This is a genomic window from Desulfocurvus thunnarius (genome assembly GCF_055390965.1).
Genome location: NZ_AP042411.1, coordinates 1,012,164 through 1,469,297, shown reverse-complemented (window position 1 = coordinate 1,469,297; position 457,134 = coordinate 1,012,164). Strand labels below are relative to the sequence as shown.

At 68.9% G+C, this 457,134-nt stretch carries 377 protein-coding genes, 2 tRNA genes, 1 other RNA gene, 2 pseudogenes, 2 CRISPR repeat arrays and 1 riboswitch (1 of these 385 cut by a window edge); of the genes and pseudogenes, 175 read left to right on the top strand and 207 right to left on the bottom strand.

The features are described 5' to 3' along the window. Positions 1–109 precede the first annotated feature (109 nt). Both ACZ5KV_RS06325 and ACZ5KV_RS06320 read left to right on the top strand, forming a co-directional pair. Positions 110–1,801, top strand: coding sequence for a methyl-accepting chemotaxis protein (locus ACZ5KV_RS06325; protein ID WP_464241499.1), 1,692 nt, complete (start codon positions 110–112; stop codon positions 1,799–1,801). A 12-nt stretch (positions 1,802–1,813) separates the two neighbouring features. After that, the gene (locus ACZ5KV_RS06320; RefSeq protein ID WP_464241498.1) at positions 1,814–2,344 is read left to right on the top strand and encodes a chemotaxis protein CheW; all 531 of its coding nucleotides are present in this window, start codon (positions 1,814–1,816) and stop codon (positions 2,342–2,344) included. 83 nt (positions 2,345–2,427) lie between these two features. On the opposite strand, the gene ACZ5KV_RS06315 is transcribed toward ACZ5KV_RS06320, so the two are convergent. Continuing rightward, positions 2,428–4,332: a sensor domain-containing diguanylate cyclase gene (locus ACZ5KV_RS06315; protein ID WP_464241497.1), complete on the bottom strand. Its 1,905-nt coding sequence runs from the start codon at positions 4,330–4,332 to the stop codon at positions 2,428–2,430. A 174-nt stretch (positions 4,333–4,506) separates the two neighbouring features. Here ACZ5KV_RS06315 and ACZ5KV_RS06310 point away from each other — a divergent pair. The 4 genes and pseudogenes from ACZ5KV_RS06310 to ACZ5KV_RS06295 all read left to right on the top strand — a co-directional run. Beyond that, a pseudogene (locus tag ACZ5KV_RS06310) lies at positions 4,507–4,566 on the top strand (hypothetical protein); the annotation flags it as partial. A gap of 205 nt (positions 4,567–4,771) precedes the next feature. After that, positions 4,772–5,266, top strand: a complete 495-nt coding sequence (locus tag ACZ5KV_RS06305; RefSeq protein WP_464241496.1) for a hypothetical protein — start codon at positions 4,772–4,774, stop codon at positions 5,264–5,266. 56 nt (positions 5,267–5,322) lie between these two features. Next, on the top strand, positions 5,323–5,952 hold the full coding sequence (locus ACZ5KV_RS06300) for a nitroreductase family protein (protein WP_464241495.1): 630 nt from the start codon (positions 5,323–5,325) through the stop codon (positions 5,950–5,952). Between the two features lie 595 nt (positions 5,953–6,547). Continuing rightward, on the top strand, positions 6,548–6,988 hold the full coding sequence (locus tag ACZ5KV_RS06295) for a flavodoxin (protein ID WP_464241494.1): 441 nt from the start codon (positions 6,548–6,550) through the stop codon (positions 6,986–6,988). A 517-nt stretch (positions 6,989–7,505) separates the two neighbouring features. On the opposite strand, the gene ACZ5KV_RS06290 is transcribed toward ACZ5KV_RS06295, so the two are convergent. Then, entirely contained in the window at positions 7,506–8,093 is a 588-nt protein-coding gene (locus tag ACZ5KV_RS06290) for a hypothetical protein (RefSeq protein ID WP_464241493.1), read from the bottom strand. 467 nt (positions 8,094–8,560) lie between these two features. Here ACZ5KV_RS06290 and ACZ5KV_RS06285 point away from each other — a divergent pair, with 467 nt between their 5' ends. From ACZ5KV_RS06285 to ACZ5KV_RS06255, 7 genes are all read left to right on the top strand, one after another. Continuing rightward, positions 8,561–9,298: a CerR family C-terminal domain-containing protein gene (locus tag ACZ5KV_RS06285; protein ID WP_464241492.1), complete on the top strand. Its 738-nt coding sequence runs from the start codon at positions 8,561–8,563 to the stop codon at positions 9,296–9,298. Continuing rightward, on the top strand, positions 9,295–10,332 hold the full coding sequence (hlyD, locus tag ACZ5KV_RS06280; protein ID WP_464241491.1) for a secretion protein HlyD: 1,038 nt from the start codon (positions 9,295–9,297) through the stop codon (positions 10,330–10,332). Before ACZ5KV_RS06285 ends, hlyD begins: the two co-directional genes overlap by 4 nt. Continuing rightward, positions 10,329–12,080, top strand: a complete 1,752-nt coding sequence (locus ACZ5KV_RS06275) for an ATP-binding cassette domain-containing protein (protein WP_464241490.1) — start codon at positions 10,329–10,331, stop codon at positions 12,078–12,080. Before hlyD ends, ACZ5KV_RS06275 begins: the two co-directional genes overlap by 4 nt. Next, a complete protein-coding gene (locus ACZ5KV_RS06270; RefSeq protein WP_464241489.1) occupies positions 12,077–13,201 on the top strand; it encodes an ABC transporter permease in 1,125 nt (374 codons plus the stop codon). Before ACZ5KV_RS06275 ends, ACZ5KV_RS06270 begins: the two co-directional genes overlap by 4 nt. After that, positions 13,201–14,310, top strand: a complete 1,110-nt coding sequence (locus ACZ5KV_RS06265; protein ID WP_464241488.1) for an ABC transporter permease — start codon at positions 13,201–13,203, stop codon at positions 14,308–14,310. The genes ACZ5KV_RS06270 and ACZ5KV_RS06265 overlap by 1 nt, the downstream gene beginning before the upstream one ends. Positions 14,311–14,572: 262 nt before the next feature. Beyond that, complete coding sequence (locus tag ACZ5KV_RS06260) at positions 14,573–15,304, top strand: YkgJ family cysteine cluster protein (RefSeq protein WP_464241487.1); 732 nt, start codon at positions 14,573–14,575, stop codon at positions 15,302–15,304. 81 nt (positions 15,305–15,385) lie between these two features. Beyond that, positions 15,386–16,228 (top strand): nitroreductase family protein, encoded by an 843-nt coding sequence (locus tag ACZ5KV_RS06255; RefSeq protein WP_464241486.1) that lies wholly within the window; start codon positions 15,386–15,388, stop codon positions 16,226–16,228. A gap of 126 nt (positions 16,229–16,354) precedes the next feature. Here the strand turns inward: ACZ5KV_RS06255 and ACZ5KV_RS06250 are convergent, their stop codons facing one another. Continuing rightward, positions 16,355–17,365, bottom strand: coding sequence for an alpha-hydroxy-acid oxidizing protein (locus ACZ5KV_RS06250; RefSeq protein WP_464241485.1), 1,011 nt, complete (start codon positions 17,363–17,365; stop codon positions 16,355–16,357). 65 nt (positions 17,366–17,430) lie between these two features. Then, positions 17,431–18,021: a DNA-3-methyladenine glycosylase I gene (locus ACZ5KV_RS06245; RefSeq protein WP_464241484.1), complete on the bottom strand. Its 591-nt coding sequence runs from the start codon at positions 18,019–18,021 to the stop codon at positions 17,431–17,433. Between the two features lie 159 nt (positions 18,022–18,180). Between ACZ5KV_RS06245 and ACZ5KV_RS06240 the strand changes: the two genes are divergently transcribed. Further along, positions 18,181–20,658 carry a PAS domain S-box protein gene (locus ACZ5KV_RS06240; RefSeq protein WP_464241483.1) on the top strand — a complete coding sequence of 826 codons (2,478 nt, stop codon included), beginning with the start codon at positions 18,181–18,183 and terminating at the stop codon, positions 20,656–20,658. On the opposite strand, the gene ACZ5KV_RS06235 is transcribed toward ACZ5KV_RS06240, so the two are convergent. Beyond that, positions 20,649–22,109 (bottom strand): aminotransferase-like domain-containing protein, encoded by a 1,461-nt coding sequence (locus tag ACZ5KV_RS06235; RefSeq protein ID WP_464241482.1) that lies wholly within the window; start codon positions 22,107–22,109, stop codon positions 20,649–20,651. The two genes, ACZ5KV_RS06240 and ACZ5KV_RS06235, sit on opposite strands and share 10 nt — an antisense overlap. A gap of 160 nt (positions 22,110–22,269) precedes the next feature. Here ACZ5KV_RS06235 and ACZ5KV_RS06230 point away from each other — a divergent pair, with 160 nt between their 5' ends. The 16 genes from ACZ5KV_RS06230 (at position 22,270) to ACZ5KV_RS06155 (ending at position 43,143) form a co-directional block, all read left to right on the top strand. Further along, the gene (locus tag ACZ5KV_RS06230; RefSeq protein ID WP_464241481.1) at positions 22,270–22,989 is read left to right on the top strand and encodes an AzlC family ABC transporter permease; all 720 of its coding nucleotides are present in this window, start codon (positions 22,270–22,272) and stop codon (positions 22,987–22,989) included. Beyond that, the gene (locus tag ACZ5KV_RS06225; RefSeq protein ID WP_464241480.1) at positions 22,974–23,300 is read left to right on the top strand and encodes an AzlD domain-containing protein; all 327 of its coding nucleotides are present in this window, start codon (positions 22,974–22,976) and stop codon (positions 23,298–23,300) included. The genes ACZ5KV_RS06230 and ACZ5KV_RS06225 overlap by 16 nt, the downstream gene beginning before the upstream one ends. A gap of 329 nt (positions 23,301–23,629) precedes the next feature. Next, positions 23,630–25,660, top strand: a complete 2,031-nt coding sequence (locus ACZ5KV_RS06220; RefSeq protein ID WP_464241479.1) for a methyl-accepting chemotaxis protein — start codon at positions 23,630–23,632, stop codon at positions 25,658–25,660. Positions 25,661–25,834: 174 nt separating this feature from the next. Further along, positions 25,835–26,728: an alpha-1,2-fucosyltransferase gene (locus ACZ5KV_RS06215; RefSeq protein WP_464241478.1), complete on the top strand. Its 894-nt coding sequence runs from the start codon at positions 25,835–25,837 to the stop codon at positions 26,726–26,728. Beyond that, the gene (locus ACZ5KV_RS06210; RefSeq protein WP_464241477.1) at positions 26,725–27,807 is read left to right on the top strand and encodes a glycosyltransferase family 2 protein; all 1,083 of its coding nucleotides are present in this window, start codon (positions 26,725–26,727) and stop codon (positions 27,805–27,807) included. Before ACZ5KV_RS06215 ends, ACZ5KV_RS06210 begins: the two co-directional genes overlap by 4 nt. After that, positions 27,804–29,009: a glycosyltransferase family 4 protein gene (locus ACZ5KV_RS06205; RefSeq protein ID WP_464241476.1), complete on the top strand. Its 1,206-nt coding sequence runs from the start codon at positions 27,804–27,806 to the stop codon at positions 29,007–29,009. Before ACZ5KV_RS06210 ends, ACZ5KV_RS06205 begins: the two co-directional genes overlap by 4 nt. A 76-nt stretch (positions 29,010–29,085) precedes the next feature. Then, a complete protein-coding gene (locus ACZ5KV_RS06200) occupies positions 29,086–30,291 on the top strand; it encodes a glycosyltransferase family 4 protein (RefSeq protein ID WP_464241475.1) in 1,206 nt (401 codons plus the stop codon). Next, positions 30,288–32,609, top strand: a complete 2,322-nt coding sequence (locus ACZ5KV_RS06195; RefSeq protein ID WP_464241474.1) for a glycosyltransferase — start codon at positions 30,288–30,290, stop codon at positions 32,607–32,609. Before ACZ5KV_RS06200 ends, ACZ5KV_RS06195 begins: the two co-directional genes overlap by 4 nt. Further along, positions 32,599–33,636, top strand: a complete 1,038-nt coding sequence (locus tag ACZ5KV_RS06190; protein WP_464241473.1) for a glycosyltransferase family 9 protein — start codon at positions 32,599–32,601, stop codon at positions 33,634–33,636. Before ACZ5KV_RS06195 ends, ACZ5KV_RS06190 begins: the two co-directional genes overlap by 11 nt. Before the next feature lie 67 nt (positions 33,637–33,703). Next, positions 33,704–34,855 carry a glycosyltransferase family 4 protein gene (locus ACZ5KV_RS06185; protein ID WP_464241472.1) on the top strand — a complete coding sequence of 384 codons (1,152 nt, stop codon included), beginning with the start codon at positions 33,704–33,706 and terminating at the stop codon, positions 34,853–34,855. Further along, entirely contained in the window at positions 34,852–36,120 is a 1,269-nt protein-coding gene (locus ACZ5KV_RS06180) for an MraY family glycosyltransferase (protein ID WP_464241471.1), read from the top strand. The genes ACZ5KV_RS06185 and ACZ5KV_RS06180 overlap by 4 nt, the downstream gene beginning before the upstream one ends. 188 nt (positions 36,121–36,308) lie before the next feature. Further along, the gene (locus ACZ5KV_RS06175) at positions 36,309–37,205 is read left to right on the top strand and encodes an ExeA family protein (protein ID WP_464241470.1); all 897 of its coding nucleotides are present in this window, start codon (positions 36,309–36,311) and stop codon (positions 37,203–37,205) included. Between the two features lie 56 nt (positions 37,206–37,261). Beyond that, positions 37,262–38,305, top strand: coding sequence for an HD-GYP domain-containing protein (locus ACZ5KV_RS06170; RefSeq protein ID WP_464241469.1), 1,044 nt, complete (start codon positions 37,262–37,264; stop codon positions 38,303–38,305). Then, entirely contained in the window at positions 38,302–39,435 is a 1,134-nt protein-coding gene (locus tag ACZ5KV_RS06165; protein ID WP_464241468.1) for a polysaccharide biosynthesis/export family protein, read from the top strand. The genes ACZ5KV_RS06170 and ACZ5KV_RS06165 overlap by 4 nt, the downstream gene beginning before the upstream one ends. 6 nt (positions 39,436–39,441) lie before the next feature. Next, complete coding sequence (locus ACZ5KV_RS06160) at positions 39,442–41,583, top strand: GumC family protein (protein ID WP_464241467.1); 2,142 nt, start codon at positions 39,442–39,444, stop codon at positions 41,581–41,583. Positions 41,584–41,637: 54 nt separating this feature from the next. After that, a complete protein-coding gene (locus ACZ5KV_RS06155) occupies positions 41,638–43,143 on the top strand; it encodes an O-antigen ligase family protein (RefSeq protein ID WP_464241466.1) in 1,506 nt (501 codons plus the stop codon). Between the two features lie 69 nt (positions 43,144–43,212). Here ACZ5KV_RS06155 and ACZ5KV_RS06150 read toward each other — a convergent pair whose 3' ends face one another. Next, on the bottom strand, positions 43,213–43,959 hold the full coding sequence (locus tag ACZ5KV_RS06150; protein WP_464241465.1) for a lipid-binding SYLF domain-containing protein: 747 nt from the start codon (positions 43,957–43,959) through the stop codon (positions 43,213–43,215). Positions 43,960–43,997: 38 nt separating this feature from the next. After that, the gene (locus tag ACZ5KV_RS06145) at positions 43,998–44,918 is read right to left on the bottom strand and encodes a YceI family protein (RefSeq protein ID WP_464241464.1); all 921 of its coding nucleotides are present in this window, start codon (positions 44,916–44,918) and stop codon (positions 43,998–44,000) included. A 127-nt stretch (positions 44,919–45,045) separates the two neighbouring features. On the opposite strand from ACZ5KV_RS06145, the gene ACZ5KV_RS06140 reads away from it, so the two are divergent. Beyond that, positions 45,046–45,876 carry an MBL fold metallo-hydrolase gene (locus ACZ5KV_RS06140; RefSeq protein WP_464241463.1) on the top strand — a complete coding sequence of 277 codons (831 nt, stop codon included), beginning with the start codon at positions 45,046–45,048 and terminating at the stop codon, positions 45,874–45,876. Positions 45,877–45,930: 54 nt separating this feature from the next. Here the strand turns inward: ACZ5KV_RS06140 and ACZ5KV_RS06135 are convergent, their stop codons facing one another. Beyond that, positions 45,931–46,365 carry a hypothetical protein gene (locus ACZ5KV_RS06135; protein ID WP_464241462.1) on the bottom strand — a complete coding sequence of 145 codons (435 nt, stop codon included), beginning with the start codon at positions 46,363–46,365 and terminating at the stop codon, positions 45,931–45,933. A gap of 166 nt (positions 46,366–46,531) precedes the next feature. On the opposite strand from ACZ5KV_RS06135, the gene ACZ5KV_RS06130 reads away from it, so the two are divergent. Beyond that, positions 46,532–47,209 (top strand): YkgJ family cysteine cluster protein, encoded by a 678-nt coding sequence (locus tag ACZ5KV_RS06130; protein ID WP_464241461.1) that lies wholly within the window; start codon positions 46,532–46,534, stop codon positions 47,207–47,209. Between the two features lie 100 nt (positions 47,210–47,309). Here ACZ5KV_RS06130 and ACZ5KV_RS06125 read toward each other — a convergent pair whose 3' ends face one another. Next, positions 47,310–48,425: an AI-2E family transporter gene (locus ACZ5KV_RS06125; RefSeq protein ID WP_464241460.1), complete on the bottom strand. Its 1,116-nt coding sequence runs from the start codon at positions 48,423–48,425 to the stop codon at positions 47,310–47,312. Between the two features lie 21 nt (positions 48,426–48,446). Further along, a complete protein-coding gene (locus tag ACZ5KV_RS06120; protein ID WP_464241459.1) occupies positions 48,447–49,709 on the bottom strand; it encodes a BPL-N domain-containing protein in 1,263 nt (420 codons plus the stop codon). A gap of 109 nt (positions 49,710–49,818) precedes the next feature. On the opposite strand from ACZ5KV_RS06120, the gene ACZ5KV_RS06115 reads away from it, so the two are divergent. The 5 genes from ACZ5KV_RS06115 to ACZ5KV_RS06095 all read left to right on the top strand — a co-directional run bounded on the left by ACZ5KV_RS06115 (position 49,819) and on the right by ACZ5KV_RS06095 (position 57,030). After that, a complete protein-coding gene (locus tag ACZ5KV_RS06115; RefSeq protein ID WP_464241458.1) occupies positions 49,819–52,485 on the top strand; it encodes a valine--tRNA ligase in 2,667 nt (888 codons plus the stop codon). A 397-nt stretch (positions 52,486–52,882) separates the two neighbouring features. Continuing rightward, positions 52,883–54,391 carry a uroporphyrinogen-III C-methyltransferase gene (gene cobA, locus ACZ5KV_RS06110; RefSeq protein WP_464241457.1) on the top strand — a complete coding sequence of 503 codons (1,509 nt, stop codon included), beginning with the start codon at positions 52,883–52,885 and terminating at the stop codon, positions 54,389–54,391. Between the two features lie 18 nt (positions 54,392–54,409). Further along, a complete protein-coding gene (gene purN / locus ACZ5KV_RS06105; protein ID WP_464241456.1) occupies positions 54,410–55,084 on the top strand; it encodes a phosphoribosylglycinamide formyltransferase in 675 nt (224 codons plus the stop codon). Between the two features lie 361 nt (positions 55,085–55,445). Continuing rightward, complete coding sequence (gene amrA / locus ACZ5KV_RS06100; protein ID WP_464241455.1) at positions 55,446–56,042, top strand: AmmeMemoRadiSam system protein A; 597 nt, start codon at positions 55,446–55,448, stop codon at positions 56,040–56,042. Positions 56,043–56,748: 706 nt separating this feature from the next. Further along, a complete protein-coding gene (locus ACZ5KV_RS06095; protein ID WP_464241454.1) occupies positions 56,749–57,030 on the top strand; it encodes an HU family DNA-binding protein in 282 nt (93 codons plus the stop codon). Positions 57,031–57,090: 60 nt separating this feature from the next. Here the strand turns inward: ACZ5KV_RS06095 and ACZ5KV_RS06090 are convergent, their stop codons facing one another. Both ACZ5KV_RS06090 and ACZ5KV_RS06085 read right to left on the bottom strand, forming a co-directional pair. Further along, positions 57,091–57,882 (bottom strand): RNA methyltransferase, encoded by a 792-nt coding sequence (locus ACZ5KV_RS06090; protein WP_464241453.1) that lies wholly within the window; start codon positions 57,880–57,882, stop codon positions 57,091–57,093. Positions 57,883–57,897: 15 nt separating this feature from the next. Continuing rightward, positions 57,898–58,863, bottom strand: coding sequence for a DUF933 domain-containing protein (locus ACZ5KV_RS06085; protein ID WP_464241452.1), 966 nt, complete (start codon positions 58,861–58,863; stop codon positions 57,898–57,900). A gap of 386 nt (positions 58,864–59,249) precedes the next feature. On the opposite strand from ACZ5KV_RS06085, the gene aroC reads away from it, so the two are divergent. After that, positions 59,250–60,302 carry a chorismate synthase gene (gene aroC / locus ACZ5KV_RS06080; protein ID WP_464241451.1) on the top strand — a complete coding sequence of 351 codons (1,053 nt, stop codon included), beginning with the start codon at positions 59,250–59,252 and terminating at the stop codon, positions 60,300–60,302. Positions 60,303–60,443: 141 nt separating this feature from the next. Here the strand turns inward: aroC and jag are convergent, their stop codons facing one another. From jag to ACZ5KV_RS06050, 6 genes are all read right to left on the bottom strand, one after another. Beyond that, positions 60,444–61,457 (bottom strand): RNA-binding cell elongation regulator Jag/EloR, encoded by a 1,014-nt coding sequence (gene jag / locus ACZ5KV_RS06075; RefSeq protein ID WP_464241450.1) that lies wholly within the window; start codon positions 61,455–61,457, stop codon positions 60,444–60,446. 59 nt (positions 61,458–61,516) lie between these two features. Then, a complete protein-coding gene (gene yidC / locus ACZ5KV_RS06070; RefSeq protein ID WP_464241449.1) occupies positions 61,517–63,145 on the bottom strand; it encodes a membrane protein insertase YidC in 1,629 nt (542 codons plus the stop codon). Beyond that, entirely contained in the window at positions 63,138–63,413 is a 276-nt protein-coding gene (yidD, locus tag ACZ5KV_RS06065; protein ID WP_464241448.1) for a membrane protein insertion efficiency factor YidD, read from the bottom strand. Before yidD ends, yidC begins: the two co-directional genes overlap by 8 nt. A gap of 10 nt (positions 63,414–63,423) precedes the next feature. Continuing rightward, complete coding sequence (rnpA, locus tag ACZ5KV_RS06060) at positions 63,424–63,789, bottom strand: ribonuclease P protein component (protein ID WP_464241815.1); 366 nt, start codon at positions 63,787–63,789, stop codon at positions 63,424–63,426. A gap of 23 nt (positions 63,790–63,812) precedes the next feature. Further along, entirely contained in the window at positions 63,813–63,950 is a 138-nt protein-coding gene (gene rpmH / locus ACZ5KV_RS06055) for a 50S ribosomal protein L34 (RefSeq protein ID WP_084458196.1), read from the bottom strand. Positions 63,951–64,159: 209 nt separating this feature from the next. Then, the gene (locus ACZ5KV_RS06050) at positions 64,160–64,666 is read right to left on the bottom strand and encodes a hypothetical protein (protein WP_464241447.1); all 507 of its coding nucleotides are present in this window, start codon (positions 64,664–64,666) and stop codon (positions 64,160–64,162) included. Between the two features lie 309 nt (positions 64,667–64,975). Between ACZ5KV_RS06050 and ACZ5KV_RS06045 the strand changes: the two genes are divergently transcribed. Continuing rightward, on the top strand, positions 64,976–65,641 hold the full coding sequence (locus ACZ5KV_RS06045; protein WP_464241446.1) for a lactate utilization protein: 666 nt from the start codon (positions 64,976–64,978) through the stop codon (positions 65,639–65,641). A 28-nt stretch (positions 65,642–65,669) separates the two neighbouring features. Here ACZ5KV_RS06045 and ACZ5KV_RS06040 read toward each other — a convergent pair whose 3' ends face one another. The 6 genes from ACZ5KV_RS06040 to ACZ5KV_RS06015 are packed head-to-tail and all read right to left on the bottom strand — an operon-like array spanning position 65,670 to position 73,104. Further along, entirely contained in the window at positions 65,670–66,077 is a 408-nt protein-coding gene (locus tag ACZ5KV_RS06040; protein WP_464241445.1) for a hypothetical protein, read from the bottom strand. 16 nt (positions 66,078–66,093) lie between these two features. Beyond that, positions 66,094–67,191, bottom strand: coding sequence for a protein-tyrosine phosphatase family protein (locus tag ACZ5KV_RS06035; RefSeq protein ID WP_464241444.1), 1,098 nt, complete (start codon positions 67,189–67,191; stop codon positions 66,094–66,096). A 6-nt stretch (positions 67,192–67,197) separates the two neighbouring features. Further along, complete coding sequence (locus ACZ5KV_RS06030; protein ID WP_464241443.1) at positions 67,198–69,684, bottom strand: PEP/pyruvate-binding domain-containing protein; 2,487 nt, start codon at positions 69,682–69,684, stop codon at positions 67,198–67,200. A gap of 27 nt (positions 69,685–69,711) precedes the next feature. After that, on the bottom strand, positions 69,712–70,071 hold the full coding sequence (locus tag ACZ5KV_RS06025) for a response regulator (protein WP_464241442.1): 360 nt from the start codon (positions 70,069–70,071) through the stop codon (positions 69,712–69,714). A gap of 1 nt (position 70,072) precedes the next feature. After that, positions 70,073–72,232: an ATP-binding protein gene (locus ACZ5KV_RS06020; RefSeq protein ID WP_464241441.1), complete on the bottom strand. Its 2,160-nt coding sequence runs from the start codon at positions 72,230–72,232 to the stop codon at positions 70,073–70,075. Then, on the bottom strand, positions 72,229–73,104 hold the full coding sequence (locus ACZ5KV_RS06015; protein ID WP_464241814.1) for a phosphate/phosphite/phosphonate ABC transporter substrate-binding protein: 876 nt from the start codon (positions 73,102–73,104) through the stop codon (positions 72,229–72,231). Before ACZ5KV_RS06015 ends, ACZ5KV_RS06020 begins: the two co-directional genes overlap by 4 nt. Positions 73,105–73,511: 407 nt before the next feature. On the opposite strand from ACZ5KV_RS06015, the gene groES reads away from it, so the two are divergent. From groES to ACZ5KV_RS05980, 7 genes are all read left to right on the top strand, one after another. After that, positions 73,512–73,802, top strand: a complete 291-nt coding sequence (groES, locus tag ACZ5KV_RS06010; RefSeq protein WP_464241440.1) for a co-chaperone GroES — start codon at positions 73,512–73,514, stop codon at positions 73,800–73,802. 43 nt (positions 73,803–73,845) lie between these two features. Next, a complete protein-coding gene (gene groL, locus ACZ5KV_RS06005; protein ID WP_464241439.1) occupies positions 73,846–75,483 on the top strand; it encodes a chaperonin GroEL in 1,638 nt (545 codons plus the stop codon). Positions 75,484–75,820: 337 nt separating this feature from the next. Further along, a complete protein-coding gene (locus tag ACZ5KV_RS06000) occupies positions 75,821–78,421 on the top strand; it encodes a cobyric acid synthase (protein ID WP_464241438.1) in 2,601 nt (866 codons plus the stop codon). A 778-nt stretch (positions 78,422–79,199) separates the two neighbouring features. Beyond that, a complete protein-coding gene (locus ACZ5KV_RS05995) occupies positions 79,200–79,592 on the top strand; it encodes a Ros/MucR family transcriptional regulator (RefSeq protein ID WP_464241437.1) in 393 nt (130 codons plus the stop codon). A gap of 248 nt (positions 79,593–79,840) precedes the next feature. Then, positions 79,841–80,299, top strand: a complete 459-nt coding sequence (locus ACZ5KV_RS05990) for a MarR family winged helix-turn-helix transcriptional regulator (protein ID WP_464241436.1) — start codon at positions 79,841–79,843, stop codon at positions 80,297–80,299. A 40-nt stretch (positions 80,300–80,339) separates the two neighbouring features. Next, positions 80,340–81,407, top strand: coding sequence for an efflux RND transporter periplasmic adaptor subunit (locus tag ACZ5KV_RS05985; protein WP_464241435.1), 1,068 nt, complete (start codon positions 80,340–80,342; stop codon positions 81,405–81,407). Between the two features lie 50 nt (positions 81,408–81,457). After that, complete coding sequence (locus ACZ5KV_RS05980) at positions 81,458–84,640, top strand: efflux RND transporter permease subunit (protein ID WP_464241434.1); 3,183 nt, start codon at positions 81,458–81,460, stop codon at positions 84,638–84,640. A 7-nt stretch (positions 84,641–84,647) separates the two neighbouring features. Here ACZ5KV_RS05980 and ACZ5KV_RS05975 read toward each other — a convergent pair whose 3' ends face one another. Next, positions 84,648–85,223 (bottom strand): chemotaxis protein CheD, encoded by a 576-nt coding sequence (locus ACZ5KV_RS05975; protein WP_464241433.1) that lies wholly within the window; start codon positions 85,221–85,223, stop codon positions 84,648–84,650. A 120-nt stretch (positions 85,224–85,343) separates the two neighbouring features. On the opposite strand from ACZ5KV_RS05975, the gene fcl reads away from it, so the two are divergent. Next, on the top strand, positions 85,344–86,273 hold the full coding sequence (gene fcl, locus ACZ5KV_RS05970; protein WP_464241432.1) for a GDP-L-fucose synthase: 930 nt from the start codon (positions 85,344–85,346) through the stop codon (positions 86,271–86,273). 44 nt (positions 86,274–86,317) lie between these two features. On the opposite strand, the gene ACZ5KV_RS05965 is transcribed toward fcl, so the two are convergent. Beyond that, a complete protein-coding gene (locus ACZ5KV_RS05965) occupies positions 86,318–86,719 on the bottom strand; it encodes a Ros/MucR family transcriptional regulator (protein ID WP_464241431.1) in 402 nt (133 codons plus the stop codon). Positions 86,720–87,190: 471 nt separating this feature from the next. Here ACZ5KV_RS05965 and ACZ5KV_RS05960 point away from each other — a divergent pair, with 471 nt between their 5' ends. Further along, positions 87,191–87,430, top strand: coding sequence for a hypothetical protein (locus ACZ5KV_RS05960; protein WP_464241430.1), 240 nt, complete (start codon positions 87,191–87,193; stop codon positions 87,428–87,430). A 169-nt stretch (positions 87,431–87,599) separates the two neighbouring features. Here ACZ5KV_RS05960 and ACZ5KV_RS05955 read toward each other — a convergent pair whose 3' ends face one another. The 10 genes from ACZ5KV_RS05955 to ACZ5KV_RS05910 form a co-directional block, all read right to left on the bottom strand. Next, positions 87,600–89,768: an STT3 domain-containing protein gene (locus tag ACZ5KV_RS05955; protein ID WP_464241429.1), complete on the bottom strand. Its 2,169-nt coding sequence runs from the start codon at positions 89,766–89,768 to the stop codon at positions 87,600–87,602. 12 nt (positions 89,769–89,780) lie between these two features. After that, the gene (locus ACZ5KV_RS05950) at positions 89,781–90,941 is read right to left on the bottom strand and encodes a DegT/DnrJ/EryC1/StrS family aminotransferase (protein ID WP_464241428.1); all 1,161 of its coding nucleotides are present in this window, start codon (positions 90,939–90,941) and stop codon (positions 89,781–89,783) included. 68 nt (positions 90,942–91,009) lie between these two features. After that, on the bottom strand, positions 91,010–91,900 hold the full coding sequence (locus ACZ5KV_RS05945; RefSeq protein WP_464241427.1) for an NAD-dependent epimerase/dehydratase family protein: 891 nt from the start codon (positions 91,898–91,900) through the stop codon (positions 91,010–91,012). Between the two features lie 13 nt (positions 91,901–91,913). Further along, entirely contained in the window at positions 91,914–92,693 is a 780-nt protein-coding gene (kdsB, locus tag ACZ5KV_RS05940; RefSeq protein ID WP_464241426.1) for a 3-deoxy-manno-octulosonate cytidylyltransferase, read from the bottom strand. A 6-nt stretch (positions 92,694–92,699) separates the two neighbouring features. Then, positions 92,700–93,461: an HpcH/HpaI aldolase family protein gene (locus ACZ5KV_RS05935; RefSeq protein WP_464241425.1), complete on the bottom strand. Its 762-nt coding sequence runs from the start codon at positions 93,459–93,461 to the stop codon at positions 92,700–92,702. A 104-nt stretch (positions 93,462–93,565) separates the two neighbouring features. Then, positions 93,566–99,427 (bottom strand): FecR domain-containing protein, encoded by a 5,862-nt coding sequence (locus ACZ5KV_RS05930; protein ID WP_464241424.1) that lies wholly within the window; start codon positions 99,425–99,427, stop codon positions 93,566–93,568. 199 nt (positions 99,428–99,626) lie between these two features. Next, complete coding sequence (locus ACZ5KV_RS05925; protein WP_464241423.1) at positions 99,627–99,998, bottom strand: Rid family detoxifying hydrolase; 372 nt, start codon at positions 99,996–99,998, stop codon at positions 99,627–99,629. Positions 99,999–100,132: 134 nt separating this feature from the next. After that, entirely contained in the window at positions 100,133–103,399 is a 3,267-nt protein-coding gene (locus tag ACZ5KV_RS05920) for an efflux RND transporter permease subunit (protein WP_464241422.1), read from the bottom strand. Next, positions 103,396–104,538 carry an efflux RND transporter periplasmic adaptor subunit gene (locus tag ACZ5KV_RS05915; RefSeq protein WP_464241421.1) on the bottom strand — a complete coding sequence of 381 codons (1,143 nt, stop codon included), beginning with the start codon at positions 104,536–104,538 and terminating at the stop codon, positions 103,396–103,398. The genes ACZ5KV_RS05920 and ACZ5KV_RS05915 overlap by 4 nt, the downstream gene beginning before the upstream one ends. Positions 104,539–104,572: 34 nt before the next feature. Next, positions 104,573–104,758 carry a YgaP family membrane protein gene (locus ACZ5KV_RS05910; protein ID WP_464241420.1) on the bottom strand — a complete coding sequence of 62 codons (186 nt, stop codon included), beginning with the start codon at positions 104,756–104,758 and terminating at the stop codon, positions 104,573–104,575. 389 nt (positions 104,759–105,147) lie between these two features. On the opposite strand from ACZ5KV_RS05910, the gene ACZ5KV_RS05905 reads away from it, so the two are divergent. Continuing rightward, positions 105,148–105,612: a hypothetical protein gene (locus tag ACZ5KV_RS05905; RefSeq protein ID WP_464241419.1), complete on the top strand. Its 465-nt coding sequence runs from the start codon at positions 105,148–105,150 to the stop codon at positions 105,610–105,612. Positions 105,613–106,071: 459 nt separating this feature from the next. On the opposite strand, the gene ACZ5KV_RS05900 is transcribed toward ACZ5KV_RS05905, so the two are convergent. The 4 genes from ACZ5KV_RS05900 to ACZ5KV_RS05885 form a co-directional block, all read right to left on the bottom strand. Continuing rightward, positions 106,072–107,415 (bottom strand): TolC family protein, encoded by a 1,344-nt coding sequence (locus ACZ5KV_RS05900; RefSeq protein ID WP_464241418.1) that lies wholly within the window; start codon positions 107,413–107,415, stop codon positions 106,072–106,074. A 134-nt stretch (positions 107,416–107,549) separates the two neighbouring features. Further along, positions 107,550–109,073 carry a 4-alpha-glucanotransferase gene (malQ, locus tag ACZ5KV_RS05895; protein WP_464241417.1) on the bottom strand — a complete coding sequence of 508 codons (1,524 nt, stop codon included), beginning with the start codon at positions 109,071–109,073 and terminating at the stop codon, positions 107,550–107,552. Between the two features lies 1 nt (position 109,074). Then, complete coding sequence (glgB, locus tag ACZ5KV_RS05890) at positions 109,075–111,000, bottom strand: 1,4-alpha-glucan branching protein GlgB (RefSeq protein ID WP_464241416.1); 1,926 nt, start codon at positions 110,998–111,000, stop codon at positions 109,075–109,077. Between the two features lie 82 nt (positions 111,001–111,082). Beyond that, positions 111,083–112,429, bottom strand: a complete 1,347-nt coding sequence (locus ACZ5KV_RS05885) for a tetratricopeptide repeat protein (RefSeq protein WP_464241415.1) — start codon at positions 112,427–112,429, stop codon at positions 111,083–111,085. Between the two features lie 286 nt (positions 112,430–112,715). Between ACZ5KV_RS05885 and thiL the strand changes: the two genes are divergently transcribed. The 4 genes from thiL to ACZ5KV_RS05865 all read left to right on the top strand — a co-directional run bounded on the left by thiL (position 112,716) and on the right by ACZ5KV_RS05865 (position 116,678). Beyond that, the gene (gene thiL / locus ACZ5KV_RS05880) at positions 112,716–113,720 is read left to right on the top strand and encodes a thiamine-phosphate kinase (protein WP_464241414.1); all 1,005 of its coding nucleotides are present in this window, start codon (positions 112,716–112,718) and stop codon (positions 113,718–113,720) included. 18 nt (positions 113,721–113,738) lie between these two features. Beyond that, entirely contained in the window at positions 113,739–114,719 is a 981-nt protein-coding gene (gene tsaA, locus ACZ5KV_RS05875) for a tRNA (N6-threonylcarbamoyladenosine(37)-N6)-methyltransferase TrmO (protein ID WP_464241413.1), read from the top strand. A gap of 388 nt (positions 114,720–115,107) precedes the next feature. After that, positions 115,108–116,097, top strand: coding sequence for a lipid II-degrading bacteriocin (locus tag ACZ5KV_RS05870; protein ID WP_464241412.1), 990 nt, complete (start codon positions 115,108–115,110; stop codon positions 116,095–116,097). Further along, positions 116,091–116,678 carry a hypothetical protein gene (locus ACZ5KV_RS05865; RefSeq protein WP_464241411.1) on the top strand — a complete coding sequence of 196 codons (588 nt, stop codon included), beginning with the start codon at positions 116,091–116,093 and terminating at the stop codon, positions 116,676–116,678. Before ACZ5KV_RS05870 ends, ACZ5KV_RS05865 begins: the two co-directional genes overlap by 7 nt. A gap of 223 nt (positions 116,679–116,901) precedes the next feature. Here ACZ5KV_RS05865 and greA read toward each other — a convergent pair whose 3' ends face one another. Then, positions 116,902–117,381 carry a transcription elongation factor GreA gene (greA, locus tag ACZ5KV_RS05860; protein WP_464241410.1) on the bottom strand — a complete coding sequence of 160 codons (480 nt, stop codon included), beginning with the start codon at positions 117,379–117,381 and terminating at the stop codon, positions 116,902–116,904. Between the two features lie 199 nt (positions 117,382–117,580). Continuing rightward, complete coding sequence (cobT, locus tag ACZ5KV_RS05855; RefSeq protein WP_464241409.1) at positions 117,581–118,648, bottom strand: nicotinate-nucleotide--dimethylbenzimidazole phosphoribosyltransferase; 1,068 nt, start codon at positions 118,646–118,648, stop codon at positions 117,581–117,583. Positions 118,649–118,852: 204 nt separating this feature from the next. Here cobT and ACZ5KV_RS05850 point away from each other — a divergent pair, with 204 nt between their 5' ends. The 16 genes from ACZ5KV_RS05850 (at position 118,853) to ACZ5KV_RS05775 (ending at position 133,488) form a co-directional block, all read left to right on the top strand. Continuing rightward, complete coding sequence (locus ACZ5KV_RS05850; RefSeq protein ID WP_464241408.1) at positions 118,853–119,281, top strand: Hsp20/alpha crystallin family protein; 429 nt, start codon at positions 118,853–118,855, stop codon at positions 119,279–119,281. A 64-nt stretch (positions 119,282–119,345) separates the two neighbouring features. After that, positions 119,346–120,203, top strand: coding sequence for a zinc metalloprotease HtpX (gene htpX, locus ACZ5KV_RS05845; protein WP_464241407.1), 858 nt, complete (start codon positions 119,346–119,348; stop codon positions 120,201–120,203). 2 nt (positions 120,204–120,205) lie between these two features. Further along, positions 120,206–121,591, top strand: coding sequence for a S1C family serine protease (locus tag ACZ5KV_RS05840; RefSeq protein WP_464241406.1), 1,386 nt, complete (start codon positions 120,206–120,208; stop codon positions 121,589–121,591). A gap of 411 nt (positions 121,592–122,002) precedes the next feature. Beyond that, positions 122,003–122,191, top strand: a complete 189-nt coding sequence (locus tag ACZ5KV_RS05835; protein WP_291495408.1) for a ferredoxin — start codon at positions 122,003–122,005, stop codon at positions 122,189–122,191. Positions 122,192–122,461: 270 nt separating this feature from the next. After that, positions 122,462–123,349, top strand: coding sequence for a YkgJ family cysteine cluster protein (locus ACZ5KV_RS05830; protein WP_464241405.1), 888 nt, complete (start codon positions 122,462–122,464; stop codon positions 123,347–123,349). Beyond that, entirely contained in the window at positions 123,346–123,732 is a 387-nt protein-coding gene (locus ACZ5KV_RS05825) for a hypothetical protein (protein ID WP_464241404.1), read from the top strand. Before ACZ5KV_RS05830 ends, ACZ5KV_RS05825 begins: the two co-directional genes overlap by 4 nt. Before the next feature lie 48 nt (positions 123,733–123,780). After that, the gene (locus ACZ5KV_RS05820) at positions 123,781–124,395 is read left to right on the top strand and encodes a tetratricopeptide repeat protein (RefSeq protein WP_464241403.1); all 615 of its coding nucleotides are present in this window, start codon (positions 123,781–123,783) and stop codon (positions 124,393–124,395) included. A 16-nt stretch (positions 124,396–124,411) separates the two neighbouring features. After that, complete coding sequence (locus tag ACZ5KV_RS05815) at positions 124,412–125,128, top strand: DVU0298 family protein (protein WP_464241402.1); 717 nt, start codon at positions 124,412–124,414, stop codon at positions 125,126–125,128. Then, on the top strand, positions 125,125–125,388 hold the full coding sequence (locus ACZ5KV_RS05810) for a hypothetical protein (RefSeq protein ID WP_464241401.1): 264 nt from the start codon (positions 125,125–125,127) through the stop codon (positions 125,386–125,388). The genes ACZ5KV_RS05815 and ACZ5KV_RS05810 overlap by 4 nt, the downstream gene beginning before the upstream one ends. Positions 125,389–126,129: 741 nt before the next feature. Further along, positions 126,130–126,477 (top strand): DVU0772 family protein, encoded by a 348-nt coding sequence (locus ACZ5KV_RS05805; RefSeq protein ID WP_464241400.1) that lies wholly within the window; start codon positions 126,130–126,132, stop codon positions 126,475–126,477. A 580-nt stretch (positions 126,478–127,057) separates the two neighbouring features. Then, positions 127,058–128,371, top strand: coding sequence for a dissimilatory-type sulfite reductase subunit alpha (dsrA, locus tag ACZ5KV_RS05800; RefSeq protein WP_464241399.1), 1,314 nt, complete (start codon positions 127,058–127,060; stop codon positions 128,369–128,371). A 13-nt stretch (positions 128,372–128,384) separates the two neighbouring features. Next, positions 128,385–129,530 (top strand): dissimilatory-type sulfite reductase subunit beta, encoded by a 1,146-nt coding sequence (dsrB, locus tag ACZ5KV_RS05795; protein ID WP_464241398.1) that lies wholly within the window; start codon positions 128,385–128,387, stop codon positions 129,528–129,530. 77 nt (positions 129,531–129,607) lie between these two features. Beyond that, positions 129,608–129,838 (top strand): dissimilatory sulfite reductase D family protein, encoded by a 231-nt coding sequence (locus tag ACZ5KV_RS05790; protein WP_464241813.1) that lies wholly within the window; start codon positions 129,608–129,610, stop codon positions 129,836–129,838. Between the two features lie 156 nt (positions 129,839–129,994). Continuing rightward, positions 129,995–131,404 (top strand): cobyrinate a,c-diamide synthase, encoded by a 1,410-nt coding sequence (locus ACZ5KV_RS05785; RefSeq protein ID WP_464241397.1) that lies wholly within the window; start codon positions 129,995–129,997, stop codon positions 131,402–131,404. Positions 131,405–131,407: 3 nt separating this feature from the next. Beyond that, complete coding sequence (locus ACZ5KV_RS05780; protein WP_464241396.1) at positions 131,408–132,145, top strand: metallophosphoesterase family protein; 738 nt, start codon at positions 131,408–131,410, stop codon at positions 132,143–132,145. Positions 132,146–132,150: 5 nt separating this feature from the next. Beyond that, positions 132,151–133,488 (top strand): protein kinase domain-containing protein, encoded by a 1,338-nt coding sequence (locus ACZ5KV_RS05775; protein WP_464241395.1) that lies wholly within the window; start codon positions 132,151–132,153, stop codon positions 133,486–133,488. A 38-nt stretch (positions 133,489–133,526) separates the two neighbouring features. Here the strand turns inward: ACZ5KV_RS05775 and ACZ5KV_RS05770 are convergent, their stop codons facing one another. From ACZ5KV_RS05770 to ACZ5KV_RS05760, 3 genes are all read right to left on the bottom strand, one after another. Further along, a complete protein-coding gene (locus tag ACZ5KV_RS05770) occupies positions 133,527–135,746 on the bottom strand; it encodes an ATP-dependent helicase (protein ID WP_464241394.1) in 2,220 nt (739 codons plus the stop codon). Positions 135,747–135,819: 73 nt separating this feature from the next. After that, positions 135,820–137,127: an alkaline phosphatase family protein gene (locus ACZ5KV_RS05765; protein WP_464241393.1), complete on the bottom strand. Its 1,308-nt coding sequence runs from the start codon at positions 137,125–137,127 to the stop codon at positions 135,820–135,822. Positions 137,128–137,396: 269 nt separating this feature from the next. Next, entirely contained in the window at positions 137,397–138,572 is a 1,176-nt protein-coding gene (locus ACZ5KV_RS05760) for an FUSC family protein (protein ID WP_464241392.1), read from the bottom strand. A 380-nt stretch (positions 138,573–138,952) separates the two neighbouring features. Between ACZ5KV_RS05760 and ACZ5KV_RS05755 the strand changes: the two genes are divergently transcribed. Further along, positions 138,953–139,039 (top strand) — tRNA-Leu (locus ACZ5KV_RS05755). A 110-nt stretch (positions 139,040–139,149) separates the two neighbouring features. Further along, positions 139,150–140,154, top strand: a complete 1,005-nt coding sequence (locus ACZ5KV_RS05750) for a tyrosine-type recombinase/integrase (protein ID WP_464241391.1) — start codon at positions 139,150–139,152, stop codon at positions 140,152–140,154. A gap of 82 nt (positions 140,155–140,236) precedes the next feature. Here ACZ5KV_RS05750 and ACZ5KV_RS05745 read toward each other — a convergent pair whose 3' ends face one another. The 13 genes and pseudogenes from ACZ5KV_RS05745 to ACZ5KV_RS05685 all read right to left on the bottom strand — a co-directional run bounded on the left by ACZ5KV_RS05745 (position 140,237) and on the right by ACZ5KV_RS05685 (position 152,497). After that, a complete protein-coding gene (locus tag ACZ5KV_RS05745) occupies positions 140,237–141,736 on the bottom strand; it encodes a hypothetical protein (RefSeq protein WP_464241390.1) in 1,500 nt (499 codons plus the stop codon). A gap of 1 nt (position 141,737) precedes the next feature. After that, positions 141,738–142,772 (bottom strand): radical SAM protein, encoded by a 1,035-nt coding sequence (locus ACZ5KV_RS05740; RefSeq protein WP_464241389.1) that lies wholly within the window; start codon positions 142,770–142,772, stop codon positions 141,738–141,740. Continuing rightward, positions 142,756–143,799, bottom strand: a complete 1,044-nt coding sequence (locus tag ACZ5KV_RS05735) for a nucleotide kinase domain-containing protein (RefSeq protein ID WP_464241388.1) — start codon at positions 143,797–143,799, stop codon at positions 142,756–142,758. Before ACZ5KV_RS05735 ends, ACZ5KV_RS05740 begins: the two co-directional genes overlap by 17 nt. Then, positions 143,789–144,520 carry a thymidylate synthase family protein gene (locus tag ACZ5KV_RS05730; protein WP_464241387.1) on the bottom strand — a complete coding sequence of 244 codons (732 nt, stop codon included), beginning with the start codon at positions 144,518–144,520 and terminating at the stop codon, positions 143,789–143,791. The genes ACZ5KV_RS05735 and ACZ5KV_RS05730 overlap by 11 nt, the downstream gene beginning before the upstream one ends. 2 nt (positions 144,521–144,522) lie before the next feature. Then, the gene (locus ACZ5KV_RS05725) at positions 144,523–145,362 is read right to left on the bottom strand and encodes an ImmA/IrrE family metallo-endopeptidase (RefSeq protein WP_464241386.1); all 840 of its coding nucleotides are present in this window, start codon (positions 145,360–145,362) and stop codon (positions 144,523–144,525) included. Beyond that, complete coding sequence (locus ACZ5KV_RS05720) at positions 145,362–145,700, bottom strand: helix-turn-helix domain-containing protein (RefSeq protein ID WP_464241385.1); 339 nt, start codon at positions 145,698–145,700, stop codon at positions 145,362–145,364. The genes ACZ5KV_RS05725 and ACZ5KV_RS05720 overlap by 1 nt, the downstream gene beginning before the upstream one ends. Beyond that, complete coding sequence (locus tag ACZ5KV_RS05715; protein ID WP_464241384.1) at positions 145,700–146,023, bottom strand: hypothetical protein; 324 nt, start codon at positions 146,021–146,023, stop codon at positions 145,700–145,702. The genes ACZ5KV_RS05720 and ACZ5KV_RS05715 overlap by 1 nt, the downstream gene beginning before the upstream one ends. Before the next feature lie 290 nt (positions 146,024–146,313). Then, positions 146,314–147,548, bottom strand: a pseudogene (locus ACZ5KV_RS05710) (ISL3 family transposase). A gap of 234 nt (positions 147,549–147,782) precedes the next feature. Continuing rightward, positions 147,783–148,226 carry a hypothetical protein gene (locus ACZ5KV_RS05705; protein WP_464241383.1) on the bottom strand — a complete coding sequence of 148 codons (444 nt, stop codon included), beginning with the start codon at positions 148,224–148,226 and terminating at the stop codon, positions 147,783–147,785. Positions 148,227–148,361: 135 nt separating this feature from the next. Continuing rightward, positions 148,362–151,019 (bottom strand): MobF family relaxase, encoded by a 2,658-nt coding sequence (gene mobF / locus ACZ5KV_RS05700; protein WP_464241382.1) that lies wholly within the window; start codon positions 151,017–151,019, stop codon positions 148,362–148,364. Between the two features lie 2 nt (positions 151,020–151,021). After that, positions 151,022–151,744 carry a hypothetical protein gene (locus ACZ5KV_RS05695; protein WP_464241381.1) on the bottom strand — a complete coding sequence of 241 codons (723 nt, stop codon included), beginning with the start codon at positions 151,742–151,744 and terminating at the stop codon, positions 151,022–151,024. Further along, positions 151,741–152,103 carry a hypothetical protein gene (locus ACZ5KV_RS05690; protein ID WP_464241380.1) on the bottom strand — a complete coding sequence of 121 codons (363 nt, stop codon included), beginning with the start codon at positions 152,101–152,103 and terminating at the stop codon, positions 151,741–151,743. The genes ACZ5KV_RS05695 and ACZ5KV_RS05690 overlap by 4 nt, the downstream gene beginning before the upstream one ends. A gap of 193 nt (positions 152,104–152,296) precedes the next feature. Further along, positions 152,297–152,497 carry a helix-turn-helix transcriptional regulator gene (locus ACZ5KV_RS05685; RefSeq protein ID WP_464241379.1) on the bottom strand — a complete coding sequence of 67 codons (201 nt, stop codon included), beginning with the start codon at positions 152,495–152,497 and terminating at the stop codon, positions 152,297–152,299. A gap of 210 nt (positions 152,498–152,707) precedes the next feature. On the opposite strand from ACZ5KV_RS05685, the gene ACZ5KV_RS05680 reads away from it, so the two are divergent. Further along, positions 152,708–153,622 carry a hypothetical protein gene (locus ACZ5KV_RS05680; RefSeq protein ID WP_464241378.1) on the top strand — a complete coding sequence of 305 codons (915 nt, stop codon included), beginning with the start codon at positions 152,708–152,710 and terminating at the stop codon, positions 153,620–153,622. A 239-nt stretch (positions 153,623–153,861) separates the two neighbouring features. Here the strand turns inward: ACZ5KV_RS05680 and ACZ5KV_RS05675 are convergent, their stop codons facing one another. Continuing rightward, positions 153,862–155,112: an ATP-binding protein gene (locus ACZ5KV_RS05675; protein ID WP_464241377.1), complete on the bottom strand. Its 1,251-nt coding sequence runs from the start codon at positions 155,110–155,112 to the stop codon at positions 153,862–153,864. A gap of 238 nt (positions 155,113–155,350) precedes the next feature. Further along, positions 155,351–155,531: riboswitch (cobalamin riboswitch) on the top strand. Positions 155,532–155,673: 142 nt separating this feature from the next. Here ACZ5KV_RS05675 and ACZ5KV_RS05670 point away from each other — a divergent pair. The 3 genes from ACZ5KV_RS05670 (at position 155,674) to cysC (ending at position 158,842) form a co-directional block, all read left to right on the top strand. Beyond that, a complete protein-coding gene (locus ACZ5KV_RS05670) occupies positions 155,674–157,737 on the top strand; it encodes a ribonucleoside triphosphate reductase (RefSeq protein WP_464241376.1) in 2,064 nt (687 codons plus the stop codon). A 15-nt stretch (positions 157,738–157,752) separates the two neighbouring features. After that, positions 157,753–157,989, top strand: a complete 237-nt coding sequence (locus tag ACZ5KV_RS05665; RefSeq protein WP_464241375.1) for a hypothetical protein — start codon at positions 157,753–157,755, stop codon at positions 157,987–157,989. A gap of 238 nt (positions 157,990–158,227) precedes the next feature. Further along, the gene (gene cysC, locus ACZ5KV_RS05660) at positions 158,228–158,842 is read left to right on the top strand and encodes an adenylyl-sulfate kinase (RefSeq protein WP_464241374.1); all 615 of its coding nucleotides are present in this window, start codon (positions 158,228–158,230) and stop codon (positions 158,840–158,842) included. Positions 158,843–158,967: 125 nt separating this feature from the next. Here cysC and ACZ5KV_RS05655 read toward each other — a convergent pair whose 3' ends face one another. The 5 genes from ACZ5KV_RS05655 to ACZ5KV_RS05635 form a co-directional block, all read right to left on the bottom strand. Then, the gene (locus ACZ5KV_RS05655) at positions 158,968–160,578 is read right to left on the bottom strand and encodes an N-acyl-D-amino-acid deacylase family protein (RefSeq protein WP_464241373.1); all 1,611 of its coding nucleotides are present in this window, start codon (positions 160,576–160,578) and stop codon (positions 158,968–158,970) included. 19 nt (positions 160,579–160,597) lie between these two features. Beyond that, positions 160,598–161,932, bottom strand: a complete 1,335-nt coding sequence (locus ACZ5KV_RS05650; protein WP_464241372.1) for a TRAP transporter large permease — start codon at positions 161,930–161,932, stop codon at positions 160,598–160,600. Then, positions 161,929–162,459, bottom strand: a complete 531-nt coding sequence (locus tag ACZ5KV_RS05645; protein WP_464241371.1) for a TRAP transporter small permease — start codon at positions 162,457–162,459, stop codon at positions 161,929–161,931. The genes ACZ5KV_RS05650 and ACZ5KV_RS05645 overlap by 4 nt, the downstream gene beginning before the upstream one ends. A gap of 69 nt (positions 162,460–162,528) precedes the next feature. After that, the gene (locus ACZ5KV_RS05640) at positions 162,529–163,599 is read right to left on the bottom strand and encodes a TRAP transporter substrate-binding protein (RefSeq protein ID WP_464241370.1); all 1,071 of its coding nucleotides are present in this window, start codon (positions 163,597–163,599) and stop codon (positions 162,529–162,531) included. Positions 163,600–163,654: 55 nt separating this feature from the next. After that, on the bottom strand, positions 163,655–165,052 hold the full coding sequence (locus tag ACZ5KV_RS05635; protein WP_464241369.1) for a D-serine ammonia-lyase: 1,398 nt from the start codon (positions 165,050–165,052) through the stop codon (positions 163,655–163,657). 121 nt (positions 165,053–165,173) lie between these two features. Here ACZ5KV_RS05635 and ACZ5KV_RS05630 point away from each other — a divergent pair, with 121 nt between their 5' ends. Next, complete coding sequence (locus ACZ5KV_RS05630; RefSeq protein WP_464241368.1) at positions 165,174–166,172, top strand: LysR substrate-binding domain-containing protein; 999 nt, start codon at positions 165,174–165,176, stop codon at positions 166,170–166,172. Positions 166,173–166,286: 114 nt separating this feature from the next. On the opposite strand, the gene ACZ5KV_RS05625 is transcribed toward ACZ5KV_RS05630, so the two are convergent. Beyond that, the gene (locus ACZ5KV_RS05625) at positions 166,287–167,393 is read right to left on the bottom strand and encodes an alanine dehydrogenase (RefSeq protein WP_464241367.1); all 1,107 of its coding nucleotides are present in this window, start codon (positions 167,391–167,393) and stop codon (positions 166,287–166,289) included. A gap of 83 nt (positions 167,394–167,476) precedes the next feature. On the opposite strand from ACZ5KV_RS05625, the gene ACZ5KV_RS05620 reads away from it, so the two are divergent. Then, a complete protein-coding gene (locus ACZ5KV_RS05620) occupies positions 167,477–168,361 on the top strand; it encodes a DMT family transporter (RefSeq protein WP_464241366.1) in 885 nt (294 codons plus the stop codon). Positions 168,362–168,433: 72 nt separating this feature from the next. On the opposite strand, the gene ACZ5KV_RS05615 is transcribed toward ACZ5KV_RS05620, so the two are convergent. From ACZ5KV_RS05615 to ACZ5KV_RS05565, 11 genes are all read right to left on the bottom strand, one after another. Continuing rightward, positions 168,434–169,219 carry an amino acid ABC transporter ATP-binding protein gene (locus tag ACZ5KV_RS05615; RefSeq protein WP_464241365.1) on the bottom strand — a complete coding sequence of 262 codons (786 nt, stop codon included), beginning with the start codon at positions 169,217–169,219 and terminating at the stop codon, positions 168,434–168,436. A gap of 18 nt (positions 169,220–169,237) precedes the next feature. Further along, entirely contained in the window at positions 169,238–170,635 is a 1,398-nt protein-coding gene (locus ACZ5KV_RS05610; protein WP_464241364.1) for an amino acid ABC transporter permease, read from the bottom strand. A 1-nt stretch (position 170,636) separates the two neighbouring features. Beyond that, entirely contained in the window at positions 170,637–171,824 is a 1,188-nt protein-coding gene (locus tag ACZ5KV_RS05605) for an amino acid ABC transporter permease (RefSeq protein WP_464241363.1), read from the bottom strand. A gap of 86 nt (positions 171,825–171,910) precedes the next feature. Then, complete coding sequence (locus tag ACZ5KV_RS05600) at positions 171,911–172,924, bottom strand: amino acid ABC transporter substrate-binding protein (protein ID WP_464241362.1); 1,014 nt, start codon at positions 172,922–172,924, stop codon at positions 171,911–171,913. 278 nt (positions 172,925–173,202) lie between these two features. After that, entirely contained in the window at positions 173,203–174,291 is a 1,089-nt protein-coding gene (locus tag ACZ5KV_RS05595; RefSeq protein ID WP_464241361.1) for an HD domain-containing phosphohydrolase, read from the bottom strand. Between the two features lie 167 nt (positions 174,292–174,458). Next, positions 174,459–174,986, bottom strand: coding sequence for a GNAT family N-acetyltransferase (locus ACZ5KV_RS05590; protein WP_464241360.1), 528 nt, complete (start codon positions 174,984–174,986; stop codon positions 174,459–174,461). Between the two features lie 3 nt (positions 174,987–174,989). Continuing rightward, positions 174,990–176,021: a D-alanine--D-alanine ligase family protein gene (locus ACZ5KV_RS05585; protein WP_464241359.1), complete on the bottom strand. Its 1,032-nt coding sequence runs from the start codon at positions 176,019–176,021 to the stop codon at positions 174,990–174,992. Continuing rightward, on the bottom strand, positions 176,018–177,010 hold the full coding sequence (locus ACZ5KV_RS05580) for a D-alanine--D-alanine ligase family protein (RefSeq protein WP_464241358.1): 993 nt from the start codon (positions 177,008–177,010) through the stop codon (positions 176,018–176,020). Before ACZ5KV_RS05580 ends, ACZ5KV_RS05585 begins: the two co-directional genes overlap by 4 nt. Then, positions 177,007–178,293 (bottom strand): KamA family radical SAM protein, encoded by a 1,287-nt coding sequence (locus ACZ5KV_RS05575; RefSeq protein WP_464241357.1) that lies wholly within the window; start codon positions 178,291–178,293, stop codon positions 177,007–177,009. The genes ACZ5KV_RS05580 and ACZ5KV_RS05575 overlap by 4 nt, the downstream gene beginning before the upstream one ends. A gap of 68 nt (positions 178,294–178,361) precedes the next feature. Then, a complete protein-coding gene (locus ACZ5KV_RS05570) occupies positions 178,362–178,709 on the bottom strand; it encodes a hypothetical protein (RefSeq protein ID WP_464241356.1) in 348 nt (115 codons plus the stop codon). 21 nt (positions 178,710–178,730) lie between these two features. Beyond that, positions 178,731–179,021, bottom strand: a complete 291-nt coding sequence (locus ACZ5KV_RS05565) for a hypothetical protein (protein ID WP_464241355.1) — start codon at positions 179,019–179,021, stop codon at positions 178,731–178,733. A 416-nt stretch (positions 179,022–179,437) separates the two neighbouring features. Here ACZ5KV_RS05565 and ACZ5KV_RS05560 point away from each other — a divergent pair, with 416 nt between their 5' ends. The 3 genes from ACZ5KV_RS05560 to ACZ5KV_RS05550 all read left to right on the top strand — a co-directional run bounded on the left by ACZ5KV_RS05560 (position 179,438) and on the right by ACZ5KV_RS05550 (position 181,783). Beyond that, positions 179,438–180,841: a sigma 54-interacting transcriptional regulator gene (locus tag ACZ5KV_RS05560; RefSeq protein ID WP_464241354.1), complete on the top strand. Its 1,404-nt coding sequence runs from the start codon at positions 179,438–179,440 to the stop codon at positions 180,839–180,841. Positions 180,842–181,076: 235 nt separating this feature from the next. Next, complete coding sequence (locus ACZ5KV_RS05555) at positions 181,077–181,376, top strand: hypothetical protein (protein ID WP_464241353.1); 300 nt, start codon at positions 181,077–181,079, stop codon at positions 181,374–181,376. Then, positions 181,376–181,783, top strand: a complete 408-nt coding sequence (locus ACZ5KV_RS05550; RefSeq protein ID WP_464241352.1) for a TraR/DksA family transcriptional regulator — start codon at positions 181,376–181,378, stop codon at positions 181,781–181,783. Before ACZ5KV_RS05555 ends, ACZ5KV_RS05550 begins: the two co-directional genes overlap by 1 nt. A 383-nt stretch (positions 181,784–182,166) precedes the next feature. Here the strand turns inward: ACZ5KV_RS05550 and ACZ5KV_RS05545 are convergent, their stop codons facing one another. The 4 genes from ACZ5KV_RS05545 to ACZ5KV_RS05530 are packed head-to-tail and all read right to left on the bottom strand — an operon-like array spanning position 182,167 to position 186,272. Further along, entirely contained in the window at positions 182,167–183,606 is a 1,440-nt protein-coding gene (locus tag ACZ5KV_RS05545) for a Ni/Fe hydrogenase subunit alpha (RefSeq protein WP_464241351.1), read from the bottom strand. Between the two features lie 17 nt (positions 183,607–183,623). Then, positions 183,624–184,370 carry an NADH-quinone oxidoreductase subunit B family protein gene (locus ACZ5KV_RS05540; protein WP_464241350.1) on the bottom strand — a complete coding sequence of 249 codons (747 nt, stop codon included), beginning with the start codon at positions 184,368–184,370 and terminating at the stop codon, positions 183,624–183,626. 25 nt (positions 184,371–184,395) lie between these two features. Further along, positions 184,396–185,238, bottom strand: a complete 843-nt coding sequence (locus ACZ5KV_RS05535; RefSeq protein WP_464241349.1) for an FAD/NAD(P)-binding protein — start codon at positions 185,236–185,238, stop codon at positions 184,396–184,398. Then, the gene (locus ACZ5KV_RS05530; protein WP_464241348.1) at positions 185,235–186,272 is read right to left on the bottom strand and encodes a 4Fe-4S dicluster domain-containing protein; all 1,038 of its coding nucleotides are present in this window, start codon (positions 186,270–186,272) and stop codon (positions 185,235–185,237) included. The genes ACZ5KV_RS05535 and ACZ5KV_RS05530 overlap by 4 nt, the downstream gene beginning before the upstream one ends. 387 nt (positions 186,273–186,659) lie before the next feature. Between ACZ5KV_RS05530 and ACZ5KV_RS05525 the strand changes: the two genes are divergently transcribed. Continuing rightward, positions 186,660–187,535 (top strand): universal stress protein, encoded by an 876-nt coding sequence (locus ACZ5KV_RS05525; RefSeq protein ID WP_464241347.1) that lies wholly within the window; start codon positions 186,660–186,662, stop codon positions 187,533–187,535. A gap of 204 nt (positions 187,536–187,739) precedes the next feature. Here ACZ5KV_RS05525 and ACZ5KV_RS05520 read toward each other — a convergent pair whose 3' ends face one another. Both ACZ5KV_RS05520 and ACZ5KV_RS05515 read right to left on the bottom strand, forming a co-directional pair. After that, a complete protein-coding gene (locus ACZ5KV_RS05520) occupies positions 187,740–187,979 on the bottom strand; it encodes a hypothetical protein (protein WP_464241346.1) in 240 nt (79 codons plus the stop codon). 139 nt (positions 187,980–188,118) lie between these two features. Next, a complete protein-coding gene (locus ACZ5KV_RS05515) occupies positions 188,119–188,295 on the bottom strand; it encodes a hypothetical protein (protein WP_464241345.1) in 177 nt (58 codons plus the stop codon). A 566-nt stretch (positions 188,296–188,861) separates the two neighbouring features. Between ACZ5KV_RS05515 and cobM the strand changes: the two genes are divergently transcribed. The 13 genes from cobM (at position 188,862) to ACZ5KV_RS05450 (ending at position 210,410) form a co-directional block, all read left to right on the top strand. Continuing rightward, the gene (cobM, locus tag ACZ5KV_RS05510; RefSeq protein ID WP_464241344.1) at positions 188,862–189,653 is read left to right on the top strand and encodes a precorrin-4 C(11)-methyltransferase; all 792 of its coding nucleotides are present in this window, start codon (positions 188,862–188,864) and stop codon (positions 189,651–189,653) included. A gap of 219 nt (positions 189,654–189,872) precedes the next feature. Further along, the gene (locus tag ACZ5KV_RS05505; RefSeq protein WP_464241343.1) at positions 189,873–192,623 is read left to right on the top strand and encodes a hybrid sensor histidine kinase/response regulator; all 2,751 of its coding nucleotides are present in this window, start codon (positions 189,873–189,875) and stop codon (positions 192,621–192,623) included. After that, positions 192,613–194,154: a sigma-54-dependent transcriptional regulator gene (locus ACZ5KV_RS05500; protein WP_464241342.1), complete on the top strand. Its 1,542-nt coding sequence runs from the start codon at positions 192,613–192,615 to the stop codon at positions 194,152–194,154. Before ACZ5KV_RS05505 ends, ACZ5KV_RS05500 begins: the two co-directional genes overlap by 11 nt. Positions 194,155–194,519: 365 nt before the next feature. Then, on the top strand, positions 194,520–198,164 hold the full coding sequence (gene nifJ, locus ACZ5KV_RS05495; RefSeq protein ID WP_464241341.1) for a pyruvate:ferredoxin (flavodoxin) oxidoreductase: 3,645 nt from the start codon (positions 194,520–194,522) through the stop codon (positions 198,162–198,164). A gap of 427 nt (positions 198,165–198,591) precedes the next feature. After that, positions 198,592–200,301 (top strand): L-lactate permease, encoded by a 1,710-nt coding sequence (locus ACZ5KV_RS05490; RefSeq protein ID WP_464241340.1) that lies wholly within the window; start codon positions 198,592–198,594, stop codon positions 200,299–200,301. A gap of 112 nt (positions 200,302–200,413) precedes the next feature. Then, complete coding sequence (locus ACZ5KV_RS05485; RefSeq protein WP_464241339.1) at positions 200,414–201,796, top strand: FAD-binding oxidoreductase; 1,383 nt, start codon at positions 200,414–200,416, stop codon at positions 201,794–201,796. 4 nt (positions 201,797–201,800) lie between these two features. Continuing rightward, entirely contained in the window at positions 201,801–203,093 is a 1,293-nt protein-coding gene (locus ACZ5KV_RS05480; RefSeq protein ID WP_464241338.1) for a (Fe-S)-binding protein, read from the top strand. A 64-nt stretch (positions 203,094–203,157) separates the two neighbouring features. After that, on the top strand, positions 203,158–205,272 hold the full coding sequence (pta, locus tag ACZ5KV_RS05475) for a phosphate acetyltransferase (protein ID WP_464241337.1): 2,115 nt from the start codon (positions 203,158–203,160) through the stop codon (positions 205,270–205,272). Positions 205,273–205,274: 2 nt separating this feature from the next. After that, the gene (locus ACZ5KV_RS05470; RefSeq protein WP_464241336.1) at positions 205,275–206,486 is read left to right on the top strand and encodes an acetate kinase; all 1,212 of its coding nucleotides are present in this window, start codon (positions 205,275–205,277) and stop codon (positions 206,484–206,486) included. Positions 206,487–206,586: 100 nt separating this feature from the next. After that, on the top strand, positions 206,587–207,216 hold the full coding sequence (locus ACZ5KV_RS05465; RefSeq protein WP_464241335.1) for a LutC/YkgG family protein: 630 nt from the start codon (positions 206,587–206,589) through the stop codon (positions 207,214–207,216). Positions 207,217–207,218: 2 nt separating this feature from the next. Continuing rightward, positions 207,219–209,384 carry an L-lactate dehydrogenase (quinone) large subunit LdhH gene (gene ldhH, locus ACZ5KV_RS05460; RefSeq protein WP_464241334.1) on the top strand — a complete coding sequence of 722 codons (2,166 nt, stop codon included), beginning with the start codon at positions 207,219–207,221 and terminating at the stop codon, positions 209,382–209,384. Between the two features lie 178 nt (positions 209,385–209,562). Then, positions 209,563–210,057: an acyl-CoA thioesterase gene (locus tag ACZ5KV_RS05455; protein WP_464241333.1), complete on the top strand. Its 495-nt coding sequence runs from the start codon at positions 209,563–209,565 to the stop codon at positions 210,055–210,057. A gap of 50 nt (positions 210,058–210,107) precedes the next feature. After that, entirely contained in the window at positions 210,108–210,410 is a 303-nt protein-coding gene (locus ACZ5KV_RS05450; protein WP_464241332.1) for a Dabb family protein, read from the top strand. A gap of 93 nt (positions 210,411–210,503) precedes the next feature. Here the strand turns inward: ACZ5KV_RS05450 and ACZ5KV_RS05445 are convergent, their stop codons facing one another. The 8 genes from ACZ5KV_RS05445 to ACZ5KV_RS05410 all read right to left on the bottom strand — a co-directional run bounded on the left by ACZ5KV_RS05445 (position 210,504) and on the right by ACZ5KV_RS05410 (position 222,235). Beyond that, positions 210,504–213,209: a PAS domain S-box protein gene (locus tag ACZ5KV_RS05445; RefSeq protein ID WP_464241331.1), complete on the bottom strand. Its 2,706-nt coding sequence runs from the start codon at positions 213,207–213,209 to the stop codon at positions 210,504–210,506. 63 nt (positions 213,210–213,272) lie between these two features. Then, entirely contained in the window at positions 213,273–213,644 is a 372-nt protein-coding gene (locus ACZ5KV_RS05440) for a response regulator (protein WP_464241330.1), read from the bottom strand. 12 nt (positions 213,645–213,656) lie between these two features. Next, complete coding sequence (locus ACZ5KV_RS05435; RefSeq protein WP_464241329.1) at positions 213,657–214,175, bottom strand: chemotaxis protein CheW; 519 nt, start codon at positions 214,173–214,175, stop codon at positions 213,657–213,659. A 57-nt stretch (positions 214,176–214,232) separates the two neighbouring features. After that, complete coding sequence (locus ACZ5KV_RS05430) at positions 214,233–216,251, bottom strand: methyl-accepting chemotaxis protein (protein WP_464241328.1); 2,019 nt, start codon at positions 216,249–216,251, stop codon at positions 214,233–214,235. 297 nt (positions 216,252–216,548) lie between these two features. Continuing rightward, complete coding sequence (locus ACZ5KV_RS05425; protein ID WP_464241327.1) at positions 216,549–218,531, bottom strand: methyl-accepting chemotaxis protein; 1,983 nt, start codon at positions 218,529–218,531, stop codon at positions 216,549–216,551. Between the two features lie 226 nt (positions 218,532–218,757). Next, complete coding sequence (locus tag ACZ5KV_RS05420) at positions 218,758–220,161, bottom strand: sigma-54-dependent transcriptional regulator (RefSeq protein ID WP_464241326.1); 1,404 nt, start codon at positions 220,159–220,161, stop codon at positions 218,758–218,760. Positions 220,162–220,284: 123 nt separating this feature from the next. Then, the gene (locus tag ACZ5KV_RS05415; protein ID WP_464241325.1) at positions 220,285–221,832 is read right to left on the bottom strand and encodes a DUF4139 domain-containing protein; all 1,548 of its coding nucleotides are present in this window, start codon (positions 221,830–221,832) and stop codon (positions 220,285–220,287) included. A gap of 67 nt (positions 221,833–221,899) precedes the next feature. Then, entirely contained in the window at positions 221,900–222,235 is a 336-nt protein-coding gene (locus tag ACZ5KV_RS05410) for a hypothetical protein (protein WP_464241324.1), read from the bottom strand. Between the two features lie 206 nt (positions 222,236–222,441). On the opposite strand from ACZ5KV_RS05410, the gene ACZ5KV_RS05405 reads away from it, so the two are divergent. From ACZ5KV_RS05405 to budA, 4 genes are all read left to right on the top strand, one after another. Next, positions 222,442–223,575, top strand: a complete 1,134-nt coding sequence (locus tag ACZ5KV_RS05405) for a sensor histidine kinase (RefSeq protein ID WP_464241323.1) — start codon at positions 222,442–222,444, stop codon at positions 223,573–223,575. Between the two features lie 21 nt (positions 223,576–223,596). Further along, complete coding sequence (locus ACZ5KV_RS05400) at positions 223,597–225,057, top strand: sigma-54-dependent transcriptional regulator (RefSeq protein WP_464241322.1); 1,461 nt, start codon at positions 223,597–223,599, stop codon at positions 225,055–225,057. A 286-nt stretch (positions 225,058–225,343) separates the two neighbouring features. Then, complete coding sequence (locus tag ACZ5KV_RS05395) at positions 225,344–225,574, top strand: hypothetical protein (RefSeq protein ID WP_464241321.1); 231 nt, start codon at positions 225,344–225,346, stop codon at positions 225,572–225,574. A 219-nt stretch (positions 225,575–225,793) separates the two neighbouring features. Then, the gene (gene budA / locus ACZ5KV_RS05390) at positions 225,794–226,609 is read left to right on the top strand and encodes an acetolactate decarboxylase (RefSeq protein WP_464241320.1); all 816 of its coding nucleotides are present in this window, start codon (positions 225,794–225,796) and stop codon (positions 226,607–226,609) included. A gap of 104 nt (positions 226,610–226,713) precedes the next feature. Here the strand turns inward: budA and ACZ5KV_RS05385 are convergent, their stop codons facing one another. The 12 genes from ACZ5KV_RS05385 to ACZ5KV_RS05330 all read right to left on the bottom strand — a co-directional run bounded on the left by ACZ5KV_RS05385 (position 226,714) and on the right by ACZ5KV_RS05330 (position 238,685). After that, positions 226,714–228,015: a phenylacetate--CoA ligase family protein gene (locus ACZ5KV_RS05385; RefSeq protein WP_464241319.1), complete on the bottom strand. Its 1,302-nt coding sequence runs from the start codon at positions 228,013–228,015 to the stop codon at positions 226,714–226,716. Between the two features lie 359 nt (positions 228,016–228,374). Next, positions 228,375–229,106: an ABC transporter ATP-binding protein gene (locus ACZ5KV_RS05380; RefSeq protein ID WP_464241318.1), complete on the bottom strand. Its 732-nt coding sequence runs from the start codon at positions 229,104–229,106 to the stop codon at positions 228,375–228,377. Between the two features lie 12 nt (positions 229,107–229,118). Then, positions 229,119–229,895, bottom strand: coding sequence for an ABC transporter ATP-binding protein (locus tag ACZ5KV_RS05375; RefSeq protein ID WP_464241317.1), 777 nt, complete (start codon positions 229,893–229,895; stop codon positions 229,119–229,121). Beyond that, positions 229,885–230,862 carry a branched-chain amino acid ABC transporter permease gene (locus ACZ5KV_RS05370; RefSeq protein WP_464241316.1) on the bottom strand — a complete coding sequence of 326 codons (978 nt, stop codon included), beginning with the start codon at positions 230,860–230,862 and terminating at the stop codon, positions 229,885–229,887. Before ACZ5KV_RS05370 ends, ACZ5KV_RS05375 begins: the two co-directional genes overlap by 11 nt. A gap of 4 nt (positions 230,863–230,866) precedes the next feature. Continuing rightward, entirely contained in the window at positions 230,867–231,748 is an 882-nt protein-coding gene (locus tag ACZ5KV_RS05365; protein WP_464241315.1) for a branched-chain amino acid ABC transporter permease, read from the bottom strand. Between the two features lie 4 nt (positions 231,749–231,752). Then, complete coding sequence (locus ACZ5KV_RS05360; protein ID WP_464241812.1) at positions 231,753–232,892, bottom strand: ABC transporter substrate-binding protein; 1,140 nt, start codon at positions 232,890–232,892, stop codon at positions 231,753–231,755. A 101-nt stretch (positions 232,893–232,993) separates the two neighbouring features. Beyond that, complete coding sequence (locus ACZ5KV_RS05355; RefSeq protein ID WP_464241314.1) at positions 232,994–233,179, bottom strand: hypothetical protein; 186 nt, start codon at positions 233,177–233,179, stop codon at positions 232,994–232,996. Positions 233,180–233,363: 184 nt separating this feature from the next. Then, positions 233,364–235,013 (bottom strand): glucose-6-phosphate isomerase, encoded by a 1,650-nt coding sequence (gene pgi / locus ACZ5KV_RS05350; protein WP_464241811.1) that lies wholly within the window; start codon positions 235,011–235,013, stop codon positions 233,364–233,366. Between the two features lie 161 nt (positions 235,014–235,174). Then, on the bottom strand, positions 235,175–236,488 hold the full coding sequence (locus ACZ5KV_RS05345; protein ID WP_464241810.1) for a TRAP transporter large permease: 1,314 nt from the start codon (positions 236,486–236,488) through the stop codon (positions 235,175–235,177). After that, entirely contained in the window at positions 236,488–236,976 is a 489-nt protein-coding gene (locus ACZ5KV_RS05340; RefSeq protein ID WP_464241313.1) for a TRAP transporter small permease, read from the bottom strand. The genes ACZ5KV_RS05345 and ACZ5KV_RS05340 overlap by 1 nt, the downstream gene beginning before the upstream one ends. 78 nt (positions 236,977–237,054) lie before the next feature. Next, positions 237,055–238,065 carry a TRAP transporter substrate-binding protein gene (locus ACZ5KV_RS05335; RefSeq protein WP_464241312.1) on the bottom strand — a complete coding sequence of 337 codons (1,011 nt, stop codon included), beginning with the start codon at positions 238,063–238,065 and terminating at the stop codon, positions 237,055–237,057. Then, a complete protein-coding gene (locus ACZ5KV_RS05330; RefSeq protein ID WP_464241311.1) occupies positions 238,062–238,685 on the bottom strand; it encodes a TetR/AcrR family transcriptional regulator in 624 nt (207 codons plus the stop codon). The genes ACZ5KV_RS05335 and ACZ5KV_RS05330 overlap by 4 nt, the downstream gene beginning before the upstream one ends. 517 nt (positions 238,686–239,202) lie before the next feature. On the opposite strand from ACZ5KV_RS05330, the gene ACZ5KV_RS05325 reads away from it, so the two are divergent. The 3 genes from ACZ5KV_RS05325 (at position 239,203) to ACZ5KV_RS05315 (ending at position 243,896) form a co-directional block, all read left to right on the top strand. Continuing rightward, complete coding sequence (locus ACZ5KV_RS05325) at positions 239,203–240,171, top strand: UDP-glucuronic acid decarboxylase family protein (protein ID WP_464241310.1); 969 nt, start codon at positions 239,203–239,205, stop codon at positions 240,169–240,171. 225 nt (positions 240,172–240,396) lie between these two features. After that, on the top strand, positions 240,397–241,824 hold the full coding sequence (gene pyk / locus ACZ5KV_RS05320; protein ID WP_464241309.1) for a pyruvate kinase: 1,428 nt from the start codon (positions 240,397–240,399) through the stop codon (positions 241,822–241,824). An 830-nt stretch (positions 241,825–242,654) separates the two neighbouring features. Continuing rightward, positions 242,655–243,896 (top strand): OmpP1/FadL family transporter, encoded by a 1,242-nt coding sequence (locus tag ACZ5KV_RS05315; protein ID WP_464241308.1) that lies wholly within the window; start codon positions 242,655–242,657, stop codon positions 243,894–243,896. Between the two features lie 172 nt (positions 243,897–244,068). Here ACZ5KV_RS05315 and ACZ5KV_RS05310 read toward each other — a convergent pair whose 3' ends face one another. After that, positions 244,069–245,790 (bottom strand): MinD/ParA family protein, encoded by a 1,722-nt coding sequence (locus ACZ5KV_RS05310; protein ID WP_464241307.1) that lies wholly within the window; start codon positions 245,788–245,790, stop codon positions 244,069–244,071. Then, positions 245,787–248,477, bottom strand: coding sequence for an HDOD domain-containing protein (locus ACZ5KV_RS05305; protein ID WP_464241306.1), 2,691 nt, complete (start codon positions 248,475–248,477; stop codon positions 245,787–245,789). The genes ACZ5KV_RS05310 and ACZ5KV_RS05305 overlap by 4 nt, the downstream gene beginning before the upstream one ends. A 209-nt stretch (positions 248,478–248,686) precedes the next feature. On the opposite strand from ACZ5KV_RS05305, the gene ACZ5KV_RS05300 reads away from it, so the two are divergent. After that, positions 248,687–250,195 carry an HD-GYP domain-containing protein gene (locus tag ACZ5KV_RS05300; RefSeq protein WP_464241305.1) on the top strand — a complete coding sequence of 503 codons (1,509 nt, stop codon included), beginning with the start codon at positions 248,687–248,689 and terminating at the stop codon, positions 250,193–250,195. 105 nt (positions 250,196–250,300) lie between these two features. On the opposite strand, the gene ACZ5KV_RS05295 is transcribed toward ACZ5KV_RS05300, so the two are convergent. The 4 genes from ACZ5KV_RS05295 to ACZ5KV_RS05280 form a co-directional block, all read right to left on the bottom strand. After that, on the bottom strand, positions 250,301–251,398 hold the full coding sequence (locus tag ACZ5KV_RS05295; RefSeq protein ID WP_464241304.1) for a hypothetical protein: 1,098 nt from the start codon (positions 251,396–251,398) through the stop codon (positions 250,301–250,303). A gap of 66 nt (positions 251,399–251,464) precedes the next feature. Continuing rightward, positions 251,465–251,800 (bottom strand): cysteine-rich small domain-containing protein, encoded by a 336-nt coding sequence (locus tag ACZ5KV_RS05290; RefSeq protein ID WP_464241303.1) that lies wholly within the window; start codon positions 251,798–251,800, stop codon positions 251,465–251,467. Further along, positions 251,793–253,184 carry a YhjD/YihY/BrkB family envelope integrity protein gene (locus tag ACZ5KV_RS05285; RefSeq protein ID WP_464241809.1) on the bottom strand — a complete coding sequence of 464 codons (1,392 nt, stop codon included), beginning with the start codon at positions 253,182–253,184 and terminating at the stop codon, positions 251,793–251,795. Before ACZ5KV_RS05285 ends, ACZ5KV_RS05290 begins: the two co-directional genes overlap by 8 nt. 26 nt (positions 253,185–253,210) lie before the next feature. Then, positions 253,211–253,765, bottom strand: coding sequence for an HD domain-containing protein (locus tag ACZ5KV_RS05280; RefSeq protein WP_464241302.1), 555 nt, complete (start codon positions 253,763–253,765; stop codon positions 253,211–253,213). 202 nt (positions 253,766–253,967) lie between these two features. Here ACZ5KV_RS05280 and ACZ5KV_RS05275 point away from each other — a divergent pair, with 202 nt between their 5' ends. Further along, positions 253,968–255,296 carry a VgrG-related protein gene (locus ACZ5KV_RS05275; RefSeq protein ID WP_464241301.1) on the top strand — a complete coding sequence of 443 codons (1,329 nt, stop codon included), beginning with the start codon at positions 253,968–253,970 and terminating at the stop codon, positions 255,294–255,296. Between the two features lie 71 nt (positions 255,297–255,367). On the opposite strand, the gene ACZ5KV_RS05270 is transcribed toward ACZ5KV_RS05275, so the two are convergent. Next, the gene (locus ACZ5KV_RS05270) at positions 255,368–257,377 is read right to left on the bottom strand and encodes an ATP-binding protein (RefSeq protein ID WP_464241300.1); all 2,010 of its coding nucleotides are present in this window, start codon (positions 257,375–257,377) and stop codon (positions 255,368–255,370) included. Beyond that, entirely contained in the window at positions 257,374–258,441 is a 1,068-nt protein-coding gene (locus ACZ5KV_RS05265) for an ABC transporter substrate-binding protein (protein ID WP_464241299.1), read from the bottom strand. Before ACZ5KV_RS05265 ends, ACZ5KV_RS05270 begins: the two co-directional genes overlap by 4 nt. 224 nt (positions 258,442–258,665) lie before the next feature. Here ACZ5KV_RS05265 and ACZ5KV_RS05260 point away from each other — a divergent pair, with 224 nt between their 5' ends. Then, positions 258,666–261,560 carry an insulinase family protein gene (locus ACZ5KV_RS05260; protein ID WP_464241298.1) on the top strand — a complete coding sequence of 965 codons (2,895 nt, stop codon included), beginning with the start codon at positions 258,666–258,668 and terminating at the stop codon, positions 261,558–261,560. Positions 261,561–261,649: 89 nt separating this feature from the next. Here ACZ5KV_RS05260 and ACZ5KV_RS05255 read toward each other — a convergent pair whose 3' ends face one another. Further along, positions 261,650–262,141, bottom strand: coding sequence for a hypothetical protein (locus ACZ5KV_RS05255; RefSeq protein ID WP_464241297.1), 492 nt, complete (start codon positions 262,139–262,141; stop codon positions 261,650–261,652). Between the two features lie 85 nt (positions 262,142–262,226). Continuing rightward, the gene (locus ACZ5KV_RS05250) at positions 262,227–262,877 is read right to left on the bottom strand and encodes a cyclase family protein (protein WP_464241296.1); all 651 of its coding nucleotides are present in this window, start codon (positions 262,875–262,877) and stop codon (positions 262,227–262,229) included. Between the two features lie 89 nt (positions 262,878–262,966). Between ACZ5KV_RS05250 and ACZ5KV_RS05245 the strand changes: the two genes are divergently transcribed. Then, entirely contained in the window at positions 262,967–263,404 is a 438-nt protein-coding gene (locus tag ACZ5KV_RS05245; RefSeq protein WP_464241295.1) for a Fur family transcriptional regulator, read from the top strand. 100 nt (positions 263,405–263,504) lie between these two features. On the opposite strand, the gene ACZ5KV_RS05240 is transcribed toward ACZ5KV_RS05245, so the two are convergent. From ACZ5KV_RS05240 to ACZ5KV_RS05165, 16 genes are all read right to left on the bottom strand, one after another. Further along, on the bottom strand, positions 263,505–265,448 hold the full coding sequence (locus ACZ5KV_RS05240; protein WP_464241294.1) for an ATP-binding response regulator: 1,944 nt from the start codon (positions 265,446–265,448) through the stop codon (positions 263,505–263,507). Between the two features lie 67 nt (positions 265,449–265,515). Further along, positions 265,516–265,869: a DVU0259 family response regulator domain-containing protein gene (divK, locus tag ACZ5KV_RS05235; protein ID WP_464241293.1), complete on the bottom strand. Its 354-nt coding sequence runs from the start codon at positions 265,867–265,869 to the stop codon at positions 265,516–265,518. A gap of 84 nt (positions 265,870–265,953) precedes the next feature. After that, positions 265,954–266,307, bottom strand: a complete 354-nt coding sequence (divK, locus tag ACZ5KV_RS05230; protein WP_464241292.1) for a DVU0259 family response regulator domain-containing protein — start codon at positions 266,305–266,307, stop codon at positions 265,954–265,956. Between the two features lie 81 nt (positions 266,308–266,388). Further along, positions 266,389–267,306 (bottom strand): universal stress protein, encoded by a 918-nt coding sequence (locus ACZ5KV_RS05225; RefSeq protein WP_464241291.1) that lies wholly within the window; start codon positions 267,304–267,306, stop codon positions 266,389–266,391. Positions 267,307–267,380: 74 nt separating this feature from the next. Further along, positions 267,381–268,778 (bottom strand): sulfate respiration complex iron-sulfur protein HmcF, encoded by a 1,398-nt coding sequence (hmcF, locus tag ACZ5KV_RS05220; protein WP_464241290.1) that lies wholly within the window; start codon positions 268,776–268,778, stop codon positions 267,381–267,383. Between the two features lie 36 nt (positions 268,779–268,814). Next, positions 268,815–269,492 carry a sulfate respiration complex protein HmcE gene (hmcE, locus tag ACZ5KV_RS05215; protein WP_464241289.1) on the bottom strand — a complete coding sequence of 226 codons (678 nt, stop codon included), beginning with the start codon at positions 269,490–269,492 and terminating at the stop codon, positions 268,815–268,817. Between the two features lie 43 nt (positions 269,493–269,535). Further along, positions 269,536–269,679 carry a sulfate respiration complex protein HmcD gene (gene hmcD, locus ACZ5KV_RS05210; RefSeq protein ID WP_464241288.1) on the bottom strand — a complete coding sequence of 48 codons (144 nt, stop codon included), beginning with the start codon at positions 269,677–269,679 and terminating at the stop codon, positions 269,536–269,538. Between the two features lie 12 nt (positions 269,680–269,691). After that, entirely contained in the window at positions 269,692–270,864 is a 1,173-nt protein-coding gene (hmcC, locus tag ACZ5KV_RS05205) for a sulfate respiration complex protein HmcC (protein ID WP_464241287.1), read from the bottom strand. Further along, entirely contained in the window at positions 270,864–271,922 is a 1,059-nt protein-coding gene (hmcB, locus tag ACZ5KV_RS05200) for a sulfate respiration complex iron-sulfur protein HmcB (RefSeq protein WP_464241808.1), read from the bottom strand. Before hmcB ends, hmcC begins: the two co-directional genes overlap by 1 nt. A gap of 35 nt (positions 271,923–271,957) precedes the next feature. Beyond that, positions 271,958–273,595 carry a sulfate respiration complex hexadecaheme cytochrome HmcA gene (gene hmcA, locus ACZ5KV_RS05195; RefSeq protein WP_464241286.1) on the bottom strand — a complete coding sequence of 546 codons (1,638 nt, stop codon included), beginning with the start codon at positions 273,593–273,595 and terminating at the stop codon, positions 271,958–271,960. A gap of 415 nt (positions 273,596–274,010) precedes the next feature. After that, positions 274,011–274,469 carry an RrF2 family transcriptional regulator gene (locus tag ACZ5KV_RS05190; RefSeq protein WP_464241285.1) on the bottom strand — a complete coding sequence of 153 codons (459 nt, stop codon included), beginning with the start codon at positions 274,467–274,469 and terminating at the stop codon, positions 274,011–274,013. A 618-nt stretch (positions 274,470–275,087) separates the two neighbouring features. Then, positions 275,088–275,558 carry an RrF2 family transcriptional regulator gene (locus tag ACZ5KV_RS05185; protein ID WP_464241283.1) on the bottom strand — a complete coding sequence of 157 codons (471 nt, stop codon included), beginning with the start codon at positions 275,556–275,558 and terminating at the stop codon, positions 275,088–275,090. 222 nt (positions 275,559–275,780) lie between these two features. Further along, the gene (locus ACZ5KV_RS05180) at positions 275,781–278,213 is read right to left on the bottom strand and encodes a PAS domain S-box protein (RefSeq protein ID WP_464241282.1); all 2,433 of its coding nucleotides are present in this window, start codon (positions 278,211–278,213) and stop codon (positions 275,781–275,783) included. A gap of 154 nt (positions 278,214–278,367) precedes the next feature. Next, complete coding sequence (gene feoB / locus ACZ5KV_RS05175) at positions 278,368–280,554, bottom strand: ferrous iron transport protein B (protein WP_464241281.1); 2,187 nt, start codon at positions 280,552–280,554, stop codon at positions 278,368–278,370. A gap of 2 nt (positions 280,555–280,556) precedes the next feature. Beyond that, a complete protein-coding gene (locus ACZ5KV_RS05170; RefSeq protein ID WP_464241280.1) occupies positions 280,557–280,814 on the bottom strand; it encodes a FeoA family protein in 258 nt (85 codons plus the stop codon). Between the two features lie 259 nt (positions 280,815–281,073). Continuing rightward, positions 281,074–281,346 (bottom strand): FeoA family protein, encoded by a 273-nt coding sequence (locus tag ACZ5KV_RS05165; protein WP_464241279.1) that lies wholly within the window; start codon positions 281,344–281,346, stop codon positions 281,074–281,076. Between the two features lie 468 nt (positions 281,347–281,814). Here ACZ5KV_RS05165 and ACZ5KV_RS05160 point away from each other — a divergent pair, with 468 nt between their 5' ends. Further along, entirely contained in the window at positions 281,815–284,244 is a 2,430-nt protein-coding gene (locus ACZ5KV_RS05160; RefSeq protein WP_464241278.1) for a methyl-accepting chemotaxis protein, read from the top strand. Positions 284,245–284,380: 136 nt separating this feature from the next. Here the strand turns inward: ACZ5KV_RS05160 and ACZ5KV_RS05155 are convergent, their stop codons facing one another. The 3 genes from ACZ5KV_RS05155 to ACZ5KV_RS05145 form a co-directional block, all read right to left on the bottom strand. Continuing rightward, positions 284,381–284,983, bottom strand: coding sequence for a hypothetical protein (locus ACZ5KV_RS05155; RefSeq protein ID WP_464241277.1), 603 nt, complete (start codon positions 284,981–284,983; stop codon positions 284,381–284,383). A 38-nt stretch (positions 284,984–285,021) separates the two neighbouring features. Beyond that, positions 285,022–285,546 (bottom strand): PH domain-containing protein, encoded by a 525-nt coding sequence (locus ACZ5KV_RS05150; RefSeq protein ID WP_464241276.1) that lies wholly within the window; start codon positions 285,544–285,546, stop codon positions 285,022–285,024. Positions 285,547–285,694: 148 nt separating this feature from the next. Beyond that, positions 285,695–286,381: a Crp/Fnr family transcriptional regulator gene (locus ACZ5KV_RS05145; RefSeq protein WP_464241275.1), complete on the bottom strand. Its 687-nt coding sequence runs from the start codon at positions 286,379–286,381 to the stop codon at positions 285,695–285,697. A gap of 177 nt (positions 286,382–286,558) precedes the next feature. Here ACZ5KV_RS05145 and ACZ5KV_RS05140 point away from each other — a divergent pair, with 177 nt between their 5' ends. The 4 genes from ACZ5KV_RS05140 (at position 286,559) to ACZ5KV_RS05125 (ending at position 291,965) form a co-directional block, all read left to right on the top strand. Beyond that, positions 286,559–287,410, top strand: a complete 852-nt coding sequence (locus tag ACZ5KV_RS05140; RefSeq protein WP_464241274.1) for an ATP-binding protein — start codon at positions 286,559–286,561, stop codon at positions 287,408–287,410. A gap of 182 nt (positions 287,411–287,592) precedes the next feature. Then, the gene (locus ACZ5KV_RS05135) at positions 287,593–288,273 is read left to right on the top strand and encodes a flagellar brake protein (RefSeq protein ID WP_464241273.1); all 681 of its coding nucleotides are present in this window, start codon (positions 287,593–287,595) and stop codon (positions 288,271–288,273) included. A 1,006-nt stretch (positions 288,274–289,279) separates the two neighbouring features. Continuing rightward, positions 289,280–290,044 carry an anaerobic ribonucleoside-triphosphate reductase activating protein gene (locus ACZ5KV_RS05130; RefSeq protein ID WP_464241272.1) on the top strand — a complete coding sequence of 255 codons (765 nt, stop codon included), beginning with the start codon at positions 289,280–289,282 and terminating at the stop codon, positions 290,042–290,044. Further along, positions 289,944–291,965 (top strand): ribonucleoside triphosphate reductase, encoded by a 2,022-nt coding sequence (locus tag ACZ5KV_RS05125; RefSeq protein WP_464241807.1) that lies wholly within the window; start codon positions 289,944–289,946, stop codon positions 291,963–291,965. Before ACZ5KV_RS05130 ends, ACZ5KV_RS05125 begins: the two co-directional genes overlap by 101 nt. Positions 291,966–292,180: 215 nt before the next feature. Here the strand turns inward: ACZ5KV_RS05125 and ACZ5KV_RS05120 are convergent, their stop codons facing one another. The 3 genes from ACZ5KV_RS05120 to ACZ5KV_RS05110 form a co-directional block, all read right to left on the bottom strand. Continuing rightward, positions 292,181–293,584 (bottom strand): aminopeptidase, encoded by a 1,404-nt coding sequence (locus ACZ5KV_RS05120; RefSeq protein WP_464241271.1) that lies wholly within the window; start codon positions 293,582–293,584, stop codon positions 292,181–292,183. A gap of 23 nt (positions 293,585–293,607) precedes the next feature. Further along, complete coding sequence (gene selA / locus ACZ5KV_RS05115; protein WP_464241270.1) at positions 293,608–295,005, bottom strand: L-seryl-tRNA(Sec) selenium transferase; 1,398 nt, start codon at positions 295,003–295,005, stop codon at positions 293,608–293,610. Positions 295,006–295,377: 372 nt separating this feature from the next. Further along, positions 295,378–296,658, bottom strand: coding sequence for a bifunctional folylpolyglutamate synthase/dihydrofolate synthase (locus ACZ5KV_RS05110; RefSeq protein ID WP_464241269.1), 1,281 nt, complete (start codon positions 296,656–296,658; stop codon positions 295,378–295,380). Positions 296,659–297,294: 636 nt separating this feature from the next. Between ACZ5KV_RS05110 and ACZ5KV_RS05105 the strand changes: the two genes are divergently transcribed. Beyond that, positions 297,295–297,371: transfer RNA gene (locus ACZ5KV_RS05105), tRNA-Arg, on the top strand. Between the two features lie 43 nt (positions 297,372–297,414). Here ACZ5KV_RS05105 and ACZ5KV_RS05100 read toward each other — a convergent pair. The 11 genes from ACZ5KV_RS05100 to ACZ5KV_RS05050 form a co-directional block, all read right to left on the bottom strand. After that, positions 297,415–298,248, bottom strand: coding sequence for a hypothetical protein (locus tag ACZ5KV_RS05100; RefSeq protein ID WP_464241806.1), 834 nt, complete (start codon positions 298,246–298,248; stop codon positions 297,415–297,417). Positions 298,249–298,593: 345 nt separating this feature from the next. After that, the gene (locus ACZ5KV_RS05095; RefSeq protein ID WP_464241268.1) at positions 298,594–299,439 is read right to left on the bottom strand and encodes a hypothetical protein; all 846 of its coding nucleotides are present in this window, start codon (positions 299,437–299,439) and stop codon (positions 298,594–298,596) included. Continuing rightward, a complete protein-coding gene (locus ACZ5KV_RS05090; protein ID WP_464241267.1) occupies positions 299,429–299,650 on the bottom strand; it encodes a hypothetical protein in 222 nt (73 codons plus the stop codon). Before ACZ5KV_RS05090 ends, ACZ5KV_RS05095 begins: the two co-directional genes overlap by 11 nt. A 10-nt stretch (positions 299,651–299,660) precedes the next feature. Further along, positions 299,661–299,930 (bottom strand): hypothetical protein, encoded by a 270-nt coding sequence (locus tag ACZ5KV_RS05085; RefSeq protein ID WP_464241266.1) that lies wholly within the window; start codon positions 299,928–299,930, stop codon positions 299,661–299,663. 10 nt (positions 299,931–299,940) lie between these two features. Beyond that, positions 299,941–300,144: a hypothetical protein gene (locus ACZ5KV_RS05080; RefSeq protein ID WP_464241265.1), complete on the bottom strand. Its 204-nt coding sequence runs from the start codon at positions 300,142–300,144 to the stop codon at positions 299,941–299,943. A 342-nt stretch (positions 300,145–300,486) separates the two neighbouring features. Beyond that, positions 300,487–300,966 (bottom strand): hypothetical protein, encoded by a 480-nt coding sequence (locus ACZ5KV_RS05075; protein ID WP_464241264.1) that lies wholly within the window; start codon positions 300,964–300,966, stop codon positions 300,487–300,489. A 115-nt stretch (positions 300,967–301,081) separates the two neighbouring features. Further along, the gene (locus ACZ5KV_RS05070; RefSeq protein WP_464241263.1) at positions 301,082–301,213 is read right to left on the bottom strand and encodes a hypothetical protein; all 132 of its coding nucleotides are present in this window, start codon (positions 301,211–301,213) and stop codon (positions 301,082–301,084) included. Positions 301,214–301,535: 322 nt separating this feature from the next. Continuing rightward, positions 301,536–301,916 carry a DUF6508 domain-containing protein gene (locus tag ACZ5KV_RS05065; protein ID WP_464241262.1) on the bottom strand — a complete coding sequence of 127 codons (381 nt, stop codon included), beginning with the start codon at positions 301,914–301,916 and terminating at the stop codon, positions 301,536–301,538. Continuing rightward, complete coding sequence (locus tag ACZ5KV_RS05060; protein WP_464241261.1) at positions 301,916–302,605, bottom strand: recombinase family protein; 690 nt, start codon at positions 302,603–302,605, stop codon at positions 301,916–301,918. The genes ACZ5KV_RS05065 and ACZ5KV_RS05060 overlap by 1 nt, the downstream gene beginning before the upstream one ends. Positions 302,606–302,772: 167 nt before the next feature. Beyond that, on the bottom strand, positions 302,773–303,072 hold the full coding sequence (locus ACZ5KV_RS05055; protein WP_464241260.1) for a hypothetical protein: 300 nt from the start codon (positions 303,070–303,072) through the stop codon (positions 302,773–302,775). A gap of 64 nt (positions 303,073–303,136) precedes the next feature. Beyond that, the gene (locus ACZ5KV_RS05050; protein ID WP_464241259.1) at positions 303,137–304,363 is read right to left on the bottom strand and encodes a tyrosine-type recombinase/integrase; all 1,227 of its coding nucleotides are present in this window, start codon (positions 304,361–304,363) and stop codon (positions 303,137–303,139) included. 429 nt (positions 304,364–304,792) lie between these two features. On the opposite strand from ACZ5KV_RS05050, the gene ACZ5KV_RS05045 reads away from it, so the two are divergent. Beyond that, positions 304,793–305,332, top strand: coding sequence for a hypothetical protein (locus ACZ5KV_RS05045; RefSeq protein ID WP_464241258.1), 540 nt, complete (start codon positions 304,793–304,795; stop codon positions 305,330–305,332). Positions 305,333–305,855: 523 nt separating this feature from the next. On the opposite strand, the gene ACZ5KV_RS05040 is transcribed toward ACZ5KV_RS05045, so the two are convergent. From ACZ5KV_RS05040 to ACZ5KV_RS05015, 6 genes are all read right to left on the bottom strand, one after another. Further along, a complete protein-coding gene (locus ACZ5KV_RS05040; RefSeq protein ID WP_464241257.1) occupies positions 305,856–306,287 on the bottom strand; it encodes an RrF2 family transcriptional regulator in 432 nt (143 codons plus the stop codon). A 276-nt stretch (positions 306,288–306,563) separates the two neighbouring features. Then, the gene (locus ACZ5KV_RS05035) at positions 306,564–307,220 is read right to left on the bottom strand and encodes a precorrin-8X methylmutase (protein ID WP_464241256.1); all 657 of its coding nucleotides are present in this window, start codon (positions 307,218–307,220) and stop codon (positions 306,564–306,566) included. A 135-nt stretch (positions 307,221–307,355) separates the two neighbouring features. After that, a complete protein-coding gene (locus ACZ5KV_RS05030; RefSeq protein WP_464241255.1) occupies positions 307,356–308,642 on the bottom strand; it encodes a TRAP transporter large permease in 1,287 nt (428 codons plus the stop codon). Beyond that, the gene (locus ACZ5KV_RS05025) at positions 308,639–309,202 is read right to left on the bottom strand and encodes a TRAP transporter small permease (RefSeq protein ID WP_464241254.1); all 564 of its coding nucleotides are present in this window, start codon (positions 309,200–309,202) and stop codon (positions 308,639–308,641) included. The genes ACZ5KV_RS05030 and ACZ5KV_RS05025 overlap by 4 nt, the downstream gene beginning before the upstream one ends. Positions 309,203–309,205: 3 nt before the next feature. Then, positions 309,206–309,781, bottom strand: a complete 576-nt coding sequence (locus ACZ5KV_RS05020) for a flavin reductase family protein (protein WP_464241253.1) — start codon at positions 309,779–309,781, stop codon at positions 309,206–309,208. Then, complete coding sequence (locus ACZ5KV_RS05015) at positions 309,778–310,788, bottom strand: TRAP transporter substrate-binding protein (protein ID WP_464241252.1); 1,011 nt, start codon at positions 310,786–310,788, stop codon at positions 309,778–309,780. Before ACZ5KV_RS05015 ends, ACZ5KV_RS05020 begins: the two co-directional genes overlap by 4 nt. A gap of 375 nt (positions 310,789–311,163) precedes the next feature. On the opposite strand from ACZ5KV_RS05015, the gene ACZ5KV_RS05010 reads away from it, so the two are divergent. Then, positions 311,164–311,562: a hypothetical protein gene (locus tag ACZ5KV_RS05010; RefSeq protein ID WP_464241251.1), complete on the top strand. Its 399-nt coding sequence runs from the start codon at positions 311,164–311,166 to the stop codon at positions 311,560–311,562. A 171-nt stretch (positions 311,563–311,733) separates the two neighbouring features. Here ACZ5KV_RS05010 and ACZ5KV_RS05005 read toward each other — a convergent pair whose 3' ends face one another. The 3 genes from ACZ5KV_RS05005 to ACZ5KV_RS04995 are packed head-to-tail and all read right to left on the bottom strand — an operon-like array spanning position 311,734 to position 313,697. Continuing rightward, a complete protein-coding gene (locus ACZ5KV_RS05005; protein ID WP_464241250.1) occupies positions 311,734–312,048 on the bottom strand; it encodes an MTH1187 family thiamine-binding protein in 315 nt (104 codons plus the stop codon). Between the two features lie 18 nt (positions 312,049–312,066). Further along, positions 312,067–312,615: a 4Fe-4S dicluster domain-containing protein gene (locus ACZ5KV_RS05000; protein ID WP_464241249.1), complete on the bottom strand. Its 549-nt coding sequence runs from the start codon at positions 312,613–312,615 to the stop codon at positions 312,067–312,069. Positions 312,616–312,635: 20 nt separating this feature from the next. Next, positions 312,636–313,697: an FAD-dependent oxidoreductase gene (locus ACZ5KV_RS04995; protein ID WP_464241248.1), complete on the bottom strand. Its 1,062-nt coding sequence runs from the start codon at positions 313,695–313,697 to the stop codon at positions 312,636–312,638. Between the two features lie 175 nt (positions 313,698–313,872). On the opposite strand from ACZ5KV_RS04995, the gene ACZ5KV_RS04990 reads away from it, so the two are divergent. Both ACZ5KV_RS04990 and ACZ5KV_RS04985 read left to right on the top strand, forming a co-directional pair. Next, a complete protein-coding gene (locus ACZ5KV_RS04990) occupies positions 313,873–314,637 on the top strand; it encodes an MBL fold metallo-hydrolase (protein ID WP_464241247.1) in 765 nt (254 codons plus the stop codon). A gap of 73 nt (positions 314,638–314,710) precedes the next feature. Continuing rightward, the gene (locus ACZ5KV_RS04985) at positions 314,711–315,925 is read left to right on the top strand and encodes an MFS transporter (RefSeq protein ID WP_464241246.1); all 1,215 of its coding nucleotides are present in this window, start codon (positions 314,711–314,713) and stop codon (positions 315,923–315,925) included. A 107-nt stretch (positions 315,926–316,032) separates the two neighbouring features. Here the strand turns inward: ACZ5KV_RS04985 and ACZ5KV_RS04980 are convergent, their stop codons facing one another. Then, entirely contained in the window at positions 316,033–316,866 is an 834-nt protein-coding gene (locus tag ACZ5KV_RS04980) for a hypothetical protein (protein WP_464241245.1), read from the bottom strand. 117 nt (positions 316,867–316,983) lie between these two features. Between ACZ5KV_RS04980 and ACZ5KV_RS04975 the strand changes: the two genes are divergently transcribed. Next, on the top strand, positions 316,984–317,166 hold the full coding sequence (locus ACZ5KV_RS04975) for a hypothetical protein (RefSeq protein ID WP_464241244.1): 183 nt from the start codon (positions 316,984–316,986) through the stop codon (positions 317,164–317,166). 156 nt (positions 317,167–317,322) lie between these two features. Here the strand turns inward: ACZ5KV_RS04975 and ACZ5KV_RS04970 are convergent, their stop codons facing one another. Next, positions 317,323–317,814, bottom strand: a complete 492-nt coding sequence (locus tag ACZ5KV_RS04970; protein WP_464241243.1) for a hypothetical protein — start codon at positions 317,812–317,814, stop codon at positions 317,323–317,325. Between the two features lie 927 nt (positions 317,815–318,741). Beyond that, positions 318,742–319,761: a TerC family protein gene (locus ACZ5KV_RS04965; protein ID WP_464241242.1), complete on the bottom strand. Its 1,020-nt coding sequence runs from the start codon at positions 319,759–319,761 to the stop codon at positions 318,742–318,744. 514 nt (positions 319,762–320,275) lie between these two features. Between ACZ5KV_RS04965 and ercA the strand changes: the two genes are divergently transcribed. The 5 genes from ercA (at position 320,276) to ACZ5KV_RS04940 (ending at position 326,424) form a co-directional block, all read left to right on the top strand. Then, on the top strand, positions 320,276–321,451 hold the full coding sequence (gene ercA / locus ACZ5KV_RS04960; protein WP_464241241.1) for an alcohol dehydrogenase-like regulatory protein ErcA: 1,176 nt from the start codon (positions 320,276–320,278) through the stop codon (positions 321,449–321,451). Next, positions 321,435–323,615 (top strand): putative bifunctional diguanylate cyclase/phosphodiesterase, encoded by a 2,181-nt coding sequence (locus tag ACZ5KV_RS04955; RefSeq protein WP_464241240.1) that lies wholly within the window; start codon positions 321,435–321,437, stop codon positions 323,613–323,615. The genes ercA and ACZ5KV_RS04955 overlap by 17 nt, the downstream gene beginning before the upstream one ends. 77 nt (positions 323,616–323,692) lie before the next feature. Beyond that, positions 323,693–324,409, top strand: a complete 717-nt coding sequence (locus ACZ5KV_RS04950) for a hypothetical protein (RefSeq protein WP_464241239.1) — start codon at positions 323,693–323,695, stop codon at positions 324,407–324,409. Between the two features lie 141 nt (positions 324,410–324,550). Then, on the top strand, positions 324,551–325,726 hold the full coding sequence (gene argJ, locus ACZ5KV_RS04945) for a bifunctional glutamate N-acetyltransferase/amino-acid acetyltransferase ArgJ (protein WP_464241238.1): 1,176 nt from the start codon (positions 324,551–324,553) through the stop codon (positions 325,724–325,726). Between the two features lie 8 nt (positions 325,727–325,734). Continuing rightward, complete coding sequence (locus ACZ5KV_RS04940) at positions 325,735–326,424, top strand: HD domain-containing protein (protein ID WP_464241237.1); 690 nt, start codon at positions 325,735–325,737, stop codon at positions 326,422–326,424. A gap of 95 nt (positions 326,425–326,519) precedes the next feature. Here ACZ5KV_RS04940 and ACZ5KV_RS04935 read toward each other — a convergent pair whose 3' ends face one another. After that, the gene (locus ACZ5KV_RS04935; protein WP_464241236.1) at positions 326,520–327,779 is read right to left on the bottom strand and encodes an HD domain-containing phosphohydrolase; all 1,260 of its coding nucleotides are present in this window, start codon (positions 327,777–327,779) and stop codon (positions 326,520–326,522) included. Between the two features lie 247 nt (positions 327,780–328,026). Here ACZ5KV_RS04935 and ACZ5KV_RS04930 point away from each other — a divergent pair, with 247 nt between their 5' ends. From ACZ5KV_RS04930 to ACZ5KV_RS04915, 4 genes are read left to right on the top strand one after another with little or no spacing between them, the layout of a single operon-like run. Then, on the top strand, positions 328,027–328,797 hold the full coding sequence (locus ACZ5KV_RS04930; protein ID WP_464241235.1) for an MlaE family ABC transporter permease: 771 nt from the start codon (positions 328,027–328,029) through the stop codon (positions 328,795–328,797). A 10-nt stretch (positions 328,798–328,807) separates the two neighbouring features. Continuing rightward, positions 328,808–329,563 (top strand): ABC transporter ATP-binding protein, encoded by a 756-nt coding sequence (locus ACZ5KV_RS04925; protein WP_464241234.1) that lies wholly within the window; start codon positions 328,808–328,810, stop codon positions 329,561–329,563. A 45-nt stretch (positions 329,564–329,608) separates the two neighbouring features. Next, on the top strand, positions 329,609–331,111 hold the full coding sequence (locus ACZ5KV_RS04920) for an MlaD family protein (RefSeq protein WP_464241233.1): 1,503 nt from the start codon (positions 329,609–329,611) through the stop codon (positions 331,109–331,111). Positions 331,112–331,118: 7 nt separating this feature from the next. Then, on the top strand, positions 331,119–331,637 hold the full coding sequence (locus ACZ5KV_RS04915; protein ID WP_464241232.1) for a metallophosphoesterase family protein: 519 nt from the start codon (positions 331,119–331,121) through the stop codon (positions 331,635–331,637). A 125-nt stretch (positions 331,638–331,762) separates the two neighbouring features. On the opposite strand, the gene ACZ5KV_RS04910 is transcribed toward ACZ5KV_RS04915, so the two are convergent. The 6 genes from ACZ5KV_RS04910 to ACZ5KV_RS04885 all read right to left on the bottom strand — a co-directional run bounded on the left by ACZ5KV_RS04910 (position 331,763) and on the right by ACZ5KV_RS04885 (position 337,747). Next, entirely contained in the window at positions 331,763–332,656 is an 894-nt protein-coding gene (locus tag ACZ5KV_RS04910) for a flagellin N-terminal helical domain-containing protein (protein WP_464241231.1), read from the bottom strand. A gap of 297 nt (positions 332,657–332,953) precedes the next feature. Continuing rightward, on the bottom strand, positions 332,954–334,099 hold the full coding sequence (gene hemW, locus ACZ5KV_RS04905) for a radical SAM family heme chaperone HemW (protein WP_464241230.1): 1,146 nt from the start codon (positions 334,097–334,099) through the stop codon (positions 332,954–332,956). 11 nt (positions 334,100–334,110) lie between these two features. Further along, complete coding sequence (locus tag ACZ5KV_RS04900) at positions 334,111–334,494, bottom strand: hypothetical protein (RefSeq protein WP_464241229.1); 384 nt, start codon at positions 334,492–334,494, stop codon at positions 334,111–334,113. Beyond that, complete coding sequence (locus ACZ5KV_RS04895; protein WP_464241228.1) at positions 334,491–335,111, bottom strand: epoxyqueuosine reductase QueH; 621 nt, start codon at positions 335,109–335,111, stop codon at positions 334,491–334,493. The genes ACZ5KV_RS04900 and ACZ5KV_RS04895 overlap by 4 nt, the downstream gene beginning before the upstream one ends. Before the next feature lie 80 nt (positions 335,112–335,191). Further along, positions 335,192–336,646 (bottom strand): Rne/Rng family ribonuclease, encoded by a 1,455-nt coding sequence (locus ACZ5KV_RS04890; protein ID WP_464241227.1) that lies wholly within the window; start codon positions 336,644–336,646, stop codon positions 335,192–335,194. Positions 336,647–336,739: 93 nt separating this feature from the next. Then, the gene (locus ACZ5KV_RS04885; protein WP_464241226.1) at positions 336,740–337,747 is read right to left on the bottom strand and encodes a radical SAM protein; all 1,008 of its coding nucleotides are present in this window, start codon (positions 337,745–337,747) and stop codon (positions 336,740–336,742) included. A 97-nt stretch (positions 337,748–337,844) separates the two neighbouring features. Between ACZ5KV_RS04885 and ACZ5KV_RS04880 the strand changes: the two genes are divergently transcribed. Next, entirely contained in the window at positions 337,845–338,765 is a 921-nt protein-coding gene (locus tag ACZ5KV_RS04880) for a tRNA (adenine-N1)-methyltransferase (RefSeq protein WP_464241225.1), read from the top strand. Between the two features lie 22 nt (positions 338,766–338,787). Here ACZ5KV_RS04880 and ACZ5KV_RS04875 read toward each other — a convergent pair whose 3' ends face one another. The 5 genes from ACZ5KV_RS04875 to rimO all read right to left on the bottom strand — a co-directional run bounded on the left by ACZ5KV_RS04875 (position 338,788) and on the right by rimO (position 345,204). Continuing rightward, positions 338,788–339,474, bottom strand: coding sequence for a tRNA1(Val) (adenine(37)-N6)-methyltransferase (locus ACZ5KV_RS04875; RefSeq protein WP_464241224.1), 687 nt, complete (start codon positions 339,472–339,474; stop codon positions 338,788–338,790). 5 nt (positions 339,475–339,479) lie between these two features. Continuing rightward, the gene (gene serB, locus ACZ5KV_RS04870; protein ID WP_464241223.1) at positions 339,480–340,694 is read right to left on the bottom strand and encodes a phosphoserine phosphatase SerB; all 1,215 of its coding nucleotides are present in this window, start codon (positions 340,692–340,694) and stop codon (positions 339,480–339,482) included. Positions 340,695–341,076: 382 nt separating this feature from the next. Continuing rightward, complete coding sequence (sppA, locus tag ACZ5KV_RS04865; RefSeq protein ID WP_464241222.1) at positions 341,077–341,973, bottom strand: signal peptide peptidase SppA; 897 nt, start codon at positions 341,971–341,973, stop codon at positions 341,077–341,079. Then, positions 341,957–343,675, bottom strand: coding sequence for a 30S ribosomal protein S1 (locus ACZ5KV_RS04860; RefSeq protein ID WP_464241221.1), 1,719 nt, complete (start codon positions 343,673–343,675; stop codon positions 341,957–341,959). Before ACZ5KV_RS04860 ends, sppA begins: the two co-directional genes overlap by 17 nt. A 227-nt stretch (positions 343,676–343,902) precedes the next feature. Next, positions 343,903–345,204 carry a 30S ribosomal protein S12 methylthiotransferase RimO gene (gene rimO / locus ACZ5KV_RS04855; protein ID WP_464241220.1) on the bottom strand — a complete coding sequence of 434 codons (1,302 nt, stop codon included), beginning with the start codon at positions 345,202–345,204 and terminating at the stop codon, positions 343,903–343,905. Positions 345,205–345,411: 207 nt separating this feature from the next. On the opposite strand from rimO, the gene ACZ5KV_RS04850 reads away from it, so the two are divergent. From ACZ5KV_RS04850 to cas2, 20 genes are all read left to right on the top strand, one after another. Continuing rightward, complete coding sequence (locus ACZ5KV_RS04850; RefSeq protein ID WP_464241219.1) at positions 345,412–346,503, top strand: two-component system sensor histidine kinase NtrB; 1,092 nt, start codon at positions 345,412–345,414, stop codon at positions 346,501–346,503. A 117-nt stretch (positions 346,504–346,620) separates the two neighbouring features. Continuing rightward, on the top strand, positions 346,621–347,175 hold the full coding sequence (rdgB, locus tag ACZ5KV_RS04845; protein ID WP_464241805.1) for an RdgB/HAM1 family non-canonical purine NTP pyrophosphatase: 555 nt from the start codon (positions 346,621–346,623) through the stop codon (positions 347,173–347,175). Between the two features lie 70 nt (positions 347,176–347,245). Then, positions 347,246–349,069 carry a glutamine--fructose-6-phosphate transaminase (isomerizing) gene (gene glmS / locus ACZ5KV_RS04840; RefSeq protein WP_464241218.1) on the top strand — a complete coding sequence of 608 codons (1,824 nt, stop codon included), beginning with the start codon at positions 347,246–347,248 and terminating at the stop codon, positions 349,067–349,069. A 260-nt stretch (positions 349,070–349,329) separates the two neighbouring features. Next, positions 349,330–349,986 (top strand): hypothetical protein, encoded by a 657-nt coding sequence (locus tag ACZ5KV_RS04835; protein ID WP_464241217.1) that lies wholly within the window; start codon positions 349,330–349,332, stop codon positions 349,984–349,986. Positions 349,987–350,023: 37 nt separating this feature from the next. Continuing rightward, complete coding sequence (locus ACZ5KV_RS04830; RefSeq protein WP_464241216.1) at positions 350,024–351,343, top strand: sigma-54-dependent transcriptional regulator; 1,320 nt, start codon at positions 350,024–350,026, stop codon at positions 351,341–351,343. A 182-nt stretch (positions 351,344–351,525) separates the two neighbouring features. Then, positions 351,526–352,107: a hypothetical protein gene (locus ACZ5KV_RS04825; RefSeq protein WP_464241215.1), complete on the top strand. Its 582-nt coding sequence runs from the start codon at positions 351,526–351,528 to the stop codon at positions 352,105–352,107. After that, complete coding sequence (locus ACZ5KV_RS04820) at positions 352,104–353,957, top strand: sensor histidine kinase (RefSeq protein WP_464241214.1); 1,854 nt, start codon at positions 352,104–352,106, stop codon at positions 353,955–353,957. The genes ACZ5KV_RS04825 and ACZ5KV_RS04820 overlap by 4 nt, the downstream gene beginning before the upstream one ends. A gap of 18 nt (positions 353,958–353,975) precedes the next feature. Next, positions 353,976–354,665 carry a tetratricopeptide repeat protein gene (locus ACZ5KV_RS04815; protein ID WP_464241213.1) on the top strand — a complete coding sequence of 230 codons (690 nt, stop codon included), beginning with the start codon at positions 353,976–353,978 and terminating at the stop codon, positions 354,663–354,665. Between the two features lie 3 nt (positions 354,666–354,668). Next, a complete protein-coding gene (locus ACZ5KV_RS04810; protein ID WP_464241212.1) occupies positions 354,669–355,115 on the top strand; it encodes a potassium channel family protein in 447 nt (148 codons plus the stop codon). After that, a complete protein-coding gene (locus ACZ5KV_RS04805) occupies positions 355,115–355,795 on the top strand; it encodes a potassium channel family protein (RefSeq protein ID WP_464241211.1) in 681 nt (226 codons plus the stop codon). The genes ACZ5KV_RS04810 and ACZ5KV_RS04805 overlap by 1 nt, the downstream gene beginning before the upstream one ends. Then, positions 355,792–357,291 carry a TrkH family potassium uptake protein gene (locus tag ACZ5KV_RS04800; protein WP_464241210.1) on the top strand — a complete coding sequence of 500 codons (1,500 nt, stop codon included), beginning with the start codon at positions 355,792–355,794 and terminating at the stop codon, positions 357,289–357,291. Before ACZ5KV_RS04805 ends, ACZ5KV_RS04800 begins: the two co-directional genes overlap by 4 nt. 2 nt (positions 357,292–357,293) lie before the next feature. Continuing rightward, positions 357,294–358,649 (top strand): TrkH family potassium uptake protein, encoded by a 1,356-nt coding sequence (locus tag ACZ5KV_RS04795; protein WP_464241209.1) that lies wholly within the window; start codon positions 357,294–357,296, stop codon positions 358,647–358,649. Between the two features lie 9 nt (positions 358,650–358,658). Further along, the gene (locus ACZ5KV_RS04790) at positions 358,659–359,306 is read left to right on the top strand and encodes a potassium channel family protein (protein WP_464241208.1); all 648 of its coding nucleotides are present in this window, start codon (positions 358,659–358,661) and stop codon (positions 359,304–359,306) included. Positions 359,307–360,094: 788 nt separating this feature from the next. Further along, entirely contained in the window at positions 360,095–362,341 is a 2,247-nt protein-coding gene (locus tag ACZ5KV_RS04785) for a CRISPR-associated endonuclease Cas3'' (RefSeq protein WP_464241207.1), read from the top strand. A gap of 19 nt (positions 362,342–362,360) precedes the next feature. Then, complete coding sequence (cas5c, locus tag ACZ5KV_RS04780) at positions 362,361–363,026, top strand: type I-C CRISPR-associated protein Cas5c (RefSeq protein ID WP_464241206.1); 666 nt, start codon at positions 362,361–362,363, stop codon at positions 363,024–363,026. Continuing rightward, on the top strand, positions 363,023–364,810 hold the full coding sequence (gene cas8c, locus ACZ5KV_RS04775) for a type I-C CRISPR-associated protein Cas8c/Csd1 (protein WP_464241205.1): 1,788 nt from the start codon (positions 363,023–363,025) through the stop codon (positions 364,808–364,810). Before cas5c ends, cas8c begins: the two co-directional genes overlap by 4 nt. A 17-nt stretch (positions 364,811–364,827) precedes the next feature. Then, positions 364,828–365,694, top strand: coding sequence for a type I-C CRISPR-associated protein Cas7/Csd2 (cas7c, locus tag ACZ5KV_RS04770; RefSeq protein WP_464241204.1), 867 nt, complete (start codon positions 364,828–364,830; stop codon positions 365,692–365,694). A 12-nt stretch (positions 365,695–365,706) separates the two neighbouring features. Continuing rightward, entirely contained in the window at positions 365,707–366,423 is a 717-nt protein-coding gene (gene cas4 / locus ACZ5KV_RS04765; RefSeq protein ID WP_464241203.1) for a CRISPR-associated protein Cas4, read from the top strand. Next, the gene (gene cas1c / locus ACZ5KV_RS04760) at positions 366,423–367,454 is read left to right on the top strand and encodes a type I-C CRISPR-associated endonuclease Cas1c (RefSeq protein ID WP_464241202.1); all 1,032 of its coding nucleotides are present in this window, start codon (positions 366,423–366,425) and stop codon (positions 367,452–367,454) included. The genes cas4 and cas1c overlap by 1 nt, the downstream gene beginning before the upstream one ends. 2 nt (positions 367,455–367,456) lie before the next feature. Further along, the gene (cas2, locus tag ACZ5KV_RS04755) at positions 367,457–367,747 is read left to right on the top strand and encodes a CRISPR-associated endonuclease Cas2 (RefSeq protein WP_464241201.1); all 291 of its coding nucleotides are present in this window, start codon (positions 367,457–367,459) and stop codon (positions 367,745–367,747) included. Positions 367,748–368,007: 260 nt separating this feature from the next. Continuing rightward, positions 368,008–381,299: a CRISPR direct-repeat array (repeat unit 31 nt; unit sequence GTCGCCCCCTCGCGGGGGCGTGGATTGAAAC). A 646-nt stretch (positions 381,300–381,945) separates the two neighbouring features. On the opposite strand, the gene ACZ5KV_RS04750 is transcribed toward cas2, so the two are convergent. Then, an RNA gene (locus ACZ5KV_RS04750) (hammerhead ribozyme type II) lies at positions 381,946–382,007 on the bottom strand. Positions 382,008–382,828: 821 nt separating this feature from the next. Then, a CRISPR array of direct repeats spans positions 382,829–383,706; the repeat unit is 31 nt; unit sequence GTCGCCCCCTCGCGGGGGCGTGGATTGAAAC. 371 nt (positions 383,707–384,077) lie between these two features. Between ACZ5KV_RS04750 and ACZ5KV_RS04745 the strand changes: the two genes are divergently transcribed. The 5 genes from ACZ5KV_RS04745 to ACZ5KV_RS04725 all read left to right on the top strand — a co-directional run bounded on the left by ACZ5KV_RS04745 (position 384,078) and on the right by ACZ5KV_RS04725 (position 390,040). Next, positions 384,078–384,425, top strand: coding sequence for a helix-turn-helix domain-containing protein (locus tag ACZ5KV_RS04745; protein WP_464241200.1), 348 nt, complete (start codon positions 384,078–384,080; stop codon positions 384,423–384,425). A gap of 9 nt (positions 384,426–384,434) precedes the next feature. Beyond that, positions 384,435–385,670 carry a type II toxin-antitoxin system HipA family toxin gene (locus ACZ5KV_RS04740; protein ID WP_464241199.1) on the top strand — a complete coding sequence of 412 codons (1,236 nt, stop codon included), beginning with the start codon at positions 384,435–384,437 and terminating at the stop codon, positions 385,668–385,670. 625 nt (positions 385,671–386,295) lie between these two features. After that, entirely contained in the window at positions 386,296–387,210 is a 915-nt protein-coding gene (locus ACZ5KV_RS04735) for an AAA family ATPase (RefSeq protein WP_464241198.1), read from the top strand. A gap of 3 nt (positions 387,211–387,213) precedes the next feature. Beyond that, entirely contained in the window at positions 387,214–388,104 is an 891-nt protein-coding gene (locus ACZ5KV_RS04730; protein WP_464241197.1) for a DUF58 domain-containing protein, read from the top strand. Then, positions 388,097–390,040 carry a transglutaminase TgpA family protein gene (locus ACZ5KV_RS04725; protein ID WP_464241196.1) on the top strand — a complete coding sequence of 648 codons (1,944 nt, stop codon included), beginning with the start codon at positions 388,097–388,099 and terminating at the stop codon, positions 390,038–390,040. The genes ACZ5KV_RS04730 and ACZ5KV_RS04725 overlap by 8 nt, the downstream gene beginning before the upstream one ends. A gap of 167 nt (positions 390,041–390,207) precedes the next feature. On the opposite strand, the gene larB is transcribed toward ACZ5KV_RS04725, so the two are convergent. The 7 genes from larB to ACZ5KV_RS04690 form a co-directional block, all read right to left on the bottom strand. Continuing rightward, the gene (gene larB, locus ACZ5KV_RS04720; RefSeq protein ID WP_464241195.1) at positions 390,208–390,957 is read right to left on the bottom strand and encodes a nickel pincer cofactor biosynthesis protein LarB; all 750 of its coding nucleotides are present in this window, start codon (positions 390,955–390,957) and stop codon (positions 390,208–390,210) included. 25 nt (positions 390,958–390,982) lie between these two features. After that, complete coding sequence (gene larE / locus ACZ5KV_RS04715; RefSeq protein WP_464241194.1) at positions 390,983–391,795, bottom strand: ATP-dependent sacrificial sulfur transferase LarE; 813 nt, start codon at positions 391,793–391,795, stop codon at positions 390,983–390,985. Then, the gene (larC, locus tag ACZ5KV_RS04710) at positions 391,788–393,050 is read right to left on the bottom strand and encodes a nickel pincer cofactor biosynthesis protein LarC (protein ID WP_464241193.1); all 1,263 of its coding nucleotides are present in this window, start codon (positions 393,048–393,050) and stop codon (positions 391,788–391,790) included. Before larC ends, larE begins: the two co-directional genes overlap by 8 nt. 201 nt (positions 393,051–393,251) lie before the next feature. Then, positions 393,252–394,397 (bottom strand): aldo/keto reductase, encoded by a 1,146-nt coding sequence (locus ACZ5KV_RS04705; protein WP_464241192.1) that lies wholly within the window; start codon positions 394,395–394,397, stop codon positions 393,252–393,254. A gap of 516 nt (positions 394,398–394,913) precedes the next feature. Beyond that, positions 394,914–396,089, bottom strand: coding sequence for an MBL fold metallo-hydrolase (locus ACZ5KV_RS04700; RefSeq protein ID WP_464241191.1), 1,176 nt, complete (start codon positions 396,087–396,089; stop codon positions 394,914–394,916). A 211-nt stretch (positions 396,090–396,300) separates the two neighbouring features. Next, positions 396,301–396,840, bottom strand: coding sequence for a flavodoxin family protein (locus ACZ5KV_RS04695; RefSeq protein ID WP_464241190.1), 540 nt, complete (start codon positions 396,838–396,840; stop codon positions 396,301–396,303). 314 nt (positions 396,841–397,154) lie between these two features. Continuing rightward, a complete protein-coding gene (locus ACZ5KV_RS04690) occupies positions 397,155–397,568 on the bottom strand; it encodes a cupin domain-containing protein (protein ID WP_464241189.1) in 414 nt (137 codons plus the stop codon). A gap of 496 nt (positions 397,569–398,064) precedes the next feature. Between ACZ5KV_RS04690 and ACZ5KV_RS04685 the strand changes: the two genes are divergently transcribed. Next, entirely contained in the window at positions 398,065–399,006 is a 942-nt protein-coding gene (locus ACZ5KV_RS04685; protein WP_464241188.1) for an AraC family transcriptional regulator, read from the top strand. Positions 399,007–399,152: 146 nt separating this feature from the next. On the opposite strand, the gene ACZ5KV_RS04680 is transcribed toward ACZ5KV_RS04685, so the two are convergent. The 5 genes from ACZ5KV_RS04680 to ACZ5KV_RS04660 form a co-directional block, all read right to left on the bottom strand. After that, entirely contained in the window at positions 399,153–401,285 is a 2,133-nt protein-coding gene (locus ACZ5KV_RS04680) for a TonB-dependent receptor (RefSeq protein WP_464241187.1), read from the bottom strand. A gap of 20 nt (positions 401,286–401,305) precedes the next feature. Further along, a complete protein-coding gene (locus ACZ5KV_RS04675) occupies positions 401,306–403,045 on the bottom strand; it encodes an ABC transporter ATP-binding protein (protein WP_464241186.1) in 1,740 nt (579 codons plus the stop codon). Beyond that, complete coding sequence (locus tag ACZ5KV_RS04670) at positions 403,033–404,820, bottom strand: ABC transporter ATP-binding protein (protein WP_464241185.1); 1,788 nt, start codon at positions 404,818–404,820, stop codon at positions 403,033–403,035. The genes ACZ5KV_RS04675 and ACZ5KV_RS04670 overlap by 13 nt, the downstream gene beginning before the upstream one ends. 118 nt (positions 404,821–404,938) lie before the next feature. Then, entirely contained in the window at positions 404,939–405,949 is a 1,011-nt protein-coding gene (locus ACZ5KV_RS04665) for a helix-turn-helix transcriptional regulator (RefSeq protein WP_464241184.1), read from the bottom strand. A 212-nt stretch (positions 405,950–406,161) separates the two neighbouring features. Beyond that, entirely contained in the window at positions 406,162–407,286 is a 1,125-nt protein-coding gene (locus ACZ5KV_RS04660) for a metallophosphoesterase (RefSeq protein WP_464241183.1), read from the bottom strand. Positions 407,287–407,580: 294 nt separating this feature from the next. Between ACZ5KV_RS04660 and nfsB the strand changes: the two genes are divergently transcribed. Then, a complete protein-coding gene (gene nfsB / locus ACZ5KV_RS04655; RefSeq protein ID WP_464241182.1) occupies positions 407,581–408,237 on the top strand; it encodes an oxygen-insensitive NAD(P)H nitroreductase in 657 nt (218 codons plus the stop codon). Between the two features lie 77 nt (positions 408,238–408,314). Continuing rightward, entirely contained in the window at positions 408,315–409,187 is an 873-nt protein-coding gene (locus tag ACZ5KV_RS04650; RefSeq protein WP_464241181.1) for a methylated-DNA--[protein]-cysteine S-methyltransferase, read from the top strand. 8 nt (positions 409,188–409,195) lie between these two features. Here the strand turns inward: ACZ5KV_RS04650 and ACZ5KV_RS04645 are convergent, their stop codons facing one another. Next, positions 409,196–409,825, bottom strand: a complete 630-nt coding sequence (locus tag ACZ5KV_RS04645; protein WP_464241180.1) for a LysE family translocator — start codon at positions 409,823–409,825, stop codon at positions 409,196–409,198. A gap of 117 nt (positions 409,826–409,942) precedes the next feature. On the opposite strand from ACZ5KV_RS04645, the gene ACZ5KV_RS04640 reads away from it, so the two are divergent. From ACZ5KV_RS04640 to murJ, 5 genes are all read left to right on the top strand, one after another. Continuing rightward, positions 409,943–411,382: an aminotransferase-like domain-containing protein gene (locus ACZ5KV_RS04640; protein WP_464241179.1), complete on the top strand. Its 1,440-nt coding sequence runs from the start codon at positions 409,943–409,945 to the stop codon at positions 411,380–411,382. Positions 411,383–411,623: 241 nt separating this feature from the next. Further along, positions 411,624–412,889 carry a phenylacetate--CoA ligase family protein gene (locus ACZ5KV_RS04635; protein WP_464241178.1) on the top strand — a complete coding sequence of 422 codons (1,266 nt, stop codon included), beginning with the start codon at positions 411,624–411,626 and terminating at the stop codon, positions 412,887–412,889. Then, a complete protein-coding gene (locus ACZ5KV_RS04630; RefSeq protein WP_464241177.1) occupies positions 412,880–414,154 on the top strand; it encodes a ChaN family lipoprotein in 1,275 nt (424 codons plus the stop codon). The genes ACZ5KV_RS04635 and ACZ5KV_RS04630 overlap by 10 nt, the downstream gene beginning before the upstream one ends. Position 414,155: 1 nt before the next feature. Then, complete coding sequence (gene mutM, locus ACZ5KV_RS04625; protein ID WP_464241176.1) at positions 414,156–415,055, top strand: bifunctional DNA-formamidopyrimidine glycosylase/DNA-(apurinic or apyrimidinic site) lyase; 900 nt, start codon at positions 414,156–414,158, stop codon at positions 415,053–415,055. Beyond that, entirely contained in the window at positions 415,052–416,584 is a 1,533-nt protein-coding gene (gene murJ / locus ACZ5KV_RS04620) for a murein biosynthesis integral membrane protein MurJ (RefSeq protein ID WP_464241175.1), read from the top strand. Before mutM ends, murJ begins: the two co-directional genes overlap by 4 nt. A gap of 94 nt (positions 416,585–416,678) precedes the next feature. Here the strand turns inward: murJ and ACZ5KV_RS04615 are convergent, their stop codons facing one another. Beyond that, positions 416,679–417,359: a CBS and ACT domain-containing protein gene (locus ACZ5KV_RS04615; RefSeq protein WP_464241174.1), complete on the bottom strand. Its 681-nt coding sequence runs from the start codon at positions 417,357–417,359 to the stop codon at positions 416,679–416,681. Between the two features lie 158 nt (positions 417,360–417,517). Continuing rightward, complete coding sequence (locus ACZ5KV_RS04610; RefSeq protein ID WP_464241173.1) at positions 417,518–418,378, bottom strand: PHP domain-containing protein; 861 nt, start codon at positions 418,376–418,378, stop codon at positions 417,518–417,520. Between the two features lie 205 nt (positions 418,379–418,583). Here ACZ5KV_RS04610 and ACZ5KV_RS04605 point away from each other — a divergent pair, with 205 nt between their 5' ends. After that, entirely contained in the window at positions 418,584–418,775 is a 192-nt protein-coding gene (locus tag ACZ5KV_RS04605) for a Trm112 family protein (protein ID WP_464241172.1), read from the top strand. A 108-nt stretch (positions 418,776–418,883) separates the two neighbouring features. On the opposite strand, the gene ACZ5KV_RS04600 is transcribed toward ACZ5KV_RS04605, so the two are convergent. From ACZ5KV_RS04600 to ACZ5KV_RS04585, 4 genes are all read right to left on the bottom strand, one after another. Next, positions 418,884–419,738 (bottom strand): ABC transporter permease, encoded by an 855-nt coding sequence (locus ACZ5KV_RS04600; RefSeq protein WP_464241171.1) that lies wholly within the window; start codon positions 419,736–419,738, stop codon positions 418,884–418,886. Next, complete coding sequence (locus ACZ5KV_RS04595; protein WP_464241170.1) at positions 419,735–420,586, bottom strand: ABC transporter permease; 852 nt, start codon at positions 420,584–420,586, stop codon at positions 419,735–419,737. The genes ACZ5KV_RS04600 and ACZ5KV_RS04595 overlap by 4 nt, the downstream gene beginning before the upstream one ends. Continuing rightward, positions 420,579–421,670, bottom strand: coding sequence for an ABC transporter ATP-binding protein (locus ACZ5KV_RS04590; protein WP_464241169.1), 1,092 nt, complete (start codon positions 421,668–421,670; stop codon positions 420,579–420,581). The genes ACZ5KV_RS04595 and ACZ5KV_RS04590 overlap by 8 nt, the downstream gene beginning before the upstream one ends. Before the next feature lie 83 nt (positions 421,671–421,753). Next, a complete protein-coding gene (locus ACZ5KV_RS04585; protein ID WP_464241168.1) occupies positions 421,754–422,812 on the bottom strand; it encodes an extracellular solute-binding protein in 1,059 nt (352 codons plus the stop codon). Between the two features lie 373 nt (positions 422,813–423,185). Here ACZ5KV_RS04585 and ACZ5KV_RS04580 point away from each other — a divergent pair, with 373 nt between their 5' ends. The 6 genes from ACZ5KV_RS04580 to ACZ5KV_RS04555 all read left to right on the top strand — a co-directional run bounded on the left by ACZ5KV_RS04580 (position 423,186) and on the right by ACZ5KV_RS04555 (position 428,672). Then, positions 423,186–423,599, top strand: a complete 414-nt coding sequence (locus ACZ5KV_RS04580; RefSeq protein ID WP_464241167.1) for an Hsp20/alpha crystallin family protein — start codon at positions 423,186–423,188, stop codon at positions 423,597–423,599. Positions 423,600–423,609: 10 nt separating this feature from the next. Then, positions 423,610–423,993: an Hsp20/alpha crystallin family protein gene (locus ACZ5KV_RS04575; protein WP_464241166.1), complete on the top strand. Its 384-nt coding sequence runs from the start codon at positions 423,610–423,612 to the stop codon at positions 423,991–423,993. A 188-nt stretch (positions 423,994–424,181) separates the two neighbouring features. Beyond that, complete coding sequence (locus tag ACZ5KV_RS04570; protein ID WP_464241165.1) at positions 424,182–426,245, top strand: sigma 54-interacting transcriptional regulator; 2,064 nt, start codon at positions 424,182–424,184, stop codon at positions 426,243–426,245. Positions 426,246–426,572: 327 nt separating this feature from the next. Further along, on the top strand, positions 426,573–427,043 hold the full coding sequence (locus ACZ5KV_RS04565; RefSeq protein ID WP_464241164.1) for an OsmC family protein: 471 nt from the start codon (positions 426,573–426,575) through the stop codon (positions 427,041–427,043). 18 nt (positions 427,044–427,061) lie between these two features. Continuing rightward, the gene (locus ACZ5KV_RS04560) at positions 427,062–427,295 is read left to right on the top strand and encodes a hypothetical protein (RefSeq protein WP_464241163.1); all 234 of its coding nucleotides are present in this window, start codon (positions 427,062–427,064) and stop codon (positions 427,293–427,295) included. A gap of 12 nt (positions 427,296–427,307) precedes the next feature. Continuing rightward, a complete protein-coding gene (locus ACZ5KV_RS04555; protein WP_464241162.1) occupies positions 427,308–428,672 on the top strand; it encodes a sodium:solute symporter family protein in 1,365 nt (454 codons plus the stop codon). Between the two features lie 87 nt (positions 428,673–428,759). On the opposite strand, the gene ACZ5KV_RS04550 is transcribed toward ACZ5KV_RS04555, so the two are convergent. The 5 genes from ACZ5KV_RS04550 to ACZ5KV_RS04530 all read right to left on the bottom strand — a co-directional run bounded on the left by ACZ5KV_RS04550 (position 428,760) and on the right by ACZ5KV_RS04530 (position 434,464). Then, positions 428,760–429,251 (bottom strand): DinB family protein, encoded by a 492-nt coding sequence (locus tag ACZ5KV_RS04550; protein ID WP_464241161.1) that lies wholly within the window; start codon positions 429,249–429,251, stop codon positions 428,760–428,762. A gap of 78 nt (positions 429,252–429,329) precedes the next feature. Then, positions 429,330–430,895 (bottom strand): ammonia-forming cytochrome c nitrite reductase subunit c552, encoded by a 1,566-nt coding sequence (locus ACZ5KV_RS04545; RefSeq protein ID WP_464241160.1) that lies wholly within the window; start codon positions 430,893–430,895, stop codon positions 429,330–429,332. Further along, positions 430,888–431,364 (bottom strand): cytochrome c3 family protein, encoded by a 477-nt coding sequence (locus ACZ5KV_RS04540; RefSeq protein WP_464241159.1) that lies wholly within the window; start codon positions 431,362–431,364, stop codon positions 430,888–430,890. The genes ACZ5KV_RS04545 and ACZ5KV_RS04540 overlap by 8 nt, the downstream gene beginning before the upstream one ends. A gap of 382 nt (positions 431,365–431,746) precedes the next feature. Then, positions 431,747–433,372, bottom strand: a complete 1,626-nt coding sequence (hcp, locus tag ACZ5KV_RS04535) for a hydroxylamine reductase (RefSeq protein ID WP_464241158.1) — start codon at positions 433,370–433,372, stop codon at positions 431,747–431,749. Positions 433,373–433,588: 216 nt separating this feature from the next. Beyond that, a complete protein-coding gene (locus ACZ5KV_RS04530) occupies positions 433,589–434,464 on the bottom strand; it encodes a hypothetical protein (protein ID WP_464241157.1) in 876 nt (291 codons plus the stop codon). A gap of 171 nt (positions 434,465–434,635) precedes the next feature. Here ACZ5KV_RS04530 and ACZ5KV_RS04525 point away from each other — a divergent pair, with 171 nt between their 5' ends. Beyond that, entirely contained in the window at positions 434,636–435,043 is a 408-nt protein-coding gene (locus tag ACZ5KV_RS04525) for a bacteriohemerythrin (RefSeq protein ID WP_464241156.1), read from the top strand. Positions 435,044–435,069: 26 nt separating this feature from the next. Then, positions 435,070–435,957, top strand: a complete 888-nt coding sequence (locus ACZ5KV_RS04520) for a hypothetical protein (protein ID WP_464241804.1) — start codon at positions 435,070–435,072, stop codon at positions 435,955–435,957. On the opposite strand, the gene ACZ5KV_RS04515 is transcribed toward ACZ5KV_RS04520, so the two are convergent. After that, positions 435,954–436,106: a hypothetical protein gene (locus ACZ5KV_RS04515; RefSeq protein WP_464241155.1), complete on the bottom strand. Its 153-nt coding sequence runs from the start codon at positions 436,104–436,106 to the stop codon at positions 435,954–435,956. The genes ACZ5KV_RS04520 and ACZ5KV_RS04515 overlap by 4 nt on opposite strands. A gap of 479 nt (positions 436,107–436,585) precedes the next feature. Here ACZ5KV_RS04515 and ACZ5KV_RS04510 point away from each other — a divergent pair, with 479 nt between their 5' ends. Continuing rightward, positions 436,586–438,016 (top strand): alkaline phosphatase, encoded by a 1,431-nt coding sequence (locus ACZ5KV_RS04510; RefSeq protein ID WP_464241154.1) that lies wholly within the window; start codon positions 436,586–436,588, stop codon positions 438,014–438,016. A 6-nt stretch (positions 438,017–438,022) separates the two neighbouring features. Here ACZ5KV_RS04510 and ACZ5KV_RS04505 read toward each other — a convergent pair whose 3' ends face one another. Both ACZ5KV_RS04505 and ACZ5KV_RS04500 read right to left on the bottom strand, forming a co-directional pair. Continuing rightward, positions 438,023–438,940: an AEC family transporter gene (locus ACZ5KV_RS04505; protein WP_464241153.1), complete on the bottom strand. Its 918-nt coding sequence runs from the start codon at positions 438,938–438,940 to the stop codon at positions 438,023–438,025. Positions 438,941–439,112: 172 nt separating this feature from the next. Continuing rightward, a complete protein-coding gene (locus tag ACZ5KV_RS04500; RefSeq protein ID WP_464241152.1) occupies positions 439,113–439,721 on the bottom strand; it encodes a flavodoxin family protein in 609 nt (202 codons plus the stop codon). A gap of 123 nt (positions 439,722–439,844) precedes the next feature. Here ACZ5KV_RS04500 and ACZ5KV_RS04495 point away from each other — a divergent pair, with 123 nt between their 5' ends. Next, positions 439,845–440,279 (top strand): winged helix-turn-helix transcriptional regulator, encoded by a 435-nt coding sequence (locus ACZ5KV_RS04495; protein WP_464241151.1) that lies wholly within the window; start codon positions 439,845–439,847, stop codon positions 440,277–440,279. A gap of 111 nt (positions 440,280–440,390) precedes the next feature. Here the strand turns inward: ACZ5KV_RS04495 and ACZ5KV_RS04490 are convergent, their stop codons facing one another. Then, positions 440,391–440,981, bottom strand: coding sequence for a tetratricopeptide repeat protein (locus ACZ5KV_RS04490; RefSeq protein WP_464241150.1), 591 nt, complete (start codon positions 440,979–440,981; stop codon positions 440,391–440,393). A gap of 101 nt (positions 440,982–441,082) precedes the next feature. Continuing rightward, complete coding sequence (locus ACZ5KV_RS04485) at positions 441,083–442,948, bottom strand: diguanylate cyclase domain-containing protein (RefSeq protein WP_464241149.1); 1,866 nt, start codon at positions 442,946–442,948, stop codon at positions 441,083–441,085. Between the two features lie 162 nt (positions 442,949–443,110). Between ACZ5KV_RS04485 and ACZ5KV_RS04480 the strand changes: the two genes are divergently transcribed. The 3 genes from ACZ5KV_RS04480 (at position 443,111) to ACZ5KV_RS04470 (ending at position 446,192) form a co-directional block, all read left to right on the top strand. Further along, on the top strand, positions 443,111–443,326 hold the full coding sequence (locus tag ACZ5KV_RS04480) for a hypothetical protein (protein WP_464241148.1): 216 nt from the start codon (positions 443,111–443,113) through the stop codon (positions 443,324–443,326). A 43-nt stretch (positions 443,327–443,369) separates the two neighbouring features. After that, positions 443,370–444,248, top strand: coding sequence for a hypothetical protein (locus ACZ5KV_RS04475; RefSeq protein WP_464241147.1), 879 nt, complete (start codon positions 443,370–443,372; stop codon positions 444,246–444,248). A gap of 207 nt (positions 444,249–444,455) precedes the next feature. Then, positions 444,456–446,192 (top strand): FAD-dependent oxidoreductase, encoded by a 1,737-nt coding sequence (locus ACZ5KV_RS04470; RefSeq protein WP_464241146.1) that lies wholly within the window; start codon positions 444,456–444,458, stop codon positions 446,190–446,192. A gap of 103 nt (positions 446,193–446,295) precedes the next feature. On the opposite strand, the gene ACZ5KV_RS04465 is transcribed toward ACZ5KV_RS04470, so the two are convergent. After that, complete coding sequence (locus ACZ5KV_RS04465) at positions 446,296–446,733, bottom strand: arsenate reductase ArsC (RefSeq protein WP_464241145.1); 438 nt, start codon at positions 446,731–446,733, stop codon at positions 446,296–446,298. A gap of 118 nt (positions 446,734–446,851) precedes the next feature. Continuing rightward, entirely contained in the window at positions 446,852–447,073 is a 222-nt protein-coding gene (locus ACZ5KV_RS04460) for a hypothetical protein (protein ID WP_464241144.1), read from the bottom strand. 107 nt (positions 447,074–447,180) lie between these two features. Between ACZ5KV_RS04460 and ACZ5KV_RS04455 the strand changes: the two genes are divergently transcribed. Beyond that, entirely contained in the window at positions 447,181–448,995 is a 1,815-nt protein-coding gene (locus ACZ5KV_RS04455; protein WP_464241143.1) for an SLC13 family permease, read from the top strand. Between the two features lie 309 nt (positions 448,996–449,304). On the opposite strand, the gene ACZ5KV_RS04450 is transcribed toward ACZ5KV_RS04455, so the two are convergent. Then, positions 449,305–450,219: a sulfite exporter TauE/SafE family protein gene (locus ACZ5KV_RS04450; RefSeq protein ID WP_464241142.1), complete on the bottom strand. Its 915-nt coding sequence runs from the start codon at positions 450,217–450,219 to the stop codon at positions 449,305–449,307. Positions 450,220–450,455: 236 nt separating this feature from the next. On the opposite strand from ACZ5KV_RS04450, the gene ACZ5KV_RS04445 reads away from it, so the two are divergent. Further along, a complete protein-coding gene (locus tag ACZ5KV_RS04445; protein ID WP_464241141.1) occupies positions 450,456–451,604 on the top strand; it encodes a TOBE domain-containing protein in 1,149 nt (382 codons plus the stop codon). A 106-nt stretch (positions 451,605–451,710) separates the two neighbouring features. Here ACZ5KV_RS04445 and ACZ5KV_RS04440 read toward each other — a convergent pair whose 3' ends face one another. The 5 genes from ACZ5KV_RS04440 to ACZ5KV_RS04420 form a co-directional block, all read right to left on the bottom strand. Further along, a complete protein-coding gene (locus ACZ5KV_RS04440) occupies positions 451,711–454,722 on the bottom strand; it encodes a proline dehydrogenase family protein (protein WP_464241140.1) in 3,012 nt (1,003 codons plus the stop codon). A gap of 30 nt (positions 454,723–454,752) precedes the next feature. Further along, a complete protein-coding gene (locus ACZ5KV_RS04435) occupies positions 454,753–455,229 on the bottom strand; it encodes an Lrp/AsnC family transcriptional regulator (RefSeq protein ID WP_464241139.1) in 477 nt (158 codons plus the stop codon). Between the two features lie 290 nt (positions 455,230–455,519). Then, on the bottom strand, positions 455,520–456,269 hold the full coding sequence (locus ACZ5KV_RS04430; protein ID WP_464241138.1) for an ABC transporter permease: 750 nt from the start codon (positions 456,267–456,269) through the stop codon (positions 455,520–455,522). Beyond that, complete coding sequence (locus ACZ5KV_RS04425; protein ID WP_464241137.1) at positions 456,269–457,006, bottom strand: ABC transporter ATP-binding protein; 738 nt, start codon at positions 457,004–457,006, stop codon at positions 456,269–456,271. The genes ACZ5KV_RS04430 and ACZ5KV_RS04425 overlap by 1 nt, the downstream gene beginning before the upstream one ends. 10 nt (positions 457,007–457,016) lie before the next feature. Continuing rightward, on the bottom strand, positions 457,017–457,134 hold the 3' end of the coding sequence (locus ACZ5KV_RS04420; protein ID WP_464241136.1) for an ABC transporter substrate-binding protein. The gene runs 776 nt beyond the window's last position; 118 of the gene's 894 nt are visible here — the last part of the coding sequence; the start codon falls outside the window, past its right edge; its stop codon occupies positions 457,017–457,019.

The window sequence follows — 457,134 nt, the reverse complement described above, 5'->3', positions numbered from 1 at the left end:
CACAGCGCAAGGGGACGGCAACCCCATGGCCGGACAGACAGCGTTTTGCGGCGTTGTCGCACGGGATGCCTTCGCGAAAAACACCCTCGAAGCCAATGGAGGCGCGTTCATGCAGTGGTTCATCAAAATGCGGGTCATGAGCAAGTTGTTGTTATCGTTTGGTATTGTCTTGCTGATCATGGTCGGGTTGGGCTGGTTCTCCACGTTCCAGCTTGCCGAGGTCAACGACAAATCCACGGAGATTTCCGGCAACTGGCTCCCCAGCACGCGCATAACCTCTCAGCTCAACACGCTCAGTTCGGATTTCCGCATCGTGGAATTCGAGCACATCCTGTCCATCGACACCGTGGCCATGGCCGATTGCGAACAGCGCATGGATGCACTCCTCGCCGAGATGCAAAGCCAGCGCGAGGCCTACGAGAAGTTGATCAGCTCCGACGAGGAGCGGCGGGCCTACCAGGTGTTCGATCAGAGCTGGCAGAAATACATGAAGGAGCACGAGCGTCTTCTGGGCCTGTCGCGCGAGAACAGGACCGAGGAGGCCACCGACCTGATCCGCAGCGATTCGCGCCAGGAGTTCGACACGGCCAGCGCCGCGCTGCTTCATCTCGTGACCATGAACAACGAGGGGGCCGACCGGGCCAGCTCCGAAGGCGACGCCATCTATGACGCGGCGCGGATGATCATCATCGTCTGCAACGTCGTGGCAGTGGTTCTCGGCGCGCTGCTGGCCTTCCTGGTGGCCCGGGTCATCACCCGCCAACTGGGCACCGAGCCCATGATCATCGCCGACATCGCCGGAAAGATCGCCGAGGGCGACCTGACCATGCAGTTCCGTGACGACATCCGCTACATCGGCGTCTACGCCGACATCAAGCGTATGAGCGAACAATTGCGCGACGTTGTGGCCGAGGTCCAGTCGGCGGCGGAAAACGTGGCCTCGGGCAGCGAGGAGCTGTCGGCTTCGTCCGAGAGCCTCTCCCAGGGCGCAACGGAGCAGGCCGCCAGCGTGGAGGAGATCTCCTCGTCCATGGAGCAGATGGCCGCGAACATTCGCCAGAACGCCGAAAACGCCAAGCAGACCCAGATGATCGCCGTCCAGGCCGCCCGTGACGCCCAGGAGGGCGGGCAGGCCGTGTCCCAGGCGGTGAACGCCATGAAGCACATTGCCGAGAAGATTTCCATCATCGAGGAAATCGCGCGGCAGACCAACCTGCTGGCGCTCAACGCCGCCATCGAGGCCGCCCGCGCCGGCGAGCACGGCAAGGGCTTCGCCGTGGTGGCCGCCGAGGTGCGCAAGCTGGCCGAACGCAGCGGCACCGCCGCCGCCGAGATCAGCGAACTGTCCGGCTCCAGCGTCGAGATCGCCGAGAACGCGGGCGTCATGCTGACCAAGATGGTGCCCGACATCCAGAAGACCGCCGACCTGATCCAGGAGATCGCCGCCGCCAGCAACGAGCAGAACGCGGGGGCCGACCAGATCAGCAAGGCCGTGCTGCAACTGGACCAGGTGGTGCAGCAGAACGCCTCGGCCTCGGAGGAGATGGCCTCCACGTCCGAGGAACTGTCCAGCCAGGCCGAGCAACTCATGTCCACCATGGGCTTCTTCCGCATCAACGACACGGCGGGCGCGGGAACCTTGCGCGCCAAGGCGGGCAAGGCCGCCCGGGCCAAGGTCATCGCCGTGACCCACCCGGCGCACCCGACCCCGGCCCGGCCCAAGGCGCTGCCCAAGGCGGGTGGCGTGAATCTGGACATGGCCGCGCACGACGACAGCGATGACGCCTTCGAGCGTTTCTAAACGGGAGGCATCATGGCTGACATTCTCCAGGCGGAACTGGACCAGCACCTGACGTTCACCCTGGGCGACGAACTGTTCGCCCTGGGCATTTCGTCGGTGCGCGAAATCCTGGACGACAAGAACATCACGCGCATCCCGCGCACCCCCGAGTTCATGCGCGGGGTCATCAACCTGCGCGGCCACGCCGTGCCCGTGGTGGACCTGCGCCTCAAGTTCGGCATGAGCAAGACGCAACTCGGCGTGAACACCTGCATCATCATCACCGAGGTCAAAAGCGGCGGGGAAATCGTGGAACTGGGCGCCCTGGCCGATTCGGTGCAGGAGGTGGTGGATCTCGCCCCGGACCAGATCGGGCCGCCCCCGCGCATGGGTGCGGTGGTGGACGTGGCTTTCATCAAGGGCATCGCCCACCTGGGCGAGCAGTTCCTCATCGTGCTCGATGTGGACCGCGTCTTCTCCTCGACGGACCTCGCCGACGTGGTCGCCGTGGGGGTGGAGGCTCCGCCGGTCGCTCAGGCCGGAGCGGTCCGGGCCCACGCCTAGGCTGCGTCGCGTTCCGCAATCCGGGAAACCAGGGGGCCCAGGCTGTCAGCCTGGGCCCCTTTCATTGCTTGCTGACCGGGGCGTTACTCCGGCAAGCCGCCTTCCAGGCGGTTCCTGCCTGCGGCCTTGGCCGCGTAGAGGCTGGCGTCGGCGGCGTCGATCATGTCCGTTGCGCTTCGCAGGTGGGGTGCGTAGCCCGCCAAACCGGCGCTGATGGTGACGACGCCGTGGGGATTGCCGCCATGTTCGATGCCCGCGTCGCGCACGCTGCGCACAATGCGCGCGGCGCACTGGTGGGCCGCGACGGCGTCCGCGCCGTTCAGGATGACCGCGATCTCCTCGCCGCCGTAGCGGTAGGCGCGGTCCTCCCCGCGGATGCCCTGGGCCACGATCCGGGCCACGGTGCGCAGGGCCTCGTCGCCCGCCGTGTGCCCGTGGGTGTCGTTGAAGTCCTTGAACAGGTCGATGTCGATGAGCAGCAGGAAGAAGGACCCGTCGCCGCGCTGGCTCTGGTCGAACACGGCGGCGAGGTCGCGGTCGAAGGAACGGCGGTTGTGGATGCCGGTCAGACCGTCCAGCAGGCTCAGTTCCCGCAGCCGGGCGTTGGCCGCCTCCAGTTCCAGGGTCCGGCTGGCGATCAGCTCCTGCAGGTTCGTCTGCACGTGGTTCACCTTGCGGCACATGTCCAGGAACATTCCGGCAAGCTGGCCGATCTCGTTTCTTTGCTCCAGGGGCAGGGCCCGGGGCGAGGTGATGATCGTTTCGTATTCGCCGTCGGCCACGAGGGCGGTGGCGCGTTGCAGCTTTTCCAGGGGGCCCTTCACGTGCCGGGCGATGACGACATACACCGTGACGGCATAAGCCACGAAGAGCAGGAAACCGAAGAGCAGGACGATACGCGAGGCCTGATGCGCCTCCTGGGCGATCCTGTGCTTGGGGTGCTCCGTCACGAGCCACCACTGCGGCCCGGAGAGGGTCGCGGCGATGAGATAATTGCCGCCCTCGGCGTCTTCGACCACGCTGATGCCGCCCTCGTCGGGTTCGGCCCGGGCCAGCGTGCGGTACATGCGGCTCAGGTCGGGGTTGGCGAGCTTTTCCAGGGAGAGTTGGCCCTGGCGCTTGAGTTCGTTTTTCAGCTCGCCCGGGTGGGCGATGAGGTAGCCGCTGCGGCTCAGGATGAAGGAATACGTTCCGGCCTGGGAGTCGCGTTCCAGACGGTTCACGATGGAATCCAGGTGCACGTCGAGGCTGGGGTTCACCAGGTGGCGGCCCTCGTGATCCACGGGCAGTTCGTAGGTGATGGTCCACAGGTCCACGGTTTCGTCGTAGTAGAGCCCCGTCCAGACCGGGACCCGCCCGGGGTTTTCGGATTGCAGGGTGGCCTTGATGGTGCCCAGTTCGTTCATGGGCAGATCGGGCCGGGCCTGGAGGCCCCAGGGGGCCTCGGGCGAAAAGATGGTGATGGCGTTTTCGGGGTAGCTGGCATGCAGCGCGCCCGTGGCGGCCCAGGCCGGGCCGTAGCGGTTGACCAGGGTGTAGGCGATGAGCAGGCGGCGTTTGAAGTCGTGGTCGTCCACGGGCTGGTTGTTGCCGATGAAGCTTGTGACGCCCCAGGACCGCCCCAGGGGCTTCCCGATGGACTCGTTGAAGAATTTTTCCTTCATGCGCGTGGCGCCGCGGCCATCGACGAAATACATGCTCCAGAAGTCGTCGTCGGAGAAGTCGATGTCCGAGAGGTAGAGCCGCATGAATTCGTCGCGGAAAAGGTCGAGGCTCGCGGCGGCGTCGAGAAACACGCGCTCTTCGAGCTGCTTGCGCTCGAACATGTATTCGCGCAGGGAGGCGAGCGTCTTTTCCTTGCTCTGGCTGTAGACCAGCAGATAGCAGGTCACCGTCGCGGCGGTGATGGCCATGACTCCCAGCAGCAGAACCCGCATGAGGATCTGCCTGCTCAGGCGTTGGGAGGGGGAGGGGGCGGCGATGGTCACGGATGGCTCCTGGCCCCGGTCAGGGGGAGAACGTCCCGGCGTCTCCACGGGCAACGCGGCTGGGTATGGCGTTGGCCTGTGTTGCGTTGATCCGGGCGGGCCCGCGCGGGGTGCCCAGATGAAAAACGGTAAGGGAATTCGCGGAGCGAGGCAAGAAGCAACGAAATCTTCACCTTGTTGTCCCTCCTGACGGCGGAACTCGACAAGGTCCGCCGCCAGGGCTATGCCGTTGATGACCGCGAGTTCAAGGCGCGCATGCCCTGCGTGCCCTCGCCGGTCTTCATCCATAACAAGGCGTGGCGACCATCACCCTGTCGGGGTTGCAGATCGACCCCCAGGCCGTGGTCGGCGTCGCCGAACGGGTCATGCGCACCGCCCGCATCATTTCCGCCGAACTGGCCCGGAGCTGAAACGTGGCGCCGTGCGCGGGAGAACGATCATGAATGACGGGACGAACCGAAACTCCGGCCCGGCCCTGGCGCCTGCCGCCCTGGTGAGCGTCCTGCGCGAGTGCTTCCACGGCGCGGGCGAGGCCGGGGCTTTCCTGGACCCCGGGCAGGGCGGGCTGGTGGCGCTGCTGGCGGGGCTGACCGCCGCCGAGGCCTCCACGCCCGTGGCGGGCACTTCCGTGGCCCGCCACGCCCTGCACGTGGCCTTCAGCCTCGACGTGTTCGCCGAGTGGATCGGCGGGGTGCGCGACGTGGAATACGACTGGGCCCGGAGCTGGGCCCAGGGCGAGGTGGACGAGAACCAGTGGCGCGCGCTGCGGGCACGGCTGGCCCAGGGCTTCGAGGCCCTGGAGGCGGCGGTGGCCCGCCACGCGGCCCGCGACGCCCAGGCCGCCTGGGGCGCCGCCGGGGCCCTGGCCCACACGGCCTATCACCTGGGCATGATCCAAATCAAGGTGGACGAACTGCGCGCCCGGGGCCGCTGAGGTGCGGGCCCCCTGGCGGCAGGCGGAAGCCTTTCGGAAAAGCAAGGAGTCGAAACATGAACACCCCTGAACATCCGGGCGTCATGGACGCCATCGCCAAGCGCCACAGCGTGCGCGCCTTTACCGGCGAGGCGGTGAGCGCGCAGGAACTGGAAGCCCTGTTCCAGGCCGCGCGGCTGGCGCCTTCCAGCCTCAATTCCCAGCCCTGGCGCTACAAGGCCGTGCGGGATTCGGCCCTGCTCCAGTGGTTCGGGAGCAGGGAGGTTTCGCGGACCCAGAGCTGGCTGGCCGGGGCCGGGGCCATCATCGTCTGCTGCGCCGACCTGGCGGGCTACGTGCGCGATTCCCAGGCCAGCGCCTTTTTCTACCGCGACAAGGGCCTGATCCGGGGCGACACCATGGACGGCATCGACGCCTACGTGCGCCGCGAGGCCGAGGCCATGGAGGCGGCCCGCTTCGGCGCGGCGGCCATGAACGTGGGCATCGCCAACGCCTTCATCATGCTGCGCGCCGTGGAACTGGGCCTGGGGACCTGCTGGGTGGGCATGTTCGACGAGGCACGCATCAAGGAACGCCTGGGCCTGGGCGCGGACCTGCGCATCGTCGGCCTGCTGGCCGTGGGCCACCCCGCGCCGGGCGCGCCCGGCGCGCACGTGCGCAAGCCGCTGGAAGACATCGTGCTGTAGTCGGCGGGCTCGCGGGCGGGGCGCAGCGCCCCGCCCGCGAGCCCTGCCGCGTCCGCTTCGGGAGTCCGGCTTTCCTTGCGCCCCGGCCCGCCCCGGGCGGGGGCGCAAGGCCCGGGCGCGCGGGTTCACCGCCCTGGGGGCTTCTTTTCCCGCGTCTGCTCTTCGCCCGGGCTGCCGCACCGGGGCGCAGAGCCCCGCCCGCATCCGGCCGCCGCGCCCCCGGCGTCGTGAATGTGGACGGCCTCCCCCTGGTTCCGTCCGCGGCAGGGCTGCCGCGCCCGTGCCCCTCGCCCGCGTCTTTGGTCCATGCTGGTTTTGCTTTGCCGCCTGTCGCCTCCCGGTGCCGGGGTCTTGTGTTTGCGACTTGCCGTCCGGCATCCTGCGTTCCCTCGGACTATGATTTCGCCCCGGGGAGGGCCGCCCCGCACCTGGGTTTCGCCCGGCAAGCCGCGCCATCCGTGCCTTTGTGAGAAAAATGCGGGGAAAGCGAAAACAGTGCTTGATTTTGAAAATGAAATTCAATATCAAAACAACCAGTGCATGACACACGGGCGCCAGGGGGGCGCCCGCAAACGGATACAGCGAGGAAATGACCATGCCAAGCGCGCTTGTCGTCTACGGTTCCACCACCGGAAACACCGAGATCACGGCGGAATACATCGCCAAGACCCTGGCCGCCAAGGGCTTCGACGCCGAGGTGGTCAACGCCGCCAACACCAAAGCCGAGGCTCTGGGCGGCGCGTACGACATCGTCCTGTTGGGCTCTTCCACCTGGGGCGACGACGACATCGAACTGCAGGACGACTTCATCCCGATCTACGATTCCCTGGAGAAATCCGGCCTGGGCGGCAGGAAGACCGCCGTGTTCGGCTGCGGCGATTCCTCGTACACCCATTTCTGCGGCGCCGTGGACGCAATCGAGGAAAAGCTGCGGGCCATGGGCGCCAACGTCGTGGTCGATTCCCTGAAGATCGACGGCGACCCCGACCGCGACGACATCGCCGCCTGGGCCGAGAAGGTGGCCGGGCGGATTTAGACACACTGTTCCATCCGCCGTTCCGGCGTCGCCCTTCCCTTCGGACTTCCCGCCGTGCCCGGGGGAGGGGCGCGCCGGGCCGCAGCGGGGCCTTCGGGCCCGCAGCGCGGCAGGCGAGTGGTCGGCGCACGGGCCGTGCAACGCGGCTCGGCGCTTCCGGCGCCGCCCCTCCCCACGGGGGCGGCAACCCGGCCCCGGGTGGGTTCCGCCGGGCATAGCCCGCCACCCGGGGCCGGGGCCATCGCCGGATGGCTCTTGTTCACACGTGGCACGGGCGCAGGGCGCGCATCCCTGCGCACGGCGCCGACCGGGCAACGCGCCCGCGCCTGCGGCGACAGGCACGGACCGCACCGCCCGACGCGCGGGGCAGGGGCAGGGGTCGCCCCGGCACCATCGTCCGACCTCCACGATGGCGCCGATCCGACCCCGTTTCCAGGCCTGCGGCTTGCGCCGCGGCCCCGGCCCTCCGCCGTTCTGGGGGCCCGGCATGGTGCCGGGCCCCTTTTCTTTTGCCCCGCTAGGGCATCCACTCCACGATGCCGCTGGCCGGATTGGCCGTACGCCAGCGCGCGAATTCCGCCCAGCCGCGCACCCCGTCGCGCAGCACGGCCTGATAGATCTCGATGCCCATGACCTTCCCGCCTTCGGGCACGGCGGCCTTGATCTCCAGGATGGCCCGGCGCGTTTCCGGCGTCAGCCGTGCGGAGATGCGCTCGGCCACGCGCTCGAAGTAGCCGTCCCAGGGCGAGCCCTTGGGCATGTGGATCATGTCGATCTGCCACTCGTCGCCCACCGCGTCGCGGGCCCAGGCGTGCCATTCCAGGCAGCGGTCTTCGGCGTCCAGCAGGTTGGCGAACTGCACGCGCGACACCCCGGGCGCTGCGGCGATGCGCGCCATGGCCGCATAGCTGTCTTCGATGCGCAACGGGTCGGAATAGATGTGGAAGTCGATGTCGCGGTGTCGCACCAGCAGCCCGGTGCGCAGGGAGCCCACGAGGTTCACTGTGGCGCCGACGCTTTCCCAGGCGGCGACCACGCCCGTTGTGCGCAGCACTTCGCGGGCCCGGGCCTGGTCGGCCTCGGCCCGGGCCAGGATGTCGTCCATGATGCCTCCCTTCGGTTTGGGCCTCGCCCGGAGCGGGCGGGCGCGAGGCCGCAGTAGCAGGGCGGGGGCGCGCAGGCAAGGCACGGCGTGAACGGCGGCACGCGCGTGTCGGGCCTGCCCCGGCGGGATGCCGCGCGGCACTGTTCCCCCCCCCGGGGCGCCGCGTCGCGGTGCGGCACGGTCCCGCCCGGTCCGCCTCCGGGCGGAGAAGGAAACCGAAAAGTGCTTGACAGTGTTCCGTGAATCATTCATTCGTATGAATAAAGAGGCGGGAGTCGGGTGACGGAACGGGGAGGGCGCCCTGGAAACGTCGCCTGGGCGGCAAACGATCAGCGCCGCGCGGCCGGGAAAGCCCGGGAAGGGCCCGGTGCCCGGAGAATCCGGAGAACCCAGGGAATCCAGGGGTTCCCCGGGTGGCCCGGGATGCTCCGGCGCCCCGGCGGACGAAGCGCTGGCAGGACTTCTGCATGGAACAGGACATGGACGAGCACATGGACAAGGATATGACGGCGTCCGGCCCCCGGGGCGCGGCTCCGGCGGCCCGGGCCGGAACGCGCGAGCGGCTCATCGGGGCCGGGGTGCGCCTGTTCGGCCTGCACGGCTTCGAGGCCACCAGCACCCGCGCGCTGGCCACCGAGGCCGGAGCCAACCTCGGGGCCATCCCTTATCATTTCGGCGGCAAGGAGGGCCTCTACCACGCCGTGGCGGGGCATATCGTGGACGTGATGCTGGCCCAGGTCGGGCCCAGCATGGCCGGGGCCCTGGCCGTGTGTCAGGACCCCGCCGCCCGGCGCGAGGACGTGCTCGCGGCCCTGCGGACCACCGTGCGCGGCATGGTGCGCATCATGCTCGCCACCCCCGAGGCGCGCAGCTTCAGCCAGATCGTGCTCCAGGAGCAGATTGCGCCGACCTCGGCCTTTCCGATTTTCTACGAACGGTTTCTCAAGCGGGTCCACGGCATGTGGTGCGTGCTCCTGGCGCGGCTCACGGGGCTGGACCCCGAGTCCACGGAGTTGACCCTGCGCGCCTTCGCCACCATGGGCCAGCTCGTCATCTTTCGCATGGCCATGGCCTCGGCCCTGCGGCGCCTGGACTGCGACCGCCTGGACGACGCGCACCTGGAGTGCATCGCGCGCATCGTCTGCGACCAGGTGGAGGCCATGACCGAATCCTGTTCCCCCGTCTGCACGGAGGCAACGTCATGAAACGGCGGATCATTCTCCCGGTGCTGGTGCTGGCCGCCAGCGCCGCCGCGTGGTGGTTTCTGGCCGGGCGGGAGCCCGGCGGCAACGGAGCCCTGCGGCTGTACGGCAATGTGGACATCCGCGAGGTGGAGCTGGCGCCGCGCGTGCCGGGGCTGCTGGCCGAGGTGCGCGTGGACGAGGGCGACCCCGTGCGCACCGGGGACGTGCTGGCCGTGCTCGACGACACGCCCTACCGCAACGCCCTGGCCCGGGCCGAGGCCGAGCGCGACGCCGCCCGGGCCAACCTGGCCAAGCAGCACGCCGGCTACCGCAGCGAGGAGGTGGCCCAGGCCCGGGCGCGGGTGGCCCAGGTGGAGGCTCAGGCCGACAACGCCGCGCGCGTCGCCCTGCGCCGCCAGGAGCTGTACCGCGACGGCGCCATCGCCGCCCAGGACTACGAGGACGCCGTGGCCGAACGCGACGCCCTGGCCGCCGAGCTGGAGGCCGCGCGCAAGGCGCTGCGCCTCCAGGTCACGGGCTACCGCGCCGAGGACGTGCAGGCCGCCGAAGCCAACCTGCGCGCCGCCGAGGCCGCCGTGGCCGCCGCCGCGACGGATCTTGCCGACACGGTGCTTTCGGCGCCCTCGGCGGGCACGGTGCTCTCGCGGGTGCGCGAGCCCGGGGCGATGATCGCCGCCGGGTCCACGGTGCTGGTCGTTTCGCTGGACCATCCGGTCTGGGTGCGGGCCTATGTGCCCGAGGCCCGGCTCGGGCTGGTTCACCCCGGGCTGGCCGTGGAGGTGACCACCGACTCGCGCCCCGACGCGCCCTACGCGGGCCGGGTGGGTTTCATCTCCCCGGTGGCCGAGTTCACGCCCAAGAGCGTGGAGACCGAGGCCCTGCGCACGGATCTGGTCTATCGTCTGCGCATCGTCGTCGAGGACGCCGACGACGGCCTGCGCCAGGGCATGCCCGTCACCGTGACCCTGCCTTCGGGCGGCGCGGACGCTCCCGCCGCCCCGGCGGCCCCGGACGCCCCGGACGCCCGCCCATGAGCGCGGCCCCGGCTCCCCCGGCCCCCCTGGTGGAGGTCGCCGGGCTGGTCAAGACCTTTGCCCCGGCCGGGCCCCCGGCCCTGGACGGCGTGAGCGCGCACGTGGCTCCGGGCGTGGTCACCGGGCTGGTGGGCCCCGACGGCGCGGGCAAGACCACGCTCATTCGCATCCTGGCCGGGCTGCTGGGTCGCGACGGCGGCGAGGTGCGCGTGCTGGGCCGCGACCCCGGGCGCGAGGCCGAGGCCATCCACGGCCGCCTGGGCTACATGCCTCAGAAATTCGGGCTCTACGAGGACCTCACCGTGGGCGAGAACCTGCGGCTGTACGCCGACGTGCGCGGCCTGCCCGGAGCCGAGCGGGGCGCCGTGTTCGCCCGGCTGCTGGGCTTCACGGGCCTGGAAGCCTTCACCGCGCGCCTCGCCGGGCGTCTGTCGGGCGGCATGAAGCAGAAGCTCGGCCTGGCCTGCGCCATGATCCGCCGCCCGGAACTGCTTCTGCTCGACGAACCCAGCGTGGGCGTGGACCCCATCTCGCGCCGCGAGCTGTGGCGCATGGTCCGCGAGTTGGCCGGGCAGGGCATCGGCGTGGTCTGGAGCACGTCGTACCTCGACGAGGCCGAGGCCTGTGACCGGGTGCTGCTGCTGTCCCAGGGGCGGCAGTTGTTCTTCGGCCCCCCCCGCGAACTGACGGCGCGGGTCGCCGGGCGGTCCTTCGCCCTGCGCGGGATTCAGGAGGGCCGCCGGGCCGTGCTGCGCCGGGCCCTGGGCCAGCCCGGGGTGGCCGACGGGGTCATCCAGGGCCGCGCGGTGCGCCTTGTGCTGGCCGAGGGCGCCGCGCCGCCCGACGTGGACGCCCTGCGCGCCGGGCCCGGGGCGGGCCTGGAGCCAGTGCCTCCGCGCTTCGAGGACGCTTTCGTGGACGTGCTCGGCGGCGGGCCCGGGGGCGTGTCGCCCCTGGCCGAGGCCATGCGCCCCCGCGAGGCCGCCCCGGGCAGCGCCGTGGAGGCCCGCGAACTGACCAAGCGCTTCGGCGCCTTCACCGCCGCCAGCGGAGTGTCCTTCGCCATCCGGCGCGGCGAGGTCTTCGGGCTGCTGGGCCCCAACGGCGCGGGCAAGTCGACCATCTTCAAGATGATGTGCGGGCTGCTGCGGCCCACCTCGGGCCAGGCCCTGGTGGACGGCCTGAGCCTGGAAAAGGCCAGCGGCAAGGCCCGCGCGCGCATCGGCTACATGGCCCAGAAGTTTTCGCTCTACGGCACCCTGTCCGTGCGCCAGAACCTGGAATTCTTCGCCGGGGTCTACGGCCTGGGGCGCGAGGCGCGCCGCCGGGCCGTGGCGGGCATGGTCGAGACCTTCGCCCTGGAGCCGTACCTGGGCGCCTCGGCCGACGCGCTGCCCCTGGGCTTCAAGCAGCGCCTGGCCCTGGCCTGCGCGGTGATGCACGAGCCGCCCGTGCTGTTCCTGGACGAACCGACCTCGGGGGTGGACCCCATCACCCGCCGCGAGTTCTGGACGCACATCAACGGCATGGTCGAGCGCGGGGTCACGGTGATGGTCACCACCCATTTCATGGACGAGGCCGAGTACTGCGACCGCATCGTGCTGGTCTATCGCGGGCGGATCATCGCCTCGGGCTCGCCCGACGACCTCAAGGACGGCGTGCGCGGGCCCGGACTGCCCGACCCGTCCATGGAAGACGCCTTCGTGACCCTGGTCGGACGCGACGAGGCCGGGCGGGAGGCCGCGTGAGGGCCGCCCTGCGCCGGATGTGGGCCATCGCCCGCAAGGAGGGATTGCAGATCGTGCGCGACCCCTCGTCCATCCTCATCGGCTTCATCCTGCCCGTGTTCCTGACGCTTCTGTCCGGCTATGCCACCAATCTGGACCTGGAGGGCGTGCCTCTGGGCGTGGTGCTCGAGGATTCCTCGCCCGAGGCGCGCTCCCTGGCCGGGGCCTTTTCGGCCTCGCGCTCCTTTGCCGTGCGCCTGGGCCGCGACCGCCGCGAGATGCAGGGCGCGCTGACCACCGGCGGGCTGCGCGGGGTGGTGGTCATTCCGCGCACGTTCGCCCGCGATCTGGCCCGGGCCGACACCCAGGCGCCGTTTCAGATCCTGGTGGACGGCGCGGAGCCCAACACGGCCACCTTCGTGCGCAACTACGCCCAGGGCGTGTGGCTGACCTGGATGGCCCTGCGCGCCCGGGAGGCCGGAACGGACTTCGCCCCGCCCGTGGCCCTGGCGCCGCGCACCTGGTTCAACCAGGACCTGCAAAGCCTGAACAGCCTGCTGCCCGGGGGCATCGCCATCAACCTGACCCTCATCGGCGCGTTGCTCACGGCCCTGGTCGTCGCCCGCGAATGGGAGCGCGGGACCATGGAGGCCATGCTGGCCACGCCGGTGACGGGCCTGGAAATGCTCGTGGGCAAACTGGCGCCCTATTTCCTGCTGGGCATGGCCGCCCTGGGCATCTGCCTGGGCCTGACCCTGGGCGTGTTCGGCGTGCCCTTCCGGGGTTCCCTGGGCGCCCTGGCCGCTGTCTCGGCGGTGTTCCTGATTTCGGCCCTGGGCCTGGGGCTGTTCATCTCCACCGTGGCCCGCAGCCAGTTCGTGGCCGCCCAGGTGGCCATCCTCTCGGCCTTTCTGCCCGCCTATTTCCTGTCGGGCTACGTGTTCGAGATCGCCGGGATGCCCTGGCCCATCCGCCTGCTGACCCACGCCATCGCCGCGCGCTACTTCGTTTCGGCCCTGAAGACGCTCTTTTTGGTGGGCGACGCCTGGAGCCAGCTTCTGCCCAACATGGGCGGCATGGCGGCCATCGCCGCCGTGCTCCTGGGCCTGACCCTGTGGCGCTCGGCGCAAAGGATCGACTGATGTCCGGACGCGTGTGGGCCCTGGTCGTCAAGGAGCTGCTGGCCGTATTGCGCGACCGCAAGAGCCGCGCGGTGCTCATCGTGCCGCCGCTCATGCAGTTGGCCCTGTTCTCCTTCGCCGCCACACTGGACGTGAAGGCCGTGGACCTCGCCGTACTGGACCAGGACGGCGGGGCGGCGGCGGTGGAACTGGCCCAGCGCTTCACCGCCGCGCCGTACTTCGCCAGCGTGCGCCATCTGGCGGGCATGGCCCAGGTGGCGCCGGAGCTGGAAAACGAACGGGCCATGGCCGTGCTGGTGCTGGCCCAGGGCTTTTCGCGCGACGTGGCCGCCGGGCGCCCGGCCACGGCCCAGGTCCTGCTCGACGGGCGGCGCTCCAACACCTCGCAGATCGTCCAGGGCTACATCCAGGCCGTGGTGGACGGCTACAACGCCGATCTGGCCGCGCGGCGCGGCCAGGTCGGGCCTCCGGCGCGGCTGGTGGTCCGCGCGTGGTTCAACCCCAACCTCGACTACCTGTGGTTCACCGTGCCCAATCTCATCGGCATGTTGACCATGGTGGTGGGGCTCATCATCACCGCGCTCTCCGTGGCCCGCGAGCGCGAACTGGGCACCTTCGACCAGATTCTGGTCACGCCGCTGTCCCCGCGCGAGATTCTGGCGGGCAAGACCATCCCGGCCATGTTCCTGGGCATGACCGAAGGCCTGCTCATCGTGGCCGCGGCCATCCTGCTGTTCGACATCCCCTTCCGGGGGTCCTTCGCGGTGCTTCTGCTGGCACAGTTCCTGTTCCTGCTCTCGGTGGTCGGCGTGGGGTTGTTCATCTCCTCGTTGTGCATGACCCAGCAGCAGGCCATCCTTGGCACCTTCAGCTTCATGATTCCCGCCATGCTCCTGTCGGGCTTCGCCACGCCCATCGAGACCATGCCCGCGTTCCTGCAACTGGTTTCCCAGGTCAACCCGCTGCGCTATTTCCTGGTGGCCGTGCGCGGGGTGCTGCTCAAGGGCATGTCGCCGGGCATGGTCCTGGAGGTCGTCTGGCCCCTGGTGCCCATCGCCGTGGTCACCCTGAGCCTGGCCTCGTGGTTTTTCCGGCGGCGCCTGGGCTAGGCCGGGGGGCGCGGCGACCCGGAGCCCCCGCCGGGCGGCCCGTCCCGGGTGCGCGAAAATCTGTTGCGCGCGGGGGGCGCGTTGCCCTAAATGCCTTTCTGGAACACTGCCTCCGTGGGTGTGCCCGGCCAGGCTCCGGCTCCGTCCGGACGGCCGATCCTCTCCCGGCAGGGTGCCCATGGGTTCACGGTCCAGGCGGTTCATGCGTGGCGGCAAGGCGGCGGTGCGGCGCCCGGCGGGTGCGCACCCGGGGCAGGGCGTTGTGCCCCCAGTGGTCCCCCCGACCCGGGGCGACGGGCTGACCCCGGCCCAGGAGGCCCTGTCGCGACGCCTGCGCCGGGGCTGCGCCCAGGCCCTGGCCGGGGCCGTGGATTCCGGGCCCGGCGTGCGCGGCCTGTGCGAGGCCGTGCAGCAGGCCTATGCCGCCCTGGACGACGTACTGCTCGGGCTGGACTTCGATCCGCCCGTGGCCTGTGCCCGGGGCTGCCTGCACTGCTGTTTCAACCAGGTGTCCCTGACCCCGCCCGAGGCCCTGTACCTGGGCATCCACGTGCTGGAACGTTTTTCGTCCGAGGAACGCGCGGCCGCCGCCGGGCGCGTGGCCGGGCTGCTGGACGTGATCCGTGGCCGCACCCGCCGCGAGCTGGGCGACATCCGCCACCTGACGCCCTGCGCCTTCCTGCGCGACGGGGCCTGCGCCGTGCATGCGGCACGGCCCCTGGCCTGCCGGGGTTGGAACTCCGTGGACGTTGACGCCTGTCGCCTGAGCGTGGAACTGCGCGACCCCCTGGCGCCCATCCCCAGCTACGCCCTGCAACGCGAATTGGCCGGGGCCGTGCAGGAAGGCCTGCTCGAAGGCTCCGCCGCCCTGGGCCTGGAAGCCGGGTATCTGGTCATGACCCGCGCCGTGGCCCTGATGGACGCGCGCGGCGTGCTGGCCTGCGCCGAGGACTGGCTGGCGAGCCGCCCCTTCCTGGCCGCGGCCCCGCGCTGAGGCCCCGCACGGCCCTTTTGCCCCGGGGCCGGACGTGCTAAGGGCAGAGGCATCCTTCATCCTTCAGCCCGGGAGCCCGCCATGCTCGACCTGCGCGTGGATGCCGACAAATGCATCCGGTGCGGCGAATGCGCCGCCGATTGCCCCTACCTGTGCATCGCGCTGGACGGCGGGACGGGCGACGGCCTGCCCGCCGCCGTGCCCGGGCGCGAGATCCAGTGCATCGACTGCGGGCACTGCCTGGCCGTGTGCCCCACGGGCGCGCTGTCCGTCATGGGGCAGGACCCGGCCCGCAGCCGCCCCCTGGCCGGGGCCCTGCCCGACCCCGAAGCCCTGGAAACCCTGGTCATGGGGCGGCGCAGCGTGCGTCGCTACACCGCCGAGCCCGTGGCCCCCGAGATGCTGGAGCGGCTGCTGCGCGCCGTGGGCCACGCGCCCACGGGCGTGAACAACCGCGCCCTGCAACTGACCGTGGTGGACGGCCCGCAGCAGGTGGCCCTGCTGCGCGGGCACTGCCTGGAGGCCATCGCCCGGGCCGCCCGGAACGGGAGCCTGCCTCCGCGCCTGGAATTTTTCACCGGCTTCGTGGACCTGTGGGAGCGCAAGGGGGTCGACGTGCTGCTGCGCAACGCGCCGCATCTGCTCATCGCCACCAGCCCCGCCGCCGGGCCCACCCCCGAGGTGGACTGCCACATCGCCCTGGCGACCTTCGACCTGCTGGCCACGGGCCTGGGCCTGGGCACGCTGTGGAACGGGCTCGTCCATCTGGCGCTCACGGTCATCGCCCCGGAGCTGCGTCCGGCCCTGGGCATCCCGGCGGACCACGGCCCCGGGTACTGCATGACCTTCGGCCACCCCGCCGTGCGCTACGCGCGCACCGTGCAGCGCAGCGCGCCCCGGGTCCATCGCGCGGTCCTGGGGTAGTGCGGCCCTGAAGGAGCGCTGGCCCGCAGTGGCGCGCCGCGCGCCGCAATGCCATGAACGACAAGGGACGGCCCCCCCGCATGGGGTGGCCGTCCCTCGACGTTGTACGGTGCGGCGCGGGGTCGGCTAGGAGGCCAGGATGTCCGCCCCGGCGTCGGCCACGCTGGCGCAGCCGGTCAGGACCATGGCCGAGGCCAGCTCGGACTTGATCTGGCGGATGTACTGCGCGGCTCCGTCCTTGAGGCCGCCCATGACGGCCACGCTGAACGGGCGGCCGATCATCACGGCGTCGGCGCCCAGGGCCAGCATCTTGAGCACGTCGCCGCCCGAGCGGATGCCGCCGTCGGCCAGCACGGCCATGCGTCCGGCCACGAAGGCCGCGATTTCGGCCAGCACGGCGGCCGAGCCCTGGGCATGCTCCAGCACGCGCCCGCCGTGGTTGGAGACGACGATGGCGTCCACCCCGGCCTCCAGGGCCAGCCGGGCGTCCTCCACGGTCATCACGCCCTTGAGCACGAATCTGCCGGGCACCTTTTCGACGATCTTGGCCAGCTTCTCCGGCGTTTTGGGCGAGACGGGGCGGCCCATCTTGGCCAGGGTCACGAGCCCTGCGGCGTCGATGTCCATGCCGAAGACCGTGGCGCCGGTGGCCGCGGCCTTGGCCAGCTTGGCGTCGAACTCAGCGTCCTCCCAGGGCTTGATGAAGGGGATGCCCCGGCCGTTGACCTTCCTGATGGCCGCGAAGGCGGCCTCGTGGATGAAGTCGGGCACGCCGTCGCCGGTACAGCCCACGATGCCCTCCTGGGCGCAGGCTTCGAGCTTGGCCGCGATGTAGTCGGCCTCCTCGACCTTGCCGCCCATGTTGAAAGACACGCCGCCGATGGGCGCGGCCAGGACGGGGATGTCCAGGTCCAGCCCCAGGACGGTGGTGCGCGTGTCGGGCGCCGTGGCGCCGTGAACCAGGCGCATGCGCAGCTTGTGGGCCGCCAGGGCGGCGATGTTTTCCTTGAAGGCCGCGCCCGACCCCAGGCCGCCCATGCCGGGCACCTCGCCCGCGCAGACCCGCCCGTCGCACACGGGGCAGACCCGGCAGAAGCCTTTCATCAGTTCACGCGCCTTGTCGCGGACTTCCTTCATGATCGTCTCCTTGTCTATTGAAGAGGGTTCAGCCTCATACCAGCCGGAAAGAAGGGGCGCCGGGGTCAGCCCGCGGCGGACCCTGCGGCCAGGGCAGCGCACTGGTCGTGGCGGAAGCAGTCCGTCGTGTGGTCGTTGACCAGCCCGGCGGCCTGCATGTGGGCATAGACCGTGGTCGGCCCCAGGAACTTGAAGCCCCGGGATTTCAGATCCTTCGCCAGGGCCTGGGCGGCCGGGGTCGTGGCCGGAGGCGGGTTGTCCGCGCTCCAGGCGCCCTGCACGGGCCGCCCGTCCACGAAGCGCCAGACGTAGGCGTCGAAGGAGCCGAAGGCGGCCTGGAGGTCCAGGAAGCGGCCCGCGTTGTGCACGGCGGCGTCGATCTTGGCCCGGTTGCGGATGATGCGTTCGTCGGCCAGCAGGGCGGCCCTGCGCGCGGCGTCGAAGCGGGCCACGGCCCGGGGGTCGAAACCCGCGAAGGCCGCGCGGTAGCCCTCGCGGCGGCGCAGGACGGTCAGCCAGGACAGCCCGGCCTGGGCGCTTTCCAGGCACAGGAACTCGAAGTGGCGCTGGTCGTCGTGCAGGGGCACGCCCCACTCGTGGTCGTGGTAGGCCGTCATCTCGGCGGGGCCGTGGGCCCAGGGGCAGCGGGCGGGCATGGAAATCTCCTCGGCGGGGCAGGGGTTCCGCCCCGGCAGCGTACAGGGGGGCTGCGGCGTTGTCCAGACGCCGGTGCGCTTTGGTTGACCAAAGGGCCCGGGCGGTGGAAGATGCGCGCTCCGGTGTCCGGCCCGCCGGGCTGGTCCGGAGGAGGATATGTGAAGCAATTCCTGCGCTCGTCGCTGGGCAGAAGCATCATGCTCATGGCGTTGGGGTCCGTGGCCCTGGCGGTGCTGGTCATGTCGCTGCTGTCCATGCGCGCGCTTTACCGCCTGGGCGATTTTTCCGTGAGCGTCAGCGCGCGCAACGTGGAAGCCCAGGCCCAGCGGGCGCTGTTCGCCCTGGTGCGCGAGCGGGCCCTGCGCCACGAGGCCCTCTTTCGCGGCGCCGCCGCCACGACCAGGACCCTGGCCGAGCGCGGGGCCTACCACCTGGAGCGCGCGGCGCTGTTCGGCGCTCAAGGCGCCTGGGGCCGGGAGCGCTTCACCTTCCGGCCCGACAAGGGCCTTTTCGCCAATCCGCCCGAGGCCCTGGTTTCCTCGGTCTACTGGGGCGCGGACACCCTGGACCCCGAGGTCAGGCTGCGCATCAACGCCCTGTCGCACTTGGACAAATCCCTGGCATCGGCCATGCTGACCACCCCCGGCGCCGCCGCCGCGTGGTTCATGCTCGACGACGCGGTGATCCGCTATTTCCCCAACGTGCATCTGGCGGACCGCATGGCCCCGCGCTGGGAGTACGACTACCGCCAGGACCCCTGCTTCCTGCTGGCCGTGCCGCGCACCAACCCCTCGGGCGCCACGCGCTGGAGCGACGTGTACCAGGACACCGTGGGCCGTGGGCTGGTGGTCACCGTGGCCACGCCTTTCTACACCTCCGACGGCCGCTTCCAGGGCGTCGCGGGCCTGGACTTCTCCCTGGACAGCGTGGTGCGCGAAGTGCTTCAGGACCGCTTCGGCGGCGCGCCCGGGGCCGATGGCGGCGCCTCCGCCGCCACGCGGGGCTTCGGCATCCTGCTGGGCCGCGACGGCGCGGCCATCGCCCTGCCCCTGGAGCGCGCGGCGGACCTGGGCCTTGACCCGCCCGGGCCGGACACGCTCGCGCGCGGCCAGGCCCTGAACTGCCGGCTGGCGGATTCCGGAGAACCCGACGTGCGTGCCCTGGCCCAGGCCATGGTGGCTGGCGACAAGGGCGCGCGCCGGGTGACCCTGGGCGGGCGGGTCCATCTGGCGGCGTTCCATCCCCTGAGCGCGCCCGGCTGGAGCCTTGCGGTCCTGGTGCCCCTGGACGAGGTGCTGGCCCCGGTCAGCGACACCCGCCGGGCCCTGGGCCAGGAGGTGCGCGCCCTGGCCGTGGGGCTGCCGTTCTCCGCCGTGGCTGCGGCCCTGGTGGCCGTTTTACTGATGATGTGGTTTTTGGGCAGCCGGTTGCTGCGCCCGGTGCGCGCCCTGCTGGAGGCCACCCAGGCCGTGTCGCGCGGGGACCTGAGGCACGTGGTGCGCATGCCCTGCGACGACGAATTCGGCGAGCTGGGCCGGGCCTTCAACGCCATGACCGCCGAGTTGCGGCGCAACCAGGAGCACCTGCGCGAGGCTCAGGAGAAGTACCGCAGCATTTTCGAGAGCGCCGTGGAGGGCATCTACCAGAGCACCCCCGAGGGGATATTTCTCAATGTCAACCAGGCCATGGCCCGGCTGCTGGGTTACGACGCGCCCGAGGACCTGATGCGCGCCGTGCGCGACATCCCCACGCGCATCTACGTGGACCCCGAGGACCGCGCGCGGTTCTTCGGGCGCCTGCGGGCCGAGGGCGAGGTGCTCCAGTTCGAGACGCGTCTGCGCCGCAAGGACGGCGGCATCATCTGGGCCCGGCTGGGCGCGCGGGCCGTGTTCGGCCCCGGGGGCGAGTTCGTCCTGGTCAACGGCGTGCTGGAGGATTTCACCGACGTGAAGGACGCCCGCGAGCGCGTCCGCCATCTGTCCCAGGAGCTGATGCGCACCCAGGAGCGCGAGCGCGGGCGCATCGCCCGCGACCTGCACGACGGAGTGGCCCAGACCCTGTCGTCGCTCAAGATCGCGGCGGGCGTGCTCTTCGACGGCCACCCCGACGCCTCGCCCGAGCTGCGCCGCCGGGCCGCCGAGTTCTCGGCGCGGCTTCAGGAGTGCATCACCGCCGTGCGCGACATGGCCTACGACCTGCGGCCCTCGGGCCTGGACGAGTTGGGGCTGGTGCGCACCCTGGAGCAGTACTGCCGCGAGTTCACCGAGCGCACGGGCATCCGGGCCCAGTTCATGGCCGCGGGCATGGACGGTCTGATCCTGGCCCCCGAGGCGGAGATCAACCTCTACCGCCTGGCCCAGGAGGCGTTGCACAACGTGGAGAAGCACTCCGGGGCCGACCGGGCCGAGGTGCGGCTGGTGAGCTCGCACCCCCGGGTCATCCTGAGCGTTACCGACAACGGCCGGGGCTTCGACCCGACGGCCCAGCCCGAGGGCGGGCACCGGCGCATGGGCCTGCGCAGCATGGAGGAGCGCGCCCGGCTGCTGGGCGGCTGGCTGGACGTGGCGGCCCAACCCGGGCGCGGCGTGCGCATCAAGGTCCAGGTGCCCGTGGGCGCCGGGCGGCCTCAGGGCTGAGGGGCCGCCGGGGCGCGGGCGGCCATTTCGGTGGCCATGGCGCCGACCACGGCGATGCCCCGGGCCAGATCCTGGTTCCAGGCCCCGCCGGTGGACAGGCGGATGAAGTTGCGGAAGCGGTCCAGGGTCGAGAAGATGGACCCCGGGGCGATGCCGATGCCGCTTTCCCGCGCGCGGTAGAACAGCTCCACCCCGTCCACCTGGGGCGGCAGTTCCAGCCAGAGCACGGCCCCGCCCTCGGGGCGCGTGGCCCGGGTCTGCTCGGGAAAGTGCATGCCGATGTGGTGCAGCATGGTGTCGCGCTGGGCCTCCATGGCCTTGCGCAGGCCGCGCAGGTGGCGGTCGTACAGCCCGCGCCGCAGGTAGGCCGCCACGGCCATCTGCGTGGGCGCCGGGTTGCAGACGTTGGTGGTGGCCTTGATTTCCAGGGCCTTGGTCAGGGCCCGGCCCGGAATCATCCAGCCCAGGCGGTAGCCGGGGCAGATGGTTTTGGAGAACGACGAGCACAGGATGACCCCGCCCGCGCGGTCGTAATGCTTGAGGGGCGCGGGCCGGGCGGGGCCGAAGTGCAGGTCGCCGGACACGTCGTCCTCGATGAGCGGCACGGCGCGCCGGGCCAGCATGGCCACCACCTCGGCCTTGGCCGCCTCGGGCATGAGCGCGCCGTCGGGGTTGTTGAAATTGGCCGACAGGATGCAGGCCGCGATCTCGAAGCGGTCCAGCGCCGCGCGGATGGCGGCGGGATCGATGCCGCCCTCGGCCCGCGAGGGCACCTCCACCACCCGCAGGCGCAGGTTCTCCAGCAATTGCAGGAAGCAGAAATAGGTCGGCGACTGCACGAGCACCGTGTCCCCCGGGCGGGTCACGGTGCGCAGGGCGATGTACAGCGCCTCCATGGCCCCCTGGGTCACCAGCACCTCGTCGGGCCCGCAGGCCACGCCCGCCTCCAGGCCGAGAACGGCCAGTTGGCGGCGCAGGTCCGGGTGGCCGGGGATGGGGCTGTATTCCAGGGCCGCCTCGGGCTCCTGGCGCACGGCCTCGGCCATGAGCCGGGCCATCTGGCGCGCGGGCAGCAGCTCGCTGGCCGGGCAGATGATGCCCAGTTGCGTGAGCCGCGAGTCGCCCACGGATTCGAGCACCGTGCCGATGAGCGCGCCCCGGGTCACGGCGCGCGGGCCGCTGGGTGCGGGGCCCGCCCCGGGCGGGCGCAGGCGCCGCCGGGCCCGGCGCACATAGAACCCCGAGCGCGGGCGCGACTCCACCAGCCCCTTGGCCTCCAGCTCCAGGTAGGCCTGGCTGATGGTCGAGATGCTGGCGTGCATCCGCGCGGCCAGGGTGCGCAGGGAGGGCAGCCTGCTGCCCGGGGGCAGGGCGCCGGTCTCGATGAGTTCGCGCACGTGGCGCTCCACGGTCTGGTAGCGGAAGCCGTCGCTTCCCGCGCGGGGGGGCATGGGCAGGCTCCAATCTGTTATGGTCGTTTTTTTCGTCAACTGTATCTGTTCTGGTAACAGAACCCGTGCTGGAATCAAGCCCGTTGCGGCGCACTTCGCCCGCCGCCCCCGCCGGGGCGGGGGCAACCCGGAAGGCGGACCGCGCGGGAGGCTGCGGAGGATGAACGTGCGGATGCCGACCATGGACGGGGCGCGCTGGGCGCCCGAGGCCCTGACCGGGGCCCTGCGCCAGGTGGCGCCCATCGTGCTGGGCTACCTGCCCGTGGGCTTCGCCTACGGGGTGCTGGCCCTGAAGACGGGGCTCTCGCCGCTGAACACGGTGCTCATGTCCGTGCTGGTCTTCGCGGGGTCGGCCCAGCTCATCGCCGTGGGCCTGCTGGCCGCCGGGGCCTCGCCGCTGTCCGTGGCGGCCACGACCTTCGTGGTCAACCTGCGCCACCTGCTCATGGCCGCGTCCCTGGCGCCGCACCTGCGCGGCTGGTCCGCGCCCCGGCTGGCCTGGTTCGGCTTCCAGCTTACCGACGAGACCTTCGCCCTGCACAGCCTGCGGTTCATGCAGGGCCCGCCCCGGGTGGGCGAAACGCTGTGGATCAACGCCGTGGCCCAGGGCGCCTGGGTGGCGGGAACGATCCTCGGCGTCGCGGCCAGTACGGCGGTGGCCGACGTGCGGCCCCTGGGGCTCGACTACGCCCTGCCGGCCATGTTCATCGCCCTGGTGGTCGGCCAGGTGCGCGGCGCGATACACGTGCTGGCCGGTCTGGCGGCGGCGGGGCTGGCCCTGTGGCTGCATGCCGCCGGGGCCGGGCCGTGGAGCGTGATCCTGGCCACCCTGGGCGCGGCCGCTCTGGCCACGGGAGTGTCGGCATGGACCAGACGCTGATTTTTCTGACCATCCTGGGCATGGCCGCGGCCACCTATCCGCCCCGGGCCCTGCCCCTGCTGGCCCTGGCCTCGCGCGAGCTGCACCCCGGGCTGCGTCGCTTCCTGGGCTTCGTGCCCACGGCGGTGCTCTCGGCCATGCTGGCCCAGGGCATCCTGCTCGACGACGGCACCCTGCACGTCGGGCCGGACAACATCTTTCTGCTGGCCGCCGTTCCGGCCTTTGCCACGGCCATCCTCACCCGCAGCTTCTTCGGCACCGTCGCCGTGGGCATGGGTGTGGTGGCGGGCTGCCGGTACTTCGGCCTGTAGGAGCCTCCCCGGTTGCGGGATGCGGCGGTGGGACGGGAGGCCCGCCGCCGCTACTTTTTTGCCCCCTGCCGGGCCGCCGCCGTCCGGGCGCGGCCCGGGGGCCCACCCCTGGCTGGTGTTTTTTCTGGTTTCTTTTTTCTTCATAAAAATCAAAGGGGAGAGTCGCGCAGCCGCGCGCGGGTTTCCTTCGTCCGCATTGCGGGGTACCGGGAAATCCCGGGATACCCCTTCAGCGCTATGGTGAATTGACTTTTTTCTCCTGCTTGCGCAATAATGCACATTCCGGCAATGGCCCCCGTCCGGGTGGGGCGGCGGGAATGGAGGCAGAGATGAACTGGCGGGATTTGCGGCTGGGCGGAAAATTCGCCGTGGGCTTCGGCCTGGTGCTGGCGCTCCTGGCCGGGGTGGGGACCTGGGCCATCGTCGGCATCGGCGGTATCGTCGGCAACGCGGGGGAGGTCATCGGCGGCAACCGGCTGCGCGGCGACTTCACCCAGCGCGTGGTGGACCACCTGGTCTGGGCCGAACAGGTGGCGGCCTACCTCACCGACGAAACGGTCACCGAGCTGGCCGTGCAGCTCGACCCCACCCAGTGCGCCTTCGGCAAATGGTATTACGGGGACGGGCGCAAGGACGCCGAGCGGCTCGTGCCGCAGATCGCGCCGCTCATGGCCGAAATCGAGGCGCCGCACCGCGAGCTGCACGAGTCCGCAGGACGCATCCGCGAGAGTTTCGTCAAGGTGGACCAGGGCCTGGGGGCCTTCCTGCGCGAGAAGAAGACCGACCACGTGGCCTGGATGAACGCCGTGCTGCGCGTGTTTTCCGACCCGGCGGCCACCCGTGCCGACGTGCAGGAGGACGCCGCCCTGTGCGACCTGGGCAAGTGGCTGGGCTCCCCGGAACTGGCCCGGGCCATGGCCGCCGATTCCGGGCTGCGCGCCCATGTGGAGCCCATCCTCGAACCCCATCGCGCCCTGCACCAGTCCGTCACGCGCATCAACGCCCTGCTGGCCCAGGGCCAGCGCGCCCAGGCCAGTGCGTTCTTCGCCGCCACCACCACGGCCCACGCCCAGGCCACCCTGGCGGCCCTGGACGAGCTCATCGCCTGGCACGACGGCCTGCTGGCCCGGCGCCAGCAGGCCCTGGGCATCTACGCGGGCCAGACCAAGCCCAGCCTGCACAAGGTCCAGGAACTGCTGGACAAGACCCAGCAGACCGTGCGCGAGCACATCATGACCGACGAGCAGATGCTGAACGCCGCCGACGGCACGCGCCGCGCGGTGATCATCCTCATGGCCGTGGCCTTCCCCCTGGGCGTCGTGCTGGCCGTGGTCATCGCCCGGGGTATCATCGGGCCCGTGGGCAAGGGCATGGCCATGGCCGGGGCCTTTGCCGAAGGCGACCTGACCGCCGACGTGGACGTGCACAGCCGCGACGAGATCGGGCGGCTGGCCCAGTCCATGCGCGACATGGGCCGGAAGCTGCGGGCCATCGTGGCCGAGGTCCAGGGCGCCACGGACAACGTCAGTTCCGGCTCCCAGGAGTTGTCGGCCTCGTCGGAGAGCCTGTCCCAGGGGGCCACGGAGCAGGCCGCGAGCGTGGAGGAGGTCTCCTCGTCCATGGAGCAGATGACGGCCAACATCCGCCAGAACGCCGAGAACGCCAGGCAGACCGGCAAGATGGCCGAGCAGGCCGCCACGGACACCGCCCGGGGCGGCGAAGCCGTGGCCCACACCGTGCGGGCCATGAAGGACATCGCCGACAAGATTTCCATCATCGAGGAGATCGCGCGCCAGACCAACCTGCTGGCGCTGAACGCCGCCATCGAGGCCGCCCGCGCGGGCGAGCACGGCAAGGGCTTCGCCGTGGTCGCCGCCGAGGTCCGCAAGCTGGCCGAGCGCAGCGGGTCCGCCGCCGCCGAAATCAGCGAGCTGTCTTCGGGCAGCGTGCGCGTGGCCGAGGAGGCCGGGCAGATGCTCGAACGCATCGTGCCCGACATCCGCCGCACCGCCGACCTGGTGCAGGAGATCGCCGCCGCCTGCGCCGAGCAGGACTCCGGGGCCGCGCAGATCAACAAGGCCATCCAGCAGCTCGATCAGGTCGTCCAGCAGAACGCCTCGGCCTCCGAGGAGATGGCCTCGACCTCCGAGGAGTTGTCGAGCCAGGCCGAGCAGTTGCGCATGACCATGAGCTTTTTCAATATCGGGACCGGCGGACCCACGGCCCCGGGCCGCAAGGCCGTGGCCGGGCCCGGGCCGCGCAAGGCCCTGCCCGCGTCCGGCTCCGGCAAGGCGCCCCGCGAGGGCGTGCGCATCGCCCTGGATTCCGGCCCGGGCGACGACGGGTTCGAGCGCTTCTAGCCGCGTGCACCGGGGTGGGCGGAGCGCCGGTTTCGTCGCGCGCCCCGGCCCGGCAGGCGTTTCGCGCCGGAACGGGCCCGGGGTTTGCCCCCGGAGGGTGGGTAGGGTAGTATCACCCCCGGTGGGCCCCGGCCGGGATGGTCCCGGCCTCCGGGCCCGCCCTGGCGAGGGGCCATGATCGCAGTCGGGCTCATGGGCGGACTGGGCAACCAGATGTTCCAGTATGCCGCCGGGCGCGCGCTTGCCGCGCGCACCGGGGGCGAACTGGTCTTCGACCTGTCGGCCCTGGAGGCCGACCCCGCCGGGCGCACCTACGCTCTGGGGCCGTACCCCGTGCGCGGGCGCGCGGCCGCCCCGGGGGAGTTGGCCCATTTCCCGCCGCGCGCCCACCGCGCGGGCGGATGGCGCGGGCGGGCCGGAGCGCTGGCGGCGCGGCTGCGCGCGGCCCTGGCCCCGCGCGGGGGCGGCCCCGTGCGCTTTCGTGAGCCGTATTTTCACTATGCTCCCGCGTTTGCGGCCCTGGCGGGCGACGTGTACCTGGACGGCTACTGGCAGTCCGCACGCTATTTCGCGCCCGTGGCCGAGGCCGTGCGCGCCGAGTTGACCCTGCCCGGCCTGGGCCCCCGGGCGGCGGAGCTGGCCGCGCGCATCGCCGCCGGGCCCTCCGTGGGCCTGCACGTTCGCCGGGGCGACTACGTGCGCGACCCGCGCATCGCGCGAACCCACGGCGCCCTGCCGCCGGACTATCACCGCCGCGCCGTCGCCCTGGCCGCCGAGGGCCTGGGCGTCCCCGAGTTTTTCGTTTTCACCGACGACCCCGACTGGGTGGCCGCCGAACTGGACCTGGGCGTGCCCTTCACCCTGGCGCGCGGGCTTTCGGCCCACGAGGATCTGCGCCTGCTCTCCCTGTGCCGCGCGCGGGCCATCGCCAATTCGTCCTTCAGTTGGTGGGCGGCCTGGCTGGGCGGGCCGGGGCGCGTGGTGGCCCCGGCGCGCTGGTTCGGCCCCGAGCGCATGCGCACCCGGCGCCTGGACGACCTCTTCCCCCCGGGCTGGGTGCTGGCATGAGCGGCGCGCCCCGGGCCACGGTGCTCACCGCCGTGTACAACGGCGCGCCCTGGCTGGCGCAGTCTCTGGACAGCGTGCTGACCCAGGAGTTCACGGACTTCGAGCTTGTGGTCGTGGACGACGCCAGCAGCGACGAGAGCCCGGCCATCCTCGCCGCCGTGGCCGACCCGCGCCTGCGCGTGCTGCGCAATCCGCGCAACCTGGGCCTGACCGCGAGCCTGAACCGGGGCCTGGAACTGGCCCGGGGCGATGTGATCCTGCGCCACGATGCCGACGACCTGTCCCTGCCCGGGCGCTTCGCGCGGCAGATGGCCCTGCTGGACGCCCGGCCCGAGGTCGGCGTGTGCGGCGGGTTCGCAACCATGGTGGACGGGCAGGGCCGCCCCCTGGACATCTACCGCGTCCCTGCGGACCACGGACCCATCGCCTGGGCCGTGGGCTTCGGCCATGCCTTCGCCCATCCCGCCGTGGCCGTGCGCACCGGGCTGCTGCGCGCCGCCAGCGGCTACGACCCGCACTGGCCCGTGGCTCAGGACCAGGAGTTGTGGACGCGCCTGGTCTGGACCACACGCATGGTCAACATCCCCGAGCCGCTGGTGGCCTACCGTCAGCATGCGGGCATGGCTTCGCGGGCGCGCGGGGCCGAGCAACGCGACGGCGACCTGCGGGCGCGCGGCCAGTTTCTGGAGCGCCTGCTGGGCCGCGAGGTGCCGCCGGAATTGCTGCGCTGGAACAGCGTGCCGCCCCTGCCCGGAGCCCCGGGGCGTCCGGCGGGAGCCGATGCCCGGGAGCTTGCGGGTTTCGCGCGGGTCGTGCTGGAGGCCCTGGGCGCGGTGCGCCGCCGGTTCTGCGCCACGCGGGCCGAGGCCGGGGCCGTCGGGCGGCTGGCCGGGCGCAAGCTGCACGCCCTGTCCGCCGGGGCCGCCGGAGCGGGCGCGTCGCTGCTGGCCGCGCGGCTGTTGGCCCGGGCCGTGACCCTGGACCCGTCGCTGCTGGCCCCCGCCGAGCTGGCCCGGGCCGGGCGCGCGGCCCTGCGCGCGGTGGGCGCCCGGAGCGCCCGGAGTGGAGGACGGCCGTGAAAATCCTGCACGTGGCGCCGCACCTGTCCGGCGGGGGGCTCGAAGTCTATCTGCACGAGGCCGTCCGCCGTCTGGCGGCCCTGGGCCACGAGGCGGCGGTGCTTCACGGCCGCCCCGGCGACGCCCTGCCCGCCGACGTTGCGGCCCGGACGTACCCGGCCGCCGGGGTGACGGAAGCGGACTGCCCGGACCTGCCCGGGGCCCTGGCCCTGGCCCGCCGGGCCCTGGATGCCGAGGCGCCGGACGTGATCCTGATCCACGGCGCCACGCAGCACCGGCTGGTGCGCCTTTTGGCCGGGGCCGCGCCGCTGGTGCGCTTTGTCCACGACGCCCATTGCGTCTGCCCCGGGGGCGGCAAGACCCTGCGCCGGGGCACGGCCTCGGGCGGGCCCGAGCCCTGCCCGTACCCCCTGGGCTGGGCCTGCCTGGGCCGGGCCTGGACCCGCCGCTGCACGGCGCGCGACCCGCGCGTGGCCCTGCCTCTGCTGGCCCACCTGCGGGCGAATCTGGCCCTGTATCGCCAGCGGGCGGCCATGGCCTGCCCCAGCGCCTTCATCCGCGCGCTGCTCGCGGGCAACGGCTTCGATCCCGCCCGGGTCGCCGTGCTGCCGCACTTCACCACGCCGCCCGCCCAGGCGCCCTCCGCCCCTGGGGCCCACGGGCCCGTGGTGCTCTACGCCGGGCGCGTACACTGGGGCAAGGGGCCGGGGGTGCTGCTGCGGGCCCTGGCCCTGCTGCCGCCCGAGGTCAGCCTGGACCTCGCCGGGGATGGGCCGGACCTGGCCGCAGTCAAGGATTTGGCGCGCGCTTTGGATCTGGAAGGCCGGGTGCGCTTCCACGGCTGGCTGGAACGCCCGGCCCTGGAGGCGCTGTACGCCCGGGCGGCGGTGGTGGCCGTGCCGTCGCTGGTGCCCGAGGCCTTCTGCGTGGCGGGCATCGAGGCCATGGCCCACGGGCGGCCCGTGGTGGGCGCGGCCTCCGGGGCCATCGGCGAATGGCTGGAGCACGGGATCACGGGCTGGCTGGTGCCGCCGGGGGACGCGGCGGCTCTGGCTGCCCGGCTGCGGGAAATTCTTTTCAGCACGGAACTTGCAAAGAAAATGGGCGCAGCGGGGCGTGAGCGTGCGGAGCGCGACTTCACCCCCGGCGCGCACGTTTCCGGGTTGGTCCAGCTATTGGAGCGGACGGCCCGGGGCGGCTGATCCGCCCGCAACCGGCAGCGGGGCCTCCCGCACGGCAACCGGGGCGACCGAAAAGGATTTTTGGACAGCCCGAATCATGCGTATCCTCGTTCTCACGCCCACATTCCTGCCTGCCGTCGGCGGGGCGGAGCTGCTGCTGCTGCACGTCTTCCGGCGGCTGGCCGGGCGGCACGACATCCTGCTGCTGACGCCGCACCTGGCCCCGGCGCTGCTGGCGGCCCACGGCAACGCCGCATACGACGCCCTGGTGAACTTCGAGGTCCGGCGCTACGCCGACCGCGTGAGCCTGATGCGCATCCCCGGGCACCGGGCCTCGCGCGGGCTCATTCCGCCGTTCTCCCTGTCCGCCGTGGGGGCCGTGCGCCGTGCGGCGCGCGAGTTCCGGCCCGACGTGCTCAACGTGCACTACTGCATGCCCACGGGGCTGGCGGCCTGGGCCGCCCAGCGCCTGCTGGGGCTGCCCACGGTGCTGAGCCTCGTGGGCCGCGACGTGCCCGGGCCGGGGGTGCCGCCCCTGTGGGGCGCCTGGCACCGGCTGGTGGGCCGGGCCTGCGCCGGGCGGACCCACGTCACCGAGTTCTGCCGCCGCGCGGTCTATGGGCCTCGGGCCGGGGTCGAGGCCGGGATCGTCATCGCCAACGGCGTGGACGAGGCCCCGCCCAGTCCGCCGGGGGCCGTGGCGGCCCTGCGCGCGGAGCTGGGCATTCCCGAGGGCGGGCTGATGATCTTCGCCCTGCAACGGCTGGACGCCCTCAAGCGCGTGGACGTGCTGCTGCGGGCCATGCCCCGGGTGCTGCGCGAGCACCCCGGGGCGGTGCTCGTCGTCGGCGGTACGGGGCCCGACGCGGGCGCCCTGCGCGCCCTGGCCCGTCAGTCGGGCCTGGAGGCCGCCGTGCGCTTCACGGGTTTCCTGCCCGCCGAGGCCGTGCCCGTGTACATGGACGCCGCCGATCTCTTCGCCTTCCATTCGACCTACGAGACCTTCGGCATCGTGCTGGCCGAGGCCATGATCCGGGGCCGGGCCGTGGTGTCCGTGGCCGACCCGGCCATCGCCGAGGTGGTGGACCACGGGCGCACCGGGCTGCTGGCGCCCATCGGCGACCCCGAGGCCATGGCCCGAGCCCTGTGCGACCTGCTGGCCGACCCCGGGCAGCGCGCGGCCATGGGCGCCGCCGGGCGGGCCAAGGCCGTGGCGCTTTACCGCTGGGACGCCCTGGCCGGGCAGTACGAAACGGCCCTGGCCCGGGCGGCGGGTGGGGCCGCCCCGGTGGGCGCGCGATGAGGCCGGGCCGCGCTCCGGGCCTGCCCCTGGGCGTGGCCTTCCTGTTCGGCCACGATTTTTTCATGGGCGGCGGCGAACGCAGCACCGCCGAGCTTATCCGCAGCCTGGACCCGGAACTGGTGCGGCCCCTGGCGCTGCTGCCCGGGCCCGGGGAACTGTACGACCACTTCCGGGCCGCCGGGGTGGACGCGGAACTGGCGGCCCTGCCCGGGCTGCGTGCGCCGTGGTCCGCCGCACCGTGGCGGGCCGTGGGCGCCCTGGCGCGGCTGCTGCGCCGCCGGGGGGTGGCCGTGGTCCATGCCGGAACGCCCCGGGCCGCGCTGTACGCCGGGCTGGCCGGGCGGCTGGCCGGGGTTCCGGCCATTTGGCACGTGCGCAGCGCACTGCCCGACCTGCCGTGGTACGACGCGCTCCTGGCGCGGCTGGCCTCGCGGGTCCTCTGCGTGTCCACGGCGGTGCGCGAGGCACGGGTGCGGCCCCTGGGCGCCTGGGCCCTGGCGCGGGCAGCGGTCATTCACAACGCCGTGGACACCGGGCTGCTGCGCCCCGACCCTCAGGGCCGCGCGGCCCTGCGCGCGGAGCTCGGCGTGGGGCCCGGCGAGGTGCTTTTCGGGCTGGTGGGCAACCTCGTGGCCGGCAAGGGCCAGGACGTGTGCCTGGCCGCCCTGGGCCGGGCCGTGCGGGCCGCGCCGGAGTTGCCCCTGCGGCTGCTGCTGGCCGGGCGCGAGGGCGCCGAGCCGCGGTTCGCGGCCCGGGTGCATGCCCTGGCCGACGCTCCGGAGCTGGCCGGGCGGGTGCTCTTCCGGCCGTTTCATCCCGAGGTCCGCGCCCTGTATTCCGCCCTGGACGCCCTGGTCCTGCCCACGCATAGCGAAGGCTTCAGCCGCGCGCTCATCGAGGCCATGAGCATGGGCCTGCCCGTGATCGCCTCGGACCTGCCCGCCGTGCGCGAGGCCGTGCCCGGGCCGGAGCATGCCCTGCTGGCCCCTCCGGGGGACGACGCGGCCCTGGCCGCGCACCTGCTGACCCTGGGCCGCGACGCGGGCCTGCGCGCACGCCTGGGCGCGGCGTGTCGCGCCCGGGCCGAAACCTGCTTCGGCCTGGAGGCCCATGCCCGGGCGGTGGAGGGCGAGTATTTTCGCCTGCTGGCCGGGCGCCGGGGCGGGGTGCGCCGGGCGGCCAAGGCGGCCTGGCTGACCGGGCGGGGGCTTCTGCTGCGCGCGGCGCCGCGCGGGCGGCGGCCCCTGGGGCCCGGGCCGGTGCTGCTGCTGGCCCCGCCACGCCTGGGCGACGCGGCCCTGGCCCTGGAGGTTCCCGCGCTGCTGGCGGGCGCCGGGCGGCGGGTGGAGGTTCTTGGCCGGGGCCCGGCCCTGGCCGTGCTGGCCCTGTCGCCCCATGTGGCCGCCGTCCACGAACACGGGCCCGGCGGCGCCGGGCTGCTGCGCGCCGCGCGCGGGCTGCGCGGGGCGGGCTTCGGCGCCGTGCTGGACCTGAACCTGGACTGGCGGCTGGCCACGCCCCTGGCTGCGCGGGCCGTGGGCGCGCCCTGCGTCGGCTGCGACGTGGCCGGGCGGGCGCCGCTCTACGACCTGGCATTGCCCGGGCCGGACGACGAACCCATTGGCGACGTGTACGCGCGGCTGGCCCGCACCCTGGCCGGGCAGCAGGCTCCCGCGCCCGGCGGGCCGCTTCTGGCCGTGCCCGGGGCGGCGCGGGAGGCCGTGACCCGGCGGCTGGCGGCGGCGGGCATCGGCCCGGGCGAACCGCTGGTGGTGCTGCACCCCGGGGCCACGCATTCCACCCAGCGCTGGGGCGCGGCGGCCTTCGCGGCCCTGGCCGCCGGGTTGGCGGCGCGGGGCGCCGCGCGGGTGATCCTGACGGGCGGGCCCGGCGACGCGGCCCTGGTGGCCGCCGTGCTGCGGGGCGTGCATGAGGCCGGAAGCCCGTCGCCCGCCCCGCCGTCCGTTTTGGCGGCTGTGGACCTTGCCTTGCCCGAACTGGCCGCGCTGCTGGCGTGGGCCGCCGTGTTCGTGGGCAACAATTCGGGGCCGCTGCATCTGGCGGCGGCCCTGGGGCGGCCCACGGTGTCGGTCATGGGCCCCACGGTGGCCGCGCGCTGGACGCCCCGGGGCCCCGGGCACGCGGTGCTGCGCGCCCCGGGTCTGGGCTGCCTGGGCTGCGCCCGGGCGGCCTGCCCCCTGGTGCGCCCCCCGGGCCGGGCTCTGTGCATGGAGCGCGTGGCCCCGCAGGCGGTGCAGGATGCGACCCTGGCGGCTCTGGCCGCCGCGCGGGGCGGGGAGGGCGGCCATGGCGCGTAACGCGCGCGCGCCGGGCGCGGCGTTGCCTTCCGGCCCGGTGCTGGCCGTGCTGGTGGCGGGCATCGGCGACTTGGTGCTCGGCCGCGACGCCCTGCGCGCCTTGCGCGCCGGATTCCCCGGGCGGGCTCTGCACCTGCTGGCCAACGCCCAGGCCCTGCCCCTGGCCCGGGCCATGGGCGTGGCCGACGGGCTGCACGGATTTCCCATCCGCGAACTGCGCGGCGGCCCCGGGGCCCTGGGGCTGGCCGTGCGCGTCGTGGCCGGGCTGCGGCGCCTGGGCCCGGCCCTGGCCGTGAATCTTTACCCGCCCGCCTCGCGGGCGGGGGCGCTGCGGATGGGCCTCCTGCTGCGGGCCACGGGCGCGCCCGCGCGCGTGGGTGTCGCGGCGCTGGGCCTGGGCCTGTGGCTGACCCGGGGCGTGGTTCCGGCGGAGCTGGCCGGGCTGCATGCCGCCCGGGTCATGGAGCGCGTGGCCCTGGCCGCCGGGGGCGCACGCCCCGCCGGGCCCGCCGGGCCCATGGACCTGGCCCTGCCCGGCGGCAGCGGTTACGACGCCCTTCTGGCCGGGCCCGGGCCCCTGGTGGGCCTGAACCCCGGCGCGGACCAGCCCGGCAAGCGCTGGGCTCCGCAGGCCCTGGCCGCCGTGGCCGACGCTCTGGCCGGGGCCTGCGGGGCGCGGACGGTCATCCTGGGCGGGCCGGGCGAGGAGGGCGCGGGCCGGGCCGTGGCCGGGGCCATGCGCACGGCGGCCGTGCCGCTGACCGGGCGGCTGACCCTGGCCGAGTTGGGCCACGTCCTTGCGCGGCTGGACCTGCTGGTCACCGCCGATTCCGGGCCGATGCACATGGCTGCTGCGGCGGGAGTGCCGCTGGTGGCCGTGTTTCGTGGGTCGGACCCCGCGCGTTTCGGGCCCCTGGGGCCGCCGGAACGCTGCCGCGTGCTGGCTTGCGGCCCGGGCGGAGACGTGCCCGTTGCGGCCGTCGTCGCCTCCTGCCGGGAGATTCTGCTTGCGGGAAGGGGCGAATGAGGCGAAAATTCGTGCAGTGGCCGTATTTTTGGCACTTTTGTTGCTTAAGTATCACGGGAAGCCGCCGATGAGAAAACGAGTGCTGCACGTCCACACCCTGCCCGTGGTCAGCGGCTCGGGGTTGAACACCTTCCTGTCCATGCGCGGGCTGGACCCGGCGCGCTGGGAGGCCGTGCTGGCCTGCGCCCCGGGCGGGCGCCTGGAAGACCTGGTGCGCGGCGCGGGTCTGGGTTTCGTGCCCGTGCCGGACCTCGTGCAGCCCGTGAACCCCGTGCGCGACGTGCGCGCGGTGCTGGCCCTGGCGGCCCACCTGCGCCGCGAGCGCTACGACGTGGTGCACACCCACAACTCCAAGGCCGGGTTCGTGGGGCGGCTGGCGGCGCGGCTGGCCGGGTTCTCCCCGGTGGTGCACACGGTGCACGGCTTTGCCTTCCACGACAGCGAGCCCGCCCACCGGCGGGCGCTGTTCCGGGCCCTGGAGCGCCGCGCGGCGCGCTGGTGCGCGCGGATGATTTTCATCTCCCGGCCCCTGGTGGACTGGGCCGCGCGCGAGGGCATCGCCTGCCCGGGCGGGTGCGTGGTCATCCCCAGCGGCATCGAGCCGGAGCGCTTCCGGCCCGTGGGTCCGGATGAACGCGCGGCCCTGCGCGCGCGCTGGGGCATCGCCCCCGGGGCGCCCGTGGCGGGCATCGTGGCCAAGCTCTGGGAGGGCAAGGGCCACGACGTGCTGCTGGAAGCCTTTGCCGCCGTGCGCCGCAGCCTGCCCGGGGCGGTGCTGATGATCGTCGGCGAGGGGCACCTGCGGGCCGGGCTGGAAGCCCGGGCCGAGGCTCTGGGCCTGGGCCGGGCGGTGGTGTTCACGGGATTTCTGGACGACGTGGCTTCGGCCGTTGGAGCCATGGACGTATCGGTGCTGCCCTCGCTGTTCGAGGGCTTGGGCCGGGTGCTGCTGGAGGCCATGGCCATGGGCCTGCCGGTGGTGGCTTCGCGGGTCGGGGGCATCCCCGACGCGGTGGCCGACGGCCGGACGGGACTGCTGGTGCCCCCCGGCGACGCGCAGGCCCTGGCCGGGGCCCTGCTGGCCGTGCTGGGCGACCCGGAGCGCGCGGCGCGCATGGGCGAGGCCGGGCGGGCCCGGGTGGGCGAGCGCTTCGAGGCCCGGGCCATGGCCGCATCCATCGAGCGGGAATATTTGGCCCTGCTCGGGGAGGAGCAATGACGAACCTGACGGCGACGACGACCCTGACGTGGAAGAAGGCCTTCCTCATGGCGGCCCTGGCGCTCCAGGCGCTGCCCATGGTCCGCGCGTTCTATTTCGAGGCCGGGATGCGCTGGCAGTACATCCTGCTGTTTTCGTTCCTGGTGGCCTACATGGTTTCGCCGCTGTGCGCGGGGCTGGCCCGGCGGCTCAACGTCATGGACCGGCCCGACCTGCGCAAGATCCACGACCGCGCCACGCCGCTGTTCGGCGGGGTGGCCGTGTTCGTGGCCCTGAACGCGGCCCTGCTCATGAACGGGGTGCTCCTGCCGGGCATGGGCGTGCTCATGGCCGCCGGGGCGGTCATCTTCGTCACCGGGCTGGTGGACGACGTGTGCGGCCTGTCGCCGCGCACGCGGCTGCTCATCCAGCTCGGGGCCTCGCTGCTGGTCATGACCTGGGGCGGGCTGCACCTGACCGTGGCCGTGGGCGAGGCCTGGAGCCTGTGGATCAACGTGCCCCTGACCCTGCTCTGGCTGGTCGGGCTGACCAACGCCATGAACTTTTTCGACGGCATCGACGGCCTGGCCGCCGGGCTGTCGATCATCACCTCCCTGTTCCTGGGCATTCTGGCCTTCAAGACCAACCAGCCCGCCCTGGGCTGGCTGGCCGTGGCCATCGCGGGCTCCTGCCTGGGCTTCATGCCCTACAACTTCCTGCTGGGCCGCTCGGCGGTACTCTTCCTGGGCGACGCGGGCAGCACCTACCTGGGCTTCATGCTCGCGGGGCTGGCCGTGCTCGGCGAATGGTCCACCACCAGCCATTTCGTGTCCCTCACCGCGCCGGTGCTCATCTTCGGGGTGCTGATTTTCGACATGGTCTACATCACCCTGTCGCGGATCAAGAACCGCCGGATGCGCAACGTGTTCGCCCCGCTGGCCACCCCGGGGCGCGACCACCTGCACCACCGGCTGCTGGTCATGGGCTTCGCACGCAAGGAGGCGGCCTTCGCCATCTTCACCATCGCCGTGTGCCTGGGCGTCAGCGCGCTGATCATCATGGACGGCCAGCCCGAGGACGCCCTGCTCGGGCTGCTTCAGGCCGGGCTGCTCCTGGCGGTCATCGTGGCGCTGATGTGGAAGGGCCGCGTGGTCAGCGGCGGAAACCGCCCGCGCCCCGGCGTGCGGAATTCGCCGCAGTACGACCTGTGGCACGCGCCCATGCGCCCGCTGGATGTGGACGCCGCCGTCCAGGGCGCGCGCAGGTCCTGGGAGCGCACCCACTAAGGCCGGGCAGGATTTGCCGCCCTCTGCGGGCGGCGGAATGAAAAAGGCAGCGATGCCGGGAGGCTGGCCCCGGCGGCGCGCCCCCTCGGAGGGCTGGCCTGGACATTGCAACGCCCCCGCGGGCCGGAACCGGGCGCCGCGCCCGGCATGGCCGACCACGCCCGAGCATGCAGACAAGGACGGCACGCATGAACAGCCTGGAATTCTTCGGCCTGCGCAGCAAGCCCTTCGAGGGCAACACCAACGTGCGCTTCTTCTACATGAGCCAGGGCCATGGCGAGGCCCTGGCGCGCCTGCGCTACCTGGTGCGCGACCGCAACATGGGCATCGGCGTGCTGACCGGCGAGATCGGCAGCGGCAAGACCATCACCCGTTGCGTGCTGGAGCGCATGCTGGGCGTGTCGTCCTTCACCACCGTCAGCCTGGAGAGCGCCAACCTGCCCTTCGGGCACCTGCTGGCGGAGTTCGTGCGCCAGCTCTCGGGCGCGCCCCTGGATCTGGCGGGGCTGACCAAGTACGAACTGCTCTTCCGTTTCAAGAAGCTGGTCTGGGACAAGGTGGCCAGCAAGGGCGGGCATCTGGTGGTCTTCCTGGACGAAGCCCAGCAGATGGCCCCGCGGACCCTGGACGAACTCAAGAACCTGACCAACCTGTCCAGCGGCGGCGACAATTACCTGACCCTGATTCTCGTCGGCCAGCCCGAATTCCGCGACATCCTGAACGACCTGCCCCAGCTCGACCAGCGCGTGAGCCTGCGCTTCCACCTCAATTTCCTGGCCCGCGACGAGATGGGCAGCTACATCGCCCATCGCCTGCACATGGCCGGATTGCCCGAGGGCACCACGCTTTTCGACGAGGAGGCCTGCGAGCTCATCTACCGCGAGACCCAGGGCATCCCCCGGCTGGTGAACCGGATCTGCAAGCTGTCCCTGGATCAGGCATATTCGTTGCAAATGAAGACCATCGACGCCGGCCTTGTGGCGGGCATCATCGAGGACGTACACCTGCAAAAGGGCGAGGACGGCACCTCGCGCGGCAGGAAATGGTATTGCGCCGTCGGGACTGACGGCGCGCGACCGGCCTAGGGGCGCGCGGCGCCCGGGGCGGATTCCCTCGCAACAGGACGTGCGAGCAGGGGAACATGGAAAATCATTTCAGCATCTTCGACCTGGAGCGCAGGAAGCAGGAGCTGGCCCGGGAGCGCGGCTCCCGGGGTGGCGTCGCCCCCGTGGGCGAGCCGGACCTGCCGCCCCAGGAACGCAGCCCCCGGGCCGAGGACCATCGGCCCGCATCCCAGCTCCTGGACACCCTGGAACAGGCCCTGGAGGCCGTGCTCCTGGCCCTGCGCGAAGGCCGCGAGCCCGTCGCCGCGCCCCTGGTCGAAGCCATGGCCCGGATCGTGGCGGCGGATCAGCCCGACCGGTTCTATGAGCATGCGGCCCTGCATTGCACCGGCTCCGGCCATGCCGAGCGCGCGGTGTTCACCGCCCTGGCGGCCATGAAGATCGGCGCGGGCCTGGGCTTCGACCGCAGGCGCCTGTTGCATCTGGGCCTGACGGGCCTTTTGCACGACATCGGCCTGGCCCGTCTGCCCGGGCGGCTGGCCCAGGCCCATGGCGGCGCCCTGAGCCCGCAGGACAAGGCCAAGCTGCGCACCCTGCCCCAGGTCAGCGCCCAGATCGTGGAGCGCCTGGGGCCGGAGCTGGCGCCCGTGGCCGAGGCCGTGGCCCAGGTCTGCGAGCGGGTGGACGGCAGCGGGCACCCGATGGGCCTGCGCGACAAGCAGATCGCCGAGCCCGCCGCCATCGTCGGGCTGGTGGCGCACATCGTCGCCCTGCGCGAACCCCTGGCCCAGGCCAACCCCTACATCCAGCCCGGGGCCATCCGCCAGGTGGTCGGCACCGGGAAGGAGCGCTTCCCGCGCCGGGTGCTCAAGGAATTCCTGGACCAGATCTCGCTTTTCCCGGTCAACACCCTGGTGCGGCTGAACAACGACTCCATCGGCCGCGTGGTGGCCACCTACCGCAGCCAGCCCATGCGCCCGGGCATCGAGCTGCTCTACGACGGCCTGGGCAAGCGCAAGGACGCGCCCAAGCGCATCGATCTGCCGAATTTCCCCCTGCTGCATGTGGTCGGCGAGGTGGACGCCGCGCAACTCGCCGGGGCCGGGCAGGAGGCGCCATGAGCCGCGCGCTGCCGCTGGCGCTGCTGCTGGCCCTTGCGGCCCTGCTGGGCGGTTGTGCCGCGACCACGGCCAGCAAGGGCACGCCCGTGGCCGAGGTCGAGAGCCTGCGCGTGGAGCGCCGGGCCCAGGCCGAGCGCTCCCTGGCCGAGCGCGAGGAGCTGGAGCGCATGAGCGCCGCCACCGAGAACAGCGTGTTCAAGATCGTGGACGGCCTGCCGGAATACCGCATCGGCCCTCTGGACGTGCTGGAAATCGCCTCGCGCTTCGGCGAGGAGGTCCGCACGGCCGAGGTGGTGGTCAACAACCGCGGGCTCATTTCCTATTCCTTCGTGGACGACCTGCCCGTGGCCGGGCTGACGGCCAGTGAAACCGACGAACTGCTGACCCACCGCCTGGAGGAATACCTGCGCAACCCGCGCATCGACGTGCTCGTCAAGGAGCACCGCAGCAAGAAGGCCTCGCTGCTCGGCGAGGTCGCCTCCCTGCGCCAGACCAACACCAACGTGGCCCTGCCCAGCGGCAAGGTCGTCCTCTCGGGGCGCACCACGCTGGTGGAGCTCATTTCGCGCGCCAGCGGCTACACCCAGGACGCCGACCTGCGCAACGTGCGCCTCATCCGCCGGGGCCGCTCCTACGACATCAACGTCTTCGACATCATCGAGCAGGGCAAGGACTGGATGAACGTGGTCATCGACGACGGCGACGTGGTGGACATCCCCGAGCTGCCCGAGGGCGGGCGCAAGGTGTTCGTCATGGGCGAGGTCAACTCCCAGGGCGTGTACGACGTGAAGAAGGCCGACACCCTGCTGGCGGCCCTGGCCGCGGCGGGCATGCCCACGCGCTCCGGCCACGAGGAGAGCACCCTGGTGGTGCGGGCCGACCCCGCCGGGGGCTCGCCCCTGGTCATGAGCGTGGACGTGTCGCGCCTGCTCAAGCACGGCGACCTGTCCCAGAACATCGCCCTGCGCGAGGGCGACCTGGTCTACGTCCCGCGCGAGGTCGTCGGCGACATCAACGAGTGGATCGTCAACCACACCCCGCTGCTGGATTTCGTCATCGAGTACCCCCGCGACATGCAGGACGTGTACTTCTATCGCGACTACCTGAAGCTGGACACCAAAAAACCGTAGGCCGCCGTGGAACAATACGATGTGAATCTGCGCGAATACTGGCGCATCTTCCGCAAGCGCAAGATCACCGTGCTGCTGGCCACGGCCCTGCTCGGAGCGGCCAGTGCGGCCTTTGCCGTGTTCCTGGGGCCCGCGCCGCTGTACGAGTCCATTTGCAGCGTGCAGTTCTCACGCGAGCAGCCCGTGGAGGGCGTCTACGAGCAGACCGTCTCCTGGGGCGCGGAAACGAGCCTGCAAGCCCAGATTTCGCTCATGACCAGCTATCAGGTCATGCAGGAGGTCGCCGAGCGCCTGGGGCTCATCCCCGCCGGGCTGACCGAGGCCGACCTCCAGCGCAGCCCCGGCCACGCCCAGGTCATCGACGCCCTGCGCAAGCGCGTGGTGGTCCGCCGCGAGCCGGGCACCAATATCATCAACATCGCCGCAACGGACCCCGACCCCGGCATGGCCCAGCGCACGGCGGACACCGTGGCCCAGGCCTATCAGGACTTCTACCTGCGCGACCAGGGCCAGCGCCAGCAGCGCGCTCTGGCCTATCTGGCCGAGGAACTGGAGCGCACCCGCGCCGAGCTGGCCAGCGCCGAGGACGAGTTCAACACCTTCACCCGCGAGCACCAGCTCGTGTCCATCGACCTGCAGGGCGAGGCGCTGCTCACGCGCATGCGCGAGCTGCAAAACGGATTGCAGGAGGCCGAAACCGCCGGCGCCGAGCTGGGCGAGCTGCTGGTACGCCTGGGGCGCTTCGTGGACTCGCCCACGGGCTACGGCGGCGACCTCTATTCGCCCTACGCCAACACCGAATACGAAGCCGTGCGCGCCCGGCTGGTGGAAGACCTGCTGCGCCGCGACAGCCTGCTGGAGGACTACACCCCGAGCCACCCCACGGTGGTGGCCGTGAACCGGCACATCGTGGAGACGGCGCGCAAGATGGCCGTGGTCGCCCAGGCCCAGCGCGCCAGCCTGGGCAACCAGACCCAGCGCCAGGAGGAGGCCCGCCGCGAGGTCGAGGACAAGATCAACGTGCTCATGGAGCGCCGCCTGACCTACGAGCGCCACAAGCGCCGCGTGGAATCCTACAACGCCAAGGTGGCCATGCTGGAGGAAAAGAACCGCGAGGCCGCCCTGCGTCAGGCCGAGCGGCCCGACGAGGTGCGCGTGGTCAAGCCCGCGTTCCTGCCGTCCTCGCCGGTCAACCCGCCCAAGGTCGAGGCCATCTCGGCCATCGGCGTGTTCGTGGGGCTCGTCCTGGGCATGATCGCCGCCCTGGTGCGCGAGGCCTTCGACACCTCCGTGGGCGCCACGGGCGAGGTGGAGGAGACCGTGGGCGCCAAGGTGGTCGGCGTCATCCCCGACGAGGGCATCCGCGAGATCCGCGAGATGCTGCGCGAGGGGCGCATGCGCGCCGACGGCTCGCCCCTGCGCCAGACCATGCACCTGGTCTCGCACTTCGTGCCCAAGTCCATGGTCGCCGAGAGCTTCCGCGCCCTGCGCATCAACGTGCAGTTCCTGGGCAAGGAGCGCGGCATCAAGACCCTGGCCGTGACCAGCGCCACCCCCCAGGAGGGCAAGACCGTGGTTTCGGCCAACCTGGCCGTGAGCATGGCCCAGGCGGGCAAGCGCGTGCTCCTCGTGGGCGCGGACCTGCGCAAGCCCATGGTCTCCGAGGCCTTCGGGGTGGACCTCAGCCCGGGCCTGACGGACATCCTGCTGGGCAACTATTTCTGGCGCGACGCCATCAAGACCATCACCGACCTCATGCTCGGCGACATGGGCATCGACGACGTGATGGCCAACCCCGGGCTGGACAACCTGCACCTCATCACCGCGGGCACGACCTACGCCAACCCGTCGGAGCTCATCGAGTCCAAGCTGCTGGGCGAGTTCCTGGCCGAGGTGCGCCGCGAGTACGACGTGGTGGTGCTGGACACGGCGCCCATTCTCTCCACGGCGGACCTTTCGGTGCTGGGCACCCTGGTGGACGGCGTGCTGCTGGTCTACCGCGTGGGCGGGGTGTCGCGCGAGCTGCTGCGCCGCGCGGCGGGGGAGCTGGTGCGCGTGCATTCCAATCTGCTGGGCGTGGTGCTCAACGGCATGAAGGCCGGAGCCACGGCGGACTTCGAGGATTTCAAGGCCTTCAAGTACTACTAGGCGCGGCCCCGGGCCATGGCCCGGAACGGACGCGCGCGGGCCGGAGGGCCGGGCATGGCGCAGGAATTCACGGGACCGGGGCGCTTGGGCCCCTCGCCGCTGCGGCTGGCCTTGCCGCTGCTCGTCCTGCTGCCGCTGATCCTGGCCTTCGGCTGGCTGTTGCCGCACCTTTCGCCCACCCGGGCCCTGGCCTTCGGCGGCGGCGTGGCCCTGTTCGCGGTGTGCCTGTTCAGCACGCGCGCGGCCCTGCTGATCATCGTCTTTTCCATGCTCCTGGGGCCGGAGTTCAACGTCGGCGGGCTGTCGGCCCAGGGCACCCTGGGCCGGGGCGTGACCTTGCGGATCAACGATTTCGTCCTGGTGGTGGTCGGCTTCGGCTGGCTGGCGCGCATGGCCATCGACAAGCGCCTGGGCCTGTTCCTCAAAACGCCCCTCAACGTGCCCATCGCCCTGTACACGCTCGTCTGCGTGCTCAGTTCCGCCCTGGGCACGGCCATGGACCGCGTGGCCATCAAGTCCACCTTCTTCTACATTCTCAAATACTTCGAGTACATGTTCGTCTACTTCATGGTCGTGAACCACCTGCGCACCCGGCGCGACCTGGAGCTGTTCCTGTGGGCCATGCTGGTCACCTGCGTCATCGCCTCGCTGACGGGCATCGCCCAGATTCCCGGCGGCGGGCGCATCACCGCGCCCTTCGAGGGCGACCAGGGCGAGCCGAACACCTTCGGCGGCTATCTGGTGTTCATGATCGCCGTGGTTTCGGGGCTCATTGCCCATGCGCGCTCCCGGCGGCGGCGCCTGGGGCTGGGGCTGGTGGTGCTGCTGGCCCTGGTGCCCCTGCTGCACACGGGTTCGCGCGGATCGTACCTCGGGCTGGTGGGCGCGGTGGGCATGCTCGTGCTGCTCACGCGGCACAAGGCCCTGGCCCTGGGCGCGGCGGGGCTGGGGCTCGTGACCGTGCTGCTGCTGGCGCCGGACATCGCGCGCCAGCGCGTGGAGTTCACCTTCGAGCAGGGCCGCTCCCGGGCCGACGTGGAGGAAGTCATGGGCGTGAAGCTCGACACGTCCTCGTCGGAGCGTATCAAGAGCTGGAAGGACGTGGCCGTGGACGTGCTGGAACACCCCATCCTGGGCTACGGGGTCACGGGCTACAAGTTCATCGACGGCCAGTACTTCCGCGTCGTCATCGAAACGGGGCTGGTCGGGCTGGCGCTGTTCGCCTTTCTGATGCTGCGGGCCTGGATCGTGGCCCGGGGGGTGTTCGTCCACGCGCGCGACGAGCTGGAACGCGGGCTGTGCATGGGCTTTCTGGCGGGGTTTGCCGGGCTGCTGGTCCATGCCCTGTCGGCCAACACGTTCATCATCGGCCGGATCATGGAACCCTTCTGGTTCATTCTGGGCATGGTGGTCATGATCCCCCGGCTGGTGGACGACCAGGGCCGCCGCCTGTGGGCCGGGGAGCCGGAGCCGGGGGCCGGGGGACCGGGCCACGGAGCGCCCCCCGGCGGCGGAGTGCCCGCCAGCGGAGCGCCCGGCGCGGCGCCGCCCTGGCCTTGAAAGCAAACGCGCCCCGGGCCGAGGCCCGGGGCGCGTTTGCTTTCGGGCTGGCCGGAGGGCGTGCGCTGCCTACGGCGCGGCGGCTTGCAGCACGCGCAGCAGCCGGGCCGCGCCGGAGGCCGGGGCGTGGCTGCGCTCCAGGGCCAGCCCGCGGGGCGAGGCTCCGGGGCCGTAGAGCGCGGCGTTGGCCTCGGTGTCGGGGAAGATGCCCGTGCCGTCCAGGGCCACCCCGGCGAACAGGCCGTCCACCTGGGAGAAATAGGCCGCCCCGCCGTCGTAGGTCATGGACGAGGCCTGGCGCTCCAGGCCCTGGCCCGGGGCGGCGGCGAGCATTTCGGCGTCCAGGGTGAAGCCGTTGCGCAGCACGCCTTCAAGGCTCGGTTCGTCCAGCAGCACCAGGGCGAAGGCCGTTTCGGACACTCCGGCCTGGAAGCCCGCGCTGCCTCCGGCCAGCCGCACCAGGGCCGGGGCGCTCCAGCCGCCCTGGGCGTCGCGGCCCAGGACCACGGCGTCGCCCCCGGCGCCGCCGAAAATGAACCCCGCCTTGATGAACCGGGGGGCGACCAGCACGCCCCGGCTGTGGGCCAGGGCCTGACGCAGGGCCGGGCCCTGGGGCCCTTGCAGCAGCACGTCCAGGGTGCCCGCCGCCAGGTCCAGGGTCCGCTGGGCGCGCACGGCGGCCCCGGGCGAGGGTGCGTCGGCGGTGTTCGTGTCGCCGGAGCCGCCCAGGGTGGCGCAGGCCGTCAGGGCCAGGGCGGCGAGCAGGCCCGCCAGCAGACGGGCGGGGCGCAGGGCGGGAAAAATGATGCGCGGCATGACGGTGTTCCTCGCGGGTTGCGGTGGGTGCGCCGGTATCAGCGGGCGATCAGGGCCACGTCCAGGCTGACCATGTCGTGGATCAGGTGTTTTCCCAGGCGGCGGAAGAGTTTGCCCGAGCCGTAGTCCAGGCCCCAGCGGGTGCGGTCCAGGTCGAAGTGGGCCTTGAGGCTGACCCCGCCCTCCACCGGCGCGAGGATCAGCGGCAGGGCCAGGGGCTCGATGCGCCCGCGCAGCAGCAGTTCGCCGCGCACGTGGTAGTTGGTTGTCCCGGGGGCGGCTCCGTCCAGGAACTCCGACTGGACCACCGTGAATTCCGCCCGGGGATGGCGCCCGGCGAAGAGGAAATCGTCGGACAGCAGGTGGCGCACCAGCAGCGCCCGCAGGCCGGGGTCCGCCAGGTCGTCGTCGGCCAGGGAGTCCAGCGGCATGCCGAACCCGCCGCCGACCTTGCCGTCGACCACGCGGATGGCGCCCTGGTCCACGGCCAGGGTGCCGGTGTGCCGGGCGGTGGCGCTGCGCCCGGTCCAGACCACGAGGCTTTCGGCGGGCACCACGGTCCACGAGCCGTCGGGCGGCAGGGCGTCGTGGTCGGCGGGCAGCGCTCCGTGGCCCTCCACGGGCAGGCCCAGGCGCAGCCAGTCGGCAATGCCCCCGGCCAGCACGTAGACCCGGGCGCAGCCCAGGCGCACGAGCTTGGCGGCGGCGGCCGCCGCGTCGCGGGTCTGGCCGTCCTCGCCGTAGACCACCACGGGAACGTCCGCCCCCGGGGCGGCTCCGGCGGCGGCGGCCAGATCGGGAAAGTCCACCTGGAAGACGCAGGCCGAACACGCCCCGGGCAGGCGGCGCGCGGCATGAACCTCGGGCGGCAGCACGTCGAGCAGGAGCATGGGCCGCCCCTCGTCCCGCCATTGTTGGAGTTCCTGGGCGGCGATGCGGGTATAATTGGTGTCCTGCATGGGTGACCTCCGGGGGGCGGCTGGCGTGGATTCGCCGTGGGGCGGGCGCTTGGGGCTTGCTTTCGCGCGGGGCCAGTGTAAGCATTCCCCCGGCGTTTGACCAGCGCCGCAGGGGAGGAACGGGCGCATGAAGCTGTGCGTGCTTGTGGACAATCAGGCTGTTATCGACAGCTATCTGCTGGCCGAACCGGCCCTGGCCCTGCTCGTGGAGCACAAGGGCGCGCGGGTGCTTTTCGACGCCGGGTATTCCGACGTGCTCACGCGCAACGCCCGGGCCCTGGGCGAGGATCTGGGCCGCCTGGACTGGGTGGCCCTGTCCCACGGGCACCAGGACCACACCTGGGGCCTGCACGCCCTCATCCGCGCCCAGGGCGACGCCGCCGCGCGCACGGGGCGCGTGCCCCGGCCCCGGCTGGTGGCCCATCCCGGAGTGTTCGACTCGCGCTGGGCCGACGGCCTGCCCGAGATCGGCGCCCTGCTTACCTGGGACAAGGCCGCCCGGCACTTCGAGCCCGTGCCCGAGGCCGGGCCGCGCGAGCTGGCGCCCGGGCTGATTTTCCTGGGCGAGGTGCCCCGGGTGGTGGACTTCGAGCCGCCCGTGGCCCTGGGCCTGCGCGAGGACGGCAGCCCCGACCTCGTGCCCGACGACACGGCCCTGGCCTGCGTCACGCGCCGGGGGCTGGTGGTGCTTACGGGCTGCGCCCACGCCGGGGTCTGCAACACGGTGCTGCACGCCCAGGCGGTCACGGGGCGGCGCAAGGTCCGCGCCGTGGTCGGCGGCATGCACCTGCTGGCCGCGCCCGCCGCGCGCCTGGAGGCCACGGCGCGTTTTCTGGGCGCCCTGGAGCTGGAGGCCCTGTACCCCTGCCACTGTACGGACCTGCCCGCCAAAATGGCCCTGGCCCGGCACTGCCCGGTGCGCGAGGCGGGCGTGGGCACGCGCCTGGAGTTTTCTTGACTGAAATGCTTCGGCCTACGGATTTTCAAAAGGTGACACAAGGCGGGAAACAGGCTAGGGTGGAGCGAACGGATATTCACCATCAATCCTTCCCCGGAAAAGGGGGGCAGGCAGGAGAGCGCCATGTGCCAGAATTGCGGGTGCGGCCCCAAGAAGCCGAGCAAGTACGAGCAGCTCATGCACGAGCACGACCACGAGCATGACCACGAGCACGACCACGAGCACGATCATGCCCACAGCCACGGGCACCCCCACGCCCACGCCCATGCCCACGAGCACACCCACGGCGGCGAGGCGCACAGCCACGAGCACGCGCACGAGCACGACCATGAGCATGAGCACCATCACCACCACGACCACGATTCCGGCCACGACCACGAGCACGGTCATCACCACGGCCACGGCGACGACCACTGCCATGGGCACCACCATGACCACGACCACGATCACGACGCGGACCACGCCCACGAGGGCTCGGACCACGACCACAAGCACTAGCCCGCGCCCGGCGCGGGCCGGAGCCCCCCGAGGCGCGCGGCGCCCCGGGGGGCTTTTGCGTCGGCCCTTGCCCGGGGCGCCGGGTTGATGTAACCCCCTTCGGGGCGCCGCCGCGCGCGGCGCCCGACGCACCAACCCGAGGCCCCCGGAGGGACACGTGGACGAACTGGAACGCATCGAGAAGCGCACCCACTGCGAGCGCTGCGGCCATTGCTGCGACAAGGGCGGCCCCGCCCTGCACCGCGAGGACCTGGCGCTTTTCGAGCGCGGGGTGCTGGATTACGCCCAGGTGTTCACCCTGCGCCGGGGCGAGCTGGTGGAGGAGTCCGTGGAGGGCGGCCTGCTGCCTCTGGACGCCGAGCTGATCAAGATCCGCGGCCAGGGCAACCACTGGACCTGCCTGTTCTACGACGACGACGGCAAGCAGTGCTCCATCTACGCCGACCGGCCCGCCGAGTGCCGGGCCTTCAACTGCTGGGCGCCCGACGAATTGAAGGCCATGTACCGCACCGGGCGCATCGGCAGGGCCGATCTGGTGCCCGCGGGCAGCGCCCTGCGCGAGATCATCGACGAGCACGAGGCGCGCTGCTCCTGCCTGCGCGTGCAGGAGCTGGCCCTGGCCTTTCTGGGCGGCGACGCCGCGGCCGGGCGGGAGCTGGTGGAAACCATCACCTACGACGCGGCTTTCCGCGCGGCCTTTGCCGAGCGCGCCGGGGTCGGCGAGGAGGAGATGAACTTCCTCTTCGGCCGCCCGCTGCATGTGGCCGTGGGCCAGTACGGCCTGGAGGTCGGCCGCGAGAACGACCGCTATTTCGTGCGCAAGGCTGCGGAGTGACGCCCGGAACGTGATGGCCGGGGCGTCGGGCCCGCCATGCGCCAGGGGGCGTCCGCACACCGTGCGGGCGCCCCCTGTGCCTTTCCGGGCCAAAGGATGCTCAGGGCGCGGGTGGCGGGCCGCCTTCGCCGGTCACCAGCCGTTGGTACCACGCCCAGCACAGGCAGGTCATGGGAATGGCGACGAGCAGCCCGAGCATGCCCAGCAGCTTGCCCCACACCGACAGCGACAGCAGGATGAACGCGGGCGAAAGCCCCGTGGCGTCGCCCATGATGCGCGGCACGAGCACCGCGTCCTGGATGAGCTGGACCACGGCGAACACGGCCACGATGAGCAGCATGACCGTCCACAGGTTCGTGCCCGTTTCCAGGGCATGGACCGCGCCCAGGAAGAACGCGGGCACGAAGCCCGCGATTTGCAGGTAGGGCACCATGTTCAGCAGGCCGATGAACAGCCCGAGCAGAATGCCCAGGGGCAGGCCGATGAGGCCGAAGCCCACGGCGAACAGCACGCCCACCAGCGCGGCCACCAGGGCCTGGGCCCGGAAGTAGCGGCCCATGGCGAGGCGGAAATCCCCGGCCAGCTCCGTGACCCAGCCCCGGTGCCGGGGCGGCAGGGCCCGGGTCCAGCCTGCGCGCAGGCGCTCGTAGTCCAGCAGCAGAAAGACCACGTAGAGCAGCACCACCACCAGCCCGGCCAGGGCCCCGGCCACGCCCGCCGCCCCGCGCAGCACGCCCCAGACCCCGGGCAGCACCTTGTCGGCCACGGCCTTGCCCAGGGCCAGGGCGTCGCCCCCGCCGAACAGGGCCTGCACGTCCGGGCGGGCGGCCAGTTCGCGCAGGGTCTGCCACACGTCGGCGGGCAGGCGCTCGGCGGCGCGGGCGGCCAACTCCGAGTTCTGCACCACCTCGCGCAGCAGCGCGCCCATGTGGCGCACCTCGGCGCCCACCAGCGGCGCCACGGCCAGCACCGCCAGCCCGAGGCCGAGGGCCGTCAGCACCAGCGCCGCGAACACCGCCGGGGCTCGGCGCTTGAACATGCGCTCCAGGCGCAGCACCAGCGGATGCATGAGATACGCCGCCAGCAGCGCCGCCGCAAAGGGCGCCAATACATCGGAAAGATAGGCCGCCAGCCACACCAGCGCCGCCAGCACCCCGGCCCCCAGGGCCAGGCGCACCACGCGGTCGAAGGTGTAGGGGGTCTGCTCGTGGATCATGGCGCGGCCCTCCTGCTCCGGTCAGTTGCCCGGAGCCTCGGTGATGGTCGTGGCGAACAGTTCGTCCATGGTGTCCAGCAGCGGGGCGAAGAGTCCGCCGAAGTCCATGTGTGCGCCGAAGAGTGCGAGCCGCTGGCCCGTGAGCACGTCTTCGGGGATGGCGTTGCTGGTGCCCGACATGGTCATGGCCAGCCGCTCGGCCAGCAGGTAGCCCGCCAGCCCATGGCGGAACTGCTCCAGCCGCTCGCGGAATTCAGCCTGGCCCGCCAGCCACAGCCGCGCGGCCCCGGGCCCGGGTTCCAGGTTCTGCACCTGGCTGACCAGCGAATACAGCGCGTTCAGCGCGCCGCCCGGGATGCCCCGGCGCCAGCCGAACAGCCAGGCGTTGCGCCGGAAGAACAGCCATTGGTCCTGCCCCTGGCCGATGCTGGCCTCCAGGCCCGCCTTGGCCGCCGCCAGGGCAGCGCCGCCCGCCTCGTCGGGCCAGCGCCGGGTCAGGGTGCCCAGGTCCCAGGCCGGGGTCGGCCCGCCGTGGGCGGGTTCCAGCCCCGTCAGTTCGCGCACCAGATGCGCCAGCCAGGCGTTGGCCTGGGGCGAGGCCGGGGTTTCCAGGTGCGAGTAGCTGAGCACGTAGCGCCCGGCGCCGAAGCGGCCCTCCACGAGGCAGGGCTGCCCGCTCATGTAATGCGGCCAGATGGCCAGCCCGTATTGGGCCTCCAGGTCTTCCAGCGGCCCCCGGGGGATGCTCGACAGGGGCAGGTCCGCCGTCCAGAAGTCCGGCCCGGGCCCGGCGTAGGCCGCCAGCACGCGCACGTCGTCGCGCGGCTCGTACTCGAAGCGCGCGGGCCACCATACGGGCAGCAGCGGCGCCGGGCCGATGCCCGGCGGCACCAGCGCGTTGCCCTGGGCCGGGCGCACGTGGATGTGCCCGGAGTTGGTGTGCTGGATGCGGTCGGAAAACGCCCGGCGCTTCCAGGGGCACAGGCCCAGGCCGTCGCGGCCCGTGAGCCCCAGGCCCGCGCCGCCGCAAAAGCCCAAGTACACTCCGCCGCCGTGCACGTAGTCCCGCACGGCCCGGGCGCCCTCGGGCCCCAGGGCCGCGAACTTGCGCCGCGCCGTGCCCCCGGGCACGACCAGCGCCGCCGGAGGGTTGCGGGAAAGCGCGCCCTGGGCTATCTCCCTTGCGCGCAACAGGCGGTGCGGCAGGCCCAGCGCGCGCAGCGCGCGCCAGACCAGCAGCCCCCAGATGTGCGACTCGTCCCAGTAGATGTGGATGCTTGACATTGCTCCCGTGCTCATTAGGCTGTTGGTCCGCCCCGCGCCGGGCCCGGCGCGCGTGCATTCATAGTTCCCTAAGGAAATTTCCGCGCAAAGTGAAGGAGAGGAACGCCCCATGGCCGTAAAGACCCTGCCCAAAGGATACGAGCCCGCCGAGGTCGAGGCCAGGTGGCGCGAGCACTGGATCGGGAACAAGACCTTCACTCCCGACCCCGCCGCCCCCGGCGAAGCCTACTCCATCGTCATCCCTCCGCCCAACGTCACCGGGCAGTTGCACATCGGCCACGCCCTGAACCTGACCATCCAGGACATCCTGTGCCGCCATGCCCGCCAGAAGGGCAAAAACGTGCTTTGGGTGCCCGGCATGGACCACGCGGGCATCGCCACCCAGAACGTCGTCGAGCGCCGCCTCGCCACCCAGGGCCTGACCCGCGAGGACCTGGGCCGCGAGGAGTTCGTGCGCCGCGTGTGGGAGTGGAAGGAGGAATACGGCGGCAAGATCCTGAACCAGATCCGCCGCATGGGCGCCTCGGTGGACTGGACCCGCGAGCGTTTCACCATGGACGAGGGCCTGTCGCGCGCCGTGCGCGAGGTCTTCGTCGAGCTTTACGAGCAGGGCCTCATCTACAAGGGCAACTACATCGTCAACTGGTGCAACCGCTGCCACACCGCCCTGGCCGACGACGAGGTCGAGCACGCCCCGCACAAGGGCCACCTCTACCACGTGCGCTACCCCCTGGCCGACGGTTCGGGCGATCTGGTCATCGCCACCACCCGCCCCGAAACCATGCTCGCCGACACCGCCGTGGCCGTGCATCCCGAGGACGAACGCTACACCGCCCACATCGGCAAGTACGCCGTGCTGCCCGTGGTCGGCCGCAAGCTCGTCGTCATCGGCGACAAGTACGTGGAGCGCGAATTCGGCACCGGCTGCCTCAAGGTCACCCCGGCCCACGACATGAACGACTGGGAACTGGGCCGCCGCCACGGGCTGGAAGTCATCTCCGTGTTCGACGACACCGGCCGCGTCTGCGGCGACGTGCCCGAGGGCTACGCGGGGCTGACCATCGCCCAGGCCCGCGAGAAGATCGTCGCCGACCTGCGCGCCAGCGGCCACCTCGTGGAAATCGTCGAGCACGAGCACAACGTGGGCGAGTGCTACCGCTGCAAGAACGTGGTCGAGCCCCACGTCTCCACCCAGTGGTTCGTGGCCGTCAAGCCCCTGGCCGAAAAGGCCCGCGCCGCCGTGGCCGACGGCGCCACGCGCATCTACCCCTCCTCCTGGGACAAGACCTATTTCCACTGGCTGGACAACATCCGCGACTGGTGCATCTCGCGCCAGCTCTGGTGGGGCCACCGCATCCCGGCCTGGACCTGCGACGCCTGCGGCGAACTCATCGTCGCCAAGACCGACCCCACGGCCTGCCCCAAGTGCGGCGCCAGCGCCCTGACCCGCGACGAGGACGTGCTCGACACCTGGTTCTCCTCGGCCCTGTGGCCCTTCTCCACCATGGGCTGGCCCGACAAGACCCCCGAACTCGCGCGCTACTACCCGACCTCCTGTCTGGTCACCGCCTTCGACATTCTCTTCTTCTGGGTCGCGCGGATGATGATGATGGGCCTGCATTTCATGGACAAGGTGCCCTTCACGGACGTGTACATCCACGCCCTGGTGCGCGACGCCGAGGGCAAGAAGATGTCCAAGTCCACGGGCAACGTCATCGACCCGCTGGAAATGTGCGACCGCTACGGCACGGACAGCCTGCGCTTCACCCTGGCCGCCTTCGCCGCCATGGGCCGCGACATCCGCCTGAGCGAGGAGCGCATCGAGGGCTACCGCCACTTCATGAACAAGATGTGGAACGCCGCGCGCTTCGCTCTCATGTACCTGCCCGACGAGGCCCCGGCTGCCGACCCCGCCGCCACCATCGCCGGCGCGGCCCTGCCCCACCGTTGGATCATGGACCGCCTGGAGCGCGTGAAGACCGAAGTGGACACCGCCATCGGCGAATACCGCTTCAACGACGCGGCCCAGGCCGTGTACCGCTTCACCTGGAACGAATTCTGCGACTGGTACCTGGAACTCATCAAGGGCGACCTGAACGGCGAGGACGCCGCCGCGCGCGACACGGCCCACGCCGTGCTGCACACCGTGCTGCGCGAAGTCCTGACCCTGGCCCACCCGATCATTCCCTTCATCACCCAGGAGATCTACCAGACCCTGCCGGGCATGGAGGGCCATGACCTGGCCACCGAGCTGTTCCCGCCCGCGCGGCCCGCCTGCCGCGACGAGGCCGTGGGCCAGCAGATGGACCTGCTCCAGGGCGTCATCACCAGCGTGCGCACCATCCGCGCCGAGCTGAACATCAAGCCCTCGCTGGACCTGGAATGCATCGTGCGCCCCGCCGACGCGGCCGCCGCCGCGGTGCTGACCGAAAACGCCGCCCTGGTGCGCTCCCTGGCGCGCCTGGGCACCCTGACCGTGGACCCCGGCGCAACCCCGCCCAAGGCCTCGGCCTCCGCCGTGGTCGCGGGCTCGGAACTCTTCGTGCCCCTGACCGGCGCCGTGGACTTCGACGCCGAACTCGCGCGCCTGGACAAGGACATCGCCAAGATCGACAAGGTGCTCACCGGCGTGGAGAAGAAGCTCGCCAACCCCGGCTTCGTCAACAACGCCCCCGCCGACGTGGTGGACAAGGAACGCGCCAAGGCCCAGGCCATGCGCGACGACATGACCAAGCTCGCCGACCTGCGCGCCCGCCTGCGCGAGGCGCTGGGCTAGCGGGCTGGCGGGACAAGGCGAGGCGGGGGAGGGGGGAACCCCTTTTCTTGAGGAGAAAAGGGGTTCCCCCCTCCCCCGCGCCCCCTCCCCCTTCCTCAAAAGACCTTTTTCTTTGGGGGAGATGGGGCGGTGTTGGGGCCCGAGGTCCTGCGGCAGGGCGGACGCGGAGCGGTCTTTGGGGCGCCGGGGTGCGGTGCCAGGGTGAACGCCCGGCTTTGGCGGCCCGCCGTGTGATTTTTCCGGGGAGCAGCGCCTCCCCCAGGTTTCATCAACAATCCTGGCCGTCTCCAGAAGCCCCATGAGAAAGGGTTTCGGGAGGGGGGATGGGGTCCGGGGAAGGGAGCGCTCTTCTCCCCAACGGGCTCCCTCCGTTCCGGCCGCCGGAGGCAACACGCATATGGCTGACGTTTACCTCATCGGAGCGGGCCCGGGCGACCCGGGGCTGCTCACCGTCCGGGGCCGGGAGCTGATCGAGACCTGCGACGTGCTGGTCTACGACTATCTGGCCAACGCCGAATTCCTGGACTACGCCAAGCCCGGCGCCGAGATCGTCTACGTGGGCAAGAAGGGCGGCGACCATACCCTGCCCCAGGACAAGATCAACGAACTGCTGGTGGCCAAGGCGCGCGAGGGCAAGACCATCGCGCGGCTCAAGGGCGGCGACCCCTACGTGTTCGGGCGCGGCGGCGAGGAGGCCGAGGAGTTGGTGGCCGCCGGGCTGACCTTCGAGGTCGTGCCCGGGATCACTGCGGGCGTGGCGGCGGCGGCCTATGCGGGCATCCCCGTGACCCACCGCGACCACACCACCAGCGTCTGCTTCATCACCGGTCATGAAGACCCCACCAAGGAGGCCAGCGGCCACAATTGGGAGGTCTACGCCAAAAGCACCTCGACCCTGGTTTTCTACATGGGCGTGGGCAATCTGCCCATGATCGCCGAGCGGCTCATCGCCGGCGGGCGCGACCCCAAGACCCCGGCGGCCCTGGTCCGCTGGGGCACGCGCTGCACCCAGCGCTCCATGGTCGCCACCCTGGACACCGTGGCCGACGAGGCCGCGCGCCAGGGCTTCAAGGCCCCGAGCATCATCATCGTCGGCGGCGTCTGCGCCCTGCACGACACGTTGGGCTGGTTCGAGAAGCGCCCGCTGCTGGGCAAGGGCGTGGTGGTCACCCGCGCGCGCGAGCAGGCCAGCGGCTTTGCCGACCTGCTGCGCGACATGGGCGCCTGCGTGCACCAGTTCCCGACCATCCGCATCGACCCGCTGCCGGACTACGCCCCGGTGCGCGAGGCCGTGGCCGGGCTGGACGCATGGGACTGGCTGGTGTTCACCTCGGTCAACGGGGTGCGCTGGTTCTGGAAGATTCTGGAAGAGGAGGGCCGGGACGCCCGGGCCCTGGGCGGGCGCAAGGTCGCGGCCATCGGCCCGGCCACGGCCGACGCCCTGCGCGAGCGCGGCATCGTGGCCGACTTCGTGCCCGAAAAGTACGTGGCCGAGGGCGTCGTGGCGGGCCTGCGGGCCCTGGGCGTCGGTGCGGGCACGCGCGTGCTCATCCCGCGCGCCGAAGTCGCCCGCGAGGTGCTGCCCGAGGAACTGGCGGCGGCCGGGGCCGAGGTCCGCGTGCTGCCCGTGTATCGCACCGGGCTGAACGAGGACGGCCCCGAGGCCCTGACGGCCCGGCTCGAAGCCGGAGACATCCACTGCGTGACCTTCACCAGCTCCTCCACGGTGGAGAATTTCTTCGCCCTGGTGCCGCCCGAGGTGCTGCGTGCCCACCCCGGGGTCAGGCTGGCCTCCATCGGCCCCGTGACCTCGCGGACCCTGGCCCGGTTCGGCTTCACGGCGGACGTGGAGCCCGCCGACTACACCATCCCGGCGCTGGCGGCGGCGCTGGCCAAGGCCCTGTAGCCGGGGCGGGAGCGCAACGTGGCCCTCAAGCTGGCGGTGCTCGTTTCAGGCGGAGGCTCCAACCTCCAGTCCATCATCGACAAGAGCGAGGCCGGGGTGCTGGACGCCCGGGTGGTCCTGGTACTGTCCAACAAGCCCGGGGCGGGCGGCCTGGAGCGCGCCCGCAGGCACGCCATTCCTCACGCCGTGGTGGACCACACGGAGTTCCCCGAGCGCGAAGCCTTCGACGCGGCCATGGTCGCGCGCATCCGCGAGAGCGGGGCGGACCTCGTGGTCCTGGCGGGCTTCATGCGCATGCTGACCCCCGTGTTCCTGGACGCCTTCGCCGGGCGCATCGTGAACATCCACCCGGCGCTGCTGCCGAGCTTTCCGGGCTGTCACGGCCAGCGCGACGCGGCGGACTACGGCGTGAAGCTCGCGGGCTGCACTGTGCATTTCGTGGACGAAATCATGGACCACGGGCAGGTCATCATCCAGGCGGCGGTGCCCGCCATGCCCGGCGAGGGCGGCGACGCCCTGGGCGCGCGTATCCTGGAAATGGAGCACCGCGTCTACCCCCAGGCCATCCAGTGGCTGGCCGAAGGCCGGGTGCGCGTCGAGGGCCGCCACGTGCTGGTGGCCGACGCGGGCAGGCCCCTGGCCGCCCTGAACCGCCCGGCCCTGGTCAACCCGCCCCTGGAGCAGGGCTTCTAACGGGCCGCCCCGGGGCGGCGGCCCGCTGCGCCAGCGAAAATCCAGGCCCCGAGCCTGCGGAGTACGCTTCCCGGTTCTGCGGAGGCACACCGCGCGATCTGGACTTTTTCGCACCCCGCCTTCCTTCAGGACCGAACGACCAGGGGATTTCGATTTTTCGGCAGACAGGCAAGCGCTGCCGTTTCCCCCGGCTCTCTCCCGGGCCCGCGCCCGTGCGGCCCGGCTTCCCATTGCGCCGCGATTTCGGTATCCCCAAAAGATGCGGGCCTATTGGGGGGCCCGCAGGCGTCCCCGGAGCGCTGGTGAGCGTTCCCGGCATCCCGATTCCGCCCCCGGCGACTGCGCCGCAAGGAGGTTCCCCATGCCCGAGAATCCCTGCACCCCCGGTGCCTTCGGCCCGCACAGCGAGAGCCTGCGCTTCTGCCTCGCCCCGCAGGAGAAGGACGCCCTGCGCACCCTGGCCCGGCTGGCCATCGCCAACCGATTGTTCCCCGAGCAGGCCGTGGACCTGCCCGAGGCCCCGGGCGGAGTGCTCTCCCGACCCTGCGGCGCGTTCGTGACCCTCAAGGCCGGGGGGCACCTGCGCGGCTGCATCGGCAACGTGACCGGCGACGGACCACTGTGGGACACCGTGGCCGCCATGGCCCAGGCCGCCGCCTTCCAGGACCCGCGCTTCCCTCCTGTGGGCCCGGAGGAGTTCGAGGGGCTGGACCTTGAAATCTCCGTGCTCTCGCCCCTGACGCCCTGCCCGGACCCGACGCTGGTGGAGGTGGGCCGCCACGGGCTGCTTATCCACCACGCGGGCCGCTCGGGCCTGCTGCTGCCCCAGGTGCCCGTGGAGTGGGGCTGGGACCGCGAAACCTTCCTGGCCCAGACCTGCCGCAAGGCGGGCCTGCCCGCCGGCGCCTGGCGCGACCCCCAGGCCACGCTGTTCTGGTTCGAGGCCGTGGTCTTCTAGGCTCCGGGCGTCTCGTCCGCCGGGTGGAAGCCCGGGGATGGCGCGTGCTCCCTGGGCTGGATAAGCCTCCGGCGGCTTACGGGCTGTCGCCCTTAAAGCTCCCGTTCGGGGTGGGCGTGGCGGCGCGCCGCGGCGCCCATCCGAAGCGGGCTTCTCAAGGGGTGTGTCTCTTGAGCCGCCAGAGGCTTGAGCAGCCCGCAGGGCACGCGCAGCGCCCCCGGGCTTTTGCCGCTCTTTCCCCTCTCGCGGTCTCGTCTCTCCGCCAGCCGGTATTCCCTTCGCGGGGTTCCCCTCGGTGTTGGAGGGGATTTTATGAACATGTTTAAAAATATTTTCTGATTTTTCTTTTTCCACACATGCTCCTGCCCGTGCCCGGGCGCGCCTTCCGGCCCAGCTAGGCCCGCCCGTGTTTTTGCGGTTTCAACAGGCGGGTTGCGGCGCTGACGGCGCGGAAATGCTGCCCAAAATGAAGCGCCCCGCGCGAGGGCGTTTCATGCGGGGCGCCAGGGCGATGGGGCCGTCTTCGCGGCGGGCGCCCCCGGGGGGCGCGGAAGTCCTGTGAATAAGCGGGAAGGGCCGTGGGCCGGGGTTTGACAAGCCAACTGGTCCTGAGCATAGGGTGGAGCGGATCGCTGGACGTGACGCCTTGCGGGTCCGCGCCCGTGAGTGCCATCAGGCAACTTCAACCGCCCGAGGAGGAAACCCCATGTTCACCAAAGCCCAGTTCATCGAAGCCCTGAAGAACGAGCTGCCCGAGATTTTTGCCACCAAGGCGTCTGCCGAAAAGGCTTTCGACACCTTCTGCGCCATCATCTCCACCAAGCTCAACGACGGCGAGCGGCTGCGCCTGCCCGGCGTCGGCTCCTTCACCGTTTCCGAGCGCGCCGCCCGCACCGGCCGCAACCCCCAGACCGGCGCGGCCATCAAGATCCCGGCGCGCAAGGTCATCAAGTTCTCCGTGTCCAAGGGGCTCAAGGAAGATCTCTAGGACATTCGGGACGCTCCGAGGGCGGCCGCCGGTATTCCGGCGGCCCCTTCGCCCGGGGCGCTAGCCCCGGTTTCCGTCCGCCCCGTCCCCGCCCTCTCCCGGCTCCCCGGGCTCCAGCAGCCCGGCCCGGCCCGCCACCCAGCGCACCTGGCGGCACACGCCCATCAACATGTTGAATTCCGCACGACGCAAGGGCGTGCGCTGCACGAAGCGGCGCACGGGCAGCATCCAGTAGTCGGTGTTCTGGTCCTTGAGCACGCCGATGGCCAGCAGGGCCTCGCGCATGGCCGCGAAGAGCAGCTCCTGCTCGGCGTGGGTGGCCAGGTTGTGGGCGGCGGGCTCGCGCGGGTCGCCCCGGGGGGCGTCCTGGTCCGCCAGCAGGCATTCGTAGAGCAGGAGCAGCACGGCCTGGGCCAGGTTCAGCGAGCTGGCCTCGGCGGTGGGGATGGTCACGAGCTGACCGCAGACTTCGGTTTCCGTGTTGGTCAGGCCCCGGTCCTCGGGGCCGAAGAGCAGGGCCACGCGCGCGCCGCCCCGGCACTGGGCGACCGCGCGCCCCGCCGCCGCGCGCGGCGCCAGCAGCCCCTTGCGCCAGCCGCCCGTGCGCGCCGTGGTGCCGTACACATGGGCAAAGCCCGCCAGAGCCTCGTCCAGGTCCGCAACGACCCGCGCCGCGCGCAGCACCGGCTCGCCCTTGGCCGTGGCCATGGGCAGGGCGCGCTCCAGGTCCCAGTCGCGCGGGGCCACGAGCACCAGTTCGCCGCAGCCCATGTTCGCACAGGCCCGGGCCGCCGCGCCCACGTTCTGGGCGAACTTGGGCTGGAACAGGACAACCGCCAGGCCGTCGATCACCGCGCGCCCCCCGGCCTAGACGTTGAAGCGGAATTCCACGATGTCGCCGTCCTTGACCACGTAGGTCTTGCCCTCCAGGCGGTGCAGGCCCATTTCCTTGGCCCGCTTGAAGTCCCCGGCCTTCAGGAAGTCCTCCCAGCCCAGCACCTCGGCGCGGATGAAGCCCTTCTGGATGTCCGAATGGATGGCCCCGGCGGCCTCGGGCGCCGTGCTGCCGCCCCGGATGGCCCAGGCCCGGACCTCCTTGTCGCCCGCCGTGAGGAAGGTGATCAGCCCCAAAAGACGGTAGGTGCCCGCGATCACGCGGTCCAGCGCCGAGTCCGCGATGCCCAGGTCGTCCAGGAACATGCGCTTCTCCTCGGGGTCGGCGATCTCCGCCAGTTCGGCCTCCAGCCGCGCCGACACCGCCACGTGCACCACCCCCGGCCCGTCGGCGGGCGGCGTGAAGCCCGCAAGCTCCGCCTCGGGCAGGTTCCAGGCATAGACGATGGGCTTGGCCGTCAGGAATTTGTAGCCGCGCAACTCCTGCGCCCCGGCGACCTCGGCGTCTTCGCGCAGGGGCCGCTCGGCCTCCAGCAGCTCCTGGGCCCGCAACAGCAGGGCCTCCTCCTTGGCGTCCACAAGGTCCTTGTTCTTGCGCTTGTCCTGCGCCATGCGCTCCAGGCGCTTCTCGATCACCGCCAGGTCGGACACCAGGAAATCGGCCTCGATGCCCCCCAACTGGTGCCGGGGGTCCGCCAGGCCCGAAAAGGCGTCCAGCACCGCCAGCACGCAGTCGCAGGGCCGAATCTCCGAAAGCACGCGCTCGCCCAGGCCGTCGCCCTTGCCGCCGCCGCCCGGAATGTCCACGTACTCGATTTCGCTCAGGGTCGTCTTGCGCGGGTTGAACAGCTTTACCAGCGGCTCCAGCCGGGGCTCCGGCACCTTGACCATCGCCCGCGCATTGCCCACCGCCCCCGGCCCGGCCAGCGCCCCGAACAAACTCGTCTTCCCCGACCCCGCAAAACCAAATATCGCCGTCTTCATCGCTCGTGCTCCTTGCGCGTTTCGTTGGCGCCCCCATACCCTGTTTCACGCCGCCTGCCAACCAGCCCGGCGGAGGGTGGGAAGCCCGGGGGCGGTGCGTGCTCCCGGGGATGGATAAGCCTCCGGCGGCCCAAGGGCTGTCGCCCTTGGGTATCCCATTCGGGGTGGGCGTGGCGGCGCGCCGCCACGCCCACCCAATGCGGGATTCTCAAGGGCCCGTGGCCCTTGAGCCGCCGGAGGCTGGTCAACCCGCAGGAGACGCGCACCGCCCCCGGGCTTCCCGCCCCACCGGGCTGGCGGGGGTGGGGGGTGGTGTGGTAGGGACGGCGGTGGAGGACGCTATGGCAGGCAGTACGTTTGGGACGGTGTTCCGGTTGACGACGTTCGGGGAGTCGCACGGCGCGGGTTTGGGCGGCGTGGTGGACGGCTGCCCGGCGGGGGTGGCCCTGACGGCGGAGATGATCCAGCGCGAGGTGGATTTGCGGCGGCCCGGCCAGGGCGCGGCGTCCACGGCGCGGCGCGAGGCCGATCGGGTGGAGGTGTTGTCGGGTCTTTTCGAGGGCCGGACCACGGGCACGCCCATCGGTTTCGTGATCCGCAACGAGGACCAACGTTCGCGGGATTATTCGCGGATCAGCCATGTGTACCGGCCGGGGCATGCGGACGTGACGTATGACGCCAAGTACGGCTTCCGGGATTATCGCGGCGGCGGGCGCAGCTCGGCGCGCGAGACGGTGAGCCGGGTCGTGGGCGGCGCGGTGGCCGGGGCGTTGCTGTCCGGGCTGGGCGTGGAGGTCGCGGCGTATACCGTGGAGCTGGGCGGCGTGGCCGCCGAGGTGCGCGATCCGTGGGGCGCGCGGGCGCGCGAGTTCGGCGCGCCGTGCGACGAGGTCGTGCCGCTGTGGGCCGAGCGGGTGCAGGCGGCGCGCGCGGCGGGCGACAGCCTGGGCGGGGTGGTCGAGATTGCGGCCCGGGGGGTGCCCGCGGGCCTGGGCGAACCGGTGTTCGACAAGCTGGACGCGCGTCTGGCCTATGCGCTCATGGGCGTGGGCGCGGTGAAGGCGGTGGAGGTCGGCGCGGGCTGCGCGGCGGCCCGCGCCCAGGGCAGCGCCAACAACGACCCGCTGGTGCCGGGCGGCTTCGCGTCCAACAATGCGGGCGGCATCCTGGGCGGCATCTCCAGCGGGCAGGACATCGTGGTGCGCGCGCATGTGAAGCCCATTCCGTCCATCGCCCGCGAGCAGGACACGCTGACCGACCAGGGGCAGCCCACGCGGCTGCGCGTGGAGGGGCGGCACGACGTGGCGGCCATTGCGCGTATCAACCCGGTGCTGCGGGCCATGGTTCTTTTGACCCTTGCGGATATGTGGCTGCTTCAGAAACGCATGGGCTGAGGCGTTTTACGATATTTCAGTAAAATGCCGAAAAGCGTGCTCCGGGTGGGCCCGGGCCCACAGCGGGGCGCGCAACGCAAACGGGCAGGCACGGTAGACGTGCCTGCCCGTTTGCGTCGGGGCCCTGTCGGCGTGGCCGGGTCAGGGTTGGCGCTGGTTGCCGCCGTTGCGCCGGGGGTGGATGAGCACACGCTTGAGGGGGCCGTCGCCCTTGGAAGAGGTGACGATGCCCTCGTCGTGTTGCAGGGCCAGATGGACCAAGCGCCGGTGATAGGAAGACAGGGGCTTGGTGCTCTGGGTGCGGTTCTGGTTCTTGGCCTTGTCGGCGAGGTAGAGGGCCATGCGCTGGAGGTTGTCGTCCTGGCGCTGGCGGTAGTCCCCGGCGTCGAGGTGCACGCGGGCCGTGGTCGGCAGCTTGCGGGCCACGATGCGGTTGACGATGTATTGCAGGGCGGCGATGGTCTGGCCCTCGCGGCCGATGATCAGCCCGGAGTTCTCCTCGTCGCGGATGAGCACCTTCACCCGGCCCGGTTCGGCCTCGATTTCCAACTCTGTGGGGCCGATGATCGGGGTCAGCACGCTTTGCACCACCTCGCGGACCACGGCGGCCAGGGTTTCGGGGGCGGGCTCGTCGGCCGGGGCCACGCGCGGGGTGCGCCCGGCGGGTTGCTCCGGAAGGTCGTCCTCGTCGTCGAAGGCGTCGTCCAGGTCCGGCTCTTCGGGGCGGGCCGGGGGTGCGGCGGGCCGGGCCTGGGCGTGCGGAGCCTCGGGGCGCTGGGGCCGGGCGGGAGCAGGGCGCTGGACCGGGGCGGGCCGCTCCTCGGCGGGCCTGGATGCGGGCCGGGCCTGGGGCTCTGCGTGGTCGGCCGGGGCGGGTTCCTGCGGCTCGGGGCGCGCCGGTACGGGTGCCCCGGGCCTGGGCCCGCCCGCGGGGCGCGGAGCCTGGGCCCCGGGAGCGGCCGGGGTCGGGTCCGCAGGCCGGGGGCGCAGGCGGGCCTTGACCACGGCCTTTTTGCTCATCAGCCCGAAGATGCCGCTGGAGCCGCCGGAGACGATCTCGATTTCCAGCTTTTCGCGCGGAACGCCGAAGGCGGACAGGGCGTTTTCTATGGCTTCGTCCAGGGTTTTCCCTGTGAAATCCTTGAACCGTGTCATTCCTTCTCCTTTGGGAGGCCGGGCGCGGGGAGGGGCCGCGCGGTCCCGGCTGCGCAGGCCTAGGCCTTGCGCAGCAGCCACCACTGCTGGGCGATGGACAGGACGTTGTTCACCAGCCAGTAGACCACCAGTCCCGAAGGGAAGTTCAGGAACATGAAGGTGAAGATGACGGGCATGAAGAGCATGATCTTGGCCTGGGTCGGATCGCCCGGGGCCGGGGTCATCTTCTGTTGCAGGAACATGGTGGCGCCCATGACCAGCGGGGTGATGTAGAACGGGTCCTTGGCGGAGAGGTCGGCCAGCCAGACCATGTCGGTGAAGGGCAGGTGCGGGATGAAGGCCGCGTGGCGAAGCTCCACGGCGCCGATGAGCGCCTGATACAGCGCCAGGAACACGGGAATCTGCAGCAGCATGGGCAGGCAGCCGCCCGCCGGGTTGACCTTGTAGGTCTTGTACAGCCGCATCATCTCCTCGTTCATCTTCTGGCGGTCGTCCTTGTACTGTTCGCGGACTTTGGCCATCAGCGGCTGGATCTTCTTCATCTTGTTCATGGACTGGTAGCTTTTCTGCGACAGCGGCCAGAACGCGAGCTTGATGATGATGGTCAGGATGATGATGGCCACGCCCCAGTTGCCGACCACGGTGTGGATGTAGAGCAGGCCCTTCATGAGCGGGACGGAGATGATGTCGAAGAAGCCGTAGGTGACCAGGGAGTCCAGCCCGTGGGGCGCCTGGCTCAGGAACTTGGACATGACCGGGCCCAGGTAGTAGCTGACCTTCACGTCGCGGCTGGTGCCCGGGGCGACGCTCAGGCCGTCTTTGTCCACCACCATGCGGAAGAGATCGTCGGTGAACTTGCTCTTGAGGGTCAGGTCGCCGTCTTCGGGGGCCAGGGCCACGGTGAAATAGTTGCTCTGGATGGCGCCCCACTGCACGCCGTCGTCCCGGCGCAGGCCCTTGGCCAGATCCTCGCGGTCGGACTCGTCGTCCACGCCCTTGGCGTCCAGGAAGGAGACGCGGGTGGGGTTGTAGCGGTCGTCCTTGGCGGTGAGCGGCGCAACGCCGATGTTGAAGCCCAGGCGGCCGGAGATGGGCGCCGCCGTGGTGTTGGCCAGGGAGACGGTCTCCTCGATGAGGTAGGTGTCCGGCGCGAAGCGCAGCGTGCGCGTGATGTTCATGCCGCCGAAGGAGCCCTGGAAGGTCAGCTCGGCGCCGCCGTCGCCCACGGTCAGGGCCTCGGTGGCCGGGGCGGCCCACTGGCTGGACTCGGCGCGCCAGGTGCCCTGGTCCTGCCAGAGCAGGCCCAGGGGGCCGACGCCCACGGCGCGGGGGTCGATGAGATTCACGGGGTGCGCGTCGGCGGCGATGGATTCCAGATGCTTTTTCAGCTCGAAGGAGGTCAGGATGCCGCCGGCGGAGTTGAACACCGCGCGGTAGAGCGGGGTGTCGACGACCACGTCGCGCCCGGCGCTGGGGGCGAAGGCCGGGGCCGGGGCCGCCGGGGCGGGCTGGCCGGGGATGGCGGCGTCCACCTGTGCGGCGGCGTCGGGCTGGGCCGTGGCGGCCTGCTCCTGGGCGGGCTGGGGCAGCGGCTGCTGCTTGGGCTGGAAGAAGTAGCCCCAGCCGACGATCACGATGGTGCAGAGGACGACGGCCAGAAGCGTGCGTTTGGTGTTGTCGTTATCCATGGTGGCTTCCTGTCGCAAGGGGCGAGCGGCGTTGTTCGGGCGGGCGGCCCGGTGATTTCGGGGGGACGGGGTCGAGCCCGCCCTGGCACAGGGGGTGGCAGCGCGCAAGGCGCCGCAGGGTCAGCAGGGAGCCCCGCAGAGCGCCGTGCACGGTGATGGCTTCGACGGCGTACTCCGAGCACGTGGGCAGGAACCGGCACGTGGGCGGGAACAGAGGCGAGATGGCGCTGCGGTAGATGCGAATGAGCGCAATGAGTAGGGTGCGCATGCTCTTGGCCTCATCTCTCTGCCCGGGCGGGCCGGGGGGCCGCCCCGGGGGCCGGGGCCTGGCGGGCCTTGGCCACCAGCTCGGCGAGCTCGCGCTCCATGTCGCCCAGGGCCAGGGCTCCGGCGTCCACGTGACGCTTGGGAACGACGACGAAGTCCACGCCTGCGGGCAGGTCCTGCTGGTGCAGGCGGAAGAATTCGCGCAACAGCCGCTTGATGCGGTTGCGCGACACCGCCGGGCCCAGCTTCCGGCTTACGGCCACGCCCATGCGCCAGGGAGCGCCGGGCGTGGCGTCGTGAAGCGCGAAAAGAATGAAGCGCCTGGAGAAAAACTTTCTGCCCCGATCATAGCACGCAAGGAACTGGGAGCGGTGCAGCAGGCGGTGTCGGCGCGGGAAGGCTAGACCGCTAATCTTTTGCGCCCCTTGGCGCGGCGGCGGCGCAGCACGGCCCGGCCGTTCTTGGTGCGGGAGCGGACCAGGAAGCCGTGGGTCCTTTTGCGGCGCAGCTTGCTGGGCTGGTATGTTCTCTTGCTCATGGCGATTCTCCTTGGGGTAGTCGTAAACGCGAGTTCCTAACCCCTCGCCTCGGGCCTGTCAAGGTGTCAGGGCCTGAGGCAAGACGCTTCGGCGGGGTCGCGCGGCCCCGCGAGGCGCCCGCGCTGGCGGAAAAAGCGCGGGGCGCGCCGTGGCGCGCCCCGGACGGCTCCATCGCGGGCGGACTAAGTGCCCCAGGTGGCGGGGGAAGTCAAGCCCCGGGGCGCTGGGACGCGCGGCCGTGCCCGCCGAGCAGGCCCAGCACGCGCTCGCGCACCAGCAGGACCATGGCCCGGGCGGTACCTTCCAGGCCGTTTCCCGCCATGGGCAGAGGCAATTCCTCGAAGGCCGGGGTGGGCAACGCCGCTGCGTCCTCCCGCTCGGAGGGGGCGGGGCGGCGCTCCGCAACGGGCGCGTGGGCCTGGTGTCCCCCGCCGTCCAGGCCCGCGCCGTCGGCCAGGGCCGAGGCGAGGTCGTCGAGGCGGCGGCGCAGGCGCGCCAAGTCGGCGGGCTCCCCGGCGGGGGGGGCGTCGTTCAGGGCCTGCACATCCGGCCCGGGCCGCAGGGCCAGGGCTTCCAGGGCCACGGGTCTGCTGGCGCACGGCCCCAGGCCCTGGGCCAGGCGGCGCGTGGATGCGCCGAGCCGCCACAGGGCGGCCCCGAGGCGGCGGGGAGGGCGCGCCGTGGGCGCTGGCGGGTGCTCGTCGGCCTGGGGCATGGACAACCTCCGGGAGGTGGCGTGAAATCATTGCGGTGCAATGATATTTCCAGAACCTTCCATGGACGTTATCGGCACCTGCCCGGGGAAACTTGAGGGGCCGCCGGGCGGGAAAATGGCCTTGGCGCCCAAAAAGCTCCAGCCCGTGTCCGGCCGGTGCCCCGGCGCCTTTGGCGGCCTTGCCCGGGGCCGCCCGGCTGCGTCCGGCGTCGGCCCCCGTGCCCGTCTGCCGCTTCCGACGTTCTTGACCGGCGCGGCGGCCTTTGGCACTGCTGGAGCCAGGAGCCACCGCAACCCCCGGAGGACCCCATGGACAATCCCCTGGCCGCCTTTCACGAAGGACGCCTGCACCAGGCCAAGAAGGTTCTGGCGCGCAACGGGTTCGACGCCTACCTCGTGCCCGGGGCGGGCGCGGCCCGGGCGCTGGTGGAAAAGGACATTCTGGTCCGGCTCATGGACGAGGAGAACTGCCGATCGGCGGCCTTCGGCGGGTCCATGACCCTGATGGAGACGGGCATCTACGATGCGGTGAAGGCCACGCCGGGGCTGACGGTCCTGGACCCATTCGACCCGGGGCTGGCGCGTTTCGAATCCCTGCGCGTGCGCCGCGAGGCGCTTACCGCCGACATTTTTTTCACCGGCGCCAACGCCATCACCGCCGACGGCAGGCTGGTGAACCTCGACGCCTCGGGCAACCGCGTGGCGGCCCTGGCCTTCGGGCCGCGCTTCGTGGTGGTGGTGGCGGGGCGTAACAAGCTGGGCGGCACCCTGGACGAGGCCATGCGCCGCGTCAAGGAACTGGCCGCCCCGGTGAACGCCATGCGCCTGGAGCGCAAGACGCCCTGCACGCGCACCCTGCGCTGCGAGGATTGCGCGAGCCCCGAGCGCATTTGCAACACCTGGTCCATCACTGAACGCTGCTGGCCCAGGAACCGGATCAAGGTCATCCTCGTGGATCAGGAGCTGGGTTTCTAGACGCGGGCCGCCCCGGCCCCGCGCCGGGTCAACGCCGGGTCCAGACCTCGCCGCCCGGGGCGTCCAGGGCCTCCCCGCGTGAGACCCATGTGCCGCGCAGCGCCCCTCCTTCCACGCGCAGCACCGTCACGCCCAGGCTCCGGGCGTTCTCCCCTTCCAGAAAGGACAGCGCCAGCACCCCGGCCGCGGCGTCGTGCAGGCCCAGGCCCGCATAGCGCATCCCGTCGATTTCGGCCTCGAACAGGTAGGCCGCGCCCCGGCGCGTCAGCACGGCGGTGCCGTGATAGATGTCGCGGGTCACGGGGTCGGTGCCGACGACGTCGTAGCCGCCCGCGAGGTCCGGCCCCTGGGCCCGGGCCGGGACGGCCGCCCCCGCAAGGGCCACGGCCAGCAGCAGGGCCGCCAGGGCGGCGGCACGGTGGCGGTGCGCGGTCATGGGTGGTCCTCCTTCTTCAGTTCGCGCCGGGTGCGGATTCGCCCAGGCGCATCAGCGAATGGAAAAAGCTTTGCACGAACTTGCCCGAGACCACCTCGGGCAGGGTGAAGACCATGGGCGGCCCCTTGGGGAACTGCGAGGTGTAGGCGAAGAACAGGTTGGCGCTGATGCTTTTCATGGCCCCGGGCAGGTGGGTGGTCACCGCCGGGTGGGCCAGGCTTTCCGGGGCCAGGTCCGCCAGGCGGCAGGCCAGGGGGCGGCTGTCGAAGACCAGGCATTCGCCCAGTTCGGACAGCGGGCAGGGCACGTCGGCCTCGCGGTAGGACCGCCACAGGCTGGCCGTGCGCGTGGCGGGCTCCTGGGGGTCGTAGCCCAGGCGGCGCAGCACGCGCACGGCCTCCACCGCGCGCAGGACCATGGCCTCGCGGTCGGTGCGCGACAGGGTCATGGTCACGGCGTGGTTCAGGTACACGGCCTCGATGAGCGGCATGGTCACCAGGCTGCGGCAGCAGCGGTCGTGGTCGCGCCCGCACAGGGCCGAGGGCCGGGCCCCGTCGCCCAGCAGCACGTCCACGTCCTCCACGGCGCGTTCGTAGTCGGCGAAGAACGGGTACAGGTCCACTAGGTTGCGCGACTCCAGGCTGGGCTCGCGCACGGACAGCCGCCCGCTTTGCTTGCCGTAGCGGCGCACGAAGCGCCACTGCGAGAAGTTCTGCGGCTTGGCCCGCAGGGGCCGCAGGGCGCGCCCGGCCAGCTTGTGGCCCAGGCCCTTGCGCAGCAGGTAGGCGTTGAGCACCGTGCCCGTGCGCCCGATGCCGTGGCGGCAGTGGATGAGCACGCGCTTGCCCAGGTAGATGGCTTCGTCCAGCCACTCCAGGGCCTTTTCCAGGCCCTCCAGGTCCGGCGCGTGTTCGTCGGGGATGGGGAAGTAGTAGACCTCGAAGCCCTGGTCGGCTTCGATCCAGTGCAGGTCGCAGAACTCGTCGCACAGGTTCAGGATGCAGTCTATGCCCTGGGCGCGCAGGGCGGCCAGGGCTTCGTAGGACATGGGCGCGCCGCCCACGGCGAGGCTGTCGGTCACCCAGTCGATGGCGTAGCCGGACGCGGAGGCCATGGCGCCCTACAGGGATTCCAGGAACTGTTCCACCAATTCCTGGACCTGTTCGTCGCCGGTCAGCGCCATGTCCATGAGCCGCGTGCGGCCGAGCAGGGTGCCGACCATGGTCAGGGTCATCTCGACCTTGGGCGCCGGGGCGCGGTCCAGCCGGGCGTCGAGCATGTCGCCGGTGACCTTGACGCGGAAACCCGCGCTGGTCAGGACCTTCTTCACGAAGTCCAGGCGCAGCAGGCGCTGGCCCACGCCCGCGCCCCCGCCCTTGAAGCGGAAGTTCACGTAGTTGGCCTCGGGGTGCTCGCCGCACATGGCATCGACCACCGCGAAGTGGTAGCCGAAGCGCATGAGCAGGTGCATGTATTCCCGGGCCACCACTACGTAGCTGGACAGGACCTTGGATTTCAGACTGAACACGCCGCCGGACATCTGGTCGAAGCGTTCCCAGTCGAAGGCCAGCAGGCTGCCGTCCCACTGCACGTCGGGGTGGTTCAGGCCCTCCCACAGGGCGATGAGCGCGCCGCTGGCGAAGTGGCAGGGGTCCACGGTTTTTTCCTCCGCCGCCGCCGGAACCAGGCCTCCGCCCAGGTCGAGCACGTGCAGCACCACGGGCAGCGGCGTTTCCAGCAGCTTGGCCTGGGCCAGGCCGCGCCCGCCCTTGCCCACCAGCGAGAACATCTCGCCCACTCCGCGTTCGTGGCAGAAGCGCACGATGTCGTGGATGGTCCGGCAGCCGCTGGGGGCGAAGCTTTCGTCGCCCGGGTCGGTCAGGTTCAGGGGCGCGATGTGGCCCATGACCTCGGCCATGCGCCTGCGGAACGGCGTGTCGCGCTGGGGCCGGGGTCGCCGGGCGCGCTCGCGCAGGGCGGGCACCACGCCGTCGTAGACCAGCCCGTGGGTGGCGTCGACGGTGACGGTGCCGCCGTCGGGCAGCATGCGGGTGGCGAATTTGGCGTTGACCACCACGGGCAGGCCGAACTCGCGAGCCACGGAGGCGAAATGGCTGGCCTTGGAGCCCGTGTCCGTGACCACGGCGGCCAGGCGCTCCAGCACGCTGACGTAGGCCGGGGAGAGCGTGTCGGCCACCAGCACGCAGCCGTCGGCCACCTCGTCGAGGTCCGTCACGCGCAGGGGCTTGCACACCGGGCCCATGCCCACCCCCGGGCTGGCCGACACGCCGCGCAAAAGCGGCTCGTCGGGCAGCGGACCCTCGGGGGCCTCGGCGGCGGCGGGCGCCTCCAGGCCCAGGGGCCGGGCCTGGAGGATGTACAGCGTGCCGCTGTGGTCCATGCACCATTCGATGTCCTGCGGGGCGCCGAACAGCCGCTCCAGGCGCAGGCCGACCCGCGCCAGGGACAGGGCGTGGGCCTCGGGCAGGCAGGGGTTCTCGTCGGGCGTGTCGCCGCAGACCACCTGGGGCGCGCCGCCGCCGGAGGTGTGCGCCAGGACCTCGGGGTGCTCCGCCCGCGAAATGGTCAGGATCTCCGGCGAGGCGCTGCCGTCCACCAGGGCCCGGCCCATGCCCGGCACGGCGTAGACGGCCAGGGCTTCGCCCTCGGGGGCCGCGGGGTCGCGGGTGTAGACCACGCCGCTGGCCGCCGCGTCGATCATCTCGGTGACCAGCACGGCCATGGGCGTCTGGGAGTCGGGCAGGCCGTAGCGGATGCGGTAGGTCACGGCCTTGGCGCTGTACTTGCTGGCCAGGACCTTCTTGTAGGCCGGGGTGATGTCCGACAGCGACACGCCGAGCACGGACTCGTACTGCCCGGCGAAAGAGGCCTCGGAGTCCTCGCCGCGCGCGCTGGAGCGCAGGGCGAGCCGGACCCGACCGCCGCGCGCCCCGGCCAGGAGCATGGCCCGGTGGCGGTATTCCTGCTCCACCGCCGGGGGCACCTCGCCCGCCAGGATCAGGCGCTGGATCTCCTCGCAGATGTCGCCCACGAATCCCGGGGCGTCGAGGTTGACCTTGGCCAGCAGGGTGTCGATGCGCGGGCGCAGTTCGTTGTATTCCACGAAATAATGGAAGGCCCGGCAGGTGATGACGAAGCCCTCGGGCACGGGCAGTTCGGCCAGGGCCGAGACCTGGGCCAGGTTGTGGGCCTTGCCCCCGGCGCAGGCCGGGCGCCCCAGCGACTCTTCGTAGCTCATGGCGAAGGGCGGGGCGAACTCGAATTCCTGCGGCTCGCTGGCCATGGTCAGGTAGAAGGCGATCTTGTTGCGGTAGTCGGGCAGGTCCAGATAATTGCCCGGGCTCATGGCCAACAGCTCGCGGACCAGGAAGTCGGACTGCGAGAGCAGCTCGCGCACGAGCTGGTTGACGCGGGCCCAGTCCACGGGCGTGCCGCCGTAGTGGATGTCCTCCAACTCGGCGATGCGCTCCAGGCAGGCGCGGTCGATCTCAAGCAGGTTCTTGAACGACTCGTACTTGCGCCGCAGGACGGTGCCGGGCGCGAAGACCTGGTAGGTCCAGTGCTTGAACAGCTCCTTGAAGTCCATGGGACGCCGGGCTCCTTGCCTGGGGTGCTAGCCGCGAAGGACCTTTTCCACCTTGTCTTCCAGCTCGTCCTTGTCGATGGGCTTGACGCAGTAGTCCGCCGCGCCCAGGCGCTGACACTGGCGCGCGGTCTCGATGGTCGGGTAGCCGGTGAGCATGATGACCCGCGTGCCGGGCGAGGCCTTCTTCAGCTCCTCCAGCACCTCCACGCCGGTCATTTTTTTCAGCTTGATGTCCAGGATGGCCAGGTCCGGGGCGTGGGCCTTGGCGTGGGCCAGGGCCTCCTCCTCCTCGGTGAAGGCATCCACGCTGTGGCCCTTGCGCTCCAGGATGCGCTTGATGAGCACGCCTGCGTCCATCACGTCGTCGAGCACTATGATCGTGGCCATGTCATTCTCCTTGGGCTCCTTGAGATCCTTGCAGTCCGTTGGCGCCCTGGGGGGCGGCCGCGGTGGGCAGATCGCCCCGGAGCACGGCGACCTCCGGGCATTCCTCGTCGGGCAGGCCTTCCTTGGTCAGGGGCAGCTCGACGAAAAAGACCGTGCCGGGCCCGGGGGGCTTCGTCTCGTTCTTATCGCCCTCCGTTACCAGATACTCCAGGGGCGCGGGGCTGGTCACCGAAATCTTTCCGCCGTGGTCGGCCACGATGCCGAAGGACACGGACAGCCCGAGCCCCGTGCCCTCGCCCACGGGTTTGGTGGTGAAGAAGGGGTCGAAGACCTGGGGCAGGTCGCCTCCGGCGATGCCCGCGCCGGTGTCGGCCACGGTGACGACCACGCGGCGGCGGTGGCTGCACAGCTTGGTGCCCACCAGGATGTGGCCGTCGGAACCGATGGCGTCGAAGGCGTTGGACAGCAGGTTCATCCAGACCTGCTTGAGGCGCGCGGCGTCGCCCACGATGGGCGGCACCGTGGGGTCGAAGTCCGTTTCCACGACGACGCGCTCCTGGCGGAATATCTGGGACACAAGGTCCACCACGTCCTGGATGGAGGTGTTCAGGTCCATGGACTCCATGGCGCTTTCCGCGCTGCGCGAGAAGCCGAGCAGGTCGGCCACGATGCGGCGGCAGACCTTGGTCTGGCGCTCGATGGTCTTCAGGTCCTTGTGCAGTTGGCTTTCGGGGGCGGCGTCCTCCAGCAGAAGCTGGGCGTAGCCGAGGATGATGCCCAGCGGCGTGTTGATCTCGTGGGCCACGCCGCCGGCCATCTTGCCCAGGTCGTGCATCTTTTGGGAGTGGATGAGCCGCTCCTGGTACTGCTTGATGACGGTGATGTCGCGCGCGGTGAGCAGCAGGCCGATGATCTTCTCGCCGCTGCGCACGGGCACCTTGAGGATGTGGAACCAGCGCTTGTCGCCCTTGCGCCCGGTGAGGATCTGCTTGGACAGCGGCACCCCGCTCATGAGGATCTGGCGGTCCTCGTGGAAGTTCGAGTCGGCCTGGCCCTCGCTGAAGATGTCGAAGTCCGTGCTGCCGAGGATGTCCTTCTCGTTGCGGTGGAAATAGGTGCAGAAGGCCTTGTTCACCGCGATGTAGCGCAACTCCGCGTCCTGCAGGGACACCAGGTCGGGCGTCACGTCGAGGATGGTCTGCATGAGCTGGCGCTGGCGTTCGAGGTCGCTGTGGGTCTGCTTGAGCTCGTCGATGTAGGCGTTGAGCGTCAGGGCCATGATGTCGAAGGTTTCGGCCAGGGCCTGGATCTCGTCGCCCTGGTTCTCCAGGAAGACCTTGCAGGAGCGGCAGGTGCGCAGCTTTTCGGGCAGGGCCACGTCGGCGCAGTGCGGGCACAGGGTGCCCGCCAGATACCAGCAGCGGTGGCGGTCGTCGCGGTAGGCCGGGCAGTCCTGATTGGAGCAGTTCATGACCTCCCAGCAGTCGCGCGACAGGGGCGGGGCGGTCTGCACGTCGAGGTTGCCGCGCACGACCTCCTCGGCGCTTTCGCGCAGGATGTCCAGGCGGCGGGTGATGCCCCGGGCGAACAGGGTGGACAGCAGGATGGCCGCCACGGCCACGGCGGCGGTGATGCCGAAGATGGTGATCATCACCTGGCCCTTGGCGCTTTGCACGCGCACCTGGCTGATGCCCAGGCGCACGGTGCCGAAGCTGTCCGTGCCGATGATCACCGGCGCGGCGAAGTCGTAGATGCGCATGGAGCCCGCGTCCAGAAGCTGGACGTGCACGTCGCGGCCGCTGGCGGCGTTGGCCTCGCGCAGCTCCACGGGAAAATCGGCCTTGAAGGAGTGGACGACCACGTCGCCCTGGCGGTCCTGCACGAAGGCGTAGGCGATGTAGGGCGAGAGTCCGGCCACCTCGTCCACCAGGGTTTTCAGGCGCAGGAAGTCCTGCCCGAGCATGGGGTCCAGGGCGCGCAGGGCCAGGTTTTTGGCCATGCTGGTGCCCCGGTCGCGGTTCTCCTCGATGATGGCGTCCACGCTGACGCGCGAGACGCCGAAGGAGACCAGCACCCCGAAGAAGATGACGATGAGCGCCGTGCCCAGGTTGATCTTGTCCTGGAACTTCAGGCGATCGAGAAAGCGGGGCGCCCGGCTCACCGCACAAGCTCCTCGCCGACCATCTCGGCCAGGCGGCGCACGGGGTTGAAGTCCGTGTCCTGCGAGGGGATGATGGCCGTGAGTCCGGCGTTTTCAAGGATGGGCCGGTGGGTGGGCAGGGTGATGTCCAGGGCGATCATGGCGTCGCGAATCTTGCGCACGATTTCGGGGTCCAGGCCCTTGCGCGCGGCGTAGACCCAGCCCGGATACCAGCGCGACACGTCCAGCACGCGGATCTGCGACACGTCGATGGTGTTGGCCACGATGTCCAGGGTACCCTCGCGGATGGAGCCCACGCCGTATTTGCCGGAGTACACGCCGAGGACGACCTTCTCCTGCTTGCCGCCGGGGCCGGGGGCGAAGGCGATCTCGGCGAAGTCCTCCTTGTGGATGCCGTTTTCGATGAAATGGCCCAGGGGGTAGAGGTAGCCCCCGGCACTGGAGGGGTCCACGGCCAGCCAACGCTCGCCGCGTACGTCCTGAAGGGATTTGATGCGCGGGTTGTCGGCGCGGGTGATGATCTGGCCGCGGAAGTTGCGGCCCTCGGGCTCCACGGCGCGGGCAAAGGCCCAGGCTCCCTGGCGCTCGGCCATTTTGATGTAGATGAACGGGTTGGAGAAGGAGATGTCGATGAGCCCCTGCTCGACCATGTTCATGTGCTCGCCGAAGGTGTCGGGGAAGACCTGGCGCATGCGCAGCCCCGTGACCTCGGCCAGGTACTCCACCAGCAGGTGGTGGCGCTGGTAGGACGTGGCGTGGGAGTACTGCGGGGCGTAGGCGTAGGTGATCTCTTCCTGGCGCTGGTGGAAGGTGATGGGCTCGCGCTTGGTCAGGTCCACATGGCGCACGGGCTCGTTGTCGCCGCAGCTCATGAGCGGGACGGACAGCAAAAGCGCCAGCAGCACCACGGCGAGCAGGCCGGGCAGGTCCCGGGGCAGCTTGCGCAGCAGCGCGTTTTGCAGCGTTTTGCGTGGCGTCCTCGAAGTCATGCGGGAACTCATATCCCGAAAACTGCGCAATTGGTACCCCAAAACCGCGCGGGCCGGAGCGGTTCCGGGCGCGCGCGCGGCCGCCGTCCGCGCGGCCCGGGCGACGGCCGCGAGAAAAATGCGCCCCCGGGTGTTGACACCGGCCCCGGTTGTCTTATCACTCTCCCCGAGCCCGTTGCCGGTCGGCCCGACCCTCCGGCGGCGGGCGCTCGGATGCCATGGGCTGGCACTCCCGGTCCGGGAGTGCCAACGCCGCAACCAGACATTCCTTAACCCTTTGGAGGATAGTCATGAAGCTGAAACCGTTGAACGACCGCGTTCTGGTCAAGCGTCTGGAGAGCGAGGAAGTGACCGCCGGGGGCATCATCATCCCCGACACCGCCAAGGAAAAGCCCATCAAGGGCGAGATCGTCGCCGCCGGTCCCGGCAAGCGCGACGACGCGGGCAAGGCCGTGCCCATGTCCGTCAAGGCGGGCGACTTCGTGCTGTTCAACAAGTATGCCGGCACCGAGGTCAAGATCGACGGCGTGGAGCACCTCGTCATGCGCGAGGACGACATCCTGGCCATCATCGAGAAGTAACGGCCCCCTTTTTTCCCAGTTTGCATGAACAAGGAGCAACGACATGTCCGCTAAAGAGATCCTCTTCGACGCCAAGGCGCGCGAGAAACTGAAGAAGGGCGTTGACAAGCTGGCCAACGCCGTCAAGGTCACCCTGGGCCCCAAGGGCCGCAACGTGGTCATCGAGAAGTCCTTCGGCTCCCCGATCATCACCAAGGACGGCGTGACCGTGGCCAAGGAGATCGAGCTGGCCGACAAGTTCGAGAACATGGGCGCCCAGATGGTCAAGGAAGTCGCCTCCAAGACCTCCGACGTGGCCGGTGACGGCACCACCACGGCCACCATCCTGGCCCAGGCCATCTTCACCGAGGGCGTCAAGCTGGCCGCCGCGGGCCGCAACCCCATGGCCGTCAAGCGCGGCATCGACAAGGCCGTGCAGGGTCTGGTCGAGGAGTTGGGCAAGATCGCCAAGCCCACCCGCGACCAGAAGGAAATCGCCCAGGTCGGCACCATCTCCGCCAACAACGACGCCACCATCGGCAACATCATCGCCGAGGCCATGAACAAGGTCGGCAAGGAAGGCGTCATCACCGTGGAGGAGGCCAAGGGCCTGGAGACGACCCTGGACGTGGTCGAGGGCATGCAGTTCGACCGCGGCTACCTCTCCCCCTATTTCGTGACCGACCCCGAGAAGATGACCTGCGAGATGGAGGAGCCCCTGATTCTCATCCACGAGAAGAAGGTCTCCAACATGAAGGACCTGCTGCCCGTGCTGGAGCAGACCGCCAAGATGTCCCGCCCGCTGGTGATCATCGCCGAGGACGTGGACGGCGAGGCCCTGGCCACCCTGGTGGTCAACAAGCTGCGCGGCACGCTCCAGGTCTCCGCCGTCAAGGCCCCGGGCTTTGGCGAGCGCCGCAAGGAAATGCTCAAGGACATCGCCATCCTCACCGGCGGCCAGGTTGTTTCCGACGACCTGGGCATCAAGCTGGAGAACATGACCGTGGCCGACCTGGGCACCGCCAAGCGCGTGGTCATCGACAAGGAGAACACCACCATCGTTGACGGCGCCGGCAAGAGCGAGGACATCAAGGCCCGCGTGAAGCAGCTCCGCGCCCAGATCGACGAGACCACCTCGGACTACGACCGCGAGAAGCTCCAGGAGCGCCTGGCCAAGATCGTGGGCGGCGTGGCCGTCATCAACGTCGGCGCCGCCACCGAGACCGAGATGAAGGAGAAGAAGGCCCGCGTCGAGGACGCCCTGAACGCCACCCGCGCGGCCGTGGAAGAGGGCATCGTGCCCGGCGGCGGCGTGGCCCTGGTGCGCTGCGCCAAGGTGCTTGCCAAGATCAAGCCCGCCGACGACGACGAGCTGGCCGGCGTGAACATCATCGCCCGCGCCATCGAGGAGCCCCTGCGCATGATCTCCAACAACGCGGGCATGGAAGGCTCCGTGGTGGTGGAGAAGGTTCGCGGCGGCAAGGACGGCTACGGCTTCAACGCCGCCACCGGCGAGTACGAGGACCTGATCAAGGCCGGTGTCATCGACCCCAAGAAGGTCACCCGCACCGCCCTGCAGAACGCGGCCTCCGTGTCCGGCCTGCTGCTGACCACCGAGTGCGCCATCGCCGAGAAGCCCGAAGAGAAGCCCGCCGCCCCGGCCATGCCCGGCGGCATGGGCGGCATGGGCGGCATGTACTAAGCCTCCCGCGCCTCATGAGCATTCAAGGGCCGACCCTCACGGGTCGGCCCTTTTGTTTGCCCGCAGTGCGACGGAGGCCGGAGCGCCGCCCTTTTCCCCCGACCCTTCCCCCTCAGGGAACCAGACCTCAGGCCTTCGGCCCGGGAGTATGCGGCAAGACCCGCGCACTCCCGGGCCGGCGTGCGGGATCCAGGAGCCGTTGGCCCCTGCGGGGGGCGGGGGTGGAGCCTCCTGGCCGGTTCCCCTACAGGGAGGAGGCCGCGCCCGGTGGTTTCCGGCTGCCGCATGCCCGCCCCGGCTGTGGCGGGCCGGGGGCTTCTCGTGTAGGCTGCGCGGCATGCGAAATTCGGGCTTCGGACATGGCGGCGAGGTGCGCGCCCTGGCGGCGCGGGCGGGCTGCGCGGTGGCGGAACTGGCGGATTTTTCGGCCAGCATCAACCCGCTGGGCCCGCCGGACTGGCTGCGCGGTGAGGCCAGCGCGGCGCTCGCGGGGCTGCGGCACTATCCGGACCCGTATGCGGGGCCGCTGTGTGCGGCGGCTGCTGCGCGCTTCGGCTGCGCGCCGGGCGAGGTCGTGGCGGGCAACGGCTCCACGGAGCTGCTGTACGCCCTGCCCCGGGCCCTGGGCCTGACGCGGGCGCTGGTGCCCGCCCCGGCCTACGGCGACTACCGCCGGGCCTGCGAACTGGCCGGGCTGGCGGTGGACGCGCTGCCCCTGGACGCGGCGCGGGCGTTCGCGCCGGACCTGGAGCGCGCGGCGGCGTGGCTGCGCACGGCCGGGCCGGGGGCGGCGCTGTTTCTGGGCCAGCCCAACAACCCCACGGGCCGCACGGTGGACCCCGGCGCGGTGTGCGCCCTGGCGCGGGAGTTCCCGGCGGCCTGGGTGGTGGTGGACGAGGCGTTCGCGGATTTCGTGCCTGGGCTGGAGCGGCTGGCCGGGGCGCGGTCGGACAACGTGGTTGTGCTGTGGTCCATGACCAAATTCTACGGGCTGCCGGGGCTGCGGCTGGGGCTGGGCTTCGCGGCGCCGCAGGTCGCAGGGGCCTGGCGGGCCCGGGTGCCGCCGTGGTCGGTGAACGGATTGGCCCAGGCCGTGGGGCTGCGCGCGCTGGGCGACGCGGAGTACGCGGCGCGCACCGTGGCGGAGACGGCGCGGCTGCGGGCGGCCCTGGCCCAGGCGCTGGGGTCGCTGCCGGGGCTGACGGTGTTTCCGGGCGAGGCGAATTTTCTGCTCTGCCGCCTGGATGGCGCGCGTGCGGACGCGGCGGCCCTGGCCGGGCGGCTTTTGGAGCGCGCGCGGGTGGCCGTGCGCGTGTGCGCCAATTTCGAGGGCCTGGACGGGCGCTTTTTCCGGGTGGCCGTGCGCGGGGAGGAGGAGAACGAACGGCTGGCGCGCGCCCTGGGGCACGAGTTGGGCGCCCCGGCTCCGGCTCCGCTCCGGCGGCGCACGCCCGCGCTGATGGTCCAGGGCTGCTCGTCCAACGCGGGCAAGAGCGTGCTGGCTGCGGCGCTGTGCCGCATCCTGCTGCGCGAAGGCTACGACGTGGCGCCGTTCAAGGCCCAGAACATGTCGCTCAACTCGTTCGTCACGCGCGAGGGCGGCGAGATGGGCCGGGCGCAGGCGACCCAGGCCCAGGCCTGCCGCCTGGAGCCCGACGTGCGCATGAACCCGGTGCTGCTCAAACCCGTGAGCGACATGGGCTCGCAGGTCATCGTGCTGGGCCGCCCGGTGGGCACCATGCGCGTGGGCGAGTACGTGCGCTACAAGCCCGAGGCCTTTGCGCGGGCCAGGGCGGCCTACGACGCCCTGGCGGCGGAGCACGAGGTCATGGTGCTCGAAGGCGCGGGCAGCCCGGCGGAGATCAACCTGCGGGCCCACGACATGGTGAACATGGCCATGGCCGGGCACGCGCGGGCGCGGGTGCTCCTGGCGGGGGACATCGACCGCGGCGGGGTCTTCGCGGCGTTCACGGGCACCATGGACCTGCTGGCCGAGTGGGAGCGGGCCCTGGTGGCGGGCTTCGTCATCAACCGCTTCCGGGGCGACGAAAGCCTGCTGGCCCCGGCTCTGGAGGCCATTACGGCGCGCACGGGGGTGCCCTTCGCGGGGGTGGTGCCGTTCCTGCCCGACCTCGGGCTGCCCGAGGAGGACTCGGTGTCCTTCAAGAGCGGGGCACTGGACGGGCGCCCCGGGCCCGGGCGCGAGGTGGAGGTGGTCTGCGTGGACCTGCCGCACGTGTCCAACTTCACGGACCTGGACGCCCTGGCCGGGGAGCCGGACGTGCTTTTGCGCGTGGCGCGGCGGGCCGGGGAGCTGGGGCGGCCGCACGCTGTGATCCTGCCGGGCAGCCGCAACACCGTGGCCGACCTGGACTGGCTGCGGGCCTCGGGCCTGGGCGCGGAACTGGCGGAGCTGGCCGCCGGGGGGCGCACGGAGATCGTGGGCCTGTGCGGCGGATTGCAGATGCTGGGGCGCACGGTGGCCGACCCGCTGGGCCTGGAGGGCGGCGGCGAGCGCCCGGGGCTGGGCCTGCTCGGGGTGGATACGGAACTGGCGGGCGAGAAGACCCTGGTGCGCGCCCGGGCACGGCACGTGCCCACCGGGCAGGCGCTGGCGGGTTACGAGATCCACCACGGGCGCACGGCGGCGGCGCCGGGGGGCGGGGCCGCGGTCTGCGTGGAGCGCGCCGATGGAGAGGCCATCGGCTTCGCGGCGCCGGGCGGGCTGGTCTGGGGCAGCTACCTGCACGGACTGTTCGATGCCGACGCCTTCCGGCGCGCGTTCGTGGACGGCCTGCGGCGCCGGGCGGGGCTGGCGCCCGTGGGCCGGGTGATGGCGCCCTACGATGTGGAACCGGCCCTGGACCGGCTGGCGGACGTGGTCGCCGGGCGGCTGGGGCTGGCGACCATCCTGCGGGCGGCGGGACTGCGGGGGTAGCCGGAGCGGGCGAACCGCTCCTTCCGGGCGTCCAGGCGCGGGCGCCCGTCTTTGCGGCCTGTGCGTCTGGTCTTCCCTGGTCCGCGCAGGCGCGAAGCCTGCGCGGACCATCCGCGTTCACCTTTGCGGCAGGGTGCCTCGGCCGCGCGGGAACTGCACCCCGGGCGCTGGCGAAGAGAAGTCGCTCGTGGGGATCGTTTTGCCCGCGTGGGCGCCCACACCGGGCGTGGACGCCTGGCGCACGGTCGCCTTGCGGCTTCGGTCGCGCGGGCGTTGCGCATCTCTCCCCGCGATTCCCGGAAATCCGACGGCCTTGTGCCGGTTGTAACAAGAGGAAACCGGCCCCGGGTGGCGTCCGCGTCGTTCCCTGTGCGTCTGTTTTTCGGGGTGGTAACAATTGCGTGCGCAATCCTTTTTGCAGCCCGCGCCAGCGGGGGGTGTTCTGCATTGCGGAGCCAGACTGTTACTTTTTTCTCAAGCCTTCGATGGGCCGTAAAACCGGGTTCCGGGCATTGTAGTATCGTTTTTGAAACGGGCCGGATGCGGCATGATGCACTCGTCGTGCCCCGGAGCGCGGTGACGCATAAGAGGTCGGCACCAAGGGGCGTTACAGGCGGTGTAACCCTTCGCGTCCCGGGCCAGGAGAGGAAACTTGTGCAGGATGTTGCTCAAATACCTTTTCCGCTCTAGGGGATTGTGTCCTGCTGGAAAAAACATATTGCAAGGCGAAGAATCGTCGGCTATGGATTTCGCACACACCCATTATGGAGGAACAATAATGGACGACTACTTGAAAGAAGCACTCGAGATAGTGAAGGCCCAGGCCAGTGTGCGTACGATGACCGAGGAGGAAATCATCTCCATGGTCCAGAAGCTGGCCCACGGCATCGCCAACATCAGCGACGACGTGGTGGACGTGGACTGCGACTCCCCGGCGGTGGACCCCAAGAAGGCCATCCGCGAGAAGAGCATCGTCTGCCTGGAGTGCGGCAAGAGCTTCAAGGTGCTGACCAAGCGCCACCTGGCGACCCACGACCTGTCGCCCGCCGACTACAAGGACAAGTGGGGCTACCCCAAGAAGACCTCCCTGGTCTGCAAGAGCCTGGCCCGCGAGCGCCGCAAGAAGATGGGCGAAATGAAGCTCTGGGAGCGCCGCGGCAAAAAGAACTAGCCGTTTCCTGCGGCCCCGTACGGGGCTGCCCGGCCTGTATTGCGGGGGGGGTCCGATGCGTTCGGGCTCCCCCTCTGCATTTGAATGTCCGGCTGCTTCATGTGGAAGCTGCAAGGGCGCACACGGCCCTGAGGGCCTGCAACGCACGCAATGCGTGATGGTCGGCATGTCCGGATGCGCGATTCCCGTTGACGCCCGCCGTCGTGAAAGATAGCGTCCACAGCAATAATTCGTACACAGGTGCTGCCATGAGCCAACATCCGTTCTCCCTCGACGAGTCCGCGGGCTACGCCATCTACCGCACCGGCAAGGCCATGAAGTTCGAACTGCGGCGCAGCTTCCGCATGGCCGGCATCGACGTGACCTCCGAGCAGTGGGCGCTCTTGTGTCGCCTGTGGGAGCAGGAAGGGCGCTCCCAGAAGGAGCTGGCCGAATGTTCCTTCAAGGACACGGCCAACATCACGCGGATGATCGACGTGCTCGAAGGCAAGGGCATCGTGTTTCGTGAACGCGACGCCAACGACAGGCGGACCTACCGCATCTACCTGACCGACGAGGGGCGCAGGCTCAAGGAAAAGCTCATGCCCATCTTCGCCAAGGAGAGCGAGCAGGCCTTTTCGTGCCTGACGGCCCAGGAGCAGGAGCAGCTTCTGTCCCTGCTCAACCGTCTGTACACCCACGTGTGCTACCTGCGCGACAAACGATAACCCAAGCCGACACTGGCCCCCGCCGGGGGCGGAGGTGTGCATGAAAGGCATCGTTGCGGGGCTGGTGCTGGCCCTTGTGTCTTGTGTTGCGCCCGGAGCCCGGGCCGAAGACGCGCCCGCCCAGGGGCCTCCGGCCACGCTGGTGGTCCTGGGCCGGGCCGAGGACGGCACGGCCGTGCCGCGCGCGGATTTCGTGGGCAGCGTGGAGTTTCCCGAGGTCTCCAGCGTGGCTGGCGAGGTCGGCGGGCGCGTGCTGGCCGTGAACTTCGACGAGGGCGGGCGCGTGCGCGCCGGGCAGGCCCTGGTGACCCTGGACACGGCGCTGCTGGAAAAGAACCTGGCCGCGGCCGAAGCCGGGCTGGCCGGGGCCGAGGCCTCCCTGGAGCTGGCCCGCCTGGAGCTGGCCCGGCGCACCGAACTCATGCGCAGCCGCTCCATCGCCGAGCAGGACTTCGACGAAGCGCGCTTTACCGTGCGCGAACTGGAGGCCCGGGCCGCGGCCCAGCGGGCCGAGGCCGAACGCCTGCGCCTGGAGCTGGTCAAGGCCCGCGTGCCCGCGCCCTTTGCCGGGGTGGTGCTGGAACGGGCGGTGGAGCGCGGACAGTGGCTGGCCGCCGGGGCCACGGTGGCGCTCCTTGGCCGCGACGATGCCGTGGACGTTGTGATCTCCGTGCCGCAGGACATCCTGCCCTTCGTGGCCGCGGGCCAGCCCGTGGAGGTCAGCGTCTCCGGCCGACGGCTGGCGGGCGCGGTGCATGCGGTCATCCCCAAGGGCGACGTGGCCACCAGGACCTTCCCGGTGAAGATTCGCGTGGCCGGGGCCGACGGGCTGGCCGAGGGCATGCAGGCCACGGCGCACCTGCCCTCGGGCCGGGCGGTCCAGGCCGTGCGCGTGCCGCGCGACGCCGTCGCGCTCCTGCGCGGGCAGACCGTGGTCTTCGTGCCCGAGGAAGGCGCGGCGCGGCTGGTGCCGGTGCGCGTGCTGGCCTATGAGGGCCTGGGCGCCTGGGTCGAGGGCCCGGGGCTGGCCGGGGGCATGCCTGTGGTGGTCAAGGGCAAGGAGCGCCTGTACCCCGGCGCGCCCCTGCGCACCGAGGGCGGCAACTAGCCTCAACTGCGAAACGTCCGCTCCGCCGGATCCGGCGGGGGAGAGAGCGCATGGATTTCATTCAGTACTCCATCCGGCGCCCCGTGACGGTCATCGTGGGCATCATCCTGGTGGTGCTCTTCGGGCTCATCGGCCTGTCGAGCATGCCCTACCAGCTTACGCCCACGGTCACCGAGCCTGAAATCACCGTGACCACCACGTGGTCCGGCGCCACGCCCTACGAGATCGAGCGCGACATCGTGGAGGAGCAGGAGGACGTGCTCAAGGGCCTGACCGGGCTCACGCAACTGGAGAGCACCTCCCAGAACGGCCAGGGCGAGATCACCCTGCGCTTCGCCATCGGCACCGACGTGGACGATGCGCTGCTGCGCGTCTCCAACAAGCTGAACGAGGTGCCCTCGTATCCGGCCACGGCGGACAAGCCCGTGATCACCGCCACGGGCTCGGCGGCCTCGCCGGTGATCTGGATCGTGCTCAAGGCCAACGCGGGCAACGACCGGCCCATCGCCAGCTACCGGACGTTTTTCGAGAACGAGGTGCGCCAGTACCTGGAGCGCGTGCCCGGCGTGGCCGATCTGTTCGTCGGCGGCGGCACCGAGCGCGAGATGCACGTGGTGGTGGACCCGGCGCGCCTGGCGGCCCACGGGCTGACCATCCCCGCCGTGGCCGCCGCCCTCCAGGCCGAGAACGTCAACGTCTCGGCGGGCAATATGGACCTGGGCCGCCACGAGTACCGCATCCGCTCCACCGGCGAGTTCCGCGACCCCGAGGACATCGAGGCCGTGGTCCTGCTCTCCGACGGCCAGCGCCGCGTGCGCCTGGGCGACGTGGGCCACGCCGCCTTCGGCTACGAGAAAACCTCCGTGGCCATGATGCACAACGCCGAGCCCGGCCTGGGCGTGGGCATCAACCCCGAGCCCGGGGCCAACGTCCTGGACATGACCAACGCCGTATGGAACGTGGTCCAGGAGCTGAACCAGGGCAAGCTCAAGGAGCAGGGCATCCGCATGGACTGGGCCTACGACCAGCGGCCCTACATCGAAGGCGCCATCGCCCTGGTGCGCCAGAACATCATCATCGGCGGCGTGCTGGCCGTGGCCGTGCTGCTTTTGTTTCTGCGCAGCTTCTCCTCCACGGTCATCGTCGGCGTGGCCATCCCCATCAGCGTCATCGGCTCGTTCATCATGATGAGCGCCATGGGCCGCAACCTGAACGTGGTCTCCCTGGCGGGCATCTCCTTTGCCGTGGGCATGCTGGTGGACAACGCCATCGTCGTGCTGGAAAACATCGACCGCCACCGGCGCCAGTTCGGCAAAAGCCCGGCCCGCGCGGCCTACGACGGCGCGCGCGAGGTCTGGGGCGCGGTGCTGGCCTCGACGCTGACCACCGTGGCCGTGTTCCTGCCCGTGGTCTTCACCCAGGAGGAGGCCGGGCAGCTTTTCAAGGACATCGCCATCGCCGTGACCTGCTCGGTGGCCCTGTCGCTGTTCGTGTCCGTGTCGGTCATTCCCATGCTGGCGGCCAAGCTTTTCGGCCTGAGCCAGCGGCGGCGCGGAGCCGCACCGGCGCAGGACGGCGAGCCCGCCGGATTCGAGCTGCGGGCCCTGCGGCCGCTCAAGGCCGTGGGTCGTTCCATCGCCGGGGTCATCATGGCGCTGGTCGAGGCCTGCCTGCGCTCCTGGGCCACGCGTCTGGCGGTCATCGTGTTGCTCACGGGCTTCGCCGTGGGCGCCACGCTGCTGTTCATGCCCAAGATGGAGTACCTGCCCCAGGGCAACCGCAATTTCATCCTTTCGGTGCTCATCCCTCCGCCGGGCCAGTCGGTACAGGAGCGCGAGCGCGCGGGCGAGCTGGTTTTCCGGGGCGCGGCGCCGTTCCTGGGGCGCGAGGCGGGCCCCGGCGGCCTGCCCGGCATCCGCGATCTGTTCTACGTGGGCGCTCCGGGTTTCAACATCTTCGGCGTGGTGTCCACCGAGGAGCAGCGCGCCAAGGAACTGCTCGGCCCGGCCATGGGCATTTCCAATTCCATCCCCGGGGTCTACGGCTTCGCCTTCCAGGCGGGCATTTTTCAGGACCGCCTGGGCGGCGACCGGACCATCGACGTGGACCTTGCGGGGGCGGACCTGGAAACCCTGGCCGGAGCGGCCCAGGCGGTGTTCCTGGCCATTCCCCAGGCCATCCCGGGCTCGCAGGTGCGGCCCGTGCCGTCCTTCGAGATGACCTTCCCCGAGGTGCGCCTGACCCCGCTGCGCGACCGGCTGCGCGCCGCCGGGCTGACCGCCGACGACCTGGGCGTGTCGGCCGACGTGCTCATGGACGGGCGCAAGATCGGCGACTTCAAGGAAGAGGGCGTGCCGTCCATCGACCTGGTGCTCAAGGCCGCCGAGGAGCGGGTGGACTCGCCCGAGGCGCTGTACGCCACGCTGCTCTCCACGCCCGACGGGCGGCTGTTGCCCGTGTCCTCCCTGGCGGAACTGACGCGCACCACGGGCATCAACGAGATCCGCCACCTGGAGCGCCGCCGGACCTTCACCCTCCAGGTCACCCCGCCCGAGACCGTGCCCCTGGAGCAGGCCATGGAAACCATCCAGGGCGGGCTCATCCCGCAACTGCGCGACCGGGGCGCCCTGCCGGGGGTGGACGTGCGCCTGTCCGGCGCGGCGGACAAGCTTCAGGAGACCCGCCAGACCCTGCAATGGAACTTCATCCTGGCGGTGGTCATCATCTACCTGCTCATGTCCGCCCTGTTCGGCAACTTCATCTATCCGCTGGTGATCCTGTTCACCGTGCCCCTGGCGGGAGCGGGCGGGTTCATCGGGCTGCGCGTGCAGAACCTGTTCGTGCTGCGGCCCCTGGACGTGCTGACCATGCTCGGCTTCGTCATCCTCATCGGCATCGTGGTCAACAACGCCATTCTCATCGTCCACCAGTCGCTGAACAACATCCGCGAAGGCGGCATGGGCCACAAGGAAGCCGTGCTGGACTCCGTGCGCACGCGCCTGCGGCCCATCTACATGAGCGCGCTCACGTCCATCTTCGGCATGCTGCCCCTGGCGGTGATGCCCGGGCCGGGCTCGGAGCTGTATTCGGGCCTGGGCGCGGTGATCCTCTCGGGGCTGGCGTTTTCCACGGTGTTCACCGTGTTCGTCACGCCGTCGCTGCTCATGTTCTTCATCGGCATGGAGAAGGCGGGCGACCCGGCGGGCGCGCGGGACGCGGACGCCGGGGCCTGAGCCCGGCTCAGGGCCTCCGGGAATCCTGCCGGGGCGGGGGCTCGTCCACGAAACGCACCCAGACCTCGCCGCTGCCGGTGTGGAAGAAGAGCTTGCGTCCCCGGTCGCCCAGAACCCGTTCCAGGGCCGGGGTCAGCCCGTGGCGGGCGAGCTCGCGCCGGGCGGCTTCCACGTTCTTGCGGCCCACGTCCACCACGTCGCGTACATGGGCCTTGCGCTCGGGCTGGATGGTGAAGCCGCCGCCGAACAGGGTGGTCGTCAATTCGCGGCGCGGCACGCCCAGGGCGTCCAGGCGCTCGAGGATGGCCGCCACGGCCCGGTCCACGAATTTGCAGGGCCCGGAGCGGGCCGCCGTTTGCGGACCGCCGTCCGGGAGCATGGCGTGGCAGATGGCCCCGGTGGCCGAGGGCGGGTGGTGGAAGGTCACGGCCACGCACGAGCCGAGCACCGTGGTCACCAGCACCGGGCGGCGCGAGAGGATGCACTCGCCGATCTGGAGGTGCTCCACGGGCTCCCCGGCGCGCACGCGGGCCTCAAGGTCGGTCTGCTGCACGGGGCGGGACTGGTCCGAAGGGGTGGGCATCGAAGAATACTACCCGTAACCCGGGGTATGGGAAAGCCCTGAAGAAGCCCGTCGGCCGGAGGTTTCCTCCGGCACCGAAAGGGGCTAGAATGGCGCGGCAACCCAACCTGCGAGGGAAGAATGGACAAGGATTCCAGGATATTCGTGGCCGGACACCGGGGGCTGGTGGGCTCGGCCCTGGTGCGCGCCCTGCACGGCGCCGGGTATACCGGGGTCATGACCCGCACCCGCGCCGAGTGCGACCTGACGGACCAAGCCGCCGTGGCCGCCCTGTTCGAGGCCGAGCGGCCGGAATACGTCCTGCTGGCGGCCGCCCGGGTCGGCGGCATCCACGCCAACGACGTGGCGCCCGCCGAGTTCATCCGCGACAATCTGGCCATCCAGACCAACGTCATCCACAGCGCCTGGCGGGCCGGGGTCGGGAAGCTGCTGTTCCTGGGCTCGTCGTGCATCTACCCCAAGTTCGCGCCCCAGCCCCTGCGCGAGGAGTATCTGCTCTCCGGCGCCCTGGAGCCCACCAATCAGTGGTACGCCGTGGCCAAGATCGCGGGCATCAAGATGTGCCAGGCCTACCGCAGGCAGTACGGCTTCGCGGCCATCAGCCTCATGCCCACCAACCTCTACGGCCCCGGGGACAATTTCGACGCCGAGTCCTCCCATGTGCTGCCCGCGCTGATAAGCCGCTTCCACGCGGCCAGGGCCGCCGGGCGGGATGAGGTCACCGTCTGGGGCACGGGCACGCCCCGGCGCGAGTTCCTGCATGTGGACGACCTGGCCTCGGCCTGCCTGCACCTCATGGGCTGCTACGACGCCGAGGAGATCGTCAACGTGGGCACCGGGCAGGACGTGACCATCGCCGAACTGGCCGGAATGGTGGCCGAGGTCGTCGGTTTCGAGGGGCGCATCGTCTTCGACCCGTCGCGGCCCGACGGCACCCCGCGCAAGCTGCTGGACGTGTCGCGGCTTACGGCACTGGGCTGGCGGGCGCGCATCGGCCTGCGCGAAGGCATCGCCGCGACGTACGACTGGTTCCTGACGCGGGGGGCGTGAAGTGCGCCCCGGGCCCGCCGGCCGGGCCCGGGGCACCGCGCGGCCTACTTCTTCTTGCGGGCCTTGGAGCGCTTGGTCCACAGCTCCATTTCCTTCATCTTCTTGCGCCGTTCGCGCTGCAGGCTCTTGCAGATGAGCGGGGTGCCCTTCTTGTAGCCCCACTTCTCGCGGTATTCGTCGGGCGTCAGGCCGAACTTGGCCAGGTTTTTCTTGGTCAGGATCTTGTAGGCCTTGCCGTCCTCAAGGTTGATGATGGACTTCTCGCGGATGGCCTTTTTGGGATCGGTGGCGGCTTCCGGGGTTTCGGCGGAGAATTCGCCCTCGCCGATGTCGCGGATGCCCGCCGCGAGTTTGCGGACCATGGAGGTGATCTCCTCTTCGGTCATGGTCCGGACGCTGGCCTGGGCCTTGACGATTTCAAGGGCCTCCTTCAGATAATCTTCCATGTGTCGCACTCCTTGATGCATTGTTTTCGCGTGATGCGACAAGCGCATCATGTCTGTCCCGGTTGTTGTGTGCCATATTGGAAAAAGCGAGAATAATTTGAACCAGTCTATACACAGGATGGCTGGCGGAAGCAAGGCATTTCTACTTGCAGCACGTTTTTGTCGGCTTTCGGATACGGACGGGAGGGGAATTCTGTGGCTCCTGGCGCCGATGAAGACACACCCGCGGTCTTGGTGTCGGATATCTTGTTTTGTACGTTACTGAAACAGCCATCTTTTTATGCGTGGCATTGGCCGGTTTTCTGGATTGCGGCGCAGCAACAGCGAGGCTGCATGCCGGGGCCAGCGTCGCGGCCCGGGGCACAGGCGCGCCGCGCCGGGCGCGGCGTTTACATCGCACCGCGAAGCCGTTATGGGTTGGAGGTTCGCCCTCGGCGGGCGGAACACCAGGACCGGACGCGAGGTGCCGCGATGAAGTACATCATTTTCGAGGATTTTTCCGGGCGGGCCATCCCCGTGCTGTTCCCCGACCGCATCGAGCACGGCGAGTTGCGCGAGCAGTTGCCCTATTCCACGGTGCTTTCGGCGGGCTACGTCAACCACTCGGGCGGCGGGTTCGTCTGTCACGGCGAGGCCAAGTCCCTGGGCGCGGCGGCGGGCCAGGGCGACGCCGCCGTCATCGAGCGTCACTTCCAGCAGGGCGAGCCCTAGCCGGTCGCGGAGAGGTCCCTTTTTTCAGGCCGTTCTCCGGCCATTCCAAAGTGGCGCGCCGCATGGCGCGCAAAAAATCCAAACGCGCCGCGCGGCGAGACAGCCGCGGGGGGATGGATTTTTCGAGCAGCGCGGCAGATCGCTCTTTCGGGTCGGTCTGTCACCCCGGTCACCCTTCCGGCGTTCCCTCCGGCTCGGGCCGGGGCGCCTCCTCCCGCTTGGCGCGCCAGACGCGCACCAGGGGGAACCCCTCGTATACCAGGCTGAAATGTTCGGCGATTTCCGGATCGTCGGGCGCGCACAGCAGCAGCCGGACCAGCATTCCGTTGTAGGTCAGGTCGTCGAGCAGCACGGCCTGCCCGGCCGGACGGTTGACCAGCAGGTGCGGCCCGTGGCCGCGTTCGTAGGTGCGCAGGCTGCGGCCCGTGGCGCCCAGTTCCTCGGCGCTGCGCAGGGCCAGCGGCGCCTCGCCCTCGGGGGTCAGCACTCCGGCCTCGCCGTCCAGGGCATAGCGCCCCAGTCGGATGTGGCTGCCGTGCACGCCCTTGCCGGTGGTCACGTCCCAGGTGCCGTAGTAGGTGATCCAGTGGGCCAGGCGCACGGCCTCCCAGGTCGTCAGCAGATACTGGGGCGGGGCGGCGCGCAGGTCGTAGCGCGCGGCGCCCAGGGAGGCGATGAACTCGCGGACCTCGGCGGCGGAGCGGCGGTCGAAGGTTTCCCAGGGCCGCATGTCGCGCAGGGCGGCGTACTGCATCATCTGGCGCGCCTGACGCGGCAGGGGCGTGGTCATGACCAGGGCCAGGGGATAGAGCGTCTGCCCGCCGTGGCGCGCGCCGTCGGCGAAGGTCGGCAGGCCCGCATAGTACTGGGCGGCGTAGCCCCAGTCCCACCACGTCCACAGGCTGGCCCCGGGCTCGGCCAGGGTGCCCAGGGCCTTGAGGGCCCGGGCTTGTTGCGCCGTGAGCGCCGGGGAGGGGCGCAGGGCCGAGGCCGCCTGATGCACGGGCACGAGCAGGACCCCGGCCAGCAGCGCCTGGGCGCCCAGCAGGGCCGCGCTGCGCCAGGGCCGTCCGCGTGTCAGCCGCCCCAGGCCCCAGGCCAGGGGCACGGCCAGGCCCAGGGCCACGGCGGGTCCGCCGAACATGGTCACCCGTGTGCCCAGGGCGGGGCCGAAGAAGACCGCCAGGGCCAAGGGCGCCAGCAGCAGGGCCACCGGGCGCAGGGCCGCCACCACGGCGAAGCCCGCCAGCCCGACCCAGGCGATCCAGGCCCGGGGGGCGATCCTGGCCATGGCTTCCGCCAGCGGCGCGCTGCGGGCCTCGATGACGCTCTGGGTCACCCCCGGGTACAGGGCGGTTGCGGCCGGGGTGCCCTGCGGGGCGCGCTGTTCCACCTGGGGCCGGGAATAGGCGGTGGCCAGGGTGTTCGCGCGTTGGGCCAGGGTGGGCAGTTGCGGGGTCCAGGCCAGGGCCGCGGCCAGCAGGGCCGCCGCCGCCCAGGGCCGCCAGGGCGCGGGCAGGGTGCGGTCGGTCCCGGCCAGGAGCAGCCCGGCCAGGGCCAGGGCCGCCGCCAGCCCGGGCAGCCCGCCGAAGGCCGTCAGCCCGCAGACGGCCAGCCCGGCCAGCAGCCGGGCCCGGGCCCCGGGTCGCGCGGCCGCGAGGGCCAGACCCGCCGCCAGCCACAGGGCTCCGGCGGCGTAGTCGGCAATGCGCGGGTGCCACTGCCCGCCGCCCAGGGCCATGGCCAGCCCGGCCAGCAGGGGCGGCAGTACTCCCGGTTGGCCTTCGGGCGCGGCGCTCTCGCGCCGCCCCGGGCGGCGCAGCCAGGGGTCCAGCCAATGGGCCAGCAGCCAGCACTGGGCCAGGGGGAAGAGCAGGGTGGCGATGTCGGTGTCGCAGAAGCCCAGGCGCGTGCGTTGCAGGAAGCCCGGGGCCGAGGCGGCCAGCATGCCCGCGCCCAGGGCGGCGGCGGGCCCGGCCAGGGTCCAGGCCCACAGGGCTGCGGCCACGCCCACCAGCGGCGCGGCCAGGGCCGGAATCCAGAAGGCCGCCTGCCCCGGGCTCACGCCGAACAGCCCGGCCGCCCAGGCGATGCACCCGGACATGGCCGAGCCCGCGCCGATGCCCACGCCGCGCGCCCCGGCCAGCCAGGCGTAGGCGTCGTGGGTGGCCATGAGCGGTTCGCCGTCCACGGCCAGCAGCGGGTTGGCCCACAGGGGCAGCTCCACCACCCGGGGGTACAGCCCCGCCAGCCAGGCCGCCGCCAGCACGGCCAAAAGAACAAGCCGGTCCCGCGGAACGTGGCGCGCGGGGGCGCCCGCTGCGGGACCGGCGTTCATGCCCGGAGTTCCCTAGGCGGCCGCTTCGGCCACGACGGCGCAGATCTCCTCGATGAGCGCGTCGTCCAGGTAGGGGTGCATGGGCACGCTCAGGATGCGCCGCGACAGGTCCATGGACACGGGCATGTCCTCGGGGCGGTAGCCCAGGTGGGCGAAGGCCTTCTGCATGTGCAGCGGCTTGGGGTAGTAGATGGCCGTGGGGAAACCCGCCGCGTGCAGGGCCTCCTGGATGGCGTCGCGCCGCTCGTGCAGGAAGGAGAACTGGGCCCAGGCGCTGCGGCAACCCTCGGGGATCGCTTGCAGGGTCAGCCCCGGCACGGGGGCGAGCAGCTCGGTGTAGCGCTCGGCCACGCGCTGGCGGGCGTCCAGCTCGCCGGGGAAGATGGTCAGCTTGGGCAGCAGCACGGCGGCCTGAAGGGTATCCAGGCGGCCGTTGATGCCGATGCGGTCGTTGTCGTAGCGATGGCCGCCCTTGCCGTGGAAGAGCAGCGAGCGCATCAGCGCGGCCAGTTCGTCGTCGTCGGTGAACACCGCGCCGCCGTCGCCGTAGCAGCCCAGGGGCTTGGCCGGGAAGAAGCTCGTGGCGCCCACGTGGCCCATGGCCCCGCAGCGTTTGCCGTGGTAGAGCCCGCCGAAGCTCTGGGCCGCGTCCTCGAGCACGAACAGTCCGTGCTTGTCGGCCAGGCTCTGGATGGGCGCGTAATCGGCGGGCAGGCCGAAGATGTCCACGGGGATGACGCCCCTGGGCGTCAGTTTGCCGGGGGTGGCGGGCAGGGGATACTTGGAGGTGTCGCCGGTGTCCATGGCGCGCAGGGCCAGGCGCAGGGCCTCGGGGTCCATGTTGAAGGTCTCGGGGTCCGAGTCCACGAATACGGGGGTCGCGCCCAGCAGGGCCACCACCTCGGCGGTGGCCACGAAGGTGAAGGGCGGCAGGAAGATGGCGTCGCCGGGGCCCACGCCGTGGGCCATGAGCGCCAGGATGAGCGCGTCGGTGCCGCTGGAGCAGCCGATGGCGTGGCGTACGCCCGTGAAGGCGGCCAGCTCGCGCTCCAGCTCGGCCACCTCGGGCCCGAGGATGAACTGGCCGTGGGCCAGCACGTCGTCCATGCGGCGGCGGATTTCCGGTTCCAGGATGGCGAATTGCTTTTTGAGATCGATGAACGGGATGCGCATTGCGGTCTGGCTCCATGTGCGCCGGGCGGCCCGGCGGCGGGGGTGCGTTTCGGCCGGGGCCGGGGGGCCTAGCCGGTGGTGTCGTCGGTCAGGGTGTCGTGCATCTCGGCCAGGCAGTCCAGCAGGCCCTGGCCCATGTCGGTGTACGACTCGCCCACGAGCTTGGTGCCCAGGCGGGGCAGAAAGGCGTAGGGCGTGATCTTGTAGTGCCCGCCCAGGGGTTTGTTCAGGAAGCGGATGTCCGGCGCGTTGCCCATGATTTCGCGGACCATCTCCATCAGGTCGCGGACCTTGTAGGGGTACGGCCCGGTGAGGATGACGTGCTGGTTGGCGTACTGCGCGTCCAGGATGCGCACGGACAGGCGCGCGGCGTCGCGCACGTGGATGTACTCGCGCTGTTCGTCGCCGGTGCCGGAGTAGGTCACGTGGCCCTGGGTCATGGCCGAGTGCAGGATGCGGTAGATGCCGTTGCGCATGTCGGCCCGGCGCCCGTAGAGCGAGCCGTAGCGCAGGATGGTGTACTGCACGCCGTAGCGCTCGTGGTAGGCCTCGATGACGCGCTCGGAGGCCTGCTTGCTGGCGCGGTAGAACGAGCCCTTTTCGGAGTAGACGTACACCGTGCTGGCGAAGACGTAGCGGCCCACCCCGGCGGTCTTGCAGGCCTCCAGGATGTGGGCGTTGCCCATGACGTTGAGTTCCAGGGTCCGGATGGGGTTGTCGCGGGCCTCGTCGATGTCGGCCAGCCCGGCGAAGTTGTAGACGTGGTCCGCGCCGTCCACGGCCCGGGCCACGGCCTCGCGGTCCAGGATGTCGCAGAGGGCCATCTCCTGCCCGGGTTGCAGGAACGGCGAGGGCGCGAGGTCGCATACGCGCACGCGGTATCCGGCCCGGGTCAGCTCGTCGCAGACGTGGCTGCCCAGGAAGCCCGAGCCTCCGAAAACAACGGCCAGTTCGCTCATGGGTGACGGTCCTCTAGCGCCGCAGGGCCTGGGCATAACCGGGGAAGATGGGATCCTCGGCCATGAGCGCCTCGGCCACGGCCAGATCGCGGGCGGTGTCCACTCCGATGTTGCGGCCCGGGGTGTGGATCATGCGCACCTTGTGTCCGTGCTCCAGCAGGCGCAGCATGTCCACGGATTCGACCTCCTCCAGGGGCGTGGGCGCCAACTGGTTGAAGGTCAGCAGGAAATCGCGTCGGAAGGGGATGATGCAGACCTGCTTGTACATGGGCACATGCCTGGCGCCCTTTTTCCACGAGGGGATGGGCTCGCGCGAGAAGTACAGGGCGTTGCCCGCCAGGTCCACCACCACCTTGACCTCGTTGGGGTCGTCGTGCGCCTCGCGGCTTTCCAGGTCGCCCATGAGGTTGACCACCTGCACGGCGGGGTCGGTCGCGAAGGGTTCCACGGCCTGGCGGATCATCTCCGGGGTCACCAGGGGTTCGTCGCCCTGGACCATGACCACCACGTCGGCGCGCCCGGTGTGGGCCTCGATCTTGAGCATGGCCTCGGCGGTGCGGTCGGTGCAGCGTTCATGGGTGTCGGCGGTCATCACCGCGCGTCCGCCCACGGACTCGATGTAGTCGAAAATCTCGCGGTCGCAGGTGGCGACCCAGGTCTTGTCCTGACCCAGGGCCAGGGCCGTGCGCTTCCAGACGTGGCCGATCATGGGGATGCCCGCGATGGGCGCCAGGGGTTTGCCGGGAAAGCGCGAGGAGCCCATGCGGGCGGGGATGACGGCGATGACGTTCATGCGGGGTTATCCTTTGCGGGCGGCGGCCAGCCCGGCGCGGCTGGACACGTCGAGCATGCGCACGTCCAGGCTGTAGGCCACGAAGGTGTAGCCCTGGCCCAGGCGCATGGCCAGTTCCTCGGGGTTGGGCTCGATGACGTGGATGCCCGAGCGCGCGCCCACGGCGGCGGCCACCTCGCGGATGCGGGCCATGGCGGCGAGCATGTCGGGGTGGTCGAAGGCGCCGGGCAGGCCCAGGGAGCCCGACAGGTCGTAGGGGCCGACGATGAAGCCGTCCACCCCGTCCACGGCCAGGATTTCCTCCAGGTTGCGCACGGCTTCGATGTGCTCGACCTGGACGATGACCGTGGCGTTGTCCTCCAGCCAGTCCTTGTAGGCGGCAAAGCGCGTGCCGTAGCCCTGGGCGCGGGCCAGGCCCACCCCGCGCGAGCCCCGGGCGGGGTAGCGCACGGCGGCCACAGCGGCCCGGGCCTGTTCGGCGGTGTTGACCATGGGCACGATGACCCCGTGGGCCCCGGCGTCCATGACGCGCTTGATCTGCACCGGGTCGTTCCACGACAGGCGCACCAGGGGCGCCGCGCCGCACAGCTCGGCCACGCGGATCAACTCCTCGGCCTCGCGGATGGTGATGACGCTGTGCTCCAGGTCCACGGCCAGCCAGTCGAACCCGGCGCGGGCCATGATTTCGGCGATGGCCGGGTGGGCCAGGGTGATCCACGAGCCCAGGACGGGCTCGCCTCGGGCGATACGCTTTTTCAGGCTTTGCATCGGGCTTTCTTCATCCCGCGCCGGGTTCTTGTCAACCTGTTTGGGCCGAGCGAAGGCCCCCGGGGCCGGAGCCGCCGGGGGCCTCAAGGGCGCGCGGCCCCCGGCTACGGGTACAGATCCACGATCTGGATGCTCTCGTGGGTCGGCTCGCTGTGGGCGTCGGAGTCGAAGTCCACGTCCCCGGCCAGGATGATCTTGTCGGTGGACGCCGTGGTGTCGCTGCCGTCGCTGTCGTAGTACAGGGCGTCGGTGGCCAGGTCGTAGACGAAGACCCCGCCCGACACGCCCATGTCGGGGCTGGCGGCGTAGTCGTCCACGCGGAAGAAGCGCCCGGCGCTCAGGGTGCCCGGGGCCAGGCCGGGGAAACCGTCGGTTTCGAACTGGAACACGTCGAACCCCCAGCGGAACGAAACCACGGTGTCGCCCATTTCGCCGCTGTCGGCGTAGTAGAAGGTATCGAAGCCGTCGCCGCCCGACAGGGTGTCCGCTCCCGCCCCGCCCCACAGGATGTCGTTGCCCGCGCCGCCGACCAGGGAATCGTTGCCCGCCAGGGCCTGCAGGGAGTCGTTGCCCGCCAGGCCCGTGAGGGTGTCGTTGCCGCCGGAGCCGGTGATGGCGTCGGCGTAGCCCGAGCCCTCGACCTGGGTGAAGTTCGTCAGGGTGTCGTCGCCCTGGCCGCTGGCCGTTTCGGCGATCAGGTCCACGGTGACGCCCGTGGTCGCGTCGGCGAAGCTGACCATGTTGGTGCCGCCGCCGCCGTCCAGCAGGTCGTCGCCCGCGCCGCCGGTGAGGGTGTCGTTGCCCGCGCCGCCGGTGAGGGTGTCGTTGCCGCCGAAGCCCTTGAAGGACATGCCGCCGGCCGCGGCCTGCATGACATCGCCGCCGGAGGTGCCCCAGACGGCCTCGATGCCCGAGAGGGTGTCGGTGCCCCCGGCGTGGGCCACCGTGCCGGTGGTCATGTCCACGGAGATGGACGTGGTGGAGCCGGTCACGGCGTCGGTGTAGTCGGCCACGTCGGTGTTCGAGCCGCCGGTGAGCACGTTGCTGCCGCCCTGCCCGGCCAGGGTGTCGTTGCCCGCGCCGCCGGTGAGGCTGTCGTCGCCCGCGCCGCCGAAGAGCTTGTCCGCGCCGCTGCCGCCGGTGAGCGCGTTGGCCTGGGCGCTGCCGGTGAGGGTCGAATCCGTTCCGCCGGACAGCGAGACGTTCTCGATGCCCGAGAGGGTGTCGACGTAGCCGCCGCCGTAGCTGGCGCGGCCCGTGGCCAGGTTCGCGTCCACCGCGTAGGAGCTCGCGCTGTAGCGGGCCAGGTCGGTGCCCGCGCCGCCGGTGAGCACGTTGCTGCCCGAGTAGCCGTAGAGGGTGTCGTCGCCGTCGCCGCCCGACAGGGTGTCCGCCGCGGCGTCGTAGCCGCCGGTCAGGGAGTCGTTGCCCGCGCCGCCGTCCAGCAGGTCGCTGCCGTAGCCGCCGTCCAGGGTGTCGTTGCCGTCTTCGCCGTAGAGCGAGTCGTTGTCCGAGTCGCCGACGAGGTAATCGTTGTCGGTGCCGCCGTAGACCTGGTCGCTGCCGTAGCCGCCGTAGACGGTGTCGTTGCCTGCCTCGCCGCGCAGGGTGTCGGCCCCGTCGCCGCCGCTGACGGAGTCGGCCCCGCCGCCCGCCTGCACGGAATCGTTGCCGCCGCTCGCCTGGAAGGTTTCGTTGGCGGCGGACCCGACGAGGGTGTCGGCATGGGACGAGCCATAGAAGTATTCGATGTTCGAGAAATTGAATGATCCGGAGGTGTTGGTGGCCGTTCCCGCGTCGGCGTCCAGTTGCGTGCTCTGGTTGAGGTAGCCGAAATACAGGGTGTCCGTGCCGTCGCCGCCGTTCACGGTGTCCGCGCCGTCGCTGGCGTAGAGGAAGTCGTTGCCCAGGCCGCCGTCGAGGAGGTCGTCGCCGTCGCCGCCGTCGAGGGTGTCCGCGCCGTCGCCGCCGTGGAGTTCGTCGTGGTCCGCGCCGCCGTCCAGGAAATCGTTGCCGCTGTCGCCGTTCAGGGTGTCGTTGCCGTCCTCGCCGTAGAGGTCGTCGCCGTCGTCGCCACCCTCCAGGATGTCGTGGCCGTCGCCGCCCTCCAGGGTGTCGTAGCCGTCGTCGCCGGACAGCGAATCGTCGCCGCCCAGGCCGCGCAGGGCGTTGTCGCCCGTGTCGCCGCCGAAGGTGTCGGCCAGCTCGGTGCCCTGCATGTGCTCGATGCCCGCGAGAGTGGTGGTCACGCCGTTGGCCACCACATGGGTCATGTCGCCGGATTGGATGCCGTACTCGATCTGGGTGTCGAAGAAGGCCCAGTCGTCGCCGTTGCCGCCTTCCAGGGAATCCCCGGCGGTGATGTATTCCCAGGGCACCAGGGTGTCGTTGCCGTCGCCGCCCGCGAGGGTGTTGGCCGCGTTGTTGCCCACGATGCTGTCGTCGTAGGCGCTGCCCTCGGCGTGGTTGATGTCCACCAGGGTGTCGCTTCCGTCCTGGCCGTCGGCGAAGCCCTGGAAGAGGTCGATTTCCACGGCCCCTTCGCCGGAGTAGGACACGGTGGCGTCGCCGCCGTTGCCCACGATGCTGTCGTCGCCCGCCTCGCCCTGGAGCAGGTCGGCTCCGGTTCCGGCCACGAGGGTGTCGTCGCCCTCGCCGCCGAGCAGGGTGTTGTCGTCCGCGTCGGCGGTCAGGGAGTCGTCGCCGTCGCCGCCCAGCAGTTCGTCGTTGCCGCTGCCGCCGGAGATGGTGTCGTTGCCGCCCGAGCCGTCGAGGATGTTGTCCTGGGCGTCGCCCTCCAGGGTGTCGTCGTGCTCCGAGCCCATGACGTTCTGGATGTCCTTCAGGGTGTCGTTGCCGTCGCCGCCGAAGACGGCCGTGCCCGCCCCGGCCAGGGTGCCGGTGATGCCCGTTTCGCTTTCTGAGAAGTCGGCCCAGTCGTCGCCGTTGCCGTGCAGGTAGTCGTCGCCCTCGCCGCCGAACAGGCTGTCGGAGTAAGCGCCGCTGGCCACCAGGGAGTCGTCTCCGCCGCCGCCGAAGAGCGAACTGCCCAGGTCGCCGCGCGCGGTGAGGGTGTCGTTGCCGCTGCCGCCGCGCAGGTGCTCGAAGCCCGTGAGGGTCACGGTGTCCGCGCCGAGGGTCAGGGTCGGGGTGGCTCCGGCGGTGCCCAGGCCGAGGTCGAGGTTCCCGGTGTAGTGCTCGAAGGACACCAGGTCGTTGCCGCCGCTGCCGTCGTCTTCGCCGCCGTCCAGAAACTGGTTGCCCGAGCTGCCGACCACGAGGGTGTCGTCGCCGTCGTCGCCGACGAGGGTGTCGTCGCCTGCAAGGCCGAACAGGAAGTCGTTGCCGCTGCCGCCCGTCAGGCTGTTGGCCTGGGAGTCGCCCGCCAGGGTGTCGTCGTACGAACTGCCGGTGACGTGTTCGATGCCCGCCAGGGTCTGGGTGTAGTAGCCCGCAAGGGTGGCCCGGCCCGCGGCGAGGTCCACCGACACGTCGTCGGTGTAGGACACGGTGTCCGCGCCCGCGCCGCCCGCGAGGTTCTGGTTGCCGTAGCTGGCGCGGATGAAGTCGTCGCCGTTTCCGGCGTCCGCGGTGGCGTTGCCGTAGCCGAGGAGGATGGTGTCGTTGCCGTCGTCGCCGTGGATGAGGTCGTCGCCGCCTCCGCCCTGGATGGAGTCGCCGTCCTGGCCGCCGTGGATGGTGTCGTTGCCGCTGCCGCCGGAGATGGTGTCGTCGCCGTCGCCGCCGTCCAGCAGGTTGTTGCCGTACTGGTCGTCGAGGGAGTCGTTGCCCGCGCCGCCCAGCAGGGTGTCGTTGCCGTAGCCGCCGTGGAGTTCGTCGTCGTTCGCCTCGCCGGCCAGGGAGTCGTTGCCGTAGCCGCCGTGGATGGTGTCGTCGCCGCCGCCGCCAAGAACGGTGTCGTTGCCCGCGTACAGGGTCGCGCCGCCGACGACGGTCGAGGAGGAGTCGCTTTCGTCGTCGCCGTGGAGCGCCTCGCCCAGGTCGCCGCCGACGATGGAATCCGCGCCCATCTGGCCGCTCAGGTGCGTGGTGGCGTCGTCGCCGGTGATGGTGTCGTTGTAGTGCGAGCCGTGCAGGGCCTCGATGCCCGTGAAGGTCACGCCGTGCCCGGTCCTGACGGCGCTGCCGCCGCCGGCGCCCGTGAACTGGACGTTCAGGGCGCCGCCCATGCCGCGCAGGTCCAGGGTGTCGCTGCCCGCGCCGCCGCCCACGGTGTCCTGGCCGCTGTCGGCGATGAAGGAGTCGTCGCCCGTGCCGCCGGTCATGGAGTCGTTGCCGCCCCGGCCGTCGAAGGTCACGCCGGAGTCGTCGCCGGTCATGGTGTCGTTGTATGCGCTGCCGATGACTTTCTGGATGCCGGAAAGAACGTCGTTGCCGTCGCCGTGGAAGATTTCGGCGGCCATGGTCCAGTCGAAGCTGATGGCCGTGGCGTTGTCCGCGTAGGTGGCCCAGTCGGAGGAGTCGCCGGTGAGGGTGTCGTTGCCTGCGCCGCCGTTCAGGGTGTCGGCCGCGCCGTCGGCCGGGCTGGCCGCGGAGTTGCCGCTCAACACGTCGTTCCCCGCCCCGCCGGACAGGGAGTCCGCCCCCGTGCCGCCGGACAGGCTGTCGGCCCCGTCGCCGCCCAGCAGGGTATCGGTGCCCGCACCGCCCTCCAGGGTATCGTTGCCCGCTTCGCCGTAAAGAGTGTCGTTGCCGCTGCCGCCCGAAACGGAGTCGTCGCCCGTGCCGCCGTAGGCCAGGTCGTTGGAGCTGGACAGCGAGATGGTGTCGTTGCCCGCCTCGCCGTACACGGTGTCGCCGTCCCCTCCGGAGGTGGCGCGGATGAAGTCGTTGCCGTCGCCGCCGTAGGCCTTGTCGCCGCCTCCGGAGCCCAGGTCGATGTAGTCGTTGCCCGTGCCGCCGTTGATGGTGTCAGAGACGCTGCTGCCCCACAGGGTGTCCGGCCCGGCGAGGCCGGACACGGTCTCCGGCCCGGAGTCGGCCTGCAGCCAGTCGGCGTAGGCCGTGCCGGTCAATCCTTCCGAAGGCGTGGGCGGATTGGGCGGGTTCGGCGGGTTCGGCGGATTGGGCGTCGTCCCCGTGGTGTCGTCCTGAGGCGGGTTGGTGTCGTCGTCGCCCCCGGAGGAGGAGCCGTCCGAGCCGAGGCCGGACAGGGGCGATTCCAGGGTCGGCAGTTCCCAGGCTCCGGGCAGGGTCTGCTCGCCCAGGGCCTCGGCGAACAGCCCGGCCACGAATTCGAGGACATCGCCTTCGGTGAAGCCTTCGTCGGGGCTGACCTCGACCTCGACCTCATCGCCCTCGCCCTGCGAGGTGCCGTCGTCGTCTTCGCCGCCGTCCTCCCCGTCGTCGTCCCCATCCGCGCCGGGTATGGGCACGGACAGGATGGGCGCCACGGCGTTGAAGAAGGTCCGCTCCAGGGCGGAATAGTCGCGCAGGCCTCCGATGCGCCCGTCGGGGGCGATGTCCAGGATCAGGTTCGCATTGTTGATGACCACCGAGCCGAAGGGCGTGGTGATGGTCAGGTCCAGCCCGTCGTACTGGAACACGCCGACGCGCATGGGCCCGTCCGGCGGAACGTCGAAGTCCGCCCCCGTGCCCCGGATGCCGATGGTCGCCAGTGGCGAGCGGATGGTCACGCCCTCGGGGTTGGCCTTGGCCAGCTCGCCGGTGATCATGCGGAAGGTGCCCTGGGCCATGTCGAGCAGCATGGTCGAGGCACCGCTGTCCTGGGGGTCGTAGACGTACTGGTCCAGGGTCAGGCGCGCGTTTTCGCCCTGAGCCAGGACCGAGCCGTCGGTGAAGCCGATTTCGATGTTGGCTCCCGGCCCGGTGACGAGAACCTCGCCCGCGTGGACGGGGCCGCCCAGGGTCAGGGCCCTGACGCCGTCGCTGGATTCGGCCCGGGCATCGCCCGAAATGCCGACAACGCTGCCGATGCTGTCCATGGTCCGTATCCTCCCGGCAGAGGAAAGAAGGAACGCGGCCCGGTGCGGTGCAGGATTCGTGGAGGAGGGAAGGTCCGCAAGAGTTTACGGTGAAATATTAAGCAAGTTTTATTTTTGTTGCAATGGCGGCGGTAAAAAAAAGAAAGGCCCGGAAGACAGCATCTTCCGGGCGCATTGCTTCGGTATTGCGTTTTTGCGGCTAGCGCACTGCGGTACATTTGACCTCGACCAGCCCGCCCTTGGGCAGGGCCGAGACCTCGACGACGGCCCGGGCCGGTTTGTGCGTGCCGAAGAAGTCCGCATAGATGGCGTTGAATTCCGGGAAGGCGGTCATGTCGGTCACGAAGACCTCGACCACGGCCACGGCGGTCAGCCCGAGCCCGGCGCCGTCCAGGATGGCGCGCAGGTTGTCCAGGGCCTGGCGGGCTTGGGCGGCGAAGCCCTGGGCCAGTTCGCCCGTGGCGGGCGACAGGCCGAGCTGCCCGCTGACGAACACCAGGGAGCCGGTGTCCACGGCTTGGCTGTAGGGGCCCACGGCGGCGGCGGCCTTGTCGGTGTGGATGAAGCGCATGGAAATCTCCTTGTGGTTTGAACCTGTTGGCCCGTTGGCGGGGCATGCGGGGCGGCATAGCACGACCGGGCCCGGCGCGCCAGGGGCCGCGTGGCTCCCGTGCGCCGGGCCCGTGCGGAGGCCGCCGTTGCGGGTCAGGCCGCTCCGGCGCCCTCCCTGGGGCGGAACAGGGCGTAGTAGGCCACGGGGATGACCACCAGAGTGAAGGCCGTGGAGGCCAGCAGCCCGGTGATGAGCGCCCAGGCCAGCCCGGAGAAGATGGGGTCCAGGGTGATGGGCCAGGCGCCGAGCATGGTCGTGGCCGCCGTGAGCAGGATGGGCCGCATGCGCACGGCGCCGCTTTCCAGCACGGCCTCGCGTAGGGGCAGGCCCCGGGCCAGTTCGCCCTGGATGAACTCGATGAGCACCAGGGAGTTGCGGATGACGATGCCGCCCAGGGCGATCATGCCGATCATGGACGTGGCCGTGAAGAAGATCGGGTCGGGCAGGTCGCCCACGGTTCCGGCGAACAGGAGGTTCAGCAGCCAGAAGCCGGGCATGATGCCGATGACCGTGAGCGGGATGGCGGCCATGATCAGCCCGGGCATGCCGAAGGATTTCGTCTGGATCACCAGCAGGATGAAGATGCCCACCAGGGCGGCGGCAAAGGCCAGGCCCAGGTCGCGGAACACGTCCACGGTGATCTTCCACTCGCCCTCCCCGGCCCACTCGGCGCGCAGGCCCGGGCCCAGCGGGTCGGTGCGCAGGCGCGACCGGAGGTCCAGCACGGCCTCGCCCGGGGCCCGGCCGGTCATTTCGCCATACACGTAGGCCACGCGCTCCAGGTTCTTGTGCTGGATGGGCTGGTCCTGGGGCCGCAGCTCGAAGCGGCCCAGCTCCGCCAGGGGCACCATGCCCTCGGCCTGGCCCTGGGGCGCGCTGCGCAAGGGCATCTGGCCCAGGGCCGAGGCCGAGGAGCGCCGCTCGCGCGGCAGCACGGCGCGCACGGGCAGCTCCTGGCGCTCGTCGGGTTCGTGGACCATGGCCGGTACGTCCCCCGTCACGGCCATGGCCAGCGCCCCGGCCACGGCCTCGGCGCTCACGCCGTGCAGGGCGGCCTTTTCGCGGTCCAGGGCGAAGTGCAGCGCCTCGTGGGGCGCCTCGGCGCTGGTGTCCACGTCGGCCACCAGGGGCTCCTCGCGCATCAGCCGGGCCACGTGCTCCGCCCCGGCCAGGATCTGGCCGTAGGTCCGGTCCGGGTCGCCGTAGATTTCGGCCACCAGGGTCGAGAGCACCGGCGGCCCGGGCGGCACCTCCACCACCTGGATGGCCGCCCCCGAGGCGGCGGCGATGCGCTCCAGGCCCGGACGCAGGCGCAGGACGATGGCGTGGCTCTGGGCCTCGCGGCGGTCCTTGTGGGCCAGGTTCACGCGGATGTCGGCCACGTTGCCGCCCCGGCGCATGTAGTAGTGGCGGACCATGCCGTTGAAATCCATGGGCGAGGCCGTGCCCGCGTAGGTCGTCCAGTTGTCCACCTCGGGCACGGTGCGCAGGAAATCCTCGAAGCGGCGCACGGCGCGGTCCGTGGCTTCCAGGGGCGTGCCCTCGGGCATGTTCACCACGATCTGGAACTCGTTCTTGTTGTCGAAAGGCAGCATCTTGAGCGGCACGAGCCGGAAGACGGCCAGGGCGCACGAGACCAGCAGCAGCACGACCATGGCGGCCCACAGGGCCATGCGCCGCCGGGGCGAGTCGAGCAGCGGGCCGAGCAGGCGGGCGTAGGCGCGGTGCAGGGCCGTACCCTGCCCGGCGCCCGGCGCGGCGCCCGTCGCGGGGCGTTCTTCGGCGTCGGCTCCGGCCTGATGGCGCAGCAGCAGGTGGGCCAGCCAGGGCACCACCGTCAGCGCCGCCACGGTGGAAAACGTCACCGTCAGCGGCACGTTGGCGGCCATGGGCGCCATGTAGGGGCCCATCATCCCGGTGATGAAGAACATGGGCACGAAGGAGACGATGATCGCCAGGGTGGACATGATTACCGGCGGCAGCACCTCGGCCACGGCGGCCAGGGTCGCCTCGCGCGGGGGCAGCGCCCCCCGGCGGATATGGCGCTGGATGTTGTCCACGTTGGTGATGGGGTCGTCCACCACCAGCCCCAGGGACAGGATCAGGGCGAACAGGGTTACGCGGTTGACGGTGTAGCCCATGGCGTAGTTGACGAACAGGGCCAGGGCGAAGCTCAGGGGCACGGCCAGGGCGACCACGGCGGCCTCGCGCCGTCCCAGGGTCACGGCCAGCAGAGCCACCACCGTCAGGACGGCGAAGAACAGCGAGGAGAGCAGGTTGTCCACCTTCTCCTGGGCCGTGGCGCCGTAGTCGCGCACGATTTCGTAGCGCACGCCGTCCGGCAGCACCGTGCGCGCCAGCCCGGCCATGCGCTCCTGCACGGCGGCGGCCACGGCCACGGCGTTGGTGCCCTTCTTCTTGGCCAGGGCCAGGGTCACGGCGGGGAAGGTCCGCCCCGGGGCGGAGCCGCGCGGGCCGTCCTCGGCCTCCAGGCGCGTGGAAAAGCCGATGCGCGTATAGGCCGCAGGCTCGGCGGGCCCGTCGATGACGCGGGCCACGTCGCGCAGGTACACCGGGCGCCCCTCGTAGACGCCCACCACCACCTCGCCCACGTCGGCGGCGGACATGAGAAAGGAGTCCGTGCGCACGGAGTATTCCCGGTCGGCGCTGGAAAGGCTCCCGGCGGTGACGGAGGTGTCCGCCGCCGCCAGGGCCGTGCGCACGTCGCCCGGAGCCACGCCCATGCCCGCCATGCGTTGCGGGTCCAGCTCCACGCGCACCTCGCGCGGGCGCCCGCCCGTGAGCGTCACGCGCGACACGTCGGGCACCTCGGCCAGGCGGTGATAGACCTCCTCGCCCACCCGGCGCAGGGCCGCGTCGTCCAGGCTCTCGGAATACAGCGCCACGGAGACGATGGGCACGTCGTCGATTTCCACCGGCTTGACCAGCCAGCCCTGGACCACGGCGGGCACCAGATCCAGGTTCTTCTGCACCGTGTTGTGCAGCTTGAGCAGCGATTGCTCGCGGTCTTCGCCGACGTAGAAACGTACCGTGACCAGGGACTGGTCGCGCCGCGAGGTGGAGTAGACGTATTCCACCCCGTCGGTTTGCCACAGGATGCGCTCGAGGGGCGTGGTGACGAGCTTTTCGACCTCCTCGGCGCTGGCGCCGGGCACGGTGACCGACACGTCGGCCATGGGCACGACGATCTGGGGCTCCTCCTCGCGCGGGGTCAGCAGCACCGCCGCCGCGCCCAGGCACAGCGTCGCCACCACCAGGAGAATGGACAGCCGCGTCTCCAGGAACGTTTCCACCACGGCGGGGATGAACCCGCGCGGGGGCCGGGGCGTGTCGCTCATCGGGCGCCCCCGGGCAGGGCCACGGTCTGGCCGCCGTCCAGCCCCGCCAGCACCTCCACCTCGCCGTTTCCGGCGGGCACGGTGCGCACGAAAACGGTCCGCCACGCGTCGCCCTCGCGCACGCGCACGGTTTCAAGCTGCCCGGTGCGGACAACGGCGCGGGCGTCCAGCAGCACGACGGGCCGCCGCCCGGCGGGCACCAGCAGCCGCCCGAACATGCCCGGGTAGGCCCCCGGCAGGTCGGGCAGTCCGACCTTGACCAGGAAGGTCCGCGTGGCCGGGTCGGCGGCGGGCACGACCTCCTCCACCACCCCGGTCACCGTGCGCTCCAGGGCCGGAACGGCCACGGCAAGCTCCGCGCCCGGGCGCGTGCGGGCCACCAGCCCCTCGCGCACGAAGGCCTCCAGGCGCAGGGAACCGGCGGTCTGCACCACCAGCAGCGCCCGCCCCGGCACGGCCAGGTCTCCGGGTTCGGCCGCGCGCTTGGCCACCTCCATGTCCTCGGGGGCGCGGATCACGGTGTAGCCCTGGGCGATGGCGGCCTCCTCGTGCTGCTTGGCCGCGCGGCCCAGGGCGGCCTCGGCCCCGGCCACGCCCTCGCGGGCCTGGGACAGGCGGGCCTCGGCCTGGAGATAGGCCGCCTCGGCCTGATCCATCTCGCTTTGGGCCACGGCGCGTTCGGCAAACAGGGCCTTGATGCGCTTGTACTGGGCGGAGGCGGTGTCGAAGGCGGCCTTGGCCTCGCTGACGCCCTGGCGGGCCTGCTCCACCCCGGCCTGGGCCGAGATTCGGGCCTGGGCCGCGCTGTCGGCCCGGGCGGCGTGCTCGCGGTCGTCCAGCACCACCAGCACCTCGCCGCGCTTGACGAAATCGCCCTCGCGCACGCGCACCTCGACGATGCGCGCCGTGACCTGGGCCTCGATGCTCGTTTCCGTGCGCGGGCGGATGGTGCCCACGGCCTCGTAGATGTCGTCGATGTCCGCCTGACGGGTGGTCGCCGTGGCTTCGGGCTCGGGGCCCGGGGCGGGCGCGGCGCCCGGGCCCGGGGCGATGGTGCCCGTGCGCAGGGCGCCCGCCTGCCAAAGCACCACCAGCAGCACGACGGCGGAACCGAGAACGAGAACAAGGCGTCTTTTCATTGCGGAATGCTCCTGGTCTGACGGGCGGCCTGCGCTACTTCATGCCCGCGCGGCGCAGGACGGCCATCAGCGGGCAGGTGTCGGTGAAGGCCGATTGCAGCAGGTTGGCGCCCACGAAGGCCGTGAGCCACAGCCAGTTGGGCGAGTGGAAGACGGACAGGGCCACCGTCAGCAGGACGACGGTGCCCGCCACGGCGCGGATGATGCGATTGATGGTCATGGTCGTCTCCTCGGATTCACTCCTGGTTTGAAGGGGTATAACGTGAAACGGGCCCCGGAGGGAAGCCGCAAGGCGCCTTCTCCTGCAGGCCGTGTGCGCCGCGGCCCGCGCCGCCTCCGGCAGGCTGGCCGTGCAGGTTGGCCGCGCCCGCCCCCGGGGGCCGGTCGGCGGTGCGGCGCCTGTTCGTGCCGCCCGCACCGGCCGACCTTCCCGGAGCCACCCGGGTGCGCTGGTCGCGGCGTTTTTCATTCTTTCTAAGAGTGAGTCTCATTTGGGGCTTGTCAATGAGAATGAATTTCAGTATCACATTTTCAGCGTGGCGGGATCGCAGGGGCGGCCCGCCACGGCGAAACAGGTAACCACCCGATTTTCGGAACAGGAGCACAGACATGGGCAGCATCGGCACCAAACGGCACACGGCAGGGCAGGGCGGACACGCGGGCTGCGGCTGCGGCGGCAGGCGGGCCTCGGCCCGGGTGGCCGCCGCGGACGGCGGGCACCACCACCACGAAGGCCATACCGAATGCGCGGGCGGCTGCCGCTGCAAGATTCTCGGGCGCATCCGCGACCTGAGCCGCGCCGGAATGCAGGCCCTGGACGACGGCTCCCACGGCGAAGCCGAACGTCTGCTGCGCGAAGCCCTCGACCTGGGCCGCAGCGTGGGCGCGGGCGCCGTCATCGACGCCAAGACCCGCAACTGCCTGGGCATCGTCCTGCACAGCTCCGGGCGCATGATCGAAGCCCTGGCCGAATATCACCGCGCCCTGACCCTCATCGAAGGCCGCGTGGGCGTGGACAACCGCCTCTACCGCGTGGTCGCCGCCAACAGCCGTAAGGCCATCGGCGCGGCCTAGGGCGTTGCCCGGGTTCCGCGCCGCGGCTGCCGGGGCAATGCGGCGCATTCTGCCGGGGCGCTGCCCCGGACCCCGGCCAGGGGGCGCCGCCCCCCGGCACCCCCCGCAAGGGGCCGACGGCCCCTTGACCCCGTACGCCGTCCCCCGCCCTCGCGCGGCAAAGCCCGCGCGAGGGCGGGACGGGGGTGGGTCGGGAGTCGGGGTGACGTTCGGGGGTACAGGGCGGTCAGAAGTTGAAAAATGGGCGCGGCCCCGGCGGACAAAAACAACCGGGCCGGATTCCCTGGGTGGGAATCCGGCCCGGTTGTTTTTTGGGGCCCGGTTTCGGCTCGGATTTTTTGTTGCCTGCCCCCGGGGCGCCCTTCCTGGAAGGGGGCCGGGATCGGCTGGGCGGGTGCCCCGCCTGCGGCGCGCGGGGAAAGGGGCTTCCCCGTCCGCCCTTTCCCCGGCATGCCGCGCCTAGTTGATTACCAGGGCCTCGTTCTTGCGGCCGATGGAGACGTAGAGCTTGGACAGGGCGATCTGGTAGTCGGCCAGGGCGGAGGTCAGCCCGGCTTCGGCCAGGGTCAGGCGCTCCTGGGCGTCGAGCACGTCGGTGTTTGTGCCGACCTGGGCCTGATAGCGCGCCACGGCCATGCGGTAGCTCTCGCGGGCGGCCTCCAGGGCCTTGCGGCTGACCTTGATGCTTTCGGCGGCCTTGCCCACGGCCAAGTGGTTGGCCTTGACCTCGTACAGGGCCTCCTGGCGGGTGCTCATCTCGGTTTCGAGCAGGCTCTTGATCTGCTCGTCGGCCTGCTTGCTGGCGTAGTAGGTCTTGCCCCACTCGAAGAAGGTCCACGACACGCCCACGGAGGCGGACCATTCACTGTATTCGGTGCTTGTGCGGTCGGACCCGGCCACGTCGGGGTCGGTGCCCATGGAGGACCAGTCGAGGTCGGCGCCGAGTTTGGGGTAGAAGGCGCTGTCCACGATTTTCTTGTCCTTGGCGGCGATTTCCACGCTCTTGCGGGCGATCTGCAGGTCGGGCCGCGCGGCCAGGGCCGAGTTCACGGCCTCGTCCAGGGTCAGGGTGCAGGGCGCGTATTCCAGGGCGCCCTGGTAGTCCACGTTGGCGTGCAGGTCCAGGTCCAGCAGGGTGTTCAGCCGGGCGACCTGGGTGTCCACGTCGTTCTTGGCCTGGAGCAGGGATTCCTGGGCGGTGGCCAGGTCCACTTCGGCCTGGAGCACGTCCAGGCGCGGCTTGAGGCCGACCTCGTAGAAGGCGGTGGTGACCTTGAGCTGCTCTTCCAGGCGCGCCACGGAGTCCTCGGCGCTGCGCACGTCCTCGCGGGCCTTGAGCAGGGCCAGGAAGTTCTGCTGCACGGTGCCGATGACGGTCAGCTCGTTCTGGTTCAGGGCCAGCCCGGTGCTCTGGCGGGTCAGTTCGGCGCGCTGGTAGGTGGAGAGCGTGGCGAAGCCGGTGAACAGGTCCTGGTGCAGGTTCAGGGAGGTGGAGAAGTATTTGGCGTCGGTGGTGTCCACATCGCGCGAGGGTTTGGTGTGGTCCTGGACGGTGTAGCCGTAGGTCACGGTGGCCGAGGGCAGGAAGTCGCCCCGGGCGGACTTGCGGCCCTCCTCGGCGCCCAGCAGGTCGTGGCGCGCGGCGCGCATGCTCGGGTTATCGGTCAGGGCGCGCTCCACGGCCTGTTTCATGGTCAGAACCTCCTGGGCGGAGGCGGCGCCGGGGGCCGAGGCCACCAGCATCAGGGCCGCGCAGAACAGGGCCGCGGCCAGGGCCGCACGAGCGGTCTTTCTGATATACATCCTTGTCTTCCTTGTTGATTTTCGCTTCCGGGCGTTTGAAACGTAAGTACGTGAACACACTGATGAAGTATCCCGGTACAATGCCCTGGCCGGGCCGCCGTGTCAACACCCGTCCGCGAGTCGATCCGGTTTCCTCAGCAGCGGCCGTAAAGTCGGCAAAGATGCCGCAGCCTTTGGGCCAGGGCCGGGGTCAGGTCGCGGGTACCCAGACGCCAGCTCCAGTTTCCTGCGGGCACCGAGGGGGTGTTCATCCGGGCGTCCGAGCCCAGGCCGAGCAGGTCCTGCGCGGGCACGACGGCCAGGTGCGCCGGGGAGAGCAGCGCCAGGCGGATCAGGGTCCAGGCCACGTCGTCCGGCGCGGGCGGGCGGCCCAGGTAGTCGGCCAGGGCGGCGCGTCCGTCCTGGTCCAGCTCGTCTTCGAACCAGCCCCGGGTGGTGTTGTTGTCGTGGGTGCCGGTGTAGACGACGCTGGCCCGGGTGTGGTTGTGCAGGGCGTTGGTGCTCCCGGGGGCGTCGGGCCCCAGGCCGAACTGGAGCACGCGCATCCCCGGCAGGCCGAAGTCGTCGCGCAGGGCCAGCACGTCGTCGGTGATGAGCCCCAGGTCCTCGGCCAGCAGGGGCAGGGCGGGGAAGCGGGCCCGGGCGGCGCGCAGGAAGGCCGCGCCCGGACCGGGCTCCCAGCGGCCCTCGCGGGCCGTGCGCGCATCGGGGGGCACGGCCCAGTAGGCGGCAAGGGCCCGGAAATGGTCCAGGCGCACGAGGTCGGCCCAGGCCAGGTTGTGCCCCAGGCGGGCGAGCCACCAGGCGTAGCCGTCCTCTGCCTGAGCCTGCCAGTCGTAGACCGGGTTGCCCCAGAGCTGGCCGTCGGCGCTGAAATAATCCGGCGGCACCCCGGCGACCACGACGGGGCGCAGGTCCGCGTCCAGGCGGAAGCGGCGCGGGTGGGCCCAGACATCGGCGCTGTCGAGGCAGGGGTAGAAGGGCAGGTCGCCGATGATGCCCACGCCGCGCGCGGCGCAGTGGCGGCGCAGGGCGGCCCATTGGCTGAAAAAGAGGTATTGGGTGAAGCGCACGGCGTCCAGGGCCGGGGCCTCGTCGCGGCGCAGGGCGGCCAGGGCGGCGGGCTCGCGGCGGCGCAGGGCCTCGGGCCAGGTGTTCCAGGGCGCGCCGTTCTGGCGGGCCTTGAGCACGGTGAAGCAGGCGTAGTCGTCCAGCCAGAGCGGGCCGTGGGCGGCGGTGAAGCGCGTGAAGCCCTCGTGGGCGGCGAGCCGGGGCCGGGCGCGCTCGAAGGCCAGGGCCAGCAGGGCCTCGCGCCGGGCCTGGGCGGCGGCGAAGTCCGCAGGGCCCTCGGCGCCCGGGGTCGGTCCGCCCGTGTTGGTCAGGTCGGCCAGGCGCAGCCAGCCGTCGGCGGCCAGGGCCTCGGGGCTGATGAGCAGCGGATTGCCCGCGAAGAGCGAGGGGCTGCTGTAGGGCGAGTTGCCCATGACCGTGGCCGTGGGGTTCAGCGGCAGGATCTGCCACCAGCGCTGCCCGGCGGCGTGCAGGAAGTCGACGAACTCCCGCGCGGCGGAGCCCATGTCCCCGATGCCGTAGGCCGAGGGCAGGCTGGTGACGTGCAGCAGCACGCCCGAGGCGCGGGGGCGGGGCGCGGGTGCCATCCTAGCCCTCGTGCCGGAAATACAGCGCGCCCAGGGGCGGCAGATGCAGGCTCAGGCTGTGCTCCTGGCTGTGGGCCGGAACGGCCTCGGCGACCAGTCCGCCCAGGTTGCCCTGGCCCGAGCCGCCGTAGGCCTGGGCATCGGAGTTGAGCACCTCGCGCCAGAAGCCCGGGGCGGGCACGCCCATGCGGTAGCCCGGGCGCGCCACGGGGGTGCAGTTGAACACGCACAGCACCTGGGGTGCGCCTTCCCCGGCCTCCGCGCGGCGCACGAAACCGACCACCCCGCCCTCGGCGTCGCGGCAGTCCATCCACTCGAAGCCCTGGGGCTCGAAGTCCACGGCGTGCAGGGCGCGTTCGGCGCGATAGGCGCGGTTCAGGTCGCACAAAAAGTTCCACACGCCCTTGTGGGCGGGCACGTCCATGAGGTGCCACTCCAGTTCGCCGTCGTGGTTCCACTCCGGCACCTGGGCCATCTCCGCGCCCATGAACAGCAGCTTCTTGCCCGGATGGGCGTACATGAAGGCCAGCAGCAGGCGCAGCCCGGCGCATTTGGCCCACTGGTCCCCGGGCATGCGCCCGTAGAGCGAGCCCTTGCCGTGGACGACCTCGTCATGGGACAGGGGCAGGGTGAAGTTCTCCTGGAAGGCGTACCAGATGCCGAAGGTCAGCTTGTCGTGGTGGTATTTGCGGAACACGGGGTCCTGGCTGAAGTAGGCCAGGGTGTCGTGCATCCAGCCCATGTTCCACTTGAGCCCGAAGCCCAGGCCGCCGAGCCACGTCGGCCGCGAGACCATGGGCCAGGCCGTGGATTCCTCGGCCACGGTCTGCACGTCGGGATATTCGCCGTACACGGCCTCGTTCAGGTCGCGCAGAAAGTCGATGGCCGCGAGGTTTTCGCGCCCGCCGAACTCGTTGGGCACCCACTGGCCGGGCGCACGCGAGTAGTCCAGGTAGAGCATGGAGGCCACGGCGTCCACGCGCAGGCCGTCGGCGTGGTAGCGGTCCAGCCAGAACAGCGCGCTGGAGATCAGGAACGAGCGCACCTCGTGGCGCCCGTAGTTGAAGATGGACGAGTTCCAGTCGGGGTGCCAGCCCTGGCGCGGGTCGGCGTGCTCGAAAAGGTGCGTGCCGTCGAAGCGCCACAGGCCGTGGGCGTCGCTGGGGAAATGCGAGGGCACCCAGTCGAGGATCACGCCGATGCCCTCGCGGTGCAGGGCGTTGACCAGGTTCATGAACTGCTGGGGCGAGCCGTAGCGGCTGGAGGGCGCGAAATAGCCCGTGGTCTGGTAGCCCCAGGAGCCGAAGAAGGGGTGCTCCATCACGGGCAGGAACTCCACGTGGGTGAAGCCCAGGGCCTTGAGGTAGCCGGGCAGTCGCCCGGCCAGTTCGTCGTAGTGCAGCGAGCGCCAGCCGTCGCCGCTTTCGCGCCGCCAGGAGCCCAGGTGCATCTCGTAGACGCTCATGGGCGCGTCCAGGGCGTTGGCCCGGCCCCGGGCGGCCATCCACTGGCCGTCGCTCCATCCGTAGTCCAGGTCCCAGACCACGGAGGCCGTGGCCGGGGGCGACTCCCAGAGCAGGGCGAAGGGGTCGCCTTTTTCCAGGCAGGCGTCGCCGCCCGCCGTTTCGATGCGGTATTTGTACTGCGCGCCCCGGCCCACCCCGGGCACGAAGCCTTCCCAGATGCCCGATCCGTCCAGGCGCGAGGCCAGGGGCAGGGTCGGGCCCCAGGCGTTGAAGTCGCCCGCGACGCCTACGGACCGCGCGCTGGGCGCCCACACGGCGAAGTGCGTGCCGGGGCGTTCGTCCACGGTGCGCAGGTGCGCGCCGAGTTTTTCGTAGAGCCGGAAGTGCCGCCCCTGGCGGAACAGGTAGATGTCGTCGTCCGTCAGGGTGCTGACCCCGTGGACGACCCGTTGCGCGCTCACGGTCAAGGCCTCCTCGGCGCCCGGTGGCGCCAGGATGGAACGCTACCCCGGCCCGGGCGCGAAGTCCAGCGGCCCCGGAGGGCTACAGGGAGGCCAGCAGCTTGCGCGCGCCCTCGTGGTTCTTGTCCAGCTCCAGGGTGCGGCGCAGGAACTGCGCGGCATCCTGGGGCTTGCGGCCGTTGGCGTACATCACGCCCATGTTGAAGGACAGGGTCGGCGAGTCGGCCCCGAAGTCCGGCATCAGCTTGATTACCCGCTCCAGGGCGCGCAGGGCCTCGGTGTGGCGGCCGCCCTCGGTGTAGGCCACGGCGGTGTTGAAGTACAGGTTCTCGTCGTCGGGCGAGATTTTCAGCGCCTGGCCGTATTCGGCCACGGCGTCCTGCCAGCGGCCCTGGCGGCGCAGGGCGATACCCAGGCGGTTGAAGGTCTCGATGTCGGACTTGCGCAACTGCCCGCCCTTGGCGTCGATGATGGAGCGGAAGAAGCGCTCGGCCGTGGCCGGGGCCTTGTCCAGGCACTTTTCGGCGATGCTGCGCTTGACTTCCTCGATCATGGCCTGGGCTTCCTTCTTGGCGTTGGCCACGGCCTGCTCGAAGAATTCCTCGGCGGCCTCGGTGTTGCCGAACTCCAGGTGGATCTCGCCCATGTTGATCTTGCGCTCGACGTTGAGCGGCGAGAGGCGGTCGAGTTTTTGCAAGTAGGAAAGCTGCTTTTCCCGGTCCCCTTCGTCCTTGTACAGGTCGGCCAGCTTCTTGAGCGGCTCCAGGTACAGCGATGCGCCCTTGTGCGCCTCGGCATAGGAGCTTTCGGCGGCCTCGACCTCGCCCTTGCCCTTGTGCGCGTCGCCGCGGACCATGAGCGCCGCCGCGCTGCCGGGTTTGAGCTTCAGGATTTTGTCCGACAGGGCGATGGCCTCGTCGAACATGCCCTTGGCGAGGTAGCCCTTGGCCGTGTCGATGAACTGGCCGATCTTGCCCTGGGGCTTGATGGTGAAGGCGATTTTTTCGATGAGCGTGTCCATGGACACGGGTTTGGTGATGAAGTTGCCCACCCCGATCTCGTGCAGCAGGATGAGCACCTGACGCTCGACCTCCGAGGTCAGCACCACGATGTACATGTCTTCGTACAGCGTCTTGAGCGTGCGCACGAAGGACAGGGTGCTGCGGTTGTCCAGCACGCGCTCGATGAGCAGCAGGACTTTCTTGTCCTTGAAATACGGGGTCTTGATCTCGGAGAGGAACTTGTGCTCCTCGCCCAGGGCGCGGATGCGGTCCGTCCCGATGACCAGTTCCTTGTTCAGGGTCTGGCGGTACATCTTGAGAAAAAGCGGATCGTGGCTGATGGCGAAAAAACAGCCGTTGTCCTTGGCCACGAAATCCACGATGGTCTTCTCATATTGCCGGAAGCGCGCTCTGTTCTGCTCGGCCACTGGTCTTGTGCTCCTGCTTGGTGGGAAACTCCGGGTGCGCGGATCCGGGCGGAAACCCCGCCCCGGTCCCCCGGTTTGCGATATGCTATCTCATAGAAGAAAACTGGGCAATGAAAAGGCGCACGCTCCAGGGGCTCCCGAAGCCGTTGCCGGGGTGCGCCAGGGGCGCGCGGCATTGTTCCGTTTGGTGGAAGTTTCGGCTATGCTGGGGCCCGCGTCAAGTCCGCATCAGGCCTTCGCCCCGAGCGCGCCCGGCCCGCCCCAACCCACAGCCCCAGAGCGACCAATGGACCATTCCGGCCCCGCCTCCGAACAGGATTTCCTCGCCCTCATCGACCGCCATTTCCCCGGCTCCAGCGCCCATTCGTCCCTGCCGCGCGGCGACGACTGCGCCGTCCTGGCCTGCCCGCCGACCATGGTCCTGTCCACGGATCTGTTCCTGGAAGACATACACTTCCGCCGTTCCTACTTCAGCCCCGGCGACATCGGCTGGAAGGCCCTGGCCGTCAACGTCAGCGACATCGCCGCCATGGGCGCCCGGCCCCTGGGCTTCAGCCTGGGGCTCATGATCCCCGCCGGGCCGCCGCCCGGCCCCGGCTTCTGGGGTGAACTGCTGGCCGGCATGGCCGCCCTGGCCCGCGAGCACGACCTGACGCTCACCGGCGGCGACCTCTCCCGCGCGCCGCTGCTCGGCCTGTGCGTCACCATCTGGGGCCGGCCCGGGCCCACCGGCCGCCTGCTCACACGCGGCGCCTGCCGCCCGGGCGACGTGCTCCTGGCCTGCGGCCACCTGGGCCTCGTGCGCGCCGGGCTCCAGGCCCTGGAGGCCGAAGGCCCCGCCGCCGCCCGCCGCTGGCCCGCCGCCGCCGCCGCCCACCTGCGGCCCCGGCCCCAGGTGGCCGCGGGCCTGGCCCTGGCCGCCCACCCCGGCGTGCGCGCCGCCATGGACGTGTCCGACGGGTTGGCTCAGGACCTGCCGCGCCTGCTCGGCCAGGACCGCGACTCCGCCCCCGGTGCCGCCCCCGGTGCCGCCCTGACCCTGACCCCCGAAGCCCTGCATCCCGAAACCCGCGCCTGGTGCGAACACACCGGGCAGGACTCCGTCACCTTCGCCTGCCTCGGCGGCGAGGACTACGCCCTGCTCGCCGCCTGCGACCCCCACGACGCGCCCGCCGTCCTCGCCGCCACGCCCGGCGCGCGCGCCATCGGCACAGTCACCGCCGCCCCGGGCATCACCCTGAACGGCCAGCCCGCACCCGCGCGCGGCTTCGACCACTTTTCCACCACCTGACCCCCAACAGGAGCCGCCATGGACACCACCCTGACCATCCTCGGTTACGTCCGCTCGCCCCTCAAGGACCGCAAGGACTGCCCCAAACAGTACAGCGAAGGCGCGCCCCAGGCCGTTATCGAAATGGACCCCGCCTTCGCCCCGGCCATGGAATCCCTCAAGGTCGGGCAGGACATCCTGCTCTTCTCCTGGCTGCACCAGTCCAGCCGCGCGCATCTCAGGGTCCACCCGCGCGGCGACACGGCCCTGCCCCAACGCGGCGTCTTCAACACCCGCTCCCCCGACCGGCCCAATCCCATCGGCCTGCACCACTGCCGTATCCTGGCCCTGGACGGCACCCGCATCACCGTGGACCACCTCGAAACCCTCGACGGCACTCCCGTGGTGGACATCAAGCCCATCGCCGGTGAAACCCGGGGCGCCGAAAACTGGGGTGCCGCCATCCCCACCGCCCTGGCCCACGAACTGCGCGACGCCTGCGCCGCGGGCTGGCAGCGCGGCCTGTTCTCCGGCTTCAACGGCAACGCCAGCGCCCGCCTGGGCGACACCATGATCATCACCCGCTCCGGCGCGGCCAAAGGCTTCCTCTCCCCCGGCACCCTGACCACCATGGACATCGCCACCGGCCGGACCACCGGCCCCGGCCCGGCCTCCTCCGAGGCCGCAGTACACCTGGAAATCTACCGCCGCGTGCCGGAGGCCCGCGCCGTGCTGCACACCCACCCGCCGAACCTCCTGGCCCTGGATGTGCGCACCGCCAACCCCAGCCCCGACCTGCCCCTCTACGAGGCCGCCGTCTATACTCAAAAACTCGCCGTGCTGCCGCCCATGCAGCCCGGTACTCCCGAACTCGGCCAGGCCGTCGGTCAGGCCGCCGCCAGCCACCAGGCCGTGTTCATGCGCCACCACGGCCTCGTGGTCCACGCCGCCACCGCCCTGGAAGCCCTGGCCCTGGCCGAGGAACTCGATACCCTGGCCGCCATCCGACTGCGGGCCTAGGCAAGCCGGGGCACCGCTCCGAACCGTTGCCGGGGCGCTGCCCCGGACCCCGCCAGGGGGCGCCGCCCCCTGGACCCCCGGCAGGGGCCAACGGCCCCTGCACCCCGCACGCCGCCCCGGGTCCGCACGGCGAAGTCTCGCCGCGCGGACCCGGGGCGGGGGACAGGGCAAAGGGAAAAGGACGGGCAGGAAACCGGGCTGCCTGGCTGGAATGGCCGGGTAGCGCGGCTGGGTTGCGGGGGCCTGGCTGGATAATTCTGGTTACGATTATAAATTGAATGAATTTTATAGGTTGCCATCTTGACAAGTAGGCGTTTTTAGCCTAAATACGGGGCACACAACATGTCCGCCTCAAAAGCGACAGCACCAGGAAGCAGGAGGAAAACCCGTGCCCCAGTCCGCCCAAAGCCAGACGGCCCGCAACGCCCGCAAACAGCCCATGCCCCTTGAGGAGTTCTTCCGCACCGTGGTTTTCGGGGCCGATACGGCCAGAGAGGCCCGGCGTAATGCAAACACCGCCCCCATGAACAGCGCGGACTACTGGCGCGAGGAATTCGACGGCCCGTGGTCCGAACATGCCGAGCCGACCCCCGCCCCGTTCAGGCAGAACGCCCCGCAGGCCGCAGGCCCTCTCCCGGGCACCCTGCCCGGGAAGCAGGCCAACGACCCGCTCCTCTCTGCCGTCCCCAACCCGGGCGGGCCGTTCCTCCTTGAGCTGCCCAACCTCCTGCGCACCTCCGCCCGCGCCGCGCGCCCCTCGGCTGGTGGCGCCACCACGCAAAAATCTGCACCCTCCGCCCCCGCCAGCAGCGAAACCACAACACACCAGAATATCCCGCAGCCCTCACAAAACGCCACCACCACCGCGCCCACTCCCGATGCCGCGCCAAGCAAAGACCTGCCCATCCTGAACGGCGGCATCCTGGACGCGGGCAAGCTTTTTCTGCATTATTTAGGGGGCAGCGAGGAAGAATTGGAAATGGATTTCAACGATGTGGACACATCCGGCGTCACTCCGGAACAGTTCCCCGGCTTCCAGCAGCAGGTGGACGCCCTGCGCGCGGCTGGCGGCGGAACCACCACCATCTCCTTGAGCAAGACCTACAGCACCAAAGGCGCCCAACACGCCGCCCTCGGCCACATCACTCTGAAGCTGGAAGGCAAACTTACCGTGGGCAAAAACGGCTGGCACCTGGACGGTGAGTTGGAATCAGGGCCGGACAAATATGATTTCAACAAGATGGAGCCGGGGGAACGCAGCCGCGCCGCTGAATTTTCGACACAACTTGGCGGATTAATGGGAAGTATGTTTAACCCAAAGGAATTCCGAATCCATATAAATGGCAAAAAAACCATCAAAGGACGCGGGACATGGTGAAAATACGCAAGCGATACTATTTCCTCGCAGCCTTCTTTGGCGTTCCCCTCCTCTTTAGTTTCTATGCCCACTGGGCAACGGAAAGGGAACGTCTTCTTTGCAATCCGTATAATGAATACGACGACGCCTTCAGCGGCGCCATATTCGATGGCAATCCGATGGTCCCGGCAGAAACGATTCAGGAAATTACTTTCTACGAGCTTCCTTCTGATATGAGCTTCCCTTGCGAAAGAGACAGAGGAAAAATGCGCTTGATACGGCGTATAACTGATAAATCGATGGTTGCAACATTAATTAGTCTAATCAATGAATCAAATGGAAGCGAAAGCTATGGACAGTCATCCGTAAGGATGTTCAACTCTCTAGGAATAGAAATCATTGCAAACGATCAGCGCAAAACATTCATAAACGTATGGGTGCATGGTGATGAAATTGGCATCTGTTTTTTTCCTGAAAAGCGATTTGCATACAACAGGTTCTTTGCGTTTAGACAAAAACTCCACACCCTACTCTTGGAGGAGGGCATCCTGAATCAGCTCTCTGGATACGCTGAGTTCATGGCAAAGCAGCAGGGGCAATAGATCAAGCCGACCGGGCCGGGTTCCCCCACGGGAATCCGGCCCGGTCGGTTTGGGGCCACAGAAATTTGGGCTTATGCGCTTTGGAGCGCGCCTTTTCGGTGCAGGGGGGCTGGGGCCCGGGCAAGGGCAGGGCGGCTCCGCTTTCGGCGTTTGGGGAAAGAGAGGTTGCCCTGCCCTTGCCCGGCGGCCTCAGGCCGTTGCCCTCCTGCCTGGCCCGATTCGCCTAGTTGGCGGACTGGAAGGAGACGGACAGGATTTCGTATTCGATTTTGCCGCGCGGGGCGTCCACGGTGATTTCGTCGCCCTCGCTTTTGCCCAGCAGAGCCTTGCCCACGGGGGACTGCACGGAGATGGTCCCGTTGGTGTGGTCGGCTTCGTCAGGACCGAGCAGGGTGTACTTCTTCACGTCACCGGTTTCCATGTCCTCGATTTCCACGGTGGCACCGAAGGTCACGCGCTCGCCGCCGAGGGTGGCGAGGTCGATGACGTTGAACTTGGCCATGCGCGATTCGATGTAGCTGATCTGGGCCTCCAGCATGCCCTGGCGTTCGCGGGCGGCGTCGTAGCCCGCGTTTTCGCGCAGGTCGCCCTCCTCGCGGGCCAGGGCGATGGCCTCGATGACCGCCGGACGCTCGCTCTTCAGCCGCGCCAGCTCCTTCTTGAGCCTTTCGTAGCCTTCGATGGAAATAGGAATCGTGCTCATGTCGCAACCTCGTCTGTCATTCTTGGAATCGAAAACAAAAAAATCCACTCTCGCCGGGCCGTCGGAGGGCCGGTGAGGCGGCTGTTGCGCTCAAATGCGCCATGCTGAAAGGCGATAGATAGCGCACGCCGGGCGGATGGTCAAGCCCCGCCCGGCGGACGACGACCCCCAGGGCCCGGAAAACGGGCCCTGGCGGGCGTCAGGCTCCGGAGTGGACCCCGGCGTCGGCAAAGGTCGCCATGTTCGTGTACACGTTGGCGGCGGCGCGCAGCAGGAACAGGGCCAGGGCCGCGCCGGTGCCTTCGCCCAGGCGCAGGCCGAGGTCGAGCAGGGGCCGGGCGTCCATGGCGGCCATGGCCCGGGCGTGGCCGGGCTCGGCGCTGGCGTGGGCGAAGAAGGCATAGTCGCGCACGGCGGGGCAGAGCTTCCAGGCCACGGCGAAGGCCGCCGTGGAGATGAAGCCGTCCACGGCCAGGGCCATGCGACATTTGGCCGCACCCAGGCACAGCCCGGCCAGGGCGGCGATTTCCAGCCCGCCCAGGGCGGCCAGGATTTCCAGCGGGTCGCCCGAGGCCACGGCCCGGGCGTTGACCGCAAGGCCCCGGCGGATGACCTCGCGTTTGGCCCGCACTCCGGCGGTGGGCAGACCGGTGCCCGGGCCGGTCATGGCGTCGGGGTCCAGGCCGAAGAGCGCGCAGTACAGCGCCGTGGAGGGCGTGGTGTTGCCGATGCCCATGTCGCCGGTGCCCACGGCGCGGCAGCCGTCGGCGGCGGCGGCCTCGGCCAGGGCGATGCCGTGCAGCACGGCCCGGTCGCACTGCTCGCGGGTCATGGCCGGGCCCTGGGCCAGACTGGCCGTGCCTGCGGCGACCTTGCACTGGATCAACCCCGGGTGCTCGGGGTACGGCCCGCCCACGCTGCCCGCGTCCACCACCATCACCTGGACCCCGGCGGTGTCGGCCAGGACGTTGATGCCCGCGCCTCCGGCCAGGAAGTTGGCGACCATCTGGCGGGTGACCTCCTGAGGAAACAGGCTCACGCCCTCGGCGACCACGCCGTGGTCGCCGGCGATGGTGTAGATGCGCGCGGGGTCCACGCCCGGGGCGGCGCCTCCGGCGATCTGCACCAGCCGTGCGGCCAGGTCCTCAAGCACGCCCAGGCTGCCCCGGGGTTTGGTCAGGTTGTCCAGGTGGGCCCGGGCGGCGGTGTCCAGAGCGGGATCCGCGGGGGCGATGGCGGCGAGGGTGGCGGCGATGTCGGGGTGCATGGGTACTCCGGGGCTGGGGTCTGGCGGGAGCCCGCAGGGGGCCGGGGAGGCATACCCCGCGCGACCCTCCCTTGGCAAGGCCGCCGGAGCCCGCCGCCCCCCTGCCCTCCCTGCCATTGACAGGGGCCCGGGAATGCATACCTTGGCGGGGCGGACCCGGCGCTGCTGCGCCGGGCGGCAGACGCACGGCACGGGAGGCGCACCATGGGCAAGTACGACTGGAACCCCTGGGAAGCCCTGGGCGGCGCGGGGGCGGCCCCCCGGCGCGCCCCGGGCCGCGTGGCTCCGGGCGCGCCCGGAGCGGTGCGCGAGCCCCCGGCGGACGTGGTGGAGACCCCGTCGGCCTATATTATTGAAATGGAATTGCCCGGAGTGCGCCGCGAAGACATCGGCCTGGAGGCCAGCGGGCGGGAGATCGTGGTCTTCGGCACGGCCCGCCAGGAAAAGGATGCCGAAGGCGGGGTCTACCTCGTCATGGAGCGGGCCCACGGCGCCTTCGGTCGTCGCTTTCTGCTGCCCCGGGGCCTGGACGCCCGGGGTGTGTCCGCCGTGTTCGAGGCCGGGCTGCTGACGGTCACCGTGCCCAAGCGGCGCGAGGCCCCGGGCTGCATGCGCATTCCCGTGGAAGACTGACCCTCCCGGCGCCCGGCGCCGCATTTTCCTCCCGAAAAGAAGCAACACAAGGAGCGTTGGCACCATGACCAGCCAGATCAAGACCGTTTTGCTGCTGGCCCTGCTTACGGGCCTGCTCATGCTCATCGGCGGCGCCCTGGGCGGCCGCGGGGGGCTGCTGGTGGCCTTCGTCCTGGCCATGGCCATGAACGTCGGCAGCTACTGGTTCTCCGACCGCATCGTGCTGTCCATGTACCGCGCGCGGGAGCTGTCGCGCGCCGACGCCCCGGGGTTGTTCGCCATCGTCGAGGAGCTGTCGCGCAACGCGGGCATCCCCATGCCCCGCGTGGCGCTCATTCCCCAGGAGGCGCCCAACGCCTTCGCCACCGGGCGCGACCCCCAGCATGCCGTGGTCGCCGTCACCGAGGGCATCATGCGCCTGTTGACCCCCGAGGAACTGCGCGGGGTGCTGGCCCACGAAATCGGCCACGTGGCCAACCGCGACATCCTCATCCAGAGCATCGCCGGGGTGCTGGCCGGGGTCATCATGTACGTGGCCAGCATGATCAAGTGGGCCACGTTGTTCGGCTTCGGCGGGCGCGGCGAGGACGGCGAAGGCGGCAACCCCGTGGCGGCCCTGGCCCTGGCCTTCGTGGCCCCGGTGGCGGCCATGCTCATCCAGATGGCCATTTCGCGCTCGCGCGAGTATCTGGCCGACGAGTCCGGCGCGCGCTACAGCGGCGACCCCGCGCACCTGGCCAGCGCCCTGGCCAAGATTTCGGGCTATGCCGAGCGCATGCCCATGCGCGCGGGCAGCGAAGCCACGGCGCACATGTTCATCGTCAACCCCTTTACCGCCGGGGGCGTGGCCAACCTGTTCAGCACCCATCCGCCCGTGCAGGAGCGCATCGACCGCCTGATGGCCATGGCCGGGAGGCGCTAGCCGTGCGTCGCGTGGCCGCAGCCCTGGCGGGGCTTGCACTGGTTTTCGCGGCTCTGGCCCCGGCCCGGGCCGACCACACCGGGCAGGGCCTTGCCGCCGGGGCCGCCGCAGGCGACGACCTGCGGCGGACGCCGGTGGTCCTGGCCGTGCAGGCCGTGGCCCCGGCGGTGGTCAACATCACCTCGGCCCGGGTGGAGGAGCGCGAGGTCAACCCCCTGGGCGGGTTGTTCGACCCGGGCATGATCTCCCCGCTGCTGCGCGACTTTTTCGGGCCCCAGGGCAAGCGCCGGGTCACGCGCACCAGCCTGGGCTCCGGGGTCATCATCGACGGTGCCCAGGGCCTGGTGCTGACCAACGCCCACGTCATCGCCGGAGCCACGGAGATCACCGCCCGCCTGCTGGACGGCCGCCAGTTCCAGGCCGAGCTCGTGGGCGCGGACCCGGACTTCGACCTCGCCGTGCTGCGGCTGGCCGAGGGCCGCGACCTGCCCGAGGTGCCCATGGGCACCTCCGCCGACCTGTTCATGGGCGAGACGCTCATCGCCATCGGCAATCCCTTCGGATTCTCGCATACGGTGACCACCGGCGTGCTTTCGGCCATGGGCCGCACCGTGCGCACCGAGCAGGGCACCTTCACCGACTTTCTGCAGACCGACGCGGCCATCAACCCCGGCAATTCCGGCGGCCCGCTGCTGAACCTGCGCGGCCAGCTCATCGGCGTGAACACGGCCATCCAGCAGGGCGCCGAGGGTATCGGCTTCGCCATTCCCATCGACAAGGCCCGGCGCGTGGTGGCCGAACTGCTGGACCACGGCTTCGTCAGCCACGTCTGGCTCGGCCTGTGGGGCCAGGATGTGGACCAGGCCACGGCGGGCTATTTCGGCCTGCCCGTGGCCCGGGGCATGCTGGTCACGGCCGTGGAGCCCGGCTCCCCGGGCGCCGGGGCGGGCATCGTTCCGGGCGACGTGGTCCTGCGCCTGGGCGATTACGACGTGCAGGACAAGGATCATTATCTGCAATTGCTGCGCAACCGCACGCGCGGCGAGAACGTGACCCTCTCCCTGCTGCGCGAGGGGCGCGCCGAGCAGGTCCAGGCCCGTACCGTGCCCCTCCCGGCGGAGGCGGCACTGGCCATGGCCTGGCAGCGCTGGGGGCTGCGCCTGGGCCCGGCGGCGGGGCCGGGGGTGCAGGTCGGCGCGGTGCGCCCCGGCAGCCCTGCGGCCGCGCTGGGGCTGGCCCCGGGCGACGTGCTGGCGCGCGTGGGCGGCGTGCGGCTGGCCGGGCCCGCCGACCTGGCCGGAGCCTTTGCGCGCTACCGGATGCGCAACAGCCTGATGCTCGTGGTCTGGCGCGCGGGCCGGGCGTATTACACGCGGCTGAACGTCTAGGCGCCGGGGCCGGGCCGGGCAGGGCGTTTGCGCAATGCGCATCGTCCGCCCGCGCCGGGGGGCGGGCCTTCCGGGCGGTTTTGTCCGTTCCGGGGCTGCCCGTGGCGCGGTTGGGCATGAGAATCATTAACGCCCGGGTTTCCGCGCCCGGGCGCGAGGCCCCGGGGGCGCGTGGCGCAACGGGGCTGGCCGCACCGGGAACCCGCGCCGGGCCTGGGTTTCCCGGTCGGGGCAAGGGTGCTTTTCCAGCCCGGTCTTGACACCCGCATGCCCAGGGGCTATCTCGGATTTCCTGATGACGGGGCGAGGGCGCACGCGACGCCGCGCACCTGGGCTCCGTCCCCATCCGTGGCACATTCCGTCGGGACGGGGTCCGGGCGGAGGGGCAATACAAATCATTGGAGGTTCCAAATGGGTTACAAAGTGACTGTTGACGTTGACAAGTGTGTGGGCGACGGCGAGTGCGTGGACGTTTGCCCCGTGGAAGTCTACGAGCTGCAGGACGGCAAGGCCGTTCCGGTCAACGAGGAAGAGTGCCTGGGCTGCGAGTCCTGCGTGGAAGTCTGCGAGCAGGACGCCATCACCGTCGAGGAAGAGTAGCCCCAGTCTTCCCGCTGATGCGATAGTTCCCGAATCCGAAGGGAGCGGCGCGGCCTGGCGCCGCTCCCTTCGGCGCATCTGGCCCCGGCGGCGCCCCCGCGTGCGGACGCGGCGCGGGCCCCGGCGGCGCCGGGCGGGAGAAAATGCCGCCCCGGGGCTCGACAACCCGCCCGGCGGACTTACATTCCGGTACCACCGCCTCCGGCCCCACGCCCGCCAACGGAGCCCGGGGCCCGGCGGGGGCGGACAGGTCTTTTCCTGGAGAGTATCATGACCCCCAACATTGGCGACTTCGGCACCTTCTTCGAGCGCTACGAGGCTCTGGCCCGGGAGGTCGACCAGGTGGTGGAGCGCGTCGGCGCCGAGCACGGCCAGTGCATCGCCTGCGCTCCCGGGTGCAGCGACTGCTGCCACGCCCTGTTCGACCTGACCCTGGTCGAGGCCATGTACCTCAACGCCAAATTCAATGAATGCTACTCCGGCCAGCGACGCAGCGACCTGCTGACCCGCGCCGACGAGGCCGACCGCAAGGCCTACCGCATCAAGCGCGAAGCCTTCCGCATGTCGCGTGACGGCGCCCGGACCTCCGAGATTCTGGAATACATGGCCAAGGCCCGGGTGCGCTGCCCGCTGCTGGACGACGACGACCGCTGCGCCCTCTACGCGCACCGGCCCCTGACCTGCCGCCTCTACGGCATCCCCACGGCCATCCGCGGCCAGGCCCACACCTGCGCCAAATGCGGCTTCACCCCCGGCGTGCAGTACCCCACGGTGAAGGTCGAACTGCTTCAGGACCGGCTGTTGCGCCTGTCCCACGAGCTGACGGCCGGCCTGCGCACGCGCTACGCCCGGTTGGCCGAAACGCTGGTGCCGGTGTCCATGGCGCTCATGAACCGCTACGACGCCGAGTACCTGGGGCTCATGAGCGACGAAGAGTGGGAAAAGGTCGAGGCCGCGCGCAGGGCGCTGACTGCGGAAGCCGACCCGGCCCGGCCCGCCCCGGGCGAGGTTGCCGCCCAGGCTTTTGCACCTGCGTCCGCCGCAGCCTCCGCCCCGGCCGCCCAAAGCGCCTGCTCCACCTGCGACCAGGGGCAGGGCTCGGCCGCCTGCGCCACCTGCGGCTCCCTGAACTGGGAAATCGGAGGTTCCAAGCCATGATCGCCGGACCCAAGCCCCCCCGCCCGCCGCTGACCGCCGAGCAGGAGGAGACCAAGCGCGTCATGTACGAGCGGCTCTCCCCCCGGCGGCGCAAGTTCATCGACAAGGTGGGCTACGAGAACTGGGACCCCTTCCCCGAGCCCTTCGATCCCATGGACATCCGCACCGACGAGAGCGGCCAGACCATCCAGGATCTGGTGCGCACCTTCCTGCGCTCCCGGGCCATGACCTCCAAGGTCGGGGCCCACTACAGCCGGGGCGCCCACGAGCTGGCCATGGGCATCGTCAACAAGGACGAACGCTACCGGGGCATGTACGATTTCATCGTCTGGTACAACGAGATGCTGCGCGCCCAGGGCCGTGAAATGACCTGGGAGCGCTAGGTTTTCCAAACCCGGGGCCCCGGCCCCGCAAGAACGAGGAGCGCCGACGTGAGCACCGACGCCAGGAACGTTGACGAATACATCGCCCAGCTCCAGATGCAACTGGCGGGCAACCCGAAATGCGCCAGCCACCACTACAATCTGGGCGTGGCCTATCTGGCCAAGCGCATGTGGCAGGAGGCCGAGGAGAGCTTCCGCGAGGCCCTGGACAACTCCCCGCGCATGGCCGAGGCCTACGTGCAGCTCGGCGGCATCTGCCTGCAGCGCGGCGACATCGACGGCTGCCTGAACTACAACCGCAGCGCCTCGGGCGCGCGGCCGCAGTTCGCCGTGCCCTTTGCCAACATGGGCTTCTGCTACCTGCAAAAGGGCGACCCCGACCGCGCCGTGGTCAACCTCAAGAAGGCGCTGAACCGCGACCCCGACTATGTGCAGGCCCTGGCCACCATGGGCAGCGCCTACATCATGGCCGGACAGTTCGACGACGCCAAGCCGCACCTGGACCGCGCCCTGGAACTGGCCCCCGAGTTCGGCCCGGCGTGGAACAACATGGGCCTGTACTGGCTGGAGAAGGGCGACAAGGCCGAGGCCGCGCGCTGTCTGGCCAAGGCCCGGGAAACCGGCTACGAGGTGCCCCCGGCCCTGCTGGAGCAGGTGAGCTAGGGGGCGGGAGGGCGCCATGGCGCGCTTTCGGCGCATGAAGGCGGAGGCCCGGGAACTGCTGGCCGGGGCGGACCAGGACGCGGTTCTGGCCCGGCTGGCCGGGCGGCCCGCCGCCGAACTGGTGGGCCCGCTGTTCTCCCTGCTGCTGGCCCCCGAGGAAGACGTGCGCTGGCGTGCGGCCGCGGCCCTGGGCGCCACCGTGGCGCGCATGGCCGCCGAGAACCCCGAGGCCGCCCGCGTGGTCATGCGCCGCTTCCTCTGGCACATGAACGAGGAGTCCGGGAACATCGGCTGGGGCATTGCCGAGGCCATGGGCGAGGCCATGGCCCGCAGCGCGCTGCTGGCCCGGGAATACCACAAGAACCTGGCTTCCTACGTGCAGTGCCCCGAGTGCGCCATCGGCGACGACAACTTCCTGGAGCACCCGCCGCTGCGCCTGGGGGTCTACTGGGCCCTGGGGCGGCTGGGCGAGGCGCGTCCGGAGTTGCTGGCCCACGTGGCGCCGGACCTGCTGCGCGCCCTGGGCCAGGAGCAGGGCGCCCAGGCGCGCGGACTCGTGGCCCGGGCCCTGGGCCTCGGCCGGGTGGCCGAAGCCCGGGCGGCCCTGGAAGCCCTGGCGGGCGCCGGGGACCCGGTGGACATCTATCGCGGCGGCAGCCTGGAGCGCACCACCCTGGGCGCCCTGGCCCGCGAGGCCCTGGACGCCATCCGGAGCCATGAGGAGCGAGCGTGAAGGACGAACGAGGCCTGTACTACTACCCGAGCATGCAGACCCATGACGTGCGCATGTACGTGCGCCAGGGCGAGGAGGGCGGCATCGAGTTCCGGATGTGGAACAAGGAGCTGCCCGAGGTTTGGGAGCGCCACGAGTGGATTCCCCTGGACGTGGTGCGCACCGCCGCGCGCCTGTACGCCCAGCGCAACAAGGACCGCAACCCCATGGGCCTCTACGACGAGGCCATCGCCCGGCGCCTGCTGGACGAGGATAGCTGAGCCCAGGGCCCGCCGGGCGGGGCTTTCCTGTGCCACGCGCTTCCCGCGCCCGGCCCTTCGCGGGCCTGCGCCACCGGGGCAGGGAGGGGAGGGCGGAGCGGGTGCCCGCCGGAAAGGCCGCGTTCGCGCGGCCTTTTTCATGGCCCGGCGCCGGGGCGGCTCCCGGCCTTCCGGCGGGCCGCCGCCGGGCCTGCGGGCGGAGGCGGGCCCTGTGGGCAACGCACCCTTCGCCGTGGTGCGCTCCCGGCGCCCTCTGGCCGGGCGGTGTTCTTCCGTCCGGAGCCATGGTGTCCTGCCCCCCGCACCCCCTGCGTCCCTCGGCACCACGCGGCATCCCGGCACCCAGCGCCCCGAGCGCCAGCCCTCCCCGGGCCGCCGCCTCCGAGGGCCTCGCGCGCCCAGGGACCGGCCGTGCGCGTGGCGCAGGAGCCGGCGCCCATCCCCGAGGGTCCGCTCGCCCGGTGCGCTGCCGCGCTGTTACCACCCTGCACCGGGGTCTTTCGCGGAGAGGAAAAGTCGAGATTCCTCTTGACCCACTATCGCTAATAGTTATTATTAAATCGTACCGGCACGGCATGGCGGCAGCCATGGGAGCGCAGGTACGGATTGACGGGTATTCACACAGGGACGCCCCCCGGGGGCCGGAATCCCTCCGGCCCCCGGGCTCCCGGCGGGCGCGAGGCCGCGCCGGGATGGCCGAGGAAGAAGACGCCGCCGCAGACGCATACCAAGGAGGATGGCATGAGCCAGTTGAACCGTTTCAGGAACCTGCACATCGACTGGGAAATGGAGCCTGCGGACGCCGTGGCCCTGTACCTTGAATGGGGCAACAACGGCTACGGCGGCAGCTACGAGAACCGCGTGAAAAGCAAGGACGACGTGTCCAATTATTTCGTGGTCTACAACTGGGAGGAAGGCCCCAAGGTCTGCCTGGTCCGCAGGACCATGGAAGGCGCCGAAGACCTGGCCTGCGTGCGCCCCCCGGCGGACATCCGCAGGCGCTTCGAGCAGGAGGTCGGCGGCAACAAGGGCGTCTACCCCATCAACGGCGAGATCAGGACTTGGCTCGAACAGGAGCTGTACAACTGACGCGCCGCCACGCGAAAGCCGGAGGCCGGGCCCCAGGGTCCGGCCTCTTTTTTTGGGCCGCGGGGCTTCCTGGCCGCCGGGGTGCGCAGGCGCGCATCCGGTGCGCGGCGGGGCCTGAGAGGTGGTGCGCGCCGAAAATAATGCTTGCCTTGGCAGGCCGGAAGTGTAGTTTGTAGGGGCTTTAATTGAAAGCGGTCCGCTTGGGGCCCCCTTGCCGAGGGCTGCCATTCAACACCAAGAAACCATTGATGAATCTTTTTCAGAGCCTGGAGCTTCCACACGGTCTGAGCGACCGTGAAACTGAGAGTCGTTCGCGGGGCTGTACCGCCCCTGCCGGATATGCTATTTCGCCAATACGTTCGGGGCTTTTGGGTTGACAAAACCCGGGTTTCCGGCCTAGCGTCCAATAGTTTCCCCGTTGTGAATTTGTTCACGACATGCGCTGGGCGCGGGGGGCGCCGGGCGCGAGGCGAAAATGACAGTGGGGCAATCCGTCGCCGAAGCGGGGCCGTGATGGGCCGCGAGGCGCCGCGTCTTTCATGAGGCAGAAACATCATTCAAGAACAATGGAGGTAAGAGAATGGCAAAACACAAGACTCCGTTGTTGGACCAATTAGAGTCTGGGCCTTGGCCTAGCTTCGTGTCCGACATCAAACAGGAGGCCGAGCACAGGCACGCCAATCCGGATGGCATCGAGTACCAGATCCCCGTTGACGTCTGCGACGACCTTCTGGGCCTTCTGGAGATGTCCTACGAGGATGGCGAGACCCACTGGAAGCACGGCGGCATCGTCGGCGTGTTCGGCTACGGCGGCGGCGTCATCGGCCGCTACTGCGACCAGCCGCAGAAGTTCCCCGGCGTGGCCCACTTCCACACCGTGCGTGTGGCCCAGCCCGCCGGCAAGTACTACTCCACCGAGTACCTGCGCAAGCTGATGGACCTGTGGGACTTCCGCGGTTCCGGCCTGACCAACATGCACGGCGCCACCGGCGACCTCGTGTGGCTGGGCACGACCACCCCGCAGCTTGAGGAGATCTTCTGGACCCTGACCCACGACCTGAACACCGACCTGGGCGGTTCCGGCTCCAACCTGCGCACCCCGGCTTCCTGCCTGGGCCAGTCGCGCTGCGAGTACGCCTGCTACGACACGCAGGACCTGAACTACGCCATGACCCTGGAGTACCAGGACGAGCTGCACCGTCCCGCGTTCCCCTACAAGTTCAAGTTCAAGTTCGACGGCTGCCCCAACGGCTGCGTGGCCTCCATCGCCCGCTCCGACTTCTCCGTCATCGGCACCTGGAAGGACGACATCAAGATCGACCAGGACGCCGTGAAGGGCTACGTCAAGGGCGAGTTCGCCCCCAACGCCGGCGCTCACTCCGGCCGCGACTGGGGCAAGTTCGACATCGAGAAGGAAGTCGTGGCCCTGTGCCCCACCGGGTGCATGAGCTGGGACGGCTCCAAGCTCTCGATCGACAACAAGGAATGCTACCGCTGCATGCACTGCATCAACACCATGCCCCGCGCCCTGCACATCGGTGACGAGCGCGGCGCGTCCATCTTCGTCGGCGCCAAGGCCCCGATCCTGGATGGCGCGCAGATGGGCTCCCTGCTGGTGCCCTTCGTCCCCGTCGAGGAGCCCTACGACGAGGTCAAGGAAGTGGTCGAGAACCTGTGGGATTGGTGGATGGAGGAAGGCAAGAACCGCGAGCGCATCGGCGAGACCATCCGCCGCATGAGCTTCCAGAAGATGCTGGAAGTGACCGGCATCAAGGCCGACCCGCGCCACGTCCAGGAGCCTCGTACCAACCCCTACATCTTCTGGAAGGAAGAGGATGTCACCGGTGGTTGGGAGCGCGACATCAACGAGTTCCGCAAGAGACACCAGAGATAGGGGGTCGAATACAATGGCATTCATTTCCGCTGGATACAATCCTGAAAAACCCATGGAAGGCCGTATCTCCGATATCGGCCCGCGCAAGTACGACGAGTTCTACCCGTCGGTCATCGCCCGCAACAAGGGCAAGTGGCTGTACCACGAAATCATCGAGCCCGGCGTGCTCATGCACAAGGCCGAGAGCGGTGAGGAAGTGTACACCGTGCGCTGCGGCGGCGCTCGTCTGATGTCCGTCACCCACGTCCGCGAGATCTGCGAGATCGCCGACAAGTTCGCTGGCGGCAAGCTGCGCTTCACCACCCGCAACAACGTCGAGTTCATGGTCGAGTCCAAGGCCGAGGCCCTGGCGCTCAAGGCCGAGCTCAACTCCCGCAAGTTCGCCGCCGGGTCCCACAAGTTCCCGGTCGGCGGCACCGGTGCGGGCATCACCAACATCGTGCACACCCAGGGCTGGGTCCACTGCCACACCCCCGCCACCGACGCCTCCGGCACCGTCAAGGTCGTCATGGACGAGGTGTTCGCGGAGTTCGGCGCCCACAACATGCCCGCCCCGCTGCGCATCTCCATGGCTTGCTGCCTGAACATGTGCGGCGCCGTGCACTGCTCGGACATCGCCATCCTGGGCTACCACCGCAAGCCCCCGCTGATCGACCACGAGTACCTGGACAACCTGTGCGAGATTCCGCTCGCCGTGGCCGCCTGCCCCATGGGCGCCATCCGTCCGTCCAAGACCGAGATCAACGGCAAGACCGTGAACTCCGTGGCGATCAAGAACGAGCGCTGCATGTTCTGCGGCAACTGCTACACCATGTGCCCCTCGCTGCCGCTGTCCGACAAGGAAGGCGACGGTCTGGTCATCATGGCCGGTGGCAAGATCTCCAACCGCATCAGCAACCCGAAGTTCTCCAAGGTCGTCGTGGCCTTCATCCCCAACGAGCCGCCCCGTTGGCCCACCCTGGCCAAGGTCATCCGCCAGATCGTGGACGCCTACTCCAAGGACGCCCGCAAGTACGAGCGTCTGGGCGACTGGGCCGAGCGCATCGGCTGGGAGCGCTTCTTCGAGAAGTGCGACCTGGAGTTCACCGAGCACCTGATCGACGACTTCCGTGATCCGGCGTACTACACCTGGCGCCAGACCACGAACTTCAAGTGGTAGAACGAGCCTATTAACCCGGGGCGCGGGGCAACCCGCGCCCCGAATCACACTCAAAGGGGTGGATCATGGCTATCGACATGGCAACCGCGAAGCAGCAGATCGTCGATTTCTGCAGCTCCAAGAGCAAGACCAAATTCTATTTCAACGACTTCCTCAAGGTCTTCCCCGATGAGAAGGCCCGCGAAGTGAAGAAGGTTCTGACCGCGCTGGTGCAGGAAGAGGTCCTGGAGTTCTGGTCCTCCGGCAGCACCACCATGTACGGCCTCAAGGGCGCCGGCAAGCAGGCGCACTCCGAGGGCGAGGACTAGGACCCGCCGCACGGCCGCGCCCGTCGGCGCTGGCTGCGTGCGCGCCGCACGCTCCGCGTTGCCGGAGCGCAAGGATTTCCACGGATCGACGAAAGGCCGATTCCGACGGGCAGCTATAGAGTGGCCCGAGGAATCGGTTTTTTTTGGAGCGTGCCCATGGCGAGCCTGAGCCCCCCCCGCGTGATCCTGGCCGGCCTGTCCGGCGGCGCGGGCAAAACCATCTGCACCCTGGGCCTGTGCCGGGCCCTGGGCCGGGCCGGGCACGGCGTGGCCCCGTTCAAGAAGGGCCCGGACTACATCGACGCGGTCTGGCTCGGGCTGGCCGCCGGGCGCCCGGCCACCAACCTCGACCCCTTCTTCCTGGATGCGGACACCCTGCGCGCCCTGTTCCTGGAGCGCAGCCGGGAGCTGGACGTGGCCGTGGTCGAGGGCAACCGCGGCCTGTTCGACGGGCTGGACCGCGAAGGCTCCTGCTCCACCGCCGCCCTGGCCCGCACCCTGGAGGCCCCGGTGGTCCTGGCCATGGACTGCACCAAGATGACCCGCACCGCCGCCGCCGTGCTTCAGGGCGTGGCGGGCTTCGAGCCCGGGCTGCGGCTGGCCGGGGTCATCCTGAACCGCACGGCGGGCCACCGGCACCGCGAGATCCTGCGCGAGAGCATCGAGTACCACACGGACATTCCCGTGCTCGGCGCCTTGCCCAAGCTGGACCCCGACCCCATCCCCGAGCGGCATATGGGCCTTGTCTCCAACCGCGAATACGGCGGGCAGGAGGCCATCCTGGACCGCTTGGCCCAGGTGCTGGCCGACAACGTGGACCTCGCGCGCATCCTCGACCTGGCGCGCGCGGCTCCGGCGCTGCCCGCGCCGCAAAAGCCCCTGTGGCCCGAGCCCGCCGCCCCGGTCGGGGTGACCATCGGCTATGTGCGCGACGCGGCCCTGTGGTTCTACTACGAGGAGAACCTGGAGGCCCTGCGCCGGGCCGGGGCCGAACTGGTGGAACTGTCCCTGCTGGAAGCGGAGCATTGGCCGGAAATCCACGGCCTGTACCTGGGCGGGGGGTTCCCCGAAACCCTGGCCGAGCCCCTGGCCGCCAACGTCTCCGCCCGCGAGCGCGTGCGCGCCCTGGCCCTGGCCGGGCTGCCGGTGTATGCCGAATGCGGGGGGTTCATGTATCTGGCGCGCAGCCTGAGCTGGCAGGGCCGCACCTGGCCCATGGCCGGGGTCTTCGAGGTGGACACCGAAGTCTGCCCCCGGCCCAGCGGGCTGGGTTACGTGCACGCCGAGGTGGTGCGCGAGAATCCCTTCCACCCCGTGGGCGCCCTGCTGGCCGGGCACGAGTTCCACTACTCGCGCTGCGCGGCCCCGGTGCCGGACGGATTGGACTTCGCCCTGGCCATGCGCCGGGGCCACGGCATGCACGAGCGCCACGACGGGCTGCTGCGCGCCAATACCTTTGCCGGATACGCGCACATCCACGCCCTGGCCGCGCCCTGGTGGGCGCCGCGTTTCGTGGCCGCCGCGCAGGCGTGGCGCACCCGGGCCCAAGGGGCCGAGGAGATCTAGACCGTGCGACTGGCCGTTCTCTCCGACATTCATGGCAACCTGGACGCCCTGCGGGCCGTTCTGGCAGACATGGACGCCCAGGACCTGACCCGCGCCGTGAGCCTGGGCGACGTGATCGGCTACGGGCCGGACCCCGAGGCCTGCCTGGCGCTGCTGCGCGAGCGGGGCATCCCCACGGTCATGGGCAACCACGAGCACGCCATGCTGCGCGAGTCGCACAAGCGCTGGTTCAACCCCCAGTCGCGCCAAGCCGTGGAAATCACCGAAACACTCATCGGCGCGGCCACCCGCGAGGCCCTGGCCGCCCTGCCCACCTCGCTGGTGGTGGCCGGGGTGCGTTGCGTCCACGGCTATCCGCCGGACAACCTGCACCTGTACCTGCACGCCGTGGACGACGGGCGCCTGGAGCAGACCCTGGCGCACATGGACGAGCCGCTGTGCTTCGTGGGCCATACCCACGATCTGGCCTGGGTGCGTTGGGACGGCGGGCAGCTCACACGGGGCGTGCTGGCTCCGGGCGTGCTGGCCCTGGACCCCGACTGCCGCTACCTGCTGAACGTGGGCAGCGTGGGCCAGCCGCGCGACGATTTCGACACCACGTCGAAATACGTGGTCTACGACGCCGGAGCCCAGACGTGCGAGGTGCGCCGCGTGGCCTACGACGCAGGGCCCGTGGCCGAACGCATGCTGGCCCAGGGCGTGCCCGAAACCTTCGCCCGCCGCCTGGGCACGGGGCACTGAGCGCCGTGCGGACCATCGGCGGCTATGCGGTCCTCGGGTTGCTGGGGCGCGGGGGCATGGGCGCGGTGTACAAGGTGCGTCATCTGGCCCTGGGGCGCGCGGCGGCCCTCAAGCTCCTGGCACCTGCGGACGAGCTTCTGGCCACGGCCGGAGCGGCGGAGCTGGAACGACGCTTCCTGGCCGAGGCCCGGACCATGGCCGCCCTGCACCACCCCAACATCGCCCCGGTGTGGGACCTGGGCCGCGACCGGCTCGGGCGGCCCTATTTCGTCATGGATTACGGCTGCACCACCCTGGGCGGGCTTATCGGCGAAACCTATCTCGTGGAGGCGCCCTCGCGGACGCTGCCCCTGCCCCGCGCGGCGGACATCGCCTCCCAAACCCTGGAAGGCTTGGCCCGGCTGCACTATGCGGGCATCGTCCACCGCGACGTGAAGCCCTTCAACCTGCTGCTCGACGGCCTCCGGGTGCGGCTGATCGACTTCGGCCTGTCGCGCCTGCGCGGCGAGCGCATGGCCCTGCACCCCTCTGAGAAGGTCGGCTCGCCGTTCTACGCCGCCCCGGAGCAGGAGGCCGACCCCGAGGCCGCCGACGCCCGCAGCGACCTCTACGCCGTGGGCGTGACCCTGGTGCGCATGCTTACCGGGCGGCTGCCCCTGCCCGGGGCACCCCGGCCCTCGGCGCTGAACCCGGACCTGGATGCGGACTGGGATGCTTTTCTGGCGCAAGCCTGCGCGGCGGATCCGGCCCGGCGCTTCCCCTCGGCCAACGCCATGGCCGCCGCGCTGGAGGCCTTGCTGGTGGCCTGGAACGCGCGCGCGGCCCGGGCCTGCGCGCTGCCGTCCGAGCCTGCGGCCCCGGCGGGGCAGGCTCCGGCCCTCCGGCGCCGGGCGCCGCTCAAGACCGGCCCGCGCACGGGCCCCGAGGCCTTCGGCTTGGACGCCTTGTGGCGGCCCCGGGCCTACCCGGCCCGGGCCTTCCGCGACCAGGGCGACGGCACCGTGGCCGAGCGGGAATCGGGGCTGCTGTGGGAGCGCGAGGGCACGCCCTACGCCGTGGAATACGCCCAGGCCCTGGAGCATGTGGCCGGGCTCAACGCCCGGCGCCTGGGCGGCGAAGTGGGCTGGCGCCTGCCCACGGTGCCGGAGCTTGCGACCCTGCTGCGGCCCGTGGCCCGGGAGCGGGCGCACTGCCTGGAGCCCGTGTTCGATCCGGCCCGGGCCCGGTTGTGGTCCGCGGACCGGCGGACCTTCCAGAGCGCCTGGACCGCCGACGCCGAACTGGGCCACATCGCCCACCACGACCTGGACTGCCGCCTGTTCGCCCGCGCCGTGCGCGGGTAGCGGGGCCGCCCAAGACGGCGTTCCGCGGCGGGCCGCGCCTACTCGAATTCCAGATAATCGGCCAGGATGACCTTGAGCCCGAAGCCCGGGAAGTTGACCCGCACCTTGCCTTCGGGCATGGCGGCCACGACCTTGCCGCGCCCGAATATCTTGTGACGGCAGTAGCCCAGGCGGGTGGGCGTCAGGGTCGGGCCGCCCGCCGGGGTGGGGGCCTGCGGCCCGGGGGTCGGGCGCTGGTCGCCGCCGTCCTCGGGGGGGATTGTGTCGGCTCCGGCGGGCCCCGCCGTGTGCGGCCCCCGGGGCGGGGCGGGCGCGGCGGGAGTGTAGATCATGTCGCCGCCGTCGGCGCGGGCCAGCCCGCCGGTGTACGACTCGCGCCAGGCCTCGGTGACCGCCGGGGGCAGGGCGCTGATGAAGGGGCTGTCCAGGGCCGGTTCGCTGCCGCCGCTCTGCTGGTTGTAGATGGCCGAGGGCACGAACAGGGCCAGCTCCTCGCGGGCGCGGGTGCAGGCCACGTAGAGCAGGCGGCGCTCCTCTTCCAGGTCTTCGGCGCGGGTCAGGGCGTGGCGCGAGGGGAAGCGGTCCTGCACCAGGTCGATGATGCACACTGCGGACCATTCCAGGCCCTTGGCCGAATGCACGGTGGACAGGGTCAGGGCCTGGCCGCCGTCGTCGTCCTCGCCCTCGTCGGGTGTTTCCAGGCACAGGTCGGCCAGGAAGGCGTCCAGGTCTGCATAGCCCGCGGCGATGCGGCCGAGCTGCTCCAGCCCGGCCTGACGCCGGGGCCAGTCGTCGGCGTAGGTCTTCTCCATCACGGGCTGGAAGAAGTCGAGCACGCGGGCCAGCAGGGCCGCCGGGGCGGCGGGATTCGCCCGTAGTCCATCCAGGAAGTGCAGGGTTTCTTCCAATTCCTTGTTCTTGGCGCAGGCCTTGGCCACGGCCTTGGCGTCGCCGCGCAAGAGGGCGTCGTAGAGCTTGGCGCACGACTTGGGGCCCACGCCGCGCACGTGCTCCAGCACGCGCTTGAAGGCGGGCAGGTCCGCCGGGTTCTGGGCCAGCCGCAAGAAGGCCAGGGCGTCGCGGATGTGCGCGGCCTCGGAGAAGCGGATGCCGCCGTATTTGCGGTATTTGATGCCCAGGCGGTTCAGGGCCACCTCGATGGGGAAGGACTGGTACCCGGCGCGGAAGAGCACGGCGATATCCGCCAGGGGGTAGCGGCCGGAAAGCTCCATGACCCGCCCGACCACGGCCTGGGCCTGGGAGCGGTCGGACAGGGTGCGCACCAGCCGGGGCTTGGGGCCGTCCGTGCGTTCGGTGTACAGCCGCTTGCGGATGCCTTGCTGGGCCTGTTCCAGCAGGGCGTTGGTCAGGTCCAGGATGGGCTGGGTGGAGCGGTAGTTGCGCTCCAGGCGGATGAGCCTGGCCCCGGGGAACATCGTTTGGAAGGAGAGGATGTTCTGCACGTTGGCGCCGCGAAAGGCGTAGATGGACTGGGCGTCGTCGCCGACGGCCATGACGTTGCCGGCCTCGCCGGCCAGCAGGCGCACCAGCCGGGCCTGCACGAGGTTGGTGTCCTGGTATTCATCGACCATGACATGGCGGAAGCGGCGCCGGGTGGCCTCGCGCGCGGGTTCGTGGTCGCGCAGCAGTTCTTCCAGGAGGAAGAGCAGGTCGTCGTAATCCACCAGCCCGTGCTTGCGCTTGAAGCCCGTGTAGGCCCGGGCGATCTGGCCGATTTCGTCTTCGTAGTGCAGCAGGTGGTAGGCTTCGTCCTGGATGATTTCGGCCAGGGCGCGTTCCTTGTTGCGGGCTTTGGAGATGAGCCCGAGGATGGTGTTTTTCTTGGGGAAGGAACGGTCGCCCTTGCCCAGGCCCAGGGTGTCGCGCAGGTCGCGCAGGGCGTTTTCGGCGTCGGCCTGGTCCAGGATGGTCGGGGCCTGGGTCAGGCCCAGGGCCGTGGTGTGGCGGCGCAGCATGGCGTAGGCGAAGCCGTGGAAGGTGCCGCCGGTGAGCCCGGCCAGCCCTGTGGCGCCCAGCAGGCGCGCGGCGCGGTGCTGCATCTCCTGGGCGGCCTTGCGCGTGAAGGTCAGCAGCAGGATGGAGTCCGCCGGGGTGCCGCGCGAAACGAGGTGGGCCAGGCGGTAGACGATGGTGCGGGTCTTGCCGGAGCCTGCCCCGGCGATGACCAGCACCGGCCCGTCGCCGTGGGTGGCGGCCTCGTGCTGGGCCGGGTTCAGGTCGTGTGCGAAGTCGATCATTGCGGGTTGCGGGTGTGCGGGGCGGGCGCGCCCGGCGGGGTTGGGGTTCGGGCCGCCGTGGGCCGGGGAGCCGTCAAGTCTGCTGGCCGACGCCGAAAAAGTCCAGGACCAGTTTGCCCACGTCGCGCGGGCGCGCGGGCGCCGGGCCCGGGCCGGGGGCGCTGTCGTAAAAGAAGGCGTCGTCCGCCGTGTGCACGCCGGTGCGCCCATGCTGGCCGAACACGGGGCGCCCGTCGAACTTGGCCGTCAGGCTGAAGCCGGGTTGCGGCTCGGCCAGCAGGTCCGGCGCGGCGTGGGCCATGGGCCCGGGGTAGAGGGATGCGCGGTCGTGTACGGCGCGGATCACCGGGCGGCCCCGGTGGGTCAGGGCCAGCAGGCCTTCGCGGATGCGCGCGGCCAGGGCCGGGGCCTGGGCCGGGGTCACGCCCCCGGCGGCGAAGCGCTCGCGGGTGTGCAGATAGATGCGCCCGGGGTCCAGGGCCAGGGCCTGGGAGTCCGAAGCCAGGGCCGTGGCGTCGTTTTCGTGGGCCTGGGTGCCCGTGAGGCGCGCGAGGCCCTGCTCCGCCAGCCAGGAGTTCAGGTCCACCTCGGTTTCCAGGCGCGTGAAGCCGTGGTCCGCCAGGACGAGCAGCCGCCAGGGCCGGGGCAGGGCCTCGAAGCGGTCCAGGAAGTCGCCCAGGGCGGCGTCCCAGCGGCGCAGCAGGGCCATGGCTCCGGCGTGGCGCGGGTGGGCCGGATCGTCCACGGCGTCGTAAAGGAAATGGAACAGGCGGTCGGTTTCCGTGAGCACGAAGACGAAGAGGTCCCAGGCCAGGTCGGGCCAGAGCAGGGCCAGGGCCGCGCGGCGCGAGTCCAGGGTGGCGTCCAGGTCGGCCAGCAGGAAGTCGTGGTCCGCGCCGCCACGCACGGTATCGGCCTCCAGGCGGTAGCCCATGGCGGCCAGGGGGGCGGCCAGAAAGGGCGGAAAGACCGCGCCGCGCAGCTCCGGGGCCACGAATCCGGCCACGAGCATGCCCTTGAGAGGCTGGGCCGGGTAGGTGCCGGGCAGGTTGAGCACGCGGCTGGTCAGCCCCCGGGCGCCCAGGCGCTGGAAGATGGTCGGCGCGGCCACGCAGGTGGCGTCGGTCAGCGCCGTGGCGTAGGTGGCGGGGTCCAGCCGGGTGAAGCCGAAGACGCCGTGCTCCTCGGGCCCGGCGGCGGTGAAGAAGCTCGTCCAGTTCACCGGGGACAGCTCGGGCAGCTCGGCGCGCAGGGCGTGGGCGCCGGGCAGCAGCCGGGCCAGGTTCGGGGCCGCGCCCCGGGCGGCCAGCCGCCGGGCCAGGGCCAGGGGCAGCCCGTCCAGGCCCAGCACGGCCAAGCGGGGGCGGGGAGCGGTATGCATGGCCGGGAGGTATCGCCTGCGGCGGGTGCGGTCAAGCCGGAGGCGGCGACGAGAGCGGGGTGGACGCAGGGGAGAGCGGCGGAGTGGGCCGGGGCGGACGCGGAGCCGGGAGCGCGAAACGGAAGGCGGGCGCCCGGGCGCAACGCCACCGCCCCGGAGCCGGAGGGGGGCAGGCATTGCGTCGGGCTGGCGGCTTCGGCGCGCACGGCGCCCTGTGGCGCTTCGGGGCGGGCTGCTTTCGCCGCAGGCGGCCCGCCGGAGTCGGCGGCTCAGGCGTCCTGCGTTCCGGGGGCCGGAGGGGCCGCTGCAGCCGCCTGGGCCCGGGGGGCGGAGGGCCCGGCGCTGTCCGCTGGTTCGGGTGTCGCGGGTGCCCCGGTGCCGGAGGTCTTGGGAGCTCCGGGGGTGCCCGGCATTTCGCCGCCCCGGGCGTGGCGCAGCAGGTCGCGGCCCAGGAAGCGCAGGCAGTGGAAGAAGGAGAAGAACTGCATGAGCTTGTGCAGGTGGAAGCGGCGGGTGGCACCCTGGTCGCGCAGTTCGCCCAGGCGGGCCTCGGCGGCTTCCAGGGCGGCTTCCAGGGCCTCGGGGCGCAGGGGGTTGCCCTGGCCGATGGCGCGCATGGCGTCCTGGGTGACCACGGCCAGGGAGCGCAGTTCGGGCTCCATGAGGATGTCGTAGCCCTGGCCCTGGGAGTCGTTGAGGGAGTGCAGCATGGTCCGCAGGTGGCGGACGCAGGAGTCCAGGGTGTCCACCTTGAGGCCCAGGGCGCGGGTGTCGTCGCGGTAGAGCAGGCGCTCGTGGCGCAGAACCTTGTGCAGCAGGCCCCGGTTGGCGGCCACCGAGGCGGCGTAGGCGTCCAGCAGCCCGGGGTCCAGGCCTGCCTGGCGGCGCAGGAAGGCGTCGAGGATGGCGCCGTACAGCTCGGCGCCCCGGGTGAACTGGCCGCGCAGGCGCTGTTGCAGCTCCTCGGCGGCGCGCTGGGGCCAGAGCAGCACGCTGGCCAGAAAGGCGCAGCCCACGCCGATGGCGATCTCCTGCACGCGCTCCAGGCCGAAGAGCAGGCGGTCCTGCTGGCCGAGGCTGGCCAGGAAGACGATGCAGGCCGTGATGGCGGCCATGCGGTAGCGCGGGTCGTAGCGCGTCATGTAGGCGCAAAACGCCACGGCCAGGAACAGGCCGAGGTAGGTCATGGCCGGGGTATGCGGGAAGGCCAGGATGGCCGCCACGCCGATGAGGGCGCCGATGGCCGTGCCCGAGAGGCGGTACCAGCACATTTGCAGCGAGTCGGCCACGGAAATCTGCATGACGATGACGGCGGACAGGGCCGCCCAGTAGCCGTATTGCAGGCCCATGGCCTGGGCCGCGCCATAGGCGGCCACTGCGGCCAGGCCGGTCTTGATGCCGTGGCGGATGTGGGCGGTGGTGGAATCGGGGTCGATGTGGGCCATGGGGCGTCTCCATGCGCCGCCGACCGGTCGGATGGACGGCGGGCGCCACCGGGAAGGCGGCGCCGGGCACGGCCCGGGGCGGCGCGATGCAAGGCAGTGCTCATGGCACCGTTTGCGCCCCAAGGCAAGCCCGGAGTGGGGGGCGGGTTGGCGCGGCATGGGGCCGGATGTCCGGAGTCCCGCGCCGTTTTGGCATATGGAGAGGCCGTTCCGGACGGCCGTCTTGTGAGATTGTGTCGGGCAAGCGGAATCAAAAGACCGTGCGGGGGGGGCCGCACCGCGAGGCTGCGCCGGGTGGCCGAGGAACGCGCCGGAGCATCCCTGCCGGATTCCCCACGCATTGACGCCCTCCCCCGCCCCAGGCTAATAAACCCCACCCTGCCCGGGTGGTGGAACTGGTAGACACAAGGGACTTAAAATCCCTGGGCCGCAAGGCTGTGCGGGTTCAAGTCCCGCTCCGGGTACCAAATAATTTCAATGAGTTAAGAAAGAGAGGCCCCGGCCTCTCTTTCTGCGTTTTGACCTTTTGCTCCAATTATGCTCCACTAAGGGCGAACCTGAAGCAAGGAGCTAGGTCATGGCCAGCATCCGCAAGCGCGGCCCCCGGCAATGGGAAGTCAGGATTCGCAAGAAGGGCTACCCGGTCCAAAGCAAGACCTTCGAAACGAAGGTCACGGCGGACGCCTGGGCGCGCATGGTCGAGTCCGAAATGGACAGGGGCATCTTCGTGTCCAGGGAGGAGGCAGAGAGCACTACTCTGAGGTCCGCTCTCGACCGATACATCAGAGAGTATGCCCCCCGCCTGTCCGACCCCAAGCGCGAAGAGAACAGGGCGCAGGCCATTCAGCGCCGAAGCCTTTCCAGCAAGGTCCTTGCTAACATCCGTGGCGGCGACTTGTCCGACTTCATCAAGGATCGCGAGGCCGAGGGCGTCTCCGGTAACACCATCCGCCTGGACCTTGCCCTCCTTTCCAAGCTGTTCGAGCTGGCTCGTACGGATTGGGGCATGGAGTCGTTAAGTAATCCTGTCCGCAACGTCAGTAAGCCGAAAACTTCCAAGGGGCGAACCCGCCGCCTGGAGGGCGATGAAGAGAAGCGGTTGCTGGAAGTATGCTCGGAGATGTTTCGGGAGGTCGTTCGTTTTGCCCTGGAGACAGCCATGCGCCGGACTGAGATCGCAAGCCTCATCTGGAGTAATGTTGATTTGAAGAGGCGGTTCGTTCATTTGCCGCAGACCAAAAACGGTGAGTCCAGGTCAGTGCCGTTATCCCCAGAAGCATTGACTATCCTTTTAGGTATTCCAAGGAAAATCAAAGGGTCTGTGTTTGGTTTAACTCCAGAACAAATAACTACTTCAATGGTTCAAGCAAGGAGAGCTGCTAGAATCAATGATTTACGATTTCATGATCTACGGCATGAGGCAACAAGCCGATTTTTTGAGAGTACCGATCTAGACGTTATGGAGATAAAGGCAATTACTGGGCATAAAAGTATGCAAATGTTGGCAAGATACAGTCATTTAAGAGCGGATAGGCTTGCCGCACGATTGGCAGGCAAGAGGCGAGGCCTAAATAATATATAGGCCTAGCTTCCTGTTTGAATAGGCACAGTAATCTCTAATAAATCAAACCAGGATTTAGTCGGCGTCTTTAATGCTTTGAAGTTTAGTGGATGTAAATGGAGTGTTCATCTTTTTCTTCTATGTAGTGCCAGTCGTTAAGAAGGCCTTTTTGTAGGTCTTTTGCAATAGAGAGCAGAATGGATTTTGAGTAGTCCGTGGATGATATTTTGAAAACAGCTGGATTCTTTGAGGGGATATAAGAAGTAATTTTGAATGATCTATTGGTTGTTGTGTTGATAATGTATATAAAATAAAAGTCGAACTCGCGGAGCTCGGTGTCTTGTCCGTCTCGGAAGAGTAGCCTGAATTTGGAGAACTGTTTGTAGAAAGATGTTATAAGCTGGGTTGAGTCCGTGCGCGGGACTTTATTGAAAGTAAATTCAACTGAAATATTCTCTTTGTCATAATTTAAAAGCATAAAATTCGTGGATGGAATTTTACTATTTCTATATAAGTCTGACCAACGTTTTCTCCCCCATTCCTGGAGCTCGTCTGCTACAATAAGGAGAAGCGGAAATGTAGTAGATTGCATGTGATAAATGTCTTTGCAAGTGTGAGATGATATACTGCGCAGTATATCTCTCTTAATGTAGTAGTGGTGAGCTTCTTTGTGGTCAAAAATGTAATCGTCATGCAAGCTGAAGTCGGATTCAAGGAAATATAAAAGAGATTTGTATATGATTATGGAGCTTATAATTCCATGTTTGTAGGATTCAAGTGATTTAGAGTACTTCATGAAGTATTTAGATTGAAGTCTGGCAATGTATGTCGCGTGTTTTGTTTCGCAGGGACGCATCTTAGAGCTTAAGAGCTTAAGGATGAAATTATTTTGAGCGTCTTGTGTCCCAGAAAAATTTACATTGTGCGATATATTTGGCTGTGAAACTAGATGCCTCATCATTTTTTCGGTCTTGTGGATAATATTCTGGGACTTTTCAAGGGGATACCCAAGGTCATGGCATAAAGCAGCGATTGTCCAGATGCTTATTACTTCAAAAAAATTTAATGTAAATCCAGAATTAACACCCTCAAAATGAAAGTGCTGGAATAGAGGTTCAGAGCGGGTCTCGCTGATGAGGATGTTGATTCCGATAAGCCATGTTCTGAATAGATGAATAACATGATCTCTGTAAAAGCGGTTGCTTCCATATAGAAGTGCTTCAAAGTCTGCAAATTCCTCGTAATAGTCTTTTAGCTCGGAAAGTCCATATGCTTGGGGGTTGGTGCCTGAATTTTTAAAATATGGTTCGCGGGAATCAAAGAATCTAAGACATTTAATTGATTTATCCATAAGAATATACCAAATATCTTTAAGATCGGAAATGTTCCTATAAAGATCATTGGTTCCCTTGGAGAGCAACTCAGATAATTTTGCAATACAGTTGCTATCCAGGGGGTGCTCGAATTGAATTTCAATAAGACGATTGTGGCAATCTGTGTATATTTTCGAGTCAGATATCGATTTTGCTTCTATTTGAGATATAGCTGCAGCACGTTCTATAATGTTGTTGATCAATGTGTTGTCTTTAGAGGAGATTTCCATCTTAGTTGCCTTCGTTGTTAGTGGCTATGCAAAGAGGGTCCGGTTGCCCATAATATTTCCCATTAAATAAGACCTTTTGAGCTAGGCAACCGCCATGACATACATCGAAATGTGAGCATTTACCGCAAGATGACTTGCTAATATTTGCGGCGTAGCGCCTGATTTCATTTAAGTAGAGAGATTTGGTCCAGCACTCTTCTAAGCTATGAATTGAAAGGTTCGAATATTCATCGGGACCGACAATCTTGTCGGCTTGAATTTGTTTAAATGCATCACAGGGGTAAATACTCAGGTCGGGACCAATGACTACTCGGGTGATTCCCGAATTGCATGTTGGCTGTTTGTTTAGGAAGAGAAAGTTCATTGGCGAGCCTGTTCTGACTAGATGTCCTTCCTTGCGTAGCTCTAATATTGATTTCTTAAGTTCAAGATACATATCTTTATTTAAGTTTAAATCGTTTATTGCTCCGCGTCCTTGTGGTACGAATCTCAAGACACTTACTTTATTTACGCCGAGAGTATTTGCATAAATAACAAGATTTCGAAGGTCGCCATAGTTGTTCTTCAATGGGACGAAGTGGATTTCTGTTTTAATACTAGATGAGGAGAGTAGTTTGATATTATGACTTGTTTTTATAAAGCTAGCCGAACATTTTGTGATTTGATTATGTCTGTTCTCTCGGTTTGAAAAAAGACTAATTGCTATCTCTACGGATGATTGCTTGAATAGCTCAATTTTTGTTGAAAAATCACACGTTCCGTTAGAGTAAATTTTAGTATGAATATTATTTCTGTGACATAATTTTACGAGGCTATCGAGATACGAAATCAACATCGGCTCACCGCCAGATATCGATATAGTTTCGACGCCCATATTAGAGGCAGAATTAATTATCCTTTCGACTTGGTCATATGGTATCGTATTAGATTTGAGCGCTCCTCCTTCACTTGAACAGTGAACGCACTCTAGATTGCAATTATAAGAAAGCTCAAGTTTAATTTCTCTTAGCTTGTAGTGGCTATTTGACGATTTCATGAATCCCCCATTTAGGTGGGTACGCAAAATGGGTAAGCGGCTGAGCGTGTTGTACGTATTTTTGTTTTATTCTGGTGCGCTTTGTATTTGATACGAACTCAGGATGAGCGATTCTTGAGTACTTATCTACCTCGCAGAAAATATTTTGACAATCAATTAGGGTAGGCATTCTTTTCCCTATGGAGCGAAAAGTAAGGCCGAGCCGATCAAATTCGAATTGCTGCCTTTTTTGCATGAAATCAATGATTTCTTCATCAGACAGCCCACCGCGCGAAGCAAAGCATTTCGAAATTCCGCTTTTTGCTCCTGGTCCGGCCACTACGAAATCATTTTCACTAAAATTTATCAGCTCACTATAATTTAAATCAATGGCATACTGATATGCTAAAAAAGGTCCAATTGTTGGATATTTTAGTAATGTCAGATATACATCTTTTAGTGTTTTTGATTTTTGGATTGTTTGATAGGCCTTATCATCAATCATTTTTTCTATTAATAGTAGATGATTCGTATGTTTTCTTTCGCTTTTAAATATGCTGCTTCCCGAGGGCATGATGTAGGCAGCTGAATAGATGCGGTCGCCGCATGATAATTTTGAATTTAAATTGTTATTAATGACAGAAAAATTATTAGAGTGATATTTAATTTCGCCAAGTACGCGCTCTATATGTTGCCATGTTTCAATTTTATTAAAAATTTTAAATAATATAATCCTATAGAAAGTATCCTTCGGACTGTAATCACCCGAATAAATGACATTATTGATTAAGTATTGGCTGACACGGTCGGACGCGCGATATACATTCGTGAATTTAAATGTATTTAATATGTAGTCTGAAGATTTAAGGCCGCTCTTGTTTATTTTTTGATAGAAAAGTTCTTGCCTTTTGCAAGCAAACTCCCAATATGTGTCATACACTATTGATGGGCATAGTGGCGCTAACGATTTGTAATAATCAAAGTCGCTGGTTCTTCTAGTGTTTTGTGTCTTGAGGATTGGAGTCTGCTGATTAGTGCTACGTTTCATATTCTGCAAGGAGTGAGTTTATGATTCGGGGTGAAGTGTTCAGTCGTTCGACCCCCACGTAGCACATTAAACTTTCCACGGGTAGCCCTAGTTCTTTTCTTAAAAATTTTGCCAGGTTACACAGCCCTAAGAAATTTCCGTACCCTCTTTCAAAAATGAATTGCGTTGCGTAGAAGGCTATTAAGGTAATCCTCTTTTGGACGCATGATACGACTAAATGCTGCAAGCAGGGGAACCCCCGCATTCGCACGTTTTTTTGATCACGGATGGGATCCCAAATAGAAACTTGATAGGCGCTGCGCCTTAAATTACCCGTGCTGTAGAAATTGATAATATTTTCTATCTGGTTGAAGCCCTGTTGGTCGTAATTGATCATTCTTTCGAAGTAGAGGCCGTATTTATTCGCTGGGCATTTTTTAAGTTGGGGATAAATTTTATTGTATCTTTCATATAATACGTTTCTCTCTAGAGTAGGATTCCAAAGATTTAATGGAAAAATTGTATTCGCAACTGTCTTGATAGGTTGCATTCCGTTGTTTACCAAAGTGTTGTCAATTATTTGTCGGATATTATCATCTTCCGATATGTTGCCTTCGTCGTCGAAGCCAGTGAGCTTTATCGACAGCCCATGAATTTCTTTTGTAGAGCGTTCATTGGCAAACAATTTGTATAAGTCTATCATTAAGCTGGAAAGATTGTTGCTCTCAAACTCAGTTTTCATGATCAGACCTCGCTTAAATATCTGTACTTAGCTCTGCCGGTATACTTAGCTCTCTTTATTCTTATAATGACTTGGTTGCCATCGCTTTGCGTGTTGATTGCGTGGGTCCCGGGCGCTACGGCTTGAAATAACGAACGATTATTTGTTGAGGTTAGAATTGAACAATCTTGAATAGTGTTGCCTACTGAATAAATATAGTCGCCAACGGACAAATCTAAAGGTCTTTTCTTCCATTGACTGTTGTATACAATTAATTCGGTTGTTATTTTTTGCCCTGCAATTTCACTTTTAATAGAAGCCGGAGATATTTTTTTTAAACGTTGTAATTTGCTACCATCTAACATTCTAAAATTGTAAGCCATCTGGTTTAGTAATGTTGTATATCCAACACCAAGCCAATTTGCAATTTCATAAATTTCAATTGGGTTAGGTTTAGTGTCGCTGTAGCCGCGTTGGATAAAACCAGAGCGCACAGTTGTTTCAGGCATCAGTAAATAATGCGCAAAAGTATCGGCAAGAGCTTCTTCAGTTCTCGACGTGCGTTTATTAATGTTCTCGACTAATTCGTCAAAGTGGTCACCATGATTGAATACATAATGGGCAATCTCATGGGCACAAGTAAAACGAGTCCTTCCATCTGGTCTGTGTGCCGACAATAATATAACTTTAGAATCTTTTAAAAGTGCTCCTTCCATTGATTTCATGTCGACATACTTAACTTCAAGATCAAGGGAAGATGCAAGGTCGACCACGCAAAAGGATTGGTCGAGCTCTATACCAGCTCTTGCGCGTATCTTTAACGCTTTGCTCGCAGCTATGCGAAGTTGATCTTGGGTGAACATTATTTCTTTTTCATTGATGATAAGAGATTAAAGAGCTTGTTGATATCTGATTCGTCCATCTTGCTTAATTCGCGTGCTGCAAGTTGCATCTTATTTGATGTAAGGGCGTTGGCATGGTCTTCACCTTTGAGTATCCAATTGACGTCAACATCATAAATATCAGAGAATATTTTAAGTTCAGGGCTTGTGACATTTCTTCTTCCTGCTTCAATTTCTGTAATGGCAGGCCTCTTGAGCCCAACGATTTGTGCAGCCTGTGCCTGAGACAAGCCGGAAAACTCCCTGGCAAGCTTGAGTCTTTCGGCGATCTCTTTCTTTATCTCTTCAGGCTTCGGCATTATCCGGTGCTCCTTATTGAATGGCAAATGTTTTTTGCTATTGCGCTTATTGATAGAGAATATTGAGTCATGCCTTTTTTGAGTCCTTTTCTCCCTTTGTCTGTGAAGAATAGGCTGACATCCAGGTCCACTTCTCTTCCTAATTTCTTTTCAATCTTGACCTCAAGTGACATGAGAACTTCTATTGCCGTAAGGCTATCAAAGCGACTCAATCCGCCAATAGGAAGGGTTGCGCTGCTTAGTGACGGATTTGGTATACCGTTAAGTTTCTGGACGTTGGCGATTTCTTTAACTAGCAGTAATTCTATAGTTTTTTCCGTCATCCGCCCCCTCCTTGTTTTGCTTATGTATTAAAATCTTACTTGAGGTAAGATATTCTGTCAATAGGGTGGCGATTCTTTTTTTGCGTGGTTCAAATTGAATTAAAATAATAATCACTGAGAGTTGTGACGTTCTGTCGTTTTGCAAAGAGATAAATGAGATCCAGCGTTGTCAAGGTCGTTGCGATAACTTGTACCATGACCTGAATGGTTGGTTCTGTATGCTGGGGGGCTGTAGCCGTTGGGGAGATAGGCTTTGATGTGTAACGTGTTTGCGTGTGCAAAAAAAAGGTTCATCGCGGAATTCCGGGAAACGCGGCCCTGATCTTGAGGAAGAAGTATTCGTCATCCCGAAAGCCGTAGGCCATGCGTTTGATGACCTTGATCTTGTTGTTGATTCCCTCCAGCAGGCTGGTGTGCAGGCGGTGGCGACAGTGGGACAGGATGCCTTGCAGATAGGGGCGCAGGCGGCGGGCGAAGCGCCGCAGGGGTTCGATGCCGCTGCGCATGGCCCGGCGATACCAACCCCGCCAGAAGCGTAGCGCCGCCTTGGGGTAGCGGTACCGCCAGAGCTGCTTCAGATCCTCCTTGAGCACATAGACCACCATCAGGTTGCGGTTGGCCGCCAGCAGGTCGGAGAGCCGGATGCGGTCCTCCTGGCGCTTGATGTTGTCCTTGTTCCTCAGGAGCAGCCAGCGCGAGCCCTTGATCACCTTGCGCGCCGCATCGTCCCCGGGCACGCGCCTAGCCTCGTCCCGCCGCACCGTATCCACGACCTCCCGGCCATATTTGGCCACCACGTGGAAGAGGTCGTAGACGATCCGGGCGTTAGGGCAACGGGCCTTCACCTCGGCTTCGTAGGCCCCGTTCATGTCCATGGCCACGGCCCTCAGCCGCTCGCAGCCCACCTTGCCCAACAGCTCGAAGAACGGCCTGATGCTCTCCCGGCCCCGCCCGCGACCGACCCACAGCACCCGCCTGGTGTTCGGCTCCACGATAACCGTGGCGTAGCGTTGCCCTTTCTGGATGGCGAATTCGTCCATGGCGATGGCCTCAACGCCCCTGAGGTCCACCGGACCCAGCGTCTCGGCCAGGTAGCGCTTGTCGAGGGACTTCACGGTCCACCAGCCCAAGTCGAAGAACTCCGCCACGTGCTTGATGGAGGCCACATGGCACAGTCTGCCCACGCTCTCGGCCAGCCGCCGGGTGGCCCTGGCAAGCGGCCAAGCCAGGGCAACTCTTCCAGCTTGGGGCCGCACTTGGGGCACCTCACACGCCGTCGCCAGACCAACAGCCATGTCCGGGCGTCCAGGATCGGCAAATCACGAATCCAGCGCTCCACGAAATCGTGGACCTTGCTTACCGGCCTGCCGCATCCGCTGCATCGCATGTGTCGCCGCCGACGCGGCAACAGTTCGATCCAGACCTCGGCGGAAACGCCTTTCTCCCCGCGCTCAAAGCGCTGAATCGTCCCGATGCGGTACCCTTCCCAACAGCCCAGAAGCCGGGTAATCTCGTCCTTGGACAACGGTAACCTCCTTTTCGCTCTCGGTTGGCCTCGTAACCATCGAGATACCGAAGGGTTACCGTTGTCTCAACTCATCTTTCCCTTCCCGGAATTCTGCGATGAACCAAAAAGAGGGGGGTGGGAAGCAACTATATTGTGTGTGCGTCTTTGAAAGTATGCAGAGCTTATCTTAACAGGAATGAAGATTTCAGGAATTTGCCGGTAGTAAGTAGGGATGTGTGATAGCTTGGGGGGTTAAGGGCTTCTTTCCTCAATCTCTTCTTCTATGCTTTCAAGCTCATCTTGAAGCCACTCGGCGGCTTCTCTTAGGATGGGGACGCCATCGGCGCCATCATCCATTGTTAGTTGCCAATGTGTATACTCATCGTATTCGCCATGAGAAATATATGTCGCAGTTGGCAAGCCTGCTCCTTCTTTGAGGAGTGTATTTCGTGTTGAATCAATAAACTCGGTAAACCATGTTCCACCGTCTTTTTTTTCTCGCCATTCATCCCAGTGCTCTTTTATTACTTTGCGTGCGACAGCGCTAACTTTCGAGTCGACCTTTTCTAGGATGTGGCCGACACTACGCAGTTCAGTTACAGCGGTTATCCAGGAGGATTTCCATCTCCCGGCTCCACATTCAAGGTCGTTGATGGCCTCAAAGGCATTGTCGAGTGCATCTTGTGCTTTTAGCATATAGGTTTCCTATCTTAAGTCGTTAATTTCAGCAACTAGATGGTTTCGAGTTGTGTTTTGGTATTCATTTCCGGAAGGGGTTTTTCGGAGATAGTTCCGAGTTTTTGAACTCAATAAATCGGGAGGAGGGGGGGGCTAGCGCGTTATCGTTTTGCTATTAGTTTTATGCAGTTGAAATAGGTTTCGTTGCTCTACATTCTGCTGTTTATTGGCAATGGCCAACAATTTGTTCGAGAGTCTTAGTCTCTTGATGTGCAAATCCGTCAAATATTCAATTCTTTGCATGTTTGTTAGCTCACTTTTTACGTTTTGATTCGCATTAATGATTCCTTTCTCGTTTAAGCGTTCGAATGCTGAGCACGCGTTTGAATGACTAGCAGTTTTCTCAATTAGGTTGTATATACTGTCAGTGTATATAGACAGTTCATCCTTGTGGCGGCTGGAGCCTACATAGAACTCGTTCATTGAAAGGAGAGGGTTTTTTGTAATAGCATTGTAAATGCATTTCTGTGTGGTCTTTCCCTGACTCTTGTATGAGCTTATCGCGTAGGCATGTTCTATGCTTTTATACTTGCCTATATCTATGTATTTAGTCTGGCCGTTTTTGTGTAAATTTACAGTTATTTGATTAGATTTAATGCTTATTTTTGTGATTGTTCCAACGTTTCCATTTTCAATGCCGATTGAGTAATCGTTTTTTGTGAAAATTATGTTATCGCCAATTGTTAAGGCTATTGTCGCTGTGCTTTTAGTTTTACACTCTTTCGGTAATATAATTTCATTATGACTGTATATCAATCCATTGTGTATAAGCTCTCTCCGGATTGTTGCGTTCAAGTTGGATTTATCTTTGTTGAGCGATGTTATAACTAGCGGATAAACTCCTCTTTTCCAATCTGCAACAACTTCTTTGGCTATTGCTTGATGCCGCTCTTCTTTCGTTTTGTATTCTTTGACCGTCCCTTGCCTCTGAAAAATGTTAATAATCTTCTCAATCCCTTGGTTTGATGCGATTGCCTTGACGGCTTCCAAGTGTGTTGAGTCACGTTGCCTTCGTATCTCTTTCAAATATTGTACATTTGCTAAATTATGGCGCATGGCAAGACTCATCGGTGCGCCTGCTCCAACGGCTGTAAGCTGCTTAGTGTCACCGACGAGGCAAAGTTTTGCTCCAAGTTCCTCGGCTATGGAGCTAAGCTGGTTCATTTTGCGGCTACCAACCATCGCAGCTTCATCTATCACGATGAGGCCGTCTTGGATGGCTCTTGCTGTTTTGTTTGGACATTTTTCGTGGTCCTTCAAGAACTTGTCGATACTGCTGCTCGAAATGCCTGTTTCGCTCTCAAGGTTTGCGGCCGCCACAGCTTGAAGCGCTAAGCCGATTATCCTGTCCCTGCCGTATATCGATGCTACCGCGTCTAGCGCTGTGGTTTTGCCCGTGCCTGCATCTCCTTGCACGATGGATACGAGATCCTTGCTTCCGAGGATGTGTCGCACCATATCTGCTTGCTCGTCTTTGAGGGTGTACCCTCGGCTATTTTCCAGGCTTTTGTTGTAGGCAGCCAACCCTTGCTCAATTTCCGAAGCAGGCAAGGGCGGTTCATGGGCGCCCCTGTTTTCTTGGAGCCTCTTCACGAAATCCCTCTCTGCCTCCACAAGATCGATAGTAGTCATTTCGTGGTTGAGCCAGGTGGAGTCTGTTTGGTCTGGGAGGGAGATCACTTGTTCGTTTGGGGCTTCTGCCTTGAAAAGCCTTTCCACCTCTCTGGGTGAAATGCCTTGCCCTTGTCCGCGGGCCTTTCGGATGGCTCTGCCGTACACTGATTTGGCAGTGAAAATACCATCGAGTTCTGATGCTTCTTGAATGGACTCCCTGACGAATTGTGCCTTGTCTTGGGGCTCAAATGATTTTCGTGCTTGAATGCCTTTGTCGGCCTTGATCCCCTCAAAATCAAGGCCGACTTCTTTGGAGCGGTTTTGCCACTCGCTGAGCAGTGCCTCTTGGCTAACGGTTTCTTTTCTTCGGCGGGTTGCGAAGCAGGCCTTTTGCCGTTCGTCATCGGATGCGGCCTCGTAGGTCAGGCCCTGGGCTTTGAGGGTCTGCTCAATGTCTGCCTTCCGGGAGGAGAAGGATTTGATTTGGTCATCATCAATGCCTTCAAGCTCGAAGGACTTCCCCTTTTCGCGGACGGTGTAACCGCGTTGGGTGAGGGCATTGATGAGGGCGGAGTCGTACACTTGGCCGAGGTGCTTTTGATTGCGGTAGATCGCGTGGTAGTTGAGGTTGGTGATACCCTCTGCTGCCTCTGCGGTGCACGCGTTGGCAATCAGGCAGTGGCTATGAAGATTTGGGTCTTGATTCCTGTTCGTCGAGTGTTCGAAGCAGGCCACAACCAGGCCCCTCGCTGGGACGCTCTTCACTGAATCCCTGTCCCTGATCCTGGTTGTGACCATGCCGCAGTGCTCGATGTAGTCTATGGTGTCCTGGACGGCCTGGCGGTGCGCTTCGAGGGCGTCCCTGCTTTGAGCCGTGTCGCCCAGGGCATAGAGCAGGGACACCGACTTAGGCGGGGAAAGGGTGAGGTCTTTGGCCTTCCTGTGGTGGCCGTTTGCCCCTTCGTTAAGGGCCTCGAAGCGTTCAGCGGTGAAGCCTTCGCTTAGCCCGTGCTGCTCAACGCCAGTGCCTAGAAGCTGAACATCAGAATCCGAGCTTTGGTAGTAATCATCCTTGCCCTGGGAGTAGTAATCGCTGATGCCGCCCTTAGCGAGGTTCTTAAGCCGTGCGATGCCCATGGCTAGAAACTCGGCTTCTTGGGGGTGCTGGACGGCCCTATAGGCTTGGTGCTGGCTTTCTTGGCAAAGTACTCTTCAGGTGAAATCCCAAGCCGCCTGAGCACCTGTTGTTCTTCCTTGGCCATGTACTTGACCACGGTTTTGATGGGGCCTTGTTCCTGTCGGTAGATTTTCAATTCCTGCTCTTGTTTCGCCACCTGGTTGGTCGATGCGGCCAGGCTGTCCCTCAGGGTGCGGATTTCCTCCTTGTAGGGAGCCGCTGGGTCGCCAAAGCTCGCACGTGCCTGCTCGTAGAGCTGGTAAGCGTATTCTCGCCCAATGAATTTGCTGAGCGCAAAGGCAGTGGTGAGAAGAATGATCAGGAAGAAGACTGCGCCGCTAACAAGGATGATCTGGGCCTCCAATGTGATATCGGAGGGGTATGCTTCAGGGACCCTGGGGCTGAACGCCTCGGAGGCATACGTTTTGTAGTCGTGGTCCAAGATGGAGCTCAAAGAGTGTCGGTCGAGGACGAACCAGGCCGCATTAGGCGTCTCCGCGGAAGAGCGAAAGGCGCTGGAATTGAGGTAGATCGTTTGCACTTGCTTGCCAGATAAGACTTCGTATGCCTCTCGGCCAGAAACTCCGAGTGCGCTCATGAGGCTCAGGGTGAGAGTGAGTGCAAGGATCAGGGAAAGCGCCGCAATGAGGCAGTGGATTCGGGGCATGTTGGGATGATGCATCATTTTAGCTCCTTGAGAATTTGTTGATAGGTGTCTTCGGTTGCCTGCTTGAGTTCTTCGAGTTCAATTTCTGCGCTGTCGGGCTGGAGTAGTTCGACCAACGCCCGGCCCGAGTAGTTCCGAGTGAAGAGCAGGCTTTTCAGGATGAATTTCATCAGGGCGACTTGCTGCTCTCCGTTTTCAAGCAAGTGGTTGACGGCAAATGGCAGCGCAGCGGGCATGTCTACGCTCATATCCCTTGGGGCAAACGCCTGGGCTATGGCAGCCCGTAATATGGAGGACTCCGAGCGTCCTTCTTCATGGGCGCGGACTTCAATCTCTTTGGCGAGCTGGCTTGAGATGAAGACTTGTTTCCTCAGCACGTGGTTAGGACCTCCTACTCGTTACGATTCGCCGGGAAGCCTTGTCTGGCGCGGGCCTACTCTTTGGCGAGTCGTGTGGCTGGACCCTTGGGCGGGGCAATTTGTGTAATCTTTGAGGTTGGTTGCCTATACGGAACGTGTAGACACGTGTAGTCCTGCCCGAAGGGCAGGGCTTTGGGGCTTCCCCATCAGGTCACCTCTGGGCATTTGCTTCTTCGATCTTGTCCTCAAGCCACTGGTCGATGGCCTCCACGGACCAGGCAAGCCTTCGGCCAAGGCGGAAAGGGGGTGGTACGGCATCGTAGTTCTTTCTTGCGAGGTGGCCGTGGATCGCTGAGACCGTGAACCCCAGAATTGCTGCTAACTCGTTGATGTTGTACAAACGTTTTCGCATGTGTTCCTCCTTGCTGGTGAGTGCACATTCGCATGCATCCATCAGGGGGAGGTAGGTCTGCCGTTTGTCTCTTGATAAAAGATATCAATTGGGATGGGGCAAGAATTGGGCGAAGATCATAAGCAGAAGTCGTTTCACCTGTCCGAGAGTGAGAAGCAAAGCCTCGTAAGTCTTTGGCGGGTTGGAGGACCCAAAGGCGTAGCTAGGGGAATGTGCGATGAATTCAGGCGTAGATTTCCTGATTGGCTAGAAACCTTAAATAGTGGCCCGCGTTCTCCTCAGTATTTGCCAGCCGTCATAGATTTTATGGCGATTCCCAAAGATAATACTTGGCATGAATTAGAGATTAATTTGCGGGAGCTTGCTCGTTTCTTTCATCGTGGTAGCGAAGAAGATTGCAAGAAGAATGAGCTGTTTAAGTATTGGGACACGATGCGAAGCTTGTGGCGGGCGACTGTCGGGAATAATGGTCAGAGATTTAGGCGGCAAGTATACAGGCGGCAAGATAGCGACTCCTATGAAACATGGGAAAGTATTAGAGATATTGTAAATGTTTCTGTGTGTAGTTTTTGCTGGCGTGCTGTATTTGTAAGGCGTGGCGATTGCTCTCGGAGGCTATGCCATGAACATTTTGATTTAGGTACAGGTAAGGAATATCAACAAAGATACAGGATGCTTTACGGAACAAAGAAGACGCATTCTATGTACGGCGATGTGCTGTCGGATCGATACGCCCAAAAGCTCAAGTTAGTTATTGTTGGGACTAAGGTGAATGTTGGAGGATGTGGGGAAAGTGACCAAGTTGTTCGTACTGTCGATGAGGCTTGGCAAGAAAAACCAAGTGCGGTGATTGATATTTTCCCTCATGTCAAAAAATATTTATTAGATAAGAATATTAACCTAGGTTCAGCAAGGGAAATTATAAAAGGTTTAGAAGAGCCGTTGAGAAATGATGAAGCGGAGGACGTTTCGCAACGTAGAGAAATGTTTTATGCTGATTGCGAGTTGTATTTTAGATTCTATGTTGAGCACTTGGTTTGGGCAGAAGTCTGGCTCGAAAGGGAAGCAGAAATGGTTTGGGGAGGCCGGAGGCCTGGAGCTGGTAGGCCTAGAAAGGAGAAATGAGTAGGTTCAATCTGAATGTTTTTTGCTCCAAATTTGCTCCACTGGGGTTGAAAATAGGTAAAGAAAGTTGAAAACGCATGATGATTCAACTCCCTCATGTCGTTGACTAAACTCTCGTAACTTGCTGTATTAATTCAATGATTTTCGAGACTTAAAATCCCTGGGCCGCAAGGCTGTGCGGGTTCAAGTCCCGCCCTGGGCACCAAGGCTTTTTTGGAGTTGTGCTATTTCATGGGGTTCTATCCGCCCATCAGCCCCACCGGCACGGCAAATATCCTGTCGCCCATGGGCATGACTTCCTGGCCGGTGTAGATGACCACGCCCCGGACGAAGTGATCTCCCAGCGCGTCGCGCAGGGAGGCCAGGCCTTTGATGTCGTGCGCGGTCACGCTGGCGGCGAGTTTGACCTCCACGGCGGCCACCCGCCCGGCCCTGTCTTCCAGGACAACGTCCACCTCCACGCCGCTTTGGGAGCGGTAGTGGTGGAGCGTCACCGGATGCTCGGTCCAACTGCTCTGCTTGAGGAGTTCGCCGGCCACGAAGGACTCCAGCAGGCGCCCGGCCAGCATGGGATCGTCGGCCAGGCGTTCCGCGTCCGCGCCGCACAGATGGCAGGCCAGGCCGGAATCGTAGACATGGATTTTGGGCGCCTTGACCAGCCGCTTGCCCAGGTTGCTCGACCAGGCAGGCAGGAACCAGACGAGGAACAGCGCCTCCAGCAAGGGCAGATACCGGCCCAGGGTGCTGGCGGGCATCCCCACGCTGCGCGAGAGCTCGGCCTGGTTGTGGAGCGTCCCCGAGCGAACGCCGAGCATGCGCAGCAGGCGGATCAGTCCGCTGATGTCCTGGATGCTGGCGATGTCGCGGATGTCCCGCTCCACCAGGGTGGTGATGTACGAATCGAACCAGGCGGCGCGGCGCCTCGGGTTGGCCCGGGAGAGGACTTCCGGATAGCCGCCCACGGCGAGGGCTTCCAGAAGCGCGTCCTTCGTCACCGAAGCCGTGCCCGCGTCCTTTGGCGGGAAATCCTTCTGGAACAGCGCATGGATAAAATCCCCGTGCACGCCCGCTATTTCCCCCTGCGAGAGCGGATACAGGGTCAACACTTCCATGCGCCCCGCCAGCGAGTCGGCGATTCCCGGCAAGGCCAGGATGTTGGCCGAGCCGGTCAGAAGATACCGCCCGGCGTGGCGCTCGCGGTCCACGTCTTCCTTGATGGCCAGCATCAGGGCGGAAGCGCGCTGCGCCTCATCGATGATCGCGGGCTTTTTCAGCCCCTGTAGAAACCCGCCCGGATCGTCCAGGGCTCCGGCCAATGCGGTCGCGGAGTCAAGACTGACGTACTGGCGGCTGATTTCACCCTCGCCGGAGGCTTCCGCCAGTTGCTTCACCAGCGTGGTCTTGCCGGTCTGCCGGGCTCCGCGCAGGAAAACCACGGGAGTATCGGATAAAGCCTCCAGCAGCCGGGAATATATGGTGCGCTTGTTCATGGCGTAAAATGTACCACGGGGTGGATGATTTTACAAGCACGCCCACGCCGAGCGCTGCGCGGGCAGGAGCGGATGGTCTGACCGAGAGAGTATTCCCCTGACACGGCCGCCCCTGGCGGGGTGATTTCCAGGCGGCCTTCTCCGTCATCTTTCCCTTGTCTTTCCAGCCTGCGCAGGCCGTTCAGGAGCGGTTGCCTCCTCCCGCCTTGCCATCCCCCCGGTTCTCTCCTATGCTGCCTCCGTCTGATGTCCTTCAGGTGGCCGCAAGGCCCGAACAGGGAATCCGGTGCGAAGCCGGAGCGGTCCCGCCGCTGTGATCCCCGCCGCGAAGCGACCTCTGCCAAGTGCCACTGCGTGACGCGGGAAGGCGGCAGGGGGAAGGGGAGAGCCAGAAGACCTGCCTGAAGCCGATACTTCCCGCTCGGAGCGCGGACTCCGCACCGGGAATGCCGAACAACCCAGCCCAAACGGCGCCGGGCCGGGGCGGTTCCGCCGCCCCCGGCCGCAACCGGCGACCTCGCGTGCCCCCTTCCGCAACCGGCGGCGCGCGGCGAGAATTCCATGCCTTCGCAGATCATCAAGCGGGACGGCCGCGTCGAAACCTGGTCCACCAAGCGGATCGGCGACGCCATCTTCAAGGCTCTCAAAAGCAGCGCCATCAAGGACCCCCTCCTGGCCGAGCGCCTGGCGCGCAAGGTCGAGGCCAAGCTCGCGGACGTGGACGCCCCCGAGCAGGAGCACGTGCAGGACATGGTCCAGCAGGTGCTCATGGAGGCCCGGCTGTACAAGGTCGCCGAGCGCTACATCCTTTACCGCGAGAAGCGCCGCGAGCTGCGCAGCCAGGGCCAGGCCTTTCTGGACATCGTCGGCGTCACCGAGGGCTACCTCGACAACCTCGACTGGCGCGTCAGCGAAAACTCCAACATGGTCCACTCCTTCCAGGGCCTGATCCTGCACATGGCCGGGGCGGTCCAGGCGCGCTACGTGCTGGAAAAATACCCCGAAGAGGTGCGCTCGGCGCACAACCACGGCTACTTTCACATCCACGACCTGTCCTTCGGCCTGGCCGGATACTGCTCGGGCTGGAGCCTGCGCGACCTGCTTCTGGAGGGCTTCAACCTGGAGGACCGCTGCTCCTCCAAGCCCGCGCGGCATTTCGACGCCGTGTGCGGGCAGATGGTCAATTTCCTGGGCACGTTGCAGAACGAATGGGCCGGGGCCCAGGCCTTCAACAACGTGGACACCTACCTCGCGCCCTTCATCCGCCACGACGGCCTGAGCTATGCCGACGTCAAGCAGCAGATCCAGAAGCTGCTGCACAACCTGAACGCCACCTCGCGCTGGGGCGGGCAGAGCCCGTTCACCAACTTCACCTTCGACGTGGTGCCGCCCTCGCACATCGCCAAGGAGCCGATCATCATCGGCGGTGCGCATCAGGACTCGACCTACGGCGAATACGCCGCCGAAATGGCGATGATTAACAAGGCGTTCCTGGAAGTCATGCTCGAGGGCGACGCCGACGGGCGCATCTTCTCCTTCCCCATCCCGACCTACAACGTGACCAAGGACTTCCCCTGGGACAGCGAGGTCGGCGGCCTGCTCCTGCGCATGACCGCCAAGTACGGCGCGCCCTATTTCCAGAACTTCATCAACTCCGACCTGAACCCCGAGGACGTGCGCTCCATGTGCTGCCGGTTGCAGATGGACCTGCGCGAGGTGCGCAAGAAGACCGGCGGCCTGTTCGGCTCGGGCGACCTCACGGGCTCGGTGGGCGTGGTCACCCTGAACCTGCCCAAGCTGGCCTATCTGGCGCACAACGAGGAGGATTTCCTCGATCTGGTGGAGGAGTACGCCGAACTGGCCAAGGAATCCCTGGAATTCAAGCGCAAGATGGTCGAGGCCAATCTGGCGGCGGGCATGTTCCCTTTCACCCGGCGCTACCTGAAAAACGGCTTCAAGGGCCATTTTTCGACCATCGGGCTCATCGGCGGCCACGAGGCCTGCCTGAACCTGCTGGGCAAGGGCATCGACGAGCCCTCGGGCCTGCGCCTGATGCGCCGGGTGCTCAACCACCTGCGCGGGCTGGTGGTCCGCTTCCAGGAGGAAACCGGACACCTCTACAACCTGGAGGCCACCCCGGGCGAGGGCACCTGCTACCGGCTGGCCAAGATCGACAAGGAACTCTACGCGGACATCCGGACCTCCGGCACCGAGGTGCCCTATTACACCAACTCGACCCTGCTGCCCCCCGGCGCCACGGGCGACGTGATCTTCGCCCTGGAACACCAGGACCAGCTCCAGACGCTCTACAACGGCGGCACGGTCTTTCACACCTTCCTGGGCGAGGCCGCGCCGGACGAAACCAGCGTGAAGAACTTCCTGCTCAAGGCCATGAGCCTGACCAAGCTGCCTTACGTCTCCGTGACGCCGACCTTTTCGGTGTGCCGGGACCACGGCTACCTGTACGGCGAGCACTTCCATTGCCCGACCTGCAACCGGGCCACGGAGGTCTACACCCGCGTGGTGGGCTACTACCGCCCCGTGGGCCGCTGGAACAAGGGCAAGCAGGAGGAGTACAAGGACCGGCAGACTTACTCGCAGGCCAGCTTCTGCGTCGGCGCCTAGCCGGAGCCGCGGCGCATGATCCTGGACGCCAACCAGCTTGCCGCCATCCAGCAGCATGTGGATGAACTCATCCGCCGGGGCGGGACCGGCCTGCGCGACCCGTCCCTGCGGACCATCCAGGACCTGTTGCACACCGTGGCGGCCCTGAAGAAGGAAAAGCGCAAGTGGAAGCGCGTGGCCCAGAACCGGGGCAAGGTGCTGACCCAGATCGCCGAAATGGTCGGCAAGGGTGAGGAGGACGAAGAGCCCTGAGGCTCCGCTCCGCTTCGGCCGGGCCTGTTGACGGCAAAGGCGCCCGCATCCGTGCGGGCGCCTTTTGGGCCGGGCCGGGAATTTGTTTCCGGCATGCCCCAGGCGCCGTGGGCCGTTCGCGGCGTGTTTCCCTTGAATGAAGACCGGGCGGGGCTTGCCATTTTTTGCAGGGCTTTGTAGTTTCCTGGCGCTGCTTTTGGCCTTGAAACCCAACCCCGAATGGGAGAAAATCAGCCCCATGAGTTTCACCCTTTGGTTCACCGGGCTCTCCGGAGCGGGAAAAACCACCCTGTCGCGGGCCGTTTTCCTGGATTTGCGCCGCCGGGGGCTGGCCGCCGAACTGCTGGACGGCGACATCATCCGCACCAACTTCAGCTCCGAGCTGGGCTTTTCGCGCCATGACCGCGACGTGAACGTGCGGCGCATCGGCTTCGTGTCGCACCTGCTCAACCGCCACGGCGTCATCAGCATCGTGGCGGCCATCGCGCCCTATGCCGAAGCCCGGAAGCAGAACCGCACGCTGCTGGAAAAGTACGTCGAGGTGTTTGTGGACTGCCCGCTGGAGGTCACCGAGCGCCGCGACGTGAAGGGCCTCTACGCCCGGGCCCGCGCCGGGCAGATCAGCAACTTCACGGGCATTTCCGACCCCTACGAGGCGCCTGTCGACGCGGAGATCGTCTGCCACACCGACCGTGAGGACGTGACCACCAGCGCGTGCAGCATCCTTGCGTACCTGGAAGACAACGGCCTCATCGCCGCCCAGGGCCATTGCCGCGAACTGGAGGCCTGCGAGCAGGACGACCTCCAGTGGCGCAGCATGTTGGCCCGCCTGGGCTACGCCCGGGCCGAGTAGGCCGCGAGGCGGCACGGCCGTCGGGAAACGTCGAAAGGCCCGGGATCGCTCCCGGGCCTTTCGCGTCTGGCCGTATGCCCTGCCCCCCGTGCGGGAGGGGGTTCCGCTCCGGGGGGCAGGGGGCCTCAGCCTCCGGCGCGGCGCGGGCGCAGTACCCGGCCCGGGCGCGCGTCCGTGGGTTGGCCGTCGCGCATGCACACGGCTCCGCCGACCACGACCAGGTCGATGCCTTCGGGGGCCGCGGCCGGGTCGGCGAAGGTCGCGTTGTCGCGCAGGCGCTCCATGTCCAGGAGCACCAGGTCCGCCGCCAGACCGGGGGCGATGACGCCCCGGTCGTACAGGCCCATGCGCTGGGCGGGCAGGGCGCTCATCTTGCGCACGGCTTCTTCCAGGGACAGCACCTTGCGCTGGCGCACGTAGCGGTCGAGCACGCGCGGGAAGGTGCCCGAGAGCCGGGGATGCGACTTGCCTCCCGGGGCGCAGGGGATGGAGTCCGAGGCCACGATGGCGGCCGGGTGGCGCATGATGCGCTCCATGTCCGCCTCGCTGATCATCTTGTAGGCGCAGTTGTCCTCGCCCCGGTTGCGGATGATGAGGTCGAAGGCCGCCTCCAGGGGGTGGCGGCCCATGTCCGCCGCGGCTTCGGCCAGGGTCCGCCCCTCGTACTGCGGGGTCTTGGGGAAAAAGAGCAGGATGACGCCCTTGGCCCCGCCGCTGTTGCGGTAGTAGTTGTCCCAGCCGCCGGGGCCGTCCTCGATCTCGGCCCGCAGGCGCTCGCGCACGGCGGGGTCGGCCAGCCGGGCGGCCAGGGCCTCGATGCCGCCCTCCTGGACCCAGGCGGGCAGGAGGGCCCGCAGGGTGGTGCTGGCCGCGTCGTAGGGGTAGAAGTTCAGGGTCACGTCCTGGCCCTGGGCCCGGGCCTGATCGACCAGGGCCAGCGTCTCGACCACCCGCCCGTAGTTCTGCATGCCGCAGGCCTTGTGGTGCGAAATCTGGGCCGCGATGCCCGCGCGCCGCCCGACCTCGATGAGTTCGGCCACGCTGGCCACCACGTCGTCGGACTCGTTGCGCATGTGGCTTTCGTACAGCCCGCCCAGGGGCGCCAGCCCCCGGGCCACCTCCACCAGTTCGTCGGCGCTCGCATAGATGCCCGGGGCGTAGATCAGCCCGCTGGTCATGCCCACGGCGCCCTCGGCCATGCACCGGGCGGCCAGCTCGCGCATGGCCGCAAGCTGCGCGGGGCTGGCGGGCTGGTCCGAAAAGCCCATGACCGCGATGCGCAGCGTGCCGTGGCCCACGAAGCTGACCACGTTGGTGCCCAGGGGCAGGGCCTCCAGGTGCGCGAGCCACTGGGCGAAGCTGCGCCAGGTCCACGGCGGCTGGACCCCGGCCTTGAGGAAGCCGGTGTAGGCGTCCAGCAGGGCGAGGTTTTCGTCGCAGACCGGGGCGGCGCTGTAGCCGCAGTGGCCGATGGCCTGGGTCGTCACGCCCTGGCGCAGCTTGCCCGTGGCGTCGGGGCTGCGCAGCAGGTCGAAGTCCGAGTGGGTGTGCATGTCGATGAAGCCCGGAGCCAGATAGCGGTCCTGGGCGTCCACGACCTCGGCGGCCGACAGGGTCGCGGCTTCGGCGCCCATGGCCACGATGCGCCCGCCCCGGGCGGCCACCGCGCCCCGGAACCAGGGCGTGCCCAGGCCGTTGACGATGCGCGCGTTGGTGATGAGCAGGTCGGCTTGCATGATGCGCTCCTTCTCGATGTTACCAGGCGCCGACGGCCTGCGGCCCGAGCACCAGGCTCGGCAGCCAGCAGGACAGGGCCGGGATGTACGTGGTCAGCAGCAGCACGGGAATGCCCACCCAGAGCAGGAAGCGCAGCATGATGGGCAGGACTTCCTGGTAGCTGCTGCCCGAGAGCCGCGTGCCCACGAAGATGGACATGGCGAAGGGCGGGGTGATCACGCCCAGGCCCACGTTGACGATGCAGATGGCCCCGAGCTGCACGAGGTTCACGCCCAGATCGGTCATCAGCGGCAGCACCAGCGGCACGCTGAGGATCAGGATGGGAATGGCCTCCACGAACATGCCCATGAGCAGCAAAAAGGCGTTCATGGACAGCAGGATCATGAACCGCGAGTCGAAGGTGCCGAGCATCAGTTCGGCCAGGTGCTGGGCCACGCCCGCGCGCACCAGGTAGCGCCCGAGCACCGTGCCCGAGGCGATGAGTAACGCGATGACGCCGATGGAAATGAGCGAACCCGCGATGGAGCGGCCCAGGCCGGGCAGGGTCAGCTCGCGGTAGACGAAGAAGCCCACCAGCACGCAGTAGACCACGGCCACGGCCCCGGCCTCGTTGGGCGTGCAGATGCCGCCGTAGATGCCGACCAGGATGACCACCGGGCAGCCCAGGGCGGGCAGGGCGCCCATGGTCGCCCCGCGCAGGCGCCCCAGGCGCTGGATCAGGGTCATTTCCGGCTCGGACAGCTCGGCCTTGGCGATGTCGATATAGCGGTGGCAGATGAAATAGTTGAGGACGGCGTAGCCCAGGGCCAGGAGCAGGCCGGGGATGACCGTGGACAGGAACACCGCCGCCACGGACTGCTGGGCCACCAGACAGTAGATCAGCGCGGGCACGCTGGGCGGGATGAGGTAGCCCAGGAAGCTCGCGCTGCACAGCACGGCGGTGGTGTATTCCCGGCGGTAGCCGTAGCGCTCCAGGCGCGGCACCAGCAGCGGCACCAGGGCCGAGATGCACGGCACGGACGAGCCCGTGAGCGCGCTCATGAACAAGGTGGCGATGATGCCCACCAGGGCCATGCCGCCTTTGACCCTGCCCACCAGCAGATGCGAGAAGCCCACGATGCGGTCGGCCAGCCCGCCCTCGGAGATGAGGCTCCCGGCGAAGACGAAGAAGCCGATGGCCATGAGGGTGTAGCTGTTCAGCGAGTGGTAGAACGTGCCGATGACGAAGGTGTTGGGCATGCCCGACGTGCCCAGGCCCAGGCCCGTGCTGGCCAGGAACAGCCAGCCCAGGGGCACGGCGAGCACCAGGCCGACCAGGAAGGCGCCCACGGCGAAAAGGACTCCGGCGGTCATGGGGTCACCTCCTTGGCGGTGGGCTCGGCCTTGCGCAGGGCGGCGATGCCCGTGCCGATGCGGTGCACGGTGTGGATGGCGCAGAGCACGAACATGAGAAAGACCGTCTGGCGGATCCAGCTCGTGTTGAACCAGCGCACCAGGGTGCCGTATTCCGGGTACTTCATGGCGTGGCTGAAGATCTTGAAGCCCATGGGCAGCATGTAGGCCAGGATGCCCAGGGTCATGGCGTCCACCGCCACGGCGTAGACGCGGCGCGCCCGGGGCCGCCCGGCGAAGGCCAGATCCATGAACACGTCCACCGAGGTGTGCGCCCCGGCGCGGGTGGTCAGGCTGATGGACAGGATCATGGTCGGCACGAAGATGTACAGGGTCAGGTCGCCGATCCACATGACCTCGAAATGCAGGAAATAGCGGTTGACGACCTGGGCGAAGGCCATGAGCGAGCACAGGATCAGCCCCGTGTAGCACAGGGCGTTTTCCAGCAGGGCGATGGCCCGGATGCAGGACAGGTAGAGTCGTTTCATGCGGCCTCCGGAGGTCGGGGGGCGATGCGGGGGGCCGGGCGGCCCCCCGCTTGCGTGCGCGGCCAGGGGCTACTTGGCGGCGCGGGCCTTTTCGCGGATGTCGGCCAGGGCCTGCTGGAGCTTGGCGCTCATGTTCTGGCCGGGGTAGTGCTTTTCGAGCCACGGCTCGCACAGCTCCTTCCAGATGGGCGCCACGTCCGAAGCCTCGCGCAGGGCGTCGCGCTCGGCGTCGGTCAGGCGGACGACGGTGAACCCGGGCTGCTGCTCGAGCTGGCGGATGTAGTCGGCCTCGGCCTTGCGGTGCAGCTCGTTGGCGTAGTGCTGGGCCTCGGCGGCGGCGCGGGTGACCCCGGCCTTGAGGTCGTCGGGCAGCGCGTCCCAGGCTTCCTTGTTGATGGCCACGTTCTGGTTGTCCCAGCAGAAGTTGAGGTCGGAGTAGTACTTCATGACCTCGTAGTGCCGCTCGTCCACCAGGGAGGGCCACATGGTCCAGCAGCCGTCCACCACGCCGCGCGACAGGGCGTTGTAGATTTCGGACCAGGGCAGGGTGGTCAGGGTCATGCCCGTGCCCTTGCCCATGTTCTCCAGGGCGCGCACCAGACCCAGGGAGCTGGACACGCGGATCTTCAGGTTCTTGAAGTCGGCGGTGGTGCGGATGGGGCGCATGGTGTTGCCGATGCCGTAGGCGCCCTGGGAGACGTGGAAGAGGGTGTGCATGCCCACTTCGTTGTAGGCCTTCTCGATGACCTCGGAGAGCACGCCGGTTTCAGGGGCGAAGGCCAGCTCGGCTTCCTCCCAGGAGGCGATGGTCCAGGGCATCCAGTTGAGCACGCCGCCGGGGATGAGGCTCACGTAGGGCGAGAAGGTGCCGATGGTGATGCTGCCGTCCTGCACGCCGTGGAAGGTCTCGTCGTGGTTGCCCAGCAGGCCGTCCACGAAGAGTTCGATCTCCACGCGGCCGTCGGTGTACTCCTTGGTCTTGTCGATGAAGAACTGGTAGGCTTGGTTGGCCAGGGGCCGGACCCAGGGCTGGCTGAAGGTCCATTTGTACTCGGCCTGGGCGGCGGCGGCGGGCGCCGCCAGGGCCAGGGCCATGACCAGGGGAATGACCAGGGTCGTCAGCAGGGACTTGGTTCGCATGGCTGTTCCTCCGCAGGAAGGGTTGCTCGTGGCTGAAAGGTGACGGACTCGGGGCCTAGAACAATGGCGGCGCGTCGGGGCCAGCGCCGATGGCGGCGGCCCGGGCCTCGTAGGCAGCCCATGTTTCGGGGGGCACCATGCCCCCGCCCGTGGCCCAGACCAGGTGGGTGGTCGTGGGCAGTGCGCCCTCGGGGCCGGCGGCCTGGGCCATGGCCACCCGGCAGGCTCCCGGGAATCCGGCCAGGCCGGAGGGCTCCAGGCGCAAGCCCTCGGTTTGCGCCGCCAGGGCCAGCAGGCGGAACAGGGTCTGGTCGCGCACGGTGAACACGCCGTCGATGCAGTGCTCCAGTGCCCGGCCCACGAAGCCGGAAGGACGGCTCACGGCCAACCCGTCGGCCTCTGTTCGCCCGTCCAGGCCCAGGTCGCGCACGCTGATGGCCTCGTGCATCCCGGTGCACAGGCCGACGAGCATGGACGGAGCGCTGGTGGGCTCGGCGAAGAAGCAGCGCACGGCGTCGCCGAAGGCCAGCTTGAGGCCCAGGGTCACGCCGCCGGGGCCGCCGCCCACCCCGCAGGGCAGGTAGACGCACAGCGGGTGATCCCTGTCCACGACCAGCCCTTGTTCCTCGAACTGGGCCTTCAGCCGTTGCCCGGCCACGGCGTAGCCCAGGAACAGGTCGCGGGAGTTTTCGTCGTCCACGAAATGGCAGAACGGGTCGTCCTGGGCCTGCCTGCGGCCCTCGGCCACGGCCAGGCTGTAGTCCGAGGCGTGCTCCACCACCCGCACGCCCTTGGAGCGCAGCAGCGTCTTTTTCCAGGCCTTGGCGTCGGCGGACATGTGCACCGTGACCCGGAAGCCCAGGGCGGCGCTGATGATGCCGATGCTCAGACCGAGGTTGCCCGTGGAGCCCACGGCCACGGAATAGGCCGCGAACAGTTCGCGCGCGGCCGGGGAGGCCAGCACGGTGTAGTCGTCGCCGGGGCGCAGCAGGCCCCGGTCCAGGGCCACGGTCTCGGCGAGCTTGAGGATTTCGTAGATGCCGCCCCGGGCCTTGATGGACCCGGAGATGGGCAGGTGGCTGTCCAGCTTGACCAGCAGCCGCCCGGGGAAGGGCCGCCCGGCGGCCCGGGCCAGGGCCTGCTGCAACGCGGGCGCCGCGCGCAGGGCCGACTCGATGCGCCCGCCCTGGGGCGCGGTTTCGGGGAAAACCTGGGCCAGATAGGGCCGGAAGCGCTCCAGGCGCCGGGCGGCGTCGTCCACGTCGGCGGGGCCCAGGGGCACTGTGGGCAGGGCCCGGCTGGCGGGCCAGGCCTGGGGGTTGACCCAAAACAATTCACGGGTCGCCGCCACGTCGGCCAGCACGGGCCAGCGCCGCAGCAACTCCGGCAGGGCCGGAACCGGCCCGGACCCCGGGGCGGCCCCGGGGCGTTCCTGATGCATTTCTTCGCTCATAACCACCTTGGATCGTTGTCGTTGGTTGCCTGGGTTTCCCAGGTTGCCAAGTTACACTATCCAGAGTACGGCCAAGGAAACAAACGATGATTTTTCGTGTATGGTTGAGGGAGATTAAACTATGGACAAGCAGATTGTGGCCCAGGCCCTGGGCGCGCTGCATACCTTCCTGCTGGTTGGGCGGCACATGAGCTTCACCCGTGCGGCGGCGGAACTGTGCCTGACGCCGGGGGCCGTGAGCCACCGCATCCGGGGCCTGGAGGAGACCCTGGGCTTCCCGCTGTTCCACCGCTTCACGCGGCGCATCGGCTTCACGCCCCAGGGCGAGGCGCTTTTCGGCGTGCTGGACAGAGCCCTGGGCGAAGTGGCGGCCCAGTTGCGCATCATCGGCAACCAGGGGCTCAACGGCGAACTGCGCGTGACCTGCCCGCCGTCCTTCGCCGGGGTCTGGCTGCTGGACCGGCTGCCCCTGTTCCGGCGGCGTTACCCGGGCATCAACGTGCACCTGCATTGCCGCAACGATCTGGTGGACTTCGAGTGTGAGGACGTGGACCTGGCCATCTACTACGGCCCGGGCAGCTATCCCGGGCTGCACGCCACCCTGCTGCTGGAGGAGTCCATGACCCCGGTCTGCTCCCCGGCCTATGCCGACCGCCACGGGCTGTGGGGCGACGCGCGCAAGCTGGCGGACTGCACCTTCCTGCACGACAACGCGCCCATTCCCAGCGCCCAGCCGTATTCCGAGTGGCAGATGTGGGCCGAGGCGGCGGGCCTGCACGGCCTGCCCTTCGAGCGCTGTTGCAGCTTCGACCGCTGGGAGCTGGCCGTGCGGGCGGCCCTGCGCGGCATGGGCATCGCCATGGGCCGGGGCCTGCTCATCCGCGACGCCCTCTACCAGGGCGAGCTGGTGCAGCCCTTCCCCCTGCGCGTGCCCACGGCGTCGTGCTACTACGTCGTCACCCGCCCGCAGGACGCGACCACCCCGCGCATCGCGGCCTTCCGCGACTGGCTGGCCGAGCAGGCCGGTATCGGGCCGGACGGCGAAGCCCTGCCCGACCTCCCGGCCCTGCTCCCCGCCGCCCCCCGGCGCCTGGAAGGCCACTATTGCCTTGAGGACTGAGACGCGGCGCCATGGCCGCCCGAGGCGCCAGACACAAGGCCCCCCGCCGGAGCGTCCGGCGGGGGGCCTTGATGCATGCGACCGCCCGGGCGGGTGCCGGGCGGCTGGCCGGATTCAGGCGCCCTGGCGCTCCAGCCACTGGGCCACGGGGGTGAAGGGCCGGTGCTGGTAGCGCGCGGCCTCCTCCAGGATCAGCTCGCCGCCCGCGCAGGTCAGCCCGCGCGCCAGCCAGGGGTCGGCGGCCACGGCTCCGGCCACGCCCTTGTCCGCGATGGACAGCACGTGGGGCAGGATGGCCTGCCCGTAGCCCGCCGAGGCCGTCACGGGCACCGAGCCGGGAATGTTGTCCACGCAGAAATGGCGGATGTTCTCCTCCACGTAGACCGGGTCGGCCCAGGAGGTCGCCCGGCTGGTTTCCACTGCGCCCGCCGTGTCGCACGAGATGTCCACGATGACCGCGCCGGGGCGCAGGGTGCGGATCATCTCGCGGGTCAGCAGATGGTCGCTGCGGTGCTTGGGCCACAGCACGCAGTTGATGATCATGTCCGCGTCGGCCAGATGGTCGGCCAGTTCGGATACGTCGCCCACCGTGAGCGGAGCGTTGTAATGGTCCATGGCTGCGGCCTTGCGCGCTCCGGCGTCGATGTCGAGCCCCACGGTGCGCACGCCCAGGCCGAGCAGGGTGCGCAGGGCGCCCCGGCCCACGTGGCCCAGGCCGAGGACCACGGCCTTGGCCGCGGGCTCGCCGAAGTGGGCCATGAAGTGCCGCCCGGTGCCCCCGGCGGGCGACAGGGTCAGGCGCACGGCCTCCAGGGCGCCGACTTCTCCGGCCAGGGCGCAGTTGGGCGAGCCGTGGCGGTGGGTGTTCTCGGCGGAGAACGCCGTCAGGCCCGCTTCGAGCATGCGGTCGAGCTGCGGGCGGTTCAGGGCGGCGTGGATGTTGGTGAAGATGATGTGCCCGGGCCGCAGCAGGGCGAACTCGGGCTCCAGGATTTCCTTGACCTTGGCCACCAGGGCGGCCTGAGCGTAGACGGCGGCGCCGTCGGGGGCGATGGTCGCGCCCGCGTCGCGGTAGGCTTGGTCGTCGGCGGCGGAAAGCAGCCCCGCCCCGGTTTCCACCACCACCTCATGGCCCGCCCGGACCAGCGCGGCCACGTGCCGGGGCAAAAAGGCCACGCGCCCTTCCTGGGCCTTGATCTCGCGGGGAATTCCGATCTGCATTGCGTTCCTCTTTTCGTATTGATTCCGAACCGGTTAGGCTTTAATTTGGCGCGCCCGAACACCGTATTCCGGAGCGTCGTTCCATGTTCGTCGCCGAGCTTTCCGCCCTCGGGGCGGCGGCCTGCTGGTCCCTGGGCGGGGTCATTTCCGTGGGCCCGGCGCGGGCCCTGGGGGCCATGACCTTCAACCGCCTGCGCATCTCCATGGCCTTCGCCATGCTCGGGGTCATGGCCCTGGCCTCGGGCGGCTTCGCCACCATCTCCTGGGCCCACGGGGCCGTGGTTGCCCTGTCGGCCTTCATCGGCATCTTCGTCGGCGACACGGCCCTGTTCTCCGCCGTGCGCCGCCTGGGGCCCCGGCGCTCGGGCATCCTCTTCACGGCCAATGCGCCCATCACGGCCCTGCTCGGGGTGATCTTCCTGGGCGAGCAGGTCTGCTGGCAGGTGCTGGCGGGCAGTGCCCTGACCATGGCCGGCGTGGTGCTGGCCGTCTACTTCGGCCACGCGGCCGGGCGGCAGCACGAGTGGGAGCAGGTGCGCGGCCCGCTCATCGTCGGCGTGCTCTTCGGCCTGTGCTCGGCCTCGTGCCAGGCCGTGGGCAGCATCATCATCAAACCCGTGCTCGATGCGGGGATCGACCCCGTGGCCGCCTCGGCCATGCGCTGCGGCGTGGCCGCCCTGGGGCTGTGGCTGGTTTCGGGCGGGCGCAGCCGCAGCCCGGTGCCCCTGACGGCCCCGCTTCTGGGCCGAGTGGCTCTCTCCGCCCTGGTGGGCATGGCGCTGGGCATGACCCTGCTGCTGCACGCCCTGGGCAACGGCCCGGCCGGGGTGGTGGCCATTCTTTCGGCCACTTCGCCCATCCTCATCCTGCCCGTGATCTGGATCGGCACGGGCCGCAGGCCCACGGGCGGGGCCATCTTGGGCGCGGTGCTCGCCGTCGTGGGCACGGCGCTGCTCATGCAGCGCTGACCCCGTCCTGTCAAGGCGGCCCGCAACCCGCGCCCCGCGCGGGCCCGTGAGCCGAAAGGCCTTCGCCGCGCGCTAGGCGTCGGCCCCGGCCGCCTGCTGCCCGTGGGACAGGATCTGGCCCAGGAACTCCCGGGCCCGCGCGCTTTGCGGGGCGGCGAAAAAGGCTTCGGGCTCGTTTTCCTCGATGATCTCCCCGCCGTCCATGAACACCACCCGGTCGGCCACCGTGCGCGCGAAGCCCATTTCGTGGGTCACGCAGACCATGGTCATGCCCGTCTGGGCCAGGTCCACCATCACGTCCAGCACCTCCTTGATCATCTCCGGGTCCAGGGCGCTGGTGGGCTCGTCGAAAAGCATGACCCGGGGGTTCATGCACAGGCAGCGGGCGATGGCCACACGCTGCTGCTGGCCGCCGGAAAGCTGCCCCGGGTACTTGTCGGCCTGATCGGGAATGCGCACGCGCTCCAGGTAGTGCATGGCCGTCCGCACGGCGTCCTTTTCGGGGATGCGCCGCACCCACACCGGGGCCAGGATGCAGTTTTCCAGCACGGTCAGGTGCGGGAAGAGGTTGAAATCCTGGAACAGCATGCCCACCTCGCGGCGGACGCGGTCGATGCGCTTCAGGTTGTCGGTCAGCTCGATACCGTCCACGGCGATGGAGCCCTTCTGGTGTTCCTCCAGGCGGTTGATGCAGCGGATGAGGGTCGATTTGCCCGAGCCCGACGGGCCGCAGATGACGACCTTCTCGCCGCGCGCCACGGTCAGGTTCACGTCGCGCAGCACGTGGAAGGCGCCGTACCACTTGTGCAGGTGGCGGATGCGGATGGCCGGGGTGTCGTCGCGGGGCTGGTCGGGCATTGGCGTGGTCCTTGGAATCTAGTGTTTCTCGTAGCGCAGGCGGCGCTCCAGGTGCAGGGCGAAGCGCGACAGCCCGAAGCACAGCACCCAGAAGGCCAGGGCCGCGAAGAGGTAGGCCTCCTTGGTGAAGCCCAGCCACTGCGAGTCGGCCAGGGCGCTCTTGATGACGCCCAGCAGGTCCATGAGGTTGATGACGGCCACCAGGGTCGTGTCCTTCATCAGGCCCAGGAAGGTGTTGGTGATGCCGGGGATGACCAGCCGCAGGGCCTGGGGCATGATGATCAGCGCCATGGCCTTGGGGTAGGACAGGCCCAGGGACTGGGCCGCCTCGTACTGCCCGCGCCCGATGGCCTGGAGCCCGCCGCGCACCACCTCGGCCATGTAGGCCGCGTAGAACAGCGACACGCCGACCAGCGCGCGCAGGAGCTTGTCCACATGCATGCCGTCGGGCAGGGTCAGGGGCAGCATCACCGAGGCCATGAACAGCACGGAAATGAGCGGCACGCCTCGGATCAGCTCGATGTAGCAGATGGACAGGGCGCGGATGACGGGCATGGCGCTGCGCCGCCCCAGGGCCAGCAGGATGCCTACCGGCAGGCTGGTGGCGATGCCCACCAGGGCGATGACCAGGGTCAGGAACATGCCGCCCCAGCGGTCGGTCTCCACCTCGGGCAGCCAGGTGCCGTCGCCCAGGAAAAGCACGGCCCCCAGGGCGGGCAGGGCCGTGACCAGCAGGGCCAGCCGCCAGCCCTGCTCGTCGGCCCGGGGCACCAGCAGCACCAGGGCCGCGAGGGAGCCCGCGGTCCAGCCCGCGGCCAGGGCCACGCCGCCGGGCGCCAGGGCGTGGGCGGCGGCGCCCGCCAGCAGGGCCAGCCCCAGTTTGGCCGCCGCGCCCGGCGCGGCCGGGGCGCGCAGCCGGGCCAGCAGGCTGGGCAGGCCCAGGTACGCTCCGGCCAGCAGCCCGGGCAGGAGGCCGTAGAGCAGGAAGGACAGCCCGGCCCCGGCCCCGGCCAGCCCCCGGGTGGCCAGGGTCCGCCCCGGGCCGCGCCGGGGCAGCAGCGAACCCAGCACCAGCGGGCCGCCTCCGGCCGCCAGCAGCAGGAAGAAGAAATCGATGCGCCAGCGCTCGGGCTGGGGGTAGAAGCCGTAGGCCAGCATGCCCAGGCGGACCTTGATGAACACCCAGCATGCCCCGGCGCCGTCCAGGCAGGCGTCGCGCGTGTCGCCCGCCCAGGTGGCGTCGAGCACGGCCCAGCGCAGCACCGGGGGCACCGCCCAGCAGAGCAGGGCCACGCTGGCCACGGTCAGCAGCGCGTTGCCCCACGAGGAGAACAGGTTGCGGCGCAGCCAGCCCAGGGCGCCCAGCTCCGAGGGCGGCGGCGGCAACTGCGGATGGCGCTCGGTCCTGACGTACATCCTAGCGCCCCTTGAGCGCCATGGCGCCGTTGTACCAGTTCATGAGCAGCGAGATGACGATGCTCACCGCGAGATAGACGAGCATGGTCACGGCGATGATCTCCACGGCCTGCCCGGTCTGGTTCAGGGTCGTTCCGGCGAAGACGGACATCAGGTCCGGGTAGCCGATGACCACGGCCAGGGAGGAGTTTTTGACCAGGGTCATGTGCTGGCTGGTCAGGGGCGGGATGATTACGCGCATGGCCTGGGGCACCACCACCAGCCGCATGACCCGCCAGGGCCGCAGGCCCAGGGACGCGGCGGCCTCGATCTGCCCCTTGGGCACGGCCTGGATGCCCGCGCGCACGTTCTCGGCGATGAAGCCCGCCGTGTAGAGCGTCAGGGCCAGGGCCAGGGCGATGAACTCGGGCTCCACCGTGCCTCCGCCCTGGAAATTGAAGCCCGTCAGGGCCGGGATGGACCAGCGCAGCCGGGCCCCGGCCAGCAGCCAGGCCAGGGCCGCGGGCAGCACCGCCAGCACCGCGCCCAGGCGCCACACGGGCAGGGACCGCCCGGTGCGCACCCGGCGGCGCCGGGCCCAGGCCGCGAACCCCCAGGCCAGGGCCAGCCCCGCCGCCAGGGCCACGGCCACGGCCGGTCCGCCGCGCTCCCAGTGCGGCCAGGGCAGCACGAGCCCCCGGCTGCACAGGAAGGCCACGCCGCCGAAGTCCAGAGCCTGGCGCGGCGGGGGCAGCGGGTTGAGCACCGCGATGTACCAGAACAGGATTTGCAGCAGCAGCGGCACGTTGCGGACCACTTCCACGTAGACTCCCGCCAGCCGCGCCGCCAGCCAGTTGGGCGACAGGCGCAGCAGCCCGAGCAGGAAGCCCAGCACCGTGGAGCCGACGATGCACACCGCCGAAACGGCCAGGGTGTTCAGCAGGCCGACCCAGAAGGCCCGGGCGTAGGTGCTGGCCCGGGAGTATTCGATGAGCGTCTGGCTGATCTCGAATCCGGCCACCTGATCCAGGAAGCCGAAGCCCGAGGCGATGCCCGCGCGCTCCAGGTTGCGGGCCATGTTCAGCCCGGCCCCGGCGAGCACGGCGCCGACCACGGCGAAAACCGCCACCTGCACGGCCACGGCGCGCCATTTGCGGTCGTGCAGCAGGCGCGCGAGGCCTTTGGGTTCGGATGCGGCGGGGTCGGCCAAGGGAAGCGTCCTTTGTCTTGTCCGGGCGGGTGGGCGGGGGCCCGGGCCCGCCGCGCGGCGGGCCCGGGATCAGGCGCGTCGGGGTGCTAGCGCACGGGCGGGGCGTACATCAGGCCGCCGTTGGTCCACAGGGCGTTCAGCCCGCGCTCCAGCTTGAGGGCCGTCTCGGGGCCGACGTTGCGGTCGTAAATCTCGCCGTAGTTGCCCACGAGCTTGACGATGTTGTAGGCCCATTCGTTGCCCAGGCCGAGCTGCTCGCCGAGGTTGCCCTCCTGGCCCAGCAGGCGCTTGACGGCCGGGTCCTCGGACTTGAGCATCTCGTCCACGTTGGCGGAATCGACGCCCAGTTCCTCGGCGTTGATCAGCGCGAACAGGGTCCAGCGCACGATGTCGGACCACTGGCTGTCGCCCTGGCGCACGGCCGGGCCCAGGGGCTCCTTGGAGATGATTTCGGGCAGGATGATGTGCTCGTCGGGGTTGGACATGGTCGTGCGGCGCGCGGCCAGGCCCGAGGCGTCGGTGGTGTACACGTCGGCGCGGCCCGTGTCGTAGATCACGGTGGCCTCGTCGGCGCTCTCGAAGACCACGGGCTTGAAGGTCATGCCGTTGGCCGCGAAGTAGTCGGAAACGTTTTTCTCGGTGGTGGTGCCGATCTGGATGCAGATGCTGGCGCCGTCGAGCTCCTTGGCGCTCTTCACGCCGAGCTTCTTGCTGACCATGAAGCCCTGGCCGTCGTAGAAGAGCACGCCCGCGAAGTCGATGCCCTGGGCGGCGTCGCGCTCCAGGCTCCAGGTCGTGTTGCGCGAGAGCACGTCGATTTCGCCGGTCTGCAGGGCGGTGAAGCGCTCCTTGGTGGTCACGGGCACGAACTTGACCTTGTCGGCGTCGCCGAACACGGCGGCGGCCACGGCGCGGCAGAAATCAACGTCCAGGCCGCGCCATACGCCGTCCTGGTCCGGGGCGGAGAAGCCGGGCACCTTGCCGCTGACGCCCGCGGAGATGAAGCCCTTGGTCTTCACGTCGTCCAGGGTTCCGGCCCAGGCGGCGGAGACCATGACCAGAGCCAGCAAGGCGGCCAGGGGAACGAGAATTTTCTTCACGGGAGCCTCCCTAGAGGGGGTTGGGGTGGGGCGAGCAATCCGGGCCACGCGCGGAGCGTCGGCTGCCGCCGCCGTCCGCGAAAAATAATGTATTGTCCGGGAGGGTTTTTTTCTTGGAAAATTCAACACTTGTCAAGGCGGGCCCGGTTTTTTGCTAACCGTGCGGCATGACATGGCAATGTCGGCCCGCACGGCCCGGCACGGCGGGGCCGGGCGGAGCGGCGGGAGGTGCGGGGTTTTCCCGGGACTGGGGTGCCGGGCGGACGCGGGCCGGTGCGCTAGTCGCGCCAGTTGCGGCGGATGGCCATCACGGCGTCGATGTTGGCGAAGAAGGCCTCGATGACCCGGGGGTCGAAATGCGTGCCGGTTCCCTCGCGCAGGATGCGGCGGCAGGTGTCCTCGTCGAAGGCTTCCTTGTAGGTCCGTTCGCTGCCCAGGGCGTCGTATACGTCCACCACGGTGACGATGCGCGCCTCGACGGGAATGGCCTCGCCCACCAGCCCGCAGGGGTAGCCCGTGCCGTCCCAGCGCTCATGGTGGTAGAGCGCGATGGTCCGCGCCAGGGCCAGCAGGGCGTTGGGCGCGTCGCTCGCCGGGGCCTGGGCCAGCCCGCACAGATCGTCCGGGCCCTGGGCGTCGCTGGGGGTCAGGATTTCGTAGCCGATGCGGGTGTGGGTCTTCATGATCTCCCACTCTTCGGGCGTGAGCCTGCCGGGTTTGAGCAGGATGGAGTCGGGGATGCCGATCTTGCCCACGTCGTGCATGGGCGCGGCGTTGCGCAGCAGCTCGCAGCGCCGCTCGGACAGGCCCACGGCGGCGGCCAGCACGGCGGCGGTGTTGCCCACGCGGATGACGTGGTTGCCGGTTTCGTTGTCGCGGTATTCCGCCGCCTTGCCCAGGGTATGCACCACTTCCAGCCGGGTCCGCTCCAGCTCGGCCGTGCGGATGCGGACCATCTCTTCCAGGTGCTCGCGGTGCTCGCGGTTTTCGCGCAGCAGCCGGGCGCGCTCCAGGTTCTTGGTCAGGGTGTGTTCGAGCACGGCGAAGTCCGTCACCGGCTTGGGGATGAAATCCCAGGCCCCGGCGCGCACGGCGCGCATGGCGTCCTCCACCAGCCCCACGCCCGAGAGCACCACGATGGGCAGCTCCGGGGCCGTCTCGCGGGCCCGGGCGATGAACTCGTAGCCGTCCATGACGGGCATGTTCAGGTCCACGAACACGAAGTCGGGATGGATTGCGGCCAGGGCCCGGAGGCCCTCCTGGCCGTTGGCCGCCAGGTGGGGCCGGTGATCCAGATCCTCGATGAAGTCCGCGAGGCTGCGGCGCAGGAATTCCTCGTCGTCGATGATAAGGACGTTCAGGGACATGGTGTGCGGCGGTCCTCGTTCCCGGAGCGGCCCAGGGGCCGGACCGGTGCGGGCCGGTGCGGCGGGCTGGTTTTCGCGGCGCGACGCGCCGTGAAGCCGGGGGCCTGCGCCGCCCGACTGTTCCAGATTATCCCAAATTGGGGACGGGAATCAACTGCGATGGCGGGTCAGGGCCGATCCTGCGGGGCCAGGCGCTTGGCGTAGATGATCTTGTGCTCGCCCGGGGCGTAGAAGCTCTTCATCATGGCGATGAGGGCAAAGCCCTTGTGCTCGTAGAAGGCACGGGTGGGGCGGTACTGCCCGCGCGAGGAGGTTTCGGCCACCAGGGTCGTGGCCCGGGGGCCGCGCACGCGCTGCTCGACGCGCTCGAGCAGCGCGCTGCCCACGCCCGCCCCGCGCCGCGACTGGTGCACGGCGATCCAGTAGAGGTCCACCCAGTCCGCGGCATAGGTGGCCGGGCCGTAGCAGGCGAACCCGGCCATGGGCGCGGTCTGGGCGCCGCTTTCGGCGAACACGAAAAAGTAGCCGCTGGGCTCGCCGTCGCGCAGGCGTTCCTCCACCAGGCTCCCGGCCATTTCCACTTCCTCGGGGGAAAAGAAGCCCGACGAGGCCGCCACGTCCATGACGGCCCGCTGGTCCTCGGGGCAGACGCTTTCGCGCAGGGTCAGCGGCCGCGTGGCCGCGCAGGTGCCCATGGCTCAGACCGCCTTGCGGGAGAGGGGGAAGCCGGGCCGCGACAGGCCCGCCTGGAGGATGCGCATGACGGCCTCCTCGAAACCCAGGCCCGCCCGGCGCAGGGCGGCGCGGAAGCCGCCGTCCGGCGAGAGGCAGGGGTTGGCGTTGACATCGATGACCATGGGCACGCCGTCGGCGCCCACGCGAAAATCCACCCGCGCGTAGCCGCACAGGCCGAAGGCGTGCCAGCAGGCCAGGGCCGCGCGGGCCAGGGCCTCGGCCAGGGGCACGCCGCCCTGGGCGCCGTCCTGGTCGAAATCGAAACTGCGCCGCGTGGCGCGGTAGGCCTGGCTGCCCTCTTCCCATTTGGCGGCGTAGCCCAGCACGCGCGTTCCTTCGGCCCAGTGCCCGTCGAAGACCATCTCGGCCACGGGCAGTACCTGCGGCCCGTCCGGGCCGTCCAGCAGGGCGACGTTGAACTCGCGGCCCTCCACGTAGCGCTCGGCGAAGCATTCGCCGCCCATGCGCGGGGCGCGCGCACGCAGCAGGGCGCACAGCTCGCCCGCGCAGTCCACCTGCGGCGCGGCGTCGTCGCCCAGGCCGATGGAGGCGTGCTCCCACACGGACTTGACGATGTAGCGGCCCGCTGCCTCGGCCCGGGGCGCGCCCAGCCCCGGCAGGGCGTGCCAGTCGGGGGTGGGGATGCCCGCCGCGCGCAGCACGGCCTTGGCGAAGAGCTTGTTGGACGACAGGGCCATGGCCGAGGAGCCCGCCCCGGTGAAGGTCAGGCCCATGTCCTCCAACAATGCCGGGGCGTAGTGGATGCAGCGCCCGCCGCCCTCGCCGCCCTCCACGAGGTTGAAGACCACGTCGGGCGCGGCCCCGCGCAGGGCCGAGGCCGTCTCGGGCAGGTTCAGGGTGAAGGGCACCGAGGCCGTGTCCAGCCCCAGGGTGCGCAGGGCTTTGCGCACCACGGCGGCCTGGACCAGGGTGTCGCGGTCGTCGGCGCTGGCGCCCGGGCCGGGGCGGTTCTGCAAGAGGACGGCCCGTTTCATGGCCGCGCGCCTCCCTGGGGCAGCCGTTCGTAGGCCGAATCCACGATGGCCGCGATGAGTGCCCCGTAGTCGTTGCCGGCCAGCCCCCACATGATGGGCAGGTCGGAGTGCTCGGGGTTGAGCCCCGGCAGCGGGTTGACCTCGATGAACGCGGGCCGGCCCGCGGCGTCCAGGCGCACGTCCACCCGGCCGCCGTCGCGGCAGCCCAGGGCCCGCCAGGAGGCCAGGGCCAGGTCCGCCGCCGCGCGCGCCGGGGCGTCGTCGGCCAGGGCGTAGCGGATGCGGCTTTCGTACTCGGCCTTGTTGTCGAAGGTGTAGGCGCCGGTGTCGCCGCCGCCGACCACGAAGACCTCCATCACGCCCACGGCGCGCGCTCTCTCCCCGCTGCCCAGCAGACCCACGGTGAACTCGCGCCCGGGCAGGTACTCCTCCACCAGTACGGGCTGGTGGAAGGTCTTGAGCAACTCGGCGCACACGGGCACCAGCCCCGAGGGTTCGAGCACCAGGGAGTTGCCGGTGACGCCCTTGCTGGTGCCCTCGGCCACGGGCTTGGCGAACAGCGGGTAGGGCAGGCGCACCCCGTCCACGTCCTCCAGGCGCTCGACGACGGCGAAGTCCGGCGTGCGCAGGCCGCAGTCGCGCACCACGCGCTTGGTCATGCCCTTGTGCAGGGCCAGGGCCAGCACCAGCGGGTCCGAGAAGGTGCAGGGGATGCCCCAGGCCTCCAGCAGCGCGGGCACGGCGGCCTCGCGCCCGAAGCCGTGCATGCCTTCGGCGATGTTGAACACCAGGTCCCAACGCCGCCCGGCGGCCAGGGCCTCGGCCAGGGGCGCCAGCCCGCCGACGCGCTCCGTTTCGTGGCCCATGGCCCGGATGGCGGCGTCGATGCCGTCCACGGTGACGGGGCTGTCCAGCTCCGCCGTCTCGGCCAGGGAGTAGCCCCGGGCGAGGTAGTCCGCGCGCAGGTCGTAGGTCAGGCCGATCTTCATGACAGCTTGCCGCTCCGGGCCAGGATGGCCGCCGACGACGGGTCGTGCAGGCGGTATTCGCGGCCCTCCCAGTTGCGGAACACGATGTCCTGGCCGTCGGCGCCCGCCACGTAGTCGGGGCACAGCGGGGTCTTGCCGCCGCCGCCGGGCAGGTCGACCACGAAGTGCGGCAGGGCGTAGCCCGAGGTGAAGCCGCGCAGGGCGCGGATGATCTCCAGGCCCTTGGTCACCGGGGTGCGGAAATGGGTGGTGCCAGCCGCCTGATCGCACAGGTAGAGGTAATACGGGCGCACGCGGGCCTTGAGCAGGCCCCGGAACAGGTCGCCCAGGGTCCGGGCGTCGTCGTTCACGCCGGTGAGCAGCACGGTCTGGCTGCCCAGGGGGATGCCCGCGTCGGCCAGCCGCCCGAAGGCCTGCACGGCCTCGGGGGTCAGCTCCGCCGGGTGCGTGCAGTGCACGCTCATCAGCAGCGGATGGTAGCGGCGCAGCATGCGCGTGAGCCGCGGGGTGATGCGCTGGGGCAGGACCATGGGCGCCTTGGTGCCGATGCGCACGATCTCGACGTGCGGGATGGCCGCGACGCGCGACAGGATGTACTCCAGGGCCGCGTCGGAGAGCATCAGCGGGTCGCCGCCGGAGACGAGCACGTCGCGCACCTCGGGGTGGGCGGCGATGTAGGCCACGGCCTGATCCCAGACGCGGGTCATGCGGCTTTTGGCCTCGGGCCTGCCCACGCGGCGCGAGCGCGTGCAATAGCGGCAGTAGGCGGCGCAGAAATCGGTGACCAGGAACAGCACCCGGTCGGGGTAGCGGTGCACGATGCCGGGCACGGGGCTGTCGTGCTCCTCGCCCAGGGGGTCGGCCAGTTCGTGGCAGGCGGTGGGGAACTCGCCCGCCGAGGGCAGCATGGTCCGGCCCAGGGCGTAGCCGCCCGCCAGGCGCTCGGCATACAGCAGCGAGGCGTAGTAGGGCGTTACGGCCACGGGCAGGCGCAACCCGGCGGCCCCGGCAAAGGCCGCGGCCTCGTCGGCGGTCAGGCCGAGGGTGGCGGCGAAGCGCTCGGAGCTGGTCAGGCGGTTCTTGAGCTGCCAGTGCCAGTCGTTCCACTGGCGGGCATCGACATCGGGATGGAAGCGCTCGCGGTACTGGCGCGCCGCGCGGCCCTCCACGAAGAGGGCCTGCTCGCGGCGCAGGGGGCCCGCGTCACGGGTGCGGTGTACGGAGGGAGGCCGGTCTTCGGCCTGGTCCAGGGGAGGTTTGTCCGCCTGCGCAACATCGGTCATGAATTCCATTCTTCTGTCCCCCATTTCCGCGCCCCGTGCGGTGGCCCGGATGGTCTGTTGTTGCCCCGCTACTGTTCGCCCGAGTCCATCTCGGGGCGGGGCGTGTCGTCGGTGGTTCCACCCTGTTCTTCGGTGACGCTGTCCACGAAGAGCACGGGCATGGCGTACAGGGAATCGCTCAGGGTGCCGGTGATGCGCACCAGGGAGCCTTCGTGCTCGGCGAGGTCTTCGCCTTCGAGCAGGTAGACCCCGCCTTCCTCAGCCTCGAAATACAGCGTGCCGTCGCTGGAAAACACCAGCCCGCGCCCGGAATAGGGCTCCACGGCGTCGGCCCGGGCCTCGGCGGCCGCCAGGGCCGCCGCCAGCAGCCAGGCGCACAGCGCCAGGGAATACCGTGTGGTCCGCATCACCCGCATGGAAACCGCTCCGCCCATGGCCTAGATCTGAAAACCCGATTCGTAGCCGCAGTCGGCCTCGTTGCCGAGCACGGCGTAGCCGTCCACCACCAGCGCCCGGCGCCCCCGGTCATCGCTGGCTTCGGTCCCCGTGACACTCAGCCTGTGGTGGCACAGGCCGAACAATTCGCGCTGCTTGTCTCCGGCGAGCACGAACTCCGATTCGTCGGCCGCGCAGAGCACGACCTCGGACAGCCGTCCGCCCCGGTCCCAGTCGTTGGGCACGACGATGCCGGTGACGGTGATGGTCTTGGATTTCGCTTGCTTGCTCATGTCCGCCGCTCCTCGGCATCCGGCCGCACCCCTGTGTGCCGCTACGCCAAGACGCCACAAAGCAAAGGGTGGGCCAAGTTATATTATACTGAAATTATTAAATAAAACTTCAACTGCCCTTTCGGGTGCGGATACGGCGCGACCTGTTTCCCCCGGCGCCGCGCGGTGTGTGCCCTGCGGGGCAGGCTGGCCCCGTCCGGGCCGCTCCGGGCGGCCCGCAGGGGGCGCGGCGTCGGGCACAATGAGGTCTATCCTTTGTGAAACCAGCGTGATATGGAAACAGGAATTGCGAGTTCCTCTTCCGGGTTTCGGGAACATCCGGTTCCGCATTGGGCCCCGGCACGGCGGACGCTTGCAAGCCGACCCGGCTCCCGGTAGTGAAGCGCCCAGGGCATCGACCCCGCAGGAGCATGACCATGAAGCGCATTCTCGCCGCCACCAGGGATGAGCGCACCCCGCGCATCGTCGCCGACGCCTTCGCCGCCGAGGCCTCGGTGGACGTGTGCGCCGACCCGGGCGAACTGCCCACGGCCCTTGTCCGCCGCCATTACGACATGGCCTTCGTGGACATCGGCTTCCTCGACGGCGGCCAGCGCCAGGACGGCGCCAGCTACAAGCGGGCCCTGCAACCCCTGTGGGGCAACAATCCGCAGATGATCGTCGTGGCCCTCTCCGCGCCCGACCGCATCCGCGACGCGGTGAAAACCGTCAAGGCCGGGGCCGACAACTACCTGACCTATCCCCTGGACCCCGTGGAAACCCAGTACGTGGTGGACTCCATCCACGAGGCCATCCGCCTGCAGACCGAGGTGGACTATTTCCGCGCCGCCGCGGCCATGGGCGACAACACCCAGGTCGTCGGCACGCGCAACCCGGCCATGAGCAAGGTCTTCGAGAAGGCCCGCCTCGTGGCGCCGACCATCTCCACCGTGCTCATCACCGGCGAGACCGGCACCGGCAAGGGCGTGGTCGCCCGGCTGATCCACGCCCTGTCCAACCGCAAGGACGGGCCCTTCGTCAGCGTCCACTGCGGGGCCATCCCCGACACGCTCATCGAAAGCGAACTCTTCGGCCACGAAAAGGGCGCCTTCACCGGCGCGGTCAAGCGCAAGCTCGGGCGTTTCGAGATCGCCGCCGGGGGCAGCATCTTCCTCGACGAGGTCGGCACCATCACCCCCTCCGCCCAGATCAAGCTGCTCCAGGTGCTCCAGGACAAGGTCTTCCAGCGCGTGGGCGGCGACGCCGCCATCGGCATGGACGCGCGCATCGTGGCCGCCACGAACATCGACCTGGCCCAGCGCTGCGACAGGGGCGACTTCCGCTCGGACCTCTATTACCGCCTGAACGTCTTCCCCATCGAGATTCCCGCCCTGCGCGACCGCCGCGAGGACATTCCCCTGCTGGTGGACTACTTCATGGAGCGCCTGCGCCGCCAGCTCAACAAGGACATCACCGGGGTCCACCCCTCGGTTCTTTCGGCCTTCGAGGGCTACCCCTGGCCCGGCAACGTCCGCGAGCTCGAGAACCTGGTCGAGCGCGCCTTCATCCTGGAAACCTCGCGCATCCTGACCCCCGAGAGCTTCCCGGCGGAACTCTTCGAGCACGAGGCCCCGGCCGCCACCCTGCCGCTGGACCTGTCCCTGACCCTGGCCGAATTCCGCGAACGGGCCAAGGAGAGCGCCGAGCGCCACTACATCAAGGAACTGCTGGCCAGCCACAAGGGCCGCATCAACCGCTCCGCCAAGGACGCCGGCGTCAGCACCCGCCAACTGCACAAGCTCATGACCCGCCACGGCATCCGCAAGGAGGAGTTCAAATAGCCCGGCGCTTCGCCCGCGCCCGGTCTCGTCGCCCGCCCGCCCGGGGGGCCGGGGGGCGCACCGCCGGTTCCGGTCGCGCCCGGGGCATAGGAACCCCGGGTTCCACTTCCCGGCTGCCTTTTTTGTTATAATTCATGTATCCCGGCAGGATGCTTGTTGGCCCGGGAGTTGCTATCTTGCAAGGTTGCCCCGCCGGGCAATGCCGCAACTCCGAACCGCTTGCCACGAGGGAAGCATGAAGAAGAGCACCGGGATGATCACCGTGGAAGGCTACGTCGACCCCTGCCAGTGGGACGAGGACGAGGAAGTGACCGCCGTGCAGATCGCCACCGACGACATGCGCGGATACCTGGTCGAGGATTCCGGCAAGGGCGCGCAACTGCTGGACTACGTGGACGAGTACGTGCAGGTCACCGGGACCCTGGGCAAGAAGCAGGGCCGCCATGTGCTCAAGGTGCAGCGCTTCGAGGTGCTCGATGCCCCGGAGATCGCCGACGACTACGAGGACGACGAGGACGATGAGGACTACCGCTGATGACCGCTGAAGACCGCGCCCGCAAGCCCCGGGAACCCCGGGAGACGCCCTCCGGGCTCGATTACGTCCAGGTGGAGCGCACCCTGCGGACCATGCTCGAGGAAATCGACGCCAAGGGCCGGGCCACCGTGGCCGAGGAAACCGCCGCCGACGACCGCTTCGCCGACGTGGTGGACCTGGCCCAGGCCGAAAGCAACCGCTCCATGGCCCTGCGCCTGCGCGACCGCGAGTTCCGCATGGTGCGCAAGATCCATCAGGCCCTGCGCCGCCTGGAGGAAGGCACCTACGGCATCTGCGAGGACTGCGGCGAACCCATCGCCCCCGCCCGCCTGCTGGCCCGCCCCGTGACCACCCTGTGCGCCGACTGCAAGGCCGAGCGCGAAGCCGAGGAAGCCCTGCGCGGCTAGCCGGGGGCAGGCGGAGCGGCCCGGCGGCCAAGGCCGCCGGGAGAGGGAAAAACCCCTTTTTCTTGAGGAGAAAAAGGGGTTTTTCCCTCTCCCGGCCCCCCTCTCTTTTCCCTAAAAAGACCTTTTTCCTCGGGGAGCGGGGCTGGCTGGAGGCAGGAACGGGGGCGGGCTTCCCGGGCGGTCCGTCCGGAGCGCGGCATATCCTTCGGGATGGCGCGCCGTTTATGACAATACGCCGGGATAATCTTCTTTTTTCGGACAAAACTCCCGATGCGGGCCGGGCGGCTTCCTGCCGTCCGGCCCGCATCGGCGTGTGGGGTCCAGGGGCCGTCGGCCCCCGGCGGGGGGGTGCCCGGCCGGGGCTCGGGGCGACGCCCCGGGGGCTAGCGGCCCTGGGCGCGCACGAAGCGTACGAAACTGCGGGTTTCGGGTTCGCGCAGGTCCACGAAGTGGGTGGAGCAGGAGATGCAGGGGTCGTAGGCGCGCACGAGCATACTGGTCAGCAGTTCGATTTCGGCTTCGGACTTGTCCTTGATGGTCGGTACGAGAGCGTCGAGGTCTTTTTGGATGTTGGCGTGGTTCTGGTTGGTGGGGATGACGCAATCGGCGTTCACGATGCGGCCCTTGGTGTCGTACTCGTAGAAGTGGAACAGGATGCCCCGGGGGACCTCCATGGCGCCGACGCCCTGGCCCGCGCGGGGGGCGATGTCGGGGGCGGGCTCGGGGCGCAGGCCCTTGGCCAGCAGCTCGTCGATGAGCCGGATGGAGTCTTCGAGGCTGTGGGCGCATTCCACGAGCTGGGCGAGGCTGTTCATGTAGGGGTTGGCGCAGGGGGCCTTGAGGCCCAGGGTTCCGGCCACGGAGCGCGCCAGGGGCGAGAGGCGGCGGTGGTTGCGGTTGAAGCGCGCCAGGGCGCCGACCATGAGCGAGTCGGCCTTGTTGCGCGTCCATTTGGCCGTGGATTGCGGCACGCAGTACTCGTTGGTCAGGTCGCGGTAGTAGAGGGCGGGGATGGGCTGCTCTTCCAGGCTGGTGCCGACCTCGCCCCAGTACATGGCGTATTCCGTGGGCGAGTGCAGGGCGACGTATTCGGTGCCGCGCTGGAAGTCGGGCAGGGCGGCGCGCAGGGAGGCCACCAGGGCCACGGCGTCGAGCAGGCGCGGCACGGCGCCTTCGAGCTCCTTCTTGAGGGCGGCCAGTTCCGCCGTGGTCGGCAGGCGGGTGAACCCGCCGGGCACCAGCCGCTGGGGGTGGGTCGTGCGCCCGCAGACCACGCGCGAGAATTCGTTGGCCGTGCGGTGCAGGGCGATGCAGTTGAGCAGCTCCTGGCGGTGGGTGGCGGCCAGGGGCACCACGGAGCCCACGCCCGCCAGATCGGGCAGCACGAGGTAGGCCACGTGCAGGATGTGGCTTTGCAGGTTCTCGGCGTGCAGGGCCAGCTTGCGCAGGCGCACGGTCTGCTCGGAAACCTGGACGCCCAGGGCGTCCTCCGTGGCCTGGATGGAGGTGAGCTGGTGGCCGATGGAGCATATGCCGCAGATGCGCGAGACGATCTGGTGCACCTGACGGAAGTCCTTGCCCAGGATCATGGCCTCGAAGAAGCGCGGGGCTTCGGGCACCTCCCAGCGGCAGGCGGCGACCTCGCCCTGGGCGTCTATTTCGACCACGATGTTGCCGTGGCCTTCCACGCGGCTGACGTGCTTGACCTCCACCCGGCGGATTCTTTCGGGAGCCTGGGCGGCCCGAGCCTCGGGGGCGACCTCGGGGGCGACCTCGGGGGCGGCGGCGGGCTCGGCTTTGGCGGTGGTCTTCTTGGCGCTCATGGCGGTGCTCCGGGAAATTAGAGGGCGGCGGTGGTGTGGCCGAGGTACATGCGCAGCAGGTCCTGGACCTGGATGCGCGGAAAGCCCGCGCGGTCCTGCATGACGTAGCGGGCGGCGTCGAGATTGGCGCCGGGGGCCAGGCCCCGGCAGCCCCAGCACTGGGCGCCCTCGGTGACGCAGCAGGCCCCGCAGCCGCCCCGGGTGATGATGCCCAGGCACAGCCCGCCGCGCTCGTAGCGGCAGACGTTGCCCGCCATCTTGCATTCCACGCACACGGGGTAGTCGGGCAGCACGGGGGCCATGCCCAGCAGAAGCTGCTTGGTCACGCGCAGGAACTCGTCGCCGCTGATGGGGCAGCCGGGCACGGCGGCGTCCACGGGCACCACGGCGGACACGGGCCGGGCCGGAGCCGTGGCGTAGCTGCGGGCCTTGTGGCCGTAGACGTGCTCGCGGTAGACGGCTTCGTCCATGAAGTTCTTCATGCAGTTCACGCCGCCGATATGGGCGCAGGCGCCCAGGGCCACGAGAATTTTGGCCCTGGAGCGGATGTCGCGCACGCGGGCCTCGTCCTCGGGGCGGGTGATGGAACCCTCGACGAAGGCGATGGCGTAGTCGTCGGCGTGGCCGGTCATGACCTCGCGGAAGCTGACCAGCTCGACGTGCTCCAGCAGGTCCAGGAGCTTTTCCTCCAGGTTGGCCACCTGGAGTTGGTCGCCCTCGCAGCCCGCGAAGTCGAAGAAGGCGATTTTGGGCTTGTCGGCCATGGTTCCTCCGGGGCGCGCGCGGCGCCTAGAGCGCCTCCTTGAGGGGCTCGATGTCGGTGTAGCGGAAGACGGGGCCGCTGACGCAGGCGCTGACGCCGTTGATCTGGCAGTGGCCGCATTTGCCCAGGCCGCATTTCATCTTGCGCTCAAGGGACACGTAAATGCGCTCTGGCGGAATGCACTGGTCGCCCACACAGGCGCCGATGACGAAGCGGTACATCACCGGCGGGCCGACCATGGCCACGTAGGTGTTTTCCACGTCCAGGCGCACCTTGGGCAAAAGGGTGGTGATGACGCCCACGTTGCCCTGCCAGCACGAGTCGCCCACGCAGTCCACGGTCTCTATGACTTCCACGTCGCTGCGCCGGGAGAGGGTTTCGATCTCGTCCACGAAGATGCGCTCGGAGGGCGAGCGGGTGCCGATGAGCAGCAGGATGCGCCCGAACTCTTCGCGGTGGCGGAGCTGGTAGCGCAGCAGGCTGCGCAGGGGGATGTAGCCCAGGCCGCCGGCCACGAAGAGCGTGTCCTTGCCGACGAATTCCTGGACCGGGAAGTAGGAGCCGAAAGGCCCGCGGATGCCGACCTTGGCGCCCACGCTTAGTTCGTGCAGGGCGCCGGTCACCGTGCCGATGTTGCGCACGGCGATCTCGAAGCTGTTGGTGCCCGCCTTGGGCCGCGAGCTGATGGAGAAGGGCGCCTCGCCCACGCCGTAGACCGAGACCTGGATGAACTGCCCGGGCTTGTGGGCCAGGGGGCGGCCGTTGTCCTGCTCGAACTCGAACAGGGTCACGAAGTCGGACAGGCGCACCTTGCGCACCAGGGTGGCCGGGCGCGGCGCGTAGGGGGTGAAGTCCTTGCCCGGGGTCATGCGTATTCCTCCCACAGCCTGTTGAATACGGTCAGCGGGTTGGCGATGCGCGCGGTGCAGGCCTTGATGCACCGCCCGCAGCCCACGCAGCCGGGTTCGCCGATCATGTCGAAAATGTATTTGCCCTTGCGGAAGTAGCGGTGGCGGTAGCGCTCCAGGTGCTTGCCCCGGAAGTTGTGGCCCCCGGCGACCTGGGCGAAGGAGGGCAGCATGCAGGCGTCCCACTGGCGCCAGCGGCGGCCCTTGCCCATGGTCTCGTCCAGTTCCTCGCGCATGTCGAAGCAGTAGCATGTCGGGCAGACGAGGTTGCACGAGCCGCAGGCCAGGCACATGGACGACTTCTCGCGCCAGATGCTGTTGTCCCAGGCCTTGCCCATGATGCGCGCCAGCTCCTGCCAGGGGAACTTCAGCCCGTGGCCGTCGGCGCGGCGGCGGATGGCCTCGCGGGTGCGCCGGGCGGCCTCGTGGTGCCCGGCGCTGGCGCGCTCGACCTCGCCCCCGGCCAGGAGCAGCTCTTCGCCGCGCGCGGTGCCGACCTCGACGAAGAACGTCGCCGGGCCGATCTTGGTCCAGTAGAGGTCGAAGCCGATGTCCGCCCGGCCCGCGCCCATGGTGGACCAGAAGGCGTCGGGCGCCACGCGCAGGGGCTCCATGGCGAAGATGACGGTGTTTTCGCGGCGGCGGCGGTAGTTCTTGTCCGGGCTGCCCAGTTCCATGAGCTGGTCGAGCTGGGCGATGGCCCGCAGGTCGTAGGGGTGCACGCCGAAAAGCAGTTGCTGGGGCGCCTCGAACACGCCCTTGGCCGTGTAGTCGCGGGTGTCGAAGACCACCAGATCCTCGCGCGGGGGCAGCAGGTAGCGCTTGAGGGGGTTGACGGTCAGGTCGTAGTCCCAGGCGATTTCGCCGCCCGGATCCCAGGGGGCGAAATCGTAGAATCCGGGCGCGGCCTGGGTGGGCACGTGGACCTTGTAGAGCTTGGCCCACAGCCGGAACAACCCGGGGAGCTGGTCCTGGTGGACGGTATAGGCGGACATGGGTTCCCTCCGTGGCACGGCGGCCCGCGCGGGCGGCGCGGCGCGCCCGGGCGCTGTGGGGTCCGGGGCTGGTTGCGGCCGGGCGCGCCGCTCCGCTGCGGCGAACCCGGCCCACCCGTCTATAATATATGATGTCTTTTTGCAAATATATTAGCGCCGGGCTCGGCTTTGGCCCGCGGGCCCTGCGGTGCGGGTGGATTGCGGCGCCGGGGCCGGGCGGCAGGGGAGAGGCGGGAGCCGCCACCCGGGTGGCCGGGCGCCGGACCGGGGCGCGATTCGCCCGCGCCCGGCGGCGGGTCTTTCCAGTCGCGCCCCGGCGGGGGGAGTGCTATGCTCGGGCCGACCGGGCGCATGGTCCGGCCCAATCTTGGCCCACGGGAGGTGCGTATGCGGCGGCATCTGCTGGTGACGGTGTCCAGTGACCAGGCAGCCATGCACGGGGTGCGTTTTGTCTGCGATTTCCTGCGCGACCGGCGCGGGCTGGCGCTGACCCTGTTCTATACGGCGCCCCGGCCCCCGGCCGTTTGGGAGCACGAGCGCAATTTCGAGAGCCTGGCGGAGTACGACCGCCGGGCCCACGACAACCGCGAGCAGGGCCGGGCGGCCCTGGATGCCGGGGCGGCCCTGCTGCGCGAGGCGGGTTACGCGGCGGGCAACGTGGACGCCAAGCTCATCCTGCGCGAGATGTCCACGGCCGAGGACATTCTGCGCGAATGCGAGCAGGGGCTGTACGACGCGGTGGTCCTTGGGCGGCGGGGCCAGCAGGGCCTGGAGGCCCTGGTGGAGCAGAGCGTGACCCGCGACCTCGTGGAGCGGGCCTTCATTGCGCCGCTGTGGGTCTGCCGTCGCTTCGAGAAGGGCCGCCAGGGCGTGCTGTTGTGCCTGGACGGCTCCGACGCCTCGCTGCGCATGGCCGACCACGTGGGCTTCATGCTGCGCGCCGAGCCGCAGCATGCGATCACGCTGTTCACCGTGCTCGGCCCCGGGCCCCTGGGCCCCGGAGACCCCGAGCAACTGTTCGGCGGAGCCATGGAAATCCTGGCCGAAAACGGCGTGGAACCGGGGCGGGTGGAAACGCGCACGGTCAAGGGCACGGCTCCGGCCCGGGCCATCCTGGCCGAGGCCGACCGGGGGCGCTACGCCGTGGTGGCCACGGGGCGCACCGGGCGGGGCCGGGGGCTGTTGCGCCGGGTGTTCATGGGCTCGGCCACCCAGGCCCTACTGCGCGAACTCGACGGCGCGGCGCTGTGGATCAGGACCTGAGGGCTGGCGTTCCCGTGCGGGAACATGCGCGGGGCCGCCATGTTCCCGGGGCGCGACACGCCGGGTCCCAAACGCGGTACGGCGGGCCCGAGGGCCCGCCGTACACTGTGTGTGGAGGTGTGTGTCCGGGAAAAGGGTTGCGAAAACGCCCGGAACGATGTCCGGGAAAGCGGACGCCGGAGTACGCGGAAGCGGACAGGGCTTCTAGGCGTCCATGGCGCCTTCGCGGCGCATGCGCTCCAGTTCGCGCCGCACGGCCTTTTCGCGGCGGGGCGACCCCAGCTTGGAAAGCTCGGAGCGGCGGATGTCGCCGCTGGAGGTCAGGCGCAGGCGGCGCATGAGCAGGCGCTTGATGATGACTTCGCGGCCCTGGAACATGGCCCGCTTGGGCTCCTCCCAGGAACAGACGAGATGATTGCGGTCCTTTTTGAGTTCGATGGTCATGGTTTTCTCCTTGCCGCCCGTTCAGTGCATGGCGGGCGGCCATTGCCCCCCTCTAGCAACGACCGTGCCGAAAAGTGCCGGTCTTGGTTGGTTGCTCAAATAGTGTCGGACCGCCGCTCTGTCAATGGGCGCAAGGGGGTCAGCGGGAGGTTCCGGCGGCCGAGGCCGGAATCCGCGGGCTGGAGCCTGGGGCGCGGTCCGGGGCAGCGGGGGTGTCCTGGCGCGTTTTTTCCTGGCTGCACAGCCCCTTGAGGCCCTGGCGCAGGAAGCTGCCCCGGGCGGCCATGGAGGTGATGCTCGATTGGGAAACGGTCATGATGTCCTCCTCGGGGCCGCTGGCGGCCTCGGTGGTGGCGGGCGTTTTCCGGGCCCGCCGCTCCCTGTGCTGTGACAATTTCGTATGGCCTGCGGATGGGAGCGATGACGATTTTGTCATTGTGTCCCCTCCTTGGCGGCTCTGCGGAGGCGACCGGCGCGGGCAAGGCCCTCGTCGGCCCTTTTGGGCGGGCTGCCCCGAGCCGGGCCCGGGGAGCGATCCGGACCCGACGGCCGGGGCAGCCCTGGCCACTGGAGGGAAGTTTATTGAAAATGAAAATCATAGTCAATAGGGCGGACGGATTTTTCGCGCGGCGGCGTCCCGGAGGGCGGGCCCGGTGTTGCCAGGCCTTTGCGCGGCGGGATGTTGCGCATGACGCGACTGCTGCGCGTTCCGGCGCGGCCTTGCGCGCCGGAGCGTCGGGAGGCCGGAGGCAGCGCAAGGGGCGCGCGGCGTGACGTGGATAGCCCCGGCGGGCTGGTGGCGGGCCCGGGGGCCGCGCATGAGCGCGCGGCGTGGACAAAGGGCGCGCCCGGCGGCATGATCGCCGGGCGGGAGGACACGCAATGACCCAAGTGTATTTCATCGGCGCGGGCCCCGGGGACCCGGACCTCATCACCGTCAAGGGCCGCGATCTCATCGCACGGGCCGATCTGGTGCTCTACGCCGGATCGCTGGTGCCGCCCGAGGCCGTGGCCTGCGCGCGGCCCGGGGCGCGCGTGAAGGATTCTGCGCCCCTGACCCTGGCCGAGACCCATGCCCTGCTTATGGACACCGTGCGCGCCGGGGGGCTGGCCGTGCGGGTGCACACGGGCGATCCCTCGCTCTACGGCGCCGTGGCCGAGCAGGCCGCGCTGCTGGACGCCGAAGGCGTGGCCTGGGAGATCGTGCCCGGAGTCACGGCGGCCTTTGCCGCGGCGGCCATGGCCGGGGTGGGCTTCACCGTGCCCGGGGCCACGCAGTCGCTGGTCATCACCCGCGCTCCGGGGCGCACACCGGTGCCCGAGGCCGAAGCCCTGCGGGCCTTCGCGGCCCGGGGCTGCTCCCTGGCCGTGTACCTTTCGGCCACCCTGGCCGGGGAGGTCCGCCGCGAACTGCTGGCCGGGGGGCTGGCCCCGCAGACCTGCGTGGTCGCCGGGCACCGCGTGGGCTGGCCCGACGGCGCCGTGCTGCGCACCACTGTGGACGGGCTGGCCGAGGCCGTGGCCGGGCAGGGCTGGGGCGGGCAGGTGGTCTTCCTGGTTCTGCCCGGACAGGACCGGGCCGGGACGCCCTCGCGGCTCTATGCCCCGGACTTCGCCCACGGCCGCCGGGGGCATGGCGGCCCACCGGACGGTCCGCCGGACCAGGGGGCCTGAAAGGCCGTCGTCCCTTCCCGGGAACGGCCCGGGGCGCTATCATGGCGCACCCCGGGGCGCTCCCGGAGGCCGGGCTTGGCGGCCGTTGCCGGTTGCGGGACGATGCGCCGCAGGGCGGCACAGCCTGTGCGCCTTCGCGCCCCGGGTGGAACGCTTCTTGTACTTCATGGCTGCCGCAGCGGGCGGCAATGGCCCGTTCTGGCAGGAGAACACCCTGGAATGAAAAGATTTTTGTCCATCGCCCCGGGCTGGACCCGGACCCTGGCCCTGTCGCTGGCCCTGTTCTGCATCGGGATGTTGTCCGTTTTTCCGGACAGCGGACTGATCCGGCCCCTGGCGGCCCTGTCCCTGGAGCCGGACCTGCCCCCCGGCCTGCCGGTGCCCGCGCCGCACAAGGTGTCCAGCACCCTGCGCGCCCGGGTGCTCTACCTGAACTCCTACCACCAGGGCTATGCCTGGTCCGACGACATCCTGTACGGCATCCGCAGCGTGCTCGACCGCCATCCGGACATCGAGGTCCAGGTGGAATACCAGGATTTCAAGAAGTACGAGCTGGACCACGTGCGCCCGCTGCTGGTGGACCTTTACGCCCGCAAGTTCAGCACCACGCGCTTCGATCTGATCCTGGTTTCGGACAACAACGCCTACGACTTCATCCTCGACTACGGCGACAAGCTTTTTCCGGGTGTTCCCGTGGTCTTCTGCGGGGTCAACGACTTCCACCCCGAGCGCGTCGCGGGCCGGGCCATCACCGGCGTGGTCGAGAACTACGACGTGGCCGAGACTCTGGCCCTGGCCCTGCGCCTGCACCCCGGGCGCAGCCGGGTGGTGGCCATCGGCGACCGCTCGGGCACGGGCCTGGCGATCCTGAACCAGGTCCGCGAGGGCGCCGCAACCTTCGGCGGGCGCCTGGCCTTCGATGCCTGGACCCAGTTCAGCCTGGAGGAAATCCGGGCCCGGGTGCGCGAAACCCCGCCCGACACCTTCTACTACTTCATTCCCTTCTACCAGAGCGTGGGCGGGCGCTTCGCCTCGGCCCAGGAGGTGCTGGGCATCGTGCGCGCCCACACCGACGCGCCCATGTATTCGAGCTGGGAGTTCCTGCTGGGCCACGGCATCGTGGGCGGCAAGCTCATTTCGGGCCGCGCCCACGGCAAGCGCGCGGCGGAGATGGCCCTGAAACTGCTTTCCGGCACGCCCCTGGCCCAACTGCCGGTGATCTACGACGCCGAGACGCGCTACGGCTTCGACTACAACGAACTCAATCGCCAGCACATTCCCCTCGAAGCCCTGCCCAAGGACAGCATCATCATCAACGAACCCAAGGCCTTCTACGAGCTGGACAAACAGATCGTGTGGACCATCGCCGTGGGCTTCGTGGTTCTGCTGGGCGTGCTGGTGCTGCTGGCCATGAACATCATGCGCCGCCGCGAGGCCGAGCGGACGATGCACGACCAGTTGTCCTTCCAGGAAATCCTGATGGACACCATTCCGCAACTGGTCTGCTGGAAGGACCGGCGCCAGCGCTACCTGGGCGCCAACCGCTACTTCAGCGAGTTTTTCGGCATCGCCGAGATTCCCGGCGTGCGCGGGCAGACCGACGACGTGCTCCTGCCGCCGCGCGAGTTCGCGGCCTGGGTTTCCGAGCGCGACCGCGAGGTCATCCGCACCGAGCGGCCCATGCGCCGGGCGCGCAAGCAGGTCCACAACGCCCGGGGCGAGGCCCGGGTGCTGGAAATCCGCAAGGTGCCCCTGCGCGACAAGCGCGGGGCCGTGGTCGGCACCCTGTCCACCGCCGAGGACGTGACCCGCGAGGCCAACCTGGAGCGCCAGCTCCTGCAATCGCAGAAGATGGAGGCCATCGGCACCCTGGCCGGGGGCATCGCCCACGACTTCAACAACATCCTGACTTCCATCATCAACTCCACCGAGCTGGCGCTCATGGACATCGACCCCGACACCGCCGCGGGGCAGGACCTGGAGCGCTGCCTGCGCGCGGCGCGGCGCGGCAGCGGGCTGGTCAAGCAGATTCTGACCTTCTCCAAGCCCTCCCAGGAGGGCTTTCAGCCCACGGCCATCCAGGAGGTGCTGCGCGACGCCCTGGGCCTGCTCAAGGCCTCCCTGCCGCGCAATATCGAGATCGTTTCCCATGTGCGCGAGGACCTGCCCGCCGTCATGGCCGACCCGGCGCAGATCAACCAGATCGTGATGAACCTGACCACCAACGCCTTCCAGACCCTGCGCGAGACGGGCGGGCGCATGGAAATCCACCTCGACGTGGCCGAGCTGGACCCCTCGGCGGCGGAATTGCGCAACGTGACCCCGGGGTGCTACCTTCGGCTCCAGGTGGTGGACAACGGCCCCGGCGTTTCCCCGGCCATCGTGGACAAGATCTTCGACCCGTTCTTTACCACCAAGGGCAAGGCCGAGGGCACGGGCCTCGGGCTGGCGGTGGTCATGGGCATCATCAAGGGCCACCGGGGGTCCATCGAGGTGGAGAGCGCGCCCAACGAGCGCACGGCCTTCACGGTGCACATCCCGGTGACCGACGCCGAGGGCGTCGCCCGGCCCCTGGCCCCGGCCGACGCCCAGACCGGCACCGGGCACGTGCTCTTCGTGGAGGACGACGAGGACCAGTACGAGACCATCCCCCGGGTGCTGGAATCCCTGGGCTACACCGTGACCCCGGCGCGCGACGCGCGCGAGGCCCTGGAGGCCGTGGACGGCGACCCCGACGGGTTCGACGCGGTGATTACGGATTTCGACATGCCCGGGCTGTCCGGCGTGGAGCTGGCCCGGGAACTGGAGCGGCGCGTGCCGGGCGTGCCGGTGCTCATGGTCTCGGGGCGCGAGCGCGCCGTGGCCCTGGCCTCGGGCCTGCCCAACGTGGCGCGCATCCTGCTGAAACCCTACGACAGGAACATCCTTTCCGAAGCCCTGCGCGAGGTGTTGCGGACCAATGACGACTAGCTCCGACAATCTCATGGGCAGCCGCATCCTGGTCATCGACGACGACCCCGAGGTGCGCGGCACCATGTGCAGCCTCATCTCGCGGATGATGCTGGCCTGCGAGGCGGCGGGCACCCTGGCCGAGGGCCTGGCGGCCCTGCAGGACGGCGGGTTCGACCTGGTGTTCCTCGACGTGCGCCTGCCCGACGGCAACGGCCTGGAGCGCCTGCCCGAGATCAAGGCCGCCCCCGGCGCGCCCGAGGTCATCATCCTCACCGGCCAGGGCGACCCCGACGGTGCCGAGCTGGCCATCCAGCGCGGGGTCTGGGATTATCTGGTCAAGCCCTCGCCCATCAAGCAGACCATGCTCTCGGTGCAGCGGGCGCTCAAGTACCGCCAGGAAAAGCGCGGCGCCGCGCCCGTGGTGGCCCTGAACCTGGAGCACATGGTCGGGCGCGGCCCGGCCATGAAGCAGGTCTTCGACTTCATCGCCCAGGCCGCGCGCAGTCACTCCGGCGCGCTCATCACCGGCGAAACCGGCACGGGCAAGGAGCTGGCCGCCCGCACCATCCACGAGAACAGCCCCCGCCGCGAGGGCCGCTTCGTGGTCGTGGACTGCGCGTCGCTGACCGAAACCCTGGTCGAGTCCATCCTGTTCGGCCACCGCAAGGGCTCCTTCACCGGAGCCAACGAGGACCGCATCGGGCTGGTCAAGCTGGCCGACGGCGGGACGCTCTTCCTGGACGAGGTCGGCGAGATGCCCCTGACGCTGCAGAAATCCTTCCTGCGCGTGCTCCAGGAAAAGCGCTTCCGCCCCGTGGGCGAAACCCGCGAGGTGGAGAGCGATTTCCGCATCGTCGCCGCCACCAACCGCAACCTCGAAGCCATGGTCCAGGCCGGAACCTTCCGCGAGGACCTGCTCTTCCGGCTCAAGACCATCAGCATCCACCTTCCGCCGCTGCGCACGCGCAAGGCGGACCTGAAACCCCTGGCCATGTTCCACGTCAGCCGCCTGTGCGAGCAGTACGGCATGCCTCTCAAGGGCTTCGGGTCGGATTTTTTCGAGGTCCTGGCCGCCTACCGATGGCCGGGCAACGTGCGCGAGCTGTTCAACGTGCTGGAGCGCGCCTGCGTGGCCGCCGGGGAGGAGCGGACCCTGTACGCCATGCACCTGCCCCAGGAGATCCGCATCCAGGTCACCAAGGCGTCCCTGGGGCACCCGGGCGGGCGTCCCCCGGGGCCCTGGCCCGCGCCCGTTCCGGAGCCCGCCGGGGTTTCGCGGGCCGAATCCGCCGCGCCGCAGCCTCCGGCCGCCCCCCCGGCCGCCCCTCTGTCCGGGGCGGACGCCGAAACCGGGGCCATGGACCCCTTCTTCGCCCGGCGCACGCCCTCGCTCAAGGAATTCAAGAACGAAATGGAGCGGCGCTACCTGGAATACCTGCTGGCCATGCACGGCGCGAACATCAAGGCCATCCTGCGCGATTCGGGCCTGTCGCGCTCGCATTTCTACGCCCTGCTCAAGAAGAACGGCATCGGCCAGGCCCCGGAGTAGGGCGGCGCGGCCCCGGGCCCGGCGGGAGCATGCCCCGGACGGGCCGGACCCGGCCGGTGGCGGGGCGTGAATGACGGTCGCCGAGCCCCTGGCGCCTTTCACCGATTATTGTCTTGCTCTGGCCCTTGTTCTCGGTCAGAAAATGAGTAGGCTTCCCCGTGTCCGCTTTTCCGGACGGCGGAGGCGCGGGAGCGGGCCGAAGGGCCTTGTTTGAGTGGACAAACAGTCCTCGTTCGTACTACCACTCGTTCGCCGGGGACTGGCACGTTTCTTGTTTACGGCGCCCCGGGGCGAACCTGCCCGGGCCTGGAGCAGGCGCCGCACCCCAAGTTTTCTCGTGATGCAAAAATAAAGGAGAGGTACCTATGTCGAAAAACATGAAGACGATGGACGGCAACACCGCGGCCGCGCATATCGCCTATGCGCTGTCCGACTGCGCCGCCATCTACCCCATCACCCCGTCCACGCCCATGGGCGAGCTGGCCGACGACTGGGCCGCCCAGGGCCGCCTGAACCTGTTCGGGCAGACCTGCGACGTGAAGCAGATGCAGTCCGAGGCGGGCGCCGCGGGCGCGGTCCACGGCATGCTGGCCGGCGGCGCGCTCACCAGCACGTTCACCGCCTCCCAGGGCCTGCTCCTGATGATTCCCAACATGTACAAGATTTCCGGCGAGCTGCTGCCCGGCGTGTTCCACGTCACCGCCCGCGCCGTCGCCGCCCACGCCCTGTCCATCTTCGGCGACCACCAGGACGTGATGGCCTGCCGCCAGACCGGCTTCGCCATGCTGGCTTCCGGTTCGGTCCAGGAGGCCATGGACATGGCCCTGGTGGCCCACCTGTCGGCCATCGAGTCCAGCGTGCCCTTCCTGCATTTCTTCGACGGCTTCCGCACCTCCCACGAGATCCAGAAGGTCGAGGTCATCGACTACGAGGACATCAAAAAGATCGTCAACTGGCAGGCCATCGAGGACTTCCGCGCCCGGGGCATGAACCCCGAGCACCCCGAGATTCGCGGCACCGCCCAGAACCCCGACATCTACTTCCAGGGCCGCGAAGCCGCCAACCCTTACTACAACGACGTGCCCGGCATCGTGACCTCCAGCATGAAGAAGGTCACCTCCATCACCGGGCGCAAGTACCACCTGTTCGACTACGTGGGCCACCCCGAGGCCGACCGCGTGGTCATCGCCATGGGCTCCGCCTGCGAGACCCTGGAAGAGGTGGTCAACTACCTGAACGCCCAGGGCCAGCGCGTGGGCCTGCTCAAGGTTCGCCTGTTCCGCCCCTTCGTCACCGAGGCCTTCCTGGCCGCCCTGCCCGCCACCTGCGGTTGCGTGACCATCCTCGACCGCACCAAGGAGCCGGGCGCCCTGGGCGACCCGCTCTACCAGGACGTGTGCACCGCCTTCATGCAGCACGGCAGCGCCCCGACCCTCGTCGCCGGGCGCTACGGCCTGGGCTCCAAGGAGTTCACCCCGGCCATGGGCAAGGCCGTGTACGACAACATGCTGGCCACCCAGCCCAGGAACCACTTCACCGTGGGCATCGTGGACGACGTGACCCACTCCTCGCTGGACGTGGAGGAAGTCATCGACACCACCCCGGCGGGCACCGTGCAGTGCCAGTTCTGGGGCCTGGGCTCCGACGGCACCGTGGGCGCCAACAAGAGCGCCATCAAGATCATCGGCGACAACACCGACCTCTACGCCCAGGGCTACTTCGCCTACGATTCCAAGAAGTCCGGCGGCATCACCGTGTCGCACCTGCGCTTCGGCGAGAAGCCCATCCAGTCCACCTACCTGGTCACCAGCGCCGACTACGTGGCCTGCCACAACCCGGCCTACGTGAACCAGTACGACCTGCTGGCCAGCATCAAGACCGGGGGCACCTTCGTGCTCAACTGCCCCTGGACCGTGGAGGAGATGGACGAGAAGCTGCCCGCCGCTCTGCGCCGCGACATCGCCCGCAAGCAGCTCAAGTTCTACACCGTGGACGCCGTGAAGATCGCCTCCGAGGCCGGCCTGGGCGGGCGCATCAACATGGTCATGCAGACCGCCTTCTTCAAGCTGGCGGGCGTGCTGCCCTTCGAGAAGGCCGTGGCCCTGCTCAAGGACGCCATCAAGAAGACCTACGGCAAGAAGGGCGACAAGATCGTCAACATGAACCACGCCGCGGTGGACGCCGCCGTGGGCGCCCTGCACGAGATCGCCGTGCCCGCCGCCTGGGCCCAGGCCGGTGACGCCGCCGCCGCCCACGACGCCGATCCCGACTTCATCAAGAACGTGGTCCGGCCCATCCTGGCCCAGAAGGGCGACGGCCTGCCCGTGTCGGCCTTCGAGCCCGACGGCCTGTTCCCCGTCGCCACCTCGCAGTTCGAGAAGCGCGGCGTGGCCATCAACGTGCCCGAGTGGATCGCCGACAACTGCATCCAGTGCAACCAGTGCTCCTTCGTCTGCCCCCACGCGGCCATCCGCCCCGTGCTGGCCACCGCCGAGGAGCTCGAAGGCGCTCCGGCCTCCTTCACCACCCTGGAAGCCAAGGGCAAGGAAGTCAAAGGCATGCACTTCCGCATCCAGGTCTACTCCGAGGACTGCCTGGGCTGCGGCAACTGCGCCGACATCTGCCCGGCCAAGGAGAAGGCCCTGGTCATGCGGCCCATCGACACCCAGACCCCCGGGCAGGTGCCCAACCTGGCCTTCGCCGAGGCGCACATCGCGCCCAAGGAAGGCCTGTTCAAGCGCGACACCGTCAAGGGCAGCCAGCTCTACACGCCGCTCATGGAGTTCTCCGGCGCCTGCGCGGGCTGCGGCGAAACGCCCTACGTCAAGGTCATCACCCAGCTCTTCGGCGAGCGGATGATCGTCGCCAACGCCACGGGCTGCTCCTCCATCTGGGGCGCCAGCGCCCCGACCACGCCGTACTGCGTCAACCGCGACGGCTACGGCCCCACCTGGGGCAACAGCCTGTTCGAGGACGCCGCCGAGTTCGGCTTCGGCATGGGCATGGCCGTGAAGCAGCGCCGGGCCAAGCTGGCCCAGCTCGTGGGCAAGGCCCTGGAGGGCGAACTGCCCGAGGAGCTGGCCACCGCCATGCGCGGCTGGCTGGAGAACAAGGACGACGCCGAGAAGTCCCGCGAATACGGCGACCAGATCCGCGACATGGTCTGCACCTGCCACGGCCCCGAGTCCCTGCGCGAAATCGCGGCCATGGAAGATCTGTTCACCAAGAAGTCCGTGTGGATCTTCGGCGGCGACGGCTGGGCCTACGACATCGGCTACGGCGGCCTGGACCACGTCCTGGCCTCCGGCGAGGATGTCAACGTCCTGGTGCTGGACACCGAGGTGTACTCCAACACCGGCGGCCAGTCCTCCAAGGCCACCCCGGTGGGTTCCATCGCCAAGTTCGCCGCCTCGGGCAAGAAGACCGGCAAGAAGGATCTCGGCCGCATGGCCATGACCTACGGCTACGTGTACGTGGCCTCCGTGGCCATGGGCGCCAACAAGCAGCAGTTCATGAAGGCCCTGGCCGAGGCCGAGGCCTACCCCGGCCCCTCGCTGCTCATCGCCTACGCGCCGTGCATCAACCAGGGCATCCGCAAGGGCATGGGCAAGACCCAGCTCGAGCAGGAGCTGGCCGTGAAGTCCGGCTACTGGCCGCTGTACCGCTTCAACCCGCAGCTCGCCGACGAGGGCAAGAACCCGTTCATCCTGGAGTCCAAGGCCCCCGACGGCACGCTCCAGGAGTTCCTCTCCGGCGAGAACCGCTACGGCCAGCTCGAGCGGAGCTTCCCCGAGGAGTCCAAGAAGCTGCGCGCGCGCATCGAGGCCGACTACCTCGTGCGCTATGAGATGCTGCGCAACATGGCCGAGGCCGCGCCCGTCACGGCGACCGGCGCGGGCAAGCCCGCCAAGGCTCCCGCCGGAAAGGGCGAGGGCTGCGAGGTTGCCGCCGTCGCCGAGCACGCCCCCAAGGCGGGCGAGCCCTGCGACGATGGCCGGGCGGGCAAGTAGCCTGGCCGACCCCGGGGCCTGACCCCGGAATCCGCCTTCACACGGGGCGGCGCCACGGCGCCGCCCCGTTTTTTTGTCCTTCGCGCGGCAGTCCGTTTTTCCGGACGCGGGCCCCGCGTCCGAAAACGGGGACGCAGGTTGCCATCGACGCACACTTTGATAGTATTGGCGCAAATCGACCTTCCGCGGCGGCCCCGGGGGCCAGGGGCCGCCGTGCCGGGCTCCGGCCCCGGCGGGGAGGGCGCCGCCCGGCGCCCGGGTGTCCGTTTTTCCGGACGGTGCCGCCCCGCATCTGTGGCCCCATATGGCGTGCCTCCTCTATCTCTCCGGTATCACTTGCTCTTCTCGCCATCACGCCACTTGGCACATTCCTTGTTTAATGGGTCTCGCTTTTCGTTCACCTTCAACCCCTTTCAAGGAGCCTGTTATGTCAATTGGTGTTCTGGCACTGGTTGCGGCCCTGCCCATCGCAGTGGCCCTGGTCCTGATGGTGGGCATGCGCTGGCCCGCCACCAAAGCCATGCCCCTGGCCTGGTTTGTGTGCGTCCTGGGCGGCCTGACGGTCTGGAATCTGCCCGTGAGCTACCTGACGGCCCTGACTCTGCAGGGCATTGTCACGGCCATCGGCATCCTGATTATCGTCTTCGGCGCCATCGTCATCCTGTACACCCTCAAATACTCCGGCGGCATGGAGACCATCCAGTACGGGATGCAGAACGTCTCCGCCGACCGGCGCGTGCAGGCGATCATCATCGGCTACATGTTCGCGGCCTTCATCGAGGGCGCGGCCGGCTTCGGCACCCCGGCGGCCCTGGCTGCCCCGCTGCTGCTCAGCCTGGGCTTCCCGCCCCTGGCCGCCGCGGTCATCTGCCTGGTGTTCAACTCCTTCCCCGTGACCTTCGGCGCGGTGGGCACGCCCATCCTGCTCGGCCTGAAGTTCCTGAACCCGCTGGTCACCGAAGCGGTGAACACCGTGCCCGGCCTGAACTTCACCTCCATGGGCGAGTTCAACGCCGTCATCGGCCACTGGGCGACCCTGCTGCACCTGCCGATGATCTTCCTCCTGCCCATCTTCATGCTCGGCTTCATCACCCGCTTCTTCGGGCCCAAGCGCTCCTGGAGCGACGGCTTCAAGGCCTGGCAGTTCTGCGTGTTCGCCGCCGTGGCTTTCGTGGTGCCCTACCTGGTCTTCGCCTGGCTGGTCGGCCCCGAGTTCCCGTCGCTCATCGGCGGTCTGGTCGGCCTGGGCATCATCATCGCCGGCGCCAAGAAGGGCTTCTGCGTGCCCAAGGAAACCTGGGACTTCGGCCCCACCGAGAAGTGGGATCCCGAATGGACCGGTGAGATCAAGGGTTCCGACACCTGCGAGTTCAAGGCCCACATGAGCCAGTTCAAGGCCTGGCTGCCCTACATCCTCATCGGCCTGATCCTGGTGCTGACCCGTATCCCCGAGCTGGGCCTCAAGGGCTGGCTGGCGTCGCAGAAGATTCTCTTCGCCGACATCCTGGGCTTCAAGGGCGTGTCCGCCTCCATCGACTACCTCTACCTGCCCGGCACCATTCCGTTCATGCTGGTGGCCCTGCTGACCATCGCCATCCACGGCATGCCCGGCGCCGAGGCCAAGAAGGCCTGGGTTGAGTCCTTCGCCAAGATGAAGAACCCGACCATCGCCCTGTTCTTCGCCGTGGCCCTGGTGTCCATATTCCGCGGTTCCGGCGTGGCCGACGCGGCCCTGAACCCCGGCGGCTACCCCTCCATGCCGCTGGCCATGGCCCAGGCCGTGGCGGGCATCGCGGGCAACGCCTGGCCCATGTTCGCCTCCTACGTGGGCGGCCTGGGTGCGTTCATCACCGGCTCCAACACCGTGTCCGACCTGCTGTTCGCCGAGTTCCAGTGGGGCGTGGCGGCGCAGCTCGACCTGCCGCGCCAGATCATCGTGGCCGCCCAGGCCGCCGGTGGCGCCATGGGCAACATGATCTGCATCCACAACATCGTGGCCGTGTGCGCCGTGGTGGGTCTGTCCGGCATGGAAGGCCCGATCCTGCGCCGCACCGTGTGGCCCTTCCTGCTCTACGGCATCGTCGTGGGCATCGTGGCCAGCCTGATGTCCTTCGTGTTCCTGCCGCACCTGTACTAGGCCCGGCACGCTGACAGGCAATTGAAAGAATCCGCCGGGGCCGGGCCCGCCCGGCCCCGGCGGACAACTCCAACCCATACGGAACCCCTGCGATTCCAGGAGAGTGAGTCCCATGCCCAGCAATGCGTTGATCAAGGAATTCCAGGCCATCGTCGGCAAGGAAAACGTGCTGGAGAGCGAGGCCGACCGGCACTCGTACTCCTACGATTCCGCCGTCCTCGACCCGGTTGTTCCCGAATTTGCCGTGCGCCCGACCACCAGCGAGGAGCTGGGCAAGGTCGTGCGGCTGTGCAACGAGAACGGACTGCCCGTCACTCCGCGCGGTTCCGGAACCAACCTTTCGGGCGGCACCATTCCCCACAAGGGCGGCATCGTTCTGCTGACCAACGCCCTGAACAAGATCGTGGAGATCAACGAGGAGGACCTGTACGCCGTGGTCCAGCCCGGCGTGGTCACCGCGAAGTTCGCCGCCGAGGTCGCCAAGCGCGGCCTGTTCTACCCGCCGGACCCGGGCTCCCAGGCCGTGTCCACCCTGGGCGGCAACGTGGCCGAGAACGCCGGGGGCCTGCGCGGCCTGAAGTACGGCGTGACCAAGGACTACGTCATGGGCGTCGATTTCTTCGACGTGAACGGCGAACTGGTCAAGTCCGGCTCGCGCACGGTCAAGTGCGTCACCGGCCTGAACCTTTCGGCGCTCCAGGTGGCCAGCGAGGGCACCCTGGGCGTGTTCAACGAGATCATCCTGAAGCTCGTGCCGCCGCCGGCGGCCAACAAGGCCATGATGGCCCTGTTCGACGACGTGGACAAGGCTTCGGCCACCGTGGCGGCCATCATCGCCGCCAAGATCGTGCCCTGCACCCTGGAGCTGCTGGACAACGTGACCATCAACCTGGTGGAGGACTTCACCAAGGCCGGTCTGCCCCGCGACGCCCAGGCCATCCTGCTCATCGAGGTGGACGGCCACCCCGGTCAGGTGGCAGAAGAGGCGGAGAAGGTGGTGGCCATCTGCAAAAAGACCGGCGCCACCGATGTCAAGGCCGCCAAGGACGAGGCCGAGCGCAACAAGCTGTGGGAGGCCCGCCGCGCCGCGCTGCCCGCCCTGGCCCGCGCCAAGCCCACCACCGTGCTCGAGGACGCCACCGTGCCGCGCTCCAAGATCCCGGCCATGATCAAGGCCATCAACGCCATCGCCAAGAAGTACGATCTGACCATCGGCACCTTCGGCCACGCGGGCGACGGCAACCTGCACCCGACCATCATGTGCGACAAGCGCGACAAGAACGAGTTCCACCGCGTGGAAGAGGCCGTGGACGAGATCTTCGACGTGGCCCTGTCCTTCAAGGGCACCCTGTCGGGCGAGCACGGCATCGGCCTGGCCAAGGCCAAGTGGCTGGAGAAGGAGACCTCCGCCGCCACCATCGCCTACGCCAAGGCACTCAAAAAGGCCGTGGATCCCAAGGGCATCCTGAACCCCGGCAAGATCATCGGAGGGTAAGGGAATGGCCGATTTGCACAAGCTCGCCCAGATGCTCCAGGAGCTGGACGACCAGATGGTGGCCTGCATGAAGTGCGGGATGTGCCAGGCGGTCTGTCCGGTGTTCGCGGAGTCGCTCAACGAGGCGGACGTGACGCGCGGCAAGATCGCGCTGCTGGAAAACCTGGCCAAGGAGATGATCGCCGACGCCAAGGGCGTGCAGGAGAAGCTCAACAAGTGCCTGCTGTGCGGGTCTTGCGCGGCCAACTGCCCCAGCGGCGTGAAGATCATGGACATCTTCCTCAAGGCCCGCATCATCGTGAACACCTACATGGGCCTGTCTCCGGTCAAGAAGGTGATCCTCAAGGGCATGCTGACCCGCCCGGCGCTGTTCAACTCGCTGGTGAGCATCGCGGCGCGCTTCCAGGGCGTGTTCAGCAGGCCTGTGAACGACCTCATCGGCTCGTCGTGCTCGCAGTGGCTCTCGCCGGTCATCGGCGACCGGCACTTCCTGTCCCTGGCCAAGGAGCCGCTGCACAGCGCCGTGCCTTCGCTGGACACGGCCCCCGGCGCCTCGGGGCTCAAGGTGGCCTTCTTCCCCGGCTGCGTGGTGGACAAGATGTTTCCGCGCGTCGGCCACGCGGTGCTGAAGGTCATGGCCCACCACGGCGTGGGCGTCTACCTGCCCGCCGGGCAGTCCTGCTGCGGCATCCCCGCGCTGTCCTCGGGCGACCGCGAGTCCTACGAGAAGCTCGTGGCGGCCAACGCCAAGGTCTTCGCCAAGGGCAGCTACGACGTGCTGATCACCCCGTGCGCCACGTGCACGGCGACCATCAAGGAACTGTGGCCCAAGTTCGTGGACGGCTTCGACCCCACCACCAGGGCCCAGGTGCTGGCCATGTCCGAAAAGGCCATGGACGTGAACCAGTTCCTGGTGGACAAGGTCGGCGTCACCGCCGTGGACAAGCCCACCGGGGGCACGCGCGTCACCGTGCACGACCCCTGCCACCTGGCCAAGAGCCTGGGCGTGCGCAAGCAGCCGCGCACGCTTCTGGCCGCCAACCGCGAGTACGAGCTGGTGGAGATGGCCGAGGCCGACCGCTGCTGCGGCTGCGGCGGCAGCTTCAACCTGGCGCACTACGAGGTGTCGCGCAGCATCGGCCGCCGCAAGCGCGACAACATCGTGGCCTCCAAGGCCGATGTGGTCGCCACGGGTTGCCCTGCGTGCATGATGCAGATAAGCGATATGCTGTCTCAGGCTGGCGACCGCATCGCGGTGCGCCACCCCGTGGAGATATACGCGGAAACCATCGACTGATCCGGGCCGGGGCGGGCGTGTTGCCCGCCCCGGTCGCTTCAAAGGACAAGGAGAACGAAAAGCAATGTCCAACAACCTCTACATCACGGCCACGGAGACGCGAAGCGGCAAATCCGCCATCGCGTTGGGCGTGATGCAACTGCTCCTAGGCAAGGTCCGCAAGGTGGCCTTCTTCAGGCCGATCATCAACGACAATGTGGACGGCAAGCCCGATCACGACATTCGTCTGTTGTTGACCCACTACAACCTTGACGTGCCCTACGAGGCGACCTTCGCCTACACCCTGAGCGAGGCGCGCCAGCTCATCAACACCGGGCGCCACGCGCTGCTTTTGGAAAACATTCTGAACAAGTACAAGGCCCTGGAGGCCGAGTACGATTTCGTGCTCTGCGAGGGCACCGATTTTCAGGGCCAGAACCCGGCCTTCGAGTTCGAGATCAACGCCGACATCGCCGCCAACCTGGGCGCGCCGGTGCTGCTGGTCGCCAGCGGTCGCGGCAAGGGCGAGAAGGAAGTCCTGGACTCCACCCAGCTCATCATCGAGGCCCTGGAGGAAAAGGGCCTGGATCTGGTGGCCTGCGTGGTCAACCGCGTGGAAGGCCCCGCAGCCGCCTCCATCGCCCAGGGCCTGCGCAGCCAGTTGCGCACCAAGCAGCCGCTTCTGGTCTACACCATTCCCGAGGACGCCAGCCTGGGCAACCCGACCATGGGCGACGTGCGCAAGTGGCTCGCGGCCGACGTGCTCTACGGCCACGGCCGCCTGGACACCCTGGTCGAGGACTACGTCATCGCCGCCATGCAGGTGGGCAACTTCCTGGAGTACATCCAGCAGGGCAGCCTGATCATCACCCCCGGCGACCGCGAGGACATCATCCTGGCCAGCCTGGCCTCCCGGCTGTCGTCCTCGTACCCCGACATTTCCGGCATCCTGCTCACCGGCGGGCTCACGCCCTCGGTGAACGTGCACCGGCTCATCGAGGGCTGGACGGGCGTGCCCGTGCCCATCCTCTGCGCCGAGGGCAACACCTTCAAGACCACGCGGCTGCTCTCCGAGCTCTACGGGCGCATCGCCCCCGAGGACGAGCGCAAGATCGCCTCGGCCCTGGGCAACTTCGAGGCCTGCGTGGACGTGGCCGAGCTGCGCGAGCGCCTGGGCCAGGTCCGCTCGGGCAAGGTCACGCCCAAGATGTTCGAGTACACCCTGGTGGAGCGCGCCAAGTCGCACAAGATGCGCATCGTGCTGCCCGAGGGCGAGAGCGAGCGCATCCTGCGCGCGGCGGACATCCTGTCGCGCCGGGGCGTGGCCGAGCTGGTGCTGCTCGGCGATTGCGCGCGCATGGAGACGCGCATCTCCGAGCTGGGCCTGGCCCTGGGCCCGGGGGTGGACTTCGTGTGCCCCAACTCCAGCCCGCTGCTGGACCAGTACGCCCAGGCTTACTTCGAGGCCCGCAGGCACAAGGGCATCCGCGAGGAGGACGCCCGCGACCGGATGCTCGACCCGACCTACTTCGGGACGATGATGGTCCACCTGGGCCAGGCCGACGGCATGGTCTCCGGCGCGGAGAACACCACGGCCCACACCATCCGCCCGGCCTTCGAGTTCGTGAAGACCAAGCCCGGGGCGGGGCTGGTGTCCAGCGTGTTCCTGATGTGCCTGCGCGACCGGGTGCACGTCTACGGCGACTGCGCCGTGATCCCGAACCCCAACGCCGAGCAGTTGGCCGAAATCGCCCTGTCCTCGGCGGAGACGGCCCGGGTCTTCGGCATCGAGCCGCGCGTGGCCATGCTGTCCTACTCCACCGGCAAGTCCGGCTCGGGCGAGGAAGTGGAAAAGGTCACCCGCGCCACGGAGATCGCCCGCGAGCGCGCCGCCGGACGCTTCCCCATCGAGGGGCCGCTCCAGTTCGACGCCGCCGTGGACCCCGAGGTCGCCAAGGCCAAGATGCCCGGCTCCGACGTGGCCGGGCGCGCCACGGTCTTCATCTTCCCCGACCTGAACACCGGCAACAACACCTACAAGGCCGTGCAGCGCAGCGCGGGCGCCGTGGCCATCGGCCCGGTGCTCCAGGGCCTGAACAAGCCCGTCAACGACCTCTCGCGCGGCTGCACCGTGCCCGACATCGTCAACACCGTGGCCATCACCGCCATCCAGGCCCAGGCCGAGAAGGGGCTCATCTAGTCATGCAAGTGCTTGTCATCAATTCCGGAAGCTCGTCCATCAAATACCAGCTCCTGAACATGGAGACCCGGGCCGTCATGGCCTCGGGCGTGGTCGAGCGCATCGGCGAGCCCATGGGCTCGCTGACCCACAAGAAGGCCCCCGGCACGGACGCCGAGGCCAGGAAGACCATCGAACAGCCCATTGCCGACCACAAGCAGGGCATGAACCTGCTGGTGGGCCTGCTGACCGACCCCGAACTGGGCGCCGTCGCCGACATGGGCGAGATTTACGCCGTCGGCCACCGCGTGCTCCAGGGCGGCGAGACGCTGTACATGCCCATGGCCGTGGACGACGCCGTGAAGGACGCCATCCGCGCCAACATCCCCATCGGGCCGCTGCACAACCCGGCCAACCTGGCCGGTATCGAGGTCGCCCAGGAGCTCATGCCCGGCGTGCCCCAGGTGGCCGTGTTCGACACCGAGTTCCACCAGACCATGCCGCGCGAGGCCTTCATCTACCCGCTGCCCTACGAGATGTACGAGCGCCACCGCATCCGGCGCTACGGCTTTCACGGCACCTCCCACAAGTTCGTCGCCAAGGAGGCCGCGCGCATCCTGGGCAAGGCCCCGGCGGAGCTGAACTGCATCATCGCCCACCTGGGCAACGGGTGCAGCCTGTCCGCCGTCAAGGCCGGGCGCTGCGTGGACACCTCCATGGGCCTGACGCCCCTGGCCGGCGTGATGATGGGCACCCGCTGCGGCGACATCGACCCGGCCATCATCCCCTTCATCGCCGAGCAGACGGGCATGGGCGTCAAGGAAATCGACGCCATGCTCAACAAGCAAAGCGGCCTGAAGGGCATCTGCGGCATGAACGACATGCGCGACATCCACGCCGCCCGGGCCAAGGGCGACGAGCGGGCCCAACTGGCCTTCGAGATGTTCACCTACCGCATCCGCAAATACATCGGCGCCTACTTCGCGGCCCTGGGCCGGGTGGACGCGGTGGTCTTCACTGCGGGCATCGGCGAGAACGACCCCGACGTGCGGGCCGGGGTTCTCGAAGGGCTCGAGAACCTGGGCATCGTCATGGACCCGGCGGCCAACGCGGGCCGCGCGGGCGAATGGATGCGCATCGCCGCCCCCGAAAGCCGGGTGGACGTGCTTGTGGTGCGCACCAACGAAGAGCTGGAAATCGCGCGCACGACCGTGGAGGTCCTGCGCACGACCTAGCCGAGGCAAGAGCGGGAACGGAAACAACCGGCGCCCGCCCCCCGGCGCCCGGAACGCTCCGGGCTCCGGGGGGCTTCGCGCCGCAAAGGGAGTATCCACTATGACGACCACGACCAATGCCCAGGAGACCTTCGTCAAGAAGGCCACGGCGGTGTCGGCCAAGGTCTCCGAGGTCGCAAGCCTCAAGGAGGCCTTCGAGTACGCCGTGGAACTGTGCGACAAGAAGGAGGCCTGCCAGCTTCTCGTTTCGGGCTGCGAGCTGCCCCTGTCCGGCGAGGGCCAGGCCCTGTGCGGCGAGAAGCAGACCAAGGTCATCGCCGCGCCCGCCTTGAACAAGAAGGATTTCACCGCCTTCGCCAAGCTGTGCAAGGACAAAGGCTTCGAGCTGATCGACGCGGGCATGCGCTCGCGGCTGGCGGGCATCGACATCGGCTTCACCGTCTGTGACCTGGGCATCGCCGAAACCGGCTCGCTGGTGCTCGACTCCTCCAGCGAGGAAGTGCGCCTGACGACCATGATCGCCGAGGTCCACGTGGCCGTGCTGCCCAAATCGCGCCTGCGGGCGACCTCCTACGAGGCCGAGGCCGAGGTGCTCAAGCTTATGGGAGGCGGCCCCAACTACGTGGCCTTCATCACCGGCGCCTCGCGCACAGCCGACATCGAGCGCGTGCTGGCCCTGGGCGTCCACGGGCCGCTGGAACTGCACATCCTGCTCCTGGAGGACAAGTAGTCATGCAGCAAGCCAAGACCCTTGCGGAATACCGCTCCCAGTGCCGTCAGGCCATGGACGACGAATTCCTGCGCAAGGCCATGGACGCCTTTGCCGTGGCCTACCGCACCAACCGCGCCAACGCCTTCGCGGACATGAACGAGCGCGAGCTCATCGCCGAGATCGCCGACGCCAAGGACGCCGCCGTGGCCCGCCTGGACGAGCTGTTCGCCGAGTTCAAGGCCAAGGCCGAGAAGAACGGCGTGCACGTCCATCTGGCGCGCACCGCCGCCGAGGCCAACGAGATCATCGCCCGCATCGCCCGCGAGGGCGGGGTGAAGAAGATCGTCAAGTCCAAGTCCATGACCGCCGAGGAGACGCTGCTCAACCACCATCTGGAGGCCGACGGCTTCGAGGTGGTCGAGACCGACCTGGGCGAATGGATCATCCAGTTGCGCCACGAAGGCCCCTCGCACATGGTCATGCCCGCCATCCACCTCTCGCGCTATCAGGTGGCCGACCTGTTCACCGACGTGACCGGCCAGAAGCAGGAAGTGGACATCGAGAAGCTGGTCAAGGTCGCCCGGCGCGAGCTGCGCACCCACTACGCCACCGCCGACATGGGCATCTCCGGCGCCAACTTCGCCGTGGCCGAAACCGGCGGCATCGGGCTCATCACCAACGAGGGCAACGCCCGGCTGGTGACGACCCTGCCGCGCATCCACGTGGCCCTGGCCGGGCTGGACAAGCTGACCCCGACCCTGCACGACGCCCTGCGCGTCATCAAGGCCTTGCCGCGCAACGCCACGGGCCAGGCCATCACCAGCTACGTGACCTGGATCACCGGCGCCAACGAGTGCGCCCCCGGGCCCGAGGGCCGCAAGGAACACCACATCGTGTTCCTGGACAACGGCCGCTCCTCCCTGGCCAAGGACCCCGACTTCCGCCAGGTGCTGCGCTGCGTGCGTTGCGGCGCCTGCGCCAACGTCTGCCCGGTCTACCGTCTGGTGGGCGGCCACAAGATGGGCCACATCTACATCGGCGCCATCGGCCTGCTGCTGACCTACTTCTTCCACGGCCGCGAAAAGGCCAAGAACCTGGTGCAGAACTGCATCAACTGCGGCGCCTGCAAGCAGGTCTGCGCCGCGGGCATCGACCTGCCCCGGCTGATCAAGGAAGTCCACGCACGCATCCAGGACGAGGAGGGCCACCCCCTGCCCAGCAAGCTCCTGGGCACGGTGTTGTCCAACCGCAAGCTCTTCCACACCCTGCTGCGCACGGCCAAGTGGGGCCAGAAGCCCGTGGTGGACGGCAAGACCGGCTACCTGCGCCACCTGCCGCTCATCTTCAGCAAGGAGCAGGACTTCCGCGCCCTGCCGCCCATCGCCGAGAAGCCCTTCCGCGACCGCTGGGAGAAGCTGCGCCCGGTGGTGGAGCACCCCAAGTACCGCGTGGCGCTGTTCTCCGGCTGCGTGCAGGACTTCGTGTACCCCGAGCAACTCGAAGCGGCGGTGAAGGTCTTCGCGGGCCACGGCGCGGCCCTGGAGTTCCCCATGGGCCAGAGCTGCTGCGGCCTGCCCGTGGTCATGATGGGCGAGACCGAGGCCGCGCGCAACGTGGCTGCCCAGAACGTCACGGCCATCGACCCCGGAAGCTGCGACTACATCGTGACCATGTGCGCCTCGTGCGCCTCGCACCTCAAGCACGCCTACCCCAAGATGCTCGAAGGCGATCCGCGCATGGCCGACAAGGCCCGGCGCTTTGCCGACAAGGTGGTGGACTTCAGCACCTTCGCCCGCGACGTGCTGGGCGTGGACGAGGGCGACTTCGCCAGCGTGTCCGTGCAGACCAGGACGGCCTATCACGCGCCCTGTCACCTGTGCCGGGGCCTGGGCGTGACCAAGGCCCCGCGCGAGCTGCTGGCCAAGGCCGGGCTGGACTACGTGGTGGCCGACGAGGAGGACGTGTGCTGCGGCTTCGGCGGCACCTTCTCCATGAAGTTCCCCGAGGAGTCCAAGGCCCTGCTGGACAAGAAGCTGGACAACGTGAAGAAGACCGGCGCCACCCAACTCGTCACCGACTGCCCGGGCTGCGTCATGCAGCTTCGCGGCGGCGCGGAGCGGCGCGGCGACGGCATCGTCGTGCGCCATATCGCCGAGGCACTGGCCGAGCGCGTGAAGCCCCGCTAAGGGCGGCCGGGAATGCCGGGGGCCGGGCGCCGCGATGCGCCCGGCCCCCGGGCTCCCACGGGCGAACCCGGGCGCGGGGGAGGGCATTCCCCCTTGCGTCCGGGGCCGCTCCGGGCCATGATTCGGGTCAGACCCCACCGGGGCGCCCGCCCCGAAAAGCAGCACAGTGGAGACCTGAATGCAGCCCAAGCGCAAGGAAAGTTCGAGTGTGGTCATGGCCCAGCGGCTTCTGCCGCAGGACGCCAACTTCGCCGGGAACGTCCACGGCGGCGTGATCCTCAAGCAGATCGACATCACGGCGGCCACTGTGGCCATGCGCCACGCGCGCGGCAACGTGGTCACGGCCAGCCTGGACCGCATGGACTTCCTGCGCCCGGTGCACGTGGGCGAGCTGGTCTATTTCAAGGCCAGCCTGAACTACGTGGGCCGCACGAGCATGGAGGTCGGCGTGCGCGTGGAGGCCGAGAACCTGGTTACCGGCGAGCTGCGCTACACCAACTCCGCCTACCTGACCTTCGTGGCCCTGGACCCCGACGGCAAGCCCACGCCCGTGCCCGGGCTGGTGCTGGAAACCGGGGAGGACCACCGCCGCTGGCGCGAGGCCGAGGAGCGTCGCCGGGTGCGCCTGGCCCTCAAGGCCAGCGAGCGCCGCTCCCAGGGCGGCGAAGGCTAGCAGCCCCTTTTCCCCCGCATCCCCCCAACCGCAACCGCCGGAGACACCCGATGCTCAAGCACATCGTGATGTGGAAGCTCAAGGACGAGGCCGAGGGCGCCACCAAGGCCGAAAACGCCAAGAAGATGCAGCAGATGCTCGAAGCGCTGCCCGCAAAGGTTCCCGGGGTGCTGACCCTGGAGGTCGGGCTGAACGTGGTCGAGGGCCCCACGGCCAGCGACGTGTGTCTGTATAGCGAGTTCCCGTCCCTGGAGGCCATGCTGGCCTACCAGGAGCACCCCGAACACCAGAAGTGCGTGGCCTTCATCAAGGGCGTCGTGGCCGAGCGCCGGGCCGTGGACTACCACTGCTAGGCCTCCGCCGCCAGGGCTCAGGCAAGGGAGGGGGACCGCCGGCGCGGTCCCCCTTTTTTGTGCCGGGCGCCGTCCCGGCGGCGCCCGGGCGGCTCACCGCTTGCCGGGCGCGGCACCCTGGGCCGCCAGCACGGTGCGGATGGCCCGGGCCAGATCCGGCAGGGTGAACGGTTTGAGCAGCATGCGCGCCACGCCGTTGCGGCGCAGGGACTGGGGCGAGGCCGCGCGTGAAAAGCCGGTGCACAGGATCACCGGCAGGCCGGGGTGGCGCCGCCGGGCCTCGCGGGCCAGACCCAGCCCGGTGAGCCCGGGCATGGCCTGGTCGGTGACGAGCAGGTCGAAGGGCGGCTCCGGGCTGTCCAGCAGGGTCAGGGCCTCGTCGGGCGAGGCGCAGGCCGTCACGGCGTAGCCCAGGCTGCCCAGGGTCTGGGCGGCCAGGTCGGCGATGGCGTTTTCGTCGTCCACGTAAAGGATGCGCTCGGTGCCCCCGAGCTGGGGCGGTACCGGGCCGTCCTGGGCGCTCTCCCCGGGCGGGGCCGGGGGCAGCAGCACGGTGAAGCGCGCGCCCCGGCCCGGGCCGCTGTCCACGTGCACCGTTCCGCCCAGGTTGTGGACCGTGCCGTGGACCACGGCCAGGCCCATGCCCGTGCCCTCGCCGGGGGCTTTGGTGGTGAAGAAGGGATCGAACACGCGCTCCAGCACGTCCGGGGGGATGCCCGGGCCGTCGTCGACCACCTCCAGGGCCAGCCACTGCCCGGAGGGCAGGGCGGGGCTGCCGGGCGCCACGGTCTTGCGGCCCAGGTGCACGGAGAGGGTCCCCCCGCCCGCGTGTTCCAGGGCGTAGGCCGCATTGGTGCACAGGTTCATGACGATCTGGTGAATCTGCCCGGGATCGGCCAGGGTGGTGCCCGCCTGGCTGTCGATGTCGCGGCGGATGGCGATGTTGGCGGGCAGGGTGGCCCGCAGCAGGGCCAGGGTTTCCTTGACCAGCGGGCCCAGTTCCAGGGGCGCACGCTCCAGTTCGCCCCGGCGCGAGAAGGCCAGAATCTGGCGCACCAGGTCGCGGGCGCGCTCCCCGGCCTGGAGTACGCGCCGCAGCCGCGAGCGCAGCCGCGAGTCCTCGGGGGCCTCGGCCATGGCCAGCTCGCTGAAGCCCATGATCGCCATGAGGATGTTGTTGAAATCGTGGGCGATGCCTCCGGCCAGGGTGCCCAGGGCCTCCATTTTGCGCGCCTGGTGCAGTTGGGCTTCGAGTTGCATCTCCTCGGTCACGTCGCGCTGCACGGACACGTAGTGGGCCACGCGGCCCTGGTCGTAGATGGGCGCCAGGGTGGCGCGAACCTCGCGGCGCGCGCCGTCGGGGCGCTGGTAGCTGTAGCGTCCGTTCCAGGTTTCGCCTCCGGCCAGGGCCCGTTGCAGGCTGCCCAGGTAGACCGCGTCGTCCACGGTGGATTCCAGCATGGCCATGTTCCGGCCCAGAACCGAATGCCGGGGCTGGCCGCTGATGCGCTCGAAGGCCGGGTTGGCGTACTGGATGGTGCCGCGCGGGTCGGTGATGATGACCACGTCGCCGACCTGTTCGATGGCCCGGGCCAGGCGGTCGCGCTCCCGGGCGGCGCGCCGGGGTTCGGTGATGTCCTCGCTGATGCCCACGGCGCGGTAGGGGCGGCCCGAGGCGTCGAGCACGGCGAAGGTCTTGGTGCGCACCCAGCGCATCTGGCCGTCGGGGCGCAGGATGCGGTATTCGACGCAGTAGGGCTCGTGTTCGGCCTGGAAGCGCTCCCTTGCCTGGGCCAGGCGCGCCAGGTCCTCGGGGTGGGCGCTTTCGCGCAGCACCTGGGGCCGGGCCAGGAAATCCAGCTCCGTGCGGCCCCATACGGCCTGAAAGCTGGGGCTGACGTACAGCCCCCGGCCGGACTCGAACTCCGTGATCCAGAAGACTTCCGAAAGATTCTCCACCAGTTGGCGGAAGCGGCTTTCGCTTTCCAGCAGCGAGGCCTCGGCGAACTTGCGGTAGGTGATGTTGGTGGCGACCAGCAGCGAGCCCCGGGGCTGGCCGCCGGGGCCGGGCAGGGGGCTGTGGGAGCAGATGGCCCACACGGCGCAGCCCGTGACGCTGCGCAGGCACAGGTCGTATTGCGCCGAGAAACCCTGGAGGCATTTTTCCAGGCGTCGCTGGGTCTCGGCCTGGCTGGCGCGGTCCAGGAATTCGCTGCAATGCCTGCCGACCATCTGCCGGGGCATCAGGCCGAGCATCTCCGCCAGGCTGCGGTTGGCGGAGAGGGTCACGCCCTGGCGGTCCAGGATCCAGACCCCGGCCAGGCAGTGTTCGGCGAGCCGCAGGTCGGCCTGGAAGCCGGCCCGGCCCCGCGGGCGGCGGGGGCGTTTAGGGACGGGGGCGGGGGCAGGGGCGGGGGCGGGCGCACTGCCCCGGGGCTCGTTGCCCAGGGCCATGAGCAGGGCGGCGGCCACCTGCCCGGGCGAAAAGGGCTTGACCACATAGCCCCGGGGCCGGACAGCCCGGGCCTGGGCCAGATGCGTGGCGTCGCTGTGCCCGCTCATGAGCACCACGGGGATGTCCAGTTCTTCCTGGATCGTCCGGCAGGCGTCCAGCCCGCTGTAGGCTCCGGGCAGGACCACATCGATCAGGGCCACGTCGGGCCGCAGCTCCCGGGCCAGGGCCGTGGCCTGTTCGGCGCTGCCCGCCAGGCCGACGACCTCGAAGCCCAGGGGCGCCAGGGCCTGTTCGAGGTGCAGCAGGATGACGGCTTCGTCGTCGGCGATGAGCACACGGGTCATGTCGTACAGAATGCATCCGTTGGAGGGCCCTGCGCCAGGGGGGCGCAAAAATAATTCTTGCGCCTAGGCCCCGAGCAGGTCGCGGATTTCATCCAGCAGGCGCTGGGGGCTCACCGGCTTGATCAGGGTGCGGTCGGCGCCGAGCCTGTTCGACAGGTTCAGGCATTTGTCGGGCTTCAGCCACTGGCCGCCGCCGGACATGGCGATGATCGGCATGCCCGGGCGCAGCCGGTGAGCCTGCTGGATGACCTCCAGCCCGTCGCAGCCGGGCATGAGCACATCGGTGAGCAGCAGGTCGAAGGTCGCCGAGGCCAGCAGGCGCAGGCCCCGGCGACCATCCACCGCGGTGCGCACGTTGTGCCCCGCCGCGCGCAGCACCTCGCGCACGAGCCGCCGCACCAGGCGGTCGTCCTCCACAACCAGGATCAGGGCCATGGCGTGCCGGGCCTAGGCCGCCGGGGCCTGGGCGCGTTCGTCCTGCGTCTCGTCGGATGCGGCGAGCATCTCCAGCTCCTGTTCGGAGAAGACGCGCCCGATGTCCAGAACGATGACGAAGCGGTCGTCGCGCTTGCCGATGCCCATGATGTAGTCGGCGCGGATGGCCGTGCCCATGCGCGGGGCGGGCTCGATGGCCGCCGGGGGCAGCTCCACCACCTCGCGCACGGAGTCGACCAGGGCGCCGAGGATGGCGGCTTCGCCCGCGTAGGCGGTTTCCACGATGATGATGCAGGTGTTCACGGTGTCGTCGGCCCGGTTCATGCCGAATTTGCGGCGCATGTCCACCACGGGCACGGCGTGGCCGCGCAGGTTGATGACCCCGCGCATGAAGGGCGGCGTGCGCGGAATGCGCGTGATGGACGAAAGCTCCAGCACTTCGCGGACCTGGGCGATGGCCAGGGCGAAGACTTCGCCGTCCAGGCTGAAGGTCAGGTACTGGTTGGTGTCGTTGTCGATATGCATGGCCATGAGAGTCCTCCGGGGCAAGCGCCCGGCCCCGCCGGGGGGGGAGCCGGGCGGGCCGGTCTAGAAGCGTTCGAAGTCCTTGTCGTTGCCGTCTTCGCCGTCCATGTCCAGGGATATGCCGGGGCCGCCCCCCGCGCCGGGCTTGGGCGCGGCGGTGTGGGCGGCGAGCTTGCGCGGCGGGGCGGCGTGGGCGGTGACCACGGTGTGCGCCGCGGGCTTGGCCTTGGCGGCGGGCCGGGTCTGGCGCCGGGCGCCGCCTTCCAGGCGGAAGAAGCTGATGGTCTGCTGGAGCTGCACCGCCTGGGAGGACAGTTCCTCGGAGGTCGAGGCCATTTCCTCGGAGGCCGAGGCGTTCTGCTGGACGACCTGGTCGAGCTGCTGGATGGCCTTGTTGATCTGCTCGGCGCCGGAGTTCTGCTCGTTGCTGGCGGCGGCGATTTCCTGCACCAGCTCGGCGGTGCGCCGGATGTCGGGCACCATCTTGGTCAGCATGGTCCCGGCGCGCTCGGCGACCTCCACGCTGGAGGAGGACAGCTCGCTGATTTCGGCGGCGGCGGACCCGCTGCGTTCGGCCAGCTTGCGGACCTCGGCGGCGACCACGGCGAAGCCCTTGCCGTGCTCGCCCGCGCGGGCGGCCTCGATGGCGGCGTTGAGCGCCAGCAGGTTGGTTTGCCGCGCGATTTCCTCGATGATGGAGATCTTGTCGGCGATGTCCTTCATGGCCGAGACGGTCTCGGTCACGGCCTTGCCGCCCGCCTCGGCGTCCTGGGCGGACTGTATGGCGATCTTTTCGGTCTCGCGGGCGTTTTCGGCGTTCTGGCGGATGTTGGCGGCCATCTGCTCCATGGACGAGGAAACTTCCTCCACGCTGGCGGCCTGCTCCGTGGCGCCCTGGGACAGGCTTTCGGACGAGGCCGACAGCTCCTCGCTGCCCGAGGCCACGTTCTCGCCCGCGCTCTGCACCTCGCCGACGACCTCCGAGAGCTTGGCGACCATGTTTTGCAGGGCGGCGGCCAACTGGCCGACCTCGTCCTTCTGGTCCAGCTCGAGGCGTGCGCCGAGGTCGCCCGCGGCGATGGCCTGGGCGAAGCCGACCCCCTTGCGCACCGGCCCGGTGATGGCCCGGGTGATGAGCAGGGCGGCGAGGATGCCGATGACCAGGGCCACCCCCGCGCCGCTGTAGACCATGGTCGTGCTGTCGGCGATTTCCGCGTTCATCTTGTTGTCCTGGTCCAGACGGGCGGCGCCGCAAATTTCCTGGGCCTTGCGTGCGGCGGCGACCATGGTCGCCTCGGCCTCGTCCTGCTGGCGCATCAGGGCGACATAGGCGGTAAAGGCCTTGGAGTAGACGTTGACCGCAGTCAGCACGGCCTCGGCCTGGGCGATGTTGGCGGGATTGCGGAAGGAGGCCTTGAGTTCCGTCGTCTTGCCCAGCAGGGTGGCTACTTCCTTGTTCGCGGCCTCCACGTATTGCTGGTCTTCGGAGATGATGGCTTCCTTTTCGAAACGTCTGGCGTTCAGGAATATCTGGGCGAGCTGGCCGGCGTTGTGGACCTTGTTCGCGCGGTCCATGACGCTGGCGCGGTCGGCGCTGCCCCGGGCCATCATCTCCTCAAGCTGGTGTTGCTGGTCGTCGGCGATGGCATTGGCGACCGTCAGTGTCTGGCGAGCCGTCGTGCGCATTTCCTCCATGGTTTCCTGGCGCCGGGTTTCCAGGGCCGCGTACGCCTGGAAGGCCGTTTCGTACTCGGTGACGGCCTTGGCGATCTCGTCCATCTGGTCGCGGTTTTCCTGTTGCGTGAAGCGGTTTTTGAGTTCCGCCGTCTGGGCCAGGATTTCCTTGACGATGCCTGTGATCTCGTCCTTGTACTTGGCGTCTCCGCGCTGGATGAAGTTCTTTTCCGCGATGCGCGCGTCCAGGCTTTTGCGCAGGATGGTGAAGACCCGGTCGGCGTTGCCCACCCGGAATTCCACCGAGGACAGACCGCTTGAGCCGATGAACGCGACTCCTGCCGTGAGGATGAGCACGACGGCGAACCCAAGACCCAGCTTCACACCCAGCTTCAGATTTTTGAACACGAGAGTTTCCTCCGAGGTTTGGTCATGTGTGACCATCTGCGGCCTCCCGGCAGACGGCATTTTGGTGGATTTTGGTGCTCGGGGAAAACAAGAATCATACCATGTCCGCGATACAAAAATATATTGAAATAACTGACTTTTTTCTTCGCGCCGCCATTTTCGACATCCGCGATTCCACTTACATCATATTTTAATTCCGCTTTTATCGGAAAACTTCCGACAAAAACGGAACACCCCCGCCCGGCATGCCGGGCGGGGGCCGATGGTCCCGCCGTGGAGATCGAAGGCCCCGGGAGCCTAGAAGCGTTCGAAGTCCTTGTCGTCGGCGTCGGTGCCGCCCATGTCCAGGGAGATGCCTGTCTCGGGGCCCTTGCCGCCGGTCTTGGGTTCCTTGGGCGGTTTGGCCTGGGCGGCGGCGAGCTTGCGCGGCGGGGTGGCGTGGGCGGCGATCACGGTGCGGGCCGCAGGCTTGGCCTGCCCCTTGCGCCTGGCGCCGCCTTCCAGGCGGAAGAAGCTGATGGTCTGCTGGAGCTGCACCGCCTGGGAGGACAGTTCCTCGGAGGTCGAGGCCATTTCCTCGGAGGCCGAGGCGTTCTGCTGGACGACCTGGTCGAGCTGCTGGATGGCCTTGTTGATCTGCTCGGCGCCGGAGTTCTGCTCGTTGCTGGCGGCGGCGATTTCCTGCACCAGCTCGGCGGTGCGCCGGATGTCGGGCACCATCTTGGTCAGCATGGTCCCGGCGCGCTCGGCGACCTCCACGCTGGAGGAGGACAGCTCGCTGATTTCGGCGGCGGCGGACCCGCTGCGTTCGGCCAGCTTGCGGACCTCGGCGGCGACCACGGCGAAGCCCTTGCCGTGCTCGCCCGCGCGGGCGGCCTCGATGGCGGCGTTGAGCGCCAGCAGGTTGGTTTGCCGCGCGATTTCCTCGATGATGGAGATCTTGTCGGCGATGTCCTTCATGGCCGAGACGGTCTCGGTCACGGCCTTGCCGCCCGCCTCGGCGTCCTGGGCGGACTGTATGGCGATCTTTTCGGTCTCGCGGGCGTTTTCGGCGTTCTGGCGGATGTTGGCGGCCATCTGCTCCATGGACGAGGAAACTTCCTCCACGCTGGCGGCCTGCTCCGTGGCGCCCTGGGACAGGCTTTCGGACGAGGCCGACAGCTCCTCGCTGCCCGAGGCCACGTTCTCGCCCGCGCTCTGCACCTCGCCGACGACCTCCGAGAGCTTGGCGACCATGTTTTGCAGGGCGGCGGCCAACTGGCCGATCTCGTCCTTCTGGTCCACGTCGATGCGCGCGCCGAGGTCGCCGGCGGCGATGGCCTGGGCGAAGCCGACCCCCTTGCGTATCGGCCCGGTGATGGCCCGGGTGATGAGCAGGGCGGCGAGGACGCCCACCACCAGCGCCACGCCTGCGCCGATGAGGATCAGCCGCAGGCCGGAGTCCATGCCCTGGCGCATGATCTCGGTCTGTCTGGCGCCGAAGGCTTCGGCGGAGGTGATCAGCCCCTGGGCCTCGGCGCCCATGGCCGTGCGGGCCTCCTCCTGCTTTCCGGCGGCCTGGGCATAGGCGCCGAAGCCGTCGCGGTAGTCCCGGGCGGCACGCTCGGCCTGGCCCAGGGCCTGGCGCTGGGCTTCGGGCACGAGTGCGCGCAGGGCCTCCAGGTCTTCCAGCAGCAGGGCGAAGCCTTCGTTCATGCGTTGCAGTTCCCCGGCGTCGGGGCTGGCGATGTAGTCCTTGGCGATGCCGCGCAGGTTCAGGAACTGGATGTTGGCCTGGGCGGTGGCGTCGAAGGCGGTGAACAGGTTGCCCTGGCGGACCTGGGCGCGCAGGGCTTCCATCAGGTCGCCCAGGTTTTTTTCCAGGGTCGCCGCATTGCTCGTGACGCCGCCCAGCATGTTGGTGCGTTCATTTTGCAGGCGGACGTAGGTGTTGAAGAAATCCGTATAGTGCGCGGCTGCTGCCGCGATGGAGTCCACAGTCTGTTGGTCGGCCGGGATGCGGTATGTCTCGCGGGTGGTCTTGGCGATTTCCTCCAGGGTGGCCATGTGCGAGGCGAAGCGGGTGGAAGAGTCCTCGTCGGCTTGCAGGAAATAGTTGTAGACGCTGATGCGGGCGTTGAACATGGCGATGTTGAGGGCGTTCATGTCCTCGGCCTTGGCGCTCCTGTTCTTGGCCCCGAGCATGCTGTTCCAGCTCAGGCCCGTGACCGCCGCGGTGAGCAGCAGGACCACGGCAAAGCCTAGTCCCAGTTTGATTCCCAGCTTCAGGTTTTTGAACATCGTTACCTCTCTGCGCGGGCATGTCCGCCGGGCCGCAGGGGGAACGGCCCGCGGGGCCCGCAAACCCCGGATGGTTGGCGCGAGATGAACGGCGCGGAAGACCTCCTGACTTGACAATAGCCTTTCCTCAGTCACGGTCAACGGGAAATACGTCGGGGACGCCGCCGCAAGGGCGGCGGGACGGAAAGGCCGCGGGCCGGAGGCGGCGCGCGGGAGGCAGGAAGGTCTATTGCTGGCCGAGCAGGCCGTACTTGCCCAGAAGCTGGTAGAGCCGGGCGGGCCGCAGCCCGGCCAGACGGCAGGCCGTGCGGCGGTCACCGGCGGAGTGGCGCAGCAGTTCGGTGAAATAGCGCTGCTCGGTGTCGGCCACGGCCTGGGCGCGGTAGACGCGCCAGGTGGGAAAGCCTTCGCCGGGGGCCGCCCCCGGCACGGGGGGAGCCGCGCAGCGCCGGTCTGCCACGGCCTCGCGGGCGATGCGCGCGCGCAGGTCCACGGGCAGGTGGCGGGGGAAGAGGGTCGGCTCGCCTTGGGCGGCGATGACGGCCGTCTCCAGTACATTGAACAATTCTCGTATGTTGCCTGGCCAGGAATGGGCGCCCAGGGCCTCCAGGAACTCCGGGGTCAGGCCCTTGGTGCCCTGGTTGTGGCGGTGGCCCAGCTCCGCCAGGCGATGCAGCACCAGAGGCCCCAGGTCTTCCCGGCGCCGACGCAGGGGCGGCAGCTCCAGGACCAGGGTCTTCAGGCGGTAGAGCAGATCGGTGCGGAAGGCCCCGCGCGCGGTCAGGGCGTCCAGGTCGCGGTTGGTGGCCGCCACAAGGCGAAAGCGGCTGCGCTCCTCGGCGGTGGCGCCGACGGGGCGGAAGGCGCGCTCCTGGAGCACGCGCAGGAATTTGGCCTGCACCGGCAGGGGCAGCTCGCCGACCTCGTCCAGGAACAGGGTGCCCCCGTCGGCCTGTTTGACCAACCCGGCGCGGGCCTGCTCGGCGCCGGTGAAGGCGCCGCGCACGTGGCCGAACAGCAGGCTTTCCACCAGGGTGTCCGGCAGGGCCGCGCAGTCCACGGTGACGAAGGGCCCCCGCGCGCCGGGGGTGTTGTCGTGGATGGCCCGGGCGAAGAGCTCCTTGCCCGTGCCCGTTTCGCCGACCACGAGCACGTCGGCCGGGCCCGAGGCCGCGCGGGCGACCTGATCCAGGCAGGCGCCGATGCCGGGGCTGGCGCCGATGATGGCCTCGCGGCGCAGGGCCATGGGCGCGGCGCGGCGCTTTTCGGCGCGGTATTGCAAGGCCCGCGACAGGGGCAGGGTCATGCGCTCCAGGGAGCAGGGTTTTTCGATGTAGTCCCAGGCGCCGCTACGCGTGGCCAGTTCGGCGCCGTCGGGGTCGCCCTCGCCGGTGATGATGATGACCTCCGGCGGGTCGGGCTCCTGGCAAAGCCGGGGCATGGCCGCGATTCCGTCTCCATCGGGCAGGCGCACGTCGAGGTAGAGTACGTCGAAATCCGTATCGCGCGCGAGGCGGAAGGCATCATTCAGGCAGGCTGCGGCCCGGGCCTCGTGCCCCATGCGCTCCACGGCGGCGCAGAGCAGTTCGCGGATGGGCTCGTCGTCGTCGATTATGAGAATCCTGGCCATGGCCCTGGGGCTCCTTCATGTGATTCCAGGCCATGCTTACACAACTTTGCGGATGGCGGAAGCGCTTTCGCGGCGGCGCATGACAGGCGCCGTCGCGGCTTGCGGCCATGGTTCCGCGAGGGGCTAGCGGCCACCCAGGTCCAGGTCCATATCGCCCGGCCAGGTGATGGTGTAGCCGTATTCCACGGTCCGCCCGGCGCCCGGGGCCAGCTCGAAGTCCCAGATCACGGCGTCGTCCTCCTCGCGGGCGCCGCCGCCCAGGGTTTTTTCGAGTTTGATGCGTTCGTCGCCGGGGCGGGGCAGGCGGTCCTGCACACTGATGCGAGCGGGCCCGGATTTGCCGTTTTGGACCGTCACTTCCCAAGCCCAGCGGTGGCGGCCCCGCCCGCCGAACAGCCCGGCCTCGCCCGAGGCGCGGTCCGTGCTGCGGAAGGTCACGGCCAGTTGCGGGTCGGCCCCGAAGAACAGCTCGGTTTCGGCCTCGGCCAGCTCGAAGGGCACGCGCTGCACCAGGGCGCCTTCCAGCATCAGGTCGGCCTGCCCGGAGGGGATGCGCGGGGCGGCGTCCAGGGTCACGCGCGCACGCAGATAGGCGCGCGGCTCGGCATAGGGCCGCACGAGGTAGTCGAAGTCGGCCCGCCAGGTCTGGCGGGCGATGGGCAGCCGCAGGCGGTCGCCCGAGGCCAGGGTGGCCCGGCCCGCGTCGTAGGTGTCGAACACGGCGCCCTGGGTGCGCGGGGCCATGGCGGCGCCAGCGGCGGCGTCGTTTGCCGTCTCCATGACCGGGGCGGCGCGCATGAGCATGGCGGGCTCGGCCTTGGGCATCGGCACTGCGGGCCGGGGCTCCCAGGGCCACAGCTCGGGCGGGGTGGCCCCGGTGCGGAACTCCGCCGTGGCCAGGGCCAGGGCCACGTTTTTCCACGGGCGGCCCGAGCCCTGCCAGACCGTGGCCTCCCAGGCGAAGCGCACCGCGCCTTCGGCGGGCCGGGCGTCGAGAATGTAGGTCGGGGTCCAGCCCGCGTCGGGCAGGCGGTAGCTCAGGCGCACGGGCACCCGGGTCCCGGGCTCGGCGTGGAAGGTCGCGCGCGCCTCGAGCACTGTTTCGGCCCCGCCGGTCAGGCGCTCCAGCTCGGCGCGCAGATCGTCCACCACGGCCTGTCGGGCCGCGAGGTCGCGGCGCAGGGCCGAGGCGGCGGCCAGTTCGGTCTCCAGGCCCTGGCGCAGGGCGGCGGCCAGGGCCGGGGCCTCGGCGGGCCGCTCCAGGGGCGCCCCGGCCTGGGTGTTCCAGAAGCGGGCCCCGGCCTCGCGGGCGGCCAGGGCGTCGGCCAGGGCCTGGCGCTTGGCGTCCTCGCGCTCCAGGGCCGCGCGTACCTCGCCCACGCGGCCCTCGTCCACGCGGCGCACGGCGCGCACCTCCACGCCCGCCAGGGCGGGCGGCGCGTCGCCCAGGGCCCGCAGGGCCAGGGAGTCGGGGTCCGCGCCCGCAGGCAGCGTGGCCACGCCCACGGCCGACCCTTCGGCGGCGGCCAGGGTCAGGGTCTGCTCCTCGGTGACCAGGGCCGAGCCGGGATACAGGACGGCCGAAACGACTTCGGCCCGAGCCCGCAGCGGGGCCGGAGCGAGGCCCAGCAGGGCCACGGCGACGACGAGACACAACCGGGTCGCGGTCATGGTGTTCCCCCTTGCGCGCGGCGCGCGCGGTGACGTGCGGGCCCGCTCCCCCCGGGCGGCCCCGGTGCTAGATATCCAGGACGCGGCGCGTCCATTCGCCGGGGCCGAAGACGAAGGCTTCGACCCGGGCCGTGCCGCGCTGGTCCCAGGCGCGGGCCAGGACGAGGCCCTTGCCCTGGGGCGTGATCTGCTCCACGAGCAGGTCGAAGGTCGCCACGAGGTTTTCGTCGCTCTCCTCGAACATGGCGCTGGGGCCTTCCACGCGGATGCTCCCGGTATTCTCCTCCAGGTAGACGTATTCCACGGTTTCGAAGGCGCGTTTGAGCAGCTTGGAAAGCTTGCTGTACTGCCATTCGCCCACGCCATAAATCCAGCCTTCGTATTCCACGCGTCCCGCTTGCATTGCGCTCCTCTTCGGGTTTGGTGCGGGCCCGGCCACAGGACCCGGCCCGTTGGGCCTTCTCATACAGCGTCCCCGCCAAGAGCTCAAGGGTGGCGGCTGCTTTGATCGCCCGCTCAGCGGGCCGCGCGCCTTGCCTTTGTCCAGTTTTTTGATAAAGGATGTGTACTTCCGCTGGACATTTTCCGGCGGAGGCCAGGGGAGGCGCCATGTCCGAGGGCAGGATTCTCGTCGTCGAGGACGAAGCCATCATCGCCAGGGAAATCCGGCACGCGTTGGAAGGATTCGGCTACGAGGTCCTCGCGGTCATCCCGCGCGGCGAGGACGCCGTGGCCTTCGCCCTGCGCGAGCACCCGGACCTGGTGCTCATGGACATCATGCTCGCCGGAGTCATGGACGGCACCGCCGCCGCCGCCGCCATCCGCGAGCACCTCGATATCCCGATCATCTTTTCCACCGCCTACACCGACCGCGAGACCGTGGAGCGCGTCAAGCCCACCTCGCCTTACGGCTATCTGGTCAAGCCCTTCGAGCACACCCACCTGCGTATCACGGTGGAGACCGCCCTGTACCGCGCGGCCATGGAACGCAAACTGCGCGCCCAGGAGCAGCGCCTGCGCCAGGCCGAGAAGATGCAGGCCGTGGGCACCCTGGCCAGCGGCGTGGCCCATGATTTCAACAACATCCTGTCGGCCATTATCGGCTATTCCGAAATGGGCCTGCGCCGGGCGCCCGAGGCCGACCCGCTGCACCGCATGTTCGACCGCATCCACCGCGCCGGGGTGCGCGCGCGTTCCCTGGTGCGCCTGCTGCTGGACTTCAGCCGCCCCGCCGCCGCCGACTGCGAACCCGTGGATATGGCCGGGGTGATCGAAGAGGCCCTGGATGTGGTGCGGGCGACGCTGCCCCCGGGCGTGGCGGTGGACTACGCGCCGCCTTCCGGGCCGTGCCCCGTGCGCGCCGACGCCACCCAGATGCACCAGGTGGCCCTGAACCTGATGGTCAACGCCGTGGACGCCATGCGCGCCGGGGGCGGGCGGCTGGCCGTGCGCCTTGCACCGTGCGCCGCGCGCGAACAGGCCGCCGAAGGCGCCGACGCCGCCCAGGAGCCCCGTCACGCGGTGACCCTGGAGATCGCCGACACGGGCCCGGGCATGGCGCCGGAGGTGCTGCGCCGGGCCTGCGACCCGTTTTTCACCACCAAGGCCTCGGGCCAGGGCACGGGCATGGGGCTGGCCATCGTGCAGGGCATCGTGCGCAGCCACGGCGGGCGGCTGACCCTGGAATCCGAACCCGGCAAGGGCACGCGGGCCACGGCCGCGCTGCCCTGCGCCGACAGGTAGCCCACGGGGGGGAGGCGGCGCATGGCCAACGTACTGATCATCGACGACGACCACATGGTCCGCGAAATGCTCTGCGACATGGTCGAGGAACAGGGCCACCGCTGCGCCACGGCGGGCAGCCTGGCCCAGGGGCTGGCCGAGGCCGAGGCCCGGCCCTACGACGTGGTTTTCCAGGACGTGTACCTGCCCGACGGCACGGGGCTGGACATCCTGCCCCGGCTGCTGGACTCGCCCGGGCGGCCCGAGGTTATCGTCATCACCGGCGCGGGCGATGCGCAGGTGGCCGAGCGGGCCATGCGTGAGGGCGCGTGGGATTTCGTGGCCAAACCGCTGGACATGGCCACGGTCATGGCGCCTCTGGCCCGGGCCGTGCGCTACCGCGAAGACCGCCGCGCCCGCAGCGACGAGCGGACCATCCTGCGCAAGGGCATCGCCGGGGCCAGCGCGCTCATGCGCGCGTTGATGCACACCGTGGCCCTGGCCGGGGAATCGGGCGCAAGCGTGCTCATCACCGGCGAAACAGGCACGGGCAAGGAGCTTTTCGCCCGGGCCATCCACGCCAACAGCCCGCGCGCGGCCCAGCCTTTCGTGGTGGTGGACTGCGCCTCCCTGCCCGAAACCCTGGTCGAGTCCATTCTCTTCGGCCATGTCAAGGGCGCCTTCACCGGGGCGGATAAGGCCCGCGAGGGGCTGGTGGCCCTGGCCGACGGGGGCACCCTGTTCCTGGACGAGGTGGGCGAGCTGCCGTTCTCCATGCAGCGGGCCTTCCTGCGTGTGCTGGAAGACCGCACCTTCCGCCCCGTGGGCTCCAAGACCGAGCGCAGCAGCGATTTCCGCCTTGTGGCGGCCACCAACCGCCAACTGGAAGCCATGGTCGAGCGCGGCGAGTTCCGCAAAGACCTGCTCTTCCGCATCCGCTCCTTCAGCATCGAGTTGCCCGCCCTGCGCGAGCGCAGCGAGGACATCCCGGAGATCGTGGCCCTGCAAATGGAAAAGCTGGCCGCCGCCGGGCGCTTCGGGCGCAAGGACTTCTCGCCCGAGTTCATGGAGGCCCTCACGGCCTACCCCTGGCCGGGCAACGTGCGCGAGCTGGTGCAGTGCCTGGAGCGCTCCCTGGCCGCCGCCGGGCCCGAGGCCGTGCTCTACCTGAAGCACCTGCCCGACGAGGTGCGCGTGAGCTACGCGCGCACGCTGGTCTCGCGCGAGGGTGCGGCTCCGGCCGACACCCCGGGCCCGGCTTCCGGGCTCCAGGCGGCCGCGCCGTCCGGGTCGCCCGCGCCCCCCGGGCCCCCCGGGCCCCCCGGGCTGGACCAGCCCTGGGCCGCCTACCGCGAGGCCGTGGTGGGCGCCGCGGAGCGCGAGTACTTCGGCCACCTGCTGCGCCGTACGGGCGGCGACGTGCGCCGCTGCTGCGCCGAGGCCGACGTTTCCCGGGCCCGGCTGTACCAGATTCTGCAAAAACACGGTCTGGCCCGCCGCTAGGCGCCGCTCCCCAGCGCCCGGCTTTTCCCGTCGCCATCACGCATTCCTGGTCGGCCAGCCCCCGGGCGGCTTCCCGTTGCGCGTCCTGTTCTTTTGGATGCCGTCTATTTTTTATAGGCAAGTCTGATTATTCTGGACACACTCCGGGCGAGGCACCAGAAGGCAGTCGATTCATTCCCGCGCCTCGCAGAAGCAATATTCTGGTTTCATTGCAGAAAGCTGGCGCATCCTCCAGGGGGGCGGTTTTGGCACGGGTCTTGTTAAAGGGCAGGTGGAGGACACGACAATGACCACCGCCGATACCATTTTTCACTTGGCCCGCAAGGCTTCGAATGAAGGCATCGCCCTGGAGGAAGCCCGGCTGTGCACCGTCTGCTGGACCGTGCACGTGGCCGACGAGTGCCCGGAGTGCAGTGCCCGACAGTGGTTGTATCTGGCCCCGCTGCTCAAGGGCTTCGAGCTTGTGGATGCCCGCTGCGGATGCAAGACCGAATCCGCCCGCGCCGAGGCCTGCTAGTTGTACCAATCCGGCTCCGGGGGCGTTACCTGCGCAGCCTTCGGAGCCTTGGGAGGGGGCACCCCCCAACAAACGTCCCCTCCTCCCCCCCGAACCGCCTTCCTCCCCCCCGGAAGGCGGTTCTTCCTTTGCCCCCGACCGCAGCACTCACGCGCCGCTTTCCTTTTGGACCATGGGCTGGTAAAACGACGCCGATTTCATTCACCCGAGGGGTTCCCATTGAGCAAGCGTACCCGCCTCATCGTCAAGATCCTGTTGGGAATCGTCCTGTACATGCTGGCCGTGCTGGCCTCCGCCGCCGTGGTCCGCGCCGGGGAGGCCGAGCCGGGGCACGACACCCTGTGGCAGGTTTCGACCATCGACGCCCTGCTGGCCGGGGTTTACGACGGCGCCGTGCCCGTGGGCGAACTGCTGCGCCACGGCGACCTGGGCCTGGGCACCTTCGACGCCCTGGACGGCGAGATGGTCGTGCTGGACGGCGCGGCCTGGCGCGTGAGCGCCGACGGCGTGGCGCGACCCGTGCCCGCCGACGAGACCACGCCCTTTGCCCAGGTCACGCCCTTTGCGCCGGACTTCAGCGTGACCCTGGAGAACGTGGGCTCCCTGGCCGAACTGACCGCGCGCCTCGCCGCCGCCCTGCCCAGCGCGAACATGTTCTACGCCGTGCGCGCCCGGGGCGGGTTCGAGCTGGTCAGGACGCGCAGCGTGCCGCGCCAGTCGCGGCCGTTCCGGCCTCTGGCCGAGGTCACGGCCTCCCAGCCCGAATTCAGCCTGACGCACACCAGCGGCGACATCGTGGGCCTCTACGGCCCGCCCTTCGCCAAGGCCGCCGGGGTGCCCGGCTTCCACCTGCACTACCTGAGCGCCGCGCGCGACGCGGGCGGGCACATGCTCGACGTGCGCTTCACCGGCCCGGTGGTTTTCGAGCTGGACACGACCACCGCCCTGGCCCTGACCCTGCCCGCCACCCCGGCCTTCGCCGCCGTGAACCTCGCCCCCGACCGCGAGGCCGAGCTGAAGCGCGTGGAGCAGTAGCTCCGCGCCCTCCCGGCCCGCTCCGGCCAGACGCACCGAGGCCGCGCATCCCCAAGGATGCGCGGCCTCGTGCCTTTTGCGTTCCCGGCTCCGCCCGGCAGGGTCTAGAACGTGCGCCTGTCGACCACGCGGCGGGTCTTGCAGGCCTGGTCCTCGAACAGGCTGGCGCGCTCCACGATGCGCACGGCGAAGCCCACGCCGAGCACGGACTCCAGCTTGCGGTGGATTTCCGCGCAGAGCATCTGGTGCTTCTTGATTTCGTCGAAGAACTCGTCGGTGCCCGCTTCCACCAGGACGGTGCCCCGGTCCAGCCCGTCCTCGCGCTCCAGCACGATCTGGAAGCAGGGGTCGATGCCCTCGATGGTCGCCAGCACGTTCTCCACCTGCCGGGGATAGACGTTCACGCCCTTAAGGATGAACATGTCGTCGGTGCGGCCCTGGATGCGGTCGAGCCTGCGGTGGGTGCGCCCGCAGGGGCAGCGCCCGGGCAGGAAGCGCGTCAGGTCGCCCGTGCGCAGGCGCAGCATGGGGAAGGCTTCCTTGGTCAGCGTGGTCAGCACCAGTTCCCCGACCTCGCCTTCGGCCACGGGTTCCAGGGTCTGCGGGTCCACGATCTCGGCCAGGAAGTGGTCCTCGTTCAGGTGCAGCCCGTTTTGCTCCAGGCACTCCCCGGCCACGCCGGGGCCCATTATTTCCGACAGGCCGTAGTTGTCCGTGGCCGTGAGCTTCAGGCCGTCCTGGATGGCCTCGCGCATGGCCTCGCTCCACGTTTCGCCGCCGAACAGCCCGTGGCGCAGGGTCAGGGCGTTCACGTTGATGCCCGCGTCGTACATGCGCTTGGCCAGATACTGGGCGTAACCCGGGGTGCAGACCAGGGCCGTGGTCTTGTAGTCCTGGATGATCTGGATCTGGCGCTCGGTGTTGCCGTGGGAGCTGGGCACCACCGAGGCACCCAGCAGCTCCGCGCCGTAGTGGAAGCCGAAGCCGCCGGTGAACAGCCCGTAGCCGAAGGCGATCTGCACCACGTCGTCCTTGGTGACGCCGCCCGCCGTGAGCACCCGTGCGGCCAGCCGCGCCCAGCGGCGCACGTCGTTCTTCGTATAGCCGACGACCACGGCCTTGCCCGTGGTGCCGCTGGAAGCGTGCAGGCGCACGACCTCGCGCATGGGCACCGCGAACATGCCGTAGGGGTAGTTCAGCCGCAGATCCTCCTTGGTGGTGAAGGGCAATTTGCGTACGTCGGCCAGATCGCGCACATCGTCGGTATCCAGGCCCATGGCTTCGAACTTCCTGCGGTAGAACGGCACGTTGCGCGAGATGCGGTAGAGCGTGGACTGCAAGCGCTCAAGCTGCACCTGCTCCAGCGCCTGACGGGGCATACACTCATATTCGGCATCGAAGTACATGGTCGCTGCTCCTCGCGGTGTCTCGTGTTTCGCGGCCGTGCGCCGGAGAGGGGGGGAACCCCCTTTTCTCCAAGCGCCGAAAACGGGGTTCCCCCCGCCCCCTCTCCCGGACCCTCTCCCCCTTCCCTGAAAAGGCGCTCTTTGGGGGAGGTGGGAGGGCGGCCCGGGGCATTCTTTCTGGTCCGCATACTCGCCCCAAATTTTTCCCCTCTCCGCCCTGTCCCCCCGGTCCGGGAATGCTGCGGCGGTCCCCCGCCGCAGCATTCCCGGACCGGCGTGCGGGGTCAAGGGGCCGTCGGCCCCTTGCGGGGGTCCAGGGGGCGGCGCCCCCTGGCGGGGCCCGGGGCTGCGCCCCGGGGCTACCCGGCGTCCAGGTCGCGGCCGAGGTAGGCGCGCTGCACGTCGCGGTTTTCCAGCAGTTCCTCGCTGGGGCCCTGGAGGATGATGCGTCCGGTTTCCAGGACGTAGCCCCGGTCGGCCACGCGCAGGGCCAGACGCGCGTTTTGCTCGACGACCAGCACGGTCAGCCCGAAGCGGTCGCGCAGTTCGCGCACGTGGCGAAAGATTTCGCGGCTGACCTGGGGGGCCAGGCCCATGCTGGGCTCGTCGAGGAGCAGCATGCGCGGCCGGGCCATGAGGGCGCGGCCTATGGCCAGCATCTGCTGCTCGCCGCCGGAGAGGGTGCCCGCGGCCTGGGTGCGCCGGGAGAGCAGCACGGGGAACATGGTGTAGACGGTTTCCAGATCCTGGGCGATGCGCGCGCGGTGTTTGCGGCCCCAGCGGTGGTAGGCGCCCAGGTGCAGGTTGTCTTCCACGCGCATGGGTTTGAAGACCTTGCGGCCCTCGGGCACGTGGGACAGGCCGAGGCGGACGATGGCGTCGGGGGCGGCGCGGGTGATGTCGCGCCCGTCCAGGACGATTTCGCCGCCGCTTGGGCGGTGCAGGCCGGAGATGGTGGTCAGGGTGCTGGTCTTGCCGGCGCCGTTGCCGCCGATGAGGGCGACGATCTCGCCGGGGCGCACGTGCAGGGAGGCGCGTTTGACGGCGTGGATCTTGCCGTGGTGGATGTCGATGTTGCGCAGGGTCAGCACTGGTGGCGGCCTCTAGAGGTCGTCGTCGCCCAGGTAGGCGCGCACGACTTCGGGGTTCTTCTGGATCTGCTGGGGCGTGCCCAGGGCGAGGTTGCAGCCGTGGTTGAGGACCATGATCTCGTCGGAGATGGTCATGACGAGGTCCATGTCGTGTTCGACCAGGACGACGGTGACGCCGAGGTCGTCGCGGATGCGGCGGATGAGCGCGCCCAGGGCGCGGGTTTCGGCCATGTTCAATCCGGCTGCGGGTTCGTCGAGCAGCAGCAGCGCGGGGTCGGCGGCTATGGCGCGGGCCAGCTCCAGGGCGCGCTGCTGGCCGAAGGCCAGGTCTCCGGCGGGGGCCTGGGCCAGGTCGTCCAGGCCGACGAAGGCCAGCCTGTCCATGGCGTGGGCGCGGCAGCGCTGCTCTTCGCGGCGGTAGCGCGGGGTGCGCAGCAGGGCGGCCAGGGCGGAGTAGCGCACGTGGCGGTGGCAGCCGGTCATGACGTTTTCGAGCACGGTCATGTTGGTGAAGACTTCGAGGTTCTGGAAGGTGCGCACGATGCCCGCGCGGGCGCGGGCGTGGGCCGGTCGGGCGGTGATGTCGCGCCCGCTCAGGGCTACGGCGCCCGAGGCCGGGCGGACCATGCCGGTGATTGCGCCGAGCAGGGTCGTCTTGCCCGCGCCGTTGGGGCCGATGACGCTGGTGATGGTTCCGGGGCGTACGTCCAGGGCGACATCGGCCAGGGCGGTGACGCCGCCGAAGCGCACGGTGACGCCCTGGCAGCGCAGCAGCGGCTCAGCGGACATGGGGCCTCCGGGCGGGCAGCAGGCGGGCCGACAGCGCGCGGGCCAGCCGCGAGACGCCTCCGGCGATGCCCTGGGGCACGAAGATGACGCACAGGACGAGGATGGCGCCGTAGAGCAGGGTCTCAACGTCTTCGAAGGCGCGCAGGAACTCGGGCAGGGCGGTGAGGAACACGGCCCCGGCCACGGCGCCCCAGACGCTGGCCATGCCGCCCAGTACGACCATGACGATGAGCGTCACCGAGAAATGGAAGCCGAAGGACGACGGCGCCACGAAGGACAGGTAGTGGGCGTAGAGCACTCCGGCCACGCCCGCGTAGGCCGCCGAAAGCACGAAGATGAAGCGCTTGGCGCCGGTGATGTCGATGCCTGCGGCCTCGGCGGCGCGCTCGCTGGTGTGGATGGCGCGCATGGCGCGGCCCACGCGCGAGTCGATGAGGTTCAGGGCGGCCCAGGCCAGCAGGGTCAGCACCCCGCCGGTGAGGAAGTAGTATTCGAGGTCGGACTCGAAAACGTGGCCGAAGAGCGCGAGGCGCGGGATGCCCACGAAGCCGCTGGGGCCGCCGGTGATATCGATGGCCTCGTTGAAGACGATGTAGACGATGAGCCCGAAGCCCAGGGTGGCCATGGCCAGGGAGTTGCCCGAGAGCTTGAGTGTCGGGATGGAGATGACATAGGCCACGACGGCGGTGAGCGCCACCCCGGCCACGCAGCCCGCGCCGATGGGCCAGCCGTGGGCGGCGGTGAGCACGGCGGTGGTGTAGGCCGCAAGACCGTAGAACGCGCCGTGGCCCAGGCTGATCTGCCCCGCGTACCCCAGAAGCAGGTTCAGGCCGATGACGACCATGGCGTTCAGGAAGGCCAGGATGAGGGTGGACAGATAGTAGTCATTGGGCAAAAGCCAGGGCGTGGCGGCGACGAGCGCCGCGAAGGCCGCCAGGGCCGCGAGGTTTTTGGCGCCGTGGCTCACGGGGTCAGACCCTGTCGGCGCTCTTGGCGCCGAAAAGCCCCGTGGGCCGCGCGAAGAGCAGCGCCAGCAGGATGATGAAGGTGATGGCGTCCTTGTAGGCCGAGGACACGAGCCCCGCGCCGAAGGCCTCGAGCACACCGAGGATCAGCCCTCCGGCGGCGGCGCCGAAGGGGTTGCCCAGCCCGCCCAGAATGCAGGCCGCGAAGCCCTTGAGCCCGAGGAGGATGCCCACGTCGTAGGCGGTCATGGTCAGGGGCGCGAGGATGACCCCGCCCACGGCGCCCACCAGAGCCGAGAGCATGAACGAGGCCAGGACCATGCGCCGCACGTTGACGCCCACCAGGGCGGCGGCTCCGGGGTCGTAGGAGCAGGCGAGCATGGCCTTGCCGTGGATGGTGGCGGTGAAGAAGGTGCGCAGGGCGGCCAGCAGGGCCAGGGTCACGGCCAGAACCCACAGGCTCTGGGGCAGCATGGCCGCCCCGGCGATGAGGATGGGCCGCATGCCCGAGAAGTGGGGCAGGGCGAAGGTGTCCTTGCCCCACAGGAGCATGACCAGCCCGCGGATGAGGATGGACACGCCGATGGTGACGATGACGAGCTGGATGGGGCTGGCGCCCCGGGCGGGGCGGATGGCCAGCCGTTCGACCAGCCCGCCCGCCAGGGTCGTCAGCACCACCGCGCCGAGCACGGCGGGCACCAGGGACAGGCCCAGAACCTGCCCGAGGATCACGGCCAGCATGCCGCCGAGCATCACGAACTCGCCCTGGGCGAAGTTGATGATGCCGGTGGTGTTGAAGATGATGGTGAACCCCAACGCCGTCAGGCCGTAGGTGCTGCCCACGGTCAGGCCGGAGATGAGGTATTGCAGCAGGCTGGCCGCGTCCATGGCGTTACCGCAGAACCTTCCAGCCGCCGTTTTCGATGGCGACCATGACGAAGGAGGAGGGGTCCAGGCCGTTGTGGTCCTCGGGGGTGAAGTTGAACACGCCGGTGGCGCCCACGAAGCCGGTGGTGGCTTCCAGGGCGTCGCGGATGGCCTGGGGTTCGGTGGAGCCGGAGGCTTCGATGGCGGCCTTGATGAGCGCCAGGGCGTCGTAGGCGTAGCCGCCGAAGGTGGAGGGCGGGGTGCCGAAGCGCGCGGCGTAGTCGGCCACGTAGGCGGCGAGCACGTCCTTCTGGGGGTTGCCGTCCTCGATCTGTTCCACGGCGATCATGCGCCCGGCGGGCAGCAGCAGGCCCTCGGCCGCCTCGCCCGCCAGTTCGATGAACTTGCCCGAGGCCACGCCGTGGCTCATGTACAGCGGGGTCTGGACGGCGAGCTGCACGCGGTTGCGGGCGATGACGGCGGGGCCCGGGTTGGTGCCCCAGCAGATGATGGCGTCGGGGTTCAGGCCCTTGATCTTGGTGAGCTGGGGGGTCATGTCCGTGTCCTTGGGGCCGTAGATTTCGTCGGCCACAAGGGTGAAGCCCCCGGCGGGCAGCGTTTCGGCCAGCACGGCGCGCCCGGCCTGGCCGTAGCCGTCGGACACGGTGAGGATGGCGACCCTGGAAAGCCCGGCCTGACGCAGATGGTCCAGGATGCGGGCCACGGCCTGGCGGTCGGACTGCGGGGTCTTGAAGACCCAGGGGTTCACGGGCTGCACGATCTTTTCGGCGGCGGCGCAGGAGACCATGGGCACCTTGGCGGCGGGGAATTTGTTCATCACGGCCAGGGTGTTGCCCGAGACGGTGGGACCGATGACGGCGACGACGCGGTCCTTCTTGAGCAGCTTGTCCACGGCGAGCACGCACTTGTTCACGTCGGTCTCGTCGTCGTAGACGACCAGTTCCAGGGGCCTGCCGAGGATGCCTCCGGCGGCGTTGATCCGGTCCTGCAACAGCAGCAGGGTGTTCTTTTCGGGCTCGCCGAGGAACGAGGCCGGGCCGGTGACGGAGAGCACGGCGCCGATCTTGACGGGCTCGGCCGCGCGGGCCGGGGCCAGGGACAGGGTCATCAGACACACGGCCGCCAGAACGGCGAAAAGGCGCATGGTTTTCATGCGGAACTCCCTTGGGTCGATGGTGAACGGAAAGGGAACCGGGACGGCGGGCCGGGGGCGGCGCGCGCGTCCTTGCCGAAAAAACCGGGGAGCTAGCGGCTAAACTGGAAGATGCCGCCCGTGCCCGTCACGCCCCGGAAAAGTCGCTGGGCCATGGGGCGGGCGGTGGCGGCGGGGAAGGCGGTGGCGGCGGCGCGGCGGGCGCCGGGGGGGACGGGGGCACGCCGGACCGCGCGGGGCCTGGCCAGGGCCAGGGCGTTGGCGGCGGTGCGGGTCATGCGCGTCCTCCTGAGGGTGCGGAATCGTGGTTGCGGGCCGCCCGGCCGGGCCGGGGCGTTCCCCCGGCGGCTTGCGTGCCGTCGGATGCTTCGGTTGTTGTCGAAACCGGGGCCGTTGTCAAGGCCGATAGATTATTGGTTCGGGGGCTGGAGTGGAAACCGGCCGGTTCCTCCCGGCCAGGGATCACTTCCCCGGGGAGCGCATGGCCCGGTACGCCGCGATGAGCCCGTTGGTCGAGGCGTCGTGGTCGGCGGGGCGGGGTTTGCCGGAGAGTTCGGGCAGGATGGCCTTGGCGAGCTGCTTGCCCAGTTCCACGCCCCACTGGTCGAAGGAGTTGATGTTCCAGACCGTGCCCTGCACGAAGATTTTGTGCTCGTAGAGCGCGATGAGCGTGCCCAGGGTGGCCGGGGTCAGGCGGTCGTAGAGCAGGCTGTTGGACGGGCGGTTGCCCGCGAAGGCCTTGTGCGGCAGCAGGCGGGCGATCTCGGCGTCGGAGTGGCCCTCGGCGCGCAGGGCGGCCTCGGTTTCCTCCAGATTGCGCCCGCGCATGAGGGCCTCGGTCTGGGCCAGGAAGTTGGAGACCAGGGCCGGGTGGTGCTCGCCCACGGGGTTCAGCGGGTTGGCCGCGCACAGGAAGTCGCAGGGCACGAGCTTGGTGCCCTGGTGCAGGAGCTGGTAGAAGGCGTGCTGGCCGTTGGTGCCCGGTTCGCCCCAGATGACGGGGCCGGTGCCGTAATCCACCAGGGTGCCGTCCAGGGTGGCGCTCTTGCCGTTGGACTCCATGTCGCCCTGCTGGAAATAGGCCGGGAAGCGGTCCAGGTATTGGTCATAGGGCAGGATGGCGTGGGTGCCGCAGCCGAAGAAATTGTTGTACCACACCCCGAGCATGCCCATGATCACGGGGATGTTTTGCTCCAGGGGCGCGGAGCGGAAGTGCTCGTCGGCCAGGAAGGCGCCGCCCAGCAGCTCCTCGAAGCGGGCCATGCCCACGGCGAGCACGATGGACAGCCCGATGGCCGACCACAGGGAATAGCGCCCGCCCACCCAGTCCCAGAACTCGAACATGTTGGCCGGGTCGATGCCGAAGGCGGCCACGGCCTGGGCGTTGGTGGACAGGGCCACGAAGTGCCTGGCCACGTCCTTTTTCGCCGCGCCGGAGTCCAGGAACCAGCGCTTGGCCGTGGCGGCGTTCATCATCGTCTCCTGGGTGGTGAAGGTCTTGGAGGCGACGATGAACAGGGTGGTTTCTGGGTTCAGGCGGCGCAGGGTCTCGTGGATATGCGTGCCGTCCACGTTGGAGACGAAGTGCGGCGCGGGGCCGTCGGCATAGTGGGCCAGGGCGCGGCAGACCATGCTCGGCCCCAGGTCCGACCCGCCGATGCCGATGTTGACCACGTCGGTGATGCGCCGCCCGGTGTGGCCCTGCCAGGCGCCGCCGCGCACGGCCTTGGCGAAGGCGCCCATGCGCCCCAGCACGGCGCGCACCCCGGGCATCACGTCCTGCCCGTCCACGGGCACGGGCCGGTCCGAACGGTTGCGCAGGGCGGTGTGCAGCACGGCGCGGCCCTCGGTGACGTTGATGGGCTCTCCGGCGAACATGGCCTCGCGTCGCTCGGGCACGCGGGCGTGGCGGGCGAGGTCCATGAGCAGGGCCATGGTCCGCTCGGTGATGCGGTTTTTGGAATAATCGAACAGCAGCGGGCCCAGGCGCAGGGAGAAGCGCGCGAAGCGCTGGGGATCTTTGGCGAACAGCTCGCGCATGTGCAGCGAGGACATTTCGCGGTAGTGCTCTTCGAGCGCCTTCCAGGGCTGGGACTGGGCGATGCTGGTCATGGCGGCGTTCCCCTTGCGCACGGCGGGCAGCAGGTTGCTCATCCTCGGGCAGGATGGGCGAAAAGCGCGAGCAAGTCAACGCGCGGGCTCCGGGCCCGGGGCAGGGGCGGGGGCGGGGTGGCGTGCGGCGGCGCGGGGGTGGCCCCGCGCCGCCGCGGGCGTCAGTACATCAGCCCCGGCAGAAAGAGCACGATCTGCGGGAAGAGGAAGAGCAGGACGATGCCGACCACGATGGCCAGCAGGAAGGGCACGGTGCCCTTGAAGATGGATTCCAGGGTCATGCCCGGGGCCAGGCGCCGCGACATGCCGAAGACCACGTAGACGTTGATGCCCACCGGCGGGGTGATGACGCCCATCTGCGTGACCAGGACGACGATGACCCCGAACCAGATCGGGTCGTACCCCAGGTGCTGCACCACGGGGTAGAAGATGGGGATGGTCAGCATGATCAGCGCCAGGGCGTCCATGAAGCAGCCGCCGATGAAGTAGATGGCGATGATCACGGCCATGACCCCGAAGGCGGGCAGGTCGAAGCCCGCCACCCATCCGGCCACGTTGAAGGGGATGCGCGTCACGGCCAGGAACTTGCCGAAGACCGTGGCCCCGGCCACCAGGAAGAGCACCATGCACGAGGTGCGCAGGGTCTCCTCCAGCGAGGCCACGAAGGCCCGCCAGGGCAGGCGCCGCCGCGCCAGGGCCAGGGCCAGCACGCCCAGCACGCCGATGGACGCGGCCTCGGTGGGCGTGAACCAGCCGAAGAACATGCCGCCGATGACCAGCAGGAAAACCAGCAGCGTGTCCACCAGCCCGCCCAGGGAGCGCAGGCGCTCGGCGCGCCCGAAGCGCTGGCCCGCCGGGCCCAGGGCCGGGCGCAGGGCGCACTGCGCGCCCACGGCGAGGATGAACAGCACCGTGAGCAGCACGGCGGGCAGGATGCCCGAGACGAACAGCGCGCCGATGGACTGCTCGGTGAGCACGCCGTAGACGATGAGCACCACGCTGGGCGGCATGATCATGCCCAGGCCGCCGCCCGAGGCCACGCTGCCCGCCGCCAGGGAGTCGGCGTAGCCGTAGCGCTTCATTTCGGGGATGGCCACGGTGGCCATGGTCGCCGCCGTGGCGGGCGAGGAGCCGCACACCGCGCCGAAGGCCGAGCAGGCCGCCACGGTGGCCATGGCCAGCCCGCCGCGCACGTGGCCCAGGAAGCGGTAGGCCGTGTCGTACAGCCGCCGCGAGATGCCGCTGTTGAAGGCCAGTTGGCCCATGAGGATGAACAGCGGGATGGTGGACAGACTGTAGGAGGAAAAGGCCTCGTAGAAGCTGCGCGACAGCAGGTTCAACCCGCCCTTCCACGAGGTCAGCAGCGAGAAGCCGATGAACCCGGTCAGGGTCATCACGTAGGCCACGGGCATGCGGGTCATGAACAGCGCGAGCATCGCCGCGATGCCCAGGATTCCGGCCAGGGTCGGGTCCATCATCTGCCGTCCTTTGCGCTGAAGTGGCGCAGCACGTCGCGCGCCAGGAACAGCGCGAACATGGCGAAGCCGAAGGCCAGGGCCAGGACCACCGGATGGGTCGGCAGCCCGAGGTTCATGGACACCTGCCCCGAAGCGCGCAGGGTCCGGGCGTAATCCACCATGCGCCAGGCCACCACGGCGAAGAGGGCCGCGGCCGTGGTGTTGGTGGCCAGGGCCATGGGGCGGCGGATGCGGCGCGGCAGGCGGCTGACCAGGATTTCGACCCCGATGTGCACGCCCTGGGCGTGGGCGTAGGGCAGGCACAGCGCCACGGCCAGGGTGGCCAGGATGGCCGTCAGCTCCTCCGAGCCGAACACCGGCGTGTTGAACAGCCCGCGCCCGGCCACGTCGGCCCCGGTCAGCAGGGCCATGCCCATGAGGCAGCAGCAGGCCAGGGCGCGCATGGCCAGTTCCAGGTGGTCCAGGAGGCGGGAGAGTGCGTGCATGGTGCGTGTCCGCTCGGCAAAAAGGGAGCGGAGGCGGGCTTGCGGCCGCCTCCGCTTGCGGTTTCCGGGCGCCGGGGGCTACTTGCCCCGGGCGGTTTTCTGGGCGGCCAGGATGTACTCCAGGATGGCCTTGCCGTCCAGGCCCTGGGCTCCGGCCTCCTGGACGTATTCGTCCAGGATGGGCGCGCAGGCCGCACGCCAGCGCGCGGCTTCCCCATCGGCCAGGGGCACCACCTGCCCGCCCTTGGAGAGGAAGAACTCCATGCCCTCGGCGTCGCTTTCGTCCCAGGCCCGGCCGTGGCGCTGGGCCCACTCGACGTTCAGTTCGCGGATGGCCGCCTGGGCCTCGGGCGGGATGGACGCCCAGCGGGCCTTGTTCATGACCACGTAGAAGGCGGTGGTGTAGGCCACGGCCTGGGATTCGGTCATGAAGTGGACCACCTCGCCCATCTTCCAGCCCTTGTTGGTTTCGATGGGATGCAGGCCGCCGTCGACCACGCCCTTCTGCATGGCCTGATAGGAGTCGGGCATGGACATGGCCACGGGCGTGGCGCCCAGGGCCTGCACGACCTTGGCCGAGTTGCCCGTGGCGCGCAGCTTGAGGCCCTTCAGGTCCTCCAGGGTGGCGGCGGGCTTCTTGGCCGTGTGCAGCAGGCCCGGGCCGTGGGCGTGGAAGTACATGACCTCCACGTCGTCGAACTCGGCGGGGCGGAATTTCTCGAACACGGCGTTGGCCACGGCGGTGGCCTCGGGGCCGCTGGCGTAGCCCAGGGGCAGGTCCACGGCGGAGAGCACGGGGAAGCGCCCGCGCGTGTAGCCCGGGGCGCTCATGCCGATGTCGGAGAGGTCCTCGACCACGCCGTCGTAGATTTCCGGGGCCTTGGTCAGGGTGCCGCCGGGGAAGTAGTCCACATGCACGGCGCCGCCGGTGCGTTTCTCCACCTCGTCGCACCACTGCTGGGCCAGTTGCGACTGGACGTGCGTGGGCGGAAAGAAGTTGGAGTAGGTCAGCGTCACGGTGCCTGCGTGGGCGGGCAGGGCCGCCAGGGCCAGGGCCAGGGTCAGCAGGGCGGCCAGGGGTCGGGTCATGGGGTTTCTCCGGTGTTGGTTTGGTCGGGGCTGCGGGGGGCGGCGTAGTGGCGGATGAGCACCAGCGCGGCCTCGCGCACGTCGCGGGTATCCAGGGTGCCGGTGCCCAGGGCGCGGTGGATGAGCAGGCCCTCGAACAGGGCGGTGTTCAGCGCGCCGAGCTTTTCGGGCGGAAAGTCCGTGCGCACGTGGTCGCGCACCAGTTCGGCGAACAGGCTGTTGGACAGCCGGTAGGCGCCGTTGTTCAGCTTGGCGCACAGGGCCTCGTCGCGCGAGACGTGCACCGTGAATTCCAGGAACAGGCGCGACCAGTCGCGGTCGGCGAGGATGGTCTCCAGGAAGTCCCAGATGAGGTGCACGGCCTGTTCCAGGTCGCGGGCCTGATCCATGCGCGCGTCGCGCTGGGCGCGGTAGGCCGCCAGCCGGGCCCGGGCGATGTCCAGGAACAGCTCGTCCTTGCTCTGCCAGTGGCGGTAGAAGCTGCCCTTGGCGTAGCCCGCGCGGCGGGTGATGTCCGCCACCGTGGTGGCGTCGTACCCGTGCGCGCCGAACAGCTCCACCGCCGCGGCCATCAGCTCCTGGCGCGTCTGGAGCGATTTTTCCTGCTGTTTCGTGGCCATCCCGTCCCTTGCCCGGCGTTTGTGCCGCCTCGCCGGTTTGTGACCGGCAGTCAAAAAGTGACCGCCGGTCACATGCGGACAATCGATTACCCCCGGGCGCAGGGCATGTCAAGAAGAAGAGGAGGAGAGGGGGAAAGAAGCGAAGGGAGGCGGGGAAAAGGAGGGAACGCGGCGGGACCGGGCGGCGTCGGGAAATCGCGGACACTGCGCGGGGGCGGAACGCAAGGGGGCGGCCCCGCGCGACGGGCCGGGGCGGGGCAGGGGCTGTCTGAGGACGAGATAGACGCTTTGCCAGGATGCCGCGCGGGCGGGGGCGGGGCATGCGGACCCGGGCGCCTGCCGCGCCCCGGCGCACGCCCCGACGGGCCGGGCGTCGGGGTGGAGCGCGGGGCCGGGTGCTTTGCGGGTGCTGCTGGCCCTTCCGGCGGGCTTGCGCCCCTGGTGCGGGGATTGCATAGTCTTCCCGCGCGCGTCGGATTCCCGGCGCCGCGATCAGCCAGCGCCAGCGGGGGGCTCCATGCAGCATATCAAGAAACGCGTTCTGGTCACCGGCGGGTCCGGGTTCCTGGGGTCGTTTTTGTGCGAACGGCTGCTCGCCGACGGCTGCGACGTGCTCTGCGTGGACAACTTCTTTACCGGCACCAAGCGCAACATCAAGCACCTGCTGGACAACCCCTACTTCGAGCTCAAGCGCCACGACGTGACCTTTCCGCTCTACGTCGAGGTGGACGAGATATACAACCTGGCCTGCCCGGCCTCGCCCATCCACTACCGGCACGACCCCGTGCAGACGACCAAGACCTCCATCCACGGCGCCATCAACATGCTCGGTCTGGCCAAGCGCCTGCGGGCCAAGATTTTTCAGGCCTCCACCAGCGAGGTCTACGGCGACCCCGAAATCCACCCCCAGCCCGAAAGCTACTGGGGCCGCGTGAATCCCATCGGCGAGCGCTCCTGCTACGACGAGGGCAAGCGCTGCGCCGAGACCCTGTTCTTCGACTACCGCCGCCAGCACAAACTGCGCGTCAAGGTCGCGCGCATCTTCAACACCTACGGCCCGCGCATGCACCCCAACGACGGCCGCGTGGTGTCCAACTTCGTGGTCCAGGCCCTGCGCGGCGCGCCGCTGACCATCTACGGCGACGGCTCCCAGACGCGCTCCTTCTGCTACGTGGACGACATGATCGAGGGCTTCGTCCGGCTCATGGACCACACCCCCGACGACTTCCCCGGGCCCATGAACCTCGGCAACCCCGGCGAGTTCACCATCCTGGAACTGGCCGAACTGGTGCGCGAGATCGTCGGCGGGCGCTCGGAAATCCAGTTCCGCCCCCTGCCCGGAGACGACCCCCGCCAGCGCAGGCCCGACATCGCCCTGGCCCGCGAGGTCGCGGGCTGGCAGCCCGTGGTGCCCCTGCGCGAGGGCCTGGGCAGAACCGTGGACTATTTCGACGGCCTGCTGCGCGACATGGACGGTCAGGCCTAGCCGCCCAGCGCCCCGGTCGACAGCCCTGCCGCCTTCGGCCTCCGCCGCCCCTCGGCCCTGCGCCGCGAGTACGCGGCCGCGCGTCCGTCGCGCCCTTTCCCCCACCCTTTGCCGCAACGCATCCGGCGCCCGCCCGGGGCGCGGCCCGCGTCCATGGTTGGACACCGCCTCCGGGTGTGCTACAACCGCACTTGCCGCAGCAGAACCATTACCCCGGAGGGCGCCATGCGCACCAAAATCATCGCCACATTGGGTCCGGCCTCCATGGACAAGGAGATCATGCGCGGCATGGTCAGCCATGGCGTCCGCATCCTGCGCCTCAACTTTTCCCACGCCGACGCCGCGTACTTCCGGCCCGTGGTCGCGGCCATCCGCGAGCTGGAGGCCGAAATGGGCCTGCCGCTCACCGTCATGGCCGACCTCTGCGGGCCCAAGACGCGCATCGGCCAGGTCGAGGGCTCGCCGCTGACCGTGGACAAGGGCCAGTCCGTCTACCTCGGCCTGCCCGACGAACGCCAGGCCGCCGGAACCGACAAGGTCTTCATCAGCCTCGACGTGCCCGCCCTGATGCACGACATCGCCGTGCATGATCCGGTGTACCTTTCCGACGGCATGCTCCAGTTCCGCGTCACCCGCGTGCTCAAGGCCGACCGCCTCTGCGAGATGCAGGCCCAGAACGGCGGCATCCTGACCTCCAACAAGGGCATCGCCTTCCCGGACAAGATTCACCCCATGCCCGCCCTCACCGAAAAGGATCGCAAGGACCTGCGCGAGGCCCTGGAAATCGGCGTGGACGCCATCGCCCTCTCCTTCGTGCAGACCCCCGAGGACGTGCAGCAGGCCAAGGACCTCATCCGCGAGCAGGGCCGCTGGGTGCCCGTGGTCGCCAAGCTGGAGCGCAAGCGCGCCCTGGACAACATCGAGGCCATCGTCGAGGCCGCCGACGTGGTCATGGTCGCGCGCGGCGACCTGGGCGTGGAATGCTCGCTCATGATCCTGCCCGTCATCCAGAAGCGCATCATCCGCGCCTGCCGCCACGCCCAGAAGGCCGTCATCGTCGCCACGCAGATGATGCTTTCCATGGTCAAGAACCCCGTGCCCACCCGCGCCGAAGCCGCCGACGTGGCCAACGCCGTGCTCGACGGCGCCGACTGCGTCATGCTTTCCGAGGAAACCGCCATCGGCACCTACCCCGTGGAAACCTGCCGTTTCATCGAGGGCATCGCCACCAGCTCCGAGGAGTACTACCTCGAGCGCCTGGGCGAACCCTACCGCCCCAGCAAGAAGCAGGACATCGTGAAGTACATGGCCTACTCCGCCTGCCTCATCGCCGGGCACGACGGCAGCCGCGCCCTGGTGGCCCACTCCTCCAGCGGCACCACCGCCCGCCAGCTCTCCAGCCGCAGGCCCGCCCAGGCCATCTACGGCCTGACCACCGACCCGCGCGTCATCCGCTGGCTCAACTTCTTCTGGAGCGTCAAGCCCCGCATCGTCGGCACGGAAATCGAGGACCACACCCGCCGGGCCATCGAATTCGTCAAGAACTCCGAAGAATTCGCCTCCGGCGACAGCGTGGTCATCACCTCCGGCCGTCCCGAGCCCCCCGGGCAGACCAGCACCCAGACCAACACCATCCGCCTCTTCCGCAAATAGCCCCGGCCCCGCCGCCGCGAGCATGCCGCCGGACCCCCGCCAGGGTCCGGCGGCTTTGCGTCGGGCGACCGCCGGGGTCGGGTGCATGGCCCGGGCGCGCCCGGCCGTGGGGCCGCCGGATGCGGGGCGGGCGGAAGGGAGGGCGACGGCGCAGGTCGCGCACTGCCGGGGCGCTGCCCCGGACCCCGGCCTGGGGGCGCCGCCCCCCGGCACCCCCCGCAAGGGGGCAACGCCCCCTTGACCCCGCACCCCGCCCCGGAACAGCGCGGCGAAGCGCCGCGCTGTTCCGGGGTGGGGAGACTCCGGGATGAGAAGTTGCGCTACGTCAACCCGGGCCATAAGGCTGCCCGGTGGGGCTGCGGGAAAGCAGAACCGGCGACATGAACGTCTACGCCGGATCGGTCCTGCCGGGCTCAAAATTTCCGGCTGCACGGGGGCTGGCCAGCCGCGGAGCCGAAGAACCGGCACCGAAGGTGTTCCCCCTGTTCCCGGAGAGGAGTGTTCCCCCTGTTTCCGGCTGCACGGGGGCGGGGAGAATCTATCGCGCAAGGGGGCTGCGGGGGCCTCGGGCGGTTTTTGCCGACGGCGTACGCAAAAAGCCTGCGCCCGCAGCGGTGCCCGCGTCCTGGCGCCGGAGTTGTGCAAAAAAAGTAACAAAAGCGGGTCTCGGGGCTGGCTTTTTGGTCGCGTATCCGCTATGGGCTCAAGAGCCCCGGCGGGGCTGCCCGGTGTGGAAAGTGCTGGTGCAAAAGTTGCTTATGCAACTATTTTTGTGGCCGCGACAGTTGCAGTCGCAATTTTTTGGAACTTTTGAGCAAGTGGGGTATTGTATGCGGAAGATGTTGCGGGCGGCGGGTCTGGCCTGTCTGGTCGTGCTGATGGTGGCGGGGGGCGCGTCGGCGGCGGGCTTCTCTCTCTACGAGTGGAGTGCGCGCGGCAACTCCATGGGCGGGGCGGTCATCGCCAGCCCCGGAGACGCCTCGACCATCGCCTCCAACCCGGCGGGCATGACCGACGTGGAGGGCATGTCCCTGGTGGCGGGCGTCACCGGCATCTACCCGATGGCCAAGGTCAACTTCAACGGCGCCTACAACGACGCCACGGGCAAATCCAACGTCTGGCTGCCGCCCCACGCCTACTTCAGCGCCCAGTTGAACGACAAATGGTGGATCGGCCTGGGCACCTTCAGCCGCTTCGGCCTGGGCACGGAGTACGACGAGCAGTGGACCGGCCGCTACAACGTCTACGAGGCCTCCATCGAGTCCCTGTCCGCCAACCCCAACCTGGCCTACAAGCTGAACGACCAGTGGTCCTTCGCCGTGGGCGCCGAGGTCATGTGGCTGCAGTTCCTGCAACGCAAGGCCGTGGACTTTACCGGGGTGAACAACCCCAACACCTACGCCACCGATGTCAACGCCAAGCTTCTGGGCGACAGCGTCGGCGTGGGCCTGACCCTCTCGGCCTACTACGAGCCCACGGACTGGCTGCGCGCCGGCCTGACCTACCGCAGCCAGATGCAGCACACCGTCGAGGGCGACGCCACCTTCGAGCCCGGTCCGTTCTCCGACGCCGAGGCCGAGGGCGACCTCGTCCTGCCCGACAGCGTCAGCTTCGGCGTGGCCGTCAAGCCGCTGGACAAGCTGACCGTCGAGGCCGACGTGGTCTGGACGCGCTGGAGCACCTACAACGAGCTGACCATCCGCTACCGCACGCCGATCATCGGCGCCGTGAGCCAGTCCAGTTCCCAGAAGGACTGGAAGGATGTCTACCGCTACCAGATCGGCGCCGAGTACGCCCTGTACGACTGGCTCGACCTGCGCGCGGGCTTCGTTTACGACCAGTCGCCCATCAACGGCGACCGCGCGGACTACATGGTTCCCGCCAACGACCGCAAGCTCTACTCCGGCGGCCTGGGCTTCCACTGGGAGCAGTGGACCCTGGACCTCTCCTACACCTATTTGGAAAGCGCCGAGCGCGAGTACAGCACCCGCCAGTCCGAGGGCATCTTCAAGTCCGAGGCCGTGGACCTGGAAACGCACATCGTGGGCATGACCGTGGGTTATCGTTTCTAGCGGCGCCTTGCGGCGCGGCAAAAGGCCGGGGCGGGCGACCGCTCCGGCCTTTTTCATTCCCAGGGGGGGCGACCCCGCTGCGGGGCCGCGTCGGCACAGGCGGCGCGGGGTGGGGCGTGGGCGCCGCGCAGGCGGTGCGGGGTGGGGCGTGGGCGCCGCGCGGGCGGTGCGGCTACGCGCCCTCGCCGGTGGCCTGACGGATGGCGCCGTACAGCGCCTGGACCTGGAAGGGCTTGTAGAGCACGGTCACGGGCAGGCCGGAGAGGTCCGGCTCCTGGTCCGGGGCGCGGCGGAAGCCGCGCAGCATGACCACCGGCGTGGCGCCCGCCCGGGCCACCACGCGCTCCAGGTCGCGCGCCGGAGCGTCCCAGCACACGAGGCCCAGGCTGTAGCCCGCGAAGTGGTCCCCGCCGTTCAGGGCGCGCGGATGCACGGCCTCCGGGCGCAGCCCGGCCTCGTTGAGCACCTCGGCCAGCACGTCGCGCATGGGCGAGGGCGGGCAGACCAGCAGGGCCCGGCCCTGGGGGCGGCGGGCGGGAGCCTCCGGGGCGGCGGCGTGCGGCGCCGGGTGTTCCTGCGGCGCGGGGCCGGGCGCGGCGGCCTCGGCCAGGGCGGCCAGGGCCGCACGCATGCCGGGCAGGGTTTCCTCGCCGAGCAGGCCCCGGGCCTCAGGTATTCCCGAGGGTTGCGGGGCTGCGGGGCGCTCCAGGCTGCGCGGCCGCCGGGGTGGCGCGGGGGGCACCGGCGCCGGGGCCCGGCCGGGAGTTTCCGGGCCGCGCCCGGGGGCCGCGCCCGGGGTCAGCAGGGCGCGCATGATGGCCAGTTCGGCGCGCATGGCCGCCGCCAGCCGGGCCCGGTCGTCCTGGCCGCCCGCGCCGGAGCCGTTCGCTCCGTCCAGGCGTTCCAGGCGGTCGAGCCCCCGGCCCAGGCGGGCCAGGCCTTCGAGCAGCCGTTCGCGGTCCTGCGCGTCGGGTCCTGTGGGTCCGGCGGGCGGGCCGTCCACCTCGCGGCGCAGGCGCTCGGCGGTGCGGGCGATGCCCGCCAGGGCGCCGCGCTCCTGCTTCAGGCGCATGATGGAGCCGTCCAGAAAACGCAGGGGGCTCACGTCGCGCCGCCGCCCCGGGGTTTCGGCCTCGTCCAGGGCCCGGGCCAGGGCCGCCAGGTCGCGCGCGGCGCCCGAGCGCGGTGCGGCTTCGGCCACGGGGCGGCGCAGGCTGGCCGCGAGGCCCACGGCCTCGTCCTCCAGCACGCAGCCGAGGTAGCGGCAGTTGAGCCCCAGGTGCTTGCCCGCCGTGGCCCGCAGCTTCTCGAACACCAGCCGCCCCTGCTGGCGCCCGCGCGCGCGGTTCACGCAGATGAACGGGCTCCACCACAGCCCGGCGCGCGAGAGCACCTTGATCAGGGCGTAGGCGTCGGTAATGGCCGTGGTGTCCGGCGTGGCGACCACCACGAGGTCGCGCGCCGACAGGCACAGCGACACCACCTGGGTGCTGATGCCCGGCGAGTTGTCCACCACGAGGTAGTCGTAGCCGTCCAGGGCCTCGAACTCGGCGGCCAGACGCATGCGCTCGGCGCGGGTCAGCTCCGCCAGCCGGGGCACGCCCGACGCTCCGGACACCAGGTCCACCCCCGGGGCCACGGGCACGATGGCCCCGGCCATGGGCACGCCGCCGAAGAGCACGTCTTCCAGCGTCTTTTCGGGGTTCACGCCGAGCAGGATGTCCACGTTGGCCAGGCCCAGGTCGGCGTCGAGCAGGCAGACGCGGTTGCCGCGCGCGGCCAGGGCGAAGGCCAGGCCCGTGGCCAGGCTGGTCTTGCCCACGCCGCCCTTGCCGCTGGCGACGCAGATTACCCGCGTGGGCGGCTGGCCCGGGGAGAGGGGCACGATCCTCATGGTGCCTCCCCGCCGTGGTCGCGGCCCAGGGCGGCGGCGATGTCGTCGAGCAGGGCGTCGATCTGGAACGGTTTGCGCACGCAGCGGAACACGCCCAGGCGCAGGGCCTTGTCGATTTCCTCGGGCCCGGCCATGCCCGTGAGCACGATGACCGGGGTCGCGCCGATGCGCTCGCGGGCGCGCTCCAGCAGCGAGAGCCCGCCGCGCTGGGGCATGCGGATGTCCACCAGCAGCAGGCTGAAGCGCTCGCGCTCCAGGAGCCCCAGGGCCTGTTCGCCGTCCTCGGCGGTGCGCACGGCGTAGCCCCGGGCTTCCAGCGATTCGCGCAGGATGTCGCGGATATGGCGTTCGTCGTCCACCACCAGGATGGTGTCGCGCTCGGGCCGGGGCTGGGCCCCGGCGGGCGCGCGGTGCGGCACCGGGCAGGACAGGGGCAGCAGCACCGTGACCCGGGTGCCCTTGCCGGGCACGCTGTGGAAGCGGATTTCGCCGCCGTGGGCCTGGAGGATGCCGTAGGAGGTGGACAGGCCCAGGCCCGTGCCCCGGCCCTGTTCCTTGGTGGTGAAGAAGGGGTCGAAAATCTTGTTCAGGTTTTCCGCCGGGATGCCCACGCCGTTGTCGTCGATGGTCACGCAGGCGTTCTGGCCCTGGAGCCCGGTGCCGACGGTGATGCGCCCGCGCTCGCGGGGGGCGGGCCGGTCGGCCACGGCGTGCTCGGCGTTGATGAGCAGGTTGAGCACCACCTGTTCCAGTTGGCCGCCGTCGCCGGTGACGGCGGGCAGGCTTTCGTCCAGCGCGGGGACGAGGTCGATCTCCTGCCTGCTCAGGCCGCTGGACACCAGGGCCACGGCCCGTTGGACCACCTCGTTCAGGTTCACGGGGTCCATGCGCGGCGGCGCGGGCCGCGCGAAGTCCATGAGGTTGGTCAGGATGGAGGTGATGCGTTCGATCTGGGTCATCATCTGGCGGAAGTCCGCGCGGGTTTTTTCATCGGGTGTGCGCAGCTCCAGGAGCTGGGCCCGGGCGTAGATGATGGCCAGGGGGTTGTTGATCTCGTGGGCCGCCCCGGCGGCCAGTTGGCCCACGGCGGCCAGCCGCTCGGTCTGGAGCAGCTTGTGGTTCATGCGCCGCAGCCGCCCCAGGGCCGACGACAGGCGCTCGGCGCGTTCCTCCAGGCGTTCGTGCAGTTCCAGGCGGTTCAGGGCCGCGCTGGCCAGGTCCGCCAGTTGGACGAACCCGGCGCGCTCCTCGGCGGGCAGGCGCAGGGAGCGCGCGTCGCCGGGGGTGAAGCCGATTTCGCCCAAAAAGCCGCCGTCGGCCAGCAGCGGCAGGGTCAGCCACGGCGGCACGGCCAGCATGCGCGAGGTCTCGTCGGGCGCTTCGGCGGGGATGCGCGTGAGGTAGCCCGCGAGCAGCGGACGCAGCTCCTGCGGGGGGGCGTCGGGGCCGGGGGCGGGGAGCGGGGCCAGGGTTTTGTCCAGCCCGCAGCGGAAGGGACGCACCGTGCCGTCCTTCCAGGCCAGGCCTTCCAGCAGCCCGGCGCCCGAGTCCACGCGGTAGGCGAAGCCGCGCGGGGCGCCCAGTCGCGCGGGGAACACGGCGGCCAGGGTGTCCAGCACGGCCCGGGGCGACTGGGCGCGGGCCATGTCCTGCCCGGCGGCGGTCACGGCGGCGAGCACGCGGTTGGCCCGGCGCAGGCGGCGGCGCTGGTCGTCCAGGTCCGCGTTGATGGAGCCCAGGCGGGCGTTGGCCCGTTGCAGGGCCTCGAAATAGAAGTCCGCGGCGTCGCCGTCCAGGTCGAAGGCGGCGGCGCGCTGGGCGTAGGCCTCGCCGATGCGCGCCTTGAACTGCCCCAGGGCGGGCACGGGCAGGCCCAGCATGGCGGCCAGGGCCTCGGGGTCCGCCTCCGGGCCGCCCGGGGCGTCGCACATCACCTCGTGGGCCAGCAGGTCGGCCAGGGCCACCAGGGCGGGCAGCCGCCCCTCGGGGCCGAGTTCGGCCAGGGCCTCGGGGGACTGGTGGTGCAGCCAGGCCACGTCCACCAGGGCGCGCGGCATGTCCCACTGCACCAGCAGCCATTTGCCCACCAGGGGGTGTTCCTGGCCCGGGATTTCCCGGGTCTCCAGGGCCAGCAGGGGCGCCTCGCCTGCGCGGCAGCGTTCCAGTAGCGGCTCGTAGCGCCCGGGCAGGGCCGCCAGCAGGACCATCTGCCCGCAGTCGTGGACCAGCCCGGCGGTGAAGGCCGCGCCCGTGGCCTCGGGCATGACCGCCTCGGCCAGCATCTGGGCCGTGACGGCGCAGGCCAGGGAGTGTTTCCACAGGTGGGTCAGCAGCGGATCGCCGCCGCGCACGCCGCTTCGGGTGCCGCCGCCGAAGAGGCTGTCGCGGATGAGCACCGAGAGCAGGGCGTTGCGCAGGGTCTCGAAGCCCAGGGTGCGCACGGCCTGGTCCAGGTTTTCTATCCGGCCCCGGTAGCCGTAGGCCAGGGAATTGGCCATGCGCAGGATCTTGAGGGTCAGCGCGGCGTCGGTTTCGATGAGCCGGGCGACATCGTTGAAGTCCGCGTCCTGCCCGGCGACCAGGGACAGGATTCTGCCCGCCACGGCGGGCGGCGCGGGCAGTTGCTCGATGTGCCGGACGATGTCCTTGGCTCCGGGAGGGGCTCCGGCGTCGGGTTCGGTGTGCATCTCGCGTCCTTGCTGAGGTGGCGGTTCGCCGCTTGGCCCTGCATACGTCAGTCGGGCCCAAAAAGCAAAGCCCCGGCGGCGTCGAGGCTCCCGGCTGGACAAGGCGCGCGGAAGTGGATTACACAACCCGCACGGCAGCTTCCGCCGCCGCGCGGCCTTTGCCCCTCGGGGTCGCGAGCACGCATTCAGGCATGGACGCCGGGAATCCGATGCACGACAAGACCATCCTGCTCGTGGACGACGAGGCCGCGCTGCTTGAAGTCAACCGCGAGGCCTTGCTGGGCCTGGGCTGCGCCGTGAAAACGGCGGGCAACGGCGTGCAGGCCCTGGAGATACTCGACCAGGGCGGAGTGGATCTGGTCGTCACCGACCTGCGCATGCCCCGCCTGGGCGGGCGCGAGATGCTCGAAGAGATGCGCGCCCGGGGCTGCGACGCGGAAGTCATCTTCCTCACCGGCTACGGCTCCGTGGAAAGCGCCGTGAGTTGCATCCAGCTCGGCGCCGCCGACTATCTGCTCAAGCCCTTCGGCGTCCGCGAACTTCAGGACAAGGTGGCCAAGGTGCTGCGCGAGCGCGAGTTGCGCCAGGCCGAGCAGCGCAGCGCGCCCCGCAGGCCGGGCACTCCCGATCCGCAAGGGCTGGACCTGGTGCTCGATTTCAGCCAGGCCCTGCGCCGCCAGCGCGACGTGCGCTCGGTGGTCAAGGAGTTCCTGGTCCAGTTGCGCGAGGCCTTCCATCCCGACTCCATGGGCCTGTTCTTCACCGAATGCGCGCGGCCCGATCTGGGGCGCGACGTGTTCTGGGGCCCGATGCTGCGCGACAACCGTCGCGCGCGGGAGTGGTTCGGCGCCGTGGCCGGGCGGCTCATGGAGCGGCGCAGCCCGCGGCTGTTCGAGTCCCTGGCCGTGCGCAGCGGCGGGGGCAAGGCCGCCGTGTCGGCCATGTTCGCCCCCGTGGTGGACGGCCAGCACCTGCTGGGCATGATCCTGGTGCTGCGCGACCAGGAGGCCGGGGCCTATTCCCTGCCCGCGTTGCAGCTTCTGTCCGTGTTCGCGGCCCACGCGGCCTCGGCTCTGGACAACGTGGCCGTGCAATGCCGCCTGCAGGACATGAACCTGGAGATCATTACCTCGCACGTGCGCTCGGTGGAAGCCAAGGACGTGTACACCAAGGGCCATTCCGAGCGTGTGGGCGCCTACGCGGCCATGCTCGGGCGCGAGGTGGGCCTCGGCCCGGCGGACCTGGAGCTGCTTTCCTTCGCCGGGGTGCTGCACGACGTGGGCAAGATCGGCGTGCCCGACCGCATCCTCAACAAGCCCGGCCCGCTGACCGAGGCCGAGTTCGAGGTCATGAAGCAGCACCCGGCCCTGGGCCGGGACATCCTGGCCGACCTGCGCTCGCTGCAAGGCGTTCTGCCCATCGTCTACCACCACCACGAGTGGTACAACGGCCACGGCTACCCCGACGGGCTGGCCGGGGACGCCATTCCCTTCCTGGCGCGCATCGTCAGCGTGGTGGACGGCTACGAGGCCATGACCTCCGACCGCGCCTACCAGAGCGCCCGCAGCCCGCAGGAGGCCGCGGCCATCCTGCGCCGGGGCGCGGGCCAGCAGTGGGACGAACGGCTGGTGGAGGTCTGGTGCCGGGTCGTGGCCACCCGCGACCTGGCGCGCGTCGCCGCCCAGACTTCCCTGTCCGTGACGCTGCCCCTGGCCTGAGGGGCCGCCGCCGACGCCACGCGAAGGGGCCGGGAGGTTTTGCCTCCCGGCCCCTTCGCGTTTGCGGGCTTCGGCTTGCGGCCCGTGGGCCGTCGGTCCGCCCGTCTAATCGTGGGCGCTGGGCTCGTAGCGTTGCATGGTTTCGGCCAGTTCGCGGCTCAGGGAGGCCAGGGCGCCGACGGCGTTGATGGCCTCGGGGTCGGCGGCCAGCCTGCGGGCCACCCAGGCCGCGATGTCCAGCACGTCGCCGTCGGTCAGGCTGGAGCCGCCCGAGGGCCGGGTGCCGCGCAGCAGTTCGCGGCGCAGGGCCTCGCGCTCGTTGATGGCCGATTTGATCTCCAGGGACAGGGCGTCCAGGGCCTTGTCCCCGGCGCCCGAGGCCTCCAGGTCCGCGTAGCGGGCGTAGGCGGCGTTCACATCGCGCATGACCTGGAAATAGCGGTCCATGAGGCGCACGAGGTCCGGGCGGCTGGCGAAGTTCTGGAAGGTCCGCCCCGTGTCGCGCACCCGCGCGGCGTAGAGGTCGAACATCTCGCGCACCTGCGCCGGGCTCAGGGGCCGTTCGGCCGTGCCGCCCGCCGTGGCGAACCGGCGGGTCTGGGCCGATCCGGCGCGGGCCAGGGCGTCCAGCAGGTCCTGGGCCAGCAGGTCGTAGGCCAGGCGCAGCACGATGGGCGACATGAGGTGGTCCAGGGCCTGCTTGCGGCCCGTCTGCGGGTCGCCGTGGTCCACGTCCAGCCCGTGCAGTTCCACGCCGTAGCGCATGTTGAGCTTGCGGAAGGTGGCCGTGGTCAGGCCCGAGGAGCCCTGGTTCCCGTCGCTGCCGCCGGGCTGGTAGGCCGCGGCGAGGTAGGCGGCCAGGTCCTCGATGAATTCCAGGGTCAGCACCTTGTCGGTACGCGGGGCCGTGGCCTGCATGGTCACCGAGGGCGTGGGGTCGGGGCCCGGGTCGGGCGGCACGGGCACGGCGGCCTCGGGGGCCTGGGGCAGGGGCTCGGGGGCCGAGGGCGGCAGGCTCGGCGCGGGCTCGGGCTGGGCCGAGTGTTCCTCAAGCTGCTCCCCGGTGGGGAGGGCCAGCTCCACGTTCTTGTTCTTCATGTAGAAATAGGCCGCCAGGGCCGCGGCCGCCAGCACCAGCAGCACGGCCAGGGCCTTGCCCGCGCCGCCGGATGCGTTTCTGCTGGGGGTGTCGTGTTCGCTCACATGGTCCTCCGGCCCGGGGCGGGGCCCCGGGTGCATGTCGTCGTGTGGTGCGTCGTCGCGTTCGTGCTAGTCCTGTCCCTTGTTCCGGTTCTTGTCCAGACTCTTGTCCGGAGCCCCGGTAGGGTTCCCGTTCGGGCCGGGGTCGGGCCGGGGCGCGCGGTGGGCGAACTCGCGGCGCAGGCGGGCCAGCACGGCGTCGTAGCCTTCGGGCCGGTGGGGCAGGGTGCAGCCCGTGCAATCCTTGATTCCGTTCTTGAAGGCCGGGGAGCCGCCGCAGTCCTCCAGCCAGTAGAGCGGGCAGAAGCAGAACAGGCAGTTGAAGTCCGCGTCGTCGGCCACCGCGTGGCAGGGAAAATAGGCGCAGGCCGCGTTGCGGAAAAAACGGTGGCTGTTCTCAGGCATGGGGAGTTTCCGCGTCCTTCGTTTTTTCGGCGTCCCCCGGCGCGTCGTCGTCGGCGGGGTAGGGGTCGGGGCAGGTGCCCTGCTCGGCGCAGTGCCGTGCGAAGCGGGCCAGGGTCATGTTGTGCGGGCTGTCCTTGGCGGCGCCCAGCAGCCCGGCGAACACCGGGTCCAGCGCCCGCAGCCGGGGCCCCAGGGCCCGGGGGCCGTCGCCCTGGCGGAAGCGCGACAGGGCCTGGATCACGTCGAGCATGCGCACGCTGTCCGGCGGGCGGGCCAGGGTGTAGGCCGCGCCCTCGGTGCGCGGCCCGGCCACGGGCAGCACGATGCCCGCCCGGGCCAGCATGTGCATCACGTCGCCCACCAGCCGCACCGGCGCGTCCAGCAGGCGGGCCAGTTCCGCGTTGCCCAGGCGCGGCCCGCCGTCCATGAACACGCGGGTCAGCAGGGCCAGGGCCAGGGCGGCCAGCTTCTGGCGATCGTCGTGGCTGTAGGCGTCCTGGGTGGCCTCGCGCTGGTAGGTGCCGCTGTTCTGCACGGCGAAGCTGATCTGCGCGCCCAGCAGCACGATGGCCCAGCTTACGAACAGCCAGATGAGCAGCAGCGGAACCTGGGCGAAGCTGCCGTAGATGGCGTTGTAGTTGCGGAAGGAGGCCTGGTAGGTGATGTAGCCCCACTGCACGGCCTGCCACAGGCTGCCCGCCAGCACCGCCCCCGCGGCCGCCGCGCCGAAGCGCACCCGGGTGTTGGGGATGAAGGTGTAGACGAAGAGCAGCGCCAGCCAGGTGCTCACGTAGGGCAGGGCCTTGAGCGCGCCCAGCCACAGCGTGTGCAGGACCGAGAATTCCAGCAGGGTGCGGACCACGGCGGAGCTTTCCAGGGACGCCGTGGCGCTGATGGCGATGAGGATGAGCAGCGGGCAGACCAGGATGACCGTCAGATAGTCCGAGAACTTGCGCCACGGGGTGCGCTGGGATTTCAGGCCCCAGATGTGGTTCAGGGATTTCTCCACGCTGCCCAGCAGGGAGATGACCGTGGCGAAGAGCAGGCCCACGCCCACGGTGCCCAGGGTGCGGACGTTGGTGTTGTTGATGTAGCCGATGATGGCGGCCACGGTTTCCTCGCGCCCGGCGGTGACCTGCATGAGCAGGTCGCGGATGAACTCCGAGTTCTGGATGCCGAAGCCCTTGGAGATGGAGAAGGCCACGGCCAGCAGCGGCACCAGGGACAGGGCCGTGGTGAAGGCCAGGGCCGATGCCCACAGCAGGCACTGGTCGGCCACGAAGCCGTGGCCGACCATGCCCGCCCAGCGCACGGCGCGCAGGGCCGGGCCGCGCAGGGCGGGCGGCTTGCGGGCGGGCGCTGGGTGTTGCGGCGTCGGCGGCATGACGGTCACGACCGGCCCCCGGCGGCTCAGGCCAGCCCGGTTTCGGCGGCCACGCCGGTCATGGCCGGGATGGCCAGCAGGAAGAAGTCGTCCAGGGTCAGGCCCAGGCGTTCGCACTCACGGATGCGCTCGCGGCTGACGGCGGCGGCAAAGGCCTTGTCCTTCATCTTCTTTTTCAGGCTCTTGGGCTCCATGCCCTGCATGCGCGTGGGCCGCACCAGGGCGGCGGCGCTGATGAGCCCGGTGGCCGTTTCGGCGGCGCGCAGGGCGAAGTCGAAGGGGTTGGCCGCCGCCACGCCGGTGCATTCCTCATTGTGGGCGGCGATGGCCTGGAGCGCGTCGTCGGGCATCCGCCCGGCCAGCAGGGCGACGGCTTCCAGGCCGTGGCGCGCGGGGTTGTCCTTGGTGGCCGGGTAGTCCAGGTCGTGCAGCAGGCCGGTGACGCCCCACAGCTCGGGGTCGTGGCCCAGGCGCAGGGCCAGGGCGCGCATGACGGCCTCGGTCTGCACGGCGTGGTTGATCATGTGCGGTTCGGGGTTCTGGGCCCTGACCAATGCCAGCGCCTCGTCGCGGGTGAGCATCCGGGGTGTCCTCCCTGGCTGGGGTTGCGGGTGCCGTCAGTATAAGCAAGGCGGGAAAAAGGGCAAATGCTTTGCGCTGCGGGCCTTCGCGGGCGGGGCACGCTTCTTGCTGCCACCCTTGCGGCGCGGGCGTTTCCGTCAGGAACCCGACGCCGGGAGTCAGATCCCAAGCACCAACCGCGAACCGGACGCGCCGAGAACCATGACCGTCAGCCCCCTGCTCATCACCCAGCCCGTGCCGGGCGCCCGCGATCTCCTGGAGCGCTTCGGCGCCGGGAGCGGCGGCTCCGGGCTGCCGGGCGCCGGAGCCCAGGCGCTGCCCGGCGCGGCCATGCGCTTTGCCGGGGCCCTGCGCGAGGCTCTGGAGGGCGGCGGGGCCGAGGCCCTGGATCAGGTGTCCCAGGCGACGCTGGGCTCGCAGTTCATGGCGCTCATGGAGGGCGGCGACGGCGCGACCGAGTCCCAGGGGTTGTCCGACGTGCATGCCCTGCTGGACGCCCTGGACGGCGGCGGCCAGGGCGGGGGCGCGGAGTTTTCCTTCCTCGGCGGCGGCGGGCTGCCCGGCGGCGGCACCCAGGGGCTCATCCGCGCCCTGAGCGCGGCGGGCCTCGCGCCCGTGGCCGGAGCCGGCGAGGCCGCGCCCGCCACGGGCCTGTGGGGCGCCCCGGCCCGGGGGCGCACCGACGGCCTGCGCCGTGTGGGCGAGGCCACCCCGGCCGCCTCGGGCGCCGTCGCCCCCGGCGTACGCGTGGGCGGCCCGGCTGCCCAGGCTCCCGTTCCCGCCGCCCCGGCGACGGACGCCACCGCCGCCGCGCGCACGGCCCGGGCGCACCAGGCCTACGGCAAGGCCGCCGCCCAGGGCCCGGCCAGCACCTCGGGGGTGGACATCCTCGGGCTGCTCTCGGCCCGTTTCGAGTCCGGCGGGGACGTGGGCGCCGTGGGCTACGACCGCGTGGGCGGCACTTCCTACGGCAGCTACCAGATTTCCTCGCGCGCCGGGACCTTCGCGCGCTTCCTGGAATTTCTGGACGAGCAGGCTCCGGACATCGCCGGACGCCTGCGCGCAGCGGGCCCGGCCAACACCGGCGGCAGGACCGGGGCCATGCCCGCGGCCTGGAAGGCCGTGGCCGCCGAGGAGCCCGAGCGCTTCGGCAGGCTCCAGCACGACTTTATCGCCAAAACGCACTACCAGCCCGCCCTGCGCCAGATCAGCGACCTGACGGGAGTCGACCTCTCGGCGCGGCACCAGGCCCTGGCCCAGGTGCTGTGGAGCACCGCCGTGCAGCATGGGGCCAGCGGTTCGGCGCGCATCTTTTCCGCCGCCATGCGCGCCCTGGGCGACATGGCCCAGGCGCCCCAGGGCGCGGATTTCGAGCGCGGGCTGATCCGCGAGGTCTACGCCCGGCGCGCGGGCCGTTTCGGCTCGTCGGACACGCGGGTCCAGGGCGCGGTGCAGGCCCGGTTCGCCCGCGAGATGAGCGCGGCGCTGTCCATGCTCGACGGCGCGGCCGTGCTGGACCACAACGCATAGGCCCCGGGGCGGGGCAACGCAACGCGGGCCGCGCCGGAAGTTCCGGCGCGGCCCGCGTCGTTTCGGCGCGCTCAGGCCGCCGGGACGGGCGTTTCGGAGGCCAGGGGCAGGCGGATGCGGAAGCACGTGCCCTGGCCGGGCTCGCTCGTGACCTCGATGCTCCCGCCGTGGTTCTCGGTGACGATGAAATAGGACACCGACAGGCCGAGGCCCGTGCCGACGCCCGGGGCCTTGGTGGTGAAGAAGGGCTCGAAGATGCGTTTGCGCGTGGCCTCGGGGATGCCCGGGCCGTTGTCGGCGATCTCCAGCACCGCGTGGGCGCCCTCGCGGCGCAGGCGCAGGGTCAGGGTCGGCCGCCTGCCGCCCATGGCCTGCTCGCCCAGGGCCATGGCCTGGGCCGCGTTGCGCAGTATGTTCAGCAGCACCTGTTCGATTTCCGAGCCCACGCAGGGCACGGGGGGCACGTCCGGCGCGTAGTCGCGCACGATGGCGATCTTGCGGAAGTCGTAGCTTTTGGTCAGGTCGTACTCGTTGCCCGCCAGCTCCAGGCTGCGGTCCAGGGTCCGGGCGAGGTCCACGGGGCGCCTGCTGCCCGCCGAGCCGCGCGAGAATTCGAGCATGTTGCGGATGATTTCCGCCGCCCGCTGTCCGGCTTCGCGGATGGACTCCACGATCTTGCCGACCTTGCGGGCGGCGAGGTAGCCGCGCAGCCCCTCGGGCGGGCAGCCCGCCCGGTCCAGGGCGGCGCGGTTCAGTTCCAGGTCGGGGTCCAGGCGGCGCTGGAGGTTCTGGGCCCCGGTGAGCACCCCGGCCAGGGGGTTGTTCAACTCGTGGGCCATGCCCGCCGCCAGCCCGCCCACGGACATCATCTTCTCGGTCTGGACCATCAGTTCCTCCATGCGCACCCGTGCGGTCACGTCGTCCAGGCGGATGACCGCGCCCGTGGTCCCGGAGTCGCGCATGGGCGAGATGAGCACGTCCTCCTGGAAGATCTGTCCGTCCTGGCGGAAGGCCTGCTTGTCCAGGCGCCGGGGGCGGCCCTCGTCCATGGCGGCGCGGATGGCGTCCAGGTGGCGGCCCAGGCGGGGCAGGGCCTGATCCACGGGCAGGCCGACGGCCTGCCCGGCGCTGGCGCCGGTCACCTCCTCGGCGGTACGGTTCCAGTGGGTCACACGGCATTGGCGGTCCACGCCGATGACGATGGAGGGCATGGAGTCGAGAATGGCCCCGAAGGCGTCGCGGGCCCGTTCCAGCTCCTGTTCGGTGCGCAGGCGTTCGGCCATCTCGACGCCCAGGCGTTCGTTGGTCGCGCGCAGGGACCAAGCGCGATCCTCCAGCTCCCGGTTGGCGTGGCGCAGGCTGCGGGCCATGTCCGCGAAGCTGCGCTCCAGCTCGCCCAGGGCGTCGGGGCGCGCCGAGGGCGGGGGCACGCGCTCCCAGTCGCCCGCGCCCAGGGCCCGGGCGGCGTCGGCCAGGCGCAGCAGCGGATCGACGATGGAGCGCGACAGGCGCACGAACACCCACCAGCCCAGCAGCGAAACCAGCAGGAAGATGGCCCCCGCGTTGAGCAGGAAGGTGTTGCGGGTCTGGTACATTTCGGCGTTGCTCACCGAGACGAGCAGCAGCCAGTCCCAGTCCGGCAGGACCAGGAAATGGGCCACGCGGCGGCTGTCGTCCAGGGTGCATTCCTGGGCGCCCTTGCCGCTGGTCAGCATCTTCTTCAGGCAGCCCCGGGCCAGGGGCGCATCCCTGTCCGACGCGTCGTGCAGCACGGCCCGGCCGTTCAGGGTCAGCACGGTCAATCGTCCGAAACGCGAGGGCGCCTCGGCACGGAACTCGGCCACCAGGTCGGCCTTGGCGCGCTCCACATACTCGCGCACCCCGGCCAGGCCCGTGGCGTGCAGCACGGCCTGGGCCTGCTCGACCTGCCGGGCGTAGGCCGCCAGTTCCGAGGCCAGCAGCTTGTGGTTCAGGTCCCGGGCGAGGCGGTCGATGGTCAGCACTGCCGCGGCGGTGGTGGCCAGGGCGATGAGCGACACCAGGGCCAGCCCGGCGACATGGACGCGGCGGCGCAGGGTCACGGGGCGTCCTGGCCGATGAGGGTCGCCGTGCGCAGCAGCGCCAGGGGCAGGACCAGCCCGGCGGCCCGGGCCAGACGGAGATTGACGATGAGGTCCACCTGACGGTTTTCCGCCAGGGGGATGGCCGCCGGGGGCTCGCCGTCCAGCAGGCGCAGGGCCGTCGCGGCCATCCACCGGCCCTGCTCCTCGGGCACCTTGGAGAAGGTGAACACGCTGTAGGGCGCAAGGTAGGCGTCGAGGCTGCCCGTGGGCACGGCGGTGTGCGCGGCCAGGAACTCCCGGGCCCGGGCGTCGTCCCAGCCCGCGATGCCGCCGTTGCCGCCCAGGATGACCATGTCCGCCCGCTCCTGGGCCCGCAGGAAGGCGGCGGGGAATTCGTCGAAGGTGCGCAGGAAAAAGGGCACCCAGCCCCGGGCCAGGCCCCGGGCCCTGTAGGTGTCCAGATTGACGTGCTCGCTTTCGGTGTCCGCCGCGATGATGGCCACCCGGGGCCCCCTGGCGAAGGGGCGCATCAGCTCCAGGGCCTCGCGCAGCAGCCCGACCTCGACCATGCCCGTGACGTTGGACGCGGGATAGCCGTAGGCCGAGGCGTCCCAGTTCACGCCGCAGAAGACCACGGGAGTGGCCCCGCCGCGCAGGAAGGGCACCACGAAATGGCGCTGGGCGTTGTCGTCCGAGGCCATGACCACATGGGGCCGGAAGGCGTCCAGTTCGGCCTTGGCGCGCAGCCCGGCCCGGTGGGCGAACTCGGGGGAGGGGTCGCTCTTGGTGTCCATGTGCACGATGCGCACGGTGGCCCCGGTGTCGGCCAGGACGCCGCGCACCCCGCGCAGGATGCCGTCGGTCCAGGCGAAGCCCGGGGCGTAGGAGTCCACCCACAGGATGCGTTTGCCCGCGTAGGGCTGGTCCCGGGCCGTGGCCGGGGTCGCGGTCAGGGCCAGCAAGGCCAGCAGCGCCAGCGGCGCCAGCGGGACCAGGAGCGTCAGGACCGCCGCACCCGGGGCCCGGCGGGCTCCCGCCGCCGACCCGGAGCATCCGCAAGGCCGGAGCATGGTGTCGGGCATGGTCTCTCCCTCCCGGGGCAGGGCATCCCGGGGCATAGAATTCTACTCCAGCCCCAGGGGCAGGGCAAGCGGGGAAAGAAAATGGCCCTCGCGCCCCGCCCGGGCCGGGATTCCCGGGGGTTCATTTCCGGTGCGGGCTCATGTACAACACGGGCCGTGGCCGGACGCCGACCGAATGCGGGCCGGGCATCGGCCGCCACGCATGCAACACCACCGGAGGACGGATGGACATCACCCACGGATTCACCCTCCTGCGCGAGCAGGAGATTCCCGAGGCGGGCTGCACGGCCCGACTGTATCGCCACGACAGGACCGGGGCCCAGCTCGTGTCCGTGGCCTGCCCCGACGAGAACAAGGTCTTCGGCGTGACCCTGCGCACCCCGCCCGCCGATTCCACGGGCGTGGCCCACATCCTGGAGCATTCGGTGCTGTGCGGCTCGCGGCGCTACCCGGTGAAGGAGCCCTTCGTCGAGTTGCTCAAGGGCTCGTTGCAAACCTTCCTCAACGCCTTCACCTATCCGGACAAGACCTGCTACCCCGTGGCCAGCACGAACCTGGCGGACTTCCACAACCTGGTGGACGTGTACCTGGACGCGGTGTTCCACCCGCTGATCACCGAGGATATTTTCCGCCAGGAGGGCTGGCACTACGAACTGGACGCCCCCGAAGGGCCGCTTTCGCGCAAGGGCGTGGTCTACAACGAGATGAAGGGCGCCTACTCCTCGCCCGACGGCGTGCTGCACGAGGCCTGCCAGCAGGCCCTGTTCCCCGACACGCCCTACGGCCTGGACTCGGGCGGCGACCCCGAGGTCATCCCCGAGCTGACCTACGCGGCCTTCAAGGCCTTCCACGAAACCTACTACCACCCGGCCAACGCGCGCTTCTGGTTCTACGGCGACGACCCCGAGACCGGGCGGCTTGAGCGCCTGGACGCCTTCCTGAAAGACTTCGGGCCCTGGGCGGTGGACTCGCGCGTGCCCGTGCAGGAGCCCATGGCCACCCCGCGCCGGGTGGAGAAGACCTTCGACGCCGGAGACGACCCCAGCGGCATGGTCGTGCTCAACTGGCTGCTGCCCGAGGTCACGGACCGGCCCCTGGCCCTGGCCCTGGAGGTGCTGGAAGAACTGCTGACCGGGCTGCCGTCCTCGCCCCTGCGCCGGGCGCTCATGGAATCCGGCCTGGGCGAGGACCTGGCGGGCGCGGGCCTGGAAACCGAGCTGCGCCAGATGTTCTTCGCCATCGGCCTGAAGGGCGTGGACCTTGAGGACGAGGAGGCCGTGCAGGACCTGATCCTGGCGACCCTGGAGCGGCTGGCCGCCGAGGGACCGACCCAGGCCATGGTCGAAGCCGCGCTGAATACCGTGGAGTTCGACCTGCGCGAGAACAACACCGGGCGCTTCCCGCGCGGGCTGTCCATGATGCTGTCCAGCCTGACCAACTGGCTCTACGACGCCGACCCCTTCGAGCCCCTGGCCTTCGAGGCCCCGCTGGCGGCCCTCAAGGCGCGGCTGGACGCGGGCGAGCCCGTGTTCCAGAAGCTTATCCGCACCCACCTGCTGGGCAACCCGCACCGGGTGACGGTGGTCCTGCGGCCCGACCCGGGGCTGGCCGCGGCCCGCGAGGCCCGCGAGGCCGCCGGGCTGGCGGGCATCCTGGCCGGGCTGGACGAGGCCGCCCGGGCCGGGGTCATGAAACAGGCCCGCGAGCTGGCCCGGCTTCAGGAAACCCCGGACAGCCCCGAAGCCCTGGCGACCATCCCCCGCCTGGAACTGGCGGACATCCCCCGCGAGGAGAAGCCCATCCCCGCGCGCGCCGGGGCCACGGCGGCGGCCATGACCCGGCTGCACGACATCCCGGCCCGGGGCATCGTCTACCTCGACGCCGGGCTGGACCTGACCTGCGTGCCCCAGCGGCTGCTGCCCCTGGTGCCGCTCTTCGGCCGCGCGCTGTTCGAGATGGGCACCGCACGCGAGGACTTCGCCGAGCTGTCCATGCGCATCGCGCGCAAGACCGGCGGCATGGGCTCGGAGATCTTCACCTCCACGGCCCTGGAGGCCGCCGCGCCCGTGGCCCGGCTGTTCCTGCACGGCAAGGCCACTGCGGCCAACGCCCCGGAAATGTTGGACATCCTGCGCGACGTGCTGCTGACCGCGCGCTTCGACGACCGCGAGCGCTTCCGGCTCATGGTCAGCGAGGAGAAGGCGCGCATGGAGCAGTCGCTGGTGCCGTCGGGGCACATGGTGGTGCTCTCGCGGCTGCGGGCCCGGGCCAGCCTCGCGGGCTGGGCCGCCGAGCGGATGGGCGGGCTGGAGGCCTTGCAGGCCGTGCGCGCCCTGGCGGCGGAGGTGGATTCCGACTGGCCCGGGGTGCTGGCGCGGCTTGAGGAGCTGCGCGGCCTGCTGGCCCGTTCCGGGGGCATGGTGCTCAACGTTACCGGCGACGCGGCGGACCTCGCGGCCCTGGAGGGCCCGCTGGCGGACTTCGCCGCCGCCCTCCCCGCCGGGGCGGCCCCGGCGGCGGCCTGGACCCCCGGGCCCCTGCCCGCGCGCGAGGGCCTGACCATCCCGGCCCGGGTGAACTACGTGGGCAAGATCGTGGACCTGACGGACGCGGGCTGGGCCTTCAACGGCGCGGACCTCGCGGCGGTGAAATACGCGCGCATGGGTTACCTGTGGGAGAAGGTCCGCGTGCGCGGCGGGGCCTACGGCGCCTTCTGCGTGCTGGACCGTTTCGCGGGCTCCCTGGCGTTCACCTCGTACCGCGACCCGGCCCTGGCGGGCACCCTGGCGGCCTTCGACGGCGCCGGGGCCTTCTTCAAGGCCCTGGAGCTGTCCGCCGACGAGGTGGCCAAGGCCGTCATCGGCGCCGTGGGCGACATGGACGCCCACCTGCTGCCCGACGCCCAGGGGCTGACGGCCCTGCTGCGCGAGCTGACGGGCGACACGCCCGAGCGGCGCCAGACCATGCGCGAGGAACTGCTGGGCGCGAGCGCGGCGGATTTCCGGGCTATGGGCGAGCGCATGGACGCGGCCCTGGCCGGGGGCCAGGTGGTGGTGCTGGGTTCGGCGGAGGCCATCGAGGCCTCGGGGCTGGACTTCGACGTGACCCGGGTGCTTTAGGCGCCCTCGCGGGCGTCCGCAAGGCAACGGCCAAAGGCCCGCGCGCGGTTTGCGCGCGGGCCTTTTCGTGGCCGGAGGCTGCGGGCGGGTTATTCCTCGGACTGGGACTCGAGCAGGGTCAGCTCGGCCTGCTTCGAGGCCAGCTCCATCTGCTTGGTCTTCAGTTCGGCCTCGGCCTCGGGGTCGCTGGCCGCCTTGGCCTGCAACTCCTGGATCTCCTGCTGCAACTCCTCGATTTCCTCTTCCAGTTCGTCGATTTCGTCGCTGTCGTCCGAGGAGCTGGAGCCCTGGGCCGCGCCGCCGCCGGCGGCCACGGCGGTGCCGCCGCCCTGGCTGGTTTCGCCCTCCCCGCCGGAGGTGGTCTGGCCTTCGGTTTCCTCGCCGGACTCCACGGCCCGGGTCTGGGCCAGGGCGCGGGCCTCGGCGGAGATGACCACGCTGTCGCCGCTGGTCTGGGTCGTTTCCGACTGGTTCTTGGTGGTCGTCGCGCTCTGCTGCGCGGCGTACTGCTGGCGAATCAGTTCCAACTGTTCCGGTGTCAGGCTGTAGCCCTGATCCGTGGTGCCGAGACCGTCGATCATGAGGATGTCCCCCTGTTGCGGTGTTTCGATGGCACATTTTTCCCATCGGCCGAAACGCGGGGAACTTGAGTGCAAAGATCGTGCGTCAGCCCGCTGCGCCTTCCAGCAGCACGGCGCGCACGGGGCTGGCCTCCAGGCCGGGCATGTCGAGCGGCAGGCAGACCAGCAGGTGGCGGCCTGCGGGAGCCCCGGCCAGGGCCAGGTTTTCCAGGATCAGCACCCCGGCCCGCATGAGGATGGTGTGCGCGGGCACGGCGCCGCCGTAAGGGTCGGCCGAAGGGCCGTCGATGCCCACCAGGGAGGCCCCGGCGTCCACGGCGGCCCGGGCGGCCTCGGGGGAGAGGGCCGCGAAGTCCGTGCGCATGGCCCCCGAGGCGTCGGTCAGCCCGCGCGCGGAGTTGGCCGTGCGCAGCAGCAGCGCCTCGCCGGGGCGCAGGCCGCTGCGGGCCACGGCCCCGGCGCCCACCAGCGGCCCGGGCCCGGCGTCCGCCACCACGGCGGGCAGGATGAAGCGCTCCAGGCCGAAGGCCTCCAGCAGCGGCGCTCCGGGCAGGATATGCCCCGGGGCGTCCACGTGGGTGCCCGCGTGGGCGCTCATGGTCAGCACCGAGGTGTGCCAGCCCGAGGTGGCAAAGGTGTGCGCGGCGGCCACGGCGGGGGCCGGGTCGCCGGGCCAGGCCGGAGCCTGGATGCCGATGGCCAGGGAGATGTCGATGATGCGCGGGGCAGCGGGCATAAGGCCTCCCGGGGTTCGCCTTGACAGAACGGCTTGAGACTGAATAAATGCCAAAAACGTCACCGAACGTCAGCAGCAAGAGAGCACCCATGAAAGAGCCCCAGGCTGTTTTCACCGAATTCCTGGCCCGGAAGAACCTCAAGATGACGCCGCAGCGGCGGCTCATTCTGGACGTGTTCCTGGGCGAGGAGGGCCATCTTGCGTCCGAGGACCTCTACAACAAGGTCAAGGCGCAGGACAAGTCCATCGGGCAGGCCACGGTCTACAGAACGCTCAAGTTGCTTTCCGAGTCCGGCCTGGCCAAGGAGGTCCACTTCGGCGACGGCGTGACGCGCTACGAAAAGAAATACGGCAGCGCCCACCACGACCATATCCTCTGCGAGCGCTGCGGCGCCACGCTGGAGGTGGTGGACGAGCATATCGAGCGGCTCCAGGAGGAGCTGGCCAAGGCCCACGGCTTCGTGCTCACCGGGCACAAGATGTACCTGTACGGCATCTGCCCCAAGTGCCGGGGCAAGCTGGACTGACTGGCCGCTCGCCCGGGCTCCGGGCCCTGCGTATGCAAAACGGCGCCCCCGCGAGGGGGCGCCGTTTTTTTTGCGAGGGCTCCGCTTGCGGCCGGGCGGCTCAGGCGCCTTCGGCGCAGGCCTTGGCGGCGTCGGGCAGCACGCGCGGCAGGCGGATGGTGAAGGTCGAGCCCCGGCCGGGCTCGGAGTCCACGCTGATGGACCCGCCGTGCTGGCGGATGGTCTTGTCGGAAACGAACAGGCCCAGGCCCGTGCCCTTGCAGCCCTTGGACGAGAAGAACAGGGTGAACATGCGCTCGCGGGTTTCGCGGTCGATGCCCGTGCCGTCGTCGGCCACGGTGAAGGTCAGGCCCTGTTCGTCGGCGCGCACGCCGAAGGTCACGCTGTGCCGGGGCTTGGCCGCGTCGTCCACGCAGGCGTCCACGGCGTTTTCCAGCAGGTTGACCAGGGCGGCGCTGAGCATGGTCGCGTCGGCCTCGAAGCTGCCCAGGTCGCCGGGGGGCAGGCTGCGCACGAAGGCCACGCCGCTTTTCTGGGCCTTGGGCTCCACCAGCCGGGCCACGCTCTCGAAGAAGGCCCCCAGGTCCGTGGCGGCCCAGTTCAGCTCGCGGTGCTTGGCGTAGTGCAGCATCTGCAACACCATGGAGCGGATGCGGCTGACCATGTCCTTGACCGTGCCCCAGCCGGACTGCACGCGCTGGTCGTCGCCGTTGCGGAAGCCGGACTCCACGCGGTAGACCCCGCCGTCCAGGGCCGTGAGCATGCCCTTGATGCCGTGGGACATGGAGCCGATCATCAGGCCCAGGGAGGCCAGGTGGTCCTGAAGCTCGCGCAGTTGGGTGATGTCCGTGGCCATTTCCATGACCTCGGTGATGGCCCCGGAGGCGTCGCGGATGGGCGCGGTCCACAGCAGGACGTTGTAGGGCTTGCCCGCGCGCGAGGTGACCACGGTCTCCCACTGGTGGCTCTGGCCGGTCTCGAAGGTCCGGGCCACGGGGCATTTGTCGCAGGGTGCGTCGCGGTGGGCGTAGACCGTATGGCAGCGCACGCCGTCGCCCGGGGCGCCGAAGTGCTCCTTGAACAGCCGGTTGGCGGCGGTGATGCGGAACTGGCGGTCCTGCACGGAGATGAAGCAGGGCGCCTCGTCGAAAAGAAGCTGGTACTTGGCCTGGGTGGCGCGCAGCTCCTCCTGCAGGCGGCTGATGGTCGTCAGGTCGGCGGTGATTTCCAGGACGAGTTCCACCTCGCCGTCGCCGCCACGGATGGGCGCGGTGTGCACCAGCACGGGCACGCGCTCGCCCTGGGCCGTGCGCACGGTCATCTCCATGCGCTGGGCCGCGCCGCTGCGGAAGGTGCGGCCCACGGGGCAGTCGCGCGGCTCCACGCCCGCATAGACCTCCCAGCTCCCGCGCCCGGTCATCTCGCCCAGGCGCGCGCGGTAGAGCGCGTTGGCCGAGACGACCTCCATGTACTGGTTGTGAATGGAAATGAAGCAGGGCAGGTCCGACAGGGTGGCGGCGCTGTCCTCGATGTCCCCGGCGATGTCGCGGATGGCGCCGGAGAGGCTTTCCACCACCTGGCCCACGGCGGCCTGGCGTTCGAGCTGGACGATGCGCTGGCTCTTTTCCTCCACCAGGCGTTCCAGGTTCTCGGTGTGGCGGCGCAGCTCGGCGCGCATGGCGATCTTCTCGCTCACGCGGGCCAGGGTCATTTCCAGGACCTCGTCGTTGATGGGCTTGGTCACGAAGTCGGCGGCCTGGAACTTGAGGCTTTTGATGGCCAGGTCCATGTCCGCGTGGCCGGAGATCATGACCACTTCGGTGTCGGGGCTCTGTTCCTTGATACGCCGCAACAGCGCGATGCCGTCCATGCCGGGCATCTTGATGTCCGTGAGCACGATGGGCGGGCGGTGGGCGGCGAAGACCTCCAGGGCCTGGCGCCCGTCGGCGGCGGTGAGCACCTCGTAGCCCAGGTCGGCCAGGGACAGCCCCAGGAAGGTGCGGATGTCGTCCTCGTCGTCTACCAGAAGCAGCGTGGTGGCCATGGTCTCCGCCCGTGGTCGTGGGCCGGGGCGCGGCGGGGGGTTCCGGCCCGCCGCGCCCCGGGAGTTGCTAGCCGATGGTGTCCTTGACGATTTGCAGCACCTGGGCCGGGTCGAAGGGCTTGTTGATGGTGGCCACGGCCTTCTTGATGGCCAGGTGGATGCCCGACAGACCGCTGATGACGATGACCGGCGTTTCCTTGAAGGCGGGCATCTGGGTCATTTTGCGGTAGAAGCGCGGGCCCCATTCCTTGGGCATTTCCAGGTCCAGGGTCACCAGGTCGGGCTTTTCGGCCTCCAGCAGCTTCAGGGCCTCGTCCCCGTCGTGGGCCGAGCAGGTGTCGTAGCCGCTGTCCTTGAAGAGCGTGACGAGGTAGTCAACGATGTCGCGGTCGTCGTCCACGACCATGATCTTCTTGGCCATTGTCGTTCCTCCGTGTGTGCCGGGGGTTCCGGCGCGGCCCGGCCGGGGGCGCGGGCCCGTTGTGCGCGGCGTATATTGCGTGCGCTAGCGGCCCAGGACGGACCCCACGATGCCCAGCAGTTCGTCGGGGTCGAAAGGCTTGGTCAGGGCGGCCACGGCCTTGGGAATGGCGTACTTGTTCCCGGCCAGCCCGCTGACCACCACCACCGGAATCCTTTTGAGTTCCGGGTCCTGGGACAGCTTGCGGTAGAAACGCGGCCCCCACTCCTCGGGCATCTCGATGTCCAGGGTGATGAGGTCGGGCCGCTCGGCCTTCACCACGTCCAGAGCCTTGGCGCCGTCGGAGGCGGAGCAGGTCTGGTAGCCGTTGTCGGTGAAGATGTCGGTCAGGTACGTGACGATGTTCGGGTCGTCGTCCACGATCATGATCTTGGCCATCTCGGGTCTCCCTCCGGAGGGGTTGTGGTCCTGCGGCCCGCACCCGCGCGGGCCGCAGGGCTTCTGCTGTTTCGCGTGGGGCTATATCTTGTCCGGGTGGTTCACGCTGACCACCGGGCAGTTGGCGCGCAGGATGACCTGCTCCATGGTGCTGCCGATGCGCGCGGCCTCCAGGTCGGGGTCGCTGGCATGGTGGGCCAGCACGATGAGGTCGGCCAGACGCTCGCGGGCGAACTTGACGATTTCCACGTAGGGCGTGCCTTCCCAGACCTCGACCTGCCACTTCTTGAAGCCCTCGGGCATGCGCGCGCCGTAGGTGGCGTACATGCGTTTTCTGGCCTCGATCAGGCGGCCTTCGATCTCGTCCTGGTCCATGTCGCGGCCCATGCCGCCCTTTTCGATGTCCAGGGTGTGGAAGAGGTGCAACTCGGCGTCCAGCTCCCGGGCGACCTTGGAGGCGAAGGCAAAGGCCGACTCCGCGGGCTTGGAGAAGTCCGTGGCGAAGACGATGCTGCCGATGCCGCCCCAGTAGGAGGCGTGGGGCCGGTGGACCGAGAGCACGGGGCAGCGGGCGGCCTTGGCCACGCGTTGCAGCGTGCTGCCGGCCATGCCCCGGCGGTAGAACTTGCCTTCCTCGCCCTTGGTGCTGGCGCCCATGATGATCAGGTCGGCGCCGGTGCCCCGGGCCTGGCGCAGGATCTCGCGGTGCGGGTAGCCGGTGACGATGGACACCGTGCAGGGCGCGGCGCAGGCCGCGAGCTGTTTCTCGTAGTAGCTTTTCAGTTCGTCGCCGATGCAGGAGAGGTAGTTCTCGTCAACGCTGACCTCCTCCCCGGTGCGCACGTCCTTGACCACCTGGCTGTAGGCCCTGGTGGGCACGCCGGTGACGTGCAGCAGTTCCAGAGCCGCGCCGTAGCGGCCGGCCAGGTCGAAGGCGACCCGGGCGGCGTCGTCGCTGGCGGGGGAGCCCGACGTGGCGAACAGTATCTTCTTGAACATCATCCCACCTCACACGTTGGGGTGAGGGCCGGGGCGCGCGGCCCCGGCCCGGACCGTCGTTTCCCTCGCGCCCCTTATTCTTCCTCTTCCGCGGGCCGCAGATGCTCGGGAATCTCGACCATCTTGATGAGCAGCGGTTTGAGGAAGGTCCAGCGGATGCCGATCTCGAACTCCTCTTCGAGGTCGCGGATGGCGTCCCAGCAGTTGTGGCAGGGGGCGATGACCAGCTTGCAGCCCGTGGCCAGGATCTGGTCGCGCTTGGTCTTGAGGGCCTTGTTGCGCTGGGCGCGGTAGCGCCCCACGCCGTTGAACCCGCCGCCGCCGCCGCAGCAGTAGTTGTATTCCTTGTTGGGGGCCATCTCCACGAAGTAGCCGGGCTCCACGATGTAGCTGATGATCTCGCGGGTGACCTCGGCCAGGCCGTAGTTGCGCACGTAGTTGCAGGAGTCCTGAAGGGTGACGGGCTCCTTGATGCGCTTGGAGGGGTCGATCTTGAGCTTGCCGGTGCGCAGGGCCTCGGCCACCCATTCCACGTAATGGATGTAGGGCGCCGGGGGCTTGCCGTCGGGCCGCCCGCACCAGTAGGGCCCCTCGATGACCGAGGCGCGGTGGGCGTGGCCGCATTCGGTGCCCACCACCCGCTTGGGCCGCAGGCGCTCGATGGCGTCGTAGACGTTCTGGACCTGCATCTTGCAGGCCTCCCAGTCTCCGGCGAACATGCACAGGGCCGTCTGCTCCCAGCCGTTGCTGGGCACGGTCCACTTCTCTCCGGCGATGTGGAAGAGGATGGCGGCCTCGGCCACGTCCTCGGGGTAGTGCTTGGGCTCGCGGGCGTTGCAGGTGTACATGAGGTCGGCGTCTTCCACGTCCACGGGGATGGTCAGACCGGGATATTCCTCTTCGTTCTCCTCGGCCATCCACTCGCAGGTCTCGACCCAATCCTCTTCGGTCACGTCCATCTGGGCGCGGTATACGCGGTGCATGCCCGAGCCGATCTTGAGCTCCCACGGCACGAAGCCCTGGGAGTAGAGCAGGCCGCGCGTGTAGGAGATCATCTGGCCCATGTCGATGCCGTGGGGGCAGTACTGGGCGCAACGCGAGCAGCAGGTGCAGCGCGACCAGCAGACTTCCATGGCGTGGAGCATGAACTTGGTGTCCACGTTGCCGTCGCGGCGGACCATCTCGCCCAGGGTCGTCTGCACCTTGTAGGACGGCACCTGCTGGGGGTCGCGGTCGTTCACGCGGTACAGGAAGCAGCTATCGGCGCACAGGCCGCAGCGGGCGCAGATCTCCAGCCAGGTGCGGGTGCGCGATTTGCAGGTGGCGTCCAGGCGTTTCTTGAGGTCCGCCGTGTCCACCTCCAGCTCTTCCATTTCCTTGTAGTAGTTCGTCCCCCTGGTGTCGGAGAGCAGGTGCAGGATGTCCTCCTCCGTCTGCAGGGGGCGTCTGAAACAATATTTCCCTTCAGGCATGTTCTCTCCTTGCCCCGTAGGCATGGATGGCGTTGCTTACCAGACGATGCCCCGGCCGCGCTCGCCGCCGCGCTTGATGCCGAAGTCCATTCCCAGTTGGGCCCGGGAGCAGAAGTAGAGCACCATGTGCGAGAGCTTGGTGAACGGGATGGCCAGGAGCATCAGGTGGCCGGTGACGAGATGGGCCAGCAGCCAGCCCTGGTTGCCCGGCAGGTCCAGCCGGCAGATGAGCCCGGTGACGAAGGGCGCCATGGTGACGGCCAGCAGCAGGTAGTCGTACCCGGTGGTGATGATGCGCACCTCGGGCAGGGCCAGGCGGCGGATGACGAGCCCCACCCCGGCCACGAGCATGGCGACGGTCAGCCCGTCGGCCAGCCCGGCGGGCATGGACGGCCAGTCGATGCCCAGGCGCTGTTTGGCGATGACGGCGTGGGCCTCCAGGAACAGGGGCACGAAGACGATGCCGATATGAAACGCGAAGAACAGGATGGTCATGCCGGGCTTTTCGCGCCAGCTCCGGCTGCCGAAGGGCACCAGCCAAAAGAAAACGGACTTCAGGGCGAATTTGGCGCCCAGGGCGAAGTGGGGGCGGTAGGCCACACGGTCGAGCTGCCAGGACAGGCCGCGCACATATCGCACGACGCGCCAGATGCAGCCGACGATGAAGACCGTGAACGTCACCCACAGCATGGGTCCGGTCAGGAATTCATACATGTTCAGGCTCCTTCGATGATGGCGGGTTGGGGTCGCACAGGGGCTAGTACAGGCGCTGCTTGTTTTCGCGTCCGGTAAGGAAGCGCCAGAAGCCCAGCGCGGCCACGAGGCCCAGGCCCATGAGCGTGTACGTCCAGCCCTTGGAGTAGATCATGAAATCGACCAGGGTGTGGATTGCGTGTTCCATGACGGTCTCTCCTTAGTGCTCGCCCTTGAACTGCGGGTGTTCGTGGAACACGGGCATGCGGGTCACGACGAAGCGGTAGACGATGAGGCCCACGGTGACCACGAACACCGACACGCCGATCTCCATGGCGGAGGGGAAGTAGCGTTCGGCGGAGGGCAACTGCCAGTTGAAGGCCACAAGGCTCACGTTGAAGCGGTTGAGTACGATGCCGAGCACCGTCCAGGCCGCCGTGGCCTTGATGAGCCCGATGTTCTTGTCGCGGTAGCCGATGGCGTAGGCCAGGCAGGGCATGGCCACGAAGCCCGCCAGCTCCACCAGGAACCACGCGCCCCAGCCCGTGCCCAGGTAGGCCCACTTGTTCTCCAGGGCCAGGCCGAGCACCTTGATGACCAGGTAGCCGAACATGACCCAGGAGCAGGCCTTGGCGAAGCCCAGGGCCACGCCGTCGGCCTCCTCGCGGTGGGCGGCGTCCATCAGGTGATGGAAGTTCCTGTGGGCCAGGGTGCTCTCGAAGAGCACCATGGACATGCCCGCGAACATGGAGCTGATGAAGAAGTACAGCGGCAGGTAGGTCGAGTACCACAGCGGGTGCAGCTTGTTGGGGGCGATGAGGAACAGCGCTCCCAGCGAGCTTTGGTGCATGGTGGAGAGCACGACGCCCATGATGGTCAGGGCGATGGTCCAGCCGTGGACGATGTTGCGCAGCTTCTTCAGGCCCAGCCACTCGAAGGCGATGGGCGTGAACTCGATGGCCAGCACCGAGAGGTAGATGAACACGCACAGGCCGACCTCGAACAGCAGGGACGAGGTGCCCTGGGAGAGGAAGACCGGGTAGGGCAGGCGCCAGGGGCGGCCCACGTCGTAGTGCAGGGCGAAGACCACCAGCGCGTAGCCCAGGAACGCCGTGAGCAGGGCCGGGCGCACGGCGCTGTGGAAGCGCTTGATGCCGAACAGGTAGCAGGCGGCGGTGGTCGTGTATCCTCCGGCCGCCAGGGCGACGCCGCACAGCAGGTCGAAGGAGATCCAGATGCCCCAGGGGTTGTTGTGGTCGAGGTTGGTCACCGCGCCCAGCCCGCCGGTGAAGCGCAGCCAGGTCAGGACCAGGCCGATGATGACGATGATGCCGGCCACGATGGTGAACGGCGTCAGCGCGGAGCGGCCTGCGGGAGTGTTTTCGGCGTGCATCAGGACTGCCCCTCCTCGTTGGAGTCCGTGTCCTTGGCCTGCATGGCCTGCTCCACGGCGTTCTTGACTTCGACCTCGATGCGCCGCTTGTTGGCGACCTCGGCCTTTTCCAGCTCGGCGGCGAGCTTGGCTTCGGCCTGCTCGGCGGCCTTCTTGAGGGCGGCGGCCACGGCGGCCTCCTTGTCCTGCTTCTCCTGCTTCTCGCGCTTCCTGGAGATGGAGTACAGGCCGGCCAGCAGGACGGGCCACAGGCCGGTGACCACGGGCACGGCGGCCAGGGCCCCGGAGGTCAGCTCGGGGGCGCTGGTGGTGCCCAGGTCTTCGGGCAGACCCAACTCCCCGAAGGGCACTCCGGAGACGTACAGCCAATTGGTGCCGCCCATCTCGGTTTCGCCGTAGATGTGGTCCACATAGCGGTCGGGGTAGTTGCGGATGCGCTGGCGGGCGACCTCGATCAGCTCCTTGCGGGTGCCGAAGGTCAGGGCGCCCTTGGGGCAGGCCTCCACGCACCCGGGCAGCTTGCCCTCAAGCAGGCGCGGGTGGCACATGGTGCATTTCATCACCCGCGGCGACAGGGCTTCGTCGTACTCGTAGGCCGGAACGCTCCAGGCGCAGGCGATCATGCAATAGCGGCAGCCCACGCACAGGCTCGGGTCGTAGACCACGGCGCCCTCGGGCGTCTTGTAGAAGGCCTTGACGAAGCAGGCCGAGGCGCAGGCGGGCTCCTGGCAGTGGTTGCACTGCTGCTTGCGGAAGACCACGCCGGGGCGCGCCGTCCGGTACTGGTTGACGACGGTGTATTCCTTCTCGGTGGTGCGGCGCCTGGCTTCGAGGACGGTCAGGTCGTCGAAGGGCTTCTCGGGCCGGGGCAGCTCGTTGACCACGTTGCAGGCCTCTTCACACTTGCGGCACCCGATGCAGCGCGTGGCGTCGAACAGCACGCCTTTGGCCCCGGGGTAGCCCTCGAAGTGGTGGTTGCCCGCAGCGTGCGCCGCCTGGCCCGTGGCGGCCACAACGGAGGTTGCGCCGAGCAGGCCGAGAAACGTTCTGCGATTGATGGACATATGCGATTCCTCTGGTTGGCTGCGGTTCCCTACTTCTTCCGTTCCTTGTGGCAGTCGGCGCAGGCGGTCGCGGCGGGCTTTTCAAGGCCCATGGACTGGTGGCAGCCGATGCACTGCTGGTGGAAGGCGGCCATGAGGCCGGGCCTGGCGTCGGTTCCGGTGCCGGGGGTGGCGGCATGGCAGCTCGCGCAGCGCGGCGGGGTGGCCGAGGCCGGGCTGTTGTGGTGGCAGCCCTGGCAGAAGGTGCCCTGCTCGCGGTGGAAGTAGCTCGCCATGGGGCTGGCCTCGACCGCGGCAAGCAAGGTCTGCGCGATCTTGCGGTGCGGGAATTCGGCGGCCTCGTACTTGTCGGAGAGGTCGCCGATGGTCACGGTCTCGGGAATGTCGGCCAGGTCGTAGGTGCCCACGGGCTTGCGCGCCTGGGCGGCGGCCAGGGCCAGGGCGGCCTTGTCGTCGTCGGTCAGGGCCTGCGCGGCCTCGGGGCTTGCGGGCTCCAGGGCCTTGTCGTGGCACGAGGCGCAGGTGGCCTGGCTCACGCGGGTGCGCGGCATGAGGTCGTGGCATCCGGCGCACTGCGGCTCGGCGGCGCGCTGGTTGTGGCAGCCCACGCAGCTTTCCTGGGCCGAGGCCTTGTGCATGGCCTGCTCCAGGGTCACGAAGCCGCCCTTCTCGTTGCCCGCGCTGGTGTGGCACTCGGCGGAGCAGGAGGCGATCTTCTCGTGGTGGCAGCTCCGGCAGTCCTTGACGTAGCCCTCGTGGGCCTTGTGGTTGAAGGCCACGGGGCTCATGAGGCCCTTGACGGGCCGGGCGCCCGGGGCGGGCGCGGCGGGCAGGCCCATGAGCACGGCGTCGGCCTGGCCGCGCTCCAGGCGGGGCACGTCGGCCACGACCTTCACGGCGGCCTGGGCCTGGGCGGTGTGGCAGCCCTGGCAGGTCACGGGGCCGGAGTCGGCGCCCTTGGCGGCAATCTGCACGTGGCAGGACACGCAGGCCAGGTGCGCGGCGTCGCGCACGGAGCGCACCACGCCGTCGGGCCCGGAAACGGCTTCGGGGCCGTGGCAGGCGGCGCAGGAGTCTTCCTTGTCCTTGGCGTAGACCGGCTTCTTGGCGGCTGGGTCATACTCGTGGTGGCAGGCCGCGCAGGTGCGGCCCTCGGCGTCGCGCGCCACGGACTTGGAATCCAGGTGGCGGAAGTGCAGCGACTTGTCCATATGGATGGGCGTCCAGGCCGAGGCGTCCGCCGGGGCGGAGGCGTGGCAACTGCGGCAGGATGCGTCCGTAGGGCCCGTGGGCTGGCCCTGGGCGGCCAGGTCCTTGTGGCAGCCGATGCAGTTGTCGTGGTAGACGGCCTTGACGGTCCTGGCATCGGTGTCGGCCAGGCGCTTGAATTTCGGCACCAGCCGGTCCTTTTCGGACTCGTGGCAGGTGGCGCAGTCGGTCTTGCCGAGCTTGGCAAGGGCCTCGGTGTGCTGGTCGTGCCGGAAAGCGACCGGCGCCTCTTCGAGCGCTCCGAACGCCGCAAGCGAGTCGATCATCAGGATGTCGGCCCGCCCGCCGCCGCTGGGCGGTGTCGGCACCACCCCCACGGCCTCGATGGCGTATGCGGAAAGCGCTGCGAGAACGGCGACGACCCCGGCCCATCGCGCCAGGAATCTTCCCTTCTTCATGCTGTCCCTCGTTCCTTTGGCTGAAATGTAACGTCCACGGCCAATGCAACGCATCGCATCCGCAGTTCGCATCCTCCGGCCATCCCGGCGGCCCCGGGCGCCCATGCGCCCCGGGCCGTCCTCCCACCGGCCGACGGCGAGCGGTCTGTGGCTGCTCCCCTTCCGGCGCGGCGTATGGCGGAAGATCCAGGTTCCCTGAATTGCCCCTCAGGGAGGCCTGAATCATGCGGTATTCCGCTATGTTACGCCGTTCCAGGAAAAAGTCTCCCTGGAGAGTATAGAATGGGAATATACCCGTCAAGTATGGAATTGCCGTTCCGGTGTCGAAATGTGAAAAAAAGAATTATTCGTGGAGGATTGGGGAAAAGAATGCCCCCCGGCGAACCGGGGGGCAAACGCTGAGTGTGCGCACAAACTAGCTCGCCGGGGGGGCGTCCAGGTCCTTGAAGCAGCACCCGGCCCTGGGGCAGGAGCGGGCTTCGTCCACCAGTTCCGAAAAGGAGATGGAGTCGAGCTTCTCGAACATGGCCACGCTGGCCTCGCGCCAGACGCGCCGCGTGACGCAGCGTTCGTCGCTGGCCGCCTCGTCGGCGGTCAGGAATTCGTTGATCTGGCGCCGGCCCTCCAGCACGCGCACAATGTCGCCCACGGAGATATCCGCCAGGGGCCGGGTGATGAGGTGCCCGCCCTTGGGGCCGCGCTTGCTTTTGATGTACTTGGCGTCCTTGAGGGCCCGGATGAGCTTTTCCAGGTACTTTACCGAGATGCCTTGGCGCCGCGAAATGTCGCCGATGCGTACCGGACCGTCATCGCTGTGCAGGGCGATGTCCAGGAACATCTTGGCGCCATAGCGGCTTTTGGTTGTCAAACGCATGGAACTGTCCCTGATTGGACGGCACACGGAGGCGTTTTGCGCGCGGGGCAAGCACGCAATGGTGGGGGGATGGACGCCGTGCCGCGTTTTGAAACTCTACGCCGTAGGTATGGAATTTTGCCGTGCCCGTCAAGGCCGGAAAAGCCCTCCCTCCCAAGTCGGGAAATTTTTCCCGAATTCCTGGGGGAGGCCGTGCCGGGCCGGAGTGGGCCGGAGCGGAGCGGTGCAATGCCGGGCCGGAGCGGGACGGGGGCGGTGGGGGCTGCTGCTGGCGGAGGAGAGAGGATTCTTCCTCCTTTCGCCAAAAGCCGCACCCGGCATTGCGCATGGTGAGGGCGGCCAGGGATGAGGGGAGCCTTCCCCCCGCCGCCAAAAGCCGCTCCAAGGGGGTGGGGCGACCGGGGTGATGCGGAACCGGGAGGCAGGAGGGGGCGTTCGGAGCCGCCGGAGAGGCGGATTGTGACCGGAGCGGGCGGAGCTGGCGGTCGCGGTCCGCCGGGGCGGGGCTTCACCGGCTCTCGACATCCGGGGCGGGCGACGCGCGTCGCCCGGCCCTTACGGCGCGCGGGGGCGGCCCGTTCCCGAATCCTTGCGGCAGCCGGGAAAGGCGCGCCCCGGCTAGGGATGCCGGAAGGTGGCGGCCATGTCCCGGGCGGTGCGGCATTCGGATTCCGGCACGTCGGGGAACAGGTCGGGCAGCAGGCCGAGCATGTGGTTGCGGCGCAGTTCCTGGACCAGTTCGGCGAAGGTGATGGTTTCCAGCTTCTCGAACATGGCGTTGGCCGCGGCCTTCCAGACGCGGCGGGTGAGGCACATGGGCTCGTTGACGCAGCAGTGGCTGTCCGAGGAGCATTCCACGAGCATGGTGTCGCCTTCGAGGACGCGCACCAGGGCGCCCACGGTGATCTGGTCCAGGGGCTTGGCGGGCAGGTGCCCGCCCTTGGGCCCGCGCTTGGAGTCGATGAATCCGCCGTCTTTGAGCAGTCGCACGAGCTTTTCCAGATACTTGAGGGACAAGCCCTGGCGTTCGGCCACGTCCTGGATGCGCACGGGGCCGTCGTCGGCATGCAGGGCAATGTCGAGCATCATGCGAGTGCCATACCGGCTGCGGGTGGAAATCCGCATCGCGTACAATACCGTCCGGGTGTGAGTTGGGGCGAAGGGTGGCCACAACGAGTGTTGCGGCACTTTCGTCAAACCGCTTTAACGCTACGCGGGATATGGCTTTTCGTCAAGGGGGCTGCGTGCCGCGAGGCGGCTTGTCGGCCTTGGGACGCGCCGGGCGCACGGAGGGCGACGGCGGATGTCCGCTCAGGAGGCGGCGCCGGGCGTGCCTTGGGATGCACCCGGAGGGGAGCCCATGTCGCGGCCGGAGGGTGCGTCCCCGCCTTCGGCGTCCCGGCCGTTCTCCGGGGCCGGGGGGAACTCCACGCGCAGCCGGGCGCCGCCGCCGGGCAGGGACTCGGCCTGGATGGTGCCGCCGTAATCCTTGACGATGCCGTAGCTGATGGACAGACCCAGGCCGGTACCCTTGCCGACTTCCTTGGTGGTGAAGAAGGGCACGAAGAGGTTCTCGGCGATGCCCGGGGGGAAGCCGGTGCCGGTGTCCTCGACCTCCATGATCACGCGCCCGTCGCGGACCATGGTCCGCAGGCGGACCTCGTCCGGGGCCGGGGCTTCGGCGTCGGGGTCCGTGGCGGTGCCCGGCACGGGCGGCCCGGATGGGGCGGGCGGCGCGGTGTCGGCCCCGGCGGCGGCGCGCTTCTCCTCGATGGCGTCGCGGGCGTTGATGAGCAGGTTGATGACCACCTGCTCCAGGCGGTTGGGCTCGGCCAGCACGGGAGGCAGGCTTTCGGCCAGTTCCCAGCGCGGGACGATGCCGTGCACGCGGAACTGCTGCTCGAAGATGTCGAAGGCCTTGCGCAGCACGGCGTCCAGGTGCACGCGCTCCAGCTTGAGGCCCGACTTGCGGCCGAACTCGCGCATGTGCTCGATGATGCGCGCGGCGCGTTCCACGTTCTGGTCGATGCCCTCGGCCATGAGGATGAAGGTCTTCTCGTCCATGGGCTCCTTCTTGCGCAGCTTGCGCATGAAAAAGCCGGAGATGGTGCGGATGACGGACAGGGGCTGGTTCAGTTCGTGGGCCACGCCGGTGCTCATCTCGCCCAGGGTGGCCATCTTGCTGGCCTGGATGAGCTGCTGCTCGGTTTCCAGGCGGTGGGTGATGTCGCGCGATATGGCCAGCAGCACGGGGCGCTCGGCGTATTCCGAGGCGGCCAGGCTGATGTCCACATAGATGGGCCGCCCGGTGCTGGTCAGATGGCGGACCTGGTTCAGGGCGCTTTCGCTGCGCAGGCGCGCGGCGTGCCCGGCGGGGTCGCCCCCGGCGAACAGCGCGGGGAACCACGTTCCCAACAGGCGCTCGCGGGGGTGGCCGTAAACGGGCAGCACGGCGTCGTTGCAGTCCAGGATGTCCAGGGTCTGGCGGTCCAGGACGAAGACGGGGTTGGGAATCTGGTTGAAGATGGCGTGGTATTTGTTCTCGGAGCGTTCGAGCTTTTCTTCCAGCATCTTGCGCTGGGTGATGTCCAGGCACATTTCCATGGCCGCCACCACCTCGCCGCGTTCGTTGCGGATGGGCTTGGTGTGCACCAGCCAGTAAGCCCGCGAGCCGTCCTTGTTGTAGCCCGCCTCCTCGCTGAAGTGCGGCCTGCCGGTGCGGAAGGTCTTCTCCACCGGGCAGTTCTCGCAACGTTCGTCGCGGCCCTTGTAGGCATGGAAGCAGAAGTCCCCGGCCTGGGGCGCGAAGCGTTCGGCGAACTCGCGGTTGTATTGCAGCAGGCGGTAGTTGCGGTCCTGCACGGTGATGAGGCAGGGCACGGTCTCGAACAGGCCCTGGTATTCGTCGCGCTGGCGGTTCAGTTCGGCCTGCTTGGCGGAGATGTCGCGGCCCATGCGGTTGATGGCCGCCACGAGCTGGCCCATCTCGTCGGCCTCGTCCAGGTCGTCCATGGGGATCTGCTCGCCGCGCGCGATGAGCCGTGTGCCCTGGATGAGGGCCAGCACCGGCTCCTTCACGAAGCGCAGCACGAAGAGCAGGATGATGTAGGTCGTGAACAGGAAGACCAGGGCCGCCAGGGCGATGGAGTTGCGCTGGTAGACGGCCAGCCCGGCGTCGGCCTCGCGCAGGGAGAGAACCATGTCCATGGCGCCCAGGACGGTCTTGTCCGGGGGGTGGAAATGGCAGGGCGGGCCGGAGCAGGAGGGCTCGTTGTGGATGGGCGTGAGGATGCCCAGCATGCGCGCGCCCGAGGGCGCGGTGAAGATGCGGGTGCGCTGGTCCAGGGGCGCGTTGGCGCGCGGCGGGGTTTCGCGGTGGCAAACGTCGCAGGCCTCGGCCTTGATGTTGGTGCTTTGCCCGACCTCGCCGTAGATGCTGGAGAACTGGATGGTGCCGTGCTTGTCGTAGATGCGCACGGCCTCCACGTCGCGCTGGCGCCCGACGTTGCGGATGATCTGGCGCAGGTCGTCGCGCGAGTTGTGGAGCATGGCGTAGTGCGAGGCCAGGCGGATGGTGTTGGACAGCCTGTCCGCGCCGGTGACCATGTGTTCCATGGTCGTCTGGCGCTGGTGGTGCAGGTTGAACCAGGTCCAGCCCGCCACCCCCGCGAGCAGCGTCAGGCTGACCGAGGCGAAGATCTTGGTCAGCAGGCTGTGGCGCAGCCCGCCGGTGCGTGCCGTCATCCGTCCCTCCCGCGCTGGTGCGCGCCTGGGATTTCCATACCTCAGAGGTGGGGTTCTGGCAACAGGCCGCAGGCCGGGCCGCAGACCGGGCGGCAGGTCCGAAGGCTTGGCCGGGGCGGGAGGAAGGGCGGGTGCGGGGCGCCGGGCCCGGGCCTCAGCCCAGGCCCAGCAGGCGTCCGCCCTGGAAGACGGCCACGGCCAGGGCGTAGGCCAGGGCGGTGTTGAAGACCACGGAGAAGGCGGCCCATTTCCACGATCCGGCCTCGGAGCGGATGGCGACCACGGTGACGAAGCAGGGCGCGTAGAGCATGATGAACACGATGAGCGCCACGGCGTGCAGCGGCGACCAGTGCGGGTCGGCGCGCAGGCGGTCGGCCAGGGGCTTGGCGTCCTCGGGGTCGGTTTCGCCCAGGGAGTAGGCCGTGCCCAGGGTGGAGACGATGACCTCCTTGGCCGCGAACCCGCCCACCAGGGCGATGTTGGTGCGCCACTCGAAACCCGCCGGGGCGGTGACGGCCTCCAGGGCCGCGCCCGCGCGCCCGGCCAGGGAGTGGCGCAGGGCCGCCTCGCGCTCGGTGTTGTCCACCAGCTCCAGGCGCCGGGCCAGCAGGTCGCGGGCGGCCGCGTCCTGCCCGGGCTCGGCGGCCAGGGCGGCCAGGGCCTCGCGTTCGGCGGCGTACATGGCCGTGCGCTCCGCGGGCAGCTCCGGGAAGGTCATTGCCGCCCAGAGCAGGATGGAAATGGCCAGGATCACCGTGCCGGCCTTCTTGATGTACTGCCAGGTGCGCTCCCAGGTGTGGATGAGCATGCCGCGCAGGGTGGGCAGGCGGTAGGGCGGCAGTTCCATGACGAAGGGCGTGCTCGGGCCGGTGATGACCGTGGAGCGCAGCAGCCGGGCCACCAGCAGGGCCGCGGCCCAGGCGCCCAGGGTGATGAGGAACAGCGCCGCGGCCTCGGCCCCCGGGAAGAAGACCCCCGTCAGCAGCAGGAAGACGGGCAGCTTGGCGCCGCAGGTCATGAACGGGGCGGTGAGCAGGGTGGCCAGCTTTTCGCGCGGGCTGCGCAGGGTGCGCGCGGCCATGACGCCCGGCACGGCGCAGCCTCCGGCGATGCCCCCCGAGACGATGAACGGCATCACCGAGCAGCCGTGCAGCCCGAAGATGCGGAACACCCGGTCGAGCATGTAGGCGATGCGCGCCATGTAGCCCGAGTCTTCCAGGAAGGCGATGAACAGGAACATGAGCATGATGAGCGGCACGAAGCCCATGACGCCGCCCACGCCGTCGATGGCCCCCGAGATGACCAGGGACTTGAACAGCCCGTCGGGCAGGGCGGCGTCGGCGGCGTCGGCCAGCAGGCCGAAGAGGGCCTCCATCCAGCCCATGGGCGCCGCGCCCAGGGTGAAGGTCGCCCAGTAGACGGCCAGCAGCACGCCGAGCATGCCCACCGGCCCGGCCACGCGGTGGGTCAGCACGCGGTCGAGCATGTCCGAAAAGTCGGCGCGCGAGGGGCTGTCGGGGCGCGTGAGCACACCTTGGCGCAGCAGGGAGGCGATGAAGCCGTAGCGGTAGTCGGCGATGATGGCCTCGGGGGAGGTGCGCAGGGTGCGCTGGCAGTGGTCGGCCACGCGCTCGGCCATGGCTTCCAGCTCGGCGCTCAGGGGCCCGGCGGCGCGCCCGGCGGCCAGCACCTGCTCGTCGGCCTCCAGATACTTCAGGGCCAGCCAGCGCGCGGGGTGGCGCCCGGCCAGGAAGCCCTCCTCCTGGATGCGCCCGGCCATGCGCGCCAGCACGGGGTCGAGGTCCGGGCCGTAGGAGATGTCCAGGGGGGCGCGCACGCCGCCCGTGGCCCGGGCGTGTTCCGCCGCCGCGCGCAGCAGGGCGCCCACGCCCTCGCCGCTGCGGGCCACGGTTTCCACCACCGGGCAGCCCAGCAGTTCGCCCAGACGCGCGGTGTCCACGCTCAGGCCCTGCTTGCGGGCCTCGTCCATCATGTTCAGGGCCAGGACGAGGGGCAGGCCCATCTCCATAATCTGCACCGCAAGGTAAAGGTTGCGCTCCAGGGCCGAGGCGTTGAGCACGTCCACCACCACGCCGGGGCGCTCGTTCACCAGGGCGTCGCGCGCCACCAGCTCCTCCTGGGTGTAGGCCGTGAGGGAGTAGGTGCCCGGCAGGTCCAGAACGTGGAAGTCGATGCCGTCCACCCGGGCGACGCCTTCCTTCTTTTCCACGGTGATGCCCGGGTAGTTGCCCACGTGCTGGCGCGCGCCGGTGATGGCGTTGAACAGGGTGGTCTTGCCCGCGTTGGGGTTGCCCGCCAGGGCGATCTTCACGCGTTCCACGGTCAGCTCCCGGCCCCGGGCGCCGTGGGCAGGTCCACGAGCACGTAGTCGGCCTCGTTGTTGCGCAGGGAGAGGGTGAAGCCCTTCATGCGCAGGGCCACGGGGTCCTTGAGGGGTGCGCGGCCGACCACCTCGACCTCCGTTCCGGGCACAAGGCCCATGTCGCGGATGCGGCGGCCCAGTTCGCCCTGGGCGGAAACGGTGCGGATGACGGCACGCTGGCCGACCTTGAGGTCGCGCAGCCGCATGGGCTGGGGCATGGTTTCGCTCCTTGGTCCGGCCCGGGAGGGGGAAGGGGCGCGCCGCCCGCCGCGGGGCGCAGGAGGGGCCGGAATCCAGGGGCGATAATGTTTTTCAACTGGCCCGTCAAGGCTCCGTGGCCGCGCGGGCCGGGGCGCGGCGCGCGGGCGGAACGCCGGGAGCCCCTGTGCGCGCGCCAGGGGGGCGGCGGGTGGCGCACGCAAAAAAGCCGCCGGATGCGGCGGCTTTCGGTTCGGGGGGGCAGGCGGGGCGGCGGGCTCAGGCCCGGGCGTCCTCGGGCAGGGGCTGGACGGTGATCGTGGCGGCCAGGTCGTCGCCCAGAACGATGTCGGCATCGCGCACGCGCAGACAGCCCGAGGGGCTTATCTCGGCGGTGACGCCGGGGGTCAGGCCCAGGGCCAGCAGGCGGCAGCGGTCCTTGGGGCAGCAGGAGAAACCCTGGATGCGCACCCGGCAGCCCCGGGGCGCATCGCGCAACGTCCGTCCGTCCCAGCCGTGGCAACCGTGGTGCTTCTTGCAGTGTCCGCGCATGGCCAGACGATAGTGAGAGTGAGAATGAATGTCAAGCGCGTCTTCGCGTCGGCCGCCGGTGCGGGCAAAATACTTTCCGGCCCGAGGCGGGGAGGGGCCGGGTGTGTCTGCGCGCAGGCTTGCGGATGCATGGGCCTGCGGTCCTCCGCGTGCACCGCGTATGCTTTGGCCCTCCGATACGGCTTCGGGCTCCCCGCCCGCCCGTGCGAAGGGGTATCGACAACACGACCACGATCCGCATCGGCTCGGGCTTTCCGCCCGCGTGCCCGCGTGAAGGAAATAGCGTAACCGGTTTATCCGGAAAGAGTTTCCCGTGAAGGCTTGTGAAATTGAGCTCATTCCGTGTGGAATTCTTGTCTGGAGCTTGAAAACCGTGCTATCAACTGGAACGATTCAGCGTCCTGATTGCATTGTCCGGGGGGGCGACGGCGGCAATCCGTCGCAGTCTTTGAAACCAGAGGTAGTTTCATGAGTATCCGTTTGAAGGTGTCCGTGCCGGTGGCGGCGACGGTGCTGCTGCTGGGCGGGTTGGGGCTGTGGCTGCTGGCGAGCAACCTGCGCCTGCTCGAAGCCCGCTTCGTGGAAACCATCGTGGGGAACAAGGCCGCCGAAATCGACGCCGCCATCCAGGCCGGGACGGATCGCGCCAAGGAGCTGGCCGCGCTGTTCACGCGCATGCCCGTCGTGGCCCAGGCCCTGGAGCTGGCCGCCCAGGGCGACATGCGCGACGAGAACGACCCCATGAGCCAGCAGGCGCGCGAGATGCTGCGCCGCGAGCTGGCGCCCATGCTGGACGGCTACGAGCAGATGCTCGGCACCAAGTTCCAACTGCACGTGCATATGCCAACGGCCCGCAGCTTGGCGCGCCTGTGGCGCAAGCAGCAGGTCCAGCGCGACGGGAAGTGGATGGACGTGTCCGACGACCTGTCGTCCTTCCGCCAGATGGTGCTGGACGTGAACGCCTCGGGCCGGGGCCTGGGCGGCGTGGAGCTGGGCCGCGGCGGTTTCGCCATCCGGGGCATGATGCCCGTGCGCTCGGCCGCGGGCAAGCATCTCGGCTCGGTGGAAACCCTCGTGGAGTTCGGGCCGATCCTGGCCACGGGCGCGGCCCGCCAGGGCGAGGAACTGCTGCTCTACATGAACGCCGACATGCTGCACATCTCCTCGCGCCTGAAGGACCCCGAGAAGAACCCCGTGCTCGACGGGCGTTTCGTGCTCGTTTCGGGCACCAAGGACAAGGCCGTGGAGCAGCTCGTCAGCGCCGATTTCCTGGAGGCCGGGCGCTCGGGGCAGCACATCGAGAGCCTGGGCAACATGGCCCTGGCCGCCTTCCCGGTCAAGGACTACAAGGGCGAGCAGATGGGCGTGCTGGTCTACTCCCTGGACACCTCGGCCACCGAGGCCATCATCTGGCGCACGGGCACGATCATCGGCGGCATCCTGCTGGCCATCCTGGTCCTGCCGGTGCTGGTGACCTGGATTTTCCTCACCCGGGGCGTGCTGCGCCCGGTGCGGACGATCATGAACAAGATCCGCGACATCGCCGAGGACCGCGCCGACCTTTCCGAAACCCTGGACGAGAGCGCGCGCGACGAGATGGGCGAACTGGCCGCATGGTTCAACAAGCTGCTGCACAAGCTCGATACCATCCTGTGCCAGACCCAGATGTACGGCTACATGATCAACGCCGTGCCCGACCCCATCTTCGCCGTGGACGACGACATGAACTTCATCGTGGCCAACGCGGCCACGGCCCGCCTGGGCAACAGCACGGTGGAAGCCCTGCGCGGCACGCCCTGCCGCGATGTCTTCAACACGTCCCTGTGCGGCACCGACGACTGCCCGATCACGCAGTGCCGCCGCACGGGCCAGGCCTACGCGGGCAACGTCATCTCCGCCGACCTGGGCGGACGCACGGTCTACATCCAGCCGACTTCCGACGTGCTGCGCGACTGCCACGGCAAGGTCATCGGGCGCATGGAAATCGCCCGCGACGTGACCCCGCTGGTGGAGAAGGAAACGGCCCTGCAATCGCACCTGGAGCAGATCCGCAGCGTGAATGCGCGCGTGGCCGAGGCCGCCGCGTCCATCGCCGAGGCTTCGGGCGAACTGTCGGGGCAGGTGGCCGAGGTCACCGAGGGCGCCGAGCAGCAGAAGGCCCGCGCCGGGGAAACCGCCCAGGCCATGGAGCAGATGAACGAGACGGTGATGGACGTGGCCCGGGGCGCCAGCGAGGCCGCCGAGCAGGCCGACGGCTCGCGCCGCCGCGCCCAGGAGGGCTCGGATGTCGTGGCCAAGGCCGTGGAAGCCATCACCGAGGTCCGCCAGCGCTCGGCCAGCCTGAAGTCCAACATGGACGCCCTGGGCGAGAAGGCCGAGGGCATCGGCCAGGTGCTCAACGTCATTTCGGACATTGCCGACCAGACCAACCTGCTGGCCTTGAACGCCGCCATCGAGGCCGCCCGCGCGGGCGACGCGGGCCGGGGCTTCGCCGTTGTGGCCGACGAGGTGCGCAAGCTGGCCGAAAAGACCATGACCGCCACCCAGGAGGTCGCCCAGGCCATCGGGGCCATCCAGAGCGGCGCGCGCGAGAACATCACCGCCGTGGACCAGTCCGACAAGGCCGTGGGCCACGCCACGGAGATGGTCAACGCCTCGGGCCGGGCGCTCCAGGAGATCAGCGATCTGGTCACCGCCACGGCGGACCGCATCCGGGCCATCGCCACCGCCGCCGAGGAGCAGTCGGCCACCAGCGACGCCATCAACCGCGCCGTGGACGAGGTCAACGCCGTGGCCCAGGAGACGGCCGACGGCATGATGCGCGCCCGCGACAACGTGCAGCGGCTGGCGGACCTGGCCGAATCCCTGCGCGCCCTGTCCCAGGAAGTGCACACCTAAGGCTGCGCGCCGCAAGCAGAACCAAGGCCCCCCGCGCCGACAGCGCGGGGGGCCTTTTTGTTGGTGCGCAGGGCTGCCCGGCCGCGGGGCCGTCCGCCTTCCCGGCGGGCCGCCCTGCGTATGGCGCCCGGGCGCGTCAGCGGCGCACGATGGAGCCCATCAGTTCCTCCACGTCCAGGTAGTAGGTCTGGACGTTGGCCAGGTTCTCCAGGGCGTCGGTGTACTGCACCTCCACGGCGCCGGTGGCCCCGGCGGCGAGGGTCACGCAGCGGAACACGGGGCGCCCGCCCAGTTCCGGGGCCAGGCAGCGGTAGACGTGGCGGATGACGCGGTTTTCGGCGTCGTAGTCCACGCTGGCGTTGTCGTAACCGGGGATGTTTTCCTCGACCAGGGTCTCGTATGCCTCGGGCCCGGCGAAGAGTGCGTCGGCGGCCGCCTTGGGGTAGAGGAACACGCGCACCGTGGGCAGCATGGCGTCGTGGGCCGAACGCTCGCTGTGGATGTAGAAATGCTTGATCAGCGGGCTGGCGCCGGGGCCCAGGGGCACCTCGAACCAGCCCCGGGGCAGGGTCATGGCCACGCCGTCGACCTCGCAGGCTTCGCGGTGGGCGGGGTCGGCGGCCAGACGGGCCTTGTAGGCCGCGAAGGCGGCGTCGCCCTCGGGGCCGAAGCTGTGCTGGGCGCAGGCGGCGAGCAGGCCGAGGGCCAGGAGCAGACAGAGGACGCGCACGCGGGTCATACGGAACCTCTCCGACGGGTGGGGGGAAGGGGGGGAAATCAGCCCTGGCGGACGGGAACGACCGCGCTTACGGCGGCGATCAGGCCGTCCAGGTCCTTGGGGCCGAGCAGGAAATAGCGTTCGGCGGTCTCCAGGCACAGCACGCGGTCGCCCCGGGTGACGACCACCACGTCGCGGCCCGCGGCCGTGCGGAACATGCCGCTGCGGTAACCGAAAAAGGCCATGCTGCCCTCGCTTTTCAGGCCCGCGAAGGCGGGTTCGCCCTTCAGGGAGCAGACGAAGGCGCGGGTCACGGCGTCTAGGGGCTGGGAGGCCTTGAGGAAGGGCGGGGCGTCCACCAGCAGGGACGTGCCTTCGACGAAAAGCCGGGTGTTGGCCGGGTTGGCCACGAGCATGAACCAGTACAGGGCGATGATGGGCACGGCCACGGCCAGGATGCAGATGCCCGTCCACAGGAAGCCGGAGCGGAAGCTCCACACGGCGGCCCCGGCGGAGAAGGCCGCGAAGCAAAAGAGCATGGCGATGGCCTTGCGGCTCATGGGCACGGGAAACATGGCTGGCATGTCAGGACTCCTGGGGCGGGCCCCGGTTGTGCGTTGCGCGTTTTCGCGGTGCGGACCCTAGCAGGCCCCGGGAGCGAAGACAACCCCGCCCGGGGGCGGCGGGCCGCCCGGGCCGCCGGGCAGGCAGGGCCGCGCGGGGCCGTCGCGGCTACGCGCGCTCGTCCCCGTCGCTGACGGCCTGCAGGCCGTCCAGGTCCAGCAGGTCGATGTGTTTGCCGCGCACGCGGATCAGCCCGGCCTCGCTCAGGCGCTTGAGCACGCGCGAGAGCGTCTCCTGGGCCGTGCCCAGCAGTCCGGCCAGGTGGCCCTTGGAGATGTCCAGGGTCACCTCCGTGGCGCCTCCGGTGCGGTCCGAAAGGTCCAGCAGGTAGGCCGCCACGCGCTGGGGCGTCTCCTTGAGGGTCAGGTTTTCCAGCTTCACGGTGAAGCGGCGCAGCTTGCGCGACAGGGCGGCCAGCATGTTCATGGCCAGGGTGCTGTCGCGCTCCAGCAGCCGCCGCAGCCCGTCGCGCGGGATGAACAGCACCCGGGAGTCCATGGTCGTTTCCGCGTTGGCCGGGAAGCGCCCGCCCTCGAACACGGGCACCTCGCCGAAGGGCTCGCCGGGGCCGTAGATGTGGATGATCTGTTCGCGGCCCTCCAGGGAGAGCTTGAAAATCTTGACCTGCCCGGTCATGGCCACGTAGAGCCCCCGGGCCTCGCTGCCCTCCAGGAATATGGTCCGGCCCCTGGGGTAGTCGGCGGGCACGCAGATGGAGGCCACGGCCTCGATCTGCGCCGGTTCCAGGCCCCGGAAGAGATCCATGCGCGAACTGAGAAAGGCGATGAGTTCCATGGCGCAGCCTTAGCATCCCGCGCGCCGGGGGGCAACGGGTTGCGGGAGAACTGGCCCGGCTTGACCCAAGTCAAGGCGCGCGGGGCGCGAATGCATATGGTGGGGGCACGACGGACGACGGCCCGGCCCGCGCCGCGCCCCCGCCCGAACACCCCGCAAGGACAAGGAGAAGGCGATATGCCCAAGGAATACCGCAAAATCATCGAGATAGACGAGGAGCTGTGCAACGGCTGCGGCCAGTGCGTGCCGTCGTGCGCCGAGGGCGCCCTGGCCATCGTGGACGGCAAGGCCCGCGTGGTGCGCGACAGTTTCTGCGACGGCCTGGGCGCCTGCCTGGGCGAATGCCCCACCGGCGCCCTGCGCATCGTGGAGCGCGAGGCCGACGCCTTCGACGAGGAGGCGGCCATGGCCCACGTGGCCACGCAGGGCGGCTCCCTGGCTCACGCCGCCACACGGGATGGGGCCGACCCGGCCCCCGGGCACGGGCCCGCCGGGGGCTGCCCGGGAGCGGCGGCCATGACCCTGCGCCCTGCCGGGAGCTGCCCCGGGGCGGCGGCGGCCCGGCTGCGCCCGGCGGTTCCGGCCCCTGCCGCGGACGGGGACGACGCCCCGCCGAGCCTGCTGGGGCATTGGCCGGTGCAGATCCGCCTGGTGCCGCCCGACGCGCCGTTCCTGCGCGGGGCCGAGCTGGTTGTGGCGGCGGACTGCGCGGCGGTGGCCCATCCCGATTTCCACCGCCGCTTCGTGGGCGGCAACGTGGTGCTGCTGGGCTGCCCCAAGTTCGACGGCGACGCGGACTACCCCCGGCGTTTCGCCGAGCTGTTCGCCCGCTCGGGCGTGCGCGGGGTCACGGTGGTGCGCATGGAGGTGCCCTGCTGCGCGGGGCTGCCGGCCATGGTCCGCCAGGGGCTCGCAGCCTCGGGCCGCACGGACCTGCCCCTGCGCGAGGTCGTCGTGGGCCGCGACGGAACCATCCTGGCCCAGGCGCCCGCCTTCGGGCCGGGGCGGCTGGAGCGCGCCTCGGCCTGAGGCCCGTCCGCCGGGCCTGCCCGTGCCGCGTCCCCGCTCGGCCCTGCCGGGCGGGGATTTTTCGTTTGCCCGTCGGATGGCGGAACAGGCTTGCAAAACCGGACGGTTGCGGTATACTGTCGGGCCATTCTTCCCTCCCGGGCGCCAAGCTGTCCCGGGCGACCCGAGCAGGAGATCCGGACGTGGCCCAGAGACTCAACGTGTCCAAACGCGAAGGCGACGCCCTGGGCATCACCATGGGCACCATGGTCCTCATCGAGCCCCAGGGCCTGGGCGACCGCTTCAAAACCGAGTTCCTGGGCATGGCCAAGGGCCAGTTCATCATCCTGCGCCTGCCGCGTATCCCGGGCGTGAGCGACCACCTCTACGCCGAAAAGCGCGTCACCGTGCGCTACATGTTCCAGGGCAACGTCTACGGCTTCGAGTCCGAGGTGCTCTGGGTCCAGTCCGGTCCCTTCCGGCTGCTTTTTTTGCGCTATCCGGGCACCATCGAAATCCTCAACCTGCGCAAGTGCCAGCGCGTGGATTGCTACCTGCCCGTGCGCGTTGGCGTGGGCGGCGACGACGACGAGCAGTATACGGAATATCAGGGCATGATGCGCAACCTCTCCTGCGGCGGCTGCCAGGTGGTGGTCGACACGCCGGACGGCGCTCCGCTGCCCGTGGCCGTGGATTCCCACCTGTCCCTCGACTTCCGCATGATCGGCACCGACCGGCCCGTGCGCCTGCCCGGGCGGGCCAAGAACATCACCGTGAACAAGAACCGCATGATCCTGGGCGTGATGTTCGATTCCGTGTCCGACGGCGTGCGCGAGGGCATCGAGAGCTACGTGAACAGCGTGGCCGATTTCCTGACCTCCTGAGCCCGCCCCTGGCGGGCGCCCGCCGTGCCGGGGCTCCGCGTCTTTCGGCGTCCCCGGTTCGGCCCGCTTCCTCTTTTCCGTCCGGCTCCGTCCGCGTGGCCCCCTTGGGCTCCGCGGACGTTTCCTGGCGCGCGTCCCGCCCCGTCCGGAAGCCCTGCCGTCCGGGTCTTTTCTGCGCGGCCCAGCCCGGCGGGGCTGTCGGCGGGCGCGGGAGGAGGCGACGCGGCGCGGGGCGGCTGTGTACGGCGGGGCGTCCCGATGGCGCTCCCGCGCGGGGGGAGGCGATTTCCGCCGCCCGGGCAGGCTTCGGACGGCGGTCGGCCCACCCGGTGCACCGTGCGGACCCTCCCCGGGCGCAGCCTCCCAGGTTTCATCAATGTTTCAGCGCTATTGTTTTCTTGTCCACATTGCCCTCCGGCCCGGCCCCCGGGCGGGAGGCCGGGCCGTTCCTGCTCCCCTCCGGGGTTCGGGCGCGGAATCGGCCCGGAGCGGCCTCGGGGGGTGGACGACTGCTCTGCCGGTGTATCCCATGTTTTTTCAGGGTGTTGTTTCCATCTTGACGACATCGGGCGGCTCGCGCCGTCACGGGGCGGACACCGAAAAAAAAGTTGTCCACAGGGGCGCCCGGAACGGGGCTCCAGCCGTGGATTTCAGTGCCGTCATGCTGTGCATGGTTTGGTGGACAACCGGGCCTTTGTCCACACCGCCCGGGAACGGGTCGAAATAGCGGTAAATTTCCTTGCAGGGGGATTTTCGGGCCCCCCTTTACCCGCCCAGGCTTTTCGACTATATTATCTAGAAATTGTTTAATCTGTTGAAATACTTGTAGTAATTTTGATTTCGCGCGCAGGCCGTGGCCTGGCGCCGCCCACCGTGCCCGCGCGCGGCCCGGGCGGCGGGCGGGAGCGTTTGCCTCTGCCGGGCCAGCGGGCGCGCCCATGTTTTTTTGCCCGCCACCCCGGCGGGCCGCCCCGCCCGCAGCGGCCGGGAGCGTGAGAGGGACCCCATGCATTCTTTCGGACATCATGCCTGGAGCCACGTGCGCGGCATCGAGCGCCTGAGCCTGTGCGACTGGCCGGGCCACGCCGCGGCGGTGCTGTTCACCGGCGGCTGCAACCTGCGCTGCCCCACCTGCCACAACGCCGAAATGGCCTGGGCCCCCGGGCGCCTGCCCGCCCTGGACCGGGGCGAGGTGCTCGGCCTGTTGTCGCGCCGGGCCAAGTGGCTCGACGGCATCACCGTCACCGGCGGGGAACCGACCCTGGTGCCGGGGCTCATGGATCTGTTGACCGACCTGGCCGACCTGGGCCTGCCCGTGAAGCTGGACACCAACGGCATGCGCCCCGGGGTGGTGCGCTCGCTTCTGGCCGCCGGGCTGGTGCGGACCTTCGCCGTGGACGTGAAGGGCCCCTATGCCAAATATCCCGCCCTCACGGGGGACGGCGTGGACGCCGCCACGGCGCGCACGAACCTGGAGGCCATCTTCCGCATGGCCGCCCAGGCGCCCGGGGCTTTTTATTTCCGGACCACCAGGGTCCCGATGCTTCAGGACGAGGACATGGACACCATCCGCGGGCTGCTGCCCGCGGGCTTCACGCTGGTGGAGCAAAAATACGTTGCACCGCAGAGGAGGACCGATGCCCAAACAGATTCTCAAGCGCGACAGTTGCCTGGAGACCTGGTCCCTGGAACGTATCGCCCTGGCCATATTCAAGGCGCTCAAGGCCAGCGGCATCAAGGATCCCATCCTCTCCAAGCGGCTGGCGCGTAAGGTCGAGCAGAAGCTGGCCGGCATCGACGTGCCCGAGCAGGAGCACGTGCAGGACCTCGTGGAACAGGTGCTCATGGAGTCGCGCCTGTATCAGGTGGCCCGCAAGTACATCATCTACCGCGAGAAGCGCCGCGAACTGCGCGAGCAGACCGCCGCCTACCTGGACATCAAGGACACCATCGACAACTACCTGTCCAAGGCCGACTGGCGCGTGGCGGAAAACGCCAACATGACCCACTCCTTCCAGGGGCTCATGCTGCACCTGTCCGGCACCGTCCAGGCGCGCTACGCCCTGGAGAAGTATCCCGAGGAAGTCCGCCTGGCCCACGAGCACGGCTATTTCCACCTGCACGACCTGTCCTTCGGGCTGGCCGGATACTGCGCGGGCTGGAGCCTGCGCGACCTGCTCCTGGAGGGCTTCAACCTGGAGGGCCGCTCCTGCGCCGGGCCCGCCCGTCATTTCGACACCGCCCTGGGCCAGATGAACAACTTTCTCGGCACGTTGCAGAACGAATGGGCCGGAGCCCAGGCCTTCAACAACGTGGACACCTATCTGGCGCCCTTCATCCGTCACGACGGGCTGAACTACGACGAAGTGCGTCAGGCCATGCAGAAGTTCGTGTTCAACCTGAACACGACTTCGCGTTGGGGCGGGCAGAGCCCGTTCACCAACCTGACCTTCGACCTCGCCCCGCCCAAGCACATCGCCAACGAGGCCGTGATCATCGGCGGCAAGCTCCAGGACTCGACCTACGGCGAGTATGCCGCCGAGATGGCCATGATCAACAAGGCTTTCATTGAGGTCATGCTCAAGGGCGACGCCGACGGGCGCATCTTCTCCTTCCCCATCCCGACCTACAACGTCACCGACGACTTCCCGTGGGACAGCGAAATCGGCGAGTTGCTGCTCCAGCTCACGGCGAAGTACGGGGTGCCCTACTTCCAGAACTTCATCAACTCGGACATCAGCCCCGAAGACGTGCGCTCCATGTGCTGCCGACTGAAGATGGACCTGCGCGAGCTGCGCAAGAAGACCGGCGGCCTGTTCGGCGCGGGCGATCTCACGGGGTCCATCGGCGTGGTCACGCTGAACCTGCCCAAGCTGGCCTACCTCGCCCAGGGCGAGGAGGACTTCCTGGATCTGGTGACCGAATACGCCGAGCTGGCGCGCGATTCCCTGGAATTCAAGCGCAAGATGATCGACGAGAACCTGGCGCGGGGCATGTTCCCGTGGTCCGCGCGCTACCTGAAGAACGGCTTTGCCGGGCACTTCGCGACCATCGGGCTGGTGGGCGGCCACGAGGCCTGCCTGAACCTGTTGGGCAAGGGCATCGAAACCCCGGCGGGCATGCGCTTCATGCAGCGCACCCTGCACCATCTGGCCGACTTGACCGCGCGTTTCCAGGAGCAGACCGGCAATCTCTACAACCTGGAAGCCACCCCCGCCGAGGGCACCAGCTACCGGCTGGCGCGCATCGACAAGAAGCTCTACGAGGAAATTCACGCCTCGGGCAACGGCACGCCGTATTACACCAACTCCACGGCCCTGCCCGTGGGCTACTCCGACGACGTGCTCTTCGCCCTGGAGCACCAGAACGCGCTCCAGCCGCTGTATACCGGCGGCACGGTGTTTCATACCTTCCTGGGTGAGGCCGTGAGCGACACCACGGCCCTCAAGAACTTCATCATCAAGGCCTTCACCAACACCAAGCTGCCCTTCCTGTCCATCACGCCGACCTTCTCGATCTGCAAGGAGCACGGCTACATCCAGGGCGAGCACTTCCAGTGCCCGACCTGCGGGCAGGACAGCGAGGTCTACACGCGCATCGTGGGCTACTACCGCCCCGTGAGCCGCTGGAACGACGGCAAGAAGGCCGAGTACAAGGACCGTCTGGTGTTCGAGGACGTTTGCGCCCGCTAGCGGCGCCCGGTTTGCCTTCCTCCTCCTCCTGAAAGGCCCCCCGCGACGTGTGTCGCGGGGGGCCTTTCCCGTGGGGGAGGGCGGGCCTGCCGGGTGTTCCGGTCCTGTCGGCAGGCTGGCGCATGGGAAAAGCCCCCGCGACGGCACGCCGTCGCGGGGGCCTTCCCGTTCTTCGATCTCCACGCATATGGCGCCGCCCGGCGCCGCAGCCCGCGCTAGCTTTGCAGGAACTCGCGGTAGGCCAGCATGGTCGCGTAGAGGTCGGCCTTGGAGCTGATCTCGAAGGGCGAGTGCATGGAGAGCACGCCGGGGCCGAAGTCGATGATGTCCATGCCGTAGGCCGCGAGGTATTTGGCCACGGTACCGCCGCCGCCCAGGTCCACCCGGCCGAGTTCGGCCATCTGCCAGGGAATTCCGGCGCGGTTCAGCAGGTTGCGCAAAAAGCCCACGTATTCGGCGTGGGCGTCGTTGGCGCCGACCTTGCCCCGGTGGCCGGTGAACTTGCAGAACACCGGGCCGTGGCCCAGAAGCGACGAGTTCAGCTTCTCGTGCACGTCCTGGTAGTCCGGGTCCAGGGCGCCGTGCACGTCCGCCGAGACGGCGCGCATGTTCAGGAAGATTTCCGACAGCCGCGCGCCGGGCTCCCAGGCCCGGGCGAGGTCGTCCATGCAATACTCGAAGAACAGGCTCTTGGCGCCCGTCGCGCCCTCGGAGCCGATCTCCTCCTTGTCCCAGAATAGCACGACCTGGGTGTGCTCCGGGGCCTCGGCGGCCAGCAGGGCCTCCAGGGCGGCGAAGACGCAGATGCGGTCGTCCTGGCCGTAGCCGCCGATGAGCGAACCGTCCAGCCCCACGGGCCGCGCCGGGCCCGCCGGGACGATCTGAAGCTCGGCGGAGAACAGGTCCTCCTCCACCAGCCCGTACTTGGCGTTGAGCATGTCCAGCACGCGGCCCTTGACGCGGTTCTTCTCGTCGGGCGCCGCGCCGTCCTTGCCCTTGGCGGCCTTCTTGGCCCGGGGCTCGTGGCCGAAGACGATATTCAGCTTCTCGGCCTCGAAGGCGTTGGCCACGGTTTTTTCCATCTGCCCGTAGGCCAGATGCGGCAGCAGGTCGAGCACGGTGAACACCGGGTCTCCCGCGTCCTCGCCGATGTTGACCGCCACCACCTGGCCGTCGGCGCGCACCACCACCCCGTGCAGGGCCAGGGGCCGGGCGAACCACTGGTGCTTGCGGATGCCGCCGTAGTAGTGCGTCTTGGCCAACCCCACGCCGCATTCCTCGTAGAGCGGATGCTGCTTGAGGTCCAGGCGCGGGGTGTCGGCGTGGGCACCCACGAGGCGCACGCCTTCGGACAGGGGCCGTTTGCCCCGCCGGGCCAGGAACATGGTCTTGCCGCGCATGTCGCGCCAGATCATGTCGTGGTCCAGGCCGTCCTTGAATCCGGCCTTCCGCACCCTGGCGCGCACGTATTCGATGGTCTCGCGCTCGGTCTTGCAGGCGGAAAGGAACTCCAGATAGCGGGCGGCCAGGGCGTCCATGGCCTTGCGGTGCTTGGGCGCGGCGTACACGTCCCAGCAGTTGCGGGTTTCGTATGTCAGGTCGGTCTTCTTGTCGGACATGGGGTCTCCTTGCGGGTCGTCTGCTAGGGAATCAGGGCCTGCCGCAGGGCGGCGGCCACCAGGGAAATTTCGTCGTCGCCCAGGGTGCGCGGGTCGAGGCAGAAATGGTCGTCCTGGGTGCGGCCCACCAGGGGCGGGTCGGTGTCGAGCAGCCTGCGGCGCAGGTCTTCGGCGCCGGTGCCGTCGGCGGCGCCGACGGTGACCAGGGTGGTCGGCAAATCGCGCTCGGGGAAGGCCCCGCCGCCCACGCGCGACATGCCCGGCGCAAGGCCCACCACTGCCGCCGCGCCCAGGTCGCGGCGCAGGCGCCGCGCCAGCCGCCCGGCCCGCACGCGCAGTTCCTGGGGCGTGGTGGTGATCATGCGCAGGGTCGGCACGCGGCGCAGGGCCGCCTCGGGCTCCAGGTAGAGCCGCAAGGTGGCCTCCAGGGCCGCCAGGGTCATTTTGTCGATGCGCAGGGCGCGGTTCAGGGGGTTCTTCTTGAGTTTGGCGATCCAGCGCTCGCGGCCGACGATGACCCCGGCCTGGGGCCCGCCCAGCACCTTGTCGCCCGAGAAGGTCACCACGTCCAGCCCGGCGGCCACGGCCTGCTGCACCGTGGGTTCGCCCAGGGGCCCGCCGCCCAGTTCGGCCAGGCTGCCGCTGCCCAGGTCTTCGATGACGGGCAGGTTGTGGCGCGCGCCGATCCCGGCCAGCTCCCGCGCGTCCACCTCGCTGGTGAAGCCGATCATGCGGTAGTTGGAGCAGTGGACCTTGAGCAGCGCGGCGGTGTTCTCGGTGATGGCGTTCTCGTAGTCGCGCGGGTGGGTGCGGTTGGTGGCGCCGACCTCCACGAGAATCGCCCCCGAGCGGGCCATGACATCGGGGATGCGGAAGGAACCGCCGATTTCCACGAGTTGTCCGCGCGAGACGACCACCTCGCGGCCCTTGGCCAGGGTGTCCAGCACGAGCATCACGGCGGCGGCGTTGTTGTTGACAACCAGGGCGGCCTCGGCGCCGGTCAGGCGCGCGAGCAGGGCCTCCACGTGGCTGTAGCGGCTGCCGCGCTCGCCTGTGGCCAGGGAGAATTCCAGGTTGGAGTAACGCGCGCAGGCATCGGCCACGGCGGCCATGGCCTCGGGCGCCAGGATGGAGCGGCCCAGGTTGGTATGCACCACCACGCCCGTGGCGTTGAGCACGCGGCGGAAGTGCGGGCGGCAGGCCGCGCGGGCAAAGGCCGCCAGGGCCGGGCGCAGCGCGGCGAGGCTCAGGGCGGCTGGGTCGGCCACGCGGCCCTCGCGGATGTCGCGGCGCAGGGAGTCCAGGAAATCCGTGACCGCCTCGCGCAGCAGAGGGCGCGGCAGGGCCGCAAGGTCCGGGGCGGAGGCCAGTTCGGCCAGGGCGGCGTCCATGCTCGGCAGGCAGCGGAAAAGTTCGTGCATCGGTCGTGTCCTGTTGCTCGGGTGCCGGGCGGCGGGGGAGCGGCGCGTGGGGTGCCCGGCGCTCCCGGTGAACGCGGTGTCCCGGTGTGTCGCGGATGCTACCCTGCCCGGGGCCGCCCCGCAAGCCCGGGCGGGCCGAAAGCGAGGCCCCGGGGGGAAAAACGGGAGAGCGGGGACGGGGCTCGGGCAGGGAGAAAAGGTCCGGCGGAAGCTGCGGAGGCATCCGGCGCCACGCGGCTCGGGGGCCCTGGGGACGGGAGGCTCCGGCGGACACGGCGGACCGCTTCGGCAACGGCTCCGGCAGGCGCGGGCTTCGCGGGCGGCAGGCGGGTGCCGGGGGGCGCGCGGGGAAAGCCCCGGGCGGGCGCTCCGTCAGCCGCTGGCCGGAAGCGGCGGCAGGGGCAGATCCGGCTCCCGGGCGCCCAGGGCCTCGGGCCGCAGGGCGAAGAAAGCGCCCAGCAGATACAACGAGCCGCAGACGAGCACCGGCCTCGGGGCGCCCGGGCCGCCATGCGCCCCGTCGGCAAGCTCCAGGGCCCGGGCCAGCCCCGGCAGGGGCACGGCGCGCGGGCCCAGCAGCGCGGCGGCGGCCTCGGGCGCCAGGGCGCGGGAGACCTCGGGCAGGGCGGGCAACCACAAGGGGCCGTCGGTCAGCCCGGCCACCAGGGGCGCCATGGCCGCCAAATCCTTGTCGGCCATGCAGGCGAAAATCACTGCGGCGGGCCGGGGCACGGCGTGGCCCACGGCCCGGGCCAAGCGCTCCAGGGCGGGCACGTTGTGCGCGCCGTCCAGCCAGAGCTGCGCGCGCCCCGGCCCGCCCGGCACGCGCTGAAGCCGCCCCGGCAGCCGCGCGGCGCCGATGCCCCGGGCGCAGGCGGCGGGGTCCGAAACCCAGCCCCGGGCGCGGGCCAGCGCCGTCCAGGCCGCCAGGGCCAGGGCGGCGTTTTCGCGCTGGTGGTCCCCGGCCATGGCCGGGGTGCCCGCCCCGGCGAACGGCCCGTAAACTCCCGCGCCGGGGGTGGAAGTGGTGGGCACGCCCGCGTCGGGGACATCCGCGACGGTCATGAACGGCGCGCCGATCTCGCGGGCCCGGGCGCGCAGCACGGCCATGGCCTCGGGCGGCTGGGGGCCGCTGACGGCGGGCACTCCCGGGCGCATGGCCCCGGCCTTGTCGCGGGCGATGTCCGCCAGGGTCGGGCCGAGTACGGCCATATGGTCCAGGCCCATGGCCGTGAAGACCGTGAGGTCCGCGTTCAGGGCGGTGGTGGCGTCGTGGGCGCCGCCCAGGCCCGCTTCGAGCACCACGGCGTCGCACCCCGCGCGGGCGAACCCCAGGGCCGCGATGGCCGTGACGCACTCGAAATAGGTCAGTTCCTGCCCGCCGGGAGTGGCCAGCACGGCGTTGCCCAGCTCCGTCCAGGCCGCCTCGTCCAGCTTGCGCCCGTTGACCAGCACCCGTTCGCGCACGTCCACGAAATGCGGCGAGGCGTACAACCCCGCGCGCAATCCATGGGCACGCATGATCTCGGCCAGCATGAGCGACACCGAGCCCTTGCCGTTGGTGCCCACCACCTGTACGGCAACGGGCCGGGTGGCGGCGCCCCTGCCCGATGCGGCCTCCGGAGGCGCGGTGCCCGATGCGCCCGCGGGCACCGCCGCGGGGGCGCCTGCGGGATCGTCCGCTCTGCCTCGTGCCCAGGCCTCTCCTCCCGCACCCGCAGGACCGTCCGGGGACTCGGGAAGAACATCCCCCGGCCCCCCTGGCGCGGGAGCCCCCGGCGCCGCGCCTGTCGGCCCGCCCGGTAGCGGGCGCCCGTCCTCCTGGCGCCCCGGCAGCCCCAAGGCCGCCAAAGCCGCGGACATTCGCCCCAGGCCGAAATCCATGTGGAACAGGCCCCGGGCGTCCAGGTGGGCGACGAGGTCCGCAAAGCAGGCCAGGGGCCGGTGCGCGGCTTCGGCTGCGGCAGGGGGCGCGGGGCGTGGGCTCATGAATCCTCCGATGGCCCCGGGGCATACCACGTTCCCCAGCGCCCCGCCAGCCGCCGCCCGGCCCGTCCAACTTGCGGCGTCCTCCTGGTCCGTCCGCTACGCAACCGGAAACGGGGGCAAGATTTTTGTCCGGAAATATGGGAGAAACGTTCAGTGTCGGCTCTTCGGTTCCGTGCGGTCGGCCGACCTTTGGGCCGGGCGAAGAGCGCCCACCCGCATCCGCTCGTGCCGGGTCGCGCCTCCGCCCCCTTCCCTTGACCCCACGCCGCGTCGTGGCATATAAGACGCATCCCCCAGCGCGCGCCAGTAGCTCAGTTGGATAGAGCATCGGCCTTCTAAGCCGACGGCCCCGGGTTCGAATCCTGGCTGGCGCGCCAGAAAAAGTTAAGGCTGGCAAGAACTTAAACGATTCTTGCCAGCCTATCTTTTTTTCTCATTTCTGATGGGGGTCAACGAAATGTCAACCGGGAGCTGGTGCTTCCGGCCCCCTGGGGAGCCTCGACGAGTGCTCAATTGCTTGGGGTATTGCGGCGTCCAAAATGCGCCCCGTTCTTTAGGGCCTGGGAGGGCTTCTCCTGCGTTTTCCAGGGCCGGGCCTTGGTTGCACCCATGCCGGGAATTAACGTGCCTCCTAGAAGGCGGATATGTGAGGCGGGCCGCGCTTTGCTTAGTCCTGGGCGTGGTTGCCTCCTGGGAAGCCTCATTGAGGAGCTTCCCCTGAATCCCTTCAGGAACCCCCATGACGAGGCCAGCACCGGCCCGGAGAAGCCGCTTCGAGTGCTTCTCGTTCCCGGTGCAAGTGGCTAAAAGTTGCCGCGCTACGGCCATTTGATTCTCGTCTAAGATTATCGTCCGGGGCTTGCTGGTCGGCATGTTAGACTTGCCCAGAATCCCGAAACTACGCCCCTGCGGGTCCAGGGCGACAAGGGCCATGTCTGCGGCGAACTTGGCTTTCTTCGTCAGGTAGCCTAAGTGGGCCTCTGTGCAGGGCCTCAAATCAAAGCAATCGTCCCAATCGGTTCCTGCAATGCGCTGCCAAGATTCCCGGAGCTTCGCCGCAGGCATGGCCCCGCCCGGCCCAAAGTCACCGACTAAGTGAAAGTGCAAGGTTCGCTTTTCGCTCAGTTCGAGTTTCCAAACGAACCATGAGGATGGACGTTCACGGCGAAGAACTCTTGCAAAGCTATCCAGGCAACGCTTGGCCCGCCGGATTTGCTCCCGCCCTGCCGTGCGCCCCTCAAAATCCAGGGTCATGAAACAAGAAGGCTTTGTGCTTAGTGTTTGAAGGAGCTTGTGGAGAGCGTTCTTCCTAGACTTAGTTCTAGCTATGAGATTGTCCCCCCGGTTCTCGGCATAGCCATATGACGGCATGACGGGAGCATGTTCGGGGAGCTTGTGAAAGCTGATGGTGTTGCCTGTGATAGTCAGCTTGTACTTAGTTTGAGAGGGGGGAGAAAGTTCAAGTATTTCAGTATGTGCCGAAAGATGGGGGGTTATACTTGTGACTCTGGGGTCCATGTCCATTGCCTGCCTGCCTCTAAGAATAATGGGGCGGTTCCCCGATGGAACCGCCCCGCCTGATTGACCAAAGTGCGACGGCTACGCCGCCTGGGAGGCGGGCTTGCCCCGCCCGACCTCGAAGTCGGCCACGGCCAGCCCCAGGGGCTGGACTTCGCGCCTGATACGTTCCCGGGCCTCTTGGAGCCGCCAATTCGAGTTCTGGGTGAGGTCAGCGTGGGCTTCCTCGAACTCAGCAATCCAGGGCTGTTCACGGTCCCGCAGGGACTTCTTTATGCCCTCCGTCTGCGCCGGATGAAGGACCGGGGCCAAGGCCGTGTCGAGGGCCGCAAGGGCGAATTTCGCCTTCTCCGGGTTGTCCTGGGTGAGCTTCGAGAGGACTTCGAGAGCCTTGTCGCGCCCCAGGCCGTTGAGTTCCTGCATGTAGCTTCCCAGGAGCGCCGTCTGCTTCGCGGCATCCTTGGCATCTTCAGGTTCCGGGAGGGCCAGGGCGTCGAGCTTCACGGCTTCGAGCATCCGGCTCCGGTACTCGCTGGCCTCTTGCACTTCAGCCATGAGTCTCAGGAGACGCTTAACTAAGGGGGCCAGGGCTTCCTTCGCCTTCTCGCGGGCGAACTCGTCACGGTAGACCGCCACCTTCCCCTTCGTCTCAGCCACAAGGGCACGAAGATTCTTCAGGCCGCCCAGGAACTCGACGTAGAACTCCTTGTGGAAGCTCAGGGACCATTCCGACTCGGCGCGGGCTGCCCACTTGAGGACGTTCCCGCCCACGGCATTTGGCGCGAACAGGTCGGGGTCCAGGCTTTCGGGCTGGACGATGGGCTTTCCGCCGAACCGGGTCCGGGGAAGTGTGGGCATCACGAATCTTCCGGCCCGGCATTTGATGTCCCGGCTACCATCGGGGTTGGGGGTTACGCTAAACTTCATGGGTCGCCTCCTCGTTTCGGGCATAGTCGCCCAGGATTTTTAAGATTTTGTTTCCAAGAATGAAGACTTCGACGAGGGCGTGAAACTTCGCAACCTGGGAGGCAAAGTCCTCGCTGCCCGCCTCGGCTTCTTCGAGAAGCCCTTGGGCGGCGGCGTGGTTCGCCTCGACGAGGGCCTGCGCGGCGTCGAAAATCGTGTTCATGTTCTTCATGGGGTTTTCCTTAGAAAAGTTTCCTCGAGGCGTGGCCCGGAGCCGGATTCTGCTCCTGGAAGCCCCGCAGGCGTTCCTGCCAAACGGCGTGCTCAATTTCGAGCCGCTGGCGCTCCCGCTCCAGCTCGGCCAGCCGGGTCTTGCCCTGCTCCGCCTCGGCTTCGAGGCGGTCCAGCTCGGCAATGCTGCGGTTGCGCTGCTCGGGGGTCAGGTCCGCCCACTTGAGCGAACCGCCAAGGGCGTCCCAATTGTTCGCGTAATAGCTGATATCCTTGCGCATTTTGTTTTCCTTAGAAGTTGAAGTTGTCGGCCTGGGGAGCCCGCAAGGCTCGATACTCGACGCGAGTGCCGTAGTTCTTGGAAAGTGCCTTGATGCGCTCGGCTAAGAGTAGTTTCAGGAGCTTGTCGAGTTCGGGGGGTTCGCCGCCCCAGCTCATGGGCATGAGCCGCTTGATGGCGTCTTCGAGAGCGCCGTCGATTTCGAGGTTAATCATCTTTGTTGCCTCCGCCTAAGGTGTTACAATAGTTGAGAATGAGGTGGATTTGGCTTCGAAGCGCTCGATTGATTAGTTGCGAAATCGGGATTCCCGAATCCCGCCGCGCGATGAGCAGGCGCTCGAAGAGGTCATTGTCAATGGTCGCCGTGAATCGAATCTTACTCATACAACCTCCTAAAATTACTGTGTAAAAGTCATACTCATTTTTCAAAAAAGGGGGCCGCCCGCACCTGAAAACAAGCGCGGGCGGCCCTGTCGGGGAGGCAGGCCCCATGGACACCATGACTGAGGAATAGAAGTTCCCTCTGCACAGAGGGAACACTGGAACTCCGCCACCCCCTACGCCGCCTCACGCTCAAGCTCCCGGCGCTGCAAATCGCGGCGCTCGATGTACCGGCGCACAGTATCCCGGCTCACGCCGTAGTGCTTGGCCAGGGCCTTGATGGAGTACATCCAGCGGCCATTGGCCTTCTGCGCCATGTAGAGCTTTCTGAACTCAGCCGGGTCCGGGTCGAAGCTGGGGGCGGGTCCGGGTTTTCCCGCCTCAAGGGACATTTCACGGTGCTTGTCGCGCTTCCAGTTCCTGAGCCAGTTCACGGCGGCGGTCATAAAGACGGCGTTGAACTCACGGCCTTCCTTTTCGGGATACTTTTGGAGGCACTTCGCGTAGACGATGCCAAGCTCCCCCACTACGTCCTCGAACTCGATGTACTGGTTGAAACCGGAGGCGACGAGGTTCTTCCAGAGCCTAGTCGCCTGGAACTTGATGAACCCAAAGTCTTCTTGTGTGATTCTTCTAAGCATTTGGCCTGCCTTCATCCGGTAATCCTCCTGCCCTATTAAACGGTCGAAAAGCCGATTCCTGTGTCGGGGTTCAAAAATAAAGGGCCGAACACCCGTAAGTGCCCGGCCCTTTAGGGAATAAAATTTCAGCTTAAATGCCGACTACCAGACAAACCCCCAGTTCGGGCTTCAAGATGATGACCTCGCCGGGGGCCAGGTAGACGTTTTGTTCCACTTCGCGGGCCTCAACCAGGCCGATGTAATCCAGTTGCTCAACTCGCATGTGCTCCCCCAAAAGTTGTTGATGTTCTCGACTCCGGGAACAACATAGCACTTCTTGGGGCTTGTTCAAGCACTTTTTCAAATATTTTAGAGACTTAACTAACTAATTAGTTCGTTAGGTCAGGAGTTCGCCCCAAATGAGAACCCCGGCCACCCTTTGACGGGCAACCGGGGCTTGGTTGATGGGGTGAACCCTGGGAAGGATGGGCCGGGAAAGGCCCCTAGGAGGGCCTGTGCTGCGTTTTTCCAGGCCAGGGCATAGTGGGACTTGCCTTGATGGCAAGGGCGCTTCCTAGATGGCGGAACTAAACGCCTGTTGGCTTTTACTTAGTCAGTTCCCCAAGCCGCCGCAGGATGTTGAGCAGGCTCTTATCCCTGACAGCTTCGGCCAGTGCGCCCGATGCAAACTTTTCAGCCCTTACGAGGGTTGTCAGGAGTTGCCGGATGGTCTGCATATCCGCCAGGGCGATTGTCTCTGGGGAAGCCAGGATGCGCCGGGCCTCATCCTGCCATGCTCCCCAGTTGAAGTCGCAGAGCAGAGCGTCACCACGATAGGCGAGGCCGTGAAATTCTTGAAGCGGCCCCTCTAAGCTCAAGGCGGCACCGCCCGAGTAAGACGTGAGAGCGTCCGGGTCGGCCTTCTCCAAGGCTGGCAACATAGCCGCCATACGTCTAAGAGCTTCAAGCGTATGCTCATCGTTCATCAGAAACTCCTATCGCTAGAACGGGTCCGGGACATAAGCACTTGCACGTTAGCGGCGGTCCAGGGCTTCCCGGCCAGGGTCAAGCGGCCCTCCCGGTTCAGAACATCGGCAACATCGGCGTAAGTCATTCGGGGGCGTCCTGGGGGCTTTCTGCGAAGCTGCTTGACCCGTTCCAGAATCTCCGGGGCGGCTTCATGATAACCCTTGCGGCCCTCGCACTTCCCCTCGCGCTCACGCTTACGCGTCCGGGCCACCCGGAGCTTCTTGACGAGCAAGCCCTTCTCAAGCTCTGCAAAGACGCCCTGGATTTGCACCAGGGCCTTCTTCATGGGGTCGCCCATGATGGCCTCGGTGACGTTCTCGCCCGTCCTGGCAGAGTAAAGCACGATGCCCTTGGACGCCAGATAGACGAGAAGCGTTTCCTGAACCCGGAGTTCACGGGCCAGCCTGTCCAGGCCCTCGACGATGATAGCCTTGACTCCGTTCTTGAGGATGGCGGCGACCATCTCCTGAAAGGCTGGGCGGTCTGCTTCGTCCGTAGTCCCGGAGACGCCTTCCTCGCGGTAAACCTGGGCGACCTCAATCCCGGCGCTCTTGGCAAAGGCACGAATGGCTTCCTCCTGGCGCTTAAAGCCGTCACCGTCCACTTGCCCCTTGCCGCTCACGCGAACATAGCCGTAAGCCTGCATCGTTTCCCCTCCTGTGCGGATTGAACAGGCTTCGAGAATACTCCCGCACCGGAAGGCAATCAAACGTTTTCTTGAGAATATGTTTGCTTTATACTTAGTAAATCAAGCTAGCTGCCCGTTATACATGAAAATATTCATGGGGAGCCGTGGGGGGAGGGGGAGAAATCCTAATCGGAAAGCGCCGCCCCGTTCTCCCCCTGATGTTCTTCCTGCTTTTCATCATCCCAAAGACCTTCTGAGCTGCGCCCCAGGGCGTCCAGAAGTATGTTCAGCTTGTCCGGGTCGAAGCGGTTCCCGTTCGCGTCCCGCTCGTCGATGGCCTTAATGACACCCGTGAGGGTCTGCCCGAGGAAGGCCAATAGCTTACCGTTGTTCGGGTTTATGCTCCCCTTCCTGACTTTGTGAAATACGTCCGCCAATTCGTCCCGGAGGACTTCGAGGGTATCAATCTTGTGTCGCCTGGGCATGGTTGCTCCTGTAATGAAAAGGCCGCCCTGGGGCGGCCTTGTTGGGTTGTTCATGGAAGTGAGTTCAATCCTGGGGGGAAATGTCCTCGGGTTCCGGTCCTGCTTCTTCTGTCATGGCCTTGTCGGCCTCGCTGAGAATATCCAGAAGAATCCTCTTGGCGTCCTCGGGCTTCATGCTCTTTATGTCCTCGAAGTCTACGGCCTCGCCCTCACGCCTGAATAGACCGTCAATGGCGCGGGCGGCGTCTCGAAGTTGCGAATCTGCTATGTGCGTGTACCGCTGCGTCATGGCGCTTGTCTTGTGGCCCAAGAGCTTCTGCACCTGATACAGGCTTGAACCAGCGCCAAGTACGTTGCTTGCGAAGGTATGCCGCAAATCATGGAACCGGCAGTCCAGGCCAGCTTTCTTGCGAATCAAGCCCCAGGTCCGCGAGAACGATTGATAGAAGCCGCCCGTGCTCGACGGAAAGACGTACTCGCTAATTTTGTCCTGCGCGGCTTCCCGGAGGACTCGCAGGGACAACTTGTTAAGCGGCAACGTCTGCGTCCGCTTATTCTTGGTGTTCATCCCCTGGAAGGTAACGAGGCCGTTCCCAAGGTCTACGTCTGCCCATGTCAGGGCAAGCGTCTCCCCCAGGCGCTTTCCGGTGAACATGGCGAACTTGACCACCAGGGCGGCCCGCCTGTTCGGCCATTCGTCGAGAACTCGAAGAAGGGACTCCTGCTCGTACTGACTCAAGAAATTGCTCTGAGAATTGTCGAAGGACGGGAGCTTTATTTTGTCGCAGGGGTTCGGCCCGCCGTAGATGTCCCGAACCCGGCACCAGTTGATGAACCGGCGCATAAGGTTGAAGACGTGTTTGACCGTCTGGGGGGAAAGTTTCTCGTCATGGCGGCCCGGCTTGTCCCGGACCTCGGAAAGCCACGTCTCCACGTCAACGGGCGTGATTTTACTTAGTTGCCTGTCCTCGAAGCGCGGCTTGATGTGAAGCTCAAATCTCACTTCATCGTCACGCCATGAGCGCTTGTTGTCCTTCGCCCACTTCAGATACTTCGGCCAAACATCGCCGACCTTGGCCGTCTTCGCGTACTTGAAGAACTCGCCTTCCAGGGCTTCCGTCTTAACCTTGGCTTCGATTTTCCGGGCCTGGGCAAGGCTGGTGCTCATCTTCGTGAACCACTTCCCGTTAGGGAGCTTCACCCGCACCCGGTAACGCTTCGACTCCTTGAGGGAGGCCCCGCACTGGGGGCAGTTCTTCGGGCCGGGCTTGAAACCGGCTTTGCACTTCACGCAACGCGCCTCTATCGCCATGCTGTTGACCCCCTGTTGACACCCTGATTTTTCCGTTCTAGCCTCCGGGGCATATTAAACCGCCGGAAGCCAATGTTTACGGGAACTCCTGGGGGATTGCAAGGGGTCAACAGGGTGTCAACGGAGAGCCTTCGAAAGCCAATTCTTGACAACTACGGCAGAGCCGAAATCTCGACTAAGCATATGTTTACTTAGTATTTTTCTTGCTTCTGGCGGGTGCCTCTCGGCCTTCTAAGCCGACGGTCGTGGGTTCGATCCCTACCTGGCGCGCCAAAATTTCAAAGGGTTGCAGGCATTGCTTGCAACCCTTTGGCTGTTTTGGGAGAAGCGCGCGGATGTGCGTCGCTTCTTCATGCGACTGGTTCGGCAACTACTTAAAATATTTTGTAAATGAACCCAGGACCGTTCATGATGTGCATCATGTCGCCCAGAGTGGTGGTTTCGGGGGCCTGGAATGGCGGATGCCCGCCGGTGGCTTCACACGGGCCGTGGATGCGCCCGGTCTTTTCCGTGGGGCGCGGTGGGGGAGGGGTCTTGTCAGGAGGCGTGCTTCTTTTTGGGCTTGCCGATGATGAACAGCAGATTTCTTTTCACTTCAAATCCATGAAGGTGGGAAATATCCATTCACCTTTTGACCAGAATCTTTGTGTGTACACCATTGGGGAGCCAAATGGATCTCAAATCATCTTCATACTCTATATTTATGACGTCAAAAAAAGAAGTGGGATGCTCCTTTGTGTTGCTACAGAGAATAGAATTCTGGAAGTCGTAAAAAATAACAGAATTGAAATAAATATTTTATATTTAAAGATGAGTAGAATCATCACTGCGATATACACAATCGGTGGGAGTATGCTCTTTATACGGTATGCACATGAGTTACATAATAAAGTTATTCGTTTTATTTTAGTGAAGAGGATTGTCTCGACAAGAGCGTCATCAGAATAAAAGTCAATAGAATCAGTTCCTATGGTAACTGAGTCATTTGTGGCTTTGTTGAGTTTATTTATAGAGCGCATGGCATAGAAGAGACAGATCAGCAGTGCGAATACTCCCAAAGGATACAACTCTGTCTTGTCACTGGGCAGAAGCACAAAGCGGAAAAACAAGGCGCCCCCAAGCCCTAGAAGAACGACAGTAAAGGAGGATAACTTGTTTATCTTGTTTTCAAATGTAAGAATTTCGTCGTGCATGGTTTCATGCCTTTCCGGATATTGTTTCGTCTGAGGGCGTTCCTCTGGTGGAAAGCGGTCGCCTCCGGCCTGACTTCAAGGCCGCATCGTTTCTTTCTTCCCCGTGTATCGGGAGCATCCCGCTGCGTGAGCCCGCGCGGGAGGATGGGCTTCCCCACAGAAGCGGCATCGCTTTCTTAGTATTGCCTGCACGTTTTGGGCAAGGGAAAAGGTGTAGGGGCCACGGGAGAGGCGGCGGATGCGCGGGCAAGCGGGGAAATTCGGCCGAGGGGAGCGGGTCAGGCTTTGGGGCAGGTGGATTGAATGCGGCTTTGGTCCAGCAGGTCGGCCAGGGTGATGGCGTCCAGTTCGCGCTCGAGCACGCGTGAGACCTGGGCCCAGGCGCTGCGGGTGCGGCAGTCGTCGGCGCGGTCGCAGGCGGCTCCGCCGGTGCAGCAGCGCGCGATGGCCACCGGGCCTTCCATGGTGCGCACCACGTCGCCCAGGGTGATGGTCGCGGGGTCGCGGCGCAGCAGGTGGCCGCCGGTGGCCCCGCGCAGGCTGCGGATGAACCCGGCCTTTTTCAGCGGGCGCAGGATCTGCTCGATGAACTGCACGGAGATGCCCGTGTTGGCCGCCAGGATCGAGGCACGCACGGGCCCCTGCCCCCGGGCCTGGGCCAGGTCGAGCAGCAGGCGCGCGGCGTAGCGGGAGCGGGCGGAGAGTTTCATGGCCGGGCCCGGTGCGGCGCACGGCGGCGCGGGTCGCGGGGCGGCGCTGGGTGTTGCGCAGGCATGAAACCCGATTAGTTCAATCTGGAATCGGCGTCAAGACGACACCGGGCGCTCCGGCGCGTCGGGCGTCTTGCGGGGCGGGTCCGTTTGCCTGGTGCGGTTGCCGCCTTACGCGCCGCAGGGTGCGTGGGCGCATCAGGAGCCTGGGATGCCCGGACGCGCCAGGAGCCGAAGGCAGGCCGGGCACCGCGCGGGCGCGCCGCGAAACAGACCTCAGGGCGGCGCGGGCCTGCCGTCCAGAGCCATGTCCGCCAGGGCGTTGACCGCGCTGCCCGCCAGGGCCGAGCCGCCCTTGCGCCCGGCGATGGTGATCCAGGGCACGCGGTCCTGGGCCATGAGCAGTTCCTTGGACTCCGCCGCGTTGACGAAGCCCACGGGCATGCCCACCACCAGGGCCGGGGCCATGCGCCCGGCCTCGACGTGCTCCAGGATGCGCAAGAGCGCCGTGGGCGCATTGCCGACCACGAGGATGGCTCCGTCCATGCGTTCGGCGGCGTGGTCCACCGCGGCACGGGCGCGGGTGATGCCCTCGCTGCGGGCGCGCCCGGCCACGGCGGGGTCGTCCATGAAGCAGGCGATGGAGCAGCCCAGGGGCGTGAGCCGTCGCAGGGGGATGGCGCAGCGGGCCATGTGCGTGTCGGTGAAGAGCGCGCACCCGGCGGCCAGGGCGGCCACGCCCGCCTCCACGGCTCCGGGGGAGAAGCGCGCCAGGTCCAGCAGCTCGAAGTCCGCCGTGGTGTGGATCATGCGCCGGACCACCAGCCATTGCGCCCCGGCAAAGGGGCGCGGCTCGGGCACCTCGGCGTCGATGATGCGCATGGATTCGCGCTCGATGTCCATGGGCGCGCGGATGTCGCGGGGGCGGGGCATGCTCTGGCTCCGGTTGGCGGTGGCGGGAACGGGCAGACTGTGGCCGGGCGGGCCGGGCTTGTCAACACGGCGGCGCGGGCGGTGGCGGCGCGGGGCCCCGGCGCCGGTTTTGCGGCGTCCCCCGGAGCTGGGGCGTCAGCGGGCCAGCAGGGCGGGCAGGGCCGTGGTCAGCGGCGGCCAGAAGCTGACCAGCAGCAGGTCCGCCAGCAGCACGAGCAGCAGCGGCGCCACCCGCGCGGCCACGGCGCCCAGGCGCGAGCCCGCCAGCCCGCAGGCGACCACGAGGCAGATGCCCAGCGGCGGGGTCAGCATGCCGATGGCCAGGTTGACGACCACGATGGCCCCGAGCTGCACCAGCCCGATGCCCAGATGCGGCAGCAGCGGCACCAGCACCGGCACCAGCAGCACCAGGGCCGCCGAGGTCTCGATGAACGTGCCCGCCACCAGCAGGGCGGCGTTGACCAGCAGCAGCAGGGCCACGGGGTCGGTGGTCAGGCCCAGCAGCCATGCGGCCAGGGTCGCCGGGGCCTCCTGCACGGCGAGCACCCAGGCCAGCACCTGGGCCTGGGCGATGAGGAACATGACCACCGCCGCCGTGACGCCCGCCTCCAGGAACAGCCCGGGCAGGGCGCGCCAGGTCAGGCCGCGGTAGACGAACAGGCCCGTGACCAGGGCGTAGGCCACTGCGGCCGCGGCGCTCTCCGTGGCGTTGAACACCCCGCCCAGGATGCCGCCGAGCACGATGGCCGGGGCGCCCAGGGCCCACCCGGCGCGGCCCAGGGCCCGGCGGGCCGCCGCCGGGGAGAAGCGCCGACCGCGCGCGTCGGGCGCGCCGCCGCGCAGGGCCAGCGCGGTGGTGGCCGCCACCAGGGTCAGGCCCATGAGCAGCCCCGGCAGCAGCCCGGCGGCGAACAGCTCGCCGATGCTGGCCCCGGTGAGCACGCCGAAAAGGATCATCGGGATGCTCGGGGGGATGACCACGCCGATGGAGCCCCCGGCGGCCTGTACGGCCCCGGCCAGGGCCGGGTCGTAGCCCTTGCGGATCATGGCCGGGATGAGCAGGGCGCCCACTGCCGCCGTGTCCGCCGCCGCCGAGCCGGAAATGCCGCCGAAGAGCATGGCCGCGACGACGGCCACCGCCGCCAGCCCGCCCGGCAGCCAGCCCACCAGGGCGTCGGCCAGGTCCACGATGCGCCGCGACAGGCCCCCGGTTTCCATGAGCCGCCCGGCGATCATGAACAGCGGCACGGCCATGAGCGGGAAGGAGTCCGCCCCGGCGATCATGCGCTGCACGGCGAGCATGGGCGGCGCCGCGTCCGAGAGCAGCAGCGCCCCGAGCCCCGCCGCGCCCAGGGCCACGGCCATGGGCACGCCCAGCAGGAACAGCGCCGCCAGGGCGGCCAGCAGCAGGGCCGCGCTCACGGCGCGGCCTCCGGGGGGTGGGGCGCGCCCGGCGCGCCTGGGGTGTTCCGGCGGGCCTGCCCGCCCGGTGCGTCCGGCGCATCCGGCGCCTGGCCCCCGGCCAGCCGGGCCAGGGCGTGGACGCACAGCACGGCCCCGGCCAGGGGCACGGCCCCGGCGCCCAGCCCGGCGGGCCAGCCCAGGGCCGGGGTGGACTGTCCGGCCAACAGGCGCACGTAGCCGAAGCCGTAGACGGCCATGGCCGCGAACAGGGCGAGGCAGACCAGATGCGCCGCCGCCCCGGCCCCGGCCCGGGCCCGGGGCGGCAGGCGGTGGACCAGGGAATCCACCCCCAGATGCGCGCCCCGGCGGTAGGCCACGGTGGCGCCCAGGAAGGTCAGCCAGACCAGCAGGATGCGCCCCAACTCCTCGGACCAGAACAGCGAGTCGTTGAGCACATAGCGCCAGAAGACCTGGGCGGCGATGACCCCGGCCATGCCCGCGCCCAGGGCCGCCGTGAGCGGGCGGCAGGCGGCGTCCAGCGCGGCGCTGGCGGCGGACAGGGCGGCTGCGGGGCGCACGGGCTATTTCTTGAGCAGCGGGCGCCCGCAGGAGAATGCCGCTCCGGCGGATTCGCCGATGCGGTAGTACCCGCGCGACCCGGGCGAGAAGACCAGCGGGTCCACCCCCGGCAGGGACGGATGCCCCGCGTCGTCCAGCAGCCCGGCCTCGATCTTCACATCCACGATTTCGCCGATGAACTGGGTGTGCAGGCCGAGTTCCACGGTCTGGGCCAGGCGGCATTCGATGACCATGGGGAATTCGGCGATGTAGGGCGCGTCTACGAATTCGGCACGCGCCGGGGTCAGCCCGGCGGCGGCGAATTTGTCCATGTCGCGGCCCGAGGCCAGCCCAAGGAAGTCCACCGCCGCCACATGGTGCGCCGAGGGCACCGAGACGGTGAAGGCCCCCCGGGCCGCGACGCAGCCGTGGGTGTACGTGGCCGCGCGCAGGGCCACGGCCAGCATGGGCGGCTTGGAGCAGCAGATGCCGCCCCAGGCGATGGTCATGGCGTTGGGCCGCCCGTCGGTGTCATAGGCGCCCACACACCAGACGGGGGTGGGCATGGCCAGGGTCTTGGCGCCGAGGGAAGTCTTCATCGGGCATCTCCTTGGGTGGGTCGCGTGGCTTCCAGGAAGCGGTCCAGGAGCGCGCGCACGCGCGGGTTCGCATAGGCCGGCAGGTCGCGCAGGTCGCGGGTGCGGGCCTTGAAGGACTCCAGGTCGGGGTGTTCGTCCACGGTCATGCCCGCCTGGCGCAGGCGGGCCAGAAAATCGGCCTCGGCCGCACGGTTCCAGGCGCGCTGGGCCACGGCGGCGTCGCGCAGGGCGCCTGTCAGCAGCGTCTGTTCGGCAGCGGGCAGGGTGTTCCACCAGTTCAGGCCCGCCAGCCCGATATGGGCCGAATAGACGTGGCCGGTGAGGGACAGGTAGGGCTGCACCTCGTGCAGCCGGTAGAGCCAGATGACCGACAGCGGATTTTCCTGGCCGTCGATGGTGCCCTGTTGCAGCTCGGAATAGACGGGCCAGGCCATGGGCGTGGGGTTGGCGCCCAGGGCCTGCCACAGCTCGCGGTCCAGGGCCGACTCCATGACCCGGATCTTCAGCCCGCGCGCGTCGTCCACCGTATGCACCGGGCGCACGGCGTTGGTCAGGTTGCGGAAGCCGTTTTCCGAGAAGGCCAGGCCCTTGAACCCGGCGCGCTCCGCGGCCGTCAGGATTTCGGCGCCCAGGGGGCCGTCGAGCACGGCGTCGGCCTGCCCGGGGCTGGCGAACAGGAAGGGGAAACCGACCACGGCGGCCTCGGGCACGAAGGTGTCCAGCGGGCCGAGGGTCACGATGGCCATGTCCACCGCGCCCATCTGGACCTGGCGCAGGATGTCCGTTTCGCTGCCCAGGGTGCCGCTGTGGAAGATCTTGACCTCCACGGCGCCGCCCGAGCGCTGGGCCGCCAAATCTTGAAAGGCGGTGGCGCAGACGTGCTGCGCGCTGCCCGGGGTGGTGACGATGCCCAGGCGCACGGTGCGCGCAAAGGCAGGGCCGGCGGGGGCCGCCGACAGGATTCCGGCCAGGGCCAGGGCGGCCAGGGCCAGGATGAATCGATGCATGGGTGGGTGCTCCTGAAAAACTCCTGGGTGGTGCGTGCGAGGGGGCATGATACCTGTCCGGGGCGGGCGGGGCAAGGTGTGGCTGGCCCTGTTCTGCCCGGGCGGCGGGGAATTTGGGGCCGGGGCTCCGGCGGCGGCCTGCGGCTTGACCTGGGCCGGGCGCGGGCGTAATGGGGAGACTGGCATCCGCTCCCCGCGCCATCCCGTCCGCACCCTGCGCGCCCTTGCGCCTTGCCTGCGTTGCCGCGCCTTTTCCGGAGCCTCCTCCGCCCCCTGCCCCGGGTGCCATGTCCGCCGCATTTGCCGCGTTCGCCGTGTTTCGGCGTTTTTCCCGCGCGTTGGCGCGGCGGCGGTCCGCGTTGCCAGGAGGACGGCGTGGGGCTCAAATTCCGCTACAAGCGTACCCGCTGCACGGGCAGCTACAAGGACAGGCCGCTGCTGGAGGTCCGCTGGAGCACCGAGGAGGGCAGCTACAGCCTGGACGACCTCATCGCCGGGGATCTGGGCCTGGGCGAGACGCCCCTGCCCGCCGCCCTGCGCGGCGGGGCCGTGCCCCCCGCACCCCCGGCGCCCCTGGCCCACAGGGGCGTGGACCCCGCCACGTGCACCGACGTTTGCGCCGACGCGGCCACTGCCTGGGGGACCATCGTCTTTGCCGGGCCCGCCCCGGGCAATGCCCTGGCCCTGCGGCGGACCGCCGTGCGCGTGCGCGTGCTGCGCGACGGCGAAACGGACGGCGAGGAACCGCCGGGTCTGCTGGACGCCCGGGTCTGACCGGCCATCGCCCAAAGGCGGCCTGCCGCGTCGGCGGAAAAATTCGGAGCGCTTGTGTCCCCGGGATGCACCGCGCCGTGCCGCCCGCCCGTCTGGAACGGCCTGAGGGGGTGATTTTTCAACAGTCGGCCAAAGGGGCCGCCCCGGGGGCCGGGGCGCCGTTTCCCGGGCCTAACCCCGGGGTCCGCCCTGGCCCAGCTTTTCCAGCACCGATGCGGGCTTGGCCGCCAGCCGTCCGCCCGGGCCCGAGCGCCAGTCCACGCGCAGGCTGACGTTGATGCGCGCACTGTCCTTGCGCAGTTCCTCGAAACAGGCCGTGACCACGGCCATGACCTCGTCCCATTCGCCTTCGATGCAGGTGCCCATGGGCCCCAGGGCGTGGGGCAGGCCGCTCTGGCGGATGACGGCCAGGGCCCGGGCCACGTAGGGCGACAGGCTCACGCCCTTGTCCATGGGGAAGATGGTCAGCTCGGCGACGGCGCTCATGGCGGTGCTCCCGCGCGGCTACTTCTGGCCGCGCATCTGGCGGATCTGCTTCATGACCAGCTTCTGGGCGGTGCTGGCCTCGCGGGTTTTCAGGGCCGCAAGCTCCTCGCGGGTCACGAAGTGGATGGCCTCGCAGGGGCAGATTTCCATGCACGCGGGCCCCAGGCCCACGCGGGCCCGGTCGCGGCACAGGTCGCATTTGGTCACCGGCACCACGCCGCCCGCGTGGTAGATGGCCCCGAAGGGGCAGGCCGCCATGCACTTCATGGCCTTGCAGCCCCGGCAGCGGGCCGGGTCGTGATACACGGTGCCGGTGATTTCGTCCTTTTCGATGGCGCCCACGGGGCAGGCCTTGGCGCACATGGGGTGCTCGCAGTGGTGGCAGTAGAGCGGGAAGGCCAGGCCCTCGTCGCTTTCGGTCATCTGGATGCGCGGCAGGCCGTAGAGGAATTTGCAGATGGCCTCGCAGGACTCGCAGCCGATGCAGCGCGAGTAGTCCACCCACTTGGTGCGCTGGGTGGCGCTGGAGTTGCCGCCGGGGGCGCCGTTTTGGTTGTCGTCGGCCATGGTGGTCTCCTGGCTTGGGGCTAGCGCCCGCCCTGGGTGTGGTCCAGCCACTGTTCGAGGGAGCGGGCCGCCTCCAGCCCGCCGGTGATTGCCCAGCCGATCTTGCTCGGCCCGGTCAGCGCATCGCCGGCCACGAACACGCCTTCCATCATGGTCATGCGCGGCCAGGGCGAGGCGCCCTTGCGCACCTTGGCGACCTCCAGGCGCTCGGCCAGGGGCAGGGTGGGCAGTTCGCCCACGGCGCTGATGACCATGTCGGCTTCCAGGATCTGGTTGGACCCGTCCTGGGGCAGGGGGCAGCGGCGGCCGGATTCGTCGGGTTCGCCCAGGGCGCACTGCAGGAATTCCACGCCCTCGACGCGCTCCGTGCCCAGGATGCGCAGGGGCATGGCCAGTTCCTTCCAGATCATGCCGCTGTCCTGAAGCAGGCCGATTTCGTAGGGCCCGGCGGGGGCCTCGTCGATGGTCCGGCGGTAGAGCATGGTCACGCGCTCGGCGCCGCTGCGCAGGGCGCATTGGGCGGCGTCCATGGCCGAGAGCCCGCCGCCGATGACCACCACCTTGCGCCCCAGGGCCGGGCTGATGCAGACCTCGGCCCCGCAGGCCGCCCCGCGCAGGGGGAAGAGGTATTCCAGGCCCGAGAGCACGCCGGGCAGGTCTTCGCCGGGGATGCCCATGCGCCGCGAGCGCCACGAGCCCGTGCACAGGATCACGGCGTCGTGGGCCGCGCGCAGGTCCGTCAGGGCGAGTTCGGCGCTGCGGAATTCGTCTCCCTCGTCGTGGTTTTCCCCGGGCTGGCCCACGATCTTGGTGCGCATGCGGAAGGTCACGCCGTAGCCCGTGGCCAGCAGCTCGGCGGCGGCCTCGGTGCGCTCCACGGGCAGGCGGAAATCGGGGATGCCGAAATACATGAGCCCGCCGGGCTTGGGCATCTTGTCGTAGACCGTTACGGCGTAGCCCCGGCAGGCCAGGTATCCGGCGGCGGACAGGCCCGAGGGCCCGGCCCCGGCGATGCCCACCGAGCGGCCGTTGGACGGCCCGGGCTTGTCGCGGAACAGGCCGAAATTCATTCTGGTGCTCATGGCCCCCCCACCGTGCTGCGATTGTGTGCCGGGAAAACCGGCTCCGGGCGCTGGAATCGGCAACTCCATTACCTATGCCATTCCCGCGGCCATTGCAACCGCGCTTGAGCCCCGGGGCGGCTCCGGTGTAGGCTCGGGGCGTGCCGCCGCCCCGAGCGCGGCTTGGGAGAGCTTCATGGAGATCGTCGTCACCTACGTGCACCACGACTGCTTCTGCCTGGACGCGGCGGGCTGGACGCTGCTCTTCGACTACCCCGACGCGGCCCATCGCCCGCCCGGGGCGCGGGAGGCCGTGGCCCGGGCCCTGGCCGGGCGGCGGGTGGCGGCCTGCTTCTCGCACAGCCACGCCGACCATTGCGCCGCCGACGTGCCGGACGCCGCGCGGGAGGCGGTCGAACTGCGTCTTGTCCTGTCCTACGACGTGCCGCAGATGGTTCCCGCGCTGGACCGGCCCGGGGCCGTGGTCCTGGAACCGGGCGACGACCCGCGCGGCGGCGACCCCGGGCCCTGGGCCGAGGTCGGCCCCGGGCTGCGCGCCCGGGCCCTGGAAAGCAACGACCTGGGCGTGGCCTTCTGCCTCGATGTCGGAGGCCTGCGCGTGTATCACGGCGGGGACCTCGCGGCCTGGCTCTGGCCCGGGCCGGACGGGCGGGACGGCGCCGGAGCCGATCAGGTGCGCGCCTTTTTCGAGCGCAGCCTCGAAGCCGTGGCGGCCTTCGGGCCGCATGTGGCCTTTGCCTGCTGCGACCCGCGCCTGCCCGGGCGCGGCGGGTTCGCACGCTTTGCCGAGGCGGTGCGGCCCCCGGTGCTGGTGCCCATGCACGACTTCGGCCGGCCTCGGGCCGTGGGCGAGTATGCCCTGGGCGCGGCCCCGCCGGGGGTGACGGTGCTGGCCTTCACGGCCACGGGCCAGCGCCGCGCGCTGCACGCCGGACCCTGAGCCCGGCCCCGGCCCGCGGCGGCGTCCGGAAAAGTGCGGGACAAGCGCCCGGCCCGCGTGTACCGTGCGCCCCATGCCGCCGGACACCACCGCCCGGGCCGCCTCCGGCCCCGCCCCACGCCCGCTCCTGCGCCAGCGCAACCTGCACCTCATCTTCTGCGTCACGCTGACGGTGGTCATGGGCGTGTCGAGCATCGCCCCGGCCTTTCCGGACATCATGGACGCCCTGGGCCTTGCGGCCACCCAGGTGGCCTGGCTGGTGACGGCCTTCACCCTGCCCGGGGTCTTCCTGGCGCCGGTGCTGGGCATCCTGGCCGACCGCTACGGGCGCAAGCGGGTGCTGGTGCCCTCGCTGCTGGTCTTCGGGGTTTTCGGCTCGCTGTGCGCCCTGGCGGATTCCTTCGCCGTGCTGGTGGGGCTGCGTTTCCTTCAGGGCGTGGGCGCGGCGGCCCTGGGCGCCCTCAACGTGACCATCCTGTCCGACCTCTACGACGGCAACGAGCGCATCACGGCCATGGGCTACAACGCGGGGGTGCTCTCCTTCGGCACCACGCTTTTCCCGCTGCTCGGCGGCGGACTGGCCACCCTGGGCTGGCACTGGCCCTTCGTGCTGCCCGTGACGGCCCTGCCCCTGGCCCTGGCCGTGCTGTTGCTGCTGGACAGCCCCCGGCCCCGGGGCGGGGCGGCGTTCATGGAATACATGCGCCAGGCCGTGCGCCGGGCCGTGGAGCCCCGGACCCTGGCCCTGTTCGCCAGCACCTGCATGACTTTCATGATCCTCTACGGCATGCTGGTGGCCTTTTTGCCCGTCTACCTGGCCCAGCGCTTCGGGGCCGAGCCCTGGGCCATCGGAACGATCATCGCCTCGGCCAGCCTGACCACGGCCTTGCTGGCCGCGCGGCTGGGAGCCCTGGCCCGGGCCGTGCCCCTGCGCCTGCTGCTGACGCTGGCCTTCGCGCTCTACGCCCTGGCGGCGGTGCTGGTGCCGCTCATGCCCGGGCTGTGGTGGGTGCTGCTGCCGGTGCTGGTGTTCGGTGCGGCCCAGGGGCTGAACATCCCCACCGTGCAGGCCATGCTGGCCGAACTGGCGCCCATGGAGCAGCGCGGGGCCTTTATGGCCCTGAACGGCACGGTGCTGCGCCTGGGCCAGACCCTGGGCCCGGTGGTCATGGGCGGGGCCTTTGTGGCCTGGGGCATGGACGGGGTGTTCTGGGCCACGGCCGCCCTGGCCCTGGCGGCTGCGGGCCTGATCCTGGCGGCGGTTCGCGGCGGCCCGGGCCAGAGGTAGCCCGGCGCCGGAGACGGCATCCCGGGCAACAAAGCAAGGCGGCGCCTCCCCGAGGGGAGGCGCCGCCTTGCTTGTGCTATGGCAATGGCCGCCGGAGGGCCCGGCCGTCAGACGGCCACGTCCAGCAGCAGGCCCGGCGCCCGGGGCGGGGCGCCCAGGGTGGAGAGCGCGCCCCCGGCGGCCTGGGAGAGGGCGTCGGCGGCGGCGGCGCCGTATCCGGCCTCCAGGGCCTGCCCGGCGTCGGCCAGGGCGGCGCGCAGGCCGGTGTAGCTCGCGTCCCGGCTCAGGCCCTGCTCCAGAAGCTGGGCCACGAGGTCGGCGGCGTCCTGGCCCAGGGTGTCCTGCATCTGCGCCACCAGCCCGGAGGCGGCCTGGGCCGTGCTGCCGCCGCCGGAGCCGGAGCTTGCGGCGTAGAAGGTCTCGTTCAGGCCGTTGTCGAAATAGTCGTTCAGGGCGCGGTTCAGGCTGCCGTTGAAGGTGGCCATGAGCGCGTCGCCCTCGGCGGTGCCGAAATTGCGGTCCACCAGGCGCAGCACGTCCAGCAGGCCTTCGCCGATGGTGTCTTCGGTGATTTCGCCCTCGCCCAGGCGCCGGGCCAGCAGGCCGATGGACGCCGTTGCCGTGGCCTGCCCCAGGCGCTCGCCGATGGTTTCCACGGCGCTGGCCAGGGCACTGGCCAGGGCGCTTGAATCCTTGGTGCTTTCCGTGGAGCCTTCCGCGCCTTCGGCGGAGTCCGCGCTGGCTTGGGCGGCCTGCTGGGCGTCCAGGCGCTGGGCCAGGGCCTCGGCCCAGGCCTGGGCCGTGGAGATGCCCGAAGTGCCGGAGGCCCCCGCCGTTCCCGTGACCGCCGTGGCGCCGGTCCGCGCCGCCGTGCCGCCATAGGCCACCGCCGTGGCCGAAATCAGGGGCTGGGTCAGGGTGGAAAGGGTCTCGATCTGCATGGAGCGCCTCCGGGGATACCCTTTCTATCGGCACGGTGGGGCGGAAGCTTTAGGGCGGGCGGCGTTGCCCTGGGGGCGGCGGGTCTGCTACAGGCAGGGAAACAGGAGGAGGAGGTCATGATGCTGCCCCAGAACGAGGCTCGCTTCAAATTCTGCCCGCTGCTGGTCGGGCCCGACGGCAAGATGCGCTTTTGCCAGGGCTCGCAGTGCATGATGTGGCGCTACAGGCTTACGGACAAGAAGGGCGACGAGGACGCGGGCTACTGCGGCATGGCCGGGAAGCCCGCCGGGGCCATGTAGCCGCACGGCTGGCTGCCTGCGGAGGGCGTTTCTTTTCCGGGTAGTTCCCGAAGAACGAGCCGCGCGGCCCGGAAGATTCAGGACCGGCGCGTAGGAGACAGGCGCGAGGGATCGGTTTTTTCGGACAACGCGGCAGGGTGCCGGTTTTGGGGCCTGCTAGGGCCGGTCGGCCCAGGGGTGGGTGAAGACCCACTCGCCGCAGACCAGCCTGCCGTGGGGCGAGGGCGCGGCGCGGTCCACCAGAGGCGCGCCGGGTCCGGGTGCGCCGGGCAGGCGCTCGGCCCGCGCCGGGCAACCCAGGGCGAAGGGCGGCAGGAAGGCCAGGGCCCCGGGGCCGTCCAGGCGCAGGCATCGGCCGTCCAGCGCCATGCAGGCCGCGCAGGCCGGGCCCGGCCCGTCCACGCGGATGCGCACCCAGGGCGCGGCGTCCGCAGTGTCGTTTTCCGGAGCAGGCTTCCGCGCTTCCGCGGCCAGGGCCACGGCCACCAGGGGCAGGGTCGCGGCCTTGACGGCCTCGTAGCGGTCCAGGAAGGCCTGGGCGTGGGCGGCGGGGCTTTCGGCGTCCTCGAACAGGCACCAGACCACCTGCCCGCTCAGGCGGCGCAGGGTGGGGTGGGCTTCCAGCAGGGCGGCGGGCGAGGGCGTCATGGGCCGCCTTGTACATGGCCGGCCCCGCCCCGGCAAGCCCGGCCCCGCGCCTTGTCGTCCGCGTCGCTTCCCTCCTTATGCAGCCTTCACCACTTTCCCCGGGACGTTTTCACCCCGCGCGGCTCTGTCTGCCGCTGTTTTTTCAGTCAGGAATTCCGGCGGGCTGTGATTTTTTTGTTGCGGGTGCAAAATTTTATTCATCATGTTGATTTTGTTTAATAAAAATATAGACGATCGGGCCGTGCCGAAAAATCATTCTGAAATAGTCTGAAAAAGCGGCCTGTTGCAGTGGCGATGTTGCGGGGGGTGCCCCTGGGAGGTGCTTGACTTTTTTCGCGCCGGGGCGCATAGGTGGAATCAATGGAAAGCTCTTTGACAGAGACACGCTTTTGCCAGCACAAGAGGCTCGCTGCTTCTTGAGAATCCGGTACGGCTTCGCGGGCCGTCACGGGAGCGCCGTTTTGCAAGGCGCGCTCCGCCGGAATGAAAAAAACGCAGAAAAACCCGTCCCTGGTTCCACCACACGGGGTTTTTCTTGCGCAACCCCCCGGGTGCATCCGGCCCCCAGGGCCGGTCACTGGCGGCAACGGCGCGTCACAAGGCATCTCCCAGGTTCACCTCCGTCATGGTTGAAGGCCCTGTCCCCGGGCAACGGCACAACGTTCCTGCAACGTCCGTTTTGAACCGGCAACGGCGCGTCCCCGGGCAACGCCCCCAACGCACCACGGACAGTACACGCGTTTCGCAAAGCGGCGCGTCGCAAGGCAACCCTTCAGCACAACCCGGACGACACGACCACGTCGGCTGAGGCCAGTAGGACGGAAATGATCGACGATAACGGCAGCACCCCGCCCCGGACATTCTGAATGCCCGGGGCGGGGTCTTTTTGTTGCGCGGATGGGGGCAGCGGCGCACGGGCCGTTCTGGTCAGGGTCGGGGCCCGGAAATCTCGCGGGGCGTGTCGTCCTCCCTGCCGGGGCTGCCGGGCACCCAGCCGGACAGGGCCCCGGGCTCCGGGGCCCGGCCTGCGGAGCTGCGGGTCTTGAGCAGCGAAACGGCGACGGACACGCCCAGGATGAGCACCGTCAGCAGCAGGGTCAGCTCCGTGGGCATCACGGGCCGGGCGAACCAGGCGTTGACGCCCATCTTCACGCCCACCAGCACCAGCACCAGGGACAGGCCGTACTTCAGGTAATGGAAGCGGTGGATGATTCCGGCCAGGGCGAAGTAGAGCGCCCGCAGGCCGAGGATGGCGAAGACGTTGGACGTGTAGACGATGAAGGGGTCGGTGGTCACGGCGAAGATGGCCGGGATGGAGTCCAGGGCGAAGAGCACGTCGGTGAACTCGATGAGCACCAGGACCACGAACAGCGGGGTCATCCACAGCCGCCCCTGGCGGCGCACGAAGAACCGCCCGCCCTCGTAACCCTCGGTGACCCGGAAATGGCGGCGCATGAAGCGGTTGATACGGTTTTTCTCCATGTCGGGCTCCTGGTCCGCGGCGATGAGCATGCGGATGCCCGTGAAGACCAGGAAGGCGCCGAACACGTAGACCACCCAGTGGAAGGCCTCCAGCAGGGCCGCCCCGGTGAGGATCAGCGTCGCGCGCATGACCAGCGCGCCGAGGATGCCCCAGAAGAGCACCTTGTGCTGACAGCGGGCGGGCACGGCAAAGTGCAGGAAAATGAGCACGAAGACGAAGATGTTGTCCAGGCTCAGGCTTTTTTCGATGAGGTAGCCGGTGAGGTATTCCGTTCCGGCCTTGGGGCCCAGGGCGGCGTAGAGCCCGGCGCCGAAGCACAGGGCCAGGACCACGTAGCCCAGGCTGAGCAGCAGGGCCTCGCGGATGCCGATTTCGCGGCCCTTGCGGTGCAGCACGCCCAGGTCCAGGGCCAGCAGGGTCACGACCAGCAGGTTGAAGCCGATCCACATCCAAACGGTTTCCATGACGTATCGTCCTCGGGTTGCGGTTGCGGTGCGCGGGGTGAGACACGGGGCGGGCGCGGCGCCCGGCGGCGGCCATGCGCCAGGGGCCCGGCGCGGGGCGCCGGGGGCGGCGGGATGCAAGCGGCGTGGACGAAACGGTGGCGCACGGGGCCTCCTGGACGCGTGGTCCGGTTGCGGAGGCCCGGAAAGAAAAACGAGGCCTCCAGCATGACTGCATCATGCTGAAGGTCTCGCTCATCGGCGGGAACCGACGGCAAGGCCAAGTGCCGTGTTTGCGACACCAGTCCTGGTGACCTTGCCCGAAAGAGCTACTCCCCTTCAGTGAAAAAATAGAATACAGGAACGCTTGGAGTTGTCAAGGAGTCCGGGCGGCAGGGCCGTCCGGCTTCCGGGGCCGGGCCGCGCTGGATGCGCGAGCCCTTGCCTTGGCGGCCCGGGGCGGCTACCTTCGGCAAATGTCTATATGGTGTGCGAGATGTCGCCCGGCCCCGTGGCCGGAGAGGGGGAGGCGCAGATGACGGCTGACGCGGCACAGGGAGTGATGCTGGACATGCGCAAGTTCGTGGCCCCGGAGTTCGTCTTCGGGCTGGGGGCTTCGCGCCTGGCGGGGCAGTATTGCCGCAACCTGGGCGCCCGCAGGCCCCTGGTCGTGACCATGCCGGACCTCATGGGCCACGACTGGTTCCAGGCCATCCTGGCCGGGCTGGACGAACACGGCCTGGAGCATGCCATGTTCAGCGCGGTGTCCGAGAACCCCCGCGACTTCGAGGTCGCCCAGGGGGCCGAGCGCTACGCCGACCAGGGCTGCGACGCCATTCTGGCCGTGGGCGGCGGCAGCGCCATGGACTGCGCCAAGGGCATCGGCATCGTCCACGCCAACGGCCAGGATGTGCTGGAATTCGCGGGGGTGGACATGGTCGCCCGGCCCGGGCCGCCCCTGGTCTGCGTGCCGACCACGGCGGGCAGCTCCGCCGACGTGTCCCAGTTCGCGATCATCAACGACACCGCGCGCCGGGTGAAGGTGGCCATCGTCTCCAAGACCGTGGTGGCCGACACCGCCCTGGTGGACCCGGGCGTGACCCTGACCATGGGTCGCGAACTGACGGTGCATACCGGCCTGGACGCCCTGACCCACGCCGTGGAGGCCTACGTCTCCAACGCCAACGGCCCGGTGACGGACCTTTTCGCCCTGGAGGCCGTGCGCCTTGTGGGCGCCCATCTGGGCGCGGCGGCGGACGACGGCCGGGACCTGGACGCCCGCGCGGGCATGATGCTGGCCAGCATGTACGCGGGGCTGGCCTTCTCCAACGCCATCCTCGGCGCCGTGCACGGCATGGCCCACAGCCTGGGCGGCCACTCCGACCTGCCCCACGGCATGTGCAACGCCATCCTGCTGGACCTGGTGGCGGCCTTCAACTACGACGCCGCCCCCGGGCGCTACCGCGACGTGGCCGAGGCCCTGGGCCGGGGCCTGGGCATGGTGCCCGGGCCGGGGCGCGAGGGGGTCGTGGAGATCCTGCGCGCCTTCAAGCGCCGTCTGGGCGTGGACAAGCGCCTGGGCGAACTGGGCGTGCGCCGCGAGGATCTGCCCCGCCTGGCCGAACTGGCCATGCAGGACCCGTGCATGGTCACCAACCCCCGCAAGCCGACCCGCGAGGAGATCGAGGCCCTGTATGCCCAGGCGTTCTGACGGCCCCGGACCCGGCCCTTTGTTCGAGCGGCTCATCGGCCTGGATGAACGCCCGGTCCGGCGCGTTTTCGCACCCGAGCAGCAGACCCGCCTGGAGGAACTGGAGCGCTTCCGTTGCCTGCTGGAGAACATTTCCGACGCCATCCTGGTGGTGGACATGGCCGACGGCACCCTGGTGGACGCCGCCGGGGCCGTGCGCGCCGTCACCGGGCTGGCTCCCGAGGAGGTGCTCGGCCGCAAGATCGACGAACTGCTTCTGGCCCAGACCGCCCAGACCCTGTTTTCCGGGGAGGGCGAGCAGTGCCCCGGCGGAACGGCCGCGGTGCTGCACTCCGGGCTGCGCCACGCCGACGGCACCATCCGCCCCGTGGAGATCAAGGCCCAGCGCGCGGTGTTCGGCACGCAGTGCTACGGGGTGCTGGTGGCCAGCGACATCACCGAGCGCATGCGCACCGAGGAGCGCATGCGCGAGTCGGAAATCCGCTACCGCACCGTGGCCAACCACACCTACGACATGGAGTGCTGGCAGGACCCCCAGGGCCAGATGGTCTACGTCAGCCCGTCCAGCGAGCGCATCACCGGCTACCCGCCCGAGCGCTTTCTGCGCGACCCCGGGTTCCTGGAGTCGCTCATCGTGCCCGACGACCGCGACACCTGGCTTCAGGCCATGAGCTGCCCGGCCGGAGGCGACGCCGAGGAGCTGGACTACCGCATCCGCCGCCGCGACGGCGCCCTGCGCTGGGTTTCCCAGGTCTGCCGCAGCGTTTCCGCCCCCGAGGGCCGCGACCTGGGCATCCGCTTCAGCCTGCGCGACGTGACCGAGCGCAAGCGCGTGGAGGAGCAGTTGCGCCACCAGGCCCTGCACGACCCCCTTACCGGGCTGGCCAACCGCGTCCTGTGCCTGGACCGCATCCGTCAGGCCATGCACCGCGCCGATCGCCGCCAGAACTACAACTACGGCGTGGTGTTCATGGACCTGGACGGCTTCCGGGTCGTGAACCAGAGCCTGGGCCACGAGACGGGCGACGCGCTGCTGGTCGAGGTCGCCCGGCGCCTGCGCCGCTGCGTGCGCCACCTGGACACCCTGTCGCGCTTCGGCAGCGACGAGTTCGTGCTCGTGCTCGAGGAGCTGGAGCGGCCCGGCGAGTCCGTGCGCGTGGTCAAGCGCGTGCGCGAGGAGCTGGCCCGGCCCCTGAGCATGAACGGGCGCGACGTGCGCCTGACGGCCAGCTACGGCATCGTCTCCCTGCCGCGCACCGAGTCGCGGCCCGAGGAAGTTCTGCAACACGCCAACATCGCCATGCACCATGCCAAGGACAAGGGCCGTGACCGCCTGGCGGTGTTTTCGGCGGGCATGCTGGCCCGGGCCGTGGGCCGGCTGGACCTGGAAAACGACCTGCGCCGGGCCCTGGGCGCCCGGGAGTTCATGGCCTATTTCCAGCCCCTGGTGGGGCTGGCCGACGGGCGGGTGCGCGGTTTCGAGGCCCTGGCGCGCTGGGCCCACCCCGGCCGGGGGCTGGTCTGCCCGGCGGAGTTCATTCCCCTGGCCGAGGAGACCGGGCTGATCCACGAACTGGGCATGCAGGTGCTCGACGGGGCGGTGCGGGCCATGGACGCCTGGCGCCGGGCCGGGCTGTGCGCCCCCGATGCCTTCATGTCCGTGAACCTTTCGGCACGCCAGTTCTCCCACCGCGACCTGGTTCCCGGCATCCTGGACATCCTGGCCGTCCACGGTCTGCCGCCGGAGGCGCTGAACCTGGAAATCACCGAATCGGCCATCATGGAAGACCCGGCCTCGGCCATCGACAAGCTCACGCGCATGAAGGAGCACGGCATCCGCCTGAGCGTGGACGATTTCGGCACCGGATACTCGTCCATGAGCTACCTCAAGCGCTTTCCCCTGGATCACCTGAAGATCGACCTGAGCTTCGTGCGGACTATCGATACGGACGCGGAGAGCCTGGAGATCGTCAAGGCCATCGTCAGCCTGGCCCATTCCCTGCGCCTGGGCGTGGTCGGCGAGGGCGTGGAGCGGGCGGCCCAGGGCGACATCCTGCGCGATCTGGGGTGCGAGTTCGGGCAGGGCTATTTCTACTCGCGGCCCCTGGGCCGCGCCGACGCCGAGGCCTACCTCGCGGCCCGCGCAGGCGGGGCCGACGCCTGAAGCCATTCCTTCTTGATGGATTTGCCATATTTGTGCTCTACTGCCCCGGTCGGCACAACCGCAGGCACGAGGCAGGGATGGGACTTTTTGGCAAATTGTTCGGGCGCCGGGGCGCCCCGGCCACTGCGCTGGACGCGGACCCGTACCTGGGGCGCGTGCTCGACGCCGTGCTGGACTACTGCGAATACGCCCTGTTTATGGGCGAGGGCGCGGCGGCCATGGCCGAGGGCGTGGCGCGCCAGCGGCCGGACCGCGAATGCCTGGCCTGCGAACCCGGGGGCGACACCTTCTATTCGGCCACGGCGCGCGCGGCCAGGGTCAAGAATCTCTATCTCTTCAACCAGCGCCCGCGCGAGTTCCTGCTGCACGTGCGCGACGGCAAGCCCTACCTGCTGGAGCGCGATACGCTGGTGGTGCTGCACGTTCCCGGCGGGGGCGCCGAGCGGCGGGTGTTCGACGAAGTGGCCTTCGTGGCCGAGTTTTTCGCGGCGCCGTTCCTGTTGGTGCTGGGTTGCCGGGTGCCCGGGGAGCCGGGCTTCGGGCACGACTCGCACCAGGGGCGCGAATGCTCCCCGGCCAACCTGGCGCCGCACCTGGGGGCGGCCCAGGCCGGGCTGCTGCTGCCCGCCTACGCCGCCCCGGGCGGCCGGGCCCGGGCCAAGGGCTGGTGTCTGCTGCCCCTGGGGCGCAACGCCCACCACCTGCTGCCCGAGGACGCCGCGCACCTGCTGCGCAAGGCCGAGTTCGAGCCCGAACCAGAGCCCGAACCCAAACCCGCCGCCCCCCGGCCCTGAGGCCGTTCCGGCGCCCTCCGCCGCCCGCCCCGCCCACGATTTACAACCCTCCGGCGCGCATGTATCCTGTGCGCCGCTTCGCTCCCGGGGCCCGGCCGCAGGCCGCGCACCCCGGCGCCAACATCGCATACGGAGTCCGCAATGCTCGTTCCCAAGGGTTTTTCCTTTGCCGTGGCCCAGGCCGGGTTCAAGCGCGAGGGGCGCTACGACCTGACCGTGGTGATCAGCGACGGCCCCGCCGCCAGCGCGGGAGTCTTTACCACCAACCTGTTCAAGGCCGCCCCGGTGTTGGTGGCCATGCAGGCCGTGGCGGCCTCGCCCGAGGCCCGCGCCGTGGTGGTCAACTCCGGCCAGGCCAACGCCTGCACCGGCGAGCCCGGGCTGGCCGACTGCCGCGAGAGCCTGGAACTGGTCGGCGCCGCCCTGGGTATCGCCCCCGGGGCCATCCTGCCCATGTCCACCGGCGTCATCGGCCCGCGGCTCAAGCTCGACCGCTGGCGCGCGGCCATGGAGCCCCTGGCGGCCAGTCTGGGCCAGGCCGGGCCCATGGACTCGGCCAAGGCCATCATGACCACCGACACCTTCCCCAAGCTGGCCTGGGCCCGGGTGGAAGGCACCTCCGCCGTGGTCATGGGCATGTGCAAGGGCGCGGGCATGATCTGCCCGGACATGGCGACCATGCTGGGCATCGTGCTCACCGACGCCGCCGTGGACGGCGAGACCTGGCGCCAGATGCTGGCCCAGGCCGTGGACGGGAGCTTCAACCGCGTCACCGTGGACGGCGACACGAGCACCAACGACTGCGTGTTCGGCCTCGCGGGCGGGGCCAGCGGCGTGCGGGTGGCCGACGAGGAAACGGCCCAGGCGCTGTACGACGCCGTGGTCGAGGTCTGCCAGAGCCTGGCCTACATGGTCGTGCAGGACGCCGAGGGCGGCACCAAGGTCATGCGCATCACCGTGGGCGGCGCCGTGGACGACGCCCAGGCCGAACTGGCCGTGCGCGCCGTGGGCCATTCGCCCCTGGTCAAGACCGCCCTGTACGGCAAGGACGCCAACTGGGGCCGCATCGCCGCCGCCCTGGGCCGCAGCGGGGCCGAGTTCGACCCCGCCGCCGTGACCATCGCCATCGGCGGGGTGGTCATCTTCGAGCACGGCCGCCCCGTGGACCTGGACATCGACGCCCTCATGGCCCCGGTGCTGCGCCGCCAGGACGTGGACATCGACGTGACCCTGGGCGACGGCCCGGGCGGCGCGGTGCTCCTGGCCTCGGACCTGACCCACGAGTACGTGTCCATCAACGCCGACTACCGCAGCTAGGAGGGGCCATGACCCGCGAACGTTCCGGCCCCGAGGGCCCGCAGGCCGGGGAGCGCCTGGGGCGGCTGGCCGATTTTCTCTTCGAGGTCGGCATGCTGCGCAAGACCCCGCGCACGGGCTACCAGTTCCTGGGCACGGGCGCGGAAAACGTGGCCGAGCACAGCTTCCGCACGGCGGTCATCGGCTGCGTGCTGGCGCGGCAGGCCGGGGCCGACGAGGCCCGGACCACGCTGATGTGCCTGTTCCACGACCTGCACGAGGCGCGCACCGGCGACTTCAACTACGTGAACCACGCCTACAACCGCTCGGACCGCGTGCGCGCCCTGCAGGACGCCACCCGGGGCACGGGGCTTTCGGCCATGGTGCTCGGCATGTGGGAGGAACTGGAGGGCATGGAGACCCTCGAATCCCGCCTGGCGCAGGACGCCGACCAGATCGACCTGATCCTGAACCTCAAGGAGCAGTCGGACCTGGGCAACCGCTATGCGGACAAGTGGCTGGCCTGCGCCCTGGAGCGCCTGCGCACCGAGCAGGGCCGCGCCCTGGCCCGGCACATCGCCGCCACGGACCATACGGACTGGTGGTTCCTGGGGCAGGATGAACGGTGGTGGAAGAACCGCAACGGCGTGAAGGACGGCCACGCAGGCGAGGAGGACGCGCCCGGCGCGCCCGGCGGGCAGGCCGACGGCGGCAAATGACCCCCCGGCCGGGCCGGGCGCCGGGCCGACCGGGCAGCGACGCGCGCGGGCGCGGGCCGCAGGGCCCGCGCCCGCGTCGTTTCCGGGCGGCGGCCTCAGCCCGCCGGGCCCTCGGGGGCGTCCGGCGCGGGCTGGTCCTCGGTGTACTTGTCGCGGATCGCGGCGATGACCTCGAAGATGTCCAGGAAGGCGTCCACCACGTCGGGGTCGAAGTGCGCGCCGCGTTCCTCGCGCAACAGGGCGAGAATCTTCTCGTCGGGCCACGGCGGCTTGTAGGAGCGCCGCGAGCCCAGGGCGTCGAACACGTCGGCCAGGGCCACGATGCGCGCCTCCAGGGGGATTTCCGTTCCGGCCTTGGGCGGGCCGGGTGCCTGGGCCGGGGCCAGGCCGTCCAGGCGCCCGGGGTAACCCGTGCCGTTCCATTTTTCGTGGTGGTTCAGGGCGATGCTTCCGGACATGGCGTCCAGTTCCGAGGTGGAGTTCTGGAACAGCCGCGCGCCGTAGACGGTGTGCATCCGCATCACGGCGAATTCCTCGGGGTCCAGCCGGGCGGGTTTCTTGAGGATCTTGTCCGAAATGCCGACCTTGCCCACGTCGTGGAGCATGGCCGCCACGCGGATGAGGTCCTTGGTCTTCTTGAGTTCGCGCTCGTCCGTGCCCGCCATCTGGGCGTAGCGGTGGTAGACCTCCGCCGCGTAGGAGCCGACGCGCGTGACGTGGGCCCCGGTTTCCGAGGGGTCGCGCAGTTCGGCCATCTGCATCATGCGCAGGATGAGTTCGCGGGTCATGATCGCCCGCTCGATGGCCACCGAGGCCATGGTCGCCAGCAGGGGCAGCAGGGTCCGCGCCTGGGGGCCGAAGGGCACCGGGCGCCCGGCGTCGTCCTTGGCGTTGATGAGCTGGATGACCCCGGAGACCGCGCCCTGGGAGGTGATCACCGGCAGGGTCAGCATGGAGGTGGTGTGGTAGCCTGTTTTGCGGTCGAAGGCCGGGTTGAAGGCCACCGGGGCGTCGGGGGCCATGGCGTAGGCGTCGGCGATGTCCAGGGCCCGGCCCGTGGCGGCCACGTGGCCGACGATGGAGGTCGAATCCATGGGCAGGGTGAAGTCGGCGTACACGTCCTTGGTGACCTTGCCCTGGCCGATGAGCGTGTCGTTGTGCACGTAGCCGAAGCGCAGGCGGCCGTCCTCCACGAGGTAGACCGTGCCCGCGTCGGCCCGGGCGATGCGCCGCGACTCGGTGAGGATGCGGTCCAGGATGGCGTCCAGGTCCTTCAGGCCGCTCAGGGCTTCGTTGACGGCGAGAATTTCGCACAGGATGTCGGCGCCGTCCGGGCTGGGGGGCGTTGTCTGCATCGGGCCTCCGGCGTAACGGTTTCCAGTTGAATCACTCTAGCCCATCAAAACGTTCCGTACAAGGCATGCGCGGGTTCCCTGCGAACCCCCTGCGGGAAACCGCCGTGCTTGGCTCTGGCAAAGCGCGGCGTTTGATGATAGTTGAGGTGGTTCCTTGGAGGTCCCGGACCGTTGCCCTGGGCGGGCCCGGGGCCGGTCGGGCGCAGGCGGCGCGCCACGGTGGCGCGCCAGAAGACGCGGGGAGCGGATGACTCGTTTTTTTGCGTGGCTTGGCGGCGGGTTTCTGGAAGCCATGGCCGAATCGGGGCGCATGGCCCTTTTGCTGTGGGAGGCGGCCCTTGCGCTGGTCCGCCCTCCGTTGCGCATCGGCCTGTTCTTCCGCCAGATGGAGTTCGTCGGCGTCAATTCGCTGTTCGTGGTCCTGCTGACCTCGCTGTTCACCGGCATGGTCCTGGCCCTGCAGACCTACCACGCCTTCCGGCTGTTCTCCGCCGAGGGGCTGGTGGGCGCCACGGTGGCCCTGTCCATGACCCGCGAGCTCGGCCCGGTGATCACCGCGCTGATGGTCACCGGCCGCGCCGGGTCGTCCATCGCCGCCGAAATCGGCACCATGCGCGTTACCGAGCAGGTGGACGCGCTGACGGTCATGGCCATCAACCCCGTGCAGTATCTGGTGACGCCGCGCGTGGTGGCCGGGCTGGTCATGCTGCCGCTGCTCACGGTGGTGTCCGATTTCGTGGGCATCCTGGGCGGCTATCTGGTGGGCGTGAAGATGCTGGGCATCAACGGCGGCATCTTCATGAACCGCATCTACGAGCTGGTGGAACTGGAAGACATCTACAACGGTCTGGCCAAGGCCGCGGTGTTCGGCGTGATCCTCGCGCTTGTGGGCTGCTACAAGGGCTTTTATACTTCCGGCGGCGCCGAGGGCGTGGGCCGGGCCACCACCCAGGCCGTCGTGCTCGCCTCGGTGCTCATCCTGGCCAGCGACTACGTGCTGACCTCGCTCATGATGTAGGACTACGGACGTGGACCCGATCATCGAACTGCGCGACATCCACAAGAGCTTCGGCGCCCAGCACGTGCTGCGCGGGCTGAATCTGGCCGTGCGCCCGGGCAGCGTGAGCGTGGTCATCGGGCGCAGCGGCGGCGGCAAGTCCGTGCTCATGAAGCACGTCATCGGGCTCATGAAGCCCGACGGCGGGCAGGTGCTGGTGGAGGGGCAGGACACCGTGCCCCTTTCCGAGCGGCGCATGGCCCCGGTGCGCCGCAAGTTCGGCATGCTGTTCCAGGAGGGCGCGCTGTTCGACTCCATGACCGTGGCGGGCAACGTGGCCTTCCCCCTGGCGGAGCACACCCGGCTCTCGCGGCGCGAAATCGCCGCCGTGGTCGAGGACAAGCTGGCCGCCGTGGGCCTTGCGGGCATGGGCTACAAGATGCCCTCCGAGCTTTCGGGCGGCATGCGCAAGCGCGTGGGCCTGGCCAGGGCCCTCGCCCTGGACCCCAAGATCGTGCTCTTCGACGAGCCGACCTCGGGGCTGGACCCGGTCATGGCCGCCAACATCAACGAGCTGATTTTGCAGACGCGCGACGAGTTCGGCGCCACCTGTCTGGTCATCAGCCACGACATCCGGGCCACCTTCGCCATCGCCGACGAGGTTTTCATGCTGTACGATGGCGGCATCATCGCCAGCGGCCCCCCGGAAGCCATCCGCGACAGCGCGGACCCGGTGGTACGCCAGTTCATCCGGGGCGAGGCCAGGGGGCCGATCACCATAGCCTAAGGAGCGGGACCGGACCCCCGGCCCGCGCAACACGGAGTGACGAACATGGCCTTCAAGACGGGCACCGAGATCAAGGTCGGCATATTCGTGTTCCTGGCCCTGGCCGGGCTGGCGTTCATGTCCCTGCAGGTGGGCACCGGCAAGTTCCTGTCCCGCGGAACCTACGAGCTGGTGGTCTTCTTCGACAACGTCACCGGCCTGAAGGTGGATTCCCCGGTGGAGGTGGCGGGCATCGAGGTCGGGCGGATCAGTTCCATCACCCTGGAGGGCGGCCGCGCGCGGCTGACCCTGGAGCTGGCCGGGGCGGTCAAGGTTCCCGGCGACACGGTGGCCAGCATCAAGTCGCGCGGGGTGCTGGGCGACAAGTACGTGGATCTTTCGGGCGGCAGCCCCGACTCCCCGGCCCTGGCCGACGGCGGCACCCTGGCCCGCTCGGACCGCAGCGCCGACCTGGAAGTGCTCTTCCAGAAGGTCGGGCAGATCGCCGACGACATCGGCCTGGTGGCCAAGAGCGTCGCGGGCGTCTTCGGCGGGCCCGAGGGCGAGCAGAACCTGCGCCTGACCTTCGACAACCTGCGCGACCTGACCGTCAGCCTGAACGGCATGGTCCAGCAGAACGTGGAGAGCGTGAACCTCATCGTGGACAACCTGCGCGCGTTCTCCGCGGACCTGAAGCACATCACCGGCGCCAACCGCGACGGCATCGACACCATCGTGGCCAACTTCGAGACGGCTTCGGCCCAGATGAGCCAGACCCTGGAACGCGTGAACTCCGTCATGGCCAAGATCGACGAGGGCCGGGGCGCCGTGGGCCGCATGGTCAACGACCAGGAGCTGGGCGACGACCTGCGCCAGGCCGTGGCCTCCCTGCAAAGCGTGGCCGCGAAGATCGACGAGGGCAAGGGCTCCCTGGGGCGGCTGATCAACGACGACACGACCTCCAAGGAGCTGGACAAGGCCCTGGAAGGTATCAACAAGTATCTGGAAAAGCAGGATACTTTCCGTACGTCTCTGGATTTCCGCTCCGAGGTCCTGGCCGACAGCGGCAACGTCAAGTCCTACCTCGACCTGACCCTGCAACCCGCCGAGGACCATTACTACATCCTGGGCGTGGTGGCCGACCCCGACGGCCGTACCCGCGAGACCGAGACCCTGACGCGCATCTGGACCGGCTCGGGCTACAGCGAGCGCCGCGAAATCGAGGAGAAGACCGAGCGCGACCAGATTCTTTTCAACGCCCAACTGGCCAAGCGCTGGGACGACATCGCCCTGCGCGGCGGCCTGTTCGAGTCCACCGGCGGCGCGGGCGTGGACTACTTCCTGTGGGACGACCGTGCGCGGCTGTACTTCGAGGCCTTCGACTTCGACGACGACGATCCGCCGCACCTCAAGGCGGGCGGGCGGCTGTACTTCCTGAAGAACTTCTACCTCACGGCGGGCCTGGACGACTTCGCTTCCGACGCGTCCTTCTTCGGCGGGGTGGGCCTTTCGTTCACCGACGACGACCTGAAGTATCTGCTTACCAGCGCGCCCCTCCCGGTCAACTAGGCATGTCATGAAGATCGCCGTCATCTCCGACACCCACGCGGGCGCGCCCACGCCCTGGATGCAGGCCGTTTACCAGACCTACCTGGAGCATGCCGACGTGCTCGTGCACTGCGGCGACATGACCGGGCAGGCCTTGTGGTCGTTTTTCATGCAGCACCCGCGCTTCTACGCCGTTGCGGGCAACATGTGCGAGTGGGAGCTGAGCCGGGAGCTGGAACAGCGCGTCTCGTTCAGCCTGGGCGGGCTGACGGTGGGCGCGGTCCACGGCTGGGGGCACGACCGCGAGGTTCTTTCGCGCAAGGTCGTGGAATCCTTCGGCCCGGGCTACGACCTGATCTGCTTCGGCCACACGCATACCCCGGAGTGGACCCGCCACGACGGAACCTGGGTGGTCAACCCCGGCAGCCTGCGCGAGGCGGGCAACACCCCGACCCTGGCCTACGTGCATGTGGCCCCGGACGGCGGGCTGACCCGCGAGGCCGTGAGCGTGCCGCGCATGATCGGCACCGTGCGGGCCGCCGGGTAGCCCGGCTCTCCCCCGAACGTTCGCGCCCTGGCGCAAAGGAAACGGCCCCCTTCCGAGGAAGGGGGCCGTCCTGGTGCATGGTCTGGCGCCATGCGGGCCCGCGGCGGGCCGCGGGGCCGGTGCCCTTAGCCGCCCAGAAGCTGCATGGCCAGACGCGGCAGGCTGTTGGCCTGGGCCAGCATGGCCACGGCCGACTGGGACTTGATCTGCTGACGCACGAACTCGGTCATCTCCGTGGCCACGTCCACGTCGGAGATACGCGACTCGGCGGCCTGGAGGTTCTCGGACTGGATCTGCAGGTTGGAGATGGTGTTCTCCAGGCGGTTCTGCAGGGCGCCCAGGTTGGCGCGGATGTTGTCCTTGGAGACGATGGCTTCGTTCAGGGCCACCAGGGCGTTCTGCGCGGCGGACTGCGTGGAGATGGTGTAGCCCGCGCCACCGGCGGTGGACTGGTTGCCGACGCCCAGGGCCGACGCCGTGGAGGTGTTGATCTGGATGTAGTAGTAGTCCTCGGAGCAGTCGTTGGCCGTGCCGAAGTGGATCTTCATCTTGCCGGTGGACACCAGCCCGGACCCGTCGTGGGTGTTGCCGGAGAGGTTGCCGTTCAGCAGGTAGATGCCGTTGAAGTCCGTGGCGTTGGCGATACGGGTGATTTCCGAGGCCATGGCCTGATACTCGGAGTCGATGATCAGACGCTGGTCGGAGTTGTAGGTACCCGTGGCCGCCTGCTCGGCCAGCTCCTTCATGCGGATCAGCTTCTCGTCGATGATGCCCAGGGCACCGTCGGCGGTCTGGATCAGCGAGATGGCGTCGTTGGCGTTACGGACACCCTGGTTCAGGGCGGAAATGTCCGCGCGCATGAGCTCGCGGATGGCCAGACCGGCGGCGTCGTCGGAAGCGTTGCTGACACGCAGGCCCGAGGACAGGCGGCGGACCGACGTGCTCAGGGCTCCGAAGGACGAACTGAGGTTGCGGGCGGCGTTGGTCGCCATCAGGTTGTGGTTGATAACCAGAGACATGCGGTTTTCCCTCCTTAGAATGGTTTTGCAGCTTCCGTGCTGCGTTCGGGGTTGCGCCGTGTTGCTTACGTATTCGACCGGGCGGCCGGGAAAGTTTAGGGGCCGGATGGAAAAAGACGCGCGGGCCGCGGCGGGCGCGGGCAGGCCCCGGCAGGGGGATCGGGCGCGGAGGCGAAAAGCATCCATGGCCCCGGCGGGCGGAAAAGGGCCGCACCGGGCCGTGCGGGAGCCCGGCGCGGCCCCGAAAGGAAGGCCGCGATTGCGCGGTGCCGGAGCGCGCGGGAGGCGCGCCCGGCCCTAGCCCTCGGCGGGCAGGTCGGGGAAGAGATTGGCGATGATGGCGTCGGAGACGAGCATGCCCGGGCGGGTCAGGCGCAGGTGGCCTCCGGCGAGGCGGATCAGGTCGCGCTGACGCAGGGCGCGCAGCATGGCCTGGTTTTCGGCGGCGAGGTCGCGCCCGGCGGCCTTGCGGTAGGCCGCGAGGTCCAGCCCGCGCGTGGTGCGCAGGCGCAGCATGACCATTTCGCGCAGGCGGGTCTGTTCGTCCAGGGCTTCGGCATCGGTGCCCAGGGTGGCGGCCTGCACGGCCTGGGCGTAGGCGTCCAGGTCCTCGGGGTTCTTCCAGCGCCGGGCGCCCAGGGTGGACACGGCGGCCGGGCCCAGGCCCAGGTAGGGCCTGCCTTCCCAGTAGCCCATGTTGTGGCGGCACTCCAGGCCCATGCGCGCGAAGTTGGAAATCTCGTATTGCAGATAGCCTTCGGATTCCAGGAACTCCCCGCCTTGCAGGTACATGCGCTGCTGCTCGCCCTCGTCGGGCAGCCCCAGGTCCGTTTCATTCGCCTGGCGTTCCAGGGGCGTACCGGGCTCAAGGGTCAGGCCGTAGCAGGAAATGTGCTGCGGGCCCAGGCGGGCGGCCTTCTTGAGGTTGGCCAGCCAGTGGTGCAGCCGCTGGCCGGGCAGGCCCCACATGAGGTCCAGGGACACGACGGGAAAGCCCACGCCCTGGGCCAGACGCACGGCGGCTTCGGCCTGTTCGGCGGTGTGCGGGCGGCCCAGGCGGGTCAGGTCGTTGTCGTCGAAGCTTTGCACGCCCAGGGACAGGCGGGTCACGCCCAGGCGGCGCAGGGTCTCCATCACGGTCCAGTCGGCCACGGACTCGGGGTTGGCCTCCACGCCGAACTCCAGGCCCGGGGCGAAGGCGAAGTTCGCGCGCAGGGCGCGCACCAGCCGCTCCAACAGCGCCGGGGGCAGGAGACTCGGTGTGCCGCCACCCAGGTGCAGCGTTTCCACCCGGGGCCGCTTCAGGCGCTGGCCCCACAGGGCGGCCTCGGCCTCGACCAGCTCCACGTAGCGGCGCATCTGCCCGGGGCCGGGCACCACGGAGTGGAAGGCGCAGTAGTGGCACTTGCGCCGGCAGAAGGGCACGTGGACGTAGAGCAGCATGGTCGGGGCGGTCAGCCCTTGCGCCCGGAGGCGGCGTGGGCCAGGGCCAGCCCGCCCAGGGAGGCCGCCGCGCCGTGCAGGGCGGCGGGCAGGGCGTAGAGCAGGGCCGTGGCTGTGAAATCCGGCGCCAGCAGGTCGGTGTAGCCCCCGCCCGCGACCTGGGCCGTCAGGCCGTAGAGCAGGTAGGGGTAGGCTCCGCCGCTCAGGTAGGCCAGGGCCGCGTAGGCCAGCACATGCAGGGTGCAAAAGCCCGTGGCCGCCAGCAGGCGGTTGGCACGGTAGCGCACGAGGCCCACCAGCAGCGGCGGCAGGGCCAGTCCGGCCAGGTGCAGCGCCCCGGGCAGGTTGCCCGCGCCCAGGTACAGGGCGCCCAGGTAGACGGTGCGGTCGATCACGGGCCGGGCTCCCGGGCCGGGGCGGCAGGGGCTTGGGCGCCTGCGGATTCCCCGCGCTGCGGCGCGCCGGGAGGCGGGCTGTCCAGTTCCTTCCGGTAGCGCTCGTTTTCGCTGTACAGGCAGCCGCAGTACTGCTGGCGGTAGATGCCCCAGGCCTTGGAGGCCTCGATGCCCTCGGTCCAGCCCGTGCGCCAGTCTTCGTAGTGGAAGGCCTGGCCGCCCCCGGCGGCCAGGTCGCGGCCCAGGGCGGCGATGGCCGCGTGCTTCTGGAAGCGGCTGTAGAGCAGGGTGGAGGAGAAGGCGTCGAAGCGGCCCCGGCGGGCGATCTGCGCCGTGCGTTCCAGGCGCATGTGGTAGCAGTAGTGGCAGCGGTTGTCCTCGCGCTGGGCCACGGCGCGGAACCAGTCCTGCGGGCGGTATTCGTCGTCCTTGAACAGCATGGGCACGCCCAGGCGCGCGGCCACTTGCGCGGCCCCGTCGCGGCGGCGCTTGTATTCCATGAGCGGGTGGATGTTCGGGTTCACGAACAGCCCGGTGACCTCCACTCCGGCCTCCAGCAGGCGGCGGATGGGGGCGATGGCGCAGGGGCCGCAGCAGATGTGCAAAAGCAGTTTCATGGCAGGGTTCCGGGCCCGGGCGGGCGCATGGCCCGGCGGCGCGCGGCGCGGGGAGACCCTCCCCGCGCCGCGCCGGGGCCTTATTGCGGCAAAATGGCGATCTGCACGCCGAATTCACGCTCCATGTCCAGCAGCAGGGCGCGCTTGGTGTTGCTGATGTAGGCCATGAGTTCCTGGTCGCAGCGGAAGTCCACCAGGTGCTCGCCGCCATTCTTGCGCAGCTTGCGGCGCAGTTCCTTCAGGGCCTGCACGGCCTGCCACTCCAGGTTGCGCCGGGTGCCCGTGCCGCCGCAGCAGGGGCACGGCTCGGTGGATACGGCCAGGGCCGAGGAGCCCAGGCGCTGGCGCACCAGTTCCAGCAGCCCGAAGCGCGACAGGCGGCCGACATCGGTGCGCGCGCGGTCGTTCTTCATGGCCGCGCGCAGGGTCTTTTCCACGTCGCGGCAGTGGTTTTTGTCCTTCATTTCGATGAAGTCGATGACCACCTGCCCGCCGATGTCGCGCAGCACGAGCTGGCGCGCGATTTCCTCGGCGGCTTCCATGTTGGTCTTGAGCGCCATGTCGCGGAAGTTCTTCTTGCCGCCGATCTTGCCGGAGTTGATGTCCACGGCGGTCAGGGCCTCGGTGGCGTCGATGACGAGCTGGCCGCCGCTGGGCAGGGGCACTTCGCGGCCGTAGATGGCCTGGATCTGCTTGTCCAGCCCGAAGCGCTCCCACATGCCGCGCTCGGGGTCGGCGTGGTGCTTGACCAGGTTGGGGCGGCGCGGGAACACCAGGGCGGCCATTTCCTTGACCTGCTCGGCGGTGTCCTTGTCGTCCACCCAGATTTCGCCGACCTCGGTGGACAGGTAGTCGCGGATGGCCCGCGAGGCGAGGTCCATCTCCTGGTAGCAGATGCAGGGCGCGTCCTGGCTGGTGCCCTTTTTGCGCACGTCGGCCCACAGGCGCTTGAGGAATTTCAGGTCCTTGGTGAGCTGGGTCTTGTTCACGTCCAGGCTGGCGGTGCGCACGATGACGCCGATGCCGGAGCCGAGGTTCAGCTCCTCGACCACCTCGCGCAGCTTTTCGCGCTCCTTGTCGTCTTCGATCTTGCGCGAGATGCCGACCTGCTCGCGGCCCAGGGTGAGCACGAAATAGCGGCCCGGCAGGGAGAGGAAGGTGGTGACGAAGGCGCCCTTGCGGCCCGTGGGCTCCTTGACCACCTGGATGAGCACCTCCTGCCCGGGGCGCAGCACCTTCTGGATGGGCGGATACTTGAAGCCCTTCTTGGCGGGCTCGTCCTCGACGTAGTATTCCTCGTGAACCTCGTCGATCTGCAAAAAGCCGTTGCGCTCGGCGCCGTAGTTGACGAAGGCCGCCTGGAGGTTGGGGTCGATGTTGTTGATGACGCCCTTGTAGATGTTGCCCTTGGTCTTGGCCTGGTGGACCATCTCCACGTAGTATTCGCGGATTTTGCCGTCCTCGGTCAGGGCCACTTCGACCTGTTCTCCGGGCAGCACGCTGATGAACATTTTTTCTTTGATCTTTCTGGGCATGGTCGTACCTCGTGGTGCGAAAACGTTGACGGACGCGGCGGACCCTGCGGCGCCAGCCCGGGAAGACTCCGGGCGCGCCGGGCGGAGGCGGCCTCAGCCCTGCCTGAGGGCGTGGTAGGCGTCCCCGCCGCTGGTGGTCGTCCGCAGCCTGCCCTGGGTTGCCAGGGCTTCCAGGGCCCGGCGGACCGCCTCGGGGGGCAGGTCCAGGGCCTGGGCGAGCTGGGCCGCCGTCTGCGGCCTGCGCTCGATGGATGCGGCCACCCGGTCCTGGGCGGCGCCGTCCGCGTCGGCCGGGCGGGGCGGGTGCCCCTGGCCCGGAGCCGGTGCGGCGTCCGTGGAAAATTGCCTTGCCCCGCCGGGGCGGGGCGTCGTCGTGTCGCCGTGCGGGCCCCGCGCCAGGGGCGCCAGGGCCTCGCGCCAGCGGGCCAGGGCCTCTGGGGCCACCGGCTGCGCTGCGGCCAGGGTGCCGGGCCGGGTCATGCTGACCACGTCCACGCGGTCGGGCCGCAGCCGGGCGATGAACTCGCGCAGCAGGGCCAGGTTCGCGTCGGAGTCGTTGTATCCGGCGACAAGCAGCACCTCCAGCAGCAGGCGGCCGTCGAATTCCTCGCGGAAGTCGAGCAGCCCCCGGGTGAGGGCCGCGAGGTCCACGTCCGGATGCGGGCGGTTCACGCGCCGCAATTCGGCGGGGACCAGGGAATCAAGGGAGGGCAGCACGGCGTCGGCCAGGGCCAGCTCGCGGCGGACCTGCGGGTCGTGCAACAGGGTGGAATTGGTCAGAACGGCGACGGGTGTGTGCGGAAATATGCTGCGGATGCCCTGGATGATTGCGCCCATGTCGCTGTTCAGTGTCGGCTCGCCCTTGCCCCCCAGCGTCACGTAGTCCGGCTCCTGGCGCGTCTGCTCCTTCCAGTGCGCCAGCTCGTCGAGGAGGGTTTTCGCGGGCACGTAGGGTGCGCGCGCCGTGGTCAGCCGGGTCGTGCGGCCGACTTCGCAGTACACGCAGTCCATGGTGCACACGGTGTCCCCGGTCAGGTCCAGACCCAGGGAAAGCCCGAGGCGCCCCGAGCGCACCGGGCCGAATACATATCGATAGGCCAAAGTTGCACGTTCCTCGTAAACCGTTTACCCCGGGAGGGCGAGGCCAGGGCCTTGACGCGGCGGCCACAACCGCCTACCCACCCGCCTGGAGGTCACGATGCCAAATCTTGGTCAATTGGTAATGCTCATCAGCCCGAAGGGCAAGCGATACTTGCGCACCCTGGAAGAGGGCCCCGACATCCACACCGGCGACGGCGTGCTCCGGCTCGCCGATCTGGTGGCCGCCGCCTACGGCGACACGGTGCCGACGCATATCGGCCAGCCCTACCGGGTGCTCAAGCCGACCCTGTACGACTGCGTGAAGCTCGGCATCAAGCGCCAGACCCAGATTCTCTACCCCAAGGAAATCGGCTACCTGCTGGTGAAGCTGGGCATCGGCCCGGGCACGCGGGTCATCGAGGCGGGCAGCGGCTCGGGCAGCTTCACGGCGGCCCTGTCCTTCGCCGTGGGCGAGGCGGGGCGGGTCTACACCTACGAGCGCAGGCCCGAGTTTTCGCAGCTCAACGCCAAAAACCTGCGGCGTATCGGCCTGGGAGCCAACGTGGAGCACCACGTCCACGACATCGCCGAGGGCTTCTTGCAGACCGGGGTGGACGCGCTGTTCCTCGACGTGCGCGAGCCGTGGGCCTATACGGCGCACATCCCGGCGGCGGTGATGCCCGGGGCGCCGGTGGCCTTTTTGCTGCCCACGGTGAATCAGGTCAGCGAGCTGCTGGTGGCCCTGGAGGCCGGGCCCTTCGACGAGGTGGAGGTGGCCGAGGTGCTGGTGCGCCGCTGGAAGCCCGTGCCCGACCGCATGCGCCCCGAAGACCGCATGATCGCCCACACGGGCTTTCTGACCTTCGCGCGCTGCATGGAGCGCCTGGAGGGCGCCGGAAACCTGGGCACCCGCGAGCGCAAGCAGGACGCCGCGCGCAGGCGCCGCGAGGCCGAGCGCGCCGCCCAGGCCGACCCGGACGGCGCGGGCGCTCCGGATGACGCGGACCTGCCCGACGAGGACGGCGGCGAGGACGAATAGCCCACGGCGCAACATTGCGGAATTATTCCAGGAACAGCGGCGGCTCCACCGTAAGGCCGGGGCCGCCGTTTTTCATGGCCTCGGCCAGCACCAGCCGCGCCGGGGCTCCGGCGCGCGGATGCACCAGCCGCAGGCGCTTGGGCATCAGGCGCGCGGCGGCGAGGTCCGCCAGCAGGGCGTCCAGGCGCTCGGCCAGCCCGATGAAACAGGCCCGGCGGCGGTTGCCCAGCAGGTAGGCCGCCGCGCGGGTGAAGTCCGCCGTGGCGGCCCCGGCCGTGAAGCGGGCGGCGTCGCGGCCCGGGTCCGGGCAGCGGCGGCCCGTGCCCGGCTCGCGGTAGGGCGGATTGCAGACCACGAGGTCCACGCTTTCGGGGGCCAGCTCCGGATGCCCGCGCACGGCGGCCACATCGACCGGCAGCGCCCGGCAGTGCGCGCCGAGCCCCAGGCGCGCGGCGTTTTCGTTGGCGCAGGCGACCATCTCGGGGTTGTTGTCCAGCCCGACGACGCGAAGCGGCTCGCGCATTCCGCGCAACAGCAGCGCCAGCCCGACGACCCCGCAGCCGCAGCCCAGGTCCGCCACGCGGTCCACCCCGCGCAGGTCCGTGAAGTCCGCCAGCAGCAGGGCGTCCACCGAAAAGCGGAAGCCGCGTTCGGGCTGGGCCAGCCCGCGCGGGAAAAGGGCCCGCGCCGCAAGCTGCGCGTCGGCCACCGCGCCTACTCCAGGGCCTCGCGGTCGCGCAGGCCCAGCAGGTAGAGGATGCCGTCCAGCCCCAGGGTGGAGATGGCCTGCTTGGCGCCCTTCTTGACGATGGGCTTGGCGTGGAAGGCGATGCCCAGGCCCGCCTTGCCGAGCATGGGCAGATCGTTGGCGCCGTCGCCCACGGCCACGGCCTGTTGCAGGTCGATATTCTCGCGGCGGGCGATGTCCTCCAGCAGCTCGGCCTTGCGCGCGCCGTCCACGATCTCGCCCACCACGCGGCCCGTGAGCCGACCGTCCTCGATTTCCAGCTCGTTGGCGTACACGTAGTCCACGCCCAGGCGCTCCTTGAGCCGCGCCCCGAAATAGGTGAACCCGCCCGAAAGGATGGCCACCTTGTAGCCGAGCTTTTTCAGGTTGCCCACCAGCCGCTCGGCGCCCTCGGTCATGGGGATGGACGCGGCCACCTCCTCCAGCACCGTGGCGGGCAGCCCGCGCAGCAGCGACACCCGGCGGATCAGACTGCCCTTGAAGTCCAGCTCGCCGCGCATGGCCGCCTCGGTGATGCGCGACACCTCGTCCACCACCCCGGCCCGGCGCGCCAGCTCGTCGATGACTTCGGCCTGGATCAGGGTCGAGTCCATGTCGAAGGCGATCAGGCGGCGGTTGCGGCGGTAGACGTTGTCCTCCTGGAAGGCGATGTCCAGGCCCAGCTCCTGGGAAATGGTCATGAACGACGAGCGCAGGGCCTCGCTGTCCGTGGCTTCGCCGCGCACGGTGAACTCCACGCAGGCCCGGCCCGTGCGCGGCGGGTTGACCAGCGAGATGCGCCCCGACAGGCGCGTCACCGAGTCGATGTTCAGCCCGTTGGCGTTCAGCGTGCCCGAGACGCGGGCGATCATGTCCGCGCCGATCTCGCGGGCCAGCAGGGTCACGATATGCCGTTTGCGGCCCTGGGCCGCCACCCAGGCCTCGTGCCGCTCCAGCGGCACGGGCACGAACTTGAGCTTCACGCCCATCTCGTTGGCGCCGTAGAGCAGATCCTTGAGGATCGGCGCCATGCCGTAGCGCTCGGGCACCTCGATGATCAGCCCCAGCGACAGGGTGTCGTGCACCGCCGCCTGGCCGATGTCCAGAATGCGGACCTCGTAGTCCGCCAGGATGGAGGCGATGTGGTGCATGATGCCCGGCTTGTCCTCGCCGGAAATCTTGATCAGGAAAATCTCGGACATGCGGCGTCGCTCCCGTTTCGCAGCCTTGTACCCCAAAGCGCGCCGGGACGGAAGCGCCGCGGCGGGGGCCTGGGTGGGGAAGGATGGCCTCCGGCGGCCAGGGCTCCGCCCTGGACCCGGCAGGGGTTGTCACCCCTGCACCCCGTATGCCGCTCGGGTCTCCGGCTGTCCGGCGGGGGATGTTCAGGCGGGGGAAAACCGGGTTGGCAGGAGGCCTGCGTCCTGTGCCCTCGTTTTCATCCCAAGGGAGCCCCATAGCCCCAGGTAAAAAGGTCTTTTAGGGGAAAGGGGTGGGGGTGCGGGGGAGGGGAAAACCCCCTTTTCTCCTCAAGAAAAGGGGGTTTTCCCCTCCCCCGCCCAGTCTTTTTGCGTCCGCGCCCGTTTAGCGCAGGCGCAGGTCCAGGGTTTCGGGGGTCAGGTCGGAGTGCACGGTGAGGTGCAGCTCGCCGAGAATGCGCTGGAGCAGGGGGCGTTCTTCCTCGGGTTGCTCGACCACGGGGGTGTCGGCCGGGGCGTTGCACATGGCGCGCAGTTCGTCCAGGGCGTCGTCGTAGCCGCCCAGGCGGTCCACCAGCCCGGCTTCCAGGGCCTGGTTGCCGGTAAGGGCGCGGCCGTCGGCGATGGGCCGCAGGGCTTCGACCTCCAAGCCCCGGGCACCGGCCACGTCGGCCAGGAACTGCTCGTGGATGTCGGTGAGCAGGGTGGTCAGGTAGGCGCGGTCGTCGCTGGTCATGGCCCGGAAGGGCGACCCGGCGTCCTTGAGCTTGCCGCTGGTCAGGGCCTGGCGTTTGATGCCCAGCTTGTCGAACAGCCCTTCGAGGTTGGACAGTTCCATGATGACGCCGATGGAGCCGGTGAGCGTGGAGGGGTTGGCCACGATGAGGTGGGCCGGGGCGCTGACGTAGTAGCCGCCCGAGGCGGCCACCGAGGCCATGGAGACGACCACGGGCTTGGCCTGGGCGAGCTTTTGCAGGGCGGCGAAGATTTCCTGCGAGGGCGCCACGGCCCCGCCGGGGCAGTTCACGCGCACGAGCACGCCGAGTACGGACTCGTCGGTACGCAGGGTGTTGATCCACCCGGTGGTGCGTTCGGAGTCGTCGATGATGCCCTGGATGCGCACCACGGCGAGTTTGTCGCCGCCTTCCTCCAGGGAGGCGGCGGTGCCCATGAAGTGACGAAAGGCGGCCACGCCCCCCGCGAGGAGGGACATGGCCGCCATGATGAGCATGAGGCCGAAGAGCAGGGGATGCCTTTGGCTGAAACTACTCTTCGTCGTCACTGTGTTGCGCGTTCAGGTTGGCCCGCAGCAGGTCGCCCAGGTTGGTCCCCGCGGCTTCGCCGGAAGAGGCGGCCGGGCGGAACTCCTTGGAGGAGGGCTTGCGGTCTTCGTCGGTCTTCATCTGCTTGATGGACAGACCCAGACGGCGCTCGTCGGCGCTGACGTGGATGACCTTGGCCTGGATCTCGGCGCCCTCCTTGAACATTTCGGAGGGGCTCTTGATCTTCTTGCGCGAGATCTCGGAGACGTGGACCAGACCCTCGATGCCTTCCTCGACCTCGACGAACAGGCCGAAGTCGGTGATGTTGGTCACCACGCCGTTGACCACGCCGCCCACGGGGTAGCGCGCGGGCACCTGGAGCCACGGGTCTTCGGAGAGCTGCTTGATGCCCAGGGTGAACTTCTCGGCGTCCTTGTCCACGGTGAGGACCTTGGCCTGGACGGTATCCCCGGTCTTGAAGACCTCGTTGGGATGGCGAATCTTCTTGGTCCAGGAGATGTCGGACACGTGGATGAGGCCGTCGATGCCGTCCTCGATGCCGATGAACATGCCGAATTCGGTGATGTTCTTGATGGTGCCCTCAAGGATGGTGCCCTCGGGGTACTTCTCGGCGACCAGATCCCACGGGTTGGGATTGACCTGCTTCATGCCCAGGGAGATGCGCTTCTTGTCCGGGTCCACGCCGAGGATGATGACCTCGACCTCTTCGCCGGTGGAAACCATCTGCGAGGGGTGGCGCAGCTTGCGGGTCCAGGACATCTCGGAGATGTGCACCAGGCCCTCGACGCCTTCTTCCAGTTCCACGAAGGCGCCGTAGTCCACCAGATTGGTGATCTTGCCGCTGAACTTGCTGCCTTCGGGGTATTTCTTTTCGATGTCCTGCCAGGGGTCGGGCACGAGCTGCTTGAGGCCCAGGGAAACCTTCTGGCTGTCCTTGTCGAAGTTCAGAACCTTGAGCTGGAGTTCGTCGCCGAGCTGCACCATTTCCTTGGGGTGCTTGATGCGCTTCCAGGACATGTCGGTGATGTGCAGCAGGCCGTCCAGGCCGCCCAGGTCCACGAACACGCCGTACTCGGTGATGTTCTTGACCTTGCCGGTGACGGTCTGGCTCTCCTCCAGGGTGGAGAGCAGCTCCGAGCGCTTCTTGGCGCGGTCCTCTTCGAGGAGCACGCGGCGCGAGACGATGACGTTGGAGCGGCGGCGGTTGATCTTCAGGATGCGGAATTCGTATTCCTGATCCACCAGGGCGTCCATGTCGGGCACGGGGCGCAGATCCACGTGGGAGCCGGGCAGGAACGCCTCGACGCCGCCCAGGTCCACGGTGTAGCCGCCCTTGATGCGGCGCACGATGCGGCCCTTGATGACGTCGTCGCCTTCCTGGATCTTTTCGATGTCGTCGAACAGCTTCATCCGCTTGGCGCGCTCGCGCGAGAGCACGATGGTGCCGTCGGCCTCGTTCTTGCGCACGACGTACACGTCCACGCGCTCGCCAACACCGACGATGATGTTGCCTTCGGCATCGCGGAACTCGTCCACGGGGATCTGCCCTTCGGACTTGAAGTTCACATCCACCAGGACATGGGTGTCGCCAATGCGGACGACTTCACCCTGGACGATGCTGCCCTCGCCCAGTTCGCCACAATCGGCGATGGGGAGGTAGTCTTCGAGAGCCTTCTCGAAACAGATGTCGTCCATGGACATAGGGGTTTCCTCAACAGTTTCAACCATACTCCATAAACCTCCACAACGATAGTCCGCCCCACCTACCAGACCGGGGCCCGGTATGCAAGCCCTGATTTTCGGCTCAAGCGGGATTTCACGCGGGTTTCCGGCGCCGCGGGGGCGCCAATCCCCCAGGGTTTTGCAGGGGATGCGCGAGCCTCGGGCCGGGCCGGCGGGCCGCCCCGGCGCGGCCGAAATTTTTCCCCTCAGGCCAGGGCCACGAGGTCATAAGTCTGGGCCTCGTGGATGGTGGCCGCAACCAGTTTCCCGGGGGCCACGCCCTCGCCGCTGACGTAGGTCACCCCGTCGGCTTCCGGTGCCTGGAACCAGCAGCGCCCCACGTGCAGCCCCGGCCATTCCTCGTGCGCCCGGTCCACCAGTACCTGCTGGGTGGTGTCCTCGTATCCGGCCAGGATGTCGGCGCTGATGCGCGCCTGCTGTTCCATGAGCGCGGCGCGGCGCTCGGCGATGACGGCTTCGGGCACCTTGCCGGGCAGGCCGTGGGCCCGGGTGCCCTCCTCGTCGCAGTAGCCGAACACGCCCAGGTGGTGGAAGCGGGCCTGGGCGGCGAAGTCCATGAGCGCCTGGAAATGGGCCTCGGTTTCTCCGGGGTAGCCGACGATGAGGCTGGTGCGCAGGGCGGCTTCGGGGAAGCGCTCGCGCACGCGTTCGACGACCAGGCGCGGGTCGCGCGCGAAGGGGCGGCCCATGCTTTTGAGTATCTCCGGGTGGGCGTGTTGCAGGGGGATGTCGAAATAGGGCACGAGCGGCGGCCCGGCCTGGCGCATGAAGTCCAGCAGTTCGGGGGTCAGCCCGCCGGGGTAGAGGTACATGGGCCGCAGCCACGCGAGCCCCTGCAGGGGCAGCAGGGCTTCGAGCACGGCGGCCAGCCCCCGGGGGTCGTCCAGGTCGCGGCCCCAGGCCGTGAGGTCCTGGGCCACGAGCACCAGCTCGCGCACGCCCGAGGCCAGCAGCGCCGCGGCCTCGTCGCGGATGGCGCCCACAGGGCGGCTGACCAGGGGCCCGCGGATGCCCGGGATGGTGCAGAAGGAGCAGCGGTGGTCGCAGCCTTCGGCCACCTTGAGGTAGGCGTAGCCCGGGCCGGTGGAGAGCACGCGGCCCGGGGGCTCGGGCGCGGGCAGCGCGCGGCCCAGGGCGGCGGCGATGCGCTCGGGCCAGCGGTGCAGCTCGCGCGTGGGCAGCCAGAGGTCCACCTCGGGGATTTCGCGGGCCAGCTCGTCGCCGTAGCGGCCCACGAGGCAGCCGACCACGGCCAGCAGCGGCCGGGGTTCGGCGTCCTCGATGGCCTGGGCCAGATCGAGGATGGTTTCCACCGATTCCTCCACGGCCGGAGCGATGAAGCCGCAGGTGTTGACCAGCACCACGTCGGCCCCGGCGGGGTCGTCGCAGGGCGTGAGCCCGGGGCCGAAGCAGGCCAGCAGGCCCTCGGTATCCACGCGGTTCTTGGGGCAGCCCAGGCTGAGGGAGTGGACCTTGATGCGTTCCATGGGAATGTTCCTCGTCGGGATCGGGGTGGCCGGGCGCGGCCCGGCGGGCAGGTCTGGGCGTATAGTACTTGAATGCGCAGGGCAAGGGGAGTATCCGATAGGCAAAAGCCCCGCAGGCGCGGGGCGGGGGGAGCGATGGCCCAGGGTCCGACCCCGGAGCGCGTCCCGGGGCGTCTTTTGGACTGCGAGCCGGGCCGTGCCGTGGACATGAGCACTTTCCTGGCCGCCGTGGTCGACGGCCTGGAGGAGGACATCCTGCTGCTGGACCGCGACGGGCGCGTGGTGGACGTGAACCGGACCATGTACGCGCGCCTGGGGCGGACCAAGGAGGAGGTCGTCGGCCTGCATTGCAGCGCCCTGGAGGGCGGGGACTTCTGCCGCAGGCCGCGCGGGCGCTGCCCCTACCAGGAAACCCTGGCCACCGGGCGCAAGGCCGAGGCCGTGCATTCCCAGGTCGGGCCCGACGGGCGCGTGCAGTTCGTGCGCGTATACACCTATCCCCTGAACGACGCCGCCGGGCACACCACCCACGTGGTCGAGATGCGCCGCGACATCACGGCGCGGACCTTCACCGAGCAGCGCCTGCAACAGGCCCAGAAAATGGCCGCCATCGGCGAGATGTCGACCTACATCGCCCACGAGATCAGGAACCCGCTGTTCGCCATCGGCGGCTTCGCCCAGGCGCTGTTGCGCCGGGTGGACCTGGCCGAGGAGGTCCGCGCCAAGGTGTCCATCATCATGGAGGAATCGCGGCGGCTGGACGCCATCCTGCGCAGCATCCTCAACTACGCCCGGCCCTCGGACGCGCGCTCCGAGGCCGTGGACGTGAACCTCGTGGTCGGCGAGACCGTGCAGCTCATGACTATCGGCTGCGAGCCCGAGGGCATCCGGCTGGTCACGGACCTGGACCCCGACGTGGCCCGGGCCAAGGGCGTGGCCGAATTGCTCAAGCAGTGCCTGGTGAACATGCTCAAGAACTCCATGGAGGCCATGGCCGGGCGCGGAGGCGTCATCACCGTGCGCACGGCCATGAGCGGGGCCATGGTCCTGGTCCAGGTGCGCGACCAGGGCGGGGGCATCCCCGAGGCCATCCGGGACAAGATATTCAACCCCTTCTTCAGCACAAAGGATACCGGCTCCGGCCTGGGCCTGGCCATGATCCGCAAGATCGTGGAGGAGGCCGGGGGCAGCGTGGAGCTGGAAAGCAAGGTCGGCCACGGCACGGTGGTCACCCTGCTGCTGCCCCCGGCCCTGGCCGTGGACAGCGGCCCCCTGGACGAGACCGTCCGCCCCGCGTAGAAATCCCCCGTGCGGCGCGCGGCGCCGTTTTCGTTCACCCCCAAGGCGCAAGGAGATTCCGTGGGCAAGGTCGTGCTGGCAACGAGGAACCGGGGCAAGATCGCCGAGCTGGGCGTCATGCTCGCGGCATACGGCATCGAGGTCGTCGGCCTGGACGCCTTTCCCGAGGTGGGCGAGGTGGTCGAGGACGGCGCGACTTTCGAGGAGAACGCGCGCAAGAAGGCCCGGGCCGTGGCCGAGGCCACCGGGCTGGTGGCCGTTGCCGACGACTCCGGGCTGGAAGTGGACGCCCTGGGCGGCGCGCCGGGGGTCTATTCCGCGCGCTACGCGGGCCCCGGCGCCGACGACGCGGCCAACAACGTCAGGCTCCTGGCCGCCCTGGCGGACGTGCCCGAGGCGGGCCGGACCTGCCGCTTCCGCTGCGTGATGCTCGCGCGCACGCCGGACGGGCGGGAGCTGGCGGCCCACGGCGCCTGGGAGGGCCGCGTGGCCGCCGCCCCGGCGGGCGACGGCGGCTTCGGCTACGACCCGCTGTTCATCGACCTCGGCACCGGGCGCCGCGCGGCGCAGATGACCCGCGAGGAGAAAAACGCCGTGAGCCACCGGGGCCGCGCCCTGCGCGCCCTGCTGGCGGGCTGGCCGGGCTTCCTGGCCGGGGCGGGCCTTGAGTAGCCCCGGCTCTTGCGCTATTGCAGGGCTTTCCCGGACCTGACACCCCACCCGAACCCGAGAGGTCGGCACCATGTGTGGAATCATCGGCTATGCGGGCCACAGGCCCGCCGTGCCTCTGCTTATCGAGGGCCTGCGCCGCCTGGAATACCGCGGCTACGACTCCGCCGGCGTGGCCTACATCGAGGCGGGCGCCCTGCGCCTGCTGCGCGCCGAGGGCAAGCTCGGCGAACTGGAAAAGAAGATCAACGGCCGCGACGTGACCATGGCCACCACGGGCATCGGGCACACCCGCTGGGCGACCCACGGCGTGCCCGTGGAGCGCAACGCCCACCCGCACAAGGACAATTCGGGCCGTCTGGCCCTCATCCACAACGGCATCATCGAGAACTACCAGGAGCGCAAGAACGAGCTTTTGGAGCTGGGCTACACCTTCGCCTCGGAAACGGACACCGAGGTGCTGGTGAATCTCATCGCCGAGGGCGTGAAAGAGACCGGGAGCATCCTGCGGGCCATGTCCTGGGCGTTTGCCCGGGTGGAGGGCGCCTATGCGGTGGCCCTGGTCAGCCCCGACGAGCCGGGGGTGGTCTACGCCGCGCGCAAGTCCAGCCCGCTGGTGTTCGGCCAGGGCGTGGGCGAGAACTTCGTGGCCTCGGACATTCCGGCCTTTTTGCCCTACACCCGCGAGGTGGCCTTCCTGGAGGACGGGGAGCTGGTGCGCCTGGACGCCAACTCCTGGCAGGTGTTCGACGCGGCGACCCTGGAGCCCGTGGACAAGCCCCTGCATCACATCACCTGGGACGTGCAGTCCGCCCAGAAGGGCGGCTACAAGCACTTCATGCTCAAGGAGATTTTCGAACAGCCCCGGGTGGTGGCCGACTGTCTGGCCGGGCGGGTGGACCTGCGCGCCGGGCGCGTGCGCCTGCCCGAGCTGGACGGCCTGGAGCCGCCCCGGCGGCTGACCATCGTGGCCTGCGGCACTTCGTACCATGCGGGCCTGTGGGGCGCCGCGCTCATCGAGTCCTGGGCGCGCATCCCCGTGCGCGTGGAAATCGCCTCCGAGTTCCGCTACCGCGACCTGCTGCTGGACGGCGACGACGTGGTCCTGGCCGTCAGCCAGTCGGGCGAGACCGCCGACACCCTGGCGGGCATGCGCCGGGCGCGCGAACTGGGCGCGCGGGTGCTCGGGCTGTGCAACGTGGTGGGCTCCACGGTCTCGCGCGAGGCCGAGCGCGTGGTCTACACCCAGGCCGGGCCGGAGATCAGCGTGGCCTCCACCAAGGCCATGTGCAGCCAGTTGACGGTGCTCTACCTGCTGGCGCTGTATTGGGGCGCGGCCAAGGGCACGTTGCCCGCCGAGGTCGCCGCCCGGGCGCTGACGGGCGTGCATGGGCTGCCGCAGGTCATCGAGGCCGAGCTGCCGCGCATGCGCGAGCGGGCCTGCGAACTGGCGCGCAAGTACGCCAGCGTGCGCAGCTTCATGTACCTCGGACGCGGCCAGAGCTTCCCCCTGGCCCTGGAGGGCGCCCTGAAGCTCAAGGAAATCTCCTACATCCATGCCGAGGGCTACGCCTCGGGCGAGATGAAGCACGGGCCCATCGCCCTCATCGAGCCGGACTTCCCGACCTTCGCCCTGGCCCTGCGCGACCCGCTGTTCCCCAAGGTGAAGTCCAACCTGGAGGAGGTCCAGGCGCGCGACGGGCGCATCGTGGCCCTGACCCACCCGGGCCTGGACCTGGCCGTGGACGACCCCTGGATCATCCCCGAGGTCTGGGGCCCGCTCAACGCCTTCCTGGCCCTGCCCTGCCTGCAACTGTTCGCCTACGAGATGGCCGACTACCTGGGCAAGGACGTGGACCAGCCCCGCAACCTGGCCAAGAGCGTGACCGTGGAATAGGGCGCAGTCGAGGAACGGGCGAGGTGTGGGAGGAAAGTGAATTTATATACTGTAACGTAATGTTGTACTGAAAATAGAGTTGCATACTCGAAGCCGCTCCGATCCCTCCTCGAACGAGTGATGCTGAGCGGCTTTTTCATGGACTCAAAAAAGCGCAAGCAATCCGAGTTGAGGTTTGCGAAACGGGTCAAGGAAGGGCGTGGTTCAGCCGAGGCCGGGACTACGAGAAATGGCCCTGGAAAACTGGACCATGAGCCAAGGTGGACATACGCTGTCGCAAGGAGGCAGCCAATATCCCGGAAGAGAAGGAAGTTTACCAAGGAACTGCACGCCGGAATTGGCCAACTGACGGCGGAGAAGGATTTTTTGCAACAAGCCTTCGCCAGGATTTGAGCTGCGAGCGAAGGCGGAGAATGGTCGACAAGGGCCATCCCTCGCTCAATATCCGTCGGCAGGGCGGCCTGTTGGGCCTGAATCGGTCGACGCTCTACCACCAGCCCCAGGGCGAATCGCCGGACATGCTGGCGCTGATGCGGCACCTCGACGAGTTGTTCATGGAGGGCGATCCGTACATGGCGGCCATTATGGATGGCGTCGCCGGGCAGTGCTGCCGTGGCGCCCGTCGAACACCATGGACGACGACTCCTGTGCATCCGCCCGGAAATGATGTCACGAACAGATACGGCGTGCCGGATATCTTCAGCACGGACCAGAAGCGTACTTCATCAGTTTCTACGCCGAGTGGCCGAACAACCGAAACCACGTCTGCTGGGGCTTCACAATGTGATGACCAAGCAAGGGGAGTATATAGTCCAGCTCCCGGGAGGAGGCAGGTCAACGAAAGAGGAGCGTTTAAGCCGATCGGGAGAGTGAGCCTCGTCATGGCGGAGTTTGATTTCCAGGCGCAGACCGCATAGGGATCAGCCGAGGACAGTGCCGCAAGGAGCCGCTTGGATGAAGACCCTGATCATCGACGACGACGAGCATATCGCCAGGACGCTGGCCATCAAGCTGGAGGACCTGGGGTTCGACGTGCAGACTGCGTCCACCGTCGCGCAGGGGGTGGCCTCGTTCCGGGCGTTGCTGCCCGAGGTCGTCCTGTTGGATCTCAGGCTGCCCGACGGCGACGGGCTCGGCGTGCTTGAAGAGTTGCTGGCCATCGCCCCGGAGACCACCGTGGTCATGATCACGGCCCACGGCTCCGTGGACACGGCCGTGGAGGCCATGCGCAAGGGGGCCTTCGACTATTTGCAGAAGCCCTTCGGCACCGCCGACGTGACGCGCCTGGCCCGGGTGCTGCGGCGCGTGCGGCGCCTGGAGTCCGAGGTGCGCGACCTGCGGGACGAGTTGGAAGGCACCACCCAGCACGGGGATTTCATAACCCGCAACGCCGAGCTCAAGCGCCTTCTGGACATGGCGCGCCAAGTCGCCGAATCGGACGCCGGGCTGCTGGTCACCGGGGAGAGCGGCACGGGCAAGGGGCTTCTGGCGCAGCTCATCCACAGTTGGAGCCCACGCAGCGCCCGGCCCTGCATCACCGTGGACTGCACGCTGCTGCAGGAGGCCCTGCTGGAGAGCGACCTCTTCGGCCACGTCAAGGGGGCGTTTACCGGGGCCACGCGGAACAAGAAGGGCAAGCTGCTCACCGCCGACGGGGGCACCTTGTTCCTCGACGAGATCGGCGACCTGCCGCTGCCCCTCCAAGCCAAGCTGCTGCGCTTCCTGCAGAGCCACGAGTTCGAGGCCGTGGGCGACACGAAGACCCGGCAGGTGGACGTGCGCATCATCGCCGCGACGAATCACAGTCTCGAGGAAATGGTCGCGGCGGGATCCTTTCGCCAGGACCTGTACTTCCGGTTGAACGTCGTGGGGCTGGCCATGCCGCCCCTGTGCGCGCGCCGCGACGACGTCGACCTGCTGGTCGAGCATTACGCCGGGCGTTTCGCCCAGCGCTACGGCAAGCCCGGCGTCCGCTTCTCCCGGGAGGCCCTGGACGCCCTGCGGTCCTACGATTGGCCCGGCAACGTGCGGGAACTCGTCAACGTCGTGGAACGGGGCGTGGTCCTGACCCGCACCGGCCTCGTCACGCCCGAGCTCCTTCCGGCCCTGGCCCCGGCGGCCCCGGCGGGAGCCCCCGCTTTGACCCTGCGCGAGGTCGAACGCGAGCACATCCGGCGCACCCTCCTGCAATCCGCAACGCTGGAGGAGGCCGCGACCACCCTGGGCATCGACCCGACAACACTCTGGAGAAAAAGGAAAAAATACGACATCTGAACCCTTGCATTGCAAGTTGCAATGTGCCCGTATTGCAATTTGCAAGAAATCGCCCTTCCCAGCCCCGCCGTACAGTCAGGTTCCAGATGCATTCTGCTGAAATAGCTGCGTAATTCAAATTGGCCCCCATCTTGCTCATTCCCAGGCAAGCCGTACGCCCACGGCCCAGAGGAAACGCAAGCATGGAATTCAAGCCCTACATCCTGTGCAGTCCCGCGGAAGACGGCCCGCGCATGCCCGCCGCCGTGGCGCGCGTGCGTTCCCCCCTGCGCTGCCTCCGCCTGGCCGGGGAGGCCGGGGTGCGGGCGGTCTTCGTCTCCTTCCACGGCGCGACCCTGGGCGAACGCGAGACCCTGCTCGACCTGTGCCGCCATCTGAAGCCGGGCGCGGACGGTTCCGGCCTCCTGGTGGTCGCGCTGCTGCCGGAGCCCCACCGGGACCTGCTGGAATGGTTGCGGGAGATGCGCGTGGATCGGGTTTGCTTCGCCACGGTGCACGCCTTCGCGAAACTGGCGGCGCGGGCCAAGGTCGACGCATTCCCCTGGGAAGCACTCGGGGGCGGCCCTCCGCGTGACGTGCTGCACAGCGTCTGCCCGTACCTCGGGCACCAGGCGACCCCCGGCGGGCACGAACTGCCCCTGTGCGGGGCCTATGCCAACCGCATGGTCATCGGGGGGGACAGGCTGCGCGACTATTGCTGCTGTCCGCACCACGTGCGATGTGAGTTCTACCGGCAACCTCATCCCCCGGGAGACGTCGTATGAAGGGCATCCCATTCCGGTCGCTCCGGACGCTGCGTTCGCGGATACTCTTGGGCTACGGCTTCGCGCTGTGCCTCATGGCCGTGGGCATCGGCTGGTCCGTGGCCAATCTCTCCACCCTGGGCCAGGCCTCGGACTCCATCCTGCGCGAGAACTACAAGTCCATCCTCGCCGCCGAGAACATGATCAACGCCGTCGAGCGCCAGGACAGCGCACTGCTGGCCCACATGCTGGGCATCGACGCCGGAGCCATGAGTCAGTTCCGCTCCCGCCAGGGCGAATTCCAGCAATGGCTCGGCCGCGCCAAGGACAACATCACCATCGACGGAGAACGGGAGATCCTCGGGACCATCGAGGGCGTCTACGGGCGCTATGTGGAACACGTTGCGGGTATGTTCGCCCTGCCCGCGGGCGAGCCGTCGGCCTCCGGGACCTATTCGCGCGAGGTCCTGCCCCTGTTCAACGAAGTCCGCAAGTCCTGCACCGCCCTGCGGCAGATCAACCAGGCGACCATGGTCGATGCCAGCGAGCAGGCCCAGCGCCTTGCTCAGCGGGCGATCTGGAGCACCGTCAGCACAGGTGCGGTGGTCATCGGCTTCGGCCTGCTGTTGAGCTTCATCCTGGCCTCCCGCTTGGCCCGCCCGGTGGAACGCATGCGCGAGGCGACCCTGCGCTTGGCAGAGGGCGACTACGGCGTGGAAGTCCCGGAACGGGGCGGCGACGAGCTCGCCGACCTGTCGGCGCAGTTCAACCGCATGGCGCGGCGCCTGCGGCACTATCACGACCTGAACATCGGCAACATCCTGGCCGAGAAGCGCAAGACGGAAGCCATCCTGCAGAGCGTGGACGACGGGATCGTGGTTATCGACATGAATCTCGCCGTGAGCGACCTCAACCCCCTGGCCTGCCGCATCTTTGGGGTGCGCCGCGACGATGTGCGGGGCGACGGCGTCCTGGAGGCCCTGGGGCGAGAGCAGATCTTCGCGCAGGTGAAGCAGGCCGCCGAAACCGGCCGCCAGCCGGACATCCCCGCCGAGCAAGCCATCCTGGACGTCACCGAAGGCGAGAAGACCAGCTACTTCCAGTATTCCGTGACCCCCGTGCGCGGGGGCAGCGACAAGGTCCTCGGGGTGCTGCTCGTGCTTCGCGACGTGACCCGGCTGCACGAACTGGATCGCCTCAAGTCGGAATTCGTCATGACCGCCTCGCACGAGTTGCGGACTCCCCTGACCAGCATAGGCATGAGCGTCGACCTACTGCTGGAGCGGGGTCTGGAGCGCTTCGACGATCGTGAACGGGAACTGCTGCGCATCGCCCAGGAGGACGTGCAGCGGCTGAAGGCGCTGGTCACCGAACTCTTGGACCTGTCGCGCATCGAGGCCGGGCGGATGGAGATGGAATTCGAGAGCGTGCCCCCGGGGCTGTTGTGCGACAAGGCCGTTTCCGTCCTGGCCGGTCAGGCCGGGCAGAAGGCCGTCGCCCTGCGCGCGCAGTGCGCCCCGGACGCGCCCTCGGTCCGGGCCGATCCCAACAAGATCACCTGGGTCTTGGTGAACCTCGCGGGGAACGCCCTGCGCCACACCGACGCAGGGGGGCGCATCGACGTCCGGGCCGTCCGGGCCGGTGAATTCGTCCATTTCTCCGTGGCCGACGACGGCGAGGGCATCCCCAGGGAATTCCAGGGCAAGATCTTCGACAAGTTCGTGCAGCTCAAGTCGGAGCGCACCAGCGGCGGCAGCGGCCTGGGGCTCTCCATCTGCCGAGAGATCGTCCGCGCGCACGGCGGGGCCATTTGGGTTGAGTCCGAGCCCGGCAAGGGCAGCACCTTCACCTTCACTCTGCCGCTGGTCTGAGCGGCTGCGGAGGAAACCATGCAGGAAAGACGTCCCATCCTCGTCGTGGACGACGAGAAGAACATCCGCCTCACGCTGTCCGAAGCTCTGGGAAGTATCGCTCCCGTGGACACGGCCATGAACGGCGAAGAGGCCCTGGAAATGCTCGTAGCCAAGGACTACGCCGTGGTGCTGCTGGACCTCAAAATGCCGGGAATGGACGGTATGGCCGTGCTGCGCGAGGTGGCTGCCCACAGGCCCGACGTGCGCTTCATCATCATCACGGCGCATGGCAGCGTGGAGAACGCCGTGGAGGCCATGAAGCTCGGTGCGGTGGACTACATCCAAAAGCCCTTCACGCCGGAGGAAATCCGCTTCCTGGTGCTGGCGGTACTGCGCAGGGAGGTCCTGGACCCCGACTCCGTGCGGCTGGTCGAGGAATACCTCGAGCTGGCCAAACGGCACATCAACAGGCGCAACTTCGACGCCGCCCTGGAGGTCCTGCTCCGGGCCTCGGGCATCGAACCCCGCAGGGCTGACGTCTTCAACCTCCTGGGTGCCATCCATGAGATCCAGGGCCGCAGGCGGGAAGCCATCGACAACTACCGCACCGCCTACTGGGCCGACCAGTCCCACAGCCCGGCCCGCGAGAACCTGGAGCGGATCATGGGCGCGCTGCCCGAAGCCCGGGCCATCAACCTGGGTGAAGGCACTGGCGGGGAGGGCTGAACCATGACCCATCATTCCCCGTTCGGACGCAGCCTGACCGTGGTTGTCGTCGGCTGTGGCCGCCTGGGCTCCTACGTGGCCAACAATCTGTCCGCAAAGGGCCGCTACGTCATCGTCGCGGATCGCAATCCTCAGGCCTTCGGCGCGCTCAGCGGCGAGTTCAGCGGCTACAGCGTCGAGGCCGACGCCTCGGAATTCCAAACCTTGCGTACCCTTGCGCTCGACAAGGCGGACGCGGTCCTGGCCTGTACGGACAACGACAACTTGAACATCCTGGTGGCCCAGGCCGCGCGCGAGGTTTTCGGCGTGCGCAATGTCCTGGCTCGGGTGCTTGAATCCGGACGCGCCGGGCTGTGCGACGAACTCGGCCTGCCCATGGTCAGCCCCGCTTCCGTGGCGGGCGACGTGTTCCTGGCGGCCATGGCCGGAGCAGACAAGGAGGGAAGCTGATGCCCGTTTTGCGCATACTCATCGCCGGAGAGGGGCACCGGATATTCTTCCTGGCCTGCGACTTCATCTCCCAGGGGCATCAGGTGACCATCGTCACGCCGGACGCCGCCGGGGGGAAGACGCTCTCGCGGCGCCTCAAGGCCCTGGTGATCGTGGGCGACCCCAGCAACCCGGACGTGCTGCGCGAGGCCGGGGCCGAGGACATGAGCGTCGTGCTGGCCATATCCCCGCGCGACGAGGACAATCTGGTCATCTGCCAGAGTGCGCTGCGTCTTTTCGGGGTCGCCCGCACGGTGGCCCTGGTCAACGACCCCGAGATGGTGGACGTCTTCCAGCGGCTCGGGGTGACCCGCGCCTTTACCCTCACCCACCTGCTGGCTACCATCATCGAACGCCGGGTCGAAACCCAGAGCGTGCTCAACCTCGTGCCCCTGGACGAGGGGGGCGTGAACCTTACCGAGATCGTCCTGGAGGCGCCTTCGCCAGTGGCCGGGAAGACCCTGGCCGAGGTCCGGCTGCCCGTTGGCGGTCTCGTGGCCTGCATCATCCGCGAGGGGCGGCCCGTCATCCCCGGCGGCGACACACGGCTGGAGGCAGGGGATCGGCTCACCGTTCTGACCCAGCCGGACAACCACGCAGCGGTCATCCGGGTGCTGACCGGCGAGGGGCGACGCGCATGATCCGCACCAGCCCGCTCCGGCGCGATGTCGTGCGCCGCTACGGCGTGATTCTGGCCTACACGGGGCTGCTCTGGGCCTTGACCGGGCTGCTCCTGCTGGCGCCCCTCGCGGGCCTGCCGTTCTTCCCGGAAGAAGCCGCGCTTACGCCGCACTTCCTTGTCCCTGCGGGTGGGCTCCTGGCCGCCGGGCTCGGCCTGTGGCTGCCGTTCCATGGCCGGATGTCACATGCCCTGGACATCGCCGAGGGCGGCGTCATCGTCGTCCTGGGGTGGGCCGGAGCCTGCATCGGGGCGGCCTGGCCGTTCGTCGGCATCCTGGGCCTGGGGCCGACCCAGGCGTTGTTCGAGTCCGTAAGCGGCCTGACCACCACGGGCCTGTCCGTGGTGGACGTGACAACGGCTCCCCGGCTCGTGCTGCTGTGGCGCAGCATCATGCAGTGCACCGGTGGCGCGGGGCTCGCGATTATCATGCTCGCGGCGGTCACCGGACCGGCGGGCACCGGCCTGCCCGGGGCCGAGGGCCGCACGGATCAACTTCTGCCCCACGTGCGCAAGTCCGCGGCCCTGGTCGTCACGATCTACTGCGGCTACGCCGCCGCCGCCACCCTGGCCTACGCCCTGGCGGGCATGTCCTGGTTCGACGCGCTGAACCACGCCTTCACGGTCATCTCCACCGGAGGCTTCTCCACGCGACCCGAAAGCATCGGGGCCTGGGATTCCCCTGTGGTCGAGGGCGTGACTGTGGTCTTCATGATCCTGGGGTCGCTCAACTTCCTGACGGCGCACCTGCTGCTGACCGGGAGGCTGCGGGCCGTATGGCGCAACAGCGAACTGCGCTTCGCCATCGTCTCCATCCTGCTGGGTGGGCTCTGCGTGCTGCTGTTCGTGGTCGGGGATCTTTACGCACCGTGGACCAGGGCCCTGCGGGTGGCCCTGTTCGAGGTGGCCAGCGCCGCCACGACAACCGGATTCAACACCGTGGGCTACAGCGCCTGGAACGCCCTGGGGCTGCATATCCTGATTCTGCTCATGCTCGTGGGCGGGGGCAGCGGGTCTACGGCGGGAGGGCTGAAGCAGTACCGTGCCGTCTTGATGCTGAACGCCGTCATCTGGGAAATCCGCCGCAGGGCACGGCCCCGTGGGGCCCTGCAGCCCCTGACCATCAGCCATGGCCGGAACACGGAATATATGGACACCCCACGCATCGCCGAGACCGGCATCTTCCTTGTTTTCTACCTGACCCTGTGGGCGCTGGGCGTCTGTGTGCTGGCGGCGCACGGCTATCCCCTGCGCGATTGCCTGTTTGAATTCGCCTCGGCCCTGGGCACCGTTGGCCTTTCCGTGGGGATCACGGGGGCAGGAGCCCCGACGGGAGTCCTGTGGGTGGAAACGGCGGGCATGTTCCTGGGGCGGCTGGAGATGTTCGTGGTATTCGTGGCCCTGTTCAAGGTGGCCCGGGACGCGCCCCGAATCGTCCGGGCCCTGGCGGAGCACTGACCGTGCGCAGGAAGACGGCGCGCCATTTCGGGCCTGCGGCGCTCGTCCTGGGCAGTTTCCTGGCGGCCATCGCCGCAGGAACGGCCCTGCTTATGATCCCGGCGGCGACCACACAGGAAGGCATCTCCCTGCTCGATGCGCTGTTCACCGCAACCTCGGCCATCTGCGTCACGGGGCTTGTGGTGGTGGACACCGGGACGCACTTCACCGGACTCGGCCAGGGCGTCATCCTGGGGCTCATCCAGGCCGGGGGCCTGGGCATCATGACCTACACGGTGATGATCTACCAGCTCTTCGGCAAGAGCCTGCCGTTCACCCACTTGCGGGTCATGCACGGCACGTTCTCCCATGCCCCCCGGGAGGACATCCTGGGCCTCATCCGCTCGATCTTCGTGTTCACGGCGCTGGCGGAGCTGCTCGGCACGGCGCTGTTGTTCCACGTCTTCGTCGAGCACCACGCCCCGGGTCGGGCCATGTACCTGGCGGCGTTCCACTCCGTCTCGGCCTTCTGCAACGCCGGGTTCTCCCTGTTCCCGGACAGCTTCATGGCCTACCGCAGCGATGCGCTGCTGAACGTCACGGTCTGCGCCCTCATCGTCACCGGAGGCCTCGGATTTCCCGTGGGGTACGACCTGTACCAGCGGGCGCTGAAGGGGCGCCGGTCGAGACTCGCCGTGCAGACCCGGGTGGTTTTGTGGACCACCGCGATGCTCATCGTGGCCGGGACGCTGCTGTTCTGGCTGGGCGAGCGCGACAACGCCCTGCGCGGCCTGGGGCCGGGCGAGGCGCTGCTCGCCTCGGTGTTCCAGTCCGTGACCTGCCGCACGGCGGGCTTCAACACGGTGGACATCGGCGGGCTGACCAGCGCCACGCTGTGCTTCGTCTTTTTCCTGATGTTCGTCGGGGCCTCGCCGGGCTCCTGCGGCGGCGGGATCAAAACCACGACCCTGGCGGTCCTCGGCGCCTTCGCGCTGGGCCGCATCCGCCGCAGGGTGCGGGTCAACCTGTTCCACAGGAGCCTTCCCCACGAGACAGTGAGCCGGGCCCTGGCCCTGGTGGCCCTGTCGGCGAGCCTCATCTTCGGCTTGTTCCTGCTGCTGCTCTTCACCTCGGGGCACGAGGCCGTCGGCGTCGGCCACGAGCGCTTCCTGGCCTACCTCTTCGAACTCGTGTCGGCTTTCGGAACCGTCGGGCTGTCCATGGGGGCCACCGGGGAACTGAACGCCTGGGGCAAAGGAATCGTCATCCTGATGATGTTCATCGGGCGCGTCGGTGTTTTCACGTTCGCCTACCTCGTCGCGGGGGCGAAGCCCAACCGGGGCTTCGAGCTGGCCGAGGAAAGCGTCATGATCGGATAGGAGGAGCCAATGAAGCGCTTCGCCGTCATCGGCCTCGGCAAGTTCGGTTTCCAGATCGCCAAGTCGCTGTACGAGGAAGGCAACGAGGTCGTGGCCATAGACAACGACAAGAACCAGGTGGACCAGATAGCCCCCTACTGCACGGAGGCCATCCTGCTGGACGCCAGGGACCGCGAGAAGCTCGCCCAGCTCGGCCTGCAGCACATGGACACCGTGGTCATCAGCACCGGAACGAGCATCAGCACGAGCATCCTGCTCAGCCTGCACATGCGCGAGCTCGGGGTGCGCAAGGTCCTGGTCAAGGCCCTGGACGACGACCACGCCAAGATTCTGAAGCTCGTCGGCGCCACGGACACCATGAACCCCGAAAAGGACATGGCCAAGAAGGTCGCCCGCGGCCTGTCCACGCCCAACGTACTGGATTTCATCCCCCTGGAGGAGGACTTCAGCCTCGTCCAGATCACGCCCCCGCCCGGCTTCATCGGGCACAGCCTGGCCGAGCTGAACCTGCGCGCCAATCACAACGTCTTCGTCATCGGCATCCGCCGCCCTTCCGGCATCGAATTGGTCCCCTCCGCCGACGCATCCATCAAGGCCGACGACGTGCTGCTCATCCTGGGCATGACCCAGGACATTGATCGGTTGAAGAGAACCTAGTGGAGGAGGGGCGGGCCGCCCGGATTCCCGAAATGCCCGCCGCCCAGGCCGGGCGGCCAGGGGGGGGGCCAGACGACTCCGCATATCGACACCGAAGACGGACAGGAATCGCATTGCCTTTGGCACCTTTCAGGGCAACTATCGGCTCCGTTTTCGTTCTCAGAATGCAGATGGTTCGTAAAAAATAGAGTGGGCCGGATGTAATCGCTGTTGGTGTGGCGCATCGGACGTGCACAGGCATGGATTGAGTATTGCTCGAACCTTGAGTACGTAACTTTATATTTTAGCCTTTGAGTCGTTTCCTTTGGAGCCTTGTTTTTCGGCGCACATCTTCTAAGAAATTGACCGAAATCTCCGTCACGTGATTTCAAATCGTTTTGGAGATTTCAGTGTACACCTTTATTTTTTCTCCGACAGCATGTGTCGGCCCGTATCATGCCATAAAGAGAGGCCCCCGGCATTGCTGTTGCCGGGGGCCTTTTGCGTGGGCTTGGCCGGGATGAAAGGCTGTGTGTCGCAGTGTAATGAAATTGTATATTGATTCAAAGAGCAATAGCGTTTCCGATGGCGGGCGGGGAGCGGGTGAAGTCGTCGACCCGTCACGGCATAGCAAAACCTTCGGCATTGCTGAGGCCGGAGTGCGACCTCCCCGGTTTTTTTGGGTTCATCCGGTTGAGGCGTCTTTGACCTCGTGAATGTCCATGATCCCGAGCATGAAGAAGTCCATGTTGCGGTAACCGCAGGCTTGGCGTTTTATAATTTACTTATATGCGTCAGAAGATATATGCATGTCCATGCACTACGCCCATACCCTCCCGAACAGGCCCGAATCGGAATGGGAGCCTCTGGACGCCCACCTGCGCGCCGTGGCGGAACGCGCGGGAGCGTTCGCCGCCGCCTTCGGAGCGCAGCCCTGGGGCGAGGCCGCCGCGCTGCTGCACGACATCGGCAAGGCCGGGGCCGGGGTGCAGGAGTATCTGCGGGCCAGCGCCGCCGGGTGCGGGCCAAAACGCGGGCCGGATCATTCCTCCGCCGGGGCGGTGCTCGCCGAGCGCCATGGCCCCAAGATTCTGGGCAAGCTGCTGGCCTATGCGGTCGCCGGGCATCACAGCGGCCTGCCCGACGGGGTGACCGATCTTCCTCGGCGATTGCAAAAGTCTGTGCCACCTGGCGTGGCCCTGTCGCCCGAAGCGGAAACCCTGTTGGCGGCTCTGCCGGGGCTGCCGCTGGCCCTGCGCAGGCGGACCGTCGGATTCCAGCTCATGTTTTTCATCCGGATGCTGTTTTCCTGCCTGGTGGACGCCGATTCGTTGTGTACCGAAGCGTTCATGGACCCGAACCGGGCCGCGTGGCGCAGCGGGTATCCGGCTTTGCCGGATCTGCGCCAGCGGCTGGCCGCGCATATGGCCGTGCTGGCCGCCGACGCACAGCCTACGGCGGTGAACGCCCTGCGGGCCGAAGTTCTGGCGGCATGCGGCGAGCGGGCCGCGCAGGCTCCCGGCTTGTTTTCCCTGACGGTGCCCACCGGCGGCGGCAAGACCCTGGCCTCCCTGAGCTTCGCCCTGAACCATGCCCTGACCCATGGCCTGCGCCGTGTCATCTACGTCATTCCCTATACCAATATCATCGAACAGAACGCGGCGGTCTTCCGCATGGCGCTGGGCGACCTGGGGCCGGAAGCGGTGCTGGAACACCATTCCAACTTCGAATGGCCCGACGAGGCCGACGAAGGTCAGGAAACCCGCCGCGCCCGGTTGGCCGTGGAGAACTGGGATGCGCCCGTGGTCGTCACCACCAGCGTGCAGTTCTTCGAGTCCCTGTTCGCGTCCAGACGCTCGGCCTGCCGCAAGCTGCACAACATCGCCCGTTCCGTGGTGGTCCTGGATGAAGCCCAGATGCTGCCCACGGAGTACCTGCGGCCCTGCCTGGAGGCCCTGCGCGAACTTTGCACCAATTACGGCACGAGCGCGGTGCTCTGCACGGCCACTCAGCCCGCCCTGAACAAGGGGGAACTGCCGGATGGCCTGGACGGGGTACGCGAAATCGCCCCGGAGCCCGAAGAGCTTTACGCCCGGTTGCGCCGTACCCGAGTGACGGACCTGGGCTCCCTGGACGATGCGGCGCTGGCCGCCCGCTTGGCGGGCCATGATCAAGTGCTGTGTATCCTGAACACCCGGGCCCAGGCCCGGCGGGTCTATACGCTCCTGGCCGGGCAGCGGGACGGAGACAACGCCGAAAGTTCCGCTTGGGAAAACGGATTTTTCCACCTTTCGGCCAGCATGTGCCCGGCACACCGCTCCCGGCAGTTGGGGCGCATCCGGCAACGGCTATTGGACCGTCTGCCGTGCCGGGTTGTCTCGACGCAGTTGGTTGAGGCGGGGGTCGATTTGGACCTTCCGGTGGTGTACCGGGCCTTGGCCGGGCTGGATTCCCTGGCGCAGGCCGCCGGGCGCTGCAACCGCGAGGGCCGGTTGCCCTGGGGCGATGTTTTTCTGTTTGCCCCCGGGGGCGGGCTTTCGCCGACGGGAAAACCGCCGTCGTTTTTGACACGGCCCGTGGAGGCGGCGCGAACCACCCTGCGCCGCCATGGCGCGGACCCGCTGGCCCTGGCCGCCACGCGGGCCTATTTTCAGGAATTGTACTGGCGCGAAGGCGAATGGCTGGACCGGGAACAGATCCTGGCGCGCATTGAAGAGGGTGGCGGCAGCCAGGATTTTCCGTTCCCGGAGATTGCAAAGGCCGTGAAAATTGTTGATGAATATTCAGTTCCCGTCGTGATCCCTTGGGACGATACCGCGCGGGCCGTCGTGCGGGAACTGGAATACGCCGAGTTCCCGGCCCGGTTGTTGCGACGGCTGCAACGCTACATCGTGACCCTGCCGCCCCGGGCGCGCGACGCGCTCCTGGCCGCTGGCGCGGCCCGGCTGGTGACCCCGGAGTGTGCCGTGCTGGAAAACATAGGCCTGTACCGCGATGACCTGGGGTTGTGCCTGGACGACCCGGCGGTTTGGGATGCGGAGGAGTTGACGGTATGAAAACCCGAAGGAGGTGCCCATGTCCTACGGCGTGAGCCTCAAGGTCTGGGGGGAGTATGCTTGCTTCACCCGGCCCGAGTTCAAATCCGAGCGCGTGAGCTACGACGTGATTACGCCCTCGGCGGCACGCGGGCTGCTGGAGGCCATCTACTGGAAGCCGGCCATCGCCTGGGTGGTGGACCGCATCCGTGTCCTCAGCCCCATTCGTTTCGATACCGTGCGGCGCAATGAGGTGGGGCACAAGTTGCCCCTGGGCAACGTGACCAAGGCCATGCGCGACGGCGTGAGCCCGGTGGAGATCGTTGTCGAGGATGCGCGCCAGCAGCGGGCCACCCTGCTGCTGCGCGATGTGTGCTACGTCATTGACGCTCATTTCGAGGCCCGCGACGCGGACGGACGCAACAGCGCCAAGCACCGCGAAATGTTCCTGCGTCGCGCGGCCAAGGGCCAGTGCTTCCATGGGCCCTACCTGGGCTGCCGCGAATTTCCGGCCTGCTTTGAACCCCTGGATGGCGCGCCCCCGCAGCCCGACGACGCCCTGCTCGGCCAGCGCGACCTGGGCTGGATGCTGCACGACCTGGTCTATGGTCAGGACGGCGAGCGCGAGGCCCGTTTCTTCCGTGCGCGCATGAGCGATGGCGTCATAGACGTGCCGCCTTTGGAGTCGGTGGAGGTGCGCGCATGATCCTGCAAGCTTTGTACGCCTATTATCAGCGCTTGGCCGATGACCCGGATCAGGACGTACCCCGGCCCGGGTACAGCAACGAAAAGATGCACTTCGCCCTGGTGCTGTCACCCCAAGGGAAACTGTTGGCCGTGGAGGACCTGCGCCGCGCGCAAGGTAAGAAACGGCTGCCCCAGGAAATGTTCGTTCCGGCTGCGGTGAAGCGTACTGTGGCTGTGGCCCCGAATTTCCTGTGGGACAACACCGGCTACGTGCTTGGGGCGGACGCCAAGGGCAAACCCGATCGAGCCCTGGAATGCTTCCAGGCCTTCCGCGACCTCGTCCACCGCGCCACCGTCGGGCCGCAGGCTCCCGCTATGGCCGTGCAGGACGCCGGGCTGGCCTCCGTGCGCGCCTTTTTGGCGGCCTGGGAGCCCGAGCGGGCCGCCGAGGTCATTGGTGCCTTCCAGCCCTGGGAGGATGTGGCGGGTTGGAACGTGATCTTTCGCCTGGATGGTGAGCGGGGCTATGTGCATGAGCGCCCGGCAGCTCGCGCGGCCTGGGAGGCTCTGGGCGTCGGGGCAGGCGAAGGCGAGACCGCGTTTTGCCTGATCACCGGGCAACGCGGGGCCGTGGCCCGGTTGCACCCTTCCATCAAGGGGGTGCGTGGCGCCCAGTCTTCGGGGGCGGCGTTGGTGTCCTTCAACTGCGATGCCTTTACGTCCCATGGCAAGGAGCAGAACTTCAACGCGCCTGTTTCCGAGTCCGCGACCTTTGCCTATTCCACTGCTCTGAACCGCCTGTTGCGCCGGGGCAGCCGCCGCACGGTGCAGATCGGCGACGCCACCACGGTCTTCTGGACCGAGGCGCCCGCAGGGATGGAAGAGCTGTTCGGCCTGTTCCTGGGCGCCCGGATGGACGACGACGCGGCCGAAGGCGCCCCGGCGGAGGACGGCGGAACCGCGCAGAAGGTGCGGGCGGCCCTGGAGGCCATCCGCGACGGCAAGAACCCCGCCGAGTTGGGCGATGCCGCCGTGGGCTTCTACGTGCTGGGCCTGGCACCCAACGCGGCGCGCTTAGCGGTGCGCTTCTTCGAAGCCACGTCCGTAGGCGAGATGGGACGGCGCCTGGGGCGGCACTTCCGCGCCCTGGCCATGGAGCGCCGCTCGGAGCGCGAGCCCGAGTTCCCGGGCCTGTGGCAACTGCTCATCGAGCTGGCGCCGCTGCGCAAGACCGAGAATATCCCGCCGGTGCTGGGCGGGGCCATCATGCGCGCCATCCTCGCAGGGCGGCCCTATCCGCACAGCCTGCTGACCACGATCATCGAACGCATCCGCGCGGATCACGAGGTTTCCTACCTGCGCGCCGCGCTGCTCAAGGCCTATTTTACCCGCGCCCAGGACGCGCAACACAAGGAGGTCGGCATGACTCTGGATACCGCAAAAGCGAACATCGGCTATCGTCTGGGGCGACTGTTCGCCGTGCTGGAAAAGGCCCAGCAGGACGCCCTGCCGGGCATCAACGCCACCATCAAGGATCGCTTCTACGGCGCGGCCTCCGCCACGCCCCGGGCGGTTTTCCCCAAGCTCATCAAGCTGGCCCAGCACCATATCGCCAAGGCCAAGTACGGCTACGTTTCCGACAAGCGCCTGGGCGAGATCATGGAAGACCTGTCCGCATTCCCGGCGCACCTGTCCGTGGCAGCCCAGGGCGAGTTCGCCCTGGGCTATTACCAGCAACGCAACGCCCTGTGGCGCAAGGCCGAAACCGACGACCAGACCACCAACCCCGACGACGCCGCGTAATCAAGGAGGATGATTCCATGCCCGAGCCCATCAAGAACCGTTATGAATTCGTGCTCTTTTTCGACGTGGAGAACGGCAACCCCAACGGTGATCCCGACGCGGGCAATCTGCCGCGCCTGGATCCCGAAACCAGCCGGGGGTTGGTCACCGACGTGTGCCTGAAGCGCAAGGTCAGGAATTACGTGGAACTGGCCAAGGGCAACGCCGCGCCCTACGAGATCTATGTGCGCGAAAAGGCCGTGCTGACCGCTCAGCAGCAGCGAGCCCACGAGGCTTTGGGTGAGGTGGACAAGAAGGCCGACAAGACGGCCCAGGCTCGGGCCTGGATGTGTCGGAACTTCTTCGACGTGCGGACCTTCGGAGCCGTTATGTCCCTCAAGGAATTCAACTGCGGCCAGGTGCGCGGCCCGGTGCAGCTCGCCTTTGCCCGTAGTGTGGACCCTGTGGTGCCGCTGGACGTGTCCATCACGCGCATGGCCGTGGCCACCGAGCGCGAGGCCGCCGAGCAGGGCGGCGACAACCGGACCATGGGCCGCAAATCCATCGTGCCTTACGGCCTGTACCGCGCCGAAGGCTTCATTTCGGCTCACCTGGCGGCGCAGACCGGGTTCTGCCCCGACGATCTGGAACTGCTCTGGCAGGCCCTGGAAAGCATGTTCGAGCACGACCACTCCGCCGCGCGCGGCAAAATGGCCTCGCGCGCACTTATCGTCTTCGAGCACGAAAGCGCCCTGGGCAATGCTCCGGCTCATAAGCTCTTCGAGTTGGTCAAGGCCGCGCGGGTCACTGATTCCGCGACCCCGGCCCGGGCTTTCGAGGACTACGCCATAACCGTGGACGAGGCCGGGGCGCCCGCCGGGGTCAAAGTCACCCGGCGACTGTAAGAGGGGACCGGGGTGTACTCCGAGGCCGACCTGCTGCCCATCTCGGCCTTGCAGCATCTGGCCTTCTGTCCGCGCCAGTGCGCGCTCATCCACCTTGAGCAGGCCTGGGACGAGAACCTGTACACGGTGCGCGGGCGGCTGCTGCACGAGCGGGTGGATACGCCGGGCATGGAGCGGCGCAGGGGCGTGCCCACGGAGTTCGGGCTGCCCCTGCGCTCCCTGGCCCTGGGGCTGGCGGGCCGGGCCGATGCCGTGGAGTTCACCGCCGCCGGGCCCTGCCCCGTGGAGTACAAGCTCGGGCGCCCCAAGAAGCACGACGCCGACCGCGTGCAGCTCTGCGCCCAGGCCCTGTGCATCGAAGAGATGACCGGGCGCTCCGTGCCCGTGGGCGCGCTGTTCTACGCCACCACGCGCCGCCGCGAGGAGGTGCCCCTGGGCGAGGCCCTGCGCGGACGGGTGCGCGAGCTGGCCCTTGCGCTGCACGCACTGCTGGATGCCGGGGTCACACCCTTGCCGGAATTCGGTCCGCATTGCCGCCTGTGCTCCATGGACAACCTGTGCCGCGCCCGGGCCCTGGGCCGGGGGCGGCGCAGCGTGGCGCGCTATCTGGCGCGGGCCCGGCACGACGAGCCGCCCGGCGACGAGCAAGCCGGGGGCGCGCCGCCCGAGCCTTCGCCGCAGGGCCGGGCCCGGCGGACCCGGCCAGGGCAAAAGCCGCAGGAGGATTGATGCGCAGGCTGCTGAACACGCTGTATGTGACCGCCCAGGGGGCCTACCTGGCTAAGGACGGAGAGGCCGTGGCCGTGCGGGTGGAGCACGAAACGCGCCTGCGCGTGCCGTTGCACGGCCTGGGGGGCGTGGTTTGTTTCGGGCAGGTCAGCGCCAGCCCGGCGCTTTTGGGTGCCTGCGCCGAAGCGGACGTGGGCGTGAGCTTTCTGAGCGAGCACGGACGGTTCCTGGCCAGCGTGCGCGGGCCGGTGTCGGGCAACGTGCTGCTGCGCCGCGAGCAGTATCGCCGGGCCGACAGCGCCCCGGGCCGCGCCGGACTGGCGCGCTGCTTTGTGCAGGGCAAGCTGCTCAACTGCCGGGCCGTGGTGCGCCGCGCCCTGCGCGACCACGGGGCCGACATGGACGCCGCGCCCCTGGAGGCCGTGGCCCGGGGCTTCACGGACATGGCCGAGCGAGCCGCCCGTGCGGCCACGGACGACTCCGTGCGCGGTATCGAGGGTGAGGCGGCGGCGGCCTATTTCGGTGTCTTCGGCCAGTTGGTGCGCGTGGATGACCCGGCCTTTGGCTTCACCACTCGCAGCCGCCGTCCGCCTCTGGACGCCGTGAACTGCCTCTTGTCTTTTCTCTACACCCTGTTGGCTCACGATGTGCGTTCGGCCCTGGAGGCCGTGGGGCTGGACCCGCAGGTGGGTTTTTTGCACCGCGACAGGCCGGGACGGCCGAGCCTGGCTTTGGACGTGATGGAAGAATTCCGCCCCTGGCTGGCCGACCGGCTGGTGCTGTCGCTCATCAACCGTAAACAGGTGCGGCCCGACGACTTTACGCGCGGCGGTACCGGCGGAGTGCTGCTGACAGACGAGGCCCGGAAACAGGTGCTCGTGGCGTGGCAGAAGCGCAAACAGGAGGAGGTCATGCATCCGTTCCTCGACGAGAAGGTCGCGGTGGGGTTGCTACCGCACGTGCAGGCCCTGCTGCTGGCGCGGCACCTGCGCGGCGAGATGGACGGTTACCCGCCGTTTTTGTGGAGATAGGTGTGCTGATGCTTGTGACTTACGACGTGAACACCGAAGACCGCGCGGGGCGGGCGCGACTGCGGCGAATGGCCAAGTTGTGCCTGGACTACGGGCAGCGTGTGCAGTTCTCGGTCTTCGAGTGTGAGGTGGACCCGGCACAATGGGAGGCATTGCGCCACAAGCTGATCGCGGCCATGGACCCGCAACGTGACAGCCTGCGATTTTACCGCCTGGGCCGCGAGGGGAAGCGCCGTGTGGAGCATGTGGGAATCAAGGAACCGGTGGATTTGGATGGGCCGCTGGTAGTGTGAACAGGCGGGAGAAACGTGGGATGGGAAGCGCGGGCGTGGATGAAAGGCGAGAGGCGGGCGAAAGTGCATGGGGCGGTGACCCCGCGCGAACCCCTAGCGTCCTGCAAAATCCCGTGAGGTTCGCGCTGAAATTAAACCAAATAAATTCAAAGTGTTGCATCGTTAATGGCGCGTTGGCGGAAAAAGAATATACGCCGCCTCCGTGCGTTCGCGCCAGCGCCTTGAAAAAGCCAGAAACCCCGGTCGGTAGAAGCCGGGCAGTCGCCCCCTCGCGGGGGCGTGGATTGAAACTCGATCCTGGCATACACGGGCAAGCCCGTGACGACGTCGCCCCCTCGCGGGGGCGTGGATTGAAACTGGTTCGTGGTGCGGGCCTGGGGACGGAACCTGGTCGCCCCCTCGCGGGGGCGTGGATTGAAACGTGGCGCGGCACATGGACCGGGACGAGGGGCGGGTCGCCCCCTCGCGGGGGCGTGGATTGAAACGGCCCGCTCGACCCGGGCCGAGGCCGCCCGCCGCGTCGCCCCCTCGCGGGGGCGTGGATTGAAACGTGGCCGGGGAGGACCTGGAGCAGGGGCGCCGGGGTCGCCCCCTCGCGGGGGCGTGGATTGAAACGTGCTCACCAAGCGGGAGCAGCGGATGCGGGAGTGTCGCCCCCTCGCGGGGGCGTGGATTGAAACTGCATCCGCTCCTCCTTGCCCCTGGCCAGCGCCAGGTCGCCCCCTCGCGGGGGCGTGGATTGAAACCTGGGCGGGCGGGGCGGGGCTTCGCCCGCCCAGGTCGCCCCCTCGCGGGGGCGTGGATTGAAACCACGAGGACGTGCCCACCGAGTACATCGACCGGGTGTCGCCCCCTCGCGGGGGCGTGGATTGAAACCTCAACCAGATGGGCGTGGTGGAGCGCGGGGCGTGTCGCCCCCTCGCGGGGGCGTGGATTGAAACGGGCCGCTCGTCCGCTAGGGCCAGGATGCGCGCCTGTCGCCCCCTCGCGGGGGCGTGGATTGAAACCTGTACCTCTCGATGAGGCGGTCAACGATGTCGGTCGCCCCCTCGCGGGGGCGTGGATTGAAACGAGTACCGGGCGACGACGCTGCTGCTCACAGAGGGTCGCCCCCTCGCGGGGGCGTGGATTGAAACGCCGTGGGCGCCGCCGTGTACGCCGCCGCCGACGGTCGCCCCCTCGCGGGGGCGTGGATTGAAACTTGGGCACGCGACCATCCAAATGACCATGCGGTGTCGCCCCCTCGCGGGGGCGTGGATTGAAACTGCTGCTTGTGGTTGCCCGCCCGGTCCTCGTCCTGTCGCCCCCTCGCGGGGGCGTGGATTGAAACTTTTGCAGGAGCGGGAACAACGCTGCTTGCCTGGTCGCCCCCTCGCGGGGGCGTGGATTGAAACCTCCGGTTCGCCGCGACGTTCTGGCAGGAGGCGGTCGCCCCCTCGCGGGGGCGTGGATTGAAACAATCAGGCGCAACGCGGCATCAGGGTTCACAACCGTCGCCCCCTCGCGGGGGCGTGGATTGAAACATGCGCATCGCGTCCCTCCTACAGCCGGGCGGCCACGTCGCCCCCTCGCGGGGGCGTGGATTGAAACTCCAGCTCGTGGGCGTGCTCCTCCTGCAACGTGCGGTCGCCCCCTCGCGGGGGCGTGGATTGAAACGACGTACGGGCCTGGCTGGCGGGCCGGGAGGTGGGTCGCCCCCTCGCGGGGGCGTGGATTGAAACTCCAGCTCGTGGGCGTGCTCCTCCTGCAACGTGCGTCGCCCCCTCGCGGGGGCGTGGATTGAAACGCCGCCGCCGCCGCCCTCTACCTGGACGAGTACGCGTCGCCCCCTCGCGGGGGCGTGGATTGAAACCCGCACCTCCCGCCGCAGGTGCACCAGCAGCACCGTCGCCCCCTCGCGGGGGCGTGGATTGAAACTTTGGCCTGCTCGGCCTGCCAGACGAGGGCGGAGAGTCGCCCCCTCGCGGGGGCGTGGATTGAAACCGTTCATGGGCGGGGGGGCGCTGTATGCCTAGTGGTCGCCCCCTCGCGGGGGCGTGGATTGAAACGAGCGGCAGGTACGCAAGCTGTGCGCCATGGCCGTCGCCCCCTCGCGGGGGCGTGGATTGAAACAGCCACCCCCGGGACGTTGACGCGGCCAAGCGCGTCGCCCCCTCGCGGGGGCGTGGATTGAAACACAGTGCGGCCCATGATTGGTGTCCAAAAGATTGGTCGCCCCCTCGCGGGGGCGTGGATTGAAACACGGCCCGGGCCGAGGACACCATGGCCGGGCAGGGTCGCCCCCTCGCGGGGGCGTGGATTGAAACTTCGCCTCCGCCAGGGCCCGCGCCCCGTCCCCCGGTCGCCCCCTCGCGGGGGCGTGGATTGAAACGCGCACATCCAGCGCGGCACGGCCGTGCATTGCGTCGCCCCCTCGCGGGGGCGTGGATTGAAACGAAGCGGGGTTGTCGTTGATGGTCACGTCCGTGAGTCGCCCCCTCGCGGGGGCGTGGATTGAAACGAGGAGCGCACGGGGCTGCTCGTCGAGAGGCTGGAAGTCGCCCCCTCGCGGGGGCGTGGATTGAAACTTCGCCGCCGCCAGGGCTCATAGCGCCTACGTCGTCGCCCCCTCGCGGGGGCGTGGATTGAAACCCGCGGCACCACGGCCCCGCCCAGGTGCCGTGCCGTCGCCCCCTCGCGGGGGCGTGGATTGAAACCGCACCCTGATCAGGGGAATGGAGCAGCTGCCTGTCGCCCCCTCGCGGGGGCGTGGATTGAAACCGCACCTCCCGCCGCAGGTGCACCAGCAGCACCCGTCGCCCCCTCGCGGGGGCGTGGATTGAAACCGGCCACACAGGCCGTCTCCACGCCCCACCAGGCCGTCGCCCCCTCGCGGGGGCGTGGATTGAAACGTCAACTCCTGCAAATCGTGCATCGTCTCCTCCCGTCGCCCCCTCGCGGGGGCGTGGATTGAAACCCGCTCCGCCGCGTACGCCGCCGCGTCCAGCACGTCGCCCCCTCGCGGGGGCGTGGATTGAAACCTGGACGAATGCCTGCGGCTCCCAGGGATCCACGTCGCCCCCTCGCGGGGGCGTGGATTGAAACACGCCCCCTGGTGTCACGTCGTCTATCGTCGTCGTCGCCCCCTCGCGGGGGCGTGGATTGAAACGAGCTGCCGCCCGCCGCCCGCCACGGCAGCCTCGTCGCCCCCTCGCGGGGGCGTGGATTGAAACGGTTGCACCATGGGCGCGGCCGTGAAACTGGCGAGTCGCCCCCTCGCGGGGGCGTGGATTGAAACATCCGGCGCCCGCTGATTCAGCCCGATAAAGTGGTCGCCCCCTCGCGGGGGCGTGGATTGAAACATTTCTAAAGCTCGGCAGGCCAGCTCTGTACGTGTCGCCCCCTCGCGGGGGCGTGGATTGAAACAAACCGTGCAGGGGCGAGGGCTGCGCGCTGTACGGTCGCCCCCTCGCGGGGGCGTGGATTGAAACACGGGTGGCGCACAGAGCCGCCCGGGTCGCGTCGGTCGCCCCCTCGCGGGGGCGTGGATTGAAACCTTGCCCATCAGCAGGGTGTCGGCGGCCAGCCCGGTCGCCCCCTCGCGGGGGCGTGGATTGAAACCTGCGCCCGGCCTAGCCGTCGCCCGCAATCCGCTCGTCGCCCCCTCGCGGGGGCGTGGATTGAAACGGCAAATCGTTGGCAATTTCACACCCAATGTCGTGTCGCCCCCTCGCGGGGGCGTGGATTGAAACGTGGAACCACGGCTCCCGTACCCACAGCACGTCAGTCGCCCCCTCGCGGGGGCGTGGATTGAAACTGTAAAATTTTGGATATCGGGTTGTTTTCCCATCGTCGCCCCCTCGCGGGGGCGTGGATTGAAACTGGGGCGGCGGCGGGGCGTCTGCCCCACACCCAGGGTCGCCCCCTCGCGGGGGCGTGGATTGAAACCGACAGCTGCATCGCCGTGTCGAACGCCATATTGTCGCCCCCTCGCGGGGGCGTGGATTGAAACTAGAGCAAAAACGGGTGCGACGACCGTGTGCGCTGGTCGCCCCCTCGCGGGGGCGTGGATTGAAACACCGCCCCCTTGAGGCCCTTGGCGGGGGCGAACCGTCGCCCCCTCGCGGGGGCGTGGATTGAAACAAGAAGCCCAATTTCAACATTGTTGAAAAGATGCGTCGCCCCCTCGCGGGGGCGTGGATTGAAACCACGAGTTCCGCCAGCCCGCCGAGGGCGATCAGGTCGCCCCCTCGCGGGGGCGTGGATTGAAACGGGCAGCTCGGACGGAGCCAAAAGGACATGCTTGTCGCCCCCTCGCGGGGGCGTGGATTGAAACCACCGCTACTCCGTCATGTGTAACTGCATGGACAGTCGCCCCCTCGCGGGGGCGTGGATTGAAACCCAGTGCAGGGCATTGAAAAATGAGGCGAACAAGTCGCCCCCTCGCGGGGGCGTGGATTGAAACATCCCGGGGTACTCACTCTTCTGAGCGTCCACCCGTCGCCCCCTCGCGGGGGCGTGGATTGAAACAACATCATTTTGACGGCCTCGGCGGCCCGGCACTGTCGCCCCCTCGCGGGGGCGTGGATTGAAACTGGCTCAAGGGTGGCGGCCGGGTTAGTTACGTCGGTCGCCCCCTCGCGGGGGCGTGGATTGAAACGAGTGGAAGGCCCCTTCGCACGTCAAAGTAATCAGTCGCCCCCTCGCGGGGGCGTGGATTGAAACTAATCATCGATGGTATACAGACGCTGTTCGTCCAGTCGCCCCCTCGCGGGGGCGTGGATTGAAACCCACCCTGTGACTACATTTGTAATCAAGTTGTAGTCGCCCCCTCGCGGGGGCGTGGATTGAAACAGCGCGTGCGGCAGGCCCCAGGCCGTCACGGGCGGTCGCCCCCTCGCGGGGGCGTGGATTGAAACGACGTGCGGGCCTGGCTGGCAGGTCGGGAGGTGGGTCGCCCCCTCGCGGGGGCGTGGATTGAAACGTGGCGCGGCTGCTGCCGCGCCTGGGGCCGGAGTCGCCCCCTCGCGGGGGCGTGGATTGAAACGCGCAGCCAGGCGGCGGCGAACGGGTCTATCTCGGTCGCCCCCTCGCGGGGGCGTGGATTGAAACCACCCCGCCGCTGGTCATGGCTGGCGGCGGCCTGTCGCCCCCTCGCGGGGGCGTGGATTGAAACCTGGCGCTGTGCCGCGCGGCGGGGGTGCGCGGGTCGCCCCCTCGCGGGGGCGTGGATTGAAACGAGTGGGCCCGGCGGGAGATGCGCATGGTGGCGGGGTCGCCCCCTCGCGGGGGCGTGGATTGAAACCAGTTCTTATCTTATACGAGGGGAAGGGGGAGGTAGTCGCCCCCTCGCGGGGGCGTGGATTGAAACATCATCGCGCCCTCGCAGACCACCAAAACGACAATGTCGCCCCCTCGCGGGGGCGTGGATTGAAACCTCATCCCCGTTGAACACCTGCCCCAAGAACTGCGTCGCCCCCTCGCGGGGGCGTGGATTGAAACGCCCTCCAGGCCATGGACGTGGACCTTGCTGCAGTCGCCCCCTCGCGGGGGCGTGGATTGAAACCCGGGGGCGCGGGACCCCGTGGGCAAATGGCGCAAGGTCGCCCCCTCGCGGGGGCGTGGATTGAAACATGCGCTTGCCCAGGCTGCCATCGGTGATGGTCAGGTCGCCCCCTCGCGGGGGCGTGGATTGAAACGGCCCGCCGCTCGTAGTGGTCGGCCAGGTCCATGGGTCGCCCCCTCGCGGGGGCGTGGATTGAAACCACCCGCGCCGCCATGAATTTGCGCCGGTCCGTGTCGCCCCCTCGCGGGGGCGTGGATTGAAACAGGTGCAGCCCCCGGCCCATCTCGCGCGCCGAAAAGTCGCCCCCTCGCGGGGGCGTGGATTGAAACTACGCCTTGCAGGCGCTGCAATACTTCCACTGGAGTCGCCCCCTCGCGGGGGCGTGGATTGAAACCTTTCTTGGGATACATGGCGTCCTCCTCTTACTGTCGCCCCCTCGCGGGGGCGTGGATTGAAACTCTACTCTCCGCTCTCCACGCTCTTGAATCTCGCGTCGCCCCCTCGCGGGGGCGTGGATTGAAACCCGGGGGCGGAGGTGCTGGGACACCGGGACATCCGTCGCCCCCTCGCGGGGGCGTGGATTGAAACCTCTCTTCGTATTCCAGGTGGTTGGCCGCAAAGGTCGCCCCCTCGCGGGGGCGTGGATTGAAACGTCGTCCAAATCCGTATGCAACATGATTTGTTCACGTCGCCCCCTCGCGGGGGCGTGGATTGAAACTGCGGGTCTCCGCGCTCGGCCCTGCGGCGGGCCCGGTCGCCCCCTCGCGGGGGCGTGGATTGAAACCTGAAGCGCGTCCGCCTTGCGGTCCAGGGCCAGGGGTCGCCCCCTCGCGGGGGCGTGGATTGAAACTTACATGGTTGACGATGCTCCGCTCGGTGTGGAGTCGCCCCCTCGCGGGGGCGTGGATTGAAACTTGCCCCCGCGCTGGCCCGCGACGACGGGAAAGTCGCCCCCTCGCGGGGGCGTGGATTGAAACCGCGTCGCCCGGCGGGTAGGGCCGGGGCGGATCGGTCGCCCCCTCGCGGGGGCGTGGATTGAAACTTTTCCCCGCCCCCCGCCGACCCGCGGAGGTGTGTCGCCCCCTCGCGGGGGCGTGGATTGAAACTGCGCCATCCTCGGTCTGGAACGAGGCAAGCACGAGTCGCCCCCTCGCGGGGGCGTGGATTGAAACGGCTCTCGCCTGGCCCAGAACCAGTTTCTCCACGGTCGCCCCCTCGCGGGGGCGTGGATTGAAACGGTCATCGTCTGCATGTGTAGTCGCCCCTGGTTTGTCGCCCCCTCGCGGGGGCGTGGATTGAAACCCCATATCCACGGCCAGGGCCGTGGCCACGGGCCTGTCGCCCCCTCGCGGGGGCGTGGATTGAAACGGCAATGGCCGCCTGGGCTTGCTGGGCCTCGCGCAGTCGCCCCCTCGCGGGGGCGTGGATTGAAACACGGGTGGCGCACAGAGCCGCCCGGGTCGCGTCGGCCGTCGCCCCCTCGCGGGGGCGTGGATTGAAACACTCCGCGCTCGGGCTGCTGCCCCTGTTCACCGAGTCGCCCCCTCGCGGGGGCGTGGATTGAAACCTGGTCTGCCGGGACGTGCCCATCGCCCGTGTCGGGTCGCCCCCTCGCGGGGGCGTGGATTGAAACACAGCCCCAGCGCCCGGGCCAGCCCCAGGCCCCACGTCGCCCCCTCGCGGGGGCGTGGATTGAAACTCCATGGCCGCGCGCACGGCCTCCAGGTGCGCCAGTCGCCCCCTCGCGGGGGCGTGGATTGAAACCAGCTGGCTGCGCCTCGGGCTCCGGCTCCCAGGCAGTCGCCCCCTCGCGGGGGCGTGGATTGAAACACCTCCTCCAGGTACGCGGCGTGGGCCTGCGGGTGGTCGCCCCCTCGCGGGGGCGTGGATTGAAACATCGAGTGGTTCATGGGGCGGATTAAGGCCCTGGAGTCGCCCCCTCGCGGGGGCGTGGATTGAAACAACGCCGCTGGCCTTGCCGCGCTGCTGACCGGGCGTCGCCCCCTCGCGGGGGCGTGGATTGAAACTGCCTCAACGTGTCCGAGCGCGAAGTGCGCTACAGTCGCCCCCTCGCGGGGGCGTGGATTGAAACTTCCTGGACGAGTTCACCCGCAGCGACCTAGCCGGTCGCCCCCTCGCGGGGGCGTGGATTGAAACCGGTTGAGGTGGTGCGGGAAATCGTGCGGCGGTGTCGCCCCCTCGCGGGGGCGTGGATTGAAACAACAAGACCAAATACCCGGGCGTAGAATACCGCGAGTCGCCCCCTCGCGGGGGCGTGGATTGAAACCGGGCGCCGCCGCCCTCGGCCCGCACGCCCAGGTCGCCCCCTCGCGGGGGCGTGGATTGAAACTTCCAGCAGGCGGCGCCATTTGCTCGGCAGCGGTCGCCCCCTCGCGGGGGCGTGGATTGAAACATGGGCTACGCCTCCGCTCCCGCCGCCGGGACGGGTCGCCCCCTCGCGGGGGCGTGGATTGAAACCGGAGCTGAACGCCCCGGCATTGCCGCGCGGGCGGGTCGCCCCCTCGCGGGGGCGTGGATTGAAACCATCTGGCCATCACTCCACCCCCTTCCTGGCCTGTCGCCCCCTCGCGGGGGCGTGGATTGAAACCGGGTTCAAGCCCCGCAATGAGCGGGGCGAGCAGGTCGCCCCCTCGCGGGGGCGTGGATTGAAACCACAGCGCGGCCAAGTCCTCCCTCCAGCTCTACGTCGCCCCCTCGCGGGGGCGTGGATTGAAACGAGGAGCGCACGGGGATGCTCGTGGCGCGGCTGGAGTCGCCCCCTCGCGGGGGCGTGGATTGAAACCGTCGTCGCGGTCGGCGGCGGGAACTCGCATGCCCGTCGCCCCCTCGCGGGGGCGTGGATTGAAACCACGAGATCGTCGACCGGGCGCCCACGGTGGGCGGGTCGCCCCCTCGCGGGGGCGTGGATTGAAACGGCGCAGTGAAAAATCTGCTGCCGACGCGGTTGAGTCGCCCCCTCGCGGGGGCGTGGATTGAAACTCGAACTCCCGCTCGGCCTGATAGCCAGCGTACGTCGCCCCCTCGCGGGGGCGTGGATTGAAACACGGACCGGGACGCGCTGGAGCTGGAGGCCTGGGGTCGCCCCCTCGCGGGGGCGTGGATTGAAACACCATCCGATACTACCGCCACGGCACGCGCGTCCGTCGCCCCCTCGCGGGGGCGTGGATTGAAACCGGGAGGATTACGTGATCGGCGACGACCCGGCCGTCGCCCCCTCGCGGGGGCGTGGATTGAAACGTCCCGCACACGCTGCGCCACACGTTCGCCTCGCGTCGCCCCCTCGCGGGGGCGTGGATTGAAACACGGACCGGGACGCGCTGGAGCTGGAGGCCTGGGGTCGCCCCCTCGCGGGGGCGTGGATTGAAACCTCGCCTTGGGGCAGAAGCGCCCCATGAATCTCGTCGCCCCCTCGCGGGGGCGTGGATTGAAACTCCAGGTTGGCGCAGATGTTGGGGAGGGGCCGGGCGTCGCCCCCTCGCGGGGGCGTGGATTGAAACGTCCTGGCCATCATCGCCATCGTCAAGGGCGAAAGTCGCCCCCTCGCGGGGGCGTGGATTGAAACGCCTCGCGGCTCATCGCGCGGGGCGTCCCGCTGGTCGCCCCCTCGCGGGGGCGTGGATTGAAACGGCCCGCTCGACCCGGGCCGAGGCCGCCCGGCGCGTCGCCCCCTCGCGGGGGCGTGGATTGAAACCTCAACCAGATGGGCGTGGTGGAGCGCGGGGCGTGTCGCCCCCTCGCGGGGGCGTGGATTGAAACCTCTGGCAGATAGTAGCAGACTATTGGCATGGTAGTCGCCCCCTCGCGGGGGCGTGGATTGAAACCCGCACCTCCCGCCGCAGGTGCACCAGCAGCACCCGTCGCCCCCTCGCGGGGGCGTGGATTGAAACTGTGGGGAGATTTCCCGGGTGCGAGCACCCTCCAGTCGCCCCCTCGCGGGGGCGTGGATTGAAACGCCCGCAGGTCGATGTTGTGGGCATGCGAGTTCGTCGCCCCCTCGCGGGGGCGTGGATTGAAACGGCAGCAGATGGACTACCTGACGCCCAACCTGCTGTCGCCCCCTCGCGGGGGCGTGGATTGAAACGGCCTGGGGAAGACTTTTATGCAGCTCGAAGCCCTGTCGCCCCCTCGCGGGGGCGTGGATTGAAACTATGTGTCAAGCTGACGAACCACACATCCCCGGGCGTCGCCCCCTCGCGGGGGCGTGGATTGAAACAGGTCGGCGTCAGAGACAGTGAACCCGGAGCGCGGGTCGCCCCCTCGCGGGGGCGTGGATTGAAACATGGCGTGGAACGTGGCTTCCATGTGGAACGGGCGTCGCCCCCTCGCGGGGGCGTGGATTGAAACTTGGCGCTGTTGGCCAGCGCGCCGCCCACGCTGATGTCGCCCCCTCGCGGGGGCGTGGATTGAAACCTGGCCTGGCGCGTGAGCCTGGGCGACAACCTGTAGTCGCCCCCTCGCGGGGGCGTGGATTGAAACATGGCCTGCGTGCTCACCGAGCGGGGGGTGCGGCGTCGCCCCCTCGCGGGGGCGTGGATTGAAACCGGCCACACAGGCCGTCTCCACGCCCCACCAGGTCGCCCCCTCGCGGGGGCGTGGATTGAAACGGCGTGGCCCAACCTGCCAGCCTGACGATCTCGTGTCGCCCCCTCGCGGGGGCGTGGATTGAAACCCTCCGGAGAAGGCAACCAACACATCATCGAACTCGTCGCCCCCTCGCGGGGGCGTGGATTGAAACTTCAGCGGGCGAAGAAGCTCATCGGGTCGGAGGAGGTCGCCCCCTCGCGGGGGCGTGGATTGAAACACTTCCTCGGCGCTGCCCGGTGGCACACAGACTTGTCGCCCCCTCGCGGGGGCGTGGATTGAAACGCGCAGGGGCTGGAGGATCGTCTCGCAGAGATGGTCGCCCCCTCGCGGGGGCGTGGATTGAAACGAGCAGGTCGAGGATGCTCACGCCCGCGGCGCCCGTCGCCCCCTCGCGGGGGCGTGGATTGAAACTTGAGTGGCCGCGGCAGGATGACCTGTACAATGCGGTCGCCCCCTCGCGGGGGCGTGGATTGAAACCTCTCCTCCCTGGCCTGGGCGTGGATGGTCGCGGTCGCCCCCTCGCGGGGGCGTGGATTGAAACGGAGCGGAGGCGGGCTACCGGGACGCGGACGGCAAGTCGCCCCCTCGCGGGGGCGTGGATTGAAACCCGTGATCCTCGGCATGCCCAACGAAGCCCTGGTCGCCCCCTCGCGGGGGCGTGGATTGAAACACGGCCATGATCTCCCCGCGCACCCCCGCCGCGCGTCGCCCCCTCGCGGGGGCGTGGATTGAAACATCGCCAAGCCCAGCACGTACGCGAGCTGGGGCGTCGCCCCCTCGCGGGGGCGTGGATTGAAACGAACACGGGCCGCACCAGCTCGCGCGGCTCCATGTCGCCCCCTCGCGGGGGCGTGGATTGAAACGACTACGAGGTGGAGACCGCCAACATCCTGATGGGGTCGCCCCCTCGCGGGGGCGTGGATTGAAACGCCGTGGCCGCCAGCACCTTGTCCAGCCCGCGCGGTCGCCCCCTCGCGGGGGCGTGGATTGAAACCCTGGCCCCGATGTCCATGCCCGGCCCCGTGGCCGGTCGCCCCCTCGCGGGGGCGTGGATTGAAACGGGCTCTCGCCAGGGACGATGCGGAACATGCGTAGCGTCGCCCCCTCGCGGGGGCGTGGATTGAAACATTGCTGGGGCCGATGATCAAGGAGCTGCGCAACAGTCGCCCCCTCGCGGGGGCGTGGATTGAAACCCCTGCGCGTCCACCCCGCCCGCGAGGCACACGCGTCGCCCCCTCGCGGGGGCGTGGATTGAAACTCCGGCTGCGGCCTTTTTGAGGTTGGTCACGTTGGTCGCCCCCTCGCGGGGGCGTGGATTGAAACAACATCATTTTGGTGGCCTCGGCGGCCCGGCACTGGTCGCCCCCTCGCGGGGGCGTGGATTGAAACGTGGACATCAACCAATGTCGTAGTCAGCATTTTGTCGCCCCCTCGCGGGGGCGTGGATTGAAACCACTCGGATGTAAAAATTTTTACAGGCGGGCTTGTCGCCCCCTCGCGGGGGCGTGGATTGAAACCACCAGAACATCACCTGGACCCTGTGTGTGGATGGTCGCCCCCTCGCGGGGGCGTGGATTGAAACTGGGAAAATCCCAGGGCCAAACGGCATCCACCTCAGTCGCCCCCTCGCGGGGGCGTGGATTGAAACATAACACCAGCACTGTGGCTCATGGACGACCCGGGGTCGCCCCCTCGCGGGGGCGTGGATTGAAACTCGGCCCCCAAGCCGTGCGCCGAGTGCGGGCGCGTCGCCCCCTCGCGGGGGCGTGGATTGAAACTGCGTTTCAGGGTCCACAAGGGGCGTACCCGGATGTCGCCCCCTCGCGGGGGCGTGGATTGAAACTGTAACGTTGAAACAAAAATATACGCCCCCCCCGTCGCCCCCTCGCGGGGGCGTGGATTGAAACTGAAAAAATTTGCGGAACTCCCGCTGGCCCAGCAGGTCGCCCCCTCGCGGGGGCGTGGATTGAAACCGGTGTAGCCTGTCTCCATGTGGATATCAAAGTGGTCGCCCCCTCGCGGGGGCGTGGATTGAAACGCAGCGTCTGGCACGAGGCCAGCGTGGCCCAGGGGGTCGCCCCCTCGCGGGGGCGTGGATTGAAACGCGGAGTACCTGGAGATACACGGCATGCCCATGCGTCGCCCCCTCGCGGGGGCGTGGATTGAAACGCTGTCCTCCCCGCTCAATGCGGCTGGGCAGCGCGTCGCCCCCTCGCGGGGGCGTGGATTGAAACGAGAGCACGGTCGGCGTCAAGCGTACGGACATCGGTCGCCCCCTCGCGGGGGCGTGGATTGAAACGAGTCCAAGGGGCTCAGGCTGTCGGGTGACTGGGTCGCCCCCTCGCGGGGGCGTGGATTGAAACCGCTTCACTTCAGAGGTCGACAGCCGTCTGAAACTGTCGCCCCCTCGCGGGGGCGTGGATTGAAACGATTCCGCCGCCGACCCGGTGGACCCTGCGCCCGGTCGCCCCCTCGCGGGGGCGTGGATTGAAACTGTCCTCGATTGTCTTCGAGGTCGAGGTCGGCGAGTCGCCCCCTCGCGGGGGCGTGGATTGAAACTCGGCCGGGCATGACATCATCATCGTCCCCGGTGTCGCCCCCTCGCGGGGGCGTGGATTGAAACATGGACCAGTTGGGCATCGACCGCAGCCTGCTGCGGTCGCCCCCTCGCGGGGGCGTGGATTGAAACGGCGGGCTGGGCCTGCTGATGCGCGGCGGGGCAGGTCGCCCCCTCGCGGGGGCGTGGATTGAAACAACCGCCGGGTAGTCCAGCCCGACCACGCCCAGGTCGCCCCCTCGCGGGGGCGTGGATTGAAACATCGCCGCGCCCATGGCCGCCGCCTCGGCGGACGGTCGCCCCCTCGCGGGGGCGTGGATTGAAACCCACGGGCCGTGCCGGGAGCGATGGCCTGTGCTGGTCGCCCCCTCGCGGGGGCGTGGATTGAAACAGCAGCGTCAGGTCCTGGAAGAGCACCCGCAGCGGTCGCCCCCTCGCGGGGGCGTGGATTGAAACGCCGTTGATGATGCAGTACAACGGCTCCTCCAGCGTCGCCCCCTCGCGGGGGCGTGGATTGAAACAGGTTGTTGACCTGGACTTTGCCGAGCATGGGAGTCGCCCCCTCGCGGGGGCGTGGATTGAAACTGGAAATCGACGACGGAACCCGGCCCATCCAGACGGTCGCCCCCTCGCGGGGGCGTGGATTGAAATGAGCCCGTGACCTCGCAGTTCCAGCCGATGGACTGTCGCCCCCTCGCGGGGGCGTGGATTGAAACGAGGTGGCGCACCACGACGAAAGCGGCGGACGACGTCGCCCCCTCGCGGGGGCGTGGATTGAAACCACGCTCCGCGCGGAAGCGGCCTATCTCCACCAGTCGCCCCCTCGCGGGGGCGTGGATTGAAACCTGGCCTACCCGGAGAGCAACCTGCGCTTTGCCGCGTCGCCCCCTCGCGGGGCGTGGATTGAAACAAGCCAAACTGCTCCAGGCTCGTTAATGCTGAGGTCGCCCCCTCGCGGGGGCGTGGATTGAAACCCTCCTGGGGGGCGCACCATGAGCCAGAACCTGCTGTCGCCCCCTCGCGGGGGCGTGGATTGAAACATCATCGCGCCCTCGCAGACCACGAAGACGACCGTCGCCCCCTCGCGGGGGCGTGGATTGAAACAGAGCGATTGGCACCAGGCGGGGCGGAAGGATGGTCGCCCCCTCGCGGGGGCGTGGATTGAAACGCCTGGGCCCGGCGCATGGAGCAGGCCATCCCCGGTCGCCCCCTCGCGGGGGCGTGGATTGAAACCTGCATGTGCGCCCCCCGGCAGCGCGCCCCGGGGGTCGCCCCCTCGCGGGGGCGTGGATTGAAACCGTCGAGGACGCCGATGCCCGCCACGGCCAAGGCGTCGCCCCCTCGCGGGGGCGTGGATTGAAACTGGGCCAGGGGAGAGCCGAACATCTGGGCTCGCTGGTCGCCCCCTCGCGGGGGCGTGGATTGAAACGCGCAGGGTCAGGCCGAAGCGCTGCATGAACCCCGTCGCCCCCTCGCGGGGGCGTGGATTGAAACTGGCTGCTCGTCAGGCCCGGGCCGCCACGCCCCGGTCGCCCCCTCGCGGGGGCGTGGATTGAAACGAGAAAGAGGCGGCGACGGCCCTGGAGAGTCACGTCGCCCCCTCGCGGGGGCGTGGATTGAAACGAGAACGGCGTGTACTCGACCACGGAGCACGGCCTGTCGCCCCCTCGCGGGGGCGTGGATTGAAACCGATGTAACACCGGTCGCTCACCCGCCGCGTCAGCGTCGCCCCCTCGCGGGGGCGTGGATTGAAACCGCCGACCCCTCGTACTCCGCCTTGAAGGCGGCGGTCGCCCCCTCGCGGGGGCGTGGATTGAAACTCCGTGGGCATCAGCTCCCAGCCCAGGGGATAGGGTCGCCCCCTCGCGGGGGCGTGGATTGAAACACGTACAGCGCCAGCAGGTCCGCCTTGGCCAGCGGTCGCCCCCTCGCGGGGGCGTGGATTGAAACTGGACCTGGACGAGCTGCCCACGGAGCCGCAGGCGTCGCCCCCTCGCGGGGGCGTGGATTGAAACACGGCCTCGACAACCTTGGTCACCTTGCACAGGTGTCGCCCCCTCGCGGGGGCGTGGATTGAAACTCAGCCAGCATGGGCCCTCCTGGGTTGCTGGTGAGGTCGCCCCCTCGCGGGGGCGTGGATTGAAACTTGGACAACTGGCAGCGGGACGCCCCGCGCGATGGTCGCCCCCTCGCGGGGGCGTGGATTGAAACGACCTGGAAGAACCAGATGGCCGTGGCGTCGTCCGTCGCCCCCTCGCGGGGGCGTGGATTGAAACAGGTCCACGAACGGTCGCACCAGGTCGCGGTTGAGTCGCCCCCTCGCGGGGCGTGGATTGAAACAACGCTAGCTTTAACAGACTGATGTTTGTCTATCTGTCGCCCCCTCGCGGGGGCGTGGATTGAAACAAGTACAACGTCTTCAACCTGCCCGAGGCGTTCAGTCGCCCCCTCGCGGGGGCGTGGATTGAAACTCCTGGTAGGGGGTGCCCATGGTGTCCTCGCTACTGTCGCCCCCTCGCGGGGGCGTGGATTGAAACATGCAAGTACCATATAGATGGCCTGCCTTGAAGTGTCGCCCCCTCGCGGGGGCGTGGATTGAAACTTGGGGGCGAAGGCAGCAGCGACCAGGTCGACCGTCGCCCCCTCGCGGGAGCGTGGATTGAAACGGGAGGAAAGAATTTCCGTTCGCGTTGCCTCTGGGTCGCCCCCTCGCGGGGGCGTGGATTGAAACTCGGGCCGGAGCCACCACAGGAGGGTGTCGAGATCGTCGCCCCCTCGCGGGGGCGTGGATTGAAACATGGGCCTCAGCTCGACCATTTCGCACCGCTGGAGTCGCCCCCTCGCGGGGGCGTGGATTGAAACCGCAATGCGCCTGGCGCGCCACGACAGGCGGTGGGTCGCCCCATCGCGGGGGCGTGGATTGAAACGCGGGACGCTGATCAAGCGCACGCCGGAGTGCGCGTCGCCCCCTCGCGGGGGCGTGGATTGAAACCTCGGCCAGGGCCGCCAGCTCCACCCGCGAGAGGGTCGCCCCCTCGCGGGGGCGTGGATTGAAACAAACCGTGCAAGGGAGAGGGCTGCGCGCTGTACGTGTCGCCCCCTCGCGGGGGCGTGGATTGAAACCTCAAAAAGCCCGGCAGGCGCATGGGCTGCCCGGGTCGCCCCCTCGCGGGGGCGTGGATTGAAACGCCAGGGCACCGGATCATCGGAACAGGCGGCAAGTCGCCTCCTCGCGGGGGCGTGGATTGAACTTGGTCGAGTATTTTCAAGAACCGTTCTGGACAAGCGAGTTTATTGCCTCGACTTGATCTACTTTTTCAGATGGCCGATGACCATTTATGATCACCGGCATTGAAGCGCCACTCGCATTCCTTGAGGAACAGAAAGGGGGGCCGCCCTCATTGGCGAGGGCAGTCTTTCGTTTTTTGTCGGCAGCGTATTGGGAAAAGGCCCCTTGTCGGTCCTTGGGTGCCGGGGGGGGGTGCAGGGTTCCTGTGGCGTCAGGTCATGAAATAAGGGGCGGTCCTGGCTCCGTCCTTTTGTCTGCCTGCTCGACAAGCTTTGGAAACTAGCATATAACTTCGCTAAACGAGCTTTACCTATCTTATATGCTAGGAGAGTATATGGGCAAGGATTCGAAATCGTCCAAGGCGTTGACTCCCCAGGGCCGGGCGGTGTTGGAGCGGGTGGGCGCGAACATCAGGGCGGCCCGGATGCGCCGCAACATGACGCAGGCCGAGCTGGCCAGGCGCACGCTGACCAGCCACACGACACTGATGCGCCTTGAGCGCGGCGAGCCGACCGTGGGAGTGGGAGTGCTGGTCCAGGTTCTCGATGTCCTCGGGTTGCTAGGCGGCCTTGAGGCCGTGGCCAGCCCGGCGGCGGACGCCACGGGCCTGGCGTTGCAGGAAGTTCGCGGACGGCAGCGCGCCCGTTCCCGCACCCCGAAGAAGGACGAACTGGATTTCTAGGGGGCGGCGATGGATGACAAGGCATACGTCTACATCTTCCTCGGGGGCGGTTTCGTCCCCGCCGGGTTGCTCGAAATGCGGCAGGAAGGGGCGGCTGTGGTGTCTTCCTTTGCCTATGGCCGACGCTACCTCGAGCGGTCTGACGCGCTGGCCCTGGACCCTTTCCAACTCCCCCTGGGGTCGGGCGGGTACCAGACGGGGGGCGTGTTCCGCGCCTTCGACGACGCGAGCCCCGACGGCTGGGGGCGCCATCTGCTGGACCGTGCCGCCGAGGCCGAAGGGCGCGCGCCCTCGGAGTTCGACTATCTGACTGTCCCCGGCCTTGAGCACCGTATCGGCGCCCTGGGGTTCGGCCCTGATCTCGACGGACCCAGACCGTTCACCCCTTCGTGGCGGCCAAGCGAACTGCCGGGCGAAACTCTGGACCTCGGGCGGATGCTCCGGTTCATCGACGCCGTGGAGGGCGGACTTGCCGAACTGCCGGAGATATTCCGCCGGTTCCTGGTCCGCGGTTCCTCTCTGGGCGGGGCGCAGCCCAAGGCCCCCGTGTTGTTCGACGGGCGGCCCATGATCGCCAAGTTTTCCCGCGAAAGGGAGCAATGGCCGACGTGCCGCATCGAACTGGCGGCCCTGGCCCTGGCCGGGCGGTGCGGCATCAGGGTGCCGCCCTGTGAACTCGTCCAGGTGGGCGGGCGGGACGTGTTCCTCGTCGAGCGGTTCGACCGGGAGCCGGGCGGGGTGCGTCGCCATTTTCTCTCGGCGCGGACGCTGACCGGCGCGGACAGGATGGAGGTCGGCGGGTACCGGGACATCGCCCTGGCCATCAGGCGTTTCGTGGGCGCGCAGTGGTTGGGGTCGGACCTTGAGGAACTGTTCCGGCGGATGCTTTTCAATATCCTGTGCAACAATTGGGACGATCACCTCAAGAACACGGGATTTCTCTACGACCCGGCCATCCGTGGCTGGCGCCTGTCGCCCGCATACGACATCGTTCCCCAGCCACGGCGCGAGGGGGGCGCATTCCAGCGCCTGACCCTGGAGGCGGGAGCGCATGGCACCCAGGCCAGCGTGGAGAACGCGCTTTCGCAGCCGGAGGTTTTCGGGCTCGGCCCTGCCGAGGCCGGGGCGATCGCCGACGAGGTGCTGGCGACCGTGAAGGGCCATTGGCGCATGGAGAACGAGCGCGCCGGTGTTCCGGAAAGCAAGGTCCGGCTGTTGGAAGAGGCGTATCGGTTGGCGCTGTAGACGACGGGGTGTGAAACTTTGGGCTCCCTCCGCCGATTGGCATCGCCCTGGCTCGGGCATATTGAAAAACGCTCACAAATCCGAGACAATCCTCCGGAGCAAGGGGAGGCTGCATGGCTTCGGGTGACCGGGCGGGCGGAAGGAAACGCTCGTTGCCTGGAATGCGACGCCCATATCCCCGGACCGCGTTTTCCATGATCGTCTCCACGGTATTTTGTCAGGGCCGGATTCGGCCATGTTGGTGGAGCGTCGCGCGCTCTGGTTGGCGCCTCCGGCTCCGTCGGTCCGGTCTGCCATGATGCATCCGCGAGGCGTCCGGGGCCGCCGCCCCGGTGCGGTATCCGGCGGCATTGCGCTGATTTCCTTTCCCCGTGCGGGTTTTTGCCGCTGGACGCCAACCAGGTCGTCCCGGTCCTTCCAGGCGGCGTCGTGGACGCTTCCGCCCGGCCCCGCGGCGGCTCCGGAAGATTTCCACCCGAATGCCGGGTTGCCATCGGGCAGGCGGGGAGCCAGGGAGAATGCATCGCCGGAGAATCTGAAATCCGGGAGGGGACACTTTTGCAACAGCCGGGCGGAACAGTTGATGGGGGATCAGACTATGGTTGGCAATGACCGCGGCGGGGTCGTGACTCCCCCCTATTCCCATGTGGTGGAGCGCATGCGCCGGGTGATCCGGGACAAGGATGACCGCATCGCCCTGGCCCTGGCGTGCCTCCTGGCTCGCGGGCATCTTCTCATCGAGGACCACCCGGGCATGGGCAAAACCACGTTGGCCCAAGGCCTTGCCCTCTGCCTGGGCCTGGGCTTTCGGCGCGTGCAGTTCACCAGCGACATGCTGCCCGGCGATGTGTTGGGCGTCTCCATGCCGACCCCCTCGGGCCGGGAATTCGTGTTCCATCCCGGGCCCGTGTTCACCAACGTCCTGCTGGTCGATGAAATCAACCGGGCCACACCCAAGACGCAGAGCGCCCTGCTGGAAGCCATGGAGGAAAACCAGGTCTCCATGGACGGCCAGACCCGCCCCCTGGAGCAGCCGTTCTTCGTGGTGGCGACTCAGAATCCCCTGGAATACGCAGGCACCTACCCTCTGCCTGAATCCCAGTTGGACCGTTTTCTGATGTGCCTGGACCTGGGGTATCCTGGCCGCGAGGCCGAGATGGGGCTCCTGGCCGACGGCGGCGCGCGTCATCTGCTGGCGGACATGGAGCCCTGCCCCGGCATGCCCGACGTGGAGCAGGCCCGCCGTCAGGCCGCCGCCACCGGCCTCTCGCGGGCGCTGCTGGACTACATCATGGACTTGCTGGAATTCACCCGCGTTTCGGACCATTTCCACATCGGGCTTTCACCCCGGGCTGGCCTGGGGCTGGCCGCCGCGGCCAAGGCCTGGGCCCATATCCATGGCCGGGCCATGGTGCTGCCCGAGGACGTTCAGGCCGTGTTGCCCTTTGTGGCCGTCCACAGGCTGCGCGCCCGGGACACCCTGGACGCCCTGCCCGCAGCCAGGCTGGCCGCGTTGCTGGCCGAGGTCCCGGTGCCCTGATCCATGGCTTCGCCCCCGCGCCCGCACGTGACCCTTGCGCCCACGGGCTACGGCCTGGCCTATCTGGCTTCGTCCATGGCGCTGCTGGCCGTGGCGGTGCTCTACAATAACAACCTTTGCTTTGTGCTGGCCTTTTCGGTCCTCTCGGTCATGGCCGTCACGGCTCCGGCCATTCTGTTTCACATCCGGGGGGTGCGCGTGCTCGGTGCGCGTTGCGAGCCCGTCTTTGCCGGAGGCCGGGCCGCATACGCCCTGACCGTGCGCCTGGAGCGGGGGCGGGGCGCCGACATCGGGCTGACCCTGGGCGACGGGCACGCCGTGCGCGCGGTGGCCAGGGGCAGCGCGGCCCGCCTGGAGGTCCGGATTGCCGCGCCGCGCCGGGGCTGGTTGACGCCGGGACCGGCCACCATCACGACCGGGTATCCTCTGGGCCTCTTCCGGGCCGGTTTTCGCGTCCAGGTTCCGCCTTGTCTGGTCTACCCGCGCCCGTTGGGCGGGGCCGGGACGGCCCGACTTGCCCGGGATGGCGGGCAACGGCCCCGACCTGGCGCCTCCGGGGCCGAGGATTTCAGGGATCTGACTCCCTGGCGGCCCGGCGATTCGCCCGCGCGTATCGCCTGGAAGGCTTCGGTCCGGGGTCAGGGCTTGCAGACCAAGGTCTTCGACGCCCTGGTCGGTCAGGCTCCGGTTTTCGACTGGTACGCCTTGGAGGGCGGCACCGAGCAGCGCCTGTCGCGGCTGTGCCACATGGTCCTTGAGGCTTCGCGGGCCGGGCAGGCCTTCGGCCTGCGTCTGCCCGGGGCCGAACTGGCCGTCGCCCGGGGCCGGGGGCACCGCCGCCGGGCCCTGGCCGCCCTGGCCTTGCACGGCGAGCCGGGAGGCGGCCATGGGTGACCTCCGTTCCCGCCATGTCCAGGCCGTGGTCATGGTCTTCGCCCTGGCCCTGGCCCCCCATGTGTCCGACCTGCCCGTCTGGGTCGTCGGCTGGTGCCTGCTTCTGTGGGGCTGGGCCCTGGCGGCGGACAGGCTGGGCTGGCCGCAGCCGTCCTTCCGGGTGCGCATGATTCTGCTGGCGGGCGGCCTGGCCGGGGCCATGGCCGATTATTTCCCCTACGAGTTGTGGCGCCTGGAGTTCGCCTCCACCGTCCTGGCCGTGCTTCTGGGGGTCAAGGCTCTGGAATTGACCAGCACCCGCAGCCGCATGGCTTCCTTGTTCCTGGCTCATTTTCTGGTCGCGACCAAGCTTTTGGATACGATCACGCTGGAAATGGCCGTCTACGTCCTGGCCGTGGTTCTGCTGTCCACCGCAGCCATGGCCCGCCTCAATTCTCCTTTGAGCCGCCGGGCCGCCCTGGCTGCTGCCGGGGGCATCATGCTCCGGGCCCTGCCCCTGATTGCGGCCCTGTTTCTGTTTTTTCCCCGGGCCGATGGCGGGCTTTCCTGGCGCTTCGGCCTTGCCCGGTCCACGGGCTTTTCCGAAACGCTGTCTCCTGGGAATCTGGCGGCCCTGGTCCGCAACACCGCCCCCGCCTTCCGGGTCGCGTTCCAGGGGCCGGTTCCTCCGCCGGATCAGCGCTACTGGCGCGGCGTGGTGCTCTGGAACTTCGACGGCGGCATCTGGCGGAGCGGGGGCCAGGGCGCGTTGCGCACCCGTTCCGTGCAGGCGCTGTCCACTGTGGACTATGCCTTGACCATGGAACCCCATTTGGGGGCCTGGGTTTTTTCTCTTGATGCCCCGGTGCAGGCTCCGGATGGACTGTGGTTGTCGTCGGACCTCAGCCTGAGCGTGCGCGGGCGCGTTGCCTCGCGGCGGACCTTTGCCCTGCGTTCGGCCGTGGAGCGCCATACGGGCCCACCGTTGCCCTCGGATGCCCGGGGGCTGCGCCTGCCCGGGGATGCGGCCCCCCGGACCGTGGCCTTGGGCCGGTCGTGGAGCGCGCAAGGCCTGTCTGCGGACGCCGCCGTGGAGGCGGCCATGGCCCTGTTCCGTACAGGCGGCTTCACATACAGTATCGATCCGCCCGCGGTACGCGGAGACCCCACGGACGGGTTCCTGTTCGGCACCCGCAGCGGCTATTGCGGCCATTACGCCTCGGCCATGGCTCTGCTGCTGCGCGCGGCCGGGGTGCCCACGCGGCTGGTTTTGGGCTATCAGGGCGGCGAGCTGAATCCCCTGGGGGATTTCCTTACCGTGCGTCAGTCCGAAGCCCATGCGTGGTGCGAAGTCCTGTTGCCCGACCGGGGCTGGGTGCGCGTCGATCCGACGACCGCCGTGGCCCCGACGAGGACGACGCAGGGCGTGGACGCCATGTTCGCCGGGAGCCAGGCTGCGGATCAGGAGAACTGGGCCCGTGACCGCTGGGCCAGGGCACTCGATGAGGTGAGCGTGGTCTGGGACGCCGTGCGTTATCGTCTGGACCCGTGGATCACGGACCTGGGGCCCGACGCCCAGAGCGACCTGCTCTCGGGGCTGGGGCTGGGGCCGCGCGGCTTCGGGCGCCGTCTGGCCGCTCTGGCCGGGGCGGTGGGGCTGGCTGCGGTTTTGATTCTGTTCCGCCCCTGGGGCGGCCTGCCGCGCAGGCGGGCGACCACGGCGGAGAAGGCCCACCGGGTCTACCTGCGTTTCTGCTCCCGTCTGGCCCGGGCCGGCCTGCCTCGCGCGCCCTGGCAGGGGCCCATGGACTATGCCGCCATGGTGGCCGCCCGCAGGCCGGATTTGGCCGACAAGGCCGCACGGGTGGCCGCCGTCTACGCCGGGCTCCGCTATGGTTCGGCCAAGCCCCGGGATTTGGTCCTGCTGCGGCGTTTGGTGCGGCGTTTTCATCCCTGAGGGGCCGGAGCCGACGCATTCGGGGCAGACCCGCCCGCGCGCCGGGAGAATGGGCGGCACTGACGGTCTTCGCCTGTGGTTGGATGATCACGGGCGGGAACCGATGGAGAGAACGGCGGGCTGCCCGACGGCGGGCAATGAGCCCCCGCCAGCGGCGGGGGGCGGCCCTAGGGCTGGAAGAGGTTGTTGATCTTGCAGGCGGCGCAGGCGGCGCCGAAGCCGTTGTCGATGTTGACCACCGTGACGCCGCCGGCGCAGGAGGTCAGCATGCCGAGCAGGGCGGAGAGGCCGCCGAAGGCCGCGCCGTAGCCCACGGAGGTGGGCACGGCCACGATGGGCTGGGGCAGCAGGCCGCCGATGACGCTGGCCAGCGCGCCTTCCATGCCCGCCACGACGATGATGACCCGCGCCTCGCGCAGGCTCGGGAGCCGGTCCAGCAGGCGATGGATGCCCGCCACGCCGACATCGGAGACGATCCGCGCCCCGCTGCCGAGCATTTCGCAGGTGGTTTTCGCCTCCTCGGCCACGGGCAGGTCCGAAGTGCCCGCCGTGACGATGGCGATTTCGCCCTGCCTGCGGTCGATTTCGCGGCGCACGAGGGTCAGGGTCCGGCCCAGGGCGTTATGGACGGCCCCGGGGCAGACGGAGCGCACATGGGCGGCCGTTTCCGGCGGAACGCGCGTGGCCAGGATGTTCGTGTGCGGGCCCATGCGTGTGAAGATGTCGGCGACCTGCTCCGGGGTCTTGCCCTCGGCGTAGACCACCTCGGGGAAGCCGTTGCGCAGGGGGCGGTGCAGGTCGAATTTGGTGTGGCCGAGGTCCATGTAGGGCAGGTCGCGCAGGCGCTCCAGGCCCTGGTCCACGTCCAGGCCGCCGTCGCGCACGGCGGTAAGCAGTTCTTTGAGTGTCTTTTCCACGATGTCTGTTCACTCCGTGCGGAGATTATGTTTCGGGGTTGCCCAGGCTGCCCGTCCGGTAGCCCGCCAGGTCCACGCAGACGTGGCGGTAGCCCAGGGCCTTGAGGTGGGCGTCCAGGCCGTGGCGGCGGTCCGCGTCCAGCAACTCGGCCACGCGTTCGCGGGGCACCTCGATGCGCGCGAGATCGCCGTGGCTGCGCAGGCGCACGGCGGGAAAGCCGCAGGCCTTGAGGAAGGCCTCGCCCGCGTCGATGCGCCGCAACTCGGCCTCCCCGATCCGCGTGCCGTGGGGGATGCGCGTCAGCAGACAGGCCGCGGCGGGCTTGTCCCACGTGGGCAGGCCGTATTCGCGCGACAGGTCGCGGACATCCCGCTTGGTCAGGCCCGCGTCGCGCAGGGGGCTTTGAACGCCCAGCTCGCGCAGTGCCCTGAGGCCGGGGCGGTGCTCGCCCATGTCGTCCAGGTTGGTGCCGTCCAGCACGGCGTCGATGCCTTCGTGGCGGGCGAGGTCCAGCAGCAGGCCGAAGAGCTGACGCTTGCAGAGATAGCAGCGCTCGGCCGGGTTGTCGCGCAGGGCCTCGGGGAAGGCCACGGGGACCACGCGGTGCGCCGCGCCCAGGGCTTGGGCGGCCTCGCGGGCCTCCCGGATTTCGGTCTCGGCCATGTAGGGCGTGGAGAACGTCACGGCCAGGACGCCCCGGGGCAGGGCCCGGTGCGCGGCGTGGAGCAGCAGGGTGCTGTCCACCCCGCCGGAGAAGGCCACGGCGGCGCGCCCCATGGCGCTCAGGCTGCGCAGCAGGAGGGCGTGTTTTTCCCGCAGGGCGGGGGCGTCATGCATCGCCGTCTCCACCGGGACGGCACCCGGCGACGAGGGCATAGACCTCGGCCAGGGGCAGGCCGTGCTTGCGCGCCAAGGCGCGGCAGTCCTCGAACTCCGGCTTGGAGCGCAGGAGCCTGCCGTCCCGCAGGGCGTGCTTCATGGTCACGGAGCCCAGCGGCGTGTCCAGGCGCTCGAATTTTCGCTCCAGTTCGGTTTTTTCCACGGCGAGGCTTTTTACGCCGAGGGTCGTGGTGTGGCGGAAGAGCAGCTCCTTGAAGCGCTCCTCGTCCGCCGCGCCGCACAGCAGGGTCAGGCTCGTGGCCGGCCGGCTCTTCTTCATGACGATGGGCGTGAAGTGGACATCCATGGCGCCGTGCTCCATGAGCAGGTCCATGGCCTCACCCAGGGCTTCCGCCGTCATGTCGTCGATGTTGCATTGCAGCAGGCGGGCCTGATTCGGGGCGGCCTTTGTCGTCGTCGCGGGCTCGACTTCGGCGAGGTGTACGCGCAGGACGTTGGGCAGTTCCTGCGTTTCACGGTGGCCGATGCCGTAGCCCGTGCGCAGGACGGTCATGGCCGGAGAGGCCACGAAGCGGCCCGCCAGCCCGGCGAGGAGAGCCGCGCCCGTGGGAGTGGTCGCCTCGTGCGGGGTGCCGCCCCGGGTGGTGGGCACGCCGTGCAGGATGGCCTCCGTGGCCGGGGCGGGCACGGGCATGACGCCGTGGGCGCAGCGCACGGTCCCTGCCCCCAACTCCACAGGAGACGCCCACACCGCGTCCACGCCGAGGCTCTCCAGGCAGATGGCCGCGCCCACGAGGTCCACGATGGAGTCCGTGGCGCCGACCTCGTGGAAGTGAACCTTGTCCACGGTGGTGCCATGCACCTGGGCTTCGGCTTCGGCCACGAGGCGGAACAGCGCGAGGCTGGTGTCCTTCACCGCGCGGTCCAGGGCGCTCTGCCCGATGATGGCCGTGATGTCCGCAAGGCCCCGGTGGGCGTGGTGGTGCCCGTGGCCGCCGTGGTCATGCCCGTGGCCGTGAGCATGCCCGGCGCCGTCATGGTCGTGGCGATGCGGGTGCAGCCGCACGTCCACGCGCGTGCCGTGGATGCCGCAACGGGAGTCCGCACGCACGTCCAGCCCGAATTCCTCGTCCAAACCGAGCTTGCCCAGTTCCGCCCGCAGGTGGTCGGGGTCCACACCGAGGTCGATCAGGGCGGCGAGGTTCATGTCGCCGCTGATTCCGGCGAAGGCGTCGTAGTACAGTATCTTCATGACGCGTGCTCTCTTTTGACGTTGTCGGTGGACCGGCCAGGCCGCCACGGTGTCGGGTGTCCGTTCCCTGGTGCGGGAAAGAGGCCCGGAAGCCCCCGGCCTTGGGAGGCGCGGGGGAGATCGGAACCCGACGGGGACTCCCGGGGAAACCGGGCGGCGCGGGCTTCCCTCCGCCTCCGGGGTCTTGTTGCGCGGGGGCGGTCAGCCTTCCATTTCGGCGGCGACCCGCTCCAGCACGTCGGGGATCGGGATTCCCTGAGGGCATTTTTCCAGGCACTGGCCGCAGGCGACGCATTGCGATGCCAGGCCCGCCCTGCCGCCGGAAAGCATCCCCCCGGCCATGACGTTGTATAACCTGCGGGCCTCGTCAGACTCGAACATGTGCAGCTTGTTGAAGAAGTCGAAACAGACCGGAATGTTTACGTCCATGGGACAGGGCAAGCAATAGGCGCAGCCGGTGCAGCCCACCTGCATCAGGCGGCGGTAGGTGCCGCTGGCGCGCTCCACCAGGGTCAGTTCCGCCTCGGTCAGCGAGTTCGGCGCGGCGGTGGCGGCGATGGACAGGTTCTCGCGCACCTGGTCTTCGTGGTTCATGCCCGAGAGCACGACGGTGACCTCCGGGTGGTTCCACACCCAGCGCAAGGCCCACTCCGCAGGGGTGCGCGTGGTTTCGGCCCCGGCCCAGATGGCGGCTATGTCCCTGGGCGGGACGGACAGGGCAAGGTTACCGCCGCGCAGAGGTTCCATGATGATCACGCCCATGTTTCTGGCCGCGGCGTATTTGAGGCCCCTGGTTCCGGCCTGGAACGTCTGGTCCAGGTAATTATACTGGATTTGGCAGAACGTCCACGGATAGGCGTCCACGATGCGGATGAAGTCGTCGGCCTGGCCGTGAAACGAGAATCCCGCGTTGACAATGCGTCCGTCCTTCAAGGCCTTGTCGAGGAACTCCGTGACGCCGAGTTGTTCGATGCGGTCCCAGGAGGGGCCGGTCAGGGCGTGGACCAGGTAGTAGTCGATATGATCCGTTCCGAGTTTTTCCAATTGGGAATTCAGGAATTCGTCCATATCCTCGCGCTTTTCGACGGCCCAGGTGGGCAGCTTGGTGGCGACCTTGACGCGGTCGCGGTAGCCGTTTTGAAGCGCCTTGCCCAAAAGTGGCTCGCTTTGGCCGTTGTGGTAGGGCCAGGCCGTATCAAGGTAGTTCACGCCACTGTCGATGGCAGAGCGAATCTGGGCGATGGCGCGGGGTTCGTCGATCCGCCCGTCGGCCATGGGCAGGCGCATGCACCCGAAGCCCAGGATGGACAACCTGTCCCCGTTTTTCGGCATTGTTCTGTACAGCAAGTTGCATCTCCTTCGTTGGTGGGCGCGATGTCGCGCTTCGGTTGAAGGCCGTGGTGCATGGAGGAATACGCTCCCCCGGCGGAAGATTGAATACCAGATCCTCCCGTATGATTGCCTGATGCTCCGGGGATGCGGATTGCGCCCCGGCGGCGGGGGAGGCGTCGGGGATGATTTTGGCGCCGAAGCGGGAGGGATGCCCGGCGCGGGGCGCTTGGTTCCGGGGGCCGTCCGTCAGGCGTCGATGCCGGTCAGGTCGTAGTCCTGGCTGCCCAGGCCCAGGCGTCCGGCGTGGTCCAGCGTGTGCGTCCCGTGCCGGGCTCGATGCGTTCCCTCAAGGCCGCGTTGCGGTTTGCGTCTGCGGCGGAGACGAGGTCCACGCAAAGGCTCTCCTTCTTCTTGGGGGCTGGCCGGTCCGTTGCCTGTGCCTTCTGACTGTGCGCGAAACGGTGTCGGGCTCGAATATTCGATCCTCCGGGGTTGTTGCCTGATTCTCCGGAACAGACCGGGAGGGGGCGTTCATCCGCCGGTGGCGGTTCGTCCCTGCGCACCTCCCGGTCCGGATCGCGCCGTCGTTGGCCCAAGCGTTTCCCACCATGCCGTGAAGCGCTGGCCGTCGTCGGCCAGATCCACGACCTCGCCGATCCTGGGGGTCGCGAGTCTGTAGGGTTTGCCCGCGCTGGCGGCGGCGAAGCGGACGAAAGGGTCGTCCCAGGCGTGGTAGGAGATGCTGAATTTTCCGGCGTGCGACGGCAGCGCGGCTCTGGCTCCGAGGTCCTGGGCGGCGCGGGCCGCCTGCTCCGGGGTCATGTGTACGTCGGGCCAGGATGGGTCGTATTGCCCGCTGTCCAGCAGCACGAGGTCGAACCCGCCGAAGGTCTCGCCGATGGCCTTGAAATGCGGGCCGTAGCCGCTGCCGCCGCTGTAGTAGATCCGGCGTTCCCGCGTTTCGATGGCGAAGGAGGCCCAGAGGGTGCGGTTTCTTTGCAGCATGCGTCCGGAGAAGTGGCGTGCGGTGAGCACGTGGACGGTCAGCCCGTCGCCGCAGTCCACGGCGTCGCCCCAGTCCGCCTCGCGCACCATGCCTTCGGGGAAGCCCCAGCGCGCGAGGTGTTCGCCCACGCCGAGGCCGGTGACGACCTTGCCGATCCTGGGGCGCAGCGCCGTGAGCGTGTCGTGGTCCAGGTGGTCCCAATGGTCGTGGGAGATGAGCAGGATGTCGATGGGCGGCATGTCGTCGGCCGTATAGATCGAGGTGCCGTCGAAGGCGCGCGTGGTAAGCGGCACCGGGGAGGCGTTGGCGCTGAACACCGGGTCGACGAGCAGCGTCTTGCCGCCCATCCGGACGAAGTAGGACGAATGCCCCAGCCAGACGACCACGTCCCTGTCCTTGCCCAGGGCCTTGAGGTCGGTTTTCACCGCAGGAACCGGGGCGGGCGGAACGGTGTCGCTTTTTTTGTTGAAAAGGAACTCGATCCAGGCGGAAAGCCCGCTGTTCCCGGTGACGATCCGCACGATGGGCACCTGGTTGTGGAATTGCCCGTCGCGGTAGTTTGCGGACCCGCCGATGCGGGCCAGGCGGTCGCCTTCGGGAAGCCTGCCGAATTTGTCCTGCCGCAGATACAGCAGCCCGGCGATGACGGCCAACGCCACGACGCCGCCGACGAGCAGTGAGGCCTTGAAGAGGAAGTGCATGATGTCCTTGCCGCTGGGGCGGATGGTTGCGTCCGGCCAGTGTCCTGCTGGCGGCCGGGGGAAGGGCCGGGGGAAAAACAGTCGTTGCCTTGTCCCGCAGCCTCCTTTCCCGGAGCGTCACGGCCCACGGCGTGCAGGGGGCTGCTCCACCACCGTGACCGCCTCTGGCGGCCGGTGAGCGACCGGGGCCGGATGGGCCCCCCGCTTCGCGTCAGGCCGAGGCTCCGAGTTCGTAGGCCTGGCGCATGCTGCTCTGGCCCGCGATGTCGCCCTTTTTCCAGGCCCCGACGCCGTAGACGATGCCTTTCTCCCGGGCTCCGCTCAGGCAGGAGGTGAAGCCGCGCAGGCTCTCGATGGTCCGGCGCATGTTGGGGATGTTGCCGTCCGCCGCGGCGACGATGAAATAGAACTCCTTGCCCGTGATCTCGGTGTAGCGGGCCACGGTCCTGTCGATGAGCGCCTTGAGTTGCGCGGCCATGGTGTAGAAGTACACCGGTGTGGCCAGGACGATGGCGTCGGCGGCGATCATCTTGTTCAGGACTTCGGCCATGCCGTCCTTGTGGACGCACTCGCCGCCGTGGTTCTGGCAGTGCTCGCAGCCCAGGCAGTAGGCCAGGCCCAGTTCGTGGACCCGGATGGTCTGGACGGTGTGTCCGGCCTCGGCCGCGCCGCGCGCGAATTCGGCGCACAGCAGGTCGGAATTGCCGCCTTTTCTGGGGCTCCCGGCCAGGATGAGGATGTTTTTGCTCATTATCATTCTCCGATTTGTTTTCACCAGGCTTCGAAGCCGGGATCGCGCAACCAGCCGTTCACGTTATCCGGGCACCCGCCGGGACGGTAGCCTGATTCTGTGCTGTTCTTGCCCGATCATCCGGGGTGGCGTTGCGCCCGTGGCACCTTGGCCGCCCCGCGAGCGCCGCTGTCCCTTCTTGGGGCGATGCCGCTTCTTGCCGCTCCCGGCCTCGGGGCGAGCTTCGTCCAGGCGGGCCAGGGGCCCGGGGGAGCCGTCGAAGGGAACGGGGCGCATGGCCACGGCGATGCGCTTCCCCTGCGTTGCCCGCCTTCCTACGTGAGCGCCCGGTAGGCTTCGTCGGAGACGGGCTCCAGCCATTGGTTGCTCAGGTTCTCTCCGGGCACTTCCACGGCCAGATGGCTGAACCAACTGTCCCCGGCCGCGCCGTGCCAGTGCTTCACGCCGGTGGGGATGTTCACCACGTCGCCGGGGCGCAGCACCTGGGCGGGTTTGCCCCACTGCTGGTACCAACCGCGGCCCGAGGTACACAGCAGGATCTGCCCGCCGCCCTTGTCCGCATTGTGGACGTGCCAGTTGTTCCGGCAGCCCGGCTCGAAGGTGACGTTGGCGATGACCACGCCTTCCCGGGACAGGACGTTCAGGTAGCTCTGGCCAATAAAGTACTTCGCATAGGCCGTGTTTTCCTCGCCACGCCCGAAGATGCCGGAGGTGTTTTCGTCCGTCATGTCGTTGCTCCTTTGTCTGATGCGCGCTCGTTTTTTCCGTCGTGATGCGTCGGCGCGGGTTCATGTGATATTCCCGGAATCGGAGGGTGCCCCGGGTCCGGTCTTCGGTTCCGGCCTCCAGGCCGGGGCCGAAGCCGCGCCCGGCGGCTTGATGCTTACGGCCGGTGCCAGCCATGCGCATATCCGCCGGGTCGCCCCGCAGGAGCATGCCGCCGCCGGCGTGCCCGGTTTCATTGTTTCCCGGGCCGTCGCGGCATGCGGCATCTGTGCCCGATCATCCGGTTGTTCATAGTGGCAATGCGCCCGGGGCGGGGCGGCAGGTGTTGCCTTGCCGCCAGCGGAGCCTTTGTCTTTGCCGATTCTTACATCCAAAAAGAAATATGGTGATAGCCTGATCCTGTTTCGTTATTGCCTGATTGTCCGGAATGCGCGGCGAGTGTATTGTTGGGGGCGCCAGCACATGCTAGGCCGAGGCGAAAGATGGAGGAAAACGTCGATGAAGCACCATGATTTGAGAACAGCCGGAGATCAGGGCCCCGGCAGCGGTCCGTTGGCGGAGCGTATCCGCAAACGGACCGCCGGGCTTGGGCGGCTCGATACGCAGATCCCCGGCCTGTCGCTCGTCTGCAGGACCGAGCCGACGGAGCCGGTGAGCTACATGCACGAAGCGGGTGTCTGCCTTATCGCCGAAGGGGCCAAGCGGGTGACGCTGGGAGACGAGGTGTACGACTACGACGCGCATCATTATCTCATTACCTCCGTGGGGTTGCCCGTCGTGGCCCAGGTGGTCGAGGCCAGCGAGGAAAAGCCCTACCTGGGGATGCTGCTCGAACTCGACCCGCGCATGATCGCCAAGCTCATGCTGGACGGCGACGTTCCCGCGCCGCGCGTCAAGGAGGCGAGCCGGGGCATGGCCACCGGCGTCATGACGCAGCCCCTGGTCGGCGCGTTCGCCCGGCTGCTCGATCTGCTGGATGAACCGGAGGACATCCCGGTCATGGCTCCGATCATCAAGCAGGAGATTTTTTATCGCCTGCTCACGGGCGAGCAGGGGCAGCGCCTGCGCCAGATCGCCACGACGGGCAGCCACAGCAACCAGATATCCAAGGCGCTGGGGTGGCTGAAGGATAACTTCGCCCAGCCGCTGCGGGTGGATGACCTGGCCTCGCAGGCCGGAATGAGCACCTCGACCTTCCACCACCATTTCCGTACGCTTACGGCCATGAGCCCGTTGCAGTACCAGAAGTGGCTGCGGCTCAACGAGGCGCGGCAGTTGATGCTCACCGGGCGCCTGGACGCCGCTACCGCCGCCTTTCAGGTGGGTTACGAAAGTCCGTCCCAGTTCAGCCGCGAGTACAGCCGCCTGTTCGGCGCGCCGCCCATGCGCGACATCCGCCAGAAGGGTGCGGGAAAGGCGCAGGAGAGCCGGACGATGTAGCGCCATCGGAATCGGTTTTCCTGTCCGTGGCGGGTGGGCGTTTCGACGCAAAGCGGGCAAAGGCCCCCGGCAGTCCTCTGCCGGGGGCCTTTGCGCGATGCGGGAACGGGGCGGGAGCGCCGTGCCCGGCGGCCGCCCCGGCGGGGTCAGAACTTGTAGGTCAGGGTGATGCCGAACTGCCTGGATGCGCCGTCGAATCCAGCCGGAACGCCGCTTATGGCGTATTGCACCGTGTTGTATTCCGTGTCGAAGATGTTCTTGCACCACAGGGTGACTTCATAGGTCTCGTCCGCGTAGCCTATGCGGGTGTTGACCAGCTCGTAGCCGTCCTCGCGCAGCGTGTTGGCGGCGTCGTGGTACATCGGGCCGGTACCCAGCAGCTCCATGCGGCCGAAGAATCCGCTGTCGTGCATGTACTGCGCGCCGACGGTGTAGGTGTATTCCGGGGCGTAGGTCAGGTCGTTGCCGGAATAGTCATAGGGCCCGGCCACGTTCACGCCGCTCCAGGTGTCCACCTCGGTGTCGGTGTAGCCGAAGCTGCCGAAGAGCTCCCAGCCCTGGGCCGGGCGGGCGCGGACTTCCACTTCGACGCCCTGGGAATGGGCCTCCGCCGCGTTGGAGATGTACACCGAGCCCGTCGCGGGGACGGCCTCGGCGACCTGCTTGTCGTCCATGGCGATGTAGAACAGGGCCACGTTGACGGCCAGCCGGTTGTCCAGCCAGGTCGTCTTGGCGCCGACCTCGTAGTTCAGGGTGTATTCCGGGTCGTACTGGAGGGTGGCCGCCGAAGTGGGCGAGGTGTAGTCGAAGCCCCCGGCGAGGTAGCCCCTGGACACGGTGGCATAGGGCATGACGGTGTCGCTCAGGTCGTAGGATACCGACGCCTTGGGCAGGATTTCCGCGCCGTTGCTTCCGGCGCCGTACTCCGCGTGCGTGAGGCCGAACAGGGTCGAATCGTAGGTCTGGTCGGCGTGCATGTCGATGTAGTCGTAGCGCAGCCCGCCCGTCAGGTGCAGCCTGTCGAACAGGGTGTACGTCGCCTGCCCGAACAGGGCGCCGCCCTGAATGTCGATGTCCGTGTCGCGGCTTTGGGCGCCGAAGAAGGTCGGGTAGTTGTAGACGGACTTGACGTCCAGGTCCTCCTTGTATGCGTAGACGCCGGTCAGCCATTCCAGGGGCCCGGTGTCCGGGGCGGAGGCCAGACGGAATTCCTGGCTCAGCAACTGGTTGGTGCTGTCGTACTCGCCGACCATGACGGAGGCGGGGGTCATGTCCATGTCTATGCCGTATTCGTCGTCGAAGAAGCGCCGCCCCGTGACGGATGTGAAGGCGACGGCGTCGTCCGCGTATTTGACCCGCAGGGTCTGCCCGTTGGCGCGGCGCTGGCGGGTGCCGTCCTCGTCCGAATCGATGGTGCCGGGCGAGGTCTGGCCCGGTCCGTCGAGGTAGCGCCCGTAGCCCATGCCGTCGTCATTGGCGCTGCCGTCCATGATGATGCTCACGTCCCAGCGGGAGTCCGGCGTCCAGCGCAGGGTTCCGCGCCCGGTGAAGTCGTTGAACGACGTGGCCTTGTCGTCGTCGTTGTACGCGTTGGTCACGTAGCCGCCGGTGTAGTCCCATTTACCGGCCAGGCCGAGGTACAGCGTGTCTTCCTTGAGGGGGCCGCTCGCGGCGGCGCCGAGCTTGGCGCCGGAGGACAGCCCGTGATCGGTGTCGTATGCATTGTATTCGGTGCTGATCCTGCCGCGCAATTCGTTGTCCGGCTGGCGGGTCACGATGTTGATGACGCCGGATTCGCTGTTGCGGCCATACAGCGCGCCCTGGGGACCCTTGAGCACTTCCACGCGCTCCACGTCGAACAGCTCGGGATTCTGCATGAAGACGTTGGGCAGGTTCACGTCGTCCACGTAGAGCCCCACGGGGGAGTGCAGGGAGGTGATGAACCCGCCCACGCCGCGGATGCTGGTCTGGTGGTAGTTGCCCGCGTCGCGCACGAAGGCGTTGGGGATGTAGCGCATGAGTTCGGACGTGTCCCTGACTCCGCTGTCGTTCAGTTCGTCGTCGGTGACGACGGTGAGGCTCATGGGAATCTTCTGGACGTTCTCCTCGCGTTTCTGGGCCGTAACCACGACGGTGGGCAGCTCCGTGGCGGCCGCCTCGCGGGTGGCGTTCTGCTCCGGCTCCGCGCCCAGGGCGGCGCCGGGGCCGAGCAGCAGCGCCGCGAGCGCCGCCGCCAGAAGCCCGTGGCGGGAAAGGGAAAAGGGAATGAATGCGTTCACCGTGTTCTCCTCCTGTCTCGTTATATGCCGACCTTCCACCCCAGGGCCTGTTGGCGGTCGGCCCACAGGCGCTGGTAGAGTGCGCAGTCTTCCAGCAGCCGGGAATGCGTTCCCGTGGCCGCTATGCCGCCCTTGCCGTCCAGGACCACGATCTGGTCCGCCCCGGTGACGGTCGCCAGCCGGTGGGCGACCATGACCACGGTCTTGGTGCCGACCAGGGCGTTGATGGCGTCCTGAATCTGGCTTTCGTTGTCGGGGTCGACGGAGGCCGTCGCCTCGTCGAGCAGAATGATGGACGCGTCCTTGAGCATCGCGCGGGCGATGGAGATGCGCTGCTTTTCGCCCAGAGACAGCGTGGCGCCCCCTTCGCCCACGGCCGTGGCGTAGCCGTCGGGCAACGCCAGGATGAAATCGTGGCAGCGCGCGGCGCGCGCCGCCGCGTGGACGGCCTCGTCCGTCGCGTTCGTCGCGCCGAAGGCGATGTTGTCCCGGATGGTGCCCTGGAACAGGTACACGTCCTGGAAGACCATGGTCAGCCGGTCGAACAGGGCCTCGGCGCGCAGTTCGCGCACGGGCGTGCCGCCGATGAGTATCTCCCCGGAGTCCGCGTCCCAGAAGCGCGCGATGAGGCGCAGGATGGTGGTTTTCCCGGCGCCGGACGGGCCGACGAAAACGGTGGTCCTGTTGGCGGGGATGGTGAAGCTCACGTTGTCGAGCACCGGGGTTTGCCCGTAGGCGAAGCCGACGTTGCGGAAAACGATGTCCTCCGGCCCCCTGGGCGGGGCGGCGTCTCCCTCCGCCAGGGGGCGCCGGGCGAGCAGGGCTTCCAGCCGGTCCAGGGTGACCCCGGCCGACTGGGTGATCTCGTAGACCGTTCCCAAGGCCTTGACGGGCTCGTACAGGCGCAGGCCGAGCACCAGGAACGTCAGGTAGGCGAAAAGGGTCGCCTCGCCGCCGACGAACAGGAACGCGCCGCACAGCAGCAGGGCGACGAAGCCTGCGTCCAGGATGGCCTGGAAGCCCATCATGAAGGGCAACGCGCGGAACACGAGGGACAGGTTCTCCCTCTTGTAGCGTTCCAGCAGCGCCACGAAGGAGGCAAAGCGCCTGCCGGTCAGGCGGAACCCTTTGACCACCTCCATGCCCTGGACGTACTCGATGACCATGGAGCCGACCGCCACCATGGCGGCGTTGCGCCTGCGCATGCCCCTGTCCAGCGCCTTGCGGCACTGCCCGAGCATGGGCAGGGCCAGGGGCACGGGCGCCAGGGCCACCAGCGCGAGCCGCCAGTCCACCGCGAACAGGAACGGCGCCATGGCCAGGGGCAGCGCCAGCGCGGTGATGTATTGCGGAAAGGCCATGCGCGGCAGCAGGGTCAGCAGCACGAGGTCGTCGGACACCAGGGCCGTGGCGTCGCCCGCGCTGGCCCCTGCAAAGTGGCTCATGGGCAGCGTGCGCAGGTGTGCGCCGACCATGAGGCGGACCCGTTCGCACAGCTCGGTTCCGATGGGGTAGGCCACGCGGGTGAACAGCAGGCAGAACGCGCCCTGGGCCAGGAAGCAGGCCGCCATGCCCGCCGTGGCCAGCCAGATGTCCGCCGGGGTCAGGGTCCGCTCCAGGAGCTTGTGCAGGACCAGCAGCAGGATGCCGTACGGCGCGCCCATGCACAGGGCCTCCCCGGCCTTGAGGGCGGCCGCCAGACGCATGCGCGCGCCGAGCTGGGGAACAAGGGCCATGAGGCGTTGCATCAGGCGCGGCATCGGGCGGCACCTCCGGGGCCCAGGGCCCAGTTCCGGCTGGCCGTGTGCGCCTGCCACAGGCGCGCGTACAGGGCGCTTTCCCGCAGCAGGTGCTCGTGCGTGCCCCGCGCGGCCACCCGGCCCCGGTCCACGACCAGGATCTCGTCGGCGGCGGTGATGGTCGACAGCCGGTGCGCGATGACGACGAGGGTCTTGTTTCTGGCCAGCGCGCTGAGCGCCTTTTGGATGTCGGCCTCGTTTTCGGGATCGATGAAGGCGGTGGCTTCGTCCAGGACCAGGATCGGGGCGTCCTTGAGCAGGGCGCGCGCGATGCAGATGCGCTGCTTTTCCCCGCCGGAGACGACCCCGCCCCGCTCGCCGACCACGTGGCGATACCCGTCGGGCAGGCTGGCGATGAACTCGTGGCAGCGGGCCGCGCGGGCGGCTGCCTCCAGTTCCTCGAAGGTGGCGTCCGGCCTGCCGATGCGCAGGTTGGCCTCGATGGTGTCGTTGAACAGGAACACGTCCTGGAACACGAAGGTCATGCGGTCCATCAGCGTGTCCAGGGCCATGTCGCGGATGTCGTGGCCGCCCACGGCGATGGCGCCCCTCGTCACGTCCCAGAAGCGGGGCACGAGCCGGGCCAGGGTGCTCTTGCCCGCCCCGGAAGGGCCGACCAGCGCCAGGAAGCGCCCCGGCTCCAGGCGGGCGGACACGCCGAACAGGACCTGTTTGTCCCCGTAGGCGAAATCCACGTCGCGCAGGGCCAGGGCGTTGTCGGCGGGCTGCTTCGGGGCGGGCGCCTCCGGCAGCGGCTCCCGGGCCAGCAGGGCGTCGATGCGCTTGCGCCCCTCGGCCTGGTTTTCCAGGAACGAGCCCAGGGTCATGAACTGTTGCAGGGCGCTGCCCAGCCCCAGGCCCATGAGCAGGAACAGGAACAGGGTGGCGAAGGAGACGCCCCCGGCGAGGTACAGCCCCGCGCCCACCGGGAGCAGGACGAGCATGTTCGCGCCGAGCGCCACGGAGAAGACCGCCATGGGCACGGACCAGCGTCGGCACATCTCGGCCTCGTGGCGCGCGCATTCCGCGACGCTGTCGGCGTAGGCCCGGAAGGATTCCTCCGTCCTGCTGAACGCCTTGATGACCGGCATGCCCTGGATGTACTGGACCATGGCGGCGTTGGTCTTCTCGTTGGCCGTGAAGTAGCGGGCGCGGGTGTCCCTGTTCCGGGAGATGGTCAACGCCTGGGCGAGGAATCCGACGGGCAGCAGGCAGAACGAGGCCAGGGCCAGCCGCCAGTCCACCCAGAAGAGCACCCCGGCCGAGAGCAGCAGGGACAGGAGGCTGCCCAGCAGCTCGGGCAGGTTGTGGCCGATGAAGATTTCCATCTGCTCGACATCCTCGAGCATGACTTTCCTGATCTGCCCGCTGGTGCCGGCGTTGAAGAACCCGAGGGGCAGGCGCGGGAGGGCCTCCGCGATGGACAGGCGCAGGTCGTGCAGGATGGCGAAGGCGGACAGGTGCGCGAGCAGGCTGGAAACGCCGGTGAAGGCGTAGCGCAGCAGCACGCAGGCTCCCGCCGCCAGGGCCAGCGGCCAGACCTGGGCGGGCTCCACGGCACCGGCCTGCTGCCCGACGATGCGCCCGGCGAGCAGGCACAGGATGAGAAAGGGCGCGATGGCGCACAGTTGCGCCGCCAGGGAGAAGACGACGGCCAGGGCCATCTTCCCCTTGTGCTGCGCGGCCATGCGCAACAGGCTCGCAAAGCCGCCGTGTTTTCGTTCTGCAGTGGGCATAGGGACTCCGGGCGGTATTCACCGTTGGAAACAGCCCCTGCTGATATCGGTTCTCAGCGGATGGAGCTATGCGAAACCGGAGTTTCTTCTATGCCGATCGGGATTGGACGCTGGGGGGCTACCTGAGCGGGGTCGCATTCCGAAGCACTTCCGAGGGCGGCAGGCCGAAGCGCTTGCGGAAGGTCACGGCGAAGCGCCCCAGCTCCGTGTAGCCCACCCGGTGGGCCGCCTCGGTCACGGTGATGCCGCCGCGCTGCAGCAGCCTGCGGGCCGTTTCCAGCCGCTGGTCGATGATGTAGGCGTGCACCGGCAGCCCGAAGAGCTGCTTGAAGCCCGTCTTGAGCTTGTGCTCGTTCAGGCAGACCAGCCGGGAGAGCTGGGCCAGGGACGGAGCGTTGGCGATGTCCGCGTCGATGGTCTCCTTGGCGCGCATCAGGCTGCGGACCCAGTCTCCGGGCAGGGCCGTGGCGGCGACGGCCCGGCCTGCCCGCGCAACCTGGTCGAGCACCAGGGCCAGCAGTTCGTGCGCCTTGCCCCGACAGTACAGGGCGCGCAGGGCGTCGTCCGGGCGGCCGTCCAGGATGTCGGCGACCACCGCGCGTATCCGGGGCGTCATGGCGGCCTGGCGCAACCGGGGGCCCAGGGTGGCGATGTCGGCCAGGCCGCCCGCCGTCAGGGGGCCGTCCAGGTTCACGGCGAGGTCCACGAAGCGTGCCTTCTGGCCCCTGGTCAGGCGGCAGACGCCCGTGGAGGCGCTGGCGCCCAGGAGCAGATGCCCCGTGGCGAGGGAGATCTCGCGCCCCTCGCGGGTTTGCCAGCGCATCCCGCCTTCGAGGCAGCAGGTGATGCCCAGGCGGCAGTTTCGCCTGTCCGGCCCCGCGGCCAGGGTCATGTCGTCCAGAAGGATCATGTCGATGACGGAGAGCTCCAGGCCTTCGGCCAGGGTGCGGGCGTATTCCCCGCGCAGCGGTCCCTTGTCGAGGTATACGCCGTCGTGGGCCAGCGCGGACGTGTAGGCCCGGCCCAGGGAGCGGCAGGCCGGGCAATCCCGGTCGCCGACGTTGACCAGCGGCATGGGGGGCTGAGCCTGCGGCGGGCTTGTCCGCGTTTTCGTCACATCGTGCGTCATGGCCGACTCCGGGCTTGGGAGGCGTTGCGGAAACAATGCGGCGCGCTGCCGCTTTGCGGTGGATAATGAAAATCAATATCATCTGTCAATGGGATAGGGCGGGGATGGGGCGGGTGGCGCGGCATCGGCCCGGGGCGGCCGCGCGCGGTGGCCGGGCGGTGGCCGTTGTCGGTTTCGAGAGAGGGGGGCGCGGGGCGCCGGATGCGGCCGGGCTATCCGGCGCGCAGCACGATGCGCGTGATTTCCGCGGGCACGCCGATGCGGCAGGGGAAGCCCGCCCAGATGCCCGTGCCGGGGCTGACGTAGAGGGCCGTGCCGCCCGCGTGGTACAGGCCCTTGACGTGACCGCCGTTGTAGCGGGCGACGAGGGGCTGGAGGAAGACTATGGTCCCGCCGTGGGTGTGGCCCGAAAGCTGGACGTGGACCCGGGCGCCGGGGCCGGGCGCGTCGGGGCGGTGGTTCAGGAGGATGGTCACGGCCTCGGGCGCGCCGTCCAGGGCCGCGCGCAGGTCCGGCCCGGGGCCGCCGAAGCGCTGCTCCACCGTGTCCGTCACGCCCGCCACGACCAGGGGCGCGCCGTCGACGGTCAGCGTGCGGTGCGCGTTGTCCAGCATCGTGATGCCCTGGCTCTCGAAGAACGGCCCCCACTGCCCGGCGCGGAAGTAGTATTCATGGTTGCCGTTGATGCCGAAGACGCCGTGGGCCGCGCGCAGGTCGGCCAGGGGCGCCATGGTCCCCCCGAGCTGCGCCGTCAGCCCGTCCACCATGTCGCCCGTCAGGGCCACCAGGTCCGGGCGCAGGGCGTTGGTCCGCTCCACCACGGCGTGCAGCCAGTCGCGGCCCAGGATGGGGCCCACGTGCAGGTCCGAGAGCTGGACCACGGACAGGCCGTCCAGGGCCGGGGGCAGGCCGGGCACGCCGATCTCCACCGTGCGTACCTCGGGCACCCGCGTACCCTGCCAGGCGCCCCAGGCGCCCAGGCCCAGGGCCACGGCCACAAGCCCCCCGCCCAGGGCGGCCCGGGAAACGGGCAGGGCCCACGAGGCGCCCGCCAGACGGCCGGCCCAGAGCAGCAGGTGCAGGGCGTCCTTGAGCAGCAGCAGCGCGAACAGGACCACGGCGGCGGCGAAGAGCGCCTCCATGACCAGCAGCAGAGGGCGCGGCAGGTCCGGCGCGAAGAACGAACCGCCGAAGGCCTCGTAGAGGAAGAACTTGGCGCAGACGGCCAGCACGGCGAGCATGGCCGCCGCCCTGACGGGCCAGCGCCAGGGCAGGGGCAGCACGAGGCTTGCGCTGATGTAGCCGAACAGGAGCAGGACGGGCAGGAGCAGGCGCATGGTCGTTCCGTATGGGCTTTTGGGGGTGTCCGTGGGCTTTGGGCCGGTGGGGCCGCGGCGTTTCGCGCGGCGCAGTTGCCAAACTAATCATCTCCTGGTCTTTGGGTAGGGGGGCGGGGTGGTTTTCAGTGCCCAGCGCCCTCCTGACTCTTCCTGCGCAGGGGCGGTCCGGCAGGGGCAGGCTCGTCATCGCCCAGTTTTTGGGGTATCCTGGGCGTGTGTCCCCGGCATGCCCGCAACGGGCCCCGGCCCGGTCGCGAGCGCATGCGCGCCCCGGCACGCAAGGAGAACGCCATGAACGACTACATCGGGACGCTGCGCGGCCGGTACGCCACCAAGCGCTTCGAGCCCGGCCACGCCCTGACCGAAGCCGAGCTGCGGGCCATCCAGACCATTCTGCGATTGTCCCCGTCGTCCACCAACCTCCAGCCCTGGCACTTCGTCATCGCCGCCAGCGGCCAGGGCCGGGAGCGCGTGGCCCGGGCGGCCCAGGGGCCCTACGAGTACAACGCGCCCAAAATCCGCGACTGCTGCGCTGCCATAGTGCTCTGCACGCGCACGGACGTGGACGCGGCCTACACCGACGCCGTGCTGGCCCAGGAGGAGCGCGACGGGCGTTTTCCCTCCGCGCAGGTCAAGGCCGCCAACCGCAAGGGCCGCGAGTTCTTCGCCGACCTGCACCGCACCGTGCGCCATGACATGCCCCACTGGCTGGAAAAGCAGACCTATCTGGCCCTGGGCAATCTGCTGGTCGGCGTGGCGCACCTCGGGCTCCAGGCCTGCCCCATGGAGGGCTTCGATCCCGACGTGCTGGCCCGCGAGCTGGACCTGACCGCCCGGGGGCTGGTGCCCAGCGTCGTCGTGGCCGTGGGCCGCGGCGCGCCGGACGACTTCAACGCCCGGGCGCCCAAGTCGCGCTGGCCGCTGGAACGCGTGGTCAGCGTCATCTAGGCCCCCGGGCCCGGCAGCAAGAATCGGATTGAGGCCCGTCCGCGCCGCGCCTAGGATGCCCCCACGAGGTGACGACCATGAGCACGACGCACGACGGGCAGTATGCGCTGGTGGAGCGCGCCATCGGCTACATCCGCGCCAACGCCGCCGACCAGCCCGGCCTGGAGGCCGTGGCCCGCGAGGTGGGCCTGAGCGCCTTCCACCTGCAACGGGTGTTTTCCCAATGGGCGGGCATTTCGCCCAAGAAGTTCCTGCAATACGTGACCAAGGAGAGCGTTCTCGAGCGCCTGGAGCACGGCCGGAGCCTGCTCGACGCGGCCTACGGCGCGGGCCTGTCCGGCCCCGGGCGGCTGCACGATCTGCTGGTGCTCTGCGAGGCCATGACCCCCGGCGAGGCCCGCGCCCGGGGCCGGGGCGTGACCATCGGCCACGCCTTCGGCCCCACGCCCCTGGGCCCGGCCCTTGTCGGCTGGACCGCGCGCGGGGTCTGCCATCTGGCCTTCGCCCAGGGGGCGGACGCGGCCCTGGGCGAACTGCGGGCCCGCTGGCCGCTGGCCCGGCTGGAAGAGCGCCCCGACGAGGGTCGCGCGCTGCTGGAGCGCATCTTCGTGCGCCGCGACGCCCCGGTGCGCGTGCTCCTGCGCGGGACGAATTTTCAGATGAAGGTCTGGGAAGCGTTGGTGAAAACGCCGCCCGCCGCGCTGGTGACCTATGCGGACCTGGCCCGGGCCATCGGCCGGCCCCGGGCCGCGCGGGCCGTGGGCGGCGCCCTGGCCCGCAACCACGTGGCCGTGCTCATCCCCTGCCACCGGGTCATCCGCGAGGGCGGAGCGCCGGGGGCCTATCGCTGGGGCGTCGAACGCAAGCTGGCCCTGCACGGCTGGGAGCGGGCGCGGGAAGACGCGCGGGACGGCGCGGCGGCGCCCGCCGCCGTACAGGCCGGGGCGTAGGCCCGGCCTCAGCCCGCCTGGGGCAGGTGCGCCAGAACCAGGGAGCCCACCAGGGACAGGGCCAGGGTCCAGTTGAAGGCCAGCACCCGGAGCCGCGTGTTGAGGAAGCGGCCCACCCCCGCGCCCAAAAGCGCCCAGGCGCTGAAGCAGGGCGGGACCATCACCGCGAACAGCGCGGCGATGACCAGCACCTCGCTGAACACGCCCGCCCCGCCGGTGGTGAACAGCGACACCGCGCCGATGTACATCATCCAGCATTTGGGGTTCAGCCACTGGAAGACCGCCGCCTGGCCGAAGGTCAGGGGCCGGGCGGCCTCGCCCGCGTCGCCCCGGCCCAGGCCCGTTTGGCCGGAAAAGCGCGTGATCTTCCAGGCCAGCCAGAGCATGTAGGCCGAGCCCACCACGTCCAGGGCCGCATGCAGCGCGGGCCAGGCCAGGAACAGCCGCCCCAGCCCGGCGCCGACCAGCACGCACATCACCGGCAGGGAGACCAGGGCGCCCAGGATGTGCGGCAGGCAGCTCCGGTAGCCGTGGTTGGCGCCCGTGGCCGTGAGCACGATGTTGTTCGGGCCGGGGGTGACGGTCATGGTGAAGCAGAACAGGGTCAACGGCACGAGATCCATGGGCGTGGGCGACACGGGCGTCTCCTCAAGGCGGCGGCTGGGCCGGGGTTCGGGGTCCGGTCGGGCGGGATGCCCGACCTTGTGTCTGCCTACGATTGACACAATCCGCGCGTCAAAATATCAATTGTCACCATGACAATCCGTTTCCCCCTGCCGCAGGCCCAGGGCCCCGGCCCGCGCTATCTGGCCCTGGCCGACGCCATCGAGGCGGCCATCGCTTCGGGGCTGCTGGCCCCGGGCGCGGCCCTGCCCACCCACCGCGAACTGGCCGCCGCCATGGGCGTGACCGTGGGTACCGTGACCCGGGGCTATGCCGAGGCCGCCCGGCGCGGGCTCGTGCGCGGCGAGCGCGGCCGGGGCACCTACGTGGGCCAGCCCGACGAGGACTTCGCCCGCCTGCTGGACCCCGACGCCCGGGGCGCCCTGTCCACCGCCCCCGACCCCGGGGCGGCGCCCGCCTCCGGCGGCCGGGGCCCGGCTCTTCCCGACGCGCCCGCCGCCCAGCCGGTGGACATGGGCCTGACTGCGGCCTACCAGCACCTGGGGCCGGACCTGGGCCGGGCCCTGACGCGCATCGCGCGTTCCCCGGGGCTGGACGACCTCGTGGGCCGCTACGGCGCGCGCGGCCTGCCGCGCCACCGCGAGGCCGGGGCCGCCTGGGCCGGAGCCCACGGCTGCCCGGCGCGCCCGGGCGAGATGCTGGTCGCCTCCGGCGCGCAGCATGCGCTGCTGGTGGCCCTGGGCGGGCTGTTCGGGCCCGGCGAGCGCCTGGCCGTGGAAAGCCTGACCTATCCGCTCATCAAGCCCCTGGCCAAGCGCCTGCGGCTGCATCTGGTGCCCGTGGAGCTGGACGCCCACGGCCTGGACCCCGACGCCCTGGCCCGGGCCTGCGCCCGCCAGCGCGTGCGCGGGCTCTACGTCATGCCCGCCTGCCAGAACCCGACCACGGCGCACATGCCCGAGTACCGCAGGCACGAGGTCGTGGCCGTGTGCCGCCGCTTCGGGCTGCGCATCATCGAGGACGGCGTGTACGCCCTGACGGTGGGCGAAACCCTGCCGCCCCTGGCGGCCCTGGCTCCGGAGCGGGGCTGCTTCGTCTGCGGCACGTCCAAGGTGCTGTGCGACAGCCTGCGCGTGGCCTTTTTGCGCGCCCCGGCGGCGGACCTGCCCGCCCTGGAGGCCGCCGTGGAGTGGAGCTCGTGGAAGGCCGCGCCGCTGATGGTCGAGGTGCTGGCCCAGTGGCTGGCCGACGGCACCGTGCGCCGGACCATCGAAGCCAACCGCGCCGAGGCCGGGGCGCGCAACGCGCTCGTGGCCGAGGTGCTCGGCCCGGGCACCTGCCGCACGCGGCCCACGGGCTATTTCGCCTGGCTGCCCCTGCCGCGCCGCTGGCGCGCCGTGGAGTTCGCCGCCGAGGCCGCCCGGCGCGGGGTGGTGGTGGCCCATGGGGAGCACTTCGCCGTGGGCGCGGCCCAGGCCGAGCAGGGCGTGCGGCTGTCGCTGCTGGGCGTGCGTTCCCGGGAGGCTTTGCGTCAGGGGCTGGAAACGCTGGCCGGGCTGCTGCGGCTCTAGGGCGGGCCGCCGGGGCCCGGCGGGCGTGCCCTGAAAACGGACTTTTTAGGCGTTTTCGGTCATTCCTGGACGGTTTTTCGGAGATACGGCATCCGCGCATCCCGCGCTTGCCCCGGCAAAAGAAAAAAGTGCGCGGGAAGTCGAAAATCTCACAGCCCCCTTGTTTCCGGTTTTCGGCGTATGCTATAAGGCTGCTCCCGAACGGGAAGTCCCCCAATATGTATAGGGAAAGGGAGAACCGATGACCCGCAAAGACAGAACCGAAGGTATCTATTCGCGCCGCGAGGTGCTCGACGAGTCCGAGCGCAGGCAATACTACACCATCCAGTTGAAGGAACTGCTCTCCTACGCCTACCGTTACTCCGAGGACGTGAAGAAGCGCTTCGACCGGGCCCAGTTCAACGTCGAAAAGTTCAAGACGCTCAACGACCTGAAGCACATCCCCATCCTCAAGAAGAAGGAACTGATCTTCCTGCAATCCATGGGGCCGCGCCTGGGCGGGCTGCTGACCAAGGACCTGGGCGAACTGCGCCGGGTGTTCCTTTCCCCGGGTCCGATTTTCGACCCCGAAGACCGCGGCGAGGACTACTGGGGCTGGACCGAGGGCTTCTACGCGGCGGGCTTCCGCCCCGGCGACCTGGCCCAGGTGACCTTCAACTACCACCTGACCCCCGCCGGGCTGATGTTCGAGGAGCCGCTGAAGAACCTGGGTTGCGCCGTGGTGCCCGCCGGGCCCGGCAACACCAGCACCCAGATCGACATCCTCCAGAAGCTGCGCGTCACCGGCTACGTGGGCACCCCGAGCTACCTGATGCACTTGGCCCAGAAAGCCGAGGAGGCCGGGCTGAACCTGCGCAAGGACCTGTTCGTGGAAGTGGCCTTCGTCACCGGCGAAAAGTTCCCCGAGAAGATGCGCACCACCCTGGAGAAGAAGTTCGACCTCATCATGCGCCAGGGCTACGGCACCGCCGACGTGGGCTGCATCGGCTACGAATGCTTCCACACCAACGGTCTGCACATCGCCAACCGCGCCTACGTGGAAATCTGCCACCCCGACACGGGCATCCCCCTCAAGGACGGCGAGGTGGGCGAGATCGTGGTCACGGCCTTCAACAAGACCTACCCGCTGATCCGCCTGGCCACCGGCGACCTGTCGTACATCGACCGCGCCCCGTGCGCCTGCGGCCGCAGCAGCCCGCGCCTGGGCAACATCGTCGGCCGGGTGGACACCACCACGCGCATCAAGGGCATGTTCGTCTACCCGCACCAGGTCGAGCAGGTCATGGCCCGCTTTGAGGAGATCAAGCGCTGGCAGATCGAGGTCACCAACCCCGGCGGCATCGACGAGATGGTGCTTTCGGTGGAGGCGTCCAACTTCAAGCGCGAGGACGAGCTGCTGCACGACTTCCGCCAGCAGATCAAGCTGCGCCCCGACCTGAAGATCGTGCCCCCCGGCACCCTGCCGCCGCAGATCCGGCCCATCGAGGACAAGCGCAAGTGGGACTAGCCGGACCGGCCTGGACAGCCATCCTGCGCATGGGGGCCGCCGTCGTACTGGCGGCGGCCCTTTGCGCCTGCGCCGCCGTGCGCCCGCCTGAGCTGGCGGCGCCCCCGGCGGACGTGCGCCCCGGCGAGGCCTTCGACGCCGCCGCCCGGCCCCTGGGGCTGGACGCGCTGGCCCGGCGCGCCGCCGGGGCGGATTACATCCTGCTGGGCGAATCGCACGCCTCGGCCTGCGACCACCGCGTACAGGCCGACGTGCTGGCGGCCATGGCCGCCCTGGGCGCGGTGCCCGTGCTGGGGCTGGAGATGGTGCCCGCCGAAAGGCAGCCCGTGCTGGACCGCTTCAACGCCGGGGAGATCGACGTGGACGGGCTGGCCGGGGCCGTGGACTGGAAGGGCGTCTGGGGCCACCCGTATGCCGCGTACCGCCCCGTGTTCGAGGCCGCGCGGCGCGCGGGCGCGCCCCTGGCGGGGCTGAACGTGCCCCGGCGGGTGGTGCGCGCCGTGGGCGAAGGCGGCCTGGAGGCCCTGGCGCCCGAGGACCGGGCCCTGGCCCCCGAGACGATCATCCCCCCCGCCCCGGAGCAGGTGGCGGACCTGGAGCGCGTCCTCGCGCGCCACGCCATGCCCGGCCACGGAGACGGCGAGGCCGCCGCGCCCGTTTCACCTTCGGCGCAGGCCGAGCGCCGCGAACGCTTCCTGCGCGTCCAGGCCCTGTGGGACACGGCCATGGCCCGCGCCGCCGTGGCCGCCCGGCGGGCCCAGGGCCGCCCGGTGCTCATCCTGGCCGGGGTCGGCCACGTGGAAAACGGCTGGGGCATCGCCCGGCGGCTGCACGTGCTCGACCCCGGGGCCCGGGTCTTTTCCGTGCTGCCCTGGCGCGGGGGCGAGAGCTTCGAGCCCGCCGGGGCCGACGCCTTTTTCCTGTGCCCGGCGACGCACACCTCGCGCCTGGGTTTCGTGCTCCAGGAGGGCGACGGCGGGGTCACGGTCGCCGACGTGGCGCCGGACACCCGTGCGGCCCGGGCCGGATTCCTGCCCGGCGACATCCTCCTTGCCGTCATGGGCGAGCCCGTCGTGGACTTGTGGGTACTGCACAAGGGCGCCCTCAAGGCCGGGCGCGCCGGAGTGCCCCTGGCCATTACCGTCGAGCGCGACGGGCGGATTCTGGAACTGGCCGTGCCCTTGACGGGGGCGGGCGGCGGCCGTGGCGATTCTCCGGACGCCCCCTCCGAGCCTTCCGGCGCCGCCCCGCAGGGGGCCGAGTAGCATGCCCGAACTGCCCGAAGTGGAAACCATCGCCCGGGGCCTGCGCGAGGACCTTTGCGGCGCGCGCGTGGCCGCCGGAGCCCTGCTGTGGCCCGGGGTGCTGGAGGCCGACCACGGCGCCCTGGACGGCCCGGCCTTCCTGCGCGCCGTGGCCGGGGCGCGCATCGACGCCGTGTGGCGCCGGGGCAAGGTGCTGCTGCTGGACCTGGCCGGAACGGGAGGCGCGCCCCACGCCGCGCCCGGCGTCACCCCGGGTGCCGCACCGCTGCACCTGGCCTTCCACCTGCGCATGACCGGGCGGCTTACGGTGGAGCCCGGGGGCACAGCGCCCGGCGTGCATACCCGCCTGCTGCTGGACCTCGCCGACGGGCGGCGGCTGTTTTTCGCCGACGCGCGCAAGTTCGGCCGCTGCCGGGCCATGGCCCCCGAGGCCCTGGGCCGCTGGCCGTTTTTCGCCGCCCTGGGCCCCGAGCCTCTGGAACTGGACGCCCCGGCCTTCGCCGCCCTGCTCGCCGGACGCCGCGCGCGCATCAAGGCCCTGCTGCTGGACCAGTCCGTGCTGGCCGGGGTGGGCAATATCTACGCCGACGAGAGCCTGTTCCGCGCGGGCATCCACCCGGCGGACACGGCGGCGGCCATCGGCCCCGCGCGCCTGGAGCGGCTGCACGGCGCCCTGGCGGCGGTGCTTCGCGAAGCCATCGCGGCCAACGGCTCGTCCATCAGCGACTACGTGAACGCCCACGGCGACGCCGGGGCCTTCCAGAACGATTTTCGCGTCTACGGGCGCCGGGGCTGCCCCTGCCGGGTCTGCGCCACGCCCCTGGCCCGGACCACTGTCGCCGGGCGGACCACGACCTTCTGCCCCCTTTGCCAGCGCCCCGCATGGGCCGGAGATTCATGACCAACCACGCCCGCGTCATCGCCAGGAACGCCGCCATCGTCGCCGGGGCCACACTGGCCTCGCGCATCCTCGGCTTCGTGCGCGATCTGGTCACGGCCTTCGCCCTGGGCGCCGGGCCCCTGGCCGACGCCTTCTTCGTGGCCTTCCGTCTGCCGAACCTGCTGCGGCGCCTGTTCGGCGAGGGTTCGCTGACCATGGCCTTCGTGCCCGTGTACACGCGCACCCGCGAGGAGTCCGGGCAGGCCGAGGCCTATGCCATGGCCCGTTCGCTCATGGTCTGGGTGCTGCTGGTGCTGGGGGTGGTCACCGCCGTGGCCATGCTCGGGGCCGGCCCCCTGGTGCGCGTCATCGCCCCGGGCTTCGCCGACGACCCTGAACTGCTGGCGCTGACCGCCGACCTGACGCGCATCTGCTTCCCCTACATCCTCTTCGTGGCGGGCATGGCCCTGTGCATGGGGCTGCTCAATGCCTCGGGGCGCTTTCTGGCCCCGGCCCTGGCGCCCTGCGCGCTGAACGTCAGCCTCATCGCCGCCGCGCTGCTGGGCGTGTGGGCCGGGTGGTCCGTGCCGCATTGCCTGGCCGTGGGCGTGCTGGTGGCCGGGGCGGCGCAACTGGCCCTGCAACAGCCCTCCATGGCCGCCGTGGGCTTCACCTGGGCCGGGCCCTGGGCCCTGCGCCACCCGGGGGTGGGCCGCACGGCGCGGCTCATGCTGCCCACGGTCTTCGGCGCCGCCGTCTACCAGATCAACATCGTCATCGGCACCATGCTGGCCTCGCTGCTGGCCGCGGGCAGCATCTCCTACCTCTACTACGCCGACCGGCTGGTGCAGTTCCCCCTGGGGGTGTTCGGCGTGGCCGTGAGCACCGCCGCCCTGCCGAGCCTTTCGGCCCTGGCCGCGCGCGGCGACCTGGACGAGTTCCGCGCCACCCTGAACGCCAGCATCAAGCTGACCCTGTTCATCAGCCTGCCCGCCGCCGCCGGGCTCATGGCCCTGGCCGGGCCCATCGTGGCGCTGCTGTTCCAGCGCGGGGCCTTTGCCGCCGACGCCGTGAGCGCCACGGCCTGGGCCCTGGTGGCCTACGGGGCGGGCCTGCCCGCCTTCGCCCTGGTCCGCCCCCTGGTCTCGGCCTATTACGCCCTGCAGGACACGCGCACCCCCGTGCGCGTGGGCGTGGTCTGTCTGGTGGTCTACGTGGTCAGCGGCGTGGGGCTCATGCAGGTCATGGACCATGTTGGGCTGGCCCTGGCGACCACCGTTTCGTCCTGGGCCAACGCGGGGCTGCTGCTCCTGGGCCTGCGCCGCCGCTTCGGGCCCGGGTGGGCCACCTTCCAGCGTCAGGGTCTGCTGTACGCGGGCCAGTCGCTGCTCATGGGCCTGGGCGCCCTGGCCACCGTGGGCCTCGGGCGCTGGGCCGTGGCGCTCATCCCCTTGTGGGCCGTGGGCTACGCGGCCCTGTCCCTGGTGACGGGCGTGCCCGAGGCCCGGCTGGTGCTCGACGCGCTGCGCCGCCGCCTGCGGCGGCGCTGAGGCCCGCGCGACCGGCCCCGTACGCAACGAAAGCCCCGCCAAACGGCGGGGCTTTCGTTTTGCGGGCCCGGGCCCGGCGCAGGCCGGAGCGGGGTTACTTGCCCAGGGCCGGGTGCTTCTCGTCGCGCAGCACGAAGAGGATGGTGTACTTGGCGCGCAGTTCTTCCATGAGCTTGTTTTCCAGGGAGCGGTCCATGTCCTGGATGCGGATGAAGACCTTGCGCGTGGGGGCGCCCTCGGGCTCGTAGGCGGTGAGCACGCTCATGATCCGCGCCTTGTGGGCGTTGAGGATGGCGATGACGCCGCCCAGGGTGCCGGGGTCGTCGGGCAGGTCGATGGCCAGTTGCAGGCCGCCGTGGAGCACGCCGGTGATGGAGATGAGCACGTTGAACACGTCGGTCTGGGTGATGACGCCGACCAGGGTTCCGGCCTTGTCCACCACGGGCAGCCCGCCGATCTTGTTGTCCATCATCAGGATGGCGGCCTTTTCCACGGATTCGTCGGGAGTGATGGTGACGATCTTGGTGGACATGATGTCCTTCACCTTGATCTCGGAGAGCAGGTAGTACAGCTCGTGCACGTCCAGGGTGGTGGCCTTGGAGGGCGAGGCTTCCTTGATGTCGCGGTCGGTGACCACGCCGAGCAGCGCGCCCTTGTCGTCCACCACGCACAGGGTGCGGATGCGCTTGTCCTTGAGGGCCTTGGAGGCGCGCATCATGGACGTGTCCGGAGTCACGGTGACGGGGGTCTTGCTCATCCAGTTGCCTACGAGCATGGGAAGCCTCCTTTGCTGCCTGCCCCGCGCGGCGGGGCGGATCGCTTGCGCGGTGGTTTTTGTCCTTGGATTCGGGGAGTTGCCATCCTTATGGCCTACATGACACGCCCGCCGGGGGTTTTCAACTGTTTTCGCGTCGGCTGCGCGGGCCCGGCGTTTTACGCGGGCAGGCCCCGGGCCCGGCGGTGGGCCTTGAGGTCTTCGAGCACCTTGTAGGGCACGTGCAGCCCGCCCTTGCCCCGGCCCAGGGCGATGGCGGGCTTGACCGCGCCGTGAAAGTCCGACCCGCCGCTGACCGCGAGATCCAGCTCGGCGGCCAGGGCCAGGTAGGCCTCGGTCTGGGAGCGGGTGTGCTCGGTGTAGTGGGCCTCGATGCCGTCCAGGCCCAGGGCTTTCAGCTCCACGAGCATGGCGCGCAGGGCCGGGCCTTCCAGTTCCAGGGTGTACGGGTGGGCCAGGACGGTGGTCGCGCCCTCGGCGCGCAGGATTTCCAGGGCCTTGGCCGGGGTGAATTTGTCCTTGGGCAGGTAGGCCCGGCCCGTGGAACCCAGGTAGCGGTCGAAGGCCTCCTGCACCGAGCCCGCGGCCCCGGCCTCCATGAGCGCCAGGGCCAGGTGCGGGCGGCCCACGGTGCCCTGGCCCGCGATTTCCAGCACGCGCTCGTAGGTCACGTCGATGCCCAGGGCGCGCAGCTTGTCCACGATGCGCACGTTGCGGCTGGCCCGGCGTTCGTTGAGCCAGGCGAAGCCTTCCTCCAGCCGGGCCGGGCGCTCGGGCAGGAACAGGCCGAGCAGGTGCATGAAGCCCGAGGGCGAACTGACGGACAGCTCGCAGCCCGCGATGACCTCCAGGCCCTCGCGGCGCCCGGCGGCCAGGGCCTCGGGCAGCCCGGCGCTGGTGTCGTGGTCCGTCAGGGCCAGGGCTTCCAGGCCGCTGCGCCTGGCCAGGGCCACCAGTTCGCCGGGGCTCAGGGTGCCGTCGGAGGCGGTGGAATGGGTGTGCAGATCGATTCCGGGCATGGGGCTCCCCTGGCTTGCGGTTGCGGGGCGAAGCGGCCCCATGCACTGAGCTAGGGCATGGCGGGGGGGCTGTCAACGCCGGGGGCGATCGGGGGCCTGCCGTAGGGTCGCGGGCACGGCGTCCCGGCGGGCCGGAAGGCGGCTGACGGCTTGAAGCGGGCGGCGATTCGGGCTAGAGTCGGCCCTGCCAACCAAGGAGGCCCCCATGACGCTCAACAAGGACCTGCTGGACATCCTGGCCTGCCCCAAGTGCAAGGGCGAGGTGACCCTGCTGGAGAAGCAGGACGGCCTGCGTTGTGATACCTGCAAGGTCGTCTACCCCGTGCGCGACGAGATTCCGGTGATGCTGATCGAGGAGGCCGTGCCCCTGGACCAGTGGCCGGACCGGGCCGAATAGCCCGCGCCGCCGCGCGCCGCGCGGAGCCGGAAAACGGATCGGGGCCGCCCCTTGCCTGGGGCGGCCCCGTTTTCTTTTTGCATGGTGCGCCGCGCGGGCGCCCCGGGCTCAGGCGCTTTTGCGCGACAGCCAGAGGTTGGCCACCGCCAGGAGGGAACTGCCCGCGATGAGCAGCAGCGAGATGGCGTTGATCACCGGGGTGGAGCCGTCGCGCACCTGGAGGTAGAGGTTGATGGGCAGGGTCGGCTCCGAGCCCACCAGGAACAGGGTGGTGTTGAAGTTCTCGAAGCTCATGAGGAAGGCCACGGTGCCCGCGCCGATGATCGCCGGGCGCAGGTAGGGCAGGGTGATGTGCCGGATGACCTGCCAGCGGTTGGCGCCCAGGTTCAGGGCGGCTTCCTCCAGGGTGCGGTCGAACTTGCGCAGCCGCGCCGAGACCACCAGGGTCACGAAGGTGGTGATGAACGAGAACTGGCCGAGGACCACCAGCCAGAAGCTCGGGCGCAGGAAGGGCACGTCCAGCCCGAAGGCGTCTTCGATGAAAAAGCCCGCCGTGTTGGCGGCCAGAAGCTGCGAGATGCCCAGGATGACCCCGGGGATGACCAGGGGCGCCAGCATGAGGAAGTAGAGCGCGCCCTTGAAGGGAAACTTCTCCTGCTCGAAGAGGAAAGCCGCGCAGGTGCCCACCAGTACGGTCATGACGCTGACCCAGAAGGCGGTCTGGAAGCTGGTCCAGATGGCGCGCAGGTTCTGGGCGTCGTGGAAGATGCCCACCCGCTCGGGGCCGGGGGAGACGAACCAGTCCAGCGCGAAGCCGTTCCACGGCAGGGAGGGGAAGTTGGAGTCGTTGAAGGCCAGCACGCAGGTTACGGCCAGGGGCGCGAAAAGGAACACGAAGTACAGGACCACGAACGCCGCGTAGGACCAGGAGTAGGCCCGGGAGTTGGGCAGGGTGCGGATCACGACGCCACCTCCCCGAGCTTCTGGCGCGAGACCTTGAGGCCCAGCCAGATGATGGCCGAACTGAGCGCCAGCAGCAGGAAGCCGAAGGCCGCGCCCTGGTTCCAGTTGAAGCTGGCGATGAACTGGTTGTAGATCTGCTCGGTGAACCACAGGGAGTTCTTGCCGCCCATGAGGTTGGGCGTCAGGTAGTTGCCCAGGCAGAGCATGAAGACCACGATGGAGCCCGAGGTGATGCCCGGCTTGCAGTGGGGCAGGATGATCCGCCACCAGATGACCGCCCGCCCGGCGCCCAGGTCGTGGGCGGCCTCGATGAGGCTGTCGTCCAGGCTCTCCACCGCCGAAACCAGGGGCACGACCATGAACAGCATGGAGGTGTACACTAGGCCCATAATCATTGTCGCGTCGTTGTAGAGCATCTCGATGGGCGTGTCGATGACGCCCAGCTTGAGCAGGGCGAAGTTGACGACCCCCGACTCGCGCAGCAGGATCATCCAGCCGTAGATGCGCACCAGCTCGCTGACCCAGAAGGGCAGCAGCAGCAGCGTGAGCAGAAAGCCCTGCAACCGCACCCGGGCGACCTTGGCGATGTAGAAGGCCACGGGCATGGCCAGCAGGAAGGTGATGGCCGTGGTGATGACCGAGTACATGGCCGTGCGCACGAAGGTCAGCCAGTAGATGGGCTCGCCGAAGAAGTTGGCGTAGTTTTGCAGCGTCCAGGCCGCGCCGCTGCCCGAGCCGTCGCGCAGGCTCATGATGAGCAGGTCCAGGTGCGGCAGGATGATGAGCAGCACGAGCCAGGCCAGCACCGGGGCCAGGAACAGCCAGAACCCCAGGCGCGCCCTACGCATCGCCGCCCTCCCGCCGGAAGCAGATGCCCGACTCGGGGTGCCAGCCCAGGGTGATTTCCTGGCCGGGGCGGATGTGGTCGAAGCGCCGGTTCTGGGGCAGGGTCACCAGCAGTTCGTGCTCGGCGGGCGTCACGGTGAGCAGGCGGCTGTTGGCGCCGTCGAACAGCAGGGCCTTGACCGTGGCCCGGAAGGTGTTCAGCCCGGTGGTGTCGGCGGGCTCGATGCGCATGGCCTCGGGCCGCAGGAACAGGCGCACCGCGCTGCCCGGGGCGCAGACCTCGCGGCAGCGGGCCCCGAAGGTGAAGCCCTCGTCGGTGCGGATGACGGCCAGGGCGCCGGAGCACTCGCGCACCGCGCCCTCCCAGATGTTCGAGTCGCCCACGAACCCGGCCACGAAGGGCGTCGCCGGGTCGCCGTACAGCTCCTGCGGGCTGCCGACCTGCTCGAAGCGGCCCTTGTTCATCACCGCCACGGCGTCGGACATGACCAGCGCCTCGGACTGGTCGTGGGTGATGTAAATGAACGTCGTGCCCACCTTGGCCTGGAGCTTTTTCAGCTCGACCTTCATCTGTTCGCGCAGCTTGAGGTCCAGGGCGCCCAGGGGTTCGTCCAAAAGCAGCACCGAGGGCTCCAGCACCAGGCAGCGGGCGATGGCCACGCGTTGCTTCTGGCCGCCGGAGAGCTGGCCGATTTCCTTGGTGCCGAAGCCCGGCAGGCCCACGCGCTCCAGGGTGCGCTCCACGCGGCGGGCGATCTCGGCCCGGGGGGTGCCCCGGCGCTCCAGCCCGAAGGCGATGTTGCGGGCCACGTTCATCATCGGGAACAGGGCCAGATGCTGGAACACGAGGTTCACCGGGCGGCGGTTGGGCGCCACCTGGGCCATGTCGCGGCCGCGGATGGCGATGGTGCCCGAGGTGGGCTCCTCGAACCCGGCGACCATGCGCAGCATGGTCGTCTTGCCGCAGCCCGAGGGGCCGAGGATGGAAAAGAAGGAGCCCGCCGGAACGTCGAAGGACACGTCGTCCACGGCGGTGAACTGGTCGAAGCGCTTGACCAGATGGCTGACGGAGAGGTCGTTTTCCATGCCGGAACCCGCAGGGCTGGTGGTGAGGGCGGCGAAAAAAGAGCAGGGGGGCGGTGGCCCGCCCCCCTGCCGCCGTCAAATACTTAATTGGCGGCCTTGATCTTGTCCAGCACCTTGCCTTCCATGGCCTCCAGGCTGGCCGGGACGGGCGGGTACCACTTGATGTTGTCGATGGTCGCCTGCGGGAAGGAGCGCTCGAAGTTGGCGCGCACGTCGGCGACGACGTGGGCGTTGGCGCCCTGCGAGGCGGTGGGGGTGTTCTCCGCGCTGGTGAACACGGCGGCGTTCTCGGGGCGCAGCATGAAGTTGATCCACTTGTAGGCCGCCGCGACGTTTTCGGCCTTGGCCGGGATGGCGAAGGTGTCGATCCAGCCCAGGGCGCCCTCCTTGGGGGCCACGAAGTCGATGGCCGGATTCTCGGCGTGCAGCTTCCAGCCGCCGTTGTCCCAGGCCATGGCCACGAAGACCTCGCCGGAGCGCATGGATTCGAGCAGGGCGTCGCCGTTGGCCCAGTAGTTCTTGACCAGGGGCTTGGCGGCGATGAGGGCCTCCGCGATCTTGTCGAGCATGGCCTGATAGGCGGCGGGGTCGGAGTACAGGGCGAAGGGGTCGTAGCCCAGGGCGAAGCCCATGGCGATGAGGGTCGGGCGCTTCAGGCGGTAGCTCACGCGGCCCTGGAACTGCGGGTCGAGCAGGGCCTTGAAGGAATCGACCCCGGCGGCCTTGTCGGCGTTGACGATGAGCCCCGAGGTGCCCCAGCAGAAGGGCACGGCGTAGGACTTGCCGTCCACCAGGGTGTTCTTCTTCACGGCCTCGAGCATGGAGGGGATGAACAGGTCGGCCTGGACCTTGGCGAAGTCCACGGGCTGGTAGAGGCCGAACTCCGCCTGCACGGAGGAGATGCGGTCCTGGCTGGGCTGGGCGAGGTCGAAGCCGGCGCCGCGCGTGGCACGCAGCTTGGCGATCATTTCCTCGTTGTTGGAATAGGTCACCTCCACGGTGATGCCGGTCTCGGCCTGGAATTTGTCCACCAGCTCCTTGGGGGCGTAGCCCTTCCAGGTGAGCAGCTTCAGGGTCTCGGCCTGGGCCGCGGTGGAGACGGCCACCAGGGCGAGCAGCAGAAGAAGCAGGACTTTGCGCATGACGTGGCTCCTTGTTTGGGGGTGCCCCCTTCCCGAAAGGAAAAGAGGTGCTTATTCGAGGTACATACTCCGGTTGTCTCCAGGCGGCAAGGCGCGGATGATGGCGATTGGGGGTCGATCGTCACGGTCCGGTGACGGCCGCGGCATTGCCGCGCGCCGTGGGCTTGCGGCCCCGGTCGTGCAGCGTGCGCCGCGCGCGGGCTCTTGCGCGCCTTGAGCGGCCAGCCGCCAATGGAGTGCTCGAAATTTCGTCCGCTGTACCCGCATTTCGTTGTCTGCCGTTCTTGACAGGGTGCGAAGCCTGCTTACCTTTCTCTGCGAAAAGAGGCTTGCAAGCCACGTGCAGCAATATCCCAAGACGGAGGGTAGATGCATGGTCATCGATTTCGGATCCTTCTACGACTTCCCCAGATATTGGGACAAGGTGTTCGAGGAGTTCTTCGGCCCGGCGAGCCTGGCCCAGCGGCGCGCGGCCTACCCGCCCCTGAACATCAGCGAGAACGACGAGCACATCCGCATCCGGGCCGAAATTCCCGGCACGGCGCTGCAGGACGTGGAACTGACGCTGACCGGGCGCAGTCTGGTCATCAAGGGCGAGCGCAAGGCCCCCGAGGGCAAGTACTTCCGCCAGGAGCGCCCGGCGGGCGTGTTCCAGCGGGTGGTGACCCTCAACGTGCCCGTGGAGCGCGACGGCGTGCGCGCCAGCCTGGCCGACGGCGTGCTCGACATCGTGCTGCCCAAGACCGAGGCCGTGAAGCCCAAGAAGATCGACATCCAGATGTCCTAGGAGGTGCGCCATGAGCAACGACATCGCCAAGACCGAACAGGGCCATGAGGCCCGGACCAACGTGCCCCGGTTCCGCCAGCCGTCGGACATCGTCGAGCGCGAGGACGGATTCCATATCTTCATGGATATGCCCGGAGTGAGCAAGGACGGCCTGATTATCGACCTGGAGGACAGCGAACTGGTGGTTTCCGGGCGCGCCTGCGCCGAGCTGCCCGAGGGCGAGAAGTACCTCGAGGTGGAGTTCGGCAGTTGCGAATACCGCCGGGCCTTCAAGCTCTCGGACACCGTGGACCGCGAGCGCATCCGCGCCAGCCTGTCCAACGGCGTGCTGGAGCTGTTCCTGCCCAAGGCCGAAGCCGCCCAGCCCCGGCGCATCGAAATCAAGGCCGGCTGACACGGGCCGCGCCGCCCGCTCGTGCCCGCCGCGACCGGAGCGCGCAACGCGCAGGGCCGCCCCTCCCCCGGGAGAGGCGGCCCGTTGCGTTGGTGCGGCCGGGGACATTGCCTCGCCAAAGGGCTTTTGGCATGGTCCCTGCTTCGACGCGGCTACCAGCAACCCGCCAACCTGCCGGATCGGAGCGCATGAAGATCAAACACCTGATGCATCGCGGCGACAGCTTCGTCCGCCCCCAGGACACCATTGCCGAAGCCATCCAGCACTACCTGGGCGGCGAATGCAATTGCGTTCCGGTGGTCGACGACAGGAACAAACCCTTGGGCGTGCTGACCATCTATCGCGCCATCGCCGCCCTGCGCGACGGCGTGTCCGTCCAGGCGCCCGTGGAGCAGGTCTACGCGCGCGACATCCAGTCCGTGAACCAGGAGGTCGGCTTCGACGCGGTGCGCGACCTGCCCCTGGAGCGGCTCCTGGTGCTGGACGACACCGGAAAGCTGGTGGGCGTGCTGTCCAAGATCGAACTGATCACCCGCATTTTCGAGGCCTTCGACCTGACGGCCCAGGAATTGAAAATCCTGTTGATGACCGTGCCCCTGGGCATCATCGCCCTGGACGACAACGGGGTGATCACCGAAATCAACAACGCCGCCGAGGCCATTCTCGGCATCGAGGCCAACGCGGCCTACGGCATGGACGTGGGCGTGCTTTTCAAGGGCGCCCTGGAAAGCGGCGACGTGCTGCACGGCATGGGCCCGCAAACCATGACCGTGCGCGGCGTGCGCTGCGTGACCCAGGCCCGGGCCATCCTGCGCGACGGCGCGCCCCACGGCACGGTCATGGTCCTGCAGGACATCAGCGAGCTGGACGCCCTTTCGCGCGAGCTGGACAGCGTGAACACCCTGCTGGCCGAGCTGGACGTGATCGTGGCGACCCTGCCGGACCCGCTCTGGGTGCTCGACGAGAACGGAGCGGAGGTTTACGTCAACGAGCGCGCCCGGGAACAACTCCCCGGGCTGGAGCGGCTGCGCAGCGGGCAGGGCTGCACCGGCGAGCTGGACCGCCGCCTTTCGGACCTGGTGCGCGGCGTGCTCGACGGCACCCTGGCCGAAAGCTTTTCGCGCGTGCTCACCGAGGACGACGGCCGCGAGGTCATCGTCAAGTACAGCCCGGTGCGCGACGTGCGCCAGCGCGCGGTGCGCCACGTCTTCCACCTTCAGGACGTGACGGAGATGAACCGCCTGCGCCGCGAAAGCGCGCGCCACCGCGAGGAATTGCAGGCCCTGCGCCGCGAGCGCTCGGAAAAGGACGGTATGGTCTACCGCAGCCGCAGCATGGCCGAGGTCATGGCCCAGGTGCGCAAGGTCGCGCTGGTGGAATCCACGGTGCTGGTGCTTGGGGACTCGGGCGTGGGCAAGGGCGAGATCGCCCGGCGCATCCATGCCTACGGGCCCCGGGCCGACAAGCCGTTCATGGCCCTGAACTGCGGGGCCATTCCCGAAAACCTGCTGGAATCGGAACTGTTCGGCTACGAGCGCGGCGCCTTCACCGGCGCCGAGCGCGGCGGCAAGGTCGGCCTGCTCGAGGTCGCCAACCACGGCTGCCTGTTCCTGGACGAAATCGGCGAGATGCCCCTGGCGCTCCAGGTCAAGCTGCTGCGGTTTCTTCAGGAGTCGGAGATCATGCGCGTGGGCGGCTCGCGGCCGATCAAGCTCGACGTGCGCATCATTTCGGCCACCAACAAGGACCTGCATGAACTGGTGGAACGCGGCCAGTTCCGCAAGGATCTTTTCTACCGCCTGAACGTGGTGCCCATCAGCATTCCGCCCCTGCGCGAGCGCGTGGAGGACATCCTGCCCCTGGCCCACCACTTTCTCAAGCGCGTCAACGCCAAGTACGGCCAGACCAAGCGCCTGTGCCCCGAAACCTGCAACCTGCTCGAGCGCTACGCCTGGCCCGGCAACGTCCGCGAGCTGATCAACGTCATCGAGCGGATCACCATCATGAGCGACGACGACGTGCTCGCGCCCTCGACCCTGCCCGCCTATTTCAACTATCCGGGCGGCCAGGAGGAAGCCTGCCGCACCCAGTCCGACTGCCTGCGCACGGCGCTGGAAAACGTGGAGCAGTCGATGATCCGCTGCGCCCTGAAAAAGCACGGCGGCATCCGCCCCGCCAGCCGCGCCCTGGGCATCTCCCACCCCACGTTGCTGCGCAAGATGCATCGCTACGGCATCGTGGTCCAGGAATGAACCGGCGGTAGAAGGCTCGACCAGCGCGGATGAAAGCAGGGTCGTGCTGCTTTTTCCAAGTGATTCAAGGCTGGTTTTATCTGTTTTTCAAAGGGCGTGGCGCATCGGGCTTCGGGCTTGGTTCGGGAATGAACCAAAATCGTACCGGGAGGGGCCCCCGGGGCCGCCCCCGCCGCCACAGGGCGCCGGGCACGGCAAGAGGATCGCAATAAAATACAATAATATCAACGTAATAGGCGTTCATTCACACGGTGGCACCGCTTTTGCTCTTTTCCATACGAGTCTGGCCGGATGGCCGCAATTCAAATCTTGTATGGAGGAGAGAAGATGTCCTGCACCTGCAATCTTGTCTGGAAGGAAAAGCGGATTTTCGACGGGTTTGACAAGAGCGGAAGGCTCGTCAATATCGACGCTTCCGCCATGTATGGAGGGACTGATACCGCGCCAAGCCCCATGGACCTGCTGCTTATAGGTCTTTCCGGCTGCACGGGTATCGTCCTGACGATCGCGATGGAGCATTTCGGCGTCGAGTTGGAGTCGCTGGAAATTTCGGCCCAGGGCAGCCGCGCCGAAACCGGCCCCGGCGAATATGTGGACATGCGCGTCTACTTCGACGCCAGGGGCAAGGGCGTGAGCCACGAAACCCTGCGCAACGCCATCCGCGAGTTCGTCCTGCCCAAGGCCCCCGTGCTGTGCACCCTGAGCAAGGGCTGCCCAGTGACCCTGGGCTACCGGCTGGACGGTGCGACCTACGAATGTGCCGCCGGGAGCGACGGCTTCACGGAAGTTGCGAACTAGCGTCGCCCGGAGGTTCCCATGAACGCCTATGCACTTTGGATGTTCGGGCTGGCGCTGGCCTACACCCTGCTGCTTGTGACCTTCAGTCTGATCGCCCGGCGCAAGGCCCGGGCCGGGGACGGGTTCTTCGTCGGCGGGCGCTCCTTCAACCGCTGGACCGTGGCCTTCTGCATCACCGGCCTGTTTTCCGGCTCCACCTTCATCGCCATTCTCGAACTGTCCTACCTCAAGGGTCTTTCCGCGCTGTGGTAAGGCGTGGCCGAGATGTCCCACGTGCTGATCATCGCGGTGCTGCTCATCGGCCCGCTACGCAAGAAGATGATGGTCACCGTCTCGGGGCTCATCGGCGACCGCTACGGCCGCGTCGCCAAGGCCATCGCCGGGGGCATCACGGCTCTGACCTTCCCCATGTGGTCCCTGGCCACGGCCCTGGCCTTCGCCTCGTGCATCAACGCCATCACCGGCCTGGACCTGATGATCTCGGTGGCCATTACCGGGGTGCTGCTTTACGTCTACCTGGTTTCCGGGGGCATGTGGTCCGTGGCCTTCACGCAGACGACCAACTTCTTCGTCTACATGGCCATGTTCGCCGTGCTGATTTATGCCTTCTTCGTCAACCCCGGCATCGAGGGGCTGCGCGAGCTGGCCCAGGCCCGGCCGGACATGTTCGACCCGCAGGCCGTGGGCCTGCAAAGCATCCTGGCCTGGTTCGGCACGTTCTGGATCAACGTGCTGCTGGCCCAGGCCGCGTTCCAGATGGCCCTGTCGTGCAAGACCGCCGAGGAGGGCCGCAAGGGCCTGTTCATCGCCGCCGGGTTCAACGTGATCTTCATCGTCATGGGCGTGGTCGTCGGCCTGGCCGCGCATCACGTCCTGCCGGACATCAACCGGGGGCTGGTGGCCGTGCCCACCTACCTGATGCAGAACCTGCCCGCGCCGCTGGTGGGCATCTTCAGCCTGGGCATCTGGGCCTGCGCCCTGGGCTGGGGCGCGCCGTGCCAGTTCTCGGGCGCCACGAGCCTGGGCCGCGACGTGGGCAGCGCCCTGAATCCCGGGGCCACCGACGAGCAGCTCGTGCGCTATACCCGCTGGTCCCTGGCGCTGCTGACCTGCCTGATGATTCTCTTCGGCTTCCTGCGCTCCGAGCAGACCGCCTGGTGGAACATCTTCGCCTGGACGGCCCGCAACGGCGCGACCTTCGCCCCGGTGGTGGCCACCCTGTTCTGGCCGGTGGCCACGCGGCGCGGCGTCGTGGCGGCCCTGGTGGCCGGATTCGGCGGCGGCCTGCTGTGGAACCACCTGGGCGGCTGGGCCGTGGGCAGCTTCTACCTGAACACCCACCCGGTCTGGGTCGGCATGACCGCGAACATCCTGGCCATGACCCTGGTCTCCCTGGCCGAGGGCAACTGGGAGTTCGCCCCGGCGCAGGACCACCGCAGGATCATGAGCGTCCTTGGCGGCGGCATGACCGTGTGCTTCCTGGGCGGCGTGCTGCTCTTCTCGGACTGGATGTACGCCACCGGGCTGCTGGGCATGTTCCTCTTCCTGGTGATCCTCGGCCTGTGGCTGCTCTCCATGGCCTACATCGTGCCCGCCCGGCGCACGAGCGAGGTCATGAGCCCGGCATAACCCGTCCTCCCAACCCCGCCTCCCCCTCCAACGACGAAACGCCCGGCCTTGGCCGGGCGTTTCCCGTCGGGTCGGCGGCCCGCCCGCTCAGCCCATGGCGCGGACTTCCGCCAGACGCTTGGCGTAATGCTCCACATGCAGGCGCAGGTGCGGGTAGTAGTCGCGCACCAGGAATTCCAGGGTTTTGGGGCCGTCGGGGTGCTGCCAGACGTTGCCCAGGGCGGCCTCGGGGATGCCCTGGATCACGTGCAGCAGCAGGTCGTTGTACGACTCCCAGAGCAGGGCCAGGGTGGTCCAGTCGGCCTCGGCGTAGCGCTGGGCGGCCACCCACGGCTCGGCCACGTAGATCGGGAAGGGGTCCAGGTCGCCGAATTGCAGGCGTACGAAGCGCTGGTGGTTGTTGCCGGCGCTGTCGATGAGGTGGCCGACGATTTCCTTGAGGGTCCAGGCGTCGGGGGCGGGGCGCAGGTCCGCCTCGGCGGGCAGGGTGTCGCGGACGAGGGCCAGGAAGGCGTCGAGGGTCGGCTGGGCGTCGTCGGGGATGCGCATGGCGGGCTCCTTTACGCGGATGCGGTCCATGGCCCGGGGCATCCGGGCCATGGACCGCACTACCAGGGGCCGGGCCCGGGGGCAAGCCCGGACCCGGCGCAAGGGCCGTCAGCTCGCGGCGGGCGCGGGCCGGATGCGCTTGTTGCCGTCCCAGACCTTTTCGGCCTTGGGCAGCAGCTTGATGTACTTGAACCACTTGTGGCTGGCCATGTGCTCGGGGTTCATCTGCAGTTCGCGGCTGTGGTAGAGGATGGGCGGCACCAGTTCCTTGATGTCGCCGGACAGGGCCTCCGCGGTGGTGAATGCCGCCGCGCGGATGGCGGTGTCTACGGCCTGCTGGCTGTACTGCTGCGAGCGGACCAGGGTGTTCAGGGCCTTGGTCGGGTTGTGGAAGCCCACGCTGTTCTCGGCGGACACGTAGTCCCAGAAGAACTGGCCCTTGCGGCACATCTCGCGGGCCTGGATCATGAGCTGGTCGTAGTCCGCGGGCTTGGCGCCCTGGTATTCGGCGGCCATGCGGATGGCCTCGTGGGCCTTGACCGAAACGTCCTGGGCGACCATGAGCTGTTCCCAGACCTTGTCCTGGGTGTAGATCACGCGCTCGCGCAGGTATTCGGGGCTCTTGTCGGTGTGGCACTGGCGGCAGGCCTTGAGGTCCGGGTCCTTGAGGGGCGAGGTCCAGTGGTGGGTGGACATCTTCTTCTTGCCGTCCAGGCGCACGTAGCTCATGTGGCAGTCCGCGCAGGTGACGCCCGCCGCGCCGTGCACGCCGTCACCCCACATCTCGAACTCGGGGTGCTGGGCCTTGAGCATGGGCGTCTGGGACACGGGGTGCACCCAGTCCACGAAGTTGCCCTCGAAGCCGGGGGTCGTGGTGTCGCCGTGGGTCTTGTAGTACTCGTAGATATCCTCGGGGTTCCGGCCCATGGCCCAGGGGAACACGGGCTTCTTGGCCGGGCCGAAGCCCTTGTCCTGGAAGTAGTATTCCACGTGGCACTGCCCGCAGACCAGGGCGCGCTTCTCGTTGCGCGGCAGGGTGGCGAAGTCCTTGCCCTCGGCGGCCAGGTAGTCCTTGAGGGGCACGGAGTACAGGCGCAGGTCCATGTTGCGCGGGTCGTGGCAGTTGGCGCAGCCGATGGTGTTCTCGTCCATGTCCACCTGCTCGCGGAACTGGTTGAAATCCTTGGCCCAGAACTCGTCGCCGTATTCGCCGACGAATTCGTTCATCTTGGCCGTCTTGCAGTTCCAGCAGGTGGCGGGCATCTGGCCCTTTTCGCCGTAGAGGTTGATGCGGTCGATGTGCAGGATGTCCTTGAGGGCGTAGGTGTGCCCGCGCGCGGCGCGGTATTCGTAGCTGAAGGGGTAGCCCAGCCAGAGGTTTTTCAGGTAGGGCTGGGCGTGCTTGTAGCCCTCGGGCAGGGGGTTCACGTCGTCGTTCTTGTTGTAGGCCACGGACCCGCCGTACTCGGTCATGATCTCGGACTCGTTGTTGCGCAGGTAGGTCTCGTAGCGCAGGGGAAACTCGGGCTTGAAGGCCGAGTTGCGGATTTCGTTCTCGGCCAGTTTGGTCTTGAATTCCGGGGTCTCGGGGTCGGACACGTCGACGGAACATGCGGCCAGGGCCAGGGCCCAGGTCGCGACCAGCATGGCGCACAGGGTTTTCACGTTACGCATCGGCGGCGCTCCTCTTGGCTACGGGGATCTTGGGACTGTGGGGCACGTGGCGGTGGCAGTCGGTGCAGAATTCCTTGCTCTGCATGATGACCGTGGAGGTCGTGGCGCTGTGGCAGCGCTGGCAGTTCTCCTGGGTCACGCGCCGGGTGTCCCCGCCGGGGTGGATCAGGTCCGGGACGGTACTGGTGGCGGTGGCCCAGATGTCGCGCAGGCCCTCCTTGCTCTTGAAGGGCAGCTTGGCCACCAGGTTGTGCGGGGCGTGGCATTCGTTGCAGGCCAGCTCCGCATGCACCGAGCGTTTGTGCGTCAGCGCGGCTTCGGCCATGGAATGGCACGCGCCGCAAAACGGCGCCTGATCCGTGCCGTGCATGGCCAGTGCCGCCCCGACCAGCAGCACCATACCCGCCAGGGCCGGAAGCAGGGCCCGGCGCAGGCCGCGCCATCGTGTGCTGTCCTTGGTCCGAGTCATACATCCTCCTTCCGCTGCAGTGATGGTATCGGCTCGGGCCCTGGATGGGCCCGCAGGCGTCCGCCACTCCGGGCGCCGTGTGCTGGGGGCAATTTCGTCGACCTTTACCACAAGGAGGGAGCCTTGGGAAAGCGAAAGCCTGTTTTTATTCCGGTTTGACGATATATTGCCTGCGTTTCCGGCGTAATGGACCACCAGCGCCGCGAAACGCCGCTGGTGGCGACCCCTTCGGATTGCGCAAAAGATAGCAAGCTTCGGGCCGCGGGTTTTTGACCTGGGTCAAATTCCGCGTGAAGGGCTCGGAAAAAGGGGCGCCGGGCACGAAAAAGGCCGGGGCGCAAGCGCCCCGGCCCAGGGTGTGCCGGTCTGCGGCTGTGCCGCCCTAGCCGAGAATGGCCTTCAGGTCCTCGTCGGGGGTGGCGATGGGCCGGATGCCGTAGGTCTTGACCAGGAAGTCCAGCACCGCCGGGGTGATGAACGCGGGCAGGCTCGGGCCCAGGCGGATGTTCTTCACGCCCAGGTGCAGCAGGGTCAGCAGGATGGCCACGGCCTTCTGCTCGTACCACGACAGGACCATGGACAGGGGCAGGTCGTTGACGCCGCATTCGAAGGCCCCGGCCAGGGCCGTGGCGATGCGGATGGCCGAGTAGGCGTCGTTGCACTGGCCGATGTCCAGCAGGCGCGGGATGCCGCCGATGTCGCCGAGCTGCTTGTCGAAGAAGCGGAACTTGCCGCAGGCCAGGGTCAGCACCACGCAGTCGGCGGGCACCTTTTCCACGAACTCGGTGTAGTAGTTGCGCCCGGGCTTGGCGCCGTCGCAGCCCGCCACCAGGAAGAAGTGGCGGATGGCGCCGGAGCGCACGCCCGCGATGACCTGATCGGCCACGCCGAGCACGGCGTTGTGCCCGAAGCCGGTGAGCACGGAGCCCTTGTCCTCGTCGGCGGCAAAGCCGGGCATGGCTAGGGCCTTTTCGATCACCGGGCCGAAGTCGCCGTTCCTGACGTGCGCGGCGCCGGGCCAGCCCACCAGCCCGGTGGTGAAGATGTTGTCCATATAGGTGGTGGGCTTCTGGATGCAGTTGGTCGTCATGAGAATGGCGCCCGGGAAGGCCGCGAATTCCTTCTGCTGGTTCTGCCAGGCCGTGCCGTAGTGGCCGTGGAAATGGGGATACTTCTTGAGCTCGGGGTAGCCGTGGGTCGGCAGCATTTCGCCGTGGGTGTAGATGGTGATGCCCGTGTCCCGGGTCTGCTCCAGCAGGTCGCGCAGGTCCTTGAGGTCGTGGCCGGAAACGAGGATGGCCTTGCCCGCCTTGGGCCCCAGGGGCACGGAGGTGGGCACGGGGTGGCCGTAGGTTCCGGTGTTGGCGGCGTCGAGCAGTTCCATGGTCCGCAGGTTGATGGCGCCGGTCTCCAGGGCCAGGGCCACCCAGGCGTTCAGGTCCAGCCCGGCGTCGTACACGGCGGCCAGGGCCTTGTGCATGAAGGCGTAGACGGCGTCGTCCTCCTGGCCGAGGATGGCGGCGTGGTCGGCGTAGGCCGCGACGCCGCGCAGGCCGAAGAGCACGATGTGCTGCACGCTCTTCACGTCGGGGTCGGCGCTGTGGTCGCGCTGGATGTCGAAGTTCTCGGCCTGGGTGGCCAGGGCCGTCAGCGGGTCGGGGGTCCAGGTGGCGGAGGGCTCGGCAAAGGCGGACGGGCCCCCGGCGGCGGCCACGGCGGCCTTGAGGTTCTCGCGCAACTCCACGGCCCGGGGGATGAGCACCCGCTCGAAGCGCTCGGGGTCGAAGTTGACGTTGGTCAGGGTGCTGAACAGGGCCTCGGCGGTGAAGCGGTTGACCGCCGGGTCCACCACGCCCACGGCGCGCCCGGCGTGGGCCACCACGGCCAGCCCGCGCACGGCGTAGGTCAGCATATCCTGCAGGGCGGCCACGCCCGGGCCCTTGCCACACACGCCGAACTTGTCGCAGCCCACGCCCTTGGCGGTCTGCTCGCACTGATAACAAAACATGGTCGTCCTCCTGGCTGGAAGTTGGGTTGCCTGCGGCGACGGCACGCGCCGTCATGGTCAGGAGTACGGGCTTTGTCCGGGGCGTGGTTTGACGTGGGTCAAGGGGCGCGGAAAAAAATGAGCGCGGGTGCGGGGCCCCTTGGGGCGCGGCGCGGCGGTGGGCTCTGGAAGGCGGATGCGGACCCGGCGCGCGACGCGGCGCCCGGCCCCGGGGGGCTAGCGGTTGCGGGCCGGGGGCGGCGACTGGGGCGCGGGGGCCGCCGACGGCGGGCCGGAGCGCAGGCTCTTTTCGACGTTCAGCCGCGAGACCTTGGGCTGCATGCGCAGGCGGGAGTTGGCCTGGGCGTCGATGGCGCGGTTTCTCTGGTCCGCCGTTTTGCGGGCCAGGGCGCCGGAGAGCAGGCCCAGGGGCAGGGCGACCCAGGCCAGGTCGTAGATGCCGTAGGCCACGCCGACCCAGCACGCGCCGCCCACCAGGGCGAAGAGCAGGCCCGGGGCCAACTGGCCGACGTAGAGGTTGCCCAGCCCCGCCCAGGCCAGGGAGAGCAGCAGGGCCGCGTCGGGGTTGCGCCTGCGGCGCAGGGTGCGGTTGCTCTGCTCGGCCATGCGCGCGATCTTTTCACGGCGCCGGGCTTCGATCTCGGCCCTGGCCTGGTCCTGCTCCTGGAAGACGGCCGTGGCGTCCTGGGCTCTGGCCTTGGGCGTCTGGAAGCTCGGCCCGGCGGCGTCCCGCTCGTCCCAGGGCGACTTGCCGCGCACGATGACCCGTGCCGGGCCGCTGTCGTCGTCCTCCAGCTCCAGGGGCGGGATGGGCTCGGGCTCGGGGGCGGCGCCCTTGGGGGCGGCCTCGCGCTCCAGGTGCAGGGCCGGGGTGTCGGGGCGGGTGGCGTCGTCGGGGTCGAAGGGCCGGGGCTCGCTGTGGGCTGCCAGTTCCGTCCCGTCCGGGGCGGTTTGCGCGTCGGGAACGATCTCCTGCTCGTGGCGGCCCATGGCCTCGTGCAGCTCACGCAGATACTGCTTTTCGCTGAGGAATCCCTCGTCGCGCAGTTCTTCCAGGCGGCGGATGTCGTCGGACAGGGAGGTCTTCTTCATGGCGTCTCCGGCTCGGTGCTGGGCGGACTATGCCCCACTTGCCGCCCGCGCGCAAGGCGCCCGGCTTGCCTTCGCCGGGCCCTGCGGCTATCCTGGGGGCAGGACGCGGGCGCACCCGCCCGCATCCGTATCGCCCGCATTCGGGCCGCCCGCGGGCGAAAGGACGGACACATGGCCTATATCCGGTGGGACGAGAGCCTGAGCGTGGGCGTGGCCGAGATCGACGAGCAGCACAGGCGGCTGTTCGCCCTGGTCGATGCGCTGCACGAATTGTGCGCCGCCGCCTGCTCGCCCGGGGCCCTGATGGCCGCCGTGGAGGAGTTCTGCGACTACACGCGCCACCATTTCGCCACCGAAGAGCGCTACATGGATGCCTATGAGTACCGGGGCATGGACGCGCACATCCAGGAGCACATGCGGTGCAGCCTGCGCGCGGTTGATTTCCTGGGCCAGTGCCTGGAGGGCGACCCGGCCCTGTGCGACGAGTTCCTGGCCTTCCTCAAGGACTGGCTGGAAACGCACGTCAAAAACACGGACATGGGCCTGGGGGCCTATCTCAACAAACGGGGCGTTGCCTGAGCCCCGGCGGGAGGCCGACGGTGTCCATGGGCTACCGGCTGCTTGAGGGGGGCGCGCACGTCTTCGACGCCCTGCACTGCTTCTGGGAGCGCGAGCACACCGCGCGGCGCGTGGCCACGCTGCTGGTGCTGGCCTTCATCGGCGCCATCCTGGTCATCGAGCTGAACCGCCTGGGCCTGCTGGGCGGCTACTTCGCGGTCCTTTTGCCCGCCAACCTGTTCTACGCGGTGAACTTCGCCTTCACCCTGGTGCTGGTGGTCGAGGTCGTCAGCATGGTCTTCGTGCTGCCGCGTTCGTTTTCGCGCTCGGTGGGCAAGCAGTTCGAGATCCTGGCCCTGATCCTCATGCGCAACTCCTTCAAGGAGCTGGTGAACCTGCACTCCGTGGTCCGCTATCCCGAGGACCTGGAGACGCTGTTGCGCATCCTGTCCGACGGGGCGGGGGCCCTGGTGGTGTTCTTTCTGCTGGGGGTTTACGCGCGCATGCCCCGGGGCCGCGACACCGTGCGCGACGGGGCCGGGCTGTACGCCTTCGTGGTCACCAAGAAGGTCCTGGCCCTGGCGCTGCTGACCACGTTCTGCGGGCTTGGGCTGTACAACGGCTGGATGTTCCTCTCCGGCGGGGCGCTGGTGGATTTCTTCCACCTTTTCTATACGGTGCTCATCTTCTCCGACATCTTTATCGTCCTGCTCTCCCAGCGCTACCTGCAATCCTTCCACTCCGTGTTCCGCAACTCGGGCCTGGCGCTGACCACGCTGATCATCCGCCTGGCCCTGTCGTCGCCGCCGTTTCTCAACGCGGCCCTGGGCGTGGCGGCGGCGGGCTTCGCCGTGGTGCTGACGGCCGTGTGCAACCTGGCCTTCGAGCGTCTGGCGTGCGCGGACGAATCCTCCTCCTCTCCCCGGCAGGGCTAGACCCGGCCCCGGGGCCCGGAGTCCCGGCGCTCCCGCTCCTCGGCCTCGCGGCGCAGGATGTCCTCGAACCGTGCGCGCGATTCGCGGCGCGCCCGCATCAGGAAGTAGACCGCACCGGCGGCGGCCAGCAGCAGCAGGAGCCAGCTCATGGGGTGTCCTCCCGGTCGTTTCCGTCCTCGCGGCGCGGGGCGGGCGCGGCCGCGCAGGGCGCGTCGCGCGCCGTTTCGATGGCTTCGCGGCAGCGCCGCGCGTCCAGTGTCAACCCGCAGCCCGTGCAGACCACCCGGGCCGTGGCTCACCGCCCGGTGAGCACGGCCCGCCCGCCGCAGGCCGGGCAGGGGATGTGCAGTTCGTCGTCCATGCCCGGACTATGCGCCAAACCCGGCCCCGGGGCAAGGCGGCCCGGGGGCGCCGTCACACAGTCTTCACCGTGTTGCCCCGGGGGCGCCATGCAGGGGCGGCCCGCCGGGTGTAGACAGACTCCCGGCACACCCCAATGGGCGGAGCGATCCGCCACCTCCGCAACCTCCGCTGACCTCGCGGACCTGGGCGGTACGGGCCCCCACCGTCCGTGCCGCCCTTCGCGTTGCGGGTTCTTTCCCTCCACCGCGCTCCCGAGGAGTCGCCCATGCCCAAGCCGTTCGCGCGGCGCGCGCCCCGCGCCGCCCTGGTGGTCTTCCTGTTCCTGGCGTCGGTCCTGGCCCTGGCGTGGAGCCCGGCCCGGGGCTGGGCCGGGCAGCCGCCGCGCTACGTGTTCCTGTTCATCGGCGACGGCATGGGCGTGGCCCAGCGCATGGGCGCCGCCCGCTGGCAAGGCGGGCCCCTGGTCATGGACGGTTTTCCCGTCCATGGCCTGACCACCACCGCCGCCGTGGACAGCCCCGTCACCGACTCGGCCGCGGCGGTCACGGCCCTGGCCACGGGCGTCAAGACCATCCTGGGCCGCCTGGGCCTGGGGCCGGACCTGCGGCCCCTGCCCACCGTGGCCGAGCTGGCCCACGCCCGGGGCATGCGCGTGGGCATCGTCACCAGCGTGTCCGTGGACCACGCCACCCCGGCGGGCTTTTACGCCCACGTGCCCGCGCGCGGCATGTACCACGAGATCGACCACGCCCTGGCCGCCAGCGGCTTCGAGTACTTCGCGGGCGGCGGCCTGCGCGACCCCCGGGGCGAGGAATCCCGGGCGCCCCGGGGCGACGCCCTGGAGCGAATCCGGGCCGCGGGCTACGCGGTGGCCGTGGGTCGCGCGGAGCTGGACGCCCTGCGCCCCGGAGGGCGGACCCTGGCCATGGGCGCCCGGCTGCACGACGGCCAGTCCCTGCCCTATGTCCTGGACGCCGACGCCGGGGACGTGACCCTGGCCGAATTCACCGCCCGGGGCATCGCCCTGCTGGACAACCCCCAGGGTTTTTTCATGATGGTCGAGGGCGGCAAGATCGACTGGGCCTGCCATGCCAACGACGCCGCCGCCACCCTGACCGAGACCCTGGCCTTCGACGACGCCGTGGCCGTGGCCGTGCGATTCGCCGCCGGACACCCGGGGCAGACGCTGGTGCTCGTCACCGCCGACCACGAATGCGGCGGGCTGGCCCTGGCCCCGCCCGATGCGCGCACCGGGGCCGCGCTGGCGGTGCTGCGCCGCCAGGGCATGTCGCTGCAACGCTTCGTGGCCGCCTTGCCGCGCGGGCCCGAGGGCGGGCGCTTCGAGGAGCTGGAGATCCGGCTGGGGGCGTTGTTCGGCTCCGGCGGCGGGGCCGCCCCGCAGGCCATGGCGCTGGACGGGGACGAGGAACAGGCCCTGCGCGTCGCCTGGGCCCGGCCCCGGCCCGGGGCGGACTCCGGGCGCGGGGGCAACGACCCCCTGGCGGTGATCCTCGGGCAGGTGCTGGGCCACAAGGCCGGGCTGGACTGGGGCCGCCAGGGCCACAGCGGCGTGCCCGTGAGCACGTCGGCCCTGGGCGTGGGCCAGGAGCGCTTCGCCGGAACCTACGACAACGCGGAGCTGGGGCGGCGCCTGCTGCGGCTCATGGGTCTGGCTCCGGCGCCCGGCGCGCCCTGAGCCGGGTCAGGCCGCCAGGGCCGTGATCGCGGCCACCGCCACGGGCAGGGTCAGGGCCGAGAGCACGGTCTGGGTGGTCAGCAGGGCGGCCATGAGTTCGGCGTCGCCGCCGAGCTGGCGGGCCAGGATGTAGGACGAGGTGGCCGTGGGCAGGGCCGCGAAGATGACCGCCACGGCCAGGGCCGGGCCCCGGACGCCCAGCAGGGCGCACAGCGGCGCGGTGACGAGGGGCATGGCCACCAGCTTGATGCCCGAGGCCCACAGGATCGGGCGCAGGGCGTTGCCCAGGGCGCGCGGGCGCAGGCCCGCGCCCACGGCCAGGAGGCCCATGGGCAGGGCCGCCCTGCCGAGGACGGCCAGGGTTTCGGCCAGGCTGGCGGGCAGGCGCAGGCCCGACAGGTTCAGGGCGAAGCCCGCCACGCAGCCGAGGATCAGCGGATTTTTGGCCAGCTCCAGGGCCAGGCGGTGCCCCCGGCCGTTGGCCCCGCCGCCCAGCCGCGCCACCACCGGCACGCACATCAGGTTCAGCACCGGAATCATGGCCACCATGGCCACCGCCGCCAGGGCCAGCCCCCGGGGGCCGTAAAGGCCCGCCGCCAGGGCCAGGCCCACGTAGGTGTTGATGCGCAGCCCGCCTTGGAACACCGAGGAGAACGCGGGCCCGGGCAGCCGCAGGCGCTCGCGCAGGGCCAGCAGCCCGGCCCCGGTCAGCACCAGGGCGGCCATGAGCCCCAGGGCCATGGGCAGGGTGGAGGCGTCGTTGAAGTCGGCCCGCGACAGGGTGTTGATCAGCAGCGCCGGGAACAGCAGCAGGTAGGTCATGCGCTCGGCCTGGGCCCAGAATCCGTCGCCGGGGAAACCCGCGCGGCGCAGCAGGTAGCCGATGGCGATGACGGTGAAGACGGGCACCAGGGCGTTGAGCATGGGAGGCCTCGGGCGGCGGGCTGGATGTGCGGGAAAAGCCCCTGATACTCCAAAGGCTTCGCGGGCACAACGGGCGCAGCGGTCTTCCGGTTTCCGGGGCTCGGCGCGCGGGGCGCCCCCGCCGCCGGAGGTTCCGGCAACGGGGGCGCGCTGCGGCCGGGCGGCGGACCGGCTAGGGGCGCACGCCCAGGGGGTAGGCCTCGCGGTGCGGCGCGATGGCCTTGCCCAGCCAGTCCACGGCCCGGCCCAGGTGCTCCATGTTGGCCAGGGCCTCGGCGTCGCCGTTGACCTCGCCCTTGTCGCGGCCGTAGCCGATGTTCCAGTAGATGGAGCCCGGCACGATCATCTGGGACATGAGGAACATATGGTTGATGGTGTCGAAGGCGTGGGTGGCCCCGCCGCGCCGCACGGCGACCACCGCCGCGCCGATCTTGCCGCGCAGGGCCGCGCCGTTGGCGATGGACACCAGCCCCGTGCGGTCGAGCAGGGCCTTCATCTCGGCGCTCACGTCGGTGAAATAGGTCGGCGTGCCCAGGATCAGCGCGTCGGCGCGCATGATTTTTTCCAGCACGTCGTTCAGGGCGTCGTTTTTCACGGCGCAGCGCATGTCCTTGTTCTCGAAGCATTTGTAGCAGGCGATGCAGCCGTGGATGGACTTGCCGGAGAGGCCGAGCAGCTCGGTTTCCCAGCCGGCCCGGGCCAGGGGCGCCAGGGCGTGGGTCAGCAGGATTTCCGTGTTGCCGCCCTTGCGCGGGCTGCCGTTGATTGCCAGTGCGTACATGGTTCGCTCCTTTCGGTTCGGGTGTTGACTTCCGTGCCCCCTTCATTATGCTTCCAGTCGTTTCTGGCAAGTACTGTTAAAAATGACAGGTACTATCAAAAAGTATAGCAAGGAGGGGCGGCCATGCGTCAGGCCTGCCGCGAAAAGGAAATGAACGGGCGGCGCTACCGCTGCTTCTTCGAGTTGACCCTGCAACTCATCGGCGGCAAGTGGAAGCCCGTGGTGCTTTACCATCTGGCCCAGGCCGGGGTGCTGCGCTTCGGGGAACTGCGCCGGGGCCTGCCCGGCATCACCGAGCGGATGCTCACCCGCTGCCTGCGCGAGCTGGAGGCCGACGGGCTGGTGCGCCGCGAGGTCTACCGCGAGGTGCCGCCCCGGGTGGAGTATGCGCTGACGGACCTGGGGGCCAGCCTGATGCCCATCCTGCGCGACATGCGCGACTGGGGCGCGCGTTACGAGGAGCGCACGGCGGGCGGGGCCTTTGCGGGCGAAGGCTATGAGCCTCGCCCCGCGGCCCTGGACCCCCGCGGGGCGCCGGAGCCCTGCTCCGGGGGCTGAGGCCCGGCCCATGCAACACGGGAGCCCCGGCGCGCAGTGCGCGCCGGGGCTCCTGGCGTTCCTGCCCGCCGGGCGGGCCGGAGCGGGCCGGGGAATGGGCGCCGCCGGGCTTCAGCCCTGGGCGTCGGCCTGGGCGGCCAGCAGCTCTTCCTTGCGAAGGCGGATGGTTTCCTCCACCTCGGCGACCACGTCGCCCAGGTCCGGCTTTTCGGGCGATTCCAGCAGGGCCATCTGGAGGTTCAGTTCGCGCATGATGCGCACCTCGTCGGTGTTGCGGTATTGCCGCCAGGCGGCCACGGCCTTTTCGCCCCGGCCCATGCACGCGAAGGTCAGGCCCAGGTAGAGGGCGCTGAAGTTGTCGGCCTTGGCCTCGCGGATCACGCGCTCGAACTCCGTGCGGGCCTGGACGAACTGGCCGGTGCGGTAGAGGCAGTAGCCCAGGCGCTTGCGGGCCTCCAGGTGGGCCGGGAACAGGCGGACGCATTCGCGGTATTCGGGGATGGCCGCCGCATACTCCGCGCCCGCGTAGGACTGGTTGCCGCGCACGAAGGCCTCCTTGGCCTGGCGGGCGGCGTCGGGGGCCACGCCCTGGGTGGCGGCGGCCAGGGCCGGGGCCTCGGGGCGGTCGTCCCCGCGCAGCTTGCGCAGGCCGCCGAACAGGAAATCGCGCCGCGACAGGGGCGCTTTCTTCTTTTCGCTCACGGCGTTCCTCCGGAAATGGTGGGCCCCACCATACCCGAACGCCCCGGGCGGTCAATACCGGGAGCCGGGCCCCGGGCGGCTCCGGCGGGCCGGGCCGGGGGTCAGGCCGCGTCGATGTGGCTGCGGTTCTTGCCCTGTTGCTTGGCGTGGTACATGGCCTGGTCGGCCCGGTGCAGCAGGGCGTCCATGTCCGCGTCGGGGCCGCTGCCCGTGGTCAGGCAGCCGCCCACGCTGGCGCCCACGGTCAGGCGCAGGCCCTCGAACTCCACGGGCTCGCCCAGGGCGCGCAGGATGTCGCGGGCCACGGCGTCGGCCGCCTGGGCCTCGGTCACGTTGTGCAGCAGCAGGGCGAATTCGTCGCCGCCCAGGCGGGCCAGCAGGTCGGTCTCGCGCAGCCGGGCCTGGATGCGCGCGGCCACGGTGCGCAGAACGTGGTCCCCGGCCAGGTGGCCGTGGGTGTCGTTGATGCCCTTGAAGTCGTCCAGGTCCACGAAAAGCAGGGCCAGCCCCGCGCCGCCGCGCCCGGCCTGGGCCAGCATCCGGCGCAGGGCGCGCTCGAAGGTGTGGCGGTTGGCCGCGCCGGTCAGTGGGTCGCGGGTGGCCCGCCGCTCCAGCTCCTCCTGGGAGAGTTTGCGTTGGGTGATGTCCTGCACGATGCCGTCCATGCCCAGCACGCGGCCCTGGTCGTCCTGCACCGGGCGTACGGACATGCCGACCCAGATATCCCCGCCGCTGCGCGTGCGCACGGGCATTTCGAAATCCGTGGCCCGGCCTTTGGTGGCCAGGGTTTCATAGAGCCGCCTGCGCGAATCGTCGCAGGTGAACACCTGGCGCCAGATGTCGGTGATATGCGCCATGAGGTCGTCGGGCGAGGCGTAGCCCAGCATGCGCGCCAGGGCGGGGTTCACGCGTACGAAGCGTCCCGAGGCGTCGGCGCGGTAGATGCCCTCGGCCGCGTTTTCGAACAGCGCGCTGTAGGCCTCGCCGGTTTCGCGCAGCTCCCGCAGGGCCGAATCGAGCGTGGCCGTGCGTTCGGCCACGCGTTGCTCCAGTTCGTCGTGGGCTTGGGCCAGGGCGGCCCGGCTTTGGGCCAGGGCTTCCAGGGAGTTGCGCCGCTCGCGGGTCAGGGCGTGGATGACCAGGGTCGTGGTCGCGTTCACGGCGTAGAAGACCTGCATGATGTGCAGGGACAGGGGTTGGGGCAGGTGCCCGAACGGCCCGAGCCCGGCGTGGGTCGCCAGGGCGCACACGGGAAAGAGCAGGGTCAGCAGTAGGGTCAGGGTCCGCGAGTCGGCCCGGAAGGTGGCCCAGGCCATGGTCGGAATGAAGGCGAAGATGAGCGGGTAGTTGCGCAGGAGGATTTCGTGCCCCAGGCCGAATACCGTCAGGGTCGCCAGGGCGGTGCACAGGAGCAGGCCCAGGCCCTCGGCCCGGCGCAGCATCGGCGGCAGGCCCGAAAGCCGCCCCCGCCATGCCACCGCCAGAGGGGCCAGGACGGTCATGCCCGTGAAGTCCGCCAGGAACCAGCTCCACACCGCGTGCGCCGGGTCCATGGCCAGGCTTCCGGCCTGCTCCAGGGTCAGCACGCCGAGCAGGCCCGCCAGCAGCGAGGCCAGCAGGGGGCCGATGGCCAGAAAGTGGCCCATGCGCCGCGTGTTGTCGAAGGGGATTCGGCCATCCAGGGTGCGCCGGGCCAAGGCCGCGCCCAGGCCCAGGGCCAGGGCGTTGCTCACGGCCAGGGCCAGGGCCAGGGTCGGCGGCACACCCGCCAGCAGCGAGGCGCCCAGGTCCGCCGCCAGCACCGTGGGCAGGGCCCGGCGCCCCAGAAGGAACAGGGCCGCGAGCCCCACTCCCGCCGCGGGCCACACCGGGGCGACCTCGCCGGGCAGGGGCGCCAGGGCCTGGGCGAACTGGGCCGCCGCAAGGTAGGCGACCAGGGTCAGCAGGTGGGCGGTCAGTGGCCGCATGGGTTCCCCGGAATGTCGAGTTTCCGGGCATGATAAGCGCGCGGCGGGAAAAAAGAAAGCCTGCGGTGGCAACGAAGTTTCTCCTTCACGGGCCGGGATTCCCGGGCTTGCGCCCCCGCGGCGGGCCGTGTATGCCCTAGGGAAAACAGCGAGGCATCCCGCATGGATTACGCGATTCCCCTGCTGCTCGTGCTTCTGGCCGTGGTGAACTCCAACCTGATCCGCGTGGCCCTGGCCACGGGGCGGATTCAGTCGCGGCTTTTGCCGCTCACGCGCGCGGACAACAGGTCCGGGTTCTGGATGGCGCTGCTGTTCCAGGGGCTGATCACCGTGCTGTGCCTGGCCGCCGCCGCCTTCCGTTTGTCCGAACTGCTGTAGCCGCCGGGGCCGGGCCGTCCGGCGCCCCGAGGCAGGAGTTCCCATGCGCAACAGCCTTTCCAAGCATCTGCTGGTGACTCTGGGCGACGATCCTGGGGCCCTGAACGGCGTGCGTTTCGTCACCTCCTTCTTCTCGCGTCCGCAGGATCTGCGCCTGACGCTGCTGCACACCGTGCCCCGCGCCCCCCGGCCCGGCGAGGCTTTGGGCGACGCGGCGCTGCCCGTGAGCTGCTCCGCCGGGGCCGGAGCCCCCGGGGCCCACGAGGCCGTGGAGCGTGCCCGGGATCTGCTCTGCGCGAGCGGCTTCGGCGCGGGCATCCTGGAGGCCAAGATCGTTTTCCGCCAGTATGCGCGCATTCTGGACGCCATCCTGGAAGGCGAGAAGGGGCTTTACGACGCCGTGGTCCTCGGGAGCCAGGCCATCGGGTTGCTGGAACAGGCCTACGGCTCCGAGGTCAGCCGGGGCGTGCTGGAGGCCCACGCCGGGGCGCCGCTGTGGCTGTGCCGCGACATCGACCCGGCCCGGCGCGGGGTGCTGCTGTGCGTGGACGGCTCGGCCTCGTCCCTGGCCATGGCCGACCACGTGGGCTTCATGCTCGCCGCCGAGCCCGCCCACCGCGTGACCCTGCTCACCGTGGCCGGACCCGGCCAGGAGCCCGAGCAGGCCCGCGAGGCCGCCCGGGCCGCGCTGCTGGACAACGGCCTGGACCCCGCGCGGGTGGATGCGCGGCGCCTGGAGGTGCGCGCCAACGAGGACATCGGCCCGGCGCTGCTGGCCGAAGCCGGGGCTTCGGGTTGCGCCGTGGTGGCCATGGGCCGCACGGGCGTGGGCCTGCGCCGCGCGCCGGGCATGTTCATGGGCACGGCGGCGGACCATCTCTTCCGCCTGCTGCGCGGCGCGGCCCTGTGGCTGTGCCGCTGAGGCGGCGGCCCTGCGGTTTTCCCCGCCGCCATCGGCCCTGTTTTCCCGCGCTTTTCGTTCCATTCCCCTAGCTCTTTAAAAGGATAGCGGAGACTGGGGGGTTGCCAGAACGGGCCGCGAGGACTACACCGGAAACGTTTGCGAACTTCATTCCGGGCGGGTCGCGTGTGCGGAGCGGGGCGGCGTCCGGGTCAAAGGAGCAGTCCCATGCCCAGACGGATCGTCATCATCGGCGGCGTGGCCCTGGGGCCCAAGGTCGCCTGCCGTGCCCGGCGCCTGGACCCCGAAGCCCAGGTGACCATGGTCGACCGCGACTCGATCATTTCCTACGGCGGGTGCGGCATTCCCTACTACGTGAGCGGCGACGTTGCCGACGCCAAGGAACTGTGCACCACGGTCTACCACGCCGTGCGCGACCCCGAGTTCTTCCGCCGCTACAAGCGCGTGCAGGTGGCCACCGAAACCGAGGCCCTGGCCATCGACCGCCGGGCCAAAAAGGTTCGCGTGCGCGACCTGAAAACGGGCGAGGAGCGCGACCTGGAATACGACACCCTGGTGCTGGGCACCGGGTCCACGCCCTTCGTGCCGCCGGTGCCCGGGGTGGACCTGCCCGGGGTCTACACCGTGGCCAACCTGCACAAGGCCGTGCTGCTCAAGGATAAGATCGCCGCGGGCGAGGTGGACTCCGCCGTGGTCGTCGGCGGCGGCGCCATCGGCCTGGAAATGGCCGAGGCCCTGACCGCCCTGTGGGGCATCAAGACCACCCTGGTGGAGATGTGCGACCAGGTGCTGCCCCAGGCCATGGGCCCGGAGCTGGCGCGCATGGTCGAAAACCACCTGCGCGAAAACGAGGTGGACGTGCGGACCTCGACCCAGGTCCAGGCCATTCTGGGCGACGCCGAGGGCGGCGTGACCGGGGTGCGGACCGACAAGGGCGAGATTCCCTGCCAACTGGTGATCTTCGGCGTGGGCGCGCGGCCCAACACGACCCTGGCCCGCGAGGCCGGGCTGGCCGTGGGGCCCTTCGGCGGCATCCTGGTCGACGCGCGCCTGCGCACCTCCGATCCCAACATCTACGCGGGCGGCGACTGCGTGGAGGTCCGCAACCTCATCAGCGGCGGCACCATGCACCTGCCCCTGGGCTCCCTGGCCAACCGCCAGGGCCGCGTCATCGGCACCAACGTGGCCGGGGGCAACGAGCGCTTCGAGGGCGCGGTGGGCACGTTCTGCCTCAAGGCCTTCGAGCTGGGCGTGGCCCGCGCGGGGCTGACCCTCAGGCAGGCCCGGGCCTTCGGTTTCGACGCCCAGGCCGCGTTGGTGGTCATGGCCGACCGGGCGCATTTCTTCCCCGGCAACACCCTGATGTACATGACCCTCATCGCCGACCGCACCACCCGCCGCGTGCTGGGCATCGAAGCCGTGGGCTCGGCGGGCGACGCCGTGAAGGCCCGGGTGGACGCCGTGGCCGCGCTGTTGCCCCACAAGCCCGACCTGGACGACATCTCCAACCTGGAGGTCGGCTACGCGCCGCCCTACGCCTCGGCCATGGACATCGTCAACGCCGCGGCCAACGCCATGAAGAACATCCTCGACGGCTACAGCGACCCCGTGGACGCCATGACCTTCCTCGATCTGGTCAAGGACGACGACGCCATGGTCCTCGACGTGCGCGCGCCCAAGGTGGCCCGCAAGTTCCAGGACAAGTACGGCGCCCACCGCTGGCTGTCCATTCCCCAGGAGGAACTGCCCGCGCGCCTGGGCGAGCTGCCGCGCGACAAGCGGCTGCACGTGTTCTGCAACACGGGCCTGCGCTCCTACGAGAGCCAGCTTCTGCTGCGCGAGAACGGCTTCACCGACCTGAAGAACGTGGCGGGCGGCTACGCCCTGGCCCGCCTGCTGGAACCGGGCATCGACGAAACCGGCGACCCCGGCACCGAGCCCTGACGGCCCGGGCCGCCCCGCCCCTGACGGCAAGACGATGGAAAAGCCCCCGGACGCAGGCGTCCGGGGGCTTTTCATCACGCGGGATGCCGGGAGGCGGGGGCGTTCAGGCGCCCGCGCCGCGGGCCTCGGCGGCCAGTCCGGCCACGGCCCGGCGCACGGCGTCGCGGATGCGCCGGGCGCCTTCGAGCCTGTGCTCCCGGTCGCCGCCCAGGGCCTCCGGGTCGTCGAAAGGCCAGTGCAGCCGCCGCGCGATGCCCGGGAACACCGGGCACTTCGTTTCGGCCTCGGCGCAGACGGTGATGACGTAGTCGTAGGTTTCCCCGGCCTTGTAGCGCTCGAAGACGCTGCTCGCCGTCTGGGCGGAGATGTCCAGCCCGATTTCGGCCATGACCTCCACGGCCAGGGGGTTCAGGGCCGTGGGCTCAAGCCCGGCGCTGTTGGCTTCGAGGGCGTCGCCGTGCTCGCGGTTGGCGAAGGCCTGAGCCATCTGGCTGCGGGCCGAGTTGTGGACGCAGATGAACAGGACGCGCTTTTTGTCCATGCGGGGCTCCCGTGGCGGCTTGCCCGCGAGGCGGCCCCGGCGCGCAGGATGCGCACCGCCGCCACGTGGCCCGGCCAGTATGCCCGGCCATTGTGACAAAACGGCGGCGGCCCGTGAGTCAGCGCTCTTCCCAGGGGTAGTACAGCGGCGTGGTGCGGCTTTCCAGCCGCTCGTAGACCCGGCCCGACCATTTGGCTGCGGCGGGCGCGGTTTTTTGGGGGCGGCTCCAGGCGTCGATGGAGTAGGCGGCCAGCACGGAGAGCAGGAGGAACGCGAGAGTCAGGCGCATGAGGGGCTCCAGGCAGAAAGTGCAGTGCTCCCGGGCGGAAGCAACTTCCATGCCCGCCGCTGCGCCCCGGCCGGGGCAAATCCCGTTGCGGCGGGCCCTGGCGGTCTGCTATGCTGCGCGGCAGTCTCCCCCGTCCTTCACCCCAGGAGTCCCCGCCCATGCAGACCGTTCTCGCCTCGGCAACCCTCGGCCCCATGACCATGGACATGGGCATCGTCCTCGGGCTGGTGGCCCTGACGGTGCTCCTGTTCCTCACCGAATGGCTGCGCGTGGACGTGGTGGCCCTGCTGGTCATGGTCGCCCTGCCGCTGCTGGGCATCATGGACGGGGCCGAGGCCTTCCGGGGCCTGGCCGGCAACGCGGTCATCTCCATCATCGCCGTGATCATCATGGGCCGCGGGCTGGACCACACGGGGGTCATCAGCCAGCTCATGCGCCCGCTGATGCGTCTGGCCGGGCGCAGCCGCAGCCGGATCACCGTCCTTGTGGCCGGGACGGTGGCCGTGGTGTCGAGCTTCATGCAGAACGTGGGCGCGGCGGCGTTGTTCCTGCCCGCCATCCGCCGCCTGTCGCGTCATTCCGGGGTGCCCGTGTCGCGGCTGCTCATGCCCGTGGGCTTCTCGGCCATCCTGGGCGGCACGGTGACCCTGGTCGGCTCCAGCCCGCTGATCATGCTGAACGACCTGATCCAGCCCTTCGGCCTGGCGCCCTTCGGGCTGTTCAGCGTGACGCCCGTGGGCCTGGCCCTGGTGGTTACGGGCATCGCCTTTTTCGTGCTCGGCGGGCAGCGGCTGCTCCCCGCCGGAACGCCCGCGGGGGAGCAGGGCGAGGACCTCATGGCCTGGTACTGCGACCTGGGCTGCATGCACGAACTGCGCGCGCCCTGGGACAAAAACGAGGAACTTTACGTCCAGGACCTCATCGACAGCTACTGCATCCAGGTGGTGGCCCTGTCGCAGAAGGGCGGGCGCGACGTGCTCCTGCCGCCGGACCGGGCCATGCGCATCGCCCCCGGGGCGGTGCTGGCGGTCATCGGCAGCCCGGCGCGGGTGGCCGAGATGGCCGCCAAACACGGCTTTACGGTCAAATCCGAACTGGACGTGTTCGCCCAGGCCATGTCCGACGAGGAGTCGGGCGTGGTGGAGGCCCTGGTGCCGCCGCACTCGCGGTTCATCGGCATGACCGTGGCCGACATCCGCTTCCGCCACAACCACCTCATGTCGCCCCTGGCCGTGACGCGCAACAACCAGACCCGCTACTGCGACTTCTGGGACATGGTCGTCCACGCGGGCGATTCCATCCTGATGCACGGGCGCTGGGAGAGCTTCCACGCCATGCGCCCCCGGCGCGACGTGCTCTTCGTGCAGTCCCTGGACCACGAAGTGCTGCACCCCGAAAAGGCCGGGGTGGCCGTGGGCGCGTTCGTGCTCTCCACCGGGCTGGTGCTGGCCACGGACCTGGCCCTGTCCGTCTGCCTGATGACCGGGGCGGTGGCCATGATCCTCGGCCGCGTGCTGACCATCGACGAGGCCTACCGGGGGGTGGACTGGCGCACGGTGTTTCTGCTGGCGGGGCTCATCCCCCTGGGCGTGGCCATGGAGCGCACCGGGGCGGCCTCGTGGCTGGCCGGGCACATCATGGTCATGATCGGCCAGCCTGCGCCGTGGGTGTTCCTGCTGGTGCTCGGGGCGCTGTCCACGGTGCTGACCCTGGTGGTCTCCAACGTGGGCGCCGTGGTGCTGCTGGTGCCCCTGGCGGTGGACATGGCCTCCGCCGTGGGCGCGGACCCGCGCCTGGCCGCGCTGGCGGTGGCCCTGGCGGCGTCCAACTCGTTCCTGCTGCCCACGCACCAGGTCAACGCCCTGTACATGGGCCCCGGCGGCTACCGCAGCCTGGATTTCGTGCGCGCCGGGCTGCCCCTGTCGGTGCTGTTCCTGGTGGTGCTGACGGTGATGCTGTCGGTGTGCTACTAGGCCCGCAGCCGGTGGGGCAGTTCCCGGGGCAGGCGCCGTCGGCCGCGCCGCGCGGGTGCATGACGATTTCGCGGACGGGTGGCGCGTCGCGGTGCAGCAGGGCGTGAACGGCATGCGCCAGCGCCCGGGTGCAGCGGCAGCCCGGGCCGTGTTCGGCGTCCAGCAGGGGCGCCTGGGGGCAGGCGCGGCACAGGTCGGCGCTCTCCAGCATGGCGCGCATCCGCCGGTTGTCGCCGTGCTCCGGCAGGCCGTCCAGGGGCAGCGGGTCGCCCTGTCTGATGCACATGGCTTCCTCCCGGTTCGCCGCCGTTACCGGAAAAACTCCACGACATACTTCAGGGCCGTGAAGACGATGACTCCGGCGAGCATCGTCTTGATGGCCCGCGCGGGCACGTGCTTCTGGCAGCGGGCCCCGAGGTACATCCCGGCCACGCCGCCCAGGCCGAAGAGCAGGCCCAGGCCCCAGTCCGGCGCGACGGACAGGTGCGGGTAGAAGGGCGCCAGGGCCTGATAGAAGACGACCCCGGCCACGGAGGTCACGAAGGTGCCCATGAGCGCGGCCCCGGCCACGGTATGCACCGGCAGGCGGAAGAACGTGACCAGGAACGGGGCGATGATCGAGCCGCCGCCGATGCCGTAGGTTCCGCCGACCACGCCGACCACCAGGCTCAGGATGAAGATGCCCGCGCAGGACACGTCGTGGGCCTCGCCCTGGAAGGCGTATGTCAGGCGGCGCATGGTCACCCCCCGCACGACCACGGCGGAGCCGGGATCGACCGCCCTGGCGCCGCGCGGGCGCGCGGGGCCGCCCCCCTTGCCCGTCCCCCGCGCGGCCAGCAGGTCGCGCAGCATCTTGACCCCGATGTAGAGCAGCACGGCGGCGGCGAACATCTTGAAGTTCCGGGGGTCGGGCAGCCAGGCCGTGCGCGCGAAGGCGCCCAGGAACACCCCCGGCAGCGTGCCCGCGACCACGATCCACGTCAGCGGCCAGAGCATCCGGCCTTCCTTGCAATAGCGGTAGACGCCGCTGGGAATGGCCACCACGTTGAAAAGCTGGTTGGTGGCGCTGACCGACGGATTCACGTAGCCCAGCGCGGACATCTGGAAGGGCAGCAGCAGGAAGGCCCCGGACACCCCGCCCATGGAGGTGAAGAAGGAAATGACGAAGGCCACCAGGGGCGGCACCCAGGGCGCGACTTCGATTCCGGCGGTGGGGAAGAACATGGCGTCCTCCTGCGGCCCGGGGCCATGCAGTCACGAATTCAATTCTATTCGTGACTTTAATAGTCCTCCGTGAGAGAGTTGTCAAGCCGTCCGCTCTGGGCGAGAATGAAAGCACAGTGTTTCGGGGCGGGGCCTCAGGCCCGGGCAGCCCGCAGGCAGGACGGGGCGGTGGTGCCGTTGCGGCCGGTTTTCCGGAGTGGGCCTCCCGGGCGTTTACAGAAGAGGGCGCAGTATCCATGGCATCGAAAGCAGCATCTTCCGGAGAAAAGCCGACCCCGGCCCACCGTGCGTCCGTGGGCGCCGCGCCCGAGGCCGGGGGCGGCACGGGGCACGGGCGCATCGTCTCCGGCGCCGACGGGGCCGGATGCCTGGACGCCACCCAGCTCGCGGCCCTGGAACAGGCCTACCGCCAGTGGGTGGATCAGGCCGCGCGTCCGGCCATGCGCCTGTCGCGCCAGCGCATCCTGTTGGTCTTTCTGCTCATCCGCTACACCGGGGCCAAACTCAGCGAGGCCCTGGCCCTGGACACCGGGGCGGACGTGGACTTCGAGCGCGGAGTGCTGCACCTGGGCGGGGCCGCCGGGGAGCCGGGCGCGCGCGAGGTCCAGGTGTCCGGCCTTCTGGCCCGCGAGCTGCGCGCCCTGCTGCTGGGCCCGGCCTTCGGCGGGGCCCAGGGCCCGGGCCTGGGGCTGGACCCCGGCTTCGTGCGCCGCAAGTTCTACGAGCTGGCCCAGGCCGCGGGCTTCGCCAAGCGCCAGGGCGGGCCGGAGATGCTGCGCAAGGCCCGGGCCGTGGAGCTGCTTCAGGGCAACGTGCCGCTGCCCGTGGTCCAGGCCATGCTCGGGCACGTGACCCCGGCGCCGACCTCGGCCTACGTGTCCTTTTCGCCGGACGATATCCGCCAGGTGGCCCGGGTGTTTCTGGAGCGCGAGGCCGGGCGGGGCAGCAGCGCGCGCAACGCCTTCTACGGCAAGGTCCAGGCCCTGGAGCCCGGGGACATCCAGGCCCGGGTGGAGCTGGCGACCCTGGACGGGCTGCGCGTGGAGGCCGTGGTCACCAGCGGCAGCGTGCAGCGTCTGGGCCTGCGCCCGGGGCGGCTGGTGGCCGCCGAGGTCAAGGCGCCGCTGGTGTCCATTCAGTTGCGGACCCCGGGGCCGGATGGCGCGCAGGCCCCCCCGGCCAGCAGTCAGGAGAACGTCTACCCCGGCGTCGTGGAGGAAATCCGCGTGGGCGGGCTGATGGCCGAGTGCGTGGTGCGCGTGTCCGAGGCCACGCAACTTTGCGCCCTGGTGCCCGCCGCCTGGGCCCGGGCCCGGGGGCTGGCGCCCGGCGACGCGGTGTGGGTGCTGTGCGGCGCCTGCGCCGTGGTGCTGCACGTGGACTGAGGCGCGGCGCGCCCCGCGCGAAGAGGCCCCCGCCCGGCGGAACCGGACGGGGGCCTCGTGCGTCCTGGCGGCGCGTTGCGGCAGATCGTTGTTTCGGGGCGGCCCGCTACACCCAGTCGTCGTCCGCCTCGATGGGCGCGAAGCCCCGGCGCATGGTGTTCTCCGTCACCACGTAGGGGTCCATGAACTGGAGCAGGTAGTCGGGCCCGCCGGTCTTGGAACCGATGCCCGACATGTTGAAGCCGCCGAAGGGCTGACGCTCGACCAGGGCGCCGGTGGTGCCCCGGTTGAGGTAGAGGTTGCCGACGTTGAACTCGGCCCGGGCGCGCTCCAGGTGGCGCGGGCTGCGCGAGAACACCGCGCCCGTCAGGGCGAAGCGCGTGGAGTTGGCGTATTCCAGGGCCTGGTCGAAGTCCGCCGCGCGCATGACGGCCAGCACGGGCCCGAAGACCTCCTCCTGGGCGATGCGGTCCCCGGGAGTGATGCCCTCGACCACCGTCAGCGGCACGTAGCAGCCGGAGGCGGTGTCCAGCCCCTCGGGCATGCGTTCGATGAGCACGGTGCCCTCCTTGCGCGCCAGTTCCACGTAGCCCATGATCGACTTCTGGGCCGCGCGGTCCACCACCGGGCCCATGGAGTTGGCCGGGTCCTCGGCGGGGCCCAGGCGCAGGGAGCGGCAGGCCTCCACCAGCCGGGGCACGAAGCGCTCGTACACCGAATCCAGCACGATGACCCGCGAGCAGGCCGAGCACTTCTGGCCCTGGAAGCCGAAGGCCGAGTAGATCGTCTGCTGCACGGCCTCGTCCAGCTCGGCGTCGTCGTCGATGATGATGGCGTTCTTGCCGCCCATCTCGGCGATGACCTTCTTGCACTGGAGCTGGCCCGGGGCGGATACGGCGGCCTTGCTCATGATGCGCAGGCCGACCTCCATGGAGCCGGTGAAGGAGATGAGGCTTATGTCCTTGTGCTGCACGAGGTAGTCGCCCATGACGGAGCTGCGCCCGGGCACGAAGTTGAAGACGCCCGCGGGCAGCCCGGCGGCGGCGAAGGCCTCCACCAGCCCGTAACCCACCAGGGACGACAGGCCCGAGGGCTTGTAGAGCACGGGGTTGCCCGTGACGATGGCGGCGCTGACCATGCCCGCCGAGATGGCCAGGGGGAAGTTCCACGGGGCGATGACCGCCGCGATGCCCTTGGGCCGGTACTGGTAGAGGTTGACCTCGCCCGGGGCGCGGCCCATGCGCCGGGGGGCGCCCAGGCGCATCATCTCGCGGGCGTAATATTCCATGAAGTCGATGGCCTCGGCCAGGTCGGCATGGGACTGGTCCCACTGCTTGCCGACCTCGAGCACCTGCACGGCGGAGAGGTCGTGGATGTTGGCGCGCAGGTGGGCGGCGGCGCGCAGCAGGTATTGGGCGCGCTCGGCGGGCGGGGTGGCCCGCCAGGGGTCGCGCGCCGCCCGGGCGGCGTCCATGGCCTGATCGATTTCGGCCACCCCGGCCTGATGGACCCGGGCCAGAACCTCGCCGGTGTCGGCCGGGTTGTAGGACTCCATCACGTCGGCGGTATGCACCGCGGCCCCGCCGATGAACAGCGGCACCTCGCGCATGCCCTGGGCCCGGATGCGCGCGATGGCCTGGGGGAAGGCCTCGCGGGCTTCGGGCAGGGTGAAGTCGAGCATCGGGTGGTTCTCGAAGGGGCCCGGAGCGGGCGGCACCTCGCGGCCCACGGGCCGGGCGGCGCGCTCGCGCCCGGCGGTGGCCGCCGGGTCTTCCAGCAGGCGGGCCATGTCGGCCTCGTCCACGAAGCTCTGGCGCAGGAAGGACTCGTTGGCCGTGTTTTCCAGCAGGCGGCGGACCAGATAGGCCATGCCCGGGATCAGGTCGCCGTAGGGGCAATACAGGCGCACGCGCCCGGCCACCTTCTGCAGGCCCTTGCGCACGGGTTCGGCCATGCCGTAGAGCACCTGGAACTCGTAGCGCGACTCGGGCACGGCCAGGGCCTTGGCCGTTTCCATGATCGCCGCGATGGTGCGCACGTTGTGCGAGGCGCAGCACAGGCGGCAGATGTCCGCGTTTTCCAGGATGTGGCGCGAGATGCGCTCGTGGGCCGCATCGGACTCGGCCTTGATGGTATACACCGGCACGTCCCAGCCCATCTGCTTGGCGCGCACGGTTTCGTGGTCCCAGTAGGCGCCTTTGACCAGACGGATGGTGATGGGCAGGTTCTGGGTCCGGGCCCAGGTGAGCATCTCGGTCACGTCCTGGTCGGTGCTCTTCAGGTAGGCCTGGAAGACGATGCCCAGGTGCGGGTAGTGGCGGAACTCGTCGGCCCCGCGCAGGCGCTTGAACAGCTCGATGGTGATGTCCTTGTAGTCCAGGGATTCCATGTCGATGCACATGGCCCCGCCCATCTGGACGACCTTGCGGTAGACCGGGGCCATGCGGTTGAACAGGCCCTGCACCGAGCCCTCGAAGTCGCGGGCCTTGGTCTGGGAGTAGAAGGCCGAGGGCTTCACCGACAGGTTGACCATGGGCTCGCAGCCCCAGTCCAACCCGCCCGCGCCGCCGTCCAGGGGCTTGAATTTGTCCTGCGCCTCGGCCACGGCGTCCAGCAGGTCCAGGTGGTCCTGCATCCGGGCCTCGCTTTCGGATTCGCTGACCGTGGCCTCGCCCAGCAGGTCGATGGTGAAGGCGAAGCCGTCCTTGCGCAGGCGCTGGATGTTCTTCACCGCCTCGCGGGCGTCCTGCCCGACGATGAACTGGCGGCCCATCTTTTCGATATTGGCCGAGATGGCCTTGGCCATGAGCTTGCCGCCGAGCTTGCCGGCCAGTCCGGCGGTGGTCAGCCCGGCCTTCATCACCGGGGGCAGGTCGCCGGAATCCGAGGCGAAGTATTCCTCGATGTGCCGGGTCAGGGATTCGGTGGTCGTCAGGGCGGGCAGCACGTCCACGAAGCGGAACAGGCGGACCTTGAAGTCCTCGTTCTTCATGGACCAGTCCATGACCTTGCCGGTCCACCAGCCCTTGTTGAAAATGGACGGGGCCTCGCCGCTGATGCTCTGGAAGAATTCCTTGCCGCGCGCGACGATACGCTGTTCGAGTTGGGTCTTGTCCATGGGGCCCTCCTGGGGTCGCTCCTGGGAAGCTCAGTCGTCCTGGGTGCCGTCGTCCTCGGGGGCGAGGGCCTGGGCCAGGGTTTCCTTGACGGTGGTCAGCACGATGGTCGTGCGCGTGTCGCGCACGGATTGGATGCGCCCGATGCGCCGCAGCAGGCGGCCCAGGGCTTCGGTGTCCTGCACGCGGACCTTGATGAGGTAGGCGTCCTGGCCTGCGGTGTGGTGTACTTCGAGCACCTCGGGCAGGGCGGCCAGCTCGCGGCCCGAGCGCACCGAGCCCACGGCGTCCTCGGCGTGGACGAAGGTGAAGGCCGTGAGCCCGTGGCCCAGGGCCTTGGGGTTGACCCGGGTTTCGTAGCCCTGGATCACGCCCCGGGCCTCCAGCTTGCGGATGCGCTCCAGCACCGCCGAGGGCGCCTTGCCCACGCGCCGTGCGATTTCGGCGTTGGAGGTCCGGGCATTGGCCTGGAGCACGTCCAGGATCTTGCGGTCTGTCGCGTCGAGCATTCCGTTTTTTGCCATGATTGGAGAATCAAATTCGATTCTTCGTCCGTTGTCAAGAATGATGTTCACGTCATTGTGCAAAAACGGAATGATTGGCGGAAGGGGCGCCCGGAAGGGCGGCAAGGGCGTTCGGAAGGAGTCGCTTCCTTGCCGGGGCGAGGCGGGCGTGTGGTCGGCGCGCGCGGGGCGCGCCGGAGGCGGGCGGCGGGCCGGGCCGCGGGCGGGCAGGAGCGGGGCGAGGGCGCGCGGGGTGCCGGGGGCGGAGCGGGGTGGCGCAGGCCCTGCGGCGCGGCTCAGGCTCCCCGGCGGGCGCGCCAGCGGCAGGCCCGGCGTTCGAGCATGTCCGTGGCTTCGTAGAGGGCCACGCCCAGGGCGCTCATGCCGAAGATGCCCGCGAACATGTCCGCGTAGTCGAGGCGTCCCCAGGCGTCCATGATGAAATAGCCCAGGCCCTGCCGGGTGGCGAAGCTTTCCACGAAAAACAGCACGGCCACGGACACCCCCGTGCCCAGGCGCAGGGCCGTGAAGCCGTGGGGCAGGGCGGCGGGCAGCAGCACGTGGCGCAGGGCGTGGCGGTAGGTGCCGCCCAGGGAGTGGATGGTGTCCAGGTACTTGGGGTTCACGGCGCGCACGCCGTCGCGGGTGGTGACCAGGATCTGGTAGGCCAGGATCAGGGCGATCATGCCCACGCGCGAGGCTTCGCCCAGGCCCAGCAGCAGGAAGAACACGGGCAGCAGCACGATCTTGGGCACAGGGTAGGTCAGGGTCACGAAGGGGCCCAGGGCGCGGTCCAGCCGGGGCAGGCTGCCCATGAGCACGCCCAGGGGGAAGGCCGCGACCCAGGCCACGGCCATGGCCGCCACCGAGCGCCCGGCGCTGGCCCACACATGGCCCCGGAATTCCGCCCGCCCGAGCTGGCGCGCGAAGGCCGCCAGGGCCTCTTCGGGGTGCGGCAGCACGTCGCCCGCCGGGCCCAGGGCCAGGGCCTTCCAGGCCAGGGCCAGCAGGGCCGTCACCGCCGCGTAGCGCAAAAGCGCGCGCATCAGCCGACCCCGGCCAGGGCCGCGCGCACGGCCCGGGCCGTGGCGTGAAAGCCCGGGGCGTCGCGGTGCCCGGGCTGGCCGAACCCGGGGTTGGGGATGACGCACGTCAGGTGCGCCGGGCTGCCGCCCATGACGGCGATGTCCGCGCCCAGGAACACGGCCTCCTCCACGCTGTGGGTCACCAGCACGAAGGGCGTGCCCCGCTGGCGCCAGGAGTCCAGCAGGGCCTGCTGGAGTTTTTCGCGGGTGATGAAGTCGAGGCTGGAGAAGGGTTCGTCCATGAGCAGCAGCTTGGGCCGCGCGGTGAAGGCCCGGGCGATGGCCACGCGCTGCTGTTCGCCGCCGGACAGGCGCGCCGGATAGTCGCGCTCGCGCCCGGCCAGCCCCATTTCGGCCAGCACGGCCCGGGCCCGGGCCTCGCGCTCGGCCCGGGGCACGCCCTGGACGGTGAGCCCCAGGGCGGCGTTGGCCAGCACGGTCTTCCACGGCAGCAGGCCGTAGTCCTGAAGGATGATGGCGATGTCCGGCGTGGGGGCGGCCACGGGGGCGCCGCCCAGGGTCACCTGGCCGCCGGTGGGCACGGCCAGCCCGCAGAGCATGTAGAGCAGGGTCGTCTTGCCGCAGCCCGAAGGGCCGACCACGGCCAGGGTCCGGCCCTGGGCCAGCTCCAGGTCCACCCCGGCGAGCACGGTGCGGCCGTCCGGGTAGGCCATGGTCAGGTTCGCGGCGCGCAGCACGGCGGTCCGCCTAGGGTCCGGGTACCACGGCGGCGTAGGGCAGGGGCGTTTTCAGCAGGCCCACGGAGAGCATCCACTCCTGCACCTGGGCCACCTCGGCCTCGGAGGGCAGGGACGGCGCGGGATAG

Bases quoted from the DNA above. Each gene is read 5' to 3' on its own strand.
- ACZ5KV_RS04660 (WP_464241183.1), bottom strand. From the start codon at position 407,286: ATGCGCCTGCTCCTGCCCGTCCTGCTCCTGTTCGGCTACATCAGCGCA.
- kdsB (WP_464241426.1), bottom strand. From the start codon at position 92,693: ATGAACGTCATCGCCGTCATCCCCGCCCGCATGGGCTCCTCGCGCTTT.
- ACZ5KV_RS05060 (WP_464241261.1), bottom strand. From the start codon at position 302,605: ATGCAGGCTTACGGCTATGTTCGCGTGAGCGGCAAGGGGCAAGTGGAC.
- ACZ5KV_RS05805 (WP_464241400.1), top strand. From the start codon at position 126,130: ATGAGCCAGTTGAACCGTTTCAGGAACCTGCACATCGACTGGGAAATG.
- ACZ5KV_RS05490 (WP_464241340.1), top strand. From the start codon at position 198,592: ATGTCAATTGGTGTTCTGGCACTGGTTGCGGCCCTGCCCATCGCAGTG.
- ACZ5KV_RS04450 (WP_464241142.1), bottom strand. From the start codon at position 450,219: ATGTTCTTCCCCACCGCCGGAATCGAAGTCGCGCCCTGGGTGCCGCCC.
- ACZ5KV_RS05000 (WP_464241249.1), bottom strand. From the start codon at position 312,615: ATGGCCGACGACAACCAAAACGGCGCCCCCGGCGGCAACTCCAGCGCC.
- ACZ5KV_RS05455 (WP_464241333.1), top strand. From the start codon at position 209,563: ATGCAGCCCAAGCGCAAGGAAAGTTCGAGTGTGGTCATGGCCCAGCGG.
- ACZ5KV_RS06150 (WP_464241465.1), bottom strand. From the start codon at position 43,959: ATGCCGCGCATCATTTTTCCCGCCCTGCGCCCCGCCCGTCTGCTGGCG.
- ACZ5KV_RS05405 (WP_464241323.1), top strand. From the start codon at position 222,442: ATGTCCGAGGGCAGGATTCTCGTCGTCGAGGACGAAGCCATCATCGCC.
- ACZ5KV_RS04545 (WP_464241160.1), bottom strand. From the start codon at position 430,895: ATGCGTAACGTGAAAACCCTGTGCGCCATGCTGGTCGCGACCTGGGCC.
- ACZ5KV_RS04695 (WP_464241190.1), bottom strand. From the start codon at position 396,840: ATGAGCAAAAACATCCTCATCCTGGCCGGGAGCCCCAGAAAAGGCGGC.
- argJ (WP_464241238.1), top strand. From the start codon at position 324,551: ATGCTCGTTCCCAAGGGTTTTTCCTTTGCCGTGGCCCAGGCCGGGTTC.
- ACZ5KV_RS05075 (WP_464241264.1), bottom strand. From the start codon at position 300,966: ATGAAGGCAGGCCAAATGCTTAGAAGAATCACACAAGAAGACTTTGGG.
- ACZ5KV_RS04725 (WP_464241196.1), top strand. From the start codon at position 388,097: ATGGGTGACCTCCGTTCCCGCCATGTCCAGGCCGTGGTCATGGTCTTC.
- pgi (WP_464241811.1), bottom strand. From the start codon at position 235,013: ATGACCAGCATCGCCCAGTCCCAGCCCTGGAAGGCGCTCGAAGAGCAC.
- ACZ5KV_RS04830 (WP_464241216.1), top strand. From the start codon at position 350,024: ATGAAGACCCTGATCATCGACGACGACGAGCATATCGCCAGGACGCTG.
- ACZ5KV_RS05445 (WP_464241331.1), bottom strand. From the start codon at position 213,209: ATGACCCGTGTGCTCATCGCCGACGACGAAGCCGTCATCCTGCTGCAC.
- ACZ5KV_RS04650 (WP_464241181.1), top strand. From the start codon at position 408,315: ATGAGCACGACGCACGACGGGCAGTATGCGCTGGTGGAGCGCGCCATC.
- ACZ5KV_RS05040 (WP_464241257.1), bottom strand. From the start codon at position 306,287: ATGAAACTCTCCGCCCGCTCCCGCTACGCCGCGCGCCTGCTGCTCGAC.
- murJ (WP_464241175.1), top strand. From the start codon at position 415,052: ATGACCAACCACGCCCGCGTCATCGCCAGGAACGCCGCCATCGTCGCC.
- ACZ5KV_RS06165 (WP_464241468.1), top strand. From the start codon at position 38,302: ATGAGCCGCGCGCTGCCGCTGGCGCTGCTGCTGGCCCTTGCGGCCCTG.
- ACZ5KV_RS05485 (WP_464241339.1), top strand. From the start codon at position 200,414: ATGCCCAGCAATGCGTTGATCAAGGAATTCCAGGCCATCGTCGGCAAG.
- ACZ5KV_RS05415 (WP_464241325.1), bottom strand. From the start codon at position 221,832: ATGACCGCGACCCGGTTGTGTCTCGTCGTCGCCGTGGCCCTGCTGGGC.
- ACZ5KV_RS05735 (WP_464241388.1), bottom strand. From the start codon at position 143,799: ATGAAACGTAGCACTAATCAGCAGACTCCAATCCTCAAGACACAAAAC.
- ACZ5KV_RS05725 (WP_464241386.1), bottom strand. From the start codon at position 145,362: ATGTTCACCCAAGATCAACTTCGCATAGCTGCGAGCAAAGCGTTAAAG.
- ACZ5KV_RS04540 (WP_464241159.1), bottom strand. From the start codon at position 431,364: ATGACTCGGACCAAGGACAGCACACGATGGCGCGGCCTGCGCCGGGCC.
- ACZ5KV_RS05630 (WP_464241368.1), top strand. From the start codon at position 165,174: ATGGACAAGCAGATTGTGGCCCAGGCCCTGGGCGCGCTGCATACCTTC.
- ACZ5KV_RS05190 (WP_464241285.1), bottom strand. From the start codon at position 274,469: ATGCGTTTGACAACCAAAAGCCGCTATGGCGCCAAGATGTTCCTGGAC.
- ACZ5KV_RS05620 (WP_464241366.1), top strand. From the start codon at position 167,477: ATGTTCGTCGCCGAGCTTTCCGCCCTCGGGGCGGCGGCCTGCTGGTCC.
- ACZ5KV_RS05595 (WP_464241361.1), bottom strand. From the start codon at position 174,291: ATGTCCCTGAACGTCCTTATCATCGACGACGAGGAATTCCTGCGCCGC.
- ACZ5KV_RS05505 (WP_464241343.1), top strand. From the start codon at position 189,873: ATGAAAAGATTTTTGTCCATCGCCCCGGGCTGGACCCGGACCCTGGCC.
- ACZ5KV_RS05850 (WP_464241408.1), top strand. From the start codon at position 118,853: ATGGGCAAGTACGACTGGAACCCCTGGGAAGCCCTGGGCGGCGCGGGG.
- ACZ5KV_RS04555 (WP_464241162.1), top strand. From the start codon at position 427,308: ATGTCCCACGTGCTGATCATCGCGGTGCTGCTCATCGGCCCGCTACGC.
- ACZ5KV_RS04740 (WP_464241199.1), top strand. From the start codon at position 384,435: ATGGATGACAAGGCATACGTCTACATCTTCCTCGGGGGCGGTTTCGTC.
- cysC (WP_464241374.1), top strand. From the start codon at position 158,228: ATGAGTTTCACCCTTTGGTTCACCGGGCTCTCCGGAGCGGGAAAAACC.
- ACZ5KV_RS05715 (WP_464241384.1), bottom strand. From the start codon at position 146,023: ATGACGGAAAAAACTATAGAATTACTGCTAGTTAAAGAAATCGCCAAC.
- greA (WP_464241410.1), bottom strand. From the start codon at position 117,381: ATGAGCACGATTCCTATTTCCATCGAAGGCTACGAAAGGCTCAAGAAG.
- ACZ5KV_RS04520 (WP_464241804.1), top strand. From the start codon at position 435,070: ATGGGCTACCGGCTGCTTGAGGGGGGCGCGCACGTCTTCGACGCCCTG.
- ACZ5KV_RS04950 (WP_464241239.1), top strand. From the start codon at position 323,693: ATGGGACTTTTTGGCAAATTGTTCGGGCGCCGGGGCGCCCCGGCCACT.
- dsrB (WP_464241398.1), top strand. From the start codon at position 128,385: ATGGCATTCATTTCCGCTGGATACAATCCTGAAAAACCCATGGAAGGC.
- ACZ5KV_RS05375 (WP_464241317.1), bottom strand. From the start codon at position 229,895: ATGTCCGCTGAGCCGCTGCTGCGCTGCCAGGGCGTCACCGTGCGCTTC.
- ACZ5KV_RS05585 (WP_464241359.1), bottom strand. From the start codon at position 176,021: ATGAAACGGGCCGTCCTCTTGCAGAACCGCCCCGGCCCGGGCGCCAGC.
- ACZ5KV_RS05120 (WP_464241271.1), bottom strand. From the start codon at position 293,584: ATGTCCGACAAGAAGACCGACCTGACATACGAAACCCGCAACTGCTGG.
- ACZ5KV_RS05920 (WP_464241422.1), bottom strand. From the start codon at position 103,399: ATGAGCGACACGCCCCGGCCCCCGCGCGGGTTCATCCCCGCCGTGGTG.
- ACZ5KV_RS05395 (WP_464241321.1), top strand. From the start codon at position 225,344: ATGACCACCGCCGATACCATTTTTCACTTGGCCCGCAAGGCTTCGAAT.
- ACZ5KV_RS05100 (WP_464241806.1), bottom strand. From the start codon at position 298,248: ATGACCCTGGATTTTGAGGGGCGCACGGCAGGGCGGGAGCAAATCCGG.
- ACZ5KV_RS06180 (WP_464241471.1), top strand. From the start codon at position 34,852: ATGACGAACCTGACGGCGACGACGACCCTGACGTGGAAGAAGGCCTTC.
- ACZ5KV_RS05185 (WP_464241283.1), bottom strand. From the start codon at position 275,558: ATGATGCTCGACATTGCCCTGCATGCCGACGACGGCCCCGTGCGCATC.
- ACZ5KV_RS06320 (WP_464241498.1), top strand. From the start codon at position 1,814: ATGGCTGACATTCTCCAGGCGGAACTGGACCAGCACCTGACGTTCACC.
- ACZ5KV_RS05080 (WP_464241265.1), bottom strand. From the start codon at position 300,144: ATGATTAACCTCGAAATCGACGGCGCTCTCGAAGACGCCATCAAGCGG.
- ACZ5KV_RS05900 (WP_464241418.1), bottom strand. From the start codon at position 107,415: ATGTATATCAGAAAGACCGCTCGTGCGGCCCTGGCCGCGGCCCTGTTC.
- yidC (WP_464241449.1), bottom strand. From the start codon at position 63,145: ATGGATAACGACAACACCAAACGCACGCTTCTGGCCGTCGTCCTCTGC.
- aroC (WP_464241451.1), top strand. From the start codon at position 59,250: ATGGCAGGCAGTACGTTTGGGACGGTGTTCCGGTTGACGACGTTCGGG.
- ACZ5KV_RS05340 (WP_464241313.1), bottom strand. From the start codon at position 236,976: ATGCACGCACTCTCCCGCCTCCTGGACCACCTGGAACTGGCCATGCGC.
- ACZ5KV_RS06305 (WP_464241496.1), top strand. From the start codon at position 4,772: ATGAATGACGGGACGAACCGAAACTCCGGCCCGGCCCTGGCGCCTGCC.
- ACZ5KV_RS05470 (WP_464241336.1), top strand. From the start codon at position 205,275: ATGCAAGTGCTTGTCATCAATTCCGGAAGCTCGTCCATCAAATACCAG.
- ACZ5KV_RS04920 (WP_464241233.1), top strand. From the start codon at position 329,609: ATGGCCTTCAAGACGGGCACCGAGATCAAGGTCGGCATATTCGTGTTC.
- tsaA (WP_464241413.1), top strand. From the start codon at position 113,739: ATGGACACCACCCTGACCATCCTCGGTTACGTCCGCTCGCCCCTCAAG.
- ACZ5KV_RS06095 (WP_464241454.1), top strand. From the start codon at position 56,749: ATGTTCACCAAAGCCCAGTTCATCGAAGCCCTGAAGAACGAGCTGCCC.
- ACZ5KV_RS04460 (WP_464241144.1), bottom strand. From the start codon at position 447,073: ATGGAAGTTGCTTCCGCCCGGGAGCACTGCACTTTCTGCCTGGAGCCC.
- ACZ5KV_RS05915 (WP_464241421.1), bottom strand. From the start codon at position 104,538: ATGAAAAGACGCCTTGTTCTCGTTCTCGGTTCCGCCGTCGTGCTGCTG.
- ACZ5KV_RS05515 (WP_464241345.1), bottom strand. From the start codon at position 188,295: ATGACCGTTTCCCAATCGAGCATCACCTCCATGGCCGCCCGGGGCAGC.
- divK (WP_464241293.1), bottom strand. From the start codon at position 265,869: ATGGCCAAGAAGATCATGGTCGTGGACGACGACCGCGACATCGTTGAC.
- ACZ5KV_RS04930 (WP_464241235.1), top strand. From the start codon at position 328,027: ATGACTCGTTTTTTTGCGTGGCTTGGCGGCGGGTTTCTGGAAGCCATG.
- htpX (WP_464241407.1), top strand. From the start codon at position 119,346: ATGACCAGCCAGATCAAGACCGTTTTGCTGCTGGCCCTGCTTACGGGC.
- ACZ5KV_RS06040 (WP_464241445.1), bottom strand. From the start codon at position 66,077: ATGACCGCGCACCGCCACCGTGCCGCCGCCCTGGCGGCCCTGCTGCTG.
- ACZ5KV_RS04510 (WP_464241154.1), top strand. From the start codon at position 436,586: ATGCCCAAGCCGTTCGCGCGGCGCGCGCCCCGCGCCGCCCTGGTGGTC.
- ACZ5KV_RS05540 (WP_464241350.1), bottom strand. From the start codon at position 184,370: ATGGCCGACAAGCCCAAAATCGCCTTCTTCGACTTCGCGGGCTGCGAG.
- ACZ5KV_RS04800 (WP_464241210.1), top strand. From the start codon at position 355,792: ATGATCCGCACCAGCCCGCTCCGGCGCGATGTCGTGCGCCGCTACGGC.
- hmcD (WP_464241288.1), bottom strand. From the start codon at position 269,679: ATGGAACACGCAATCCACACCCTGGTCGATTTCATGATCTACTCCAAG.
- ACZ5KV_RS04940 (WP_464241237.1), top strand. From the start codon at position 325,735: ATGACCCGCGAACGTTCCGGCCCCGAGGGCCCGCAGGCCGGGGAGCGC.
- ACZ5KV_RS04690 (WP_464241189.1), bottom strand. From the start codon at position 397,568: ATGACGGACGAAAACACCTCCGGCATCTTCGGGCGTGGCGAGGAAAAC.
- ACZ5KV_RS05335 (WP_464241312.1), bottom strand. From the start codon at position 238,065: ATGACCCGACCCCTGGCCGCCCTGCTGACCCTGGCCCTGGCCCTGGCG.
- ACZ5KV_RS04980 (WP_464241245.1), bottom strand. From the start codon at position 316,866: ATGCAGATCGAGACCCTTTCCACCCTGACCCAGCCCCTGATTTCGGCC.
- ACZ5KV_RS06195 (WP_464241474.1), top strand. From the start codon at position 30,288: ATGAGGCCGGGCCGCGCTCCGGGCCTGCCCCTGGGCGTGGCCTTCCTG.
- ACZ5KV_RS04550 (WP_464241161.1), bottom strand. From the start codon at position 429,251: ATGGACCGCATCCGCGTAAAGGAGCCCGCCATGCGCATCCCCGACGAC.
- ACZ5KV_RS05090 (WP_464241267.1), bottom strand. From the start codon at position 299,650: ATGAAGAACATGAACACGATTTTCGACGCCGCGCAGGCCCTCGTCGAG.
- ACZ5KV_RS05020 (WP_464241253.1), bottom strand. From the start codon at position 309,781: ATGAAGACTTCCCTCGGCGCCAAGACCCTGGCCATGCCCACCCCCGTC.
- larE (WP_464241194.1), bottom strand. From the start codon at position 391,795: ATGCATGACGCCCCCGCCCTGCGGGAAAAACACGCCCTCCTGCTGCGC.
- ACZ5KV_RS05545 (WP_464241351.1), bottom strand. From the start codon at position 183,606: ATGAGCGCCAAGAAGACCACCGCCAAAGCCGAGCCCGCCGCCGCCCCC.
- ACZ5KV_RS06235 (WP_464241482.1), bottom strand. From the start codon at position 22,109: ATGCCCCCCCGCGCGGGAAGCGACGGCTTCCGCTACCAGACCGTGGAG.
- ACZ5KV_RS05070 (WP_464241263.1), bottom strand. From the start codon at position 301,213: ATGCGAGTTGAGCAACTGGATTACATCGGCCTGGTTGAGGCCCGCGAA.
- ACZ5KV_RS05825 (WP_464241404.1), top strand. From the start codon at position 123,346: ATGATCGCCGGACCCAAGCCCCCCCGCCCGCCGCTGACCGCCGAGCAG.
- ACZ5KV_RS05935 (WP_464241425.1), bottom strand. From the start codon at position 93,461: ATGCAAAGCCTGAAAAAGCGTATCGCCCGAGGCGAGCCCGTCCTGGGC.
- yidD (WP_464241448.1), bottom strand. From the start codon at position 63,413: ATGCGCACCCTACTCATTGCGCTCATTCGCATCTACCGCAGCGCCATC.
- ACZ5KV_RS04575 (WP_464241166.1), top strand. From the start codon at position 423,610: ATGAGCAACGACATCGCCAAGACCGAACAGGGCCATGAGGCCCGGACC.
- ACZ5KV_RS05770 (WP_464241394.1), bottom strand. From the start codon at position 135,746: ATGATCGACTTCGCACACGACCTGAACCCGGCCCAGCACGAGGCCGCC.
- cas5c (WP_464241206.1), top strand. From the start codon at position 362,361: ATGTCCTACGGCGTGAGCCTCAAGGTCTGGGGGGAGTATGCTTGCTTC.
- ACZ5KV_RS05950 (WP_464241428.1), bottom strand. From the start codon at position 90,941: ATGCGCATCCCGTTCATCGATCTCAAAAAGCAATTCGCCATCCTGGAA.
- ACZ5KV_RS04915 (WP_464241232.1), top strand. From the start codon at position 331,119: ATGAAGATCGCCGTCATCTCCGACACCCACGCGGGCGCGCCCACGCCC.
- cobM (WP_464241344.1), top strand. From the start codon at position 188,862: ATGACCCAAGTGTATTTCATCGGCGCGGGCCCCGGGGACCCGGACCTC.
- ACZ5KV_RS05960 (WP_464241430.1), top strand. From the start codon at position 87,191: ATGAAGTACATCATTTTCGAGGATTTTTCCGGGCGGGCCATCCCCGTG.
- ACZ5KV_RS04610 (WP_464241173.1), bottom strand. From the start codon at position 418,378: ATGCCCGGAATCGATCTGCACACCCATTCCACCGCCTCCGACGGCACC.
- ACZ5KV_RS04585 (WP_464241168.1), bottom strand. From the start codon at position 422,812: ATGCGCAAAGTCCTGCTTCTTCTGCTGCTCGCCCTGGTGGCCGTCTCC.
- ACZ5KV_RS05640 (WP_464241370.1), bottom strand. From the start codon at position 163,599: ATGCGAACCAAGTCCCTGCTGACGACCCTGGTCATTCCCCTGGTCATG.
- ACZ5KV_RS04465 (WP_464241145.1), bottom strand. From the start codon at position 446,733: ATGGACAAAAAGCGCGTCCTGTTCATCTGCGTCCACAACTCGGCCCGC.
- ACZ5KV_RS04890 (WP_464241227.1), bottom strand. From the start codon at position 336,646: ATGCCCAGAAAGATCAAAGAAAAAATGTTCATCAGCGTGCTGCCCGGA.
- ACZ5KV_RS06015 (WP_464241814.1), bottom strand. From the start codon at position 73,104: ATGAGCTGCGGCGACAACGAGCCCGTGCGCCATGTGGACCTGACCAAG.
- cas7c (WP_464241204.1), top strand. From the start codon at position 364,828: ATGCCCGAGCCCATCAAGAACCGTTATGAATTCGTGCTCTTTTTCGAC.
- ACZ5KV_RS05910 (WP_464241420.1), bottom strand. From the start codon at position 104,758: ATGACCATCAATCGCATCATCCGCGCCGTGGCGGGCACCGTCGTCCTG.
- ACZ5KV_RS05130 (WP_464241272.1), top strand. From the start codon at position 289,280: ATGCATTCTTTCGGACATCATGCCTGGAGCCACGTGCGCGGCATCGAG.
- ACZ5KV_RS05225 (WP_464241291.1), bottom strand. From the start codon at position 267,306: ATGTTCAAGAAGATACTGTTCGCCACGTCGGGCTCCCCCGCCAGCGAC.
- ACZ5KV_RS05705 (WP_464241383.1), bottom strand. From the start codon at position 148,226: ATGCTAAAAGCACAAGATGCACTCGACAATGCCTTTGAGGCCATCAAC.
- ACZ5KV_RS06230 (WP_464241481.1), top strand. From the start codon at position 22,270: ATGAACGTGCGGATGCCGACCATGGACGGGGCGCGCTGGGCGCCCGAG.
- ACZ5KV_RS04670 (WP_464241185.1), bottom strand. From the start codon at position 404,820: ATGCCCACTGCAGAACGAAAACACGGCGGCTTTGCGAGCCTGTTGCGC.
- ACZ5KV_RS06220 (WP_464241479.1), top strand. From the start codon at position 23,630: ATGAACTGGCGGGATTTGCGGCTGGGCGGAAAATTCGCCGTGGGCTTC.
- cobT (WP_464241409.1), bottom strand. From the start codon at position 118,648: ATGCACCCCGACATCGCCGCCACCCTCGCCGCCATCGCCCCCGCGGAT.
- ACZ5KV_RS04455 (WP_464241143.1), top strand. From the start codon at position 447,181: ATGCAGACCGTTCTCGCCTCGGCAACCCTCGGCCCCATGACCATGGAC.
- ACZ5KV_RS04605 (WP_464241172.1), top strand. From the start codon at position 418,584: ATGACGCTCAACAAGGACCTGCTGGACATCCTGGCCTGCCCCAAGTGC.
- ACZ5KV_RS05905 (WP_464241419.1), top strand. From the start codon at position 105,148: ATGGGCAGCATCGGCACCAAACGGCACACGGCAGGGCAGGGCGGACAC.
- ACZ5KV_RS04685 (WP_464241188.1), top strand. From the start codon at position 398,065: ATGAAGCACCATGATTTGAGAACAGCCGGAGATCAGGGCCCCGGCAGC.
- ACZ5KV_RS04525 (WP_464241156.1), top strand. From the start codon at position 434,636: ATGGCCTATATCCGGTGGGACGAGAGCCTGAGCGTGGGCGTGGCCGAG.
- ACZ5KV_RS05325 (WP_464241310.1), top strand. From the start codon at position 239,203: ATGCAGCATATCAAGAAACGCGTTCTGGTCACCGGCGGGTCCGGGTTC.
- ACZ5KV_RS05835 (WP_291495408.1), top strand. From the start codon at position 122,003: ATGGGTTACAAAGTGACTGTTGACGTTGACAAGTGTGTGGGCGACGGC.
- ACZ5KV_RS04995 (WP_464241248.1), bottom strand. From the start codon at position 313,697: ATGAGCACCAGAATGAATTTCGGCCTGTTCCGCGACAAGCCCGGGCCG.
- ACZ5KV_RS05400 (WP_464241322.1), top strand. From the start codon at position 223,597: ATGGCCAACGTACTGATCATCGACGACGACCACATGGTCCGCGAAATG.
- ACZ5KV_RS05745 (WP_464241390.1), bottom strand. From the start codon at position 141,736: ATGGAAATCTCCTCTAAAGACAACACATTGATCAACAACATTATAGAA.
- ACZ5KV_RS04850 (WP_464241219.1), top strand. From the start codon at position 345,412: ATGAGCACTTTCCTGGCCGCCGTGGTCGACGGCCTGGAGGAGGACATC.
- ACZ5KV_RS06140 (WP_464241463.1), top strand. From the start codon at position 45,046: ATGAAGCTGTGCGTGCTTGTGGACAATCAGGCTGTTATCGACAGCTAT.
- ACZ5KV_RS05650 (WP_464241372.1), bottom strand. From the start codon at position 161,932: ATGACCGCCGGAGTCCTTTTCGCCGTGGGCGCCTTCCTGGTCGGCCTG.
- ACZ5KV_RS05065 (WP_464241262.1), bottom strand. From the start codon at position 301,916: ATGAACGATGAGCATACGCTTGAAGCTCTTAGACGTATGGCGGCTATG.
- ACZ5KV_RS05580 (WP_464241358.1), bottom strand. From the start codon at position 177,010: ATGAAGATCGGCCTGACCTACGACCTGCGCGCGGACTACCTCGCCCGG.
- ACZ5KV_RS04480 (WP_464241148.1), top strand. From the start codon at position 443,111: ATGGATTACGCGATTCCCCTGCTGCTCGTGCTTCTGGCCGTGGTGAAC.
- ACZ5KV_RS05790 (WP_464241813.1), top strand. From the start codon at position 129,608: ATGGCAACCGCGAAGCAGCAGATCGTCGATTTCTGCAGCTCCAAGAGC.
- ACZ5KV_RS05625 (WP_464241367.1), bottom strand. From the start codon at position 167,393: ATGCAGATCGGAATTCCCCGCGAGATCAAGGCCCAGGAAGGGCGCGTG.
- ACZ5KV_RS06285 (WP_464241492.1), top strand. From the start codon at position 8,561: ATGGAACAGGACATGGACGAGCACATGGACAAGGATATGACGGCGTCC.
- divK (WP_464241292.1), bottom strand. From the start codon at position 266,307: ATGGCCAAGATCATGATCGTGGACGACGACCCGAACATCGTCACGTAC.
- ACZ5KV_RS04470 (WP_464241146.1), top strand. From the start codon at position 444,456: ATGCCCAGACGGATCGTCATCATCGGCGGCGTGGCCCTGGGGCCCAAG.
- ACZ5KV_RS05285 (WP_464241809.1), bottom strand. From the start codon at position 253,184: ATGCCGCCGACGCCGCAACACCCAGCGCCCGCCCGCAAGCCGCCCGCC.
- ACZ5KV_RS05865 (WP_464241411.1), top strand. From the start codon at position 116,091: ATGGTGAAAATACGCAAGCGATACTATTTCCTCGCAGCCTTCTTTGGC.
- ACZ5KV_RS05440 (WP_464241330.1), bottom strand. From the start codon at position 213,644: ATGGCCCTGATCCTGGTTGTGGAGGACGACCGCCTGGTGCGGCGGCTC.
- ACZ5KV_RS05925 (WP_464241423.1), bottom strand. From the start codon at position 99,998: ATGCGCTTCATCCACACCGACAAGGCCGCCGCCGCCGTGGGCCCCTAC.
- ACZ5KV_RS06035 (WP_464241444.1), bottom strand. From the start codon at position 67,191: ATGGCCTCCGCGTCCGGCTACGCCATCGACTGGGTGACCGACAGCCTC.
- ACZ5KV_RS05815 (WP_464241402.1), top strand. From the start codon at position 124,412: ATGGCGCGCTTTCGGCGCATGAAGGCGGAGGCCCGGGAACTGCTGGCC.
- ACZ5KV_RS04640 (WP_464241179.1), top strand. From the start codon at position 409,943: ATGACAATCCGTTTCCCCCTGCCGCAGGCCCAGGGCCCCGGCCCGCGC.
- ACZ5KV_RS05685 (WP_464241379.1), bottom strand. From the start codon at position 152,497: ATGCGAAAACGTTTGTACAACATCAACGAGTTAGCAGCAATTCTGGGG.
- ACZ5KV_RS04445 (WP_464241141.1), top strand. From the start codon at position 450,456: ATGGCATCGAAAGCAGCATCTTCCGGAGAAAAGCCGACCCCGGCCCAC.
- hmcA (WP_464241286.1), bottom strand. From the start codon at position 273,595: ATGAAGAAGGGAAGATTCCTGGCGCGATGGGCCGGGGTCGTCGCCGTT.
- malQ (WP_464241417.1), bottom strand. From the start codon at position 109,073: ATGGCACCCGCGCCCCGCCCCCGCGCCTCGGGCGTGCTGCTGCACGTC.
- ACZ5KV_RS04955 (WP_464241240.1), top strand. From the start codon at position 321,435: ATGCCCAGGCGTTCTGACGGCCCCGGACCCGGCCCTTTGTTCGAGCGG.
- ACZ5KV_RS05045 (WP_464241258.1), top strand. From the start codon at position 304,793: ATGATGTGCATCATGTCGCCCAGAGTGGTGGTTTCGGGGGCCTGGAAT.
- ACZ5KV_RS06225 (WP_464241480.1), top strand. From the start codon at position 22,974: ATGGACCAGACGCTGATTTTTCTGACCATCCTGGGCATGGCCGCGGCC.
- ACZ5KV_RS05345 (WP_464241810.1), bottom strand. From the start codon at position 236,488: ATGGACCCGACCCTGGCCGGAATCCTGGGCATCGCGGCGATGCTCGCG.
- ACZ5KV_RS05645 (WP_464241371.1), bottom strand. From the start codon at position 162,459: ATGAAACGACTCTACCTGTCCTGCATCCGGGCCATCGCCCTGCTGGAA.
- ACZ5KV_RS05360 (WP_464241812.1), bottom strand. From the start codon at position 232,892: ATGCGCCTTTTCGCCGTTCTGGCGGCCGTGTGTCTGATGACCCTGTCC.
- ACZ5KV_RS05305 (WP_464241306.1), bottom strand. From the start codon at position 248,477: ATGCACACCGAACCCGACGCCGGAGCCCCTCCCGGAGCCAAGGACATC.
- ACZ5KV_RS05280 (WP_464241302.1), bottom strand. From the start codon at position 253,765: ATGCTCACCCGCGACGAGGCGCTGGCATTGGTCAGGGCCCAGAACCCC.
- ACZ5KV_RS05670 (WP_464241376.1), top strand. From the start codon at position 155,674: ATGCCTTCGCAGATCATCAAGCGGGACGGCCGCGTCGAAACCTGGTCC.
- hcp (WP_464241158.1), bottom strand. From the start codon at position 433,372: ATGTTTTGTTATCAGTGCGAGCAGACCGCCAAGGGCGTGGGCTGCGAC.
- ACZ5KV_RS04475 (WP_464241147.1), top strand. From the start codon at position 443,370: ATGCGCAACAGCCTTTCCAAGCATCTGCTGGTGACTCTGGGCGACGAT.
- pyk (WP_464241309.1), top strand. From the start codon at position 240,397: ATGCGCACCAAAATCATCGCCACATTGGGTCCGGCCTCCATGGACAAG.
- ACZ5KV_RS04635 (WP_464241178.1), top strand. From the start codon at position 411,624: ATGACCCGCAAAGACAGAACCGAAGGTATCTATTCGCGCCGCGAGGTG.
- ACZ5KV_RS05160 (WP_464241278.1), top strand. From the start codon at position 281,815: ATGAGTATCCGTTTGAAGGTGTCCGTGCCGGTGGCGGCGACGGTGCTG.
- ACZ5KV_RS05765 (WP_464241393.1), bottom strand. From the start codon at position 137,127: ATGCATACCGCTCCCCGCCCCCGCTTGGCCGTGCTGGGCCTGGACGGG.
- ACZ5KV_RS05635 (WP_464241369.1), bottom strand. From the start codon at position 165,052: ATGAGCGAAGAAATGCATCAGGAACGCCCCGGGGCCGCCCCGGGGTCC.
- ACZ5KV_RS04665 (WP_464241184.1), bottom strand. From the start codon at position 405,949: ATGACGCACGATGTGACGAAAACGCGGACAAGCCCGCCGCAGGCTCAG.
- ACZ5KV_RS05150 (WP_464241276.1), bottom strand. From the start codon at position 285,546: ATGCCAGCCATGTTTCCCGTGCCCATGAGCCGCAAGGCCATCGCCATG.
- ACZ5KV_RS06275 (WP_464241490.1), top strand. From the start codon at position 10,329: ATGAGCGCGGCCCCGGCTCCCCCGGCCCCCCTGGTGGAGGTCGCCGGG.
- ACZ5KV_RS04895 (WP_464241228.1), bottom strand. From the start codon at position 335,111: ATGAAACTGCTTTTGCACATCTGCTGCGGCCCCTGCGCCATCGCCCCC.
- ACZ5KV_RS06115 (WP_464241458.1), top strand. From the start codon at position 49,819: ATGGCCGTAAAGACCCTGCCCAAAGGATACGAGCCCGCCGAGGTCGAG.
- ACZ5KV_RS06265 (WP_464241488.1), top strand. From the start codon at position 13,201: ATGTCCGGACGCGTGTGGGCCCTGGTCGTCAAGGAGCTGCTGGCCGTA.
- ACZ5KV_RS06325 (WP_464241499.1), top strand. From the start codon at position 110: ATGCAGTGGTTCATCAAAATGCGGGTCATGAGCAAGTTGTTGTTATCG.
- ACZ5KV_RS05575 (WP_464241357.1), bottom strand. From the start codon at position 178,293: ATGACCGATGTTGCGCAGGCGGACAAACCTCCCCTGGACCAGGCCGAA.
- ACZ5KV_RS05145 (WP_464241275.1), bottom strand. From the start codon at position 286,381: ATGGAACTCATCGCCTTTCTCAGTTCGCGCATGGATCTCTTCCGGGGC.
- ACZ5KV_RS04790 (WP_464241208.1), top strand. From the start codon at position 358,659: ATGAAGCGCTTCGCCGTCATCGGCCTCGGCAAGTTCGGTTTCCAGATC.
- ACZ5KV_RS04910 (WP_464241231.1), bottom strand. From the start codon at position 332,656: ATGTCTCTGGTTATCAACCACAACCTGATGGCGACCAACGCCGCCCGC.
- ACZ5KV_RS05480 (WP_464241338.1), top strand. From the start codon at position 201,801: ATGGCCGATTTGCACAAGCTCGCCCAGATGCTCCAGGAGCTGGACGAC.
- ACZ5KV_RS05355 (WP_464241314.1), bottom strand. From the start codon at position 233,179: ATGACCCGCACCGCCGCCAACGCCCTGGCCCTGGCCAGGCCCCGCGCG.
- cobA (WP_464241457.1), top strand. From the start codon at position 52,883: ATGGCTGACGTTTACCTCATCGGAGCGGGCCCGGGCGACCCGGGGCTG.
- ACZ5KV_RS05165 (WP_464241279.1), bottom strand. From the start codon at position 281,346: ATGCGCGGACACTGCAAGAAGCACCACGGTTGCCACGGCTGGGACGGA.
- ACZ5KV_RS05290 (WP_464241303.1), bottom strand. From the start codon at position 251,800: ATGCCTGAGAACAGCCACCGTTTTTTCCGCAACGCGGCCTGCGCCTAT.
- ACZ5KV_RS05500 (WP_464241342.1), top strand. From the start codon at position 192,613: ATGACGACTAGCTCCGACAATCTCATGGGCAGCCGCATCCTGGTCATC.
- ACZ5KV_RS04485 (WP_464241149.1), bottom strand. From the start codon at position 442,948: ATGCGGCCACTGACCGCCCACCTGCTGACCCTGGTCGCCTACCTTGCG.
- ACZ5KV_RS05385 (WP_464241319.1), bottom strand. From the start codon at position 228,015: ATGTACTTCGATGCCGAATATGAGTGTATGCCCCGTCAGGCGCTGGAG.
- ACZ5KV_RS04505 (WP_464241153.1), bottom strand. From the start codon at position 438,940: ATGCTCAACGCCCTGGTGCCCGTCTTCACCGTCATCGCCATCGGCTAC.
- ACZ5KV_RS05750 (WP_464241391.1), top strand. From the start codon at position 139,150: ATGGCCAGCATCCGCAAGCGCGGCCCCCGGCAATGGGAAGTCAGGATT.
- ACZ5KV_RS05005 (WP_464241250.1), bottom strand. From the start codon at position 312,048: ATGAGCGCCGTCGCCGAGCTGACCATCTTCCCCATGGACAAGGGCGTG.
- ACZ5KV_RS04970 (WP_464241243.1), bottom strand. From the start codon at position 317,814: ATGACGCCCTCGCCCGCCGCCCTGCTGGAAGCCCACCCCACCCTGCGC.
- ACZ5KV_RS04430 (WP_464241138.1), bottom strand. From the start codon at position 456,269: ATGCGCGCGCTTTTGCGCTACGCGGCGGTGACGGCCCTGCTGGCCCTG.
- rdgB (WP_464241805.1), top strand. From the start codon at position 346,621: ATGCTCGCGGCATACGGCATCGAGGTCGTCGGCCTGGACGCCTTTCCC.
- ACZ5KV_RS06025 (WP_464241442.1), bottom strand. From the start codon at position 70,071: ATGGCCACGATCATAGTGCTCGACGACGTGATGGACGCAGGCGTGCTC.
- ACZ5KV_RS05955 (WP_464241429.1), bottom strand. From the start codon at position 89,768: ATGAACGCCGGTCCCGCAGCGGGCGCCCCCGCGCGCCACGTTCCGCGG.
- ACZ5KV_RS04560 (WP_464241163.1), top strand. From the start codon at position 427,062: ATGAACGCCTATGCACTTTGGATGTTCGGGCTGGCGCTGGCCTACACC.
- ACZ5KV_RS06200 (WP_464241475.1), top strand. From the start codon at position 29,086: ATGCGTATCCTCGTTCTCACGCCCACATTCCTGCCTGCCGTCGGCGGG.
- ACZ5KV_RS05265 (WP_464241299.1), bottom strand. From the start codon at position 258,441: ATGCCCGACACCATGCTCCGGCCTTGCGGATGCTCCGGGTCGGCGGCG.
- ACZ5KV_RS06185 (WP_464241472.1), top strand. From the start codon at position 33,704: ATGAGAAAACGAGTGCTGCACGTCCACACCCTGCCCGTGGTCAGCGGC.
- ACZ5KV_RS04530 (WP_464241157.1), bottom strand. From the start codon at position 434,464: ATGAAGAAGACCTCCCTGTCCGACGACATCCGCCGCCTGGAAGAACTG.
- hemW (WP_464241230.1), bottom strand. From the start codon at position 334,099: ATGCTGCTCTACGTCCACGTGCCCTTCTGCCGGCGCAAGTGCCACTAC.
- ACZ5KV_RS05170 (WP_464241280.1), bottom strand. From the start codon at position 280,814: ATGCCCCAGCCCATGCGGCTGCGCGACCTCAAGGTCGGCCAGCGTGCC.
- ACZ5KV_RS06250 (WP_464241485.1), bottom strand. From the start codon at position 17,365: ATGAAGGAAGTCCGCGACAAGGCGCGTGAACTGATGAAAGGCTTCTGC.
- ACZ5KV_RS05830 (WP_464241405.1), top strand. From the start codon at position 122,462: ATGACCCCCAACATTGGCGACTTCGGCACCTTCTTCGAGCGCTACGAG.
- ACZ5KV_RS05740 (WP_464241389.1), bottom strand. From the start codon at position 142,772: ATGAAATCGTCAAATAGCCACTACAAGCTAAGAGAAATTAAACTTGAG.
- ACZ5KV_RS04730 (WP_464241197.1), top strand. From the start codon at position 387,214: ATGGCTTCGCCCCCGCGCCCGCACGTGACCCTTGCGCCCACGGGCTAC.
- groES (WP_464241440.1), top strand. From the start codon at position 73,512: ATGAAGCTGAAACCGTTGAACGACCGCGTTCTGGTCAAGCGTCTGGAG.
- ACZ5KV_RS04810 (WP_464241212.1), top strand. From the start codon at position 354,669: ATGACCCATCATTCCCCGTTCGGACGCAGCCTGACCGTGGTTGTCGTC.
- ACZ5KV_RS05085 (WP_464241266.1), bottom strand. From the start codon at position 299,930: ATGCGCAAGGATATCAGCTATTACGCGAACAATTGGGACGCCCTTGGC.
- ACZ5KV_RS06300 (WP_464241495.1), top strand. From the start codon at position 5,323: ATGAACACCCCTGAACATCCGGGCGTCATGGACGCCATCGCCAAGCGC.
- ACZ5KV_RS05945 (WP_464241427.1), bottom strand. From the start codon at position 91,900: ATGAGCGAACTGGCCGTTGTTTTCGGAGGCTCGGGCTTCCTGGGCAGC.
- cas1c (WP_464241202.1), top strand. From the start codon at position 366,423: ATGCGCAGGCTGCTGAACACGCTGTATGTGACCGCCCAGGGGGCCTAC.
- hlyD (WP_464241491.1), top strand. From the start codon at position 9,295: ATGAAACGGCGGATCATTCTCCCGGTGCTGGTGCTGGCCGCCAGCGCC.
- ACZ5KV_RS05015 (WP_464241252.1), bottom strand. From the start codon at position 310,788: ATGCATCGATTCATCCTGGCCCTGGCCGCCCTGGCCCTGGCCGGAATC.
- ACZ5KV_RS05560 (WP_464241354.1), top strand. From the start codon at position 179,438: ATGAAGCGCATTCTCGCCGCCACCAGGGATGAGCGCACCCCGCGCATC.
- ACZ5KV_RS04785 (WP_464241207.1), top strand. From the start codon at position 360,095: ATGTCCATGCACTACGCCCATACCCTCCCGAACAGGCCCGAATCGGAA.
- rpmH (WP_084458196.1), bottom strand. From the start codon at position 63,950: ATGAGCAAGAGAACATACCAGCCCAGCAAGCTGCGCCGCAAAAGGACC.
- ACZ5KV_RS04805 (WP_464241211.1), top strand. From the start codon at position 355,115: ATGCCCGTTTTGCGCATACTCATCGCCGGAGAGGGGCACCGGATATTC.
- ACZ5KV_RS04825 (WP_464241215.1), top strand. From the start codon at position 351,526: ATGGAATTCAAGCCCTACATCCTGTGCAGTCCCGCGGAAGACGGCCCG.
- ACZ5KV_RS04570 (WP_464241165.1), top strand. From the start codon at position 424,182: ATGAAGATCAAACACCTGATGCATCGCGGCGACAGCTTCGTCCGCCCC.
- ACZ5KV_RS06145 (WP_464241464.1), bottom strand. From the start codon at position 44,918: ATGCAGGACACCAATTATACCCGCATCGCCGCCCAGGAACTCCAACAA.
- ACZ5KV_RS06210 (WP_464241477.1), top strand. From the start codon at position 26,725: ATGAGCGGCGCGCCCCGGGCCACGGTGCTCACCGCCGTGTACAACGGC.
- ACZ5KV_RS05555 (WP_464241353.1), top strand. From the start codon at position 181,077: ATGAAGAAGAGCACCGGGATGATCACCGTGGAAGGCTACGTCGACCCC.
- nfsB (WP_464241182.1), top strand. From the start codon at position 407,581: ATGAACGACTACATCGGGACGCTGCGCGGCCGGTACGCCACCAAGCGC.
- ACZ5KV_RS05975 (WP_464241433.1), bottom strand. From the start codon at position 85,223: ATGCCCACCCCTTCGGACCAGTCCCGCCCCGTGCAGCAGACCGACCTT.
- ACZ5KV_RS05680 (WP_464241378.1), top strand. From the start codon at position 152,708: ATGTGCGATGAATTCAGGCGTAGATTTCCTGATTGGCTAGAAACCTTA.
- ACZ5KV_RS05315 (WP_464241308.1), top strand. From the start codon at position 242,655: ATGCGGAAGATGTTGCGGGCGGCGGGTCTGGCCTGTCTGGTCGTGCTG.
- ACZ5KV_RS06155 (WP_464241466.1), top strand. From the start codon at position 41,638: ATGGCGCAGGAATTCACGGGACCGGGGCGCTTGGGCCCCTCGCCGCTG.
- ACZ5KV_RS04500 (WP_464241152.1), bottom strand. From the start codon at position 439,721: ATGTACGCACTGGCAATCAACGGCAGCCCGCGCAAGGGCGGCAACACG.
- pta (WP_464241337.1), top strand. From the start codon at position 203,158: ATGTCCAACAACCTCTACATCACGGCCACGGAGACGCGAAGCGGCAAA.
- ACZ5KV_RS05590 (WP_464241360.1), bottom strand. From the start codon at position 174,986: ATGGGCACCTGCGCGGCCACGCGGCCGCTGACCCTGCGCGAAAGCGTC.
- ACZ5KV_RS05465 (WP_464241335.1), top strand. From the start codon at position 206,587: ATGACGACCACGACCAATGCCCAGGAGACCTTCGTCAAGAAGGCCACG.
- hmcC (WP_464241287.1), bottom strand. From the start codon at position 270,864: ATGCACGCCGAAAACACTCCCGCAGGCCGCTCCGCGCTGACGCCGTTC.
- ACZ5KV_RS04820 (WP_464241214.1), top strand. From the start codon at position 352,104: ATGAAGGGCATCCCATTCCGGTCGCTCCGGACGCTGCGTTCGCGGATA.
- ACZ5KV_RS04815 (WP_464241213.1), top strand. From the start codon at position 353,976: ATGCAGGAAAGACGTCCCATCCTCGTCGTGGACGACGAGAAGAACATC.
- ACZ5KV_RS05180 (WP_464241282.1), bottom strand. From the start codon at position 278,213: ATGACGGCACGCACCGGCGGGCTGCGCCACAGCCTGCTGACCAAGATC.
- ACZ5KV_RS05995 (WP_464241437.1), top strand. From the start codon at position 79,200: ATGGACGACTACTTGAAAGAAGCACTCGAGATAGTGAAGGCCCAGGCC.
- jag (WP_464241450.1), bottom strand. From the start codon at position 61,457: ATGACACGGTTCAAGGATTTCACAGGGAAAACCCTGGACGAAGCCATA.
- ACZ5KV_RS05435 (WP_464241329.1), bottom strand. From the start codon at position 214,175: ATGGCCATGCATATCGACAACGACACCAACCAGTACCTGACCTTCAGC.
- ACZ5KV_RS06290 (WP_464241493.1), bottom strand. From the start codon at position 8,093: ATGGACGACATCCTGGCCCGGGCCGAGGCCGACCAGGCCCGGGCCCGC.
- ACZ5KV_RS04965 (WP_464241242.1), bottom strand. From the start codon at position 319,761: ATGGAAACCGTTTGGATGTGGATCGGCTTCAACCTGCTGGTCGTGACC.
- ACZ5KV_RS04675 (WP_464241186.1), bottom strand. From the start codon at position 403,045: ATGCCGCGCCTGATGCAACGCCTCATGGCCCTTGTTCCCCAGCTCGGC.
- ACZ5KV_RS05250 (WP_464241296.1), bottom strand. From the start codon at position 262,877: ATGCCCGCTGCCCCGCGCATCATCGACATCTCCCTGGCCATCGGCATC.
- ACZ5KV_RS05450 (WP_464241332.1), top strand. From the start codon at position 210,108: ATGCTCAAGCACATCGTGATGTGGAAGCTCAAGGACGAGGCCGAGGGC.
- ACZ5KV_RS05980 (WP_464241434.1), top strand. From the start codon at position 81,458: ATGGATTTCATTCAGTACTCCATCCGGCGCCCCGTGACGGTCATCGTG.
- larC (WP_464241193.1), bottom strand. From the start codon at position 393,050: ATGAAGATACTGTACTACGACGCCTTCGCCGGAATCAGCGGCGACATG.
- ACZ5KV_RS04990 (WP_464241247.1), top strand. From the start codon at position 313,873: ATGGAGATCGTCGTCACCTACGTGCACCACGACTGCTTCTGCCTGGAC.
- hmcE (WP_464241289.1), bottom strand. From the start codon at position 269,492: ATGTATGAATTCCTGACCGGACCCATGCTGTGGGTGACGTTCACGGTC.
- ACZ5KV_RS05675 (WP_464241377.1), bottom strand. From the start codon at position 155,112: ATGAACAAGCGCACCATATATTCCCGGCTGCTGGAGGCTTTATCCGAT.
- ACZ5KV_RS04515 (WP_464241155.1), bottom strand. From the start codon at position 436,106: ATGAGCTGGCTCCTGCTGCTGCTGGCCGCCGCCGGTGCGGTCTACTTC.
- ACZ5KV_RS04745 (WP_464241200.1), top strand. From the start codon at position 384,078: ATGGGCAAGGATTCGAAATCGTCCAAGGCGTTGACTCCCCAGGGCCGG.
- selA (WP_464241270.1), bottom strand. From the start codon at position 295,005: ATGCACGAACTTTTCCGCTGCCTGCCGAGCATGGACGCCGCCCTGGCC.
- ACZ5KV_RS05240 (WP_464241294.1), bottom strand. From the start codon at position 265,448: ATGGCCACCACGCTGCTTCTGGTAGACGACGAGGACGACATCCGCACC.
- nifJ (WP_464241341.1), top strand. From the start codon at position 194,520: ATGTCGAAAAACATGAAGACGATGGACGGCAACACCGCGGCCGCGCAT.
- ACZ5KV_RS05310 (WP_464241307.1), bottom strand. From the start codon at position 245,790: ATGAGGATCGTGCCCCTCTCCCCGGGCCAGCCGCCCACGCGGGTAATC.
- ACZ5KV_RS05420 (WP_464241326.1), bottom strand. From the start codon at position 220,161: ATGGCCAGGATTCTCATAATCGACGACGACGAGCCCATCCGCGAACTG.
- ACZ5KV_RS05425 (WP_464241327.1), bottom strand. From the start codon at position 218,531: ATGTTCAAAAACCTGAAGCTGGGAATCAAACTGGGACTAGGCTTTGCC.
- ACZ5KV_RS05565 (WP_464241355.1), bottom strand. From the start codon at position 179,021: ATGAGCAAGCAAGCGAAATCCAAGACCATCACCGTCACCGGCATCGTC.
- ACZ5KV_RS04935 (WP_464241236.1), bottom strand. From the start codon at position 327,779: ATGCAGACAACGCCCCCCAGCCCGGACGGCGCCGACATCCTGTGCGAA.
- ACZ5KV_RS04580 (WP_464241167.1), top strand. From the start codon at position 423,186: ATGGTCATCGATTTCGGATCCTTCTACGACTTCCCCAGATATTGGGAC.
- ACZ5KV_RS04440 (WP_464241140.1), bottom strand. From the start codon at position 454,722: ATGGACAAGACCCAACTCGAACAGCGTATCGTCGCGCGCGGCAAGGAA.
- ACZ5KV_RS05570 (WP_464241356.1), bottom strand. From the start codon at position 178,709: ATGCGGGTGATGCGGACCACACGGTATTCCCTGGCGCTGTGCGCCTGG.
- ACZ5KV_RS05615 (WP_464241365.1), bottom strand. From the start codon at position 169,219: ATGCCCGACCAGCCCCGCGACGACACCCCGGCCATCCGCATCCGCCAC.
- ACZ5KV_RS05930 (WP_464241424.1), bottom strand. From the start codon at position 99,427: ATGGACAGCATCGGCAGCGTTGTCGGCATTTCGGGCGATGCCCGGGCC.
- ACZ5KV_RS05525 (WP_464241347.1), top strand. From the start codon at position 186,660: ATGCGGCGGCATCTGCTGGTGACGGTGTCCAGTGACCAGGCAGCCATG.
- dsrA (WP_464241399.1), top strand. From the start codon at position 127,058: ATGGCAAAACACAAGACTCCGTTGTTGGACCAATTAGAGTCTGGGCCT.
- ACZ5KV_RS05095 (WP_464241268.1), bottom strand. From the start codon at position 299,439: ATGAAGTTTAGCGTAACCCCCAACCCCGATGGTAGCCGGGACATCAAA.
- ACZ5KV_RS06030 (WP_464241443.1), bottom strand. From the start codon at position 69,684: ATGGACTTCAAGGAGCTGTTCAAGCACTGGACCTACCAGGTCTTCGCG.
- ACZ5KV_RS05965 (WP_464241431.1), bottom strand. From the start codon at position 86,719: ATGGAAGATTATCTGAAGGAGGCCCTTGAAATCGTCAAGGCCCAGGCC.
- ACZ5KV_RS05260 (WP_464241298.1), top strand. From the start codon at position 258,666: ATGGACATCACCCACGGATTCACCCTCCTGCGCGAGCAGGAGATTCCC.
- ACZ5KV_RS06050 (WP_464241447.1), bottom strand. From the start codon at position 64,666: ATGCCCCAGGCCGACGAGCACCCGCCAGCGCCCACGGCGCGCCCTCCC.
- ACZ5KV_RS06170 (WP_464241469.1), top strand. From the start codon at position 37,262: ATGGAAAATCATTTCAGCATCTTCGACCTGGAGCGCAGGAAGCAGGAG.
- ACZ5KV_RS06125 (WP_464241460.1), bottom strand. From the start codon at position 48,425: ATGATCCACGAGCAGACCCCCTACACCTTCGACCGCGTGGTGCGCCTG.
- rimO (WP_464241220.1), bottom strand. From the start codon at position 345,204: ATGGAACGCATCAAGGTCCACTCCCTCAGCCTGGGCTGCCCCAAGAAC.
- ACZ5KV_RS05730 (WP_464241387.1), bottom strand. From the start codon at position 144,520: ATGAAAACTGAGTTTGAGAGCAACAATCTTTCCAGCTTAATGATAGAC.
- ACZ5KV_RS05245 (WP_464241295.1), top strand. From the start codon at position 262,967: ATGAAAGAGCCCCAGGCTGTTTTCACCGAATTCCTGGCCCGGAAGAAC.
- ACZ5KV_RS04590 (WP_464241169.1), bottom strand. From the start codon at position 421,670: ATGGAAAACGACCTCTCCGTCAGCCATCTGGTCAAGCGCTTCGACCAG.
- ACZ5KV_RS06255 (WP_464241486.1), top strand. From the start codon at position 15,386: ATGCTCGACCTGCGCGTGGATGCCGACAAATGCATCCGGTGCGGCGAA.
- cas8c (WP_464241205.1), top strand. From the start codon at position 363,023: ATGATCCTGCAAGCTTTGTACGCCTATTATCAGCGCTTGGCCGATGAC.
- ACZ5KV_RS05255 (WP_464241297.1), bottom strand. From the start codon at position 262,141: ATGATCGACGGTCTCGGCACCACGGATCAGGGCTACAGCCTGACACCG.
- ACZ5KV_RS04975 (WP_464241244.1), top strand. From the start codon at position 316,984: ATGATGCTGCCCCAGAACGAGGCTCGCTTCAAATTCTGCCCGCTGCTG.
- mobF (WP_464241382.1), bottom strand. From the start codon at position 151,019: ATGGGCATCGCACGGCTTAAGAACCTCGCTAAGGGCGGCATCAGCGAT.
- ACZ5KV_RS05985 (WP_464241435.1), top strand. From the start codon at position 80,340: ATGAAAGGCATCGTTGCGGGGCTGGTGCTGGCCCTTGTGTCTTGTGTT.
- groL (WP_464241439.1), top strand. From the start codon at position 73,846: ATGTCCGCTAAAGAGATCCTCTTCGACGCCAAGGCGCGCGAGAAACTG.
- amrA (WP_464241455.1), top strand. From the start codon at position 55,446: ATGCCCGAGAATCCCTGCACCCCCGGTGCCTTCGGCCCGCACAGCGAG.
- ACZ5KV_RS05760 (WP_464241392.1), bottom strand. From the start codon at position 138,572: ATGGCCCACATCGACCCCGATTCCACCACCGCCCACATCCGCCACGGC.
- ACZ5KV_RS05535 (WP_464241349.1), bottom strand. From the start codon at position 185,238: ATGACCCCGGGCAAGGACTTCACCCCCTACGCGCCGCGCCCGGCCACC.
- ACZ5KV_RS04615 (WP_464241174.1), bottom strand. From the start codon at position 417,359: ATGCTCGTAGGCAACTGGATGAGCAAGACCCCCGTCACCGTGACTCCG.
- ACZ5KV_RS05530 (WP_464241348.1), bottom strand. From the start codon at position 186,272: ATGTCCGCCTATACCGTCCACCAGGACCAGCTCCCCGGGTTGTTCCGG.
- thiL (WP_464241414.1), top strand. From the start codon at position 112,716: ATGGACCATTCCGGCCCCGCCTCCGAACAGGATTTCCTCGCCCTCATC.
- ACZ5KV_RS06120 (WP_464241459.1), bottom strand. From the start codon at position 49,709: ATGTCAAGCATCCACATCTACTGGGACGAGTCGCACATCTGGGGGCTG.
- ACZ5KV_RS05275 (WP_464241301.1), top strand. From the start codon at position 253,968: ATGACCGTCAGCCCCCTGCTCATCACCCAGCCCGTGCCGGGCGCCCGC.
- ACZ5KV_RS05520 (WP_464241346.1), bottom strand. From the start codon at position 187,979: ATGACCATCGAACTCAAAAAGGACCGCAATCATCTCGTCTGTTCCTGG.
- ACZ5KV_RS06245 (WP_464241484.1), bottom strand. From the start codon at position 18,021: ATGCCCGCCCGCTGCCCCTGGGCCCACGGCCCCGCCGAGATGACGGCC.
- ACZ5KV_RS05665 (WP_464241375.1), top strand. From the start codon at position 157,753: ATGATCCTGGACGCCAACCAGCTTGCCGCCATCCAGCAGCATGTGGAT.
- ACZ5KV_RS05695 (WP_464241381.1), bottom strand. From the start codon at position 151,744: ATGATGCATCATCCCAACATGCCCCGAATCCACTGCCTCATTGCGGCG.
- ACZ5KV_RS05550 (WP_464241352.1), top strand. From the start codon at position 181,376: ATGACCGCTGAAGACCGCGCCCGCAAGCCCCGGGAACCCCGGGAGACG.
- ACZ5KV_RS05785 (WP_464241397.1), top strand. From the start codon at position 129,995: ATGGCGAGCCTGAGCCCCCCCCGCGTGATCCTGGCCGGCCTGTCCGGC.
- hmcF (WP_464241290.1), bottom strand. From the start codon at position 268,778: ATGCCTGAAGGGAAATATTGTTTCAGACGCCCCCTGCAGACGGAGGAG.
- ACZ5KV_RS04985 (WP_464241246.1), top strand. From the start codon at position 314,711: ATGCCGCCGGACACCACCGCCCGGGCCGCCTCCGGCCCCGCCCCACGC.
- ACZ5KV_RS04435 (WP_464241139.1), bottom strand. From the start codon at position 455,229: ATGCTCGACGCGACAGACCGCAAGATCCTGGACGTGCTCCAGGCCAAT.
- ACZ5KV_RS05035 (WP_464241256.1), bottom strand. From the start codon at position 307,220: ATGCCCCGCCCCCGCGACATCCGCGCGCCCATGGACATCGAGCGCGAA.
- ACZ5KV_RS06295 (WP_464241494.1), top strand. From the start codon at position 6,548: ATGCCAAGCGCGCTTGTCGTCTACGGTTCCACCACCGGAAACACCGAG.
- ACZ5KV_RS05410 (WP_464241324.1), bottom strand. From the start codon at position 222,235: ATGCAAGCGGGACGCGTGGAATACGAAGGCTGGATTTATGGCGTGGGC.
- ACZ5KV_RS05300 (WP_464241305.1), top strand. From the start codon at position 248,687: ATGCACGACAAGACCATCCTGCTCGTGGACGACGAGGCCGCGCTGCTT.
- ACZ5KV_RS05720 (WP_464241385.1), bottom strand. From the start codon at position 145,700: ATGCCGAAGCCTGAAGAGATAAAGAAAGAGATCGCCGAAAGACTCAAG.
- ldhH (WP_464241334.1), top strand. From the start codon at position 207,219: ATGCAGCAAGCCAAGACCCTTGCGGAATACCGCTCCCAGTGCCGTCAG.
- ACZ5KV_RS05655 (WP_464241373.1), bottom strand. From the start codon at position 160,578: ATGCAAGCCGACCTGCTCATCACCAACGCGCGCATCGTCAACGGCCTG.
- ercA (WP_464241241.1), top strand. From the start codon at position 320,276: ATGACGGCTGACGCGGCACAGGGAGTGATGCTGGACATGCGCAAGTTC.
- ACZ5KV_RS05055 (WP_464241260.1), bottom strand. From the start codon at position 303,072: ATGCCCAGGCGACACAAGATTGATACCCTCGAAGTCCTCCGGGACGAA.
- ACZ5KV_RS06175 (WP_464241470.1), top strand. From the start codon at position 36,309: ATGAACAGCCTGGAATTCTTCGGCCTGCGCAGCAAGCCCTTCGAGGGC.
- ACZ5KV_RS05140 (WP_464241274.1), top strand. From the start codon at position 286,559: ATGCCCAAGGAATACCGCAAAATCATCGAGATAGACGAGGAGCTGTGC.
- ACZ5KV_RS04595 (WP_464241170.1), bottom strand. From the start codon at position 420,586: ATGCGTAGGGCGCGCCTGGGGTTCTGGCTGTTCCTGGCCCCGGTGCTG.
- ACZ5KV_RS06190 (WP_464241473.1), top strand. From the start codon at position 32,599: ATGGCGCGTAACGCGCGCGCGCCGGGCGCGGCGTTGCCTTCCGGCCCG.
- ACZ5KV_RS06215 (WP_464241478.1), top strand. From the start codon at position 25,835: ATGATCGCAGTCGGGCTCATGGGCGGACTGGGCAACCAGATGTTCCAG.
- ACZ5KV_RS05990 (WP_464241436.1), top strand. From the start codon at position 79,841: ATGAGCCAACATCCGTTCTCCCTCGACGAGTCCGCGGGCTACGCCATC.
- mutM (WP_464241176.1), top strand. From the start codon at position 414,156: ATGCCCGAACTGCCCGAAGTGGAAACCATCGCCCGGGGCCTGCGCGAG.
- ACZ5KV_RS05610 (WP_464241364.1), bottom strand. From the start codon at position 170,635: ATGTACGTCAGGACCGAGCGCCATCCGCAGTTGCCGCCGCCGCCCTCG.
- serB (WP_464241223.1), bottom strand. From the start codon at position 340,694: ATGTCCGAGATTTTCCTGATCAAGATTTCCGGCGAGGACAAGCCGGGC.
- ACZ5KV_RS04880 (WP_464241225.1), top strand. From the start codon at position 337,845: ATGCCAAATCTTGGTCAATTGGTAATGCTCATCAGCCCGAAGGGCAAG.
- ACZ5KV_RS05330 (WP_464241311.1), bottom strand. From the start codon at position 238,685: ATGGCCACGAAACAGCAGGAAAAATCGCTCCAGACGCGCCAGGAGCTG.
- ACZ5KV_RS05155 (WP_464241277.1), bottom strand. From the start codon at position 284,983: ATGACCCGCGTGCGCGTCCTCTGTCTGCTCCTGGCCCTCGGCCTGCTC.
- ACZ5KV_RS05365 (WP_464241315.1), bottom strand. From the start codon at position 231,748: ATGGACGCGGCCAGCCTGCTGCAATACCTCATCTCCGGCCTGACCGTG.
- ACZ5KV_RS06045 (WP_464241446.1), top strand. From the start codon at position 64,976: ATGGACAATCCCCTGGCCGCCTTTCACGAAGGACGCCTGCACCAGGCC.
- fcl (WP_464241432.1), top strand. From the start codon at position 85,344: ATGGACAAGGATTCCAGGATATTCGTGGCCGGACACCGGGGGCTGGTG.
- ACZ5KV_RS04495 (WP_464241151.1), top strand. From the start codon at position 439,845: ATGCGTCAGGCCTGCCGCGAAAAGGAAATGAACGGGCGGCGCTACCGC.
- ACZ5KV_RS04565 (WP_464241164.1), top strand. From the start codon at position 426,573: ATGTCCTGCACCTGCAATCTTGTCTGGAAGGAAAAGCGGATTTTCGAC.
- ACZ5KV_RS06000 (WP_464241438.1), top strand. From the start codon at position 75,821: ATGCGAAATTCGGGCTTCGGACATGGCGGCGAGGTGCGCGCCCTGGCG.
- ACZ5KV_RS04700 (WP_464241191.1), bottom strand. From the start codon at position 396,089: ATGCACTTCCTCTTCAAGGCCTCACTGCTCGTCGGCGGCGTCGTGGCG.
- ACZ5KV_RS04860 (WP_464241221.1), bottom strand. From the start codon at position 343,675: ATGTCCATGGACGACATCTGTTTCGAGAAGGCTCTCGAAGACTACCTC.
- glmS (WP_464241218.1), top strand. From the start codon at position 347,246: ATGTGTGGAATCATCGGCTATGCGGGCCACAGGCCCGCCGTGCCTCTG.